Source organism: Frigoribacterium endophyticum (assembly GCF_011759585.1).
Classification (GTDB): domain Bacteria; phylum Actinomycetota; class Actinomycetes; order Actinomycetales; family Microbacteriaceae; genus Frigoribacterium; species Frigoribacterium endophyticum.
Map to the genome: position 1 here is coordinate 221,369 of NZ_JAAOYV010000001.1, position 461,373 is coordinate 682,741.

A 461,373-nucleotide genomic window follows, 5' to 3' on the forward strand; every position below is an offset into this window, starting at 1 on the left:
CCGAGCAGCGGGCGCAGCCGGTCGAGGGCCCGGGGCGAGAGCCCGACGAAGCCCGTGCCCCAGCCCGCCCGCAGCCACTTCTGGCCACCGACGACGAGGGCGTCGGCGAGCGACCAGTCGGCGTCGACGACCCCGAAGCCCTGGATGCCGTCGACCACGAGGAGCCGGTCGCCGACCGCCTCCCGGAGGCCGACGAGGTCGGCGACGGTGCCCGTGCGGAAGTCGACGGCGCTCACGGCGACGGCCACGGTGTCGCGCCCGACGGCGTCGGCCACGCGCTCGGGCGTGACCGGCGCGAGCGGCTCACCCGTCACGGGGGGCAGCGGACGCACGGTCGTGAGCCCCGCCTCCTCCGAGCGCCACCACGCGTAGAGGTTCGACGGGAACTCCGCGCTGCTGACCACGACCTCGCCCCGGGGCAGGCCGAACGCGATCTGCATCAGGCCGAGCGACGTGCTGCTGGTGAGCGCGATGCCTCCCCGGTCGAGGCCCGTGAGGCGCGAGACCGCGGCGAGGGCGCGCTCGTCCTCGGCGTGCAGGCCGGTGGACGGCACCCCGGCGCTCGCCGCGGCCGCGAGCTGGCCCATCGTCGCGACGACGTCGCGGGACGGGGGGCCGTAGCTGCCGAAGTTGAGGTAGCCGACCGGCTCGGCGAACGACCCGAGGTAGGCGTCGAGCGCCGAGCCGGGCGTCGGGGCCCCGCCCGGACCGGCCGTCACGACAGCACCCGCTGCAGGAACTGCTTCGTACGGGCCTCGCGCGGGGCGCCGAGCACCTGCTCGACCGGCCCCTGCTCGACGATGCCGCCGTCGGCCATGAAGACGACGCGGTCGGCGACCTCGCGCGCGAACTGGATCTCGTGCGTCACGACCAGCATCGTCATGCCGTCCCGGGCCAGGTCGCCCATGACCTTCAGCACCTCGCCCACGAGCTCGGGGTCGAGGGCCGACGTCGGCTCGTCGAAGAGCAGGAAGAGGGGCTTCATGGCGACGGCACGAGCGATGGCGACCCGCTGCCGCTGCCCGCCGGAGAGCTGCCCGGGGTAGGCGTCGACCTTGTCGCCGAGGCCCACCCGCTCGAGGATGGCGACGGCCTCCGCCCGTGCCTCCGCAGCCGACCGGCGCTGGACGCGCACGGGCCCCTCGACGACGTTGCCGAGCACGGTGAGGTGCGGGAAGAGGTTGAAGTGCTGGAACACCATGGCCGTGCGGGCCCGTTGCGCCGACAACCGACGCTCGCTCAGCTGGTGCAGCACGCCGTCGCGCAGCTGGAAGCCCATGGGCTCGCCGCCCACCCACACCTCACCGGCGTCGGGCTCCTCGAGGCGGTTGAGCGTTCGCAGGAACGTCGACTTGCCCGCGCCGGAGGGGCCGATGATGCACACCACCTCGCCGCTGCGCACCGTCATCGAGACGTCGCGCAGCACCTCGTGGCTGCCGTAGGACTTGCCGATGCCGATCGCCTCGAGGACGGGCGCTCCCTCGGCGGCGCTGGCCGCGCCTCCGGCGGGCGGGGTGGACGTCGCGGTCACGGGGTGCTCCTCACGAGGGGTGCGCGGCCGAGGTCGGCAGCGATCTTGCGGCGCAGGGCCCGCGCGTTCGGCGGCCCGCCCGGGCGGCGGTCCTGCCGGTCGAAGCTGCGCTCGAGGTGGTACTGGCCGACGCTCGCGACGCTGACGACGACCATGTACCAGATGGCCGCGGCGATGAGGGTCTCCATCACCTGGAGGTTGAACGACGAGATGTTGTTCGCGGCCTTGATCAGCTCGAGGTAGCCGATGACCGAGGCCATCGCCGTGCCCTTGAGCATGTTGATGAAGTCGTTCCCGGTCGGCGGGATGATGATGCGCATCGCCTGCGGCAGCACGATGCGGGCCATCCGCTGCGCGGGGGTCTGCCCGATCGACTGTGCGGCCTCGATCTGGCCGCGGTCGACGCTCTTGAGCCCGGCGCGGACGATCTCGGCCATGTAGGCGCTCTCGTTGAGGGCCAGGCCGAGGAAGGCCGCGACGAACGTGGTCATGACGTCGTTCGTGCTGACGTCGAGGAACACCACGTCGGTGAACGGCACGCCGACGGTCAGCCGCGGGAAGATCAGGGCGAGGTTGTACCAGAGCAGGATCTGCAGCAGGACGGGCAGGCCGCGGAACAGCCAGGTGTAGCCGGCGGCGAACGCCTGCGCGACGGGATTCGCCGAGATGCGCATCAGGGCGATGACGACGCCGATGACGACGGCGCTGACCTGGGCGACCACGGCGAGCACGATGGTGCCGACGAGGCCCTGCAGGATGATCGGCGACACGAGGTAGTACGGGATGTCACCGTAGGCGATGTCGCCCTGCGACGCCCCGTAGGCGAGCGCGACGAGCACCACGACGATCACCGCGGCGCTCACCCACCGCCCCCAGTGCTTCAGGCGCACCTGGGGCAGCAGCTCACGCCCCGCCGAGGAGGCGCGGGCCGGGTCGACCGTGTCGGCCCCGGCCCGCGGCGCGGGCGTCGGCACGCTACTCGCCCCCGTTGACGGTCGCCTCGGCGACGCTGCCCGACGTGATGCCCCAGGCGTCGAGGACCTCGCCGTAGGTGCCGTCGTCGATCAGCGAGTCGAGGGCGGCGGCGATGGCGTCGCGCAGCTCGGGGTCGTCCTTGTTGACGCCGATGCCGTACGGAGCGCCGTCGATGACGTCGCCGGGCACGACCTCGAAGGCCTCGCCGTCCTGTGCGGTCTTCGAGATGTAGACGGCGCTCGGCAGGTCGTTGACGATGGCGTCGATGCGGCCGGTGCGCAGCTGCGTCTGGTTCTGGCTGTCGCTGTCGGTGACGGTGATCTCGAGCGGCTCGTCGCCGTCGGACTCGCACTGCGTGCTCGTCGACTCGGCGAACTCCTGCTGGCTCGTGCCGGTCACGACCGCGATGGTCTTGCCGCAGAGGGCGTCGGGCCCGGTGATGCCGGCCGGGTTGCCCTTCTGGACCATGAGGGTGATGCCCGACGTGAGGTAGTCGACGAAGTCGATGGCCTGCTGGCGCTCTGCGGTGTCGTTCATGGCGGCGATCGTGACGTCGACGCGGCCTGACTGCAGGCTCGTGATGAGCGACCCGAAGTCCTGGTTCTGGTACTCGACGTCGAGCCCGAGCTTCTTGCCGACGGCCGTGATGAGGTCGTGGTCCGAGCCGATCACCGTCGAGCCGTCGGCCGCGTAGAAGTTGTTCGGCGCCGACTGGACGTTCGAGCCGACCGTGAGGGTGCCGGCGTCGGCGATGTCGGTCGGCACCTGGGCGGCGAGGGAGTCGTCGACCTCGACCGCGTCGAGCAGCGCGCTCGTGTCGGGGATGCTCGAGGTCGACGCCGACGAGGCGTCGTCGCTCGCGTCGCCGGGCTGCGGTGCGCTGGGCCCGCCGCACCCGGTGAGAGCGAGCGCCAGGGCGGCGCCGGTGGCGACGGTGCCCCAGAGGGCGGTGCGGGTGCGGGGTCGGGTCATGGTCGAGCCTTTCGTGAACGTCGTCGGTCATCGGAAGCTAGCCGATCTCTCGGCACGATGAGAGAAAATTATCACACTGCGAACGTTTTGTTACATACCGGTAACCTCGGGGCATGACGTCTTCCTCGAGCCCTACCGTGGTCGACCGCAGCCGGGTGCTCCGGGCGGAGTTCGCGCCCTACCTCCCGCTGATGGACTTCCTCGCCGAACTGCTCGGCCCCCGCACCGAGGTGGTGCTCCACGACACGAGCGACCTCGGCCGGTCGATCGTCGCCCTCACGAACGGCCACGTCAGCGGGCGCACCGTCGGCGGCCCCGCGACGGACCTCGTGCTCAAGGTGCTGCAGAACCACGAGCACGACGACCGTGACTACCTCGCGAACTACCTCGCCGAGTCACGCACGGGCGGGACCTTCCGGTCGTCGACCTTCTTCATCCGCGACGAGGCGGGGGGAGTGGTCGGCATGCTCTGCCTCAACATCGACGACGAGCCGCTCACCCGGGCCCGAGACCTGCTCGCCGCCATCACGGCCACGACGGGCCTCGTGAAGGGCGCCTCCGAGGGAGGCACGCCCGGGGCGCCGGAGAGGCCCGCGGCGGTGGCCGAGCGGCTGAGCACGACCGTCGACGAGCTCGCGCTCGACGGCGTCGCGCGGATCGTCGCGGCCCGTGGCGTCGACCCGCAGCGGATGACGCCGGAGGAGAAGGTCTCGGCCGTCCGCGACGTGGAGCGAGCCGGCGTCTTCCTGCTCAAGGGGGGCGTCGCCCAGGTCGCCGAGGCCCTGCACGTGTCGGAGCCCACGGTCTACCGGTACCTCAAGCAGGTCCGCCGCGCCTCCTCGTAGGCTCCCGGCCGGCCGTGCCCGGGCGCGGGCGCGGGCGCGGGATCGTGACCCACAGGTCGACCTCGTCGTCGACGTCGAGCCCGAGGGCGGCGGCCGTCTCGTCGGTCGTCAGGGCGACCACGGTCACGGCCGTGTCGGAGTCGGGGCCTCCGCTCCGCACGACGATGCGGCTCGACCGCACCGGCTCGAGGTGACGGGCGACCTCGTCGAGGAGGCCGTCGAGGTCGGCGGGCGCGATGTCGTCGAGGCCGCCGTCGTCGAGCACCTGCACGAGCGCGCCGCGGCGACGGTGCGCCGAGACGGTCGCCCGCACCGCGTCGTTGAGGAGCCCGCGGCCCCGGATCTCGTCGCGCAGCGCCTGCTCGAGCACGCGGCACTCGGCCCGCGCGGCCTCGTCGAGCTCGCCGGCCGCGTCGACGATGCGCTGGAGCACCGGGGCGGCGGTCCGCCGGGCGTGCCGTAGCCGGTGGCGCCCCTCGGCGTGGAAGGCGTCGAGCTCGGCGTGCTCCGTCGTCAGCGCGTGGTGCGTGCGCGCGGCCACGTCCGCCGCGGCGCTGACGCGGCGGACGGCGCGGTGCATCAGGAGGCCGGCGACGACGATGACGATCTCCGCCGCCAGGCCGAGCCGGAGCACCCCGTACGGGCCGGCCCACACGGCGATCTGGACGACGAGGACCCCCACCGCGACGAGGGGCGGCCCGCGGCGGCCCGCCATCCACCCCATCACCGCGCCGGCCAGGACCCCGCAGGTGTACCGGGCGATCGACACGCAGTCGAAGGTCGCCGGGTCGAGCCCGATCGTCGCCACGGCGCAGAGCAGGCAGCCGACCGCGGTGGTGCCCCACGCGGCCGCGTCCGACATCGTGCCGGCGCGGGCTCCGCGGAGGAGCGTGGGCAGGATGAGCAGGCCGAGCAGCGACGCGACGACGGAGCCGTAGGCCCTCGTGACGATCAGGGCGTCGAGGGAGGCCACGAGCACCGCGACCAGGATGAGGGCGCCGAGGGCCTGGTAGAGCCGGCGGCGGGGGATCAGCTCGAGCAGGTCGCGGCCCGGCCGACGCCCGGGCCGGGAGCCCGCCGTCCCCGGGCGCCACTCCAGCGTGACGACGGTCCCCTCGCCGGGCGCCGAGACGACGTCGGCGGTGCCCCCGACGGCGGCCACGCGCTCGAGGACGGAGACGCGGACCCCCAGCCGCTCCGCCGGCACGCCGGCCGTGTCGAAGCCGACGCCGTCGTCCGAGACCGTCACGCGCACGCCCCCGCCCGCCAGCGGCACGGCGACGGCCGCGCGCACCACTGCCGCACTGGCCGCCGTCCCGCCTGCGTGCCGCACGCTGTTCGAGAGCGCCTGCACGGTGGCCCCGACCAGGGCGTCCGCGACGTCGTGGGGGAGGCGGACGTCGCGCGCCGGGGCCAGGTCGAGTCGGGCGAGCCCGCGGAACGCCGACAGCTCGCCCTCCGCGGCCGACACCGCCTCCCCGACGGTGAGCGACGGGCGCGCGGCCGAGGGGCGGTCGTCGGGCGCGGCGAGGATGTCGAGGGAGGACCGGGCCATCGCCGCGGCACGGCCGGAGGAGCCGCCCGCGGCGGCGGCGAGGAGGGCGGCGAGCACGGTGTCGTGCAGCACGGCGTCGGTGTGCGACCTCTCGGCCTCCGTCGCGACGCGCCGCTCGTGGCGCTCGACGAGGACGCGGGCCCGGCGCTCGACGTCGTCGGCCCGGTCGGCGCTCGCCCGCAGCGCCCGGACGCCGAGGACGAGGGCGCCGGCCAGGAGGCCGAGCCCGATCAGGTCGACGAGGGTGTGGGTCGCCGTGGACCGACCGGCGTAGACGCAGGCCAGCGCGAGGTCCAGGCCCGCGCAGATCGCGGCGGCCCGCACCGGGCTCGGCTCCGCGACCGCGGTGCAGCTGAAGGCGATCAGCGACAGCCCCAGGAGCCACGGCGTCGACCCGGCGGGGAGGGCGTCGCGCAGGGTGAAGGGCTCGACGACGAGGAGCCCGACGTAGGCGACCACGGGCAGCCAGAGGCCCGTGTGCACCGGGCCGGGGTGCCGCAGGAGCGCGAGCGGCAGAGCCGCGACCATCGAGACGGCGAGGGAGAGCGACAGGACGAGCAGCGCGGGCCCGACGGCGTGGTGGTCCGTCGCCCAGGTCGGCAGGGCCAGGAGCACGAACAGCAGAGCCGCGACGGAGAGGGTCGCGGCCATGCCGCGCTCCACGCCGCGACGGAGGGGGCCGGCGTCCCGGCGGTCGGGCCGGTCCGCGGCGGGAGGCCCCGGCGACGCCGACTCCGTGCCCCTGGCCAGCTCGCCAGCCAGGTCGACGGAGCTCGTGGTCATGCCGTCACGGTATTTCTGCCCGTCAGGTGTGGTCGACACCCCCGAACGGGCCAGTGCGCATCCTGGATGACGGGCCACCGGGTGCGCCGAGCGCGCCGCGACCGCCCCGCGCCGCGACGACGGCGACGACCGCCACGGCGGCGCCCGCGACGGCCCACGCCGCGACCGCGACCGCGCCCGCCGGGTGGACCACCGACTGCCCCAGCGACGCCTGCACGGCGAGCAGGACGGTCGCCGCCCCGTACGCGACCGCCGCCACCAGCACCAGCCGGAGCTGGACGACCGGCGACGCCAGCAGCGGCACCCGCCGCCCGAGCGCGCCGAGCAGCAGCGCCGCGAGCGGCAGGGCCTGGAGGGCGTGCATGCCGACGAAGTGGGCGACGCGGTAGTCGCCGCCGACCGTGCTCCACCCGAGCAGGGCCAGCCCCGGCCCGCCGTCGACGACGCCCACGGCGTGGGCCCCGACGATGCCCGTCGGGCTTGCGATCTGGGCCCCGGTCGGCCCGGTCATGAGGAAGGCCACGCCGATCCCGCCGAGGGCGATCAGGGCGCCCGCCCGGACGGCGGCCGTGAGGGCCGGCGTGGGGAAGCGCAGGCCGACGAGCATCAGCGACGTCACGAAGGTGCAGAGGTACATGACCGTGATCGCGACGGCCATGGCGCCCCAGACGACGACGTGCAGGCCGTCCGAGACGTTGAAGTGGCTCGTCGTGCCGGTGGCGACCGCCCAGACGATGAGCACCTGCTCGACGAGGAGCGTCGCGGCGATCACCGTGCCGAGGCGCCCGGCGAGCACCCGGCGGCGCGGCAGGTGCGCGATCAGCCACGCCCACGTCACCGCGTAGAGGCCGATCGAGAGCGAGAACTTGAGCGGCTTGGCCCAGGCGGGCGCCCCGAGGATCGTCCGCGGGTCGGCCACGAGCCCGACGACGCAGGCCACGGCGCACACGCCCATCACGGCGGCCAGCGCCATGAGCGGAGGGTGCCAGGCGACGGCCCGGCGCAGCCCGGCGCTCACGAGCGTCGGTCGTCCTGGTCGGCGACCGGGAAGAGGTCGTGCGTGACGTCCTCGTGCGCGAGGCGGCGCAGGCCGGCGAAGAGCGGGTCGCCGAGCACGGTGCCCACGACCATCAGCTCCGCGACGTCGTCGCGGTCGTGCCGGCCGCCCAGCGCCTCCACGTCCGCCCGGGCGGCCGTGGCCGCGGCCGCCAGGTACGCCTGCAGGTAGTCGTCGGTGGGCTCGAAGTCGATCGTGGCCAGCCCGTCGAGGGCGCGGGCGGCGGCGTCGAGCCCGGGGTTCTCGTCGGTCGTCGCCCAGCCGGCGGCGCTCGTCAGCGCGGCCACGCGCTCGCGGGCCGCGGGGCTCGGCGCGGCGTCGTGCGCCCGGGGCGAGCTCATCGCGTGCTGGGCCGCGGCGAACGCCTCGGCCAGCGGGGCGTCGTCGGCGTCGAGGGCGGCGAGGACGCCCTTCGTGGCCGCGACCGAGAGGCCCCCGACCTCGAGCAGGGCCCGGACGAGGCGCACCCGCCGCACGTGCCGGTCGTCGTACGAGGTCTGGTTCGGGGCCGTCTTCTCGCCCGGGGGCAGCAGCCCCTCACGTTGGTAGTACTTGACCGCCGTGAGCGGTGTGGTCGCCTCCTGGGCGAGTTCGGATATGCGCACTATCGGAGAGTACTGCTATCCATTCGTGAGGCACAAGGGGAAGCGACCCCTGTCGACGACGAGGAGGCGCGGTGCAGGTCTCCCCGCACCGCGCCTCCCGCAGGCTCCTCGCGCCTACTTCGTCAGCGGACCGTAGAGCGCCGGCGACGTGCGGGCGTGGGTCGCCTGCTCGAACGCGTAGCCGAGGCCGATCAGGGTCGACTCGTCGTAGTCGCGGCCGAGGAACTCGAGGTTGACGCCCGCGCCCGTGACGGTCGCGTCGACCGCGATCGCCTGGCCCATCGGCACCGTCACGGCCGGCATGCCCGTGTTGGGGCTGAGGCGCATGTTCGTGCTGAACGAGTTGTAGGCGACCGCCGAGGGGTAGATCAGGGCGTCGAGGTCGCCCCCGTCGAGCATGCCCGTGACGAGCTGCTGGCCCGCGGCGATCTGCGTCGTGTGCGACCCGGTCGGGCCGGCCCAGGCCTGGTACTGCGCCTCGGTCACCGCGGCGCGCGCCGTGTAGATGCTGGCCCGCGACTGGACGTAGCGGCCCGACGCCTGGATCTCGGGGATCGTCCGCGCCGTGACCTCGGGGGCGAGGTGGTCGCGCGTGTAGGCGGCGAGGTCGTGCGCGAACTCGTTCGTGCTGCCGCTCGACTCGGAGAGCACCCGGGCGAACCCGGCGGGCGGCGTGACCGCGACGACGGTCGCGCCCTGGGCCCGGAGGGTCGCCAGCGACGCGGCGAAGAGCCGCTGCGTCGTCGCGTCGGTGCTGACCATCGAGGCGACGTAGCCGATCCGGGTGCCCTCGAGCGCCGTCGGGTCGAGCGCGGCCGTGTACGAGGTCGGCACGCGGCCCTGCTGCTCAGCGGTGACGGGGTCGCTCGCGTCGACGCCCGTGACCGCGTCGAGCGCGATCGCGGCGTCGGTGACGCTGCGGGCGAGGGGGCCGCCGGTGTCCTGGCTGAGGGCCAGCGGCACGATGCCGGTGCGGCTGGTGAGCCCCACCGTGGGCCGGACGCCGACGAGCTGGTTGTACGACGACGGGATGCGGATCGAGCCGCCCGTGTCGGTGCCGAAGCCGATGCCCGCGAGGTTCGCGGCGATCGCCGCGCCCGTGCCGCCGCTCGAGCCGCCGGCGGTGCGGCTCGTCACGTACGGGCTGGCGACGAGGGTCGTCTGCCCGGCGGGCTGGCCCGCGGTGTACTCCGAGGCGAAGCCGTAGGCGAACTCGTCGAGGCTGGCCTTGGCGAGGATCACAGCGCCGGCGTCGCGGAGCCCCGCGACCATGGTCGCGTCGTCGTCGGTCTGGTTCGCGTCCCAGCAGCCGCAGCCGGCCGTGGTCGGCATGTCGAGGGTGTCGTAGTTGTCCTTCACGGCGATCGGCACGCCGAGCAGCATGCTCGTCATGCCCTGCGAGGCCCGGGTGGCGTCCGCCGCGGCGGCCGCGGCGAGGGCCTCGTCGTTCGTCGTGATGATCGAGTGCAACGGGCGCCCGTCGGCGGCCGGGTCGACCTTCGCGGTGTCGTACGCCGCGATGCGGGCCAGGTAGTCGGCGGTGAGGTCGACCGAGCTGACGACCCCGGCGTTCATCGCGGCCTGCATGTCGACGGCGCTGGCCTCGACGAGCTGGAACTCGCCGTCGTCGTAGATCGCGCGCTGCGACACCGCGGCGACGTCGGCCACGGTGATCACGCCGTCGGCGTCGACGTCGGCGGTGGCGACGGCGTCGAACTCGGCGGAGGGCGACGTGGCGCCGAGGGCGGCGGAGACCAGCTCGAGGTCGGCCGCGGTGACCTGGTCGTCGCCCGTCAGGTCGAGCTCCGTGTAGTACGGCGCGAGGAACGCCGCGACGGGCGCGTCGTCGGCGGCGGCGCCGGGCGCGACGACCAGCCCGCCGACGGCGAGGGCCGAGATGATCGAGGTCGCGGCGACCGTGGCGGTGCGTCGGCGAGTGGTCATGGCGGGCAGTCTCCGGGGTGAGGGCGACGAGGGCGTCGCGGGGGCGAGGGGAGCGTGGGAGTCGCGGGCCGGCAGCCCGGTCCGGTCGCGGGCGCTCATCGGGTCGCCGCCGCACGGCGACGGAGGGCGACCGCGGCCATGACGAGCAGGCCCAGCACGAGCAGCCCGGCTCCGCCGGCCACGAGGGGCCAGCTGTCGGAGCCGGTGAACGCGAGGTCGTCGCGCGAGCCGGTGGCGGTCGGGCGGCCGGCGGCCGCGCCCGTGACGGGAGCGGTGGCGGTGGGGCTGGCCGAGGGCGCGGGCGCGCCGGCCGTCGGGCTGGCGGACGGCTGCGGGGCCACCGGTGCGGCGGCCACCGCGACGACGGCGGAGGCCGTCGGCGTGACCACGAGGCTGCTGCCGTCGGCGCCGATCAGCTCGACCGAGTCGAGCGACACGGCGGCGCTGCCCGCGGCGACCGCGGTGAACTGCAGGTCGACGGTGAGGTCGCCGGTCAGGGCCGGGGAGCTGCCGAGCCGCGTGTGCAGGATCGAGAGCGACCCGTCGGCCACCTGGACGTCGTCGAAGCCGCCGCTCGGGGAGGTGGCGCTGTCGGCGACGTAGTCGAGGGCGACGTCGTCGAAACCGACCTCGAGGTCGTACGCGTAGACGTCGGCGGTGCCGGTGAGCACGACCGAGACGTCGACGACGTCGCCGACCGTGGCGGTCGCGGGGGCCGTCACGGTGGCCGAGGCCAGGACGGGGGCGGCGGAGGCGGGGGAGGCGCCGAGCGCGACCGCGGCGAGGGCCAGGGCGACGGCCGTCGCGGAGCTGCGGGCGCGCGGGAGGCGCCGACGGAGGGGCTTCATCGGGAGGGAGTCCTTCTCATGGGGAGGAGCGGCGGAGGGTGGTGTGCAGGAGGCTCGAACGGTATCCAGGGCGTGTTTCCGGCTCACGCCCAGGTCCGTTTCGAGTTCGTTACGTCTGCCTGCAGCCCGTTCCGCCGCTCGGCGTTGTGCGCCTCCATCCGGCCTGTCACCATGAGCGCGGGCGGCACGCCCCCTTCAGGCAGGAGACGACATGGCCGACGACGGCTTCACGAAGGAGGAGCGCGCCGCGATGAAGCAGCGCGCCGCCGAGCTGCGGGTCGAGGCGAAGCGGCAGAAGCTCGCCGACAAGGCCGCGGCGGAGGAGGCCGACGCGCTCGCCGCGATCGCCGCCATGACGGACGTCGAGCGGCCGATCGCGCAGATGGTGCACGAGATCGTCGCCGAGCACGCCCCGAGCCTGCGTCCCAAGACCTGGTACGGGTTCCCCGCCTACGCGCGGGAGGACGGCAAGGCCGTCGTCTTCTTCCAGCCCGGCGCCAAGTTCGGCACGCGGTACTCGACCCTCGGGTTCCAGGACGGCGCGCAGCTCGACGACGGGGTGATGTGGCCCACGGCGTACGCCGTCACGGGCGTCGACGACGCGACCCGCGCCTCCCTCGGGGCCCTGGTCCGACGCGCCGCCGGCGACTGACCGGCGCGCGCCGGCGCCCCGGCGGCGACCGGGTCAGACGCTGTCGGGGTCGAGGTTGATCGTGTTGCCGTAGATCAGGTACTGCTGGTCGCCGGTGACGAGCAGGCCGGCGTTGAGGTAGATGAGCGCCGCGGGCGTGATGCCGAAGCGTGCGGCGACGGCGTCGATCGTGTCGCCCGCCGCGACGAGGTAGCCGCGCGGGCCGCCCGCGGGCGTCGACGACACGACGGTGCCGGTGGCGAGGTCGGCGGAGCCCGAGTCGGCGACGACGATGTTCGTCTGCCGGTCGGGCACCGACCACCTGACGGGCGTCACGGCGAGCACCTTCTCGGGGCCGATCTCGACGGGCAGGTCGGCTCCGTCGGTGGCGGCGGAGTAGGTGACCAGCGTGCCGAGGTAGCCGGGCGTGCTCGTGCCGAGCAGGGTCGAGGTGGCGAGGGCGGGCTCCGTCGTGGGGCCGCCGAGCTGCAGGTCGCCCGGGCCGTGCGCCGTGAGGCCGTCGCCGACGCTCGGCGCGATCTCGATCAGGGTCGCGCCGACCGGCACCGGCAGCGTCGAGGTGAAGCCGGAGTACTCCATCGAGAAGGTGTCGTCGCCGTTCGCGGTCGCCCGCCAGTGGTAGGCGACGCTGCCCTTCGGCGAGCGGACGTCGCCCTCGGAGACGACCGTGCCTGCGGCGACCGGCGTGACGAACGGGGCCGGGACGGCGGGGTCGGCCGGCGGCGCCGTCGCGGGGCGCGGGGTCGGCGAGCCGGTGGCGGTCGCGACGGTCGGCGTGGGCGAGGACGTGCTGGGCGCGACGGCCTGGGCGGTGCGCGTGGCGGTGCTGACGGGCGTCGGCTCGGCCTCGCCGGGCCAGAGGGCCCAGCCGACCGCGCCGATGGCGATCGTCGCGACCGCGACGACTCCGCCGACGATCGCGATCACGCGGCCGCGGCCGCGCGGCGGTGCCTCGGTGCCCGTGGCGGTGCTGCCCGTGGTGGTGCTGGCGGCGCTGCCGGTGTCGGAGCCCCCGGCGTCGGTGCCGTCGCTCCTGGTGGTGCTGTCGTCCATCTGTCGTTCCCCCTCGGGCCAGCCTAGGGGGGTCAGCCTGCGGGGCGCGAGCGGCGCCGCCCCCTGCACCCGCCCCGCACCGCAGCAGCGCCGTCGCTCGCGCCTGCGCCCGCCCGGCGCAAGCCCCCGTCGCACATCGGACGAGGCGGGGCGCACGGCGGAGCGGAGCCGTAGAGTTGGCCCCGGTCCGTCACGCGACGGCGCGTCTCCCGCGGGCCGTACCGCTCATCCGCTCCAGGAGGACCACCCGTGACCGAATCCGTTCCCGTCGACCCCACCTCGACCGAGGCGTGGCAGCAGCTCGCCCGCATCGCCGACGGCTTCTCGCCCGACCTCCGTGCCTGGTTCGACGCCGAGGCCGACCGCGCCGAGCGCCTCACCTTCCAGGCCGCCGACCTCACCGTCGACCTCTCCAAGGGCCTCGTCACCGACGAGGTCCTCCAGCACCTCCTCCAGGTCGCCACCGACGCCGGCGTCGCCGAGCGCTACCAGGCCATGATCTCGGGCGAGCACATCAACGTCACGGAAGACCGCGCCGTGCTGCACACCGCCCTGCGCCGCCCGAAGGAGGGCGCCGAGCTCGTCCCCGCGGCCGGCTTCGTCGTCGACGGCCAGGACGTCGACGCCGACGTCCACGCCACGCTCGACAAGGTCTACGCCTTCGCCGAGAAGGTCCGCTCCGGCGAGTGGGTCGGCGTCACCGGCAAGCGCATCGAGACCGTCGTCAACATCGGCATCGGCGGCTCCGACCTCGGCCCGGTCATGGTCTACGAGGCGCTGAAGCCCTACGTGCAGGAGGGCCTCGAGGTCCGCTTCGTCTCCAACATCGACCCCACCGACGTCTCCGAGAAGACCGTCGGCCTCGACCCCGAGACCACCCTCTTCATCGTCGCGTCGAAGACCTTCGGCACGCTCGAGACCCTCACCAACGCGCGTCTCGCCCGTGACTGGCTCTGGCGCGGCCTCGCCGCCGCCGGTGCCCTCGACGACACCGACGAGGCCCGCACGGGCGCCGTGGCGAAGCACTTCGTCGCCGTCTCGACCGCCCTCGAGAAGGTCGCCGCGTTCGGGATCGACCCCGAGAACGCGTTCGGCTTCTGGGACTGGGTCGGCGGCCGCTACTCCGTCGACTCCGCCATCGGCACCTCGGTCGTCATCGCGATCGGCCCCGACGCCTGGCGCGAGTTCCTCGCCGGCTTCCACGCCCTCGACGAGCACATGCGCACCGCTCCGCTCGGGCAGAACGTGCCCGTGCTGATGGGCCTGCTCAACGTCTGGTACTCGAACTTCCTCGGCGCGCAGAGCCACGCCGTGCTGCCCTACTCGCAGTACCTGCACCGCTTCCCCGCCTACCTCCAGCAGCTCACGATGGAGTCGAACGGCAAGAGCGTCCGCTGGGACGGCTCGCCCGTCACCACCGACACCGGCGAGGTCTTCTGGGGCGAGCCCGGTACCAACGGCCAGCACGCGTTCTACCAGCTCATCCACCAGGGCACCCGCATCGTGCCCGCCGACTTCATCGCGGTTGCCAACCCGGCGCACCCCCTGAAGGACGAGTCGGGCGACGGCAGCACGGTCGAGCCCGGCCAGGACGTGCACGCGCTCTTCATGGCGAACTTCTTCGCGCAGTCGAAGGCCCTGGCCTTCGGCAAGACGGCCGACGAGGTCCGCGCCGAGGGCACCGCCGAGGCGGTCGTCCCCGCCCGCGTCTTCAGCGGCAACCGCCCGACGACGTCGATCCTCGCCCCGGCGCTGACCCCGAGCGTGCTCGGCCAGCTGATCGCGCTCTACGAGCACATCGTCTTCGTCGAGGGCACGATCTGGGGCATCGACTCGTTCGACCAGTGGGGCGTCGAGCTCGGCAAGCAGCTCGCGCTGCAGATCGCCCCGGCGGTCGACGGCGACGTCGCCGCGCTCGAGGCGCAGGACAGCTCGACCGGCGCGCTGATCGCGAAGTACCTGGAGCTGCGCGACTAGCGAGCGACGAGGTCACCGGGCGAGGGCCCGGGGGAGGCGCGGTGCAGGCTCGACCTGCGCCGCGCCTCCTGCGTCCTGGCCGTGTCGTCGGCCCCGCCGGGCTCAGCCCGCGGTCGGCACGCGCACGGTCAGTGCGTGGTGCGCGACCGTGATGGCGACCTCGCTGACGAGGCCGCGGGGGTCGCCGTCGATCTGGATCTCCTGCGGGGCGGCGAGCTGCACCCGCATCGCCCGCGCCTGGGCGAAGCGCATCGAGCGGGGCCGGGGGCTCCACCGGGTGACGACACGGCCGACGCCGGTGCGGTGCAGCAGGCGGTTGAACGCGAGCCGGTAGCCGATGTACGTCCACCCCGGGCCGCGCCCGGGGCGGAGCACGACCGCGTCGAGCAGCCCGTCGTCGACGACGGCGTCCGGGATCATCAGGATGCCCGCGGTCAGCGTCCCCGAGTTGCCGACGATCACCGTGTGCACGCGGGTCGACACCGGGGGCTCGTCGTCGAGCGCGTACGTCATGTCGAACTGGCGGTTGCCGAAGACGCTCCGCGCGATGGGGTCGGAGTACGCGAGCCAGCCGATCCGGGCCTTGAGCCGGGGGTCGGTGTGCCCGGCCATGTGGGCGTCGACGCCGATGCCGGTCATGACGAGGAAGGCGTGGCTCGTGCTCGTCCCGTCAGGCCGCCCGAGCTGGGCGGTGCCGACGTCGACCGGCCGGTCGCGGCCGCCGAACGCGGTCTCGACCGCCGAGCGCAGCGCGTTGAGCGGCAGGCCCAGCTCCCGGGCGAACAGGTTGCCGGTGCCCGCGGGCACGAGCCCGAGCGGGGTGCCCCGCCCGGCCGCGACCTCGGCCACGGCGCGCAGCGTGCCGTCGCCCCCGGCCACCACGAGGAGTCGCGGGCCGGCCCCCAGCGCCGCCTCGGCCGCCGAGCGCCCGTCGTCGCCCGCGCTCGTCTCGAACCAGGTCGCGGGAGCCCAGCCGAGCCGCTCCTCCTGCTCGGCCACGAGCTGCCGGAGCGCGGCGACGTCGACCTTCACCGGGTTGACCACCACGGCGGCCCTGGCGGGTGTCGGAGCGTCGTGCCGGGGTGGTTCCACAGGCGAGACCCTAGTGCAGGGCGCCGGGCCGCCCGCCGGTACACTCCCAGACGGCAGATCCCCTGCCTCACCCGCCCGTGGAGGACACCATCGCCGAGTCGTCCCCCCGCCGCGGCGGCCCGTCGGCCGACCGGCCCTCCGTGCACTGGTGGTCCGCCCACGGCCCGGAGCGGCACCCGCCCGGAGCGCCGGTGTTCGTGCTCGTGCACGGGCTGGGCCTGTCGCACCGTTCGTTCAGCCGGCTCGCGGCCGCGCTCGTCGCCCACGGGCCCGTGCTGGCCCCGGACCTGCCCGGCTTCGGGCGCTCGCCCGGCCCGGGTCGGCGCCTGACGATCCCGCAGCTCGCCGAGGCCCTGCTGCCGAGGCTCGACGAGCTCGCCTCGGCTCCGCTCGCCGGCCCGGTCGTGCTCGTCGGGCACTCGCTCGGCGCGCAGGTGGTCGTCGAGATGGCCCTGCGTCGCCCCGACGTCGTCGCGGGCGTGGTGCTGGTGGGCCCCGTCGTCGACCGCGTCGCGCCGAGCGTCGTCGGCCAGGGCCGCCGGCTCGCCCTCGACATGCTCGGCGAGCCGCCGCTCACGAGCGCCATGGTGACGCGTGACTACCTGCGCGGCGGCCTGCTGTCGTACGCGGCGGGCACCCGCTCGATGCTCCGGCACCCGATCGACGAGCGCCTCCCCGGTCTGGCGGCGCCGCTGCTCGTGCTGCGGGGCCGACACGACCCCGTGGCGCCCGCCCGCTGGGCGGACGAGCTCGTCGCGCTCGTCGCCGACGGCGAGGCGCGCGACGTGCCCGCCGCCGTCCACGACGTCGTGCACTCGCGGGCCGCGGCTGTCGGCCGCGAGGTCGTCGACTTCGCCCGACGCTGCTGCCCAGGGGCCGTGTCGCAGGTCTGACATCGATGTCGTCCACCCCTTGCCTCGGAATGAGCTGTGTGGATACGATCAGCCGGTCGAGCCCCTGGCCCCCGATCACGGGGTCGGTGAGGGCCGACGTCCCCCCTGGTGAGCCACCGCGCACGATGTCGTGCGCACCGGCCCGCCTGCTCGTGATTACAAGGGAGTAGTCGTGACCGTCGTCCCCACCCGCCCACCTCGAGGCCGAGCCGGCAGGGCGACGCGCCGCGTCGCCGTCGGCACGGCCCTCACCGCCGTCTCGGCCCTGCTGCTGTCGGGCCTGCCGGCCCTCGCCGCCGTCGCCGCCCCGGTCGACCTCGCCCGCTTCGGCACCGTCACCGCGTCGGCCTCGCAGTCCGACGCCGACGGCACCTTCCCCGCCGAGGCCCTGAACGACGGCGACGCCGCGACCCGGTGGGCCAGCGGCAACGGCCCCGACGAGGACGTCCCGTTCACCGCCTCGGTGATCGTCGACCTCGGCGGCGTGGCCCGCGTCGACGCGATCGGCCTCGACTGGGAGTCGTCGTACGCGACGCGCTACACGGTCGACGTGACCACCGGCGACCCGGCGCTGGCCGAGAGCTGGACCACCGCCCGGACGGTCGACGCCGGCGACGGGCAGCGCGACGAGGTCGCTCTGTCGGCGCCCACGGACGCCCGCTACGTGCGCGTGAGCATGCTGCAGCGCTCGGCGGCGACCTGGGACGCCTCGCGGCCGCACTGGTACGGCTACTCCGCCTACGGCCTCCAGGTGTACGGCGAGGCACAGACCCGCTCCGTCAGCTTCGACCGCGCGACCGCGACCGTCGCCGCCGGGCAGACCCTCACCGCCGGCCTCAGCCTGACCGGCACCAGCGACGAGCCCGTCAGCGTGCGGGTCCGCTCCACCGGCGGCACCGCCGTAGCCGGCACCGACTACCGGGCCGTCGACGAGACCGTGACCTTCGCGCCCGGCGAGACCACCGCCTCCGTCGCGCTCGAGACGATCTCGACCGGCGCGCTCAGCCCCCGCCGCACGGTCGAGCTGACCGCCTCCGACGCCAGCGAGCCGACCGTCGTCGGGTCGCGCGGGTCGCTGGCAGTCACGCTCACCCCGACGGGCGAGCTGCCCAACGTCGGCGAGACCCGCGTGCTCGACGACTTCGAGGCCGGGGTGCCCTCGGGCTACTTCGGCTGGGGCGCCAGCGCCGCGGTGACGCCCGCGCTCTCGACCGTCGCCGCCGAGCGAGAGGGGGCCGCCGGCACGCAGGTGCTCAGCGCCGTCGTCGCCGGGCCCACCGCCCCCGACAGCTGGTACGGCTTCTCGCACGACCAGCCCGCCGCCGACTGGAGCGACGCCGACGGCTTCTCGTTCTGGTTCAAGGGCGCGGCCAGCGGCCAGCAGCTGCGGTACGAGCTGAAGAACGGCGGCGTGCTCTTCGAGACGAGCGTCACCGACGACAGCACCGACTGGAAGCGCGTCAGCGTGCTCTTCGCCGACCTGCGCGTCAAGGGCCAGCCGACCAGCGACACCCGCTTCGACCCGTCCGCCTCGACCGGCTTCGCGGTGACGCTGACGCAGCTCGGCGCCGGCACGTACCTGGTCGACGACGTCGCCGTCTTCGACCGCGCCACCATGATCGAGGACTTCGAGGGCGACGTGCCGCTCAGCACGACCGCCGACCCCGTCGGCTTCTTCACCTGGGGCTCGCCGGCACCGGCCGAGCCGACCATCAGCCGCGAGGTCACCGTGCAGGAGCGCGGCGGCGACGCCGAGAACCACGTGCTCTCGGGGCAGTTCTCGATCCCCTCCGGGGGCTACGGCGGGCTGAGCCACAACCTGGCCAACAGCCAGGACTGGTCGAGCTACCAGGGCATCCGCTTCTGGTGGTACGCGTCGCAGTCGAACAACCCGGCATCGCCCACGGCGGGCGCCGACATCAAGCTCGAGATCAAGGACGGCGACCCGGCCGGCGGCGACACCGCCGAGACCAGCGAGCTGTGGGCCACGACCTTCAAGGACAACTGGGGCAGCAGCACCTCGCGCTGGAAGCTCGTCGAGCTGCCCTTCTCGTCGTTCACGCCGTCGGGCTACCAGCCGGGCGACGCCGCGACGACGAACGGCACCCTCGACCTGACGGCCTCGTTCGGCTACTCGTTCACCTTCACGCCGGGCACCCCGGCGCCCGTCGGCTGGGCGATCGACGACACGCAGCTCTACGGCACCCCCGCCTCCGCGGCCTCGGTGACCGTCGACTCCGCCCAGGACGTCTGGCTCGTCGACGCCGGCCAGCCGGCCGAGGTCGCGCTGACCGTGACGACCGCCGGTGACGAGCCCCTCGCCTCCGACGTGTCCGTCGACTGGGCCACCGCCGACGGCACCGCCGTGGCCGGCACCGACTACGACGCCGCGTCGGGCACCGTGACCTTCCCGGCCGGGAGCGCCTCGGGTGCTCAGCAGACGGTCACCGTGGCGACCCGCGCCTCCGCGGGGGCCGCCGAGGCCAAGGAGCTCCAGGTGACCCTCGCGTCGACCACGGCGAAGGTCGGCGACGGCCCGCGCGTCGTGCTCGCCGCGCACGACCTGCCGTATCTCGACGCCTCGCTGCCCACCGCCGACCGCGTCGCCGACCTGCTGGGCCGGATGACGCTGGAGGAGAAGGTCGGGCAGATGGCCCAGGCCGAGCGCCTCGGCCTCACGTCGACGAGCGACATCAGCGACCGGGCCCTCGGCTCGCTGCTCAGCGGCGGAGGGTCGGTGCCCGAGGGCAACACCGCCGTCGCCTGGGCCGACATGGTCGACGCGTACCAGCGCGAGGCCCTGTCGACCCGCCTGCAGATCCCGATGATCTACGGCGTCGACGCCGTGCACGGCCACAGCAACGTGGTCGGCGCGACGATCTTCCCGCACAACACCGGCCTCGGCGCCACCCGCGACCCGGCCCTCGTGGAGGAGATCGCCCGGGTCACGGCTCAGGAGGTGCGCGCCACGGGCGTGCCGTGGACCTTCGCCCCCTGCCTCTGCGTCTCGCGCGACGAGCGCTGGGGACGCAGCTACGAGTCGTTCGGCGAGGACCCCGCGCTGGTCCGCACCTTCGCGGCCCCGTCGGTGCTCGGCCTGCAGGGCGACGACCCGACCGACATCGGCGGCGCCGACGAGGTGCTGGCCACGGCCAAGCACTGGGCCGGCGACGGCGGCACGACCTACGACGAGTCCGTGGCCGGGACGGGCGCCTACCCGATCGACCAGGGCGTCACCGAGGCCGGGTCGCTCGAGGAGTTCACCCGCCTGCACGTCGACCCGTACCTGCCGGCGCTCCAGGCCGGCGTCGGCACGATCATGCCGTCGTACTCGGCGGTCGACCTCGGCGACGGCCCCGTGCGCATGCACGAGAACACCGCCCTGAACACCGACCTGCTGAAGGGCGACCTCGGCTTCGAGGGCTTCCTCATCAGCGACTGGGAGGGCATCGACAAGCTGCCCGGCGGCACCTACGCCGAGAAGGCGGTGCGGTCGGTGAACTCGGGCCTCGACATGGCGATGGCGCCCTACAACTACGGGGCCTTCATCGACAGCATCGTCGCGGCCGTCGGCTCCGGCGCCGTCCCGCAGTCGCGGGTCGACGACGCCGTCCGCCGCATCCTCACCCAGAAGTTCGACCTCAACCTGTTCGAGCAGCCCTTCGCGGACCGCACGAACGTCGACGGGGTCGGCTCCGCCGCGAACCGTGCCGTGGCCCGCCAGGCCGCCGGCGAGTCGCAGGTGCTGCTGACCAACGAGGGAGGCGCGCTGCCGCTCGCGAAGGACGCCTCGCTCTACGTGGCCGGCTCCAGCGCCGACGACCTCGGTCGCCAGATGGGCGGCTGGACGATCAGCTGGCAGGGCGGGTCGGGCGACACGACGACGGGCACGAGCATCGCCGAGGGCATCCGCGAGGTCGCCCCCGACGCCGCCGTGACCGTCAGCCCCGACGCCTCCGCCCCGATCGGCGCCGACCAGACCGGCGTCGTCGTGGTGGGCGAGCGCCCGTACGCGGAGGGCCAGGGCGACGTGCCGAACAACGGCTCGAGCCTGTCGCTGACGGCGGCCGACCAGGCCACCGTCGCGAAGGTCTGCGCCGCGACCGCCACGTGCGTGGTGCTCGTGGTGTCGGGCCGGCCCCAGCTGCTCGGCGACGTCGTCGGCCAGGCCGACGCCGTGGTCGCCTCGTCGCTGCCCGGCTCCGAGGGCACCGGCGTCGCCGACGTGCTGTTCGGCGACCGGCCCTTCGCCGGCCGCCTGCCCGTGACCTGGGCGGCCAGCGCCGACCAGGTGCCGATCAACGTCGGCGACGCCGACTACGAGCCGCTCTTCCCCTACGGCTGGGGCCTCCGCACCGACGGTGCGCGTGACCGGGTGGAGGCGCTGGTCGCCGGCCTGCCCGAGGGCGCGGCCCGCGAGGCGGTCCAGGCCCTGCTCGACGCCGACGTCTGGGGCGACGACGGGAGCGTGACCGACCCGGCCGCGGCCCTGCGCCTCCTCCTGGCCGCGGTGGGCCCGTTCAGCGGCACCGACCTCGGGGCGATGACCACGGCCGACGTGCTCGTGTCGCTCGCCCGTGACCTCGCGCAGGCGGCGATGATCGACGGCACGGCCGCGGCGGGCTCGGACGGCCTCACGGCCGACGCCGAGGCCGCGCTGCAGCGCGGACTGCCCGACGTGGCCCTCCGGGGCTTCGCCGCGGTGCTCGGCATCGACCTCGAGGTCGACGAGCCCACGAAGGCGATCGTGCCCGGCACGCTCGACCCCGCGACCGCCCGCCCGGGCGACTCGGTGTCGATCACGGCCACCGGCTTCGTCGCCGGAGAGGCCCTCGCCGGCACGGTGTTCTCCGAGCCGCAGTCGATCGGCACGGCGACCGCGACGGTCTCGGGCGTCGGCGTCCTGCGCTTCACGGTGCCGGCCGACCTCGAGCCGGGGGCGCACGTCGTCGAGCTCGAGGGCGCGGGGCAGATCGCCCGCGCGACGCTGACGGTGCTGGCGGCCGACGGCCCCGGCGACCCGGGCACGCCCGGCACGCCCGGTGCGGGCACGCCCGGGACGCCCGGAGCCGGCACGCCCGGCGCCGGGGTGCCCGGTGCCGGAGCCGGCGGCTCCGACGGCCCCGGCCGCGTCTCCGCCGCCCGCGGTCCGCTCGCCTTCACCGGCTCGGACGCCTGGGTCGGCATCGGCGCCGCGGCCCTCATGATGATCGTGATGGGCGCCTGGCTGACGCTCCGTCACCGTCGTCGACAGGGCAACGACTGAGCGGTCGCGCCACGTCGCACTGACGACGGAGGCCCCCGTCCCTTCCCGGGGCGGGGGCCTCTGTCGTGCGCTGCGGGCGGTGGCCGCTAGGCGGCGACCGGCTTGCGCTGGCCGACCACGGCGCCGGCGTCGGCGGCCTGCGCGGCCTCGACGGTGACGCTCTCGCCCGAGCGGCGGACGAAGCGCTTGAGGCCGACGAGCACCACGGCCGACACCACGGTGCCGGCGAGGATCGCGACGACCCACATGCCGAGGTTCCCGATCGCGAAGAACACGAAGAGGCCGCCGTGCGGGGCCTGCGACGTGACGCCCGCGGCCATCGAGATGGCTCCGGTCACCGCGCCTCCGACCATCGAGGCCGGGATGACGCGCAGCGGGTCGGCCGCGGCGAACGGGATGGCCCCCTCGGAGATGAACGAGGCGCCCAGCAGCCACGCGGCCGTGCCGTTCGAGCGCTCGACCTGCGAGAAGCCCTTGCGGTACAGCACCGTCGAGGCGAGGGCCATCGCGAGCGGCGGCACCATGCCCGCGCCCATGACGGCGGCCATGATCATCAGCGGTGCGGGGTTGTCGGTGAGCGAACCCGCCGAGAGGCCGGCGACGGCGAACGAGTAGGCCACCTTGTTGACGGGGCCGCCGAGGTCGACGCACATCATGAGGCCGAGCACGACGCCGAGCACGACCGCGCCCGTGCCGTTGAGGCCGTTGAGGAAGTCGGTCAACGCGACGGTCAGCGCGGCGATCGGGCCGCCGAGCACGAGCACGAGCAGGCCGCTCGCGAAGATCGACGCGAAGAGCGGGATGATCACGACGGGCATCAGGCCGCGCAGCCAGCGCGGCACGGTGGGCCGGCCGATCCAGTACGCGGCGAAGCCGGCGAGCAGGCCGCCGACGAGGCCGCCGATGAAGCCGGCGCCCATGAAGACGGCGACGGCGCCCGCGACGAAGCCGGGCGCGATTCCCGGGCGGTCGGCGATGGCGTAGGCGATGTAGCCGGCGAGGGCCGCGACCAGGAAGCCCATGGACAGGTTGCCGATCTGGAAGGCGGCGGCGCCGAGGAAGTACACCAGGCCCTCGGGCGGCAGGTTCGTCAGCGAGTAGTCCGTCAGCACGGTCGCGGCGTTGCCCGCGATCTCGTAGCCCGAGAGCAGGAAGCCCAGGGCGAGCAGCAGGCCGCCGCCGGCGACGAACGGGATCATGTACGAGACGCCGGTCAGCAGCCAGCGCTTCAGCGACGAGCCGAAGCCCTCCTTCGCGCGGGTCTCCTGCGCCGACGCGTCGTCGGCCGAGCCGGCGACGCGGGGAGCGGCGGGGTCGGTGGCCGCGGCCATCGCCTCCTCCACCATGGCGTCGGGGGCGTCGACGCCGCGCTTGACCGGCCCGCGCACGACGGGCTTGCCGGCGAAGCGCGACTGGTCGCGCACGTCGACGTCGACGGCGAAGATGACGGCGTCGGCCGCGGCGATCACGGCGGGGTCGAGCGGGGTCACCTTCGACGAGCCCTGCGTCTCGATCTGCAGGTCGGCGCCGAGGCGGGCGGCGGCCGCGACCAGGGCGTCCGCGGCCATGTAGGTGTGGGCGATGCCGGTGGGGCACGCCGTGACGCCGACCAGCTGGGGGCGACGGGCGCCGTCGGCCGGGGAGGTGCCGGAGGCGCTGGTCGCGCCCGCGGGAGCGGTGCCGGTGGTGCCCCGCGCCTCCGCGACGTCGCCGCTGACCTCCTGGTCGACGAGGGCGACCACGTCGGCGGGGGTGCGCGCGGCCCGGAGCGCCGCGGTGAAGTCGTCGCGGATGAGCGCGCGGGCGAGGGTGGAGAGGACCGTCATGTGGTCGCTGTCGGCGCCCTCGGGCACCGCGATCATGAAGACGATGTCGGCGTCGCCGTCGGGGGCGCCGAAGGGCACCGTGCGGGCGAGGCGCGAGAAGGCGAGCGTCGGCTCGGTGACCGAGGTCGACCGGGCGTGGGGGATGGCGATGCCGCCGGGCACGCCGGTGCCGATCGAGGCCTCGCGGGCGATCGCGTCGTCGGCGAGCGAGTCGGCGGAGCCGGCGCGGCCGGCGGCGGCCACGCGGCCGGCGAGCACCCGGATCACGTCGGACGACGTGGCTCCCAGGTCTTCGTCGAGGCCGACGAGGTCGGTGCTGATGAGTGCGGACATGGTGGGGTGCTCCTTGGGGTCGGGCGTCGTTGCTCAGCGGTGGCCGACGGCCACGGGGGCCATCGGGACGACGTCGATGTCGTCGGGGGAGGTCTGGTCGAGGGAGGGGACGATGCTGCCGGGCAGGGCCGCGGCGGCCGCGCCCGAGGCGACGGCCTGCGCGAGGCGGCCGGCCGGGCCCGCGCCGGCCTGCTCGGCGAGCAGCCAGCCCGAGAGGGAGGAGTCGCCCGCGCCGACCGTGCTCAGCGGCACGATGCGCGGGGCGGCGGCGAACCACGCGCCGGAGTCGTCGACGAGCACGGCGCCCACGCTGCCGAGGGTCAGCAGCACCGCGCCGACGCCGAGCTCGCGGAGGCGCTGGGCGCCCGCCACGGCGGCGTCGAGGTCGCGCTCGTAGGTGTCGGCGTCGCCGCCGACGACCTCGGCGAGCTCCTCGGCGTTCGGCTTGACCAGGTCGACCCGGACGCCGGAGGCGACGAGCGCGGCGAAGGGGGCGCCCGACGAGTCGACGGCGATGCGCGGCGCGGCGTCGCCGTGGGCGGCGCGGACGGCGCCGACGACGTCGGCGAGCCAGGTCACCGGCAGCCCCGGGGGCAGCGACCCCGCGAGCACGAGCCACGACGCCAGGGGGGCGTGCTCGACGACGAGGCCGGTCAGCGCCTCCACGTGGGCTCCGAGGTCGGGGCCGACCTCGTTGATCTTGGTCGTCGTGCCGCCGGGCTCGGTGACGGTGACGTTCGCTCGCAGGCGCTGCTCGATCGGCAGGTTGACGGTGGGCACGCCGCGCTGGCGGAGGGCCGTGAGCACGGGGTCGTCGAGCAGCCCGGGCAGCAGCGCGACGGTCTCGGCGCCCGAGGCCGCGAGGGCCCGCGAGACGTTGACGCCCTTGCCGCCGGGCTCGTCGGTCGTGCGGGCGGCGCGCTGCACCTCGCCGCGGCGGAGCTCGTCGGTGAGCTCGATCGTGCGGTCGAGGGAGGGGTTCGGGGTGACGGTGAGGATCATCCGCCGGGCGGGGGCACCCTCGGCGGGGCCGGTGCCGTTGCCGGTGCCGCTGCCCGCGGGGCCGTGGGCGGTCGGTGCTGTGCTCATCGTCGGACCTCGTCGTCGTCGGGAGCCTGATCGACTCCGTTCCGGACGATGAAACCACATGATCGGGCAGAGAACAACAAGAACGGGCATCCGATTCGGCCCACATGCCTCGGGATGTGCGATAGACCCGACGTCATCCACCGGTTCCTCTCGAATTTGAGAGTGATCCGTGCCTGTGAGCGTGGTTCTTCTCAAATTCGAGAGTGATCTGCTCGGCGGGCTCCGTGCCTCCCCGGCGTCTGGTCGTCGCCGAGCGAATCGCTCGCGTTCTGCGGCGCGTTGCGGTCTGGGAGTCACGCGATGACGCCGACGGGCCGCGGCCGACGACGGTGAGGTCGACGGCCGCGGCCCGGGGGGAGGCGCGGTGCGGGTGCCGGAGGTGCGCCGCGGTCAGGCGCGACGGCGGCTGACGAGCACCCCTCCCGCTCCGGCGAGGAGCAGCAGCGCCGCGAGCGCCGCGCCGAGGCGAGCGTCGGCACTGCCGGTGTAGGCGAGCGCGCCCGCGCGGGTCGGGGCGGCGGCGACGCGGGTCGGCGTCGTGCCGGCCGGGACGGTGCCAGCGCCCGTGCCCGTGCCGGTGCCGGGCGCGCCGGCCCCCGTCCCCGGCACGACCGGCGTCGTCGGGTCGGTCGGCGCCGTCGGTGCCTCGCACGGCAGCGTCCCGGCGCGGAGCGAGAACCCGTCCGTGTCGGCGTCGTCGGCGTAGAACGTCTGGCGAGCGCCGTCGGTGCAGGTCGCGGCGTCGGCCACGGCGAAGCCCTCGTTGGCGAGCCCGCGGTCGGCGTTCAGCGGGGCCTCGTAGACGACCTGCTCGGCGAAGGCGCCCGAGGCGTCGACGTCGAAGAGGGCGGTGCGGCCCGAGCAGGCCTCGTCGCAGACGACCCACAGGGCGTCGAGGTCGGCGTCGAACTGCACGTCGGCCACGAGGTCGAACGAGGTGGCGATCGTCGCGACGCGCTCGGCCGAGCCGTCGGTCGAGAGGGCGTAGGCGTAGACGCTCGCGGTGCCCTCGACGCCGACGAAGAACAGGCCCTCGCCGTGGCCGGGGTGGGCGGCGGGGTCGTAGGCGGCGCCGGTCGACTCGTCGACGAAGCCGCGCTCCGTGAGCCACGAGTCGGGCACCCAGGTGACGCCCTCGAGCCCGGCGTTCGCGCCGAGGCCGGGGAAGTCGGCGGCGAGGTTCCACTCCTGCGTCGCGACGAGCGTCGTCGCGCTGCCCGCGGCGGCCACGTCGTAGCGCAGCACCGAGGGGCGGCTGACGCTCGACGCCGCGTTGTTCCGCTCGGACGAGACGTACACGCCGCCGTCGCTCGAGTCGCCGGTCACGGTGACGCCCTCGGCGTCGACCCGGCCGGTGCCGTCGGGGTAGCGCAGGGCCTTGCCCGCGGACCAGCCGGAGTCGGTGGCCGGGGCCCAGCCCCCCGCGCCGTCCGAGACGATGCGGTAGAGCAGGCCGTCGCCGTTCTGCACGGCCCAGAGGGTGCCGTCGGCCGAGGTTCCCGAGGGCTCGTAGTCGAGGCCGCTGAGGTCGCCGGTGAAGGTCGCCTCGTCGTCGAGCGGCAGCTCGTCCGGGCCGCCGGGCCACGGCTGGGTGAGGACGGTGCCCGCGGCGATGTTCGCCGAGCCCTTGGTGGCCTCGAGCGTGGCCGTGAAGTCGCCGGTGCCGTCGGGGCTGCGGCCCCAGGTCACCGCGGCGTGCTGCGTCCAGGCCCAGGAGTCGACGAGGGTGACGCCGTCGCGCGCGAACAGGCGGACGCTGTCCGCGCCTCCCAGTCCGAAGTCGAACCCGGCGGGCGTCGTCGTCGTCAGCTCGTCGAGCACGAGGAAGCCCCCGGGCTGGATGACGGAGCCCGTCGGCAGCACGTACCGGTGCGTGTCGTCGCTGTCACGGAGCACGAAGCCGCTGACGTCGACGGGGGTCGCGCCGACGGTGGTGAGCTCGACCCAGTCGCCGGGCGTGCCGCCGCTCGACTCGACCTCGTTGAGGCGAACGGGGGAGGAGCAGTCGTTCGCCGCGCCCTTCGTGCTCGTCGTCGTGGTGGCGAACTCGCCGGTGCCGTCGGGGCAGCGGCCGTAGCTGACGAGGCTGTGCTCGGTCCAGCTGTAGGTGAGCGCCAGGGCGCCCGAGGTGTCGTAGACGCGGGCGGAGTCGGCGCCGCCGAGGCCGAAGTCGAAGCCGGGGCGGACGCCCTGGGCCTGGTCGATGACGAAGAAGCCGCCGGGGGCGACGGTCGAGCCGGCGGGCAGCACGTACTTCGCGTGGGAGTCGTCGCCGTCGAGGAAGGACCAGCCGGAGACGTCGACGGCGGCGCTGCCGACGTTGGTCAGCTCGACCCAGTCGGTGTCGTCGCCGTTCGACTCGACCTCGTTGATGCGCAGCGTCGTCGCGACCGGCGCGGGGGCGGGCGTCGGAGCCGGGGTGGGCGCGGGGGTCGGAGCCGGCGTCGTGCCGGGGTCGGTCGGCGTCGTCGCCGCGGCGTTGGCCGTGCCCTTGCTCGAGGCGGGCGTGACGCCGAAGGCGCCCGTGCGGTCGGGCAGGCGACCGTACGTCGTGGCGGCGGCGGCCGTCCAGCTGTACGAGTCGAGCAGCGTCGTGCCGTCGGCGTCGAACAGGCGCACCGAGTCGGCCTTGCCGAGGCCGAAGCTGAGGCCCGTGGCCGGGTCGGTCGACTCGTCGACGACGAGGAACCCGAGGGCCGGGAGGGTCGTGCCCGCCGGCAGGGTGAAGGCGTGGGTGTCGTCGTTGTCCTTCAGCACGAGGCCGGAGACGTCGACCGGGGCCGAGGTGGTGTTGGCGAGCTCGATCCAGTCGCCGGGCGTGCCGCCGTCCGACTCGATCTCGTTGACGACGACCGTGCCGAGGAGCGTCGGGGCTCCCGTGGCGGCCGAGGCGGGGGCGGCGGTGCCGACGAGCCCGACGGCGGCGACGCAGCCGACGAGGGTCGTCGCGCCGAGGCGCCGGAGGAGGGGGTGCATGCGTGATCCGTTCGTGGGGTGACGTGGTCACCCGCACTCTCGTGCCCCGCGACGTGCAGCCGGTGAACCCCCGGTGAACGACAGGTGGTGCGCATCACCGCGTCGACCGGGAGTGCTGCCTCCCGTCGGGCCGGCGGCCTGCCTCCCGTCGGGCCGGAGGCCTTCCCGGAGGGGGCTCAGGCCTCCTCGTCGTCCTCGTCCTCGTCGCCCTCCGCGTTGCCCGCGGCCTCGACCCAGTCGGTCGCCTCGTCGGAGAGGTAGAACTCGTCGTCGGTGCCCTCGCCGACCCAGGTGTCGTCGTCGCCCGGCTCGCCCGTGACGGCGGTGATCTGCTCGAGGATCTCCGGCGGCACGGCGTCGCCGGCGTTGTCGATCAGCCACTGCCGGGTGCTCGGGATCAGGTCGGGCCACCACTCGTCGATTCGCATGCGCCGAGCCTGGCACGCCGCGGCGGGCCGTGCCAGCCCGGAGGGGCGTGGTCGGAGCGGGCGTGGTCGGAGCGGGCGTGGCCCGGAAGGGTGCGACAGGGCCGGCCCGGCGCTAGTGTCCCGGCATGACCTGGCCCGTCGTCCACCTCTCCCGCTCGTTCGACCACGACGTCGCCGCGGTGTCCCGCATCGCCGGGGACCCCGCGAACCTGCCCGCGTGGGCGGCGGGCCTCAGCGCGGGCGTCCGCCAGGAGGGCGGACGGTGGTTCGCGGACTCCCCGATGGGCGTCGTCGAGGTGGCCTTCACCGGGCCGGTGGAGCTGGGAGTCCTCGACCACGACGTGACCCTGCCCGACGGGACGACCGTACGGAACCCGTTCCGGGTCGTGGCCAACGACCAGGGCAGCGAGGCCGTGTTCACCCTCTTCCGGCGTGACGGCGTCTCCGAGGCGGAGTTCGCGGCCGACGCCGACGCGGTGCGGAGCGACCTGGACCGGCTGGCAGCGCTGCTCGACGAACGCCTCCCTCGCACCCGCCAGGCGCCGCCGGTGGCCGTCGACCACCCTTGAGGTCCTCCGACGACCAGCGCCGTTCGCCGGTGGTCTCAGCCTCCTCTCCGCACGGCGAAGGGCCGATGATGGAGCCATGACCACCACACTGCACGGGATCGACGTCGCCGCTGAGCTCCGACAGGTCCGGGAGCACTGGACGCCGAGGGTCGTCGGGCGGGTGAACGACCAGTACGTGAAGGTCGCGAAGCTGCTCGGCGAGCTCGTCTGGCACGCGCACGACGCCGAGGACGAGATGTTCCTCGTCGTCTCGGGGCGCCTCCGGATCCAGCTGCCCGACGACGAGGAAGTCGTGCTCGAGCCGGGGCAGTTCTGGGTCGTCCCCCGGGGGGTGCAGCACAACCCGGTCGCGGAGGAGGAGGTCGAGATCGTCCTGATCGAGACGGTCACCACGGCGCACACCGGCGACGTCGTGGTCGAGGGGACCGTCCCGCTCGAGAGGCAGGTCGGCGACTTCCGCTGACCCAGCCCGCCGCAGGCCCTCGCCGCTCGGCCCGGGAGGGCGCCGCCTAGAACGGCGCGACGCCCGAGCGGTCGATGAACGTGCCGGTCGGCCCCTGGCCGCCACGGGTCGCGAGCTCGACCACGGCGTCGGTGCCCTCGGTCACCGTCTGGTGGCCGCTGTTGCCGTTGAGGTCGGTCGCCGTGTAGCCGGGGTCGGCGGCGTTGACGCGGATCTCGGGCAGGGCCTTCGCGTACTGCACCGTCAGCATCGTGACGGCCGCCTTCGACGCCGTGTAGAGCGGCGCGACGACGGTCGACTCGATGCGGTCGGCGTCGTGCACCGCCGTGAACGAGCCGAGGCCGCTCGTCACGTTGACGATGGTCGGCGCCGACGAGCGGCGGAGCAGCGGCAGGAAGGCCGTCGTCGTGCGCACGACGCTCGCGACGTTGGTGTCGAGCACCTCGAGGGCGTCGGCCCCCGTGAGCTGGTCGGGGGCGGAGTGCGACCCCGTGATGCCCGCGTTGTTCACGAGGACGTCGAGGCCGCCGGCCGCGGCGATCGTCTCGGCGGCCGCGGCGACCGAGGCGTCGTCGGTGACGTCGAGCTGCACGAACCGGGCGCCGAGCTCGTCGGCGGTCGCGCGGCCCCTGGCCTCGTCGCGGGCCCCGATCCAGACCGTGTGGCCGGCCTCGAGGAGGCGCCGGGCGGTCTCGCGCCCCAGCCCCTTGTTGCCCCCGGTGACGAGGGTGGTCGTGGTCGCGGCGGTGTCGGCGGAGGTGGTGTCGGGGGAGGTGGTGGTGCCCGTGGTGGGCGTGTCGTTCGTCATGACCCGAGTCTCCGCCCTGCCCCCGACGCCCATCCAGGCCCGCCCCGTCGGGAGGACTCGCAGTACCACCCCGCCGGCCCTCGGCGCTGCGAGACTGACGAGGTGGACACCCCTGCCGGCGACCTCGGCGCCCTGCTGCGCGCGTGGCGCGACCGCCTCTCGCCCGTCGACGTCGGCCTTCCCGCCGGCGACCACCGCCGGGCCGCGGGCCTCCGGCGGGAGGAGCTCGCCGCGCTCGCGGGCCTCAGCGTCGACTACGTCGTGCGGCTCGAGCAGGGCCGGGCGCAGCACCCCTCGGCGCAGGTCGCCGCGGCGCTGGCGCGGGCCCTCCAGCTGAGCGACGCCGAGCGCGACCACCTCTTCGTGCTCGCGGGCCTCGTGCCGCCGTCGCCCGCCACCGTGCCCGAGCACGTGCCGCCGGGGGTGCAGCGGCTGATCGCGCGGCTCGGCGAGACGCCGCTCGCGGTCTTCACCGCCTCCTGGGACCTGCTCAGCTACAGCCCCCTCTGGGGCCGTCTCTTCGGCGAGCCCGTGGGCGAGGGCGGCGAGCGGCCGAACCTGCTGCGGTCGTGGTTCGGCGGCACGCAAGCGATCACGCCGGGCGAGCGCGTCGAGCACGGGCGCGACGGCGGCCTGCGGGCGTTCGAGGCCTCGCTCGTCGCCGACCTGCGGCGGGTGCACGGCCGCTACCCGGGCGACCCGCGCGTGCGACGCCTGATCGACGACATGACCGTGGCGAGCGACATCTTCCGCGAGCTCTGGCGCACCGGGGCCGTCGGCGAGCACGTCTCCGAGCGCAAGGTGATCCGCCACCCGGTCGTGGGCGACGTCGAGCTCGACTGCGACGTGCTCACCGTGGCGGGCACCGATCTGCGCCTCGTCGCCTACACGGCCGCGACCGGCTCGCCCGCGGCCGCCGCCCTCGACTTCCTCCGCGTCTCCGCGGTCACGGCCGACGCCCGCTGAGGCGCGCCCGGCCGCTGCCCGCGCTCCGTGGCTGTGTACCCCGACGAGCGCGGCTCGTCGCAGCCCTGCGTCCGACCGGTCGACGGCCGCCGACGCCGCTGTCCCCCGAACGGGAAACGCGGGCGACTGTCCGATTCACGCAACTAGCTAGACCGTCTAACTGTTCAGTGTCATGATCGTCCCGTACCGGTTCACGGCGGTACGCGGCCCTGGCGACAGGGCCGACCACCCGGTCACCACGGTCACCGACGGCAGCGCAGGGCTGCCAGAGACGAGCAGCACCATGAGCCTCATCCACGCCAGCAGGAGCCCCTTCTCCGAGATCCGCGACGCTGATCGTCAGATCACGCTCCTCGTCATCGCCACGTCGGCGCTGGCGACCTGCGGCACCGCGATCGCCGGCATGCTCGTCGTCCTCGGCGCCGGCGCGTGACCGCCTCCGTCGCGATGGTCGACCACCTCGACCTCCCGATGACCGAGCCCCTCGACCTGGCGGAGCTCTTCACGAGCGACGCCGCCTGACGCACCCGCGTCGCCCCGGCCCGTACCAGCCGCCCACGTCGTGGGGGGCCGACGAGGGCCACGTGCAGAGCCTCCCCCGGGAGGCTCTCCGCACGTCCGGGGGCGTCCGGGTCAGGCCGCGCCGACCAGCGCCAGGTCGTCGAGGTCCCAGGTGGGCGCCGCGTAGGGGCGCCCCCACCCGTCGCGGAGCCGCGTGACGGCACGGTCGTACGCGTCGAGGAGGTCCATGCGCGGCCGCACCATCGACTGCAGCTGCAGACCCTCGTAGAGGGCGAGCAGCTGCTCCGCGCCGCGGGCCGGCGCCATGGTCGCGGGCTCGCGCCCGAGTTCGACGTCGCGGCGGAGGCCCTCGGCGACCATCCGGTGGAACCGGCTCCAGTCGCCCTGCAGCAGCTCGGAGAGCGGGTGCCCGGGAGTCGCGGCCACGTTGACGAGGGAGCTCAGCAACCGCATCAGCGACGGGTCCTCGATGTTCGACTGCACGATCCGGCGCAGGAAGAGCACGGTGCCGTGCGACGCCATGACCGGCAGGAGGGGAGAGGTGCGCTCGGCCGTCCAGCGGTCGACGGCCGCGAGCAGCAGGCCGTTCCAGTCGGGGAAGTGCGCGGTCACCGCCTCCAGGGGCAGTCCTGCGGTCTCGGCCACCGCCTCCAGCGTGGTCTCGTGGAAGGCGCGGTGCCGGAAGGTCTCGATGGCGGCGGCCACGACGCTGCGGCGCAGCTCGACGTGGGCCGACTCGGCGTAGAAGTCGTCGGGGGAGGCGTTCTGGTCGTTCACGACAGCAATGTCACCAGAGCAGCGCGCGCCTGACGAGTCCCCGTTCTGGGGAAGGCGCGGGAGGCGCGAGGTGCGTCGACCCGCCGAGGCGCGGTCGACGGGTGGTCGCCTCAGCGGCGCCGCGCGGTCACCACGAGCAGGTGATCTCCGCGAGGGCGTGGTCGAAGGCCGTCGTCGGCTCGAAGCCGGGGCGCAGCAGCATCTGCAGCTGGAGGCCCTCGAACAGCGCGATGAGGGTCGTCGCGAGCGCCTTGACGTCGACGCCGGCGGGCACGACGCCCTCGCTCACGTCGAAGGCGAGCCCCTGCTGCACCATGGTGTGGAAGTCGCAGTACCGGTCGCGGAGGTAGAGCGACGCGAGGTGCCCGGGGTCGGTGCCCTCGACCGCGAGCGACAGGAGCGTGCGGGAGAGCGCGGGGTGCTGGGCGCCGTAGGCGACCAGCCCGCGCATGAAGCCGAGCGTCGCGCCGCCGGCGGTCTCGCGGGCGACCTGCTCGAAGCGGTCCTGGTTCCAGCGGTCGAGGGCGGCGAGCACGAGGCCGAGCCACGACGGGAAGTGGCGACGGACGGCGGCGACGGTCGTCTGCGCGGTCCGGGCGACGTCCTCGAAGCTCGTCCCGGCGTACCCGAGGCGCTCGAGCGTCTCGACGGTCGCGACGACGACGTCCTTGCGGTCGGCGACGGCGAGGTCGAAGGCGCTCGGATCAGGGGCGGTCGTCTCGATCGTCACGGTTCTCCTCGAGGGGTGGTGGGGTCCTCGGCCTCAGCATGTCGGTGCCGACGGCCGCCTGCCACGCCCCCTTCGGGGGCAGTGGGAGCCGCGGCGCCGGGGGCTCCGGCGTGCCCTGTGGAGAGACAGCGCCCCGCCCCGTGCCCGCTGCTACGGTGAGGTCGCTCGGTTCCGGGGGGATCCACGACCGGACGAGCAGCTGCCCTGCTCCGTTCCATCGACTCCTCAGGAGAGAACCATGACCACCCCCCAGCCCTACGGCGCCGCCGGCGCCCCCGTCAAGACCAACGTCCTCGCGATCGTCGGCATCATCCTCGCCTTCTTCGTGCCCCTCGTCGGCGTCATCCTCGGCTTCGTCGCGCGCTCGCAGATCAAGCGCACCGGCGAGAAGGGCAGCGGCCTCGCGCTGGCCGCCATCATCATCGGCCTCGCGTTCATCGTGATCGGCATCATCATCAGCGTCGTCTTCGCCATCGCGGGGGCCAACGCCGGCGTCAGCACGACCTACTAGGTCGCGACGGCCCGGCCACGGGCCGGACGGCAGGAGGCGCGGTGAGCGATCACCGCGCCTCCTCGCGTTCCCGGGGCTCGTCGGTCGCGCCGCGCCGCGCCGTGGGCGCTCAGGACGCCCGGACGCTCAGGAGGCCCGGACGTTCAAGAGGCCCCTAGGGCGACGAGCATGCCGGCCACGAGCATGCCGCAGGCCGACACCGCCGACGTCGCGACGACCAGGAGCGTCGTGCGACGTTCGGCCTCCCGCACCTCCGAGAAGGGCGAGGCCTCGGCGAACGGAGACTGTCGGAGGATGCTCATGGCGCTTCTCGTTCCTGACGGCCCTGCGCCGTCGTCCGTACCGGGCCCCACGGGGCCGCATCGCCGTGAATCGATGCGCATGCATACTCACATACGGATAGCTAGATCGCCTAGCTACACCCGCTAGAGGTCGCGCTCAGCGGACAGGGCCCGCGACCAGCGGACCGTCACGGTCAGGAGGCCGGGCCGAGCAGCACCGCGAGCATCGTCGCGGCCGAGCCGACGAGGAAGATCGCGGTGCCGAACTGCATCGTCTTCGTCTTGTTTCGGTCGGAGACCGGCACGCTCACCTCGAGGATGGGGCAGCCCGACCAGCCGATCAGGCCGAGGCTCAGCGCCACGGCGCCGGCGCCGACCCAGAACAGCACCTCGCCGGGCGTCGACAGGAGCTCCGGCCGCCAGCCCGAGAGCAGCACCGCCGCGAACGCCACGGCCACGGCCACGACGCCGCCGACGAACCACAGCGTGCCCGTCCACATGATGCGCTGGAGGTTCTCGACCGGGCCCATCAGGTCGCGCCCGCCCGGCAGCGGGGGCTGGCCGACCGTGGGCGCGGGGTCGGGCGAGGAGGCGGGGGTGCGGAGGGTCGGGTCGGTCTCGTTCACCCCCCTACGCTGCCACTGTTCGCGCCGGAACGTGCACACGACGCACGTCTCCGTGCCTCAGCGGTGCAGCGTCACGCTCGGGTACTCGCCGAAGCGCTCGCGGTAGGTGCCCGAGAACCGGCCCAGGTGCCCGAAGCCCCACCGGCGGGCCACGTCGGCCACGGTCGCCCGCCGGGGGTCGAGCTCGGCCAGCTCTGCCCGGGCCCGGTCGAGGCGGACGGTGCGGAGGTAGAGCGTCGGCGTGGTGTCGAGGTGGCGGGCGAACGCCGCCTGCAGCCCGCGGCTGCTCAGGCCGACGGCGGCCGCGGCGTCCGCCACGGCGATCGGTTCGTGCGCGTGGTCGCGGAGGTACTCCACGGCGCGGCGGAGGCGCGAGCCGGAGGCCACCAGCGCGAGGGGCGACGACGCCCCCGCCTCGTGGGGGAAGGTGTCGAGCACCGCCAGGGCGAGGTGCCGGTCGGCCTCCGACCGGGTCAGCAGCGGGGTCGCCGCGTCGAGCAGCAGGGGCGTCGTGGCCGCCAGCACGCGGCGCCACCGTGCGAGGGCGTCCCGGCCCGGCTCGGCGGCGTGGTGGAACAGCAGGCGCCCGGGCTCGACGCCCTCGTGCTCGGCGGCCAGGCCCTCGAGGTAGCCGCCGTCGAGGTGGACGAGGTTCTGCCGGTAGTCGGCGTAGTCGAACTCGTACGCCCGGGTGGGCGCGACGTGCGGCACGTGCAGCGTCTGGGCCGTCTCGTCGCGCCCGACGTCGGTCACGCCGTGGCCCTCGTGCAGCCACGAGACGATGTACTCGCGCGTCTCCTCCGCGACGCCGTGGGCGGTCCCGCGGAACTCCGACGTACGGAGGGTCACGACCGCGTCGCCCGTCGAGGTGTAGCGGTACGAGAACGGGCCGTCGCCGTGCTCGAGCCGGAAGCCGTCGCCCGGGTAGGCCGTCTCGTAGAGCAGGCGCGCCTCGTCGAGGTCGCGGCCGTCCGTGGCCGACCTCGTCATCGAGCCGTCTGCGTCATCCATCCCGACCCCGATCCTGGCACGGCCCGGGCCGTCCTCCCATCCGCGTCTGCCACGATCGGTCCGACCGACCCCGACCGGCAGGAGCCGACCCATGGACAACGCCCAGATCGCCACCTTCTTCACCGTGCTCATCAGCGCCGTCACGGTCGCGGGCCTCGGCCTCGTGGTCGCGTCGTTCGTGGCCATGGGCTCCTCGAAGTAGGGCCCCGCGCAGCTGTCGGGCGTCGTGGCTACTCTCGACGCATGAGACCGCTGCAGCAGACCATCATCGCCGAGCTCGCCGTCGCCCCGCAGATCGACCCCGCCACCGAGGTCGAGACGCGCGTGGCCTTCCTCCGTGACTACCTGGAGACCACCGGCGCCGCGGGCTTCGTGCTCGCGGTCAGCGGCGGGCAGGACAGCACGCTCGCCGGTCGTCTCTGCCAGCTCGCCGTCGAGGGCGTGCGCCGCGACGGCGGCGAGGCCGAGCTCGTCACGGTCCGCATGCCCTACAAGGTGCAGGCCGACGAAGACGACGCGCAGCTCGCGCTCGGCTTCATCGACGGCGCCGAGGGCCTGGTCGTGAACATCCAGGGCGGTGTCGACGGCACCGCCGGCGACGTCGCCGCCGCCCTCGGGGCGCCCGTCAGCGACTTCGCGAAGGGCAACGTCAAGGCCCGCACCCGCATGGTGGCCCAGTACGCGATCGCGGGCGAGCGCGGCCTGCTCGTCGTGGGCACCGACCACGCGGCCGAGGCGCTCACCGGCTTCTTCACGAAGTACGGCGACGGCGGGGTCGACCTCACGCCGCTCACCGGGCTCAGCAAGGGCCAGGGCGCCGCCCTCCTCCGGCACCTCGGCGCGCCGGCCCGCCTCTACGAGAAGGCGCCGACGGCCGACCTGCTCGACGAGACGCCCGGCCAGACCGACGAGGCGAACCTCGGCCTCACCTACGCCGACATCGACGCGTACCTCGAGGGGCGCGACGTCGACGACGCGACGGCCGAGCTGATCGAGCAGCGCTACCTCGCCACCGAGCACAAGCGCCGCGTGCCGGCCACCCCGCACGACACCTGGTGGCGCGAGGCCTGAGCCCGCACCGGCTCCCCGCCCCGCGGGGCGGTCCGGGGAACGCGCCGGTCGGTGCGCTCCCCGGACACCCTCCGGTCGCTCCCAGGGCGCGGGTCCAGTGTCGGGGTCACATCCGACACGACACGAAGGAAGGCAGCCATGCCCACCATCACCGTCCCCTCCGCCACCGGCCCCGAGGTCGAGCTCCACTACGAAGACGCCGGCAGCGGCGCCCCCGTCGTCCTGATCCACGGCTGGCCCCTCAGCGGTCGCTCGTGGGAGGGCCAGGTGCCCGCGCTCGTCGAGGCCGGCCACCGGGTCATCACGTACGACCGCCGTGGCTTCGGCCAGTCGTCGCAGCCGTGGGACGGCTACGACTACGACACCTTCGCCGCCGACCTGGAGGCCGTGCTCGACACCCTCGACCTGCACGACGTGACGCTGATCGGCTTCTCGATGGGCGGCGGCGAGCTGGCCCGCTACGTGAGCACCTACGGTCAGGACCGCATCGCGAAGCTCGTCTTCGCCAGCGCCGTGCCGCCGTACCTCTACAAGAGCGACGACAACCCCGAGGGCGGCGTCGACGACGACCTCGCCGCGTGGTTCCACGACGGCATCGTGGGCGACCGGCCCGCCTTCCTCGAGGAGTTCGTGAAGATGTTCTTCACGGCCGGCAAGCCCTCGCTGCTCAACGGCCCGAAGGTCAGCGACGCGCAGATCGCCTACAACGTCGCGATCGCCGAGATGGCGTCGCCCAAGGGCACGCTCGACTGCACGGTGGCCTTCGCGACCACCGACTTCCGCGACGACCTGACGCGCATCACGGTGCCGACGCTCGTGATCCACGGCGACTCCGACAACACCGTCCCGTTCGAGGTCAGCGGCAAGCGCACGCACGAGGCGATCGCCGGCAGCGAGCTCGTCGTGATCGAGGGCGGCCCGCACGGCGTCACCGTCTCGCACAAGGACGAGTGGAACCGCCACGTGCTGGCGTTCCTCGCCAAGTAGGCCTTCCTGCACGACCCGGCCCGCGCCTCCTCGTCACCGGGGAGTCGCGGGCCGCGTCGTGCGCGGCGGCCCGGTCAGCGGGTCGGCGGCTCCGGATCGGCCGCGAGCTGCGCGCCGCGGACGGCGTCGTGGGCGGACGGGCCCTCGGCGACGCTGTCGCCACCGCGGGCGACCCGCTCGCCGCCGAGCAGGAGGTTGAGGGCGATCGCGACGATCGCCCCGGCGCTGATGCCGGAGTCGAAGACCAGCGTGAACCACGACGGGAACCGCTCGTAGATCGTCGGCGACACCGTCGGCAGGAGGCCGACGCCGACGGCGAGGGCGACGACCAGCACGTTCCGGTCGGTGAACCGCACCGTCGAGAGGGTGCGCACGCCGCTCGCCGCGACGATGCCAAAGAGCGCGACGCCGGCCCCGCCGAGCACGGCGAGCGGCACGGCCTCGACGACGGCGCCGAGCTTCGGCACGAGCCCCAACGCGATCAGCATCACGCCGGCGCAGGTGGCGACCCAGCGCGACTTGACGCCGGTGATGCTGACCAGCCCCACGTTCTGCGCGAACGCCGTGTACGGGAAGGTGTTGAACACCCCGCCGAGCACGGTGGTGAGCCCGTCGGCGCGGAGCCCGTCGGCCAGGCGGCGGGGCGTCAGCGGCCGGTCGACGATCTCGCTGACGGCGACGATGTCGCCGGTGGTCTCGGTCATGATCACGAGGCCGACGATGAGCATCGAGATGACCGCCGCGGCCGGGAAGGTGGGCAGCCCGAACTGGAACGGCGTCGAGAAGCCGACCCACGGCTGCTCGCCGACGGCGCTGACGTCGACGAGGCCGAGCGGCACGGCGGCGAGCGTGCCCACGACGAGCCCGAGCAGGATCGACAGGCGCCCGAGGGCCGGCGGGGCGAAGCGCTCGATCAGCACGATGACCGCGAGGGTGCCGGCGGCGAGGGCGACGTTGACCGGCGGCGCCCCGTCGGTGGCGCCGTCGATCACCCAGCCGCCGGCCACGCTCATCAGCGAGAGGCCGATGACGAGGATGACCGTGCCGGTCACGAGCGGCGGGAAGAACCGCACGAGCTGCGAGAAGACGGGGGCGATGGCGAACATCATCAGCCCGCACATGATGACCGAGCCGTAGATGGCGCCGACGCCGTGCTCGGTGCCGATGGTGATCATCGGTCCGACCGATGCGAAGGTGCAGCCCTGCATCAGCGGCAGGCGGGCACCGACCCGCCAGACCCCGACCGACTGGAGCACCGCGCCGATCCCGGCGACGAAGAGATCGGCGGTGATCAGGTGCGGCAGGGCGCCGGGGTCGAGCCGCCCGGCCTCGATGAGGGCGGTGCCGATCACGAGCGGCACAGCGACGGCGCCCGCGTACATCGCGAGCACGTGCTGCAGGCCGAGCGGCAGCAGGCGGCGGAGCGGAGGCACCTCGTCGACGGGGTGCCGCGGCCCCGTCGCGCTCGTCGTCGTCGCGCCGTCGGCCGGGGCGGGGGCGGATCGGGGGTGGTCGCTCATGCTGCTCCTCGCTGGGCCCCCGGCGGGGCCCCCTGACAGCTTGGCGTGCCCCGGGGGCCGCGCCGCGCCTCCGCCCTGATGTTTCACATGACCGTAACGAAGGAGGCGCGAGTCGCTCCCTACAGGACGATCGTGTCCCGCGCCCAGATCGCTTAGCTCACGTCGTGCTCCAGCACCAGTTCTCGACGAGACGTAACAGGGAACGCTCAGGCGTGGTTCAGTGGTCGGAGCGGCTGACCCGGCCGCTCTCGCATGTCGCAGACATGACAACATCAAGGAGAACACCATGATCGGCCTCATCATCAGCCTTCTCGTCATCGGGCTCATCGCCGGTGCCGTCGCTCGCCTCGTCGTCCCGGGCAAGCAGAACATCTCGATCCCCATGACCATCCTGCTGGGCGTCATCGGTTCGTTCGTCGGTGGCTTCCTCGCCTACCTGCTCTTCGGCAGCGACAACGCTGACGGCTTCTTCCAGCCCTCCGGCATCATCGGCTCGATCATCGGCGCCATCATCGTCCTCGTGATCTACATCCAGGTCACCGGTCGTCGCAGCCGCCGCTAGGCAGCAGCAGCACGGGCACGTCCCGTCGCGCACCGAAGGGCCCCGGCACTCGCCGGGGCCCTTCGTCGTACCCCGACGCCGCGGCCGCACCGGGGCGGGGGTGTTGGGTGGCCGCATGATCATCGTCACCGGACACCTGCTCGTCGACCCGGAGCTGCGCGACGACTACCTCGCCAGCCGTGCCCCCGAGATCGAGGCCGCGCGCGTCGCACCCGGCAACCTCGACTACGCCCTCTCGCCCGACGTCGTCGACCCGGGCCGCGTCAACGTCGCCCAGCGGTGGGTCTCGGAGCAGGCGCTCGACGACTTCCGGGGCGAGGGCGCGTCGGAGGAGGACGAGGCCGAGGTGCGCGAGTCGCACGTGCACGACTACGCGCTCACCGGGCCGGAGGAGCCGTCGCTCTCGCCGGACGGCGACCTGGTCTGAGCCCCGCCCTAGTCGGTCCCGTCGATCCCGCCGAGGCGCTCGAGCACCCCGGTGAGGATCGTGCCGGCCGGGTCGGGCAGCACGTGGTGGTTGAGGTAGATGCCCTCGAGCCACGACAGCACCTCGTCGGCGGGCATGCCCACCGCCGCCCAGTCGACGCCGGGCACGGCCCGGGTGACGGGCTGCTCGGTACCGGGCCGCAGCCAGGCCTCGGCGATGGGGGAGTCCGGCGTGCCGTCGGCCTCGGCCGTCCAGAGCAGGGCGATCGGGTGCTCGCGGTCGTCGTCGACGCCGTGGTCGAGGGCGCCGTGCGCCGACTCCTCGACGTGGTCGTGCTCGACGTGGCCGGCGCCGAGCCACGGCAGGGTCAGCAGCTCGCCCTCGATGTCGACCTCGATCAGGTCGAGCTGCGTGGGCTCCTCGACCTCGCAGACCCAGAGGGTCAGGCCGGCGTCGTGCCAGGCGGCCGCGTCGTCGACGTCGTCGAGCAGGTCGGGCACGAGCTGGTGGAAGTCGGAGAGGAGGGCCGACGACCAGTCGAGCAGCTGTCGCGTGTCGTCGCCGTTCCAGGGGCTGACGTCGGTGTCGTCGCCGCTGAGTTCGTGGAAGTGGTGCTCGATGCCCGTGGGCGCGGTGTCGAGGTGGATCTGCCCCGTGCCGAAGCCGACGTAGAGCGTGCTCTGCTCCGTCTCGTCGTCCCACTCCGCGAAGAGGTTCGGGGCGCCGAGGGTCGTCGGGAGGGGCAGGCCGGCCGCGCGCCGGGTGCCGAGCGCGAAGACGGCGCGGAACCGCGTCGTCGGAAGCCGGAGGCTCATGTCAGTCACGGGGTGGTGGTCCAATCTCGATCGGCTCCACAGTACGGCCTCCCCGGCGCCGGTCGGCCCGTGCAGCGCCTGCACGTTCCCAGGGGTCTGTCGGCGCAGGCCCCTACCGTTCTCGCTCATGGACGACCCTCCCTCCCACATGCCCTGGCCCTTCCCGGCCCTGACCGCCTCGGCGGCCGCACCACGGGGGGAGGGGCATCATGAATGAGTGGGTGATGCTGGGCATCGGTCTCGTCCTCACGGTCGGCACCGGCCTGTTCGTCGCGTCCGAGTTCTCATTGGTCAACCTCGACCGCAACGACCTCGAGAAGCGCCAGGAGCGGGGCGAGAAGCGCCTCGGCCCGACCATCGCGGCCCTCCGCATCACGTCGACGCACCTCTCCGGCGCGCAGCTCGGCATCACGCTGACGACGCTCCTGACGGGCTACACGTTCGAGCCGGCGATCAGCTCGCTGCTCGAGGGCCCGCTCACCGGCCTCGGCGTGCCCGAGGCGATCGTGCCCGGCATCGGCGCCGTCGTGGGCATCCTCGTCGCGACCCTCTTCTCGATGGTGATCGGCGAGCTCGTGCCGAAGAACTTCGCCCTCGCCCTGCCCCTGGCCACCGCGAAGCTCGTGGTGCCGTTCCAGGCGGCCTTCACGACCGTCTTCAAGCCCGTGATCCTGCTCTTCAACAACACGGCCAACGCGGCCATCCGCCGCATGGGCATCGAGCCCAAGGAGGAGCTCTCGGGCGCCCGCTCGGCCGAGGAGCTCAGCTCGCTCGTCCGCCGGTCGGCGCTCGAGGGCGTCCTCGACGACGACCACGCGACCCTGCTGGGCCGCACCCTGCGCTTCTCCGAGCACGACGCCGTCGACGTGATGACGCCGCGCGTGCGCATGACGACCGTCCGGGCCACCGACACCGCCGCCGCGGTGGTCGAGGCCTCGCTGAGCAGCGGGTTCTCGCGGTTCCCCGTCATCGGCGACGACTCCGACGACATCCTCGGCGTCGTGCACGTCAAGCAGGCGTTCGCCCTGCCCCTCGCCGAGCGCGACGAGGTCCTCGTCTCCTCCCTCGTCTCCGACGCGCGCTTCGTGCCCGAGACCATGGGCACCGACACGCTGCTCGGCCTGCTCCGCCGCGACGGCTTCCAGATCGCCGTGGTCACCGACGAGTTCGGCGGCACCGCCGGCCTCGTCACCCTCGAGGACCTCGTCGAGGAGATCGTGGGCGAGCTGGAGGACGAGCACGACCGGGCCCGCGTCGGCATCGTCCGCTCGGGCGGCACCGTGCTCTTCGACGCCGCGCTCCGCCCCGACGAGCTCCACGACCGGGCCGCGATCCGCGTGCCCGACGACGGCGACTACGAGACGGTCGGCGGCTTCGTCACCGAGCGGCTCGGGCGGCTGCCCGAGGTCGGCGACGAGGTGGAGGTCGCCGGCGGCGCCCTCCGCGTCGAGCGCGTCGTGGGCCAGCGCACCGAGCGGCTGCGCTTCGTGCCGCGGGCGGACGACGACGCGACCGGCCCGGCCGGCACGACCCGCGCCTCCGGCCCCGCCACCCCCGCCGAGAACCGCGACCGCGCCGACCGCGCGGAGCACGACCGCATCGCCACCGCCCTCCGAGAGGACCTGACCCATGAGTGAGTACCTGCCCGGCATCGTCTGGCTGGTGGTGCTGCTCGTCGTCAACGGCTTCTTCGTCGGCGCCGAGTTCGCCGTCATCAGCGCCCGTCGCTCGCAGATCGAGCCGCGCGCCGAGGCGGGCAGCAAGGCCGCCAAGACGACCCTGTGGGCGATGGAGCACGCCACGCTCATGCTCGCGACCAGCCAGCTCGGCATCACGGTCTGCTCGCTGGTGATCCTCAACGTGTCGGAGCCCGCGATCCACCACCTGCTCGAGATCCCGCTCGGGCTGACCACGCTGTCGGCCGAGGCCATCGGCGTCGTGGCGTTCGTCATCGCCCTCGTGCTCGTGACCTTCCTGCACGTGGTGGTCGGCGAGATGATCCCGAAGAACCTCTCGTTCTCGGTGCCCGACCGGGCCGCGCTCATCCTGGCCCCGCCGCTCGTCGTCGTGGCCCGCGTGTTCGGGCCCGTGATCTGGTCGCTCAACGGCATCGCCAACGGCGTGCTGCGGCTCTTCGGCGTGACGCCGAAGGACGAGGCGACCAGCACCTACACGCTCGACGAGGTCGCCGGCATCGTGCAGCAGTCGACGCGCGAGGGCGTGCTCGACGACGCGTCGGGCACCCTCAGCGCCGCGTTCGAGTTCACGACCCGGAAGGTGCGCGACGTCGAGGTGCCGGTGGCCGACATGGTGCGCCTCGCCCCGGCGGCCACGCCGGCCGACGTGCAGCGGGCCGTCTCGGCCCACGGCTACTCGCGGTACGTCCTCACCGACGCCGACGGGCAGCCCACCGGCTACCTGCACCTCAAGGACGTCATGGACCTCACGACGCCGGAGTCGTTCCACGCCCCGGTGCCCGAGAAGCGCATCCGTCGCCTGGGGGCGGTCTCGCACGACGCCGACCTCGAGGACGCCCTCGCGGCCATGCGCCGCAGCGGCGCCCACGTGGCCCGCTCGGTGCGGGCCGACGGCACCACGACCGGCGTGCTCTTCCTGGAGGACATCATCGAGGAGCTCGTCGGCGAGGTCGACGACGCGACGACGGTCTAGGCCTCGACGACGGGCTGGGCCTCGACGACGGGCTGGGCCTCGACGACGGGCTGGGCCTCGACGACGGGCTGGGCCGCGACCGGCCCCGGCCCGCCCCCGCGCGCCGGGGCGGGCCGTTCGCCCGGCAGCTCGTGCAGGGCCTCGGCGGCGAGCTCGGCGGTGATCGGGTCGCCGTCGAGCGTGGCCTGCCGCAGGAGGCGGTACTGCTCCGCCATGCCGGCCCAGTTGAGCACCTGGACGATGTTCGGCAGGCGGAGCTTGTAGGCGAGGCCGTCGGTCACGTCGCGGCAGACCCGCTGCAGCGAGGCGTTGCCGCAGTGGTCGACGTAGGTGGAGAAGAGCGCCACGGTGTGGGCGTTGAGCGCCGGGCCGTCCTCCGCGTCGAGGTCGGCGAGGCAGGCGTCGATGCCGGCCACGATCTGGGCCGTCACGCCCGCCGACAGCAGGGGGACGGCGAGGCGCACGGCGCCGCCGAACAGGACGCCGAGCGTCTGGACGGCCTCGATGGCCTCCTCGGCCCGGGGAGTCGCGACCCGGGTGTAGCGGTTCGGCGCCATCTCGACGAGGCCGGCGCGCACGAGGTCGCCGAGCGCCTCGCGGATGGGGGTGCGCGACACCTGGAGCCAGGCGATCAGCTCGTCGTCGTGCAGGCGTTCGCCGGGCTCGAGCGTGCCGTCGACGATCGCGTCGCGGATGCGCGAGCGGACCGTGTCGCGCAGCAGCTGACGCTCGACGGCGGGGGGCGAGGTGGGGATGGGCACGGCGGTCTCCGTTCGGCACGAGGGCGGTACGGCACGACCCTACCGGAGAAGTGTCACATACCAGTCCGTCGTCCGAGGGGGCGCAGGCTGTGGACGGCGGCCCGGGTCGCTCCCGGACGCACGAGACCCGCCCGGCCCCGAGGGGCGGGCGGGTCTCTCCTGGCGTGCGCACCGTGTCGGGTCAGGAACGCGACGCGCACGGGCCGGTGCACCGCGCCTCCCGGGGGCCCTCGCGGGTCAGGAGGCGCGGGTCGTCACTTCGAGGCCGTGGCGGTCTCGCTCGGCACGTGCTGCGAGCCGACCTCGACGCCGTGCGAGGCGCGCAGCGTCTCGATGGTCGCCTCGATCTCGGCGTCGCGCTGCTCGTCGCTCCAGTCGAGGGCGCGGCCCAGGACGTCGGCGATCTCGGTGAGCAGCTCGATGGTCACGCCGCCGACGAACGCGAGGTTCGTGCGGCGCAGCACCACGTCGGCGAGGTGGACGGCGTCCTCGTGCTCGGCGAAGTAGGCGATCTCGGCCTCGGTCAGCTCGGGCTCGCTGGCCAGCGGCTGCGACGGCTGGTCGAGCAGCGTCTCGATCACGCTCTCGGCACGGGTGCCGTAGCGCGTCAGCAGGCGGTCGACCTGGTCACGGTCGAGGCCGTCGGCGTGCGCCGCGACCCACGTCGTGCGGGCCGCGTCGGTGGTCGGGAACCCCTTGCCGCCGCCGATCGCCATGCCCGTCGTGTCGACGGTGCGCTCGACGCCCAGGCGCTTCGTGGCCTCGGTCGACAGGTGCGCCGAGAGGGCGCGGAAGGTCGTCCACTTGCCGCCGACCAGGCTCAGCACGGTCGAGGTGAGGCCCGTGATGGGCGTCTCGACGATGCGGTAGTCGCGGGACACGAAGCCGGGGGCCGTGTCTTCGTGACGGGGCAGCGGGCGGATGCCCGAGTAGCGGTAGACGATGTGGTCGCGGCCGAGCTCGATCTGCGGGAAGACGTGCTTGACGAGGTCGAAGAAGTAGTCGACCTCCTCCTCGGTGCAGACCGCGGGCTGCGACGGGTCGGCATCGATGTCGGTCGTGCCGATCAGCACCCGGCCCTTGAGCGGGTAGATGAGCACGATGCGGCCGTCGTTGTTCTCGAAGAAGATCTCGCGGCCCTTGGTGGCCTCGAGCAGCTCGGCGTTGTCGACGACGATGTGCGAGCCCTTGGTGCCGCCCATGTACGCCGACTCGCCGCCGAACGCCTGGTTCGTGAGGTCGGTCCAGGGGCCGGAGGCGTTGATGACGACGTCGGCCTGGACGACGAACTCGGTGCCGCTGACGACGTCGCGGAGCAGCACGCCGCCGTCGCGAGAGCCGACGGCCTCGACGTAGTTGGCGCTGCGGGCGCCGGTGCCGACCGCGAGGCCGTCCTTGAGCACGTCGAGCGCGAGGCGCTCGGGCTCGTGGACCGACGCGTCGTAGTAGGTGCCGGTGTACTTGACGCCCTTGTTGAGGGCCGGCATGTCGTTCAGCGCGGCCTTGCCGGTGCGGAACACGTGGCGGGGCACGGAGCCGCCGTCGCGCGAGAAGGAGTCGTACAGGGTCATGCCGACCTTGATCAGCAGCGCGCCGCGCTCCTTGGTGGAGCGCTGCTTGTGCGTGAGCATGCGCAGCGGGGCGTTGAGGATGCCCGAGAAGGTCGAGAAGATCGGCATCGTCGTCTGCAGCGGCTTCACGTAGTGCGGGGCGATCTTGAGGAGGCCGTTGCGCTCCTCGACGCTCTCGCGGACGAGGCGGAACTCGCCGTTCTCGAGGTAGCGGATGCCGCCGTGGATCATGTGCGACGAGGCGGCCGAGGCGCCCGAGGCGTAGTCGTTGCGCTCGACGAGGACGACGTCGACGCCCTGGAGGGCGAGGTCGCGGAAGGTCGCGATGCCGTTGATGCCCCCTCCGACGATCAACACCTTCGCGGTCGGGCGGTCGATGATCGCGGCGACGTTCTTGCGGATGCTCTGTGTCTTCTTCGACTCGGTCACGGGGTCTTCTTCCATCTGGGGGTGGTGGCGGGGCGGGTGGACGCACCGTCTCGCCGGTAACCTCATGGTCGACCCCTCGGAGCGAGGGTGCAACGTATCTGCACACATGTGCACGGAGGTGCTCGTGACCGAGCTGACGACGGCGGAGAAGACCCAGGAGGCGCTGCGCGCGGCGCACCTCTACTACATGCAGGACCTCACGATGGAGGCGATCGCCTCGGAGCTGGGGACGTCCCGCTCGTCGGTCTCGCGCCTCCTGAAGTCCGCCCGCGAGTCGGGGCTCGTCGACATCCAGATCAAGTCGCCGCTCGACCAGGCGACCGCCGTCGCCGAGGGGCTGCACCGGCGCTTCGGCGTCGTGGCGCACGTCGTGCCGGTGCCCGACCAGACGAGCGACGTCGACCGGCTCGAACGGGTCGCCCTGTCGGCTGCACGAACGATCACGCCGTACGTCGACTCGAACATGGTCATCGGGGTCGCCTGGGGCTCGACGCTCAGCGCCGTGAGCCGGTCGCTGGTGCCGAAGCCGACGCACAACTCGGTCGTCGTGCAGCTGAACGGCGCCGCGAACACGCGCACGACGGGCATCGAGTACGCGAGCGAGATCCTGCGGCGCTTCGGGCAGGCGTACACGGCGGCGATCCAGCAGTTCCCGGTGCCGGCGTTCTTCGACGACCCGGCGACGAAGCGGGCGCTGTGGCGGGAGCGGAGCACGAAGCGCGTGCTCGAGCTGCAGGCGTCGATGGACCTCGTCGTCTTCGGCGTCGGCTCGCGCGACGCACGAGTGCCCAGCCACGTCTACTCGGGCGGCTACCTCGAGCAGAGCGACCACGACAGCCTCGACGCCGACCACGTCGTCGGCGACGTGGCGACGGTCTTCTACCGCGCCGACGGCTCGTCGACCGACATCGAGCTGAACGCCCGCGGCACGGGGCCCGACCTCGCCACCGTCCGCCGGGCTCCCCGACGGGTCTGCGTCGTCGCCGGCGAGGCGAAGGTCGCGGGCGTGCGCGGCGCCCTCGCGGCCGGGCTGGCGACCGACCTCATCCTCGACGAGGGCACGGCGCGGGCGCTGCTCGCGAGCTGAGGCGGGCGCGCGCCGACGCCGTGGCCCGGGGGGCGGAGGAGCCCCGGGGAGGCGTGCCCGCAGCACCGACGACACGCCGACGTGAGAGACCCTTGCGTCTGGGGCTGTGCGTCCCCCATGATGGGGACGCTCCGGGGCCCACCCCACCTCGGAGTGAGCGCTCACCCGAACCTGCGATGCACGATCGCCGCGCACCCGTCCCGCCCCACGGCCCCCGGCCGTGGTGCGTCGGCGCGTGCCCGGGCGGTCGGTCGCCGCGCCTACCCGAAGGCACCCCACCGCCATGCCCGGTCGTCCCGTCACGCCCTCTCCCGACTCCGCCCCCGTCGCCCCGTCCCCGCGGGCGCACGGCCGACGCGCCGCCCGCCGCCGCGGCGCCTCCGCCCCCGGGCGCACGCGCGCCGTCGTCGCCGTCGCCGCCGTGGTCGCGCTCGCCGGCGCGGCCCTGCCGATCCAGGCCGCCACGGCCGCGGCTGACACGACGCCGCCGTCCGCGCCGAGCAGCCTGAAGGTCAGCTACAGCGGCGGCGTCGGCAGCTCGCTGAGCTGGGGCAAGGTCTCGGCCGGCGACCTCGCCGGGTACCGCGTGTACCGCTCGACCACGTCGTCGGTGTCGACGTCGTCGACCCTCGTCGCCAGCCCCACGACCCCGTCGGCGGTCGACGCGACGATCACGGGCGGGGCGAAGGCCTCCTACGCCGTGGCCGCGGTCGACCGCTCGGGCAACGTCTCGAAGCTCTCGAGCGTCAAGTCGGTCACGGCGACCGACACGACGAAGCCCTCGGCGCCCGCGAAGCTCAAGGCCACCGTCTCCGCCGCCGGGGTCGCCCTCGACTGGGCCGACGCGACGGAGCCCGACGTCGCCGGCTGGACGGTCACCCGCACCGCCTCCTCCGGCGGCTCCGCCGTGCAGCTCACCAGCTCGCCGGTCACGACGTCGCAGTTCACCGACGCCCAGGCGCCCTCGGGCGTGAAGTCGACCTGGCGCGTGACCGCCGTCGACCACAGCGGCAACGTGTCGTCGGCCACGACGGTCAGCGCCACCCGCCCCGCGGGCCCCGCGGTCGTCCCCGCCGCCCCGGCCGGGCTCGCCGTGAAGCTCAGCAGCGCCGGCGTGCCCACCGTCTCGTGGTCGGCCACGCCGGGCGCCACCGGCTACGTGCTCTCCCGCGGCGTCGCGGCGTCCGGGCCGTGGGTGCGCGTGCCCACCTCCTCCGCGACGGCGACGAGCGCCGTCGACGCCGCCGCCCCCGCCGGGGCGACGTCGTGGTGGTCCGTCGTCGCGACGAACGCCGCGGGGCAGGGCCCGGCAGCCGTCGTCAGCACCGCCGTCCCCGGCGACACCACGCCGCCCCGCGCTCCGTCGAGCCCGAAGGTCGTCGTGCTGGCGACCGGAGGCGTGACGGTCTCGTGGACGGGCGGCGGCGAGGCCGACCTGGCCGGCTACGCCGTGACGAAGCGGAACGGCGACGAGGTCTACGTGCCCCACCTCCCGGCGGGCGGGCAGGGCGTCCTCGTCGCGTCGACCTTCACCGACCCGACCGTCGCCGAGGGCGACACCGTCTACTACCGCGTGCGCGCCGTCGACCGCTCGGGCAACGCGTCGTCGTACCTCGCCGTCACGGCGAAGTCGCCGAACGTCGCCCCGGGTGCTCCGGGCTCGCTGAAGGTCGCCGCCGGCCCGACCGCCGGCCTCGCGCTCTCCTGGACGGCCCCGAAGGACCTCGACCTCGCCGGCTGGGCCGTGTCGCGCAGCGTCGCGGGGGGCACGTGGACCCTGCTGGCGACCGTCCCGCTCGACGCGTCCGGCGCCTCCCCCCGCTTCGTCGACACCAGCGCGCCCCAGGGAGTCGCGGCCTCGTACCGCGTGACCGCCCAGGACCGCGTCGGCAACGTCTCGAAGGCCAGCGGCGTCGTCACCGCGACCTCGCGCACCGTCGCCGTGCCCCTGCCCGTCGTGCAGACCGTGCTGACCGTCGGACCCGAGGGGACCTACGCCACCATCGGTGCGGCCCTCGCCGCGATCCCGCGCGCCGCGCTCGACGCGTACCGCGTCGACGTCGCCCCCGGCACCTACGACGAGTCGTTCGAGATCTCGCGGCCCAACGTCCAGGTGCACGGCACCGGGGCGACCCCCGGCGAGGTCGTGATCCGGTCGGCCCGCGCCTCGGGCAGCGCCGACCCCGACGAGCCGGAGTCGACGCTCGGCACCGCCGGCAGCGCCGTCGTGCTCGTCACCGCCGCGAACGTGACCCTCGACCACCTCACCGTGGCCAACACCTTCGACGAGGCCGCGAACCCGCAGATCACCAGCGCCCAGGCCGTCGCCCTCCGCGTCGAGGGCGATCGCTTCGTCGCCGACACCGTCCGCCTGCTCGGCAACCAGGACACCCTGCTGGCCGACACCCCGAAGCCCACCACGCGCATCCGCCAGTACTACGTCGACAGCTACGTCGAGGGCGACGTGGACTACGTCTTCGGCGCCGGCACCGCGGTGTTCCAGCGCGTGACGTTGCGGTCGCTGGACCGGGGCAAGGCGAACAACGGCTACCTCACCGCCGCCAGCACCGACACGGGCAGCAAGTACGGCTTCCTGATCACCGACAGCAAGGTCGTGAGCGACGCCGCCGCCGGCACGGTCAACCTCGGCCGCCCGTGGCACCCGAGCGCCGACCCCGACGCGCTCGGCTCGGTCGTCGTCAAGGACACCTGGCTGCCCCGCGCGATCGACGCGGCGGCCCCCTGGGACGACATGTCGTCGACGAACTCGTCGGGCGTCAAGGTGCCCTTCTCCTGGAAGGACGCCCGCTTCGCCGAGAGCGGCAACACCGGCCCCGGCGCCGGCACGAACGAGAACCGCCCGCAGCTGACGGCCAAGGAGGCCGCGGCGGCGACGCCCGAGAAGTACCTCGCCGGCAAGGACGGCTGGAACCCCGTCCGTGCCGCGTCGACCGCGCTGCCGGCGACCCCGACCGACGTCGTCGCCTCGCCCGACGCCCGCGTCGTGCACCTGAGCTGGAGCGACGACGCCTCCGCCGCCGTCACCGGCTGGCAGGTGCTGCGCGCCGACGAGACCGGGCCCTTCGCGCCGGTCGCCACCGTCGACGCGCCGACCTGGAGCGACACCACGGTCAGCACCGGGTCGACGTACCGCTACGTCGTCGTGGCGCTCTCGCGCACCGGCGCCGTGTCGGCGCCGTCGGCCGAGGTCACGGCGCTCGTCGCCGCGGCCCCGCTCGTCACCGACGTCGTCGTCGACCCGGCGGCCCCCGCCGACGGCGTGACGCGCTTCACGACGCTCCGCGACGCCCTCGCGGCGGCCCCCGCGGGCACCGCGACCGACCCCACCGTCATCTCGCTGGCCGCGGGCCGGTACGCGGAGTACGCCACGATCAGCAAGCCCCACACGATCGTCGTGGGCGCCACCGGCCAGGCCGGCGACGTCGTCATCACCGGCGACCGCGCGGCGGGCACGCCGACCGGCACCACGACGAACGGGGTCGCCGACACCTACGGCACCTCGGGGAGCGCGACGCTCGTCATCACCGGCAACTCGGTGCAGCTGCGCGACCTCACGGTCGAGAACGCCTACGTCGAGGGCACGTACGCCTCCGGCCAGGCCGTCGCCCTCCGCACCACCGGCGACCGCCTCGTGTACGAGAACGTGCACCTGCTCGGCAACCAGGACACCTGGTACGCCAACAGCCCGTCCGCGGGCGTGCCGGCGCGCTCGTACTTCCACGGCGGGTACGTCGCCGGCGACGTCGACTTCGTCTTCGGGCGCGGCACCGTCGTGATCGACGACTCCACCCTCGCGGCGCTCGACCACGGCACGTCGCCGAACGGCGCCGTCACCGCGGCCAGCACGGACGTCTCGCAGCGCTTCGGCGTGCTGATCACGGGCAGCCGCATCGTCGGCACCGCCCCCGACGGCTCGCAGTCGCTCGGCCGCCCCTGGCAGCCCGGCAAGGCGCAGGCCGACGGCACGAGCGTCGCCGACTCGTCGGCGATCGCCCAGGTCGTCGTCCGCGACACCTGGCTCGGACCGGTGGTCAGCTCGACCCAGACCTGGACGAACATGGTCAACAGCGGCGTCACCACCACCTGGCAGAGCGCCCGCTTCGCCGAGCACGGCAACGTCGGGCCCGGCAGCGGCACCTCCGCCACCCGCCCCCAGCTCACCGACGACGAGGCGCGCGGCTACACGGCCGCGACCTACCTCGCGGGCAGCGACGGCTGGGACCCGGTCGCGGCCCCGCGCCCCGACGTGGCGCCCCTCGCCGTGGCCGGGCTGGTCGCCAGCCCCGACGAACAGCGCGTCGGCCTGTCGTGGACGGAGTCGATCGAGGCCGACGTGACGGGCTACCGGGTCTACCGGTCGACCGGTGACGAGCCCGTCGCCGTCGACCCGGCCCAGCTCGTCGCCGAGGTCGCGAAGCCGACCTTCGTCGACACGGGCCTCGCGAACGGCACGGCCGTCCACTACCTCGTGGTCGCCGTCGACCGGGCCGGCACGTCGTCCGCCCCGGCCGCCGTCACCGCGGTGCCCGCCCCCGCGCCGCTGGTCGCCGACGTCACCGTCGCCGCCGACGGCTCGGGCGACGTCACGACCCTCCAGCAGGCCCTGGCGGCCGTCCCCGCCGGCACGGCGACGAAGCCCTCCGTGGTCGTCGTCGAGCCCGGCACCTACCGCGGCGTGGTCTCGTCGTCGAAGTCGAACCTCGTCATCGCCGGCAGCACGGGCGACCCCCGCGACGTCGTGCTGACCTTCGACAACGCCAACGGCACGCCCCGCTCCGCCACCACCTGCCCCGCCGTCGTCGCCGCCACCTGCGGCACCGCCGGCAGCGCCACCGTCACCCTGTCGGGCGCCGGCGTGCAGGTGCGCGACCTGACGATCAGCAACACGTTCGACAAGGCGGCGCACCCCGAGATCGGCACCTACAACACGCAGGCCGTCGCCCTCCGCGCGACGGGCGACCGCCAGGTCTACCGCGACGTGCGCCTCCTCGGCGTGCAGGACACCCTCAACGCCGACGCGTCCGGCAACATCACCGCCGACGGCAGCGGCTACCCCCGCCAGTACTACGTCGACAGCTTCGTCGAGGGCAACGTCGACTTCGTCTTCGGGCGGGCGACCGCGGTCTTCGACCGGACGACGATCCACGCGACCGCGCACGGCGGGGGCACGATCTTCGCGCCGAGCACCGCCAGCAAGGCCCGTGGCTACCTCGTGGTCGACAGCCGGATCGCCAGCGACGCCGACGAGACGTTCGCGCTCGGCCGGCCCTGGCGCTCGTGGAGCGACGGCGCCTACGGCGACGACTCCCGCGGCCAGACCGCGCTGGTCGACACCTGGATCTCGGACGGCGTCTCGACGTCGCAGCCCTGGGTCGACTTCGCCCCGAACGTCTGGACCGACGGCCGGTTCGCCGAGCACGGCACGACGGGCCCCGGCGCCACGGTCAACGACAAGAGGCCGCAGCTCAGCGACGCCGACGCCGCGGCCGCGACGCCGTCGGCCTGGCTCGCCGGCACCGACGGCTGGGACCCGACGCTCGCGCCGGTCGCCGACGTCGCCCCCTCCGCCCCGGTCGGCCTCGCCGTCGCGGGCGGCAGCGGCCAGGCCGTCCTCACCTGGGACGAGTCGACCGAGGCCGACGTCGTCGGCTACCGCGTCCAGCGCGACGGGGTCGAGGTCGGCGCGACCACGACGCAGGGCTTCACGGCCACGGGCCTGACCAACGGCACGGAGACCTCGTTCACCGTCACGGCGGTCGACGCCTCCGGCGCCGAGTCGGCCCGCAGCGCGGCCGTCGCGGTGACGCCGGCGCAGCGCGTCGACGCGGTCGTCCAGGCCGGCGGCCCCTACCCGACGCTCCAGTCGGCGGTCGACGCCGCCACCGGCTCCGGCCCCTGGGTCGTCCGGGTGGAGCCCGGCAGCTACGTCGGCAGCACGACCATCGCGCGGTCGAACGTGACCGTCCTCGGCGGCGGGGCCCGCGCCTCCGACGTGACCCTGATCAGCAGCACGGCCGCGCCCGCCCTGTCGATCACCGGCTCGGGCGTGACGGTGCAGGGGCTGTCGGTCGAGAACACCTCGGGCGCCTCGAACGGCCCGGCCGTCTCGATGACGGGCGACCGGGTGCTCCTCACCGGCGTGGCGCTGAGCGCCGTCGACCGTGCCGTCTGGGCCGACGTGCCCACTGCCGGCGCGACCAGCCGACAGATGATCGAGTCGTCGACCGTCCGCGGAGCGAGCAACGTCCTGCTCGGCCGGGCGTCGCTGGTGGTGCACGACACGACCATCACGCCGACCCGCACCTCGGGCACCGTGCTCATCCCGTCGACCACCGCGGTCGGCGGACGGGGCTTCCTCGTCGTCGGCTCGACGATCGCCCCGGCGGCCGGGGTCACCGACGTGCGCCTCGGCGGCCCGTACGCCCAGGGCACGACGACCGCCGCGAACGCGCCCCAGGCGATCATCCGCGAGACCGTGCTGGGCACCGGCGTCAAGTCGTCGCCCTGGCAGGACTTCAACGGGTACGCCTGGACGGCGGCCCGGTTCGCCGAGTTCGGCAACACCGGGCCCGGCGCCGCCGCGACCGCCACCGCGTCACGTCCGCAGCTCACCCCCGCCGAGTCGGTCACCGCGACCGTGTCCGCCTGGCTGGGCGCCGCCTCCTGGTACCCCGCCGTGGCCGACCCGGCTGCTCCGGCCGACGCCACCGCCCCGGGCGCGGCCACCGCGCTGACCGCCGTCGCGGGCTCGCGGTCGGCGACCCTGGGCTGGACGGCGCCGGCCGACGCCGACGTCGTCGGCTGGTCCGTCCACCGGGCACCCGGCACGACCGTCACGCCCTCGGCCGCGAACCTCGTCGCCTCGGTCGGGCCGGTCACGAGCTGGAGCGACACCGGCCTCACCGACGGCCAGCCGTACACCTGGGCCGTGGTCGCGGTCGACGCGGCGGGCAACCGCTCCGCGCCGGCCACCGTGACGGCGACGCCCGCCACGGCCGTCACGCCGGTGACCCCGACGGAGCCGGTCGACCCGGGGGCCGTCGCCCCCGTCGCCCCCACGGCGGTCACGACCACCCTCGGCAAGGGCTCGGTGACCGTCGGCTGGGCCGCGAGCACCGCCTCCGGCGTCACCGGGTACGACGTGGTCCGCAGCTCGGCCTCCGCCGGCTCGGCCGTCGTCGCCTCGCTGGGCGCCGAGGCCACGCGCTTCGTCGACCAGTCGGTCGTCGTCGGCACCGCCTACTCGTGGTCGGTCGTCGCGAAGGCCGGAGGCGCGGTGTCGGCCCCCTCGGCGGTCGCCTCCGCGACCCCCGTCAAGGTCGACTACGTGGTCGCCGCCGACGGCAGCGGCGACGCCACGACGCTGCAGGGCGTGCTCGGCCAGGTCGACGCGGCCGGCGCCCTGGTCGCGGCCTCGCCGGGCCTCCTGCCGAACAACGCCGACTACACGACCCAGGGCGGCCGCACCGTGCTGGTGCTGCCGGGCGCCTACTCGGGCCCGGTCGTCAGCGGCAACCGCTACGGGGTGACGATCGTCGGCGCGACCGGCGACCCCGCCGACGTCGTGGTCACCGCCCCCGGCGGCGCGGTCGCCGCGATGACGATCTCCGGGCCCCAGTGGACCCTGCGGGCCCTCACGCTCAAGAGCGTGGCGAGCACGCCGGGCGCTCAGGCGACGGCGCTGCAGGTGAAGTCGGGAGACAAGCAGGTCGTCGACCACGTGCGCCTGCTCGGCGACAAGCAGACGCTGCTCGCCTCCACGGCGAACACGTCGACCTTCAGTCGCGTCTTCGTCACGGGGTCGTACCTCGAGGGCGGGGCCGACCTGGTGCTCGGCCGGGCCGTCACGGTGATCGACCACAGCACCGTGCACGTGCTCGACCGTCCCGGGGCCTCGCTCACCGACTCCTCGGTCTCCGCGGCGTCGCCGTTCGGGTTCCTGGTCACCGACAGCACGATCGTCACCGACGGCGCCGCCGGGACGATCTACCTCGGCCGGCCGTACTCGACGCAGGGCAAGGCGCAGGTCGTCGTCCGCGACACCGTGCTCGGGTCGGCCGTCGCGGTCGACAAGCCGTGGAACGACTGGGACGCCGTGACGACCTGGACGGCCGGCCGGTTCAGCGAGTACCGGAACACCGGCCCCGGCGCCGTGGTGACGACGCCGGCGACCCGCCCGCAGCTCAGCGACGACGCGGCGGCCGGCATGACGGCGGCGGCGTACCTCGCCGGGACGGACGGCTGGGACCCGACGCGGCGCTGACCCGGACGGCGCGCGGGTGGCCGGCGCCGAGGTCGTGGCGGGCTCCGGGGGACACCCTCCCGGAGCCCGCGCCCAGCGGCCCGGCGTAGACCGTGAGGGTCATCACACGAGGCCCGCCCGGCGGGCCACCGAGGAGGAACCCCCATGGCAGACACCGATCTCACCGGTCGCCGCGTTCTCGCGATCGTCACCAACTACGGCGTCGAGCAGGACGAGCTCGTCGTGCCGACCGAGGCCCTGCGCGCGGCCGGCGCCACCGTCGTCGTCGCGGCCCAGTCGACCGGCCCCGTCGAGACCCTCGTCGGCGACAAGGACCCGGGGCAGTCCGTCCGCCCCGACACCACCATCGAGGAGGCCTCCGCGGCCGACTACGACCTGCTGCTCGTGCCCGGCGGCACGATCAACGCCGACACGCTGCGCCAGGACGACGCCGCGGTCGCCCTGGTGAAGGCCTTCGCCTCGGCCGGTGCGCCCGTCGCGGCGATCTGCCACGGGCCGTGGCTCCTCGTCGAGGCCGACCTGCTGAAGGGCAAGGAGCTCACCTCCTTCGCCTCGCTCCGCACCGACGCGACGAACGCCGGCGGCAGCTGGGTCGACCGCTCGGTCGTCACCGACGTCGAGGGCGGCTTCACGCTGGTCACGTCGCGCACGCCCGACGACCTCGACGACTTCGTCGGCGCCGTCCGCGACGCGCTGACGACGGAGCCCGCGGGCGCCTGACGCCCGGTCGCCCAGGCCACGACCACGGCCCCGTCCGCCCTCCGGGGCGTGCGGGGCCGTCGCCGTTCCCGGCGGGTGGAGGAGGGACGGGCCGAGACGTGCTTTGATCGACGGGACGCTCGGAGCCGAGCGGGTGATCGGGAGGAGACCGGCGTGAAGTGGTCGAGGAGCCCTCGGGGCGACGCCGCCGAGCCCGCCCCGGTCGACCCGGTCGCCCTCGAGCGCGCCGTGGGGGAGGGCCTGCTCATCGCCCGGGCCGCCGCCGTCGTGTCGGTCGCGAACCGCATCGTGGTCAGGGCCCTGCGCGACGACGACGTCTTCGACCGTGACGAGACCGCGGAGGCGGTGGGCCGGACCCTGCACCGCCTCGCCGAGGAGCAGCGCTACCAGAACAAGCGCATCGAGGCCGCCCGCGCGAAGACCAAGGGCAGCCGCGGCCGCTCCCGCCACCAGCACGACTACCGGAGCGCGGACGACGCGACCCTGTGGTTCCGGGAGAACACCTACGTCGCCGTCGCCGACCGGCTCGACGCCCTCCGCAGCGACCGCGACTACGTCGACGGCATCGTCGCCTCCGCCGTCGAGCGCGCCTGGGCCGACGTCGGCTCCGCCGTCGTGACGCGCGTGCGCGCCGCGGGCACCGTCGACCCCGCCTACGAGGCCGAGCGCGACGAGCGGCTCGCCGGGCTCGGCGACGACCTCGCCGCGCTGGGAGAGGCGCGGCGCAGCCCCGACGACCGGGGCTGACCGGGGGCTCGACCCGCGACTCCCCGCGCCCCCGTCCGGGGGCTTGCCGCCCCGGGCTGCGTGGGCCAGGATCGAACGTCCACGATCAGGCCCCGCCCCCGCCCGATCCACCACCCTCTCTCCCGTCACCCGGGGACGGAGCTGCCGCATGTCGCTGATGCACCGAGCCGTCCGAACGGTCGCCCGCGGGCGCTACCGCGTCGTCGACGACTTCCTCACCACGCCCCGCCCCGACGACGCCCCCTCGGCGCACGCGCCGGGCACCGACCCCGACCGCGTGCTCGTGTTCGGCAACGGCCCCGCCGTCGGCTGGGGCGTCCGCAGCCACGACCTCGCGCTGCCGGGGCACCTCGCCCGACGGCTCTCCGCCCTGACCGGGCGCGGCGCCGACGTCGACGCCCTGGCCGACCCGCACGTCACCGTCGCGACCGCCCACGAGCTCGCCGCGTCGCGCCCCCTCCGCGGCTACGACGCCGTCGTCGTCGTGCTCGGCATGAGCGACGCCCTCCAGCTGCTGCCCGGTCACCGCTGGAGCAGCCACCTCTGCGCCCTGCTGTCGCAGCTCGAGCAGGCCACCGACCCGAGCTGCCACCTGCTCGTGGTCGGCATCCAGCCCCCGAGCTCGGTGCAGAAGTTCGGCGCCGCCCGCGGCGGGGCGGCCGACCAGCAGGCCGGCGTGCTCAACCGGCTGTCGGCCGACCTCTGTGCGGGGCGTGAGCGCCTGCACTTCCTGCTGCCGCCGGTGCCGTCGACGGGCTCGGCCGAGCAGGGCCGGACGGGCTCAGCCGTCGGCGGCACGGGCGACCGCCGCCTGCAGGTGCTGCGCTACGGCGCCTGGGCCGCCGACCAGGCCGCCCTGCTCGCCCCCCTGATCGACCGCGAGCTCGACCGCGGAGCCACGGCCCGGCGCGCCCGGCACGCCCCGCAGGACGCCGAGGCCCAGCTCGCCGCCGTGCGCGCCCTCGGCCTGCTCGACACCCCGCCCGAGAAGCGGTTCGACGACATCGTCGAGCGCGCCCGCGTGCTGCTCGGCGGGCAGGGCGCCTCGTTCGCCCTGATCGACGAGGGCCGACAGTGGAACAAGGCCGTGTCGGGCCAGATGCGGGTCGAGCAACCGATCGCCGACTCGTTCTGCGCCCACACGGTGCGCGACGGCCAGGCTCTCGTCGTGCCCGACGCCTGGGCCGACCCGCGCTTCGCGTCGCACCCCTCGGTGCGGTTCTACGCCGGCCACCCGGTCGAGACGGCCGACGGCGTGCGGGTCGGGGCGCTCTGCGTCACCGACGTCGTGCCGCGCAGCGCCGAGAGCGTCGACCTCGTGCTGCTCCGCGAGCTGGCGCTGCAGGTGCAGCGCGAGCTGCAGGACCTCCCGGCGCGGACGCCCGCCGCCTGAGCCGGCCCGGTCCGGGGTACAGCGCGTACCCCGATCCGGGCGGCGGGGCCCCTACGTCCCGAGCTCTCGCCTGGCCACCCCCCTGACGCGACACGTGTCGACCGGTAGCGTCGACCAGGTCCCGGGCACGTGAGGGCTCCGGCCCGGTCGACGGTCGGCACCCGCCGACGGGGCGCGGCCGGGAGGATTCGGGTCCGACCCGGCCGTGCTCCCCTCGCCCTGCTCCCTCCCCGCCCCGCGCCTCCGCCCGGCGCCCCCTCAGCGGGCGATCGGGTTCGGCAGGGTGCCCGCGTAGATCAGCGACGACGACTGCGCCCCGAGGTCGACCATCTGCCTCGTGTCTCGCAGCTGCAGACGGTTCAGGCACGAGTGGTCGAACCGGGCCGCCCGCAGGTCGACGGCGCCGTGCAGCCCGGGGTGCTCGACCGCGTGCCGGTCGACGCACTCCGCGACGAGCCGCCAGAAGAGCGCCTCCGGCAGCACCCGGTCGACGTCGAGGATCGCCGCGAGGTGCCGCAGCACCCCGTCGAAGACGTCGGTGAAGACGGCCAGCGCCTTCTCCCGGTCGTCGACCGGCGACACGACGCGGCGCAGCTCGGGCGGCAGCTCGTCGGGCGACGACGGCTCGGCGAGCAGGGCGACCTCCTCGCCGATGTCCTTCATCACGACGCCCGTGGGCACGTGGTCGCGCAGCACCGTGATCACGTTCTCGCCGTGCGGCATGAAGGCGAGGTCGTGGGCGAGCAGGCAGTGCACGACGGGCCGCAGGTAGGCGTGCAGGTACGACCGCAGCCACCGCTCGGCCCCGACGCCGGAGGCCCGGATCATCGCCGTCGCCAGCGCGTGCCCGTCTCGGTCGCGGTGCAGCAGCGCCGCCATCGTCGCCAGCCGCTCGCCCGGGGCGAGCAGCGGCACCGGGCTCTCGCGCCAGAGCGCCGCGAGCATCTTCCGCTGCGGGGACGCCGTCGCGGTGCGGTGGTAGACGTCGCCGGTGTACCCCAGGGAGGCGCGCTCCCGGAGGACGCGGAACCGCGCCTCCCGCAGGGTCGGGTCCGCCGAGACGAGGTCGTGCACCCAGTCGTTGATCGCCGGCGTCGGCCGCATGTACTCGGGGGAGAGGCCGCGGAGGAACCCCATGTTCTGGATGGACAGGGCCACCTTGACGTAGCTGCGTTCGGGGTGCGTCGGGGCGAAGAACGTGCGGATCGACTGCTGCGCACGGTGCTCGACGTCGCCCTCGCCGAGCAGGACGAGGTCGCGGCGGGCGACGTCGGCGGCGAAGGTGACGGCGACGCGGTGCTGCCACTGCCACGGGTGCACCGGGAGGAGGTGGAAGTCGTCGGGGTCGAGGCCCCGGCCGCGGAGGGTCGCGGCGAAGCGCTCCAGCGTCTCGTCACCGAGCTCGGCACGGCGGTGCGCGGCCTCGTCGAGGCCCCGGCCGAGGGCGAGGTGCGCGTGGGCGCGCCGGGCCGCCAGCCAGAGCAGGCGCACGGGCTCGCCGTTCTCCGGGGCGAAGGCCCGCGACTCGTCGAGCCCGAACCCGATCCGGCCCGCGTTCGCGACGAACGAGGGGTGCCCCTCGGTCATCGCCGCCTCGATGGTCGCGTGGTCGGCGGTCGTCAGCTGCTCGCTCGACGGCCCGCCCCGGTGGTGCTTGTGGGCGAGGCCGGCGAGGGTCGCCGAGACCTCCTCGAGGTAGGTGGCGAGGAGGTGCTCGGGCACGGCGAGGAGGGGCTGCAGCTCGACGACCAGCTCGAGGGCGTCGAGCGGGGCGGGGCGCCCGTCGACCGTGCGCGTCACGCTCGCCTCGTCGATCGCCCAGTGCTCGAGGGCGAGCCGCCGGGCGCGGAAGCGGTAGGCGACGGTCGGGGCCGGGGCCGGGGCCGGTGCCGGGGCCGGGGTCGGTGTCGGCGTCCGCGTCGGGGCGACGTCCGGCACCGCGGCCGTGCCCGCCGCCGCGTCGTGCCGCGGCAGCGCGCCGAGCACCACCTCGAACGCGTCGTCGCCCAGGTCGGCCGGCGCCAGCAGCCGCTCGTGCGAGAACTCGGCGAGGGCCTTCGTCACGAGGTGCCGGTGCGCGACCGCCATCGGCCCGGGCGCGAGGTGCGCCGCGGCACGGTCGTCGCGGGTCAGCACCGACAGGGCCGCACGCTTCTCGGGCAGCTCCAGCTCGCGCAGCACGCGGAAGCCCGCCTCGTCGTTCTTCGCCCTGATCGCCGCGTTGCGCACGTCGGGCTCGACGACCACCCTGGTCGCCCCCAGCCCGTCGAGCACGAAGCTCGTCACGGCGGCCATCACGGCGGAGGTCAGCCCGTGCACGCGTCGCTCGACCGGCGGAGCGACGAGCAGGTGCACGCCCACGTCGCCGGGGCGCACCTCGGGCACCCCCGCCAGCAGCACGCGCGTGGGGTCGTACGTCTCGACGTAGAAGAGCGGCTCGCCGTCGACGCGGCCCAGCCAGGCCCGCTGGTGCGGGTCGGCCTCGATCGCGGCGAGGTGGGCGCGGACCTCGTCGGTGCTGAGGCCCGCCATGCCCCACCACGAGGAGGCGGGGTGCGAGAGCCAGCGCCGCAGCGGCACCGCGTGCGGGTGCGCCTCGAACGGCTCGATCGTGACCAGCCCGCACGAGGCGCGGTGCTCGGCGACCGCGGTCATCGGACCGTCACCCCCTCGGCGGCGGGGGCTCCCGGGGAGCCGACCCGCGACTCCTCGGTCGGCAGCCCGAACGTCTGGAAGGCGACCCGCCGCTCGACCGGGTAGACCTCGCGGCCGGTGATCGACGCGAGGATGCTCGAGCTGCGCCAGGCGCCCATGCCCAGGTCGGGCGCGGTGAGGCCGTGGGTGTGCTCCTCGCCGTTCTGCACGAAGAGGCGGCCGCGGCCGCCGTCGACGCTGTGGTCGCGGGCGACGGCGAGCCGCCCGCGGGTGTCGCGCTCGACCTGGTCGCCGAGCGGGTCGAGCACCGAGGTCGACCGCGGGGCGTACCCCGTCGCCAGCACGAGGGCGGCGGACTCCCGCACGGCCGTCGTGCCCAGCTGCGCGTGGCGGAGGGTCAGCGTGAAGAGCCCGCGGTCGGAGTCCCAGGCCGCGTCGACGAGCTCGGTCTCGGTGAGGAGGGTCGTGTCGAGCGGGCCGTCGACGCTGCGGCGGTAGAGCGTCTCGTGGACGTCGTCGACGAGGTCGCCGCTGATGCCCTTGTACAGGCTGCGCTGCTCGCGGCCGAGCCGGTCGCGCTCGGCGAGGGGGAGGCCGTGGAAGTGGTCGGTGTACTCGGGGCTCGTGAGCTCGAGGGTGAGCTTCGTGTACTCCATGGCGAAGAACCGGGGGGAGCGGGTGACCCAGTCGAGCCGGGCGCCGGAGCCCGCGACGCCCTCGCGCCCGACCCCGTCGAGCAGGTCGCGGTAGATCTCGGCCGCGGACTGCCCGCTGCCGACGATCGTCACGGAGGGCGCGTCACGCAGCCGGTCACGGGCGTCGAGGTAGTCGGCGCTGTGCACGACCGGGCCGTCGAGCCCGGTCAGGTGCGACGGGACGGCGGGCTCGGTGCCCGTGCTCAGCACCACGTGCCGGGTGCGCCAGGTCTCGTCGCCGGCGTGCACGAGCAGCGTCCCGTCGTCGAGGTCGGTGACGGCCGTCACGCGACGGCCCCAGCGCAGCGTGCCGAGCTGGTCGGCGACCCACCGGCAGTAGGCGTCGTACTCGACGCGGAGCGGGAAGAAGCTCTCGCGGACGTAGAACGGGTAGAGGCGCCCGGTCTGCTTCAACCATTCGAGGAAGGAGAACCGGGAGGTCGGGTCGGCCATCGTCACGAGGTCGGCCAGGAAGGGGACCTGGATGGTGGCGCCCTCGATCATCATGCCGGGGTGCCAGCGGAACCCGTCGGCCGCATCGAGGAAGACTGCGTCGAGGTCGTCGACGGGGTCGCTGAGGGCGGCGAGTCCGAGCCCGAAGGGGCCGAGGCCGACGCCGACCAGGTCGTGGACGTGCTCGGGGACGGCGCTCATCGGACGACCGCCGCGCTGGCCGCGCCGTCGGTGCTGCCGACGTGCAGGGCGCTCGCCGCCTCGCGGACGAGGTCGAGCACCCCCTCGACGTCGGCCAGGGTCGTGTCGGGGTCGAGCAGCGTGAGCTTCAGGCACGGCCTCCCGTCGATCACCGTCTGCGCGACCGCGGCGCGCCCCGACTCGAACAGGGCGCGTCGGACGAGCGGCACGAGCCGGTCGGCCTCGGCGTCGTCCAGCCCCTCCGGGCGCCAGCGGAACAGGACCGTGCTCAGCTGCGTCTCGCCGATCAGCTCGAGGTCGTCGGAGGCGCGGACGGCCCCGGTCGCGGCCGCGCCCAGCTCGACGACGCGGTCGATCATCGCTCCCAGCCCGTCGGCACCGACGGCCCGCAGGGTCGCCCAGAGCTTGAGGGCGTCGAGCCGCCGGGTCGTCTGCAGCGACTTGTCGACCTGGTTCGGGTCGGCGGCGCCCACCGGGTTGAGGTAGTCGGCGTGCCAGGCGAGCGGCTCGAGGTCGGCCCGGTCTCGCACGACGAGCGCGCTCGACGACACGGGCTGGAAGAAGGTCTTGTGGAAGTCGACGGTGACCGACCGGGCCCGCTCGACGCCCTCGAGGAGGCGCCGCCGCGTCGTCGAGACCAGCAGGCCCCCGCCGTAGGCCGCGTCGACGTGCAGCCAGACGTCGGCGTCGTCGCAGACGTCGGCGATCGCGGCCAGCGGGTCGAGGCAGCCCCGGTCGGTCGTCCCCGCCGTCGCCACGACGGCGACGACGACGTGGCCGGCCTGGACGAGGGCGTCGAGGGTCACGCGGAGCGCGTCGGGCCGCATCCGGCCGAGGTCGTCGGTGGGCACGGCGACGACGCTGTCCGGCCCCAGGCCGAGCACCCGCGCGGCCGTCGAGACGCTGAAGTGGCTCTGGTCGGTGGCGAGCACCACCATCCGCTCGAGGACCTCGTGCAGGGAGCGCGGGCGCCGGTCGGGGCGTCGACCGGGCCCGCTCGTGCTCCTCAGCCGCGCCTCCTCGTCGAGGTCCTGACGTCGGGCCCGCCCGGCGGCGCGCTCGCGGGCCAGCAGCAGGGCGTGCAGGTTCGACTGCGTGCCGCCCGAGGTGAACACCCCGTCCGCGGTGTCGGCGGGGAGGCCGGCGCGCTCGGCCGTCCAGGCGATCAGCCGCCGCTCGACGAGGGTGCCGACGGTCGACTGGTCGTAGGTGTCGACCGAGGGGTTGACCGCGGCGAGCACGGCCTCGGCGGCCACCGCCGGCAGGGCGACCGGGCAGTTGAGGTGCGACTGGTAGGCCGGGTGGTGGAACCAGACGGCGTGTGCGGTGAAGAGCTCGTCCACCTCGCGGAGGGCGGCGTCGGTGCCGGTGCCGGGGCCGTCCAGGTCGACGGCGTCGACGAGGGCCTGGAGGTCGGCGCGGGGCACGCCCGACGACGGCTGGTCGACGACCCGGAACCGGTCGGCGAGGCGCTCGACGACGGCGGTCGTCGAGCGGGCGTAGGCGTCGGCCGTGGCGGCGGACAGGAGGTGGGTCACGGTGGGCTCCCGGTGGTGCGTGATCGCGGCAGGCTCTCTGCGGCCTGCCCGAGGTTAGGCAAGGCTCACCTAAATCGCAAGACGCGGCTGCATCATGAAACAGGCTCATGACCAGGGGTTCACCGGGTGTCCACCGAAAGGGCGACCCGGAGGTCGCCCGGAGCGACGGGCGCGACACGCCCGGGGTGTGGACAGCGACACGCCCGGGCTGTACTGTCACCTCTCGTGCCGATCGTCGGCACGACCCGTCGCCTCGTCGACGTCGAGCACCCCCGAGAGAGAGGCCAGCACCGTGTCGAACCGCACCTTCGCCGACCTGCGTGCACCGCGCCTCCTCGACGGCCGCGGTCGCTCCTGGCACCCCGGGCAGTACGCATCGCCCGAGCAGCAGGAGAAGACCATGCTCGAACTCGACACCCTCTCGTAGGCCGCGCGCGTCACCCGACGCCCCAGCCCACGAGGGCCGGGGCACCTCTCGCATCCACCGACACTGCAGGGTCGGAGTGCGTCCGTCCGCCCCGGACGACGACACCCCCCCCACAGAGGACCGAGAGGACCATGGAGAAGATCACCGCCCGGCTGTTCTGCTGGGCCAGCCTGCTCGAGGAGAAGACCGCGCAGCAGGCCAGGACGACGTCGACGATGCCGTTCATCTACCCGCACCTCGCACTGATGCCCGACGCCCACCTGGGCCTCGGCGCGACCGTCGGGTCGGTGATCCCGACGCTCGGCGCCGTGATGCCGGCCGCCGTCGGCGTCGACATCGGCTGCGGCATGATCGCCGTGCGCACGCAGTTCACGGCGGCCGACCTGCCCGCCGACCGCAGGCCGCTCCGCGAGCAGATCGAGCGGGCCGTGCCGACCTCGGCCGGCGCGTACAACCGCAAGGTCGTCGCCACGGCCGAGCCCCGCGTCGCCGAGCTCGAGGCGCTGGCCGCCGAGGCGGGCTTCGACCCGGCGTCGTACGCCAAGAACTGGCAGCTGCAGCTGGGCACGCTCGGCAGCGGCAACCACTTCATCGAGGTCAGCCTCGACGAGACGGACGCCGTGTGGCTCTTCCTGCACTCGGGGAGCCGGGGCGTGGGCAACAAGATCGCTCAGGCGCACATCAAGGTCGCCCAGGCGGCCATGACGCGCTGGTGGATCACGCTGCCCGACCCGGACCTCGCCTACCTCGTCGAGGGCACGGCCGAGTTCGACCGGTACATCGCCGAGCTCGGCTGGGCCCAGCGCTTCGCCCTGCTGAACCGGGAGGAGATGATGGACCGCGTCGTGCGCCAGTTCGCCGACTGGGTCGGAGCGCCCGTGGAGGAGCAGGAGCGGATCAACTGCCACCACAACTTCACGCAGCGCGAGCGGCACTTCGGCAAGGACGTGTGGCTCAGCCGCAAGGGCGCCATCTCGGCCCGGGCGGGGCAGGCCGGGCTCATCCCCGGGAGCATGGGCACCGCCTCCTACGTGGTCGAGGGCAAGGGGAACCCCGTCGCGCTCGAGTCGTCACCGCACGGCGCCGGCCGGGCGTACTCGCGGAGCGCCGCCCGCAAGAAGTTCACGCACGACGAGCTGCGCACCGCGATGGAGGGCATCGAGTACCGCGACACCGACGCGTTCCTCGACGAGATCCCCGCGGCGTACAAGCCGATCGACCAGGTGATGGCCGACGCGGCGGAGCTCGTGACGATCCGGCACACGCTGCGCCAGATCGTCAACGTCAAGGGCGACTAGCGGGGAGGCGCGGGCTGCGGCTCGCGCCTCCTCGCCGCCGTCTCGTGTCGACGGTTCAGGAGCGGGCGGCGCGGGCGGCCCGTGCGGGCGCGCTCGCGCGGCTGCCTCCTGAGCCGTCGACACGGCGGGCCGCCCGGCCGCGCCGCGCGCGCCCCGGGCAGACTGGCCCGGTGACCGACCCGCTCGTGACCCCCGACGGCCGCTACCTCGTCGTGCGCGGCCGGCTGTGGCGGCGCACCGACCCGGCCCTGCCGGAGGAGCGGCGGTCCGAGCTCGTCCACGAGCTGATGGACGCCCGCCGCGCGAAGAAGACGGCCCTGGCGGCCGACGACCACGCCGGTGTCGAGGCGGCGAAGGCCCGGGTCGACGCGGCCAAGACGGGCCTCGGCGAGCGGGGGCCGGTGTGGTGGAGCGACGACGCCCCCGACGAGACCCGGCGCATGGCCGAGAACACCCGCTACGCGGAGTGGTTCGCCTCGCTCTGACGACCAGCGGCCGGAGCTAGCGCCCCTGGCGCTTCTTGAACGGCTTCGGCTGCCCCTTGACCGCCGGGGTGCGCCCCTTGCCCTTCGACGCCTTGGCCTTGCCGCCCGCCGGCACGGGGGGCGGCGGCGGGGGAGTCGAGGGGCTCGCGAGCTCCTCCTCGGCGACGAGGATCGCGGCCTGACCCGCCTTCGTCAGCCGGTAGGGGCTGGCGTCGCGGTCGAACAGCTTGGTGCCGAACTCGAGCTCGAGCGCCTCGATCGACGACTCGAGCTTCTGGCGCGAGATGCCGAGCTTGTCGGCCGCGACCGGGAAGTGCAGCACCTCGGCCGCGACGAGGAAGTGCCTCAGGTGGCTGGTCTTCACGGTGTCGCCTCTCGCTGGTCGGCCGGGTGCCCGACGCCCCAGACTACCGCCGACGACCGAGCGGCTCAGGCCACCGACACCCCGCCGGCGACCGGCGACGTGTGGCTGACGCCGAGCCCGTCGAGCGCCTTCTGGAAGATCTTCAGCCCGGTCATGCCGGGCAGGTTCGAGATGTTCGAGTCGAGCTTCTCGGCGGCCTTGCGGCCTTCCTCGCCGCTCATCAGCTGGCCGAACACGAAGCGGACGTCGTCGATCTCCATGATCGACGAGCCGACCGGGGCCCAGACCTTCTGCAGCAGGAAGCGGGTCAGCTTCTGCGCCTTCTTGCTCTTGAGCAGCCGCTCGCGGGCCTGCGACACGTAGAAGGCCACGTGGCGCGACTCCTGGCGGGCGATGCGGACGAGCAGCTCTGCGAGGACCGGGTCCTTCTCGAGGGCGGCCATGCGCTTGTACGCGGCGACGGCCGAGTACTCGTTGGCGGCGCCCCACGACATGTGGACGGCGACGAAGTCCGAGCCGACGAACTTGCCGAGCAGGCCCTGCTTGACCGGGTCGAGCTTGTCGCGCCAGCCGAGCTTGAGTCGGTTCGCGCGCAGCTGGTCGTAGTCGACCTTGACGCCGTGGACCTCGAGGATGGCGGCGAGGGCCTCGCCGTGCCAGAACTCCTCGCGGTTCCACATCGTCATGAAGGTCGAGACGTCGCCCTCCTTGTGCGAGGGCGTCGTCAGCAGGTCACGGGTGTAGCACACGGTGTGGTACTCGACGTCGGCCATGTAGCGCAGGGTGCGGAGCGAGTCCGCGCTGAGCGGGTTCTCCTTGAAGTGGTCGAGGTCGAGGTCGTCCCACGTGATCCGCTCGCTGGTCGCGGCGAACTTGTCGATGTCGAATGCCATGTGGTGTCGGGAGGCGCGGGTCGTCAGACCTGCCCTCCGTCTCCTTTCCGTGTGGTGCTGCCGCCGGTCGTCGCTGTGACCGCGCCCCGGGCCCTGGCCCAGTCGCGGATGCTCCATCTTCTTCGGAGCGCCTCGCGGGCGAGATTGGAGTCGGGGTTGACGGCGGACGGGTTGCCGAGCAGCTCCAACCAGGCGAGGTCGGCGTGGGAGTCACCGTACCCGTACGACCCCGTGAGGTCGATCTCGTTCTCCCGTGCCCACTGCGTCAGCCACGCAGCGCGGGCTTCGTCCACCAACGGCGGCTGGGCGAGGTACCCGGTGAGCACTCCGTCGCGCTCGTGCATGGTGCTGCCGACGACCTCGTCGAACAGGTCGGCGATCGGCCCGGCGAGGGTCGCGATGGAGCCCGTGACCAGCACGGTCCGGTGACCGGCGGCACGGTGCTCCGCGATGCGGGCGAGCGCCTCGGGCAGGGTGTGGCGGCGCACGGCGTCGGCGTAGCCGCCGGAGCGCACCACTCCGCGGAGGCGCGAGACGGGCATGCCGCTGTACCGCCTCAGGAAGCTGCGGATGAACTCGCCGCGATCACGCGACTCCGCCCGGAGGTAGGCCGGCAGGCCGGTCAGCAGCGACGCGACCTCGCCCGGCCAGGCCGCCTTGCGGAACCCGTTAGAGCGCACCCAGAGGTACTGCTCGACGATGTTCGAGTCGAGCACCGTCCCCTCGAGGTCGAACACGGCGACCACGTCGGTGCGGGGCGGCAGCGGCCGGGTGTCGACGACGGCGCCGACCGCGGCGGGGCGCACCGAGAAGGCGCGCGTCATGGCCGTGATCGACGGGAAGTGCACGGTCTGGAAGTACTCCTCCCAGTCGATGTCGGTCACGTCGAAGCCGACGTCGGCGGGGGAGCCCTCGGGCAGCCCGTCGTGCAGCGCCCGGGTGCGGCGGTCGTCGAAGATGATCTCGGACTGCACGTAGTGGCGGTAGAGGTCGGTCAGGCTCTGCAGCGACTCGAGGTCGGCCCGCCGGGTCTGCACGTCGCTCAGCGCGGTGCGCGTGTGCTGGTTCGAGGGCAGGTGCGTGAGCACGCGCTCGCGCCAGTCGTTCGTCCGCTGCTTGAAGCGGATGGCGCCCTCGACCTTGCGCACGCCGGGGAAGTCCCAGTGCGGCACCGGGATGGTCGTGTGCTCGTCGCGCGGCAGCGGGTTCGCCGTGAAGAACGCGTTGAGGTTCTCGAACATGCGCAGGATGGGGAACGGGTTCGCGTTGCCCGACGCCACGTGGAAGTACTGCGCCTCGGGGCCCGCCGGAGTCGCGGTGCGGGTCGCCGGCACCGCCGCGGCCGCGTCGTCGGTCACCGGGCGCGCCGGGGGGTTCGCCCCGACCGCGAGGATGACGTTCACCACGAAGTCGACGGGCACGATGTCGAGCACGCTGTCGGGCACCCCGGGGAACTCCGGCAGGAGCCCGCGGGCGTACGACATGATCAGCGGGTCGGCGACCTTGAAGCCGTCGATCCAGCCCGGGTACGGGTGGCGGAGCGCGCTCTCGACGATGGCGGGGCGGACGACCGACAGGCGGTGGCCGTCGGCGGCCCACAGCTCCTCGGCGGCGCGCTCGGCGAAGGCCTTGGTGAGCGTGTAGACGTCCGTCCAGCCGAGGGTCTCGGCCCGGGTGCGGCCGTAGTCGACGAGACGGGCGGCGACCCAGGCGACCCGCGCCTCCTCGGCGGCCGTCGCGACGGCCTGGGGCCCGGTCTTGCCGTGACGGGCGCGGCCCTCGGCGATGAAGCGGCGGAGGGTCTCGGGCTGCCGCGACGCGGCCTCGACGCGGGCGCGGGCGTCGCGGGCGGCAGCGTGCTCGGCGCGCCAGTCGACGGCGTGCGTGAGCGCCGCCTCGGGGAAGACGCCCTTGCGGATGCCGCCGACGTACGCGGTCGACACGTGCACGACGTGCGGGTCGCCGCCCGCGCGGCGCAGGGCCTCGTACAGGCCGACGGCCCCGCCGACGTTCGTGTCGAAGGCCTGGTCGATGGGCGGGTCGAACGAGACGGTCGACGCGCTGTGGATGACGACGTCGAGGTCGGCCGGCAGGTCGGGCAGCGAGCCGAGGCTGCTCTCGACGACGCGGAGCCGCTCGGTGAGCGCGCGCTCGACCTCGTCGGCGCCGACGCGCTCGCGCCAGCTCGCGAACACCGGCTTCTTGAGCAGGTGCCGCAGCCGACCGAGGGCCGGCGTGCCGGCCTTGGGCCGGATCAGCAGGGTGACCGTCGTGTCGGGGTGGGTCGAGAGCAGGCGCTCGAGGATCGCCTGGCCGACGAATCCGGTGCCGCCCGTGAGCAGCACGTGCGCCGAGCCGAGGCTGGCGACGGTGGAGCCCGGCGTGGCGGAGGGGAGGGGTGCGGTCATGCGGTGAGCTTTCGGGTCACGGTGGAGCCGACGCGGGCGTCGAGCCCCGGCAGGGCGGCGACGCGGTCGCCGACCGAGTCGGCGCGGAGGTGGCCCTCGGCCCCGCCCCAGACGACCGTGTCGAAGAAGGTGCGCTCGGAGTCGGCGCGCTCGATGGCACCGATCGGCCAGACGGCCTTCGCGAGGGAGGCGCGGGTCTGCTTGACGGCACGCGCCGAGTCGGCGAGGCGCCAGTGGGCCTCGAGGTCGAAGAACCGCTCGTGGCGGCGCTTGATCGCCCGGACGCGGTCGAGGACGGCGCTCAGCGCCGGGCTCGCGGCGCGGAGCTCGAGCACGTCGTAGGCCTCGCCGAGCACCCACTCGTCGACGAGCCCGGTGGTCATGTGCTCGGCGACGATCGGCACGCCCTTGTTGATCGCCTCGAGGGCGCGGGTGATCGGGCCGCGGCGCTCGGCGGCCTCGGAGGCGGCGTGGCGGCGCGGGCCCTCCTCGTCGTCACGGAGGCGCGGGCGGCCGTGCGCCTCGAGCACGGCGTCGAGGGCGTCGGCCAGCCAGAACTTCTCGAAGGCCCACGTGACGAGGAAGGCGGTGACGCGGGCGTCCTTGTGCGTCGCGGTGACGAGGAGGTTGCGGAGGTGCTCCATCGTGGCGGCCTCGAGCCGGCCGAGGTGGCGCAGCAGGCGCAGCTCGTCGTCGCCGAGCGGGGAGGCCTCGAAGGGCGTCAGGTCGAGCTCGGGGCGGAGGGTGCCCTGGGCGGTCAGGGTGAACTCGCGCATGTCGAACTCGGTGGTGTCGTAGGGGTCACCGTCGATCGTCATGACCAGTGATCCTCTCGTGACGCGTTCGTGCGGGCGGGCGGGGCACGATGCACGCTGCGAGCCCTCAAGACCGTATCGTAAGCGGCATGGCAACAGCGCTCGTCACCGGGGGCACGTCCGGCATCGGAGCCGAATTCGCCCGCCAACTCGCCGCACGTGGCTGGGACCTCGTCCTGGTCGCGCGTGACGCGACCCGACTCGACGAGACGGCCGCCGCGCTCCGCGCGACGGGCCGCCGGGTCGAGGTCCTCTCCGCCGACCTCGGCGACCGCTCCGACGTCGACCGGGTCGCCGCCCGGCTGGCCGACGAGGCCTCCCCGGTCGAGCTGCTCGTCAACAACGCCGGCTTCGGCGTGCACACGCCCCTGACGTCGGAGGACGTCGCGACGCACGACGCGGCGTTCGAGGTGATGGTCCGCAGCGTGCTGGTGCTGTCCGGGTCCGCGGCACGCGCCATGCGCCTCCGGGGCCGCGGCCGCATCGTCAACGTGTCGAGCACGGCCGGCTTCATGACCATGGGCGGCTACTCGGCCATCAAGGCCTGGGTGACCTCGTTCAGCGAGAGCCTGTCGGTCGAGCTGGCGGGCACGGGCGTCGGCGTCACGGTGCTGCTGCCGGGCTGGGTGAAGACGGAGTTCCATCAGCGCGCCGGCATCCGGTCGTCGAGCATCCCGAACGCATTGTGGCTCGGCGCCGAACCACTGGTCGCCGCGTGCCTGCGCGACGTCGATGACAACAAGGTGGTCTCCATGCCCACGGTTCGGTACCGCGTGCTGTTCTGGTTGGTGCGGCACGCTCCGCGCAGCGTCGTGCGCCGCGTCTCGGGCGCCATCTCGTCGAGCCGTCGGAAGCCCGCGGAGTCGTGAGCGACCCCAGCCGGCCCGGCCACCCGCGGCGCGAGGCCGTCGCCCGCGCCGCGACCGACGTCACCGACCGCTTCAGCTCGCGCGGCCGGGCGATGGCCCGGTACGTCGCCCAGCGCGTCGTCCTCAAGCCGACGATCTGGTCGATCACGAGCGTCACCGTCATCGACCGCGACCGCCTCAAGGGCGTCGAGGGCGGCTTCATCGTGGTCGCGAACCACTCGAGCCATCTCGACGCGCCCCTCATTCTCGGCGCGCTGCCGCGCCGGCTCGCCCGCTACCTCGCCACCGGGGCCGCGGCCGACTACTTCTTCGACGTGCCGTGGCGCCGTCAGCTGACCGAGCTGTTCTTCAACGCCTTCCCCGTGCAGCGCGGCTCGTCGACCGCGACGCCCGCGGGCACGCCCGGCTCGGCGACGCCCCAGGCCCCCGGGGCCGTCGCCGCGGCGGCGGCCGCGGCCGCCGCGCACCCGTCGACCGGCGCGACGCCGGCGCAGTCCGCCGCCCGCCGCAAGGCCGCCGCGAAGTCGGCCGCCCGCAAGCGCGCCGGCCAGCCCACGGTCAGCGCCCGGTCGCTGCTCGAGCGCGGCTACCCCGTGCTGGTCTTCCCCGAGGGCACGCGCTCGAAGGACGGCTCGGTCGCCGCGTTCAAGCCCGGTGCCGCCGCGCTGTCGGCGGCGTGCGACGTGCCGATCATCCCCCTCGCCCTGATCGGGGCGCACATCGCCCACCCCCGCGGGTCGGCCTGGCCGAGGCCCGGCCGGCTGCCCGTCGGCGTGGCCTTCGGCGACCCGATGCGGCCCGAGCCCGGCGAGACGCCGGTGCAGTTCTCGGCCCGCCTGCGCGACGAGATCCTGCGTCTGAAGGACGCGAACACCGCCCGTATCCTGGGTCCCGAGACCCCGTCCGAAGGAGCACGACCGTGACCGACGTCCAGAGCAAGCCGGAGACCGAGGTGCGCGACCACGGCGTCGCGCACATGAAGTGGTGGGGCTGGGGCGTCGAGGGCGTCGCCTTCCACCACGACGACAAGCCGGGCTTCGCCCCGTTCGTCAAGAAGATCGTCGGCGTCGAGCTGTCGCAGGGCCAGCACGACACGGGCCTCGACTTCTCGCAGCTGACCGTCCCGGCCTCGCGCGCCTCCTCCGAGGTCGTCGACTCGCTCGTGCAGATCGTCGGCACCGAGCACGTCGACCAGGGCGACCACGACCGCGTCGTCCACACGTACGGCAAGAGCATCCGCGACCTGATCCGCATCCGTGCGGGCGTCCTCGACCGGGTGCCCGACGTCGTCGTCTACCCGGCCGACGAGGCCGAGGTGCAGCAGATCGTCGACCTCGCCGTCGCGAGCGACGTCGTGCTCATCCCCTTCGGCGGCGGCAGCAACATCGTCGGCAGCCTCGAGCCGATGCCCACGGAGGAGCGCACCGTCGTCTCGCTCGACATGGGCCGCCTCTCGAAGGTGCTCCACGTCGATGAAGACAGCGGTCTCGCCCGCATCCAGGCCGGCGGCCAGGGCCCCGACCTGGAGGAGCAGCTCAACGCCCGCGGCTGGACCCTCGGCCACTTCCCCGACAGCTTCACGCACTCGACGATGGGGGGCTGGGTCGCGACCCGCTCCTCCGGCATGCAGAGCGACAAGTACGGCGACATCGCCGACATCACCAAGGGGCTGCGCGTCGTCCGCCCCGGGGGCGTGCTCGTCATCCGGGCCGTGCCCAGCGCCTCCACCGGGCCGTCGCTCCGCGAGATGATCATCGGCTCCGAGGGGCGCCTCGGCGTCATCACCGAGGTCACCGCGCAGGTGCACCGCCTGCCCGAGAAGCGCGAGATCCTCGCCTACCTCTTCCCGTCGTGGCACGACGGCCTCGCGGCGATGCAGGCCATCGCCGAGAGCGACGCCCACCCGTCGGTGACGCGCGTCAGCGACGCCCACGAGACCGCGTTCTCGTTCGCGACCTCGAAGGAGAGCAAGGGCATCTCGAAGGTCGTCAACGACGCCCTGCCCAAGGTGCTGAAGGCCAAGGGCTGGGACGTCGAGGCGATGTGCCTGTCGTTCATCGGCTACGAGGGCAGCCCCGAGCACGTCGCCCAGACGCAGAAGGCCGTCGCCAAGATCGTGAAGGCGAACCGCGGCATGAGCGTCGGCAAGGGGCCGGGCAAGCTCTACGACCAGAAGAAGTTCGACACGCCCTACCTGCGCGACTTCTTCATGGACCACGGAGGCGCGGCCGACGTCAGCGAGACCGCCGCGCCGTGGTCGAAGCTGCGCGACGTCTCCGCCCGCGTCTACGCCGCGGCGAACCAGGCGTTCGACCAGATCGGCGTGCAGGGCTGGATCATGGGCCACCTGTCGCACTCGTACCACTCGGGGGCGTGCCTCTACTTCACCTTCGCCTTCGAGCACGGCGCCGACGCCGAGGCCGAGTACGACGTCGTGAAGCACGCGATCCAGCAGGCGTTCATCGACACCGGCGCGACCGTGTCGCACCACCACGGCGTCGGCCTCGAGCACGCCCCGTGGCTCGAGCAGGACGTCTCGACGCAGGGCATCCAGGTGATGCAGGGGCTGTTCGACTCGGCCGACCCGGGCCGCGTCTTCAACCCGGGCAAGATCACCGGCGCGTAGCGACCGGGCCGGAGGCGCGGGTGGGCCCTCGGGCCGACCCGCGCCTCCGGCACGTCCGGCACGTCCTGCACCTCCGGTCACCGGGAACACGGCCGACCTAGGATGTGTTGATCGCAGGTACCGCTCGCACCCGGCGGGCCCTCACGGAAGAGACGCGCATGACCGGCATCCACGGCGACATCACCTCGGCCTTCGGCGACACCCCCCTCGTACGGTTGAACGCGCTCGCCGTGCCCGGCGGCGCGGAGGTCGTCGTCAAGCTGGAGTTCTACAACCCCGGCGGCAGCGTCAAGGACCGCCTCGGCGTGGCCATCGTCGACGCGGCCGAGGCGAGCGGCGAGCTCAGGCCCGGCGGCACGATCGTGGAGGGCTCCAGCGGCAACACCGGCATCGCCCTCGCGCTCGTCGGCGCCGCCCGCGGCTACCGCGTCGTCGTCACGATGCCCGAGACGATGAGCGTCGAGCGCCGCACGATCATCGCCGCCTACGGCGCCGAGGTCGTGCTCACCCCCGGCAGCGAGGGAATGCGCGGCGCCGTCGAGCGCGCGAAGCAGATCGTCGACGAGACCGAGGGCGCCGTCTGGGCCCGGCAGTTCGAGACCGAGGCCAACGCGGAGATCCACCGCCGGACGACCGCCCCCGAGATCCTGCGCGACACGGACGGGAAGATCGACTTCTTCGTCGCCGGCGTCGGCACGGGCGGCACCATCACCGGCGTCGGCCAGGTGCTGCACGAGCAGGTGCCCGGCGTGAAGGTCGTGGCCGTCGAGCCCGCCGACTCGCCACTGCTCAGCGAGGGCAAGGCCGGCCCGCACAAGATCCAGGGCATCGGCGCCAACTTCGTGCCGGAGCTGCTCGACCGGTCGCAGATCGACGAGGTGTTCCCCGTCCAGCTCGACGACGCCCTGCGGGTCGCCCGCGACCTCGCCGCGAGGGAGGGCATCCTCTCCGGCATCTCGTCGGGAGCGATCGTCCACGCCGCGCTCGAGATCGCCGCCCGGCCCGAGAACGCCGGCAAGCGCATCGTGGCCATCGTCTGCGACACGGGCGAGCGCTACCTGTCGACGGTCCTCTTCCAGGGCCTCGCGGGCGCCGGCGCTTAGCGTGCGGGCGGTCGCCCGCCTGGCGGAGGACGTCGCGGCCGTGCGGCGGCGCGACCCCGCCGCCCGGGGGCGTCTCGAGACGGCCCTGGTCTACCCGGGGCTGCACGCCGTGTGGCTGCACCGCGTGGCGAGCCGCCTGTGGCGGGCCGAGGGCCCGGCCCGCCGGCTCGGCGGGCGCGTCGCCGCGCGGCTGGTGGCCCACGCGGCGCGGTCGCTGACGGGGGTGGAGATCCACCCCGGGGCCCGCCTGGGGCGCCGCTTGTTCATCGACCACGGCCTGGGCACGGTCGTCGGCGAGACGGCGGTCGTGGGCGACGACTGCACGCTCTTCCACGGCGTGACGCTCGGCGGCAAGGGCGGGCGGGGCGCGGGGGCGCGCCGCCACCCGACGCTCGAGGACGGCGTGACGGTGGGCGCGGGCGCCTCCGTGATCGGCGGGGTCGTGGTCGGGGCGCGCAGCGTCGTGGGCGCGGGCGCCGTCGTCACGAAGGACGTGCCGGCGGACTCGGTCGCGACCGGGGTGCCCGCCGTGAGCCGGCCGCGCGGCGCCTGAGCGGCGGCGCCTGCCTGCTCGCGCGCCTGCGCGCCCGCACGCCCGCTCTGCTCGGCGTGCTCGGCATGCTCGGCGTGCTCGCGTGGCCTCGGCGTGCGTCGACGGTTCAGGAGGCGGCGGCGTCCCGTGCGCCGCGCGGGCGCCTCGCGCCGGCCGCTCCTGAACCGTCGACGCGGCCCGTCAGCGCCGCGGCTCCCACCGGAACGACCGCATCGCCGCGACGCCCCCCACCACGGCCCACCCCACGCTCGGCAGCAGCAGCCACGGCAGCAGCCCCAGGTCGCCGCCGTCCCACGCCAGGGTCACCAGCTCCATCAGCCCGCCGCCCGGCAGCAGCCGCTTGACGGCGACGAGGTCGTCCGCACCCGTCAGCTGGAACCAGAACCCCACCCCGAGCGTCAGCAGGAAGAAGGGCATCGTCGTGTACTGCGCGTGCTCCGGCGACGTGGTGACGCCGGCCGTGGCGAGCGCCGCCCCGACGAACATCGCCTCCGCGATCAGCACGGCCACGACGAGCAGCCCGGCGTGCACCGGCGGTCTCTGCACCCCGAGCACCCCCAGCACGACGACGAGCTGCGCCACGCTCACCGCCACCACGGGCAGCACGAGCCCGGCGAGCAGCCCGCGGTCCGACACCGACCCCCCGCGCAGCCGCTTGAGGTACAGCGTCTGCCGGCGGGCGGCGAGCGTCGTCGTCACGGTGACGTAGACGCCCATGCCGACCATGCCGAGGATCTGCACGCCGGCGAGCACGCCGGCGCTGTCGGCCCCGTCGAGCACGAGCAGCAGGGCTCCGAAGGCGAGCGGCACGAGCACGGCGCACGCGGCGACCGTGCGGTTGCGCACGATCATGCGCAGCTCGGCGACGCCGATCGCGAGCACGGCGTTCACGGGTCGCCCGGTCGTCGGGCGGGGAGGGGCGGTGGCGGTCGAGGTGGTCACGAGAGGTCCTTCCGGTGGGGTGTGCAGGAGGCGCGGGTCGGCCCGAGCGGGCCGGTCACGCGTGGCTCAGCGAGCGGAACACGTCGTCGAGCCCCGACTCGTGCGCGCTGAGGCGCTCGAGCTCGTGCCCGGCGTCGGTCGCCCAGGCGAGCAGGGCGGCGACGTCGCGCTGCGGGTCGGCGGTCTCGACGACGACCAGCCCGTTCTCGGTGCGGGCGACGGGCAGCGGCAGGTCGTCGAGCGGCCCCGGGGCGACGAAGCGCACGGTCGTGGTCGACCCCGCGGTGAGGTCGGCCACGGTGCCCTCGCGGCGGAGCGTGCCCCGGTGCATCAGGCCGATGCGGTCGGCGTGCTGCTGGGCCTCCTCGAGGTAGTGGGTGGTCAGGAGGAAGGTGACGCCCGCCTCCCGCAGCTCCGTCACGACGGCCCAGAGCCGGTCGCGGGCCTCCGGGTCGAGGCCGGTCGTGGGCTCGTCGAGGAAGACCAGCTCGGGCGTGCCCCAGATCGCCCCGGCGAAGTCGACGCGGCGCTTCTCGCCGCCCGACAGCTGGAGCACGCGCGCGTCGGCGCGGTGGTCGATGCCCACCCGGGCGAGCACGGCGTCGACGTCGTCGGCCCGGCCCGACACGGCGCCCGAGAGGGCGACGCTCTCGCGCACGGTGAGCTCGCCGGCCAGGCCGGAGTCCTGCAGCATCAGGCCCACGCGGGGCCGGGTGCGGGCGCGGTCGGCGGGGTCGCCGCCGAGCACCTCGACGCGGCCCGTGGTGGGGCGCCGGTGCCCCTCGAGCACCTCGAGCGTGGTCGTCTTGCCCGCGCCGTTCGTGCCGAGCAGGGCGTACAGCTCTCCGCGGCGCACGGTGAGGTCGAGGTCGGAGACGGCGACGTGCCCGTCGTAGGAGCAGCCCAGGCCGGAGGCGCGGATCACGTCGTCCGTCGCCGGCGGGGCCGGTCGTGTGGTGTCGGTCATGACCACGACGATCCCCGGTGCGGGCGTCGGGGCCCAGTGTCGCCGGGGCACGAGTCGACGTGACACTTGTCACGTCGAGTCGTGACGGGAGGCGGGTCCGGCCCGCGGGCGCGGCCGTTACCGTGGGGGGATGGACCTCCCGGGCGTGACCGCCGACCGACCTGCCGAGCCCGTCGGGCCCGCAGTGCGGCCGGGGCCCGTCGAGCCGGCGCGCCCCGGCGACGGGACCACCGCCTCCCCCCTGGCCCGGATGCGGCGCTACACCACCCTCTCGTTCTCGGGCATGGTCGCCGTGCTGACGGGAGTGCTCGTGCTCGTGACGGCGACCGCGACGCGCTCGCCCGCGGCGGTCGCGGCCGCCCTGCTCGTCGGGGCGCTCGTGACGGTGCTGTCGCTGTCGTGGGAGCACGGCCCGCCCCGGTCGCTGGCGATCGTCGCCCTCGTGCTCGCGGAGGCCGCCTGGTGCGTCTCGCTCGCCCTCGGCACGAGCGCGTGGGGAGCGCTGCCCGTCGCCGTCGCCGTGGCCGTCGTCGCCACGACGCCTCGGTCGGGGGCGCCGCGGGGCAGCGCTCCGCGCGGCTGGCCCTGGCTCGTGGGCGGCGTGCTCGCCGTGGCCGCGCCCCCCGTGATGGCCGGGGCCCTGGGCGAGCTGCCCGCCGCCGCGGTGGCGCCGGTGACGACGAGCGCGGTCGTGTTCGTCGTGGCCGCGTGGAGCGCCTACCGCCTCAACCGCTACCAGTTCGCGCTGTACCTCGAGATCGACGCGGCGCGCGCGACGGAGGCCGAGCTCGCCGTGCTGCGCGAGCGCTACCGGTTCTCGACCGACCTGCACGACATCCAGGGCCAGGCCCTGCACGTCGGCCGGCTGCAGCTGCAGCTCGCCGACAAGACGCTCGACCGCGACGTCGAGGCCGCCCGGGGCCACCTGAGGGAGGCCGAGCAGCTGATCGCCCAGACGATCGCCGAGACGCGGCGGCTGGCCTACGGCGAGCGGACGGTGACCCTCGCGGGCGAGGTGGCCAACTCGGCCGAGCTCATCCGGGCCGCGGGCATCGAGCTGCGGGTCGACGGCGCCGTGCCGGCGGCCCAGCCGCTGGACGACCTGCTCGGGCTGGTCGTGCGGGAGGCGACGACGAACCTGCTGCGGCACGCGCAGGCCGAGCACGTGGTGATCGAGCTGGCTCCCGGTGCGGTCTCGGTGGTCAACGACGGCGCCGCGCCGAGCGGCCGGGGCCTAAGCGGCCTGGCCCGGCTCGGCGACCGCTTCGCCGCGGCCGGGGGAGTGCTCGAGACGTCGCAGCACGGCGGCACGTTCCGCACCGCGGCGCGGGCGGCGCCGTGATCCGCGTGGTGCTCGCCGACGACGAGACGCTGCTGCGCACCGCGCTCGCCGCGCTGCTCGACCTCAGCGACGAGATCGAGGTCGTCGCCCGGGCCCAGGACGGCCTCGAGGCGGTCGCCCTGGTCGAGCGGCACCGGCCCGACGTGGTGCTGCTCGACCTCGAGATGCCCGGGCTCGACGGCGTCGACGCGGCCACCCGCATCCTCGCCGCGCGCCCCGACCAGGCCGTCGTGCTGCTCACCCGCCACGGCCGGCCGGGGGTGCTGAAGCGGGCGCTGTCGGCCGGGGTGCGGGGGTTCCTGCTCAAGTCGGTCGACCCCGACGAGCTGGTGCGCGTCGTGGTGCACGTGCACGGCGGCCGCCGCTGGATCGACGCCGACATCTCGGCCGCGGCCATGATGGACGACTGCCCGCTGACCGCACGCGAGCTCGACGCGCTGCGCCTCACCGCCGAGGGGTGGTCGGTGCGCGAGATCAGCACGCGACTCCACCTGGCCTCCGGCACCGTCCGCAACTACCTGTCGTCGGCGATGTCGAAGACGGGCAGCAGCTCGCGGCACGCGGCCGCCCGGGTCGCCCGCGAGCGCAGCTGGCTCTGAGGAGTCGCGGCGGGCGCCCCGACGCGGGGCCGGTCGGCCACCGTGGTCAGCGCTGCGAGCCCTCGACGTCGGCGTGGCCGACGCGCTCGCCGGCGGTGGCCATGTGCGCCCGCATCGCCTCGAGGGCGGCGTCGGGGTCACGGCGCGAGATCGCCTCGAAGACGGCGAGGTGCTCGCGGTAGGCGACCTGGGCCTGGCTGCGCTCGCTGAGGCCGCGCTCGACCCAGAGGCGCAGCAGCGAGCGGGTGCTCTGCAGCAGGTCGCGCAGCACGACGTTGTCGGCGCTCACCGCGATCTGGAGGTGGAACCGCAGGTCGGCCTGGAGGAACGCGTCGAGGTCGTCGAGGCTGTCGCGCATCGTGTCGACGAACCCGCGGAGCGCCTCGACCGCCTCGTCGTCGACGCGCTGGGCGGCGTAGGTCGCGGCCTGGATCTCGAGCCCGCTGCGCACCTCGATCAGCTCGCGGGTGCGCGCGGCGTTGAGCATCATGCCCCAGCTGAGGGTGGTCGGCAGCAGCTCGGACGTGGTGTCGCGCAGGTACGTGCCCGAGCCCGGCCGGACCGAGACGATGCCGAGGATCTCGAGCGCCGCGAGGGCCTCGCGCACCGCCGAGCGCCCGACGCCGAGCTGCTCGGCCAGCTGACGCTCCGGGGGGAGGCGCGACCCTGGGACGAGATCGCCGACGGTCAGCAGCGCGATCAGCTGCTTCACGACCTCGCCGACGGCGGTGCCCTTCGGCACGAGCTCGAGCTCGAGCCGCAGGCTCGTGGGGTCGTCGTCGGGGTAGGCAGGCACGGCCCCGAGCTTACTGAGCGGCCCGGCGCGGCTGCTGGCGACCCTCCCGCGGGTGCTCGTCGGGTGCACCGACTGGTCAACCGGTTGACAAGTCGGCCGTGACGGGGGCAGCATGGACACCACGCCGCCGAGCCCACGGTCGGCCCGAACGATGACGTTGAGCACGAAGGAGTCGATGTGGACACCACCGCCCGAGCGACGGAGGCCATGAGCCCCGTCGAGAAGTCCGCGATCAGGAAGGTCGCGATCCGGCTGGTGCCGTTCGTCGCGTTGATGTTCTTCATCAACTACCTCGACCGCACCGCGATCGGCTTCGCCGCCCCGAACGGCATGGAGAGCGACCTCGCCCTGTCGGCCGCTCAGTTCGGCTTCGCGTCGGGCGTCTTCTTCATCGGCTACATCCTGCTCGAGGTGCCCTCGAACCTCGCCCTGCACAAGTTCGGCGCCCGCAAGTGGCTCGCTCGGATCATGGTCACCTGGGGCGTCGTCGCGCTGCTCTTCACCTGGGTGCAGAACTTCGAGCAGCTCGTCGTGCTGCGCTTCCTGCTCGGCGTCATGGAGGCCGGCTTCTTCCCCGGCGCCATCCTCTTCCTCAGCCTGTGGGTGCCGGCGCGGCACCGCAGCAAGATCCTCGCCCTGTTCTACCTGGCGCAGCCCCTGACCACCGTGATCGGCGCCCCGCTCGCCGGCTGGCTGATCAGCCACGACGGTGCGTTCTTCGGCCTCGAGGGCTGGCGCTTCATGTTCCTCGGCGTCTCCGTGCCGGCGATCGTGATCGGCGTCGTGGCGTGGTTCTACCTCAAGGACAGGCCCTCCGACGCGAAGTGGCTCACCCGGGAGGAGCAGGTCTGGCTGACCGGCGCCCTGCAGAAGGAGGCGGCGACCAAGACCGGCTCGACCGCCGGCGGGAAGCACCCCAGCATGTGGAAGGTCTTCGGCAACGGCCGGGTCTGGATGCTGAGCTTCATCTACTTCGGCTTCGTCTACGGCCTCTACGCGCTCGCCTTCTTCCTGCCGACGATCATCGGCGGGTTCCAGGAGCAGTACGGCACCGACTTCAGCATCACCGAGCGCGGCTTCATCACGGCCATCCCGTACGTGCCCGCCGCGATCGCGCTGTACTTCTGGTCGCGTGACGCCACGAAGCGCGGCCTCCGCACCTGGCACATCGCCCTGCCGGCGCTGGTCGGGGCGGTGAGCATCCCGCTCGCGCTGTTCGCCGGCTCGCCCGCCGCCACCATCGCGGTGATCGCGGTCACGGCCATGGCCATCTTCGCGGCGCTGCCCAACTTCTGGACCCTGCCCACGCAGTTCCTCACCGGCGTCGCGGCCGCCGCGGGCATCGCCCTGATCAACACGATCGGCAACCTCGCGGGCTTCAGCGCCCCGTACATCACCGGGGCGGTCACCGACTGGACGGGCAACTACGAGGTGCCCATGTTCATCGTCGGCGGCTTCATGCTCCTGTCGGCCGTGCTGATGGTCGTGCTGAGCCGGATGAAGAAGCCCGACGGCGCCGCGACGCCCGAGGAGGCCCGCGACCTGGCCGCCACCGCCGGTCTCGACTGAGGCCCGGCCGCCGCCGCGCGGCCCCTCGACCGCACGGGCCCGGGCGTCCCCCCTCCCCGGGCCCGTGCGCCCCACCCCACCGCCTCGCCGACCGTGCCGCCGCGGCCGCTCGACCCCCGCCTCCCTGGAGCTCCCATGACCCGCCTCTACAACGACCCGAGCGACTTCGCCGACGAGATGACCGACGGCTTCGTCGCCGCGAACCAGCGCTGGGTGCGCCGCGTGCACGGCGGCGTCGTCCGCGCCACGCGCTCGACGCCCGGCACCGTCGCGCTGGTCGTCGGCGGCGGCTCGGGCCACTACCCCGCCTTCGGCGGCCTGGTCGGCCAGGGCCTCGCCCACGGGGCCGCCCTCGGCAACCTCTTCGCCTCGCCCTCGTGGCAGCAGGTGCGCTCCGTGGCCCGCTCCGCCCACACCGGCGGGGGAGTGCTGCTGAGCTACGGCAACTACGCGGGCGACGTGCTCAACTTCGACGCGGCGCAGGCGAAGCTGGTCGCCGAGGGCATCGAGACCCGCACGGTGCGCGTCACCGACGACATCGCCAGCGCCCCCGCGGCGGAGGCCCACAAGCGCCGCGGCATCGCCGGCGACCTGACCGTCTTCAAGGTCGCCGCCGCCGCGGCCGAGGCGGGCTGGTCGCTCGACGAGGTCGTCCGCGTCGCCGAGACGGCCAACGCCCGCACCCGGAGCGTCGGCGTCGCCTTCACCGGCTGCTCGCTGCCCGGCGCTGACGAGCCCCTGTTCACCGTGCCCGAGGGGCGCATGGCGGTCGGCATGGGCATCCACGGCGAGCCCGGCATCGGCGAGGTCGACGTGCCGACCGCCGACGGCCTGGCCGCACTGCTCGTCGAGTCGCTGCTGGCCGACGCCGAGCGGCCCGAGGGCGTCGAGGAGGCGCGGGGCCAGCGGGTCGCCGTGCTCCTGAACGGCCTGGGCTCGGTCAAGTACGAAGAGCTGTTCGTCGTCTACGCGAAGGTCGACGCGCTGCTGCGCGAGGCCGGGGTCGAGATCGTCGAGCCGGAGGTCGGCGAGCTCGTCACGAGCTTCGACATGGCCGGCGCGTCGCTCACGCTGTTCTGGCTCGACGACGAGCTGGAGTCGCTCTGGGCGGCGCCCGCCGACGCCCCGGCGTACAAGAAGGGCTCCGTCGACGTCGCGGCGCGCGCCGACGACGCGGAGCTCGAGGCGCTCGTCGCCGCGCCCGTGCCGCCCGCGACGGCCGCGTCGCGCGAGGCGGCCGAGCTCGTGCTCGCCGCCCTCGAGGCGGTCCGGGCCACCGTCGAGCAGCACGCCGACGAGCTCGGCCGGATCGACGCGGTGGCCGGCGACGGCGACCACGGCATCGGGATGCTCCGTGGCGTGGGCGCCGCGGTCGCCGCGGCCCGCGAGGCGCTGCAGGCGGGGGCCGGCGCCGGCACCCTCCTCGACCGGGCCGGCGACGCCTGGTCCGACCGCGCCGGCGGCACCTCCGGCGCCCTGTGGGGCTCCGCGCTGGCGAGCCTCGGCGCAGCCGTCGGCGACGACGAGGCGCCGACGCGCACCTCCGTCGTGGCCGGAGTCGGCGGAGCGACCGAGGCGATCCTCGAGTTCGGCGCCGTCGTCGGCGACAAGACCATGGTCGACGTGCTCGTGCCCTTCGACGAGGCCCTCCGGGCCGAGGTCGAGCGGGGCGCCGACCTCGCGACGGCCTGGGCCCGGGCCTCGGGCGTCGCCCTCGCCGCCGCCGCCGCGACGGCCGACCTCCTGCCGCGCATGGGCCGCGCCCGCCCGCACGCCGAGAAGAGCCTCGGCACCCCCGACGCCGGCGCGACCTCGCTCGCGCTGATCACGGAGGCCGTCGGCCTCGTCGTCGCGAGCCGGCAGCGGGCCTGACCCGCGCCTCCTGCACGCCCCTTCCCCGCACCACCCCACGAAAGGCACCACCATGGCTGACCAGCTGCGCATCGTCGTCGGATCGGACGACGCCGGGTTCGACTACAAGGAGGTCCTCAAGGCGGACCTCGCGGCGAACGACGGCGTCGCCAGCGTGGTCGACGTCGGCGTCGGCTCCGACGGGCACACCGCCTACCCCCACGTCGCCGTCGACGCCGCCCGGATGGTGGCCTCGGGCGAGGCCGACCGCGCGATCCTGATCTGCGGCACGGGGCTCGGCGTCGCCATCGCGGCGAACAAGGTGCCCGGCGTCCGCGCCGTCACCGCCCACGACTCGTTCTCGGTCGAGCGGGCCGTCCTCTCGAACGACGCGCAGGTGCTGTGCATGGGCCAGCGGGTCGTCGGCGTCGAGCTGATGCGCCGCCTGGCGCGCGAGTACCTGACCTACCGCTTCGACACGACGAGCGCCTCGGCCGACAAGGTCGCGGCGATCTGCGGCTACGACGGCTCGGCCGAGCCCGTCGGGATCGACGCGCGGTCGTGACGGCCGACTCGCCGGCCTTCACGATCGGGGTCAGCTTGAAGACGTACCTCAGCCACGCGCGCACCGTGGCGTGGGCGACCGAGCTGGCCGAGGTCGCCCGACGCCACCCCGCGGTGCGCGACGGGGTCGTCGAGCTGTTCGTCGCGCCCACCTTCCCGGCGCTCGTGCCCGTGCGAGACGTGCTCGCCGGCACCGGCGTGCGCCTCGCCGCGCAGGACGTCTCGGCCACCGGCCCGGGGGCGTCCACCGGCGAGGTCAGCGCGGACGAGCTCGCCGAGATCGGCTGCTCGATCGCCGAGGTGGGGCACGCCGAGCGGCGCGCGCTCTTCCAGGAGGACGACGCGGTCGTCGCGGCCAAGACGGCCGCCGCGCTGCGGAACGGCCTCACGCCGCTGATCTGCGTCGGCGAGGACGACCGGGCGCCGGCCGCCGCCGCCGCGCGCGAGGTGAAGCGGCAGGTCGACGCGGCGCTGGCCGCCGTCGAGGACTCAGGACGCGTCGTCGTCGCGTACGAGCCGGTGTGGGCGATCGGGGCGGAGTCTCCTGCGTCGTCGACGCACATCGCCGCCGTGGTCGACGCGCTCGAGGCGCACCTCGCCGCGCTGCCCGGGCACGCCGACAGCCGCGTCATCTACGGCGGCAGCGCCGGGCCCGGCCTGCTCACCGAGCTCGGGGGGCAGGTGCGCGGCCTCTTCCTGGGGCGTCGCGCGCACGACGTGCCCGCCGTCGAGGGCGTCCTCGACGAGGCGCTGGCGCTGGCGGCGATCGCGCCGGTGGCGACGGCCGGGGCGGCCGCGGAGGTCGCCTCGTGATCGGCCTGAGCACCTACGCCTACTTCTGGCGCGGCAGCGAGCACGTGCCCGCGCCGATGAGCCTCGCCGACATGCTGCGCGACACCGCGGCGCAGGGCGTCCGGCTGTTCCAGATCTGCGACCACGCCCCGCTGGCCGCGTACGACGACGAGCAGCTCGCCGCCCTGCGTGCACTCGCCGACGAGCTCGGGCTCACGCTCCAGCTCGGCACCCGGGGCACCGACCCGGCCGTGCTGCGGAGCTGGCTGCGCCTCGCGGTCGCGCTCCGCGCCTCCCTCGTCCGCACGATGTGGACGGCCGGCGACGACCGTCCCGACGCCGTCGAGACGGAGCGTCGCCTGCGGGCCGTGCTGCCCGAGTACGAGGAGGCGGGGGTCACCCTCGGCCTCGAGACCTACGAACAGGTGGGATCCGCCGAGCTCGTGGCGGTCGTGCAGGCCGTCGGCAGCCCGCGGCTCGGCATCGTGCTCGACCCCGCGAACACCGTCGCGGCCCTCGAGCACCCCGCCGACGTGACCGCGCGGTGCCTGCCCTTCGTCGTCAACTGGCACGTCAAGGACTTCGCCTTCTCGCGGCAGGACGGCTGGGTCGGGTTCGCGCTCACCAGCACGCCCCTCGGGGAGGGCCGCCTCGACTACGACGGCATCCGTGCCGCGCTCGACGCGCGCGACGGCGGTACCAGCGACGTCGACGAGGTCGTCGAGCACTGGCTGCCCTGGCAGGGCGACCCCGAGACCACCACGCGGCTCGAAGCCGAGTGGACCACCCACACCATCTCTCAGCTGAGGAGCAAGAACAATGACTGACACCCTCGACACCACCGCCCCCGAGAGCACCGTCACCCACGCCGACGGCCAGGGCTCGCCCGACGTGACGGTCGCCGTCATCGGCGCCGGCGGCAAGATGGGCCAGCGCGTCTCGAACAACCTGGCCAAGAGCGCCTACACCGCCCTCTACAGCGAGGCGTCGCCCGCCGGCGTCGAGCTGATCGAGTCGCTCGGCCGCACCGTCACGCCGACCGACGTGGCCGTGGCCGACGCCGACGTGGTCATCCTGGCCGTGCCCGACGTCGTGCTCGGGAAGGTCTCCGAGCAGGTCGTGCCCGCGATGAAGTCGGGCGCGGTCATCCTCACCCTCGACCCCGCCGCGGCCTACGCCGGCCTGCTGGCCGACCGCGACGACATCCACTACGCCGTCGCGCACCCGTGCCACCCGTCGGTGTTCCTCGAGCGCACCACGAAGGAGGAGTGGGCCGACACGTTCGGCGGCGTGGCCGCCCCCCAGGAGGTCATCGCGGCCCTCGAGGGCGTCGACGAGGGCTCGCCCGTTCGCGAGCTGGCCACCCAGGTCATCTCGACGATCTACGCCCCCGTCATCGCGGTGCACTACGTGACCGTGAAGCAGCTCGCCGTCCTCGAGCCCACGCTCGTCGAGACGATCGCGTGCATGGTCGGCGCGTTCCTCAAGGAGGCGCTGGAGGAGACCGTCGACGGCGTCGGCGTGCCCTACGAGGCGGCCCGCGCCATGCTCTACGGCCACACCTGGATCGCGCTGACCAACGGCCTGCGCGGCTCGAACCCGTTCAGCGACGCCTGCCACATCGCCATGGACTACGGCCGCGAGTCGATCGTGAAGGACGACTGGAAGAAGATCTTCGACGACAGCGAGCTCGACTCCGTCATCGCGCGCATGCTGAAGATCGACGCCGTGCAGCGCTGAGGGCGACCTGCGCCACGCTGGTGAGCGGGGCGTGGAGGAGGCGGTGGCGGCGTCGGCGACGCGGCCACCGCCTCCTCTCGTGCGTGCCGGGCACCCCTCGCCGGGTGCCCCGTCGCCGGGTGCCCCGCGGCGGGTCGGCTCGGGTCAGCTGGGGTCGGCTCGGGTCAGCTCGGCATGGTCGGGGCGGCCTGCTCGTCGTCGAGGGCCTCCTCGCCGGCCTCCTCGTCGGCCGCGGCCTGCGGGTCGGTGCCGGTCTCGCCCTGCCGCTCGCGGAGGACGTCGTCCTTCGCCGCGTCGCCCTCGCCGGCGTGGTCGTGCTCGACCTGCTCGGCCAGGCCACGGGTCTTCTCGGCGTCGGTGGCCTCGTCGGCACCGTCCATGATGGGTCGGGTCATCTTCTCGTCGCTCATGGTCGGAGGGTACCTCCCGACGCCGTGCGGGCGGGGGCCCGCGTCCAGGCAGCCTCGGCGGGGCCGGCCGCACCCGGCCGCGGAGCCGTGCGGGCCCGCGCCGATCGGCCTACCGTCGCCCGCATGATCAGGGAACTCTGGCTCCTCCGGCACGGCGAGAGCACCGCCAACGTCGCCGCCACCGCCGCCGAGCAGGCCGGCTCCGAGACCATCGACGTCGAGCAGCGCGACGCCGACGTGCCGCTCAGCGAGCGCGGCGTCGAGCAGGCCCGGGCGCTCACGGGCTGGCTCGCCGAGCACGGGCTCGACGCCTCGACGGTGGGCGCCGCCTCCCCGGGCGGCGACGGGGGCTCGTCCGCCACGTCGTTCTGGTGCTCGCCCTACCTCCGGGCCCGGCAGACCATCGGCACCGCGCTCGACGAGGCCGGGCTCGCCCCGGTGGTGCGGGTCGACGAGCGCCTCCGCGACCGCGAGCTCGGCGTCCTCGACCTGCTCACCCGGCGCGGCGTCGCGGCCCGGCACCCCGACGAGGAGGCGCGGCGCGAGCGGCTGGGCAAGTTCTACCACCGGCCTCCCGGCGGCGAGTCGTGGGCGGACGTCGCCCTGCGGGTCCGGTCGCTGCTGCGCGACCTCGACGAGCTGCCCGGCGACCGGGTCGTCGTGACCGCCCACGACGCCGTCGTCATGCTCTTCCTCTACGTCTGCACCGGCCTGAGCGAGGCCGACCTGCTCGAGTTCGCCCGGTCGAACACCGTCACCAACGCCTCCGTCACGCGGCTCTCCCGCGCCGACGGCGACGCGTGGTGGACCCTCGACGCCTTCGCCGACGTCGCCCACCTCGACCGCGGCGACGCCCCGGTCACGACCCACGGAGGAGACCGTGATGTCCAGCCCCGATGAGATCGTCGTCACCCCCGACCTGCTCCGCGGGTGGGAGCTCCCGTCCGCCGGCGCCGGCAAGTACTCGCGCGGCCAGGTCGTCGTGGTCGGCGGCGCGGCCCGCACCCCGGGCGCGGCCATGCTCGGCGCGTGGGCCGCGCTCCGGGTCGGGGCGGGCCGCCTGACGCTCGCCGTCGCCGGGTCCGTCGCCCCGCACGTGGCCGTGGCCCTGCCGGAGGCGGGGGTCGTGCCCCTGGGGGAGACCGACGGCGGCCACGTGGTCGGCTCGTCGCTCGCCCGGGCCTCGAGCGACCTGGAGGGCGCCGACGCCGTGCTCGCCGGGTCGGGGCTCGACGACGCGGACGAGGCGGAGGCCCTGGTGCGACTCCTGCCCGACCTCGTCGGCGGCGACGCCGTCGTCGTGCTCGACGCGTTCGCGCTGGGGGTGCTGCCGCGGTGCGGCGACGCGGTAGACCCGCTCCGCGGGCGCCTCGTGCTGACGCCGAACCCGAGCGAGGCCGGCCGGCTGCTCGGGCGCGACGTCGACGACCTGCCGAGCGACCTCCTCGAGATCGCCCGGCGCTGGGGCGCCGTCGTGGCGTGCCAGAGCTTCGTCGCCTCCGACGACGGACGGCTGTGGCGGTCGGGCGCGGGGCACCCGGGGCTCGGCACGTCGGGCAGCGGCGACGTGCTCGCCGGAGCGGTCGCGGGGCTCGCGGCCCGCGGGGCGACCCCGGCACAGGCGGCGGTGTGGGCGACCCACGCGCACGCGACGGCCGGTGACCGGCTGTCGGTGGGGGTCGGGCCGATGGGGTTCCTCGCGAGCGAGCTGCTCGACGAGCTGCCGCGCGTGCTGGTCGAGGTGGGGGCGTAGCTGGCGCTCACGGCTACGGCGTCGGTGGCGGTAGCGCCTAGGCGTCGACGCGCGGGCGCGTCTCGGCGGCGACGGACGTCGCGGGAGCAGCCTCCGCTCGTCCGGACTCCTCGCGGGTCGGGGTCGACGACGGCTCGAACCGGTCCTTGAGGCGCAGCGCGGGCTGCTCGACGAAGCGGTGCGACAGCCAGGCGGTCGTCACGGCCGCGGCGATGACGGCCACGGTGCCGAGCGCACCGGGCACGACCGGCTCGATGAGGGCGATGAACACGACGTGCCAGAGGTAGAGCGGGTACGACAGCGCCCGGCCGAACCAGGCGACCGGCCCGAGCGACAGCACCCGCGCCGGCAGGGTCGGGCGGCAGGCGAGACCGCCGATGAGCAGGGCCGAGGCCACCGCGACGCCGGGCAGCATCACCGTGAACGTCGTGACCTGCTGCTGCCAGCCGCTGCCGATGACGGCCAGCGAGCCGACGACGCCGACGAGGCCGGCCCAGGTCGCGACCGTGCCGAACCGGCCCTGGAACGCCGCACGGCCGCGGTCGGAGCCCAGCACCAGCGCCAGGGCACAGCCGAGCAGCAACGGGGCCACGTTCAGGACCGGACTGAAGTAGATGTCGGGGGTGGCGCCTCCGGCGGGGGCGTCGAAGAGGACGCCCGAGGCGACCACCGACGCGACCACGAGGGCCGCGAGCACGGCCACGGCGACGCGACGCGCGGCCTTCAGCGCGAAGAGCAGCATGAGGAGCGGGGGCCAGACGAGGTAGAACTGCTCCTCCATCGAGAGGCTCCACATGGGGGAGAAGACGCCCTGCGACTCGCCGAGGAAGGAGCGGGCCACGTTGCCGGTGTACGTGACCGCCACCAGGCCGGCGCCGAGGGCGCTCATCGTCGAGCCCTGGTAGTCGCCGATCAGCCACCAGAGGGCGAGGCCGACCACGACCACCGCGAGCAGGGTCGGGTAGAGGCGGAGGACACGGCGCAGCCAGAACCGGCCGAGGCGGATGCGCCCGGTGCGGGCCCGCTCGCCGACCAACAGGGTCGTGATCAGGTAGCCGCTGAGCACGAAGAAGACGTTGACCCCGACGAATCCGCTGCCGAAGCCGGGCACGTGCAGGTGGTAGAGCACCACGAAGGCGATCGCGACCGTCCGCAGACCGTCGAGCGGCAGGACGCGGTCACGGCGCGTCGATGTCGTCGGGGGAGCGAGGGGCATCGGACCAGTGTGGACCGGAAGGCTTGGGAACGCCCGGACGGGGCTCGGTCGGCGTCACGAGCGCCGGGGCGTCCTGGGCCTCGCGGGCGTCGGGGCGCCGGGCGTTCTCGCGCCTCCCGCGTCGACGGCTCAGGAGGGAGCCGCCGCCCGGGCCGTCTCCGCCCCCGCCGGGCGGCTCGCCCCTGATCCCTCGACGCCGACGGCCCGCCGCCCGGAGAGGACTCCGGTCGGCGGGCCGTCGTTCGGTCGAGCGACCCGCTAGCGCGACCCCGCCGGGCTCTTCTCCGCCCGCTCCGCGCCCGCGCCGGCCGGGGGCCGGCCGTGCGACACGCGCCGCGGCAGCGCGAACACGAGCAGGAAGGCCACGACCGCGAACGCCGCGCTGACCCCCATGGCCGCCGCCGCCGCGTCGGTGAAGCCGGTCGCCCGGCCCGCCGCCGTGGCGAGCTCACGCCCACCGGGGAGCGACCCGAACAGCACGCTGCCGATGATGGCGATGCCCACGGCCGAGCCGATCCGCTGGATGGCCGAGATGACGGCGCTCGCCGAGCCAGCGTCCTGCGGGTCGACGGTCGCGACGATGAACTGCACGTTCGGCGCGATGAAGAAGCCGTTGCCGAGCCCCGCGATCAGCAGCGGCGCGAGCAGCAGCCAGTTGGTGAGGTCGGCGGCCTCGGTGTTCATCAGCACGAGCCACATCCAGATGAGGCCGATCGCGACGAGCGCCGTGCCCAGCACCAGCACGTTGCGACCGAGCTTCTGGGCGATCTGGTTGCTCTGCGACGACGAGATGATGCTGCCGACCGCGAACGGGATGGCGACGGCGCCCGACGCGAGTGCGCTGTTGCCGAGGCCCGACTGCCACAGCAGCGAGATCGTGAAGAAGATGCTGGTGAACGCCGCGAAGTACACGAGGGCGAGCACGACGCCGCCGGTGAAGGACGGGTGCGCGAACAGCTTCGGGGGCACGAGGGGGGTGCGGCCGCGCTTCGTGTACGCGACCTCCCAGGCGCCGAAGGCGGCGAGCAGCAGCACGCCCGTGGCGATGGTCAGGTAGGTCCACAGCGGCCAGCCCTCGTCCTGGCCCTGGATGAGGGGGACGAGCAGCGCGACGAACGCGGCCGAGACGAGCACCAGGCCGATCCAGTCGAGGCCCTTGTCGGGGCGGGGCAGCGACTCGTCGCGCTTCGGCAGCAGGACGGCCGCGGCGATCAGCGTCGCGACGCCGAAGGGCAGGTTGACGAAGAACACGAGGCGCCAGCCGTTCTCGTCGCCGAACGCCTGGATGATGAGCCCGCCGATGATCGGCCCGAGGGCCGACGAGACGCCGATGACGGCGCCCATGATGGCGAACGCCTTGCCGCGCGACCGGCCGGGGAAGAGCAGCTGGATGAACGCGGTGACGGCCGGCACGAAGATGCCGCCCGCGAGGCCCTGCACGACGCGGAACACGACGAGCTGGACGTCGCTCGTCGCCACGCCGCAGGCGAGGCTGGCGAGCGTGAACAGCAGCACGCCGGTGAAGTAGACCCACTTGTGGCCGATCCGGTCGCCGATGCGGCCGGCGGGGATGAGCGTGAGCCCGAACGCCAGCGCGTAGCCCGAGATGATCCACGACAGGGTCGACTCCGAGGCGTCGAGCGAGGTGCGGATGGTCGGCAGGGCGACGTTCACGATCGTGGTGTCGAGCAGGGCGATGAACATGCCCAGCAGGAGAGCCACGAGGGCGAACCAGGCGTGACGAGGCACGGCGGGTGCGGCGCCGGGGCGGGCGGGTGCGTCGGTCATGGGGGCCTTCCGTGCCGCAGGGGCGGCGATGAGTGTGCCCGGCGCGGAGCGCGCAGCGGGCGGAGCAGGGGCGTCGTGGTCGACGGTGAGGGGGGAGTCGCGGGTCAGCCCGACGAGGGCGTGCCGGTCAGTGCGTGCCTGGCCCCCGCCTCCTCGTCCGCGACGATGTCGGGCAGGGCGCCGATCAGCGTGTCGTGCCAGCTGATCTCGGCGCGGAGGCGGTGCTCGCGGTGCGAGAGGGCGTGCTTCTCGGCGACGGACAGCCAGGGATCGGCGCGTCGACGGTGGTCGGCGGACTCGGCGAGGAGCCGCTCGAGCTCGGCGCGACGGCGCCGGACGGTCGCGGGCAGCTCGTCGACCCGGTCGGGGTCGACGCGGGTCAGGGCGAGGTCGAAGGGGTCGGGGCGCAGGACGATCTCGTCCTGCGCGTGTCGACGGGACGCGTCGAGGGCGGCGCGGCCCGCGTCGGTGATGCCGTAGACCTGACGTTCGGGGAAGGACCCCTCGCGCTCGGTGCGGACCGGGGCGAGCAGCCCCTCGGCAGCCAGTCTCTTGATGGCGCCGTACAGGCCGCCGACCGAGACGTCGGTCCAGAAGTGCACGTGCTCCTGCTCGGCCTGCAGCCGGAGCTGGTGGCCGTGCATGTCTCCGTGGCGCGCGAACGAGTCGAGCACGAAGAGACGGATGGAGGACACGAGGCGCTACTCTCGCACGACTAGTCGCCCAGGGTCAACTTTTCTGCAGAGACTGCACCGAGTCGCGGTCGACGACCTTGGTCGCGATGCCGCGCACCACGTCGGAGAGCCGCTCGTCGGCGTCGAGGAGCGACCGTGCGGCCTCGCGCGTGAGGCCGGCGAAGCAGTCGCCGATCGTGACGCCGTGGGCGGGGCGCGACACCACGGTGAGCGGATCGCCGGCCGCCGCGGGGCCCGACTTCACGACCCGCAGGTAGGCGCCCGGGCGGCCCTCGGCCTGGAAACGCGCCACCCACCGCGGCTCGCGGAGCCGACGCTGGAAGGTCGCGCACGGGGTGCGGGGCATGGTGACCTCGAGGAGGAGGCCGTCGCCGACGGCCCAGCGCTCGCCGAGGACGGCTCCGGTCACGTCGAGCCCCGAGGTGCGCAGGTTCTCGCCGAACAGGCCGGGCGTGACCTCGTAGCCGAGCAGGTCGCCGAAGTGGAGCGCGTCCTCGTCGGCGTAGGCGTAGACGGCCTTGTCGGGGCCGCCGTGGTGCTTGCGGCTGGCCTGGACGTCGCCCCAGACGCCGAGCGGCTTGACGGGCACGGGCACGTCGAGGGGGCGCTTGTCGATCGCGGTCACGCCGACGCTGCCGGAGTCGGGGAGGAGGCGGTCGACGCGGCAGACGGCGGTGAGGAGGGGCACGGAGCCATGGTGCCCGGTCGCGGCGGCGACGACAAGCGGCGGGGCGGCGCGCGCGGTGGTCGACGCTTCAGGTCGCGTCGCCGTGGCCCGGCCCCGCGACGCACGAGACGCGTCCTGCACCTGAAAGCTCGACGCGACGCGACGACGCACGCGGGCCGCAGCCTCCGCTCGGCCGTGGGCCTCAGCCCTGGCTGTTCAGCGACCCTGTCGGGATCCGGTCGCGGTCGTACGTGATCTCCGTGAAGCCGTGCGCGGCGGGGGCGCCGTCGGGCCCGATGTTGACGAAGACCATCTTGTCGATGGTGAGGATGCTCTGACGGGTGACCATGTTGCGCACCTCGGCCCGCATGGTCAGGGACGTCCTGCCGAAGGCGGTCGCGCGGAGGCCCATCTCGACGAGGTCGCCCTGCGCGGCGCTCGACACGAAGTTGATCTCGGAGATGTACTTCGTCACGACGCGGCCGTTGCCCAGCTGGAGGATCGCGTAGATCGCCGCCTCCTCGTCGATCCAGCGCAGCAGGCTGCCGCCGAACAGGGTGCCGTTCGCGTTGAGGTCCTCGGGGCGGACCCACTTGCGGGTGCGGAAGTTGATCTCGTCGGTCGTCTCCGTGGGCGACGCGAGGGGGTCGGGCGCGCCGGGGGTGATGGCGTCGGTCACGATGGTCTCCTTCGGGTGGGCCGGTCGGCTCGCCCAGAGAGCCTAGGGCGACGCTGCCGTGCCCGCCCGCGCCGGGTTCGTCGCGCCGGGTCGCCCGCGCACCCCTGGAGCCGGGCCCGGGGAGGCGGGTCCCAGGATCGGCGGCCGTCCCGGGCCCTGGCGCTGGCCGGTGCTCGGCAGCCTGTCGCGCGCACGAGCGGCGGCGCGCGGGGATGGACGGCGGGGCAGGCGCCACGCGCGGTGCCGGGCGCCCCGTGCCGACGGAGGCACGGGGCGTGAGCCGTCCCGAGGCGGGCGACGGCGTCGACCACCTCGGCGGTGGAGCGCGACGGCCGCCTCGACGGCGGCCAGGACCTGGGCCCAGTCGTGCCGGACGACCGCGTAGCTGAGGTGCATCGGGATCCTGCCCGCGACGTAGCCACGGAGGTCCTTGACCGCGTCGCGGTCGAAGCGCTGGGCGTGCCACCGGCGACCGTCGGTCTCGATGCCGAGGACGCCCTCCACGACGAGGTCGGTGCGCTCGCCGAAGCCGTTCGGCACCTGGGAGGTGACGTGGAAGCCCGCCTGACGCAGGCGGACCCGCACGACGCTCTCGAGGATGCTCTCGCTCGACGCGTCCACCCAGTCGACGACGCCGCGGGCGTCCGCGGGCAGCCGGGCGGCGATGTCACGGAGGTCGCGCGACGTGATGCGCTCTCCGTGGAGCGCCCAGTCCAGGAGGGCCACGGCGATCTCGAAGGACTCCTCGAGCACCGCCCTCACGAGGGCGTCCCGCACGTCGACCATCGAGACTCCACCGCGGCTCCTGACGTCGCCGTCGTCGTAGACCACCCGGCTCGACCTGCGGTGGCGCAGGCGCGAGGCATGGGGAGGGACCGACACCGTGACGAGCGGCGGTCGCTCCCACATCCAGGCCCCCAGCTCGAAGAGGGCGGACCCGCCCGTCAGGCGTCCTCCCACGCTGACCGCCACGACTCGTGCGTCGCCCCGGGGGAGGTTCGTGTACCAGCCGAGCCGGGGGCGGTGCAGGTCGCCCGACCTCACCGCCCGTGTGAGGTCGCGGTCGGTCGCGCCGGCTCGGCGCAGCTGCCGCCGGGTGGCGAACCCGCCGGCGGCCTCGATCGCCTCGACGACGTCTGCTGTGTGCATCCGCCCACGGTCGTCGAGCGACGAGCGGCGGTGGCGACGAGCAGCCGGCGCTGGGGACGATCCGCGCGGAGCGACGGCGGGGGAGGGCGCGGCGCACGCCGCTCGGCACACAGCGGACGACGCACCCCGCTCGGCACACAGCGGACGGCGCGCGGCGCACGGCGCCGGTCGACGGATCAGGTCGTCGTGGCGGCGGGCTGGCCCCCCGGGCCTCGGGCTGCACGCCCGTCCTGACTGCTCGACGCGTCGCCCCGCCGGCCCTCCGCGGGAGCAGCGCGCGTCGTCCGCCCCAGCACCAGGGTCGTCGGCAGTTCGTGCACCTCCGGCGGCGCCGTGCTCCGCGGGCCCGTCGCGAGGGCGACCGCCGCCTCCGCCGCGAGCCACGCGAGCTCGGCGACCGGCTGCGACACGGTCGTCAGCCCGGCGTCCACGGCCCGTCGCTGCCCGTCGAACCCCACGATCGACACGTCGCCGGGCACGTCCACGCCGAGTCGCTCGAGCGACGCCAGCACGCTGAGGGCGAGGTCGTCGTCCTCGGCCAGCAGCGCGACCGGCAGCGGACCCGTCAGGAGGCGGGCCGCGGCTTCGTCGCCCAGCCCCGACCCCGCCGCGAGCTCGAGGAGGCTCCGCTCCGACGCGGCGACTCCTGCGGCGTCCAGCTCCGCGGCCCATCCCGCCTCCCGCTCGTGGGCGCTCCAGCGGAAGTCGCGGTCGGGCGCGGCACGCAGGTAGACGAAGCGCCGGTGGCCGAGGCCGAGCAGGAGCCGTGTCGCCGTCCGGCCGGCGGCGAGGTCGTCGATGCCGACGCTGGGGTGCCCGGCGACGCGCTGGCTGAGGTAGACCACGGGCATGTCGAGGGCGGTCAGCGTGGCCTGTTCGGCGTCCGACAGGGCGAAGGAGGCGACGATCACCGCGTCGGCGTTGCGTCGCGCCGGGAGGGCCGCGAAGAACGCCTCGCGCTCGGTGCGGTCGTGCACCCGGTAGAGGAGGAGGTCGAGGCCCGCGGCGCGGAGCACGTCGTAGATGCCGTCGAGGATGCTGCCGCTGAACCAGTCGGTCAAGGGCGCCCCGATCAGCACGGCGACGCGGCGCACCTTGCCCGTGGCGAGGCTCGAGGCCGTCCGGGAGACCACGAACCCGAGCCGCTCGGCAGCGTCGGCGACCGCCCGGCGGGTCTCGTTCCGCACCTTCGGCGACCCCCGCAGGGCGCGCGACACCGTCGCCACCGACACGCCCGCCGCGAGGGCCACGTCGTCCATGGTGGGCACCCGCGGGGACGGCGGGGCGGTGTTGCTCGTCTCGTCGGCCATGGTTCCTCCTCGGTCGGTGCAAGCGCTTGCACACATGATCTCACCACCGCCGCAGGTGATGCCGAAGCCAGGCTCCCTACACCCTCAATGGGGAAGGGGCTCATCCTGCCGCGCGGTCGCTGCTCGTCTTGACGATGATCGGGCACCGTTCCTAGGCTGTGCAAGCGCGGTCACCGACGTCCGCGCACGTCGGCGGCCGTGTGCGGCGGCGCGCGCTGCGCGCCGTTCGCCGCCCGCCGCCGCGTCGAGCGTTCAGGAGGCACCGGCCGCCGGCCCGCGCGCCCCGGGCGGGGCGCCGCCCGCCCCTGAGAGCTCGACCCGCCCGCCAGCACCCCCCGCCACGACCACCCCGAGGAGCCCCATGACCGACACGGACGCCACCCCCACCGAGGTCCCCGTCGCCGACGCCGACTGGTGGCGCCAGGCCACCGTCTACCAGGTGTACCCGCGCAGCTTCGCCGACTCCGACGGCGACGGCCTCGGCGACATCGCCGGCGTGACCTCGCGCGTGCCGTACCTGGCGCAGCTCGGGGTCGACGCGATCTGGCTGAGCCCGTTCTACCCGTCCGAGCTCGCCGACGGCGGCTACGACGTCGCCGACTACCGCGACGTCGACCCCCGGCTCGGCACCCTGGCCGACTTCGACGACATGGTGGCGGCCGCGCACGGAGCCGGCCTCAAGGTCATCGTCGACATCGTGCCGAACCACACGTCCGACCAGCACGTCTGGTTCCGCGAGGCCCTCGCGTCCGAGCCCGGCAGCCCCGCCCGCGCCCGCTACGTCTTCCGCGACGGGCTGGACGGCGGCGCCACCCCGCCGTCGACCTGGCCGTCGAACTTCGGCGGCAGCGCCTGGACGCGGCTCACCCGCCCCGACGGCACTCCCGAGCAGTGGTACCTGCACCTGTTCGCGCCCGAGCAGCCCGACCTCGACTGGAGCAACCCCGAGGTCCGCGACGACTTCAAGCGCACCCTGCGCTTCTGGTCCGACCGGGGCGTGGACGGCTTCCGCGTCGACGTCGCGCACGGTCTCGCCAAGGACCTCGTCGAGCCCCTCCGCGACGCCAACCCGAAGGACTTCGGCCTGCCCACCGACGGCAGCGACCCCCTCTACGACCGAGACGAGGTCCACGAGATCTTCCAGGAGTGGCGCGAGGTGCTCAACGAGTACGACCCGCCCCGCACCGCGGTCGCCGAGGCCTGGGTCGCCCGCGAGCGCGTCTCGCTCTACGCGCGCCCGACCGAGCTCGGCCAGGCCTTCAACTTCGAGCTGACCCGGGCCGAGTTCGACCCCGCCGAGTTCCGGACCATCATCGAGTCGAACCTCGAGCTCGCGGCCGAGAGCGGCGCCTCCAGCACCTGGGTCCTGTCGAACCACGACGTGGTGCGCCACGCGACGCGCTACGGCCTGCCGGCGACGACCGACGGCGACGCCTACCTCCTGTCGGGCGGCACGTCGCCCGAGCTCGACCGCACCACGGGCCTCCGTCGCGCCCGCGCCGCGTCCATGCTCATGCTCGCCCTGCCCGGCTCGGCCTACGTCTACCAGGGCGAGGAGCTCGGCCTGTTCGAGGTCGCCGACATCCCCGACGACCAGCTGCAGGACCCGGTCTGGATCCGCACCGAGCACGGCCTCAAGGGTCGCGACGGCTGCCGCGTCCCGCTCCCGTGGGACACCTCGTCGCCCGCGTTCGGCTTCGGCACGCACGAGCCGCACCTGCCCCAGCCGGCCTGGTTCGCCGACTCGGCCGTCTCGGTCGAGGAGGGCGACGCCGACTCGACCCTGTCGCTCTACCGGCGTGCCCTGGCGCTCCGTCACCAGCTGCAGCGCGGCGAGGACCTCACCTGGGTCGACGACGCCACCGCGGTCGTGCACTTCGCGCGCCACGACGGCTGGCACTCGGTGACGAACTTCTCGACGGAGGCGGTGGCCCTGCCCGAGGGCGAGGTCCTGCTGTCGAGCGGTCCGGTCGAGACGCCGGCCGGAGGCGCGGCGCAGCTGCCGGGGGAGACCACGGTCTGGCTCCGCGTCCGCTGAGCACCACGACGGCCCCGACGACAACTGTCGTCGGGGCCGTCGTGCGCCCGGGTCCGTCGCCCTCGCCGGGCGCGGCGGGCGCCACGTGGCGCCCTGCCGTGGTGAGAGGAGACGCGGATCGCCGTTGACCCGCGCCTCGTGCCGCAGGAGGTGCGGCCCCCTGCGACGACGGACACTCTGCCACCGCGGGCACCCCCCGGACGGGGTCGTGACCTGATCGATAGATTGACGCATGACCAGCGTCGCCGTGACCGTCCTGCCCGCCGCCTCGACCGGGGCCGACGCCTGGGGCGCCGAGCCCGCCCGGCGGGCCCTCGAGGAGTCGGGGGCCCGGGAGGTGCCGCTCGGCGACGACACCCGGATGATCGTCGTCGCGGGCTCGATCGACCAGGGCGAGCTGCGCCGGGCGATCGACGAGCACCCCGGCGTCGCCGTCGTGCAGCTGCCGAGCGCAGGGGTGGACGCCCACGTCGAGACGATGCGGGCCACCCGGCGGGAGGGGCTCGTCTTCACGAGCGCCAAGGGCGCCTACAGCGCCCCGGTCGCGGAGCACGCGCTGGCCCTGGTGCTGGCGACGCTGCGCTCCCTGCAGATCAGGGCCCGCGCCTCCTCGTGGGAGTCCGAGCAGCGCGGCGTCTCGCTGAACGGGGCGCACGTCGTCATCGTCGGCGCGGGCGGCATCGGCACCGAGCTGCTGCGGCTGCTGCAGCCCTTCGACGTCGGGGTGACGATGGTGGTGCGCACCGCGCGCGAGGTCGACGGGGCGGAGCGCACGGTGACGACCGACCAGCTCGACGACGTGCTGCCCGACGCGGACGTGGTCGTGGTCGCGGCCGCCCTGACCGAGGGCACGACCCGGCTCGTGGGCCGACGACAGCTCGAGCTGATGCGCGACACGGCCGTGCTGGTCAACATCGCCCGGGGAGCGCTCGTCGACACCGACGCGCTCGTGGAGGCGCTCGCCGAGGGCCGGATCGGCGGCGCGGGGCTCGACGTGGTCGACCCCGAGCCGCTGCCGGACGGGCACCCGCTGTGGAGCGAGCCGCGGGCGCTGGTCACGCCGCACCAGGCCAACACGGAGGAGATGACCGCGCCGCTGTTCCAGGCGCGGGTGCGGGCGAACGTCGAGGCGCTCGAGAGCGGCGGCGCCCCGGAGGGGGTCGTCGACGTCGACGCCGGGTACTGAGCGGCGAGGCGTGCAGTCGTCGGCCCGGGCGGCTCACGTCGAGCGATCAGGAGCGAGCGGCCGATCCGGGGGAGGATCGTCGCGCAGGAGCTGCGCGCTCCTGAACGCTCGACACCTCGACGAGCCCGGCCGACAGGGAGGACGCCCGTGCCCCACGACCCCGACGCCGACCTGCTCGTCGAGGCGGTCGCGGCCGTGCACCGCGAGCTCGCCGCCCTGCCCGTGGTCCGCGGTCTGCTCGCGACGCGGCTGGTCGACGCCGGCACGTCGCCCGTCAGGGTCGCGGCCCGAGTCGGCGTGCGCCGCGTCGTCGTGCGGTCGTGGCTCGCCGCTTGGGCGTCGTCGACCGAGGGGCAGCGCCGTGCGGCCGACGCGTTCCCGGTCGTGCTGACGGCGGGGGAGGAGGTCGAGCAGCTGCGGGAGCTGCAGGGGGCGACGCGACGACTGACGGCCGAGCGGGCCGGGCTGGCGCTCGCCGCCGTCGAGGACGGCGCGACGGTCGCCGACCTCGCGGGGGCGACGGGCGCGACGGAGGGGCAGGTCGGTCGATGGCTCAGGAGCGAGGCGCCCGGCCGGCGCTGAGCCGCGACGAGACGACGCCGCGCCCTGAACGCTCGACGCCGAGCCCGGCGGCCCCGATTCGCCCGCCGCCGCCGGGCGCCCAGCAGTCCGCAGCCGCGGCGGCGTACCGTCGCCGGCATGCCCCGCACAGACGACCGCTTCACCGGCCGCATCGCCGGCATCGGCACGACCTCCGGCACGCGCGTCGTCGTCGGCATGTGGCAGAGCTCCCCGCTCGGCCGCTTCAGCGACGTGATGGTCGAGTCGCCCGACGGACACCGCACGCTGCTCGCCCCGACCGAGGTGATCGCCGAGTACGTGTCGTCGACGTACACGTTCGACGAGGTGCGGGTGGTGCCCGTGGCCGTCCACCGCGTCGACGGCGGCCTGCGGATCACCGCGGGCGACCTCGACGTGCGCCTCACCGTCGGGGGCGTCTCGACGCTCGGCATGCTGCTCCGGCTCGTCCCGCGCGGGCTGGCCACCCGCCCCGCGTGGCTGCGCGTCGTCGACCCGGTGGCCCGCGTCCTCGTGCGGGGTGCCCGGACGGCCGGCACCGCGGGCGGCGGCCGCCGTGAGTTCTACGGCGTCACCGTGGCCCGCCACGTGACGGCGGCCGAGGTCCGCGACGGCGACCGCCACCTGGGCACCCTCGCGCCCTTGTCGCCGCCGGTCCGCTTCGGCTTCGGCTCGGCTCCGGCGCAGCCGAGCCTCGTCGACGTGGTCAGCACGATCCGCCACGCCTGACCCCGGCCGCCGACCCCGGTCGTCGACCCCGGCCATCCGCCGACCACGGCTTCCCCCTGCCCGCCCGCCCGCGGGAATGCCCCCCGCCCCCGCCGGGTAGTACCTCGGTGACACGTCACCGTAGCCAGCCCCACCCCAAGGAGAACCCATGACCACCGTCCTCGTCCTCGTCGGCAGCCTGCGCTCCGGCTCCACGAACGCCCAGCTCGCCGAGGCCGCCGCGCAGGTCGCGCCCGTCGGTGCGACCCTGACCGTCTTCGACGGCATCGCCCAGCTCCCCTTCTACAACGAGGACGTCGACGTGCCCGGCTCCGTGCCGGAGGCGGCGGTCGCCTTCCGCTCCGCCCTCACCGACGCGGACGCCCTGCTGGTCGTCACCCCCGAGTACAACGGCACGATCCCCGCGGTGCTGAAGAACGCGATCGACTGGGCCTCGCGCCCCTACGGCGAGAGCGCCCTGGCCGGCAAGCCGACCGCGGTCATCGGCAGCGCGTTCGGTCAGTTCGGCGGCGTCTGGGCCCAGGACGAGGCGCGCAAGTCGCTCGGCATCGCCGGCGCCCGAGTGCTCGACGACGTCACGCTCAGCATCCCCGGCTCGATCGAGCGCTTCGCGGAGGTCCACCCCTCCGACGACGCCGAGGTCGCCGAGCAGCTGACCGTGGTCGTCGCCGCCGTCGTCGCCTCGACGGAGCCCGCCGCGGCCTGAGCCCCACGACGGGGCGACCCGGGGAGCGTCCTCGCGGTCGGCCCGTCGTCGGTGCCGTCCCCCGCTCTCAGCACCGCCGGGGGACACCGAGGAGGCGCGGGTCGGGCCCCCGAGAGGAGCCCCGTCCGGGGCGTTGTGGCTCACGGGGCCATGGGATAACGTCGGCTCGTCGCTCGACCGGGACGCCGACCCCTCGTCCCAGCCTCGTGGCGCACCCTCACCCCGTGCGTCGATGTCGGGCGCGGCCACCCGAACCCCGACAGGACCCGACCCATGCAGGCCCTCCCGCCTGACCGTCACCGGCGCCCCGAACGCCCGACGGCTGCCTCGCCCGTGCCCGTGCACCGGCCCCCGTCCTCCGCGCCCGCGCCTCGAGCGCCGCGCCACCTCGCGACCGCGCCGGTCGACGCCGTGCCCGCCGCCGCCCCCGCGACCCCCGAGCCCCCCGCCGAGTCCCGTCTCTTCGGCCGCGGCCTCCTCTACGTCGTCGTCTGGTCGTTGCAGCTCGTCGCCGGCACCGTCGTGTCGCCCGTGCTCGCGCACCTGCTCGGCGTCTCCGACTTCGGGGCGCTCGCGTCGGCGCAGGCGATCTTCCAGGTCGTCAGCGTGCTGGCCCTGCTCGGCCTCGACCAGGCCCTCGTCCTGCAGCACGCCGAGGACGGCGACGCCCGCGCCGCCCGCGGCCTCGTCGCCGTCGGCCTGGTGGTGTCGTTCGTGGCGACCGGAGCCGCCCTCGTCTCCGTGCCCCTGTGGGCCGGGGCGGCCGGGTTCGGCCCCGACCACGACCTCCTCCTCGTCGTCCTGCTGTGGACGGCGCCCTCCGCGGCCGTCCAGGTCATGCTCGCCCTCCTCCTCGCCGAGGACCGGTTCCGCGCCTTCGCGACGACGAGCATCGTCTCGGCCGTCGGCGGCCAGGTCATCGGCCTGACCCTCTTGCTGACGCTCGGGGGCGGCGCGCTCACCTACGCCTGGGGCAGCGTCGTCAGCCAGACGCTCGCGATGCTGCTCGGCCTCGTCCTGACGCGCCCGCGCCTCCGGGGCCTGGTCGACCGCGGAGTGACCCGTCGCGCGATCGCGTTCGGCGTGCCGCTCGCCCTCGCGAGCCTCGCCTACTTCGTCCTCAACGCCGGCGACCGGATCGTGCTGCAGCGCCTGCTCGGCCCCGACGCCGTCGGCCAGTACCAGGTGGCGTACGTGGTGGGCTCGTCGGTGATCCTGATGCTGTCGTTCACGTCGAACGCCTGGGCACCGCACTTCGCCCGCATGCGCGACGCGGTCGAGCGCACCGCCCTCGCCGTCCGCTCGCGCGACGAGATCTACCGGCTGCTGAACCCGGTCGTGCTCGCGATCACGCTGGTCACCCCGTTCGCGATGCCGATCCTCGTGCCGGCGAGCTTCGACCCGACGAGCCTCGTGGTGGTCGTCTGGGTGGTGGCCCTGACCGCCTACCCGGCGACGGCCGGCGGAGCCAGCGGCCGCCTCCTCACGATCGAGCGCAAGGCGGGCACGATCGGCGTCATCACGGCCGTCGCGGCGGCGGTCAACGTGGGCCTCAACTTCGTGCTGGTGCCGCTGCTCGGCATCCTCGGCGCAGCGGTCGCGACCGTGATCGCGTACTCGGTGCTGTCGGCGCTGCAGCTCCGCGTGCTGCCCACGCGGGCGAGCTGGCGCGGCGCCCCGGCTCCGCTGCTGTGGTCCGTGCTCGCCACGGTCGTCGTCGCCGGCGCCTCCACCCTGCTGCCCCAGACCCTCGAGTGGAACCTCGGCCGCGTGGTCGTCGCGCTCGCCTGCCTGCCGTGGTTCATCCGCCGCCTGGCCGCGGCCCGCCGAGGTCCCCAGCCCGAGGGCCCCGAGGAGTCGCGGGTCGAGCCCGCCGACGAGGGCCCCGAGGAGTCGCGGGTCGAGCCCGCCGACGAGGGCCCCGGGGAGTCGCGGGTCGAGTCCGCCACCAGCTCCGCCCCCGCGCCGCAGCCCGCCCCGAGCACCGCCCCGCACCCCGCCCCCGAGGAGACCCCGTGACCCGCGCCCCGCACCCCGCCGACCCGGCGCCCCGGCGGGTGGTGCTCGTCGACCTCTCCCGGCCCCTGCCCGACCTCGTGTCCGACGACCGGCACGCGACCGCCCTCGTGGTCGCGACCTGGCACGGGCGCCCCGTGGGGTCGCTCGAGCTCGCGCTCGACGCCGACCCGGAGGCGACGCGGGCACGGCTCGCGCCGCTGCTCGCGCTCGTGCCCGGGGCGCGCGCCGCGGAGCAGGCGCGACCTCCCCGCCTGGGTGACGACCGCCTCCCGAGCGTCACCGTGGTGGTGTCGACCATCGTCGCGCGTTGGGAGGACCTCGAGCTGATGCTCGACGGCTTCGCCCGGGTCGACCACCCGGACGTGGAGTTCCTCATCGTCGACAACCGGCCCGTGCTGCCGGCCGACGACGTCCTGCCCGGCCTGGTCACCGGGCGTGACCGCGTTCGGGTCGTCCACGAGTCCCGCCGGGGCATCTCGGCCGGGCGCAACGCCGGGGTCGCCGAGGCCCGCGGCGAGATCGTCGTCTTCACCGACGACGACGTGCGGGTCGAGCCCGACTGGCTCCGCGAGCTGACGCGGCCCTACGTCGACGACCCGTCGATCGACGCCGTGACCGGGCTCATCCTGCCCGCCGAGCTCGACACCCCGGCGCAGATCTGGTTCGAGCGGTACTACGGCGGGTTCAGCGGCGAGCGCACCTGGCAGCCGCTCGTGCTCACCCCGGAGCGGGCCGCGGGCGGGCTGCTCACCGGGGCACGCGTCCGCGTCGAGGCCGACGGCGAGCTCGTGCGGCGCTTCGCCGTCTACGGCGTCGGCGCCTTCGGGGCGGGGGCGAACATGTCGTTCCGGCGGAGCGCCCTGCACCGCATCGGCGGCTTCGACCTGGCCCTCGGCACCGGCACGCCGGCCCGCGGCGGCGAGGACCTCGCGGCCCTCGTCGGCGTGCTCTGGACGGGCGGGCGCATCGCCTACGAGCCGGGCGCCGTCGTCCACCACCGGCACCGTCGCGGCACCGACGAGCTGCTGCACCAGCTGCGCGGCAACGGCCTCGGCTTCACGGCGATGCTCACCGGGCTCGTGCTGCGCGACCCGCGGCACCTGCTCGGCCTCGCCTGGCAGCTGCCCCTGGCCGTGCGGTCGATGGCCCTCCAGAGCGTGCGCCGCATCGGGGGAGGCGCGGGGCCGGTCGACGAGGACGGCGCCGGGGGTCACGGCTCGGCCGGCGACGCCGACCACGGCTACCCGCGGTCGCTCGTGCTCTCCGAGCTGCGCGGCTACCCGTCCGGGCCCCGGGCGTACCTGGTGAGCCGTCGCGCCGCGCGGCGGAGCTCGTGGGTCGCGCCGGTCGACGAGCCGAGCTGGCCCGTGCGCGGCCGGGCAGGTCGGGCAGACAGCACCCGCGCGGCCGCGGGCGGCACCGCGACCGCGCCGGCGACCGCGGGCGGTGCCGGCGACCCGGCCCGCGACTCCCTCGTGCCCCGGCCGTGAGCGAGGGGCGGCCCCTGCGGGTGCTGACGACCGTCGAGACGCTCGCGCCGGTCGGCGGCGTCGAGGTCTGCACCCTGCAGGACGTCACGGGGCTGGCGGCCCGCGGGCACGACACGACGGTGCTCTGGCACGTCGACGGCGTGCACCGGGCGGCCTACGAGGCCGCCGGTGCGACGCTGCACGGGCCGTTCCGGTTCGACGCGGCGCCGCGGAGCGCTCTCGGCGACCTGGCGGCCTTCGGCCCGTCGGTGGCGGAGGCCCGACGGGCCCGCGCCGACGTGCTGTGGCTGAACCGCCCCGAGCAGATCGTCTGGGCGCAGGTCGCGAGGCGTGCCGCGGGCCTGCCCGTGGTGGCGCACCTGCACCACCTGCCGAACTACGACCGGACCCGCCTCGTCATGTCGGGGGTGGCCCACTTCGTGGCCGTCTCGCACCACATGGCGGCGGTCTGGGTGGCCGCGGGCCTCGAGCCCGAGCGCGTCACCGTCGTGCACAACGCGGTCGACCCGGGCGACTACCCCCTCGGCGGGCCGGCCGCGGCGGAGGCCGCGCGTCGAGCGCTCGGGCTCGACCTCGCGCCCGGCGCCCGCGTCGCGCTCGCCTACGGCCGGCTGACCGTCGGCAAGGGCGTCGACGCGCTCGTGAGGGCGTGGGGGAGGCTCGCGCTCGATCCGCGCCGGGCCGTGCTCTTGCTCGCCGGCCCCGAGCCCGACGCGGCCGTCACGGAGGCCCTCGACGCGCTGCCGCCGGGCAGCTGGCGACGGCTCGGGCTGCAGGGCGACGTCGTGCCGCTGCTGCACGCCGCGGACGTGGTCGTGATGCCGTCGGCCGAGCCGGAGGCCTTCGGCCGCGTGCTGGTCGAGGCGATGTCGACCGGGCGACCCGCGGTAGCGACGGCGGTCGGTGCCGCGCCCGAGGTGCTGACCGGGGAGTTCGCGCGCTTCCTCGTGCCGCCGCGCGACGAGGCGGCGCTGGCCGCGACGGTCGGCGCGGCCCTCGGGTGGCGCGAGGTCGATCCGGGGCTCGGCGAGCGGGCGCACGAGCACGTCGCGACGGCCTTCCCGCACGGTCGGCACCTCGACGAGCTCGAGGCCGTCCTGCGGCGGCACGCCCGCACGCGCTGAGCGGTGCGGCGGCGCGTGCGGCGGGTGGGTGCGGCTGCGGTGCGGCTGCGGTGCGGCTGCGCCAACCCAGGATTTCGTCTCGTCGAACATGCCTGACCAGCCCTTTCCGTGCGGTCCGACCCTCAGGGGCGTGCCAGGATCGTCGAGTTCCGCCGGGCGACGACGCCTCGTGCTCGTCTCCTCGAAAGGTCGTCCGTGAGCGTCTGGGCCCTCCTCCTCATCGCCGTCGGCGTCTCCGCCGACGCCTTCGCCGTCGCCCTCGGCAAGGGCCTCCACCTTCGGGCGCGGGCCCTGCGCAACGCCGTCGTCATCGCCCTGGCCTTCGGCGCCGCCCAGGCCCTGATGCCGCTCGTCGGCTGGCTGCTGGGCACGGCGTTCGCCCCGGTCATCTCCGGCGTCGACCACTGGATCGCCTTCGGCCTGCTCGCGCTGGTCGGCGGCAAGATGATCTGGGAGGCCGCGCGGGCCCACCCCGACGACGACGTCGACGCCGACCGGGTGCCGCTGCGCGAGCTCGTCGTGCTGTCGGTGGCGACGAGCATCGACGCGTTGGCGGTGGGCGTGACGCTGGCGTTCCTGCCGGTGTCGATCGGCGCGTCGGTCGCGCTGATCGGCGTCACGACGGCGGTGCTGACGTTCGTCGGCGTGCTCGTCGGGGCGAAGGTGGGGGCGGCGCTGGGCCGCCCGGCCGAGATCGCGGGCGGCGTCGTGCTCGTGCTGATCGGGACGAGCATCCTGCTCGAGCACCTCGGCGTGCTCGCGTAGAGCGCGCGGCCCGGCGCGGCCCGCCCCGGCGTCGAGCGTTCAGGGGCGAGCCGCACCCCGGGGCCGCTGCCGTCGCGGGCGGCCGCTGTGCCCTGAACCGTCGACGGGCGCCGGGCCTCGGCTCAGCCGTCGTACCGGTCGATCGTCGCCCAGTCGATCTCGACGTGCCCCGCGCCGTCCGGCGGCGTCTCGCCGGCCGCCTCGACCTGCATCACCCAGTGCATCGACGCCGTCGGCAGCGCCTCGCTCGTGGTGGCCCACACGCGGTCGTCGACGAGGTAGTCGATCCGGTCGGGCCGCCACTCGATCGTGTACGTGTGCCAGCCGTCGAACGAGACGCCGGTGTCGCCGACGAACGAGTTGACCGACGGGTCGCCCGGCGTGTGGTTGTAGCCGCGCACCGTGCCGTCGAGGCGCCCCTCGGGGAAGTCGACCTCGCCGTCGTCCCAGTCGTTGTCGTCGCTCCACAGCAGGAAGGCCGCGTAGAAGCCGGGCACCGCGTCGGCGCGCATCCGCACGCTGAACCGCCCGTGCACCTGCCCGCCCCACTCGCCGCCCACGAGCGGCACCACCGCGGCGCTCGTGACGGCGCCGTCGCCGGCCGACACCGCGAGGTCGAGCACGCCGTCGCGCACCGACACCGCGTCGGCCCGGTAGTCGCCGATGCCCGACGTGTCGGTGAAGCCGTCGTAGGCGACCCAGCTGTCGTCGTACCGACCGGGGAAGCGCCCGGCCGCGACCGGGTGCGCGAAGTCGTCCGAGAAGGTTCGGGTCCAGCCGGGGCCCGAGCTCGTCGGCATGGCCTGGCCGCTCGCGGCCGGAGCGGCGGCCGCCCCGGTGCCGTCTTCCGTCGAGGGCGCAGGGGCGGCCGTCGAACTCGTCGAGCCCGTCGGCCCGGGGCTCGGCGTGCCGGAGGGGCGGTCGGTCACGTCGGGGTGCCTCCCGGGCGTCGAGGTCGAGGTGGAGGTCGAGGTGGGGCCGCCTGAGTCGTCGGCCTGCCGCGCCGTGCTCGTCGACACGGTGGCCGCCACGGCCACGGCGACGGCTACGACGAGCAGCCCCGCGGCCGCGACGACGCGCCTCGGGCGCGGGGGTCTGCGGGGCACGTCTCAGCTCTCCGGCCGTCCGCGTCGGGGTCGCCGCGAGCAGCTCGCGGCCGGGAGGGCCGTCGACAGCCTCGCCGCAGGGGGCTCCGCGGTCAAGCCGAGCGGCCGTCCTGCCCGCAGAAACGCCCTGATGCCACCCGTTCGAGGGTCGCGGGGCCTCCGGGGTGCCGAGCTACACTCGCAGGACCGGCAGGCTACCCGCGCCCGCCGTACCCGAACGACGCCGGCCTCGACCGTGCGTGCCCGCGACCCCTCCGCCCCGCCCCACCCAGGCTCGGCGGGCGAGCACGTCCCTCCCCGCCGACGGCAACCCCTGGAGATCGCTCGTGCCCCGAGTCGTCCCCGTCACCGTGAGCGCGCGCCCCGACGGCGTGCACCCCGAGCTCCCGCGCGACGGAACCCCCCTGCCCGTCCCGACGATGGGCCCTGCGTCGCGCCTCGCGGCCGCCGCGCTCGTCGCCCTCACCCTGCTCGGCCTCGCGGTCGCGCTGGTCGCCGACCTCGTCGTGCTGCGCCAGGCGACCGCCACGGTCTTCCTGCTGCTCGAGCTCGGCGTCGCGCCGGCGCTCCTCGCGCGCCCGCTGCGCGCCTCCCGCTTCGCCCTGGTGGCCCTGGTCGGCGGTCTCGTCGCCGCGGTGCTGATCGGCATCACGATGGCGACCCTGCACGTGTGGGTGCCCGTCCCCGCGGCCGTCGTCGTCGCTGCCGCCACCGTCGTGGTGCTGGCGGTCGCGGTGCGACGCGACCTCCGGGCACTCCGCGACGGGCGCCTCCCGCAGGCCCCGACGGACGAGCAGCCCCGACCCGACCACGACCCCCGGGCCCAGGACCCCCCGGCCCTGGCCGCCGAAGCCCCCGCGGAGGCGCGGGCCGCGTCGACCGCCCGCCTCCCGCTGGTGCCCCTCGCCACCGTCGCCGGGGTCGCCCTCGTGGTCGTGGCGTCGCTGCTCGTCCGGGGCGACCCGCCCCCCGGCGGCCTGCTCTCGATCGAGGGCCCGCTGTGGTGGGCCGGCCTCGTGCTGCTCGTGGCGGCCGCGGTCGTCGCCGTCGTGTCGCGGCGCAGCCCGGCGCTGCCCCTGATGAGCCTGAGCGGCGTCGCGGTGCTCTCGCAGGCGATCGCCTACGGCACCCCGACGATGGTCTCCGCGGCGCGGCACGTCGGCGTGGTCGAATCGATCCGGGCGAACGGCGGCACGTCGACCGGCGTCGACATCTTCCAGTCGTGGTCGGGGCTGTTCGCGGCCGTGGCCTGGGCCGCCGACGTCGCGGGCCTCCACGACGTGATGGTGGTCGCGACCTGGTGGCCGGTGATGATCAGCCCGCTGATCACCCTCGCGGCGACCGTCCTCGCGGCGAGGTTCCTCACCGACGACGGCCGTGCCTGGATCGCGGGCGGGCTGTTCGGCCTGACGCTCACGCTCAACACCCTGTACTTCTCGCCCCAGTCGCTCGGCGTCGTGCTCTCGCTGTCGGTCTTCGCGCTGGCCCTCAGCGGCCGCCCGCCGATCTCGGGCGCGCGACGTCGGTCGCGCCCTGCGTCGGTCGCGCCGTGGCGCCTCGCCGCCGTGCTGGCGCTGGGCTGTGCCCTCGCCGTCACGCACCAGATCTCGCCGTACCTCACCACGGCGGCGCTGGTCGTGTTCGTCGCGTTCCGGCTGGTCCGCCCGTGGTGGCTGCCGGCGCTGGTGCTGGTGCCCGCCGTGCTGTGGGCGCTGTCGAACGCGTCGGTGCTCGGCGCCTTCCTGCTGCCGACCGCCTTCGGCGACGTGGTGTCGAACGCCGCGCCGCCCGCGCACTCGGCCGCGACCCTGCCCGTGCCGCTCGTCAAGACCCTCGCCTTCGCGCTGCCCGCGGCCGTGCTCGTGCTGCTCGGCCTCGTGGCCCTCGTGACACTGCTGCTGCGCCGGCGCGACCGCCGCGCCTGGGCGCTGGCCGTCGCGGCGGTCAGCCCGGTGAGCCTGGTCGTCGCCACGAACTACGGCGCCGAGGGCATCTTCCGCGTCACGCTGTTCGCCGCCCCGTGGCTGAGCATCCTGGCCGCGGCGCTGCCGTGGCACCGGCTGCTGCCGGGGCTGGCCCGGTCGTCCGCCCGCGCCCGCCGGGGCGCCGCCGTGGTCGCGACGTCGGTCGCGCTGGTCGTCGTGGTGGGCGTGAACGTCTTCGGCGCCACCGCCCTCGACTGGAACAGGGTCGCGAGCGCCGACACGACGCGCGTCACCGCCCGCTACGAGGAGACCGCGGCCGCCGGCGCCGCACTGCTCGTGCCCGGCACCGGCAACGCCACCCCCGGCGCCCGCACGGCCCGCTACGACCAGGTGCAGTACCTCACCCGCGAGGCGCTCGGCGGCTGGCCCGACACGTCGTCGTACGACGCCGCCGCCGACGAGGCGCGACTCACCTCGGGCCTCGAGGCGTGGGACGCGACCGAGCGGTGGGTCCTCGTCTCCGACGTCGTCGGCGCCTACGACGACCGCTACGGCTTCCAGTCGTACGACGACTACACCGAGCTCGCCGCGGCGTTCGCGGCCGACGGCCGCTGGGAGGCCGTCATGACGACGCCCACCGCCACCCTCTACCGACTGAGCACGACAGGAGCCGGCGATGAGTGAGCCGACCAGCACGACGGCCCCGAGCCGGGGGGAGTCGCGGGTCGGCACCCGCAGGACGCCCCGGCGCCCGGCCCCCCGCGCCGCCCGCGCCGTCCGCGCCGTCCGCGCGGTCCGCCTCGTGGCGGTCGCCGTCGCCGCGCTGGCCCTCGTGCCCCTGTTCGTCGGGCCGCTGGCCGCCCCCGCCGAGGCCGCGACCACCGGCACCGCCGCCCTGCCCGCCGCGCCGTCGCTGCGGCAGTCCGGCTGCACGGCCGGCACCACGCTCTCGGTCGTCGCGCACCAGGACGACGACCTGCTCTTCCAGAGCACGGCCCTCGGTGCCGACCTCCGCGCCGGGCGCTGCGTCACCACGGTCTACGTCACCGCGGGCGACGCGGGGCGTGCGTCGACCTACTGGCGCGGCCGCGAGGCCGGGGTCCGGGCGTCCTACGCGCAGACGCTCGGCGTGGCCGACACGTGGACGTCGACGACCGTCTCGCTCGGCGGTCGCGCCGTCGGGCTCTCCCGCCTCGGCGGGTCGGCCAAGGTCCAGATGATCTTCCTCCACCTCCCCGACGGCGGCCTCGACGGCAAGGGCTTCGCGGCCACGGGCCGGCAGAGCCTGCCCCAGCTGTGGGCGGGCACGCGGTCGCGCCTCAGCACCGTCGACGGGCTGACGAGCTACTCGCTGGGCGAGCTCCGGGCGCAGCTCGTCACGATCATGAAGGGGGTGGCCCCGACCAACGTCGACACCCTCGACCACGTCGGAGCGATCGACGACGGCGACCACCCCGACCACCACGTCGTCGCCTACCTGACCGACGCGGCGCGGCAGCAGCTCACCACCGCGCCCGGCTTCGCCGGCTGGCGGGGCTACGGCCTCTCGCAGGTCCCGGTGAACCTCACCGACGACCAGGTGCGGGCCAAGTCGCTCGCGTTCTTCCGGTACGCGGCCTCCGACGACGGCACCTGCGCCAGCTGGGACGCCTGCTGGGGCCGCCCGGAGTACTCCTGGCTGTCGCGCGAGCAGACCGTCGGCACGCCGACCACGACCGCCCCGGGCGGGGGGCCCGTCACCACGACGCCCGTCACCACGACCCCGACGGCTCCCACCACCCCGGCCACCCCGGCGACCGACGTGACCGCCGGCGCGGTCGCGACCGCCAGCTCCGAGAACGGCGCCGACGGCCAGACCGCCGCCGCCGCGATCGACGGCGTCGCCGACGGCTACCCCGGCGTCGCCTCCGCCGAGTGGGCGACGGTCGGCGGTCGCGCCGGCTCGTGGCTCCAGCTCACCTGGGCCGCGGCCCGCAGCGTCGACCGGCTGGTGCTGAGCGACCGTCCGAACGCGGACGACCAGGTGACGGGCGCGACCCTTGCCTTCTCCGACGGCTCGACCGTCACGGTGCCCGCGCTGGCGAACGGGGGAGGCGCCACCACCGTCTCGTTCCCGGCCCGCACCGTCTCGTCGGTGCGCGTCACGGTGACGGCCGTGTCGTCGACCACCCGCAACGTCGGCCTGGCCGAGGTGCGGGTGCAGTCGACCACCGCCGCGACCACGACGCCGGCCCCCGCCCCCACCCGGGTCGACGTCACCGCCGGCGCCGTCGCGACGGCCGCGTGGGACGACCCGTCGACGGGCCAGACCGCCGACAAGGCGATCGACGGCGTGGCCGACGGCTACCCGACCGCGCCCACCGCCGAGTGGGTCGCCCCCTGGGGCCGCACCGGAGTCACCCTGACCCTGACCTGGCCCTCGGCGGTGACGACCGACCAGGTCGTGCTGCACGACCGGCCCAACGGCTCCGACCAGGTGACCGCCGGCACCCTGACCTTCTCCGACGGCTCGACCGTCGACGTGCCCGCCCTGGCCGACGACGGCTCGGCCACGACCGTGTCGTTCCCGAGCCGCAGCACCACGTCGGTCCGCTTCACCGTCACCGGGGTCAGCGCCAGCACGGGCAACGTGGGCCTGGCCGAGATCCGGGTGCGGGGCACGCGCTAGGCGAGCCGCGGGGCGGGCGGGCGGCCGCCTGCCCTCCGGCCGCCTGCCCGCCGGCCGCCTGCCCGCCTGCCCGCCTGCACGACGAGAGGCGCGGTGCCGACCGGCACCGCGCCTCCTCGCTGCTCCCGTCGACCGACGGGCGCCGCCTAGCGGCGGCCGAGCCGCCGCTCGCCGCCCGTGCCGAGCGTGTAGGGCAGGCTGTAGTAGGCGAACAGCTCCTGCTCGCGCTGGGCCTCGAGCTCGCCGTCGGTCTCGATCGACGGCGCCTCCTTCGCGAGCTTCTTGTCGAACTGCACCTTGAGGTGCTTCGGCGCGACGAGCGCGCCGTCGAGCGGCACGAAGACGAGGCGGGTGCGGCCGAGGATGCCGACCTGGACGGCGGCGAACGACGGCACGTCGCTCGACGTGTCGAAGTAGATGCTCTCGAGCGTGCCGATCTTGTCGCCGGTGGGGTCGACGACCGCGAGGCCGACCCAGTCTCGGAGGTTCTCCGGTTCGAACATGGCGTGACCTCTCTGCCGCCCCGGCGTGGTCCGGGGTCGTGCGCCTCCGACGGTACCGGCCCGGCCCGTCGTGCGCCCTGCCGCGCGGCGGGTCGCGTCGAGCTCTCAGGAGACGGCGTGGCGGCGTGCCCCGGGTGGCACGATGGGCGCATGTCGCTCCTGAGCCCTCGACACGACGCCGCCCGCCCCGACGAGGCCGGCGCCGCCGGGCGCCTGCTCGTGGTCGACGTGGCCGACGGCGGCCGCGACGACCCCGCGTTCGAGGCCGAGCTGCAGCGGCTCACCGCCTCCGTCGTCGCCGCCGCCGAGGCGCTCGGCCTCGTGGTCGACCGCGTGGCCGCCGCGCAGGCCGGCGACGACGAGCTCGGGCGCCGGCTGGCCGCGGCCGACGCCGTCGTCCTCACCGGCGGCGAGGACGTCGACCCGTCGACCTACGGCGGCGACGTCGCCGAGCCGCACGGCGGTCAGACCTTCCCCGACGCCGACCGGGCGCAGATCGCCCTGGTGCGCGCGGCCGTGGCGGCGCGCACGCCGCTGGTCGGCATCTGCCGCGGCATGCAGCTCGTGAACGTCGCCCTCGGCGGCGACCTCGTGCAGCACCTCGACGGCCACGTCGCCGCCGACGTCGACGACAGCATGGTCGACCACGTCGTGAGCGTCGCCGACGACAGCAGCCTCGCCGGCGTGCTCGGGGCGACGACCCTCGACGTGCGCAGCTCGCACCACCAGGCCGTCGCCCGGCCCGGGCGGGGCCTCCGCGTGGTCGCCTGGGCCGCCGACGGCACGGCCGAGGCGATGGAGCACGAGGAGGCGCCCCTCTGGTGCGTGCAGTGGCACCCGGAGGACGCGGGGTCGCGCGGCACCGTCCTCACCGACCTGCTCGTCGCGGCGCGCGACGCCGCCCGCGCCGACCGGGTGCGTGCGCCCAGGGCGTAGCCCGGCCCGCTCGGGGGCCTTGCGGGCGGGGGAGGGGGCCGTGTCACACTGGAAGGACAGCGCCCTCGTCGTGGAGCGGCAACACCCCCACACCCGTCACATCTGACCCGCGACGAGTGCGCAGCGCCCCGGCCTCGGCCCCGGCGCGTCCCGACGCTCGTCGTCGTGCGCCTCCGTGCGGGAGAACGGAGGCCCTCGTGACCGACACCACCACCCGCCCCGCCGACCGGCCCGAGACCGAGCCCGTCCGCGTGCCCTCGACCTACACGGGCTCGATGCGCGTCAGCGACGTCGGCACCGCCGACCGCGCCGCCGAGGCCGCCGCCGCCCGCGGCACCGTCCACGTGCTGACCCCGTCGGCCGTGGTCGGCATCGCCGTGCTCGGCCTGTCGACCTTCCTCGCCATCACCACCGAGCTCATGCCGGTCGGCCTCCTGTCGACGATGAGCGTCGACCTCGGCGTCTCCGAGTCGCGCATGGGCGTGGTGGTCACGGTCTACGCGCTCGCCGTCGCCCTGCTCGCCCTGCCGCTCACCTGGGCCACGGCCCGCGTGCCGCGCAAGGCCGTGCTCGTGACCACGCTCGTCGGCTACACGGCGTCGAACCTCATCGTGGCGCTGGCCCCCTCCTTCGCCGTGGTGTGCGCCGGCCGGGTCGTCGGCGGCGTCGCGCACGCCCTCTTCTTCTCCGTCGCGTCGGCCTACGCGACGCGCATCGTGCCTCCCCGGCTGGCCGGCCGCGCGATCGCGTTCGTCTACTCGGGCAGCTCGCTCGGCTTCGTCATCGGGGTGCCGCTCGCGACGACGGTCGGCGACCACCTCGGCTGGCGGGCCGCCGTCGGGGCCGTGGCCGCCGCCTCCGCGCTGCTCGCCGTCGTCGCGGTGGCGTTCCTGCCCGCGGTGCGGGGCGAGTCGTACCCGCACGTCGGCTCGGTCCGGTCGTGGGCCCGCACCGGGCTGCTCGCCGTGGTCGTCGCCGACCTGCTGCTCTTCGCCGGGCACTACGTGGTCTACACGTACGTCGGGCCGTACCTCGTGACCGCGGGCCTCGGCGACGACGCGGTCGGCACGGCGCTGCTGGTGCTCGGCGCGACCGGCGTGGTCGGGCTGCTGACGGCGGGCGCCTTCGTCGACCGCGCCCCGCGGCAGACCCTCCTCGTCGCCGTGGCGACGATGGCCGTGGCCCTCGCGGCCCTGCCGCTGGTGCACGGCTCGCTCGTCGGCACCTTCGTCGTCGCGGGCGTCTGGGTCGCCGCGAACGGCACGACCGGCACCCTCTTCATGGCGGCGGCGATCCGCGCGGGCGGCGTCAGCCCCGACATCGCGGGCGCGCTGATCAACGCGGGCTCGAACGTCGGCATCGCCGGCGGCGCGGCGCTCGGCGCGCAGCTGACCGGGGTCACCGGCCTCGGCGCGCTGCCGTTCTCGGCGGCGGTGGTCGTCGCCGCGAGCTTCGTCGTGGTGGCGCTGGCCCGCCGCGGCTTCCCCCGTCACGGCCACGCGCAGGAGCAGCTGTCGACGTCGAGCCTCCGCACCATCACGTCGTCGGTCGCGGCCGTGACCGGGTCGGTGGCGGTGGTCCGCGGGCCGGCGACGGGCTCCGGCCCGGCCGTCACGGGCGGCCGCCGCCGCTGAGCCCGGGCCCGACCCGGCCCGACCCGACCCGACCCGACCCGACTCAGCCCGACCCAGCGCAGAGCGACCCCCGCCCCCGCTCCCCGCGACCCGCCGCAACGCGGCGCAACGCGCCCCCGGCCGGAGGCGCGGTGTGGCATCGTCGTCGACGTGACCGACACCGAGACCCGCCCCAAGCAGCTCATCCTCAACCTGTTCGAGATGAACTGCGTCGGGCACATCACGCACGGCCTCTGGCGCCTGCCGGGCAACCACCGTCGCGAGTACACCGACATGGCGTACTGGATCGAGCTGGCCCGCCTCGCCGAGAGCGGCGGCTTCGACGCCGTCTTCCTCGCCGACGTGCTGGGCACGTACGACGTGTACGGCGACAGCCCCGCCCCGGCGCTGCTCGAGGGCATCCAGGCGCCGGCGAACGACCCGATGCTGGTCGTGCCCGTCATGGCCGCCGTCACCGAGCACCTCGGCTTCGGCGTCACGGCGTCGACGAGCTACGAGCCGCCGTTCGCGTTCGCCCGCCGCATGTCGACCCTCGACCACCTCACGAAGGGGCGGGTCGGCTGGAACGTCGTCACCTCGTACCTGCCGAGCGCCGCCCGCAACTTCGGCCTCGACGACCAGATCCCCAAGGAGGAGAGGTACGCCCGCGCCGCGGAGTACCTCGAGGTCCTCTACGCCCTGTGGGAGGGCTCGTGGGAGGACGACGCCGTCGTCGCCGACCCCGCGGCCGACGGCCTGGCTCCCGGCTCGGGCGTCTACACCGACCCGTCGAAGGTGCACGCGATCGACCACGTGGGCCGGTTCTTCCGGGTCGCCGGCCCGCACCTCAGCGAGCCGTCGCCGCAGCGCACCCCGGTGCTCTTCCTCGCGACCGCGTCGCCCACGGGCGTCGCGCAGGCCGCCCAGCACGCCGAGGTGGTGTTCACCGGCGGCCGGGCCGTGCGTCAGGTGGCCGAGGCGACGCGCGCCGCGGCCGTCGAGGCCGGCCGGTCGGCCGACGACGTGTCGTTCATCGTCCAGGCCGGCGTCGTCACGGCCGAGACCGAGGCGGCGGTGGCCGAGAAGCTGGCCCTCTACCGGTCGTTCGCGAGCGAGCAGGGCGCGCTCGTGCACCGCAGCGTCCCGTTCGACGCCCCGTCGCACCCGCGCGACCGCACGGTGCGCGAGGCCCTCGAGGCGGAGGGGCGGCTCGACCACCCCGGGGCGGCGGCTCTGCCGCTCGACATCACCGTCGGCCAGCTGGTCGACAGCGTCGACGAGGCCTGGGGCGGCGCGTTCTTCGTGGCCGGCACCCCGACGGTCGTCGCCGACGAGATCGAGCGCTGGCTCGACGAGGAGGGCATCGACGGCATCAACCTCCGCCAGTACCACTCCTTCGACACGCTGCGCGACTTCGTCGAGCTCGTCGTGCCCGAGCTGCGGCGGCGAGGCAGGGTGCGTGAGGCGTACGTGCCGGGGCAGACCCTGCGTGAGCGGTACACCGGGGGCGGCCCGCGCCTCCCCGACTCCCACCCCGCGGCGGCGCACCGCCGCTGACGGGGCCGTGCCGGAGGCGGTGGTCGCGCCCCGGGGGAGGGCTCGGCCTAGCGGGCGGTCCCGGCCCGGTAGCGCGCCGGGGTCGGCGGCACGCGCAGCCAGGCGGTGCGGGTGACGCCGTCGCGCGAGACCCACTCGACGAAGACGGTGCCGAGCACGGCCAGCTCGTCGAGCTCGCCGGGCGTGGCGATGCCGACGGAGGCGCCGCGACGGAGGGACGACGCGGTGCGGACGACGTCGTGCGGCAGCTCGACCGACACCCGGCGCGGCGTCTGGCCGCCGATCGCGCGGAGCACGAGGCAGGTGCCGAGGGGCACGGCGGGGTCGCTGCCGTCGTTCGGCGACTGCAGGTACGTGAGGTAGAAGCGGGGGGCGCTGCGGCGGCGGAGGGCGACGACGCGCTCGGGCCGGACGGAGGCGGGGTCGACGCGGGGGCGGGTCCGGCCGCGGGCGCCGAGGCGCGCGCCGGTCGCGGTGACGCCGTCGGCGTCGGAGCTGGTGGTGCTCATGCTGGAGGGTCCCCTGGTCGTGGTGGTGCGGCGCCGTCCTGTCGGCGCATGCCAAGGCAACCGCACGGCCGGTGTCCGCGCAACGGAGGACACGGGCCCAGTTGGGGGGACACCTCGACCCCAGAGAAGGGGGACCGGCCGCCTCGGGCGCACGGAGTGAGCGCTCACGTAGACTGGTCACCGCCATCCGAGCCGAAGGAGTCTCATGCACAACTGGGCCGCCAACGTCGAGTACTCGACGACCGACCTCCGCCGTCCGGCCACCGTCGACGAGCTGCGCGACGTCGTCGCCTCCAGCCGCCGCGTCAAGGCGCTCGGCTCGCGCCACTCGTTCAGCCGCATCGCCGACACCGACGGCGTGCTCGTCTCGACCGAGGCGCTGGGCGTGCCGATCGAGCTCGACGCCGACCGCGACGTCGTCCGCGTCGGCGCGGCCGCCACGCACGCCGTGCTGGCCCGCGAGCTGCAGCGCCAGGGCCGGGCCCTGCCCAACCTGGCCTCGCTGCCGCACATCTCGGTCGCCGGAGCCGTCCAGACGGGCACCCACGGCTCGGGCGTCGGCAACCCCGCCCTGTCGGCCTCGGTCAGCGCGGTCGAGATCGTCCGCGCCGACGGCTCGCTCGACGTCGTCCGCCGCGGCGACGAGGCCTTCGAGGCGACGGTCGTCGGCCTCGGCGCCCTCGGCGTCGTGACGGCCCTCGAGCTCGACACCGTGCCGACGTTCGACGTCGTGCAGACCGTCCACCAGGGGCTGCCCTGGGCCGCCGCGCTCGAGCAGCTCGACGCCGTGCTCGCCCACGCCTACAGCGTCAGCCTGTTCACCCGCTACACCGGCGACGACGTGGAGCAGGTCTGGAGCAAGGCCCGGGTCGACGGTGTCGGCTCGTCGGGCCTCGACCTCCGCGAGCTCGGCGCGCGCCCGGCCGAGGCCGCGCTGCACATGCTGCCCGACACGGCCGCCGACGCCGTGACGCCCCAGCTCGGCGAGCCCGGGCCGTGGCTCGACCGGCTGCCGCACTTCCGCGCCGAGTTCACGCCGAGCGCGGGGGAGGAGATCCAGAGCGAGTACCTGGTGCCCGCCGAGCACGCGGCCGCGGCCGTCGAGGCGCTCCGGGCGATCGGCGACCGGCTCGCCGAGGTCATCTTCGTCAGCGAGATCCGCACGGTCGCGCCCGACGCGGCGTGGCTGAGCCCGAGCGGCGGCCGGCAGAGCGTCGCCTTCCACTTCACCTGGCGGCGTCAGGCGGAGGCGGTGCTGGCGGTGCTGCCGCTGGTCGAGGAGGCGCTGGCCGGCTTCGACGCACGACCGCACTGGGGCAAGGTGGCGACCCTCGACCACGAGACGCTGCGCGCCCGCTACCCTCGCCTCGACGACTTCGCGGCGCACGCCGCCGCCGTCGACCCGGAGGGTCGCTTCCGCAACGCCCACCTCGACACCGTCGCCCTCGGAGGACACCGTGCCTGACGTCACCACGACCACCCCCACCACGACCACCCCTGCCGCCGGCCCGCTGCCGGTCAGCGGCGCGCCCGTCTCGCTCGAGCACGGCGCGTACAGGGCCGAGCTCGCGGCCGTCGGCGCGACCCTCCGCAGCCTCACGCACGACGGCCGCGACCTGGTCGTCCCGTTCGCGGCCGACGTGGTCCGCCCGCTCTACCGCGGGGCGCTGCTCGCGCCGTGGCCGAACCGCATCGTCGACGGCGCCTACGACGAGGCGGGCGAGACCCTGCAGCTGCCGCTCAACGAGGTCGAGCGGGGGCACGCCCTGCACGGGCTGGTCGGCTGGTCCGAGTGGCGCGTGGAGTCGAGCGAGCGGCACCGCGCCTCCCTCGTGACGGAGCTCGCCCCGAGCGACGGCTACCCCTGGCGGCTGGCGCTCCGTGCGACCTACGAGCTCGGCGACGCCGGCCTCACCACGACCGTCGAGGCCACCAACGTCGGCGTCGGCGAGGCGCCCTACGGCGTCGCGCCGCACCCGTACCTCGTCGCCGGCGAGGGCCGGGTCGACGACTGGGCCCTGACCCTGCCGGCCGACAGCTACCTCGAGGTGACCGACGACCGCCTCGTGCCGACCGGCGTGCACGGGGTGACCGAGCGCGAGGGCTTCGACTTCCGCGAGGGGCGCGTCGTCGGCGAGACCTTCGTCGACCACGCCTTCACCGAGCTCGCCCGCACCGGCGAGGGCCAGGTCGCGACGGCACGGCTGACGGCGGCCGACGGCCGGGGCGTCGAGATGACCTGGGGCCCCGAGCTGCCCTGGGTGCAGGTGCACACGGCCGACCGCCCGGAGCGTGAGAACGACCGCGTCGGCCTCGCCGTCGAGCCGATGACCTGCCCGCCCGACGCCTTCACGAGCGGCATCGACCTGGTGCGCCTCGCTCCGGGCGAGAGCCACGTCGCGAGCTGGACGATCACGGCGATCTGACGCTGACGGCTCGGGCGCCCGGGCCGCCGGGTGCCTGCGCCCGCCGCCCTACGCGCTGAGCGCCTCGTGGCCGAGCGGCTCCGACTGCCAGGTGACCGCCGACACCGTCCCGGTCGACAGCCGCAGCAGGGCGGCCTCGAGCGCGCGGCGGGTGCGGCGCCCGGCCAGCTCGTCGCGCACCACGACGTCGAAGCGCAGCAGATCGGGCAGCTCCGTGAGCAGCACCGTGCCGGCGTCGGCGAGCTGCACGAGGTACTGCCCCTCGTCGACGCGGGCGGCCGCGTGCTCGGCCAGCAGGCGGCGTGACAGCCAGAACAGGCCGGCGCTGTCGTGCGCGGTGTGGACGGTGGCGGTCACGGCGAGCATGCAGTCATGGTGCCTCGTCATCCGCTCAGGCCCGTGAACGCCGTGTTGCGAACGTGTGAACCATGCCGGATGCGCGGACGACTTGACATCGGACGGATGCTCATTCAGTATTGCCCCGAACCACCCGATGTGAGCGCTCACATGACAGTGATCGAGCACGACGGTTCACTCCGAGACACGTTCTCTGACGAAGAGGTCACCGTGAACACCAGCACCCCCGACGGCTCGCGCGCCACCCCCGCGTCGACCGTCCGCCCCCGCCGCTCGCCGGCGGCGACCGCGCCCGACGCGCCCGCGTCGCCGACCCGCGGCGCGGCTCGCCGCGCCCCCGTCACGGCCCTCGACGCCGTCTGACCCCCGACCCCCGACGGGCGCTCACGCACCCCGTCGGCCCGTCCCCGACGCGGCCCCGCCGCCGACCAGGACGCGCTCCACCGGCCAGCCCGGCACGCCCTCCCGCGTGCCTCCCCGGCCGTCCGCACCACCGAGCACCACGCACGAGCACCACCCTTCAGCACCACCTCCACAGCATCACCATCCGTCATCGACGACGCCGTCGAGATGACACGGACACGAAGGAATCACCGTGAAGAACAAGAAGCTCATCGTCGGCATCGTCGCCGCCGGTCTGGCGATCTCCCTGGCCGGCTGCTCCGGCGGAGCGGGCGGCCGCGGCGGCGACAGCGGCAGCGGCAGCAGCGGCGGGGACAACTCCGGCGCCCTCGTCGGCGTCGCGATGCCGACCAAGGTCTCCGAGCGCTGGATCAAGGACGGCGACGCCGTCAAGAGCGCCCTCGAGGACAAGGGCTACAAGGTCGACCTCGAGTACGCCGACAACAAGATCCCCCAGCAGGTCCAGCAGGTCAGCAACATGATCACCAAGGGCGCCAAGGTGCTCATCGTCGCCTCGATCGACGGCGGCTCGCTGAGCGACCAGCTCGACTCGGCCGCCAAGGCCGGCATCAAGGTCATCTCGTACGACCGCCTCCTCACCGGCAGCGAGAACGTCGACTACTACGTGTCGTTCGACAACTACAAGGTCGGCGTCGACCAGGCCACCAGCCTGCTCACCGGCCTCGGCCTCGCCGATGCCGACGGCGCGAAGATCGACGGCGCGGCCGCCAAGAACATCGAGGTCTTCGCGGGCAGCCCCGACGACAACAACGCGACGTTCTTCTTCAACGGCGCGATGGAGACCCTCAAGCCCTACCTCGAGGACGGCTCGCTGACGATCGGCTCCGGCCAGGACCAGTTCACGCAGGCCGCCACGCTGCAGTGGGACCCGGCGACCGCCAAGGCCCGCATGCAGAACCTGATCGCCTCGACCTACTCGGGCGGCACGAAGCTCGACGGCGTGCTGTCGCCCTACGACGGCATCTCGATCGGCATCATCTCGGCGCTCGAGGGCGCCGGCTACAGCGACTCGGCGCTGCCGATCGTGACCGGCCAGGACGCCGAGGCCGCCTCGGTCAAGTCGATCATCGCCGGCCAGCAGTACTCGACGATCTACAAGGACACCCGTCAGCTCGCTGACCAGTCCGTCGTGATGGCCGACGACATCCTCAACGGCAAGACGCCCGAGACGAACGACGACAAGACGTACGACAACAAGGCGAAGGTCGTCCCGACGTACCTCTTCCAGCCCACCATCGTCACGAAGGACAACTACAAGGAAGTCCTCGTCGACAGCGGCTACTACACCGAGGACGACCTCAAGTAGGTCACGCCCCCTCGGGGCGGGGGAGGCGCGGCTGACGCCAGCCGCGCCTCCCCCCTCCCCGGCCCCCTCAGCACCACCCACACGGAAGAAGGAACAGTGGCGAACACGATCCTGGAGATGCGCGACATCACCAAGACGTTCCCCGGCGTCAAGGCCCTGCAGGACGTCACGCTGGAGGTCGAGCGCGGCCAGGTCCACGCGATCTGCGGCGAGAACGGCGCCGGCAAGTCGACGCTGATGAAGGTGCTCTCGGGGGTCTACCCCGCTGGCTCCTTCGACGGTCAGATCCTCCTCGACGGCCAGCCCGTCGAGTTCAAGAACATCAACGACTCCGAGGCCGCGGGCGTCGTGATCATCCACCAGGAGCTCGCCCTCAGCCCCTTCCTGTCGATCGCCGAGAACATCTTCCTCGGCAACGAGCAGTCCAAGGGCGGCTTCATCGACTGGAACAAGACCAACCTCGACGCCGCGGGCCTGCTCGCCCGGGTCGGCCTGCGTGACAACCCCATCACGAAGGTCACCGACATCGGCGTCGGCAAGCAGCAGCTCGTCGAGATCGCCAAGGCCCTCTCGAAGAAGGTCAAGCTGCTCATCCTCGACGAGCCCACGGCGGCGCTGAACGACGACGACTCGGCCCACCTGCTCGACCTCATCAAGAGCCTGCAGGGCCAGGGCATCACGTCGATCATCATCAGCCACAAGCTCAACGAGATCAAGGAGATCGCCGACAAGGTCACGATCATCCGCGACGGCAAGACGATCGAGACCCTCGACATGCACGCCGGCGAGGTCTCGGAGGACCGCATCATCAAGGGCATGGTCGGCCGCGACCTCGAGAGCCGGTACCCGGCCCACGAGTCGTCCATCGGCGAGGAGCTCCTCCGCATCGAGGACTGGACGGTCCACCACCCGCTCGACGCGTCGCGCGAGATCATCCACCAGGCCAACCTGGCCGTCGCGGCCGGCGAGATCGTCGGCATCGCGGGCCTCATGGGCGCCGGCCGCACCGAGCTCGCGATGAGCGTCTTCGGCAAGAGCTACGGCACCGGCATCTCGGGCACCGTCTACAAGCGCGGCGAGAAGATCGACACCAGCACGGTGACCAAGGCCATCGCGGCCGGCATCGCCTACGCCACCGAGGACCGCAAGAAGTACGGCCTCAACCTGATCGACGACATCCAGCGCAACGTCTCCGGCTCCGCGCTCCGGAAGCTCGCGAAGCTCGGCTTCGTGAACGGCTCCGAAGAGAGCACGGTCGCCGAGCGCTACCGGAAGAGCATGAACATCAAGGCGCCCACCGTGGCGGCCGTGACGGGCAAGCTCTCCGGCGGCAACCAGCAGAAGGTCGTGCTCTCCAAGTGGATGTACGCCGACCCCGACGTGCTCATCCTCGACGAGCCCACCCGCGGCATCGACGTCGGGGCGAAGTACGAGATCTACACGATCATCAACCAGCTGGCCGACCAGGGGAAGGGCGTCATCGTCATCTCCTCCGAGCTCCCCGAGCTGCTCGGCATCTGCGACCGCATCTACACCCTCTCGGAGGGGCGCATCACGGCCGACGTGCCGATCGCCGACGCCACCCCCGAGTTCCTCCTGAAGTACATGACCCTCGAGCGAGAGAGCCCCGTCAATGAGCGCGCCTAGCCCCACCCAGGCCACCGAGCCCAAGCCCACCGGAACGGGGAACTCCTCGCCGCGCGGCCAGTCCGGCTCCGGCAACCCGATCACCGGCGCCGTGTCGTACCTGGCCGGCCAGCTGCGTCAGATCGGCCTGTTCATCGCGCTGATCGTCATCGTGCTGTTCTTCCAGATCACGACCAACGGCATCACGCTCGCGCCGATCAACGTCTCGAACCTGGTCGTCCAGAACAGCTACATCCTGATCCTCGCCATCGGCATGGTGATGGTCATCATCGCCGGCCACATCGACCTCTCGGTCGGCTCCGTCGTCGCCTTCACCGGCGCCATGGCCGGCGTCATGATCACGCAGTGGGGACTGCCCTGGCCCGTGGCCGCGGTGCTCTGCCTCGTGATCGGCGCCCTGGTCGGCGCCTGGCAGGGCTTCTGGATCGCCTACTTCGGGATCCCGGCGTTCATCGTCACGCTGGCGGGCATGCTCGCCTTCCGCGGTGCGGCGCAGATCGCCCTGCAGAACCAGCAGATCTCGCCCTTCCCCCAGGGCTTCCGCAACATCGGCTCCGGCTTCCTCCCGGCGTTCGGCACGACGGGCTACGAGCCGCTCACGCTGATCCTCGGCGTGATCGCCTCGGTCGCCCTGATCGGCACGGGCCTCCGCGGCCGAGCCATCCGTCGCAAGTACCAGCTCGAGGACGAGCCCTTCCTGTGGTTCATCACGAAGATGGTCTTCACGGTCGCCCTCGTCATGTACATCGGCTTCCTCCTCGCCAGCTACTCGGGCACCCCGATCGTGCTGGTCGTGCTCGCCGTGCTCGTCGTCGTCTACTCGATGGTGATGAAGAACTCGGTCTTCGGCCGCCACGTCTACGCCATCGGCGGCAACCTGCACGCCGCTGAGCTGTCGGGCGTCAAGACCAAGCGCGTGACGTTCCTGCTGTTCGTCAACATGGGCGTCATCTCGGCCCTCGCCGGCCTGGTCTTCACCGGCCAGCTCAACCTCGCCAGCCCCAGCGCCGGCAACGGCTTCGAGCTGGACGCCATCGCGGCCGTCTTCATCGGCGGCGCGGCGGTCACGGGCGGCATCGGCACGGTCACCGGCGCCATCGTCGGCGGCCTGATCATCGGCATCCTGAACAACGGCATGTCGATCCTCGGCGTCGGCACGGAGTACCAGTCGCTCATCAAGGGCCTGGTGCTGCTCGCCGCGGTCGCGTTCGACGTCTTCAACAAGCGTCGCGCCGCGTCCTCCACCAAGTAGGAGGCGAGACGTCGACCGGTCGGTCGGTCGACGACACGAGGAGGCGCGGGTCGAGCTCGACCCGCGCCTCCGGCGTCCCCGCAGGGGGGCGCCTCCCCGCAGCACGGCCGGGCACTCGCCCGGCTCCCGGCCCTCGTTCCCTAGGATCGTCCCCGTGCCCACCCTCTTCGACGTCGCCAGGGCTGCCGGCGTCTCGCACCAGACGGTGTCCCGCGTCGTCAACGGCGACCCCACCGTCCGCCCGGTCACGAAGGCCAAGGTCGACGCCGCCGTCGAGGCCCTCGGCTACCGGCCGAGCCTCGCCGCCCGGGCTCTCGCCAGCCGCAAGACGCGCTCGATCGGGCTGATCAGCACCGGGTTCCCGTTCTACGGGCCGTCCAGCACGATGCACGGCTTCAACGGCGCCGCGCGGCGCGCCGGCTACCAGGTGTCGATGGCGACGCTCGACAGCGACGACGCCGACGGGGTCCGCCAGGCGGTCGACGCGCTCGTGGGCCAGGCCGTCGCCGCGGTGGTGCTGATCGCCCCCGACGCGGAGGCGCTCGACGTGCTGCGCTCGGCCGACGTGACGGTGCCGCTCGTCACGGCGGACAGCGTCGCCGACGACGGCCACCACCCGGTCTCCATCGACCAGGCGGCCGGCGCCGAGCGGGCGGTCGAGCACCTCGCGTCGCTCGGCCACCGGGCGGTGGCCCACGTCGCCGGCCCCGACGCCTGGATGGACGGCCGCGACCGCGAGCGCGGCTGGCGCGACGCCTGCGCGCGGCTCGGCCTCGACGCGTCGGTGCTGCTCCGCGGCGACTGGACCCCCGCCTCCGGCCACGCCCTGGGGCGGGAGCTCGCCGGGCGCGACGACGTCACGGCGGTGTTCTGCGCCAACGACCAGATGGCGCTCGGCGTCGTGCACGCGCTCACCGAGGCCGGCGTCCGCGTGCCCGGCGACGTGAGCATCGTCGGGTTCGACGACATCCCCGAGGCGGAGCACTTCCTCCCGCCGCTGACCACCGTCCGCCAGGACTTCGAGGCCCTCGGCCGCCGCATCATGGACACGGTCGAGGCCGTGCTCGGCGGCGACGAGACGCCCGTCGCCCCGATGGCCCCCGAGCTCGTCGTGCGGCTCTCGACCGCGCCTCCCCGGCACTAGCCGACCCGCGCCTCCGACCCGGGGGCGCGATTGCACGCGTGAGCGCTCACGTGGCACAATGTGAGCGCTCACTTTCACCACCATGACAAGGATGTTCCATGGCAGCGACCCCTGACCACGCCGACTCCCACGTCGTCGGCGTCGACTTCGGCACCCTGAGCGGACGGGCCGTCGTCGTACGGGTCTCCGACGGCGCCGAGCTCGGCAGCGCGACGTTCGAGTACCCCCACGCGGTCGTCGACCGCACCCTGCCCGGCACCGGCGAGCGCCTGCCTGCCGAGTGGGCCCTGCAGGTGCCGAGCGACTACGTCGACGTGCTGAGGAACGCCGTCCCGGAGGCCCTCGCCGCCTCGGGCGTCGACCCGGCCAGCGTCGTCGGCATCGGCACCGACTTCACCGCCTGCACGATGGTGCCGACCACCGCCGACGGCACCCCGCTCAACGAGCTGCCCGAGTTCGCCGGCCGCCCGCACGCCTACGTCAAGCTGTGGCGCCACCACGCCGCGCAGGGCCAGGCCGACCGCATCAACGAGCTCGCCCGCGAGCGCGGCGAGTCGTGGCTGCCCCGCTACGGCGGGCTCATCTCGAGCGAGTGGGAGTTCGCCAAGGGCCTCCAGCTGCTCGAGGAGGACCCGGAGGTCTACGCCGCGACCGAGCACTGGGTGGAGGCCGCCGACTGGATCATCTGGCAGCTCAGCGGGCGCTACGTCCGCAACGCCTGCACCGCCGGCTACAAGGGCATCCTGCAGGACGGCGAGTACCCGAGCCGCGAGTTCCTCGCCGCGCTGAACCCCGGCTTCGCCGACTTCGCCGAGTCGAAGGTCGCCCACGAGATCGGGGCGCTCGGCTCCGCGGCCGGCACGCTGACGGCCGAGGCCGCCGGCTGGACGGGCCTGCCCGAGGGCATCGCCGTCGCGGTCGGCAACGTCGACGCGCACGTCACGGCCCCCGCCGCCAAGGCGACGCAGCCCGGCCAGATGGTCGCCATCATGGGCACGAGCACCTGCCACGTCATGAACGGCTCCGAGCTCGCCGAGGTCCCCGGCATGTGCGGCGTCGTCGACGGCGGCATCACCGAGGGCTTCTACGGCTACGAGGCCGGCCAGTCGGGCGTGGGCGACATCTTCGCCTGGTACGTCCGCAACCAGGTGCCGCAGTCGGCCGTCGACGCGGCCGAGGCCGCCGGCAAGAGCGTGCACCAGCACCTCACCGACCTCGCCTACGAGCAGCCCGTCGGGGCGCACGGCCTCGTCGCCCTCGACTGGCACAGCGGCAACCGCTCGGTGCTCGTCGACCACGAGCTCTCCGGCGTCATCGTCGGCCAGACGCTCAGCACCACGCCGGAGGAGGGCTACCGCGCCCTGCTCGAGGCCACGGCCTACGGCACCCGTCGCATCGTCGAGGCGTTCAACGACTCCGGCGTGCCCGTCACCGAGTTCATCGCCGCGGGCGGCCTGCTGAAGAACCGCCACCTGATGCAGACCTACAGCGACGTGCTCCGCCTGCCGATCTCGACCATCCGCAGCGAGCAGGGCCCCGCGCTCGGCTCGGCCATCCACGCCGCCGTCGCGGCCGGGGCCTACCCCGACACGCGCGTCGCCGGCGAGGCCATGGGCAGCGTCGACCGGGCCACCTACACGCCCGACCCCGACGCGGCCGACGCGTACGACGCGCTGTACGCCGAGTACCTGCTGCTGCACGACTGGTTCGGGCGCGGCGGCAACGACGTGATGCACCGCCTGAAGGCGATCCGCCGCGACGCGCTCGGCTCGGGGCGGGCGGCGACCGACGCCGTCGACCCGACCCGCGCCTCCGGCGAGTCCGAGGCCCCGGCCGTCGAGGGGGCGAGCGCATGACCTTCATCGACCGCGCCACCGAGTCGGCCATCGACGAGACCCGCCGGGCCGTCTGCGACCTGCACGCCGAGCTGACCCGCTACGGCCTCGTCGTCTGGACGGGCGGCAACGTGTCGCAGCGCGTGCCCGGCACGAACCTCTTCGTCATCAAGCCGAGCGGGGTCGACTACGACGACCTCACGCCCGAGAACCAGATCCTCTGCCACCTCGACGGCACCGTCGTCGCCGGCAGCCCGGGCAGCGACCGCAGCCCGTCGAGCGACACCGCGGCGCACGCCTACGTGTACCGCCACATGCCGAAGGTCGGGGGAGTGGTGCACACGCACTCCACCTACGCCACGGCCTGGGCGGCGCGCGGCGAGGCGATCCCGTGCGTCATCACGGCGATGGCCGACGAGTTCGGCGGCGAGATCCCGATCGGGCCGTTCGCGATCATCGGCGACGAGTCGATCGGCGAGGGCATCGTGCAGACGCTCGAGGGTCACCGCAGCCGGGCGGTGCTGATGCAGAACCACGGCGTCTTCACCATCGGCAAGGACGCCCGCGACGCCGTCAAGGCCGCCGTCATGACGGAGGACGTCGCCCGCACCGTCCACCTCTCGCGCCAGCTCGGCGCACCCCTGCCCATCCCGGCCGAGAGCATCGACGCTCTCTTCGACCGGTACCAGAACGTCTACGGCCAGAAGCCCTCAGGAGCCTTGTCATGAGCACCACCCCCACCCCGAACACCGTCGCCCCCGTCGCCTTCCTCGCCTCGAAGCAGGTCTGGTTCCTCACCGGCAGCCAGGGCCTCTACGGCGAAGACACGCTCCGCCAGGTCGCCGAGCAGTCGAGGGCCATCGCCGACGAGCTCGCAGCCGCCTCCGACGTGCCCGTCGAGCTGGTCTGGAAGCCCGTGCTCACCGACGCCGAGTCGATCAAGCGCACGATGCTCGAGGCCAACCTCGACGACAGCGTCATCGGCGTCACCACCTGGATGCACACGTTCAGCCCGGCCAAGATGTGGATCGGCGGTCTCGACGCCCTCCGCAAGCCGCTGCTGCACCTCCACACGCAGGCGAACGTCGAGCTGCCCTGGGGCGAGATCGACTTCGACTTCATGAACCTCAACCAGGCCGCGCACGGCGACCGCGAGTTCGGCTACGTTCAGACCCGCCTCGGCGTCGCCCGCAAGACCGTGGTCGGCCACGTCAGCGACCCCCGCGTGCAGCGCCAGGTGGGCACGTGGATGCGCGCCGCGGCCGGGGCCGCCGCGATGCGCTCGCTCAAGCTGGCGCGCTTCGGCGACAACATGCGCTTCGTCGCCGTCACCGAGGGCGACAAGACCGAGGCCGAGCTGGCGTTCGGCGTGCAGGTCAACACCTGGGGCGTCAACGAGCTGGCCGAGGCCGTCGCGGCCGCCCCGGAGCAGGCCGTCGACGACCTCGTCGCCCTGTACGAGCGCGACTACGACGTCGCCCCCGAGCTGCGCGCCGACGGTGCCCGCCACCAGTCGCTGCGCGACGGCGCCGCGATCGAGCTCGGGCTCCGCTCCTTCCTCGAGGCCGGCGGCTTCAGCGCCTTCACGACCAACTTCGAGGACCTCGGCGCGCTGAAGCAGCTGCCCGGCCTCGCGGTGCAGCGCCTCATGGCCGAGGGCTACGGCTTCGGCGCCGAGGGCGACTGGAAGACCGCGGTGCTCGTGCGCGCCGCCGCCGTGATGGGCGCCGGCCTGCCGGGCGGCGCCTCCCTCATGGAGGACTACACGTACCACCTCGTGCCCGGCGCCGAGAAGATCCTCGGCGCCCACATGCTCGAGGTGAGCCCGACGCTCACCGCGGGCCGCGCCTCCCTCGAGGTGCACGAGCTCGGCATCGGCGGCAAGGACGACCCGGTGCGCCTGGTCTTCACGGCCGACCCGGGCGAGGCCGTCGTCGTCGCCATGAGCGACGTCCGCGACCGGTTCCGCCTGACGGTCAACGTGGTCGACGTGGTCGCCCCCGACGCCGACCTGCCGAACCTGCCCGTCGGCCGCGCCGTGTGGGAGCCCCGCCCGTCGTTCGCCGTGTCGGCCGAGGCCTGGCTGACCGCCGGCGCCGCCCACCACACGGTGATGTCGACGGCCGTCGGCCTGGAGGCGTTCGAGGACCTCGCGCGCATCCTCGAGACCGAGCTGCTGATCATCGACGAGCACACCACGATGCGCGAGTTCAGCCGCGAGGTGCGCTGGAACGCCGCGTACCACCGTCTGGCGCGCGGGCTCTAGGCGCCCCCTGGCCGGAGGCGGTCCGCACCTCCCTGAACGGGGTGCGGGCCGCCTCCTCTGCGTCCGGGCGTCGGGAACACGACCCGCGCCTCCGTGGTTGGGCCCACCATGACCGTTCCCCTCTCGATCCTCGACCTCGCTCCGATCGCCCCCGGCGAGACCGCCCGCGACAGCTTCGCCGCCTCGGTCGCCCTCGCCCAGCAGGCCGAGGCGAGCGGGTACCGACGCGTCTGGTACGCCGAGCACCACAACATGTCGTCGATCGCGTCGAGCGCGACGTCCGTCCTGATCGCCCACGTGGCGAGCCAGACCTCGACCATCCGCCTCGGGTCGGGCGGGGTCATGCTGCCGAACCACTCGCCCCTCACCATCGCCGAGCAGTTCGGCACGCTCGAGACCCTGCACCCGGGGCGCATCGACCTCGGGCTCGGCCGGGCCCCCGGCAGCGACCAGGCCACGTTCCGCGCGCTGCGCCGCGACCCCGCGTCGTCCGAGCGCTTCCCCCAGGACGTCCTCGAGCTGCAGGCGTTCCTCGCCGGGGAGTCCCGCGTGCCCGGCGTCAGCGCGACGCCCGGGGCCGGCACGGCGGTGCCGCTCTACATCCTCGGCTCGTCGCTCTTCGGCGCCCAGCTGGCCGCGGCGCTGGGCCTGCCCTACGCGTTCGCGTCGCACTTCGCCCCCGACGCCCTGCACCAGGCGGTCGCGACCTACCGCCGGGAGTTCCAGCCGTCGGCCCAGCTCGACCAGCCGTACGTGCTCGCCGGCGTCAACGCCATCGCCTCCGACGACGCCGACGACGCCCAGCGCCAGTTCGCCGAGATGAAGCGGGCCCGCCTGATGATGCTGCTCCGCCAGAGCGGTCAGGTCACCGTCGACCGCACCTTCAGCGACGACGAGCTCGACCACCTGCTCCGCACGCCGGCCGGCGGCCACGTCGCGAGCATGACGACCTACACGGGCGTCGGCACCGGCGACGAGGTGGCCGACTACGTGAGCCGGTTCGCGCACAGCGCCGACGCCGACGAGGTCATCGTGGCGCACGCGTCGCTCCGCACCTCCGACCGGCTGCGCTCGGTCGCGCTGCTCGCCGAGTCGACGGCGCGGGTCCCCGCCTAGACGGTCGCGCCGCGGGGCCCGCTCAGGCGGTCGCCCCGCGCGTGCCCGCCCCGGCGGCGGCGCCGCGGGCGCCCGCCCCGGCGGTCAGGGCGCGACGTACAGCCAGAGCAGCACCGCGGCGACCGGCTGCAGCACGAGGCTGCTGCCGAGCAGGCTGCGGCGCAGCCAGGGCCGCTCGCCGATCGCACGCGTGCCGAGCAGCGGCGTCAGCGGCATGAGCAGGCGGAACAGGCTCTGCTGCGGCAGGAACACCGCGAGCAGGTAGAGGCCGAAGCTCACGACGAAGCCGTGCACCTCGTGGCCCAGCTGCACCGTCGACCGGCGGCTGAGCCACCAGGCCGCGACGGCGATGATGAGCAGCACCAGGGCGATGCCGGCGACCCCGACCCAGCGCCCCGCGAGCAGGAACCACGGGGTGAGCGGCACGAAGTCGGGGCGCCCGACGTAGTCGACCCACCAGGCCATCTCGGTCTGCAGGTAGGCGTCGGGCTCGCCCGTGGCGAGGTGGGCCACGACGGGCCAGGCGAGCCCCGCCGCGGCGACGACGAGCCCCGCGACGACGATGCGCGTCAGCTCGCGCCGGTCGAGCGACGCCCGCTCGGTCCGCCAGCGCACGACGAGGTGGATCGCGAGGGCGAGCGCGAGCGCCAGCGCCCCCGGCCGGGTGAAGGCCGCGACCACGCCGCAGAGCAGCACGAGCTGGTACTGGCGGCGCTGCAGCGCGAGCACGCCGGAGAAGAGCAGGAAGAGCGACAGGCTCTCGGCGTAGCCGACGCTGAGCACGTACGACAGCGGGCCGAAGCAGAAGAGCAGCACGGCCCAGAACGCGCTCCGGTGCCCGACGCGGGGCTCGAGGAGGCGGTGCAGCACGATGACGGCACCGGCGCCGGCGGCCGTGGCGATCAGCACCGAGGCGACCGCGAAGCTCATCCCGGTGGCGACCATCAGCAGGTGGCACAGGGTCGGGAAGACGGGCAGGAAGGCCCACTCGTTGGGCAGCACCTCGCCCGCCGCGTCGGTGGGCAGCGTGCCCGGGTAGCCGTGCAGGGCGATGGTGCGGTACCGGTCGCTGTCCCACGAGACGGTGAAGTCCAGGAACGACCGGTCGCTGCCGGGCGTGACGAAGGCCGCCCCGGTCAGGGTCGCGACCTCGTAGACCACGAACAGGATGGTCGTCGAGAAGACGCGCGACACGAGGTATAGGGCGAGCAGCCCGGGCCAGCGGCCGGAGAAGCGGCCCGCCAGGTCGAGGGACGGCCAGCGGAGCGACCTGCGCCGGAGGTCGACGGAGGGGCCGGAGGCGGTGGTCGCCTCGCCGCTCATCGCGCGCTCCGTCGGGGGGTCATCCCGACGACGCTACCAAGAGGGAGGCGCGACCGCCTGGTCCCGATGTCGTCACGGAGCCCGACGACCGTGCACCATGGGACGATGCCCCTGCCCTCGCTCGCAGCCCTCGGCATCGATGCCGTCACCGCCGACGTCTACGAGTTCGTGTTGTCGAGCGGAGACACGGTCGACGTCGGCACGATCGCCGCCGTCCGCGCGCTCGACGTGGCGACCGTGGTCACGGCCCTCGAGCAGCTGCGCAACCTCGGCCTCGTGCACCGCACGGCCGAGGGCACGGTCGCTCCCGACGGCACGAGCACCGCCGGCTACGGGGCCGTCGACCCCCGCGTCGCCGTCTCGGCGCTCGTCGCCGCGCGCGACGCGCAGCTCGCCGACGCCCGCACCGCGGTGACCGACCTCGGGGCGCTCTTCGACGACGGCCGTCGCCAGGCCGACCCGTCGGGCTCGACCACCGTCCTGGCCGGGCACGCCGCCGTGGGCGACTGGTACTCGCGCCTGCAGCACCGGGCGCGCCACGAGTTCCTGGCCTTCGACCGCCCGCCCTACGTCGTCGCGACGAACGAGTCCGTCGAGCGGGGCGCTCTCGGCCGCGGCGTCCGCTGGCGGGCCATCTACACGGTGGCCAGCTTCACGGGCGACGGCAGCCTCCAGGGCATCCACCGGCTCGGTGCCCACGGCGAGGAGGCGCGGGTCACCCACGACCTGCCGGTCAAGCTGGCGGTGGCCGACCGGGCCGTCGCCCTCGTCTCCGTGGGCCCCCTCGACGACCCGACCGCGCCTCCCGAGGCCCTGGTCACGGAGTCACCGGCCCTGATCGCGGCGCTCTGCGACCTGTTCGAGTCGCGCTGGCGCACCGCGCTGCCCGTGCCCGCCCTGCCCTCGGCCTCGGTCGACGGCTCGCCCGACTGGGCCGAGGTCGCCGCCCGGCTCGCGGCCGCGACGAGCGGCGACGAGGGCGCGGTGCCCGAGGGCGTCCCGACGTCGTCGCGCCCGCCGACCGTCGACGAGCGCGACCTGCTCGCCCTGGTCGCCGCCGGGGCGACTGACGAGGTCATCGCCGCGCAGCTCGGGGTGTCGCCGCGCACGCTGCGGCGCCGCCTCCGTGACCTCTTCGACGAGCTCGGCGCGAGCAACAGGTTCCACGCCGGCGTCGAGGCGGCACGGCGCGGCTGGGTCTGACCGGGCCCCGACGGGGCTCGTAGCCCCGCTCGGCCAGCTCCCGCCCAGGCGGTTCCCCGGGCTCGCCCAGCAGCGTCGCCAGGGGGTCACCCGGCGGACATCGCGCGTACCCCGTTCCGTTGCACGGAGGTAAACATCGTGGCCGGGTGAGGTCAGTGGCCTGCTCCGGCCAGGTGCCCCCGTAGTGGGGTCGGCGCATTCTCAGGTAACTCTTACGGGAGACCGCGGCACGGGCCGCGGCATGCGAAAGGCACCCGTGATCAGATCGTCCGGCCGTCGACGGCCGTTGTACCCCACCGCCCTGCTCGTGACCGGCCTCGTCGCCGCCGGGGCGATCGCGCTCCCGGCGACCGCCGCGTCCGCCGCCGACGGGCCCGTCGTCGTGAGCGACTCGGAGTTCACCGACGGCAGCTACGTCGTCACGCTCCGTGACCCGGCGGTCACCGCCTACGACGGCGGGAAGTCCGGCTTCGCCGCGACCGCGACGCCCGACGAAGGGGTCGACCTCACCGACCCGGCGACGTCGAAGTACGTCGAGCACCTGCAGAGCGAGCAGGAGGCGGTGGCCGGCTCGGTCGGCGTCACCCCCGTCGCGACGTACCAGGTCACCACCAACGGCTTCGCGGCCGACCTCACGGCGGCCCAGGCGAAGCAGCTCGTCGGGTCGTCGAAGGTCGCGGCCGTCGTCAAGAACGAGATCCTGCACACGACGGCCGTGCCGTCGACCGACTACCTCGGCCTCTCCGGCGCCGGCGGCGTCTGGGGCACGCAGGGCACCGGCGAGGGCGTCGTCGTCGGCGTCATCGACACCGGCATCGCCCCTGAGAACCCCTCCTTCGCCGGCGACGCGCTGACCGCTACGCCGAGCGACACCGTGCCCTACACGACCGCGGCGGGCATCTCGTACGAGAAGTCCGACGGCGGCACCTTCACCGGCGTGTGCCAGCGCGGCGAGGCGTTCGACCAGAGCGACTGCAGCACGAAGATCGTCGGGGCGCGCTACTTCCTCGGCGGCTTCGGCGAGGACCGCATCGAGACCGCCGAGAACGGCGAGTACGTCTCGCCCCGCGACGGCGACAGCCACGGCTCGCACACGGCCAGCACGGCCGCCGGCAACGCCGACGTGCCCGTGACGATCAACGGCCGCGACTTCGGCGACATCTCCGGCGTCGCCCCCGACGCCAAGGTCGCCGCCTACAAGGTCTGCTGGACGGGCAAGGTCTCGGCGAACGTCGCCGACGGCTGCGCCACGGCCGACCTGCTGAGCGCCATCGACGCGGCCACCGCCGACAACGTCGACGTCATCAACTACTCGATCGGCGGCGGCAGCGCCACGTCGACGAACTCGCTCACCGACCAGGCGTTCTACAACGCGGCCGCGGCGGGCATCTTCGTGGCGGCCTCGGCCGGCAACTCGGGCCCCGGCGCGTCGACCCTCGACAACGCCGCCCCGTGGATCACCACGGTCGCCGCCAGCACCATCCCGAGCTACGACGCCACCGCGTCGGTGACCGGGCCCGACGGCGTCGTCACGAACTACCTCGGCGGCTCGACCTCGCTGTCGACCGACCCGGCCGGCGTGACCGGCCGCTTCGTCGACGCGCTGTCGTCCGGCCTGCCCGGCGTCGACCGGACCGCCCTGTCGTACTGCACCGGCGGCACCCTCGACCCGGCGCTCGTCACGGGCACCATCGTGCTCTGCGACCGCGGCGTCACCGACCGCACGGCCAAGTCGGCCGAGGTGCAGCGCGCCGGCGGCATCGGCATGGTGCTGGTCAACAAGACCCCGAGCTCGGTCGACGTCGACGCCCACGTCGTCCCGACCGTGCACGTCGACGCCGGCGCCGGCAACGTGAACTACACCGCGCTGCACGCCGCCGCCGCCCCCGGCACCTCGACCGTCACGCTCCTCGACGGCAACCCGACCGGCCAGCCCGAGCCCGCCACCCCGCAGGTCGCCGGCTTCTCGTCGCGCGGCCCGGTCGAGGCCGACGGCGGCAACGTGCTGAAGCCCGACGTCGCCGCCCCCGGCGTCGCCATCCTCGCCGCCGGCGCGAACGCGGAGGGCGCCGCGGCGACCTACGAGTTCCTCTCCGGCACGTCGATGTCGTCGCCCCACGTGGCCGGCCTCGCGGCGCTCTACCTCTCGGTGACGCCCACCGCGACTCCCATGGAGGTGAAGTCGGCCATGATGACCACCGCCGGCGACACCGTCGACACCACGGGCGCGCCCTCGCAGGACGTCTTCGCCCAGGGCGCCGGCCAGGTGCAGCCCGCCGACATGTTCGACGCCGGCCTGCTCTACCTGAGCGGCGTGGCCGAGTGGGACAGCTACATCGCCACCCTCGGCAGCGCCGAGGGCTCGCAGCTCAACCAGGCCTCCATCGCCGTCGGTGCGCTGCTCAACTCCACGACGGTGACCCGCACCGTGACGTCGACCGGGGCGGGCACGTACACCGCCCAGCCCGTGTCGCTGCCCGGCGTGGCCACGACCGTCTCGCCTTCTACCCTGTCGTTCACCGGTGCCGGCCAGACCGCCTCGTACGAGGTGACCTTCTCCCGCACCACTGCCGCGTACGACCAGTACACGACGGGCTACCTGACCTGGACGGACGGAGGCGCCCACACGGTGCGCAGCCCGCTCGCGGTCCGCCCCGTGGCCGTCGACGTGCCGAGCGACATCACCGGCACCGGCGTCACCGGCAGCGCGGAGGCGCCCATCACCTCGGGCGGCGACCAGACCCTGGCCCTGTCGGCCGAGGGCCTGGTGAAGGGCGAGCGGACGAGCGGCAGCGGCACGGTCGGCGACTTCGACTACGTCGACGTCACCATCCCGGCCGATACGCAGTTCGTGCGCTACCAGCTGACGGCCGGCGGAGCGGACGCCCCCGCGGTCGACGAGCCCGTCGACTTCGACCTGACGCTCTACGAGCTCGACGCGACGGGCACCCCCGTGGCGATCACCGCGACCTCCGCGACCTCGGCCGCGGACGAGCAGATCGACATCACGGAGCCCGAGGCCGGCAGCTACCTGCTCGAGGTCGCGTACTACTCGGGCGGCGAGACGATGACCTACGACCTCGACGCGTACACGCTGATCCCGTCGGCGTACACCGGGTCGTTCGCGGTCTCGCCGACCACCCTGACGCTGGCCTCGAACCAGGAGGCCGTCGTGACGGCGTCGTGGACGGGCCTCGAGCCGGAGTCGCAGTACCTCGGCCGCATCGTCTACGGGGCCACCGGGCGCGTCACCTACGTGACGGTCGACTCCGGCCCCGCGGTCACCGCGCCCGTCGACCCGGGCACGCCCGCCCCGGCGCCCGGTGACCCCGGTGCCGGCGCCCCCGGCACGGGTGCTCCCGGCGCCGGCGGAGCGGGCGGCACGGGCGGCGGGAACGCCGCGCCGGCCGCGAGCGACCTCGCCTTCACCGGCCAGGACGTCGCCCCGATGATCGCGGCGGGCGTGGCCCTGCTGCTCGCCGGCCTCGCCGCCGCCGTGATCGGCCGACGCCGCCTGCGCAGCGTCGCCGTGACGACGGAGCGCACGCCGGAGGCGTAGCGGCCCGACGGCCTAAGGCCTCACGGCCTGACGGCCAGACGCGACCGGAGGCGGTCCGCAGCTCCCTGGGGGAGGTGCGGGCCGCCTCCGTCGTGTGTCGGGTCGACCACGCTGTCCTCCGCGCGCAGCCTGCGACTGATCGAAACATCGAGGGACTAGGTTCGTCACTCGTGGACGACGAGACCGGCAACACGATGCGCGTGGTGAGCTACAACCTGCGCGAGCACACCGCCAAGCACGAGATCCAGGCCCTCGCGGAGGACCACACGGCCGACGTGCTGTGCCTCCAGGAAGCCGACACGAACGACATCCCCGAGTCGTTCGGCGCGTACACGCTCGCCGCGTCGACGCGCAACAACCGGCTGGGGCTCGCGGCCTACTACCGCGCCGAGCGCTTCGAGCTGCTCGGCACCAACGTCTACGCGCTGAAGAAGTCGATGCACGACCGCGTCATGTCGCCCGCGCACGAGCGCCTGCTGGCCATGCACCTGCACGACCGCCTGTCGGGGCAGGACGTCCTGATCGGCTCGTTCCACGCGGCGCCGCTCACCGCGACGAACGGCCTGCGCAAGAAGCAGGTCGAGTCGGCGCACCAGCTGATGCGCGCGCTCGCCCCCGGCGTGCCGATGCTCATGGTCGGCGACTTCAACTACCCGTGGTTCCACGGCGGGCTGAAGAAGCGCATCGAGCGCGACGGCTTCACGCTGACCCGCAGCAGCACGCCGACGTACCTGGGCTACCGCTACGTGAAGGGCCACTTCGACTTCGCGACGAGCTACGACCTCACGATCGAGGACGTCGTCACGCTGCCGGCCGGGGTCAGCGACCACCGGCCGATCCTCGTGCGCGCGCGGGGGCTGGCGACCGCCTGACCCGCCGCGCCCGCACACACGACGCCGCCCGCCCCGATCTCGTCGGGGCGGGCGGCGTCGTGTCGGCCGGGGGCCGTGGTCGGTGCCCCCTCGGGGGCGTGACCGGCGTGCGGGAGGCGCGGGGCGACTCCCGCAGGAGCGGCTAGGCCGCCAGCGCGAGCGCGCCGGTGCTCACGGCGTACGCCTGCACGATGGTGCGGCTCGGCTCGCGGCGCCAGCTGCGGCCGGGGATGACCCAGCCCTGGGCACCCTCGACCGTGACGGCCGAGCCGACGCGGACGGCGTCGGTGACGACGTCGGCCCAGGCGCGGACGACGAACTCGGCGCCGCGGTCGTCGACGACGACGAACTCGACGAGGCGGGGGGTGGACGGGGAGGGCTCGGTGGTGACCGTGCCCGAGACGGTGATGATGTTCTCGTTCATGATGTGTTTCTCTCGGTGCTCTTGCTCTGTGGCACGCAGCGCGGGGCGTGCGTGGTCCGCCGTTCTCGGCGGGGTCGGACGGTGCGTCCGCAGGTCGGTGACCTGGTCGGGCCTCGCTCTCGAGCGACGGACCGGTGAGTAGGCGAGCTGGTGAGGCCCGGACCGGTGGTGCTCGTGAGGCTGTTCGATCCGGCCTGTGTGTGGACGACAGGCCGTGGATCGGGGACGATCTGAGAGGATCATCGCCAAGCGACTCATGACTGTACCACGAGGCGACCGAGAGAACCAGGGGCGTTGGCCGGGACGCCGTCGGGCGCGAGTGGTTGCCTGGTGTGCATGACCACGATCCCCACCATCACCCTGAACAACGGCGTCGAGATCCCCCAGCTCGGCTTCGGCGTCTACCAGATCGAGCCCGACGAGACCAAGGACGCGACGCTCGCCGCCCTCGAGGTCGGCTACCGCCACATCGACACGGCCGAGATGTACGGCAACGAGGCCGGCGTCGGCGAGGCCCTCCGCGCCTCCGGCCTCGACCGCTCCGAGGTGTTCGTCACCTCCAAGCTCAACAACGGCTTCCACCGCCGCGACGACGCGCTGAAGGCGTTCGACGGCACCCTCGACGCCCTCGGTAGCGACTACGTCGACCTCTTCCTCATCCACTGGCCCCTGCCGACCACCGACGTCGACTACCTCGAGACCTGGAAGGCCCTCGAGGAGATCCACGCGACCGGCCGCGCCAAGGCCATCGGCGTCTCGAACTTCCAGCAGGCGCACCTGCAGCGCCTGCTCGACGAGTCCGACGTCGTGCCGGCCGTCAACCAGATCGAGGTGCACCCGTACCTGACGAACGACTCGCTGCGCCTCTTCGGCGTCGAGCACGGCATCCACACCGAGGCCTGGTCGCCCATCGCCCAGGGCAAGGTGCTCGACGACCCGACCCTCGTCGAGATCGCGGAGCGCGTCGGCAAGTCGACCGCGCAGGTCACCCTGCGTTGGCACGTGCAGCGCGGCGACATCGTCTTCCCGAAGTCGGTCACGCGCGAGCGCGTGGAGGAGAACTTCGCGCTCTTCGACTTCGAGCTGAGCGACGCCGACGTGGCCGCGATCACCGACCTCGACAAGGGCGAGCGCACGGGCCCCGACCCCGACACGTTCGACTACATCCCGTCCTGATCCCGCCCGGGGCCCGCGACCGCGGGCCCCTCGCGGCGTCGATCGCACCAGCGCCGACCGGGCGCGGCACCCGTGCCGCACCCGGTCGGCGCTAGTACGCTCGTCGTCTCCGCCGTTGCCGGACCGGGCCGCGGCAGGTCGCCGAAGGAGAACCGTCGAAGTGCGTCACGTCGTGGGGGGCCTGCGCCTCCTGGCCGCCGCCGTGGGCCTCGTCGCGCTCGTGGGCAACTTCGTCTACGTGCTCGGCTTCTCGACCTTCACGTCGTTCAACTACTTCAGCTACTTCACGCAGCAGAGCAACATGTCGAACGTCGTCGTGCTCGTCGGCTCGGGCGTGGCCGCCCTCCGCGGCCGGTCGGAGTCGCCGCTCTTCGTCTCCGTCCACGCGCTCGTCACGACCTACGTCATCGTGTCGGGCATCGTCTACGGCATCATCGTCGCCGAGTCGCTGGCCAACGGCTACGCGATCGGCGTGCCCTGGTCGAGCCAGGTGCTGCACTTCTGGATCCCCAGCTACGTGCTCGTCGACTGGGTGCTGGCCCCGGGGCGCAGCCGCATCAGCTGGAAGGTGCTCGGCGTCGTCCTCGTCTACCCGGTCGTCTGGGGCGTGGCCACGATCGTCCGCGGCGCCGACGTCGGCTGGTACCCCTACTTCTTCCTCGATCCGGCGCAGGTCTCGTGGCCCGGCGAGTTCCTGATGTACAACGCCATCGCGCTCGGCACGATCGTCGGGGTGCTGACCGGGCTGATCGCGCTCAGCCACCTGCGGCCCCGCGGCCCGCTGGCCGGCACCGCGCCCCCGCCCGGGCACGTCGACCAGCCCGGGGGCGGGGCGGGCTCCGGGGCGGCCGGGGCGGCCGGGGCTCAGGAGGCGGGGGTCGCGTCGGGGGTCGTGGTCTCGCCCGGCTCGGTGTCGGCTCCGTCGTCGCCCTCGGCGTCGTCGTCGGCCGGGTCGTCGAGCAGGTCGAGGTAGGGCTGCAGGCTCGCCATCGCCTGGGCGACGGCCTCGTCGTCGTCGAGCTCGAGGGTCGCCAGGGCCGCGTCGCCGCCCGTGAGGGCGACGAGCACCGGCTCGCCCGTGACCGGCTCGAGGTTGAGGAAGACGCGCCAGCGGGCCGTGTCGTCGGCGACGACCCAGACGGTGGCCGTGGTCGACCAGAACGCCCGCTCGAAGCGCAGCCAGAGCACCTCCTGGTGGCCGACGCCCAGGGCGTCGATCGCGTCGAGGTGCTGCTGCGGGAGCTCCGGCGAGAACTCGACCGACGCCTCCTTCAGCACCCCCAGGGGGACGGTGACGACGGCGCGGTCGGCGGAGAGCGACTCGCCGGTGGCCGTCCGCAGGCCGACGCCCTCGTCGCCGTGGCGGATGCGCACGACGTTGCTGTCACGGAGCACGTCGAGGCCCCGCAGCTGGGCCGTGACGAACGACGAGAAGCCGCCGGTGACGAGGGCGGCGTCCGCGGGCAGGAGGAGGTCGGAGACGCCGGAGGCGCCGCCCGCGTCGAGCTCGCGGGCGGCGAGGGCCGAGGCGCCCGCGCCGAAGCGGACCGGCAGCACCTCGTCGACCACGACGGCGAGCCGGTCGGCGTCGGAGACCCCTGAGGCGTCGGGCTCGGCCGACACCTGGTCGGCCCCGGAGCCGGCCAGCGCCTCGGCGAGGGTGGGGGAGCCGGCGCGGCCGACCGCCCACTCGGCAGCCCGGGCGAGGGCGGAGGCGGTCGTCGCGTCGAGCACGGGCCCGTCGGTGACGAGGGTGGCCCCGTCGGCGCCCCGGGCCTCGACGGTGGGCTCGAGCCGGGTCAGGGCCACCCCGCCGAGGGCCAGGGCCGCGCGGAGGGCGACGGCCGCGTCGCCGAGGGGGAGCGCGGCGCCGAGCTCGACGGGGAAGGGCCAGTCGTCGCCGTCGACGCTGTGGACGCGGCCCCCGACGCGGTCCCGGGCCTCGATCACGACGACCTCGAAGCCGCGGTCGGCCAGGCTGCGCGCGGCCGTCGCCCCGGCGACGCCGGCGCCGACCACGGCGATGCGCTCGCCCGGCTGCGCGACGTCGGCCACGGCGTCGGCGACCTCGAACCCGCTCGCGCGCGCCCCGGAGACCGTGCCGGGCGAGACCGAGGCCGTGGCCTCGCCGGCGAGGAACACGCGGTCGCCGAGGGGCTCGCGGAGCGCCCGGCGGCTGTCGGGGCCGGCGTCGGGGGTGAGGTGGCTCGTGGCGCCGAGGGCGTAGGGGTCGCGGGCCCAGTTGCTGCGCCGGAAGGCCACCGGGGCGACGCCCTCGGGCAGCGGGGTCGGCGTGGGCGTCGGGGTCGCCGTGGGGGTCGCCGTCGGCGGCGGGGCGTCGGTCGTGCAGGCGGCCAGCAGGAGCACGGCCCCGGAGACCGAGCCCGTCAGGAACGCGCGACGACTGATGCCCATGGTGCGTCCATCATCGCAGCGACGGGCGGCCGTGTCGCGCTCCGCGGGCGCGTCGCGCGCGTCGAGCGCGTCGAGCGTTCAGGAGCGGCCGGCGCGAGCGGCCCGTCGCGGGCCGCCCCGCGCGGCTCCCTCCTGAACCGTCGAGGCCGGGGCGGCGCGCTGGCGCGACGGGCGCTCAGGCGTCGACGGCCTCGAGGAAGGTCCGCAGCAGGTCGGTCACCTGGTCGACCGGCTGCAGCGACGACGCGTGGTCCTGCCCGACGAGCTCGTAGAACGCGGCCTCGGGCATGCGGCGTGCGGCGTCCTGCGACTCGCGGTGCCGCTCGACGTCGCGGGTGCCCGCGAGCAGCAGCGTCGGCACCGTGACCGAGTCGAGCTGCTCGGCCGTGAGGCCGCCGCCCGTCTCGGCGGCGGTGAAGAACGCCGCCAGCGCCTCCGGGTCGTCCTGGCGGAAGGCGAGCCGCGTGCCGGGGTCGAGCGGGCGGCCCATCGCGAGCTCCCACCCGGCGATGAACGAGTCCATGCCCCCGGTCGTGAGCCGCTGGTGCCAGTCGGGCGTGAAGGTCGCGCCGATGTTGCCGTTCATGGGCGCCCAGCTGCCCCCGATCGTCGTCAGGGTGCGGAGCAGCTCGGGCTCGTGGGCCGCGATCGACAGCCCGACCCGGGCGCCGAACGAGTAGCCGACGTAGTGCACCGGCGCGAGCCCGGTGGCGTCGAGCACGGCGGCGACGTCGCCGCGGTGGTGGGCCATCGAGTAGGCGGCAGGGTCGTGGGGCCCGCCGCTCCGTCCGTGGCCCCGCAGGTCGAGGGCGACGACGGTGAAGTCGCGCTCGAGGTCGCGCAGGTAGCCGAGCCCGCGCCAGCTGCCCTTCGACAGGCCCGAGCCGTGCACGAGCAGCAGCGGGGCGCCGTCACCGGCCACCTCGTAGGCGATCGCGGTGCCGTCGACGGGGTTGTGGGCCTCAGAACGCATCCGGCCAGTCTGGCAGGGAGGCGAACCCGCGTGCCCGGACCGGTCCGTTCGTGCCCGGATCGCCCCGGTCCCGGTCTACTTCCCTCGGAGCGAGCGCGGGAGGCGCGGGTCGGCCACGATGGACGCCATGGTCCACGGATGGTCGGCAGAGCAGGTCAGGGCGGCCGAGGCGCCGCACCTCGAGGCGGGCGAGCCCCTGATGCAGCGCGCGAGCGACGGGCTGGCGGAGGCGGTGCGCGGTCTGCTGCGCGACTCCGGCCGGTGGCCCGCCCCCGTGGTGCTGCTCGTCGGCAGCGGATCGAACGGGGGCGACGCGCTCTTCGCCGGGGCGGCGCTCGCGGCCGACGGCTGCCCGGTGACCGTGGTGCCGACCGGATCCCGGGTGCACGAGGCCGGCCTCGCCGCGGCCACCGGGGCCGGTGCCGTCACGGACGACCCGGCCGCGTGGGCCACGCCCGAGGCCGCCCGTCGGCGACTGCACGAGACGGGCGCCGCGGTGCTGCTCGACGGCCTCGTCGGCACGGGCACGAGCGCCGACCCCGCGCTGCGGGGCCGGGCGCGCGACGTCGTCGAGGCCCTGCTGCCCTCGCTGCGCGAGCCGGGCGCGCCCGCCGTGGTCGCGGTCGACGTGCCCAGCGGCGTCGGCCCCGACGACGGCAGCGTGCCCGACCCCGCCGTGCTCCCGGCGACCCTGACGGTCACCTTCGGCGGCCACAAGGCCGGGCTGCTCCTCGAGCCGGCGGCCGGCCTCGCGGGCGAGGTCGTGCTGATCGACATCGGGCTGCTGCCCGACCTCGCGCGGATGACGCCGCTCGTCACGCGCTGACGAGCGGCGCCGCCCTCACGACCCGGCCCGGCCTCACGATCGGGGCTTGACCACCGACAGCGGGCTGGTGATCGCCTCGAGCGACTTCCGTTCGGCGGCCACGCCGAAGACGAACGCGATGACGCCGCCGACCAGCATGATGCCCGCGCCGAGGAAGTAGCCGAAGGTCAGCGGCCCCCGGTCGGTGCCGTCGCCGATCAGGGCGCCGTAGAGCGTCGGGGCGACCGCGCCCGCGATCTGGCCGAGCGCGAAGAAGTAGCCGATGACCTGGCCGCGCAGCTCGAGCGGGAAGATCTCGCTCACCGTGAGGTACGCCGAGGAGGCGCCCGCCGACGCGAAGAAGAACGACACGCACCAGAAGACCGTCTGGGTCGTCGCGCTCAGCACGTCCATGTGGAAGAGCACGGCCGACACGGCCAGCACCACGGCCGAGACGCCGTAGGTGAGGAAGATCATCTGCCGACGGCCCCAGGTGTCGAAGAGGTGGCCGAGCAGCAGCGGGCCGAGCAGGTTGCCGATCGCGAACGGGAAGAAGAAGTACTGCGTCGACGCCGGGTCGGTGCCGTAGAAGTTCTGCAGCACCAGGGCGTAGGTGAAGAAGATCGCGTTGTAGAGGAACGACTGCGTGATCATCATCGTCGCGGCGACGAGGGTGCGCTTCGGGTAGTCCTTCACGAGGGTGCGGAAGATCACGCTGAACGGGATCCGGCCGTCGCCGGCGATCTCGAGCGCCTGGTCGTCGCTGACGGGCTCCAGGTGCCGGCCCTCCGCCTCCACCCTCTTCTCGATGTCGGTGACGGTGGCCTCGGCCTCCTCCTCGCGGCCGTGGGTCATCAGCCAGCGCGGGCTCTCGGGGATGTGCCGGCGCAGGTAGATGATGATCAGCCCGAGCACCGGGCCGATGAAGAAGCCGATGCGCCAGCCGACGTCCTCGGCGAAGTAGTCGGTGTTCAGCAGGAAGAGGTTGGCGGCCGAGCCGAGGGCCGCACCGCCCCAGTACGTGCCGTTGATCGCGATGTCGACGCGGCCGCGGTAGCGCGACGGGATGATCTCGTCGATGGCCGAGTTGATCGCGGCGTACTCGCCGCCGATGCCCATGCCGGCGATGAAGCGGAACACGGCCAGGAAGGCGAAGTTCGGCGAGAGCCCGGCGAGGCCGCTGGCGACGAGGTAGATGGCCAACGTGAGGATGAACAGCTTCTTGCGGCCGAGCGTGTCGCTCATGCGCCCGAAGATCAGGGCGCCGGCGACCTGGCCGAGCAGGTAGATGGTGCCGAGGTAGCCCACCTGGGCGGCCGTGAGGCCGAGGTCGGCCTGGAAACCGGCGGAGGCGACGATCTGGATCTCGAGGCCGTCGAGCACCCACGAGAAGCCGAGGCCGACGACGATCGTCCAGTGGAAGCGGGTCCACGGCAGCCGGTCCATCCGGGCCGGGACGAGGCTGCGCCGGGGAGCCCCGGTCGCCCCCTCGGCGGTGGTGGGCGTGTTCGACATGGGTGCCTCCCCGGGTGCTGCGCTCGACGTGCGGAGCGGCCGCGGCGCAGGTGCCGTCGGCCGGTCGGGGAGTGCAGACGCTGCAGGAGTGCAGCCTCTGCACGGGCCGCGACCGGTCGAAGCTACTCCCCGCCCGGGGCCTGCGACCGGTGCCCCCGAGGGGCTGGCGGCGGAGGCGTCGAGCGTTCAGGGGCGACCGGCTCGGCGGAGCGGTGACGGCCGCCGGACGCCGTTGACGCCTGAACGCTCGACACGAGGTCGCGCGCGCAGGCGTCAGGGGGCGGAGCCAGCCACGGGAGGGCCGGCCCGGGGGAGGCGCGGTGCCCTCCCCGAGGAGGGTCGCCTAGTGCGCGACCACCTTCTCGGCGCCCTCGACCACCGGCGGCCGGCGGACGAAGAACGAGCCGACCACGGCGAACACCGAGATGACCGCGCCGACGAGGAAGGCCGCCCGCACGCCGCTGCTGGCGGCGGCGACGTCGCCCGCGCCGCCGGAGGCGGCCGTGGTCGCGGCGAGGGTCATCACGGTGACGAACACGGCCGTGCCGGCGGCGCCGGCGACCTGCTGCACCGTGCCGACGACCGCGCTGCCGTGCGAGTAGAGACGCCCCGGCAGCGAGCCGAGGCCCGACGTGAAGAGCGGCGTGAACATCAGGGCGAGGCCGATGCTCAGCGCCACGTGCGCCCCGAGCACCATCGGGATCGGCGTCGACTCGGAGACCGTCGACAGGAACCACAGCACGGCGCTGACCAGGGCGGTGCCGGGCACGAGCAGGACGGTCGGGCCGTACTTGTCGAAGAGGCGGCCGACGATCGGCGACAGGAGGCCCTGGACGAGCCCGCCGGGCAGGAGCAGCAGGCCGGTCGCGAGGGGGTCGAGGCCGTGCACGTTCTGGAGGTAGATCGGCAGGACGATCAGCGTGCCGAACAGGGCGATCATGCCGATGCCGAGCACCAGGGTCGACATCGTGAAGGTGCGGGAGGCGAAGGTGCGGAGGTCGAGGAGCGCCGTGTCGGTGCGCTGCAGCGCGCGCTGGCGCAGCACGAACGCGACGAGGGCCACGACGCCGACCGCGAGCGGGACCCACGCCGGCACGGCGGCCTCGGCGCCCTCGCCGAAGGTGCTGAGGCCGTAGACGACGCCGCCGAAGGCGAACGCGGAGAGGATGACCGACAGCACGTCGAGGGGCACCTTGGTGGGCGTCGTCACGTTCTTGACGCGGACGGCCCCGAGGGCGAGCGCCGCGAGGGCGATCGGCAGCACCAGGATGAACATGAAGCGCCACTCGAGGACGCTGAGGATGAGGCCGGAGATGGTCGGGCCGATGGCCGGGGCCACCGAGATGACGATCGAGATGTTGCCCATCGTGCGGCCGCGGGTCGCCGGCGGCACGAGGGTCAGGACGGTCGTCATCAGCAGCGGCATCATGATCGCCGTTCCCGACGCCTGCACCACGCGGCCGATCAGCAGCACGCTGAAGCCGGGCGCGATCGCCGAGATCGCCGTGCCGAGGCTGAACAGGCTCATGGCGGTGATGAAGACCGGGCGCGTGTCGAAGCGCTGCAGCAGGAAGCCCGTGATCGGGATGACGACGGCCATCGTCAGCATGAAGCCGGTGGTGAGCCACTGGCCGGCCGTGACGGTGATGTCGAGGTCGCGCGTGAGGCTGGGCAGCGCCACGCCCATGATCGTCTCGTTGAGGATGACGACGAAGGCCGAGACGAGCAGCAGCCCGATGACCAGCTTGTTGCGGGCGGCGGTCGCCGCATCGGGGCCGTCGTCGGCGCCGGCCGCGCCGGCGGGGGCGGCGGTCGTGGGGCGGGCGGTGTCGCTCGTCATGGCGGTGCTCCTGGGGAACGAGGGCGGATGGCGGGAGGCGACCTCACCGTCGAGACGCTCCAGGGAGAAGGCCCCGCCCGCCTGGATCATTCCCGCGGATCGCCCCTGGATGTGCCGGGAGCCCGCGAGCCGACCCGAGGGGCGGCCGGCGGGCTCCGTGGCCGAGCGGCGGCGGCGTCAGACGTCGCGGCGCTTCACCGCGGCGACCGCGACGACGAACAGGGCGACGACCCAGCCGGCGAGCACGCCGAGGGCCTGCCACGGCGTCAGCACCACGGCGTCGTCGACCGTCGGCGGGGTCAGCATCGACGACCCCTCGACCTGGTACTCGAAGACGCGGGTCGCGGCCTGGGGCGGGGTGAACTCGTAGAGCGTGTAGATCCACGGCTCGGAGATCACGGCCATGCCGATCGTGAAGATGATCGGCAGCACGAAGACCAGGCCGATCGACGCCGCGATGCCGCCGGCCCCGTTGCGGATGACCGCGCCCAGCCCGAACGAGATCATCGCGATCATCGCGACGCTGGCGGCGGCGCCGACGAGCGACCACCACAGGCCGGTGTCTCCGAGGTCGAGCTCGATGCCCGTCGACGACGAGAGCAGGGGCGTGCAGACGAGCGCGGCGACGACCAGGGCGAGGCCGGAGACGACGAAGGTGCTGACGCCGACGATGAGCACCTTGGCCACGAGCGCGGGCGTGCGCCGGGGCACGGCGGTGAAGGTGGAACGGATCATGCCGGTGCCGTACTCGCCAGTGATGACGAGGGCGCCGAGCACCGCGGCGACGAGCTGGGCGAAGGCGACGCCGATCGTGATGACCTGCACGCCGAGCGCCTGCTGCTGCTCGGCCGTCGCCTCCATGCCCTCGAAGCCGCTGGCGACGGAGGCGAACAGCGCGCCGAACCCGACGACGATCACGACGATGACGGCGAAGCACCACGCGGTCGAGCGCAGGCTGCGGAGCTTGATCCACTCGGAGGCGACGACGTGGGCGAAGGTCACGCCGGGCCCGACCGAGTGGCCGTGGGCGGAGCGTCGGGTGTGGGCGGCGGCGGTCATCGCGAGGCTCCGGGGGTCGTGGCGGCCTTCTCGGCCGCGGCGGGGGAGGCAGGGGTCGCGGCGGCGGCGCCGCCCGCGTGGTACTCGACGGAGTCCTGGGTGAGCGACATGTAGGCCTCCTCCAGCGAGCGCACCACCGGGGTCAGCTCGTGCAGGACGATGCCGCGCGAGGCGGCGAGCTCGCCGACCCGGGCTGCGGTGACGCCGGGCAGCTCGAGCGAGCCGTCGTCGGCCGTGACCGGCTCGACGCCGTGCTCGGCGCGGACCAGCTCGACGAGCTGGGGCAGGTGCGGGCTGCGCACGCGCACCCCGTCGCCCGAGGCCTGGGCGATCACCTCGCTGACGGGGGCGTCGGCGAGCACGCGGCCGCGGCCGAGCACGATCAGGTGGTCGGCGGTCTGGGCCATCTCGCTCATCAGGTGCGACGAGAGGAAGACCGTGCGCCCCTCGGCGGCGAGGTGGCGGGCCAGGGTGCGGACCCAGACGACGCCCTCGGGGTCGAGGCCGTTGACCGGCTCGTCGAAGATCAGGGTGGCCGGGTCGCCGAGCAGCGCCGCGGCGATGCCGAGACGCTGGCCCATGCCGAGCGAGAACCCGCCGACGCGCTTCTTCGCGACGGGCTCGAGCCCCGTGAGGGCGATGACCTCCGCGACGCGCGAGCGGCCGATGCCGTGGGTCGCCGCCATCGCGTGGAGGTGCTCGGAGGCGCTGCGCCCGCGGTGCACGGCCTTCGCGTCGAGCAGCACGCCCACCTCGCGGAGGGGAGCCCGGTGCTCGGCGTAGGGGCGGCCGTTCACCGTCACCGAGCCGGAGCTGGGGCGGTCGAGGCCGACCACCATGCGCATCGTCGTCGACTTGCCCGCGCCGTTCGGGCCGAGGAAGCCGGTCACGATGCCCGGCCTCACGGTGAACGACACGTCGTCGAGGGCGACCTTCTGGCCGTACCTCTTGGTCAGGTGCCGAGCTTCGATCATGTGGTGGGTTCCTCCCCGGGGCCGTCCGGCGCCGCAGCGCCGCCCCCGCGCGGTCGCACGGCGGTCCTCGACCGACGATAGGGCCGCGGGCGCCCCGGCGGCATCCGCCGACCGGACGAGGCGGAGCGGGCCCGGCTGCGCTGCGCGGGGGAGGACCGGTCGTGCCCGCCGACCTTGTTACAGTCCTCCGGTGACGACCGACGTGCTCCTCGCCTCCCTGCCCGCCGCCTCCGGGGGGTTCCTCCTCTTCGACCCCGAGGCGCTGCTGCCCGCCCTCGGGCCGTGGGCGCTCGCCGGCATCTCGCTGATGATCTTCATCGAGTCGGGCGTGCTCTTCCCCTTCCTGCCCGGCGACTCCCTCCTGTTCACGGCCGGCCTGCTGCACGAGCCGCTCGGCCTCGAGGTGTGGGTGATCGCGCTCTGCGCGTTCGTCGCGGCCTTCCTGGGCGACCAGGTCGGCTTCTTCCTCGGCCACACCTTCGGGCGCCGGTGGTTCCGCCCCGACGCGCGCGTGCTGAAGACCGCGCACCTCGAGAAGGCGGAGGCGTTCTTCGCCAAGTACGGCGGCGTCTCGCTCATCCTCGGCCGCTTCGTGCCGATCGTCCGCACCTACGTGCCCCTGGCCGCCGGCACCGCGGGCTACACCTACCGCAAGTTCGTCGTCTTCAACGTCATCGGCGCCTTCCTCTGGGCGGTCGGCATGGTGGTGCTCGGCTCGCTGCTCGGCGGGGTGCCGATCATCCGCGACCACGTCGACGTCTGGGCGATCGTGCTCGTGGTCGTGTCGGTGATGCCGATCGTCGTCACCGTGCTGCGCAAGGCCCTGGCCGGACGCCGCGACCGGGCCGCCGCCGCGAAGGGCCTCTGAGGCCGTGACGGCGGGCGCGACGCGGGCGAGCGAGGCCGCGACCGGCCTCGTCGACCGGCACCGCGCCTCCGGCCGGCGCCGCACCGTCGTCGGGCTGGCGGGCGAGCCCGGCGCGGGCAAGAGCACCCTGGCGGCCCAGCTCGTCGTCGCGCTCGCGGCCGCGGGGCTGAGGGCCGTCGTCGTTCCGATGGACGGCTTCCACCTGGCGAACGCCGAGCTCGACCGCCTCGGGCGCCGCGACCGCAAGGGCGCCCCCGACACCTTCGACGCCGACGGCTACGTCGCGCTGCTGGGGCGCCTCGCGGCGCCGGGGCCGCGCCCGGTCTGGGCACCCGACTTCGACCGCGACCTCGAGGAGGCGGTGGCCGGCTCGATCGCCGTCGCGCCCGAGGTCGAGGTGGTCGTCACCGAGGGCAACTACCTCCTCCTGGACGCCGAGCCGTGGACGGCGGCCCGCGCCGCCCTGCACGAGGCGTGGTTCGTCGAGGTCGACCCGGCGGAGCGCCTGCGACGCCTCGTCGCCCGGCACGTGCGCTTCGGCAAGGACGAGGAGGCGGCCCTCGCGTGGGCGACCGGCCCCGACGAGGGCAACGCCCGGCTGGTGCGCGCCGGACGGGCGTCGGCCGACCTGGTCGTCGTCGCGGACGCCGGTGCGGGTCCGGGCCCGGGGCACGGCCTGCGCCCGGAGCCCGGCGTCGGGGGCCTCTCGTAGGCTGGGCGCATCATGCGACTGCTCCTGATCCGACACGGCCAGACCCCCGACAACGTCATCGGCGCCCTCGGCACCACCGCGCCCGGCGCCCGCCTGACCGACCTGGGCCTGCGCCAGGCGGAGGCCCTGCCGGCCGCGCTCGCGGCGGAGACGATCGGCGCGCTGTTCGTCAGCACGCTCGTGCGCACCGAGCTGACGGCGGCGCCCCTGGCCGCGGCGCGGGGCCTCGAGCCCGTCGTGCTCGACGGCCTCCGCGAGGTCGTCGCGGGCGACCTCGAGATGCGCGCCGACCCCGCTGCGGGCGCCGCCTACATGGGCACGGTCGCCCGGTGGGTCGTCGGCGACCGCGACGCACGGATGCCCGGGGCCGAGAGCGGCCACGAGTTCCTGGCCCGCTACGACGCGGCGATCGAGCGCGCGACGGCCGACGGCCACGGCACGGTGGCCGTGGTGAGCCACGGCGCGGCCGTGCGCGGCTGGGTCGGCTGCCGGGTGGCGGGGGCGGGCGGCACGTTCGTCCGTGACCACGACCTCTCGAACACGGGCGTGGTCGTCGTCGAGGGCAGCACGACCGACGGCTTCCGCCTCGTCTCGTGGGAGGGCACGCCCCTCGGCGGCGCCGACCTCGACGACCCGACGGCCGACGACCCGACGGGCGAGGCCCCGGCCGACGTCGTCGACGCCCCGGCCCGGCCGTAGGGCGGGGGTCGCCTAGGCGGCGACCACCTCGTCCTCCTCCGTCACGGGCGCGAGCTCGTCGGCCAGCCGCGTGCGGTGGACGCTGCCGAGGTGCACGAGCCCGGCGACGAGCAGGCCGGCGACCAGCCAGAGGGCGAGGACGAGCACGTCGCGGCCGATGCCCTGGCCGGCGAAGTAGACGACGGTCTGCGTCGCGTGCAGCCACGCGGCGCCGTTCCAGAAGCTGCTGAGCGCGGCGAAGAACGGCGGCACGAGGCCGGCGGCGAACACTCCGCCCGAGCTGGTGAAGTTGAGCATCACGAAGAGCATCGTGAGCAGGGGCGTGGTCCAGTGCCGGAGCAGCGGGTGCAGGCCGACGCCGATGACGACGATCGTCGAGACGTACAGCCAGCTGAGCAGCCACAGCTGGCCGAGGGCGTGGTCGACGATGCCGTAGACCGGCCCGACGACGACGGTGCCGATCGCGGCCACGACGGCGGCGGTGACGACGGCGATGCCGAGGCGGGCGGCCAGGCGCGTGCGGGCCGGAGCGACGACCGCCGAGATCGCGGCCGCGCTCGCGTACCCGCCGACGCTGAGCGCGACGAGCAGGAAGAAGAGGCCCTGGCCCGTGGGGTCGCCCTCGCCCGAGGGCACGACGTCCTCGACCTGCAGCGGCAGCTGCTGCTGGTACGCCACGGGCAGGAAGACCTTCTGCACGACGGACGCCGTCGTGTCGCTCGCGGCGCTCGAGACGAAGAGGGTGGCGTCGTCCGCGGTCGCCTCGTAGGCGGCGACGACCTCCCGGTCGGCGACGAGGCCCCGGGCGGCGCCCTCGTCGGCGACCGTACGGACGTCGAGGGCGTCGGGCGCCCGGTCGTTGAGGGTCTGGGCGAAGACCTCGGCCTCGGCGCTGGTGCCCACGACGGCGACGGGCAGGTGGTGGGGCGCGGGGTGGCCGAACGCTCCGAGGTAGGCCAGGGCCATCCCCGCGGCGAGGAAGAGGGGGATGAGGAGGTGCAGGCCGAGCCCTCGCCAGAACCGGGGGTCGAGGCGCGGGCGGCGGCCCGCCGCCGGGGCGGCGCTCGCGGTCGGAGCGGTCGTGGTCGAGGGGGAGTGTTTGTGTTGCACCATGCAACACACCCTAGCCCTCGAGCGCGCGCGGTGCCAGCTCGTCGTGCACGGGCTCGCCCTCGTAGGCTCGGGGCGTGCAAGCCGACGACCAGACCACCGGCATCGACGCCGTCTACGCCGAGCTCGAGCGGGTCTCCCGCCGGGCGGTGGCGCGAGCCCGTGCCCGCAGCGCCCCCCTCTCGTTCGTCGAGCACTCGCTCGTGACCTTCATCGCCTCGCACCCGGGCTGTCGGGCGATCGACATCGCCGCCGACTTCTCGCTGAACCGGTCGACCGTGTCGCGTCAGCTCGCGGGCCTGGTCGAGCTCGGGCTCGTGACGACGGTGGGCGAGGAGGCGCCGGCCGGGTCGGCGGAGACGCGCCGCGGCCAGGTGCTCGCGCTCACCCCCCGCGGCGACGAGCTGCTCGCGCGGTCCGTCGACGCCAACCGCGCCGCCCTCGCCGAGCGCCTGGACGGCTGGCGGGCGGACGAGGTGGAGCAGCTCGCCGCGTCGCTGCACCGTCTCAACACCGCCTTCGGCGACGGCGCCCCCGGGGGACAAGACGCGGTGCTGGTGTGACTCGTGTGACTCGTGAGGCCCCCTGTGCACCCTCAACTGGGGACAGATCCATCCACAGGCATCGGGCCCGACGGGTTTACCCTCGCCGGTCGCGCACCTAGGGTGGAGGAGTTCCCCGGCCGGGAGGACGCGCCCACGAGGTGCGGAGACCGGCGTCCCTCCTCCAGTTAGGTACCGCCTCCGTGAGCCACGCCGTCTCCGTCCCGTCCGCCCGCAGCGCACTCGTCGCTGTCTCGACGCTCCTGGTGGCCCTCGCCATCGTCGTCGCGGGCGTGGTGGTCGGTGGCTCGCCCGCCCGTGCGGCGTCGTACCCCAGCTGGGACGACGTGACGGCGGCCCGCGCGAACGAGAGCACGAAGCAGGCGCAGATCACGGAGCTCCAGGGCCTGCTGACCGGGCTCCAGACCGCCGCCGCCGACGCGCAGGCCGAGGCCGACCGCCTGGGCGCCGCCTTCCAGGCCGCGCAGGAGTCCGTCGACGCCGAGGCCGCCAAGCTCGCCGAGCTCGAGGCCCAGGTCGCCGAGAAGAAGGCCATCGCCGACGAGAGCCAGAAGCGTGCCGGCCAGGTCGCCGCGCAGCTCGCCCGGACGGGCGGCGGAGACGTCTCGACCCAGCTCGCCGCCGACGCCCAGGGCGCCGACGACCTCCTCTACCGCCTCGGCGCGATGAGCAAGATCACGGAGCAGGCCGAGGGCATCCGTGCCCAGGCCGTCTCCGACCGCAACGTCGTGCAGTCGCTGACCGACCAGGCCGGCGTCGCCAAGGAGGCGCTCGACGGCCTCCGTGACGCCGCCGAGGCCTCCATGGCGGAGGCGCAGACCGCGTCCGACGCCGCCGCCGCGGCCGTCACCGCCCAGCAGGAGAACGAGGGCCGCCTCCAGGCCCAGCTCGCCGCCCTGCAGTCGGAGACCGCGGTCACCGAGCAGCAGTACCAGGCCGGGGTCGAGGCCGAGAAGGCCCGCCTCGCCGCCGAGGAGGCCGCGCGTCAGGCCGAGGCCGCGCGCCAGGCCGAGGCCCTCCGCCAGCAGCGCGCCGCGGCCGCGGCGGCGGCGGCCGCCGCCGCGGCGGCCCGGCCGGCTCCCTCCGCTCCGGCGCCCGCGCCGAGCTCGCCCGGGGTCGTCGCCCCGGCCCCCTCCCCGTCCGGCGCGGCCTGGGTGCGCCCGAGCGGCGGCGGCATCTCGAGTGGCTACGGCATGCGGGTCAACCCCGTCACCGGCATCTACACGAACCACGACGGCGTCGACCTCGCCCCGGGCTGCGGCTCGCCCATCTACGCGGCCTCCTCCGGCACCGTCGACTACGCCGGCTCGTACGGCGGCTACGGCAACTACGTGCGGATCGCGCACGCCGGCGGGCTGAGCACGGCCTACGGCCACATCGTGAACGGCGGCATCCGCGTGTCGAAGGGCCAGTCGGTCGTCGCCGGCCAGCTGATCGCCCTCGTCGGCTCGACCGGCAACTCGACCGGCTGCCACCTGCACTTCGAGACCCGCGTCTCGGGCGCCTCGACGAACCCGGTGCCCTTCATGGCGGCGCGGGGCGTCAGCCTCCGCTAGCGGGCCTCGGCTCCGATCGAGGGCCAGCGCACCGGTCTGGGGCGCAGAGCAGACGGCGGGCGCAGAGCAGACCCCGAGCGGAGTGGCAAGATCGACAGGTGTCGAACGCTCCCGCCCTGCCCTCCGTCCACCTCGAGCACGTCGACTGGCACGACCTCCGCGCCGTCGAGCTCCGCGCCCGGATGGACGCCGAGATGTCGGCGGTCTACAGCGCGGGCCGCGAGCCCGACCCCGACGACGTCGTCGCCGCGCGGGACGCCGCTCTCCTCGTGCACCCCGAGAAGGTCCGTGCCACCCTCCTCGTGGTCGACCCCGACGGCACAGCCCTCGGCCACGCCGCCCTCTACGACCGGGGCGGCGAGTGGGAGGTCAAGCGCGTCATCGTCGACCGTGAGCAGCGCGGCCGGGGCATCGGGCGCCTCCTGATGGCCGGCGTCGAGGCCGACGCCCGCGCGGCGGGCGCCCCGCGGATGATCCTGCAGACCGGCGACCGCCAGCCCGACGCGGTGGCGCTCTACGAGAAGACGGGCTGGACGGGCATCCCCACCTACGAGCCCTACGTCACCACCATCCCGCAGTCGATCTGCTTCGAGAAGGTGCTCGTCGGGGCGGAGCAGCACGCCGGTTAGGGTGGGCACCGTGATCACGCGACGCGACGCCGCCCTCCGCCTCGACATCCCCCTCGAGATGGCCGCCCGGCACGGCATCCCCGCCCGCCTCACGGTCGACGAGCTGCTCGAGCTCGAGAAGTCGCCCCCGGCCTGGCTGGTGCAGTCCCGCGCGAACCGGACGGGCAAGCCCGTCTGGGTCGACCTGTCGTGCGTCGTCTGCGGCTACCACGAGGCCGCGCGGCCGAAGAAGTGGTGGCCGGAGTGGACGCACCTCAGCTGTGACGACCACCACGCCGACGAGCTGCCGACCCCGGCCGACGGCGTCGTGCGCACCGAGGTCGACGGCGTCGGCAGCCGGTTCGTGGCGGTCGTCGACGTCGAGCTGACCCGCTAGGCGCCGTAGCCGACCGACGCCGGGGGAGCGATCCCCGCGACGACGTGCACAGCCGCCTGCCGCGCGTCGTCGGCGAGGAGCAGTCGCTGCAGGTGCTGGTCGTGCCACCGGGCGAGCTCCCGCGGGGTCACGTCGTCGACACCGTCGGCGACCGTGTAGCGGAACGCCACGGGGTCGCCGTCGACGGCGACGGTCCGCCTCTCGCCGAGCTCCGCGCCGTCCGCCGTGTCGACGAAGACCTCTCGGCCCGGGTCGTCCGAGGCGGGCAGCACGACGTCGACCCGGGGGTGGGCCGCACCGACGGCGGGCCCCTCGACCCCCGTGCCGAGCCGCGCCTCCACGAGCCGGGCCGATCCCGCGGCGGCGGGGCGGGTCTCGTCGTGCCCCGCGGCGACGTCGTCGACGACCCGTCGCACGTCGTCGTCGATGCGCTCGCCCTGCTGCTGCAGCGCCGCGGCGGCGGCGCGCAGCCAGGCCTCGACGGCGCGGGTCTCGTCGGCGGACCAGCCCGTGGGCTCGGCCGAGCTGACGGAGAAGTCGGCCGCGTCGATCGACCACTCCCAGGCGAGCAGCGCCCGCGTGAAGGCGGAGGGGGAGGGCAGCACCGCGAGGGTGCCCCGCCGGAGGCCGGGCGCCCAGTGCAGCTCGGGGTCGGTGAGCAGGTGCTGCACGGCGGCGGCCTCGGGCACGGCCGCCGTGGCGGGCACCGTGAACCAGGCCCGGACCGCACGCCACGACGAGGACCGCCGGGGGAGGGCGTCGTGCTCGCGCGGCACGAGCACGGTCAGCGGTCGCCCGCCTGCGTCGCGCCCCGTCAGGTCGCGCTCGGCGGGGTCGAGGTCTTCGGGGTTGAGGTCGGGCACGGAGGTCGATGATGCCACGCGGGGCCCGGAGGCGCGGGGCGGGTCAGAAGGTCAGCTGGTCGACCGAGGTGAGCGGCACCCAGCCCGGCCGCAGCCCCTCCGGCGGCTGGACGGTCGGCACGGTCTGCAGGGAGTCGGCCTCGGCGAGCTGCGCGATCTCGAGCCCCGTGAGGGCGGCGATGTCGCGGACGGGCACCTGGAAGGTGCGGTACTCGCCCAGGGGCGGCGGGTCGCCGGCCTCGTGGGCCCGGGCGAAGGCGGCCTCGAGGTCGACGCCGTCGAGCTCGGGGCCCTGGTCGAGCAGGTAGCCCGCGGTGCGGAGCGCGGCTCCGCCCCCGGTCGCCCAGGCCGCGATCTTGAAGAAGCTGCGGGGGATGCGGACCCCGCGGTAGGGGGCGTCGTCGTCGAGCAGCACCGGCCCGGTGAAGACGGTCAGGCGCTGCCGGTGCACCTGGGCGTACTGCAGCACCTGGTCCTCCAGGCCGAGCCAGAGCTCGGCCGACTGGTTGAAGTCGGCGGCCTGCGGCGCGGCGTTCGTGTACGAGAACGTGTCGCGGTTCGCACGGGAGGCGACCGCGGGCGATCCCCAGACCGGGTCGCGTCGACGGACGAGGTGGCCGCGGTCGAGGTCGTTGCGGGCGTAGACCTCGGGGCCGCACTGCTCGTCGGCGGGCACGCGCTCGTCGAGGTGCCAGTCGTCGCCCCGCTCGAGGTCGATCAGCGAGTCGCCGTCGACGTTGACCACGGTCAGCGCCGCCAGGCGCCGGGCCGGGTCGAGCAGCACGGTGAAGTGCGCGTAGGGCAGCTCGCGGACGACGCGGCCGCCGGTGTCGGGCAACGGGACGCCCACGGCGAGGAAGCCGGGGTCGTAGCCCGTGGCCGAGGCCGCGTCGGGCCCGTCCGGGTCGAGGCCGGCGAGGTCGGCGTCGACGGGCCCTGCGGCGTCGCCGGTGCCAGTGTCGGTGCCGGCGAGGTCGGCGTCGACGGGCCCTGCGGCGTCGCCGGTGCCAATGTCGGTGCCGGTGTCAGCTCCGTCCAGCCCTGCACGTGCGTCCTGGTCGCCTGTGGTCGTCATCCGCGCCTCCTGCCGGTGGGGCCCTCGGCCCCTCGCGGGTCATGGTGCACCCGGCCGCCGACATCCGCCCGGGGGCCGCGGCGCCCGGGCGGACGACGGAGGAGGCGCGGCGCAGCGGCTGCTGCACCGTGCCTCCTCGGGGCGGTCGCGTGCCCGGCACCGGCCGGGCCGGCGTCGCTAGTCGGCCAGGATGGCGTACAGGGCGCGACGGGTCTCGTCGAGCTTCGCCGTCGCGGCCGCCCGCTGGGCGTCGGTGACGCCGGTGCGGAACTGCTGGACCGCGCCGAAGAGCTTGCCGAGGCTCTCGCGGAACTCGTCCGAGCCCTCGGCGTCGCCGGCCGTGGCGGCCCAGGCCGCCTCGATGGCGTCGGCCTGCTCCGCGACGTAGGTGCGGCCGGCCTCGGTCAGCGAGTACTCGCCCTTGGCGTCGGTGGCGGTCTCGACGCCGTCGACGATGAAGCCCTCGTCGACGAGCTGCTGCAGCGTCGGGTACACCGAGCCGGGGCTCGGCTTCCAGACGCCGTCGGTGCGCTCGGCGATGGCCTTGATCAGGCCGTAGCCGTTCGACGGGGCGTCGGCCAGGAGCGACAGGATCGCGAGGCGGACGTCGCCGCGGCGGGCGCGCCCGCGGCCGCCGCGGTGCGGGCCGCCGGGGCCGGGGAAGCCGGGGCCGCCGAAGCCGGGGAACCCGAGGCCGGAGAAGCCCGGCCCGGGGCGGCCGGAGCGGCCGAAGGGGCGGCCGAAGCGCGCTCCGCCCGCGAGCGGGTCGTGCGAGCGGCGGTCGTGGTCGTGGTGCTGGTCGTCCTCGTGGTGCTGTGCCATGGGGGCACGTCCTTCCGGTCGGGGGTCTCGACCGGGCGGAGGCCGCGGGCTGAGTGGCGGGGCGGCTCGGGGTCGAGTGTCGCGGACCATTCCGCGATGTGTCGAAGATATGTCGCTGAAAGTCGTTCGTCAACCCCTGACGACACATCCACGGCCCGGAGGACGACGGAGGCGCGCCCCCGGTGCGGGGACGCGCCTCCTCGGGTGCTGCGCCGGGCTCAGCTCGCGGGGGCGACGCCGAAGGCCGTGGCGAGCTTCTCGATCTTCTGCGCGCGGCCGAGGCGGGGCAGGTCGCTGCCGTCGCGGATGACCCGGCCGCGGCCCTCGAAGTCGGCGAGGAAGTCCTGGGCCCAGGCGACGTCGGAGGGCGTCGGGCTGATGACCTCGTTGATCACCGGGAGCTGCTCGACGTCGAGGCAGAGCTTGCCGGTGAGGCCGAGCGCGACCGCGACGCCCGCCTGCTCGCGGAGCACCGGGTGGCTGCTGCCGACGGTCGGGCCGTCGATCGGGCCGGGCAGGCCGCCGATGCGGCTCGCGACCACGAGGCGCGAGCGCGGGTAGGCCATGGCGAGGTCGTCGGCGCTCGTGCCGGTGTCGCGGCGGTAGTCGCCGCTGCCGAAGGCGAGGCGGAAGGCGCCGCGGGCCTTGGCGATCGACGGGCTCTCCTCGATGCCGAGGGCCGACTCGACCAGTGCGAGCACCCGCACCGCGCCTCCCAGCCGGTCGAAGGTCTCGGTGACGTGCTCGGGCGCCTCCGTCTTGGCGAGCATGACGCCCTGCAGGCCGGGCAGGCCGAGGAGGGCGTCGACGTCGTCCGACCAGAAGTCGGTGGAGCGGTCGTTGATGCGCACCCAGGCCTCGCCGCCGTCGCGGAGCCAGGCGACGACGTCGTCGCGGGCGGCGGGCTTGCGGGCGGGGTCGACGGCGTCCTCGATGTCGAGCACCATCTGGTCGGCCCGCGACGCCGCCGCGGGGGTGAACCGGTCGGGGGCCGTGCCGGGCACGAGCAGCCAGCTGCGGGCGATGTCGGCCGGGGGCTTCGGGCGACGTCGCCCGTCGGGGCGGGAGGACGGCTCGCCGCCGGGGGTCGGTGCTGCGGTCGCGGCGTCTGCGGGCGCGGTGTCTGCGGTCTCGGTCATGGGACGTCCTCGTCTCGGTCGGCGGCCGGTGGTCGCGTCAGGCGGTCGCCCCCACGGTACCGGTCCGCCCCCCGAGGGCGGGGCGTCCCGGCTTCTGGGAGGAGACGGGCGTACCGTTCAGCGAGATCACAGGCGTCCGACGCCCGCACCCCCGCGGCGTCGTCGATGCCGGCACCTGAGCACGAGTCCCCGAACACGAGGAGCGCACCATGACCGACGAACGATCCCCCCGGGCCGACGGCACCGACGACCACGCCGAGGGACGCGTCGACGAGGGCCGCCCCGAGGCCGGGGCCCCTGCCGTCGACTTCGGCGGCCCCGCCGAGCCCGCCCGCGACCCCGCCGACCACGAGCACGACGGCTCCGACTCCGCGACGCGCGCCCTGCCGGTCACCGGTGACGAGCCCGGCCGCCACGACGACGGCGTCGAGCCGCGCGGCGAGCTCTTCCCGCCCGCCGCGTCGCTCGCCGACGACCAGGCGACCCCGACGACCGCCGACGGCTCCGTCGCGGCCGCCGAGGTGCCGGGAGGCGACCAGGGTCGCCGCGTCGACGCCGGCGACGGCCGCGGCACGACCATCGACGGCGACGCGACCGTCGACCCCGACCAGCTCGAGCCCGAGCGCCGTGACGGCGTCGACCGCGACGGCGAGACGGAGGTCATCGCACCGCTGAGCAGCGACGACCGCGACCACGACGCTCGCCACGACGGCGACGCCGACCGCCGCGACGACGCCGACCGCCGCGACGACGCGACCGTCCCCCCGGTCGTGGCCCCCGTCGCCCCCGGCGCGCGCGCCTGGTCGGCCGGGTCGTCCTCCGACGACGACGGCCCGCGCCGCCCGCTCCACGACGACGAGGCCCTCCGTGCCGCCGAGGCCGCCCGCGCCGAGCCGGTCCGCGACTCCTCCGACCGCGACGGCGACCGCGACGGCGACCGCGACGCCGACCGCGACCGCGACTCCCGTGACGGCGCCGTGGCCGTCGGTGCCGGTGCCGCCGCCGCGGCGGGCGCCGGTGCCGCCGCCGCCCACGCCCGCTCCGACGACGGCCGGATCGGCGACGCCCGCACGACCCCCGCCCCCGCCGCCGGCCGCACCCCGACCGGAGCGGTCGAGCGCGACCGCACCGGCGGCTACCCGACCACCGACGACGGCGACATCGACCGCGTCGGCCTCCGCCGCGACCTCCTCGCCGAGCAGAAGGAGGAGTTCGGCGGCATGCGCTTCGGTGCCGGCCTGCTGGGCTGGTTCGCCGCGACCGGCCTCGGCGTGGTGCTGTTCTCGATCCTCGCGTCGATCACGGCGGCCGTCGTCGTCGGCTCGTCGCCCAGCGCCTCGCCGCTGGCGCTGCAGCAGACGCTCGCCGACCAGGGCCCGGTGCTCTCGCTCGTCGTGGGCATCGGCGTGCTCGTCATCGTCTTCGTCGGCTACCTCGTCGGCGGCTACACCGCCTCCCGCGTGGCTCGCTTCTCGGGTCTCAAGCAGGGGCTCGCGACCTGGCTCTGGGGCCTCGTGATCACGATCGTCACCACGGTCGTCGTCGGCGTCGTCGCCGTCCAGGCGGGCGACCAGAGCTCTCCGAACTCCATGGTGCCGACGGTCGACGACCTGACCTCGATGTCGGTCGAGAGCCTGATCTTCCTCGGCCTGGTGCTCGTCCTGAGCCTCCTGGGCGCGCTCCTCGGCGGCGTGCTCGGGCAGCGCTGGCACCGCCGCGTCGACCGCTTCATCCCCGAGCACCAGGTCTGACCGACCGGTGCCCCGCACGACCCCACCACAGAGACAAGGAACCACCATGCGCCACCTCGACCGCTCCTCCCTCGTCCGGACGACGCTCGGCGTCGTCGCCGCCGGGGCCCTGGCCTTCACGCTCGTCGCGTGCTCGTCGACCTCCGACTCGGAGAGCAACAACACGGCCCCGACCCACCCCGTCAACGAGCCCGACGAGCGCGAGGGTTCGTCGGTCGCCGAGACCCCGGCCGCGAGCGTGCCGAGCCTCGCGGGCGGCGTCGACACGCAGGTCGCCGTCGACGCGTCGTTCGTCGACGCGCTCGGCACGCTGGGCCTCACGCCCGGCGTCGTCGGCACGGCGACCTTCACCGGCGGCACGTTCTCGTTCCCGATCACGGGCGGCAACGTCGACTACTACGGCCCCGACAGCGAGGTGCGCCCGTACGTGCAGGGCTTCATCGAGCACGACGGCTCGGGCCTCAGCCTCACCGCGGCCGACGGCACCGTCGTCGAGCTGACGGACTTCGACATCGACCCCGGCGAGTCGAAGCTCTACGGCGACGTGACGGTCGACGGCACGGTCGCGGCCGAGCACGCGTACCTGTTCAACCTCTGGGGCGGCACGCTCGAGCCGCTCCGCACCGAGGGCTCGAACGCCGTGCTCGAGGGCACGACGGTGCACGTCAGCCCGGCCGCCGCCTCGCTGCTCAACGAGACGTTCGGCACCGAGGCCGTCGAGGACGAGATGCTCGTCGGCGTCGCCACGATCACGGTCGCCACGCAGTAGCACCGACCTGGTCGCCCCGAGACCGCTCGTCCCGTCACGGGGCGGGCGGTCTCGTCGTCGGTGCCTGCAGCACGCTGCCTCGCTCCGGCGCAAGCCCCTGAACAAAGAAGTTCGGCATACCGAAACCTGTGTAGGGTCGAGCGCATGCCGACGATCGACGCCCGCCGCCGTGACGACGACGCCCCCGGGGAGGCGCGGGTCGACCAGCCCTCCGCGGTCGCCCTCCCGAGGCCCCGGGGCACCCTGCTCGGCCCCGCGTTCGTCGCGGCCATCGCCTACGTCGACCCCGGCAACGTCGCCGCCAACCTCACCGCCGGCGCGCAGTACCAGTACCTGCTGCTCTGGGTGCTCGTCGCGGCGAACGCCATCGCCGTGCTCGTGCAGTACCTGTCGGCGAAGCTCGGCATCGTCACCGGACGGTCGCTGCCGGAGGTGCTCGGCGACCGGCTCGGCCGGAAGCGGCGGCTGGTGTTCTGGGGCCAGGCCGAGGTCGTCGCGGCCGCGACCGACGTCGCCGAGATCATCGGCGGGGCGCTGGCGCTGCAGCTGCTCTTCGGCGTGCCGCTCGTCGTCGGCGGCCTGATCACGGGCGCCGTGTCGCTCGGCCTCCTGATGCTGACGCGCTACCGCCGCGGCCACGTCTTCCAGACGATCGTCATCGCGCTCCTGGCCGTCCTCACGATCGGGTTCTGCGCCGGCCTGCTCTTCTCGCCCCCGTCGGCGGGCGACATGCTGGCCGGGCTCGTGCCGCGGTTCGAGGGCAGCCAGTCGGTGCTGCTCGCCGCGTCGATGCTCGGGGCGACGGTCATGCCGCACGCGGTGTACCTGCACTCCGCGCTCGTGCGCGACCACCACGGCACGGTGACCGAGGGCGCCGACCGCCGTCGCGTGCTCCGGGCCACCCGGTGGGACGTCGTCTTCGCCCTCGTCATCGCCGGTGGCGTGAACATCGCCATGCTCGTCCTGGCCGCGTCGACCCTGCCCGGCCGCACCGGCACCGACACCATCCCCGGCGCCCACGACGCGATCGCCGACGCCCTCGGGCCGGTCGTCGGCGTCCTGTTCGCCGTCGGCCTGCTGGCCTCGGGCCTCGCGTCGACGTCGATCGGCGCGATGGCGGGCGCCGAGATCATGCGCGGCCTGCTGCACGTGCGCCTGCCGCTGTTCGTCCGCCGGGTGGTCACGCTGGTGCCGGCGCTCGTGCTGCTCGCCACGGGCATCAGCCCGACCTGGCTGCTCGTGCTCAGCCAGGTCGTGCTGAGCTTCGGCATCGCGTTCGCGCTGATCCCGCTCGTGATCGCCACGAGCGACGCCCGCCTCATGGGCACGGGCGTCAACGCGAGGGCCACGCGTGTCGCGGCCTGGGCCTGCGCGGTCGTCGTCGTGGCCCTCAACGTCGCGCTCATCTGGCTGACCGTCACGGGCTCGTAGGAGTCGCCTCCGCCTCCCGCAGGCCGGTCAGCCCCGCTCGGTGCGGCCCTGCCGCGCGTCCCCGTCGTGCTCGGCGCTCCGGGGGTCGGCGCCCGCGTCGCCGCCCGCGTCGTGCTCGGCGCCCGAGTCGTCGTCGTGGTCGTGCCGGCGGTCGTGGTCGCGCTCGGCCCGGTCGAAGGCGGCCTGCATCGCCTCGGCGTGGTCGGTCTTCGCCTCGGCGACGCCCGCGTCGTCGCCCCGTGCGATCGCGAGGCCCTCGCGGAGGCTCGCGCCGGCCGCGGCCAGCGACTCGCCGAGGGTGGGCCGGAAGTCACGGCGCTCGTCGCCGTCGCCGGCGTCGACGTACTCGTGCAGCACGCGGCCCTCGTCGCGGTGCACGGGCTTCTCGGCGTGCTCGACGCAGAGGCGCGCGACCTCCTGGGCGTGGGCGTGCATGACGGAGTGCGCGGCCCCCGGCATCTCCCACAGGCGCGACGAGGGCAGCAGCTCGCCGACGCGCTCCACCCACCCGCGCGGCGCGACGGCGTCGTGCTCGCCACGGATCACGAGGGTGTCGGCCTGCACGCGGGGCAGGACGTCCTCGATCGGGTAGGTCATCATCTTCGGCAGCACCTGCGAGAACCAGTGCACGCCGCAGGCGAGGTAGGCGCGCAGGGCGAGCACCTTGACGCGGCCGGGCTCGTGCCAGGCGGCCTGGACGAAGCGCCGGCCCGCCGTCAGCACACGGCGCTCGGCGGGGTTGATCACCGGCCCGATCAGCACGAGGGTCGACAGCTCGGGGCGCCGCGCCGCGAGGTCGGTGACGATCTGCGTGCCCATCGAGTGCCCGACGACGATCGGGTCGGTCAGGCCGAGGTCGTCGATGACGGCGCCGACGAGGTCGGCGAACTGCGAGATCTCGAGGGCCCGGCCCGGGTGGGGGACACCGGCGAACCCGGGCAGGTCGAGGGCGTGCACCGGGCCGAAGCGGTTGAGGTCGGGCGCGAGGCGCTCGAAGTAGTCCGACGAGACGCCGATGCCGGGCACGAGCACGAACGGCCGGTCGCCCGTCGTGCCGATCGTGCTGACGCGGACGTAGAGGTCGCCGCGCTCGACGCGCTGCACGGTGACCTGCGTGCTCGACTCGTCACGGTCGCGCTGCTGGGTGCGGGCCACGCGCCTCCTCGGGGTCGTCACCGCGCCGAGGACCGACGCGGACGGCCCAGTCTGGCACCGCCCCCGACGACGCCGCTGGGCGTGCTCCGGTCAGCGTGGGTCGGTCAGTCGACGAGCGTGTAGAGGCTGAGGTGGTTGCCGTCGGGGTCGGGGAAGTCGACCACGTCGAGGACGCCGGGCACGTGGACGACCTCGGGCAGCTCGAGGCCGAGCTCGACCAGCCGGGCCCGCTCGGCGTGGACGTCGTCGACGCCGAGTCGCAGCACCGCCGTCGCGGAGCCGGTCGGGGCCTCCTCGCCGAGCTGCAGCCAGCAGCCGCCGAGGTCGTACTCGACGATGCCCTCGACCGGGTCGAGCTGGGGGCCGTCGACGTCGAGCACCGACTCGTACCAGCACCGGGCCGCGACGAGGTCGCTGACCGAGAGTCCGACGGTGACGCTGCTGATGCGCATGCGGCGAGTCTGGCAGGGGCGACGGCCGGGGCGCGACGCCACGCCAGGCGCGTCACGTCGGGGGCGTCACGCCAGGGGCGTCGCGTCGAGGCGTCGCGTCGGGGGCGTCAGGCCGCGAGCACCGGGTCGAGCGCGCGCAGGTTCCGGTGCAGCACCGTGCCGAGCGCCAGCCTCGCCGCCGGCCCGGCCGCGCGCATGTACCAGGCCGCCGGGCGCCAGACGACGCGGATGTCGAGGGTGACACGCCCGTCGTGGTGCTGGTGCACGAGGTAGCTCTCCCAGCCGCGCTGCGGGTGGCCGACGAGCGCCGCGTGGCCGAAGCCGGCGGTGCGCTCGTCGTCGACGACGGCGAAGACGCGGCACGCCACCCGCGACCGCAGCGGGCCGACCGGGATCGCCCAGACGTTCACGTCGCCGACGACGGCCCGCTCGGGCACCTGCTCGGGCACGAAGCCCGAGCCGCGGTGCACCTCGAACCGCAGCACCGCGTCGGCGGCGCGTCGGAAGTCGTCGTCGCCGTGGCCGATCACGCGGCTCGCCGTGGTGAGGCGGAACCCGGGAGGCGCGTGCCGGGTGAGCGTGGGCCGCCCGGTGAACGCGTAGTCGGGTCCGAAGCCCTGCGGGGCGGTCGATGACGTCATGCGACGAGCCTGGCACGCCCGCCTGCACGCTCGGGCAGGATCGTGGCGTGACCGCACCCACGAGCTACCTCGTCCTGCACGGCTGGCAGAACCGGCGACCGGCCGACCACTGGCAGCACCGGCTCGCCGACGAGCTGGAGGCGCGGGGCCTCGTCGTCCGCTACCCGCAGCTGCCCGACCCCGACCGGCCGCGCCTCGCCGAGTGGCAGGCCGTGGTGCGCGCCGAGCTCGCCGCCCTCCCCGACGGCCCGGTGACGGTGGTCTGCCACAGCCTCGCCTGCCTGACCTGGCTGCAGCTGCAGGCCGGCGACGCGCCTCCGCGGGCGGACCGCGTGGCGCTGGTGGCGCCTCCCTCGCCCGAGCTGGTCGCGGGGCAGGAGGCCGTCCGGGAGTTCGCCGGGGGAGACACGTTCGACGGGCGGCGCCTCTCGCTCGGCGCCCGCGGCCGGCCGGGCTCGGCCCCCGCCGACGACGCCGTGCTCGTGGCGGGCGACGACGACCCGTGGCTGCCCCTCGGCCTGGTCGACACGTGGGAGTCGCGGGTCGAGGCCGCCCTGCACGTCGTGCCCCGGGGCGGTCACCTCACCCCCGACTCCGGCTACGGCGCCTGGCCCGCGGTGCTCGCCTGGGCCCTCGGGAGTCGGTTCGAGGCCCGCTAGCTCGCGGCGACCGGGGCGAGGAACGCCGCCGCGGCGCGGGCGAGGTGGCCCGGGTCGTCGACGCCGCACAGCTCGCGGGCGGAGTGCATGCTGAGCAGCGGCACGCCCACGTCGATGGTGCGGACGCCGAGGCGGGTCGCGGTGATCGGCCCGATCGTGGAGCCGCAGGGCACCGCGTTGTTCGAGACGAACTCCTGGTACGGCACTCCGGCCTGCTCGCACGAGCGCGCCCACTCGGCCGCGCCGGGCCCGTCGGTGGCGTAGCGCTGCTTCGCGTTGATCTTCAGCAGCGGCCCGCGGTTGACGACGGGCTGGTTCACCGGGTCGTGGCGCTCGGGGTAGTTCGGGTGCACGGCGTGGCCCGCGTCGGCGGAGAGGCACCACGAGCCGGCGAGGGCGCGGAGCCGGTCGACCTCGGTGCCGCCGAGCCCGGCCGTGACGCGGGTCACGACGTCGGAGAGCATCGGGCCGGCTGCGCCCGAGGGCGTCTCGGAGCCGACCTCCTCGTGGTCGAAGGCCGCGAACACGGCGACGTCGGCGAGCTCGACGCCCGACGCCGCGACGTCGAGCAGCGCGACGAGGCCGGCGTGCGTCGAGGTGAGGTTGTCCATGCGCCCGGCGGCGAAGAGGTCGCCCGTCAGGCCGATGACGGCGGGAGGCGCGGTGTCGGCCACCGAGATGTCGTACCCGGCGACGTCGTCGCCGGTCAGGCCGGCGAGCCCCGCGAGGTGACCGAGCACGTCGGCGTCGGCGAGGGGGCCGACCCCGACCACGGGGTCGAGGTGACGCTGCGGGTCGAGCGCGAGGCCGTCGTTGACGCCGCGGTCGAGGTGGACGGCCAGCTGCGGGAAGCGCAGCACCGGCCCGGTGCGGACGAGGTGCACCTCGCCGGTGCGCGTCACGAGCCGGCCGGCGAACTCGAGGTCGCGGTCGAGCCACGAGTTGTAGAGGGGGCCGCCGTAGACCTCCACGCCGGCCTGCAGCCAGCCGCGGGTGCCGGTCGTGCTCCTCGGCTTCAGCTTGAAGCCGGGAGAGTCGGTGTGCGCGCCCACGATCCGGTACGGGGTGGTCGCGGTGGCCCCCGCGGGCTGGATCCAGGCGATCACGGCGCCGTCGCGGAGGACGTAGCGGCGGCCCGGCCCCGTCGGCCACTCGGCCCGCTCGTCGAGCCGGTCGAATCCCGCCGCGTCGAGCCGACGGGCGGCCTCGGCCGCGGCGTGGAAGGAGGAAGGCGAGGCCTGGATGAAGGAGGCGAGGTCGTCGAGGTGCGCGCGCGAGGAGGTCATCCCCACCAGCATGCCACCCGGCCCCGCCCGGCGGGGGCCGGCGCCCGGCGGGGTCAGCGCCCGGCGCTGCCGCCGACCTGGGCGCCCGGCTCGGGGCCGCTCTCGCCGCGGCCGTCCTCGTCCTCGGCGACGAGGCCCGCGGTCGCCTCTCCCGAGTAGCCGGCGGGGTCGACGGCGACGTAGTCCTCCTCGCCGGAGGTGGTGCCGCCGAGGGGCGAGACGAGGTCGTCGTCGGCCGTCGTGTCGTCGCCGCTCGCGGGGGAGGCCTGCGGGTCGTCCCGGAACGTCGCGAGGGCCGCCGCCTCGACGGCCTCCTGGTCGTGGTCGCTCTGGTCGCTCATGGGGCGTCCTCTCGTGGTCGTGACCCCGACCCTAGGCGCGGCCCGCTCCGCCCGCCCGCTCCGCCCGCCCGCCTCCCGCGCCCCCGGCCGACACCTGTCGTCACGAGCTGTTGACACCGGCTCACCCTCGTGTACAGTCACGAACACCTAGTGCAGCTAGGTTTTGACTCGAGGAGGCGTCAATGGCCCTGTCCGGCCCGCGCGGTGAGACCGTGCTCACCCAACCCGTCAGCACGATCCGAGTGGGCAGGGGCTACCTGGCCGCCCTCGGCTTCGCCCAGTTCGGCCTGTTCGTGGCCCTGCTCTCGCCGGTCTTCGTGAGCATGCAGCTCAAGGCCCAGCAGCTCGCGCCCGACAGCCCCGAGACCCTCGTCGGCCAGGTGCTGCCGATCGGCGCCCTCGGCGCCCTGATCGCCAACCCGCTGATCGGTGCCCTGAGCGACCGCACCCGCACCCGCTGGGGCCGTCGTCGCCCCTACCTGGTCGGCGGCGTGGTGCTGCTCACCGTCGCCCTCGGCCTCGTGGCGGCGGCGCCCGACCAGCTCACGCTGACCCTCGCCTGGCTGCTCGCGCAGATCGCCGCCAACGCCGTGCTCGCCACCCTGATCGCGAGCTTCGCCGACAACGTGCCCGAGGTGCAGCGCGGCCGGGCGTCGAGCATCATCGCCCTGGCGCAGAACGTCGCCATCCTCGCCGGCCTCTACCTGGCCGTGTACCTCGTCGGCAACCTCCCGGTGCTGTTCGTCCTGCCGGGCGTGCTGGCCGTCGTCCTGGTGCTCGTCTACGCCGTGGTGGCCCGCGACGAGCTGCCCGCCTACGAGCTCAAGAAGTTCACGTTCGTGAACCTGGTCAGCTCGTTCTGGACCAACCCGATCAAGAACCCCGACTTCGGCCTCGCCTGGTGGTCACGCTTCCTGATCACGCTCGGCACGTTCATGTTCACGACGTACCGCCTGCTCTACATGGAGCGCCACCTCGGCATCGAGGACGTCGCCGAGGCCACGGCCGCCGTCGCCTTCGGCGTGCTGCTCTACACGATCGCCCTGCTCGTCAGCGCGGCGGTCTCGGGCTGGCTGAGCGACCGCACCGGTCGTCGCAAGGTCTTCGTCGCCGGCTCGACCCTCGTCTTCGCGGTCGGTCTCGTGATGCTCGCGCACGCCGAGACGGTCACCGGGTTCTACGTCGCCGAGGTCGTGATGGGCTTCGCCTTCGGCATCTACGCCGCCGTCGACACCGCCCTGATCGTCGACGTGCTGCCGAACGCCGACCGCCCCGGCAAGGACCTCGGCGTCATCAACATCGCCAACGCCCTGCCGCAGTCGCTCGCCCCGGCGCTCGCCCTGGCCCTGCTCGGCATCGGCAGCGCGACGAACGACAACTACGTCGTCATGCTCTGGGGCGCGGGCATCGTCACCGTGATCGGCGCGCTCGTCATCATCCCGATCCGCCGCGTGCGCTGACGCCGCGCCCCGGCCCCTGGGCCGCGAGGAGGCGGTGGTCGCCCGGTCAGGCCGGCGCGGCCACCGTCGCGGTGCGGAGGGCCAGCTCCCAGACGAGCCGCACGTGCTCGGCCATGTCGGTGCGGGGGTCGAGCATCCACTGCAGCTGCATGCCGTCGCTGACGGCGACCAGCACCCCGGCGAGCGTGACGGCGTCGACGTCGGGGGCGATCTGCCCGGCGACCTGCCGTCGCTCGATCGCCGTCGTGAAGTCGACGCGCAGCCGGGCGTACCGCTCGACGAAGTAGTCGCGGGCGGCGTGCCCGGGGTCGCTCGTCGCGGCCGTCGACAGGCTCGCGAACAGCTGCACGAGCCCGGGGGTCTCGGAGTTGTGCCGGATCACCGCGAGCAGCAGGTCGACGATGTCGTCGAGCTCGGCCCAGCGGGCCGAGTCGGCCTCGTCGCGGGCGCGGAGGATGGCGGTGAAGAGCCCCTCCTTGCTGTCGAAGTAGTGCAGCAGGCCGGCCTGGGTGAGCCCGACCGCGTCGGCCAGCTCCTTCACCGAGGTGGCACGGAACCCGTTGCGGGCCACCACCTCGAGCGCGACCCGCAGGATCTCCTCGCGCTTCGCGATCCCCTTCGCGTACGAACCCCGTTGTGCCATGTGCGCCAGGCTACCCACCCCCCGTCGGCTCGGCCGCCACCGACGCCACGAAAACCAACCGCTGTTCGGTTTTGTCGAGTAGCGTTCCCCCCACGCGGTGCTGCGCCGGCCGCGACCGATCTCCGACCACCACCGGAAGGCCCCTCGTGACTCCCTCCTCCGCCGGCGACGACGCCGTCACCGCCCGCCTCACCGAGCTGCTCGGGCAGCTGTCGCTCGAGCAGGAGGTCCAGCTGCTCACCGGCCGTGACTTCTGGACGAGCTGGCCGGTCGAGCAGATCGGCCTCCGCCGCATGCTGTTCTCCGACGGCCCCTCCGGGGTGCGCGGCGAGTTCTGGGACGAGCGCGACCCGTCGCTGAACCTCCCGAGCGGAACGGCGCTCGCCGCCACCTGGGATCTCGAGGTGGCCCGCCGCTACGGCCACGCCTCCGCCGTCGAGGCCCGCCGCAAGGGCGTCGACGTCGTGCTCGGCCCGACCATCAACCTGCACCGCTCCCCGCTCGGCGGCCGTCACTTCGAGGCCTTCAGCGAAGACCCCGTGCTGACCGCCGACCTCGCGGCCGCCTACGTGACGGGCGTCCAGGAGAACGGCGTCGGGGCCACCCCCAAGCACTACGTCGCCAACGACTTCGAGACCGAGCGCTTCACCGCCGACGTCGTCGTCGGCGACCGGGCCCTCCGCGAGCTGTACCTGCTCGCCTTCGAGAAGAGCGTCGTGGAGGCGCGGGCCTGGCTGGTCATGAGCGCCTACAACTCGGTCAACGGCACCACCGCCACCGAGAACGACCTGCTCGAGACGCCGCTCAACAGCGAGTGGGGCTTCGACGGCGTCGTCATCAGCGACTGGACGGCGGTGCGCTCCGTCGACAGCGCCCGCGCCTCCCAGGACCTCGTCATGCCCGGCCCGGTCGGGCCCTGGGGCGACGCGCTGGTCGCCGCCGTGCGTGACGGCTCGGTCGACCGAGCCGACGTCGACCGCAAGGTGCTCCGCCTGCTCCGTCTCGCCGCCCGCGTCGGCGCCCTCGAGGGGTTCGAGGGCACCGACCCCGTGCACGTCGAGGACGGCGTCGCCTTCGCCCGCGAGGCCGAGGCCGCCGGCGCCGTGCTCGTGGCCAACGACGGGCTGCTGCCCGTCGCCCCCGGCAGCGTGCGCCGCATCGCGGTGGTCGGCGACAACGCCGACCGGGCCCGCACCCAGGGCGGCGGCAGTGCGACCGTTGTGCCCGAGAGCGTGGTCAGCCCGGTCGAGGGCGTCCGGGCCGCCTTCCCCGACGCGGAGGTGACCTGGTCGGTCGGCGCGGTCGTGCAGGAGGGCGTCGCCGAGCTGCCGCTCGCCGAGCTGACGAACCCGGCGACGGGCGAGCCCGGCGTGCACGTGCGCTTCCTCGACGAGGCCGGCGACGAGATCTTCGCGGAGGAGCGACGGGCCACCGCCCTGGTCTACCTCGGCGGCGACGCGCCCGTCGAGCGCCTGCACGAGCTGGAGGTCAGCACCACCTGGACCCCCGCCTCCTCGGGCCGGGTCCGGCTCGGCTTCGCCTCGATCGGCGAGGCCACCTTCGTGGTCGACGGCGAGGAGCTCTTCACCGCCCGCACCGAGGCCGACGGCGACGAGCTGGGCGCGGCGCTGCTCGCCCCGCCGAGCGAGTCGCACCCGCTCGACGTCGAGGCGGGCCGCCCGGTCGAGCTGGTCATCCGCTACCGCCGGGCCGAGACGAGCGGCGAGGCCTTCGCCGGCACCATGATGTTCACCGCCGGGCTCGACGCCGACGACACCGACCCGCAGCAGCTGATCGACGAGGCGGCCGCCGCGGCCGCCGACGCCGACCTCGTCGTGCTCGTCGTGGGCACCAACAGCAAGGTCGAGTCGGAGGGCTTCGACCGCTCGACGCTCGCGCTGCCCGGCCGCCAGGACGACCTCGCCCGCGCCGTGCTCGCCGCGAACCCGCGCACCGTCGCCGTCGTCAACGCCGGCTCGCCGGTCGAGCTGCCCTGGCGCGACGAGGCCGCCGCGGTGCTGCTCACCTGGTTCGGCGGGCAGGAGTACGGCCACGCCCTCGGCGACCTCCTGGTCGGCGACGCGGAGCCCGGCGGCCGCCTGCCCACGACCTGGCCCGCGGCCACGGCCGACGTGCCGGTGCTCGACGTCACGCCGGTCGACGGCACCGTCCGCTACGACGAGGGCATCCACGTCGGCTACCGGGCCTGGCTCCGCGCCGACGTCGAGCCGGCCTGGCCGTTCGGCCACGGCCTCGGCTACACGAGCTGGCGCCAGTCGGGCCTCGAGGTCTCCGACACGGTGGCCGAGGGAGGCGCGGTGACCATCACCGTCCAGGTCGAGAACACGGGCGCCCGCGCGGGCAAGCACGTGGTGCAGGTCTACGCGTCGCGCCCCGACTCGGTCGTGGAGCGCCCCGCGCTCTGGCTCGTGGGCTTCCGGCCCGTCGAGCTCGCGGCGGGCGGGTCGGCCGTGGTGACGGTCGAGGTGGCGGCGCGGGCCTTCGCCGACTGGCGCGACGGCGCGTGGGCGCACGAGCCCGGCGAGTTCACGCTGCACGTCGGCACGTCGGTGGCCGAGCTGCCCCTGACGGCGACGACGGTGCTCACCGCCTGACGCCCGGCGCCCGCCGGGGCGCTGCGGCGTTCCGGGGTGCTGCCGGCCCCGCTCAGGGCGCGGTCGGCAGCACCGCGGCCCAGAGGTGGAACAGGGCGTAGGCGCGGAAGGGCGACCACGGGGCCGAGGCCGCCTCCGCCTCCTTCGTGGTCGCCCCGCCGAGCACCCGGCGCAGCACGAGGTCGCCGGCCGGCCACGCGTCGCGGTCGCCGAGGGCGCGCACGGCGAGGTACTCGACCGTCCAGGGGCCGATGCCCGGCACGGCGAGCAGCCGTCGTCGGGCGTCGGCGAGGTCGACGTCGGGCGAGACCACCAGGCCGTCGGCGACGACCGTCGCCAGGGCCGAGAGCGTGCGTGCCCGGGCGTTGGTCACGCCCACCGCGGCGCGCAGCTCGTCGACGTCGACGGCGGCCAGCGCCTCCGCGCGCGGGAAGCGCCGGAGGCCCGTGCCGGGCACGTCGACGCCGTGCGCGGCGACGAGCCGCCCGGTGAACGTGCGGGCCGCGGCGAGCGAGACCTGCTGCCCGAGCACGGTCATCACCGCCGTCTCGAAGCCGTCGGGGCTGCCGGTGACGCGGATGCCCGGCCGGGCCCGCACGAGCGGGCCCAGCACCGGGTCGGCGCCGAGCGCGGCCTGCACCGCGCCGGTGTCGCCGTCGAGGTCGAGCCAGCGCCGGGTCAGCGCCGCGGCGCGGTCGAGGTCGGCCGGGCCCAGGTCGACGCCGTCGGCGGGCACGACGTCGACCTCGACGACGTCGGGGCCGAAGTGCACGTCGAGCCGGCCGAGCCGAGCGGCCCCGTCGACCCCGGCCCCGCCGAGGTCGACGACCCGGGAGTGGGTCGAGGCCGCCACGTCGGTCAGCTCGGCGCCCGGCACGCTGTGCGCGGCGAGCAGGCCGACCGCGTGGGCCGGGTCGTAGTCGCCGTCGACGGCGAGCGACAGGCGACGAGCGCGGGAGTCGCGGGTCGGCTCCGCCGCGGAGCCCCCCGGGGCCGTGCCCCCGGCCGTCACGGCGTCTCCGCCCACACCCCGGACGACCCGCGCCGGTGGCTGTCGACGAGGTGGGTGTCGACGATGCCCGTCGCCTCCATCAGGGCGTGCATGGTGGTCGGGCCCACGAACCGGAAGCCCACGGACTTCAGGGCGCGCGACAGGGCGACGCTCTCCGGCGAGGTCGTCGGCACCTCGGCCGCCGTGGCCGGGCGGGGCGTCTCGGCGGGCCGGAACGACCAGACGAGGTCCACGAGCCCGCCCGCGTCGCGCAGGGCGACGGTGGCGCGGGCGTTGGCGACGGTCGCGTCGACCTTGAGCCGGTTGCGGACGATGCCCGCGTCGGCCATCAGTCGTGCCCGGTCGTCGTCGTCGAACGCGGCCACGACGTCGGGGTCGAAGTCGCGGAACGCCGCCCGGAAGGCAGGCCGCTTGCGCAGGATGGTCGCCCACGACAGCCCCGACTGGAACGCCTCGAGGCTCAGCCGCTCGAACAGCCCCCGCTCGTCGCGGACGGGCATGCCCCACTCGGTGTCGTAGTACTCGCGCATCAGGGGGTCGACGGCCGCCCAGGCGGGGCGGGCGAGCCCGTCGTCGCCGATCACCACGTCGCTCACGGTGTCGCCTCCAGGTCGATCAGCAGGGCCTTGGCCTCGGGGCCGCCACGGTAGCGGCCGGCCGCGCCGTCGCTCCGCACCACGCGGTGGCACGGCACGACGAGCGGCAGCGGGTTGGTCGCGCAGGCCGTGCCGACGGCCCGCACGGCGCGGGGGCTGCCCGCCGCCGCGGCGACGGCGGCGTAGCTCGCCGTCCGACCGTAGGGGATCTCGGGCAGGTGCTCGAGCACGGCGAGCTGGAACGCCCGCGAGAGCCGCCGGTCGAGCGGCAGGTCGAAGGCGCGACGGCGGCCGGCGAAGTACTCGTCGAGCTGGCGAGCGGCCGCGTCGAGCCGGGCCGGGGCCCGCAGCACGCGCGGGCTGACCGTCGTCGCGAGTCGGTCGAGCACGGCGTCGTGCCCCTCGACCTCGAAGGCGACCCGCACGAGGCCGACCTCCGTCGCGGCGAGCAGGAGGCGGCCGACGGGGGAGTCGAGGGTGCTCCAGGCCACGTCGAGCACGCCGGCGTCGGCCGCGCCGGCGGCGAGCCGGGCGCGCAGCACGGCGAGGTCGACCTGCTCGGCGGGGGTCGGGTCGGTCACGAGGGTCCTCCGGGTCGGCGACGGCGGGGTGCGGGCGGGAGCGCCCGGTGCGGGTCCGAGGGCGGCGCCGGGGGCGGGGGCGGGGGCACCAGCGCCGTCCGCAGCGCGGCGACCCCGTCGCTCGCCGCCCGGCGGGCGGCGTCGTGGCTGACCCCGGTGGCCTCCGAGACCTCGCGGTGGCTGAGCCCGGCGAGGTGGTGGCCGACGACGGCGACGCGCTGGCGGTGCGGCAGCCCGCGGACGGCGTCGAGCAGCTCGTCGTCACGGGCGAGCACCTCGTCGAAGGGCCGGGGTGCGGGCGGCTCGGGCAGCGTCTCGACCGGGAGCGCTCGGCGGGCCTGCCCGCGCAGCACGTCGAGGGCCTTGCGGCGCGCGACGGTCACGAGCCAGGCCTCGACGTTCGTCCCCGGCGGCAGCCCGGGCCAGGCGACGAGCGCGGCGAGGAAGGTCTCCGACCAGGCGTCGTCGGCGTCGGCCGGCGGCAGCAGGGCACGGCAGACGCGCAGCACGGTGACCCCGTGCTGCTCGACGGCGCGGTCGAACGGGCCCACGTCAGAACAGCCGGCTCTCGCGCCGCTCGGCGGGCTCCTCGAGGGCCAGCAGGAACCTCTTGCGCTCCAGCCCGCCCGCGTAGCCGGTGAGGGCCCCGCCGGCGCCGACCACCCGGTGGCACGGCACGACGATGCTCAGCGGGTTCAGCGCGTTCGCGGCGCCGACGGCCCGGGCCAGCCCGACCCCGCCGAGGCCCACGGCGAGCTGGCCGTAGGTGCGGGTCTCGCCGTGGGGGATCGTGCGGAGGGCCGCCCAGACCCGCTGGCGGAAGTCGTCGCCGCGCGGCGCGAGCGGCAGGTCGAAGGCCGTCCGCTCGCCGGCGAAGTACTGCCCGAGCTGCCGGGCCACCTCGCCGAAGTCGCTCGCGCCGGTGCCGACGTCGGAGCGCGCGCCCAGGGAGTCGCGGGTCGGCCCGCGCCGGTGGCCCTCGAACCACAGGCCCACGAGCCCGTCGACGCCCCCCGCGACGGTCAGCAGGCCCACGGGCGTGCTCGTGGTGGTGTGCACGACCGTCGCGTCGGGGGCCGCGGTCGGGGCTGCGTCGTCCGTGCCCCTGCCCGTGCCCGTGGTGCCCGCTCCGCGCGCGCTGCCGGTCTCCGTCACGGTCGTCTCCTCGCCTCTGCCGATGCTACCCACGCTGCAGACGCGCGAGAGGGGGCGGATGTGAGGTGGCCGTCGCGAGTTCGTCCCCCGACCGGTGGGCGAGTGCACCGACCGACCTGGTAGACAAGCTGGTGCACCCTCGGGTGCAGCCCGGTCCGGGGACTCCACGCTGTCGGGTGCGTGCGAGCTCCCGGGCCGGGTCCCGGCACGCGGGCCCTCGCCGACGGTGCCGCCCGCCGCCCGCCGCCCGCCGCCCGCCGACGCTGCCGTTCAGTGGCGCGTCTCGAAGCCGCCCTCGCCGATCGGCGACAGCTCGCTCACGTCGACCCCGTCGACGCGGGAGCCCCGCGGGCCCTCCGTGAGCCACTCCAGCAGCTGGCCCACCGCCTCCGGCGTGCCCTCGGCCTCCGTCTCGACGGTGCCGTCGGGGAGGTTGCGCACGAACCCGGCGACGCCGAGCCGGTCGGCCTCGCCCTCGGTAGAGAAGCGGAAGCCCACGCCCTGCACGAGGCCGCGGACCACCGCGCGCCGTCTGATCACGTCGTCCATGCTGCGACCGTACCCGCGCCTCCCGCGCTCGGGCCCGCCTAGCCCGGCCGCCCTGCCCGGCCGCCCTGCCCCGTCACGACGACGGGCGGGTGCGACCCGGGCGGTCCGTCGTCGACGCCCGCCCGGCTCGCACCCGCCCGCCGTGGGCCGTCCGCGCTAGCGGTCGACCGTCGACATGTCGGCGTACCGGTCGCCCTGGGGCGCGGCCACCGCGTCGAGCTGCTCGACCTGCGCGGCCGTGAGCACGACGTCGTCGGCGGCGACGTTCTCGTCGAGGTACGTGCGGCGCTTCGTGCCGGGGATCGGCACGACTCCCTCGCCCTTGGCGAGAAGCCACGCCAGCGCGACCTGGCCGGGCGTCGCCCCGACCTCGCGGGCCACGGCGTCGACCTGCTCGACGATGCGGACGTTCGCGGCGAGGTTGTCCCCGCTGAACCGCGGCGCGAAGCGGCGGAAGTCGTCGTCGGCGAGCTCGTCGACCGAGCGCAGGGCACCGGTGAGGAACCCGCGGCCGAGCGGCGAGTACGGCACGAAGCCGATGCCGAGCTCGCGCACGAGCGGCACGATCTCGGCCTCGGGGTCGCGGCTCCAGAGCGACCACTCGGTCTGCAGGGCGGTGATCGGGTGGGTGGCGTGGGCCCGGCGGATCGTCTCGGGAGCCGCCTCGGACAGGCCGAGGTGGCGGACCTTGCCCGCCGTGACGAGCTCCGCCATGGCACCGACCGTCTCCTCGATCGGCACCTGCGGGTCGACGCGGTGCTGGTAGTAGAGGTCGACGTGGTCGAGCCCGAGCCGCTGCAGCGAGCGGTCGATCGAGCGGCGCACGTACTCGGGCCGGCCGTCGACCGCGCGCTCCTTCCGCGCCTCGGGGTCGGTGACGTTGCCGAACTTGGTCGCGACGACGACGCCGTCGCGTCGGCCGCGCAGGGCGCGCCCCAGCAGCTGCTCGTTCGTGTGCGGGCCGTACATGTCGGCGGTGTCGAGCAGGGTCACGCCGTGGTCGAGCGCGGCGTGGACCACCCGCACCGACTCGTCGTCGTCGGTGCCGCTGCCGGTGTAGAACGCGGACATGCCCATCAGGCCGAGGCCGAGGCGGCCCACGTCGAGTCCGCCGTCGACGTTGCCGAGTGTCGTGTGCTTCATGCAGACCACGCAACACCCGCTGTCGGGGTGCCCGCTGGGAGGGGGACACCTCGCGCCCACGGGTCTTGACACGGTCGACGGCGCCTCGCCATCATGCGGGAGACGACCGGCGGCGACGGGCCGCCGGCGCCCCGCAGAGAGGCGGCGCACCGATGCCCACCATGATCTTCGTCAACCTGGCCGTCGACGACGTCGCCCGGTCGCGCGCCTTCTTCGAGGCCCTGGGGTACTCGATCAACGAGGGGTTCAGCGACGAGAACGCCGTCAGCGTCGTGATCAGCGACACGATCACCGCGATGCTGCTCACGAGGCCGTTCTTCGCGGAGTTCACCCGCAAGACGATCATCGACGCCACCACCTCGACCGAGGTGCAGCTCGCCCTCAGCGCCGAGAGCAAGGAGGAGGTCGACGCGACGTACGCCGCCGCGCTCGCCGCGGGGGCGACGCCGGCCGGCGAGCAGGACCACGGCTTCATGTACTCGAAGAGCTTCGACGACCTCGACGGCCACCACTGGGACTTCGTCTGGATGGATCCGGCCGCGGCCGCGGGCGGTGCCCCGGAGCTCAGCGTCGACGAGATGCGCGCGGGCACGACGGTCGCCTGACCGCCTGGGGGAGGCGCGGTGCCGGCCCCGCCCGCACCGCGCCTCCCGAAGGCCCCGCGTCGCGGCCCGGCTACGAGCCCGTCGTCAGCTCGACCTTCAGCCACCCCGGCTCGCGCCGGTCGAACGCCTCGTACGCCGCGATCGCGTCGGTCACCGGCTCGCGCTCGGTGATCAGCGCGGTCGGGTCGAACAGCCCGGCGGCGACGCGCTCGATGAGCGGCGGCGTGACGGAGTGGTGGTCGCAGTTGCCCATCCGCACCGTGAGGTTCTTGAGCATCGCGGCACCGATCGGGTACGTCTCGACCGTGGGTGCGTAGACGCCGATGATGCCGATGCGGCCGTACTTGGCGACCATCTCGACGGCCCAGCGGGCGGCCTGCGACGGCGCGTTCCCCGGCACCCACTGGTCGCCCTGCGGGGCGGCGTCGGGCGCGACCTGCGCGACCTCCGCCTCGAACGCGGCGGCCTGCTCGGCGTCGGGGGCGGCCGGGCCGTGGGCGGCGTGCTGTGCGTCGACGCCGACCGCGTCGATGACGGCGTCGACGCCGATGCCGTTCGTGAGCTCCTTGACGACCGCGACCGGGTCCTCCCGGCTGAAGTCGACGACCTCGGCGTTCTGGGCCAGGGCCTGGGCGAGGCGGTCCTCGAGGTGGTCGATCGCGATCACGCGGGCGGCGCCCTGCTGGAACGCCGACGCGATCGCGAACTGGCCGACGACGCCGGCGCCGAGCACGGCCACGGTGTCGCCGCGGCGGACGCCGGCGAGCTCGGCCCCGAACCACCCGGTGGGGTAGATGTCGCTGAGCAGGATCGCCTGGTCGTCGCTGACCGTGTCGGGCAGCGGGTGCAGGGTGTTCCGGGCCCACGGCACCCGCACGTACTCGGCCTGCAGACCATCGACCGGGCCGGTCGAGGCGGGCCCGCCGAAGAAGCTCGTGCCGGCGTCGGGGCCGTTCGGGTTCGCGACGTCGCACTGCGCGGTGTGGCCCTCGCGGCAGTACCGGCACGCGCCGCACGAGACCGTGCTGTCGATGATCACCCGGTCGCCGGGGCTGAAGCCGCGCACGGCGTCGCCGACCTCGGTGACGACGCCGACGGCCTCGTGGCCGAGGATCGTGCCCTCGACCATCGGCGCCATCGTGCCGCGCACGAAGTGCAGGTCGGTGCCGCAGATCGCGCTGCGGGTGACGCGCACGATCGCGTCGTTCGGGTCGGTGATGGTGGGCTGCTCGACGTCGTCGAGACGGATGTCTCCGACGCCGTGCCAGACGACTGCCTTCACGGGGTTCCTCCTGGGCTCTGCGGGTCTGTGGGCGGGATGGCCCACGGGCACACGCGGCCGTGCCGCGTGCCCGGACGACGGTAGGCCGGGCGTCGCCCCGCCACCCGCCGAGTCCGCTCCGTGAACGGGGTACGGCCCGGTCAGCACGCCGGCCCGGTCAGCACGGCGGCCCGGTCAGCACGTCAGCCCGGTCAGCACGGCGGCCCCGTCGCCGGTCGGGTGACCGGCGGCGGGGCCGAGGGGCGCGGGAGGCGCGGTGTCAGTCCTCCGACCCGCTCACGACGGCCCGCTGTCGGCGCCGCAGCACGGCTCGGCCCGTCACGAGGCCGAGGCCCACGACCAGCAGCGCCGCCCCGAGGCCGAGCGGCCAGGACGCGTCGGCGCCCGTGAAGGCGAGGTCGCCGGGCCGCCCGGCGGGACGGACCGTCGGGGCCGTGCCGGGGGCCACGGGGGCCGCGCTCGCCGTCGGCGCCGGTCCGGCCGTGGGGCCGGGGGAGGGCTCGGGCGTGGGGCCGGGCGTCGGCTCGGGCGCCACGACGGTCACGGCGACCGTGCCGAGCCCGGCGTCCGCGAACCCTGTCGTGAAGGGCACGGCACCGGCGACGTCGCCGTCGACGATGAGGCGGTAGTCGGTGCCGGGGTCGAGGCCGTCGAGCACGAAGCGACCGTCGGCGTCGGTCGTGGTCTCGGCCACCGGCGCGTCGCCGGTGGCGGGCAGCACCGCGACCGGAGCATCGGCGACGGGTTCGCCGTCCTGGTCGACGACCGTGCCGTCGACGCTGACCGACTCGGGCGCGGGCACCTCGAGCACGAGCGGCGTCGCGGGGGCGCCGGCGGCCGGGGTGGTGAACGGGACCGCCGCCTCCGCCTGCTCGTCGACGACGATGACGTAGTCGGTCTCGGGCAGCAGCCCGTCGACCTCGAAGCCGCCCGCGGCGTCGGTCTCGACGGTCGCGACGGTCTCGGTGGGCTCGCCGCCGTCGGCCGGCACGAGCACCACGTCGAGCGTGGCGCCCGCGGCGGGCGCTCCGTCGGGGCCGGCGATCGTGCCGCTCACCTCGACGGTGGGCTCGGGGGCCGGCGCGGGCACCGGGCGGAAGAAGCCGACCGGCAGCACGCCGCCGCTGTTGGGCACGAGCGTGCCGAGCGACTCGCCCGTGTCGGCGCGGAAGAGCTCGTACGACGTCGTCGGGGCGAGGTCGGCGACGGTCGCCGTGCCGTCGTCGGCCGTGGTGACCTCGGCCACCGTGGCGCCCGAGGCGCGCTCGACGAGCCTCAGCGGCAGGTCAGGCACGGGCGTCCCCTCGGTGTCGACGATCGTCGCGGTGACCGCGACCGACGTCGGCGCGGGCGCCGGCGCGGTCGGGAAGGCGACGTCGGCGACACCGTCGGCGGACGTCAGGTCGACGACGACGTCCTCCGCGGCGGGGGTCCCCGCCGGCGGCTCGACGGTGACGCGCCAGCCCGGCGCGGCGGTGAGGGCCGGCACGACGTACTCGCCGCGGGCGTTCGTGGTGGTCTCCGCGACGACGGTGCCGGAGGCGTCGCGGACGGTGACGGCCGCTGCCGGGAAGGCCGCGCCTCCCTCGGTCACGGTGCCGGTGAGCGATTGCGTCCGCGTCGCGAACCAGGTCTGGAAGACCGGGAAGCCCGAGCGCTGCTGGAAGGTCAGCGTGAGCGAGCCGAGCGGCACGGTCGGGCTGAACCAGGCCGCGGCGCCCTCGGTGTCGAGGGCGCCGGCGTTGCCGAGCAGCACGCCGGTCGAGGAGTCCCAGGTGGGCACGTCGCCGAGGCCGGCCGCGTCGCACGAGGGGCCGCCGGCGACGCGGCAGTAGTTGTAGGCCGAGCCGAAGCCCAGCGCCGAGGCGGGCACGGCCGCTCCGGCCGGGTCGGTCGCGGTGACGGTCACCTGGTCGGCGTCGATGTCGCCGAGCACGAACGACCAGCCGGCCGAGGGGGTCGCGGAGCCGAACGTGTAGGTGGTGACCGAGGCGGCGGAGGCGACGGGTCGGTCGAGCTGCGGCCGCAGGTTGAGGTAGGGCAGGCCCCGGCTCGACCCGTAGCGCTCGCCGGGCGCGGTGGAGGCGGCCTGCCAGGTGCTCGAGCCGCTCGGCACCGTGGCCTGGCGCGAGGTCGAGGTGAAGGTCGTCTCGGGGAAGCCGCCGGGCAGCGACATCGTGCCGGACCACTCGCGAGCGCTCCCGCTGAGCGTGAAGCTGCCCCAGGCGCCGGCCTGGGCGGCGGAGGCGGTGGTCGCCCCTGCGAGGGCGAGCCCGAGCGCGACGACGGCGACGGTGCCGGCCGCGGCGCCGCGGCGGAGCGCGGCCCTCACGCGGCGGGCGCCGTGGCCGAGGCGGCCGGGACGGGCCGCGGGCCGGGCCCGGGCTTCGGGGCGGGCGTGGGAGCGGGTGTGGCGGCAGACGTGGTCATCGTGGTCCCCTCGACCGGGCCCCCTGATGAGCCCGTCCCCCGAGGCTAGCCGCGAGCTGAGCGTCTGTCACCGACGGATCGGCGACCGGGGACGAGAACGGCACCGCCGCCTCCCGGGGTGACGGGGGCTGACGGTGCCGGGGCGCTGCCGCCGACGCGGCGCTCGGAGGGAGCTAGCGCTTCTTGACGTTCGAGACGGCGTCCTCGGAGTGGGAGGCGGTGCCGCGCTTGTCCTTCTTGTCGGCCCGCTTCTCCTTGAGCGACCGCGTCGCGGTCGTCTTGGTGGACTTCTTCGTCGATTTCTCTGCCATGGTGGTGCCTCCGTCGCCCGTCCACGATGGACCGGTGCGCCGGAGCCTACGGTGCGGTGCCCCGATGCTCGCTACCCTCGTCGATGTTCACGGCTCACGCACGGCAGGGCGTGTCGAGGACGCCCTACCCGACAGCGCCCGAGAGGCACCATGACCGACGACGTCGCCACGCAGGCACCGCCCACGCGCACCGAGCGCCTGGACGAGCTGCCCTTCACCCGCAAGCACGGCCGGCTGCTCGTCGGCAGCGGCGTCGGCTGGGCCCTCGACGCCCTCGACGTCGGCCTCGTCTCGTTCGTCATCGCCCAGCTCGCGGTCGTCTGGAGCTCCGACCGCGGCGCGCTGGCGTTCGTCGCCTCTGCCGGCTTCGCGGGCATGGCGATCGGCGCGGCCCTCGGCGGCACGCTGTCCGACCGCCTCGGGCGCAAGACCGTCTTCGCCCTCACCCTCCTCGTCTACGGCCTGGCGACCGGCGTCTCCGCGCTCAGCTGGTCGGTCGGGGCGCTGCTCGTGCTGCGCTTCGTCGTGGGGCTGGGCCTCGGCTCCGAGCTGCCGGTGGCCTCGACGCTCGTCTCCGAGTTCTCGCCGCGTCGCATCCGCGGCCGCGTCGTCGTGCTGCTCGAGGCGTTCTGGGCGGTCGGCTCGATCGCGGCGGCGCTGGTCGGCTACCTGGTGGTGCCGACCAGCAACGACGGCTGGCGCTGGGCGCTGCTGATCGGGGCCCTCCCGGCGGCGTACGCCGTGTTCGTGCGGCTGCGCATGCCCGAGTCGGTGCGGTACCTCGAGTCGCGGGGGCGGCACGACGAGGCCGAGCGCACCGTCCGGGCCTTCGAGCGGGCCGCCGGGGTGCCCGCCCCCGACCCGGCCGACGTCGCGGCCGCGGCGACCAGGGCGACGGCCCTCGAGGAGGCGCGGGTCGCGTCGGGCGCTCGCCGAGCCTCCCTCTCCGCCCTCCTGCGCGACGGGCTCCGCCGGCGGACGGTCGCCCTGTGGCTCGTCTGGGCGGCGACGAACTTCTCGTACTACGGCGCCTTCGTCTGGCTGCCGACGCTGCTCGTCGAGGCGGGCTTCCCGCTCGTCAAGTCGTTCGAGTACACGTTGCTCATCACGCTGGCGCAGCTGCCCGGCTACGCCGTCTCGGCCTGGCTCATCGAGCGCTGGGGCCGTCGGGCCACCCTGGCGGCCTTCCTGCTCGGCTCCGCGGTGGCCGCCGCCGCGTTCGGGGCGGGCGTCGTCAGCGGGAGCGCGACGCACATCGTGGTCTCGGGCGCGGCCCTGTCGTTCGCGAACCTCGGGGCGTGGGGCGCCCTGTACGCGGTCACCCCCGAGCTCTACCCGACGCGGCTGCGCGGCACGGGGTCGGGCTGGGCCGCCGGGGTCGGGCGCGTCGCCTCGATCGTCGCGCCCCTCTCGGTGCCCCCGCTGCTCGTGCTGGGCGGCGCGCCCCTGCTCTTCGTCGTCTTCGGCGCGGTGTTCCTCGTCGCGGCCGCCGCGGCCCTCGCCCTGCCCGAGCTGCGCGGCACGAGGCTCGCCGAGTGAGCGGCGGTCGCGCGCGGAGCCGCCGTCGTCGGTCGTCGCTGCTCGGCGTCGTGGTCGTCGTCGTGGCCGCGGTGGTCGTGGTGGCGTTCCCGCAGCTCCTGGACGGCTCGCGCGACGGGTCGGGCCCGGGCGCCGGCTCGGTCCCGGGCACGGGCTCGTCTCCCGCGGTCGCGGTGCCCGCCGCCGTCCCCGAGGGCGCCGCGCAGGCCACGGTCGAGCGCGTGGTCGACGGCGACACCGTGATCGTCGTGCTCGCCGACGGCGGTGCGCGCGAGCGCGTCCGCCTCATCGGCGTCGACACCCCCGAGACCGTGCAGCCCGACGCCCCGGTCGACTGCTTCGGCCCCGAGGCGAGCGCGTTCACGACCACGAGCCTGCCGGCGGGGTCGGTCGTCTGGCTCGAGGCCGACGCCTCGCAGGGCGACGCCGACCGGTACGACCGCCTGCTGCGCTACGTCTGGACGCCCGCGGGGGTGATGCTCAACCACGACCTGGTCGCCCAGGGGTACGGCCGTGAGGACACCTACGACGACCCGTACCGCTACCGCGACGCCTTCGTCGCCGCCGAGGCCACGGCCGAGGGCTCGGGCGTCGGCCTCTGGTCCGCCTGCGGCTGACCGCGGCGCCGGCTCGGCCACCAGAACGCGTCGCCGGTGAGGAAGACCAGCGCCGGCACGAGCACGGTCCGCACGACGAGGGTGTCGAGCAGCACGCCGATGCAGACGACGACGCCGACCTGCGTGAGGGCGACGACCGGCAGCACGCCGAGCACGGCGAAGACGGCCGCGAGCAGCACGCCCGCGCTCGTGATGACGGCGCCCGTCGAGGCGAGCGCGCGCACCATGCCCTCGCGGGTGCCGTGCCGCTCGCGCTCCTCCCTCGCCCGGGTCGTGAGGAAGATGTTGTAGTCCACCCCGAGGGCCACGAGGAAGAGGAAGGCGTACAGGGTCACCGCCGTGTCGAGGGCCGGGAACCCCAGCACGTGCTGGAACAGCCAGGTCGACGCGCCGAGGCTCGCCGTGAAGGTGGCGAGCACCGACGCGATGAGCAGCACCGGGGCGACCAGCGACCGGAGCAGCAGGGCCAGGACGGCGAAGACGACGGCGAGGATGATCGGGGCGATCAGGCGGAGGTCGGCCTGCGCGGCGGTGCGCTCGTCGTAGGCCGTCGCGTCGCTGCCGCCGACGAGGGCGTCCGACACCGCGCCTCCGGCCCCGGCGTAGGCGTCGCGGAGCGCCTGGACGGCGACGAACGCGTCGTCGCTCTCCGGCTCGGCCGCGAGCTGGACGTCGACGCGGGTCAGCCCGGAGGCCTCCTCGCCGGCGGTCGCGGAGTCGACGCCGTCGACGCCCTCGGCCTCGGCCACGGCGTCGGCGGCCGCCGCGGACGGCACGAGCACCGTCGTCTGGCTGGTGAGGCCGGCCGAGAACGAGTCGTCGACGATGCGCTGGGCGGTGACCGAGTCGGGGTCGCCGAGCAGCTGGTCGGTCTGCGAGAGGCCGACCGCGTAGCCGCCGAGGCCCAGGCAGAGCACTCCGAGCCCGGCGACCGCGGCGACGCTCACGACCACCGGCCGGCGCTGCACGCCCCGGCCGAGGCGCTCCCAGGCGCCCTGCTTCCGGGCCGCGTGGTGGTGGGGCTCGTCGGCGCCGAGGGAGCCAGGGGCGGAGGCGCGGGGCACGAAGGGCCAGAACAGCCCGCGACCGCAGACCACGAGGGCGGCCGGCAGCACGACGAGGGCGAAGACGACCGCGACCACGACGCCCAGGGCACAGGCCACGCCTAGGGCGCGGTTGCCCGCGAGGGAGGCGAGCACGAGGGTGGCGAGGCTGAGCGCGACCGTGCCGCCGCTCGCCGCGATCGCCGGCCCGGCGCTCGTCACGGCGGTGCGCATCGCCCGGTGCCGGTCGTCGTCGCGCAGCAGCTCCTCGCGGTAGCGGGCGACCAGCAGGAGCGCGTAGTTCGTGCCCGCGCCGAAGACGAGCACCGAGAGGATCCCCGAGATCGAGGCGTCGACGGTCACCCCGAGCGGCTCAGCCAGGGCCGCCACGACCCGCCCCGCGAGGCCGTCGGCGACGCCGACGACGGCGAGCGGCACGATCCACAGCACGGGGCTGCGGTAGGTGACGATCAGCAGCACGGCGACGACGACCACCGTGACGAGCAGGAGGCGGAAGTCCGCCCCCGCGAACGAGTTCGAGACGTCGTCCTGGAAGCCCACGGGCCCGGTCAGGTACGCCGAGAGGTCGTCGGGCAGCCCCTCCGAGGCGGCGTCGCGCAGCTCGCCGGCCACGCCCGACAGGTCGGCGTCGACGTCGGCGGCGGCGAGCGGCACGGCGACGAGCGCCGCGGCGCCGTCGTCGCTGACCTGCGGGCGGACGGCCTGCGGGGTGGTCGACAGGGCGGCGAGGGCCTCGGCGCGGGCGGAGACCGACGCGACGTCCGCGTCGGAGAGGGCGGCGCCTCCTCGGCTCCAGACGACGATGCCGACGGTCGTGTCGGACGAAGGGAACTCGTCGAGCAGGGCGGTCACCTCCGCCGCCTGGCTGTCGTCGGGGAGCCCGGAGGGCGGGAACGCGTCGTCGCCGCCGGAGGGCAGGAGGGCGAAGAGCAGGGCGACGGCGACGAGGGTGCCGCCGAGGACGGCCCAGGCCGACCGGTGGCCGCTGACGAGGCGGGCGAGTGCGCGCACGAGTGTCCTTCAGTTGATGGAAGTCTTAGTTGCTGAGAGTATTGCACGGCGGCGACCCTGCGTCGGCGAGAATCAGTGCACAGGAGGCGCGATGACCGACCCAGACCCGGCTCACCCCGACGTGCGAGACGCGCCGGGCGCGCCCGCCCGCGCCGGGGCCCGCCGCGACGTCGTCACGGCCATGCAGCGGCTCACCACCGAGTCGCAGCGGGTCGCCCAGGCGTTCGCGGCCCAGCAGGGGCTCGGCCACATCGACCTCGAGGCGCTGCTGCACGTCATGCAGGCGGAGCAGCGGGGCGACCCGGTCACGTCGGGCCGCCTCGGCGACGTCCTGGGCGTGACGTCCGGCGCCGCCACGGGCGTCATCGACCGCCTCGAGCGCGCGGGCCACGTGCACCGCACGCGCGACGAGGTCGACCGGCGCCGGGTCATCGTGCGCTACGACGAGGCGGCCCGCGCCGTCGCCGGCCGTTTCTTCGGGCCCCTAGGCGCGCTGAGCGACCGGGTGATGGCGGGCTACGACGACGCCGAGCTGCAGACCGTCCGGAGGTTCCTCGGCGAGATGGCGGCGGCGATGGGCGAGCACGCCCGCACCGTCGGGCGGCCCGACCCCGACCCCGATCCGACCTCGAGCCCCGCCCCGGAGGCACCATGACCGACCACGTCTCGGCCCTCGACCTGTTCTCGGTCGGCATCGGGCCCTCGAGCTCGCACACCGTCGGGCCCATGCGGGCCGCCCGCCTCTTCCTCGACGGGGTCGACGCCGCGGGCCTGCTCGACGACGTCGCCCGGGTGGAGGTCGTCCTCTACGGCTCGCTCGCCGCGACCGGCCTCGGGCACGGCACCCCGTCGGCGGTGCTCGCGGGCCTGGCGGGCATGGAGCCCGAGACCTGTGACCCGCTCGTGGTCTCGTCGATGCAGCGCTCCGTCGAGCAGGGCGGCGGCCTCCGGCTGCTCGGCCGGCACCAGGTCGCCTTCGCGCCGAACGACCTCCGCATGGCGCCCCTGACCCGCATGCCGCGGCACCCCAACGCCATGAGCCTCGAGGCCCGCGACGCCGACGGCGCGACCCTCGCGCGGGAGGTCTGGTTCTCGACCGGCGGCGGGTTCGTCGTCCGCGACGGCGACGACGAGCACGTCGTGCCCGCCGCCGAGGCCCCGTTCGCCTTCGTCGACGCCGACGACCTGCTCCGGCTCTGCGACGCCGAGGGCGTCGGCATCGCCGAGCTGGCCTGGCGCAACGAGGTCGCGGTGCACGGCGAGGCCGCGGCGGCCGCGGGCCTCGCCGCGCGCTGGGCCGCGATGGAGGCCTGCGTCGACGCCGGCCTCGCCGCCTCGGGGGTGCTGCCCGGCTGGATGAAGGTGCCGCGACGGGCCCGCCAGATCGCCGAGATGCTGCGGGTGCAGGAGGAGCGGGCGACCGCCTTCGCGATCGGGGGCTCCGCGGTCGACCAGGGCCGCGCCTCCTCGTTGCTCACCTCCGACCTGCCGGCGCAGTGGCTGCAGGCCTACGCGATGGCCGTGAACGAGGAGAACGCCGGGGGCGGCCGGGTCGTCACCGCGCCGACCAACGGGGCCGCGGGCATCATCCCCGCCGTCGGGTACTACGCGATGCGGTTCCACGGGGTGACGCGCGACGAGCTCGAGCGCGGCTACCTGCTCACGGCCGCCGCGATCGGGTCGCTCTACAAGCGCAACGCCTCGATCTCCGGCGCCGAGGCCGGCTGCCAGGGGGAGGTCGGCTCGGCCGCCTCGATGGCGGCGGGGGCGCTCACCGCCGTGCTCGGCGGCACGCCGCGCCAGGTCGAGAACGCGGCCGAGATCGCCATGGAGCACCACCTCGGCCTCACCTGCGACCCCGTGGGGGGCTTCGTGCAGGTGCCGTGCATCGAGCGCAACGCCATCGCGGCGGGCACGGCGGTCGCCGCGACGCGGATGGCGCTGCTCGGCGACGGCAGCCACGTCGTCAGCCTCGACACCGTGATCGAGACGATGCGCCAGACCGGGCGCGACATGGCCGACAGCTACAAGGAGACCAGCCGCGCCGGGCTCGCCGTCAACGTCGTCGAGTGCTGAGCGGGCGGGCAGGCCGCCGGGCGCGGCCGGGCGGGCACGGAGCCCGTCCGGCCGACCCGGCCGCCCCGGCTGCCCCGCCGGTCAGCGCACCCGCAGCGTGACGCCCGCCGAGGTGCTGCCGAGCACGTCGGGCGTGCCCGAGTAGCGCACCGAGACCACCGGGCTGCCGGCCGTGGCGTACCGCGGCAGCGTCACGGCCGCGGTGCCCTGGCCGGTCGAGGTCAGGGCGACGGTCTGCACGGCGCGTCCGTCCGAGAGCACGGTGACCGAGCCGGCCGGCGAGGCGACGCCGGCGACGCGCACGGTGACGGTGGCCGTCGTGGCGGTGTTCCGTGCAGGGCTCGTCGTGGCGGGCGTGATCGCCACCGTCGAGCTCGCGGGCACGACCGTGACCGTCTGGGGCGCGCTGACCGACTTCACGAGCGACGTCGACGAGGGCGCGAACGAGGCCGTGAACGACCACTGGCCGGCCGACGTGCTCGCGGGCACGACCCACGACGCGGTGCCCGAGGTCAGCGGCACGACGGCCACCGGCACGCCGGAGCGCGTGAAGGTCACGCTGCCGGCGGGCCAGCTGCCGGCCACCTGGGGCACGGTCGCGGTGAGCGTCGTCGTGGTCGAGCCGAAGGTCTGCTGCGGGCCGCTCACGCGGAGCGACGTGGTCGTCGCGCCGGCCGCCACGGTGAGCGTCTGCGGTGCCGAGCTAGACGCGGTGACGGCCGGGTCGGCGGGCGTGAAGGAGGCGCGCAGCGCGTGGCTCCCCGCCGCCAGCGTCGTCGGCACGGCGATCGTCGTGCGGCCCCCCGTGCCCACGGGCACGGTCGACAGCACGGTCGAGCCGTCGACGAGGCTCACGGTGCCCGCGGGCGCCGTGCCGTCGGCGCGGGTCACGACGGCGGTCGCCGTCGCGCCGGCTCCGCCGTAGGTCTGCGAGGCGTTGGAGAGGGTCAGCGCGGTGGAGGTCGACACGGCGCCGCGGGGCCCGCGGAGGGAGACGTCGAGCACGGCTCCGCCCTGGGGCGAGAGGCTCGCCACGGCGACGGTGAAGCCGCCGCCGGCGCTCGTGAACGACTCGCCGGCGTCGAGGTGGGTGTCGCGGCGGGCGGGGTCGGCCGCTGCGTCGGTGCCGACCGCGAGGGCCACCGTCGTGGCGAAGCCGCCGGGCTGGGGGAGGGCGCGCAGCACGCGCACGCTGCCCGTGGCGGCCGAGCTGTCGAGCGCGCACTTCGTGAAGCCGGTCGCGACGACCGTGCAGCGGGGTGCACCGCCGGCGAACTCGGCGCTCGACCGGTCGCGGCCCGTGGCCGTGCGGTACTCCAGCACGTAGTGCTGGCCGCTGACGGGGTCGGTGACGTCGACGGCGCGGCCGGTGGCCGCGGTGTCGAGCGAGGGCAGCACGACGCGCTTGGTGGTCGCCGGCGTGCTCAGCGCGACGGTGCTCGGCAGCCAGCCGAGGCGCATCCGCTGCGGGGACGACAGGTGCGGGCGGGCGCCCGACACCGAGTAGCCCATGATGTCGAGGTGGTCGCCGTACTCCTCGGTGGGGCAGGCGGCGTCGGCCGCGCTGCGGAAGTCGCCGGGGGCGCCGTCGTACGAGGTCGTGCTGCGGCAGAGCGCCGAGCCGGCGTGGCCGAGCCCGAGGTTGTGGCCGAACTCGTGCAGCAGCACGGGCACGCCGAGCTGCTGGCCGAGGCCGTACGAGCTGACGATCTCGCCGCCGTCGCCGCCGATCGTGCCGAACGCCTGCGTGCCGCACGCCTCGCGGGGCAGCACGAGCAGGTGCTTCTCGGTGCCGGCCCAGCCGTACGAGGCGAAGGAGCCGCCGAAGGCCGAGGCCTTGACCTTGCTCAGCGTCGCGGACGCGTCGCAGCTCGTGCCGCCGAGGGAGCGCTCCTCGACGCCCCCGAGGCGGACGTCGACGCGGCCGCCCGACTCCTCCCACCAGTAGTCGTGCAGCGCGGTGACGGCGGCGTCGATCGACGCGCGGTCGAGCGAGGTCACCGTGTCGTCGGTCGTGGCGGCGGTGGCCGACACGGTGCTCACCCAGAGGGTGTGGACGACCGGGCCGGTCGTGGTCGCGTCGTCGAGGGCGTCGGCCCGGGCGAGCGCCGAGGGCGGCACGACGAGCTGGTCCTTCGGCAGGGAGGCGGTGGTCGGGGCGGGCGCCGGTGCGGCGCTCGCGGGCGCGGCGGGCGCGGCGACCAGGCCGGCGAGCAGCAGGCCGGTCGCGAGGAGGCCGGCGGCGAGGGCCGACGGCAGGCGGGCAGGGAGGGATGACGGCACGGGGGTTCTCCGGTCGGGGCGGGGGAGGGGCGCGGCCCGACCGTCGGGTGGTCAGGGCAGCGGCGCGCAGCGTTCATGCATGCGCATGGAACTGATCGTGCCTCGCTCCTGCCGGGGCGGCACTCCCCAGAACGAGTCCGTCCGGTGTCGGCGGCCATCGGTAGCCTCGTCCGCATGGCCGCTCCCCGTCGCTCCTCCTCCCGCGCCGCCCGCTCGGGCGCCGTCCCGGGCGGCGGCACCGACGCGCCCCGCATCGAGCACGTCGACCCGACCGGCCTCGTCGACGTGACGGGCGACTCCCTCGCCGCGCACGACGACCGCGAGCGGGAGCGCCTCGTCGACGCCGACCTCGTCGACCGCGACCTCGAGGGCGTCGTCCTCCGCGAGTGCGTGCTCGAGGCACCCCGGCTCGGCGGAGCGCGCCTCCGGGGCGCGCGGTTCGTCGAGACGGTCGTCGCCGACTCGTTCGCCCCCGAGCTCGCCGCCGGGCGCAGCACCTGGCACGACGTCCGCGTCGAGCGCCCGCGCTGGGGCTCGGCCGAGCTGTTCGACGCCGACTGGCGCTCCGTCCGGGTCGTCGGCGGCAAGATCGACTACCTGAACCTGCGGGGGGCCCGGCTCACCGACGTCGTGCTCGAGGGCTGCAGCGTCGGCGAGCTCGACCTCGGCGGCGCGGAGGCCCTGCGGGTGGCCCTCGTCGACTGCCGCGTCGGCACGCTCGACGTGACCCGCGCCTCCCTCGCCCACGTCGATCTGCGCACGACCTCGTTCGACCGCGTCGACGGGCTCGACGGGCTCCGGGGGGCGACCGTCGACGCGCTGCAGCTCCAGGTGCTGGCTCCCGCCCTCGCGGCGCACCTGGGGCTCGCCGTCGACTGAGCCTCGTCGCTGCGCCGCGCCGCGCCGTGTCGCGGGTGGGCGGCGGCGTAGCCTCGACGGCATGATCGACGTCGACTGGAGCACCGGCAGCTGGACGACCGCGCCCGCGCGCGTGGAGGTGGGCGACGACGGGATGCGCGTGACCGCCGTCGAGGGCAGCGACGCCTGGCGCGTCACCTCCTACGGGTTCGTGCACGACACGGAGCACGCCCTCCTCGCGCCGTTCGAGCAGGGCACCGCGGTCGAGGTGTCGTTCCGTCTCGACTTCTCGGCCCAGTTCGACCAGGCCGGCGTCTTCGTCAGGGTCGACGACGAGACGTGGACGAAGGCGGGCGTCGAGCGCAGCGACGGTGAGGACGGCCTCGGCGCCGTCGTCACCCGGGGCGTCTCGGACTGGTCGCTCGCGCCCGTCCCCGGCTGGCACGGCCGCGAGGTCACCGTCCGGGCCAGCCGCTCCGGCGACGCCCTGACGGTCCGTGCCCGCGTGGACGACGAGCCGTGGCGCCTGGTGCGGGTGTCGCCGCTAAACGCGGACGCGGCGGCGACGGCGGGGCCGATGTGCTGCGCCCCCTCGCGCGACGGCCTCACCGTGCACTTCACCGCCTGGCGGACCGGGCCGGCCGACGAGGGCCTGCACCCTCCGACCTGACCCGGCGGGGCGACGTGACGGGGCGTGACGGCGGCCGAGGCCGCTGTCGGGGCCCGGTGCTATCGTCGCCGGTGAGCAACGCGCTCCGGGGTCAGCGAAAATCTGAACCGGCGGTCACAGTCCGCGACCCGGTGCGGCCCCCAGACGGTGGTCGCCCCGGTTGAACCGGTGGAACTCCGGTACCGACGGTCACAGTCCGGAAGGGAGGCAGCGCGGGCCAGGGCTCGTCGACGACGGCGCCCGGGCTGGCCGCGACCTCGCGTCGTCCCCGGAGAGCCCCAGCAGGCTCACCGACGGAGACATGATGACCACCACCCTCGCCCCGCGGCGCCGGCCGACGCCGGTGCCCGCCCTCCCGTCCCTCCTGCCGACGGCGGTGATCTGACGTGTTCACGGGGCTCGTCGAGGAGAAGGGCCGTGTCGTGCGGCTCGCCGACGTGGGCGACAGCGTCCGCCTCACGGTGCACGGGCCGCTCGCGGTCGACGGCGCCGAGCACGGCGACTCCATCTCGGTCAGCGGCGTCTGCCTCACCGTGGTCGAGCGCGACGGGGAGTCGTTCACGGCCGACGTCATGAAGCAGACGCTGGTCATGAGCACCCTGGGCGACCTCGAGCCCGGCCTGCCCGTCAACCTCGAGCGGGCGGCCCGCGTGGGCGACCGCCTCGGCGGCCACATCGTGCAGGGCCACGTCGACGGCACGGCGTCCGTGCTCGAGACGGAGGAGGGCGACGCCTGGCGGCGCGTGCGCCTGAGCCTCGCCGACGACCTCTCGCCCCTCCTCGTCGACAAGGGCTCCGTCACGCTCGACGGCGTGAGCCTCACCGTCAGCGGCATCAGCGAGCCGGGGGCCGACGAGGGGTGGTTCGAGGTCAGCCTGATCCCCGAGACCCTCGCCGCCACGACGCTCGGCGACAAGGCCCCGGGCGACCGGGTCAACGTCGAGACCGACGTCCTGGCGCGCCACGTGCGCCGCATGCTCGCCCTCGACGCCACCGCCGGCGCGCACCGCTCCGGCCGGGCGTCGTGACCGAGGCCTCGGGCGCCCGCGCGGGTGCCCGCGAGGCGCCTCGGCGCACCGGTGCCGAGCCCCTCGACGACGTCGCGACCGTCCTCGAGCACCTCCGCCGCGGGCGGCCGGTGATCGTCGTCGACGACGAGTCGCGCGAGAACGAGGGCGACGTGGTGCTGAGCGCCGAGCTGGCGAGCCAGGAGTGGCTGGCCTGGACGGTGCGGGTCTCGTCCGGGTTCGTCTGCGCCCCGATGTCGGCGGAGATCGCCGACCTCCTCGACCTGCCGCCCATGGTCGCCCGCAACGAGGACGCCCGCGGCACCGCGTACACGGTCAGCGTCGACGCGGCCGAGGGCGTGACCACGGGCATCAGCGCCTCCGACCGCGCCCGCACCCTGCGGGTCCTGGCCGACCCGGCCTCCGTCCGCGACGACCTGCACCGCCCCGGCCACGTCATCCCGCTCCGGGCCCGGCCCGGCGGGGTGCTCGAGCGCGACGGCCACACCGAGGCGGCCGTCGACCTGATGGTGGCCGCCGGCCTCCGCCCCGTCGCCGCGATCAGCGAGATCGTCGCCGACGACGGCGAGATGATGCGGCTGCCCGGCCTCATCGAGCTGGGGCGCCGCGAGGGCGTCCCCGTCGTGACCATCGCCCAGGTCGTCGCCCACCGCCTCGCGGCCGGCCCGGCCGCCCCCACCACCCCCGGCGACCTCCCCGGTCGCCCCGCCCCCACCGAGAGGACCACCGCATGAGCGGCGCAGGAGCACCCACCGAGCAGGAGCCCGTCGACGGCCGCGGCCTGCGCGTCACCGTCGTCGCCGGCACCTGGCACACCGCGATCAGCGACGGCCTGCTCGCCGGCGCGCTCGCCACGATCGCCGAGCTCGGCGCCGAGGCGACCGTCGTCCGTGTGCCCGGCAGCTTCGAGCTGCCCGTCGTGGCGAAGGCCGCCCTCGAGGCCGGTGCCGACGCCGTCGTGGCGCTCGGCGTGATCATCCGCGGCGGCACCCCGCACTTCGAGTACGTCTCCGACGCCGCGACGTCGGGCCTGCTCCGCGTGACGCTCGACAGCGGCAAGCCGGTCGGCTTCGGCGTGCTCACCCTCGACGACGAGCAGCAGGGCCTCGACCGGGCCGGGCTGCCCGGCTCGAAGGAGGACAAGGGGCGCGAGGCCGCCCACGCGGCCGTCTCGACCGCCGTCCAGCTGCGCGACATCGCGCGCCGCGCCTCCTCGGGTCGCGTCGTCGGGTTCTGACCCCTCCGGCGTCCTGACGACCGAGACGACGACGGCCGGCCCCCCGAGGGGGCCGGCCGTCGTCGCGGAGGGGGCTAGTGCTCGCCGAGGACCTCGTCGAGGAAGCCGCGCATCTGCAGCCACGAGCGGCGGTTCGCCGTCTCCTGGAACTGCGCGCCGTGCTCGGGGCTGTCGGTGCCCGGCACCGCGAAGGCGTGCATCGCCCCGCTGTAGCTGACGACCTGCCAGTCGCCGACCTCGGCGTCGCGCAGCTCGTCCTCGAAGCCGACGACCGCGTCGTCCGGCACGACCGGGTCGGCCGCGCCCGTCAGCACGAGCAGGGGAGCCTTGACGGCTCCCTTCTCGGCGGGCGCCCCGGTGCCGAGGCCGCCGTGGAACGACACGACCCCCGCCACGTCGGCGCCCGAGCGGGCGAGCTCGAGGGCCCCGGAGCCGCCGAAGCAGTAGCCCATCACGGCGATGCGCTCGGGGTCGACGCCGGGCTCGGAGCGGAGGCGCTCCAGGTTGGCGGTGAGGCGGGCGCGGAACGCCGCGACGTCGCCGTACCAGGCGCCGGCCTCGGCGGCCGCCTCGCCGGGGCCGGGGCGGACGCCCTGGCCGTAGACGTCGCCGGCCAGCGCCACGTAGCCGAGGCGCGCCAGCATCTGGGCGCGCACCTTGACGTGGTCGACGACGCCGAACCAGTCGTGCAGCACGAGCACTGCGGGTCGGAGGGCGCCGTCGGCGTCGCCGGGCGTGGCGAGGAAGCCCTCGAGGGGCGTGCCGTCGTGGTCGTAGACCACGTCGCCCGCCTCGACGGTGCCGGTGTCGGGCACGCTGTCGAGCAGGTCGCGGAGGTCGGGGGAGAGGTCGGGGGCAGGGGGCGTCGTGGTCACCCCGTGACGGTACTCCCGCTCAGCCGACGAGTCGCCGGACCGCCTGCTCGACGACGTCGCACCGCCGCTGGTGCGGGCCCTGGTGCAGGTTCGTCGCGGTCGGCGTGACGAACCAGGCCAGCACGCTGCCGAACACCATCGTCAGCAGCTCGTCGGCGTCCCAGTCGGAGGGGATGTCGCCCGAGGCCTGCGCCGCCCGGACGGCCTCGCGGCGCCGGTCGAGCTGCTCGTGGTCGACGACCCCGGGGCTCGGCAGCGTGACGCCCTCGATCTGGCCCCAGAGCAGCAGGCGCGCGTCGTCGGCGTGCATCGCCAGGTGGTCGTACAGCCTGCTCGCCCACTGCGGCAGGTCGTGCGCGTCGAACGGGACGGCCTCCAGCCAGCGGTCGATGCTCTCGCCCAGGGCGGCGTCGAACAGGTCGCGCTTCGTCGAGAAGTGGGCGTAGAGCCGCTCCTTGCTCGCCTCGGCCTCGCGGGCGATGGAGTCGACGCGGGCACCGGCGAGGCCGCGGGCGGCGAACTCGACGTGCGCCGCCTCGAGGATGCGGTCCCGCGGAGGGGTGGCTCGACGTGGCATGGCCCGAGCTTAGGGCGCGGGCGGACCGGACGGAACGGTCCGGACGACCCCCGTCCAGGTCCGGCCAGGACGGGGGACGGGGGACGGGGGCCGGGGGCTGGGCGTGGGCGGCGGCCGGAGCGGTGGCCGGAGCGGCTGAGCGGGAGGCGCGGGCTCAGACGGCCGGGACGACCCGTGACATCGGCACGTGCGGGATGCCGTCCTCCAGGAAGGGCTCGCCGTCCACGACGAAGCCGAAGCGCGCGTACCAGCCCTCGAGGTGCGCCTGGGCGTCGAGCCGCACGAGGCGGCCGGGGCAGTCGGCGAGTGCCCGCTCCATCAGCTGGGCGGCGAGCCCGCGGCCGCGGGCCGACGCGGCGGTCGCGACACGGCCGATCCGCCGGTCGTCGCCGTCGCAGAGCAGCCGGACCGTGGCCAGCACCTCGCCGTCCTCCTCGACCCAGAGCATCTGCGCGTCGGGCTCGACGTCGCGCCCGTCGAGCTCGGGGTAGGGGCACTCCTGCTCGACGACGAAGACGTCGACCCGCAGCTTCAGCAGCCCGTAGAGCGCGAGGGGGTCGATGTCACGGACGGCGGAGGCGCGGTGCAGGAGGGTCACGGAGCCACGGTAGCGTCCGGCCGCCCCCGCACGTCACCGGCGCCCGCCCCGGCGGTCGGTGACTCGGCACCGCTCACGCCGGCACCGCTCACGCCGGCACTGCTCACATCGGCTCCCCGAGCGGGTGGTCGACGAAGCTGCCGCCGATCGGCGTCGAGCCGCCCACCGCCGGCTCGTCGACCTCGTCGGCGAAGGCCTCGGCGTCGTCGACCGGGTGGTAGCCGACGGCCTCGCCCGCCGCGAGGGAGACCGGGCGCCGCGTGTTGCGGGAGACGCCCCAGACGACGTGGTGGCCGGTGGCCGTGGTGGTGAGGGCGGCCTCGACGAGGCGGGCGGCGTCGCCGGCCGACAGCCAGGTGCCGAGGCTCCGGGCGTCGAAGGGCCGCTCGACCGCGGTCATGATGCGCGCCGAGACGACGAGTTGGCCCGCGCGGTCGGCGTAGAGGCTGCCCATGGCCTCGAGCACGACCTTGCTCAGGCCGTAGAACGTGTCGGGACGCGCGGCCGGCACCTCGTGCTCGGCCGCGGCGCTCCAGGGCAGGTAGCCGGCGGCGTGCACGGAGCTCGCGGCGAGCACCCGCCGCACCCCGGCACGCACGGCGGCCTCGTGCACGGCGTGGGCCCCCTCGACGTTGACGTCGCGGATGTCCTCCCACGACCGCTCGTCGGCGTACGCGGCGAGGTGCACGACGAGGTCGGCGCCGCGGATCGCCTCGGTCAGGGCGTCGAGGTCGGTCACCCCGACGACCGCGGCCGACTCGGTCGGCGCGAGAGGCTCGGCCGGGGCGACCAGGTCGAGCAGGCGCACCTCGTGCCCCGCCGCGGCGAGGTGCGGCCGGATCATGGCCGCGACCTTGCCGGCGCCCCCGGTGACGGCGATGACCGACACGGCGTCAGCGCCCGGTGTCGGCGCGCACCGACAGGGTCTGCACGCGGGGAGGGTCCTCCGGGGTCAGCCGGACCTCGAGCCGCAGGGCCCCGCGTCGCCCGGGCAGCCACCACACGCGGTGCGACGGCGTCGCCGACTCCGCGGCGGGCACCGCGCCCGCGCCCTCGTCGTCGTGGTCGAGCAGTCCGCCGACCGCCTCGAGCTCGCGGGCCCACAGGGCTCGGCGGCGCACGAGCGGCACGTCGAGCTCGACGTTCTCGCTGAGGAGGCCCGCCGGCACCTCGCGCCCGCGCACGACGGCCTCGACCAGGGGCATCGCGGCGAGGGTCTCGGGCCACGGAGCGACGACGACCCGCGCCTCCGCGGCGTCGGCCATCATGCCGTCGAGGGCCCGGCTGACGGGCACGGCGACCTGGGCGTAGGTGGCGTTCTCGAGGCCCACGGCACCGAGGCCGGTGGCGGTCTGCCAGCGCATGTGGGCGGAGAAGCCGGGGTAGCCGCCGGAGTGCGACACGACGGTGCCGAAGTCGGGGTACTCCTCGACGAAGAGGCCGAAGCCGTAGCCCGAGGGGTGCGCCCCCCGGCCGGGCACGAGGCGGTGGAGCTGCTGCATCTCGCGGCGGGAGGCGCGGCTCAGCACCCCGTCGACGTCGCCGCGGCCCTCGGGGTCGAACGCCGACGACAGCCACCGGGCCCAGCGGGCGAGGTCGGTCGTGGTGCTGAACAGCCCGCCGATGGGCGAGAACGCGCCGGGGCCCGAGAAGGGCAGGGGCTCCCACCCGTCGTCGACCGGCCGGTGCCCGACGGCGACGCCGCCGGTGGCGAGCACGTCGGCCTCGAAGCCGGTCGAGGGCAGCCCGATGGGGCCGAGGAGCGTCTGCTCGACGACCTCGCGGTAGGGGCGGCCGGCCGCGCTCGCGACGACGCGCCCGAGCAGGGCCCAGCCCAGGTTCGAGTAGGCGAAGGTCGTGCCGGGCACGCTGTCGAAGCGCAGACCGCGCCGCAGCAGGGCATCGAGCTCGTCGTCGGTGATCGACTCCTGGCGGTCGCCCCAGGGGTCGTCGGTCGGCAGGCCGCCCGACATCGTCATCAGCATCCGCACCGTCGGCACGGGCGAGTCGCCCGTGGGCAGCGCGACGTCGGCGAAGGCGGGCACGAAGTCGGTGACGGGCGCGTCGAGCACGAGCTGCCCCGCGTCGCGGAGCGCCAACAGCGCCGCCGCGGTGAAGCTCTTCGTGCAGGAGGCGATCCGGTAGGCGGTGTGCGGCCCCGGCAGGGCGCCCGCGACCTCGCCGCGGGCGCCGTGGTGCGTGACGCCGTCGTGGTCGAAGGTGGCGAACACGACGCTGGGCGCTCGACGTTCGGCCTGGCGCGCGTCGAAGACGGCGTCGATGCCGGAGGGGCGGGCTGGGTCGGTCATGGTGCCTCTCGGTGCTCGGTGCTCGGTGCTCGGTGCTCGGTGCTCGGTGCTCGGGCGGTGCGGCGGTCAGGCCGACGCGGGGGAGGCGCGGCGCATCGTCTCGTAGGCGTCGAGGGCGCGGCGCCGCGACTCCTTCAGGTCGACCATCGGCTCGGGGTAGTCGTCGGTGTCGATCTCGGGCACCCATGCCCGGACGTAGTTGCGCTCCTTGTCGAACTTCTCGCCCTGCAGCACGGGGTTGAAGACCCGGAAGTAGGGGGCGGCATCGGCGCCGGAGCCCGCCGTCCACTGCCAGTTGGCGGGGTTGTTCGCCTCGTCGGCGTCGACGAGGGTGTCCCAGAACCACTGCTCGCCGACTCGCCAGTCGACCAGGAGGTTCTTGATCAGGAAGCTCGCCGTCGCCATCCGCACCCGGTTGTGCATCCACCCGGTCGTCCAGAGCTGGCGCATGCCGGCGTCGACGAGCGGCACGCCCGTGCGGCCCTGACGCCAGGCGTCGATCTCGGACTCGGGGACGTCGGCCCACGGGAAGGCCTCGAACTCGGGGCGGTAGCTGACCGTCGCCAGGTCGGGCGACGAGAAGAGGATGGTGTGGTTGAACTCGCGCCAGACCACTTCGCGGAGGAACGACTGCGCCCGCTCCCGCGAGGCGGGCGGGAGGTCGCCCCGCATGCGGTGCCAGATCTGGAACGGGCTGACCTCGCCGAAGCGCAGCCGGGGCGACATGCGGCTCGTCGCCTCCTGGGCGGGGAAGTCGCGCTCGCCGTAGTCGGCCAGGTGGCCGGTGGCGAACTCCTCCAGGGCGTCCAGCGCGGCGGCCTCGCCCGGGGTCCAGGTCTCGCGCAGCCCGGCGGCCCAGTCGGGCTGCGTCGGCAGCAGCTGCCACGAGTCGAGGTCGTCGCTGGCCGGGGCGGTCTCGGGAGGGCGCAGGGTGTCGGGAGCGTCGAGCGGGTGCCGGGGCTCGGGCCGGTCGAGGCAGGCCCGCCAGAACGGGGTGAAGACCTTGAACGGCTGGCCCTGGCCGGTCTGCACCGTCCACGGCTCGAAGAGGAGGTTGGCGGCGAAGCTCTCGGCCACGAGGCCCTCGTCGCGGAGCGCGGTCTTCAGGGCCGCGTCGGTGTCGCGGGGCACCTTGCCGTAGCGGCGGTTCCAGTAGACGGCGCCGGCGCCGACCTCGGCCACGACGGCCGGCAGCACCTCGGCGGCGGGGCCGCGGCGGAGGGTCAGACCGGCCCCGAGCTCACGCAGGGCACCGTCGAGCGCCACCAGGCTGTGGTGGAGCCACCAGCGGGCGGCCCCGCCGAGAGGGCGGATGCCCGGGGTCTCGTCGTCGAGCACGACGAGCACGACCACCGGCTCGCCGCGGTCGACCGCGGCCACGAGGGCGGGGTTGTCGGCGACCCGGAGGTCGTCGCGCAGCCAGACGACGGAGGGGGACGAGGTCACGAGGCGGCACCGACCTCGGCGTCGGCCCTGGTCGTCGCGCCCGGGTCGCCGGGGTCGCCCGTCGTGTCGCCGAGGCGGAGCCGCGTGCAGAGGTCGGTCAGCGTGACGAGCTCGTCGTGGTCGAGGCTGCCGCCCACGCGGCGCCTGATGGCGGCCGCGTGGTCGACGGCGGTGCGTCGGTAGAGGTCGTAGCCGTGGTCGGTGAGGGCGACGATGATGCCGCGCCCGTCGCCGGGGTCGGTCTGCTTCTCGACGACCCCCTTGCTCGCCAGGCGGTCGACGAGGCGGCTGATGCTCGGCTGGGTGAGCAGGAGGTGCCGGGTGAGGTCGCGGATGCGGGCCCGCCGCTCGGGCTGGCTCGACAGGTTGAAGAGGACGTCGTACTCGTTGAACGAGATGTCGTCGGTGGGGAAGGCGGCGTTCAGCTCGCGCATGATGCTCACCTGTGCTCGGAACAGGGCCTCCCAGGCCCCGACGGCCACGGCTGTCTCGCTCATGTCGCCACCTCGTCTCGTGTCGACGTCGAGTCTACGAAGAACGGCCGACAGGGGGACGCCGCGCGGCGCTCACGAGACAGGCGAGCCGGCCCACGCGCCGGCGAGCGAGCGTCGGGGTCGAGTCGGGCCCGGACGTGACAGAGGGCCGGTCGCGAGGCGACCGGCCCTCTTCCCTTGCACCAAGAGTGTCCTGCAATCACATTCCGTGTCGGCTGCCACAGCAAACAACCTCAACGCGGTCAATCTATAACGGTGCGGTAACGGAGGTCTAGTTACCGAACCGTTATCTTGCTGGGAACTTCCCCTGAGGGGGACCCCCGGCCCTCAGAAGACGTCGGGCGACGGGGTCGACGCGTGACGGATCGACACGTCGGCGTGGCGGTCGAAGCGGTAGCCGACCCCGCGCACGGTGCGCACGATGTCCTCGAAGGCTCCGAGCTTCGACCGCAGCCGACGCACGTGCACGTCGATCGTGCGCTCGTTGGGGGCCTCGCCGTCGTCGTCCGACCAGAGACCCGAGATCAGCTCGGCGCGCTCGATCGTGCGGCCCTCGCGCAGCACGAGGTACTGCAGCAGCTCGAACTCCTTGTAGGTCAGCGGGGCGGTCTCGCCGTCGAGCAGGAGGCGCTTCCGCGAGATGTCGACGACGACGCCCCCGCGGGCGCCGGGCTCCTCGTCCTCCACGGTCGGCCGGCGTGCCGCGAGCGCGGAGGGGTCGTGCAGGGCGAGCCGGACGACGTCGACGTCGCGGCCGCCGGCGCCGGTCGGCGCGAGCGCCACGGCGGCGTGGGTCTCGGCGCCGGGGGCGATCCGTGCGACGAGGGCCTTGATCTGCGCGACGATCTCGCCGAGGTCGGTGTCGGCCTCCGCGGCCTTGAGCTCGTCGATGCCGACGTAGAGGGCGAAGCCGCGGGCCTCGGTGCCCTCGGGCACCGTGCGGGGCCGGGGGGCGGCGGGCCGGGCGGGGGCGCTCGCCTCGGGAGCCGGAGCGGCGCTCAGGGGGCGGCCGCTCGGCGCGACGGCGACGGGGGCGGCGCCGACGGGGCTGGTGACGACGGGGCTGGTGGCGACGGCGGGGGCGGTGACGGGGCGGTCGAGGATGAGGGACATGGGTACGCGGGGTCCTTGCGTGAGGTGAGCCGCGCCCCCGGGCGTCGTCGGCCGGGGGAGTGCTCGGTGTGTGTCGGTGCCCGGGGCCTCGATGACGAGGCCTCTGCCGGGGGGCAGCGGTGCCGGGGCGGACGGCCCGTCGAGCGGGAGCTCAGGGCCGAGGGGATGCGCGTCGGAGGTGGTGACGCGTGTGCATCCGGGAGTCGCGGTTCAGCAGCAGGGTCGTGCGGCGAACTCGGCAGCGCGCTCGGCGCGGCACGGCGACTCGGCGAGGTGCGACCTGATCAGGCACACATTCGACACAGGACGACGGCGCTCGGCATCATCATGCCGGTGCTCCCGGAGGCCTCGGGGGAGGTCGGGATGAACACGCTGTCAGTCATGGGGTCGATCTTCTGTCACTCGTGCACGGCCTGTCAAGGCAGCACGACGAAGCGCCCGATCCGTGCGCCACGTCGGGTGACGTGGCCGGATCGGGCGCTGCGGGGAGGGAGCGGGGGAGGCGCCGGTGCGGCGCCGGGGTCAGGCCAGGCCGTAGAGGCGGTCGCCCGCGTCGCCCAGCCCGGGCACGATGTAGCCGTTCTCGTCGAGCTTCTCGTCGACGGCGCCCAGCACGATGCTCACGTCACGGCCGTGCATCGCGGCCTCGACGGCGGCGAGGCCCTCGGGGGCCGCGATCAGGCAGACCGCCGTCACGTCGACGGCGCCGCGCTCGAGCAGGTAGTCGATGGCGGCGATCAGCGAGCCGCCGGTGGCCAGCATCGGGTCGAGCACGAAGCACTGTCGGTTCGACAGGTCGTCGGGCAGGCGTTCGGCGTACGTCGTCGGCTGCAGGGTCTCCTCGTCGCGGACCATGCCGAGGAACCCGACCTCGGCGGTCGGCACCAGCGTCGTCATGCCCTCGAGCATGCCGAGGCCGGCGCGGAGGATCGGGACGACGAGCGGCCGCGGCTGGCTGATGGCCAGCCCGGTGGTCGGGCCGACGGGGGTCTGGATCTCGATCGGGGTGGTGCGGACCCCGCGGGTGGCCTCGTAGGCCAGCAGCGTCACGAGCTCTTCGGTGAGGGCCCGGAAGGTCGGTGACGGCGTGCTCGCGTCGCGGAGCACGGTCAGCTTGTGGGTGATCAGGGGATGGTCCGCTACGTGCACTCGCATAGGCTCCACGGTAGCGGAGTCGTCCGCCCCCGACGCCCGTCGACCCGAGGAGCCCCGTGACCGCCGTGCCCCCCGAGCTCGCCCGGTGGATGGGGGCCGCGCTCGCCGAGGCGGAGGGCTGCGCCGTCTCCGGCGACGTGCCCGTCGGGGCCGTGGTGCTCGACGCCGACGGCGTCGTGATCGCGACCGGGCGCAACGAGCGTGAGCTCTCGCAGGACCCGACGGCCCACGCCGAGGTCCTGGCGCTCCGGGCCGCCGCCCGCCACACGGGTGACTGGCACCTCACGGGCACGACCCTCGTCGTCACCCTCGAGCCGTGCCCCATGTGCGCGGGCGCCATCCTCGCGGCGCGGGTGCCGCGGGTGGTCTTCGGGGCCTGGGACGAGAAGGCGGGAGGCGCGGGCAGCGTCTACGACATCCTCCGCGACCGCCGGCTGCCGCACCGCGCCGAGGTCGTGGCGGGCGTCCGCGAGCCCGAGTGCCGGGCCCAGCTGGACGACTTCTTCGCCGCCCGCCGTGCCGACGACGGCACCGGCACGGCGGCCGCAGCCGGGGCCGGGGCCGACGGCTAGTCGGCCGCGCGGATCACGATCGCGTCGGTCGCCGGAGCCACGTGGCCCGGCTCCACCCACACGTCGGGCTCGACGTAGATCACGCGGGCGATCGGCACGGCCTCGCGCACGCGCGACTCGACCGTGTTGATCGCGGCGGCGACGTCGCTGAGCAGCGTGCGACCGGGCATGGCCACCTTCGCGGCGACGAGCAGCTCCTCCGGGCCGAGGTACAGGGTCTTCATGTGGATGATCGACTCGACCTCCGGGCCGTCGGTCACGGCGGCGCGGATGGCGGCGACGTCGGCGGCCGAGGCGCCCTCGCCGACCAGCAGGCTCTTCGTCTCGATGCCGAGCACGACCGCCACCGCGACGAGCAGCACGCCGATGAGGAGCGTCCCGATCGCGTCGAAGACCCCGTCGCCCGTGATCCAGGTCAGCACGACGCCGACCATGGCGAAGGTGAGGCCCAGGAGGGCCGCGGCGTCCTCCAGCAGCACGACCGGCAGCTCGGGGGCCTTGGCGCGGCGGATGAACGAGACCCAGCTCTGGCTGCCCTTCGACGGCCGTGCCTCGCGGATCGCGGTGCGGAGCGAGAAGCCCTCGAGGCCGAGCGAGATCGCGAGCACGAGCACGGGCAGCCAGGGCACCTCGAGCGGGTGCGGCTCGCGGAGCTTCTCGACGCCCTCGTAGAGCGAGAAGACCCCGCCCACGCTGAACAGGATGATCGAGACGACGAAGGCGAAGACGAAGCGCTCGCGCCCGTAGCCGAAGGGGTGCTCCTCGTCGGCGGCCTTCTTCGCGCGCCGCCCGCCGAGCAGCAGGAGCAGCTGGTTGCCGGAGTCGGCCAGCGAGTGCACGCCCTCGGCGAGCATCGACGACGACCCGGAGAAGGCCCAGGCGATGAACTTGGTCACCGCGATGCCGAGGTTCGCGGCCAGTGCCGCGAAGATCGCCTTGTTGCCGCCGGAAGTGCTCATGGTGTCCGATCCCCTCGTGGTGCTCAGCTCGATCTTAGGATGGCCTGATGGTCACCACTCTCCCCACCACGGCGATCCTCGGCGCCGGCTCGATGGGCGGCGCGATCCTCGCGGGTCTGCTCTCGCCCGACGTCGTCGTCGAGGGCGGCGTCCGCGTCACGAACCGCACCGAGGCCAAGGCCGTCGCGCTCCGCCGCGGCTCGGTCACCTCGCTCGCCACCGAGACCGACCCGACCGCCAACGCCTCGGCGGTCGTCGGGGCGTCGGTCGTGCTGATCGGCGTCAAGCCCGGCATGGTCGTCGACCTCCTCCGCGAGATCGGCCCGGCCCTCGAGCCCGGCACCGTCGTCGTCAGCCTCGCCGCGGGCGTCACGACGGCCACGATGGAGGCGGCGCTGCCCGAGCACGTGCCCGTGCTCCGGTCGATGCCGAACACGCCCGCCGTGGTCGGCCTCGCCGTCACGGGCCTGGCCGCCGGCTCCCGCTCCTCGGAGGCCGACCTCGGGCTGGCGCGACGCGTCTTCGAGGTGGTCGGCGACGTCGTCGTCGTGCCCGAGGAGCAGATCGACGCCCTCAGCACGATCTCCGGCTCGGGCCCGGCCTACGTCTTCTACCTGATCGAGCAGCTGCAGGAGGCGGCGGTCGCGCTGGGCTTCACGCCCGCGCAGGCGGCCACGCTCGTCCAGGGCACGTTCCGCGGGGCGAGCGAGCTGCTCGCCGCGAGCGACCTGCTGCCGGCCGCCGAGGCCCCGGCGGAGCTGCGTCGTCGCGTGACGAGCCCGGGCGGCACCACCGAGCGGGCGGTCGCGGAGCTCGCCGACGGCGGCCTCCGCGAGCTGTTCGAGCGTGCGACGCAGGCCGCGCTGGCCCGCAACCGGGAGATCGCGGCCGGCAGCTGAGCGTGGCGGGCGGCGAGCCCGGCAGGCTCCCCGGTGGCGTGCGGCGACGAGTCGACCGATCGCCCTCCGCGACGCGCCTCAGCTGTCGAGGGCGGCGAACCGCTCGATCGCCCGGCTGTCGCCGGAGACGATGATGAGGTCGTGGTCGCTGATGACCGTCTCGGGCGTCGCCTCCTCGAACGCGCCTCCCGGGCTCTTCACGCCGACGATGGTGATGCCGTACTTCTTGCGGATGTTCGAGCTCGCGAGCGAGGCTCCCCGCACCGGCTTCGGTGGGTACATCTTGACGATCGCGAAGGCGTCGTCGAACTCGATGTAGTCGAGCATGCGGCCCGAGACGAGGTGCGCGACGCGCTCGCCGGCCTCGCGCTCCGGGTAGATGACGTGGTTGGCGCCGATGCGGGCCAGGATCTTGCCGTGCGACTGGCTGATCGCCTTCGCCCAGATCTGCGGCACCTTCAGGTCGACGAGGTTCGCGGTGATCAGCACGCTCGCCTCGATCGATGAGCCGACGGCGACGACCGCGATCGAGAAGTCCTGGGCGCCGATCTGCTTGAGCGCGTCGATGCTGCGGGCGTCGGCCTGCACCGCGTGGGTGACCCGGTCGGCCCACTTCTGCACGAGGCCCGCGTCGGTGTCGACGGCGAGCACGTCCCTGTCTTGTCGCTCGAGCTGGCCGGCGGTGGCGGCGCCGAACCGGCCGAGGCCGATGACGAGCACCGGGGCGTCGTGCTTGATCTTGTCAACCAACGATCGGTCGCTCCTCGGCTCGCGTGAACAGCTGGCGTCGCTGGCTGGCGGCCAGGGCGACGGAGAGTGTCACTGTACCAACGCGGCCCATCCACATCGTGACCGCGAGGATGTACTTGCCGGAGTCGGGGAGGCGGTCGGTCAGCCCCGTCGACAGGCCCGAGGTGGCGAAGGCCGAGATCGACTCGAACAGCACGTGGTCGAGGGGCTCCTTGGTGATGTGCATGATCAGGATGCTCGACACGGCGACGATCGTCGCGCCCCAGAGCACCACGCTGACCGACAGGCGGAGGACGTCGCTCGGGATCCGGCGGCCGAACGCCTCCATCGAGCGGTTGCCCCGGGCCTCGGCGAACGCGGCGAGGAAGAGGACGGCCAGGGTCGTCACCTTGATGCCGCCGGCCGTCGACGCCGACCCGCCGCCGATGAACATGAGCATGTCGGTGACGAGCAGCGACGAGCCGTTGAGCTCGGAGATGTCGATGGTCGCGAACCCGCCCGACCTCGTCATCGTGCTGAGGAAGAGCGACTGGAAGATCGTCGGCCCGGCCGCGATGTCGCCGAAGGTCTCCGGGTTGTCGAACTCGAGCACGATGTAGAGGACGGTGCCCGCCAGGAGCAGGACGCCGCTGGTCACCAGCGTGAGCTTGACGTGGACCGACCAGCGGCGCGGGTTGCGGGGGTTGCGGGCCAGCGCGTAGATGACGGGGAACCCGATGCTGCCGAGGAAGACGCCGACCATGATCAGCGACAAGAACCAGTAGTCGTCGGCGAACGGGGCGAGCCCGTCGGCGTTCGGCGTGAAGCCGGTGTTCGTGAAGGCCATCGCCGAGTAGTAGAAGCTGTCGAGCACCGCGTCGCCGAGGGGGATGCCGTCGAGCAGCACGCGGGGGATGAGCAGCAGCGCGATGACGGTCTGGATCACGGCCGAGCTGAGGGCCACGGTGGCGAGCAGCCCGCCCACCTCGCCGAGCCGCACGGCCTGGCCCTCAGGCACCGGGCCCGCGTGCACGCGGAGGGGGTTGCTGTCGGAGGCGGCCATCAGCCGGGCGCGGAGGCCCAGCTTCCGCGAGACCACCAGCCCCATGATCGACGCGAGCGTCAGCACGCCGATGGCGCCGATCTGCACCCCGACGAAGATGACGACGTGCCCGAACAGCGACCAGTGCGTGGCCATGTCGACGGTCGCGAGCCCGGTGACGCAGATGACCGAGACGGCGGTGAAGAGGGAATCGGCCAACGGGGTCCTGCTGCCCTCGGCCGACGAGACCGGCAGCGAGAAGACGAGCGTGAAGACCACGATGAGGCCGGTGAAGATCATGATGGCGAACCGCGCCGGCGAGTGCCGCCCGATGTCGTCGATCCACTCGGAGAGCCGCGCGAAGGGGCTGCGGGGGTCTCGACGGGGCAGGCGCCGATCGGCGACGGAGGGGCGCGACACGGTCGTCATGGTACTCGGGGGCCGTGGTCGTTACTGTGGCTGCATGCCCGACATCTTCAGCGTGATCGCCGACGGGACGCGCCGCGACCTCCTGAAGGTGCTGCTCGACGCGCACGTCTCGGCCGACTCGGCCACCGGCGACGTCAGCGTCGGCGAGATGGTCACGGCCCTCGGCCTCAGCCAGCCGACGGTGTCGAAGCACCTCCGCGTGCTCCGCGACGCCGGGCTCGTGCACGTCCGCGAGGTCGGCCAGCATCGCTACTACGGCATCGAGACCGTCCCGCTCGAGACCGTCGAGGACTGGCTCATCCCCTTCCTCGGTGCGGGCGCCGCGGACGAGCTCGACGGCGTCGCCTCCGGCGCGTTCGCCGCGTGGGCGGGGGTGGCCATGCCGGCGCCCATCCGCCGGGCCGCCGAGAACCTCCCCGACGCGGGCGACGTCGGGAGCACGCTGGGCCGTGCCGTCGCGGACGCCCAGCACCGCGCCTCCTCGGCCCTGCACGACGCGCAGAGCGCCCTCGACGAGCGGGTCATCGAGCCGGTGCGCAAGCGCCTCGGCCGCTGACGACCGATCCGTTGCACGGGGTCGGCCACGCCCCTAGAGTGGCCACGACCCGGGAGCTGCCGCTGCCGGTGCCCGACGACGAAGGTGGACCCGTGGCGCACGACCTGTCAGACGTGAGGTTCCTCACGGTGGCCGAGGTGGCCGACATGATGCGCGTGTCGCGGATGACCGTGTACCGCATGGTGCACTCCGGCGAGCTGCCCGCGATCCGCTTCGGCCGCTCGTTCCGGGTGCCCGAGTCGGCCGTCGCGGCCGTCCTGCAGATCGGCGTCGCCGACGTCGGCTGACGCCACTTCGACATTCGGGTCCGGCCCTTGTAGACTGCCCCGAGGTATTTTTCCGCGGTTCTGTTTCGGACCCGGTTGTTCCGATCCAGTCCAATCAGCGAGGTCCACATGGGTTCTGTCATCAAGAAGCGTCGCAAGCGCATGGCGAAGAAGAAGCACCGCAAGCTGCTCCGCAAGACGCGCCACCAGCGTCGCAACAAGAAGTAGCCGCCAGGCTCCGCGTGCCCCTGACCGTTCCGGTCAGGGGCCGCTTTCTTTTGTCGGCTCCTTCGGTGCCCATGGCGCCCTGCCGGGCGCTGCGCCCTGCCGGGCGCCGCCCTGCGGGCCAGCCGCCGACGCCGTAGCTTCCTGCTTCCCTCCCCTGCTGCTGCTGCTTCGTCGTTGGTGACAGCACATGCCGACCGATCTGCAGCTCGGACTCGTCCAGGGCGTGGATTCTCCCGTATCAGGAGGCCGTGAGTCGGCAATTGCGACAGAGGGGAGAGGAAGCGAGGAGCAGGGGATCGGTGGCACATCACGCCGCGGGATGCGCGGAGGCAGGGGCCGGTAGGGTCGGGGCGTGAGTGCTCCCCGCCTGTCCCTGCTGACGAAGCCCGGCTGCCACCTGTGCGACGACGCCCGCAGCGCCCTCGACGCCGTGCTCGCCGAGCCGGAGTTCGCGGCCCACGACCTCGGCTACGTCGAGACGAACATCCTCGACGACGCCGCCCTCCGCGACGAGTACGCGGAGGAGATCCCCGTCGTCCTCATCGACGACCGGGTGCACACCATCTGGCGCGTCGAGCCCGATCGCCTGCGCACCGCCCTGCGCAAGGCCGTCCTCTGACGAGCTGACTCCCCGGCGCCGCCCTCCTGGCCGCCCGACTCCGCCGGCGACCCCCGCGACGACGACGGGCCCGCCGAGATCGCTCTCGTCGGGCCCGTCGCAGCGTCACGGTCCGCCCCGCAGGGCGGTGTCGACTACGGCGTGAGGCGCGTCGGCCCGCGGAACAGGTACGTCACCTCGCGGAGGTTCGGCTGGTGCAGCATCAGCATCAGCACGCGCGCCAGGCCCATGCCGAAGCCACCGTGCGACGGGGCGCCGTAGCGGAAGAAGTCGAGGTAGCCGCCGAGCTCCTCCGGCTTCATGCCCTTCTCGCGGATCTGCGCCTCGAGCACCTCGACGCGGTGCTCGCGCTGGGCGCCCGTGGTGATCTCCGTGCCGTTGTAGATGAGGTCGTAGCTCTTCGTGAGCTGCGGGTCGTCGTCGTGGCGCATGTGGTAGAACGGCCGGATCGACGCGTCGTAGTCGGTGAGGAAGACGAAGTCGTGGTCGAACGTCTCCTTCACGTACGCGGCGATCTGGCGCTCGCCCTCCGGGTCCATGTCGGCGTCGGCCCGGGGCACGACGTAGCCGCGGTCGGCGACGATCTGCTTCGCCTCGGCCAGCGGGATGCGCGGGAAGGGCGTCGTGGGCACGGTCAGCTCGACGTCGAAGAGCTCCTGGATCTCGGCGCCGTGCTTCTCGACGACGGCCGTGAACGCGGCGACCAGGAGCTCCTCCTGCATCTGCATGACGTCCTCGTGGGAGTCGACGTAGCTGATCTCGGCGTCGACGCTGGTGTACTCGGTCGCGTGCCGCGAGGTGAACGACGGGTCGGCACGGAAGACCGGGGCGATCTCGAAGATCTTGCCGAAGCCCGCCGACTGCGCCATCTGCTTGAAGAACTGGGGGCTCTGCGCAAGGAAGGCGCTGCCCTCGAAGTAGTCGACCTTGAAGAGCTCGGCGTTCGACTCGCTGGCCGACGCCATGATCTTCGGGGTGTGGATCTCGATGTAGCCGCGTTCGACCCAGTACGTGCGCATGGCGTGCTCGAAGGTCGTCTGCACGCGGAAGATGAGGGCGTTGCGCGGCACGCGCAGGTCGAGGAAGCGCCAGTCCATGCGCTTGTCGATGCCGCTGTCGGCGGCGATCGGGGTCTCGGGGTCGGCGAGGCTGTCGACGACGAGGGTGTCGATCTTCACCTCGATGCCGCCGAGCTTGACGCGCTCGTCGTGCTTGAGCTGGCCCGTCACGGTGACGAAGCTGCCCTGCGAGAGGCCGGAGATCGCGTCGGCGACCTCGTCGGTCTCGCCCGCCTCGGCGAGGACGTCGGCCGCGGTGCGCGGGCGGACGAGCTGGACGGCGCCGGACTCGTCGCGGAGGACGACGAACTGCACCTTCTTCTGGTCACGGACCGTGTCGACCCAGCCCGCCACCGTGACGGTGCCGTCGGGGAGGGGAGCGAGGTCGTTGATGAGGGTGCGTTCGATCACGAGGCCCGACTTTACCGTGCGCGGGCGTCCCTGCGGACCCCGCACCGCGCCTCCTGTGGGTCTCCCCGGTGGGAGGTGTGCGCCGGGCCCCGACCTAGACTGGGGCGCATGCCCGCCCAGCAGATCCACCTCGTGCGCCACGGTGAGGTGCAGAACCCCGACCACGTCCTCTACGGCCGACTCGAGGGCTTCGGGCTCAGCGAGCTCGGCCACCGCATGGCGGCCTCGTCGGCCGCGATGCTGCAGGCGCAGGGCGCCCCGGTCGCCGCGATCGTCGCCAGCCCGCTGCAGCGCACGCGCGAGAGCGCGGCTCCGTGGGCCGAGGCCTTCGAGCTGCCGGTGCAGGTCGACGAGCGCCTCATCGAGCCGACCAACAAGTACGAGGGGCGCCGCAGCGACTTCACGGTCGCGAAGCAGCTGGCCGTGCCCGCCGAGTGGCCGTGGATCGTCAACCCGCTCAAGCCGAGCTGGGGCGAGGCCTACGTCAGCATCGCCGCCCGCATGCTCGCCGCGGTCGACGAGGCCTGGTCGAGCGTCGACGGCGGCGACGTCGTCCTCGTCAGCCACCAGCTGCCCATCTGGATGGTGCACCGCAGCGTCACCGGCGCGCGCCTCTTCCACGACCCGCGTCGCCGCCGCTGCTCGCTGTCGAGCGTGACGACCCTCGAGCGCCGCGGCGACCGCTTCGTCGAGGTGGGCTATCAGGATCCCGCGGCAGACTTGCTCGCGAACGCCGTCGACCTGGGAGCAGTGTGACCACCCGAGCACCGTCCGACGGGGCCTCCGCGGCCCCGTCCACCACCCGTCCGTCCCTGCGTCGGCGCACCGTCCGCGGCCTCGCCGCCGCGGCCGTGCTCGCCCTCGCCCTCGCCGGCTGCACGTCGGCGAACGACGGCCTCGCGCAGCAGTACGCCGACGGCGGCACCGAGAACTACATCTCCGGCGAGGGCACCGTGACGGAGGTCCCCGTCGACGAGCGACGCGACCCGGTCGAGTTCACGGCGACGACCGACGCGGGGGACGAGGTCTCGCGCTCCGACCTCGACGGCCAGGTCGTCGTTCTCAACTTCTGGTACGCCAGCTGCCCGCCCTGTCGGCAGGAGGCGCCCGACCTGCAGCAGCTCAGCGAGGCCCACGAGGGCGACGGCGTGCAGTTCCTCGGCGTGAACGTGCGCGACCAGGCCAAGACGTCGCTCGCCTTCGCCGAGAAGTTCGGCGTCACCTACCCCTCGGTCGTCGACACCAACGACGGCACCGTGCAGCTCGCGCTGGCGGGCACCATCGCCCCGAACTCCGTGCCGACGACGATCGTGCTCGACAAGCAGGGCCGCATCGCCGCGCGCATCCTGGGCGGGCTGCAGGGCCCCAGCATCCTCGACCAGCTGATCAAAGACGCCGTCGCCGAGCAGGCCTAGGTGTACCAGGGCAACCCCTTCTTCGACGCGGTCGCCGGCGGGCAGCTGGCCGTCGCGCTGCCCGTGGCGGTGCTGGCGGGCCTGATCTCGTTCCTGTCGCCCTGCGTCCTCCCGCTCGTGCCCGGCTACCTCGGCTACGTCGGCGGCCTGACCGGCGGCGCCCGCGACGACGCCGGCCGCGCCCGTGACCGTCGCCGGGTGGTCATCGGCGTGCTCCTCTTCATCGCCGGTTTCTCGGTCGTCTTCGTCGGGGCGAACCTCGCCTTCGGCGCCGTCGGCTTCTGGCTGATCCAGTGGCGCGAGCTGATCGTGCGCGTGATGGGGCTCGTCGTGATCGCGCTCGGCCTCGTCTTCATCGGCCAGTTCACGGTGCTGCAGCGCACCCTCAAGCCGGGCTTCACCCCGGCGACCGGCCTCGCCGGCGCCCCGCTGCTCGGCATCGTGTTCGGCCTCGGCTGGACCCCGTGCGTCGGGCCGACGCTCGCCGCCATCACGGCGATGTCGCTGAACACCGGGTCGGTCGGCCAGAGCGTGCTGCTCGGCGTGGCCTACTGCATCGGCCTCGGCGTGCCCTTCCTGCTCGTCGCCCTCGGCCTCGGCTGGGCGTCGCGCTCCATCTCGTTCGTCAAGCGGCACATCCGCGTCGTCAACATCGTCGGAGGTTCCGTCCTGGTGGTCATCGGTCTTCTCATGGTCACCGGGCTCTGGTCCGCGCTGATGTCCGAGGTCGGGGCGGTGATCGCGGGCTATGGCACGATCGTCTGACCGCGCGCCCGGCGCGACCGGCACCCCCGACGCCGTCGACAGCACCGAGGTCACCGACGGCTCCGACGCCGTCGGCGACCCGCTGAGGCCGAGCGACCACTACGACTCGGTCGCCCCCGCCGAGCCCGCCGACGGCGACGCGGCCGCGTCCGCCGGTGGCGACCGCGACGGCGGGGTCACGAACCCGCGCCTCGGCCTGGTCGGCTACCTGCGCTTCTTCTGGCGCCAGCTGACGAGCATGAAGACGGCGCTCTTCCTCCTCATGCTGCTCGCGGTGGCGGCGATCCCCGGCTCGCTCGTGCCGCAGCGCACCTCCGACCCGAACGGCGTGGTCCAGTACCGGGCCGACCACCCCGACCTCTTCCCCGTGCTCGACAAGCTGGGCGTCTTCGACACCTACTCGTCGCCGTGGTTCTCCGCCGTCTACCTGCTGCTGTTCATCTCGCTGATCGGCTGCATCATCCCACGCACGAAGCACCACTTCGAGGCGCTCCGGGCCCGCCCGCCGAGGACGCCCGCGCGGCTCTCCCGCCTGGCCGGCTACCGCTCGGTCACGCTGGAGGCCGGTGAGGGAGGCGCGTCGGGCGTCGACCTCGACCCCGCCGCCGCCGTCACGGCGGCCCGCGCCCAGCTGAAGCGCGCCGGCTACCGCACCGAGGTCTTCGGCGACTCGGTCAGCGCCGAGCGCGGCTACCTCCGCGAGACCGGCAACCTCGTCTTCCACTCGGCGCTCGTCGGGGTGCTGCTCACCGTCGGCGTCGGCGGGGGGTTCGGCTACACCGGCCAGCGCGTGATCGTCGAGGGCCAGACCTTCACGAACGCGCTCGTGTCGTACGACTCGTTCAACCCCGGCCGGTGGTTCAGCGACTCGCAGCTGTCGCCGTACAACATCACGCTCGACAAGTTCCGCACGACGTACGAAGAGACCAACACCGACGCGCTGGGGCAGCCGACCGACTACACGGCCGACGTCACGACCCGGACGCAGGGCGGCGACCCGCGGTCGACGCAGATCAAGGTCAACAGCCCGCTCGCCATCGGCGGCTCGACCGTGTACCTGCTCGGCAACGGCTACGCGGTCGACGTGACCGTCACCGCGCCCGACGGCAGCGAGCCGTTCACCGACACGATCCCCTTCCTCCCGCAGGACGCGAACCTCACGTCGCAGGGGGTCGTCAAGGTGCCCGACGGGCTCTCCGAGCAGGTCGGCATGATCGGCTTCTTCTACCCGTCGGCGGTCGAGACCGGGGACGGCTCGGGGATCCTCGCCTCCAGCTACCCCGACCTCCTCAACCCGGTGCTGAGCCTCAACGTCTACGACGGCGACCTCGCGCTCGACGACGGCGTGCCGCAGTCGGTCTACTCGCTGAAGACCGACGACATGACCGAGATCGCCGGCGCGGGGGCGGAGAACGGCCAGAAGGCCCTCCAGCTCAGCCCGGGCGAGACGGTCGACCTGCCGAACGGCCTCGGCACGATCACGTTCAACGACGTGAAGCGCTTCGCGTCGCTCGACGTGCACCACGACCCCTCGCAGGTGTGGGTGCTGCTCTTCGCCGTGCTCACCTTCGGCGGCCTGCTCACGGCCCTCTTCGTGCCCCGTCGCCGCGTCTGGGTCGCGGCCACGGCCACCGGCACCGGCCTCCGGCTCGAGTACGCCGGCCTCGCGCGAGGGGAGGACCCGACGCTCGACCGGGCCGTCGGCGAGGTCGCCCGCACGCACCTCACGACCCTCGGCGTGCCCGCCGAGGCGGCGAAGGCGGCGTCGCGCCCCGGCTCGACGTCGAACGACACGGGGCCCTCCGCGTCGCGCGGCGGACGTAGGATCACTCCGTGACCGCCGACCTCGCCTACTACTCGCTCGTCGCCGTCTACTCGGCGATGGCGATCTACACGATCTCCTTCGTGACCTTCGCCCTCGACCTGGCGAAGCGCTCCGGCGACGCCCAGCAGGCCGCCTCGGCCGTCGCCGTCCCGGCCGCCCCGGTGGGGTCGTCGGGCGGCACGCTCCGCAAGGGCGCCGGCGGGGGCAGCACCATCGTGCTCGACCGTGCCGACACCGTCACCGGCGGGGGCGACGTGCCCGGCGCCTCCGGCGGTCGCCGCGCCTCGAAGTTCGAGCGCGTCGCCACGTCGCTGCTCGTGCTCGGCCTGCTCGTGCACGTCGCCTCGGTCGTGATGCGCGGGATCGCCGCGGGTCGTGTGCCGTGGGCCAACATGTTCGAGTTCTCGCTGACCGGCACGGCGATCATCGTCGGCGTGTACCTCGTCGTGAAGCTCTTCGTCGACATCTCGTACCTCGGCGCCTACGTCACCGGGCTCAACCTCATCCTGCTGGCGATCGGCACGGTCAACTACTACGTCGCCGTCTCGCCGCTGCAGCCCGCGCTGCAGTCGGCCTGGCTGGTCATCCACGTGCTCGTGGCCATCCTCGGCACCGGGTTCTTCGCGATCGCGGCCGGCCTCTCCGTCGCGCAGCTGATCCAGACCAAGCGCGAGCAGGCGAAGCTGGCGAACCTCCGCTTCATGGACACCCTGCCCGCGGCCGACCGCCTGGAGGACCTGGCGTACCGCGTGGCCCTCGTCGGCTTCGTGCTCTGGACCTTCACCCTCATCGCCGGCGCCGTCTGGGCCGAGCGGGCCTGGGGCCGCTACTGGGGCTGGGACACCAAGGAGGTCTGGACCTTCATCATCTGGGTGCTCTACGCCGGCTACATCCACGCCCGCGCGACGCGCGGCTGGCGCGGTGCCCGCTCGTCGTGGCTGTCGATCATCGGCTTCGCGGCCGTCATGTTCAACTTCTCGATCGTCAACGTGTTCTTCAAGGGACTGCACGCCTACTCGGGCCTCTGATCCGACCCTCGGCCCCGTGCGGCCGGCCCCGGGGCCCTCAGGAGTCGCGGGTCGCAGACAGCACGTCGTGGCAGGCCCGCAGGCGGTCCCGCCACCAGCGCTGCCTCTCGTCGGGGGCAGCGTGCTCGCGCAGCAGGTCGTGGTCGACCTCCACCCGGCGCACCTCGATCGCCCCGTCGACCGGGAGCAGCGGCCGCCGGGTGACGTCCGCCGCCAGCAGCGCGGCCGTGCCGAGTCCGCAGTCGTGCTCGAGGCCGGGCAGCGTCGCCGCGAGGTGGGCGCCCGTGCTGAGGCCGACGGAGGTGTCGAGGGCGCTCGAGACCACGACGGGCAGGCCCGCCGCCTCGACGACCTCGAGCGCCGCGCGGATCCCGCCGAGCGGCTGGGCCTTGATCACGAGCAGGTCGGCGGCGCCCGCGCGGGCGACCGCCAGGGGGTCGTCGGCTCGCCGCACGCTCTCGTCGGCGGCGACCAGGACACCGAGACCGGCCGTGCGGCGTCGCAGCTCGGCGAGCTCGGGCACCGTGGCGCAGGGCTGCTCCGCGTACTCCAGGGCGTACGGGGCCAGCGCGAGCAGCGCCTCCTCGGCCTCGTCGACCGACCAGCCGCCGTTGGCGTCCACGCGCACGCGGCCCTCGGGGCCGACGTGGCGCCGGGCGGCGGCGACCCGGGCGACGTCGTCGGCGAGCGTCTGCGTGCGGTCGGCGACCTTCACCTTCACGGTGCGGCAGCCGGGGAAGCGCGCGAGCACCCCGGGGACCTCGTCGGGGCCGACGGCGGGCAGGGTCGCGTTCACGCGCACGGTGTCGACCCGGGCGACGTGCGGCGCGCCCCAGCCGAAGTCGACGGATGCGGCGAGCCAGGTGGCGGCCTCGGCGGGGAGGTACTCGACGAACGGGCTGAACTCGGTCCAGCCCCGCGGCCCCTCGACCAGCAGGGCCTCGCGCACGACGATGCCGCGGAACCGGGTGCGCAGCGGCAGGGCCACCACGTGGGCACCGTCGAGCAGCTCGCCGACGGGCGGGAGGACGGCAGGTACGACGCTCGGCACGTCTCCAGTCTGTCACCGGGACGGCCGCTAGGGTCGGTCACCATGGCCGTTCCCGAGACCGACCCGACCGAGCCCGGCGGGCCCCGCGACCCCCGGCAGCGCCCCGAGCAGCCCGGCTCCGCCGCCGCCGACGACGGCCTCGCGGTCTTCGACGAGGCCACCCACGACGAGGCCGCCCAGCCGGCCCGCAGCCGGCGGCTCGGCGTCGTGACCCTCGGACTCGGCCTCCTCCTCCTCGCGCTCGACGGCCTGGCGGTCGGCCTCCTCGCCGCCGACCTCGTCACCGCCGCGGCCTCGATCGCGCTCGTCACGATGCTCGCGTCGGTCGTCGTGGGCGTCGTCGCGCTCGTCGCCGTGGCGCTCCGCCGCGGTCGGTGGCCGGGCGTCGCCGCCGTGCTGGTCTGCGTGCTCGCGAACCCGTTCGTCTTCGTCTACCTGCTGGGCCGCGCGCTGCCGCAGTTCTAGGCCCGTCCGCGCAGGCCCTGCTCGAGGCCCCGCCCCCGCCGCCGGTCGTAGGCTGGCGGGCATGCGCGACACCGTCTCCGACCTCTTCGACCCGACCGAGTGGCGCGAGGTGCCCGGCTTCGCCGACCTCACCGACGTCACGTACCACCTCGACGTCGATGGCCGCGTGGCGCGAGTCGCCATCGACCGCCCCGAGGTCCGCAACGCCTTCCGGCCGCGCACGGTCGACGAGCTGTACCGCACGCTCGACCACGCGCGGCAGCAGAGCCGGGTCGGCGTGGTGCTGCTGACCGGCAACGGACCCAGCGCGAAGGACGGCGGCTGGGCCTTCTGCAGCGGCGGCGACCAGCGCATCCGCGGCCGCGACGGCTACAAGGCCGAGGGCGACGAGGCGAACGTGGCCGACCCCGCCTCGGCCGGCCGCCTCCACATCCTCGAGGTGCAGCGGCTGATCCGCTTCATGCCCAAGGTCGTCGTCGCCGTGGTGCCCGGGTGGGCCGCGGGCGGCGGCCACTCGCTGCACGTCGTGTGCGACCTCACGATCGCCAGCCGCGAGCACGGCAGGTTCAAGCAGACCGACGCTGACGTCGGCTCGTTCGACGCCGGCTACGGCAGCGCCTACTTCGCGAAGCAGATCGGCCAGAAGCTCGCCCGCGAGGTGTTCTTCCTCGCCGAGGAGTACAGCGCCGACCGTGCGCACGAGATGGGCGCGGTCAACCGCGTCGTGCCACACGCCGACCTCGAGAAGGAGGCGCTGGCGATGGCCCGCGTCGTGCTCACGAAGTCGCCCACCGCGATCCGCATGCTCAAGTTCGCCTTCAACGCGACCGACGACGGCATCGTGGGCCAGCAGGTCTTCGCGGGCGAGGCGACGCGCCTGGCGTACGGCACCGACGAGGCCGTCGAGGGCCGCGACTCCTTCCTCGAGAAGCGCGAGCCCGACTGGTCGCCCTTCCCGTGGCAGTACTGAGGGCGGCGGGGCCGGGGAGGCGCGGGGCATGACCCGGCCCTTGGTCGCGGTCGACGCCCGCTCGCCCGAGCGCGTCCTGCTCGCGCTGCGGGAGGCGCTGGCGGGCGGCCCGGCGGTCGCCCCGCGGACGGACGACGTCGTGCCGGCCGACCTGCCGACGACCGTGCCGCTGCCGGTCGCCCTCGTGATCGAGACGAGCGGCTCGAGCGGCCGCCCCAAGCGGGTCGCGCTCGGCACCGACGCCCTCCTGGCCGGCGCGGCCGCCGCCGACGGGGCGCTGGGCGGGCCGGGGCAGTGGCTCCTCGCCCTCCCCGCGCACTACGTGGCCGGCACCAACGTGCTCGTGCGGTCGATCGCGGCCGGCACCGAGCCGGAGCTGCTCGCGCCCGGCCACTTCGACGCCGCGGCCTTCGCGCGGGCGGCCGCCCGCCTGACGCACCCGGTGCGGTACACCTCGCTCGTCCCGGCGCAGCTGGTGACCGCGCTCGACGCCGCCGAGCACGACGAGGGCGTCGCCACGGCGCTCCGCGGCTTCACGGCCGTGCTGGTGGGCGGGCAGGCGACGCCGGCCTCCGTCGTCGACCGGGCCCGCGCCTCCGGGGTCCGCGTGGTGCGCACCTACGGGTCGAGCGAGACGAGCGGCGGCTGCGTGTACGACGGCCGGCCCGTGGGGCAGGCCCGGGTGGCCGTCGTGGACGGCCAGGTCGAGCTCTCCGGCCCGTCGCTCGCCGAGGGCTACCTCGACGACGAGGCCCGGACGGCCGCCGCGTTCGTCGAGCGGGACGGGCGGCGCTGGTACCGCACGGGCGACGCGGGCACGGTGAGCGACGAGGGCCTCCTCACGGTGACCGGGCGCCTCGACGACGTCGTGGTCTCGGGCGGCGAGAAGGTGTCGCTCGGGGCCGTCGAGCGGGTCGTGCGCGAGCTGCCGGGCTGGGCCGGGGCTGTCGTCGTCCGGTCGACGCACGAGCGCTGGGGCGAGGTCCCCGTCGTGGTGCGCGCGGGGGAGTGCCCGGAGGGCGGCACGCTGGCCGAGCTCCGCGCGGCCGTGGTGGCCGAGGCGGGCCGCGCCGCCGCGCCCGACCGGGTGGTGCTCGTGACGCGGCTGCCCCTGCTGCCGAGCGGCAAGCCCGACCGGCTCGCGCTGGAGCGCCTCGTCGCGCCCTGACCGCGCCCGGGGCGGGAACTACACTCGTCGGGTGGCCAAGACGACGACATCCAGGACGAAGCGCAGCGGACGACCGGGCGGCCGCCCGGGGAAGCAGCCCGCACGTCGGGTCACGGCCCGCGACTGGATCGGCGGGGCCCGGCTCCGCACCCTGCCGCTCGCCGTCGCGCCGGTCGCCCTCGGCACCGGCGTCGCCCGCGCGAACGGCGACTGGGACCTGCTGCTCGCCCTGCTCTGCCTCGCCGTCGCGGTGTTCCTGCAGGTCGGCGTCAACTACTCGAACGACTACTCCGACGGCATCCGCGGCACCGACGAGTTCCGGGTCGGGCCCGCCCGCCTGACGGGCTCGGGCGCCGTCCGGCCCCGCACGGTGCTGCGCGTCGCCCTCGTCTCGTTCGCCGTCGCCGCGGTCGCCGGCGTCGCGGTCGTCGTGCTCACGCAGCAGTGGTGGATGCTGGCGGTCGGCGCCGCCGCCGTGGTCGCCGCCTGGTTCTACACCGGCGGAAAGCGCCCCTACGGCTACAACGCGCTCGGCGAGGTCTTCGTCTTCGTCTTCTTCGGCCTCGTGGCGACGGTCGGCACGACCTTCGTTCAGCTCGGGCGCTTCCCCGCCGACGCCTGGGTCGCGGGCGTCTCCGCCGGGCTGTTCGCCTGCGCCGTGCTGATGGTCAACAACATCCGCGACATCCCCCAGGACCGCGCGGCAGGCAAGCGCACCCTGGCGGTCGTCGTCGGCGACCCGGTGGCCCGGGCGCTCTACGCGTCGTTCCTGCTGCTGCCGTTCCTCATCCTCGTGTACTTCGGCTTCCTGTACTTCCACGCGCCGTACGTGTACTTCACGCTGCTGACGGCCGTGCCCGCGGCCGTCATCGGCGTCACGGGCAAGACCCCGAAGGAGCTGATCCTCGCCCTGCAGCTGGCGTCGCTCACGGCGCTCCTGTACGGGCTCGCCCTCGCCGCCGTGCTGTTCGCCTAGGCGCTGCGGCCGGGGCCCTCGGGCCGGCCGTCCGTCGGGCTCGATCCGGCGTCGTCGGCGGCGGTCGGGTCGGCGGCAGGGGCCTCGGCCTCGGCCTCGGCCAGGCGGGCGTCCTGCTCGGCGAGGTCGTCGTCCTCCGCCAGGGTGTCGCGGTCGAGCGGCTCGGGCCGCGAACGGCGGTCGGCCAGCTCGAGCGCGACCTCCCGCCGCAGGCCGGCGAAGAAGATGTACGAGACGCAGAACGCCACCACCGCGGCGAGCAGCGTCGCGAGGTAGGGGTTCGGCAGCAGCAGCACGAACAGGACCAGCGCGACGAGGAAGATGCCGAGGCGCAGGACCGTGTACTTGACCCAGGGTTTCACGCGCTGATCCTAGCCGCGGCCGCCGGTGCGCCCGCCGTGGGCCGCTCGCCGGCACCGGGCGCCGCGTGCCCAGCCGACCCCCGGGAGCGACGCCTATGATCGTCGCCATGGTCAAGTTCTGGGTGGTGGCGATCGTCGCAGCGTCGGCGTTCGTGATCTACGCCCTCGTCGACTGCCTCTTCGCGGAGTCGAGCCGGTTCCGGGCGCTGAACAAGCCGCTCTGGGCGGCGATCATCGTCCTGCTGCCCGTCGTCGGCGCCGTGCTGTGGTTCCTGCTGGGCCGGGCCCGCAAGGCGGGCCGGGGCCCGCAGCGCCGCTTCATCGCCCCCGACGACGACCCCGACTTCTCCGGCCGCTCGGCCGCGACGGTGACCGACCTCGACCGGGAGACCACCGACGAGCGGATCCGCCGCCTCGAGCAGGAGCTCTCCGAGCTCGACAACGACGACAAGACCGGCACGGCCTGAGGCCGTGAGCACCGACTCCTCGGGCTCCGCGCTGCCTGACGACCACGACGCCGTCCAGGGCGAGGCCGAGGCCGACACCGACGGGTCCGCCGCGCGTCCCGGCGACGACGCCGGCAGCGGCAGCGGCAGCGACCACGGGCCCGGCGCAGAGCGCTCCGGCAGCGTCGCCACCGACTACGCCGTCGCGCTGCTCGCCGCGCTCGTCGACGCGGGCGTGCACGAGCTCGTCCTCAGCCCCGGCTCGCGGTCGCAGGCCCTGGCTCTCGCTGCCGCCGAGTTCGAACGGGCGGGCCGCCTCCGCCTCCGCGTGCGGATCGACGAGCGGAGCGCCGGCTTCACCGCCCTCGGCCTCGCCGTCGAGACCGGTCGGCCCACCGCGGTCGTGACGACCTCCGGCACGGCCGTGGCGAACCTCCACCCGGCCGTGCTGGAGGCCCACCACTCCGGGGTGCCGCTCGTCCTCCTCACCGCCGACCGGCCGGTCGAGCTGCGGGGCGTCGGCAGCAACCAGACGACCGTGCAGCCCGGTCTCTTCGGCCCGGCCGTCCCGTGGGTCCGCGACGTCGAGGCGCCGTCCGAGGGTGACGTCGACGTCGAGGCCGTCCGTCGCCTCGCCCGGGCGGCGGTCGCGGCCTCGCTCGGGGCCGGCGGCGACGACGGCCGTGAGACCCCGGGCCCGGTCCAGCTCAACGTCGCCCTGCGCGAGCCGCTCTCGGCGGCCGTGACGACGCTGCCCGCGGCCCGCCCGGGCGAGGTGACCCGCCCCTCCGCGGGGCCCGCCCACCGGCTCCCCGTCGACGACGACCCGGCCACGCTGGTCGTGGCGGGCCACGACGCCGGTCCCGACGCCGAGCGCCTCGCCCGCGAGCTCGGCGCCCCCCTCGTGGCCGAGGTCTCGAGCGGCGCGCACTTCGGGCCGAACCTCGCCCTCGGCTGGCGCACGCTGCTCGCCGATGCGGAGTTCGGCGGGCTCGTCCGCCGCGTGGTGGTCGTCGGCCACCCGACGCTGACCCGCCAGGTGCCCGCCCTGCTGGCGCGCCCCGACGTCGAGGTCGTCGTCGTCCGCGGGCGCACCGCCGACGCCTACGACCCGAGCCGCCGCGCGACCGTGGTCGCCGCCGTCGAGGTCGCCGCCGGTGGGGGAGGCGCCCCCGACGACCGCGCCCACCGGGCCTGGGTGGGCCGCTGGGTGCACGCCGGCCGCGCGCTCGTCGGCGACCCGGAGCAGGCGCCCGACCTCGACGCGGCGACGAGCGACGACGCCTCGGTGCGGGCGGAGTTCCTCCGCGGCGAGGTGCAGCTGCTGCGCCGCGGGGTCACGCGTCGCGCCCTGGCCGAGACCCTCTGGCGCGTCACCTGGCCGCACGACCGCCTCGTGCTCGGCGCCTCCCGGCTGATCCGCGAGGTCGACGAGGCGGTGCCCGGCAAGAAGGTGCCCGTCCACGCGAACCGCGGCCTCGCCGGCATCGACGGCACCGTCGCGACCGCGACCGGCATCGCCCTCGCCAGCCAGCTCGACGAGTCGCGCCCGGGCGTGACGCGCGTGCTGCTCGGCGACCTCACCCTGCTGCACGACGTCGGCTCGCTGCTCTTCGGCGACGGCGAGGTGCGGCCGCGTCTCCAGGTCGTCGTCGGCAACGACGGCGGCGGCACGATCTTCGACGGCCTCGAGGTGGCCGCGACGGCGCCCGCCGACGCGATGACCCGGGTCCAGTTCACCCCGCAGAGCGTCGAGCTCGCCCCGCTGGCCGCCGGCTACGGCTGGCACCACGTGCGCGCCGCGACGCGGGCCGAGCTCGACCAGGCCCTCGCCCGCCGCTGGGACGGCCCGGTGCTGATCGAGGTCCCGCTCGCGCGCTGAGGCCCCGCGGCCGGCGGGCGTGCCCGGACTCGGCGGCCGCACCGCGACTCCGCCCGGCCCCTGTCCGCCCGCCGCACGTAGGCTCGGCCGCATGGCCACCACCTGGACGTCCGAGCCCGCCGAGATCCTCCGTGCGGGCACCGACTTCGCCCTCGCCGACGTCGACCCCCGGTCGACGCCGGGCTTCGCCGGCGACAAGGGCTACGCGCGGCAGGTGCTCGAGTCCGGCCGCGAGGCGCTGAGCGACCTCCAGGAGCGCCTCTTCGCCAGCAGCCGGACGGGCGGCGACCAGGGCTCCGTCCTCCTCGTGCTGCAGGGCACCGACACCTCGGGCAAGGGCGGCGTCGTCCGTCACGTCGTGGGGTCCGTCGACCCGCAGGGCGTCGCCCACCACGCGTTCAAGCAGCCCACCGAGGAGGAGCTCGCGCACGACTTCCTCTGGCGCGTGCGCCGCGAGCTGCCCGGCCCCGGCATGATCGGCGTCTTCGACCGCTCGCACTACGAGGACGTGCTGATCGGCAAGGTGCGCCGCCTCGCGTCGCCCGAGGAGGTCGAGCAGCGCTACGACGACATCGTCGCCTTCGAGCGCGAGCTGGCGGAGTCGGGCACGACCATCGTCAAGGTCATGCTGCACGTCTCGCGCGACGAGCAGGGCGAGCGGCTGCGCGCCCGCCTCGACGACCCCGAGAAGCAGTGGAAGTACGTGCCCGGCGACCTCGACGACCGCCTGCTCTGGTCGGACTACCAGGAGGCGTACGAGACGGCGATCCGACGCACGAGCACGGAGGCGGCGCCGTGGTTCGTCGTGCCCGCCGACCGCAAGTGGTACGCCCGCGTCGCCGTGCAGCGCCTGCTGACGGCCGCGCTGAGGGCGCGCGACCCGCGCTGGCCGGCCGCCCCGTACGACGTCGAGCTGGAGAAGGTCCGGCTCGCCTCGACCTGATCGGCCGGCGGAGCGTCCTCGGGGGGTCCTCCGTCAGGAGGCGCGGCTCCGGAGGGCGTCGCCGGTGCCCCTCGGCAGACGGAGGCCCTCGGGCAGGCTGAGCAGGGCGAGCGCCGCGAGCACGACGAGGGCCACCTGGTAGCCGGTCGCCGGGTCGGAGCCGCCGTCGGCGGAGGCCGCCAGGTCGGCGAGGCGGACGGCGAGGGCCGTCACGGCGACCCCGAGGCCCACGGCGAGCTGGCTCGTGATGGACGCGATGGCGTTCGCCGGGCCGATCATCGGCGCGGGCACGTCGGCGAACTGCAGGGTGTTGTAGGCCGTGAAGCCCACCGAGCGGAAGACGCCGCTCAGCAGCAGCACCGCCGCGACCAGCACCGGCGAGTCGTCGGGCCGCACGAGCGCCGTCGCGACGAAGGTCGCGGCGAGCCCGACGGTCGCGACGACGATGATCGGCACGACCCTGAAGCGGTGCAGCAGGGGAGTCGTGAGCGGCTTGACGGCGAGGTTGCCGACGAAGACCCACATCAGCATCACGCCGGCCTCGACCGGCGACCAGCCGAAGCCGTCCTGCAGCAGCAGGGGCACGACGAACGGGACGCCGTTGACGACCGCGCGGTAGAGCGAGCCGCTGAGGTTGGTCACGCGGAACGAGCCGATGCGGAACGCCGCGAGGTCGAGCAGCGGGTGCCGTGCGCGTCGGAACCACCGCACGGCCGCCACGCCCGCGAGCAGCGCCACGACCACGAGGGCCGCTCCGAGGGCGACCGTCGACGGAGCGCCGAGCAGGTCGAAGGCCACGACCAGCGAGACGATCGACGTCACGACGAGCAGCAGGCCGACGACGTCGAGAGGCTGGGGGTCGCCCGGCTCCGGGCTCGGCACGACCCGCCACGCGACGACGAGGAGGGCGACGCCGACCGGCACGTTGACGAGGAAGACCCACTGCCAGCCGAGGTGCTCCGTCAGCAGCCCGCCGATCAGCGGAGCGACGACGGGGGCGACCAGCGCCGGCCAGGTCAGGTAGGCGATGGCGCGGATGAGCTCGGACTTCTCCGTGCTGCGGAGCACGATCAGCCGCCCGATGGGCACCATCATGCTGCCGGCGAGGCCCTGCACCACCCGCGACGCCGTCAGCGAGACGAGGTCGCCGCTCAGCGCGCAGGCCACCGACGCGAGCGTGAAGAGCACCACGGCGGCGAGGAACACCCGGCGGGCGCCCCACCGCTCCGCGAGCCACGCGCCGAGCGGGATGAACGCGGCGACGGCGACGAGGTAGCCGGTGACGGCGATGCCGAGCTGCGCGGGCTGCACCCGGAAGTCGGCCGCGACGGAGGCCGTGGCCGTCGACAGGATCGTGGCGTCGAGGTTCTCCATGAAGAAGGCCGCCGCGACCACGAGCGCGACCGGTCGCGACCAGCCCTGGCCGGCCCGCGCCTCCCCGGCTCCGGCCCCCTGCGGAGCGTCCTGCCCTGCGCCTCCTCGCGCCCCCGGCGACGTCACTGCGAGAACGCCTGCACGACGGGCTGGAACTTCATGGTGGTCTCGGCGACCTCGCGCTCGGGGACGGACTCGGCCACGACGCCGGCCCCGGCGAACGCGCGCACCTCGCCCTCGGGCGAGACGTGGGCACAGCGGAGGGCGATCGCCCACTCGCCGTCGCCGTCGGCGCCGACCCAGCCGACCGGCCCCGCGTAGCGGCCGCGGTCGAAGGGCTCGAGCTCGCGGATCAGCGCGAGCGCCTCGCGGGTCGGCGTGCCGGCCACGGCGGCCGTCGGGTGCAACGAGTCGATCAGGTCGAGCGAGCTCGACCCGTCGGTCAGGCGCCCGCGCACGTCGCTCGCCAGGTGCCAGAGGTTGGGCAGCTTGAGGGTGAACGGCTGCTCGCCCGTCACGACGTCGGTGGCGTGCGGGCCGAGCGAGAGCAGCAGGCTGCGGAGCGCGAAGGCGTGCTCGTCGAGGTCCTTCGGGGAGGTGGCCAGGGCGTGGGCGGCGCGCTCGTCGCTCACGGCGTCGACGCCCCGGGCGGCGCTGCCCGCGAGCACGCGCGCGGAGACCTCCCCGCGCTCGGAGCGCACGAGGGTCTCGGGGCTCGCGCCGATCAGCCCGTCGACCGCGAACGCGTAGCAGTCCGGGTAGGCGGTGAGCAGGGTGGCCGCGACGAGGCGCAGGTCGGCCTCGGGCGGCAGCTGGCCGACGACGTCGCGGGCGAGCACCACCTTGCTGACGTCGCCGGCGCCGATGGCGTCGACGGCCCGGGCGACGGCGTCGGCGTAGCCCGCGGCCGACAGCTCGCCCTCCCGCAGGCGGAGGCGCACCGAGGCCCCCACGGGCGTGCCCGCGGGCAGCTCGGCCCCGTCGACGCGGGTGATCCACGCGACGCCGTCGCGACGGCCGATGACGATGCTCGGCACGATCAGCACGCTCGTGTCGGCGGACTCGTCGTCGAAGGCGAACGATCCGAAGGCGATCAGGCCGGTGCCCGGCACGCGGACCTCGTCGTCGACGGCCGCCCGGCCGGCCAGCTCGCGCCAGGCGGCCGCCGCGTCGCGCATGCGGGAGGGGCCGGAGAACTCGAGCCGGACGGCCTCGCCGATGCCGGCCATGCCGGCGCCGCCGCGCACGAAGACGAGCGGGGAGCTGCGGTCGACGACGTCGAGCAGGGGGCTGATGTGGTCGATCCGGGTGGTGCGGACGGAGAGGGAGGGGACGCGCGGCGACGGGAGATCCACCGCGTCAGCCTACTCGGGCAGCGCCCAGTGCATGCCGGTAGGATCGACCATCGTGACCAAGGCCGATATGAACAAGCAGCCCAGCGAGGTCGCGTCCATGTTCGACGGCGTCGCCCAGCACTACGACCGCACGAACGACGTGCTCTCCGCGGGCAACGCCGTCCTGTGGCGCGTCGCGACCGTGAAGGCCATCGGCGCGGGCCCGGCCGACAAGGTCCTCGACATCGCCGCCGGCACCGGCACGAGCTCCGTCGCCATCGCGCGCCGCGGGGCCGAGGTGATCGCGCTCGACTTCTCGCACGGCATGGTCGAGGTCGGTCGCCAGCGTCACCCCGAGATCGAGTTCGTCGAGGGCGACGCCGAGTCGCTTCCCTTCGACGACGACACCTTCGACGCCGTCACCATCTCGTTTGGCCTCCGCAACGTCAACCGGCCGAAGGTCGCGCTCGCCGAGATGCACCGCGTGCTCAAGCCCGGCGGCCGCCTCGTCGTGTGCGAGTTCTCGACGCCGCCGTTCGGCCTGCTCCGCGCGGCGTACCACGCGTACCTCCGCGTCGGGCTGCCCCTGATCTCCAAGGTCACCAGCAGCAACAGCCCCGCCTACTCCTACCTCGCCGAGTCGATCGAGAAGTGGCCCGAGCAGCAGGTGCTCAGCCAGTGGCTGCGCGGCGCCGGCTTCACGCGCGTGGCGCACCGCAACTTGAGCGCGGGCATCGTGGCCCTGCACCGGGGTCGCAAGCCCTCCTCGACGCCCTCGCGCGCCTCCTCGTCCTCGACGGCGAAGTAACCGACCCACGCCGGTCCTCCCGACCAGACGACAAGGTGACCCCATGAACCCGAGCGTGCCGCTGACCCGCAACTCCCTGAGCGCGAGCCTGGGCCTCGGCGAGAAGCTCTTCGCCTCGCCCGCCGAGCGCCGCTTCGTCGCGGCCGTCGACGACGGCCTCGAGCTGGTCGAGTCCGGCCTGCTGCGCGAGATCGCCTTCGCCGACGAGATCGCCGACGCGACGACCCGCTACCTGCTCGCCGCCGGCGGCAAGCGCGTGCGGCCCACGCTGACGCTGCTCATCGCCCAGCTCGGCGAGGGGGCGACCCCCGGCATCGTCGCCTCGGCGCAGGCGACCGAGATCACCCACCTGGCGTCGCTCTACCACGACGACGTCATGGACGAGGCGCAGATGCGCCGGGGCGTGCCGAGCGCGCAGACGGTCTGGGGCAACAACGTCGCCATCCTCAGCGGCGACCTGCTCTTCGCCCGCGCCAGCACCATCGTCTCCGGCCTCGGCCAGGAGGCGATCCTGCTGCAGGCCGAGACGTTCGAGCGCCTCTGCCTCGGCCAGCTGCACGAGACGATCGGGCCGAAGGCCGACGACGACCCCATCGCCCACTACATCGACGTGCTGGCCGACAAGACCGGCTCGCTCATCTCGACGGCCGCCCGCGCCGGCGTGATGTTCTCCGGTGCTCCGCGCGAGTACCTCGAGCCCGTCGCGACGTTCGGCGAGAAGATCGGCATCGCGTTCCAGCTGATCGACGACGTCATCGACCTCTCCGACCCCGCCGACCACACCGGCAAGGCCGCCGGCACCGACCTCCGGGCCGGCGTCGTCACCCTGCCGCTCCTGTACCTCCGCAAGGAGGCGCAGACCGACATGGAGGCCGCGGCCCTGCTCGGCCTCATCGAGCGCGTCGTCGAGGTCACCCAGGCCGACGACGACGAGGCGCCCCGCGTCGACGAGGAGGCGTTCGCCGACATCGTGCGCCAGCTCCGCGAGCACGAGGTCACCGAGCGCACCCGGCTCGAGGCCCACCGCTGGGCCAACGAGGCCCTCGAGGCGCTGGCGCCCCTGCCGTCCGGTCCGGTCAAGAAGGCCCTGACCCGGTTCGCCGACCGGGTGGTCGAGCGCTCCGCCTGACCGGCACCGCGCCTCCCGGGGCCTCGGCTCCGAACCACGACAGCACCACCACGACCTGCGGTGCCCCGCACCGACCACCGGCCGGCACCCCCGCGCCACCCACCAGAGGGAGAACCCCCGTGACCACCTTGCGTCTGGCCATCGTCGGCGCCGGCCCCGCCGGCATCTACGCCGCCGACATCCTGCTCAAGGCCGAGAAGGCCTTCGACGTGTCGATCGACCTCTTCGAGCAGCTGCCCGCGCCCTACGGCCTCGTCCGCTACGGCGTCGCCCCCGACCACCCCCGCATCAAGGGCATCGTCAACGCGCTGCGCGACGTGCTCGACAGCGGCGACATCCGCGTCTTCGGCAACGTCCGCTACGGCGTCGACATCACCCTCGACGACCTCAAGGCGCACTACAACGCCGTGATCTTCTCGACCGGCGCCATCAAGGACGCCGACCTCGACGTGCCCGGCATCGACCTCGATGGCAGCTACGGCGCCGCCGACTTCGTGAGCTGGTTCGACGGCCACCCCGACTTCCCGCGCACGTGGCCGCTCGACGCGCAGTCGGTCGCCGTGGTGGGCGTCGGCAACGTCGCGCTCGACGTGTCGCGCATCCTCGCGAAGCACGCCGACGACCTGCTGCCGACCGAGATCCCCGACAACGTCTACGAGGGGCTCAAGCAGTCGTCGATCACCGACGTGCACGTCTTCGGGCGCCGCGGGCCCGCGCAGGTGAAGTTCACCCCGCTCGAGCTCCGTGAGCTCGGCGAGGTGCGCGACGTCGACATGATCGTCCACGACGAGGACTTCGACCACGACGAGGCGTCGAAGACCGCCATCGCGACGAACAAGCAGGTCTTCGTCATCGACAAGGTGCTGAACCAGTGGCGCCAGCGCGAGGTCGGCACGGCGTCGCGCCGCCTGCACCTGCACTTCTACGCCAAGCCCGTCGAGGTCGTCGGCGACGAGCAGGGCCGTGTGGCCGCCTTCCGGTACGAGCGCACCCGGCCCGACGGCCAGGGCGGCGTCGAGGGCACCGGCGAGATCCGCGACGTGCCCGTGCAGGCGATCTACCGCGCCGTCGGCTACTTCGGCTCGCCGCTCGACGGCATCCCGTTCGACGAGCGTCGCGGCGTGATCCCGAACCACGAGGGCCAGGTGATGGACGACGAGAACCAGATCGTCCCCGGCGTCTACGCCACCGGCTGGATCAAGCGCGGGCCGGTCGGCCTCATCGGGCACACGAAGTCCGACGCGATGGAGACCGTCGCGCACGTCATCAACGACCAGGCGAGCTGGTGGCAGCCCGCCGACCCGTCGGAGGACGCGATGCCGGCCCTGCTCGCGCAGCGCGGCGTGGCCTACACCGACCTCGAGGGGTGGCACCGCCTCGACGAGCACGAGCAGGCGCTCGGGTCGGCGCACGAGCACGAGCGGGCGCGCGTCAAGGTCGTCGAGCGCGACGAGATGGTGCGCGTCTCGCGGGCCGTGGAGTCCGCCGACGCGTAGGCGACCCGCCCTGTCGACCTCGACCGCGCCTCCGGCGTCCTCCCCTCGCGGGGCGGGCCGGGGGCGCGTCGTCGTGGTGGGGGAGGCGCGTGGCGGCCGCCGCGGTCGACGTCCCGACCGCGGCGGGCCGTGACCGCCCGTCGCCGCTAAGCTGGCCGGCATGGCAGACAGCTCCTTCGACGTGGTCAGCAAGGTCGACAAGATGGAGGCGGACAACGCCCTCCACCAGGCACAGAAGGAGATCGAGCAGCGCTACGACTTCAAGAACGTCGGCGCCTCGGTCGACTGGAGCGGTGAGAAGCTCCTGCTCAAGGCCTCGACGGAGGAGCGCGTCAAGGCCGTGCTCGACGTCCTCGAGTCGAAGTTCATCAAGCGCAGCATCAGCCTCAAGCACCTCGACGTGGGCGAGCCCTTCGCGAGCGGCAAGGAGTACCGCATCGAGGCCGCCCTCAAGGAGGGCATCGAGCAGGAGCACGCGAAGAAGATCGGCAAGATCATCCGCGACGAGGCCCCCAAGAGCGTCAAGAGCCAGATCCAGGGCGACGAGCTCCGCGTCACGTCGAAGAGCCGTGACGACCTCCAGGCCACGATGGCGCTGCTGAAGAAGGCCGACCTCGACGTCGACCTGCAGTTCGTCAACTTCCGCTAGCCCTCCGTGACCGAGCCCGCGTGGCTGCCCGCCACCATCGCGGTGCTCGGTGTCGTCTTCGACATCGCCATCCGCGTCTTCGCGATCGTCTACGTGCCGATCAACCGTCGGCCCACGACCGCGACGGCCTGGCTGCTGGCGATCTTCCTCATCCCGTACGTGGGGTTCCTGCTCTTCCTGCTCTTCGGCAGCACGAAGCTGCCGCGCCGTCGGCGCGAGAAGCAGCAGGAGATCAACACCTACATCGTCGAGACGACCGAGGGCATGGAGCGCGTCACCCGCGACCACCCCTGGCCCCTCTGGCTCGACTCGGTGATCGCGCTGAACCGCACGCTCGGCGCCATGCCCCTCGTGGGCGGCAACACGGCCGAGCTGCACTCCGACTACGCGAGGTCGATGGAGGCGATGGTCGAGGCCGTCGACGGAGCCCACCGCTGGGTGCACGCCGAGTTCTACATCACCAGCCTCGACGCGACGACGGAGCCGTTCTTCGTCGCCCTCGAGAACGCCCGGCGCCGTGGCGTCACGGTGCGGGTGCTGATGGACCACATCGCGAGCCGGGGCTACCCCGGCTACCGCCGGACGCGTCGACGCCTCACGCGCATGGGCGTCGAGTGGCAGCTCATGCTGCCGGTCCAGCCGCTGCGGGGGCGCTACCAGCGGCCCGACCTGCGCAACCACCGCAAGCTGCTGGTGATCGACGGGCAGGTCGCCTTCACCGGCTCGCAGAACATGATCGAGCGGGGCTACCAGCGGCGCGGCAACCACCGGCGCGGGCTGCAGTGGAAGGACTTCATGGTCCGCTTCGAGGGGCCGATCGTCGCGGGCGTCAACGCGCTCTTCGTGACGGACTGGTACTCGGAGACCGACGAGCTGCTGCTCCGCGAGGCCGACCCCGTGGTCGTCGCCGACGACGCACCGACGGTCGACTGCCAGGTCGTGCCCAGCGGGCCGGGCTTCGACGGCGAGAACAACCTGCGGCTCTTCAACACGCTCCTCTACAACGCGCAGGAGCGCATCATCATCACGAGCCCGTACTTCGTGCCCGACGAGTCGATGCTCTACGCGGTCACGACCGCGGCGCAGCGGGGCATCGAGGTGCAGCTCTTCGTCAGCGAGATCGGTGACCAGGCCGTCGTCTACCACGCGCAGCGGTCGTACTACGAGGCGCTGCTGCGGGCCGGCGTGCGCATCTTCCTGTACCGGTCGCCGACGGTGCTGCACGCGAAGCACCTCACCGTCGACGACGAGGTCGCCGTCATCGGCTCGAGCAACATGGACATGCGGTCGTTCAGCCTCAACCTCGAGATCTCCGTCATGATCCGCGGCCGGAGCTTCGTGCGGCAGCTGCGCGAGGTCGAGCAGTCGTACCGCGACGCCAGCCGCGAGCTGCTGCTCGAGGAGTGGCTCGTCCGCCCCTTCCGCTCGAAGGTGCTCGACAACGTCGCCCGCCTCACCTCCGCGGTGCAGTAGCCGCAGTAGCCGGGCGCCGGCGGCTGCTCGCCTCCGCCCGCCCCGCGCCTCCGCCCGCCTGCCTGCCCCGCGCCTCCGGCTCGTCCGCCTCCGCCCTGCCCCTCCTGCTGACCGTCCCACCTCCCGTGGTTCGTAATTTGAGAGTGATCGGGAGTCCAGGGCGCTCAGAGGCCAGTCATCGGAGGCGTCGCACCTCAGGACTCTCTCCCTTTGCGATGCCGAGGGTCCACATGGCCGACTCGACCGTCGCGAGGGCACAGCCCCAGTCGAACTGGATGTCGGGGTAGGGCAGCTCGACAGCCGTGTACCCCAGCTGCACGAGGTGAGCGATGCGTCGGCGGTCGGCGTTGAAGTTGCTCGATCCGGCGTGGTGCTCGACGCTCACGCACTCGACGACCAGACGGTCGCCGACGAGGAGGTCAGCTCGGATGCCGGGTGCGAGGACGGGTTGGACCAACGTGGGAATGCCCGCCTCGAGGAGGCGCACCCGAGTGATCGACTCCGTCCCGGCCTCGGACCGGTGGTCGGCGAGGTCGAGCACCCCCTGGAGCCGCCGGGGAAGTCGTCGACGCAGTTCTTCGAGTGCTGCAGGCTCGCGCAGGAGGCCGACGTGCTGGAGGGAGTCGAGGACGGCGACGGCCTCCCAGACAGGCAGGAGGCGGACGGTCTGCGCGACGGCGGTGACCCGCGAGACCACGGCGCGTTCGACGATGGGATCGAGCTGCTCGCGGTCGCGGACGACGACCACCGTGGGGTCGTGCCGACGCAGTCGCCGACCCGCGTCGTCCGGGTCGCGGAGGCGATGGTCGTTCGCTCGCGCACTGACGAACAGCGGCGCGCCGTGCGGTTGCCAGGCGCCGGCCTGAGCGACGGCCGATGGCCCGGCGAGGGGTCCGCCGACGCGAGCCGCCCTGATCACGGGCACAGGCAGCTCAGGGTCGCCGTAGAGGCCGTGACGGATGCGGAGGACCTCGCCAGCGCGCCAGGCGGCATCGATCTCGCCCTGCGACAGTCCGTGTCGGAGCAGATCGGCACGGGTGACGAGACCGGCGTGGGCGATGAGAGCAGAGCTGATCCTGGGGTCCATCGGGGTGAGCCTCGTGGCGTTCGCCTTCCTGATCGCGCCCCCACTCGCCGGTCGGGGGAGAGGCGGCGGGTTCGTCAGAATGAGGAGGGCACCTGCACGGGTCGGTTGTGGAGACCCCCGACAGCCGCGCTCTGAGAAGACTTCTCGGAAGCCCGCTCCGTAGAACGAGAGTGATCCGCGCACACCCACCGCAGGCATCGGCCTCCCACGACGTCACCGGGCCGATCACTCGCAAATTTGAGAACGTGGCGCCCGGGGGTGGCTAGTGGTGAGTGCGAGGCGGAGCGGCGAGCTGGCCACGGAGGGGGGCGGGGGAGGCGGGGTGGTCGTGAGGGGGCTCCGGAGGCTGTATATTTGTCTGGCGCCTCCGGTCGGTGAACACATGGGCCGGGCGTGCATGGCAAGTTACCCAAGTGGCCAAAGGGATCTGACTGTAAATCAGCCGGCGTAGCCTTCGGGGGTTCGAATCCCTCACTTGCCACCCCAGCTCGACGTGATCACCCACGTCGGCACCACGGAACGGACTCGAGACCTCGGGTCCGTTCCGTCTTTCCGGGCACGTCCGGGGCCTGGGTCCGGCACCGACCGACCGACGGAGCACCATGACCGACCAGCCCGCCACCCCGCCTGCGGCCACCCCGCCCGCCGCCGCCACCGCGACCTCGCCCGCCGCCCTCCTCGAGGTGGCCCGCACGGTCGCCGTCGAGGCGGCGGCGCTCGCCGCCCGCCGCCGCTCCGAGGGCGTCGCCGTCGCCGCGACGAAGAGCAGCCTCGTCGACGTCGTCACCCACACCGACCGCGAGGTCGAGGAGCACCTCCGCGCCCGCCTGGCCGAGCTGCGGCCCGGCGACGGCTTCCTCGGCGAGGAGGGAGCCGAGCACGGCTCGACGACGGGCCTCACCTGGGTCGTCGACCCCATCGACGGCACCGTCAACTTCCTCTACGGGATCCCGCAGTGGGCCGTCAGCGTCGCCGTCGTCGAGGGCGACCCGGTGCCGGGCGCCTGGCGGGCGCTCGCCGGCTGCGTCGTGAACCCGCTGTCGGGCGAGACCTGGACGGCGTCCCGAGGGGGAGGCGCGTGGCTGGGCGACCAGCGCCTCCGTCCGTCCTCCCCGGCCACGTTGGCGGAGTCGCTCGTGGCGACGGGCTTCTCGTACGAGGCCGAGCGCCGCGTCGAGCAGGTCGCGGCCGTCGGGCGGCTGATCGGGAAGGTGCGCGACATCCGGCGCCAGGGGGCCGCCTCGCTCGACCTCTGCGCGGTCGCGACCGGCCGGCTCGACGCCTACGTCGAGCGCGGGCTCAAGCCGTGGGACCACGCCGCGGGAGCCCTCGTCGCCGAGGAGGCGGGCGCCGTCGTCCGAGCCTCGGGCGATTCCGCCGAGGGCGGACGCCTGACGTCCGCCGCCGCTCCGAGCATCGCCGACGAGCTCTGGCGAGCGGTCGCCGAGGCCCGGATCTGAGCCGGTCGGGCGGGGTCGGCGGCCCTGTTCCTCGGCGACGGGACACCGCATCTGACATGCCACGCTGGCCGTGACCCCCTGACTCGGGTAGCCATCCGTGGCCTGAGCGGCTACCCTTGACTGGTTCGTTACTTTTCCGTGACCTGAGTCACCGGTGTAGCGGCCGAGAAGAAGAGGGTGCATCCGCCTCTCCGTCCCGACGACCCCGAGGACCATCACGACGTGTCGAACCCCCAGACCTTCGCCGAGCACGACCGCGACGAGACCCCGTCGCCCCGAGCCGACGATGCTCTGACGACACCGACCGCCGAGGCCGCCTCGCCCGTCTTCCTCACCCGCCGCGAAGCCCGCGAGGCCGAGCGCCGCGCCGCCGCCGCAGCAGCTCCCGGTGCCGTCGCCGCCCCCGAGGCAGCACCCACGCTGGCCGCGGAGCCCGTGGTCGTCGAGACCGCGGTCCCGACCATCGCGCCCCCCGAGGTCTCCACGGCCCAGGCCCTGCCGACCCGCGCCTCCCTGCGGGCCGCCGAGGCCGCCTCGCGGCGCGGCCGCACCGCTCCCCAGCGCACCGCCACGGCGTCCCGGCCCGCCGCCGGCCCTCGCCGCACCCGGTCCGCGAGCCCCACCGCCGCGACCACCGCCTCCGCCCGGTCGACCCCGGCGGCCCGGACGGCTCCCTCCGCGTTCCAGCGCACCTCGAAGCGCGTGACCGTCGTCGGTGCGATGATGTTCGCGGGCGCGATGCTCGTGGCCACCTCGGTGCCCGCCAACGCCTTCTTCGTCGACACCCCCGAGGCCACCGTCGCCAAGAAGAGCGCCGCGGCCGCGCAGAGCTTCGTCGCCGGCGGAGCGACCGACGACGACGTGAGCCGCGACGGCTACTCGGTCACCGAGATGAAGGTCGCCTCCGAGTACGCCTCCACCAGCTCGAGCACGTTCTCGAACGACATGGCCGGCACCGTCCAGTGGCCCTTCCAGACCGGCGTGCCGATCAGCAGCGGCTTCGGCGCGCGTCAGGTCTCGAACTGCAGCTTCTGCTCCACCTTCCACGAGGGCCTCGACTTCGTGCCCGGCGCGGGCTCGCCCATCCAGGCCATCGCCGACGGCACCGTCAGCGTCGTCACCGGCCCGTCGGGCGCCTTCGGCAACCACGTCGAGATCGAGCACGTCATCGACGGCCAGAAGGTCACGTCGACCTACTCGCACATGCAGACCGGCTCGGTCGAGGTGAAGGTGGGCGACACGGTGACCGTCGGGCAGCTCGTCGGCAAGGTCGGCAGCACCGGCAACAGCACCGGCGCGCACCTGCACTTCGAGATCCACCTCGCCGGCGTGCCCGTCGACCCGTACCCGTGGCTCCAGGCCAACACGAACTGACGCACCTCGTGCACGACGAAGCCCCCCCGGCACGGGCCGGGGGGCATCGTCGTCGGCGGGCGGCGTCAGCCGGTGACGCCCTCCGCCCGCAGCCAGACGGCGGCGTTGGCGGGCAGCGCCGGGCCGTCGAGCGCCATCGTCGAGAGCAGCACGTCGGCGACGGGCAGCTCCACCGGCACCTCGCCGGTGTTCGCGAGCACCACGACGTCGCCGCTGCGGAACGCCACCACGTCGTCCGACCAGCCGCTCAGCCACTCGAGACGGCCCGCGCCGAGCTCGTGCTCCGAGCGGAGGGCCAGAGCCGAGCGGTAGAGCTCGAGGGTCGACCCGGGCACCCCGCGCTGCTCGTCGCGCGCGTAGGTGCTCCAGTCGTCGGGCTGCGGCAGCCAGGAGGCGCCGGTCTCGCTGAACCCGAAGGCGGGCGACCCCGACTCCCAGGGCAGCGGCACGCGGCAGCCGTCGCGACCGTAGCGCTCGCCGTCCGTGCGGAACCACGTCGGGTCCTGACGAGCATCGTCGGGCAGGTCCACCGCCTCCGGAAGCCCCAGCTCCTCGCCCTGGTAGAGGTAGGCACTGCCGGGGAGGGCGAGCATGACGGCCGTCGCGGCACGGGCCCGCGCCAGGCCGAGCTCGGGGATCGGCAGGCCGGGGCTGCGCGGGCCGATGCCGTGACCCTGCGGGTTCTCGGCGGTGAGGGCGAGCCGGCTCGCGTGGCGCACGACGTCGTGGTTGCTCAGCACCCAGGTGCTCGGGGCTCCGACGCTCGCGAAGACCTCGATCGACGCGTCCACCACGCGGCGGATCTCGGCGGCCGACCAGCCCGTCTCGAGGTACGCGAAGTTGAAGGCCTGGTGCATCTCGTCGGGGCGCACCCAGTTCGCCAGCTTCGAGAGCGGCTCGACCCAGGCCTCGGCGACGAGCACGCGGTCGCCCTCGTACTCGTCGAGCACGCGACGCCACTCGCGCCAGATCTCGTGCACGCCGTCCTGACCCCAGTAGGGCGGGGTGCGGTCCTCGCCGAGGCCGCCCCCCATGCTGCCCGCGTCGGCGGGCGGGGTGTAGTCGGGCAGGCCCTCGGCCTTGACCAGGCCGTGGGCGACGTCGACCCGGAACCCGTCGACGCCGCGGTCGAGCCAGAAGCGGAGCACGTCGAGGAAGGCGGAGCGCACCCACGGGTTTGTCCAGTCGAGGTCCGGCTGCGACGAGTCGAAGAGGTGCAGGTACCACTGGCCGGGGCTGCCGTCGGCCTCGGTGACCCGGCTCCACGCCGGGCCGCCGAAGATCGACTCCCAGTTGTTCGGCGGCAGCTCGCCCGCGGCCCCGCGGCCCTCGCGGAACATGTAGCGGGCGCGCTCGGGCGACCCGGGCGCCGCCGCCAGGGCCTCGCGGAACCAGACGTGGGCCGACGACGAGTGGTTGGGCACGAGGTCGACGATGAGGCGCAGGCCGAGCTCGGTCGCGCGGGCACGGAGGGCGTCGAAGTCGGCCAGCGTGCCGAAGAGCGGGTCGACGTCGGTGTAGTCGGCGACGTCGTAGCCGGCGTCGGCCTGGGGCGACGTGTAGAAGGGCGACAGCCAGACGGCGTCGACGCCGAGCTCGACGAGCGCGTCGAGCCGGGCCGTGATGCCGGGGAGGTCGCCGACGCCGTCGCCGTCTCCGTCGGCGAAGGAGCGCGGGTACACCTGGTAGATGACGGCGGTGCGCCACCACTCGAGGTCGTCGGCGGACGTGGCGAGGCCCTCCGTCTCGGGATCGGCGGGTGCCTGGACGTCGGTCTCGGAGGGGGAGTCGAGCGTGTCGCCCGTGGTCTCGGTAGAGGACATGCGCCCACGATACGGCAGGCTCGGAGGCCCCCATCCAGTACCGTTGACCACACCTCACGACCCCGAACGGAGCGCTCCTGGACGCCTCGACCACCCCTGTCGCCGACGCCGTGTTCCCCGACGGCGACGGCTTCCCCCTCGCCCTCGGCACCAACGTGTTCGGCTGGACGGTCGGGGCCCCCACCGCGCTCGAGGTGCTCGACGTCTTCGCGGGCGACGGCGGGCGCGTGATCGACACGGCCGACGTCTACTCGGCCTGGCTGCCCGGCAACTCCGGCGGTGAGTCGGAGGCCATCATCGGCCGCTGGCTGGCGCGCCCCGGCAACCGCGAGAAGGTCGTCATCAGCACCAAGTGCGGCCAGCACCCCGACGCTCCCGGGCTCGGCCGGGCGAGCATCCGCCGGGCGGTCGAGGCGTCGCTCCTCCGGCTGCGCACCGACCACATCGATCTCTACGCGACGCACTTCGACGACGACGAGACCCCCCTGGAGGAGACCGTCGGGGCGCTCAGCGAGCTCGTCGACGAGGGCAAGATCCGCTGGCCCGCCGCCTCGAACTACACCGGCGCCCGCCTGCGCCAGGCGCTCGCCATCGCCGACCGCGACGGGCTCCACCCGTTCGCCGCCGTCCAGGCCGCCTACAACCTCGTCCGCCGCGGCGACTACGAGTCGGACGTCGCCCCGATCGTCGACCACTTCGGCCTGGCCGTCCTGCCGCACTCCTCGCTCGCGAGCGGGTTCCTCACCGGCAAGTACCGCGGCGACGCCGGCCGCGGCGACTCGCCCCGGGGCGGTCGGGCGATGAGCTACGTCACCCCCCAGAACCAGGGCACCGTCGAGGTGCTCGTCGAGATCGCCGAGCGCCAGGGCGTCCAGCCCGGCGCCGTCGCCATCGCGTGGCTCGCCAGCCGCCAGAACGTCATCGGCGCGCTCGCCAGCGCCCGCACGGTGATCCAGCTGGAGGGCCTGCTCGAGTCCGCCGACGTCGAGCTCACGGCCGACGACCTCGCGAGCCTCGAGCTCGTCTCCACCCCGCTCGACTAGCGGGCGGGGCCCAGGGCGACCACGGTCTTCCGGTCGCTGTCCCAGCGGCGCATCGCGGCCAGCCAGGTCGTCGAGGAGTCGCGGGCGGGGTCGCCGCCGGCCCGCGCCTCCTCGAGGGTCGCCGTCTCGCGTGCTGACGCAGCGTCGGACAGCGCCTCCAGCGCGGTCGCCACCCCGGCCGGCGTGAGCCGTCGGGCCAGGGCGACGTGCGGCGTCCACGCGTCGGGCCGGGTGTGCTCCACGGTCTCGTCGCTGCCCCGGCCGCGCTCGACCAGGTCGTGGACGGCGCGGTGCAGCCCGAGCAGGCGGTCGGTCGGCACGACGGACCGCACCAGGACGAGCCCCCGCCGCCCGGTGCCGAAGACCAGGGGCGAGCCCAGCTCGACGGGCAGCGGCAGGGTCGCGGCCGCCAGCTCGCGGAGCGCGTCGTCGGCCGTGTCGTCGAGCGACGGCCGGGCGAGCAGCGTCACGTGGGGGGCGTTGGTCTCGCCCGTGTGCTCGCCGAGCGACGGCAGCCCCGCCGCGGAGAGCACGACCCAGTCGTCGCGCACGGCGGAGTCGGCGGCGGGATCGAGCAGGACCTCGAGGCTGTGCATGACCCGATCCTGGCCTCGACCTCCGACAGCCGGACGGTGTCGTCACGGTGTGCACGAGAGCTCCCGCGTTCTGCTAAAGTCGTCAGGTGCCGATCGGCAGCAGCCAGTCTGCGGCCCGGTCTCACGCCCCGATAGCTCAGTGGTAGAGCACTTCCATGGTAAGGAAGGGGTCGTCAGTTCAAACCTGACTCGGGGCTCCAGCTGGTCACGCCCACCGTGGCGACAGCTTGCGGCGGGGTAGCTCAGTTGGTTAGAGCACACGGCTCATAATCGTGGTGTCGCGGGTTCGAGTCCCGCCCTCGCTACCGCAGGACCTCTCTTGCAGGACCTCTCGGGCAGAACCTCTCGGGCCGATCGAGGTCGCCTCTCATCGTCGGGCTCCCCGTCCGTCGACGTCGACGTCGTCACGTCCGGGCGCCAGGTGCACACGCCCCCTCGGGCCCTGCACAGCAGCACCCCGAGGGGCAAGCCCTCCGCCCGGCCGGGCCGACGCTCGGGGCCCCGGGCATACCATGACGCATGCCCGTGAGCATCCGAAGCATCGGAACAGCCCTGCCCCCGACCGTCATCGACCAGCCCCACATCCGCGACGTCTTCCGGTCGCAGCCCGGCCTCGGCAGGCTCGCTCCGCGCCTCATCGGGGCCGTCTTCGACGGTGCCGCCATCGACACCCGGCACACCGTCATCGCCGAGCTCGGCGCCGAGCCCGTGGCCGAGCCGGCCGCCGACGGCGGTCCCGACGACGACGCCGCGACTCCCACGTTCTACGACCGGGCCGAGGGCCGCATCCTCAGCCCCACGACCGGCGTGCGCAACGACGTGTACGTCGCCGAGAGCCCCGACCTCTTCGCGCGGGCCGCCGAGGAGGCGCTGGTCGGCGCCGCGGGGATCACCGCGGCCGACGTGACCCACGTCGTGACCGTCTCGTGCACCGGCTTCTTCGCGCCCGGGCCCGACTACCTGCTGGTGCGCCGCCTCGGCCTGCCCGCGACGACGCGGCGGCTGCACATCGGCTTCATGGGCTGCTACGGAGCGTTCCCGGCCCTGCGGTCGGCCCGCGACACGTGCCTCGCCGACCCGGACGCCGTCGTCCTCGTCGTCTGCGCCGAGCTCTGCACCCTCCACCTCCGCAGCAGCGACGACCCCGACGCGATCATCGCCTCCTCCGTCTTCGCCGACGGCGCGGCGGCCGCGGTCGTGACGGCGCGCCCGGCTCCGGCCGGCGAGACGGTGCTCGACCTCGACGTGCTCGAGACGGTGCTGACCCCGGTGGGGGAGGACGACATGGCCTGGAGCATCGGCGACCAGGGCTTCGACATGGTGCTCAGCAGCTACGTGCCGCACATCGTCGAGGAGAACATCGACGACGCGCTCGTGCCGTTGCTCGCTGCGGAGGGCGTCGGCGTCGGCGACGTGACGCGCTGGGCGGTGCACCCGGGCGGGCGGAGCATCCTCGACCGCGTGCAGCAGCGGCTCGGCCTCAGCGACCCGCAGATGGCGCCGTCGCGCGAGGTGCTGCGCACGCGGGGCAACATGTCGAGCGCGACCGTGCTCTTCATCCTGCGCGAGCACCTGCTGCCCGACGCCGTGCCCGACGCCGGCGCCGCCGACGTCGCGCCTGTCCGGGAGCGCGTCTGCGCCATGGCCTTCGGCCCCGGCCTCACCGTCGAGACGAGCCTGCTCACGCGTCGGGTCGCGGCGTGACGCTGCTCCTGCCCGACCTGCGCGGGCGGGCGGAGCACCTGGCCGAGCTGATGGACGACCCCGACTGCGATCCCGCGGCCCTGCGGCGCACCTACGCGGTCTTCCCGTTCGTCAACGGGCTCGTGGCCGGCTGGCGGCGGGCCTGGACGGAGCGCCTCCGGCCCCTCGTGGCCTCGGCCGGCGCCCCGACCACCCTGCTCGACCTCGGCTCGGGCGGCGGTGACCTCGCGAGGGCGCTGGCGCGGTGGGCCGAGCGTGACGGGCTCGCGCTGCACGTCACGGCGGTCGACCCCGACGAGCGGGCCCACGACTTCGCGTCGGCCCGGCCCCGACGCGGGGTCGACTACCGGCGGGCCTCGAGCGCCGACCTGGTGGCGTCGGGCGAGACCTTCGACGTCGTCGTGTCGAACCACGTGCTGCACCACCTCGACGACGCCGCACGCACGGCCGTCCTCTCCGACAGTGAGCGGCTGGCCCGCCGGCTCGCCCTGCACAGCGACATCCGGCGCTCGCGGGCTGCCTACGCCGCCTACGCGCTCGGCACGCTGCCGCTGGCGGGGTCGTCGTTCGTCCGGGTCGACGGCCTCCGCTCGATCCGCCGCAGCTGGCGCGTCGACGAGCTCCGCGCCGTGGCGCCGCCGCGCTGGCGCGTGCTGGCCCGGCCGCCGATGCGGGTCTGGCTGACCTGGGAGCCGCTCCGCGCCTCCTCGGAGCCGGGGGGAGTCGCGGGTCGGGCGGCCGCGGAGGTCGCCTCGTGATCACGCACGACGTCGTGGTCGTCGGCGGCGGGCCCGTCGGGGTGCACGCCGCGGCCCTCTTCGCGCAGCTCGGCCTCGACGTCGCCGTCTGGGAGCGCCGCACCGACGAACCGCAGCTCTCGCGCGCGATCGGCGTCCACCCGCCGTCCCTCGACGCCCTGGCCGCCGTCGGCGCCGCGGAGGAGCTGGTGGAGTCGGCGGTGCGGATCCGCCGCGGCGTCGCGCGGAGCGCCGGCCGCACGCTCGGCACCGTCGACTTCGACCGCCGCCCGGGAGCGCGCTGGCCCTTCGTCGCCGCCGTGCCGCAGCACCGCACCGAGGCCGTGCTGCGGGCTCGCCTCGAGGCGCTGGCCCCCGGCGCGCTGCGCCGGGGCGTGAGCCTCACCGGCCTCGTCGAGGAGGGCGAACGGGTCGTGCTGACCGGCGAGGGCCCGTCGGGGCCGGTCGAGCTCGCCGCGCGCTTCGTCGTCGCCGCGGACGGCTCGCGGAGCGGCGTCCGTGACCTGCTGCACGTCGACGCGCCCGTCCGCCGCTACCGCGACCGCTTCGTGATGGGCGACTTCGCCGACGAGACCAGCGACGGTGCCGACGCCGTCGTGAACGTCGAGCGCGACGGCGTGGTCGAGTCGTTCCCGCTGCCGGGCGGCGTGCGCCGCTTCGTGGTGTCGCTGCCCGAGGGCGGGCCCACCGGCCCCGACGTCGACGAGGTCGCCGACCTGGTCCGGCGCCGCACCGGCCTCCGCGTCGACGCCGCCTCGTCGACCATGCTCAGCGCGTTCTCGGTGCAGCGGCGGCTGGCCGCGCGCACCGCGGTCGGGCGCGTCCTCCTCATCGGCGACGCCGCCCACGAGATCAGCCCCATCGGTGGGCAGGGCATGAACCTCGGCTGGCTCGACGCCGTGGCCTGGGCCCCCGTGCTCTCGCGGGCGCTCCGGACCGCGGGCGGTCGTCGACACGACCCGGGCGCGTTCGGCGCCGTCGAGGCGTCCCGGCGCCGGGCCGCCCTCCGGGCCGCCCGCCAGGCCGAGCTCAACATGGCGCTCGGCCGACCGGCGGGCCCCGCCGCCCTGGCCGTGCGCCGCGCGGGCCTGACGGTCGCCCTCCGGTCGCCGGCCTCGCGCCTCCTCGCCGACACCTACGCGATGCGCTTCGCCTGATCGGTCACGGGCGGCGCGATCGCGGCAGTGGCCGTGGTCGTGGTCGCCGGGGCCGGGGCCGGGTCCGCCGCGCGGCTCAGGCGACGATCGCCGCGCCGCTGAGGGCCAGCTGCCCGACGAGCACGAGGGCGGCCACGATGATCAGCCGGAAGAGCAGGCGGGTGTCGCCGCCCCGCACGACGACGACCGTGCCCGCGGCGGCGATGCCGAGCACGACGACGAAGCCGAGCACGGCCACGACGGGGCCGGCGGCCGTGGCCCCGCTGCCGAGCTGGCCCGCGAGCGTGAGGCAGGCCGCGACCGCGAGGGCGGCGAAGGCGACCACCCCGGCGGGCAGGCGGCCGAGGCGGTGCGGCAGGCCGGCCACGCCGGTGGCCGCGTCGTCGCCGAGGTCGGGCAGCACGTTGGTGAAGTGGATGGCGACGCCGAAGACGGCCCCGACCCCGAGGGCCCAGGCCGCGGGAGGCGCGGGAGGCGTGAGCGCGAGGGTCACCACCGCGGGCAGCAGCCCGAAGCTCACCACGAACGGGACGACGGAGGCGACGGTGCGCTTCAGCCCCAGGTTGTATGCCCAGCCGGAGGCGACGAGCACGAGGTGGGCGAGCCCCGCGGGCACCGAGAGGAGGAACGGGGCGGCGACACCGACGACGAGGGACGCGACCGCGGCCGCGCCCACCACGCCGGGTGAGACCTGGCCCAGGGCGACGGGCTTGTCGGCCCGGCCGACGCTGCGGTCACGGTCCAGGTCGACGAGGTCGTTCGAGAGCCCGATCGAGACCTGGCCCGCCAGCACGGCGACGGTGACCACGACGAGGGGGCCCGCCTCGAGCGAGACGGCCAAGCCGAGCACGAGGCTGAGGAGCGTGACGGTCACCGTGGGGCCGGGGTGGGTGCTGCGCACCAGCGCGGAGACTGTCGACATCGGACCCAGCCTGGCAGAGGTCGGGCCGGTCGGCACGACGGGAGGAGCCGGGAGGACCCACCGTGCGGAACGAGTTGACCCCGGGCCCCACGGGCCCGGGGTCACCCGACGGGGATCAGGCCCCGCGACCGGTCTTCTGCTGAAGGCGGTCGATGTTCTCGCTGGCCTCGGCCTTGGTCATGTCGGCCGGGAGCTCCTCGCCGGCCTCGCGGGCCAGCGTGTCGAGGTAGCTCGCCTGCGGGCCGGTGATCGGCTCGTCGCCGGTCACCCACTGCTCAGGGTCCTTCGAGGCGGTGTTGGAGGAGTCGGGGCGCTCGCCGCCCAGGGTGGCGCCGGCGAGCGGGGTGCCCTGCGACTGGTCGGAGCCCTCGGCGGGGCCGGAGGCAGCGTTCTCGTCGGCCTCGGGGGCCGCGGGATCGACGGGCGTGATGTCGGGATCGATGTTGGCGTCGCTCATGGGGAGAACGTACGCCGCCCCTCCGACAAAAGGCCTCCGCCCTCCCTGGACGGAAGGCCTCCCCCCGTCCCCGACGTCGCCCCTGGCTAGACTCGACGGGTGCCAGTGAACCCCGAGCTCCGAGGGCGGGTCTTCCCGTCCGCCCCGCCGTACCTCGTCGGCCGCGAGAAGGTGCGCGAGTTCGCGCGCGCCACCGCGTCCACGAGCCCGCTCTCGCTCGACGTCGAGGCGGCCCGCGCCGCAGGCCACGCCGACCTCGTGGCCCCGCCGACCTTCCCCGTCGTCGTGCAGGAGGCCACGCTCGCGCAGCTGCTGGCCGAGCCGGGCGCCGGCATCGACTTCTCCCGCGTGGTGCACGGCGAGCAGCGCTTCAGCTACTCGCGTCCGGTCGTCGCCGGTGACGAGCTCACGGCCACCCTCACGGTGACCGGCGTGAAGACCCTCGGCGGCAACGCGATGGTCACGGCCTCCTCCGAGATGGTCGACCAGACGGGCGCGCACGTCGTGACCGCCGTCTCCACCCTCGTCGTGCGCGGGGACGACGCGTGAGCGCCCTCGAGGTCGGCCTCGTGGTCGCCGAGAAGTCCTACGCGGTCTCCCGCGACTCCCTCGTCCGCTACGCCGGCGCCTCCGGCGACTTCAACCCCATCCACTACCGCGACGACGTCGCGGAGTCGGTCGGGCTGCCGGGCGTGCTCGCCCACGGCATGCTGACGATGGGCACCGCCGTCCAGCCCGTCGTGGAGTGGCTCGACGGCGCGGGCGACGACGCCGGCGTGCTGGGCTGGGTCAGCGACTACCAGGTGCGCTTCACGCGACCCGTCGTCGTCGACCCCGCCGACGGGGCCGAGATCACCGTCACGGCCACGGTCGGCGCGCTGGACCCCGAGGCCGGCACCGCGCGCATCGACCTCCGGGTGTCGTCCGCGGGCCAGACCGTGCTCGGCAAGGCGCAGGTCGTGGTGACGCTGGCGTGACCGCCCTCGCCGACCTGACCACGATGCGCGTCGGAGGCGAGCCGACGCGGCTCGTCGAGGCCGCCACGACCGACGAGCTCGTCGAGCTCGCCCGGGAGGTCACGGCCGACGGCGACGACTGGTTCGTGCTCGGCGGCGGCTCGAACACCCTGGCCGCCGACGAGGGCTTCGACGGCACCGTGCTCCGGGTCGCCACCCGGGGCGTCGAGCTCCTCGACGACGTCGACGGCCGCGTGCACCTCCGCGTCGCGGCCGGCGAGCCGTGGGAGGACCTCGTCGCCCACACCGTCGACCAGGGGTGGTCGGGCTTCGAGGCCCTCAGCGGCATCCCGGGCTCGACGGGCGCCTCGCCGATCCAGAACATCGGGGCCTACGGCCAGGAGGTCGCCCAGACGCTCGTCTCGGTCGACTTCCTCGACGCCGAGACGGGCGAGTTCGTCCGCGTCCCCGCCGCGAACCTGGGGCTCGGCTACCGCACGAGCGTGTTCAAGCGCGGCCGACGCGGCGTCGTGACCGCGGTCGAGTTCGCCCTCGTCGACGACGGCGGCACGAGCGCCCAGGTCTCGTACCCGCAGCTGGCGACGGCGCTCGGCGTGGGGCTGGGCGACCGGGTGCCGGTCGCCGACGTGCGGGCGAGCGTGCTGGCCCTCCGCGCCTCCAAGGGCATGGTGCTCGACCCCGCCGACGCCGACGCGACCTCGTGCGGGTCGTTCTTCACGAACCCGATCGTGCCGCGTCAGGTCGCCTCGGCACTGCCGTCGGCGGCGCCCCGCTGGCCCGTCGACCCGGAGCCGGAGGCGCGGGTCGTCCCCCTGGGCGACGCGCCCGCACCGCCGCCCCCTCCGTCGTCGGGCCTGGTGAAGCTCAGCGCCGCCTGGCTGATCGAGCAGGCCGGGATCGGCCGGGGGTTCCGGCTGCCGGGCTCCGGCGCGGCGATCTCGTCGAAGCACACGCTCGCCCTGACGAACCGGGGGAGCGCCACCGCGGCGGACGTCGCCGAGCTGGCGCGCTTCGTGCAGCAGCGCGTCTCGGCCGAGTTCGGGGTCGTGCTGCACCCCGAGCCCGTGCTGCTCGGCCTCTCGCTCTAGGACGCCCCGGCCCCGAGTCGCCCGGCCCGGAGCAGGCCGGCCCAGAGCAGCCCGATCCGGAGCAGCCCGATCCGGAGCCGGCCAGCCCGGCCGGCCGGCCCCGACCCGCCTAGGAGAACAGGCGCTGGAGGCGCTGGACGCCCTCGAGGAGCTGGTCGTCGCCGAGGGCGTACGACAGGCGGAGGTAGCCGCTCGGGCCGAAGGCCTCGCCGGGCACCGTGGCCACGTCAGCGTGCTCGAGGATGAGGTCGGCGAGCTCGAGCGACGTCGTCGGGGTGCTGCCGGCCCACTCGCGGCCGAGGAGGCCCCGCACGTCGGGGTAGACGTAGAAGGCGCCCTGCGGCGTCGGGGTGACGATGCCGTCGACGGCGTTCAGCTCGCGGACGATCACGGCCCGGCGGGCGTCGAAGGCGAGGCGCATGGCCTCGACGTCGTCCTGCGGGCCCGTCAAGGCCGCGAGGGCAGCGCGCTGGGAGACGTTGGAGACGTTGGAGGTCAGGTGCGACTGGAGGTTCGACGCTCCGGCGATCACGTCGGCGGGCCCGACCATCCAGCCCACCCGCCAGCCGGTCATGGCGTAGGTCTTCGCGACGCCGTTGACGAGGATCGCCTGGTCGGCGACCTCGGGCACGGCGGCGGTGATCGAGACGGCCTCGACGCCGTCGTAGGTGAGGTCCTGGTAGATCTCGTCGCTGATGACCCAGACGCCGGCCTCGACGGCCCAGCGGCCGATGGCGGCCACCTCCTCGGGCGTGTACACCGACCCGGTGGGGTTGGAGGGGGAGCAGAACAGCAGGACCTTCGTCCGACTCGTCCGGGCGGCCTCGAGCTGGTCGACCGTGACCTTGTACTGCTGGTCGGCGCCCGCGAAGACCTCGACGGTGACGCCGCCCGCGAGCTTCACGGCCTCGGGGTACGTCGTCCAGTACGGCGAGGGGAGGAGGACCTCGTCGCCCTCGTCGAGGAGCGCGGCGAAGGCCTGGTAGACGGCCTGCTTGCCGCCGTTGGTGACGACGACCTGGCTCGCCGTGACGGCCGTGCCGCTGTCGCGGAGGGTCTTCTCGACGATCGCTTCGCGCAGCTCGGGGAGGCCCGCCCCGGCGGTGTAGCGGTGGTTGCGCGGGTCGCGGGCAGCCGCGACCGCCGCCTCGACGATGTGGTCGGGGGTCGGGAAGTTGGGCTCGCCCGGGCCGTAGCTGATGATCGGCCGACCCTCGGCCAGCAGGGCCTTGGCCTTGGCGTCGACCGCGAGGGTCGCGGACGGGGCGATGGAGGCGATGCGGGACGAGAGGCGGCGCGCTGGCGTGGTCACGGGGGCCAGCCTAGCTGCGGCGGCCCCGGAGGAGGCAGGGCCTCCGCCCGTCGGCTTTGCACCGGGGTCGGCGTTCGCCTACACTTGCCGAGGCGCCGACGAGCGCGGAGTTCCTGCGCGCCTCACGGTGTCGCCGGGCCCTGATCGTCAGCCCGAAGGGCGGTGGCTCAATTGGTAGAGCAGCGGTCTCCAAAACCGCAGGTTGCAGGTTCGAGTCCTGTCCGCCCTGCAGCCCGGCCGGGTCGTCGCGACCGACACTAGTCAGAGCGGCGGCCCGGGACACCGGACGACCGTCCGGTCCCCGGACGACTGTCCGTCCATCGGACACCAGGCCCCGCGGGCCGAGCTCGGAAGGTACCCAGACAGTGGCGAGAAAAGACCTCGACGTCCCCAGTGAGGACGTCGTCGAGAAGGCGAAGAACGACGTCGCCGTCCGGCGCAGCCCCTTCGCGCGCATCGCGCTGTTCATCCGTCAGGTGATCGGTGAGCTGAAGAAGGTCGTCACCCCGACCCGTAAAGAACTCCTGAGCTACACGGGCGTCGTGCTCGTCTTCGTCGTCATCATGATGGCCCTGGTCACCGGCCTGGACTCCCTCTTCGGCCTCGCCGTCGGGTACGTCTTCGGCAACGGCCCGACCGGCAGCTGACACGACACCGCGCGGTCCTCTCGACCGCGCCACGCGGCCGCCGCGGCGGTCGCCGGCCCGACACCCCACGAACGGAAGAAGAACCCTTGCCTGAGAACGAGCGCGACGACATCGACCTGGCCCCCGCCGCCGAGCAGTCCTCGGAGGTCGGCGAGACCCAGGAGGGCGACGTCCTCGACGTCGACACCGACGGCGACGCGGGCTCGGCGGAGGAGAGCGCTATCTCGATCGTCGACGAGGGCGACGAGGGCACCGACGACTCGGGCGACCTCGACGAGCTGCTCGACACCCTGGACGAGGCGTCCGACCCCGAGGCCGACGCCGTCGTCGACGACGCGCTCGACATCGACGACGCCGCCGAGGCGGAGGCCGCCGTCGAGGCGACCGACGACGAGGCCGACACCGAGGCGGAGGAGCTGGCCGCCGAGGGCGACGCCAGCGGGGCGAACGCCGTCATCGCCGAGGCCGAGCAGTCCGTCCAGGACGCCGACGCCGAGGCCGCCTTCGACGACGTGGCCGTCGACGTCGAGTCGGAGGACGTCGACGACGAGGCCGAGGTCGACCCGTACGAGGCGTTCCGCTACGACCTGCGCGGCAAGCCCGGCAAGTGGTACGTCATCCACAGCTACGCGGGCTTCGAGCGCCGCGTGAAGCAGAACATCGAGAACCGCATGGTCTCCATGACCATGGAGGACTACATCTACCAGGTCGAGGTCCCGATGGAGGACGTCGTCGAGATCAAGAACGGGCAGCGCAAGCTGGTCACCCGCGTGCGGATCCCCGGCTACGTGCTCGTCCGCATGGACCTCAACGAGGACTCCTGGTCGGTCGTCCGCCACACCCCCGGCGTCACCGGCTTCGTGGGCAACGCCCACAACCCGACGCCCCTCCGCTTCGAGGAGGCCTTCAACATGCTGAAGAGCCTCGTCCAGGTGCAGGAGGCGGCCCCGGCCACCAAGGGCGGCGCCAAGGGCGGCAAGCAGACCCAGCGCGTCATCCCCGCCGAGGTCGACTTCGAGATCGGCGAGACGATCACGATCAAGGAGGGCTCGTTCGCGGGCCTCCCCGGCACGATCAACGAGATCAAGCCCGAGAGCGGCAAGCTCACCGTGCTCGTCTCGCTCTTCGAGCGCGAGACCCCGGTCGAGCTCAGCTTCGACCAGGTCACCAAGCTCTAGCACCGCGTCGCCCGTCGGGGGTGTGATCCACGCCCTCGTCCAGTACGCTGTGTCGAGTGCCGGCCTCGTCCGCACCTCCCCCCAGTCTTGACACCTCACCGGAGTCCGTCCCCACGGGCCACCGGGAGAGCCAGCGGCAGCCGCCGTCGGCTCGAACCCCAGAAGAAGGAAAAGAACAATGGCACCGAAAAAGAAGGTCACGGGTCTGATCAAGCTTCAGATCAACGCCGGCGCCGCGAACCCCGCCCCGCCCATCGGCCCGGCCCTGGGTCAGCACGGCGTGAACATCATGGAGTTCTGCAAGGCCTACAACGCCGCGACCGAGTCGCAGCGCGGCAACGTCGTGCCGGTCGAGATCACGGTCTACGAAGACCGCTCGTTCACGTTCGTCCTGAAGACCCCGCCCGCCGCCGAGCTCATCAAGAAGGCCGCCGGCGTCGCCAAGGGCTCCTCGACCCCGCACACCGCCAAGGTCGGCACGCTGACCATGGAGCAGGTCCGCGAGATCGCCACGACGAAGCAGGCCGACCTCAACGCCAACGACATCGACGCCGCGGCGAAGATCATCGCCGGCACCGCCCGCTCCATGGGCATCACGGTCGACGCCTAAGCAGCACCCCTCCGTGCAGGCGACCCGCCTGCACGACCCAGACACCAGTGGGAGAGCCGGCCAGGCTCGCTACCACGTCCCCAGTACGAAGAGGTCCAACATGGCTCAGAAGTCCAAGGCGTACCGCGCCGCTGCCGAGAAGATCGAGGCAGGCAAGTTCTACAGCACCAGCGAGGCCGTCGCCGTCGCCCGCGAGACCGGCTCGAAGAAGTTCGACTCGACCGTCGAGGTCGCGCTCAAGCTCGGCGTCGACCCCCGCAAGGCGGACCAGATGGTGCGCGGCACCGTCATCCTCCCGCACGGCACGGGCAAGACCGCCCGCGTCATCGTCTTCGCGACGGGTGCCGCCGCTGAGGCCGCCATCGCGGCCGGTGCCGACGAGGTCGGCGGCGACGAGCTCATCGAGAAGGTCGCCGGCGGCTACACGTCGTTCGACTCGGCCGTCTCGACGCCCGAGCTCATGGGCAAGGTCGGTCGTCTCGGAAAGGTGCTCGGCCCCCGCGGCCTCATGCCCAACCCGAAGACGGGCACCGTGACCCCGAACGTCGCGCAGGCCGTCAACGACATCAAGGGCGGAAAGATCGAGTTCCGTGTCGACAAGCACAGCAACGTGCACTTCGTCATCGGCAAGGCCGGCTTCTCGGAAGAGCAGCTGAACACCAACCTCGACGCCGCCCTCGAAGAGGTCGTCCGTCTGAAGCCGTCCTCCTCCAAGGGCCGCTACATCACCAAGGGCACGCTGTCGACGACCTTCGGTCCCGGCATCCCCCTCGACATCAACGTCTTCTAGGTCTCACCGACCCAGAGCGCAGAGTCGCCCGAAGGCCGTCCCACTCTCGAGTGGGGCGGCCTTCGTCGTGCCTGTCGACGTGTGCCGGGGCGTCCCTGGTCAGGGCAGGAGGCGCGGGTGCGGCACCATGGGCAGATGACCGTCATCGTCCGCCCCGCCACGCCCGCCGACTCCGCCCTGCTCGCCGAGGTGGCGGCGGTGACCTTCCCCCTGGCCTGCCCGCCCGGTTCGTCGCTGACGGACATCGCGCGCGTCGTGACGACGACCCTGTCGGAGGACGCCTTCTCGCGGTACCTCGCGGACGACTCCCGGACGGTGCTGCTGGCCGTGGACCCGGCCACGGCGGGCGCCCTGGGCTACAGCATGCTCGTGGCGGGCGACCCCACCGACGCCGACGTCGCCGCGGCCGTGTCGTCCCGGCCGACGGTGGAGCTGAGCAAGTTCTACGTCATGCCCCAGGGGCACGGGACGGGCGCGGCGTCGACCCTGATGGCCGCGACCATCGACGCGGCCGGCGCGACGGGCGCCTCCTCGGTGTGGCTCGGCGTCAACCAGCAGAACGACCGTGCACTGCGCTTCTACGCCAAGCACGCCCTGGAGCGCGTCGGCACCCGCACCTTCGCCCTCGGCGACGACCCGCAGGCCGACTTCGTGCTCGAGCGTCGCCTCTAGGCCCCCGCACCGGCCCCCGCCCGACGCGACGTCACTCGTCGGCGACGCGGAGGACGAGCTTGCCGCGCGTGTGGCAGCGCTCCAGCCGGGTGTGGGCGTCGGCCGCCTCGTCGAGGTCGTAGACGTCGTCGACCCAGACGCGCAGGTCGCCCGAGTCGAGCAGCCGGGCGATGACCGAGAGGGTCGCGGCGTCGGGGCTCACGGCGAAGCCGGTGGTCCGGACGCCGGCGGCCTCGGCCGCGACGGAGGCCCCGGCGAAGGAGGCGGTGGGGGCGTGCACGACGACGCCGCCGGGCCGCAGCACGCGCAGGCTAGCCTCGGCCACCGCGACGTCGTCCACGAGGGTGACCACGACGTCGACGTCGCGCACCGTCCGCTCGAGGTCGACGGCGTCGTAGTCGACGACCTCGGCGGCCCCGAGCTCACGGAGCCAGCCCGCGTTCCGCTGTGACCCCGTCGCGACGACGTGCGCGCCGAAGTAGGCGGCGATCTGCACGGCGAAGTGCCCCACGCCCCCGGCCCCCGCGTGCACGAGGATGCGCTGGCCCTCGTGGGCCTTGGCGACGTCGACCACCATGCCCCAGGCGGTGAGGGCGGCCAGCGGCACGCCCGCGGCCTCGACGTGCGACAGGGCGGCGGGCTTCCGCGCGACGGACGACGACGGCACGCTGACGTACTCGGCGTAGCTGCCGCCCGCGCGGGGGAAGGGCGCCATGCCGTAGACGGCGTCGCCCACGTGGAGCGCGTGCGCCGCGTAGGGCACCTCCACGACGACGCCGCTGAAGTCGTGCCCGAGCACGGCCGGGAACACCGGGACGCCGGCGCTGTCGCCCAGGCCGGCCCGCGCCTCCGCGTCCACCCGGTTGACCCCGGCGGCGAGCACCCGCACCAGCACCTCCGAGCCGACCCGCGTCGGCACGGGCACCTCCGCCGCGACGAGCTGCTCGGGCCCGCCCGTCCGCTCGATGACCATGGCCCGCATCGTCGTGTGCGTCATCGCACCCTCCCTGTCGTCGCGGAGCGCTCGGTGACGAGCAGGCTCCCTGCATGACCCATCAGACAGGGCGGATGGGTCGGTCGTGTTTCGGCCGCGTCACGGGGGCGGAAAACCTCGCCGCGGTCGCGGGGGAGGGCAGCGGTCAGGGCGAGCGGGTCAGCGCGAGCGGGTCAGCGCAGCGGGTCGTAGGGCGGCGGCTCGTAGGCTCGCACGCCCGGGGCGAACGGGTCGACCGGAGCCTGGCGCGCCAGGGTGTCGAGCACGGTGTCGGCGAGGCCGACGAGGCGGTGGATCTCGTCGTCGTCGCGGTCGACCCACCGGCACATCGGCACGGCGTCGAGCGGCACGAAGTCGACGTGCTGCTCCCAGACGACGAGCGTGCGCTCGGCCCCGAGCACGTACTGCTGCCAGAACACCTGGCGGAGGTACGAGCGGGGGATGCTCGTCCACGCCTTCTTCGTCGTCTTGATCTCGCAGAGCTCCACCGCGCCGTCGGCCCGGACGGCCACGCCGTCGGGGGTGGCGAGGTGCCGCGGTCGGTCGGCGGCGTGGAAGAGCTTCGAGCTCGGCGCGATGCGGTGCTCCGCGAGCACCCAACGCGCGATCTCGGGCTCGCGGGCCCGGCCGTGGTCGGTGTAGGCGTTGCCGCCGAAGCCGTTGCCGTAGAGCTTGTCGAGCACCACGGCCTGGACGGCCCGTGGGCTCGAGAGCCGCGCGACGTCGGTCGCGGTGATGCCGCGGCTCCGGGCCCGGAGCCACGCGATCCGGTCGCTCGAGTCGGCGAGCACGCGCTGCTCGTGGGCGGGCCGTGTCGGAGGCGCAGGCGGGGTCGGTTCGTCGTCCCACAGGGAGAGCATGGGCTGGACGATCGACATGCCTCCATGCTCTCACCGGAGAGGCGGCGGGTGCGACACCGCGCCTCCTCGTGTCTCGACGTCGTGCGACGCCGGCGGGGTGATCGGCCTAGACGGCGGCGGCCAGCTCGTCGATGGCGGCGGGGGAGAGCGCGTGGTGGATGGCGAGCATGCTCGCCCCGATGATCGCGGCGCGGTCGCCGGCCCTCGACTGCACGATGCTGAGGTGCTCGGTGGCGAGGGGCATCGAGCGCGAGTAGACGACCTCACGGACCCCGGCGATGAGGTGCTCGCCGGCCTGGGCCATGGAGCCGCCGATGGCGATCACCGACGGGTTGATGAGGTTCACGCACGCCGTCAGCACCTCGCCGAGGTCGCGCCCGGCCTGGCGGACGGCCATGATCGCGTCGAGGTCGCCGGCGCGCACGAGGTCGATGACCTCCTTGCCGCCCGGCACGTCGCGGCCGGTGCGGCGCAGCGAGGCGGCGATGGCGGGGCCGGAGGCGACGGCCTCGAGGCAGCCGACGTTGCCGCAGTGGCAGGGGATGCCCGCGCCGCGGGGGATCTGCACGTGGCCGATGTCGCCGGCGATGCCCTGGGCGCCCCGCTGCAGGCGCCCGCTCGAGATGATGCCCGAGCCGATGCCCGTGGCGACCTTGACGAAGAGGAAGTGATCGGTGCCGGCGAAGGCGTGGCTCCGCTCGCCGAGGGCCATGATGTTGACGTCGTTGTCGACGAGCACGGGCACGTCGAGGTGACGCCGCACCCAGCCGGGCACGTCGAACCCGTCCCACCCGGGCATGATCGGCGGGTTGACGGGGCGGCCGGTGCTGAACTGCACGGGGCCGGGCAGGCCGATGCCGACGCCGATCAGGTCGGCGCGGCTGCGGCCGAGGTCGGCGAGGAGGGTGTCCGCCTCGGCGACCATCGTCGTGAGCACGGCCTCCGGCCCGTCGGCGATGGAGAGCTCGACGTGGCGGCTGAGCAGCACCTCGCCCATCAGGTCGGTGAGGGCGGTCGTGAGGTGGCCGGCGCCGAAGTCGGCGCCCAGCACGACGCGGGCCGACGGGATCATCGCGACGCGCGAGGGCGGGCGACCGCCGGTCGAGACGGCGTCGGCGAAGGGGCCGACGAGACCCAGGGCGCTCAGCGCGTCGAGGCGCAGACCGATCGTCGAGCGGGCGAGACCGGTCATCGCCGCGAGCTCGGCCCGGGTGCGCGGCCTGCCGTCGCGCAGCAGCTGGAAGAGCTCGCTGGCTCCCGTGCTGCCGAGGGCGGACGGCCGCGTCGTGTCGGACATGAAGGCAGTAAAGCACAGGCCCCGACGACCCTCGAGACAAGGGTGGCGATCATTCGTCGACTTTTGCTTGCGCTCCGACAGAAGTGGTCCTATCGTCGGTCTCGATCAGCGGTGATCGACCCCCGTCGGGGGGTGGACCACCCGCATCCACCTACTCGAAGAGGAGTCTCCCAGGTGACATCACCGATCTCGGTCCAGCTCTACACGGTGAGGGACGCCATCGCGGCCGACCTGCCCGGCACCCTCCGCCGCCTCGCCGACATCGGCTTCACGCAGGTCGAGCCCTGGGGCTTCGTCGAGCGCGTCGACGAGTACGCCGAGGCGCTGCCGGCGGCCGGGCTCACCGCGCCGAGCGCCCACGCCAAGCTCGTCGGCCAGGACCTCGAGCCCATCTTCGCGGCGGCCGTCCGCCTCGGCGTCTCCACGGTCATCGACCCCCACGTCGACGAGACCCGCTGGATCACCCGCGAGGACGTCGAGTCGGTCGCCGCCGACCTGGGGCGCATCGCCGAGCAGGCCGCCGAGCACGGGCTCACGGTCGGCTACCACAACCACGCGTTCGAGCTGGAGAACACGATCGACGGCACCCCCGCCCTCGAGGTCTTCGCCGCCGCCCTGCCCCCGACCGTCGTGCTCGAGATCGACACCTACTGGGTCGAGGTCGGCGGCGTCGGCGCGGCCGAGCTCCTCGCCCGCCTCGGCGACCAGGTCCAGTTCCTCCACGTGAAGGACGGCCCCCTGACGAAGGACGACTCCGAGCAGGTCGCGGTCGGCCGCGGCAGCATGCCCGTCCGCGACATCCTGCGCGCGGCGCCCCAGGCCCTCGCCGTCGTCGAGCTCGACGACCACGCGGGCGACGTCCTCACCGCCCTCGCCGACAGCTTCGAGTACCTCCAGGGAGTCCGCGCATGACCGACACCACCACGGCCGACCGGGCCACCGCCTCCTCGTCCGGAGCCCCGCGCACGGGGCCGGTCGGCATCGGCGTCGTCGGCGCCGGCGTGATCAGCGACCAGTACCTCGGCAACCTCACGCAGTTCCCCGACCTCCGGGTGCTGTTCATCGCCGACATCGACGAGGAGCGCGCCGCGGCCCAGGCCGAGAAGTGGGGCGTGCCCGGCAGCGGCTCGGTCGCCGAGCTGCTCGCCCACGACGACGTCGAGATCGTCGTCAACCTGACCATCCCGGCCGCCCACGTCGAGGTCGCCCTCGCCGCCGTCGCCGCCGGCAAGCACGTCTGGGGCGAGAAGCCCTACGCGCTCGACCGCGAGAGCGGGCAGCGCTTGCTCGCGGCCGCGCAGGAGGCGGGGGTCCGGGTCGCCGTCGCCCCCGACACCTTCCTCGGCGCCGGCCTGCAGACGGCGCTCCGCGTCGTGCGCCAGGGCGACATCGGCGCCCCGCTGACCGGCCTCGCGCTCTTCCAGGTGCCCGGCCCCGAGTCGTGGCACCCGAGCCCGGAGTTCCTGTTCGCGCACGGCGCCGGCCCGATGTTCGACGTCGGCCCGTACTACCTCACGACCCTCGTGCAGGTCTTCGGCCCCGTGGCGAAGGTCACCGCGACGTCGTCGAAGGCCCGCGAGACCCGCGTGATCGGCTCGGGCCCGAAGGCCGGCACGGAGTTCCCGGTGGAGGTGCCGACGCACGTCAGCGCCCTGCTCCAGTTCGAGAGCGGCGCCAGCGCGCAGGCCGTCTTCAGCTTCGACTCGAAGCTGGCCCGCGCCGGCTTCGTCGAGATCGCCGGCACGGAGGGCACCGCGGTGTTCCCCGACCCGAACATGTTCGACGGCGACACGCTGGTGCACACGGGCGGCGACGAGCCGACCGTCGTGCCGGCGTCGGGGTCGACCTTCACCCGGGGCACCGGCGTCGCCGAGCTCGCCCAGGCCATCCGCGGCGGCCGTCGCGAGCGGGTGCCCGGCGAGCTCGCCTTCCACGTGCTCGACGTGATGGTCTCGCTCGCCGAGTCGGCGGAGCGCGACGAGAGCGTCGTCGTGGCGTCGTCGCTCGAGCCGACGCCCGAGCTGCCCGAGGACTGGGACCCGTCGGTCGCCACCCTCAGCTAGTCGTCGACGGGCCGGCGTCGACGACGAGGCCGGCCCGCCGCGGGGGCACCCGCCCCCACCCCTCACCAGCCCACCACCGAGACAGCACCACCGCAGCACAGCACCACCGCAGCACCCCGAACACCGCACTTCCCCCACTCGATGAAGAGACCTCTCGAAGATGAGACACCAGGAGAAGACATGAACACGAAGAAGTTCCGCTGGGTCGCCGCCCTCGCCGTCGGCGTCGTGGCAGCCGGATCGATGACCGCCTGCTCCGCCGACGGCGGCAGCGACGGCGGTGACAAGACCATCACCTACTGGGCCAGCAACCAGGCACCGACCGTCGAGCGCGACGCCGAGGTGCTGCAGGAGTCGATCGACCGGTACACCGAGGAGACCGGGGTGAAGGTCGACCTCGAGGTCATCCCGTGGTCCGACCTCTACAACCGCATCCTCACCGCCGTCTCGAGCGGGGAGGGCCCCGACGTGCTCAACATCGGCAACACCTGGGCGGTGTCGCTGCAGTCCAGCGGCGCGTTCGTGCCGTGGGAGGGCGACGCCCTCGAGGCCATCGGCGGCCAGGACCGCTTCGTGCAGTCCAGCTTCGCGACCGGCGGTGCCGAGGGCCAGGCCCCGACCTCCGTGCCGCTCTACGGCCTCGCGTACTCGCTCTACTACAACACGGCCATGTTCGAGGCCGCCGGCATCACCGAGCCGCCCGCCACCTGGGAGGAGTTCGTCGAGGACGCCAAGAAGCTGACCATCGACACCGACGGCGACGGGCAGATCGACCAGTGGGGCGTCACGATGGCGGGCTCGAGCATCTCGAACAACGCTCACCAGGCGTTCGTCCGCGGCCTGCAGAACGGCGGCGAGCTGTACAACGAGGACGGCGAGCCCGACTTCGGCAACGACGGCGTCGTCGCCGGCGTCAAGGAGTGGGTGGACCTGATGGCCGTCGACAAGGTGGTCTCGCCCTCCGACGCGGAGAGCGTCAACGGCTCCGACATGGCGGCGACCTTCGCCGACGGCCAGGCCGCGATGTTCTTCGACCAGGCCCCGACCGACAACCTGAAGAGCCGTGACTTCACCGACTACGCGGCCGCTCCGGTGCCGATGGAGTCCGCCGACGCCACCGGCCTCGAGGGCACGCAGAGCCACGTCGCCGGCATCAACATCAGCGTCTTCGAGAACAGCGACGACAAGGACGCCGCGATCGACTTCGTGAAGCACCTGACGAGCGACGACGAGCAGAAGTACCTCAACGAGTCGTTCGGCGCGCTGCCCGTCGTCACGGCGGCGTACGACGACCCGGCGTTCCAGTCGGAGGCCATCAAGCTGAAGCAGGTCACGCTCGCCGACCACGCCCAGCCGATGCCCCTCTACCCCTCTGAAGGACAGATGGAGACCCTCGTCGGCACGGCAATCAAGGACCTCCTCGCGTCTGCAGCCCAGGGCGAGTCGGTCAGCGAGGACGACGTCAAGTCGGCCCTCGAGGACGCGGCCAGCCAGATGAGCTCGGGTCAGTAGCCCGTCCCACCGCCGCGCGCCGGGGCGGCCGGTCACCACGACCGGCCGCCCCGGCACCCGCACCCGAGAGGACCCTCATGACCGTCAACCTGCTGCCGCCCGCCCCCGCCGAGGAGGCGACCCCGCCCGACCGCCACCAGGCGGCGCCCCTCCAGCCCGCCCAGAAGCGCAAGGCGCACCGCTCGCCGCTCGCCTACTTCCTGGTCGCGCCCGCCGCCCTCGCCGAGCTGCTCGTCCACATCATCCCGATGGTGCTGGGCGTCTGGATCGCGTTCATCACGCTCAACCAGCTCAGCATCGCCAACTGGGTCAACGCGCCCTTCGTCGGCCTCCGCAACTTCGTCACGGCCCTCGACCCGAGCTCGCCGATCGCCGGCCAGCTCTACGGGGCCCTCGGCCGCACCCTGCTCTTCACCGTCATCGTCGTGGCCATCGCCTGGAGCATGGGCATGCTGGGAGCAGTGCTGCTCACCAGCTCGTTCAAGGGCCGCGGGATCCTCCGCACGCTCTTCCTCGTGCCCTACGCCCTGCCGTCCTACGTCGGGACGATCGCCTGGGCCTTCATGTTCAACCAGCGCGACGGGGCCATCAACCGGTTCCTGGTCGACGACCTGGGCATCCTCCAGGACCGCCCGTTCTGGCTGCTCGGCGGCAACTCGTTCTGGGCGATCGTGATCGTCACGGCCTGGCAGTTCTGGCCGTTCGCCTTCCTCATGCTCCTCGCCGCGCTGCAGAACATCCCGGGTGACGTCTACGAGGCCGCGAGCCTCGACGGCGCGAGCCTCTGGAAGCAGTTCACGCAGATCACGCTGCCCATGGTGAAGCCGGCCAACGCCGTGCTGCTGCTCATCATGAGCCTCTGGATCTTCAACCAGTTCAACGTGCCCTACGTGCTGTTCGGCCCGGCCTCGCCCGAGCAGGCGACGCTCATCTCGCCGCTGATCTACCAGCAGAGCTTCAACAACTGGAACTTCGGCCTCGGCGGCGCCATGAGCGTGATGCTCCTGATCGTGCTGCTGATCGCGTCGGCGTTCTACATCCGCATGGTTCTCCCGAAGGGACAGCACGATGATTGAGACCCGTGGCTTCAAGATCTTCCGGTTCTTCGGGCTGGCCTTCCTGTCGCTCGTCGTGGTCGTGCCGCTGTACGTGGTGCTGACGACGTCGATCAAGCCGCTCGCCGACGTCCAGGGGCTCTTCACCTGGATCCCGACGCGGGTCACGCTCGAGCCGTACATGCAGATCTGGCAGACCGTGCCGCTGGCGTCTTACTTCAAGAACAGCCTCATCGTCACGGTCTCGGCGACGGTGCTCTCGGTGGCCATGGCGGTGCTGGCGGCCTACTCGCTGGCCCGCCTGCGCTTCCGCGGGCAGCGGAGCTTCAGCCTCGTGGTGCTGTCGACCCAGATGTTCCCCGGCATCCTGTTCCTGCTGCCGCTCTTCCTCATCTTCGTGCAGATCCAGCGCACGGTCGGGGTGCAGCTCACGGGCAGCTACCTCGGGCTGATCATCACCTACATGACGTTCAGCCTGCCGTTCTCGATCTGGATGCTGACGGGCTACTTCGCCTCGATCCCGAAGGAGCTCGAGGAGGCGTCGATGATCGACGGGACGGGTCGCCTCGGCGCGCTCTTCCGGGTCATCATCCCCGTCGCGAAGCCCGGCATCATCGCGGTCGCCGTCTACGCCTTCATCACGGCGTGGGGCGAGGTGCTCTTCGCCTCGGTCCTGACCAGCAAGGACACGCGGACCCTGTCGATCGGCCTCCGCGCGTACGCGTCGCAGCAGGACGTCTACTGGAACCAGCTGATGGCGGCGTCGGTGGTCGTCTCACTGCCCGTGCTGATCGGCTTCATGCTCGTGCAGAAGCACCTGATCACGGGGCTCTCCTCGGGCGCGGTCAAGTGACCCGGCCGGGAGGCGCCGCCCCGGTCGTCACGGCCGGGGCGGCCCGCCCCGCCGCCGCCGTGGGGGCCGGAGGCACCTCCCGGCCCGGGCGCGTCCGCGTCGGCATCGTGGGCGGCGGCTTCATGGCCCGCGTCCACGCCGCCGCCGCCCGCACCGCCGGTGCCGAGGTCGTGGCCCTCGCGTCGTCGACCCCGGAGAGCGCCGCCCGTGCGGCGGCCTCGCTCCGCGTCGCGCGGGCGCACGCGTCGGTCGCCGACCTCGTCGACGACCCCGCCGTCGACGTCGTGCACGTCTGCTCGCCGAACGCCAGCCACGCCCCGGTCGCGCTCGCCGCGCTCCGGGCCGGCAAGCACGTCGTCTGCGAGAAGCCCCTGGCGACGACGAGCCAGGAGGGGGAGGCGCTGGTTGCCGCCGCCTCCGCCGCGGGCCGCGTCGCCGCGGTGCCCTTCGTCTACCGCTACCACCCGATGGTCCGGGAGGCGCGGGCCCGGATCGCGCGCGGCGACACCGGCCGGGTGCTGAGCGTCCGGGGGAGCTACCTGCAGGACTGGCTGCTCGAGAGCGACGACGTCGACTGGCGCGTCGACTCGGCCGCCGGGGGCCCGTCTCGGGCCTTCGCCGACATCGGCAGCCACCTCGTCGACCTCCTCGAGTTCGTGCTCGGCGACGCCGGCCGCCTCGTGCGCCTGTCGTCGACGACCACGACCGTGCACCGCGAACGCGGCGGCCGGCCCGTCGACACCGAGGACGAGGCCGCCGTCGTCTTCGAGACCGCGGGGGGAGCCATCGGCACCCTCTTCGTGTCGCAGGTCGCGCCGGGGCGCAAGAACCGCCTCCTCATCGACGTCGCGGGCACGGTCGAGAGCCTCGAGTTCTCGCAGGAGGAGCCCGAGACCCTGTGGGTCGGCCGTCGCCGCGGCACCGAGGTGCTGGCCCGCGACGCAGCGGCCCTGTCGCCCGACGCCGCGCGCCTGTCGATCGTGCCCGCGGGCCACCCGCTCGGCTACGTGGACGCCTTCGCGGCGTTCGTCGCCGACGTCTACGACGCGGTCGACGGCGGCACGCCCGAGGGGCTGCCGACCTTCGACGACGGCCTCCGGGCCATCCGCGTCACCGAGGGCGTCCTGGCCGCCGCGGCCGGGCGCCGGTGGGTCGACGTGCCCTGACGCGACCGCGCCCCCTGCCATGCTGGCGGGGACGCCCGCTCGGCACCCGCGCCTCCGCCCGCCCTGCCGGCCCGCACCAGCGCCGCCGCCGCACCACCCGCCCCGCCCGGAGAGGACCCCATGAGCGAGAGCTCCCGCCCCGTCACCCTGTTCACCGGCCAGTGGGCCGACCTGCCCCTCGAGGAGGTCGCGGCGCTCGCCGCGGGCTGGGGCTACGACGGCCTCGAGATCGCGGCCTCGGGCGACCACCTCGACCTCGAGCGGGCCGACCAGGACGACGCGTACCTCCGCTCGCGCCTCGACGTGCTCGACCGCCACGGCCTGCGCGTCTGGGCGATCTCGAACCACCTCACGGGCCAGGCGGTCTGCGACGACCCGATCGACTTCCGCCACCAGGCGATCCTGCGGCCGTCGACCTGGGGCGACGGCGACCCGGAGGGCGTGCGGCAGCGCGCCGCGGAGGACATGAAGCGGGCGGCCCGCGTCGCCCGCAAGATGGGCGTCGACACCGTCGTCGGCTTCACCGGGTCGGCGATCTGGCCGTACGTCGCGATGTTCCCGCCCGTGCCCGCCAGCGTCATCGACGCCGGCTACGAGGACTTCGCCACGCGCTGGAACCCCATCCTCGACGTGTTCGACGCCGAGGGGGTGCGGTTCGCGCACGAGGTGCACCCGAGCGAGATCGCCTACGACCACTGGACGAGCGTGCGCACGCTCGAGGCCATCGAGCACCGCGAGGCGTTCGGCTTCAACTGGGACCCGTCGCACATGCTCTGGCAGGGCGTCGACGTCGTCGGCTTCATCACCGACTTCGCGTCGCGGATCTACCACGTCGACTGCAAGGACACGCGCGTGCGCCCCACGTCGGGCCGCTCGGGCGTGCTCGGCTCCCACCTGCCGTGGGGCGACCCGCGCCGCGGCTGGGACTTCGTGTCGACCGGGCACGGCGACGTGCCCTGGGAGGACGCCTTCCGCGCCCTCGACGCAGTCGGCTACGACGGCCCCATCTCGATCGAGTGGGAGGACGCCGGCATGGACCGCCTGCACGGCGCCCCGGAGGCCCTGGCCCACGTGCGCTCGCTGCTCTGGCCCCGGCCCGCCGCCTCCTTCGACGCCGCGTTCTCGAACCAGTAGCAGGGAGACCGACCCGTGCCCCGACTCCTCCTCCCCGGCCAGACCAGCCGCCTCCTCGTCGTCGACGCCGTCACCGGTGAAGCCGAGGTCGCCTTCCGCAGCGGGCGCGTGCTCGTCGAGGCCCCGAACTGGAGCCCCGACGGCCGCTGGCTCGTCGTCAACGGCGACGGCCTGCTCTGGCGCCTGCCGGCCGACGCCCGCGACGCCGACGAGACCGACCTCGTGCCCGTGCCGCTCGGCGACGTGCCCGAGATCAACAACGACCACGTGATCGCGCCCGACCAGCGGACCGTCGTGGTGAGCGCCCGCGACGGGCACCTGTACGAGGTGCCGTGGGACGGGGTGCAGCCGGGCGGGAGCGCCCGTCGGGTGACGCGCGACCACCCTCCGCGCCGGAACCACAAGAACTACCTGCACGGCGTCTCGCCCGACGGCACGCAGCTCAGCGTGGTCGTCGGCGCCCTGCCGGCGCCCGTCGACGACCCGGACGGCGAGGAGGCGCGGGCCGGCTGGCGGACGGACGTCGCCCTGGTATCCGTGGCCGACGGCACCGCGACCGCCGTCACCGCCGACGAGCACCCCGACGACGGCCCCGAGTTCTCGCCCGACGGTCGGTGGCTGTGGTGGAACTCGGAGCGCGCCTCCGGCGGCGTCGCCGGGCACGCCCAGCTCTTCCGGGCCGCGCCCGACGGCGGCGACCTCGTGCAGGTGACCGACGACGAGCGGGTGAACTGGTTCCCCCACCCCTCGCCGGACGGCCGCACGCTGCTCTGGCTGGCGTACGAGCCGGGCACCACCGGGCACCCGGCGGACCGCGACGTGGAGCTGCGGACGATGCCGCTCGGCGACGACGGGCTGCCGGTGCCGGGCGCCGAGCCGCTCACCCTGCGGGCGCTGCAGGGCGGCCAGGGCACGGTCAACGTGCCGTGCTGGGCGCCCGACTCGCGGCGCTTCGCCTGCGCGGACTACCCGCGGGGCTGAGCAGGGGGCGACGACCGCGGGCAGCACGTCGGTGCGACCCGGACGCGACCCTGGTGCGACCCCGTGCGTCGCCGATGAGGCCCCGGTGAGCAGTGCACGGCTCACGCATGGCGCCACCACAGGCACCTCATAGGAATCCCTCGATACTGGGGAAGGTGACCACTTCGACCCCCGCCACCGCAGCCGCCCCGAGACTCACCCGGGCCGACGGATCGCCCCTCCGCGTCCTCGTCGTCGACGACGAGGCCAGCCTCACCGACCTGCTCTCGATGGCGCTCCGCTACGAGGGGTACGACGTGAAGGCGGCCGCAGACGGCCAGGGCGCGCTCGCCCTCGCCCGCGAGTTCCAGCCCGACGCCATCGTGCTCGACTGGATGCTGCCCGACATCGACGGCATCCAGGTGCTCGGCCGGCTCCGTCAGGGCGGCGACGACACCCCCATCCTCTTCCTCACGGCGAAGGACAGCGTCGAGGACCGCGTCTCCGGCCTCACCGCGGGCGGCGACGACTACGTGACGAAGCCCTTCTCCCTCGAGGAGGTCGTGGCCCGGCTGCGCGGCCTGATCCGCCGCTCCGCCTCCGCGATCAGCGAGCACGGCGACTCGCGGATCGTCGTGGGCGACCTCGTCCTCGACGAGGAGAGCTACGAGGTGTCGCGCGCTGGCCGCGAGGTCGAGCTGACCGCCACCGAGTTCGAGCTGCTGCGCTTCCTGATGCGCAACCCGCGTCGCGTGCTGAGCAAGGCGCAGATCCTCGACCGGGTCTGGAGCTACGACTTCGGCGGCAAGTCGAGCGTCGTCGAGATCTACATCTCGTACCTGCGCAAGAAGATCGACGCGGGCGAGGAGCCCATGATCCACACCGTGCGCGGCGTCGGCTACGTCATCAAGCCCACGTCGTGAGCGACGCGCTGCCCGCCCGGGTCGGCGGGCGGCTACGGGGGGCCCTCGGCCGGGTCCCCGCCCCCGGGGCCCCGCTGACGCTCCGCAACCGGCTGATCCTGAGCATCGTCGCGCTCGTCGTGCTGCTCACGGTCGTGATCGGCGCGGTGAGCGTGGTGGCGCTGCGCGGGTCGCTGATGAACCAGCTCGACGCCGACCTGTCCCAGGCCGTGCAGCGCGCGGTCGCCGGGTCGGGCCCGGGCACGGGCGGCCGGCCGACGGTCTCGCCCGACTACGAGGACCTCAGCGGGCCCCGTCAGGCTCCCGGCACCTTCACCGCCCTCCTCCAGGGCGACAGCGTCGTGCAGGTGCACATCGACGACGACGGCCAGGTCACGACGCAGACGAGCACCTCCGACGACACGGCGGTGCAGCGGGTGGCGCAGTCGGCCGTGCCGGTCACCGCCGACCTCGGCGGCGACCTCGGCAGCTACCGCCTGCAGGCCGTGCCCGTGCAGATCCGGACGAGCTCCGCCTCCGTCAGCACGGTCGTCGCGGCGACGCTGGTGGTGGGCCTGCCGACCGACACCGTGTCGCGCACGGTCACCAGCCTCGTCACGATCATCGCCCTGGTCACGCTCGTCGGGCTCGCCCTCGCGGTCGTCATCGCCTACGGCGTCGTCCGGTACGCCCTCCGCCCGCTCGAGCGGATGACCGACACGGCCCTCCGCGTCGCGGAGCTGCCGCTCGACCGCGGCGAGGTCGCCCTCGCCGAGCGCGTCGCCGAGCCCGACGCCGACGTCCGCACCGAGGTCGGCCGTGTCGGCGCGGCCTTCAACCGCATGCTCGGCCACGTGGCCGGAGCGCTGGAGTCGCGTCAGCAGAGCGAGAACAAGGTGCGGCAGTTCGTCGCCGACGCCTCGCACGAGCTCCGCACCCCGCTCGCGTCGGTGCGCGGCTACGCCGAGCTCACCCGGCGCATGGGCACCGACCTGCCGCCGGACGTCGTCTACGCGATGGGCCGGATCGAGTCGGAGGCCGTCCGCATGACCTCGCTCGTCGAGGACCTCCTCCTGCTGGCACGCCTCGACGAGGGCCGCGACCTGGTGGTCGGCGACGTCGACCTGACCCGCGTCGTGCTCGACGCCGTCAACGACGCCCACGTCGCCAGCGACTCGCACCCCGTCGACCTCGACCTGCCCGACCGGCCGGTCGTCGTGCCGGGCGACGCCATGCGCCTCCACCAGATCGTCGCCAACCTGCTGACCAACGCCCGCACCCACACCCCCGACGGCACGAGGGTGCACGTCGCGCTCGGCGTCGACCCGTCGGGCCGTCAGGCGCTCGTCACGGTGGCCGACGAAGGCCCCGGCATCGAGCCGAGCGTGCTGCCGGTGCTCTTCGAGCGGTTCGCGCGCGCCGACAGCTCGCGGTCGCGCACGGCCGGGTCGACCGGCCTCGGCCTCGCCATCGTCGAGGCGGTCGTGCACGCCCACGGCGGGCACGTCTCGGTCGAGAGCAGCCCCGCGGGCGCCGTCTTCACGGTGCGCCTGCCGCTCGAGGGGCCGACGGAGCCCGGCGCGGCGGCGACGACGTCGCGGGCGGCGGGGCCGGCGAGCGGCGCCGGGCCGGCGCAGGGCCCCGGGCAGGGCGAGGAGGCCCGACTTGCGCGAGCGTGAGTCGTACGTCTACTCTGTACCCAGCCCAAGACCGCCGGTTGTCATCGCCTGCGCTCAGCTTCGCTGAGGCAGACGGAGACCGAAGGTTCTCGAGAGAGAGCGACCAGCGCAGGTGTGTGAAGTCGTTCCTCTTCTCGAAGAGACTCAGCTCCGTGCGCCCGCGCCGGAGCTTTTTTCTTTGCCCCGGCACCGATCTCGGTGTCGTGGGCCTCGAGGTCCCGGGGGCTGCCGGCACACCCACGTTTAGGAGAGCCATGGCGAACAAGGAAGCATCGGTCGCCGAGCTCACGGAGAACTTCCGTGACTCGACCGCCGTCCTGCTCACCGAGTACCGCGGTCTCACTGTTGCTGAGCTCAAGGAGCTCCGCAAGTCCATCAGTGCAGACGCGACGTACGCCGTGGTGAAGAACACGCTCAGCAAGATCGCGGCCAACAACGCCGGAATCAGCTCGTTCGACGACGAACTCGTCGGGCCTTCTGCGATCGCCTTCGTGCACGGTGACCCTGTCACCGTCGCCAAGAGCCTGCGTGACTTCGCCAAGGCACACCCCGCTCTGATCGTGAAGAACGGTTACTTCGACGGTAACCCTCTCTCGGCAGACGAGGTCAACAAGCTCGCCGATCTCGAGTCGCGGGAGGTGCTGCTGGGCAAGCTGGCCGGCGCCTTCAAGGCTTCGCTCTTCGGTGCTGCTTACCTGTTCCAGGCTCCGCTCTCGCAGGCCGTCCGCACGGTCGAGGCGCTGCGCGCGAAGCAGGACGCCGACAGCTAACAGCTGTCGTCGCAACCACCACCACTTCAAGAACACAACAAGGAGAACACCATGGCGAAGCTCACGCAGGACGAACTGATCGAGGCCTTCAAGGAGCTCACGCTCATCGAGCTCAGCGAGTTCGTGAAGAAGTTCGAAGAGGTCTTCGAGGTCACCGCTGCGGCCCCCGTCGCCGCCGCCGGTGCCGCCGGCCCCGCCGCCGCTGCCGAAGAGGTCGAGGAGAAGGACTCCTTCGACGTCGTCCTCGACTCGGTCGGCGACAAGAAGATCCAGGTCATCAAGGAGGTCCGCGCGCTCACGAGCCTCGGCCTCGGCGAGGCCAAGGCCGTCGTCGACGGTGCGCCCAGCACCGTCCTCGAGGGCGCCAACAAGGAGACCGCCGAGAAGGCCAAGGCTCAGCTCGAGGCTGCCGGCGCCACCGTCACCCTCAAGTAGTCGGCGGGGCCAACGGCCCCACCGCTCCTGCAGCACAGCAGAAGGCGCCGCCCCTCGGGGCGGCGCCTTCCGCCGTTGCCGGGGGCACTGCGGCGGCACCCGGGGCCGCCTCGAGAGCCGAGCAGCCGGGAGGACTAGGAGGCGCGGCCCACGACGGAGTGCCGACGCCCGTACCCGAGGTACACCGCGGTGCCCACGACCATCCAGAGCGGGGAGGCCACCCAGGTGATCCAGCCGAGCGTCACCATGAGCAGCACGCACGCGGCGAACCCGAGCACCGGCACGACCGGGTAGAGCGGCACGCGGAACGTGCGGTCGAGCTCGGGCCGGTTGCGCCGCAGCCAGATGACCGACACATTGACCAGCGCGAACGCGAAGAGCGTGCCGATGCTCGTGGCGTCGGCCAGCGCGCCGAGCGGCACGAGGGCCGCGGTGAGGGCGACCGCCCCGCCGACGATCAGCGTGCCCGCCACGGGCGTGCGCGTGCGCGGCGAGACGCGGCCCAGCACGCGCGGCACGAGTCCGTCACGGGCCATGGCCACGAAGATGCGGGTCTGGCCGTAGAGCACCGTCAGCACGACGCTGGCGATGGCGGCCACGGCCGTCACGGCGAACAGGAAGGCCACCCACGGCTGGCCCGTGATGTCGGCCACGATCGTCACGAGGGTCGCCTCGCCGTCGGTGAACTCCGTCCACGGCCGTGCGCCGATCGCCGCGACCGCCACGAGCACGTAGAGCACGGTGATGATCACGATCGAGGCGATGATGGCCCGGGGCAGGTCGCGCCGGGCGTCGCGGGCCTCCTCGCCGGCCGTCGAGGCCGCGTCGAAGCCGATGTAGGAGAAGAACAGGCGGGAGGCGGCGGCCGAGACCCCCGCCGCGCCCATCGGGGCGAGGGGCTCGAAGTTGCCCGAGCGGAACGCCGAGAAGGCCACGACGACGAAGAAGACCAGCAGCCCGACCTTGACGACGACGAGGACGGTGTTGACCCAGGCCCCCTCGCGGGCGCCGGGCAGCAGCACGACGGTGGCGAGCAGCACGAGCACGGCCGCGGGCAGGTTGAGCAGGCCGCCGGCCCCGGGCGGGTCGGCCAGGGCGGACGGCAGGGCGAGGCCGACCACGTCGAGCGCCTCGTTCACGTACTGGCCGGCCCCGACGGCCACCGCGGCCACCGACACGGCGTACTCGAGCACGAGGCACCAGCCGCAGACCCAGGCCAGGCCCTCGCCGAGCGTCGCGTAGGCGTAGCTGTAGCTCGACCCGGAGACGGGCACGCTGCCGGCCATCTCGGCGTACGAGAGGGCGGAGAGCAGCGCCGCGACGCCGGCGAGCACGAAGGCCATCCAGACGGCGGGGCCGGCCAGGGGCACGGCGGTGCCGAGCACGACGAGGATGCCCGTGCCGAGCGTCGCGCCGATGCTGATCGCGGTCAGGTGCCAGACGCCGAGGGTGCGTCGGAGCGCCGGCTGGCCCGAGGCCCCCTGGTCGTCGGCGAACGATTCCAGGGGCTTCCGGCGGCGCAGCTGGACGCCCAGCGAGGGGCGGACGGAGGGCGCGGGGGAGGAGGGGGCGACGTCGTCAGGCACCCGCGAGAGGTTACCGCACGGCCGGCCCGCGACTCCCGCGCCCGGTCACGGCCCGGCCGGTCCCGCTCGGGCCGATCCGCGCCTCCCGCGGTCAGTCCGCCTCGACGTCCAGCCCGAGCTGTCGGACCCGCGCCATCGCCTCCCGGCGCGACGTGGCCTGCAGCTTGCGGTAGATGCTCCGCACGTGGCTCTTCACCGTGTTGACGGAGATGTAGAGCTGGTTGCCGATCTGGCCGAGGGTCTGGCCGGTGGCCAGGTGCCGGACGATCACGAGCTCGCGGTCGCTGAGCGGCTCGGCCAGCTCGTCGACTGCGTCGCCGGTGGCGCCGCGCAGGCGGTCGAGGGCCCCCTGGATGACGTCGGGCTGGTCGCGCTGCGCCGCCCGCGACGCGAGGTGGTCGAGCGTCTGCACGGGCAGGGTCGCGAACGGCCAGAGCGAGCCCATGCGCGCGACGGAGAGCAGGGCGCGGTCGAAGGCGATGTCGGCCCGGCCGCCGTCGCCGGTCAGCGCGTGCGCCGCCGCGGCGATGGCGTGCACGTGGCCCATCGTCCGCTCGGTGTGCAGGTCGCCGAGGGCGAGGCAGCCCTCGAGGGCGTCGAGCGCCGCCTCGGGCTCGCCCGCCTGGAGGTGCACGAGGGCCAGCACGCGGCTCGGGCAGAGCACGTGGCGGTCGCTCGGCGCGAGCGGCGCGGCGAGGCGACGGGCCTCCTGCGGCTGGCCGAGCGCGCGCATCGTCTCGGCGCGCAGGGCGGCCACGGACGACGGCACGACGGGGTGGCCGGTGAAGCCCTGGGTCAGGCGGGTGATCCGCCCGAGGTGGTCGAGCAGCTCGATGTACCGCTGCTCGACGAGGCAGACGTGGGCCTCGGCGAGCCAGCCGAGCGCCTCCCAGTCGCTCCCGCGCGACGACTCGCGCACGGCGGCGACGATCTGCTCGACCTCCGCGAGCGGCCGGTCGCGCTCGAGGGCCACGTGCAGCCGGGTGATCTGCGCGAGCGCGCCGAACGAGCTGACCAGGAGGTCGGTGCCGGCGGCGAGCTGCTCCGCGTGGGCGACGTGCTCGTCGGCCACGGCGAAGTCGCCGAGCAGCATCGCGACGTAGGCGAGGGCCGAGAGGCACTCGACGCGCTCGGCGGTGCTGAGGTGCTCCTCGCCGAGGCCGGCGGCGAGGCCCAGGGCGAAGAGGGCCTGGTCGTACTCGCCGTAGTGGACGCGGATCAGCCCGAGCTGGAGGCTGAAGGAGGCGCTGAGGCCGATGCGGGCGCTGATCGCCTGCGCGAGGTCGGTCTCGATCATCGTGCGGGCGATCTCGAGGTGCTCGTGCGCGACCACGAAGTTGCCGAGGGTGCGCAGCGTGGCCGCGAGGTGGACGTGGTAGCCGGCCCGGACGTCGAGGCCCAGGGTCGGGTCGGCGTCGATGGCCTTGGCCACGCCGCGGAACCACGGCAGCGCGGCGCTGGCCGAGCGCGAGCCGACGGAGCGGTGGCTGGCCGCGAGGGCGAGCAGGATGCGGGGCCGGGAGCGCCACTCCTCCTCGGGGAAGGAGCGCACGGCCTCGCGGAGGCGGGCGCCCTGCACGGGCGCGATGCGGCTCCAGCCGTCCTCGATGGCGTCGAGGGACGCCCGGTGGTCGGTGAGCTGCAGCTCAGCGCTCGGGGGTGCGACGGACGTGTCGTCAGGCGTGTTCACGGGTCCTACCTCTGCCACATCGGGTAGTTCTCCGTCGGGTACGGAGAATGCGGCCACGGGGTGCGGTGAACCACCCCGGCGTCCATCCTAAACTGAGTGTTCTTCCTGGTCACTGCGAAAACGTCGGCCGACCCGAACTGGGGTGGGCAGAAAGGTCGTTCGTCGGCGTGGCGGGCCCTCAGGAGGCGGTGGTCCGGCGGTGTCGTCGGCACGGCGTACCGTGACGACATGAGCAGGACGAACTCGGTCGCCGCGGGCGGGGTCCGCGGCGGCGGCCGCATCTCGAGCGGCGACGCGCAGGCGCAGAAGGCCGCCAACGCCGCCGCGCCGCGCATCCCCGATCTCTTCCGCCGCATCCGGGGCCTCTTCGACCCGTACCGCCGGGCCCTCGTCGTCACGGTCGTGCTCGTGCTGATCGGGGCCGCGATCAGCGTGCTGCCCCCGCTCCTGACCAAGCAGGCGTTCGACCTCGGGCTCTTCCCCGCGGGCGGCCCCGACGTGCCCGTGCTGCTCGAGCTCGTGGGCGCCATGGTGCTGCTCTGGGTGCTGAGCGCGGGCATCGGCGTCTGGCAGACCTGGCTCACGGCGACGGTCGGCAACCAGGTGATGGGCGCGCTCCGCATCCGGCTCTTCGGCCACCTGCAGCGGATGGAGCTGGCGTTCTTCACGCGCACGAAGACGGGCGTCATCCAGTCCCGGCTGCAGAACGACGTCGGCGGCGTGGCCAACGTCCTCAGCAACACGATCTCGAGCGTGCTCGGCAACACCGTCACGGTGATCGCGGCGTTCGTCTCGATGCTCGTGCTGAGCTGGCAGATGACGGTCGTGACGGTCATCCTCCTGCCGCTCCTCGTCGTGGCCCAGCGTCGGGTGGGGCAGGTGCGGGCACGCATCGCCACCAAGACGCAGGAGTCCCTCTCCGACATGACCGCCATCACGCAGGAGGCGCTCAGCGTCAGCGGCATCCTGCTGGCGAAGAGCTTCAACCAGCAGCAGGCCGAGGTCGAGCGCTACTCGGCCGAGAACCGCACCCAGATCGGCCTGCAGGTGCGTCAGCAGATGAGCGGCCAGTGGTTCTTCGCCGTGGTCCAGATCTTCCTGTCGGTGATCCCCGCGCTGATCTACCTGGTGGCCGCCTGGCTCATCCTCCGCGACGTGCCCGTGACCGCCGGCACGATCGTCGCCTTCACCACCGTCCAGGCGCGCCTCACCTTCCCGCTGATGGGGCTGCTCCGCGTGGCCCTCGACCTCCAGACCTCGGGGGCGCTCTTCGCCCGCATCTTCGAGTACCTCGACCTGCAGCCGGCCATCACCGAGACGGGCACGCCGCGCCGCGTCGACCGCTCGGCCCTCGGTCGCGTCGAGTTCGACGACGTCGTGTTCAGCTACCCCGACGCCGAGCCGGGCCAGAAGACCCTCCGCGGGGTGAGCTTCGACATCGAGCCGGGGCAGTTCGCGGCCTTCGTCGGGCCGAGCGGGGCGGGCAAGACGACGGTCTCGTACCTCATCCCGCGGTTCTACGAGGCGTCGTCGGGGGCGGTGCGGTTCGCGGGCACCGACGTGCGCGAGCTCGACCAGGAGGACCTCGTGGCGAACATCGGCATCGTCAGCCAGGAGACGTACCTCTTCCACGCGACGATCGGCGACAACCTGCGCTACGCCCGCCCCGACGCCACCGACGAGCAGCTCGTCGCGGCGGCTCGGCAGGCCAACATCCACGAGACCATCGTGTCGTTCCCGGAGGGCTACGACACGGTCGTGGGGGAGCGCGGCTACCGCCTCTCCGGCGGCGAGAAGCAGCGCATCGCCATCGCGCGGGTCCTGCTCAAGGACCCGGCCGTGCTCGTCCTCGACGAGGCGACGAGCGCGCTCGACACGGTGAGCGAGCGCGTGGTGCAGCAGGCGCTCGACGCCGCCGCCCGGGGCCGCACGACGATCGCCATCGCCCACCGGCTCTCCACCGTGCGCGCGGCGGACGTCATCTTCGTCGTCGCGGCGGGCGAGGTCGTCGAGCGCGGCACGCACGACGAGCTCGTGCAGCGAGGCGGGGTGTACGCCGACCTCTACGGCCAGCAGGTCGCCTCGGTCGAGGCAGGTGCAGGGGCCGGGAAGGCCTAGGCGCGCGCCTCGAGCATCTGCTCCATCGCGTCGATGTCGCTCTCCTGGGTCATGATCATGCCCCGGGCGAAGTCGCCGACCTGACGGTCGTCGCTCCGGGCCAGCACGGCCTCGGCCATCTCGATGCCGCCCCGGTGGTGGGCGATCATCAGGGTCAGGAAGAGGCGCTCGGCGTCGACGCCGTCGGCCGCGCGCAGCTCGGCCATCTGCTCGGGGGTCGCGAGGCCGGGCATCGGGTCGCCCGGGGTGTGCGACGGCGCCGACGAGCCGTCGCCGGGCGCCGCGCCGGCCGTGTGGTCGTGGTCGCCGTAGCTGCCGTCGAGGGTGGGCCGGGTCATCCACGTCATCGTGGGCTCCGTCGGCGCCTGCGAGTCGCCCCAGAGCTCGAGCCACGCGTACATCTGACCGGCCTGCTGGGACTGAGCCGTCGCGATGTCGTACGCGATCGTCCTGACGTCGTCCGAGTCGCTCCGGTCACGGACGGCCATCGCCATCTCGACCGCCTGCTCGTGGTGCACCTGCATGTCGCGCGAGAAGCCCGCCTCCACGCTGCGCTCGCCGGGCACGACCGGCGCCGGGGCGCTCAGGCGGCCGACGGCGACGCCGGCCACGAGCACGATCGCGAGGGCGAGCACCGCCGCGACCACGAGACGGAGCCGACGGGCCCCGGAGTCGCGGGGCGCGCCTCCCTGACCGGTCGCGTCGGAGCGCGTGGTGCCGTCGCCCGCGTCGGTCACGAGACCCGGCCGGGCCCGTCGACGCCTCCGCTGCACGCGGCGCCGGGCTCGGGGGCGGCGCTGGACTTCCAGTACTTGGTCACGAAGTCGGCGACGGCCGGGTCGGCCGGGTCGTCGAAGGCGAGCTGGGCGCCCCAGGCGCTCACGTACATCGGGCTGTCCATGCCCTCGTACGGCGAGACCACGGAGTACGTCGACGGCGCCAGGTCGGTGACCGCGGCGATCTGGTCGTCCGTCACCTGTGCCGGGTCGTAGGTGAACCAGATCGCGCCGTGCTCGAGGTCGTGCACCGCGTTCTCGTTCGGCACCTGCTCGGTGTAGACGCCGCAGTTCATCCAGACGCCCGCGTGGTCGCCGCCGGCCGGCGGGGTCATCTCGTAGTCGACGGAGCCCGTGACGTGGTTCGCCGTCAGGTCGTCCCAGGTCTGCACGCCGGCGACGGTGATGTCGTCCGGGTCTTGCCGGGGCTGGCCGCTCGTCACGACGAAGGTGACGAGCAGGGCGACGGCCGCGGCGCCCGCGACGGCCGCGATCGAGATGCCCACGACGCGGTTGCGCTTCTGGACGGCCTGCTGTCGCTTCAGCGCCGCGACCTTCTCCTGGCGGCGGGCGTCGCGCTGCTGCTTGACGCTGGGCTTGTTCTTGTCGGTGCTGGCCACGGTGCTGGTCCTCTGCGATGGGGGATCGGTGGTCGGGGGCGGTCCTCGTCGTGCGGCGCCGGGCGAGCCCGCGGCTCGGGGCGCACGCTCGCTCTCCGGGGGACCAGTCTGCGTGACGGAGGCCGGGAGCACGAGGGCCCCGGCGCGGCCGGGCCGCGGACGGTCGTGGATGCGTCACCGACATTCTCCCCAGGCCCGTCTGGGAAGAGCGTCCACAGGGCGCGTGTCGGCGAGGCCCGCCACGGTGGCCGTCGTCCACCGTCACACGTCGGAGGGCCGCCGGTAGACTCGGGGGGCGGGTGGACCTCCCGCCCCCGACCCTCACCACAGGCCCCGCCCCGTGCGGCGGCCACCGATCCGCGAGCCCCACGACGGCGGCGGAGAACCCGGAGACGCCGTGAAGTACGCCGAGACCGTCCTCGACCTCGTGGGCGACACCCCGCTCGTCAAGCTGAACAAGGTCACCGAGGGCATCACGGCCACGGTGCTGGTCAAGGTCGAGTACCTCAACCCGGGCGGCTCCTCGAAGGACAGGATCGCGACGCGCATCGTCGACGCCGCCGAGCGGGACGGCCTGCTGAAGCCCGGCGGCACGATCGTCGAGCCGACGAGCGGCAACACGGGCGTCGGCCTCGCCCTCGTCGCGCAGCAGCGCGGCTACCGCTGCGTGTTCGTGCTGCCCGACAAGGTCGGCGACGACAAGCGCAACGTGCTCAAGGCCTACGGCGCCGAGATCGTCGTGACGCCGACGGCCGTCGAGCCCACCAGCCCCGAGTCGTACTACAGCGTCTCCGACCGGCTCGTCCGCGAGATCCCCGGCGCCTTCAAGCCGAACCAGTACGCCAACCCGGCCGGGCCGCAGAGCCACTACGAGACGACGGGCCCCGAGATCTGGCGCGACACCGAGGGGCGCGTGACCCACTTCGTCGCCGGCGTGGGCACGGGCGGCACCATCAGCGGCACCGGCCGGTACCTGAAAGAGGTCAGCGGCGGCGCCGTCCAGATCATCGGCGCCGACCCCGAGGGCAGCGTCTACAGCGGCGGGACGGGCCGGCCGTACCTCGTGGAGGGCGTCGGCGAGGACTTCTGGCCCTCGGCCTACGACCCCAGCGTCGTCGACCGGATCATCGCCGCCTCCGACGCCCGCTCGTTCGAGCTCACGCGTCGGCTGGCCCGCGAGGAGGGCCTGCTCGTCGGCGGTTCGTCGGGCCTCGCCGTGGCGGCGGCCCTCGACGTCGCCCGCGACCTCGGGCCCGACGACGTCGTCGTCGTGCTGCTGCCCGACGGCGGCCGCGGCTACCTCGGCAAGATCTTCAACGACTCCTGGATGCGCGCCTACGGCTTCAGCGAGAGCGTCGACGGGCGCACCGTGCGCGACGTCCTCGCCGCGAAGGAGAGCGAGCTGCCCGACCTGGTGCACGCGCACCCCACCGACACCGTCCGCGACGTGGTCGGCATCATGTCGCGCTGGGGCGTCTCGCAGATGCCCGTCCTCACGGCCGAGCCTCCCGTCGTCATCGGCGAGGTCGTGGGCGCCGTCGAGGAGAAGGCGCTGCTCGAGCACGTCTTCACCGGGGCGGTCAGCATGGACGACACGCTCGAGGGCGTCGTCGGGGCCGCCCTGCCGCTGATCGGTGTCAACGAGTCGCTGGCCGGGCTCCGGGCGTCGCTCGAGACCGCCGACGCCCTGCTCGTCACCGACGACGGCGCCCCCGTGGGCGTCGTCACCCGGCACGACGTGCTGGCCTTCCTCTCCGCCTAGGCCGCCGGCCCGCCCCGCCCGGGCTCGGGCACCCCGCTCCCCCACCGACCTCCTGCTCACCCCGAAAGGCGCCCCATGAGCGACACCAGCTACGACCTCGGCTCCGCCGGCTTCTCCACCCGGGCGATCCACGCCGGCCAGCCCTTCGACCCCAGCACCGGCGCGGTCGTGCCGCCCATCTACCAGTCGTCGACCTTCGTGCAGGACGGCATCGGCGGGTTCCGCGGCGGCTACGAGTACGCGCGGTCGGCGAACCCGACCCGCGACTCCCTGCAGGAGCTCCTGGCCGCCCTCGAGGGCGGCACCGCAGCCTTCAGCTTCGCCTCCGGCCTGGCGGCCGAGGACGCCCTGCTCCGGTCGGTGCTCAAGCCCGGGTCGCGCATCGTGATGGGCAACGACGTCTACGGCGGGACGCACCGCCTGGTGAACCGGGTCTGGACCCCGTGGGGCGTCACGCTCGAGACGGCCGAGATGACCGACCTCGACGCGGTGCGCGCCGCCGTCCGCCCCGGCGAGACGGCCGTGCTCTGGGTCGAGACCCCCAGCAACCCGCTGATGAAGATCAGCGACATCGCGGCCCTCGCCGAGATCGGCCACGCGGCCGGCGCGCTCGTGGTGGTCGACAACACCTTCGCCTCGCCCTACCTCCAGCAGCCCCTCGCGCTGGGCGCCGACGTGGTCGTCCACTCGACGACGAAGTACATCGGCGGGCACTCCGACGTGGTCGGCGGGGCGCTCGTCGTGAAGGACGACGCCCTGGCCGAGGCGATCGGCTTCATCCAGTTCGGTGCCGGGGCGGTCTCGGCGCCCATGGAGGCGTGGCTGACGGTGCGCGGCATCAAGACCCTCGGCGTGCGCGTCGACCGGCACTCGTCGAACGGCCTGGCCCTCGCCCGCGCCCTCGAGGCGCACCCGGCGATCGACCGCGTCTACTACCCGGGCCTCGAGTCGCACCCGGGCCACGAGCTGGCGGCCCGCCAGATGAAGGCCTTCGGCGGCATGATGTCGGTGTCGCTCGCCGCGGGCCCCGCGGCGGCCCGTCGCTTCGCCGAGTCGACGGAGCTCTTCCAGCTCGCCGAGTCGCTCGGCGGCGTCGAGTCGCTCATCGGGTACCCGACCGAGATGACCCACGCCTCCGTGCGCGGCACCGAGCTCGAGGTGCCCGACACCGTGGTGCGCCTCTCGGTCGGCATCGAGGACGTCGCCGACCTGCTCGCCGACGTCGAGCAGGCGCTCGACCGCAGCGCCTCCTGAGCACCTCGGCACCGGCCTAGGCTGGCCGCATGAGCACCGTCGCCCCCTCCGCCGAGCGCGAGGGCGGCGTCCTCTCGCGGCGGTACCTGCTGGCGACCCTCGGCATGGTGGCGCTGATCGGCATCGCGGCCTTCGAGTCGCTGGCGGTCACGACCGTGATGCCGATCATCGCCCGCGAGCTCGACGGCGAGCAGCTGTACTCGCTCGCCTTCGCCGCCCCGTTGGCGACGGGGGTGGTCGGCATGGTGGTGGCCGGCAACTGGGCCGACCGCAGCGGGCCCCGGGTGGTGATCGTCGCCTCCGTGCTGGCCTTCGGGGTCGGCCTGGCCATCGTCGGCACGGCGCCCGACATGGTGGTGCTGCTCGCCGGGCGGCTCGTCCAGGGGCTCGGCTCCGGCGCCGTCATCGTCGGGCTCTACGTGATGGTCTCGCGGCTCTACCCGCCGGCGCTCCACCCGTCGATCTTCGCGGGGTTCGCCGCGGCCTGGGTCGTGCCCGGGCTCGTCGGTCCGGTGGTCGCGGGCACCGTGGCGGAGACCGTCGGCTGGCACTGGGTGTTCCTCGGCGCGCTCGTGCTCGCGGTGCCCGCCTTCCTCATGATCCTGCCGAGCCTCCGTCGGGTCGGCCCGCCGGTCGTCGCCCCGGGGGAGCCCCGCGTCTCGTGGAGCGTCGGCCGCATCGCGTGGTCGGGGGGAGCGGCGCTCGCCGTGCTGGCGCTCAACCTCCTCAGCGAGCTGCCCCTGGGGGCGGCCGCCCTCGTGGTCGTCGTGGCGGTCGCCGTGCTCGGCGTCGCGCTGCGGCCGCTGCTGCCCCGGGGCACGCTCCGGGCGGCCCCCGGCGTGCCCACCCTCGTGCTGCTCCGCGGCCTCGTGGGCGCCGCCTTCCTCGGCAGCGACGTCTACCTGCCCTACATGCTCTCGTCCGAGTACGGCTTCTCCGCCTCCGCGTCGGGCATCACCCTGACGCTCGGCGCCGTGGCCTGGGCCGGCGCGAGCTGGGCGCAGGGTCGGCTGGGCGCCCGCGTGCCGCAGCGGCGCGGCATCCGGATCGGCGTCGCGCTCGTCGTGGTCGGGGTGCTCTCGGCCGTGGCCTCGCCGCTCCTGCACCTGACGCCCGCCGTGGTCATCGTCGGGTGGTCGCTCGCGGGGGCGGGCATGGGGTTCATGTACCCCCGCTTCTCCGTCCTCGTGCTGCGGGGCTCGGGCGACGACGAGAAGGGCTTCAACAGCTCGGCGCTCACGATCGCCGACTCGTCGGGCTCCGCCGTGGCGCTCGCCGTCACCGGGGCGGCGTTCGTGCAGCTCGGCGGGGCCGCCGAGCCGACCGCGTTCGTGGCGTGCTTCACCGTCGCGCTCGCGGTGGCCCTGCTCGCCTTCGCGGTGACCGGGCGGGCCGTGCCGCGCGACGTGACCTGACCGGCCGCGGGCACCGCGCCTCCCCGTCCGGCGGTCGTCGTCGTCGGAGCAGCGCTGCATAATGGTCTCCGCGCGATGTGTACGGTCACATCGCCATCAGCGACGGAGCGACGTGAAACCTGAGACGGACAAGGTGCGCGCTCCCAACATCCGCGACGTCGCGGCACTGGCGGGGGTCTCGTACCAGACCGTCTCGAGGGTGCTGAACGACAGCCCGAGCATCCGGCCGGCCACGCGGCAGCGCGTGCTCGACGTCATCGAGCAGATCGGCTACCGCCCGAACCAGGCGGCCAGGGCCCTCGTCACGAGCCGCTCCCGGGCGATCGGCGTCCTCACGCTGCAGAACGTCCACTTCGGCCCGCAGACCATGGTGAACGCCATCGAGCTCGAGGCGCGCGCGGCCGGCTACCGGCTCAGCATCGCGAGCACGACGCGCGCCGACGACGACGTCCGGGCCAGCGTCGACCTGCTGACGAACCAGGCGGTGGAGGCGATCATCGTCATCGCCCCCCAGCGCAAGTTCTTCGACGTGCTCGACCAGCTCGACCTCGGCGTGCCGATCGTCGCCCTCGACAGCACGCGTCGCACCACGGCCCACAGCCTCTCGGTCGACCAGCACGCCGGGGCCCGCCTGGCCACCCGGCACCTGATCGACCTCGGCCACAAGCACATCGTCCACGTCGCCGGCCCGCAGGACTGGATCGAGGCCGACGAGCGCATGCAGGGGTTCCTCTACGAGATGGGCGAGGCCGAGCTCTCGATCGAGCCGCCCATCCTCGGCGACCTCACCGCCGACTTCGGCTACCTCGCGGGCAAGGAGCTGCTGCGCCGTCGCGACTTCACGGCGGTCTTCTCGGCGAACGACCTCATGGCCGTCGGGCTGCTGCACGCGTTCCGCGAGGCCAGCGTCGACGTGCCGCGGGAGGTCAGCGTCGTGGGCTTCGACGACTCCCCGACGGCGGCGCACCTCTGGCCGCCGTTGACGACCGTGCGGCAGGACTTCGAGCTGATCGGGCGACGGGCCGTCGAGCTCGTCGTCTCCGAGCTCGAGGGCGGCACGGTCGTCGACCGCACGCTGGTCGCGCCCGAGCTGATCGTGCGCGGCTCCACGGCCCGCCCGTGGTTCCTCTGACGGCACCGCGTCGACGCTCCGCCCCGACCGCCGACGTCGCCCGCCCGCGGCGGTCGTGACACCGTTGTCGGCCGACGGTGACGGACCCGGGGGAGTCGCGCCCCGCCTCCCTCGGACCGGCGCGGATAACGGAACGGCAACGGCATTTGACAGCGGCCATGAGCGGGTCTAGCTTTGCTCCAGTCGCGGTGTGAACGGTCACATCCGGTGTCACAGGAGCCAGGTCGTCAGACCCGGCCGCCAGGCCCGGACAGCGACGAGTCAGGACGAGCCCGCCGCACCCGAGAGGGGCGGTCGGCCGACGAAGAGGTCGAACGTGGAGGTCAGTGTGCCCAGTGCACCGAACACGATGAGCGGGATCCCCGGGGGTGCCGGCCGTGGCCGTTGACTCTCCCGTCATCCTCGAGATGCGCTCCATCACCAAGGAGTTCCCGGGCGTCAAGGCGCTCGACGACGTGTCGATGCAGGTGCGTGCCGGTGAGGTCCACGCGATCTGCGGCGAGAACGGCGCCGGCAAGTCGACGCTGATGAAGGTGCTGTCGGGCGTCTACCCGTACGGCAGCTACAGCGGCGACATTGTCTACCAGGGCGACGTCATGCGCTTCCGCGACATCCGCTCCAGCGAGTCGCAGGGCATCGTCATCATCCACCAGGAGCTGGCGCTCATCCCCGAGCTCTCGATCACCGAGAACATCTTCCTCGGCAACGAGCCGACGAAGTTCGGCGGAGCCATCGACTGGCGCGCGGCCAAGACCCGTGCCGTCGACCTGCTGGCCCGCGTGGGCCTCGGCGACGACCCCGACACGGCGATCAAGAACCTCGGCGTCGGCAAGCAGCAGCTGGTCGAGATCGCCAAGGCGCTGAACAAGAACGTGAAGCTGCTCATCCTCGACGAGCCCACCGCGGCGCTCAACGAGGCCGACTCGCAGCACCTGCTCGATCTGATCCGCGGGCTCAAGGGCCGCGGCATCTCGTCGATCATGATCAGCCACAAGCTCAACGAGATCGAGGCGATCGCCGACTCGATCACGATCATCCGCGACGGCAAGACGATCGAGACGCTCGACGTCAAGGCCGACGGCGTCAACGAGGACCGCATCATCCGCGGCATGGTCGGCCGCAACCTCGCGAGCCGCTTCCCCGACCGCACCCCGAAGATCGGCGAGGTCTTCTTCGAGGTCAAGGACTGGTGGGTCCGCCACCCGCAGACCGCCGAGCGCTTCGTCTGCAAGGGCTCGAACATCTCCGTGCGCCGCGGCGAGATCGTCGGCCTGGCGGGCCTCATGGGCGCCGGTCGCACAGAGCTCGCGATGAGCATCTTCGGCCGCTCGTACGGCCAGTTCGTCTCGGGCCAGATCATCAAGGACGGCGAGACGGTCCAGATCAAGAACGTCTCCGACGCCATCGGCAACGGCCTCGCCTACGTCTCGGAGGACCGCAAGGTGCTCGGGCTGAACCTGCTCGACGACATCAAGCGCTCCACGGTCGCCGCGAAGCTCTCCAAGATCTCGAAGGCCTCCGTCGTCAACACGTACGAGGAGCACTCGATCGCGGAGGAGTACCGCAAGAGCCTCCGCGTCAAGACGCCCACGGTCGACGAGGGCGTGGCCAAGCTCTCCGGCGGCAACCAGCAGAAGGTCGTGCTGGCGAAGTGGATGTTCACCGACCCCGACCTGCTCATCCTCGACGAGCCGACCCGCGGCATCGACGTGGGCGCGAAGTTCGAGATCTACAACATCATCAACCAGCTCGCGGCACAGGGGAAGGGCGTCATCGTCATCTCCTCCGAGCTGCCCGAGCTGCTGGGGCTCTCCGACCGGATCTACACGATCTTCGAGGGCACCGTCACCAACGAGATGGACGCGTCCGAGGCCGATGCCGAGACGCTCATGAGAAGCATGACTTCGAAGAAGAGGGAGAACGCCGCATGAGTGGCATCAAAGACCTGAAGAAGGTGTTCGGCGGCAACCAGTCGAACGCTCGCCAGTTCGGCATGATCGCGACGCTCGTCGTGGCCATCCTGATCTTCCAGTTCCTCACCGGGGGGCTCACGCTCGACCCGACCAACCTGATCGCCCTGGTCAGCCAGTACTCGTACATCCTCATCCTCGCCATCGGCATGGTGATGGTCATCGTGGCCGGCCACATCGACCTCTCGGTCGGCTCGGTCGCCGCCTTCAGCGGCATCATGGTCGCCACGTCGATGACGAGCTGGAACTTCCCGTGGCCCGTCGCCATCGTGTTCGGCCTCGTCGTCGGCGCCGTGATCGGCGCCTGGCAGGGCTTCTGGGTCGCCTACGTCGGCGTGCCCGCGTTCATCGTGACCCTGGCCGGCATGCTCCTCTTCCGCGGTGCGAACCAGTTCGTCGGCAACGCCGACACGCTGCCCGTGCCCGAGGGCTTCACCGTCATCGGCGCCGGGTACCTGCCCGAGTTCGGGCCGAACACCGGCTACAACAACGCCACGCTCCTCCTCGGCCTGGTGCTCGCGCTGGTCGTGGTCTACCGCGAGTTCCGCCTCCGCCGCGTCCAGCGCGCCATGGGCTCCGAGATGGCGCCCCTCTGGGTCAGCGTCCTCAAGCTCGTCGTGCTCGTCGGCATCATCGCCTACGCCGCGACCCTCTTCGGCGGCGGCCGCGTCGGCACCTCCTTCCCGATCTCGGGCATCATCCTCGGCGTGCTCGTCCTGGTCTACGGCTTCGTGACGCAGAACACGATCTTCGGCCGCCACATCTACGCGGTCGGCGGCAACTCGCACGCCGCCGAGCTCTCCGGCGTCAAGGCGAAGCGCATCAACTTCTTCGTCATGATGAACATGTCGGTGCTCGCCTCGCTGGCCGGCATGATCTACGTCGCCCGCGCCGGTGCCTCCGGCCCGCAGGACGGCCTGAACTGGGAGCTCGACGCGATCGCCTCGGTCTTCATCGGCGGCGCGGCCGTCGCCGGCGGCATCGGCACCGTGACCGGCTCGATCGTCGGTGGCTTCGTCATCGCCGTCCTGAACAACGGCCTCCAGCTCATGGGCGTCGGCTCCGACAAGGTGCAGATGATCAAGGGCCTCGTGCTGCTGATCGCCGTCGCCGTCGACGTCTACAACAAGAGCCAGGGCCGCCCGTCGATCACGGGCTTCCTCACCCGGGGCCTCCGCCGCGACAAGAACGGCGTTGCCGCTCCCGCGGACGGCGCCCTGGCGAGCAACCAGTCCGGCGTCGGCGCCGGCCCGGAGAGCACCACGCCGGCCCTGCAGCCGAACGGCGACCTGAGCGACGTGCAGCGCCCGAAGGCCTCGACCCCCAACTAGACCCACCCGCGGGCCGACCACCGACGGTCGGCTCCGCCTCCCCGGGCGGTCGTCACCACGACCGCCCCCCGCACCACCAAGTGACACCTACGAGAAAGTAGACACAGCATGCGCAAAATCGCGCTGGCGACCATGGCGGTCGCCGCAGCAACGACGCTGATCCTGAGCGGCTGCTCCAACTCCGCCCGCACCGACGCCGGTTCCGGCGACGCGGCGTCCGGCTTCGAGCAGGGCTCGACCATCGGCGTGGCGCTGCCCGCGAAGACCAGCGAGAACTGGGTCCTCGCCGGCGACCTCTTCACCGAGGGCCTCACCGAGGCGGGCTTCAAGCCCGACGTGCAGTACGCGGCCGCCTCCGGCACCGTCGCGAACCAGCAGGAGGAGATCCAGTCCATGGTCACCAAGGGCGCGAAGGTGATCATCATCGGCGCGGCCGACGGTGCCCAGCTCGGCACCCAGGTCAAGGCCGCCCACGACGCCGGCGCCGTGGTCATCGCCTACGACCGCCTCATCCTCAACACCGAGGACGTCGACTACTACGTCGCGTACGACAACTTCAAGGTCGGCGAGCTCCAGGGCCAGGCCCTGCTCGACGGCATGGCCGCCAAGAAGGCTGAGGGCCCGTACAACGTCGAGCTCTTCTCCGGCTCGTCCGACGACGCCAACTCGAAGGTCTTCTTCGACGGCGCCATGAGCGTCCTGCAGCCGAAGATCGACGACGGCACCGTCGTCGTCGCCTCGGGCCAGACCGACATCAAGCAGACCGCGACCGACGGCTGGAAGGCCGAGAACGCCCAGCGTCGCATGGACTCGCTGCTCACCAGCACCTACGGCTCCACCGAGCTCGACGGCGTCCTGAGCCCCAACGACACCCTCGCCCGCGCCATCATCACCTCGGTGAAGCAGGCCGGCAAGACGGTCCCCGTCGTCACGGGTCAGGACTCCGAGGTCGAGTCGGTCAAGTCGATCATGGCCGGCGAGCAGTACAGCACCATCAACAAGGACACGCGCAACCTGGTCAAGCAGGCCATCGCGATGGTCTCCTCGCTGTCCGAGGGCGACACCGCCGAGACGAACGACGACGAGTCGTACGACAACGGCAGCAAGATCGTCCCGGCCTACCTCCTGCCCCCGCAGATCGTCACGAAGGACAACGCGGCCGAGGCCTACGCCAACGACCCGACCCTCGAGCCGCTGACGAAGTAGTCCCACCCGCAGCACAGCAGCACAGCAGCACAGCACCACAGCAGCGAGAGCCGATCGCCCCTCCGGGCGGTCGGCTCTCGTCGTCCCCGCCCCGGTACGGTGGTGCCGTGACCGGAGGCGCAGGGCAGGGCGCAGGCCCCGAGGAGGCGCGGCGCGGCGAGGCCGGCCCGCCCCGGTCGGTGCCCGTCACGGTCGAGCTGCTGCTCGCCTCGCCCCGCTCCCGCTACGTGGGCAGGCCCGCCGACGGCGCGGAGCCCGCCCTCGGGCCGGAGACGCCGAGCTCCGTCGAGGTCCGGGCCGGGCTGGGCATCGTCGGCGACCGCTACTTCGGCCGGGCCGCCCACCGCGGCGCTCAGGTGACCGTGTTCGCGGCGGAGTCCCTCGAGACGGTGGCGCGCCTCCTCGGGGTCGACGGGCCGCTCGACGCGGCGGCCACACGGCGGAACGTCGTGCTGCGCGGCCTCGACGTCGACGCGCTGCGCGGCACGACGTTCAGCGTCGACTCGGGGGAGGGGCCGGTGCTGCTGCGCGCGACCCGCGCGGCGAACCCGTGCGCGTGGATGGACCACGAGCTCGCGCCGGGCGCCTTCCGCGCGATGCGGGGCCGCGGGGGCGTGCGCTGCGAGCCGCTCAGCGACGGCGTGCTGCGGCTCGGCCCGGCCGTCGTGCAGCTCGGGCTCGCCGACGACACGGGTCGGTGACGGCCCGGCTCAGCCCAGCGACGCCGCGCTCCGCGCTGACGAGCAGCGACGCAGCGTCGGTCAGCTCGGGGTCACTGCCACCAGCTGGGCACCATGGCGACGATGGTGTCGAGCAGGGTCTTGCGGCTGGTGCGCTTGCCGCCGAGCCAGGCCTCGACCGCGCCGACCAGGGCGTGGGCGAAGAACCCGGCCGCGATGTGCACCGAGAGGCCCTCGGGCAGGGCGCCCTCGGGCAGGCGCGAGATGTGCTGCAGCGACGAGGTCTCGAAGTGGCCGGCGAGGGCCTGGTGGATCGACGCGTCGAGGGGGTCGGGCAGCGCGAGGCGGTACATCTCGCGGTAGCGCACGACGTGGTCGACGACCTTCTCGACCCCGCGGCGGGTGATCTCCGCGCCGTCGGCGTCGGGAGCGGCGTCGCGGGCCGCGGCGTCGGCCGCCCGGATCGCGTCGAGCTCGGGGGTGATCACCGCGGTCAGCAGCGCGCCGGGGGAGGTGGCGTGGCTGTAGAACGTCGCCCGGTTGATGCCGGCGGCGCGGGTGACGTCGGCCACGGTGATGGTCGACACGGGCTGCTTCGACGCGAGGTCGACGATGGCCGTGTGCAGGGCCTTCGTGGTCTGCACGATGCGGGCGTCCACCATGGTGACCTCCAGTCGGTACGGGTGCTGGGGCCGAGCTTAGGGGGTCGCCGACGGTCGTCGCGCTAGCCGACATCGGGTGTCGGTCGGGGCTGTCGGAGCCCGCCCGCTCGCCGGTAGTCTCGACGAGGCGGCCCCGCGTCGACGGGCCGACCGCCGCCTCCCCCTCCCTCCTCACCGCCGGGAGCCCACGCCGTCCGCTCGAAACGATTCGAGCCCGGCGGGCCCGGCCGGCCGGCCGGCCCCCTCCCTCCTCGACCACGAAGGCACCGCGTGACCACCGTCCTCCACCCCGGCGACGCCCTGACCCGCCGTCAGCGTCTCGTCTACGTGATCGTGCTCGGCGCGCTGACCGCGCTCGGCCCGTTCACCATCGACCTCTACCTGCCGGCCTTCCCGGCGCTCGAGGACGACCTGGGGGTGTCGACCGGGCTCGTCCAGCTCACGCTGACCGCGACGACGATCGGCTTCGGCGTCGGGCAGCTGCTCGTCGGCCCGTGGAGCGACAAGGTGGGCCGGCGGGCGCCGCTCATCGCCGCGACCGCCCTGCACGTGCTGGCGAGCATCGGCGCCGCCGCCGCGCCCGACATCGTCTGGCTCGGCGTCTTCCGGGTGCTGCAGGGCATGGGCGCCGCGGCCGGCGGCGTCGTCGCCCTCGCCATGGTGCGCGACCTGTTCGGCGGCCTGCCGCTCGTCCGGATGCTCTCGCGCCTCGCGCTCGTGAACGGCCTCGCGCCCATCCTGGCGCCGGTCATCGGCTCGCAGCTGCTCGCCTTCACGAGCTGGCGCGGCGTCTTCGTCTTCCTCGTCGCGTACGGCGCCCTCGTCATCGTCGCGGCGATGTTCCTCATCGTCGAGACCCTGCCGAAGGAGCGCCGCCACGAGCCCGGGCACTCGAGCCTCGGCCAGCGCTACCGGGTGCTCCTCGGCGACCGGGTCTTCGTCGGCGTCGCCCTGATCGGCGCGATGGTCTTCTCGGGGCTCTTCACCTACCTCTCGGCGTCGTCGTTCCTCTTCCAGGAGGTCTACGGCCTCGACGCGCAGCAGTACGGCTACCTCTTCGCCGTGAACTCGCTCGGCATCGTGGCGGGCGTCCAGATCAGCTCGCGCCTGGCACGGCGGTACGGCCCGCAGTGGATCCTCGCGGCGGCCACCGCCGTCCTGCTCGTCAGCGCGACCACCATCGTCGTGCTCGATTCGCTGCAGGTGGGCCTCCTCGGCATCCTCGTGCCGCTCTGGTTCTTCATCGCGGCCTGCGGGTTCACCTTCCCCCAGGTGCAGGTGCTCGGCCTGGCGAACCACGGCAAGGAGGCGGGCACGGCCGCCTCCCTCCTCGGCGCCCTCAACTTCGGCCTCGCGGGGCTCATCTCCCCGGTCGTCGGGTTCCTCGGCATCGGCTCCGCCGTGCCGATGGGCAGCGTGATGATCTGCACCTCCGTGGTGGCGATCGCCGCGCTCTGGCTGCTGGTGCGCCCTCGGACGGTGCCGGCCCTCGGGCACTGACCCGCGACTCCCCGGTACGTTCTGGGGATGACGACCGACCCGCTCTCGCCGAAGCCGCCGACCCCCGCCGAAGAACGGGTCGCCCGCCGCGTGCAGCGCCGGTGGTGGGTGGTGAGCGCCCTCGGCGCCATCGGGGTCGTGCTGCTGCTCGGCGTCGTCATCACGGCCCGGGCCGGCAGCCTCGGCATCGACGAGGAGTTCATGGGCGAGCTCGTCGAGCACCGCAGCCCGTTCTGGCAGGCGCCGGCTCTCGTCTTCAACGTGATCGGCGCCGGCGTGATCGGCGTCTTCGTCGTGCCGCTCGGGGTGGCGGCCGTGCTGCTGCTCCGGCGCCGGCCGTGGGCGGCCCTGTACTGGATCGCGTCGTGCGCCCTCAGCGCGGGCGTCGTGCAGGTGATCAAGCACACCTTCGGGCGGGCGCGGCCGGAGGAGATCCTCGTGGTGAGCGACTACGGCTCGTTCCCGTCGGGGCACACCGCCAACGCCGCGACGCTCGCCGTGGTGCTCGGGGTGATCCTGCGCCGCGCGTGGGTCTGGATCGCCGGCGTCGTCTACACCGTGGCGATGCTGCTCAGCCGCACGTACCTCGGGGCGCACTGGCTCACCGACACCGTCGGCGGCCTCCTGATCGGCGCGGGCGTGGCGGTCGTGCTCTGGGCGCCGGTGGCGCACCGGCTGCTCGCCGAGCAGGAGCGCGTGCGGGGCCTCGGCTGGGCCTGGCAGCACCGCCCCGACCGTGCGGCGGTGACGTCGTGAGCGACGAGCTGGCCCGGGCCCGCGCGGAGGCCGAGGCCGCGGAGGCCGTCGCCGCCGCCGCCCGTGCCGCGGCGGACGCCGCCGTCGCCCGGGCCCGGGTGCTGGCGCTCGAGGCGGAGGCGGCCGGCAGCGCGGCGCCCGACGGCCCGGCCGCGCCGGCCAGCCCGGCCGTCCCGCCCGCCCCGCCCGCCGACGTGCCGGCCCCGCCCGCGGGCCCGCTCAGCGAGGCCGCCGTCGACGCGGTCCGCCGCGGCTACGCCTCGACCGGCCCCGTGCTCGAGATCGGCGCCCTCGTCAACGGCGAGGCCCGGCCCGACGTGCCCGTGCGAGTTCCGATCGGCATGCTCACGCGGCACGGCCTCGTGGCCGGAGCCACCGGCACCGGCAAGACGCGCACGCTGCAGGTGCTCGCCGAGCAGCTCTCGGCCGCGGGCGTCCCCGTGTTCGCCGCCGACGTGAAGGGCGACCTCTCGGGCATCGCCCGCCCCGGCGCCCCGAGCGACGCGCTCCTGGACCGCACCAGGGGCATCGGGCAGGACTGGTCGCCCGAGGCCGCCCCGACCGAGTTCTTCGCGCTCGGCGGCGTCGGCACGGGCGTGCCGGTGCGGGCCACCGTCAGCGGCTTCGGGCCCCTCCTGCTCAGCAAGGTGCTCGGCCTCAACGACACGCAGGAGTCGAGCCTCGGCCTCGTCTTCCACTGGGCCGCCCGCGCCGGGCTGCCCCTCGTCGACCTCGGCGACCTGCGGAGCGTGCTCACCCACCTGGCCAGCCCCGCGGGCAAGGCCGAGCTGGCCGACCTCGGCGGCCTCAGCACCGCGACCGTCGGCGTCGTCCTTCGCGAGCTCGTCGCGTTCGCCGACCAGGGCGCCGACCGGTTCTTCGGCGAGCCCGAGATCGACACCGCGGAGTTCCTCCGCGTCGCCGCCGACGGCCGCGGCGTCGTCAGCCTCCTCGAGGTGCCCGGCGTGCAGGACCGCCCGGTGCTCTACTCCACCTTCCTCATGTGGCTGCTCGCCGACCTCTACAACGACCTGCCCGAGGTGGGCGACGTGGCGCTGCCGAAGCTCGTCTTCTTCTTCGACGAGGCGCACCTGCTGTTCCGCGACGCGTCGCGGGACTTCCTCGCGCAGGTGACGCAGACGGTGCGGCTGATCCGCTCGAAGGGAGTCGGCATCGTCTTCGTCACGCAGACCCCGAAGGACGTGCCCGGGGACGTCCTCGCGCAGCTCGGCTCGCGCATCCAGCACCAGCTGCGCGCCTTCACGCCCGACGACGCCAAGGCCCTCCGCGCGACCGTCTCGACGTACCCGACGAGCGACTACGACCTCGCCGAGGTGCTGACCGGCCTCGCCACGGGGGAGGCGGTCGTGACGGTGATGAGCGAGCGCGGCGCCCCCAGCCCGGTCGCCTGGACCCGTCTGCGAGCCCCGCGCGGCTCGATGGCCCCGACCCCCGCCGACGAGATGGCGGCCGACGTCGCGGCCTCGCCGCTGACCGCCGTCTACGGCACCGCGGTCGACCGGGACTCCGCCCGCGAGATGCTCGCGCGGAAGCTCGACGCGGCGGCCGCGGCCGACCGCTCCCGCGAGGAGCGCGAGGCCGAGCAGGCGGCGACGCAGGCCGAGTACGACCGTCAGCAGCGCGAGTTCGAGCGGGCGGAGGCGACCGCGTCGCGGCGGGAGCGGCGCACGGGCTCGACCCGCGCCTCCGGCGGCTCTCGCACCTCGCGCTCCCGGAGCGACGACGGCGGGCTGCTCGACGACGTGCTCGGCACGTCGGCCGGCCGCGCGGTCGTCCGCGAGGTGGTGAAGGGCATCTTCGGCACGCTGCGCCGCCGCTGACCCGGCGGGCACGCGGTCACGAGCCGGAGAGCACGCCCCAGAGCACCGTGAGGCCGCCGGCGGCGAGGGCGAAGACGACCACGACGGCGAGGGCCGCGAGCACGGGGCGGCCCTCGTACCACGAGCGGCTGCCCGGGTACTGGCGGTAGAGCTCGCTGAACGACAGGGGCTTCGGCACCGTCGTGGTGGGCGAGCCGAGCGTCTCGGCGACGAGCGCGATGGCCTCCTCCGACCAGTACGTGCCGCGCATGCGGAAGAGCGGGGCGCCGTCGGAGTCGGTCGCGAAGAGCTGCGGCACCGTGTCGGCCGAGTCGGAGCGGTAGGTGCGCACCACGACCACCGCCGCGATCCGCTCGCGGCGCAGCCGCACGAACCCGGGCAGCCAGCCGCGCTTGATGAACTCGTCGGCCGTGACCCCGACGAACGAGACGCTGTACCGCCAGTAGCAGATCAGCCCGACGACGACCGCGACGTCGGCCACCCAGATCACCGCCGGCCAGTGGGCCGTGCCGCGGGTCAGCCAGAGCAGGGCGAGCACGACGGGCACGAGGCCGAAGACGGCCGTGAGCACGGCCGTGCGGGCGACGGAGGCGCGCGGCAGGGCGTACGCCTCGAAGTCGTCGCGTGCGACGCCAGCCCTCATACCGTCCCCCTGTGCGGCACGACGACGCCCCCGCCCGCGGAGGAGGACCGCCACCCCTGACAGTCCTTCGTGCAGCTCCGAGCCTACGGGATCGGCCCCTCGCCGACCGCACCGGGCGGTGCGGTCACGGCACCCCAGACCGGGCAGCCCGCGAACGGGGGGAGTCGCGGGTCGAGCCCCCGCAGCACCCGCCCCGGGCCCCGGCTCAGCGGTCGCGGAGGCGCTCCAGCTCGCGCCGCTCGCGCTTGGTCGGCCGCCCCGCCCCGCGCTCGCGCACCGGCACCGCGGCGACCTCCTCGCGCGGCGGGGGAGGCGGCGTGAGGTCGGTGACGGCCAGGGCCGCGACCGGTGCGCCGACCCGCTTCACGAGGCACTGGCGGACGACGAGGACCCGCTCGAGCCCCGCGAGGCGCACCCGCACCTCGTCGCCCGGCCGGACGGCCTGGGCGGCCTTGACCCGCTCGCCGTTGACGCGCACGTGCCCCGCCCGGCACGCGGTCGTCGCGGCCGACCGGGTCTTGACCACGCGCACGGCCCACAGCCAGGCGTCGACGCGACAGGAGGCGGGGGAGTCCATCCGACGATGCTACGCGCGGACGACGCCCGGACCGTCCGCAGCACCCCTCCGCGTCCGCTACCATTGACGAGGTCGGGCGCCGGTCTCACCGTGCTCACCTCAGGAGGATTCGCCTAGTGGCCTATGGCGCACGCTTGGAAAGCGTGTTGGGTGCAAGCCCTCAGGGGTTCGAATCCCCTATCCTCCGCGACTGAATGGCCTTCCCCTTCGGGAGGGCCATTCGTCGCTCTGTGCTTGTCTGGCGCCTCTCGGCGCTGGTGCGGGCGGCTTCGCCGCCGCACCAGAGGGGCGCTGGGCGGCTTCGCCGCCTCCGCTGGGGAGGAGCGCTGGGCGGGTTCGCCGCCTCCGCGATCCGTCGGGGCTGCGCGAGTTCGCCGCCTGCGTGATCGGTCGGGGGCAGGCGGGCGGGTCAGGGGGCGGGGTCGGCGGGGGCGTCGTCGAGGCGGAGGGTCATGTAGCGGAGGTCGAGCCAGCGGCCGAACTTCGTGCCGACCTCGCGCAGCAGGCCCGCGTCCTCGAAGCCGAGCGACCGGTGCAGCCGCGCCGAGCCCTCGTTGCCCGCCTCGACGAGCGCGACCATCACGTGGTGGCCGGCCTCCCTCGACGACGCGATCAGCGACTCCATCAGGGCCCGCCCGGTGCCGCGACCCTGGTGGCCCTCGCGCACGTACACGCTGTTCTCGACCGTGTGGCGGTAGCCGGGCTTCGCGTGGAACGGCCCGACGCTGCCGTAGCCGACGACGAGGTCGCCCTCCACCGCCACGATCGCGCTGCGCCCGGGCTCGCTGTGCGCCGCCAGCCAGTCGCGCCGGCCCTGCAGGTCGGGCGGCACCTCCGTGAAGATGGCGGTCGAGCGGGCCACGGCGTCGGCGTGGATCTCGAGCACGCCCGGCAGGTCGGCCTCGGTCGCGGTGCGGATCAGCATGCGACGAGCTTAGGAGGCGCGGTGCGGCCGGTCACGTCGCCCGCGTCACGCGTAGGTTCGGCTCATGAGCGACGACACCTACACCGCATCCTTCATCGGCGAAGACGGCGCCGAGGTCTCCTCCGAGCAGCTCGCCTACATCGACGGCCTCCCGCAGAAGAGCGTCATGCGGCCCGGCGCCGACGACGGCGAGGACCTCAACTGGGAGCTCGACACCGACACCACCAGCGACGACGGCTTCGTCTACCGCTCGATGGGCGTCGCGCAGCACGACTACTCCTGAGCCCCCGGGCTCGGTAGGGTCGGTCGCGGGGCGGCACCCCGCTCCGCAGGACCGACCGCGCACGACGGCGTGCGCGCAGGAGGAGATCGCCATGGCCCCGAAGGACGCGTCACGGTCCGTGCTCCGCAAGAAGCCCGTGCTCGAGATCGAGGACGAGACGAGCGGCACGGGCCTCTTCAAGAGCCTCGGGCTCTGGCAGCTGACCGCCATCGGCGTCGGCGGCATCATCGGGGTGGGCATCTTCTCGCTCGCCGGCCTCGTCGCCCACGGCGACGACGCGAGCCCCGGCGTCGGGCCCGCCGTGCTGTTCTCGTTCCTCATCGCGGGCCTGGCCAGTGCAGCCGCCGCGCTCTCGTACGCCGAGTTCGCCGGCATGGTGCCGCGAGCCGGCTCGGCCTACACGTACGGCTACGTCGCCCTCGGCGAGATCGTCGGCTGGTTCATCGGGTGGGACCTCCTGCTCGAGTACGTGGCCATCGTCGCGGTCGTGGCGATCGGCATCTCGGGCTACTTCGACGCGTTCCTCTCCGGTCTCGGCCTCGACCTCCCGGCGTCGATCGCCTCGACGCCCGACGCGGGGGAGGGCGGCGTCGTCAACCTCCCCGCCATCGTCGTCTGCCTGCTCGTCACGTTCATCCTGAGCCGGGGCTCGAAGGCCTTCGGCCGGTTCGAGATCGTCGCCGTCGGCATCAAGGTGCTGCTCGTGCTCTTCATCATCGGGCTCGGTCTCTTCCACCTGAACGCCGAGAACTTCTCCCCGTTCGTGCCCAACGGGTTCGGCCCGGTCTTCACCGGCGCCGCCACCGTGTTCTTCGCGGTCTTCGGCTACGACGCGATGAGCACCGCGGCGGAGGAGAGCGTCGACGGCAAGAAGCACATGCCGAAGGCCATCGTGCTCTCGCTGATCATCGCGATGATCCTCTACGTCGCCGCGACGCTCGTACTCACCGGCATGCAGGACTGGCGCGAGATCGACCCCGAGGCCGGCTTCGCCTCGGCCTTCACGAGCGTCGGCCTGCCCGTGGTCGCGACGATCATCTCCGTCTTCGCCGTGATCTCGATCCTCACCGTGATGCTCACCTTCCTGCTCGGCGTCACGCGCGTCTGGTTCTCGATGAGCCGCGACGGCCTCCTGCCCGGCTGGTTCGCGCGCACCGACCGCAAGGGCGTGCCGCAGCGGGTCACCTGGATCGCCGGCGTCGCCTCCGCCCTGCTCGCCGGCGTCTTCCCGATCCGGGCCGTCGCCGACCTCACGAACATCGGCATCCTCGCCGCGTTCGTCGTCGTCTGCGTCGCCGTCATCGTCTTCCGGTACCGCAAGCCGGAGGCGCCCCGCACCTTCCGTCTCCCGCTCATGCCGTTCGTGCCCGCGTTCGGCGTGCTCGCCAGCGGCTTCCTCATCGCCCAGCTGCACTGGGAGACCTGGCTGCGCTTCGGCGTCTGGCTCGTCGTCGGCCTCGTCGTCTACTTCGGCTACGGCCGCCGCCACTCGCTGCTGAACCCTGACAGCCCGCGCCTGCCCCGCTGAGCCTCCCCGGGGTCCGCCTCACCGGCGGCTCGGAGCCGGCCGGTCGTAGGCTGAGGGCCGTGTCGACCCGCATCTACATCACGTCCGCAGAAGGCCACACCGGCAAGTCGACGATCGCGCTCGGCGTGCTCGACACGCTCGGTCACGAGGTGGGCCGGGTGGGGGTGTTCCGGCCCGTCGCGCGCTCCACCGACGAACGCGACTACGTGCTCGAGCTGCTGCTCGCCCACGACAGCGTCGACCTCGCCTACGACGAGTGCGTCGGCGTCACCTACGACGACGTGCACCGTGACCCCGACGCCGCGCTCGCGACCATCGTCAGCCGCTTCGCCGCGGTCGAGCGCCAGTGCGACGCCGTCGTCGTGATCGGCTCCGACTACACCGACGTCGGCAGCCCCACCGAGCTCTCGTTCAACGCGCGGGTCGCGGCCAACCTCGGTGCCCCGGTGCTGCTCGTGCTGGGAGGCCGCACCGCCGACGGCACCGCGGCCCGCACGGGCATCGACATGCGCCAGGTCGCCGAGGTCACCACCGCCGAGCTCCGCAGCGAGCACGCCAGCCTCCTCGCCGTGGTCGCGAACCGGGTCGACCCCGAGCGGCTCGACGAGGTCGTCGGAGGCATCGGCTCGGCCCTCGAGACCGCACCCGGCGGCCGGGTGCCCGTCTGGGCGCTGCCGGAGGACCGCCTCCTCGTGGCCCCGACCGTCCGCGCCGTCCTGGCGGCCACCGGCGCGACGCTCGTCCGCGGCGACGACGCCCTGCTCGACCGGGAGGCGGTCGGCGTGGTCGTGGCGGCCATGTCGATGGAGAACGTCCTGCCGCGCCTCACCGAGGGCGCCGTCGTCGTCGTGCCGGGCGACCGGTCCGACGTGCTCGTCGCCACGGTGCTCGCCCACGCCTCGGAGACCTTCCCCTCGCTCGCCGGGATCGTGCTCAACGGCGGCTTCGACCTCGCGCCCCAGGTCGACCTGCTGCTCGAGGGCCTCGGCAGCTCGCTCCCGGTCGCCCGCAACGAGCTGGGCACCTACGACACCGCGCTCGCGATCACGCAGACCCGCGGCCGCCTCGCCGCCGACTCGCCGCGCAAGTACGACCTCGCCCTCGCCCTCTTCGAGCGACACGTCGACGCTGCCGAGCTGCTCCGCCTGCTCCAGGTGAGCCCGTCGGGCGTCGTCACGCCGCTGATGTTCGAGTACCAACTGCTCGAGCGTGCCCGCGGCGCCGCGAAGCACATCGTGCTGCCCGAGGGCGACGACGACCGCATCCTCCGCGCCGCGTCGTCGCTGCTGCAGCGGAACGTCGCGAAGCTCACGCTGCTCGGCGACGAGACCGCGATCCGCGCCCGCGGGGCCGAGCTCGGCCTCGACCTCGCCGAGGCGCGGGTGCTCGACCCGTTCGACCCGAGCCTCCAGGTGCAGTTCGCGACGGAGTACGCACGGCTGCGCGCCCACAAGGGCATCTCCGCCGCGATGGCGATGGACACCGTCACCGACGTCTCGTACTTCGGCACGATGATGGTGAAGCTCGGGCTGGCCGACGGCATGGTCTCCGGCGCGGCGCACACCACGGCCCACACCATCCGGCCCGCCTTCGAGGTGATCAAGACTCTGCCCGACGTCGGCGTCGTCTCGAGCGTGTTCCTCATGGCGCTCGCCGACCGCGTGCTCGTCTACGGCGACTGCGCCGTCATCCCCGACCCGACGGCCGAGCAGCTCGCCGACATCGCCATCTCGTCGGCGCAGACGGCCGAGCAGTTCGGCATCGAGCCGCGTGTGGCGATGCTCAGCTACAGCACCGGCGACAGCGGCTCGGGCGCCGACGTCGAGAAGGTGCGCGCCGCGACCGCCCTCGTGCGCGAGCGCCGCCCCGACCTCCTCGTCGAGGGCCCGATCCAGTACGACGCGGCCGCCGACCCGACGGTCGCCGCCGCGAAGATGCCCGACTCCGACGTCGCCGGCCGGGCGACGGTGTTCATCTTCCCCGACCTCAACACGGGCAACAACACCTACAAGGCCGTCCAGCGGAGCGCCGGAGCAGTCGCGATCGGCCCGATCCTCCAGGGGCTCCGCAAGCCGATCAACGACCTCTCGCGCGGCGCCCTCGTCAGCGACATCGTCAACACGGTCGCGATCACCGCCATCCAGGCCGGGACCCCCGCCGCGGAGGCGCGGGTCACCGCCGACCCCGCGGTCGCGGCCCTGCCCGCCCCCGTCACCACCGCCTCCACCCCCGCCCCCGCAGAAGGGAACACCCCGTGAGCGCAGTCCTCGTCGTCAACTCCGGATCGTCGTCGTTCAAGTACCAGCTGATCGAGCTCGACGGCGAGGCCACCCTCGCGAGCGGCCTGGTCGAGCGCATCGGCGAGGCCACCGGGTCGACGAAGCACCGCAACCACCTGACGGGGGAGGAGACGAGCAGCGACTCCGCCCCCGTCGCCGACCACGCCGCCGGCTTCGCCGCGATGCTCGACGCCTTCCGCGACCACGGACCGTCGTTCGACGAGCACCCGCCCGTGGCGGTCGGCCACCGCGTCGTGCACGGCGGCGAGGAGTTCGACCGGGCCACCGTCGTCACCGACGAGGTCGAGGCCGCGATCGACCGCCTCTCGGCGCTCGCGCCCCTCCACAACCCCGCCAACCTGCAGGGCATCCGCGCCGCGAAGGAGGCCTTCGCCGACGTGCCGCACGTCGCCGTCTTCGACACCGCCTTCCACCAGACCCTCGCGCCCGCCGCGTACACCTACGCGATCGACGCGGAGCTGGCGTCGAAGCACCACGTGCGCCGCTACGGCTTCCACGGCACGTCGCACAAGTACGTCTCCGAGGCGACGGCGGCCTTCCTCGGGCGGCCGCTCGCCGAGCTCAAGATCATCGTGCTGCACCTCGGCAACGGGGCGTCGGTCGCAGCGATCGACGGGGGCCGCTCGGTCGAGACGAGCATGGGCATGACCCCGCTCGAGGGCCTCGTGATGGGCACCCGCTCGGGCGACATCGACCCGGCCGCGGTCTTCCACCTGCACCGCGAGGCCGGCCTCGGCTTCGACGAGCTCGAGACCCTGCTCAACAAGCAGAGCGGCCTGCTGGGCCTCACCGGCAGCGGCGACATGCGCGACGTCCAAGACAGCGCGTCACGCGGAGACGCCGTCTCCGAGGCGGCGCTCGCCGTCTACCGCCACCGGATCCGGCACTACGTCGGCGCCTACGTCGCCCAGCTGGGCGGGCTCGACGCCGTCGTGTTCACCGCCGGCGTGGGCGAGAACAACGCCCTGCTGCGACGACGCACGCTGGCCGGCCTCGACTTCTTCGGCATCCGCGTCGACGACGACCGCAACGAGCTCTCCTCGCGCGAGGCGCGGCTCATCTCGCCCGAGGGCGCCGCCGTCTCGGTGCTCGTCGTGCCGACGAACGAGGAGCTCGAGATCGCACGTCAGGCCGCGGCGCTCAGCTGACCGACCCGACGACGAGAGGGACCAGGGAGGCGCGGGTCGCGCCTCCCTGGTCCCTCTCGTCGTGCAGGGGGCCGGCCTCCCGTCGTGGGGGAGGCGTGGGCCGGGTCAGTACTTGATCGTGGCGAGCGCGTCGGAGACGGGCGTCTCGCCGGAGACGAGCTCGAACTGCGTCTTCACGGCCGTGCCCTCGAGGATCGCGGTGGCGATGACCTCGGCGACGTCGGCCCGGGGCACGGTGCCGCGCTCGACCGTCGTACCTACGGTGACCTGGCCGGTGCCGGCGTCGTCGGTGAGGCCGCCGGGGCGCACGATGGTCCAGTCGAGGCCGTCACGGGCGCGGAGGTCGGCGTCGGCCTCGCTCTTCGCGCGCATGTAGACCTGGTAGACGGCGTCGTCGTCCTCCGCGGGCAGCTGGGCCTTCTCCGGGTCGAAGTCGTCGGTGCCGATGGCCGAGACCATCACGTAGCGCGAGACGCCCGCGGCCTCGGCGGCGTCGGCCAGCAGGACGGCCCCGTCACGGTCGATGGTGAGCTTGCGCTCGGCCCCGCTCCCGCCGCCGCCGCCCGCCGCGAACACGACGGCGTCGGCCCCGTCGAGGTGACCGGCGAGGGTCTGCACGTCGGTCTGCTCGAGGTCGAGCACGAGGGCACGGGCCCCCGCCGCCTCGAGGTCGGCGGTGTGGTCGGGGTTGCGGACGATGCCGACGGGGTCGTGCCCAGCGTCGGCGAGGCGGCGTTCGAGGAGCTGGGCGATCTTGCCGTGCCCTCCGGCGATGACGATTCTCATGCCCCCATCGAACGCCCCGTGTCGCCGGAGCCGCTCAGGAGCCGCTAAACTTCTCGAGGCTCCCCACGTGGCGTCATCCAGGCCAACTCCCCCAGGGCGGAAACGCAGCAAGGGCAACCTGGCTCTGGCGGGTGCGTGGGGAGTCTTCCTTTTTTTCTCGCGCCGCCGCCCCTGCGGCGCGACGGGGCGCGGTGCCGGGGCACGACGGGATCGGCGGGTCGCCATCCCGTGGGGGGCGCCGCCGCCCCTGCGGCGCGACGGGCGCGGTGCGGGGGACATCGTCGGGCCCGGAGCGAAGGGGACGGCCGACGAGCGCAGGGCAGACCGCTCGGTCGGGGGACACCTGGCCCCCGGGATGGGGGCAACGGAGGGATGTTCAGCTTCGCGCCCTCTGCATAGGATGACGTCACGACGAGACCCACCACCTCGTCGGCACGGCTCACCACCGTGCCGGTCCGCCCCTCACCAGGGCGGTCCGCCGACCGTGCGGCACCGCAGCCGCCCGACCGTCAGGATCAGGACGATGAGCCCCTCACCACGGCACGTCAGCACCACCCGCAGGCGAACGACCCCGCGCACCCCGCGCTAGGCCGCTCGCCTCTTCGTCGTGCCCGCAGGGGCTCATCGGCGACGGCCCGGACACCCGAACACCCGAACCACAACTGAACACACGCACCCCTCCCGTCTCACCAGCGGGGGGTCCGGATCAGGCGGCGGGTCAGTCCCGCCAGGAAGAGGCACGCACATGCGACGTCATGTGGCGGAGCGCAGCACCCGCGAGCGCACCCTCAGCAAGGCCCTCGGGCTCAGGATCGCGGCGACCGCGGCCATCGCGGCCGTCGTCGGCGCCCTCGCGGTCGTCCCGGCGCAGGCCGCCACGACCGACGTCAGCGAGGCCGAGGCCTCGCTGCTGAGCGGCTCGGGCATCGTCGGCCTCGACAGCATCGTGCAGCTCCAGGGCGCCTACTCCGCCACCGGTGCGGCCGGCTCCGGCGGGGTGGTGAACAGGGGCCTGTCGGTCGAGGCGCTGAACGCCCTCCAGGTGGGCCTCGGCCCCGTCGACCTCCTCGGGACGAACGGCATCCTCAAGCTCGGCGTCGCCGGTCAGTACGCGAGCACGACGCCGACCGGCGCGTACGCGAGCGCCGGCGCCGTCGGCGCGAACGGGGCCATCGCCGTCGGCAGCGGCGCTCCCGGCACCGGGGCGACCCTGAACCTGACGCCCCTGCTCGGTCGCGTGCCGGCCGCGAGCGGCGTCGTCAGCGACGTCACCCTCGGCCTCGGCGCGCTCTCGTCGTCGATCACCGAGACGCGCACCGCCGCCGGCTCCGACGTCAGCACCGCCTACCAGGTCGCGGGCGCCCGCTACACGATGACGAGCCCCGCGGTCTCCGCGCTCACCGGGCAGCTGCAGGCCAGCCTCCGCGGCGTCAGCACGGGCATCAGCGGAGCCACGAGCGGCACCGGGCTGGCCGGTGCGACCACCGGGGTGGTCGCCCCGTTGACCTCGGCCCTCAGCACCCTCGGGCTCGGGGGCGTCGTCAGCCTCGACGGCACGGCCGTGACCGCCACCGCCACCGTCGACCTCGACTCCACCGTCGCCGCCGAGCTCGCGAAGCCGCTCACCTCCGGCCCCGTGACGATCACCCCGAGCACCGGCCAGGTCGTCATCGACGTGGGTGCGCTCAACAACCTCGGCCCGAACAGCGAGCTGTTGACGACCCAGCGGGTCACGGCCATCACGAACGGCATCGCCGACATCCTGGACGTCCAGCTGCCGACGAACTTGACGGCTGCCGTCGACCGGGCCGTCAAGGCCACCGCCGTCCGCGTCGGCCTGACCACCGACGTCCTGCTCAAGACCGGGATCCTGCCCCCCGTGCGCGTCGCGGGCCTGACCGCGACCGTCGACACGACCATCGGCCAGCTCCTGGCCGGCACGACCCCCGCCTCCGCGGTCTCGGTCACGGGCACCGGCGCCCTCGACACCGTCCTCGTCCGGCCCCTGCTCCGCGGAGTGGTCGTGCCCGTCGTGACCGGCACGCTGCTGCCCGCCGTCGGCGCGGTCTACTCGCCCCTCGTCACCGGCGCCGGCCTCACGGCCACGACCACGGCGATCACCACGGTGACCAGCGCGACGCTGCTCACCCTGTCGCCCCTCACGGCCGTGCTCGGCCAGCTCGCCGGCGTCACGATCAACGCGCAGGACGCCCCCGGCTTCCGCGACCCCCGCGGCACCGACGCCGGCTCGCGCAGCGTCCACGCCGTCCGCCTCACCGTCCTGCCCGCGCTCGCGGGCGGGCTCCGCGTCGACCTGGCGACGTCGACGGCCCGTGCCGCCGCGTTCGTCGGCCTCACCGTGCAGACCCCCGCCCCCGGCCAGCAGTTCGTCGTCGCCGCGACGCCCGGGGCCACCCGCACGGTGACGCTCACCGGCACCGGCGAGCCCGGCGCGACCGTGCGGGTCAGCGTGCCCGCCTCCGCGGCGGGCGCCTCGGCCCTCACCGGCACCGCGACCGTGGCGGGCGACGGCACCTGGAGCGTGCCCGTCGCCGCCGTGCCCGCCGGCCAGTACCAGGCGACCGTGACCCAGACCGTCGGCGGCACCGTGACCGGCACGCAGACGCGCGCCTTCGTGGTCGTCGCGCAGCAACCCCTCGTCGTCACCAGCCCGACGGCGGGCCGTGTCTACACGGTGCTCGACGGCGCGTCGACGACCCCCGTCGTCGTGGCGGGCACCGGCACCCCCGGCGCCGCGGTCGCGATCGACCTCGGCGGCGGGCGCACCGCGACCGCCACCGTCGGCCCCGACGGCAGCTGGACGACCACGGTCGACGGCGTCCCCGTCGGCTCGTACACCGCCTCCGTCACGCAGTCGCTCGGCGGCGACACCTCCGCCGTCGTCACGCGGGCCTTCAGCGTGCAGGCGGGCACCGCGCTCGCCCTGACCGCCCCGACGCCCGGCAGCGTCCTGCGGGTGCCCGGTGCCGACTCCACCCGTGACGTCACGGTGAGCGGCACCGGCCAGCCCGGCGCGACCGTCACGGTCGCCCTGCCCGGCGACCGCACGCAGACCGCGACCGTCGCGGCCGGCGGCACCTGGTCGACGGTCTTCACCGCCCTGCCGGTCGGCCAGTACCCGGTCTCCGCCACGCAGACGGTGGGAGGCGCCACCAGCGCCCCGCTGACCACGGACGTCACGATCGAGGCCGCGGAGGGCGTCGCGATCACCTCGCCCGACGACGGCGCCGTGATCACCCTCGCCGACGCCGGCTCCGTCACCCCGGTGACCGTGACCGGCACCGCCGAGCCCGGCGCCCCCGTCCGCGTCGACCTCGGCGACGGACACCTCGCGACCACGACGGCGGACGCCGACGGCGACTGGACCGTGACGATCCAGAGCGTGCCCGTCGGGCCGCAGCGCACCGTCAGCGTGACGCAGACCGTCGCGGGCGTCGTCTCGAGCCCCGTCACCCGGGCGCTCACCGTCACGGCGGGCGCGCCCCTCGTGGTCGACGCCCCCACGCCCGGCCAGGCGTACCGGGTGCCCGCCGCGGGCTCGGTCACCACCGTGCCCGTCTCCGGCACCGCCGCGGTCGGCGCCACGGTCTCGCTGTCGCTCGGCACCGGACTGCCGACGCAGACCGTCGTCGCCGTCGACGGCAGCTGGGCGACCACCTTCGAGGACGTCCCCGTCGGCGGCCGCACCCTGACGGCGACCCAGTCGATCGGCGGCACGACGTCGCCGGCGCAGACGCGGCCGATCTCCGTGGTCGCGGGCGCCCCGCTCCTGATCGACTCGCCGACCCCCGGCACGGTCGTCGCCGTGGCCGAGGCGGGCGACGTCGCGGACGTCGTCGTCACCGGCCGCGCCGACCCCGGCGCCGCGGTGCAGGTCGGCCTGGGCGCCCTCCTCGCCTCGACCGTCGCCGACCCGACGACGGGCGCGTGGACGGCGACGATCACCGGCGTGCCGGAGGGCACGTACACGCTCGGCGCGACGCAGGTCGTGGGCGGCGTGACGTCGCCCCGCGTGACCCAGCCGCTCACCGTCGAGGTCGGCGAGCCGATCGAGATCACCGGCCCCGCCGACCAGACCGTCTACTACGTGCCGGGCGCCACCGGCACGGCGACCGTCCCGGTCACCGGCACGGCCGAGCCCGGGGCCGCCGTGCTCGTCGACCTCGGCGGCGGACGCACCGCGCAGGTCACCGCCACCGCGGTCGGCACCTGGAGCGTCGACGTGGCCGGCGTGCCGATCGGCAGCTACGAGGTCGCGGCCACGCAGACGGTGAACGGCAGCACGTCGTCGGCGACGACGCGAGTGATCGTCGTGGAGCAGGGCGGCTTCGTCGTCATCACCGCCCCCGCGACCGGCAGCCGCCTCACCGTGGCCGACGCGGCCGGCCGCACCTCGGTCGTCGCTCGCGGCACCGGCGTCGCCGGGGTGCCCGTCACCGTCACGGTGTCGGGCGGGGTCGTCGGGCCCGTCACCCGGGACGGCGCGCTGTGGGAGGCGACCGTCACGGGCCTGGCCGTCGGCACGCACACGGTCGAGGCCCGGCAGGTGCAGGGCGGACAGACGCTCTCGGCGGCCCCCACCACGTTCCAGGTGGTCGCGGCGGAGCCCCTCGTCGTCGTCTCGCCCGCCGACGGGGACGACCCCGTGCGGATCGTCGGCCCGGGCACCGCGTCGGTGCCCGTCACGGGCACGGCGGCGCCCGGCGCCGTCGTCGCCCTCACCGTCACCGACGCCGACGGCGACCCCGTCGGCGACGCCCCCGCCCCGGTCACCGCCGACGGCGCCGGCGCCTGGAGCGCCGTGCTCACCGGGCTGCCCGTCGGGTCGGTCACCGTGCGCGCCACCCAGACCGTCGGCGGATCGACGTCCACCACCCCGGAGACCGTCGTCGTGCGGATCGAGCGCGCGGGCGACCTCGTGATCGACACGCCCCTCGGCGACCCCGACTACGTCGTGCTCGACGCCGCGGGGGTGTCCGACGTCCTCGTGCAGGGCCGCGCCGCCGCCGGGGCGACGGTCGAGGTCAGCCTCGACGGCGCCCTCGTGGGTCGGACCGTCGCGGACGGCGCCGGCGCGTGGAGCCAGCTCATGCAGGCCGTGCCGGTCGGCGACCACGAGGTCACCGCCACCCAGCTGCTCGGCGGCACGAGCCAGGGCGCCGGCCCGGCGACCTTCTCGGTCGTCGCGTCGCCCCTCGCCGTGACGACGCCCGACGTCGTGACCCTGGCCGACGAGCTCGCCACGACCGACGTCACCGTCCGCGGCACCGCCGCCCCCGGGGCGTCGGTGGCGGTCAGCCTCGACGGCGTCACCGTGACGGTGACCGCCACCGGGGGAGCGTGGTCGGCCGACTTCGACGACGTGCCCGTGGGCACGCACCAGATCTCGGCCGTCCAGTCCCTCGGCGGCCGCACTTCCCTGCCCCAGACGGCGCAGCTGACCGTGCAGGCCGGCGCGCCCGTCACCGTCGACGCGCCCGTCGCCGGCACCGTGGTCGAGGCGTTCGGCTCGCAGCTGCCGACGACCGTCACGGTCACCGGCCGGGCCGAGCCCGGCGCGATGGTCGACGTCGCCCTCGGCGGCGTCGTCCGCCAGGTGGTCGCCGACGGCGGCACCTGGTCGACGACCTTCCCCGTCGGGGCGGGCAGCGCCACGGTCACCGCCGTGCAGACGGTCGGCGGCACCACCTCCGCCGTCCCCGCGACGACGACGTTCCAGGTCGTGGCCCTGCCCGACCTCGACGTCGTCGAGCCCGGCGGCGACCCGATCGTGGTCGTCGACGACGACGCGACGGCGAGCGTGCCCGTCTCGGGCACCGCGGCGCCCGGCGCGACGGTCACCGTCGTGCTCGACGAGACGGTCACCGCGACCGTCCAGGCCGACCCCGAGTCCGGCGACTGGTCGACGGTGCTCGAGGGCGTCCGCACCGGAGTCCACGAGGTCGTCGTGACCCAGTCCCTCCGCGACCTGGTCTCGGCCCCCGAGACCGTCGCGTTCACCGTCGAGGCGGGAGCTCCGCTCGTCGTCGTCGACCCGCAGCGCGACGCGACGGTCACCGTCCCCGACGCCGCCGCCCGCGCGACCGTCACCGTGACCGGCACCGCCCAGCCCGGAGCCCGCGTCCGGGTCGACCTCGGCGACGACCGCGTCGTCTCGACCGACGCCGACGACGCGACCGGCGCCTGGTCGGTCGACGTGGCCGGCGTCCCGGTCGGGGTGCACGTGGTCAGCGTCACCCAGACGGTCGGCGGCACGACCTCCGCCGCCGACGAGCGCACCCTCACGGTCGCGGCCGCCCCGCCCGTCACCATCGCCACCCCGCAGGCCGGCGTCCCCGTCGTCCTGGCCGAGGCCGGCTCGGTGACCGACGTCACCCTCAGCGGCACCTCGGCGCCGGGCGTCGACGTGGTCGTGCAGCTGGGCGACCTGCCCGCCCGCACGGTGACCGCGACCGGCACCCCGGGCGGCCCCGGCACCGGCACCTGGACGCTCCTCGTCGAGGACGTCACCGTGGGCGACCGCGAGATCAGCGTCGTCCAGGTCGTCGGCGGAGCCACGTCGACCCCGGTCACGCAGCTGCTGCAGATCGTGGCCGGGGCCCCCGTCGTCGTCGCCGAGCCCACGGGCGCGGACGACGTCGTCGTGATCGACGCCGACGCCACCGCCTCGGTGGTCGTCTCGGGCACGGCCCAGCCGCAGGCCGTGGTCACGGTGACCCTGGCCGGCACCACGGTGCCGACCCGGGCCGACGGCGAGGGCCGCTGGTCGGTCACCGTGCCGGGCGTGCCCGTCGGCGACCAGGTCGTCAGCGTCGTCCAGACGGTCGGCGGCACGACCTCGACGCCCGTGACCGTCGACCTCACCGTCCGCGCCGCGGGCGACCTGGTCGTCCAGCGGCCGGCCGGCGAGCTCGTCGCCACCCTCGTCGACCCCGCCGGCGTCGTCGACGTGCCCGTCTCGGGCACGGCCGAGCGCCTCGCCACGGTGCGGGTCAGCCTCGGCGGCGACCGCGTCGTCGAGGTGCAGGCCGACGACCAGGGCGCGTGGAGCACGGTCGTGCCCGGCGTCCCCGCCGGCCGCTACGAGCTCGTCGTCACGCAGACGGTGGGAGGCGCGACCTCGGCCCCCGAGACCCGCCCCGTCCTCGTCGCGGTCGCCGACGCCCTCGTCCTCGACGAGCCGGTCGACGGCACGGTCGTGCCGCTGATCGCGGCCGGCGACACCACCGACGTCACCGTCTCTGGCTCCGCGGACCCGGGGGCGACGGTCACCGTCGACCTCGGCACGGCGGGCACCCGGACGGTCGTCGCCGACGACGTCGACGGCTCCTGGACGACGACGTTCCCGGGCGTCGGCGTCGGCGAGTACGCCGCCACCGTCACCCAGACGGTCGACGGCCGCGTCTCCGCCGCCCTCACCGCCGACGTCTCCGTCGTCGTGGCCGCCCCCGTGGTGGTCACGGTGCCCGACGTCGACGCCTCGTACACCGTCCCGACGGCCGGCGGCACCGCCGACGTCGTCGTGGTCGGCACCGCCCAGCCCGGCGCCTCGGTCGAGGTCGTCGTGGTCGACGACGACGGCACGAGCCACACCGGCACCGGCACGGTCGGCGTCGACGGCGGCTTCACCGTCACCGTCCCCGGGGTCCCCGTCGGGGAGCACACCGCGAGCGTCGTCCAGACGGTGCCCGCGGGCAGCTCCGACCCCGCGACCCGCGACTTCTCCGTCGTCGTCGCCGACGGCGTCGTCCTGACCGCGCCCGAGGCCGGCACGCCGTTCGTCGTCATCGACGCCGCGGCCACGACCGACGTCGTCGTCACCGGCACCGCCGAGGGCGACGCCGAGGTCACGGTGACCGTCGGCGGCCTCCCGCCGGTCGTCGTCACCGCCGACGCCGAGGGGGCGTGGACGGCCACCGTGCCCGACGTGCCCGTCGGCACGACCACCATCTCGGTCGTGCAGCGGTTCGGCGGGGTCGTCACGACGCCCGTCACCCAGCCGCTCGTCGTCGCCGCGGCCGCCCCGGTCGTCGTGGCCGCGCCGGCCCCCGCCGAGCAGGTGGCGGTCCTGACCGCCGCCGACCTGGCCGACGTGACGGTGAGCGGCACCGCTCAGCCGGGCACCGTCGTCCGGGTCGACCTCGGGGACGGCCGCGTGCTGACCGCCGACCTCGGCCAGTCGACCACGTGGTCGGTCCGCTTCGCCGACCTCCGGGTGGGGGCCTACCGGGCCTCGGTCACGCAGTCGCTCGACGGCGCCGTCTCGGCGCCCGTCACCCGCGACTTCTCCGTGGTGCCCGCCGCGGCCCTCCTCGTCGAGTCGCCGGCCGACGGAGAGGTCGTCACCGTGCCCACGGCCGACGGCACCGCCGACGTGACCGTCTCGGGCCGTGCGCAGGCCGGCGCGACCGTCCGCGTCGACCTCGGCGACGGGCTCGTCCGCACCGTGCGGGCGTCCGGCGACGGCACCTGGTCGGCCGTCATCGCCGGCGTCCCCGCCGGGGACCGCACCGTCTCGGTGACCCAGACGGTCGGCGACCGGACCTCGGCGCCCGACCGGCGACTCCTCAGGGTCGTCGCCCTCGCCCCGGTCGTGGTCTCGGCCCCGGCCGCCGGCGCGGTGGTCACCACCGCCGACCCGTCGGGCACCGCCGACGTCGTCGTGAGCGGGACGGCGGCGCCCGGCGCGACCGTCACCGTCGACCTCGGCGACGGCCTGGTCGAGGTCGTCACCGCCGACCCGACGACGGGCGCCTGGATCGTCACCGTCGCCGACGTCCCGGTCGGCGACCGCACCGTGACCGTGAGCCAGGTCCGTGACGGGGTCACCAACGCCCCCGTCGCGCAGCCCCTCACGGTCGCGCTCGCCGCGCCCGTCTCGGTCGACCAGCCCGCCGACGGCGACACCGTCGTCGTGCTCGCCCCCGGCGACAGCGCACCCGTGACGGTCCGCGGCGAGGCCCAGCCCGGGGCGACGGTCACCGTCGACCTCGGGGACGGCCGGGCCGTCGTCCTCCCGGTCGGCGCCGACGGCAGCTGGACCACCGGGCCCGTCGACCTCCCCGTCGGCGGCACGACGGTCACGGTCACGCAGACGATCGACGGCTCGACCTCCGCTCCCGTGGTCGTCGACCTGACGGTCGCCGTCGCGGCCCCGGTCGTCATCACGACGCCGCCCGCGGGCACGGTCGTGACGGTGCCCACGGCGGGCGCGACGACCACGGTCGTCGTCGCCGGCTCCGCCCAGCCGAGCGCGTCGGTCACGGTCGACCTCGGCGACGGCCTCGTCGGCACGGGGACGGTCGGCGTCGACGGCTCGTTCTCGGTGCCCGTGGCCGGCGTGCCCGTCGGCGACCGCGTGGTCAGCGTCACGCAGACCGTGCCGGCCGGCACGACGCCGCCCGTCGAGCAGCCGCTCACGGTCGTCGTCGCCGCCGCCGTCGTGGTCGAGACGCCGCGGGCCGACCGGCCCGTCGTGGTCGTCGACGACGCCGCGACCACCGACGTGCTGGTCTCCGGCACCGCCGAGCCGGGCGCGAGCGTCGTGGTCGGTCTCGACGGCGACCGGAGCCAGACGGTCTCGGCCGACTCGACGACCGGTCGGTGGGCGACCACCTTCCTCGCGGTCGGCGTCGGCACGCACGTCTTCTCGGTCTCCGAGCGGCTCGACGGCGTGCTCACTGCACCCGTGACCCGCACGCTGGTCGTGCAGGCCGCGACGCCCGTGACGGTGACGGCCCCCCTCGACGGCAGCAGCACGACCGTCGCGACGGCCGACTCCACCGCCGACCTGACCGCCGGAGGCGCGGCGCAGCCGGGTGCACCGGTGCGCGTCTCGCTCGACGGCGGCGACCCCGTCACCGTGACGACCGGGGCGGACGGCCGGTGGGCCCTCGCGCTCCCGGGACTCGCGGTCGGGCCCCACGAGCTGTCGGTCGTCCAGACCGTCGGCGGGGTCGACTCGCAGCCGGTGACCTCGCAGTTCGAGGTCGTGGTCGCGGCGGCCGTGGTCATCACGTCGCCGACCACCGACGAGCGCTTCGTCGTCGACGGGGCCGGCACGGCCGCGGTGGTCGTGCGCGGCCAGGCCGAGCCGGGCGCGCCCGTGTCGGTCTCGCTCGACGGCGACGACCCGGTGACGGTCACCGCCGACGCCCGCGGCGCGTGGCAGGTGAGCGTCGAGGTCCGCCCCGGCGTGCACCTCGCCTCGGCCAGCCAGGTCGTCGCGGGCGGGGCCACGGCCCCGGTCGAGGTCCGGTTCGTGGTCGACCCGGCGCCGACCGTGCCGGTCGCGCCCCTGGTCGTCACCTCGCCGGCCGCCGGCCAGCTCGTGGTCGACGCCGACGGCGACGGCACCGTCGACCTCACGGTCACGGGCACCGGCCAGCCGGGCGCGGTCGTGACCGTCGACCTCGGCGCCGGCGTCGGGGCGACCGGCCAGGTGGGGCCGGAGGGCGACTTCACCGTCGTCGTCCCGGGCGTCCCGGTCGGGTCGCAGGTGGTCACGGTCGAGCAGTCCGAGGGCGGCGTCGTCGTCGGCAGCGTCACCGTGCCCGTCACGGTGGCGCCCGCCGCCACGGTCGCGCCGCTCCGGATCGTCTCGCCCGCCCAGGGCGACGTCGTGCCGGGAGGCACCGACGGCGTCGCGGACGTGCTCGTCCGGGGCACCGGGCAGCCCGGCGCGGCCCTCTCGCTGGTGCTCGACGGCGGCGACCCCGTCGCCCTCGAGGTCACGGCGGGCGGCACGTGGGAGCTGCCCCTCGCCGGGCTGGCCTCCGGCCAGCACGCCGTCGCGGTGACCCAGACCGTGGGAGGCGCGACCTCCGCCCCCGAGACCGTCTCGTTCTCGGTGGCCCCGGCCGCCGCGGTCGGCACCCTGACCATCACGGCCCCGGCCCCCGACGAGCTGATCCGCGACGCGGACGGCGACGGGCTCGAGGACGTCGTGGTCTCGGGCACGGGCCAGCCGGGCGCCGTGGTCGTCGTGGAGGTCGCCGGCCGCGACCAGAGCGTCGTGGTCGACGAGGCCGGTCGGTGGACGCTGCCCTTCCGGGCGGTGCCCGTCGGGGCGACCCGGGTGATCGCCACCCAGGTGGTCGACGGGGCGACGAGCGTCGTCTCGCAGGGCCTCGTCATCGCGGCGGTCGCGCCGGTCGTCATCGACGACCCGGCGGCGGGGGCGCAGCTCCCGGCCGGCGCCGCGGGCACCGCCCCGGTGACGGTGTCGGGCTCGGCCGAGCCGGGCGCGCTCGTCACGGTCGTCCTCGACGACGACCGGACGGCGACCGTGACGGCCGACCCGGCCACCGGAGCCTGGACCGTCGCGTTCGCGGACGTGCCGGTCGGCGACCACGTGGTCGCGGCGGCGCAGACCGTCGACGGCGCCACGGGCGACCCCGTGACGACCGGCTTCAGCGTCGTCGCGGCGGACGAGCCGGCACAGCCGGGCACGCCGGGCACGCCGGGCCAGCCCGGTCAGCCCGGCACGCCGGGTCAGCCCGGGTTCCCGGGCCTGCCCGGGCAGCCGGGCACGCCGGGCACGCCGGGTCAGCCCGGCGCCCCGGGGCAGCCGGGCACGCCCGGCCAGCCCGGCGGCGCCTCGCCCGCGCCGACCGTGGCGGGGTCGTCCGGCCTCGCCTTCACCGGACAGGACGCCCTCGGGTGGGCGTCCGCGGGTGCCGGCCTCCTCCTGCTCGGCCTGGGGCTGCTCACCGCAGCCCGGGTGCGCCGGGCCGTCCGGTCGAGGAGGGCGTAGCACCCCGCGTGCCCCGTCCCGTTCGGGTCGGGACGGGGCACGCCCCGACGGCCCCCGTGCAGCCCGCACGGGGGCCGTCGCCGTGCCCGGCGGGCGGTCGCCCGGCCGGGTCGCCCTGTCGGTGGCGGCGGCTACTCTTGGGGGGTGGTCACCGCCCTGTATCGCCGTTACCGGCCAGAGAACTTCGCCGAGCTGATCGGGCAGTCGCAGGTGACGGACCCGCTCCGCACGGCGCTCCGCACCGACCGCGTCAACCACGCGTACCTGTTCAGCGGCCCGCGCGGCTGCGGCAAGACGACGTCCGCCCGCATCCTCGCCCGTTGCCTGAACTGCGCCGAGGGCCCCACCGACACCCCGTGCGGCGTCTGCCCGTCCTGCGTCGAGCTCGCGCGCGACGGCGGCGGATCGCTCGACGTGATCGAGATCGACGCGGCGAGCCACAACGGCGTCGACGACGCCCGCGACATCCGTGACCGCGCCGTCTTCGCGCCGGCCCGCGACCGCTTCAAGATCTTCATCCTCGACGAGGCGCACATGGTGACCCCGCAGGGGTTCAACGCGCTGCTCAAGGTCGTCGAGGAGCCGCCGGAGCACGTCAAGTTCATCTTCGCGACGACGGAGCCCGACAAGGTCATCGGCACGATCCGCTCGCGCACGCACCATTACCCCTTCCGCCTCGTGCCCCCGGCGCAGATGCTCGAGTACGTCCAGGAGCTCAGCGCGAGCGAGCAGGTCGCCGCCGCCCCCGGCGTGCTGCCCCTCGTGGTCCGGGCCGGGGGAGGCTCGGTGCGCGACACCCTGTCGCTGCTCGACCAGCTGATGGCGGGCAGCGACGACGGCGGCATCGACTACGAGCGCGCCGTGGCGCTGCTCGGCTACACCCACGCCTCCCTGCTCGACGACGTCGTCGAGGCCCTCGGCGCCCGTGACGGCGCGGCGGCCTTCGCCGCCGTCGACCGGGTCGTGCAGACCGGCCAGGACCCCCGTCGCTTCGTCGAGGACCTCCTCGAGCGCCTCCGCGACCTCATCGTGGTCGGCGCGACCGTCGAGGGGGCCGCCGCCGTGCTGCGCGGAGTCACGCCGGAGGAGCTCGACCGGCTGACGGCCCAGTCGCACGCGTTCGGCGCCGCGGAGCTCTCGCGCTCGGCCGACGTGGTGAACCGCGCCCTCACCGACATGACCGGGGCGACCTCGCCCCGCCTGCACCTCGAGCTGATGATCGCGCGCGTGCTCGTGCCGGAGTCCGACGAGACCACCCGCGGCGCCCTCGCCCGGGTCGAGCGGCTGGAGCGCCGGGTCGGCGTCGACGGGGGAGCGGAGGCCCCGCGGGCCGCGGCGCCCGCGTCGTCGCAGCCCGCCGCCCGCGGCACGGCCTCGGCAGCGCCGCGAGCGTCGGCGCCCGGCCAGGTCGAGTCGGCGCCCGCCGCGTCGTCCTCAGCGTCGACGTCGTCGGCGTCGCCCGCCTCGGCGGCCGAGGCCTGGTCGTCGGTCGCTCCCGCGGCCGCACCCGCCGCGCGGGAGGGCGCCGGCGCCGCGGCGAGCGAGCCGGCGCCGCCGAGCGCTCCGCACTCCGCGGCCTGGGCCCAGGCCCCCGCCGTCGAGAACGCGGTGCCGCCGGAGCCCGAGCGCGCCTCGTCGCCGGTCGGGCCGGTCAGCCTCCAGCAGCTGCGCGACGCCTGGCCGGAGATCGTCGAGGTCGTCGAGAAGTCGAAGCGGACGGCGTGGATGGTCGTCGTCACGGCCACCGTGCAGGCCTTCGCCGACGACGTGCTCACGCTGACCTTCCCGAGCGCGCACGACGTCGAGAGCTTCAAGAAGCCCCAGGGCGCCGGCGACGGCGTCAGCGAGCACCTGCGACGCGCCATCCAGCACGTGCTCGGCGTCAAGGTGAAGTACATCGCCCGGGTCGAGGGCCCGACCGACGCCCCGGGCGCCCCCACGGGTGCGTCGGCGACGCCCGTGGCGTCCGCGCCCGTCGACGCGCCGACCGCCGCCGCTCCTGCTGCCGCTCCGACCGCTGCCGCTCCGGTCGAACCTCCGGCTCGCCGCGAGGCGCCCGTCGGCGCGCCCGCGCCGACCCGCTCCGCGGAGCCCGTCGAGGCGCCCGCCACCCCGGCACCGACGGCTCCGACGGCCGCGGCGGCGCCGCCCCGCCGCCCTGCCGCGGCTCCGACGCGGGCGACGTCGTCCGACCCGGTCACCGGCTGGGACGTCGCCCCGATCCCGCAGTCGGCTCCGCCGGAGCCCGACGAGCCCGAGCACATCACCGAGGAGCCCCCGGGAGGCGTGCCCACCGTCGACGCCGCGCCCCCGCCCGTCGAGGCCGCCGCCCCGCGCACGGCGCCGGCCGCCTCGGGCACCGGGCCGGCCCCCGAGGGCCGACCCGCGACTCCCGCCGGTCCGCCCGCGGCCGCCCGCCGCGCCGCCGCCGGCGACCCGCGCCGCGGCATCCCGAACGGCTCGCGCTACGGCGAGGCCGTCGTCCGCGAGATCCTCGGGGCCCAGTTCATCGAAGAAGAGACGGTCGCCCCCCGCGTCACGCCTCAGAGAAGCGAGTAGCCCGTGTACGAGGGAATCGTCCAGGAGCTGATCGACGAGTTCGGCCGCCTCCCGGGCATCGGGCCGAAGTCGGCCCAGCGCATCGCCTTCCACATCCTGCAGAGCGAGTCGTTCGACACGACGCGGCTCTCCGAGCTGCTGGTGGACGTCAAGACGAAGGTGCGGTTCTGCGAGGTCTGCGGCAACGTGACCGAGCAGGAGACCTGCGTGATCTGCCGCGATCCGCGTCGGTCGCCCGCGACGATCTGCGTCGTCGAGGAGGCGAAGGACGTCCAGGCGATCGAGCGCACCCGGGAGTTCCGCGGGCTGTACCACGTGCTCGGCGGGGCGATCAGCCCCATCGACGGCGTCGGGCCCGACGACCTGCGCATCCGGCAGCTCGTACAGCGCCTCGCCGACGACACCGTCCAGGAGGTCATCATCGCGACCGACCCGAACCTCGAGGGCGAGGCCACCGCGACGTACCTCTCGCGGATGCTCGCCCCGTTCGGGCTCCGCGTCACCCGGCTCGCCTCGGGCCTGCCCGTGGGCGGCGACCTCGAGTACGCCGACGAGGTCACCCTCGGCCGTGCCTTCGAGGGGCGCCGGGTCGTCGGCGAGTAGCCGGCGGCCGACCGCGCCCGGCGATCAGAGCCGGGCGCGGCGGGCCCGGACGAAGCTGTAGAGGCCGAACGCCACGAGCCCGATCGCGACGGCCGTGAGCACGACCGTGCCGAACGGCAGCTCGGCCAGCGACCGCAGGGCCCCGTCGAGCCCGCTGGCCTCCTCGGGGTCGGAGGTGATCGCCGCCACGGCGAAGAGCACGCCGACGACCGCCAGGGCGACGCCCTTCGCGACGTAGCCGGCCACGCCGAGCCCGACGGTCGCCCGCCCGGCGCTGCCCGACGGCACGACGAGGTCCTGGCGGAACTTCTGCCTGACCCCCTTGACCACGAAGTAGACGCCGACGGCGACGATCGCCAGGGCCAGCACGACGAGGAGCACGACGCCGCCGGGCGTCGCGATCAGCCGCGCGCTCAGCGACTCGGTCTGGTCGGAGCTGTCGGAGGAGCCTCCCCGGGCGAAGGTGAACGCGGTGGCGCCGACGGCCAGGTAGGCGACGCCCTTGCCGCCCTCCTTGGCCCGCGCGCCCCACGCCTCCCCGTCCGTCCCGCGCACCAGCGCGGCCTCGAGCAGCTGGAACAGGCCGAGGGCCCAGAGGCCGACGACGATGACCCAGAGCACGACGGCCCCGGCGGGCTGCGCGGCGAGCTGGCCGAGGGCGCCGCCCTGGTCGGCCTCGCCCCCGCCGCCGAAGGCGATGCCCACGGCGATGCCGCCGATGAGCACGTGCAGGACGCCGTTCATGGCGAAGCCCACGCGGGCGAGGGTCTGGAGGGCGCGGCTGTCCTGGACCCGCGAGGCGGCTCCGCGGGCGTCGTCGGTGTCGGGCATGCCCCCACCGTACGGGGAGCGCGGCGTCGCGGGCCGCGCGACGTCACACGGCGCCCGCGCCGTTAGGATCGGACCACGCCCGCGCGGGCCCCGCCCGCCGCGAGCGGCCCCTCGTACCCGTCCCTGGAGTCCCCGTGAGCTTGATCGTGCAGAAATTCGGCGGGTCGTCCGTCGCCGACGCCGAGAGCATCAAGCGCGTGGCCAAGCGCATCGTCGAGACCCGCAAGGCGGGCAACGACGTCGTCGTGGCCGTCAGCGCCATGGGCGACACGACCGACGAGCTGCTCGACCTCGCGCACGAGGTCACGCCGATCCCCGGGGGCCGCGAGCTCGACATGCTGCTCACCGCGGGCGAGCGCATCAGCATGGCCCTGCTCGCGATGGCCATCCGCAGCCTCGGCGTCGAGGCCCGCTCGTACACCGGCAGCCAGGCCGGCATGCTCACCGACGCGCAGCACGGCAAGGCCCGCATCGTCGACGTGACGCCCGGCCGCATCCGCGACGCGCTCGACGCCGGGTCGGTCGCGATCGTCGCGGGCTTCCAGGGCTTCAACCGCACGACCGGCGACATCACCACCCTCGGCCGGGGCGGCAGCGACACGACGGCCGTGGCGCTCGCCGCGGCGCTCGACGCCGACGTCTGCGAGATCTACACCGACGTGGACGGCATCTTCACCGCCGACCCCCGCGTCGTGCCCAAGGCCCGCAAGCTCGACCGCATCACCAGCGAGGAGATGCTCGAGCTCGCCGCCGCGGGGTCGAAGGTGCTGTACATCCGGGCCGTCGAGTACGCCCGGCGGCACGGCGTCACCCTGCACGTGCGCTCGTCGTTCCACAACGGCGAGGGCACGCTGGTCGTCAACCCGAAAGAGGGAGAGAACGTGGAAGAGCCCATCATCAGCGGCGTCGCCGGAGACCTCAGCGAGGGCAAGATCACGGTCGTCGGCGTGCCCGACGTGCCCGGCAAGGCCGCGCAGATCTTCCGCACCGTCGCCAAGACCGGCGCCAACATCGACATGATCGTGCAGAACATCTCGGCGGCGTCGACCAGCCGGACCGACATCTCGTTCACGCTGCCGAAGTCCGAGGGCGCGACCGTCCTCCAGGCGCTCGAGTCCGACCGGGCCGAGATCGGCTTCGAGTCGCTGCAGTACGACGACCAGATCGGCAAGCTCGCGCTCGTCGGCGCGGGCATGCGGACGAACGCCGGCGTCTCGGCCCGTCTCTTCACGGCCCTCTTCGAGGCCGGCATCAACATCGAGATGATCTCGACCAGCGAGATCCGCATCTCGGTCGTCACCCGGGCCGACACGCTCGCCGACGCCCTCCGCGTCGTCCACACCGCGTTCGAGCTCGACGGCGACGTCGAGGCCGTCGTCTGGGCCGGCACCGGTCGCTGACCGCGCCGGCCCGCACAGCTCCCGACTCCGCCCCGCCCCCGTCCCCGCACCACCCGTCACGAAGGAGCACGACATGTCCGACACCCTGAGCGAGCGGGGGCTGCGCGTCGGCGTGGTCGGTGCCACCGGCCAGGTCGGCAAGGTCATGCGGACGCTGCTCGACGAGCGTGACTTCCCGCTCCGGGAGATCCGCTTCTTCGCGACGGCGCGCTCCGCCGGCACGACGCTGTCGTTCCGCGGCGTCGACGTCGTCGTCGAGGACGTCGAGACCGCCGACCCGACGGGCCTCGACATCGCCCTCTTCTCCGCCGGCGCGACCGGCAGCCGGGCGCACGCCCCGCGCTTCGCCGCCGCGGGCGTGCTCGTCATCGACAACTCGAGCGCCTTCCGGATGGACCCGGAGGTGCCCCTCGTCGTCAGCGAGGTGAACCCGCACGCCATCGACCAGGCCGTCAAGGGCATCATCGCCAACCCGAACTGCACGACGATGGCCGCGATGCCCGTCCTCAAGGTCCTCGACGCGGAGGCGACCCTCGAGCGCCTGATCGTCAGCACCTACCAGGCGGTGAGCGGCAGCGGCCTCGCCGGCGCCGACGAGCTGCTCGGCCAGGTGCGCGCCGCCCTCGAGGGCGACACGGCCGGCCTCGTCCACGACGGAGGCGCGGTGCAGATGCCGGAGCCCGCCGTCTACGTGCGCCCCATCGCCTTCGACGTCATCCCGCTCGCCGGCTCGATCGTCGACGACGGCCTCGACGAGACCGACGAGGAGAAGAAGCTGCGCAACGAGAGCCGCAAGATCCTCGAGCGCCCCGACCTCCGCGTCAGCGGCACCTGCGTGCGCGTGCCGGTCTTCACGGGCCACTCGCTGTCGATCAACGCCGAGTTCGCCGACGCCCTCACGGCGGCCCGCGCGAAGGAGCTCCTCGCCGACGCCCCCGGAGTCGTCCTGACCGACGTGCCGACGCCGCTCCAGGCGGCGGGCTCCGACCCGTCGTACGTGGGCCGCATCCGGCAAGACGAAGGGGTGCCCGGCGACCGTGGCCTCGCCCTCTTCATCAGCAACGACAACCTGCGCAAGGGCGCGGCCCTGAACGCGGTGCAGATCGCGGAGATCGTCGCGGCCCGTCGCCTCGCCGCCGCCTGAGCCCGGCAGGGGAGCGCGGGAGGCGCGGGGCACCGAACCCGCGCCTCCTGCGCTCCGAACAGCGAGAGTGACCCGTCTCGCCCGCTCCCTCGTCGCCGTCGCGGCGTCCCTCCTCGTCCTCACCGGCTGCGCGCCCGACTCCGCAGCGCCGTCGGCCGGCGACGGCCGGGCCGGCGTCCCCGACGGAGACGGGCCGGTCGTCTCCTTCTACGGCGACTCGTACACCCTGGGCACCGGCGCGAGCGACCCGTCGAAGCGGTGGTCGACCGTCGTCAGCGCCGAGCGCGGCTGGCGGGAGCACAACGAGAGCGTGAACGGCCTCGGCTTCGTGAACAACCGGACGTCGTTCGAGGGCGGCGACCTGCCCGGCCAGGTGATCGCGGCCGACCCCGACATCGTGATCGTCACCATGGGGCTCAACGACGCCTTCTCGTACGACCGCAGCGCCGACGAGATCCACGAGCAGATCGGCGTCGACCTGCACCGCCTCGACGACGCCCTGCCCGAGGCGCGCTTCGTCGTCGTCGAGCCGTTCTGGTACACCGACGAGCGGCCCGAGAGCGTCGACGTCATCGCCGGCTGGGTGCGGGAGGCGGCCGACGAGATCGACGCCGACCAGGTGCCGGGGGCCTCGCGCTGGCTGACCGGCCACCCGGAGTGGACGGCAGCCGACGGGCTGCACCCGAACGACGACGGCTACGCCGAGCTGGCACGGCGCATGGACGAGGCGCTGACCGGGCTCGGGCTCTGACCGGGCTCGGGCACCGACCGGCGGGGTCGTCGGCGGTCGTTCGACGTCGAGAGGCCTGCGCCGGCTCCCCGGGGCCGCTCGCCCCGCCGTGCGCGCGTCGGCCTAGACTGACGCCGTGACCGATGCACCGAAGCCAGTCGACGTCGCCCTGATCGGGGCGGGCATCATGAGCGCCACCCTCGGCGCGATGATCAAGCAGCTCGAGCCGACGTGGACGATCCAGATCTACGAGGCCCTCGGCGACGTGGCCCAGGAGTCGAGCAACCCCTGGAACAACGCGGGCACCGGCCACTCCGCGCTCTGCGAGCTGAACTACACGCCCGAGCGCTCCGACGGCACGATCGACATCAGCAGCGCCGTCAAGGTCAACGAGCAGTTCCAGGTCTCGCGGCAGTTCTGGTCGCACCTCGTCGCGGAGGGCGCCCTGCCCGACCCGTCCGCCTTCATCTCGTCGACGCCCCACATGAGCTTCGTCTGGGGCGAGAAGAACGTCGAGTACCTGCGCAAGCGCCACGAGGCCCTGCGCGACCACCCGCTCTTCCGCGGTCTCGAGTTCAGCACCGACGCCTCCGTCATCCGGTCGTGGGCCCCCGTGCTCATCCCCGGCCGCTCGAAGGGGCAGCCGATCGCCGCGACCCGCATCGAGGCCGGCACCGACGTCGACTTCGGTGCGCTGACCCGACTGCTCATCGAGCACCTCGAGGCGAACGACGCCCGCCTCGAGCTCGACCACCGCGTGACGGGCCTCAAGAAGCTCGGCGACGGCACCTGGCGCATCAAGATGCGCAAGCAGGTCGGCGGCACGCCCACGACCGTCGACGCCCGCTTCGTCTTCGTGGGGGCCGGGGGAGGCGCGCTGCACCTCCTGCAGAAATCGCGCATCGACGAGATCAAGGGCTTCGGCGGCTTCCCGGTCAGCGGCGAGTTCCTCCGCACCGACGACCCCGAGGTCGTCGCCAAGCACCGGGCGAAGGTCTACGGCAAGGCCGCCGTCGGGTCGCCGCCCATGTCGGTGCCTCACCTCGACACCCGCATCGTCGACGGTGAGGCGAGCCTGATGTTCGGACCCTACGCCGGCTTCAGCCCAAAGTTCCTCAAGAACGGCTCCGTGCTCGACCTCGTGCTGTCGATCCGACCGCACAACCTCTACCCGATGATCCGGGCTGGCCTCGCCAACCTCGGCCTCGTGAAGTACCTCGTCGGCCAGCTGGCCGCGAGCAAGGAGACCAAGTTCGAGGCGCTGCGCGAGTTCATGCCCGATGCCGACCCGGCCGACTGGTACCGCATCACCGCGGGCCAGCGCGTCCAGGTGATCAAGCGCGACGCACAGAAGGGCGGGGTGCTGCAGTTCGGCACCGAGGTCGTGGCCGCGGCGGACGGCAGCATCGCCGGCCTCCTCGGTGCCTCGCCCGGGGCCTCGACGGCCGTGCCGATCATGCTCGACGTGCTGGAGCGCTGCTTCCCCGACCGCATCGCGGGCTGGACCCCGGTGCTCCGCCGACTCGTGCCGACCTACGGCGAGGCCGTCGCGACGGACGAGCAGCGGGCGGCCGCCACCCTCGGCGCCACGGCGGAGGCGCTCCGCATCCACGCCTGACCCGACCACGAGCGACGCTCGCTCGAACGTGTGTTCTAATGGACGCATGCGGTGGAGCGGGCAGGCGATGGCGGCGGAGAGCGACTCCGCCCTGCCCGGGCTCGCGAAGCTGTCGAACCTCGTGGCCTCGGTCACGACGCCGGAGTTCGCGGGCGTCACCTTCCACGAGATCCTCGCCAAGAGCGCGCTGAACCGCGTGCCCGGCGGAGACAGCGCCCTGCCCTTCGGCTGGACGGTCAACCCGTACCGGGGCTGCAGCCACGCCTGCGTCTACTGCTTCGCCCGGCCCACGCACGAGTACCTCGACCTCGACGGCGGCGACGACTTCGACCGCCAGATCGTCGTCAAGGTCAACGTCGCCGAGGTCCTGGCCCGCGAGCTCGCCCGGCCGTCCTGGCAGCGCCACCCGGTCGCGCTCGGCACGAACACCGACCCGTACCAGCGGGCCGAGGGGCGCTACCGTCTCATGCCGGGCATCATCGCGGCGCTGGCCGACTCGGGCACGCCGTTCAGCATCTTGACGAAGGGCACCCTCCTCCGGCGCGACCTGCCGCTGCTGGCGGAGGCGGCGGAGCACGTGCCGGTCGACATCGCGATGTCCGTCGCCGTCCACGACGACGAGCTGCAGCAGTCGATCGAGCCGGGCACGCCCACGACCGCGGCGCGGCTCGCCACCGTCCGGGCGGCGACCGACGCGGGCCTCCGCTGCTCCGTCTTCATGATGCCGGTGCTGCCGTACCTCACCGACACGCGCGAGCACCTCACCACGGCGCTCGAGGCCGTCCGCGACTCCGGCGCCACCGCCGTGCTCTACAGCGCGCTGCACCTCAAGCCCGGGGTCAAGGAGTGGTTCTTCGCCTGGCTCGAGCGCGAGCACCCGGAGCTGCTGCCGAAGTACCGCGAGCTCTATGCCCACGGCACCTACGCGCCCACGGGCTACCGCCGCTGGCTCGCGGGGCGGATGCGGCCGCTGCTGGCCCAGCACGGGCTGCAGCGCGGCGAGGCCGACCCCGCGACGGGGTCGACCCGGTCGCGGGCGCTCGACGACGCGGAGCAGTCGCTGCGGCTGATGAACCTCGCCCCGACGTCGGCTCCCCGGTCGCTCCTGGCGGAGGAGCTCCCCGGCGGGGCACGCTCCGCGCATCCCCGGCTGTTCTGAACGACCGGGGCACAGATCGCGACCCTCCTCCGAGTCGATCCGGGGGTGGCCCCAGATAACGGGGTACATGAGCTGGTCCGTGTTCTGGCATGATCATCAGGCCAGCCACGGAGCGAAGGAGGCACGGTGCTGCTCGGACTGCCCGCCCACCTCGCTCCCCAGAGCACCGGTCGCGCGCTCGCGCGCTCCTGCCACGTGATCGCGTGCGTCGTCCTCGCCGGCGCGGCCCTCCTGCTCGTGAGCAACCAGGTGGGGATGCCGTCGCTGATCCTGTGGCCCGCCCTGGTCGCGGTCGTGACGATGGCGGCGCTCGTGGTCGTCGTCGCCACCTACCGGAGCGCCACGAGCTACGCCGCCTACCTCCTCCTCGGCTCGGCGTGCCTCTACTGGTACGCGCTCACCCTCTTCGCCCAGGTCCCGTCGATCCAGGCCTCCGACGCCTTCTCGCTCTCGCTCCCCAAGATCGCCCTGGTCATGGTGGGGGCGAGCGGGGTGCGCCCTCGTCACAGCATCGCCTGGGCGACGGGCGGCCTGGTGCTGGGGGAGGTGGCCACCCAGCTCGCGACGTGGCAGACCGGGTCCGCCCCGAAGGTCGACGTGACGACGGTCGTGGCGTGGGCGGTCGTGGTCGGCACCCTCGGGTACGCCCTCGTCGCCCGCGACCGGGCACGGCGGGCCCAGCCGAGCATCCACCGCGCCGCCGTCGACCAGCAGCTCCAGAGCATCCGTCATGACATGGAGCAGCAGGCCGCGGCGCTCGTGCACGACACCGTCCTGAACCACCTCGCCGCCGTCGCGACCGCGGGCCCCGGCCGGCTCGACAGGTCGCTCGCGTCGTCGATGGCGGCGGACCTCGAGACCCTCGTCGGCCAGGAGTGGCTCCGTGACCCCGCCCCGCCCGGGGTCGACGCCGCGACGGCCGAGTGGGACGACAGCCTGCTCGCCCGCGCGGTCGAGCAGGGGCGGGCCCGGGGGCTGGAGATCGGCGTCACGGGCGACGTCGCGGCCGTGGCCCGCCTGGCGCCCGTGGTGGGCCAGGCGCTCGGCCTGGCCGTGACCCAGTGCCTGACGAACGTCGAGAAGCACAGCGGCGTGCGGCGTGCGGAGGTCGTCGTCTACGGCGACGGCGGCGAGCTCTCGGTCATGGTCATCGACGACGGTGCGGGCTTCGACCAGGACGCGGTGCCGCGGGACCGGCTCGGCCTGAGCAACTCGGTCCGGGCGCGCATGGAACGCGTCGGGGGCTCGGCCCAGGTCTGGTCGTCACCGGGCAGCGGGACGTCGGTCGTCATCCGCGTGCCGGCGACCGGCCCCGACGGCCCCGAGGTGCCCCAGGGGCCCGGCGCGACCGGCGCCACGGTCCCGGTGCCCGGTGCCGAGGGCGCGTCGGACGTCGCGCGCTCGGACGACCGGACGGGCGACGCCGCATGAGCGACCGCGAGCGGACCCCGCAGCAGGTCGACCCCGTGGGCGCCCTCGCCTCGCGCCCCGTGTCGCTGATCACCGTCCTCGCGGCGCTCGTCGTGGCGGTGTCCGCGACCCTGAGCGGTCGTGACGAGATCGTCGACCCGGCCGCGTCCGTCGGAGCGGTCGCGGCCCTGGCCGCGGCCGGCTTCGTGCTCGTGCTCTCCGCCAGCCCGCTCCGGGCGCCGTTCCGGCGTCGGTCCCTGGTGGCCGTGGTCGGGCTCTCCTGCGCCGCCGTCGCCCTCGAGGCGCTCGGTCTCCTCGGGCAGAACGCGCTCGTGCGAGACGACTGGTCGTCGCTCGCGGTCGGCGTCCTGCTGCTCGGCGTCGCCCCCTACCGACCCGCCGCGGAGATCCTCGTCGCCGGCCTCGTCGTCGCGGTCGTCGTGGCCGTGGTCGTGCTGCTCGAACGGCACTGGTTCGTGACCGACGTGCCGACCACGACGTTCGTGATCGTCGCCGTCGTGCCGGTCGTGGCGCTCTCCGCGGCCGCCGCCTCCTTCTCCCGCACCTTCACGCTGCTGGTCGAGCGGTGGATCGACCGCGCGACGACCTTCCGGCGCGCCAGCGCCGACGAGCTCCGGGCGAGCATCGCCCGGTCGGTGCAGCAGGACCGCGTCACCATCCTCAACCGGGAGGTCGTGCCGTTCTTCTCGTCGCTCGTCGACCGCGGGGCGGTGACGGCGGCCGACGCCCAGCGCGCCCGCGACATCGCCGACCAGCTCCGGGTGTCGATGGTGGCCGAGGCCGACCGGTCGTGGCTCGAGCACCTCTTCGTCAGCCCGACGAGCGGCGTCTCGGGCATCGTCGTCGACCCCGACTTCGTCGCCTCCGCGATGACCCCGGACCACCGGACGTCGCTGCGCGCCCTGCTGGTCGCCTTCGGCGAGCGGGACGGCGTCCAGGCCGACGACGTCCGCGTCGACCTCCGACGGGTCGACGAGCGCGTCGAGGCCCTCGTCAGCGTCCCGACCACGGTGGGGGAGTTCGTCGTCCGCCGACGCTTCGCACCGTGGTTCGCCGTTCTCCGCATCGTCTTCGGCGATCTGCAGGTCGACGCCACCTCCCCCCTCCTGACACTAAGGTTTTCTTATGACCAGCACTGAGTCGAGCGGCCGCTCGTCCCTCCGCCCGGGCTTCGGCAGGCCCGCCGCCGCCCCGTCGTGGAGCACGGTCGGCCCCGGCGACGAGACGCCCGCCACCCGCCGGGTGCGCCTCGCCATCCTCGACGACCACGAGGTCCTCCTGGACAGCCTCTCGAGCTGGATCAACGTCAACGCGTACGACTTCGACCTCGTGCTCACGGCGCACACGTGGCTGCAGCTGGTGCACAGCGACAACTTCCCGACCGACCTCGTCTTCCTCGACTTCCAGCTCAAGGAGCCCGTCTCGATCGAGGCCCGGGTCCGCACCTGCCGTGCCGCCGGCGCCAAGGTCGTCGTGCTGTCGAGCCTCGACACGCGGGAGTCGCGGGAGCGCGCGCTCGACGCCGGGGCGAGCGCGTTCCTGTCGAAGTCGTTGCCCATGCGCGAGGTCATGGACGCCGCGCGCCAGGTGATGGGCGTCGCTCGCGACTCGTCGCCGCAGCGCGACTGGCGGCCGCTGCCGGTCGGCGCCACGAACCAGAGTCGTCCCAAGCTGAGCGCCGGCGAGGCCGAGGCCTTCCGTCTCTACGTCTCGGGCTTCAGCACCAACGAGGTCGCGGCCCAGATGAACGTCCAGTACGAGACGGCGAAGACCTACCTGCGCCGGGTGCGCGAGAAGTACGCCAAGGCGAACCGGCCGGCGAGCAAGAAGAGCGAGCTGATCCGTCGCGCGGCGGAGGACGGCTACCTCCAGTAGTGGCGAAGCTGTACTTCCGCTACGGGGCCATGAACAGCGGCAAGAGCACGGCCCTGCTGCAGGCGGCCTTCAACTACGAGGAGCGTGGCCAGCGCGTGCTGCTGGCGAAGCCCCGGGTCGACACGAAGGGCGACGACGCGGTCGTGTCGCGGCTCGGCGTCACGCGGACCGTCGACGTGACGTTCGCGCCGGGCGACGACGTGCTGCGGGTGTTCTGTGCCGAGCGGGTGCGCGTGCGCGACGAGACCGGCTCCGACCTCGCCTGCCTGCTCGTCGACGAGGTGCAGTTCCTGTCGCCGGCGCAGGTCGACGACCTGCTGCGCATCGCCGTGCTGGAGGACGTCCCCGTGCTGGCCTACGGCATCCGGACGGACTTCCGGACGCTGGCGTTCCCGGGCAGCCGGCGCCTGATGGAGGTCTCGCACAGCCTCGAGGAGCTCAAGACGATCTGCCGCTGTGGGCGGAAGGCCGTCTTCAACGCGCGCAAGGTCGGTGACCGCTTCGTCTTCGACGGGGACCAGGTCGCGATCGACGGCGAGCAGGTCACGTACGAGTCGCTCTGCGGCGCCTGCTACCTCGCCGAGAGCAGCGGCCGCCTCGCCTGACCCGGCCCCCGACTCCCGCTCACCGTTGAGGGGCACGGCACGCCCGGAGGCTGGACCCGTAGGGTCCACCCTCCCCTTCAGCGTCGTGAAGAAAGCACGGAACGACAGGAAGGCTGGACCCGTAGGGTCCAGACCTTCCCTTCAGCGTCGTGAAGAAAGCACAGAACGACAAAAAGGCTGGACCCGTAGGGTCCAGCCTTTTCGTCGTGTCGGGGTAGCGGGATTCGAACCCACGACCTCCTCGTCCCGAACGAGGCGCGCTACCAAGCTGCGCCACACCCCGTCGTCTCGATCGGCATCTCTGCCAGTCGAAGCAACGTGTACAAGGATAGCGGATGAATCGGGCTCCGCGTGCCACCGCCGAGCGGTGATCGCCGGGGAGCGACTCAGGCGGTCAGCGTCACGACGACCGCCTCGGGGCGGCAGTCGAACCGCACGGGGGCGTAGATCGACGTGCCCAGCCCCGCGGAGATCTCGAGGTGCGCGGTGCGCCGTGCGTGGCTCCAGGTCGACAGCCCGCTGACCTTGCTGCGGGGGATGTCGCAGTTGGTCACGAGCGCGCCGTAGCCCGGCACCCGCACCTGGCCACCGTGCGTGTGTCCGCCGAAGATGACGTCGGCGCCGTTCGTCACGAACGAGTTGAGCACGCGCTGGTAGGGCGCGTGCGTGACGCCGATGCCGATCGGGTCCGGCCCGCCCCGGTCGTCCTGCCAGCCGACGTTCTCGCGGAGGTCGTCGAGGGCACCGGGGAGGCGGTCGAGGCGGTCCCAGCCCCGGTGGGCGTCGTTCACGCCGAAGAGCTCGAGCCGGTTGCCCCGGAGCTCCAGGGCGCGCGCGGTGTTGTTCAGGTCGAGCCAGCCCAGGTCGGCGAAGAAGGCCTCCATGCGGTCGACGTCGAGCGGTGCCGGGGCCCGGTGCGGCCGGCTGGGCCCGGCGAAGTACCTTAGCGGGCTCTTGGGGACGGGGCCGTAGTAGTCGTTGGACCCGTTCACCCAGACGCCCGGCACGCCGCGGAACGGCTCGAGGGTGTACTCGAGGGCGGTGTGGGCGTCGGCGTGGCCGAGGTTGTCGCCCGTGTTGACGACGAGGTCCGGCTCGTAGACCGACAGGCCGCGGACCCACTCCTGCTTCTCCGACTGCCACGGGGCCAGGTGCAGGTCGGACAGGTGGAGGACGGTGAGCGACCGCGACCCCGCCTCGAGGATCGGGAGGACCTCGTGGCGCACGGTGAAGCGGTTGCGCTCGACCAGGGCGCCCCAGGCGAACGCCCCCAGGCCGACGGCCGCGCCCGCCGCAGCGGTCGCGGCCGTCAGACGTCCGGCGGAGACGGGGCTCACGAGCACCCTCCGGGGTCGTTGCCGTCCTTGCCGCCGTAGAGCACGACGGAGATGGCGGTGTCCTTGGCGACGGACGTGCCCGGCGCGGGGTCGCTGCTCGCGACCCGGCACTGGTTCTTGCCGTCGCCGGTGGTGAAGCCGGAGACGCCGAGGGCGGTGGTGAAGCCGGCCCCGGCCACGGTCGCTCCGGCGCCCTTGAGGTCCTGGCCCGCGAGGTCGGGGACGGTGGTCGCCAGCGAGCCGTCCGAGGTGAAGACGCGCACCGTGGAGCCCTTGGCGACGAGCGTGCCGCCGGCGGGGTCCGACCCGCTGACCTGGCCGGCCGGGAGGGTCGACGCCTGGACGCCGCCGTCCTCGTACTTGAGGCCCGTGCTGCGGAGGAGCGTCTGGGCGGCGCTGGGCGTGCTGCCGGCGAGGTCGGGGACGCTGACGCCGGTGCCGCGCAGGACGGCGTTGGAGGGGGCCGCGAAGGCACCGCCCGGGTACGCCGCGTTGTTGACCGTCTGGACCTCGCGGAAGAAGGCCGACCGGGCGTTGGCGTAGCTGCCGTTCCGGGGCTGCACGGGCGACGAGTACGCGCGGAGGCTCTTCTTGCCGCCGTTGAAGTCGTAGTTGCCCTGCCAGATGGCCGTCGCGACGCGGGTCGACGCGCCGATGATCCAGATCTGGTCCTTGTCGTCGGTCGTGCCGGTCTTGCCGATCTCCGGGATGCCGTCCGCGGGGAGGCCGCCGACGGCCGTGCCGGACGTCCACAGGCCGGACATCGCCCGGGCGGCGCCCGCCGCGACGTCCGGGTCGAGCGCCTGCGTGCAGGCCTGCGGCTGGCCGCCGATGTCGGTGCCGGCGGCGTCCTTGATGTTGTCGACGATGATCGACTCGCAGTACTTGCCCCCGGCGGCGATGGCGGCGTAGGCGGTCGCCATCGTCAGCGGGGCGACCTCGTTCGAGCCGAGGATCGACGACGGGTTCTCGTAGGCCAGGGGCTTGCCGTCGGCGCGGTGCACGCCCAGCTTCTCGGCGACCCCGGCGATGTCGGCCAGGTCGAGCTGGGAGGCCATCGCGGCGTACGCCGTGTTCATCGACTGCGCGGTGGCCGCGGCGACGGTCATGCTCCCGGGCTTCTCACCGGCGTCGTTCTTCGGGGTCCAGCGGACGGTCGGACGGCCGTCCGCCGTGAGCTGGAAGGTGCGCGGGGTGGCGTTGACGGACTGGTTCACGCCGTTGCCCTGCTCCAGCCAGTCGAGCAGGGTGAAGGGCTTGTAGGTCGAACCGGGCTGGAAGCCGCCGGAGCCGCCGTACTGCTGGTCGGTGCTGAAGTTCACCGACGTCTGCGTCCGGTCGTCGGACGCCACCTCGGAGAAGGTCGTGTTCTGGGCCATGACGAGCACGCGGCCGGTGCCGGCCTCGACGGTGTTCACCACGGAGCCGAGCTGCAGGCGGGTCTCGGTCGCCGGCGCGTAGCGGTCGACCTTCTCCTTGGCGCTGGCGGTGAGGTCGAGGTCGAGGGTCGTGTAGACGTTGTAGCCGCCGGTGGCCCAGTTCTTCTCGCGCTCCTCGGGCGACGAGCCCAGCACGGCGAGGTTCTTGATGTTCTTCTTGACGTAGTCGCAGAAGTACTGGGCGCCGGCCGCCGTGACGGCGGCGCAGCCCTGGGTCGGCGTCGTGAGGTGCACGTAGCCGGCGATGTCGGAGGCGAGCGAGGCCTGCATCTGGGCCTCGTCGATGTAGCCCTCGGCCTTCATCGACTTGAGGATGACGTCGCGTCGGGCCTTGTTGCCCTCGTACTTCTCCGGCGTCGAGAGGTTTCGAGTGTCGGGGTACTGGACGATCGCGATGAGGCTCGCGGCCTCCTCGACCGTGAGGTCGGTCGCCGACTTGTTGTAGTAGTGCTGCGCGGCGGCCTGGACCCCGTAGGTCTGGTCGCCGAAGTAGGCGATGTTGAGGTACGCCAGGAGGATGGAGTCCTTGGTGTACTTCTTCTCGAGCCCGATCGCGAACTTCATCTCCTCGAGCTTGCGGTCGAGGGTCGTGGTGGTCGCCTCCTTGTAGGCGGCGTCGCGCTCCTCCTGCGTGTCGAGCTGCTGCGACTGCGCGATGCGGATGTTGCGGACGAGCTGCATCGTCAGGGTCGACCCGCCACCGCTCGCCCCGAGCTCGCCGCCGCCGAGCGACCCCACCGCGGCGCGCACGAGAGAGGTGACGTCGACGCCGCCGTGGTCGTAGAAGCGGCGGTCCTCACCGGCGAGGACGGCGTTCTTGAGGTTCGGCGAGACCTGGTCCCACTTGAGCTCGACGCGGTTCTCGCTGTAGAGGGTCGCGAAGGGGACGTCCTGCCCGCCCTGCTTGGCGAACAGCGTGTTGCGCTGCGACAGCTTGCCGATCTCGATGTACTCGGGGATCGACTCGAAGACCCCGATCGAGCTCGAGGCGGTCATGCCGGCCACGGCGATCGCCGGCGTCACGCCGATGGTGACGAGGAGGCCGGCCAGCACGCTGAAGCCGACGAATCCGAAGAGCGCCCCGATGACGGACGTGGGCTTCGATTTTTGGGCAGACATAAGATCAGGGTAAGTGACACCGACGACATCCGAGCTGATAGGAACCACAAATGGTCCTTTGGGAGTACATGACCACGCCGCTCATGGTGCACAACAGCACCGCGATCCTGAACAACTGGGGGAGCGAGGGCTGGGAGCTCGTGCAGGTCACGCAGGGGCCGGAGGGCGGCCCCGTCGCCTGGTTCAAGCGCGAGAAGGCGCAGGGCGCCTGATGGTCGACGTCGCCGCGCGCCTCGCCGACCTCGGCCTCGAGCTCCCCGCGGTGGCGGCCCCGGCGGGTGACTACCTCCCCGCCGTCCGCAGCGGGCAGCTGGTCTTCACCGCCGGCCAGCTGCCGTTCGTCGAGGGTTCCCTCCCCGCGACCGGCGTCGTCGGCGAGGCCCCCGGCCAGGTCACGCCGGAGGCGGCCCGTGACCTCGCGGCACGGTCCGCCCTCAACGCCCTCGCCGCCGCGGCGACCGTCCTCGGGTCGCTCGACGAGGTCGTCCGGGTCGTCAAGGTGACGGGCTTCGTCGCCTCCGACCCGGCGTTCACCGGGCAGCCCGGCGTCATCAACGGCGCGTCCGAGCTGCTGGCCCGGGTGTTCGGCGAGGCCGGTCGTCACGCACGCAGCGCCGTCGGCGTCGCCGCGCTCCCGCTCGGCAGCCCGGTCGAGGTCGAGCTCGTGCTCGAGGTGGCCTGAGCCCTCCCGGCCGCGGGGCTCCCGGGCGGGAGCCCCGCGCCGACCGGGTCAGCGCAGCCCGGCGCTGATCGCGCTCATCACGGTCGCGTCGGCGAGCGTGGTCGTGTCGCCGACCTCACGGCCCTCCGCGACGTCGCGGAGCAGGCGTCGCATGATCTTCCCCGAGCGGGTCTTGGGCAGCTCGTCGACGAGCACGACCGTGCGCGGTCGGGCGATGGAGCCGATCTGGCGCGCGACGTGCTCGCGCAGCGCGACCACCGCCTCCTCGGGGTCCTGGGCGCCGCGGGCGCCGTCGCGCAGCACGACGAAGGCGACGACGGCCTGCCCCGTCGCCTCGTCCGTCGCCCCGACGACGGCCGACTCGGCGACGGCGGGGTGGGCGACCAGCGACGACTCGATCTCGGCGGTCGAGAGCCGGTGCCCCGACACGTTCATCACGTCGTCGACGCGCCCGAGCAGCCAGATGTCGCCGTCATCGTCGCGACGAGCGCCGTCGCCGGCGAAGTACCGGTCGCCGAAACGCCCCCAGTAGGTCTCGACGTAGCGCTCGTGGTCGCCCCAGATGCCGCGCAGCATCGACGGCCACGGCTCGGTGACGACGAGCAGCCCGCTGCCGCCGGGGCCGACGGGTGCCCCGTCGTCGTCGACCACGTCGACCACCACGCCCGGCACCGGCGTCTGAGCAGCCCCGGGCTTCGTGGCGGTGACGCCGGGCAGCGGCGAGACCATGATCGCGCCGGTCTCGGTCTGCCACCACGTGTCGACGACGGGAGTGCGGCCCGAGCCGACCACCTCGCGGTACCAGAGCCAGGCCTCGGGGTTGATGGGCTCGCCGACGGAGCCCAGCAGGCGCAGCGACGAGAGGTCGCGGGCGAGGGGCAGCTGCCGCCCGGCCTTCATCGCGGCACGGATGGCCGTCGGGGCCGTGTAGAAGAGGGTCACCCCGTACTTCTCGACGATGTCCCACCAGCGCCCGGGAGCGGGGGAGTCGGGGGTCCCTTCGTAGAGGACCTGGGTCGCGCCGTTCGCGAGGGGCCCGTAGACGACGTAGCTGTGGCCGGTGATCCAGCCGACGTCGGCGGTGCACCACCAGACGTCGGTGGCCGGGCGGAGGTCGAAGACCGTCGCGTGGGTCGTCGCGACCTGGGTCAGGTAGCCGCCGGAGGTGTGCAGGATGCCCTTCGGTCGGCCCGTGGTGCCGCTCGTGTAGAGGATGAACAGCGGGTGCTCGGCCGGGAAGGGCTGCGCGACGTGCTCGTCGCCGACGCCGTCGAGGGCCTCGTGCCACCAGAGGTCGCGGCCCTCGACCCAGTCGACGGCCTGGCCGCCGCGGCGCACGACGAGCACGGTCTGGACGGTCGACGGCCCGCCCGTGGCGAGCGCGGCGTCGACGGCGGGCTTCAGGGGCGACACCGTTCCCCGTCGCCAGCCGCCGTCGGCGGTGACGACGACCGTGGCCCCGGCGTCGTCGATGCGGGCCCTCAGGCTCTCGGCGCTGAACCCGCCGAAGACGACGGAGTGCACGGCGCCGAGACGGGCCACGGCGAGCATGACCACGACCGCCTCCGGGATCTGCGGCAGGTAGACGACGACGCGGTCGCCCGCCCCGACGCCGAGCGAGGCGAGGAGGTTCGCGGCGCGCTTGACCTCCCGGGTCAGCTCGTCGTAGGTGACGGCACGGCTGTCGCCGGGCTCGCCCTCCCAGAGCAGGGCGACGCGGTCGCCGTGGCCCGCCTCGACGTGCCGGTCGAGGCAGTTGTAGGCGACGTTGAGCGTGCCGTCGGCGAACCAGCGGGCGATCGGGGCCCCCGACCAGTCGAGCGCCTCGCCGGGAGGGCGGTGCCAGGTGAGCCGCTCGTGGGCCTGGCGGAGCCACCAGCCCTCGCGATCCGTGGCCGCGGCGGCGGCGAGCTCGGGGCCCGCGACGGCCTCCTCGACGAACCGTGCCGAGGGGCGGAAGACCAGGCCGGGGGAGGCGGCGGCCCCGTGGTCGTCACCGGTGGGGGTGGAGGGGGCGGTGCCGTCGGTCATGTCGGTCCTCTCGCGTCGTCGCGGTGCGGCGGCCGGGGCCGTCGCGCCGACCCTACTCCGGCGGCCGTCGTCGACCAGGACGTCGCGTGGGTCGACGACGTCGCGACACGCCGAGATCCGCCCTCGTCACCCGTGGCGCGGGAGCGGGTGGCTGGGGTACAGTGATCCACGTCGGGATTCGTCCCGACAGGCAGTGCCAGCGATTCCCCCCGATCCAGCACTGCCGTGGCGGCACCCGTTCCCCCCGACTGGTGCCGCCCCTCTCGTTTAACCCGGTCGTCGCCCCCGGGTGGCCAGGGCGTCGTCCCTCCCCAGGGTCCGCCGAACCATATCGTTCCGCGGTGTGCGTGCACTGATCTGTCTGCGCCCCCGCCGCTCGTTAGCGTCGGCGGATGGACGAGACCGATCCCCCCGCCACCCGACGTCACCCTCGTCTCACCCGCGGGTGGCCGCCGGGGCGGTACGTGCCTGACGTGCCGGGCGGAGGGCGTCGCGATCGGGGTACGGGCGACCGATACGGGGTACAGGTCGACGCTGTCACAGGGGTCGTCGGGCCTCACGACGACCGCCAGCGGGTCGCCGGCCACGACCTGGGGCCGCTCTCCGCGCTGCTCGACCCCGACGTCACCGACGTCTTCGTGAACGGAGGGGCGGGCACTTGGGTCGACCGCGGGGCGGGCGCCCGGCCCGATCCCCGGGTCCACCTCTCCGAGGGCGACGTGCGCTCCCTGGCCGCCCGGCTCGTCGCCCGGGGCGGGCGGCACGTCGACGAGGCGACGCCGTGCGTCGACGTTCGGCTCCCCGGGGGCGTCCGCGTGCACGCCGTGCTGCCGTCGGTCTCGACGACGGGCACCCTGCTCTCCGTCCGGCTGCCCCGACCCGAGCCGCTCGGCCTCGACGAGCTCGCGGCCGGCGGCTTCTTCGCGCCGGGCGACGACGTGGTCGTGCGCGGGCTGGTGGAGAGGCGCGCGAACGTCCTGGTGACCGGTGCGGGAGGGGCGGGCAAGACCACCTTCCTGGCGGCCTTCCTCTCCGCGGCCGACCCGGCCGACCGCGTCGTCCTGATCGAGGACGTCGCGGAGCTGAGGCTCCGGCACCCCCACGTGGTCTCGCTCGAGGCCCGGCAGCCCAACCTGGAGGGCGTCGGCGGCATCGACACCGCGCGCCTGCTGAGGGAGGCGCTCCGGATGCGTCCCGACCGGCTCGTGGTCGGCGAGTGCCGAGGCGTGGAGGTGCGCGACCTGCTGTCGGCCCTCAACACGGGCCACGACGGCGGGGCGGGCACGCTCCACGCCAACGGTCTCGCCGACGTCCCCGCCCGGCTCGAGGCGCTCGGTGCCGTCGCCGGCCTCACCCCGGGAGCGCTCGCCCGGCAGGCGGTCAGCGCCGTCGACGCCGTGCTGCACGTCGAGCGGCGGGACGGCCGTCGCCGGCTCGCGCAGATCGGCTCGCTGGCCCTCGGGCCGTCCGGCGAGCTCGTCGCCCGGGCAGGTCTCGGCCCGGTCGGGGCGTCGTGAGGCGGGCCCGAGAGGGGCGCGGGCGGCCCGGGCGGCCCGGGCGGCCCGGGCGGCCCGGTGGGTCGGCCGATAGGGGGTCGGGTCGGCCGACCCGACGGGCCCCGCCCACGGCGGTCGCCGTCGTCCTGGAGCGCACCGCGGTCCTGCTCGGGGTCGGGGTGGCCCCCGCGTCGGCGTGGAGGCACCTCGCCCGGTCGGAGGGCCACGCCCTGGTGGCGGCCGTCGCGGAGCGCGTCGGCGCCGCGGCGGCCCGTGGCACACCGGTCTCCGTCGCACTGCTCGCGGCCCTCGAGACCCAGCCCTTCGCGGCCGTCCCGCACGGGAGCCGCACGGACCGGGAGTGGCGGCAGGTCGCGTGCGCCTGGCGGGTGGCCGAGCAGAGCGGCGCGCCCCTGGCCGACTGCCTGAGGTCGTTCGCCCGGGCCCTGCGCCAGTCCGAGGAGGTGCGTCGCGAGGTGGAGGTGGCGCTCGCCGGCCCCCGCGCCGCGGCGAGGATCGTGCTGGGCCTGCCCGTGGTCGGCCTCCTCTTCTCCCTCGGCTCGGGCGTCGACGCCGGAGCCGTGCTGGCGTCGCCCCTCGGCGGCGCGTGCCTCGTGGGCGGCGGTGCGCTGGTCGCCGCCGCGCGGGCCTGGAACGCGCGTCTCGTCCGCGGAGCGGTGCCCCGGGGCGACGTGCCCGGCCTGCGGCTGGAGCTCCTGGCCGTGGCGCTCGCGGGAGGAGGCTCGTGGCAGGGGGCTGTGGCCCTCGTGGCCCGAGCCGTGGAGGAGTGCCTCGTCGACGGGCCGTCGGCAGACGAGCGGGGCGCCGCCGTCCTGGACCTCTCTCGGCGGGCGGGCGCCCCAGCGGCGGAGCTCCTGCGCGCCGCCGCCGCGGAGGAGCGGCTGGAGGCGGCCACCACGGCCCGTTCGGCCGCGGCGCGGCTCGGCTCGACCCTGATGCTCCCCCTGGGGGCCTGCGTCCTGCCGGCCTTCCTGCTGGTGGGGGTCGTGCCGCTCGTCGCGGCCCTCGTCTCCTCCACCGCCGGCGACCTGTGACCTCTCTCCCCAGGGCGGCGTCCTCGTCCGCTGGTCCTGCCCGCGGCGGTCGCACACTCGAGCAGGTCGCCGCGGCGGCCGCCGTCGGCCCGGCCGGGTCGGCGGAGGACGAGAAGAAGAGGACCTCATGACCACTGACCCCACATCCGCCGCCCGCTGCTCGGCGCCCGGCCGCTGCTCGACGACCGGCGGCTGCTCGGCGATCGGCGGCTCGACCGCGCCCGCCCGGTCGTCGGCCGAGGCCGGCACGAGCGAGCGTGTCGCGGCCCGCCTGCCCGGGGCGGTGCCGCGCCGCCGCCGACTGGTCCAGCACCTGCGCTCGGAGGTCGGCGCCGCGACGGCGGAGTACGCGATCGTCATCATGGCCGCGGTCGGGTTCGCCGGCGTGCTGCTCGCCGTGATGCGCAGCGACGAGGTGCGGGCCGTGCTCAGCGACCTCGTGCGGTCGGCCCTGTCGGTGGGCTGACGGGTGCCCCACGGGCTCCGCGACGACGCAGGGAGCGTGACCGTCGAGTTCGCGGTCGTGCTGCCCGCCGTCCTCCTCCTCCTCGCCCTCGTCGTCGGGGCGTCGTCCGCCGCCGCCCAGTCGATCCGCCTCGCCGACGCGGCGGCGGTGACCGCCCGGCAGACGGCGCGCGGCGACGGCGGGCGGACCGCGGCGGTGCTCGGGCAGCTCGCGCCGGGCGCCACGGTGCAGTCGTCGGAGGGCGAGGGGCTCGTCTGCGTGGTCCTCCGCCGACCCGTCGACGCGGGCCCGCTCACGGGAGTCGTCGTCCTGACCTCCCGCAGCTGCGCTCCGGCGCTCGGGGGCTGAGGTGGGCGGGAGGGCGCCGGTCGGGGCCGGCGGCGACGACGGGGCCGCCTCCGTCCTGGTCGTGGCCGTCCTGGTCGGGGTCGTCGTCCTGGCGGTCGCCGTCGTGGGCGGTGGGCGCGCCCTGGCGGAGCGCAGCCGGGTCAGCGGCGCTGCTGACGCGACGGCTCTGGCGACGGCCGACGCCGCCGCCGGGCTCGTCGCGGGCTCGCCCTGCGACCGGGCCGGGGCCCTCGCAGCGGCCAACGGGGTCGTCCTGACGAGCTGCCGCGTCGACGAGCTCGTCGTCACCGTGAGGGTGACGACGAGCCTCGCCGGGGTGGTCGTGGGGGCCTCCGCGACGGCGGGACCGCCGCCGACCGGCACCGCGCCTCCCGGGCTCCCGCCGTGAGGTGGCCGCCCGCCGCGTGTGTGTATGGTGTGCCTGTCGGCGGCACACGTCAGCGCCGTCGCGCTGGTCGGGGTGCGACGCGAGTCGCCCGCCGCCGACCGTCTGACCGGCCTCCCGGGGCTGGTCCCGTCGTTCCCCCCAATGCAAGGAGTCCCGTGCCAGGCACGAAGAAACTGGTCATCGTCGAGTCGCCCGCGAAGGCCAAGACGATCGCCCAGTACCTCGGCAGCGGCTACGAGGTGCTCGCCTCGGTCGGCCACATCCGCGACCTCGTCGAGCCGAAGAACCTGCCGGCCGAGCTCAAGAAGGGCTCGCTGGGCAAGTTCTCCGTCGACGTCGAGAACGGCTTCGAGCCCTACTACGTCGTCTCCGACGCGAAGAAGAAGACGGTCTCCGACCTCAAGCGGGCGCTCAAGGGCGCCGACGAGCTCTACCTCGCCACTGATGAGGACCGCGAGGGCGAGGCCATCGCGTGGCACCTCCTCCAGGAGCTCAAGCCGAAGGTCCCCGTGAAGCGGATGGTCTTCCACGAGATCACGAAGGACGCCATCCAGCAGGCGCAGGAGAACACGCGTCAGCTCGACACCGCGCTCGTCGACGCCCAGGAGACCCGACGCATCCTCGACCGTCTCTACGGCTACGAGGTCTCGCCGGTCCTCTGGCGCAAGGTCGGCCCCGGCCTCTCCGCCGGTCGCGTGCAGTCCGCCGCCACGCGGCTCGTCGTCGACCGGGAGCGCGAGCGGCTCGCCTTCGTCTCGGCCTCCTACTGGGACCTCACCGCGACCTTCGAGCCCGACGGTGAGGCGCTGCCCTTCTCCTCGAGGCTCGTCCGGGTCAACGGCTCGCGCGTCGCCAGCGGCCGCGACTTCGACGACCGCGGCCAGCTCAAGGGCGAGGCCGTCTCGCTCGACGAGCAGTCGGCCACGGCGCTGACGAGGGCCCTCGAGGCCGAGGGCGTCGACGTCGTCGTCTCGTCCGTCGAGTCGAAGCCCTACACGCGTCGCCCCGCCGCGCCCTTCACCACGTCGACCCTGCAGCAGGAGGCGGCGCGCAAGCTCCGCTTCTCGGCTCGCCAGACGATGAGCGTCGCGCAGTCCCTGTACGAGAACGGGCACATCACCTACATGCGCACCGACTCGCCGTCGCTGTCGCAGCAGGCGACGAACGCCGCCCGCAAGCAGGCTGCCTCCCTCTACGGCGCCGAGACCGTGCCCGAGAAGCCCCGCACGTACGCCGGCAAGAGCAAGAACGCGCAGGAGGCGCACGAGGCGATCCGCCCCTCGGGCGACACGTTCCGCACCCCGAGCGAGATGCAGGGCGCGCTCCGCGGCAACGACTGGAAGCTGTACGACCTGATCTGGAAGCGCACCGTCGCCTCGCAGATGGCCGACGCCAAGGGCTCGACGGCCTCGGTCGTCGTGTCGGCGACGACGCCTGACGACGTCGCGGGCATCACGCCCCGCACCGCGTCCGGCACCCTGGCGGAGTTCGTCGCGACCGGCACCGTCATCACCTTCCGCGGCTTCCTCGCCGCCTACGAGGAGGGCCGCGACGAGGACCGCCACGGCGCCGCGGAGACCGCGGACGCGAAGCTCCCCGTCCTGGCCGAGGGCCAGCACCTCGTCCTCGACGACGTCGAGGCCAAGGGCCACGACACCAGTGCGCCGCCCCGGTACACCGAGGCGAGCCTGGTCAAGACCCTGGAGGAGCTCGGCATCGGGCGGCCGTCGACCTACGCCGCCATCATGTCGACGATCGTCGACCGCGGCTACGTGACCCCGCGCGGCACCGCCCTCGTGCCGAACTGGATCGCCTTCTCGGTCGTCCGGCTGCTGGAGGAGTACTTCGGCGACCTCGTCGAGTACGACTTCACGGCCAGCATGGAGGACGACCTCGACCAGATCGCCGGCGGCGACGCCGACCGGGTCGACTGGCTCAACGGGTTCTACTTCGGCAACGAGACCCACCGCGGGCTCCGCAAGGTCATCGACAACCTCGGCGAGATCGACGCCCGCGACATCAACTCCATCCCGCTGGGCGAGGGCATCACGCTCCGCATCGGCCGCTACGGGCCCTACCTCGAGGCGCCCGGCGACGACCCGGAGACCCCGAGGCGCGTCAACGTGCCCGAGGACCTCGCCCCTGACGAGCTCACGCCCGCGAAGGCGCGCGAGCTGATCGAGGCGCCCGTCGTGGGCGACCGCGTGGTCGGCACGAACCCGGAGTCGGGCAAGGAGGTCGTCGCGAAGGACGGCCGCTTCGGCCCGTACGTCACCGAGCGCACCCCGGAGGAGGTCGAGGCCGACCCGGCGACGGGCGAGGTCGTCGAGGCTCCCGCCGCCGTGGCCCCCGCGACCGGGGCGAAGGCCCCGGCCAAGAAGCCCGCCGCGAAGAAGGCCGCGCCGAAGGAGCGCACGGCGTCGCTCTTCAAGAGCATGAGCGTCGACACCGTCGACCTGCAGACCGCCCTCGCGCTGCTCGACCTGCCCCGCACCGTCGGGCTGGACCCCGAGAGCGGCGACGAGATCCAGGCGCAGAACGGCCGCTACGGCCCGTACCTGAAGAAGGGCACCGACACCCGGTCGCTCACCTCGGAGGACCAGATCTTCGAGATCGACCTCGCCGGCGCACTCGAGGCGTTCGCTCAGCCCAAGTACGGCGCTCGCCGGGCCAGCAGCGCTCTCGCCGAGTTCGCGGCCGACCCGGTGAGCGGCAAGCCCATCAAGGTCAAGGACGGCCGGTTCGGGCCGTACGTGACCGACGGCGAGACGAACGCGACCATCCCCCGCGGCGAGACGGTGGAGGAGGTCGACTTCGACCGCGCCGTCGAGCTGCTCGCGGACAAGCGCGCCAAGGGGCCGGCGAAGCCCAAGGCCAAGGCCCCGGCCAAGAAGGCGCCCGCCAAGAAGGCGCCCGTGAAGAAGGCGCCCGTCACGAAGGCGACGACGACGAAGGCCGCGACCACGAAGGCGACGACGACGAAGGCCGCGACCACGAAGGCGACGACGACGAAGGCCGCGACCACGAAGGCCGCGACCACGAAGGCCGCGACCACGAAGGCCGCGGCCGCGAAGGCGGCGGCGACCGAGGCCGCATCGCTGACGACCGAGTCGACGAGCGAGTAGTGGCGGGCCTCTTCGTCACGTTCGAGGGCGGCGACGGCTCGGGCAAGACCACGCAGGCGGGCCTGCTCGAGTCGTGGCTGACCGGGCAGGGCCGCGGCGTCGTCCGTACCCGCGAGCCCGGGGGCACGGACCTGGGGCTGGAGCTGCGCGAGATCGTGCTGCACCGCCGCGGCCACATCGCCCCTCGCGCGGAGGCCCTGCTCTACGCCGCCGACCGGGCCCAGCACGTCGAGACCCTCGTGCGCCCCGCCCTCGAGCGCGGAGACGTGGTCGTGCAGGATCGCTACATCGACTCCTCGGTCGCCTACCAGGGCGCCGGGCGCGTGCTGGGCGGCGACGAGGTGCGAGACCTGTCGCGGTGGGCCGTGGAGGGTCTCGCCCCCGACCTGACCGTCCTGCTCGACCTCGACGAGGCCGCGGCCCGCTCACGCCTCGACGCGTCGCGCACCACCTACGACCGCCTCGAGGCCGAGGCCCAGGACTTCCACGCGAGGGTCCGTGCGGCCTTCCTCGCGATCGCCGAGGCCGAGCCCGAGCGCGTCCTCGTGGTCGACGCGACCCAGCCCGTGGACGCGATCGCCGCCTCCGTCCGGGCTCGCGTCGAGACCCTCCTCGCCCGCCCGTGACGTTCTGGGACGACCTCACCGGTCAGGCCGACGCCATCGAGTCCCTGCGGGCGGCGGCCTCGGCCGACCCGGCGAACTCGTCGATGACGCACTCCTGGCTGATCACCGGCCCGCCCGGCTCCGGCCGCTCGAACTTGGCCTACGCCTTCGCCGGGGCGCTCCTCGCCCGGGGCGACGACGACGAGGCGACCGCACGCCAGGTGGCGGCACGGTCGCACCCGGACCTCGCGGTGCTGAGCACGGAGCGCATCATCATCACGATCGACGAGGTCCGGTCGCTCGTCGCGGCCTCGCAGTTCTCGCCCTCCGTCGGCCGGTACCGCGTCGTGGTCATCGAGGACGCCGACCGGATGACCGAGCGGACCTCCAACCTGCTGCTCAAGGCCCTCGAGGAGCCGCCGCCCCGCACGGTGTGGATCCTCTGCGCGCCGAGCGAGGCCGACCTCATCCCGACGATCCGGTCCCGCGTGCGGAGCGTGCGCCTCCGCGTCCCGTCCGTGCACGACGTCGCGGCCCTGCTCGAGCGCCGGGGGGTCGAGCCCGACACCGCCCTGGTCGCCGCCCGCGAGGCGCAGAGCCACATCGGGATGGCCCAGCGGCTCGCGACCAACCCCGAGGCGCGCGCCCGGCGTCGGACGACCCTCGAGACCGCCCTCGGCATCCGCTCGGTCTCCGACGCGGTGATCGCCGCCTCCACCATGCTCGCCGTGGCGGGGGACGACGCCAAGGCCATCACCGAGGAGCGCGACGCGGAGGAGCGCGCGAGCGCCCTGCGCTCGCTGGGCGTCGAGCCCGGCGGCACCGTCCCGCCCGCGCTGCGCAGCCAGCTGCGCGCCCTCGACGACGACCAGAAGCGCCGCGCGACGCGCAGCCTCCGCGACGGCATCGACCGCATCATGGTCGACCTGCTGTCGCTCTACCGGGACGTCCTCCTGCTGCACCTCGGCGTCGGCGACGACCTCGTCAACGAGAGCATCCGGCCGCAGCTCGAGCAGGCGGTGACGGCCTCGACGCCGGCCACCACCCTCGCCGTGATGGACGCGATCAGCGTGGCGCGGCGGCGCATCGAGTCGAACGTCGCCCCGGCCCTCGCGCTGGAGGCGATGCTGGTCGCCGTCAGCAGGCACGCGGTCCGGTGAGGCAGGATGTGCCCATGACCGACCCCACAGCGACAGCCCCTCCCGGACTGCGCGAACGCAAGAGGCTGGCCACCCGACGAGCGATCCAGGTCGCCGTCCTCGACCTCATCGCCGAGAACGGCTTCGACGCCGTGACCGTCGAGATGATCAGTCGCCGCGCCGACGTCTCGCCCCGCACCTTCTTCAACTACTTCACGTCGAAGGAGGAGGCCGTCGTCGGCGACCCGCCCGAGCTGCCCGACGGCGCCGCCATCGACCACTTCGTCGACGGGCACGACGAGCCCATCCTCGACGGACTCGTCGCCCTCCTCGACCAGGCCGTCGTGACGGCCACGGTCGACCGTGAGCTCGTGCAGCGCCGCCGGATCGTGCTGCGCGCCCACCCCGACCTGTTCGCCAAGCGGATCGCGTCGATGCGCGACTTCGAGGAGCGCCTCTCCGAGATCGTCGCGCGTCGCTTCACCGCCGACCCACGCCTCTCCACCGCCGTCTCCGACGGGGGAGGGCGTGCGCTGCTCGAGAGCCGCGCGCACCTCGTCACGCTCGTCGTGATCGCGGCGCTCCGGCACGCCTGGGCCGAGTGGATCGACGACGACGACGCCGACCACGCGGCCGACCACCGCTTCAGCCTGCGGGCCCGCATGGAGGACTCGTTCGCCGACCTCCGCCGGGTCGTGACGCGAGAGCTCTGAGAATCCGCTACAGTTGGTGATCGTGCCGAGAGGCACGGGTTCTCGATCTGATCGAGATCCGCCGCTTTAGCTCAGTCGGTAGAGCGTCTCACTCGTAATGAGAAGGTCTGGAGTTCGATTCTCCAAAGCGGCTCCCTCAAAGGCCCGGATCCGCACGGATCCGGGCCTCTCCTCGTCCCTGGAGCGCCGCTGCGGCTCGCCCGCGCGGGCGTCCGACCGCCGCCGTGCCTGGTAGACAGGTCGCATGACGACTCGATGGGGCATCCTCGGCGCCGGCGGCATCGCCGACGCGTTCACGGCCGACCTGCTCGGCGCCGGGCTGACGGTCACGGCCGTGGGCTCGCGCCGGCTCGACAAGGCCCGGGAGTTCGCCGACCGCCACGGCGTGGCCGGTGCGCACGGCAGCTACGAGGAGCTCGTCGCCGACCCCGAGGTCGACGCGGTCTACGTCGCCACGCCCCACCCCTTCCACCGCGACGCGGCCCTGCTCGCGATCCGCGCGGGCAAGCACGTGCTCGTCGAGAAGCCCTTCACGGTGAACGAGGCCGAGGCCGCCGAGGTGCTCGACGCGGCCCGTGAGGCCGACGTGGTGGCGCTCGAGGCGATGTGGACGCGCTTCCTGCCGCAGCAGGTGCGGCTCCGCGAGGTGGTGCGGGCCGGCGTCGTCAGCGAACCGCGCCTCCTCACGGCCCACCACCTCCAGGCGCTGCCCACCGACCCGCGTCACCGCATCAACGACCCCGCCCTCGGCGGCGGTGCGCTGCTCGATCTCGGCGTCTACCCGGTCTCGTTCGCTGCCGACCTGCTCGGGCCGGTCGAGACGGTCGCCGCCACCGGCGTGCTCAGCGACCAGGGCGTCGACCGCCGCATCGGCGCATCGCTGCTGCACGCCTCGGGCGCGACGTCGACGGTGTTCGCGGCCCTCGACACCGCCGGCGAGAACACCGCCGTGCTGTACGGCAGCGCGGGGCGCATCGAGATCGACGCCACCTTCTACGCCCCGGGCGGCTTCACCGTCCTCGACGCCGAGGGCGCCGTGGTCGAGCGCTTCGACGCCGTCGACGACGGGCTGCGCGGCATGCACCACCAGGCGATCGAGCTCGAGCGCCTCGTCGCCGCCGGGGAGCGCGAGAGCCCCGCCCTGACCCACGCCGACATGCTCGAGGTGATGCGCGTGATGGACGAGATGCGCCGGCAGGTGGGCGTCCGCTACCCCGGAGAGGCCGGAGGCGCGGTCCGCGTTCCGTAGGATGACCCCGATGAACGTTCAGGGCGACCTCACCGACCACCCCGACGTGCGCGCCGACGGCCAGGCCCCGGCGAGCACAGTGTCGACGGGCACCGTGTCGACGACGACGCGGCCTGCCCGCACCGGCCTCGGGCGCCTCGTCCGGGAGCACCCGCGCGCCGCGCTCGTCACGGCCGCCGTGACCGCCTTCGCCCTCCTCGGCGGCGGGGCCGTGGCCGCCGGCGCGGCGACCGCCCCGTCGTCGAGCGGGGACGCGTCGTCCGCGTCGCCGGCCTCGAGCGACCCGGCCGCCGCCGTGACGGTGACGCCGACGCCGACCGCCGAGGTCGACCCCGCCCGGTCCGTCCCGGGGGAGATCCCGGCCCCCACGCGCCTCCGCACCTGCTCGGTCTCCGGGCCGGCCGCCGACTCCCGCCTGGCGCAGTTCGAGGGCACCGTCGTGAACGCCGCGACCGGCGAGGTCCTCCTCGACCGGGACGGCTCGACCCCCGCCCGCACGGGGAGCGTGCTCAAGACGCTGACGAGCGCGGTCGCGCTCTCGGTGCTGGGCGCCGACCACCGCCTCCGCACGCAGGTCACCGGCGACCCCGGCACGGGCTCGATCTCCCTCGTCGGCGGCGGCGACGCGACGCTCAGCGCGACGGGCCGCAGCGTCTACTCGGGTGCTCCCACGCTCGCCGACCTCGCCGGCCAGGTCAAGGCCTCGCTCGGCGACCAGCCCGTGAGCCAGATCACCCTCGACGCGACCTGGTGGAGCGCCGCCGACAAGTGGGACCCGTCGTGGAAGCGCACCGAGCAGACGATCGGCTACCACAGCGAGGTGACGGCGCTCATGGTCGACGGCGACCGCGCCGACCCCGCCGCCCAGACCAGCCCGCGCAGCACCGACCCGGTGGCCCGTGCCGGCGACGCCTTCCGCGCCGCCCTCGTCGCGGCCGGCGTGGCCGGGGCCGACGGCGCGACGATGGCCCCGGGCTCGGCGACGAGCGCCACCGTGCTCGGCACCGTGTCGTCGCAGCCCGTCTCGACGCTCATCTCGCAGATGCTCCCCGTCTCCGACAACACCCTCGCCGAGATGCTCGCCCGCGCGTCGTCGAAGGAGTCCGGGGCCGACGGCTCGGCGGCCTCGCTGACGACGCTCTACCGCTCGGTGCTGACCAGCGCGTACGGGCTCGACGCGTCGACGGTGACCATCGTCGACGGCTCCGGGCTGAGCGAGGGCAACGCCGTGCCCTCGACCTTCGTGGCGCGCCTCATGGTGAAGGTGCTCGACCGCGAGGGCGGCCTCGGCGTGGTCTACGACGCCCTCCCGATCTCGGGCCGCACGGGCACGCTGGCCTCGCGCTTCACGGGCTCGAACGCCGTCGCCCGCGGTGCGGTGCACGCCAAGACCGGCTGGATCGACACGGCCTACACGCTCGCCGGCACCGTCGCGGCGGCGGACGGCACCCCTCTCGCCTTCGCCTTCTACGCGATCGGCGACGTCCGCGACGACGCCCGGGTGGCCCTCGACACGCTCACGGCGGCCGTCTACAGCTGCGGGGACTCGCTCTCCAACACCTGACCCGACGAGCCGCCGCCCCGGGCGCAGCCGCCCGGCGTGCGCCTCGCGGCTCAGCGCGCGAAGATGGTGCCATGAGCAGAGCCCTGATCGTCGTCGACGTCCAGAACGACTTCACCGAGGGAGGCGCGCTGGCCGTCACCGGCGGCGCCCGCGTCGCCCAGGCGGTCACCGAGCACCTCCGCCGCTCGGGCGGTCGCTACGACCTCGTGGTCGCGAGCCGCGACTGGCACGCCGCCGACGGCGACAACGGCGGCCACTTCAGCACCGAGCCCGACTGGGTCGACTCGTGGCCGGTGCACTGCGTGGCGGGCACCCCCGGGGCCGACTACCACCCCGCGCTCGACGCGACTCTCGTCGACGTGCACGTGACCAAGGGCACCGGGTCGCCGGCGTACTCGGTGTTCGAGGGCGTGACGGGCGACGGGTCCTCCGCGGCGGAGGCCCTCGCGTCGCGGGGCGTCGACGAGGTCGACGTGGTGGGCCTGGCGACGGACCACTGCGTCCGGGCCTCGGCGCTCGACGCGGCCCGGTCCGGCCTCCGGGTCCGGGTGCTGACCGACCTCGTCGCGGGGGTCGGGGCGGAGTCGTCGGAGGCCGCGCTCGACGAGCTGCGCGCCGCCGGGGTGGAGACCGTCCCGTCGACCGAGGTCGCCGCGTGACCGGGACCGGCCCGGAGCGCGCCGACGAGCGCGCTGCGCTCCGCGTCGGCGTCGTGGGCTACGGCCTCGCCGGCCGCGTCTTCCACGCGCCCCTCCTCGCGGCCGACCCGTCGTTCGACCTCGTCGCCGTGGTCACGCGCGACCCCGCGAAGGCCGACGCGGCCCGGGCCGCCCACCCGGGCGTGGAGGTGGTCGACGCCCTCGACGGCCTCTGGCCGCTCGCGCTCGACCTCGTCGTCGTGGCGACCCCCAACGACACCCACGTCGAGGTGGCCGCGGAGGCCCTGCGGCGCGGGGCGGCGGTCGTCGTCGACAAGCCGCTGGCCACCAGCGCGGAGGCGGCCCGCGGGCTCGTCGAGCTCGCCGAGTCCCTCGGCCGGCCCCTCACCGTCTACCAGAACCGCCGGTGGGACGGCGATTTCCTGACCGCGTCGCGCCTCGTGCGCGACGGCGCCCTCGGGGAGGTCCACACCTTCGAGTCGCGCTTCGAGCCGTGGAAGACCGCCAACCGTGCGGGCTGGAAGGCCTCGACCACCGCCGAGCAGGGCGGGGGGATCCTCCTCGACCTCGGCCCCCACCTCGTCGACCAGGCACTCAGGCTCTTCGGCCCCGCCGAGGAGGTCCACGCCGAGATCGCCGTCCGTCGACCGGGCGCGGTCGCGGACGACGACGTCGTCGTGTCGCTCCGCCACGCGGGCGGCGTCCGCTCGCGCCTCTGGATGAGCCACGTGGCCGCCCAGCCCGGTCCGCGCTTCAGGGTCCTGGGCTCGCAGGGGGCGTACGTCGTGCACGGGCTCGACCCGCAGGAGGCGCAGCTCGCGGCGGGCGTCTCGCCCGCCGACCCGGGGTACGGGCTCTCGGACCCGGCCCGGCCCGGCCTCCTGGGCATCGGCGCCGACGCCCGGCCCGAGCCGACCGACCGCGGAGACTACCCCGCGTTCTACGCCCAGCTCGCCGTGGCGCTGCGGGGGGAGGGGCCGCTGCCCGTCGACCCCCGTGACGCGGTCGCCGCCCTCGAGGTCGTCGAGCGGGCACGCCGGTCGGCCGAGCCCCGGCAGGGCTGACCGGCAGCCGGGGCCGACGGCAGCCGGAGCGGCCGGCAGCCGCGGCGACCGGCGCGGCCGCTCAGACCAGGAGCTGGTGCTTCGCGAGGTCGCGGTAGAGCGGCGTGCTGACGACGAGCTCGGAGTGGGTGCCCACCCCGACGACGCGCCCGGCCTCCACCACGACGATCTGGTCGCTGTCGACCACGGTCGAGAGGCGGTGCGCGATGACGATGAGCGTCCTGTTCTCGGCCACCGCGTCGATGGCCTCGCGGAGGCGCTGCTCGTTGAGGCCGTCGAGGCTCGAGGTCGACTCGTCGAGGAGCAGCACCGGGGGAGCGTTGAGCAGGGTCCGGGCGATGGCGAGGCGCTGACGCTCGCCGCCGGAGAGCATCACGCCGTCCTCGCCGACCTGGGCGTCGAGGCCCTGCTCGCCGCGCTCGAGGACGCCGGTGAGGTTGACGGCCTCGAGCACGCGGCGGCAGTCGTCGTCCGACGCGTCGGGCGACCCCAGGGTCAGGTTGTCGCGGAGGGTGCCGGCGAGCACCGGGGCGTCCTGCTCGACGTACCCGATCTGGGCGCGCAGCTCGGCGCGGTCGAGGGCCCGCACGTCGACGCCGCCGAGGCGCACGACCCCGGCGGTCGGGTCGTAGAAGCGCTCGATGAGCGCGAGGATCGTGCTCTTGCCGGCGCCCGAGGGCCCCACGAGGGCCGTCCGTCGGCCGACGGGCACGGAGAACGAGACGCCGTGGAGGACGGTGAGGTCGTCCGCGGCGGGCTCCTCGCCCCGCGGGTCGCCCGGGTCGCCCGCGGCGGCCGCGGCGACGGCGCCGGGGGAGGTGGCCGACCCCGTGGCGACGGGGGAGTCGGGGTAGCGGAAGTGCACGTCCTCGAAGGTCACGGCGTCGCCGGTCTCGACGCGGGCGTCGGGGCCGAGCGCCCGTGCCGTGTCGGCGTCGTGCTCCGTCTCGCCGGGCAGGTCGAGGATCTCCTGGATCCGGCCCAGGGCGCCCAGCGCCTGGTTGACGCTGAGCACGGCGCCGAGGGCCTGGCCGAGCGGCATGATCATCAGGAACAGGAAGAGGATGAACGAGACGAGCGACGCGATGGTGATCGAGCCGCTCGCGACGCGGTAGCCGCCGACGCCGAGCACGACGAGGAACGACGTCTGCATCGCGACCGAGGCGATGGGCACGACGAGGGCCGAGATGCGCGCCACCTGGAGGCCGCGCTCGTACGCGCCCACGGCGTCCTGCTCGACGCCGGCGATCTCGCGCTCGGTCGCCCCCGAGGCCCGGATGGTGCGGACCGAGCTGATCGCGCGCTCGACCGACGAGGTCAGGTCGCCGACCTTCTCCTGCGCCTGGCGGCTGGCCACGCGGATGCGGCCGCTGAGCAGCACCACGACGGCGACCGAGACGGCCACCACGAGCACGGTGAGCCCGAGCAGCACCGGGTCGATGAGGAACATGCCCACCAGGGCCCCGACGAAGGTGAGCGAGCCGCCGATGGCCTCGACCAGCCCCTGGGTCAGGACGGCGCGGAGGAGCGTCGTGTCGGAGCCCACGCGGCTCACCAGGTCGCCCGTGCGTCTCACGTCGAACTGGCTGATGGGCAGGTTGAGCATGCGGCCGACGAGGCGGCGTCGGCTCGAGAGCACCACGCCCTCGCCGGTGCGCTGCAGCAGGTAGTGCTGGAACCCGCTGATCAGGCCCGCGACGACGACCAGCGCGACGAGCAGCCAGACGAGGCGGCCGAGGGGGTCGCCCGCCTGGACGACCGAGATGACGCGGCTGACCAGCAGGGGCTGGGCGAGCGAGGCCGCGGCGCCCAGCACGCTGAGCACGATGATGAACACCATCACCTTCCGGTGCTCGAACAGGTACGGCACGAGCTGGCGGAAGGTCGCGCGCGGACCCTCCGGCCGGGGCCGTCGACCCAGGCCCCTGCGGGCCGGGGGCGGCGTCGGGGAGCCGACCCGCGCCTCCTCGGCCTGGACGGCGGCGCGTTTGCGGGTGCTCGTGTCGGAGCTCATGGTGCCTCTCGTGCTCGGTCGTCGCGGCGACGGGTCGCGACCGGTGGGCGCCACGCGACCGCGGTCGCGGGCACCGAGTCGAGGGTACTGCCGAGCGACCGCGAGCCGCCTGTCGGGGGACGCCGACGGCCCGCCCCCGAGGGGAGCGGGCCGAGGTGGTGCAGGAGGCGCGGTGCGGCCCGTCAGCTCGAGGTCTCGTACTGCACGTCGCGGGTCTCCGAGCTCAGCAGCAGGGCGATCAGCGTCAGCACCGCCATCGACGACAGGTACAGCCCCACCAGCCAGGTGCTGCCCCCGGCGGCCTGCCACAGCGCCACGGCGATGAACGGCGCGACGGCCGCGCCGAGGATGCTCGCGACGTTGTAGCTGATGGCCGAGCCGGTGTAGCGGACGCTGGTCGGGAACAGCTCGGGCAGCACGGCGCCCATCGGCCCGAACGTCAGCCCCATCAGCACGAAGCCGATGATGAGCAGAGCCTGGGCGCCGAGCGCACCCGCCGCGAAGAGCGGGGCGAAGAGGAAGCCGAAGACGAGGATGCCCGCGGTGACGCAGATCAGCAGGGCGCGGCGGCCGAACTTCTCCGCCAGCGGGCCGGAGACGAGCGTGAACACGCCGAAGAAGACGACGCCGAGGATGAGCATCCAGAGGAACTGGTTGCGCGCGATGCCGAGGCCCGGCGCCGCGCCCTCCGCCGGGGCGGTGCCGTAGGTCAGCGTGAAGGTCGTCATGAGGTAGAAGAGGGTGTACGTCGCGAGCATGATGAACGTGCCGAGGATGAGCGGGCGCCAGCTCGTCGAGAACACCCGCGCGAGCGGCAGGGTCGCGACGTTGCCCGAGTCGACGACCTTCTGGAAGGCCGGCGTCTCGATCAGCTTGAAGCGCACGTAGAGGCCGATCACGACGAGGACGGCGCTGGCGAGGAAGGGCAGGCGCCAGCCCCAGCTGAGGAACTGCTCCTCGGTGAGCGTGCTGTTGAGCACCACGAACAGTAGGTTCGCGATGATGAAGCCGATCGGGGCGCCGAGCTGCGGGAAGGTGCCGTAGATCGCCCGGCGCTTCGCGGGGGCGTTCTCGGTCGCCAGCAGGGCGGCGCCGCTCCACTCGCCGCCGAGGCCGAGGCCCTGGCAGAAGCGCAGCACGACGAGGCAGGCGGGGCCGGCGACGGCCCATCCGGGCGTGGTGCCGGCGGGGATGCAGCCGATCAGCACGGTCGCGACCCCCATCGTGAGCAGGGAGGCGACGAGCGTGCCCTTGCGGCCGATGCGGTCGCCGAAGTGGCCGAAGATCACCGAGCCGACCGGGCGGGCGATGAAGGCGACGCCGAAGACCGCGAAGGAGGCGAGGCGCGCGACGGCGGGGTCGTCGTTCGCGAAGAAGACGGTCGGGAAGACGAGCACGGCGGCCGTCGCGTAGACGTAGAAGTCGTAGAACTCGATGGAGGTGCCGACGAGGCTCGCGACGATGACGCGCGAGCGCTTGTTGGCGGGAGGGGCGGGGGGCGTCGACGAGGCGACGGTGCTGGCAGACATGGAGGCTCCGGAGCGGCAGGCAGGGCGGCGGGTGCGGACGGGCGACGGCCTCGACGACGCCCGGCGCGAGGTGTGCGCTGCAGGTGTCGGAGGCGGCTGGTGCGGTGCTCGGTGGGCGCACGTCGCCGGTGGTGCGGGGCGCTGCTCGTGACAGCGTCCTCCCAGCTTACCTCCGCGACGGCGTCGTGGCGGACGCTGGGCGACGACCGTCGTCGACGCCGGGCTCAGGCTCCGGCGAGGTCGTCCGGCAGCTCGTGGCCCATGCGGTCGCGCTTGGTGTCGAGGTAGCCGGCGTTGAACGTGCCGACGCCGACGACGAGCGGCACCGTCTCGCTGACGGCGATCCCGTGCGCCGCCAGCTGACGGCGCTTCTCCGGGTTGTTGCTCAGCAGCCGGATCGAGGTGACGCCCAGGTCGCGCAGCATGTCGGCCGCCGCTCCGTAGTCGCGGGAGTCGGCCGGGAGCCCCAGGGCGAGGTTGGCGTCGAGGGTGTCGAGGCCGTCCTCCTGGAGCCGGTAGGCACGGAGCTTGGCGACGAGGCCGATGCCCCGGCCCTCGTGGCCGCGCAGGTAGACGACGACGCCGCCGTGGGCGTGGATCGTGTCGAGGGCGGCGTCGAGCTGCGGTCCGCACTCGCACTTCAGCGAGCCGAACGCCTCGCCCGTCAGGCACTCGCTGTGCACGCGCACGAGGGCGCCGTCGCGCGGCGGCGAGCCGTCGGGGGCGGACGCCACGATCGCGATGTGGTCGGCCCCGGTCAGGGTGTCGGCGTAGGCGCGCATGCGGAAGGTGCCGTGGCTCGTCGGGACGGTCGTCTCGACCTCGAACCGCACCTGCGACGAGACGGCGGGGGCGGCCGCGGGCCCGGCGGTGGGGCCGTCGGCGGCGGGGGTGTCGGTCACGGGGTCCTCCGGTGCGGGGCGCGGGCCACGACGAGGAGGTCGTCGCCCAGCGCGGCGGTGCTCACGACGCGCAGTCGGCGCTGGTCGTCGATGGTGTCGACGCCGAGGTCGTCGAGGGCCGTCCGGGGCCCGCCGAGCAGCGTCGGGGCGAGGTAGACGAGGTACTCGTCGACGAGCCCGCGCCGCACGAGCTCGCTCGCCACGGTCGGCCCGCCCTCGACGAGCACGCTCCGGACGTCACGCCGCCACAGGTCGTCGAGCACGGCGGCGAGGTCGTGGGTCGCCGCCCGGACGAGCCCGCGGGGGTGCGCGTGCAGGGCCGCCCCGGCCGGCAGCTCGCGGTCGCCGACGACGACGGGCAGGGGCTGCTCGGGCAGGAGACCGCCGTCGGCGTCGCGGGCGGTGAGCGACGGGTCGTCGGCGAGGGCGGTGCCGGTGCCGACCAGGATCGCGTCGTGCTCGGCCCGTCGGGCGTGGACGTCGCGGCGGGCGGCCTCGCCGGTGACCCAGCGGCTCGAGCCGTCAGCGGCGGCCACGCGGCCGTCGAGGCTCGACGCCCACTTGAGCGTGACGAACGGGCGGCGGAGCTCCACGGCCGTGAGCCACCGGTGCAGGAACTCGCGGCCCTCGGTCTCGAGCACCCCCGGGACGACGTCCACGCCGGAGGCGCGGAGCCGGTCGGCCCCTCCCGACGAGTCGCGGCCCGGGTCGCCGACGGCGTACACGACGCACTCGACGCCGGCCGCCAGCAGGGCCTGGCTGCAGGGCCCCGTGCGGCCGGTGTGGTCGCAGGGCTCGAGGGTCACGACCGCGGTCGCGCCCCGGGCCTCACCGGGGGCCAGCTGCGAGAGCGCGTCGACCTCGGCGTGCGCCGTCCCGGCGCCGCGGTGCCAGCCCTCGCCGGCGACGCTGCCGTCGGGTCGGAGCAGCACGCAGCCCACCCGCGGGTTGACGCCGAGCGGCGTGCCGCGGGCCGCCAGCTCGAGGGCGCGGCGCATCGCCGTCTCGAGCACGGCGGGGGCGAGGGTCACGGGGTCTCCGGGGGAGTGGTCGGTGGGGCGGGGGGAGGCGTCGGTGCCGTGTCAGGAGTCGGGGCGGGAGGGCTGCCGCCAGCCCCGACCGGAGCGTCGGCCCTCGACCCAACGCCCGCGGCACCGGGGAATTCCCCGGTGACGGGCGCGGGCCAGCCCGGCGCCGGCTCACGGTCGTCGTCGGGGCCGAGCCGAGCCGTCCAGCAGAGGGGGTGCTCGCCGTCGCGCCCCGGGTGCAGGCCCGGCGCCGTGCCGAGGTAGCGGAAGCCGGCGCGGCGGGCGACCGCGGCCGAGGCGACGTTGCCGACGTGCGCCTCCCAGCGCACTTCGGGCAGGCCGCCCTCGCCGAGGGCCCAGTCGACGACGAGCCGGACGGCCTCGGTCATGAGGCCGCGGCCCCGGGCCGCCGGCGCCGTCCAGAAGCCGACGTCGCGGCCCGCCGTCCGCACGCTGACCACGCCGACCAGCTCGGACGACCCCGGAGCCCGCAGGCCCCAGGTCATCTCCCGGCCCGTGGCCCAGCCGTGGTCGACGATCCGGTCGAGGAAGAACGCGGCGTCGGAGCGGTCGTAGGGCGAGGGCACCGTCGTCCAGCGGACGGTCTCGGGGTCGTGGCAGGCCGCCACGATCGCCTCGACGTCGCTCGAGTCGGGCGCTCGCAGCTCGACCAGCGGCGACCGGAGCGTGAACGCGCGCACCGTCAGGCCCTCGCGAGGAACCCGATGCGCTCGTACACGGTGGCGAGGGTCGCCTCGGCGATCTCGCCGGCCCGGTCGGCGGCGCCGGCCAGCACGCGGTCCAGCTCGGCGGGGTCGTCGAGCAGCTCGAGGGCCCGGGTGCGGATCGGGGTGAACGTCTCGACCACCGCCTCCGCGACGTCCTTCTTGAGGTCGCCGTAGCCGCGGCCCGCGTACTGCTCCTCCAGCGAGGCGACGGGGGTCTCGGTGAAGGCGGAGAGGATCGTCAGGAGGTTCGACACCCCGGGCTTCGCGCCGCGGTCGAAGCGGATCTCGCGCTCGGCGTCGGTCACCGCCGACTTGATCTTCTTCGCGGTGCGGCTGGGCTCGTCGAGCATCCAGACCACGCCGGCCTCGGTGGCCGCCGACTTGCTCATCTTCGACTCGGGCGACTGCAGGTCGTAGACCCGGGCGCCCTCGGCCTGGACGACCGCCTCGGGCACGACGAGCGTCGGCCCGAAGCGCGAGTTGAAGCGGTTCGCGAGGTCGCGCGTCAGCTCGACGTGCTGGCGCTGGTCGTCGCCGACCGGGACCTCGTGGGCGCCGTAGAGGAGGATGTCGGCGGCCATCAGGGTCGGGTAGGCGAAGAGGCCGAGCGAGGCCGTGTCGGCGCCCTGCTTCGCCGCCTTGTCCTTGAACTGGGTCATGCGGCTGGCCTCGCCGAAGCCGGTGAGGGTGTTGAGCACCCAGGCCAGCTGGGCGTGCGCCGGCACGTGCGACTGGATGAAGAGCGTCGAGCGCTCGGGGTCGATGCCGGCCGCGATGTACTGCGCCGCGGTGCGTCGCGTGGACTCGCGGAGCGTCGCGGGCTCCTGCGCCACGGTGATGGCGTGCATGTCGACGACGCAGAAGAGCGCGTCGTGCGTCGACTGCATCTCGCGCCACTGCAGCAGGGCGCCGACGTAGTTGCCGATGTGCAGCGAGTCGGCCGAGGGCTGCATGCCCGAGAACAGGCGGGGCTTCTGCCCCGTCGCGGGGGTCGAGGCGGGGGAGGGGGGGAGCGTGGTCATGGTGTCCTCGTGGGGGCGGTGCGGGTCAGATGTCGTAGTCGACGACGACGGGGGCGTGGTCGGACCAGCGCTTGTCGTACGACGCGGCGCGGTCGATCGTGTAGCCCGAGGCGCGCTCGGCGAGGGCCGGGGTCGCCACGTGGTAGTCGATGCGCCAGCCGGTGTCGTTGTCGAAGGCCTGGCCGCGCCACGACCACCACGAGTACGGCCCCTCGACCTCGCCCGAGAGGCGGCGCCCGACGTCGACCCAGCCGAGGCCGGTGCCGCCGCTGCCGTCGACGGTCTCGACGGGCTGGCCGGCCTCGCCGAAGAAACGGTCGAAGTAGGCGCGCTCGCGGGGCAGGAAGCCGGCGCGCTTGACGTTGCCCTTCCAGTTCTTGATGTCGAGCTCGCGGTGGCCGACGTTGAGGTCGCCCGTCACGACGGCGAGCTCCGAGTGGGCCGCGAGCTGCGGGAGCCTCTCCGACATCGCGTCGAGGAACCTCCACTTCTCGTCCTGCTTCTCGGTGCCGACCTCGCCCGAGTGCACGTAGGTGCTCACGACGGTGACGATCGTGCCGTCGACGTCGTAGTCGGCCTCGATCCAGCGGCCGGCGCTGTCGAAGTCGTCCGGCCCGAGCTCCACGCGGTGGATCACCGCGGCGCCTCGTGACGCGATGGCGACGCCGGCCCGGCCCTTCGCGGTGGCCGGGTGGTGGATGACGTTCCACTCGGGGCCGAGCAGGCCCTCGAGGTCGTCGGTGGTGGCCCGCACCTCCTGCAGGGTCAGCACGTCGACGTCGCGGTCGGCCAGCCAGTCGCCCATGCCCTTGCGGTACGCGGCGCGGATGCCGTTGACGTTGACGGACGCGAGTCGGAGGCGTTGTGACATGCCGACGAGACTACCGGCGGCCGCCGACGTCGCCGCCCCGGCGCCGCACCGACCCGGCGGCCCGGGCGACGTGGGCGGCGAGGCCCCGCACCCGCGACGCCGCGCGCCGCGGGGCGGAGATCACCCGCGCCTCCTGGGCGAGCCGTTCCTCCTCGAGGCGGCGCAGCCGCTCGGCCTCCTCGCGGGGGTCGGCCCGCACGCCGATGTCGTCGAGCCCGACCGCGATCCACGCGGCGGCGAGCAGCAGCACCTGGCAGAGCAGGTTGATGACGAGCAGCAGGCCCACGATCGCGGCGAACGAGGCGAGCAGGGGGTTCGACCCCGCCGCCCGCAGCAGCGTGCCGCCGACGAAGGTGATGAGCACGAAGCCGGCCGCGCCGAGCGCCGACCCCGCGAGGAGTCGCCGGCCGGGGATGTGCAGGCCGGCCAGCACCCGGAAGAGCGCGACGAGCACCGCGGTGTCGAACGCGAACACGAGGACGAGCGCCACGACCCGCAGCAGCACGACGGACGCCGCGGACGCCGTGGAGAGGCCGACGAGGTGCAGGCCCCAGGTGACCGCCGTCGTGCTCAGCAGGGAGATCGACGCCGAGACGAGGACGGCCACGCCGAAGGCCACGGCGAGGGCCAGGTCGCGCAGCACGAGGACGATCAGCGACGGGGCCGGCGTCGGGGCCCGGAAGACCGTGCGGACGGAGTCGCGCATGCTGCCGAACAGCCGGACCGACCCGAACAGCAGCCCGACGAGCGCGACGGTGCCCGTCCAGCCGAAGACCGAGGCGTTCATCAGGGCGCCGGGCTCGACGACGCCGGCCCCCGAGTCGTCCTTGATCACCCCGGGCACGGCCGACTGGATGAAGACGACGAGCTCGTCGCGGAGGACGACGTCGCCGGCCACGACGAAGCCCGCCACGCTGAAGCCGACCCAGAGGGCCGAGAAGAGGGCGAAGAGCGCCTGGTACGTGAGGCCGGCCGCGAGCAGCGGCCCCTTCGAGGCGACGTGGCGCCCGACGACGCGGACGAGGCGCGACCCGAGCAGCCGCGCCGCCGCGGAGGGCCCCGCGGGCGTCGCCGGGGCGGGGGTCGGGGTCGGGGCCGGGGTCGCTTCGTCGTCGGGTCGGCGTCGCATGCCCCCAGCGTAGGTGCCCGCGCGCCCCGGGGCCGCGGACGGACAGGCCCGCTCGCGTACGATGTGGACGACCGTGCGGCGCCGCCCCTCCCGTGTGCGCCGTTGACTCCCGAGCATGAAGAGGTACGACCGTGGCACTACAGGGCGTTGGCGTCGGACGTGGAGTGGCCGTCGGCCCCGTCCTGAGGATGCCCGAGCCGCTGCCGGAACCCGGCACCGAGGCGCGCACCGCCGACGCGCCCGCCGAGCTGGCCCGCGTGCGCGAGTCGCTCGAGGCCGTCGCGGCCGACCTGACCGCCCGCGGCGAGAAGGCCGGCGGCGAGGCGAAGGACGTCCTCGACGCCCAGGCCCTCATGGCCCAGGACCCGACCCTCGTCGACGACGTCGAGCAGCGCATCGACGGCGGCGTCACCGGTGAGCGGGCGGTCTTCGAGGCCTTCGGCGCCTTCCAGGAGATGCTCGTCGGCATGGGCGGCTACATGGCCGAGCGCGCGACCGACCTCGGCGACGTGGCCCAGCGCGTGATCGCGGCCCTCCGCGGCGTGCCCGCCCCGGGCGTGCCCGAGAGCGACACGCCCTTCGTGCTCGTGGCTCCCGACCTGGCCCCGGCCGACACGGCGCTGCTCGACCTCGACAAGGTCCTCGCGCTCGTCACCCGCGACGGCGGCCCCACCTCGCACACCGCCATCCTCGCGCGCTCGAAGTCGATCCCCGCGATCGTCGGCGTGACCGGGGCCCTCGACCTGGTCGACGGCACCGTCGTCGTCGCCGACGCCGTCTCCGGGGTCGTCACCGTCGACCCTTCCGCCGACGAGGTGGCCGCCGCCGAGCAGCGCATCGCCGACCGTCGGGCCGCCGCCGCCGCCCCGCTCACCGACGGCGCGCTCGCCGACGGGCACGCGGTGCCGCTGCTCGCGAACCTGGGCTCGCCCGACGAGGCCGCGGGCGCCGTCGCCCTCGGCGCCGAGGGCGTCGGCCTGTTCCGCACGGAGTTCCTGTTCCTCGGGGCGAGCCAGGCCCCGACGGTCGAGAGCCAGACCGCCAGCTACACCGCCCTGCTCGAGGCCTTCCCCGGCCGCAAGGTCGTCGTCCGTGCCCTCGACGCCGGGGCCGACAAGCCCCTCGCCTTCCTCAACGACGCCCACGAGGAGAACCCCGCCCTCGGGCTCCGCGGCCTGCGGGCGCTGAGGGTCAAGGAGCAGATCCTCCGCGACCAGCTCACGGCGCTCGCGGCCGCCCAGGCTGCCACGACGGCGGACCTGTGGGTCATGGCCCCCATGGTCAGCGACGCGGAGGAGACCGAGTACTTCGTCGCCCTCGGCCGCGAGCTCGGCCTCCGCACAGTCGGCGTCATGGCCGAGGTGCCCTCCCTGGCCGTCCTCGCCGACCAGGTGATGCGGACGGCCGACTTCGTCAGCATCGGCACCAACGACCTCACGCAGTACACGCTGGCCGCCGACCGCATGCTCGGCTCGGTCGCCAGCTACCAGGACCCGTGGCACCCGGCGGTGCTCCGCCTGGTCTCGACCCTCGGCGAGGCCGGCCGCGCCGCCTCGAAGCCGGTCGGCATCTGCGGCGAGGCCGCGGCCGACCCGCTGCTCGCCGTCGTGCTCGTCGGGCTCGGGGCGACCACCCTGTCGATGACGCCGGCCGCCCTGGCCGACGTCCGGCTCGAGCTGTCGAAGCACACGCTCGAGCAGGCGCAGGCCCTCGCGGCCGCCGCGGTCGCCGCGACGACCGCCGCCGGGGCCCGTCAGGCCGCCGAGTCGCTCGCCGGCTAGCCCCGGGGCGGGGGCGGTCCGGCCGCTCCCGCTCCGGCCGCGTCCGGCCTCAGTCCGTGACGGCCTGCTGCAGGTGGGCGGCGACGACGGTGTCGACGACCTGGCCGACGGCGGACTCGACGGCCGCGACGAGCTCCGGGGCGGCGACCCGCGCCTCCTCGAGCGACAGGTCGCCGTCGACGGCCTCGGCGCCCTCGACGCCGGGCAGAAGCCCGGCCGCGACGGCCTCCTCGTGGAGGCGCAGCAGCGTCGCGACGCGGTGCGGGGCGATCACGTCGGCGACGACGGCCTCGCGCACGAGGGGGGCCAGCTGGTCGACGGTGAGCACGGGGGAGTCGGCCGTCGCCACGCCCTCCTCCGCTCCGGTCGGCGTCGCTCCGGCCATCGACGACACCGGTGCCGTCGCCGTCTGCTGCGCGACGCTCTCGAGCACGCCCGGCCAGCCCCAGCGGCCCTCGAGGGCCGTGAGGGCGCCGGGCAGGGCGACGGAGGCGGTGGTCGCGGAGGCCGTGCCGCTCGCCCCGGCGGTGGCCGGCAGCCACTCGGGCCGGTAGCGCTCCGCCCGCGGGAACCGCTCGAGGTCGGCGGCGTAGTCGGCGTCCGAGGGCAGCGCCCCGGCGTCGCCGGGCTCGAAGGGCGAGCCCGGGTTCACCCAGACGCGTCGGTCGAGGTTGAACCGGGCGGTGAACGAGCCGTCGCGCGAGACGGTGAGCGAGAGGGAGAACCACGCGCCCTTCTCCGGGTCGGCCATCACCTCGCGGAGCTGCTCGCCGAGGGCGACGACGTCGGGCACCGTGCCGACGGTGCGGCTGCTGCCCGCCGCGTCGACGGCGTCGACCCAGAGGCGCGAGACCGAGCCCACCTCGAGCAGCTGGAGCGTGGCCTCCGCCCAGTCGGTGCCCTCGAGGCTGGCGGCGAAGCGCTCGGCGATGTCGTTCTGGAGCTGCTGCTGGCGGGGGACGTCCATGTCGGCGCGGCCTCTCGGTCGTGGTCGGTGATCGGGGGCGGTGCCGACGACGGGGCGGTGCCCCGCAGGACGGCACGAGAAGCATATGCGCCCGGGCGGGGCCGTGCCCTGATCCGGGGGACGCCGGGCTCGTTCCGGTCAGCGCGCAGGGGCGTGGAGCAGACTGTCCCCGTGGGCACCCATATCCGACACCCGATGGTCGACGCGGTCACCGCGCAGGTCGTCCGGGTCGACAGCCGGGCCCGGGTCGTGCGGCTGAGCGCGCCCTTCGCCGACCTCCTCTCGCGTCGCCGCAGCCGTCGGCGCGTCGTGCTCGTCACGAGCGACCGCTCCCGGCTGACCGTCGGCGTGCGCGCCGCGCTCGTCGACGCCGGCGGCACCTGGGCCGTCCACGACGACGCCGGGGCCCTGCGCGACGGGCTGACCGGCCTGCCCTACGCCGACGTCGACGCCGCCGGTCGCCCCCAGGAGGACCCCCTCGCGCCGGTCGTCCCGGTCGACGTGCCGGCCGCGGTCGGCACCGCCGCCCAGCTCAGCGTCGACCTCACGGTGCTGCACCGCGCCTCCCACGACACCAGCCTGGGAGGCGCGCTCGAGGCCCTCGGGGCGGCCGTCTCCGGCTCCGGCCCCGCGTCCTGGGGCAGCTCAGAGCCCCTCCTCCACGACTGGGACCGCTGGGTCCTCACGCAGCACGCGCGGCACGCCGCCCCCGAGACCGTCCGGGTCGTCGTCGAGGGCCCTCGCCTCTCCGGCACCGTGACGGCCCGGGTGACCGAGCACGGCATCGAGGAGACCACCGCCGTCACCATCGACGTGCCCGTCTCCGACCCCGCCGACGGCTCGGCCGGGCCGGAGGAGGACGCCCGACGCGCGCTCGACGCGGCGATCTCGCGCCTCACCGAGGCGCTCTCCGTCATCGCCGGGTCGTCGCTGCCGACCTTCGCGCTCGTGGTGGCGCGGGAGGGCGACGTCGACCGCTGCGTGCGGGCGAAGACGTACCCGCCGCCGAACCCCGTCGCGCTGCTCATCGGCGCTCCGTCCGTCAAGCGGCTGGGCCTCGAGCTGTCCGCCCTCCCCTCGACCCGTCCGGTGGTCGTCGTCGGCCGACCGCGGCTGCCCGCCTACGTCGTGCCGCTCGGCGACGCGAGCACCTCGGGGTGGGACGCCCTCCACGACACCCTCGACGCCGTCGGGCCCGAGCGGCTCGCCACCATGGTCGCCACCCCCCTGCTGCAGGCGTGGGAGGAGGACCTCGCCGAGGCCGACCTCCTGCACGAGAGCGCGGTGGACGGCGCCGTGGGCGTCGCGGGGGCCGGCCGCCCCCGCGAGGGCGAGGCCGACGACGACGACGACCAGGACGACGACGAGGAGGCGCCCCCCGGTGCCCCGTGACATCACGATCCTGAGCCCCACCGTCCCCGACGCCCTCGACCTCGCCACGGCCGCGCGCGCCGTCGACGAGTCGTACGGCGTGCGCGAGATCGACGAGGGCGACGCCCTGCAGGTCTTCGGGGAGGGCGGCGAGCCGCTGCTCACCGTGTGGCGTGCGCGCGAGCTCACGACGGCGGGGGAGATCGAGCGGCTCCTGCCGCACCCTCCCGAGGTGCGCCTCCCCGTCTTCTGGGTCGACGCCGTGGCGCCCCTGGCCGACGCGGGCGAGGCCGGGGTCTCCGTGGCCCTGCGCCTGGCGCTCGGGCTCGACGCGACGTGCATCGTCGAGGACGACTGAGCTCTCCCGGTCGGTCCGACCCCGGGCGGCCGACGCTCGCCCGGCACCACGAGAGGCCCGGACGCCCCTGGGGGAGTCCGGGCCTCTCGTCGTCGGAGGGCGGTGCCGGCGGAGGCTAGGCCCGACCGCGCAGGACGGCCTGCTTGACCTCGGCGATGGCCTGGGTCACCTGGATGCCGCGCGGGCACGCCTCGGTGCAGTTGAAGGTGGTGCGGCAGCGCCACACCCCCTCCTTGTCGTTGAGGATGTCGAGGCGCACCTGGGCGCCCTCGTCGCGGGAGTCGAAGATGAAGCGGTGCGCGTTCACGATCGCGGCGGGGCCGAAGTACTGGCCGTCCGTCCAGAAGACGGGGCAGCTCGAGGTGCACGCGGCGCAGAGGATGCACTTGGTCGTGTCGTCGAACCGTTCGCGCTGCGTGGCGCTCTGGATGCGCTCCTTCTCCGGCTTCGACGAGGCCATGAGGAAGGGCTGGATCTCGCGGTACGACTGGAAGAAGGGCTCCATGTCGACGACGAGGTCCTTCTCCAGAGGCAGGCCCTTGATCGCCTCGACGTAGATCGGCTGCGTGATGTCGAGGTCCTTGATCAGGGTCTTGCAGGCGAGCCGGTTGCGGCCGTTGATGCGCATGGCGTCGGAGCCGCAGACCCCGTGGGCGCAGGAACGGCGGAAGGTCAGCGAGCCGTCCTGCTCCCACTTGATCTGGTGCAGGGCGTCGAGGACGCGGTCGGTGGGCAGCACCTCGACGTCGAAGTCCTGCCAGCGGGGCTCCGTGTCGACGTCCGGGTCGAACCGTCGGATGATCAGGGTGGCGGTGAAGGTGGGGATCGCGTCGGCGCCGGCGGGGGCGTTCTCGAGGACAGCGGTGCTCATGCTCAGTACTTCCGTTCCATCGGCTGGTAGTTCGTGATCACGACGGGCTTGGTGTCGAGGCGGATGTGGTCGCCCGCCAGCGACGAGTGGGCGTCGCCGGTGAGGTAGGCCATCGTGTGAACCAGCCAGTTCTCGTCGTCGCGCGTCGGGTAGTCCTCGCGGAAGTGCCCGCCGCGGCTCTCCTGGCGAGAGCGGGCCGAGTAGACGACGACCTCGGCGAGGTCGAGCAGGAAGCCCAGCTCGATCGCCTCGAGCAGGTCGGTGTTGAACCGCTTGCCCTTGTCCTGCACGGAGATGTTCTTGAAGCGGTCGCGCAGGTCGGCGATCACGTGGGTGACCTCGTCGAGGGTCTCCTCCGTGCGGAACACCTGGGCGTTGCGGTCCATGCTGTCCTGGAGCTCCTTGCGGAGGGTCGCGATGCGCTCGGTGCCGGTGGCGGCCCGCACGTCGTCGACGAGGCCCCGCACGAAGCCGGCCGGGTCGTCCGGCAGCGGCACGAACTCGGCCGTCTTGACGAACTCGACCGCGTTGTTGCCGGCGCGCTTGCCGAAGACGTTGATGTCGAGCAGCGAGTTGGTGCCGAGCCGGTTCGAGCCGTGCACGCTGACGCAGGCGCACTCGCCCGCGGCGTAGAGCCCGGGCACCACGGTCGTGTTGTCGCGCAGCACCTCGGCGTGGACGTTGGTGGGGATGCCGCCCATCGCGTAGTGCGCCGTGGGCAGGACGGGCACGGGCTCGGTGTAGGGCTCGACGCCGAGGTAGGTGCGGGCGAACTCGGTGATGTCGGGCAGCTTCGCGTCGATCACGGCCGGGTCGAGGTGCGTGATGTCGAGGTAGACGTAGTCCTTGTGCGGACCGCCGCCCCGCCCCTCTCGGATCTCGGTGGCCATGCAGCGCGCCACGATGTCGCGGGGCGCCAGGTCCTTGATGGTGGGTGCGTAGCGCTCCATGAAGCGCTCGCCCTCGCTGTTGCGGAGGATGGCGCCCTCGCCGCGGGCGGCCTCGGACAGGAGGATGCCGAGGCCCGCGAGGCCGGTCGGGTGGAACTGGAAGAACTCCATGTCCTCCAGCGGCAGCCCCTTGCGCCAGATGATGCCCACGCCGTCGCCCGTCAGCGTGTGCGCGTTCGACGTCGTCTTGTAGATCTTGCCGAAGCCGCCCGTCGCGAAGATGACGGCCTTGCCCTGGAAGACGTGGAGCTCGCCGGTCGACAGCTCGTAGGCGACGACCCCGGCGGGGCGCTCGACCCCGTCGACCTCGCCCATGATCAGGTCGAGGACGTAGAACTCGTTGAAGAACTCGATGCCGTGCTTGACGCAGTTCTGGTAGAGCGTCTGCAGGATCATGTGGCCGGTGCGGTCGGCCGCGTAGCAGGCGCGACGGACGGGGCTCTTGCCGTGCTCGGCGGTGTGCCCGCCGAAGCGTCGCTGGTCGATCTTGCCCTCGGGCGTGCGGTTGAAGGGCAGCCCCATGTTCTCGAGGTCGAGGACGGCGTCGATGGCCTCTTTCGCGAGGATCTCCGCGGCGTCCTGGTCGACGAGGTAGTCGCCGCCCTTGACCGTGTCGAAGGTGTGCCACTCCCAGTTGTCGTCCTCGACGTTCGCGAGGGCCGCGGCCATGCCGCCCTGGGCGGCTCCGGTGTGCGAGCGCGTCGGGTAGAGCTTCGAGATGACCGCCGTGCTGGCGTTCGGCCCGGCCTCGATGGCCGCGCGCATCCCCGCCCCTCCGGCGCCGACGATGACGATGTCGTGCTGGTGGTAGTGGATGCCGTCGACGACGGAGCTCTGGGCGGAGGGTGCAGGTGTGGTCACGGTGCTTCCAGGTGGGACGTGGTGCAGGTGGACGGGGTGGTCGGTCGTGGGGCGGCGGCGCGGCGCCCGCCGACGGTCAGCGGGAGCAGATCGACGGGAGCAGGTCGGCCGGGGCGCCCGCGGGGCAGGGGTCGAAGGTCCAGATGACGAGCGAGCCGAGCAGCAGCAGCACGGCGCTGGAGACGACGAGGGCCCCGAGGAAGACCTTGCGGGTCGTGGGGCGGCCGACGTAGTCGTTGACGATCGTGCGCATGCCGTTCGAGCCGTGGATCAGCGCGAGCCAGAGGAGGAGCGTGTCGTAGACCTGCCAGAAGGGGTCGGCCCACTTGCCCGCCACGAACGCGAAGTCGATGGCCTTGACCCCGCCCTCGCCGGCGAGGAGGTTGATGAAGAGGTGGCCGAAGATCAGCACGACGAGCACGAGCCCGCTGGCGCGCATGTAGATCCAGCCCCACTTCTCCCAGTTGGTGCTGCGCTGGGCGGTGCGGGCCGACCGGGGGGCCTCGATGGTCTCAGTGGTCATCGCTCTACTCCGAGAAGACGTTCATGAGGTGGCGGGGGGCGAAGCCGAGCATGAGCACGGCCCAGAGGCCGATCACGACCCAGAACATGACGCGCTGGTGCTTCGTGCCGGCGCTCCAGAAGTCGATCAGGATGATGCGCAGGCCGTTGAGGGCGTGGAAGAGGATCGCAGCGACGAGGCCGGTCTCGCCGAGCCCCATCACCGGGTTCTTGTACGTGCCGATGACCGCGTCGTAGGCCTCGGGGCTGATGCGCACCAGGGCCGTGTCGAGGATGTGCACCAGCAGGAAGAAGTAGATGCTGACGCCGGTGATGCGGTGGAGCACCCACGACCACATGCCCTCACGGCCGCGGTAGAGCGTGCCCTGGAAGCGCTTTGCGCGCTGCGGCTCGCTGATGGTGGGTGCACCCGGTCGCCCCGAGGGCGTGCCCGGTGAAGCCAGTGTTCCCGTCGACTGCTCGGCCATGAGCTGCCCTCCTCGCGGCTGGGGCGGTCGGCTGTGGTCAGGGAGGACAGCCGTGTCCACCGTGTGTTCTCAGAACACCCCGAGCATACGGAACGCGCGGTGGACACCGCTGCCGAGGCTGCCCTAACTAGTTCGATGTCGAGAGACGGTCAGCTCGTCGCCGACAGCTGTCGAGCCCGGGCGGAGGCGCGGGCCGGCACCGCCGGGGCCGCCACCGCGTCGGCGTAGTGCCCGAGCAGCTCGTCCCCGAGGCGCTCCCAGGTGCGGCCGACGACGGCGCGGCGCCCGGCCTCGCCGAACCGGGCCCGCAGGGCCGGGTCGTCGACCAGCAGCCGGACGGCCCGGCGGAGCGAGTGGTCGTGCAGGGGGTCGACCAGGAACCCGTCGACGCCGTGCCGCACGAGGTCGAGGGGCCCGCCCGCGGCGGGGGCCACGACCGGAGTCCCGCTCGCGTGCGCCTCCTGGACCGTCTGCCCGAAGGTCTCCGTGACGCCGGTGTGCACGAAGACGTCCAGCGCCGCGTAGGCGTCCGCCAGCTCGTCGCCGTGCAGCGCCCCGGTGAACACCGGGTCGAGGTGCCGGAGCCGCCGCCGCAGCGACGGCAGCGCCGGGCCGTCGCCGACCACGACGAAGCGGGTGCCGGGCGTACGGTGCAGGGCCGCGAGCCTCTCGACCTGCTTCTCGGGGGCGAGGCGTCCCACGTAGCCGACCAGCGCCTCCCCGGGGGCCGCGCCGACCGCCGTGCGGAAGGCGGCGGACCCGCCCGCGCCGCGGCGGTTCGGGTGGTAGCGCACCGAGTCCACGCCGCGGCCCCAGGTCGCGAGCCGGTCGACGCCGGCGCGTCGCAGGTCGCGCAGCGAGGCCGACGACGGCACGAGCGTCACGGTGGCCTGCTCGTGCAGCCGCCGGACCAGGCGCCAGGCGACGGCGGCCGTGACGGGGCCGAGTCCGCTGGTGCTCGCGTAGCGGGCGACGTCGGTCTGGAAGACCGCGACGCTCGGCAGCCCGAGGCGGGCCGCCGCCGCGATCGCGTGACCGCCGAGGAGGAAGGGCGAGGCGACGTGGACGACGTCGGGGCAGAAGTCCGCGAGGGCCCCGGCGACGACGGGCGAGGGCAGACCGACGGGGAACTGCCGGTAGGCCACGCTCGGCACGCGGTGCACCCTGGCGGGGCCGTAGGAGTCGTGGCCCCGGCCCGCGGGAGCGATGACGATGGCCTTGTGGCCGCGTCGCTCCAGGTGGTCGAGCACCCGCAGCACGCTCGTCGTCACCCCGTTGACGGTGGGCAGGAAGCTCTCGGTCACGATGGCGACCCTCATGGGGACCTCCTCGGCTCGGCGTCCTCCCAGGGTCCGCCCGGGGCGTGGCCGGGGCGGGGACCTGCCGTGGCCGGGCCGTGGCGGCCTCGTGAACGGGCGGGGACGGCGGGCGGCCACGGCCCGCGCGCCGCCGGTGCCCGCCCCGGAGGCGCGCCCCGCCGGCTCCCGACCCTCCCGTCGCTAGGGTGGCCGTCATGAGCATCTCCGAGAGCGTCGAGCGCTTCTACAGCATCATCCCCGCCGGCGGCATCGGTTCCCGGCTCTGGCCCCTCAGCCGCGCCGACGCCCCCAAGTTCCTGCACGACCTGACCGGCAGCGGCTCGACCCTGCTGCGCGGCACCTGGGACCGCCTCGCGCCCCTGGCGGGCGAGCAGCGCATCATGGTCGTGACGGGCAGGGCGCACCGCGCCGCCGTCGAGGCCCAGCTGCCGACCCTGGCCGACCACAACGTCGTGCTCGAGAGCGAACCGAAGGACAGCACCGCGGCGATCGGCCTCGCCGCGGCGATCCTCCGTCGCCGCGAGCCGGACGTCATCATCGGCTCGTTCGCGGCGGACCACGTCATCGCCGACACCCGCGGTTTCCAGCGCGCGGTCGGCGAGGCCATCGTCGCCGCCGACGCCGGCTACATCGCCACGATCGGCATCACCCCGACCGAGCCCGCCATCGGCTTCGGCTACATCCACGCGGGCGACGCCCTCGCCGTCGAGGGCGCGCCGAGCGCCCTGCGCGTCGAGTCGTTCGTCGAGAAGCCGGACCTCGAGACGGCCGAGCGGTACGTGGCCGGGGGCGACTACCTCTGGAACGGGGGCATGTTCATCGCCCGTGCCGACCGCCTCCTCGAGCAGCTCGGCGAGACCCGCCCGGAGCTGCTCGCGGGCCTCGAGGAGCTCGCCGAGGCGTGGGACACCCCGCGCCGGGGCGCCGTCGTGGACCGCATCTGGCCGGGCCTCGAGAAGATCGCCATCGACTACACGGTCGCGGAGCCCGCGGCGGCCGCGGGCCGCCTCGCGGTCATCCCCGGCGCCTTCGACTGGGACGACGTGGGCGACTTCGCCTCGATCGCCAAGCTGCACTCCGGCGGGCGCAAGAGCGACCTCGCCATCCTCGGCGAGAACGCCCGCGTGCTCGCGGACGCCTCCAGCGGGATCGTCGTCGGCCACAGCGGCCGGCTCATCTCGCTGATCGGGGTGAACGACATCATCGTGGTCGACACCCCGGACGCCCTGCTGGTCACCACGACGGCGAACGCGCAGCGCGTCAAGTCGGTCGTCGACGCCCTCAAGCTGAGCGGTCGCAGCGACGTCCTCTGACGGCCCGACCGGGCTGTCCTGTTACGAGCCCGTTACGCGACGGTCGCGGTCGTGTAACGCCTCGGTCTCACTCTCCCGCAGCGGTCGGAGGGGCTCCGCGCAGTAGGTAACCTGTCGCCATACGTGCCCGGCGTCTCGTGCCGGGCAGCACCTTGGAGGACAACTTGACTACAACTGCGCGCAGGGCCGTCTTCAGCGGCCTCGCCCTGGCGAGCACCGTCGCCATCCTGGCCGGCTGTGCCTCGGCCCCCGAGAGCGACGACGCCGCGGGCGGCAGCTCCAGCGACTTCGTGCCCTGCATGGTGTCCGACGCCGGTGGCTTCGACGACAAGTCGTTCAACCAGCTGGGCTACGAGGGCCTGACCGAGGCCGCCGAGACCGCGGGCGCCGAGGCCAAGACCGTCGAGTCCGCCGACGAGACCGTCTACGACGCCAACCTCTCGAACCTGGCCGACCAGGGCTGCGGCCTGATCGTCACGGTCGGCTTCGCCCTCGCCGACGCGACGAAGACGGCGGCCGAGGCCAACACCGGCATCGACTACGCCACCATCGACGACGCGTCGATCACGGCCGACAACGTCAAGCCGATCACGTTCAACACGTCCGAGGCGGCCTTCCTGGCCGGCTACGCCGCGGCGAGCTACTCGAAGACCGGCACCGTCGGCACCTTCGGCGGCATGCAGTTCCCGACCGTCACCATCTTCATGGACGGCTTCGCCGACGGCGTCGAGTACTACAACGAGCAGAAGAGCGCCGACGTCAAGGTCGTCGGCTGGGACGTCCCGTCGCAGACCGGCACCTTCACCGGCGGCTTCGAGGCCGGCACCACGGCCAAGCAGAGCGCCCAGACCCTGATCGACCAGGGCGCGGACGTCATCCTGCCCGTCGGCGGCCCGATCTACCAGAGCGCCGCCGAGGCCATCCGCGACTCCGGCTCGGACGTCGTCCTGGTCGGCGCCGACTCCGACACCTACGAGACCGACAGCGCCAACAGCGACCTGTTCCTGACCTCGGTGCTCAAGGGCATCAAGCAGGCCACGAACGACGTCGTCACCCAGTCGGCCGACGGCTCGTTCTCGAACGAGCCCTACGTGGGCACCCTCGAGAACGACGGCGTGGGCATCGCTCCGTTCCACGACTACGAAGACAAGGTCGACGCCGGGCTGCAGGACGAGCTCGACGCGATCAAGGCCGGCATCATCGACGGCTCGATCGAGGTCGAGTCGCCCTCGGCCCTCAGCTGAGCCGAGCAGCCACCCCCTCAGGCATCGTCTAGCATTGCCTGATCGAGGGCCCGGTCCGGACGGTCTCCACCGTTCGGCCCGGGCCCTTCCCACGCCTACACCCGAGGTAGATTGACGAGATGAAGCTCGAGCTCCAGGGCATCACCAAGCGATTCGGCGCACTGACCGCCAACGACCACATCAGCCTCACCGTCGAGCCGGGCGAGATCCACGCCCTCCTCGGTGAGAACGGCGCCGGCAAGTCGACGCTCATGAACGTGCTCTACGGCCTGTACCAGGCCGACGAGGGCGAGATCCTGCTCGACGACGTCGTCCAGCGGTTCTCCGGCCCCGGCGACGCCATGGCGGCGGGCATCGGCATGGTCCACCAGCACTTCATGCTCGTCCCCGTCTTCACCGTGGCGGAGAACGTGATGCTGGGCAACGAGGAGACCCGCCCCGGCGGGCGGCTCGACCTGCAGGCCGCCCGCGCGAAGGTGCGCGAGATCTCCCGGCGCTTCGGCTTCGACATCGACCCCGACGCCGTCGTCGAGGAGCTCCCGGTCGGGGTGCAGCAGCGCGTCGAGATCGTCAAGGCGCTGTCGCGCGACGCCGAGGTCCTCGTCTTCGACGAGCCGACCGCCGTGCTCACCCCTCAAGAGACCGACGAGCTGATGGTCATCATGCGCCAGCTCCGCGACGCCGGCACGGGCATCGTCTTCATCACCCACAAGCTGCGCGAGGTGCGCGAGGTCGCCGACCGCATCACCGTCATCCGCCTCGGCAAGGTCGTCGGCGAGGCCGAGCCCACGGCGACCAACGCCGAGCTGGCGTCGCTCATGGTCGGCCGTGCGGTGGAGCTCACCGTCCAGAAGGCCCCCGCCGCCCCGGGCGAGGCCGCCCTGGTCGTCGAGGGGCTCCGCGTGCTCGACCCCATCGGCCAGGTCGTCGTCGACGACGTCTCGTTCGAGGTGCGCCGCGGCGAGGTGCTCGCCATCGCGGGCGTCCAGGGCAACGGGCAGACCGAGCTGACCGAGGCGATCCTCGGCCTCCAGGGCCGGGTCGAGGGGCGCGTCACGCTCGACGGGCGCGACATCACGGGCCTGAGCGTCCGCCGCGTGCTCGACGCCGGGGTCGGCTTCGTCCCCGAGGACCGCAACGAGGACGGCCTCGTCGGCGAGTTCACCGTCGCCGAGAACCTGATGCTCGACCGCTCCCAGTCCGGCCCGTTCGTGAAGCGCGGCTCGTTGCGCCTCGCCGAGCTGGCCGCCTTCGCGGTCGAGAAGGTGCGGGAGTTCGACATCCGCACCCAGGGCATCACCACTCCGGCCGGGCGCCTGTCGGGCGGCAACCAGCAGAAGGTCGTGCTCGCGCGCGAGCTGAGCCGCGACCTGCGCCTCTTCGTGGCCGCCCAGCCCACCCGCGGCATCGACGTCGGGTCGATCGAGTTCGTCCACAAGCGCATCGTGGAGACGCGCGACCAGGGCGTGCCCGTCATCGTCGTCTCGACCGAGCTCGACGAGGTCGTGGCCCTGGCCGACCGCATCGCCGTGATGTACCGCGGCTCGATCATCGGCATCGTCCCCGCCGACACCCCCCGCGACGTGCTGGGGCTCATGATGGCCGGCGAGACGCCGCACGGAACGGAGCAGGCAGCGTGAGCGACGCCACCACCACGACCACCCCGACCCCGGCGGGCGGCCCGGCCGCCCCGGAGACGCGACCCGGCGACCCGCGCGGGTCGCGCCTCCTGCGGGAGATCACGACCGGCAACGCCGCCATCTCGGTCCTCGCCGTCGTGCTCGCCCTCGTCGTCTCGGGCCTGCTGATCGGCTTCACCGACCCCACGGTGCAGTCGACCCTCGGGTACTTCGCGTCGCGGCCGACGGACTTCTTCCAGGCCTTCGGCCGCACGGTGGGCGGGGCGTACTCCTCGCTCTTCCAGGGCGCGGTCTACAACTTCCGGGTCGACGGCTTCGCCGCCGGGATCCGCCCGCTGACCGAGACCCTGAATTACTCGGTGCCCCTGATCGCGGCCGGGCTCGGCGTCGCCCTCGCCTTCCGCGTCGGCCTCTTCAACATCGGCGCGCGCGGCCAGATGCTCGTCGCGGCGGGCGCGGCGGGGTGGGTCGGCTTCTCGTTCGACCTGCCGCTCGCGGTGCACCTGCCCCTCGCGCTCCTGGCCGGCATCGCCGGCGGCGCCGTCTGGGGCGGGCTCGTCGGCCTGCTCAAGGCCAGGACGGGCGCGCACGAGGTGATCCTCACGATCATGCTCAACTACATCGCCTTCTACCTGATCTCGTTCGCCCTGCGCACGCCGGGCCTCCTCCAGGCTCCGGGCAGCCCGAACCCGAAGTCGCCCGCGACGCTCCCGAGCGCCGTGCTGCCCGACCTCTTCGGGGCCCGCTACAACCTCAACTGGGGCTTCATCATGGTGATCGTCGTGACCGCCGTCGTCTGGTGGCTGATCAACCGGTCGACGCTCGGGTTCCGGTTCCGCGCGGTGGGCGAGAACCCCCACGCTGCCCGCACGGCCGGCATGGACGTCAAGAACATCTACCTGTACGCCATGCTGATCTCCGGCGCGCTGGCGGGCGTCGCGGGCTCGACGCAGGTGCTCGGCACGCTGACCACGGGCTTCACCGCGGGCATCGACGCCGGCATCGGCTTCGACGCCATCACCGTCGCGCTGCTCGGTCGCTCGCGCCCGTGGGGCGTCTTCGGCGCCGGCGTGCTCTTCGGCGCCCTCAAGGCCGGCGGCTACTCGATGCAGGCGGCCAACGGCGTGCCGATCGACATCGTGCTCGTCGTGCAGTCCCTGATCGTGCTGTTCGTCGCGGCCCCGCCGCTCGTCCGCAGCATCTTCCGTCTGCCCGCGCCGGGTGCCCGCAGGGCCCCCCGCGCCTCGAAGAAGGAGGCGGTGGTCACCAAGTGAGCACCCTCACCCCCGACGTCGCGGCTCCCGCCGCGCCCACGCCCGGCCTCGCCCGCGCCGTCACGCGCAGCTTCAAGGCCCCGATCGCGTTCGCGGTCTTCTCGGTCATCGCCGTCGTGCTCTTCGTCGGCCTGCAGCGGGAGGGCCGGAGCACCTTCCGCCTCTCGACGCCCACCGACTTCTTCGCCCTGCCCGACGCGGTGCTGCCGTCCGCCGCGACGGGCGTCGTCCTCACCGTCGTGCTGGTGCTGCTGACCGTCGCTGCGTTCCTCCTGGCCGTCCGCGCCTCCCGGGTGCCGATCTGGCTGGTCAGCGTGTTCGGCGTCGTCTTCCTCGTCGCCTTCCTCACCTGGACGAGCGCCGACGCGACGATCCCCGTGCCGGGCCTCCTGCTCGGAGCCCTCGCGCTCAGCACGCCGCTCATCTTCGGAGCCCTGGGCGGCGTCATCTCGGAGCGGGTCGGCGTCGTGAACGTCGCCATCGAGGGGCAGCTGCTCGCCGGCGCCTTCGTCTCGGCCGTGGTGGCCTCGGCCACCGGGTCGGCCGTCGTCGGCCTCGCCTCGGCCATGGTCGCGGGCGTGCTCGTCTCGATGGTCCTCGCGGTGTTCAGCATCCGCTACGTCGTCGACCAGGTGATCGTCGGCGTCGTGCTGAACGTGCTCGTCACGGGCCTCACGAGCTTCCTGTACTCACAGGTGCTCACGAAGTCGGAGGCGCTCAACGAGGGCGTCCGGTTCCCGCAGCTGCCGATCCCCGGCCTGAGCCAGATCCCGATCATCGGGCCGGTGTTCTTCCGCCAGACGATCATCGTCTACCTCATGTACGTCGCGATCGCCGTGGTCTTCTACGGTCTCTTCCGCACCCGGTGGGGGCTGCGCCTCCGCGCCGTCGGCGAGCACCCGCAGGCCGCCGACACCGTGGGCATCAAGGTCAACGCGACCCGGTTCTGGAACGTCTCCCTCGCCGGCGCGATCGCGGGCCTGGGAGGGGCGTACTTCACCCTCGGCTCGCTCGGCAACTTCCAGAAGGAGATGACGGCGGGCGCGGGCTTCATCGCCCTGGCCGCCGTGATCTTCGGCCGGTGGGACCCGATCAAGGCCACGTTGGCGGCCCTGCTGTTCGGCTTCGCGTCGAACCTCCAGAACGTGCTCGGGGCCATCGGCTCGCCGGTGCCGAGCGAGTTCATGCTGATGCTGCCCTACGTCGTGACGATCTTCGCCGTCGCGGGGCTGGTCGGCCAGTCGCGCGGCCCGGCCGCCTCCGGCAAGGCGTACGTGAAGTCGTGAGCGTCGTCGAGTCCACCGACTGGGAGGCCCTCCGGGCCGCGGCCCGGGCGGCCATGTCCAAGGCGTACGTCCCCTACTCGAGGTTCCCCGTGGGGGCGGCTGCCCTCACGACCGACGGCCGGCTCGTCTCGGGCTGCAACATCGAGAACGCGTCGTACGGCATCACGCTCTGCGCCGAGTGCTCCCTCGTCACCGACCTCGTCATGGGCGGCGGGGGGCGGCTCGTCGCCTTCGCCTGCGTCGACGGCAACGGCGACGTGCTGATGCCCTGCGGCCGCTGCCGGCAGCTGCTCTACGAGCACTCCGACGCCTCCATGGTGCTCGACACCGTCTCGGGCTTCCGCACGATCGACGAGGTCATCCCCGACGCGTTCGGGCCGCGCCAGCTCGAGGAGTTCCGCGCCTCGCAGGCGTAGGCGCCCCTCGGGGCGTGCACCGCGCCTCCTCGCCCCGCCCTCCGTCCGGCGTCGTTCCGGGGCCGGCGAGACACCTCCGGAACGACGCCGCCACCGCTGAGGAGACCCCATGACCACCACCGTCGAGCCCTTCGACACCGTCGACCTGATCCGCGTCAAGCGCGGGTCGGGCGCCCTCAGCACCGCGCAGATCGACTGGCTGATCGACGCCTACACGCGCGGGTACGTGGCGGACGAGCAGATGTCGGCACTGACCATGGCGATCTTCCTCAACGGCATGGAGCGCCGCGAGATCCGCGACATGACCCTGGCCATGATCCGCAGCGGCGAGACGATGGACTTCGCCGGCCTCGGCAGGACCACCGTCGACAAGCACTCGACCGGGGGAGTGGGCGACAAGATCACGCTGCCGCTCGCCCCGCTCGTGGCCTCGTTCGGCGTCGCCGTGCCGCAGCTCTCGGGCCGGGGCCTCGGCCACACGGGCGGCACGCTCGACAAGCTCGAGTCGATCCCCGGCTGGCAGGCGTCGATCTCGAACGAGCGGATGCGCGAGATCATGGCCGACAGCGGCGCGGTCGTCTGCGCGGCCGGCTCGGGCCTCGCCCCGGCCGACGGCAAGCTGTACGCGCTCCGCGACATCACCGGCACGGTCGAGTGCATCCCCCTCATCGCGTCGTCGATCATGAGCAAGAAGATCGCGGAGGGCACGGCGGCCCTCGTGCTCGACGTCAAGTTCGGCTCGGGCGCCTTCATCCAGGACATCGAGCAGTCGCGCCTGCTCGCCCGCACGATGGTCGACCTCGGCACCGACGCCGGGGTCGCGACGACGGCCCTGCTCACCGACATGAACGTGCCGCTCGGCCTGACGATCGGCAACGCCCTCGAGGTGCGCGAGTCCGTCGAGACCCTCGCGGGCGGCGGCCCGGCCGACATCCGCGAGCTCACCGTCGCGCTGGCGCGCGAGATGCTGACCCTCGCCGGCCAGCCCGACGCCGACGTGGAGGCCGCGCTCGACGACGGCCGCGCGATGGACGCCTGGAAGGCCATGATCCGTGCCCAGGGCGGCGACCCGGACGCGGCGCTGCCGACCGCGCGCGAGACCCACGTCGTGACGGCCGAGCGCAGCGGGTACCTCACCGAGCAGCGGGCGCTGCCCTTCGGCGTGGGCGCCTGGCGCCTGGGCGCGGGCCGGGCCCGGAAGCAGGACCCGGTCCAGGCGGCGGCCGGCATCGAGCTGCACGCGAAGCCGGGCGACGCGGTGACGGCGGGCCAGCCCCTGTTCACGCTGCACACCGACGAGCCCGCGCGGTTCGACCGTGCGCTCGAGGCCGTGCAGGGCGCCTGGAGCATCGGCGACGAGCGGACGACGCGCGGCCCGATCGTGGCCGAGCGCGTCTCCTGACGTCGGCTCCGGCGGCGTCCAGCCGGCGCGCCGGGCGTGCCCGACGCGTGCACGGCTGGCTCGCCGTGGTCGTCCAGGGTCGGGGGCCCGCGCACGGGTAGGTTGGTCCCCATGAGCGCTCCGGACAAGGACTACCGACTGCCTGACGGCGGCCCCAGCATCGTCTCCCTCCCCAAGGTGTCGTTGCACGACCACCTCGACGGCGGGCTCCGCCCCTCGACGATCATCGAGCTGGCCGACGAGATCGGCTACGACCTCCCGGTCGGGGGCGACGCGGAGGCCCTCGAGCGCTGGTTCGTCGAGAGCGCCGACTCCGGCAACCTGCCCGACTACCTCGCGACCTTCGACGTCACCACGGCGGTCATGCAGACCGAGGCGGGCCTGAACCGCGTGGCCCGTGAGTTCGTCCTCGACCTCGCGGCGGACGGCGTCGTGCACGGCGAGGTCCGCTGGGCCCCCGAGCAGCACCTCACCGCCGGGCTGTCGCTCGACGCGACGGTCGAGGCCGTCCAGGCGGGCATCGACCAGGCCGTGGAGGAGCTCTCCGGCCAGGGCCACGACATCTCCGTCGGTCAGCTGATCACGGCCATGCGCCACGCCGACCGTGGGCTCGAGATCGCCCAGCTCGCGGTGCGCCACCGCGAGAACGGCGTCGTCGGCTTCGACATCGCCGGTGCCGAGGCGGGCTTCCCCGCCAGCGCCCACCGCCCCGCCTTCGACCTCCTCGCCCGGGAGTTCTTCCCCGTCACCGTGCACGCCGGCGAGGCGGACGGCCTCGACAGCATCCGCAGCGCCCTGCTCGACGGTCGGGCCCTGCGCCTCGGCCACGGCGTCCGCCTCGCGGAGGACATCCGCGTCGTCGAGGCGCGCGGCGGTCAGACCACGGTCGAGCTCGGCCCGATCGCGTCGTGGGTCCGTGACCGTGAGATCGCCCTCGAGCTCTCCCCGCAGTCGAACCTCCAGACCGGTGCGATCGCAGCCTGGGGCACCGACCTCGACGACCACCCCTTCGACCTGCTCTACCAGCTCGGCTACCGGGTCACGGTCAACACCGACAACCGCCTGATGAGCGACACGAGCCTCAGCAAGGAGCTCGCGCTGCTGGCCCAGGCCTTCGACTACGGCCTCGACGACCTGCTCGCGTTCCAGCTCAACGCCGCCGCGTCGAGCTTCCTCCCGCTGGAGGACCGCGACGAGCTCGCCGACCGCATCACGGCGGGGTTCGAGGCGGTCTGACGTGACGCTGCCCCCGGTGCCCGACTCCGCCGTCGTCATCGCCGCGCCCGTCACCGACTGGCGTGCGGCGGTGCACGCGGCGGCCGACGCCCTGGTCGCCTCCGGGTCGGCGCTGCCCGGCTACGGCGACGAGATGGTGCGGATGATCGACGAGCACGGTCCGTACGTCGTCATCGCGCCGGGCCTCGCGCTCGCCCACGCCCGGCCCGACGACCTCGTGCTGCGTGACGGCCTCGCCGTGGTCACCCTCGCGGCTCCCGTGGCCTTCGGGCACCCGCACAACGACCCGGTGAGCGTCGTGCTCGGCCTCGCCGTGGGGTCGGTGGGCGGTCACCTCGAGTCGATCGCCGACATCGCGAACGTCTTCAACGACGCGTCGGTCATCCCCGCCCTCGCCGGCGCGGCCTCCGCCGACGAGGTCCGGCAGCTGCTCGGCGCCCCCGCCTCGGCCGACGGCGGCCGCTCGACGCCCGAGGAGGGCTCCCCGTGAAGATCGTGACCATCTGCGGCGTCGGCATCGGCAGCAGCGGCATCCTCAAGGTCAACGCCGAGCGCGTCCTGGCCAAGCTCGACATCGAGGCGGACGTCGTCGCGGCCGACATCGGCTCCCTGGCCGGCGTCGCGGACGACGCCCAGGTGATCCTCACCTCCGCCGAGTTCGTCGAGGCCATCGGCCAGACCTTCGCCGACGTCATCGTCATCCAGAACCACTTCGACCAGCAGGAGCTCACCGAGAAGCTGCAGCGGTCGCTCGGCTGACGGGGCCGGTCCGGGCACGGACGCACGGACGGAGGCCGCCCCCCTCAGGGGAGCGGCCTCCGTGCTCGTCTCGTGGTGGACTAGGCGAGCAACGCGCGCATGCCCGCGTCGAGGTCGGCCACGGCCGCCTCGGCGGCGGCCCGGCGAGCCGGGGCCTCCCCGTCGGTGCTCGACGCGTCGATGTAGACCTTGAGCTTCGGCTCCGTCCCGCTCGGGCGCACGATGACCCTCGAGCCGTCGGTGAACCAGAAGCGGAGCACGTCGCCGGCGGGGAACTCCCCGAAGCCGTCGATGAAGTCGTCGACGTGGTCGACCCGTCGCGTGCCGACCTGGCGGGGCGGCGACTGGCGGAGTCGCGTGGTCAGCTCCTTGATGCGCTCCAGGTCGTCGACGCGCAGCGAGATCTGCGACGAGGCGAAGGCGCCGAACTCCGCGTCGAAGTCGCGCAGGTGCTCGGCGATGCTCGAGCCCCGGCCGTGCAGCTCGGTGGCGAGGGCCAGGATCTCGACGGCGGCGGAGATGCCGTCCTTGTCACGGACCTTGGCCGGGTCGACCAGGTAGCCGAGCGCCTCCTCGTAGCCGTAGAGCAGGCCGCCCACGCGGGAGACCCACTTGAAGCCGGTCAGGGTGTCGCGGTAGTCGAGGTCGTAGCGGCGGGCGACCTCGCGGAGGGCCGGCGACGAGACGATGCTCGCGGCGAGGGTGCCGTCGACGTCGTCCCGGCGGGCTCGCTCGGCGGCACGCCAGCCCAGCAGCGCCCCGACCTCGTTGCCGGTCAGGCGCCGCCACCCGTCGGGCCCCGGCACGGCGACAGCGAGGCGGTCGGCGTCGGGGTCGTTGGCGATGACCAGGTCGGCGGAGACGCGGTCGGCGGTGGCGAAGGCCAGGTCGAGCGCACCGGGCTCTTCCGGGTTCGGGAAGGCGACCGTGGGGAAGGCGGGGTCGGGCGCCGACTGCTCGGCGACGGGCACGGGCTCGGTGAAGCCCGCCGTCGCGAAGACGCGACGCGCGACCTCCCACCCGACGCCGTGCATCGCCGTGTAGACGACGCGAGGCTGCGACCCCGACGCGGCGGTGCCGGCGAGGGCCGCGGTGCGGGCCACGTACTCGCCGACGAGGTCGTCGCCGGCCTGTCGGTGGTCGTCGGAGCGGGGGATCTCCGACACCGGGCGACGCGCCGCCTCCTCGATCAGAGCCGCGATCTCCGCGTCGACCGGCGACACGATCTGCGACCCGGCGTCGAGACCGCCCAGGTAGACCTTGTAGCCGTTGTCGGCGGCGGGGTTGTGGCTCGCGGTCACCATGACGCCGGCGCTGACGTCGAGGTGCCGCACGGCGAAGGCGAGCACGGGGGTGGGGAGCGCCCGGGGCAGCAGCGTGGCGGAGACGCCCGCCGCGGCCATGATCTCCGCCGTGTCGCGGGCGAAGACGTCGCTGTTGGTCCGGCCGTCGTAGCCGATCACGATCGACGGCGAGGCCTCACGGCCCACCAGGAACGCTGCGAAGCCCGCCGCCGCCTGGGCCACGAGCACGCGGTTCATGCGGTTCGGGCCGGCCCCGAGGGCGCCGCGGAGGCCCGCCGTGCCGAACTGCAGGCGGCCGTCGAAACGGTCGCGCAGCTCGGCGGCCGCCCCGTCGTCGCCCGACCGCACCGCCGTCAGCAGCGCGGCGAGCTCGGCCCGGGTGACCTCGTCAGGGTCCTGGTCGAGCCAGGCCTGCGCGTCGGCGAGGAGCCCGGCGGTCGCGTCGCCGCTCACAGGGCCGCCACGATGCGCGAGAGGAGGTCGCTGATGGCGGCCTCGGCGTCGCGGCCCGCCTGCAGCACCTCCTGGTGCGACAGCGGCTCCTTCTGGATGCCCGCGGCGAGGTTGGTGATCAGCGACATGCCGAGGATCTCCATGCCGGCCTGGCGGGCGGCGATGGCCTCGAGGGCCGTCGACATCCCGACGATGTGGCCGCCCATGGCCTTGGCCATCTGCACCTCGGCGGGCGTCTCGTAGTGCGGCCCGCGGAACTGCGTGTAGACGCCCTCGTCGAGCGAGGGGTCGATCCCCCTGGCGAGCTCGCGGAGCCGCGCCGAGTAGAGGTCGGTCAGGTCGATGAAGGTCGCGCCCTCGAGGGGGGAGTCGGCGGTCAGGTTGATGTGGTCGCTGATCAGCACGGGGCTGCCGGGCTTCCAGGTCTCCTTGATGCCGCCCGCGCCGTTGGTGAGGATCATCGTGGTCGCGCCGGCGGCGGCCGCGGTGCGGACGCTGTGGACGACGCGGCGGACGCCGTGGCCCTCGTAGTAGTGCGTGCGGGCGCCGATGACGAGGGCGTGCTTGCCGCTCGGCAGCAGGATGCTGCGGATCGAGCCGGTGTGGCCGACCACCGCGGAGGCGCTGAAGCCGGTGATCTCGGTGGCGGGCACCTCGGCGACGGTCTCGCCGATCAGGTCGGCCGCCGCGGCCCAGCCGCTGCCGAGCGTGAGGGCGATGTCGTGGCGCTCGACGCCGGTGGCCCGGGCGATGTCGGCAGCGGCGGTGCGGGCGACCTCGAACGGGTCGGCAGCGGGGTCGTCGAGGGGGTGCGTGGGTGTCTCGGACATGCGCTCCACTCTAGGGTCTGCTCCCCGGGCCGGGGGGCGCCTCCGCGGGCGTCAGTCGATGCTGAGCAGCACGTGGCCCGACGACACCGTCTGGCCGACCGCGGCCGAGATGCCCGAGACGACGCCGTCGCGGTGGGCCGCGACCGGCTGCTCCATCTTCATGGCCTCGAGCACGAGCACGAGGTCGCCCTTGACGACCGACTGGCCCTCCTCGACGGCGAGCTTGACGACGGTGGCCTGCATCGGCGAGGTCACCTGCGAGCCCGTCGCGGTGACGACGGTCGACCCGCCGGAGCGCCGGCGGGGAGCGGCGGCGGGAGGCGCGGTGCGGGCGCCCAGACCGGCCGGCAGCGAGACCTCGACGCGCTTGCCGCCGACCTCGACCACGACGGTGGTGCGCTCGTCGAGCGCGCGCGGCGCCTCGGCCTCGCCGCTCCAGGCGGGGATGTCGTTCTCGAACTCGGTCTCGATCCAGCGGGTGTAGATCGAGAACGGCGCCCCGTCGGCCGGGGCGAAGGCGGGGTCGCGCACGATGGCGCGGTGGAACGGCAGGACGGTGGGGAGGCCGGCGACCGTGAACTCGTCGAGGGCGCGGCGCGACCGCTCGAGGGCCTCCTCGCGGGTGGCTCCGGTGACGATCAGCTTGGCCAGCAGGGAGTCGAACGACCCGCTGATCTCGTCACCCGCCTGGACGCCGCTGTCGACGCGGACGCCGGGCCCGGTCGGGGCGGAGAACACGTGGACGGGGCCCGGAGCCGGCATGAAGCCCCGCCCGGCGTCCTCGCCGTTGATGCGGAACTCGAACGAGTGCCCGCGGGCCACCGGGTCGCCGTACTCGAGCACGCCGCCCTCGGCGAGGCGGAACTGCTCGCGCACGAGGTCGATGCCGGTGACCTCCTCCGAGACCGGGTGCTCGACCTGGAGGCGCGTGTTGACCTCGAGGAAGGAGACGGTGCCGTCCTTCCCGACGAGGAACTCGCAGGTGCCGGCCCCGACGTACCCGACCTCGCGGAGGATGGCCTTCGACGCGCTGTAGAGGGCCTCCACCTGGGCCTCCGTCAGGAACGGCGCGGGCGCCTCCTCGACGAGCTTCTGGTGACGGCGCTGCAGCGAGCAGTCGCGCGTCGAGACGACGACGACGTTGCCGTGCTGGTCGGCGAGACACTGGGTCTCGACGTGCCGGGGCTGGTCGAGGTACTTCTCGACGAAGCACTCGCCGCGGCCGAAGGCGGCGACGGCCTCGCGGGTCGCCGACTCGAAGAGCTCGGGGACCTCCTCGCGGGTGCGGGCGACCTTGAGGCCGCGGCCGCCGCCGCCGAACGCCGCCTTGATGGCGACGGGGAGGCCGTGCTGGTCGACGAACTCGAGCACCTCGTCGGCCCCGGAGACCGGGTTGAGCGTGCCGGGGGCGAGCGGGGCGCCGACGCGCTCGGCGATGTGGCGGGCGCTGACCTTGTCGCCGAGCTGCTCGATGGCCGCGGGCGAAGGCCCGATCCAGACGAGCCCGGCGGCCGTGACGGCGCGCGCGAAGTCGGCGTTCTCGGCGAGGAACCCGTAGCCCGGGTGCACCGCGTCCGCCCCCGAGCGGCGGGCGACGGAGAGGATCTTGTCGATGACGAGGTACGTCTCGGCGCTCGTCGTGCCCTCGAGCGCGTAGGCCTCGTCGGCGAGGCGGGCGTGCTGGGCGTCGCGGTCCTGGTCGGCGTAGACGGCGACGGAGCCGATGCCGCTGTCGCGGGCGGCCCGGATCACGCGGACGGCGATCTCTCCACGGTTGGCGATGAGGACCTTGCTGATACGAGGCATAGTTCCTCACCCTATTGCGCGGTCGACCCTTTTCTTTGGCTGACGTGCACAAGAACACGCGGGAGGCGCGTGATGCTTCCTACGAGGACGCCCCGGTCGGAGAGGTCCAGAGCTCCTGCCAGCCGACGCCGAAGCCGCGCACGAGCGAGCGGAGCACCGGCACGGAGAGCCCCACGACGGCGCTCGGGGTGCCCTCGATGTGGCCGATGAAGGCGGAGGCCCGGCCGTCGATGGTGAAGGCGCCGGCCACCTCGAGGGGCTCCCCGGTGGCCACGTAGGCGTCGAGCTCGGCCGGGTCGAGGTCGTCGGCGAAGGTGAGGTCGGCGGAGGCGACGGCGCCCGCGCCCCCCGACGGGTGCTCCTCCGTGGCCCGCGGCGCGCCTCCCCGGTGGTCGATCAGCCAGTGGCCCGACCAGAGCGTGCCGTGCCCCACCTCGGCCATGCGGCGCCAGCGGTCGAGCGCGAGCCGGGGCAGGTGCGGCTTGCCGTGCACCTCGCCGTCGAACTCGAAGGCGCTGTCGCCGCCGAGCACGAGACCGTCGAGCGGGCGACCGTCGACGGTCACGTCGAGCACGGCCTCGGCCTTCGCCCGGGCCAGGAGCGACACGGTCTCGGAGGCCGTCAGGCGACGCCCCGCCTCCTCCTCGGCCCGTGCCACCGCGGCGTCCTCGTCGACGCCGGGGCTGATCAGGACGGGCTCGACGCCCGCGGCCCGGAGGAGGGCGAGGCGGGCGGGGGAGGTGCTGGCCAGGTAGAGCGCGACGGTCATGCCCGCCAGCCTGTCAGACTCGACGCATGGGAGACATGCTGGGCCGCGAGGTCGAACTGGACGTGACGGGCATCGCACACGGGGGCATCTCGGTGGCGCGCCTCGACGGGCGCGTGGTGTTCGTCAGCGACACCCTGCCGGGCGAGAAGGTGGTCGCCCGCGTCACCGACGACAAGAAGAAGTCGTTCTGGCGCGCCGACACCGTGTCGGTCGTGGAGGCCAGCGAGCACCGGCGCGCGCACGTGTGGTCCGCCGCCGCCCTCGAGGTCGACCCGGTCGACCGGGCCGGCGGCGCCGAGTTCGGCCACGTCGACCTCGCCCACCAGCGCGAGCTCAAGTCGCAGGTGCTGCGCGACGCGCTCGTGCGCACCGGCGGCCTGCCGGAGGCCGAGGCGACCGTCACGGTCGAGGCCCTGCCGGGCGACGACGAGCGCCGGGGCACGGGCTGGCGGACGCGCGTCCGGCTGCACCTCGACGCCGACGGTCGACCCGGCCAGTACGCGGCGCGCTCGCACCGCGTCGTGCCCGTCCGGGACCTGCCGCTCGCCACCGACGAGGTGGCCGCCGCCGCGCCCCTCGGCGAGGCCTTCGTCGGCGAGGAGCACGTCGACGTCCTCGCGCCGAGCGTCGGGGGAGCGCGCCTCGTCATCGGGCGCCAGGCGCCCAGCACCATCACCGAGACGGTCGGCGACCGCAGCTTCCGCCTCGACGATCGGGGCTTCTGGCAGGTGCACCGCCAAGCCGCGGCGACCCTGACGGCCGCCGTGCAGCAGATGGTCGACGTCGACCTCTTCGACCCGCGCGCCGACAACCTCGACCTCTACGGCGGCGTCGGCCTCCTGGCGGCCGCGCTCGGCGACGCCTTCGGCCCCTCCGTCCGCGTGACGAGCGTCGAGAGCGACGAGCGCGCGACCGAGCACGCCTCGGAGAACCTCGCGGAGTGGCTCGGGGCCTCGGCCGAGACGGGCCGTGTCGAGCGCTGGGTCCGCCAGCGCGCCGACCGCGCGACCGCCGCCGAGCGCGACCGCGCGCGGGCCGCGACCGTCGTGCTCGACCCGCCCCGCTCGGGCGCCGGCAAGGAGGTCGTCGCCGCCCTCGGCGAGCTGTCGCCCGCCCAGGTCGTCTACGTGGCCTGCGACCCGGTCGCCCTCGCCCGCGACGTCGCGCTGTTCCGCGACGCGGGCTACGACGCCGTCCGTCTCCGGGCCTTCGACCTCTTCCCGAACACGCACCACGTCGAGACCGTCGTGCAGCTGCGTCGACGCTGACGCGGCGGCCCCGGGCGGATACGATGGCGTCGTGCACGGCCGGGATCAGGGACCGGCCGCACGCCGACAGAAGGACCCACCGTGACTGACGCCACGACCGACGCTCCGGTCTCGCCCCCGCCCGCTCCGCCCGTGAGGGTCGCCATCGTCGACGACCACGAGTCGGTGCGCCTCGGCATCCAGGCCGCGTGCCAGAACGAGGGCTTCGACGTCGTGCTCACGGCCGCGGGGGTCCAGGAGCTCGTCGAGGCGCTCGCCGGCCGCGAGGTCGACGTGGTCGTGCTCGACCTCTCCCTCGGCGACGGCTCCACGGTCACCGAGAACGTCAAGCGCGTCCAGGCCACCGGCTCGGCCGTCCTGGTGCACAGCATCGCCGACCGGGTCGCCAGCGTCCGCGAGGCGCTCGCGGCGGGCGCGGCCGGCGTCATCCCGAAGTCGTCGGCGACGAAGACCGTGATGGCCGCCGTCGCCACGGTCGCCCGCGGCGACGTGCTGAACAACCTCGAGTGGGCGAGCGCGATCGACGCCGACCGCGACTTCGCGAAGGCCCAGCTCGGTCGGCGCGAGCGCGAGATCCTCCACCTCTACGCCTCGGGCCTCCCGCTCAAGCTCGCCGCCCAGCAGCTCGGCATCGGCTACTCGACGGCCCGCGAGTACCTCGACCGCATCCGCGTCAAGTACGTCGAGGTCGGCCGCCCGGCACCCACCAAGGTCGACCTGCTGCGTCGCGCCGTCGAGGACGGCATCCTGCCGGGCCTCGACGCGGACGGCGGCGATGGCCGCTGAGCGGGCGCTCACCGCTCCCGCCCCGCCCCGCGCCTCGCGCAACCCGATCAGCCAGGCCCTCTTCGACAAGGTCCTCGGCCGGGTCATCGCGCTCGCGGGCCTGATCTTCGGGCTGCAGGCCTTCCCGAGCATGCTCGCCCAGATCGGCAGCATGCAGGTCGCGTGGGCCTGGATCATCGGGCTGGCCATGTTCGGCGGCTTCGTCGCCATCGGGGTGGCCAGCCTCCTCGTCCGCGGCGTCGAGACGGCCAGCGCCTTCGTCGCGGTCGCCTACCTCATCGCCCTCATCACCTGGCCGTTGGCCGTCCAGGACCCGAGCGTCGTGCAGCCCTCCGTGCCCTGGCTCTGGTACCTCTGCACGGTGGCCACCGCGGCGGCCGCCTTCGCCTTCTCGGCCTGGATCGCGACCGGCTACCTCTTCGTCGCCCCGCTGGTCTACGGGCTCATCCGGCTGACGCCCTCGGGAGGCGGGGCGACGGTCTCCCGTGCCGCCCTCGACTCCGTCTACGCCGTGCTGCTCGGCGGCGCCGTGCTCATCCTCGTCCTGATCCTCCGTCAGGCCAGCGCCAACGTCGACGCGGCCCAGGCGACGGCGGTGGCGCGGTACTCGAACGCGATCCGCGAGCACGCGACCGAGCTCGAGCGCGTCGAGGTCGACGCGATCGTGCACGACAGCGTCCTGACGACCTTCATCCAGGCGGCGCGGGCCTACAGCGCGGAGGAGAAGGTCCTCGCGACCTCGATGGCGCGGAACGCGGTGGCGCACCTCTCCAGCGCGGCGAGCCAGACTCCCTTCGACGAGTCGGCGACGACCCTCGGCTCCATGCGCGACCGGCTCGTCGTCGTCACGAGCGAGATGGGCGCCGACGTGGAGGTCAGCACCCGCGGCATCGACGGCCACGGCATCCCCTCGCCGGCGGCCGAGGCGCTCTACAGCGCGGCCGTCCAGGCCGTCGTCAACAGCTGCCAGCACGCCGGCGGCGACGACGTCCGACGCTGGGTGACGGTGGAGTGGACCGAGACCGGCGGAGCCCTCGTCGAGGTCGGCGACACCGGGCGGGGCTTCGACCCCGGGCACGTGCCGGAGGGGCGCCTCGGGGTCCGGGTCTCCATCGTCGAGCGGCTCGCGAACGCGGGCGGGCTCGCCTGCATCGACTCGCGCCCGGGTGAGGGCACCGTCGTGCGCCTCGCCTGGCCGAGCGGCGACGTCGTCGGCCCCGCCGACGCCGCCCGCGAGGAGGCCGTGTCGTGAGGGTCAGCGTCCCGCGCTGGCTGATCGTCCTGCTGGCCGCCGTCTTCTCCGGCTACCACCTCGTCCTCGCCGCCGTCAGCCTCGACCGCTTCGACGACCCGTGGCCCGTCGTGGCCTGCATGGTCGTCTACGTGGTCGTCACCGTGATGGTGCTCTGGCCCTCGGGCCGCGCGCGCATGCCGGTCTGGCTCGCCGCGTTCGCGCTGGCCGTCAGCGTCGTCATGCCGCTCCTCGTGACGTCGCAGCTCGACCCGTCGCAGAAGAACGGCTACGCGACCTGGTACGTCGCCGCGATCGGCACGCTGATGGTCATCGTCGCCACCCGTCGCCGCCAGGGGTTCGCCTGGCTCGGGGTCGGCTTCATGGCCGTCCACGGCGTGACCTGGGGCGGGCTCGGCGCCGTCGCCGACCTCGGTGTCGTCGGCAGCGTCTCGTGGGTCGCCTTCGCGCACGCGATGACGGCCACCCTGACCCGTGCCGGGCGGGAGACGCGCGAGTTCATCCTCGCCGAGCACGAAGCGGCGGACTGGCAGGCCGCCCAGGAGGCCCACGTCAACGAACGTCAGTACCGCCTGCTCCAGACCAGCCGCACCGCACGGCCGATGCTGCAGGAGATCGTGGCCCAGGGCGGCGACCTCACGCCCGAGCAGCGGCAGGAGTGCCTCCACCTCGAGGGCGCGATCCGCGACGAGATCCGCGGCCGCCGCCTCCTCGACGACGACGTGCGGCGTGAGGTCATGGCCGCCCGGCGTCGCGGCGCCGTCGTCAGCCTGCTCGACGAGGGCGGCATCGACGACCTCGACGCCCGGGAGCTGCGACGCATCCACCAGGCGCTCGCCGAGGCTCTCCACGGCTCCTCCGCCGACCGCATCATCATCCGGACGGCCTCCGGCGGAGGGGACGACGCGGTGACGGTCGTCGGCCTCGGCTCGGCCGACCTGAGCTCCAGCGCCCTCGGGCGAGGAGTCGCGGCGGAGGCCGACGAGGACGACGACGGCGACGAGGTCCAGCTCTGGCTGCAGATCCCGCGCTCGGTGCCGGAGCAGGCGACGCCCTAGCGGGCACGGCCGGGTCGCCGCCGACGCACCCGTCGGGCACCGGACGAAGAAGGAGGGCCGGACGATGAGTCCGGCCCTCCTGGGGAACGTCACTGGGTCAGGGCGGTAACCCGAATACCGCCCTGACCCGCCCCCGGTCGAGGAACCTGCTTACCCTAGTCGACCCTCGATCGGCGGTGCTACTCAGAGAGAGACACCTAGCACTGATGACTATGCCGGTCGACCCAGGGTGCGCACAGTCGTCATTTAGGGGGACACCGAGGGGACGATAGGTCGGTCTACCCCCGTTCGGGAGCACTGGCCACGCGGATCTCGCCCTGCCCGACCGTGCGGGGGCCGACTCGACCGGGGGACAGGACGGGGTACGTCGGCTGGCCCCGCGAGGTCAGCGGACGGGGCTGCGCCAGGCGCCCGCGCCGCGGGGGAGCGGCCGACGGACGACCCGGGCCCGCGACGACCACTCCGAGGGGCTCGCCGGCACGGCCTCGGTGTCGCGCCGGCTCCGGGTCTCGGCCTCGACCGCGGCGAGGACCGCCGTGACGGCGGCGAGCTCCTCGGGGGTCGGCGACCCGGCGACGACGCGGAGGACGTCGCTCACAGCGGGATGTTCCCGTGCTTCTTGGGCGGCAGCTCGGCCCGCTTGGTGCGCAGGGCCCGGAGTGCCTTGATGACCGAGACCCGGGTGGCCGCCGGCTCGATGACGCCGTCGAGCTCGCCGCGCTCGGCGGCCAGGAACGGGCTGGCGACGTTGTAGGTGTACTCGCTCGCCAGTCGGGCCCGTACCTCCGCGACGTCCTCGCCGGCGGCCTCGGCGGCCTTGATCTCGCCCCGGTAGAGGATGTTGACGGCGCCCTGGCCGCCCATGACGGCGATCTCGGCGGTCGGCCAGGCGAGGTTGATGTCGGCCCCGAGCTGCTTGGAGCCCATGACGATGTAGGCCCCGCCGTAGGCCTTCCGCGTGATGACGGTGACCAGCGGCACGGTGGCCTCGGCGTACGCGTAGAGGAGCTTGGCCCCGCGGCGGATGACGCCCGTCCACTCCTGGTCGGTGCCCGGCAGGTAGCCGGGGACGTCGACGAGCGTGAGGATGGGGATGCCGAAGGCGTCGCAGAAGCGCACGAACCGGCTGGCCTTCTCGCCCGCCTCGATGTTGAGCGTGCCGGCCATGGCCGAGGGCTGGTTGGCGATGACGCCGACGGAGCGGCCCTCGACGCGGCCGAACCCGATCACGATGTTGGGGGCGAAGAGGGGCTGGACCTCGAGGAACTCGCCGTCGTCGACGACGTGCTCGATCACCGTCGTGACGTCGTAGGGCTGGTTGGGGCTGTCGGGGATCAGCGTGTTCAGCGTGCGGTCGGCGTCCGTCGTCTCGAGCTCGACCGGCCGGTCGAAGACGTGCGGCTCCGAGAGGTTGTTGTCGGGCAGGTACGAGAGCAGCGACCGGGCGTAGTCGAGGGCGTCGTCCTCGTCGCTCGCGAGGTAGTGCGAGACGCCGCTGACCTTGTTGTGGGTGAGCGCGCCGCCGAGCTCCTCGAAGCCGACGTCCTCTCCCGTGACGGTCTTGATGACGTCGGGGCCGGTGACGAACATGTGGCTCGTCTTGTCGACCATGATGACGAAGTCCGTCAGCGCGGGCGAGTACACCGCGCCTCCCGCGGCCGGGCCCATGATGAGCGAGATCTGCGGGATGACGCCCGAGGCGGCGGTGTTCAGCCGGAAGATCTCCCCGTACTTGCCGAGGGCGACGACGCCCTCCTGGATGCGCGCTCCGCCGCTGTCGAGGATGCCGATGATCGGAACGCCCGTCTTCAGCGCCAGCTGCATCACCTTGATGATCTTCTCGCCCGCGACCTCGCCGAGCGAGCCGCCGAAGATCGTGAAGTCCTGCGAGTAGACCGCCACCTGGCGGCCGTGGATGGTGCCCGTGCCGGTGACGACGGCGTCGCCGTAGGGGCGCTTGGCCTCCATGCCGAAGGCGTGGGTGCGGTGGCGGACGAACTCGTCGAGCTCGACGAACGACCCGGGGTCGAGGAGCCCGTCGATGCGCTCGCGGGCGGTCATCTTGCCCTTGGCGTGCTGCTTGGCGACGGCGGCCTCGCCGCTCGCCGTCACGGCCTCGTGGTACCGGGTCTTCAGGTCGGCGAGCTTGCCCGCCGTCGTCCGCAGGTCGGGCTGGGGGGCCGCCGGGCCGTCGGCCTCGGGGCGGGTGGTGTCGGAAGTCACGCGCCTCACTCTACCCAGCGGGCGCTCCCCGGCCGTTGGAGCTCGTCGCACGTCGATCGGCTCCCGCGCTGTGGGAGTCCTCACACGCCTAGGCTGACCGCGTGACGTTCCCGCTCGCCTCCGCCCGTTCGCCCCGCCTCGTCCACGTCGCCGAGACGGGGTCGACCAACGCCGACCTGCTGGCCGACGCCTCGGCCCCGCACGGCGCCGTCCTCGCCACGCTCTCGCAGACGGCCGGCCGCGGCCGCCTGGACCGCCGGTGGGTGGCGCGACCGGGCCGCACCGTCGCCGTCAGCGTCCTCCTCGAGCGCGGCTCCGTGCCGGTCGACGCGCTGGGCTGGGTGCCCCTCCTGGCCGGCGTCGCGATGCGCGCGGCCGTCGCGTCGCTGGTGGGCGCCGACCGGGTCGGCCTCAAGTGGCCCAACGACGTGCAGGTCGGCGGGGCCAAGGTGTGCGGCGTCCTCGCCGAGCTCCGGCCCGGTGCCTCGGCCGTGGTGGTGGGCGCGGGGGTCAACCTCACGACGCCCCGCGACGAGCTGCCCACCGACGCCTCCACGTCGCTCCGGCTCGAGGGGGCCGAGGGGGACGCGGAGTCGCTGGCCGACCTGGTCGTGGCCGGCTGGGTCTCCGAGGTGCTCGCCGGGTTCGACGCGCTCGCCGCCGCCGGGGGCGACGCCGTCTCCTCCGGCCTGCACGCCCGCGTGGCCGCCGAGTGCAGCACGCTCGGCCGCGAGGTCCGCGTGGAGCTGCCGTCGGGAGAGCTGCTCACGGGCCTCGCCGTCGCCGTCGACGAGGGCGGCCGGCTCGTCGTCCGCCCGCCCTCGGGCGCCGAGCGGGCGGTGGCCTCGGGCGACGTCACCCACGTCCGCCATGGGTGACGCGACGGGGACGGTCGAGCAGCAGCCGCCCGAGGTCGTGGTCGCCCGGCTGCGCCCCCACGCCCGGGTCCTGTTCTGGCCCTCGGTGGCCCTCATCGCGATCTGCGCCGGCGCCGGGTGGCTGAGCGGCGTCGTCGAGGCCGGGTGGCAGACGTGGGCCGTGCTCGGAGCCGCCGCGCTCCTCGCCCTGCTGCTCTGGGCGGTGCCGCTGCTCGTCTGGCTGGGGCGCCACACCGTCATCACCACGCGGCGCCTCATCGTCCGACGCGGCTTCTTCGTGCGCACCCGACAGGAGCTGCTGCACAGCCGGGGCTACGACCTGACCGTGCGTCGGAACGCCGCGCAGAGCCTCTTCCGCAGCGGCGACGTGCTCGTGGGCACGGGCCTCGACCGGCCGGTCGTGCTGTGGGACGTGCCGTCGGCCGACCTCGTCCAGGCCACGCTGCACGACCTGATGGAGGCGGCGTCCGACCCGCTCGTGCGGCGACGCCCGGTCGAGCGGCCGGAGCCCTGGGGAGACGACCCGGGCTGGCGGACCGACCACCCCGACCGCTGAGGCGCCCCGCCGCGGGGCGACCGACTGGCGCCCGGGCCCGAACTGGAATAAGGTATGTCGATGCGAATCTCTGTGATCGGTTGCGGTTATCTCGGTGCGGTCCACGCGGCCTGCATGGCCGAGCTCGGGCACGACGTCGTCGGCGTCGACGTCGACGAGCACAAGGTCGCCGAGCTGTCGGCCGGTCGGGCGCCGTTCTTCGAGCCGGGGCTTCCCGAGGTCCTCGCCCGCGGCGTCGCGAGCGGGCGGCTGCGCTTCACGACCGACATGGCCGAGGCGGCCGGGGCGCAGGTCCACTTCGTCGCCGTCGGCACGCCGCAGACCGCGGGCAGCCACGCCGCCGACCTCCGCTACGTCGACGCGGCCGTCACCGGTCTCCTGCCCCACCTCGGCGAGGGCGACCTGGTGGTGGGCAAGTCGACCGTCCCCGTCGGCACCGCAGCCCGTCTCGGCGACCTGGTGCGCGCCTCCTCGGGGGCGGACCTCGCCTGGAACCCGGAGTTCCTCCGGGAGGGCTTCGCCGTCGCCGACACGCTCTCGCCCGACCGCTTCGTCTACGGCGTCCGTCCCGGCCCGGAGGGCGACCGTGCGACCGGGCTGCTCGACGAGGTGTACGCCACCCCTCTCGCGAGCGGCATGCCCCGCATCGTCACCGACTACGCGACGGCGGAGCTGGTGAAGGTGTCGGCCAACGCCTTCCTGGCCACCAAGATCTCGTTCATCAACGCCATGGCCGAGATCGCCGAGGCGACGGGGGCCGACGTCACGCAGCTGGCCGACGCGATCGGGCACGACGCGCGCATCGGCCGTCGCTTCCTCAACGCCGGGCTCGGCTTCGGCGGCGGGTGCCTCCCGAAGGACATCAGGGCGTTCCAGGCCCGGGCCGACGAGCTCGGTCTCGACTCGCTGGCGTTCCTCGCCGACGTCGACGCCGTCAACCTGCGACGACGACGGAAGGTGGTCGACCTCACCGCCGAGATGCTCGGCGTCGTCGCGGGCGCGCGCGTCGCCGTGCTCGGCGTGGCGTTCAAGCCCGACAGCGACGACGTGCGCGACTCGCCGGCGCTCGACGTCGCCCGGGCGCTCCGGGCCGCCGGCGCGGACGTCGTGGTCCACGACCCGGAGGCCACCGCGACCGCGGCCAGGGTGGCTCCCGAGCTCGCCTACGTCGACGACGCGGACACGGCCCTGGCCGGTGCGGACGTCGTCCTCGTGCTGACGGAGTGGCGCGTCTTCCGCGACCTCGAGCCCGCGCACGTGGCCTCGCTGGTCGCGGGCCGGCGCATCGTCGACGCCCGCAACGTCCTCGACCTCGGTGCCTGGCGCGCGGCGGGCTTCGACGCGCGGGGCCTCGGGCGTCCCTAGCCCCGGGCCTCCGCGGGCTCGGTGCTCCCGACCAGGTCCTCCCGCGCCGTGGCGGTGGGGTGTCGTCGGCCCCGTCGACGGGGGCTGAACACCCAGGCCTTGTAGAGCGTGAACCGGAACGCCGTCCCGAGCGCGAGCCCGACGACGTTGGACGACACGTTGTCGGCCAGCGCCGACCGGAGGCCCAGCACCGAGTGGGAGACGACCAGGCAGGCGAGCCCGATGGCGAGGCCGCCGAGCGCCACGGCGAAGAACTCCGCCGCCTCGCGGACGGGGTGGTCGCTCCGTGTCGCCCGGAACGTCCAGAGCCGGTTGCCCACCCAGACCACGACGATCGAGACGACGCCGGAGACCACCTTGGCGACGACGGCGCCCTGGCTCACCTGCTCCGGGTCGAGCACGGTGGCGCGGAGCAGGTTGAACAAGCCGAGGTCGACGACCAGCCCCACCCCGCCCACGGCGCCGTAGCGCAGGAGCTGCTCGACGAGTCGTCGCATGCGCCTCTCCCGGTGATCGGCCAAGATGGTGGGTGGCTCGCAGGAGCCGTGACGACGATACAGCGTCGCCCGACCGCGGGGGCGCGAGCGAGGAGACGAGATGGCCCACAGCATCGGAGTGATCGGCGGCGGCCAGCTCGCACGGATGATGGTGCCCCCGGCGGTGCACCTCGGGTTCGACCTGCGGGTGCTCGCCGAGGCGGAGGGCACCTCGGCAGGGCTCGCGGCGACGGCCGTCGGCGACCACCACGACGCCCGCGCCGTCCTCGACTTCGCCCGTGACGTCGACGTCGTCACGTTCGACCACGAGCACGTCCCGCAGGAGGTGCTCCGGGCGCTGGTCGAGGCCGGCGTGGCCGTGCACCCCTCGCCGGGCGCCCTGGCCGTCGCCCAGGACAAGATCGTCATGCGGGAGCGCCTGACCGCGCTCGGGCTCCCCGTCCCGGAGTGGTCCGCGGTGCGCGACTCGGCCGACCTGGGCGCGTTCCTCGAGGGCCACGGCGGGCGGGCGGTCGTGAAGACCCCGCGCGGCGGCTACGACGGCAAGGGCGTCCGGGTGGTCCGGGCCGCCGACGAGGCCGACGACTGGTTCGCCGTCGTGGCCGAGCACGGCCCCGACGCCGTGCTGCTCGTGGAGGAGCTCGTCGAGTTCCGCCGCGAGCTCTCGCAGCTGGTCGCTCGCCGCCCGAGCGGCGAGATCGCGGCGTGGCCCCTCGTCGAGACCATGCAGCGCGACGGGGTGTGCGCCGAGGTGACCGCTCCTGCTCCCGGCGCCTCGGAGGCCCTCGTCCGCGAGGCCGAGGCGATCGCCCGGTCGGTCGCCGAGCAGCTCGAGGTGACCGGCGTGCTCGCCGTGGAGCTCTTCGAGACCGCGGACGGCCGCCTGCTGATCAACGAGCTGGCCATGCGGCCGCACAACACCGGCCACTGGACGATCGACGGCGCCGTCACGAGCCAGTTCGAGCAGCACCTGCGGGCCGTGCTCGACCTCCCCCTGGGCGAGACGAGCGCGCACCGCCCCTGGAGCGTCATGGTCAACGTGCTCGGCGGGCCGTCCGAGGGCACGATGGGCGACCGGCTCGCCGCCCTCATGGCCGCTCAGCCGGGCGCCAAGGTGCACGACTACGGCAAGGACCCCCGCCCCGGCCGCAAGGTCGGGCACGTCACGACGACGGGCGCCGACCTCGACGAGGTCACCGCCCGGGCGCGCGCCGCTGTCCGTTTCTTCGAGGGCTGACGGCTATCCTCTCCTTCGTGCCCGACCCGACCGCTCCCGCCCCGACTCCCGCGACGAGGCCGAACGACCCCCTCGTGAGTCCGCTCGTGTCGATCGTCATGGGGTCCGACAGCGACTGGCCGACCCTGCGCGCCGCCTCCGACGTCCTCGTGGAGCTCGGCATCGCGCACGAGGTCGAGGTCGTGTCGGCCCACCGCACGCCCGACAAGATGGTCGCCTTCGGCAAGGGGGCGGCCGGGCGGGGCGTCCGCGTGGTGATCGCCGGAGCGGGCGGCGCCGCACACCTGCCCGGCATGATCGCCTCGCTCACCACGCTCCCCGTCGTCGGCGTGCCGGTGGCGCTGGCCACGCTCGACGGGCTCGACTCCCTCCTCTCGATCGTGCAGATGCCCGCGGGCATCCCGGTCGCCACCGTCTCCATCGGGGGCGCGGCCAACGCCGGCCTGCTCGCCGCCCGCATCCTCGGCACCGCCGACCCCGTTGTCTCGGCCCGCCTGGCCGAGCACGCGGCCGGCCTGGGCGAGCTGGTCGAGCAGAAGAACGCCGCTCTGCGTCGGTCGCTGTGAGCGCCGCGCTCCCCGTCCGCCACCCCGACCTCGGGTCGCCGTCGTTCATGACGAGGCGCGCCTGGGCGCTCGTCGTGCTCAACGTGCTGGTGCCGGGGTCGGCCCAGGTCCTGGCGGGCAGCCGACGCCTGGGCCGGTGGGGGCTCGCCTCGACCCTGGTCTTCTGGGCCGCGGCCGTCGTCACGGTCGTCCTGGCCCTGGTCTGGCGCACACCGCTCTTCGAGGTCGCGACCAACGTCGTGGCCCTCACCGTCGTCCAGGTGTTCCTGATCTACTACGCGGCGCTGTGGCTGGTGCTGACGATCGACACGCTCCGCCTCCTCCGCATCGTGCGGACGGTGCCCACGGCCCGGGGGTTCCTGGCGGGCGTGATGGTGCTCCTGCTGGCGGGCACGGTGGGCCCCGCGGCCTACGGCGCGTACCTGACCGGGGTGCAGCACGGCCTGCTCGACTCGCTCTTCACCTCCCGGCAGGCGGCGGCCGACCCGATCGACGGCCGGTACAACATCCTGCTGCTCGGCGGCGACGCGGGCGCCGACCGCACGGGCCTCCGCCCCGACAGCATCTCGGTCGCGAGCATCGACGCCGAGACCGGTGCCACGACCATCGTCGGGATTCCGCGCAACCTCTACAACGCGCCGTTCTCCGAGGGGTCCCCGCTCTGGGGCGAGTTCCCCGACGGCTACTCCTGCGGCGACGACTGCCTCGTGAGCTACCTGTACACCTACGGCGAGGAGCACCCGGAGCTCTACCCCGACGCGGAGCAGCGGGGGAGCAACCCGGGCATCGAGGCCATGCGCGACGCCGTGCAGGGCGTCACCGGGCTCACCCTCCAGTACTACGTCCTCATCGACATGCAGGGCTTCGTCCAGCTGATCGACGCACTCGGCGGCATCACGATCGACAACACCGAGGGGCGCCTCCCGATCAACGGCGGCGTCGACGCCGCGGGCCAGCCGATCAACGTCGACGGCTGGATCGAGCCGGGCGAGCAGGTGATGGACGGCTACCACGCCCTCTGGTACGCCCGGGCCCGGCACGGCTCCGACGACTACCACCGCATGGCCCGCCAGCGGGAGGTGCAGCAGGCGCTGCTGTCGCAGTTCCAGCCCGCCACGGTGCTGTCGAAGTTCCAGTCGGTCGCGGCCGCGGGCGCGCAGACCGTCGACACCGACATCCCCCAGGGGGCGCTCGGCGCCTTCGTCGAGCTCGCGCTCGAGGCCAAGTCGCAGCCGATCACCGACCTCGAGATCGTCCCGCCGACGTACTCGAACGTCTACCCCGACTTCGACGTGATCCACGCCGCCGTCGCGGCCGCGACGACCTCGACGCCGGCCGGCTGACGAGGCACGTCACGACCACCGGCTCCGCCCCCGCTCGGACGGCGGGCGGGCGGAGGCCGGTGCATCGGCGCTACAGGTCGGCGTGCAGCTGCCAGACCTTGTCGGCCGAGTCCCGCCAGCTGAAGGCGCGAGCGCGGTCGAGCCCGGCGATGCCGAGCCGGGAGGAGAGCTCGAGGTCGGTGACGACCTGGAAGATCGCCTGCGCGAGCCGGGCCGGGTAGCCCTCGGCGTCGGCGCGGGGCACCACGACGGCCGCTTCGTCCGCCACCTCGACGAGGGCCGGGGCGTCGGAGACGATCGTGGGCGTGCCGAGGCTGAGCGCTTCGACGACGGGGAGGCCGAAGCCCTCCGCGAGGCTCGGGAACACGAAGACCGAGGCCCGCTGCAGCAGGACGGCCAGCTGGGCGTCGGAGACGAAGCCCAGGGTGCGGACACGGTCCGGCGCGAGCCCGGCCTCGGCGGCGATGTCGGCGACGCGGACGTCGCCCCAGCCGTCCGGGCCGACGACGAGGAGGGGCAGGTCGGGCGCGTCGGGGTGGGCGAGCGACTCGATCAGGGGGCGGAGGCCCTTCCGCGGCTCCAGCGTCCCGACGCTCAGCACGTAGCGCTCGGGGAGGTCGAGCGCGTCGGCCAGGGCGTCCGCGTCGGCGGGCACCCTCAGGTCGTCGCTCACCGCGCCTCCGACGACCCGGATCCGGTCGCCGAAGGGGAAGAGCTCGGCCAGGTCGGCCGCGACGGCGTGCGTGGGGACGACGACGGCGTCGGCGTACCGGAAGGCGCGCTTGATCATGGCCCGGTGCCAGCGCACCCCGCGGGGGGTCAGCGTCTCGGGGTGGGTCCACGGGACGGTGTCGTGGAGGGTGACGACCGTCTGGTCTCCGGGGGAGAGGTCGCGGTCGTGACGACCGAGGGGAGCCAGGAGGCTGGTGGCGTGGACCATGCCCCGGCCGGGGAGGCCGAGGACGCCGGCCTGCCAGGCGAGCGAGAGCTCGCGGCGCCCGAGCGGCGACTTCGTGAGGCGGGCGAGCCCGGGGACGAGGTCGGTGAGCCTGTCGTAGTCGTCCTGCGGATGGGCCGCGACGACGCCCTCGACCTCGCACCCGCGGGGCGCGGTCGCGACGAGGGCCCGGGTGAGCTCGCTCGTGTAGCGACCGATGCCGCCGGGGACGGGGGCGAGGATCTGGTCGACGACGACCCGCAGCGTGGTCATCGTCCTCCCACCGGGTCGGCGAGCACGCCGGTGGCGGTCGCCTCGGCCAGGGCCTCGCGCCAGTCGCGCATCGGCTCGAGCCCGGCTCGGCGCCACGCGTTGTGGCCGAGCACGCTGTAGGCGGGCCGGGGAGCGGGGCGCACGAAGCTCGAGCTGTCGGTCGCGAGCACGCGCTCCGGGTCGAGCCCCGCGAGCCGCAGGGTCTCCTGCGCGAACTCGAACCAGCTCGCCTGCCCCGAGGCCGTGCCGTGGTAGACGCCGGCGGGGGCGTCGGCGTCGACGAGGGCGACGATCCGGTGCGCGAGGTCGAGGGTCCAGGTGGGCTGCCCGACCTGGTCGGCGACGACCGAGAAGGTGTCGCGCGTGGCCGCGAGGCCGAGCATCGTGCGCGGGAAGTTCGCTCCGTGCCGGCCGTACAGCCACGCCGTGCGCACGACGTAGGTGCCGCGCGGGTTGGCTGCCAGGGCGGCCCGCTCGCCGACGGCCTTGGTGCGGCCGTACGCGTTGAGGGGGGCGTAGGGGGCGTCCTCGGCGTACGGCGCGACGGCGTCGCCGGCGAAGACGTAGTCGGTCGACACCGTGACCAGCTTCGCGCCGGAGGCGGCGGTCGCCTCGCCGAGGAGGCCGACGGCCGTCCCGTTCACCGCCAGCGCCGCCTCCTCGTCGGTCTCCGCCGCGTCGACGGCGGTCCAGGCCGCGGCGTTGACCACGACGTCGTGGCCCTCCACGGCGGCGAACACGGCGTCGCGGTCGGTGACGTCGAGCTCGGAGCGACCGAGGAGGGTGACGTCGCGGCCGAAGAGGGCCTCGACCAGGTCGGAGCCCAGCATGCCGCGGGCGCCGGTGACGAGGTACTTGGCGTGCTGGGGCGTCGTCATCAGAGGGCCGCGCGCTCCTTCAGGGGCTCCCACCACTGGCGGTTGTCGCGGTACCACTGCACGACGTCGGCGAGGCCCTGGGCGAACGGCACCTGCGGCTCGTAGCCGAGCTCGGCACGGATCTTGGAGATGTCGACCGAGTAGCGGAGGTCGTGGCCGAGGCGGTCCTGGACGCGGTCGACGTACGACCAGTCCTTGCCGGTGGCCTCGAGCAGCATCTCGGTGAGCTCCTTGTTCGTGAGCTCCGTCCCGCCGCCGATGTTGTAGATCTCGCCCGGGCGACCGTCGACCAGGACCATCGCGATGCCGCGGGTGTGGTCGTCGACGTGCAGCCAGTCGCGGATGTTGTTGCCCTCGCCGTACAGGGGCACGTGACGGTCGTCGATGAGGTTCGTGACGAAGAGCGGGATGACCTTCTCGGGGAAGTGGTACGGGCCGTAGTTGTTGCTGCAGCGCGTGATCGAGACGTTCAGGCCGTGGGTTCGGTGGTAGCTGCGCGCGAGCAGGTCGCTGCCGGCCTTCGACGCCGAGTACGGCGAGTTGGGCTCGAGGGGGCGGTCCTCCGCCCACGAGCCCTCGGCGATGGAGCCGTAGACCTCGTCGGTCGAGACGTGGACGAAGCGCGCGAGATCGTTGCGGAGCGCCGCGTCGAGCAGCTGCTGCGTGCCGAGGACGTTGGTCTCGACGAAGATCGAGGCGTCGCGGACGGACCGGTCGACGTGCGACTCGGCCGCGAAGTGGACGACGGCGTCGACCTCGGGGAAGAGCGTGTCGAGGAGCGCGCCGTCGCGGATGTCGCCCTGCACGAACCGGTAGCGGGGGGAGTCGGCCACGCTGGCGAGGTTCTCGAGGTTGCCCGAGTAGGTGAGGGCGTCGAGCACGACGACCTCGGCGCCCTCGAGGCCCGGGTACGCGTCCTCCAGGGTGCGACGCACGAAATTCGATCCGATGAAGCCGGCGCCGCCGGTGACTAGGATTTTCACGGTCCCAGCCTACAAGGCGTCCGTTGCTAGACTCCCGACGTGCAGATCCGTGAGTTGACCGTGCCCGGCGCCTGGGAGTTCGTCCCGACACAGCACGGCGACGACCGTGGCGTGTTCTTCGAGCAGTACCGCTTCGACCGCGTGCAGGAGACCGTGGGGCACCCCCTCGCGCTCAAGCAGGTCAACACCTCGGTGTCGGCGCGCGGCGTCGCCCGCGGCGTGCACTACGCGCTCGTGCCGCCGAGCCAGGCGAAGTACGTCTCGGCCCCCAAGGGCGCGTTCATCGACTTCGTCATCGACATCCGGGTCGGGTCGCCGACCTTCGGCCAGTGGGACTCGGTGCTCATCGACGACGTCGACCGTCGTGCCGTCTACCTCTCCGAGGGGCTCGGGCACGCCATCGTCGCCCTCACCGAGGGCGCGACGGTCAACTACCTCGTCACCGAGACCTTCAACCCCGAGCGCGAGAAGGGCCTCAGCGTCCTCGACCCCGACATCGGGCTCACGTTCCCCACCGACATCGGCGAGATCCTCCTCTCGCCGAAGGACACCTCGGCCCCGACCCTGGCCGAGGCCGAGTCCCAGGGGCTCCTGCCGACGTGGCAGGAGTGCCAGGACCTCTACCAGCAGCTCCGAGCTGCGAACTAGGCAGGCATGCGCGGAATCATCTTGGCCGGCGGGTCCGGCACACGTCTCTACCCCATCACCAAGGGCATCTCGAAGCAGCTGATGCCCATCTACGACAAGCCGATGGTCTACTACCCCTTGTCGACGCTGCTCTCCGCGGGCATCCGCGAGATCCTCATCATCACGACGCCGGACGACGCGCCCCAGTTCCGGAGGCTGCTCGGCGACGGCTCCGACCTCGGCATCGAGCTGACCTACGCCGTCCAGCCGTCGCCGGACGGCCTGGCCCAGGCCTTCGTGATCGGTGAGGAGTTCATCGGCGACGAGAAGGTCGCGCTCGTGCTCGGCGACAACATCTTCCACGGGGTGGGCCTCGGCTCGAACCTCCGGGCGAACACCGACCCGGACGGCGGGGTCATCTTCGCCTACCACGTGGCCAACCCGCGGGCCTACGGCGTCGTCGACTTCGACGACACCTTCACCGCGCGCTCCATCGAGGAGAAGCCCGAGCACCCCAAGAGCAACTACGCGGTGCCGGGCCTCTACTTCTACGACAACTCCGTCGTCGAGGTGGCGAAGTCGATCGAGCCCAGCGCTCGGGGCGAGCTCGAGATCACCACCGTCAACGAGGCCTTCCTCACCGCCGGCAAGCTGCAGGTGCAGGTCCTCGACCGGGGCACGGCCTGGCTCGACACCGGCACCCACGAGTCGATGATGCAGGCCTCCGAGTACGTGCGCGTCATCGAGCAGCGTCAGGGCTTCAAGATCGGCTGCGTCGAGGAGATCGCGTGGCGTCGTGGCTGGATCGACGACGACCAGCTCCGGGCACTCGCCGCCCCGCTCGTCAAGAGCGGCTACGGGGAGTACCTGCTGGGCCTGCTGGGCTAGTCCTCCGTTCTGCCGACGCCCTCTCGGGGGGTGGTGGCGCCCCGGGGCTCCGTGGGAGGTTGGGACGATCATGGATCGCTCTGCTGCCGACGCCGCTCCGCTCGGGCCCCGCTCCGGGCTCGACCGGCGGAGGCTCCTCTCCTACGCCGCCGCCACCGCCGTCGCGGCGGGGACGGCCGTCTCGCTCGACGCCCACCGCGCCTCCGCCGTGTCGTCCCTCGGCGAGACCGGCGCCTCCGTCCAGAGCGTGGCCCAGGCCCTCGCCGCGGCCCAGACGACGGCGTGGGGCGGCCACTCCAACGGCAACATCCCCCCGGGGGCCCTGACGCCCGTCGTGGCCAGCGTGGCGGGGTCGGGCTACCTCCGCACCGACGCGGCTCGTCAGTACCTCGCCCTCAGCCTCGCCTTCTCGAACGCCATCGGGACCCCGCTCGCCATCACCGAGGGCTACCGGAGCTACGCGCGGCAGGTCGAGTACTGGAACCTCTACCAGGCGGGCAAGGGCAACCTCGCCGCGTACCCCGGCACGTCGAACCACGGCTGGGGCATCTCCTGCGACTTCGGGGCCGGGGTGGCCTCGTCCGGCTCCGCCGCCAAGCGCTGGATGGACGCCAACGCCCCCGCCTACGGGTGGAGCCCGACCGGCAACACCTTCAGCCGGCCCGAGCCCTGGCACTTCGACTACGTCGGCAACTACGTCGGCGACATCCCGCTCGACGTGGAGCGCGACCCCGACGTCGTCATCATCCGCACCACGCAGGGCCTCGACGAGCAGCAGGCCGGCTACACGGCCCTCGTCGGCCTGCACAGCCTGAGGCACCTGTCGAGCCTCGACATGATCAACAGCATGCGCGTGATCGGCACCCCGTACTACGAGCTCGACCGCGGGCGCTTCTACGACGTCATCAACTCCATGGGCATCCCGCGCTCCGCCCTCACCCCGGACGCCGACTACTTCCGTCGCTGACGCGACGCCCCTCCCCGCTACAGGAACGGATCACCACATGCTCATCATCCGCTGCACGGACACCCTCGCCGAGGTCGGCGGCGGCTACATCTGCATGGTCGGAGTGCGGTCGCTGCGGCACATGACCACGATGGACATGGTCTACGCCATGCAGTCCATCGGCGTGCAGTACAAGAACCTCAACGCCGCCGCGTTCTACAACGTGCTGAGCTCGCTCTCCATCCCGCGGTCCGCCCTCACCACGGGCGCCGACTACTCCGGGCGCTGACGCTCGGGCGCTGACGCTCCGGCGCTGACGCTCCGGCGCTGACGCTCCGGCGTCAGCCGCGACGGCGGGCCAGGGCCACCGTGGCGCGCGAGCGCAGGCGGAGGCCGACCCCGAGGGCCCACACCACGGGCCGCCACAGCGCTCCGGGGTGCGTCTTCGCGATGTAGAGGTGCGCCGACCGGTGGTGGGCCGTGACCATGGCGTCGGCGGACCGGGCCGTGCTCTCGCCGCCGACGTGCGTCACGACGGCGTCGGGCACGAACAGGTTCGACCAGCCGGCCTCGGCGAGGCGGCGCCCCAGGTCGACGTCCTCGAAGTACATGAAGAAGTCGTCGTCGAACCCGCCGATCTCCTCGAAGGCCTCGCGACGGAGCAGCAGGAACGCGCCGGAGAGCCAGCCGACCTCGGCCGCGGTCTCCGAGGCCGAGACGTCGCGCTGCTGGTAGCGCCGCGTCCAGGGGTTCGACGGCCACACGCCCGACAGCAGGGCGTGGCCGATCCCGGTGCGGATCGACGGCAGGGCCCGCGCGGACGGGTACACCGAGCCGTCCGGGTCGAGCACCCGGGGGCCGAGGGCACCGGCGCGGGGGGCGCGGTGAGCGGCCTCGAGGAGGCGCGTGAGGGTGTCCGGCGTCGCCAGCGTGTCCGGGTTGCAGACCAGCAGCCACTGCTCGTCCGGCCCGGCCTGCTGCGCCCCGAGGTTGACGGCACGGCCGTACCCGACGTTGCCGGGCGACCGGACGAGCGTCACCGACCTGCGGGACTCGGCCACCGCCTCCGGAGCTCCGTCGGTCGACCCGTTGTCGACCACGACCACGCGCGCGGGCGGGAAGCCGTTCGGCACGAGGGAGTCGACGAAGGACTCCAGGGTGGGGCCGGGGGAGTAGGTCACGGTGATGCACAGGACGTCGGTCACGAGCGGCCCCCCGTCGCGGCCAGGTAGGCGCCGACGTGCTCGTCGCCGGTGCGCCGCCACGTGAACGTCAGCGCGCGCTCCCGCCCCCGGCGCCCCAGCTCGCGACGGCGCGGCTCGTCGTCGAGCAGGGCCTCGAGGGCGAGCTCGAGCGACCCGGCGTCGGGCTCGCTGTAGACGGCGACGTCGCCGCCCACCTCGGGGGCGGCGAGGCGGTCCGTGGTGACCACGGGCACGCCGCTGGCGAGGGCCTCCAGGATGGGCAGCCCGAAGCCCTCGCCCACGCTCGGGTAGGCGACGAGGGCCGACGACGCGAGGAAGGCTGGCAGGAGGCCCTCGTCGACGTAGCCCAGCCAGCGCCACGGGTCGGAGGGGGAAGCCGCCTCGAGCCGGGCGACCGTCTCGTCGTCCCAGCCGCGGCCGCCGGCGAGCACGAGGCGGGGGCGGAGCTCCGGTCGACGGGCCGCGAGGGCGGTCACCGCGTCGAGCAGCGGGCCGACGTTCTTGCGGGGCTCGATGGTGCCGACGAAGGCCACGTAGGGCTCGTCGCCCAGGTCGAGGGCGAGGCGGGCGGCCGCCTCGTCGGCCCGGGCGCCCGGGGAGTAGCGCACGGTGTCGACGCCGTGCAGGGAGACCACGAGCGGCGCCCGCGGGGGGCCAGCCCAGCGCTCGACCTCGTCGGCCGTGGCTCGGCTCGGGGTCACGCAGCGGTCCGCCCGGCGGGCGGCGAGTTGGATCCAGGCGCGGAAGAACGGGCCCTTCAGCCGGCCGTGCAGCTCGGGGTGGGAGAAGAACGTCGCGTCGTGGAGGGTCACCACGCGCCGGCGGCGGGTGAGGAGGGGCATCGTGTAGTGGGGGGAGTGGACCACGTCGGCGCCGACGGCCCGGGCGAGGCGGGGGAGGCCGAGCTGCTCCCACACGAGGCGGAGCGGCACGGAGGTGGTGCGCTCGTGCACGGGGTGGAGCACCGCGGCGGGGGAGCCCTCCCCCAGCCAGGCGACGTCCCGGCGCTGGCAGGCGACGTGGAGGTCGACGCCCTCGTGGCGGGCGAGGACGGGCACGAGCTCCCGGAGGTACCGGCCGACCCCGCCGGAGTCGGCCGGGACGGAGGTCGCGTCGAGGAGCACCGTGACGCTCACGGGGCTCCGAGGAGGGCGTCGGCGGGGCGTGACGCGGCTGCTCGGCTCACCGATCGGCGTCCACCATCGCGTCGACGATCTCGGTGAAGGACTTCGTCGTGCTCCAGCCGAGCTCCGCCCGGATCTTCGAGGCGTCGCCGCGGAGCTCCGTCGCGTCGGCGGGGCGCACGAACTCGGCGTCGCTACGGACCAGCCCCGTGGTGTCGTCGATGCCGACCCGGGCGAAGGCCGCCGCGACGAAGTCGCGGATGCTGTGCGCCGTGCCGGTCGCGACGACGTAGTCGTCGGCCCGGTCGGAGGTGGCCACGCGCGCCAGGGCGTCGGCGTAGTCGGGGGCCCAGCCCCAGTCGCGGCGCACGTCGAGGTCGCCGAGCACGAGCTCGTCCTGCTCGCCGCGGGCGATGCGGGCCGCCGCGGCGGTGATCTTGCGCGTGACGAACTGCTCGGGGCGCCGGGGGGACTCGTGGTTGTACAGGACCACGCTCGACGCGCGCAGGCCGGAGGCCCGGTACGCACCGACCAGGTGGTGCGCGTAGGCCTTGGCGGCGCCGTACGGGTTGATGGGCGCGACGGGCGTGCGCTCGTCCTGCGGCGAGACCGGGGGCTGCCCGAAGATCTCGGCGCTGGACGCCTGGACGAACGCGGCTTCGTGGCCCGACGCCGACAGCTCGGCGACGGCGGCGATCAGGGCCGCCACGGCCGTGCCGTTGAGCAGGGAGGTCTCGAGCGGGTCACGCCACGAGGCGGCCACGCTGCTGATCGCGGCGAGGTTCACGACGACGTCGGGCCGGACGTCGAGCACGAGCGCGCGCGTGCCGGCGTGGTCGGTCAGGTCGCCGACGTGGAGCACCGCCTGGGCCGGCAGCGCGCCGGTGGTCGTGGGGGCCTCCGCGCCCCCGTCACGGACGACGCCGTGGACCTCGTGGCCCGCGGCCACGAGGTTCTCGGCGAGGTAGCTGCCGGTCTGGCCGGCGATGCCGGTGACGAGGACGCGGAGCATGCCCTACTTGCCCTGCGCGGACTTCTCGCGGGCCATGTCGGCGTCGACCATCATCGTGACGAGCTCCTCGAAGCTCACCGCGGGCTTCCAGCCCAGGGTCTCGCGGGCCTTGGTCGAGTCGCCGATGAGGAGGTCGACCTCCGCGGGGCGGAAGAACTGCGGGTCCTGGAAGACGTGCTTCTCCCAGTCGGCGATGCCGACGTGGTTGAACGCGATGTCGAGGTACTGGCGCACCGAGTAGGTCTCGCCGGTCGAGATGACGTAGTCGTCGGCCTCGTCCTGCTGCAGCATGCGCCACATGGCCTCGACGTAGTCGCCCGCGAAGCCCCAGTCGCGCTTGGCGTCGAGGTTGCCGAGGCTGAGCTGGTCCTGCAGGCCGAGCGCGATGCGCGCGACGGCGACGCTGATCTTGCGCGTGACGAACTCCGGTCCGCGCAGCGGGGACTCGTGGTTGAACAGGACGCCCGACGAGGCGTGCATGCCGTACGACTCGCGGTAGTTGATCGTCATGTAGTGGCCGAAGACCTTGGCGACGCCGTAGGGCGAGCGCGGCCAGAGGAGGGTGGTCTCCTTCTGGGGGACCTCCTGCACGCGGCCGAACATCTCCGAGCTGGAGGCCTGGTAGAAGCGCACCTTACCGATGTCGTCGCCCGCGTAGAGGCGGATCGCCTCGAGGATGTTCAGGACGCCGAGGCCGGTGACCTGGCTGGTCAGCTGCGCGTTCTCCCACGAGTAGGCCACGAAGGAGATGGCGCCGAGGTTGTAGACCTCGTCGGGCTTCGAGCTGTTGAGGGCGCGGAGCAGGCTGGACTGGTCGAGGAGGTCACCGGTGAGGATCTTGACCTCGGGCGCCCACTCGTTGATCACGGGGATCTTGGGGTTGTTCTGTCCGCGGACGAGTCCGTAGACCTCGTATCCCTTTGAGAGGAGGAGGCGGCTGAGGTACATGCCGTCCTGTCCCGTGACTCCGGTGATGAGGGCGCGCTTGGTCAATTCAGGTTCCTAACGGTTGATTCGGCCGACACGACATCATATCCGTGGGGCCGGGAGGGATCGGAGGCACGCCGTCGGTCAGTAGACCTGGGCGCCGTCGATCAGGAGGGTCGAGTCGGTGGAGTCCTCGTAGATCTCGAACTTCAGCTGGGTGTGGTCGTCGTGGGTGATCGGCACCTCGAACGCGACCCGGGTCCACTCTCCCGTGGTCGTGAAGGAGGTGCTGCCCGCCTCGGTCGCGCCGCCCAGCGCCCACAGGGCGAGACGCCCGCGGAACGGCGTCGGCCCGCCGGAGCGCACCCAGAGCTCGGCCGTGTACGTCTCACCGGCCAGGGGCTTGACGGACACCGTCTGCGACAGCGAGGACGCGACGGAGGTGTTGGTCGCGGCGAGGAAGTCGCCGTCCTGGGGCGGCAGCTGCGCCCGGCCGTAGACCGCGAGGTTCATGGACGGCGTGCCCCGGTTCCAGCCCGTCGACCGGCCGCCCTCGAACGAGCCCGAGGTCAGCAGGTTGTCGCTCAGCCGCGCGTCGTCGAGCCAGAGGGTGGCGTTCGTGCTCCCCATGTAGACCTCGGCCTTGAGCTGCGTCGAGGCCGTCGCGAGGGTGTCGGTCGTCACGCGCACCTCCTGCCAGGTCGAGCCGACGGTGAACGGCGTCTGCTGCACCACCGGGGAGCGACCGCCGAGGCCCCAGAGGGCGAGGGTGCCGCTGAAGGGCACGGTCGCGCTGTCGGATCGCAGCCAGACCGAGAAGGTGTACCGCTGGTTCTCGCCGGTGGCGGGGACGCCCACGGTCTGGGCGAAGCTCCGGCCGGAGACGGGCGTGTTGGAGGCGGCGAACCAGGAGCCGTCGACGCTCGAGCCCGGGTCGCGGAAGATCTGCTGGTTGACGAAGCCGTTGCCGGGCACCCAGTTCGCGAACGACGACTCGAAGGAGGGGTTCGCCAGCTCGTTCTGCGGGCGGGGGGCCGCGCCGAAGGTCATCTCGGCGTCGTCCATCCACAGGTCGCCGGTGTTCGAGCCCATGTAGACGTCGAGCCGGATCGTGGAGTGCGAGGAGGACCGCACGGGGAGCTTGACCGTGACCTTCGTCCAGGTGGGCCCGACGGTGAAGTCCTTGATGGCCACCTCCTGGCTCCCGCCGAGGCCCCAGAGCACGACCTGCCCCGAGTACGGGGCCGAGGTGCCCGACCGCAGCCAGACGTTCGCGGTCGCCTGTTCGCCGACGCGGGTCGAGCGGGAGACGTCCTGCGTGATCGCCCGGCCCGTGACCGCGGTGTTCATGGCCAGGAAGTAGTTGCCGGAGTGGCTGGCCGACGGGGAGGCGACCGCGGCGCGGTTGATGGCGCCGTTGCTCCAGCCCCAGCCCGACACGGACCCGCCCTCGAAGGAGGCGGACTGCAGCCAGTTGGACGGCGCACCGAACCAGTCGGTGAAGTAGAGGTAGAAGTTCCTGTTGCCGTAGGCGCTGCACGAGTCGCCCGTGCCGTAGCCGCTGGCGAGGGCCGCGGGGTTCGGCGTGTACGGCGTGTAGAGGTAGAGGTTCGCCGTCGCCTGGTTCTGGATGTAGACGCTCTTGGTGCCGCACGCCGCGTTGGGGTGGTAGTAGACGTTGTTGTTCCGGCCGGGCTGGTAGCTCCAGGACGAGCTCGTCTTGGTGTAGCGCTGGAACTGGTGGGCCGCGTTCCAGACCTGGTTGAAGAAGCCGTAGTAGGCCGTGTCGCAGGGGGCGGTGTCGGGGCAGCCGTAGCCCATCGCGATCTTGTACGCGGTCGCCGTCGGGCTCACCGACTGGACGAGGCCCTGCTCCTTCTGGAGCATGACGAGCAGCACCTGCGGGTTGATGCCGCACACCTGGCCCACGCGCCAGATGATCGAGGCGGCGCTCTCGGACGCCCGCCCGTCGATCGCGGCGCAGTAGGCGTCGGCGGGTCGACCCGTCGTCGCCTGCGAGTAGTCCTTGAGGCACGGCTGCCCGTTGGCTCCCCGGCAGGTGACCACCTGGCTGTTGAGGAACGACTGCACGCTCTCCGGCGTCATCGCCGCGGCGTTGAAGAACGTGTCGTCGGAGATGATGTTCCCCGCGTCGAACCGGCTGGCGTCGGCCGCGGCGGAGGCCGGGGCGGCGGGCGCGACGGCGACGCCGACGAGGAGGGCCGCCGCGGCGGCCACGGCGGTGGTCAGGGCGAGGAATCGGGAGGGGCGTCTCATGGGATGGTGACCTCGTAGTCGTCGACGGAGCCGGCGGACGTGGCGGACACGTACGTGACGCTCACCGTCCACTGCCCGGGAGAGAAGGAGTCGCTCTGCAGCGACATGGAGCCGCAGTCGGTGCTGCTGGCGGAGGGGAGCGCGGCGAAGGACCCCTCGACGGTGGCGGCGCCGTCGGTGACCGAGAGCGTGCAGGTGCCGCCCGTCTCCACCACCCCGGGGACGGTCGCGCCCACGGCGAGGGTCCGGGTGGAGGCGGTCCACTGGTCGAAGGTCACCAGCGGAGAGACCGGGGCCGGGTCGGCGGGCGGTGCCGGGGCGGGCGTCGTCGTCGCTCCGGGCGCCGCGGGCCCGGAGGCGGACGCCGGGCCGGAGGGCTCGGCCGTGGCCGGGGGCGTCGTGCTGGCCCCCGGGGAGGGCTCGCTCGTGGGGGTGCCGCTCGCGGCGGGCGTCGAGGGGGCGGCCGTGGGGCCGTCGTCGCCGACGACGAGGGCCGCCCAGGCGACGATCCCGCCCACGACCACGATCCCCGCGACGGCGCTCCACGTGATGACGGAGGCTCTCTTCATGTCCCGCTCATTCCGGGGCAGACCCTGCTCCGCCCCTCGTGTCAACACGATAGGCTAACCGCGCACTCAGCCCGACAGGGCCACGCCGGTCTGTCGCTCCAGCTCCCTCCCGGGGCACACCACGAGGTCGGTCTGGTGTGCCGAGACGGAGAACGGACCATGGACCAAGAGAAGTCGACCGCCGAGAGAGACCTCGAAGAGCTGCGCGAAGCCGTGCTCGACGACTGGCTCACCGTGACGTCGAGCGTGACCGACGCCCTGCGCGGCATCCAGCAGACCGTCTCGTGGCGGGTGACCCGGCCCCTCCGGGCGGTGCGGACCCTCTCCCGCCGTGCCGGCGAGATCGGCGTCGTGCCCACGGGCCGCCTGGTGGCCGTCGAGGTCGCACGTCGCCTGGGTCGCCGATGACGGGGCGCTCCCCGGCCACGGAGCTCGTCGCCGACGAGGTCGGTGCGCTCCGCGACGCCCTGGGTGCCCGCCTCGCCGTGGTGGCTCCCGCCCTCGGCGTCGACGTCGACGGCCTGACCCCGTCCGAGGCCCTCGACCGCCTCGCGCGTTCCGTGCACGCCAGCGGCGACGCCTCCGCGGCGTGGCTCCTGTTCGTCGGGGTGACCGCGACCTTCCCCTCCACCACCGACCTCTCCGCCCTGCGCCGAGCGCTCCTCCTCGCGAGCCCGGCCACGGCGATGCTCGTCGTCCTGGAGCGCACCATGGACGTCCAGGCGCGCATCCACTCCGGGTTCCGCACCCTCGAGCTCGTGACCGACGAGGTCCTCGTCGACGTCGACTTCTGTGCCCGGTACGAGCACAACACCGGCATCCAGCGCGTCGTCCGGCACATGGTCCCCGAGTGGGCCGACCGGGCCGACGAGCACCGTCTCGTCGCCTGGAACCAGGACAGCACGGGCTACCGCGACCTCACCGAGACCCAGCGCGACCGCGTCCTGCACTGGGGCGACCGACGCTTCGAGAAGAGCGACGACCCGTCGCTCACCGACGCCGAGCTGCGTCGCGAGCACGTCCTCGTCCCGTGGCGGACGGCGCTCCTCGTCGCCGAGGTGCCGGCCTTCCACGTCTGTGACACGCTCACCTCGATCGCCCGCTGGTCGGGCACCGACGTCGACCTCATCGGCTACGACGCGATCCCCCTCGTCAGCGCCGACACCGTGCCGAACGCCGAGTCGGAGCGCTTCGCCCACTACCTCACGATCATCAAGCACGCCCGCCGCGTCTACGGCATCAGCGTCTCGGCGGGCGACGAGTTCCGCGGTCTCGTCGCGGCGCTGCCGAGCCAGGGCCTCATCGGCCCCGAGGTCGTCGACGTCACCCTCGCGACCGAGGTGTCGCCCGCGGCCCGCGCGGCCGCCGCCGCCGTGGCCCCCGTGCCGGGCGCCGACCCCGTCGTGCTCTGCGTGGGCAGCCACGAGCCGCGCAAGAACCAGGACGCCACCCTCTTCGCGGCCGAGCTCCTGCACCGCGAGGGGCACCGCTTCCGGATCGTCTTCGTGGGCGGCGGGAGCCGGACGGCGACCCTGCACTTCGACCGCCGCGTGGCCAAGCTGTCGGCGGCCGGCATGCAGGTCGAGTCGCACCGTCGTCTCGGCGACGACGAGCTCTGGGCCCTCTTCGGCACCGCTCGCTTCTCCGTCTTCGTCTCGCTGCACGAGGGGTTCGGGTTGCCGGTGGCGGAGTCCCTCGCCCTCGGGGTGCCGGTCGTGACGAGCGACTTCGGCAGCCTCGACGAGATCGCCCGCGAGGGGGGCTGCCTGCAGGTCGACCCCCGCGACGACACCGCCGTCGTGGACGCCATGCGCACCATGCTCACCGACGACGACCGTCACCGGGAGCTCCTGGGTGAGATCGCCGGCCAGCACCCCAAGACCTGGCGTTCGTACGCCGACGAGATCTGGACGGCGGTCACCGCATGAGCTTCCTCACGGCATCCCGGGCCACGACGGCGCGTCCGGCGCACGACGAGGCCCTCCGGGCGGCCGGTCGCCGCGCCTCCTCGGCCCCGGTCGACTGGGAGCGTCTCTCGGGGCCCGAGCTGATCGACGCCCTCGACCGTGACCTCGGGGAGGCGAGCGACCGCCTGTCGTACCTCGTCCTCGCGCTCCTCGACCGAGGCGTCCCGTCGACGGCCCGCGTCGTCGAGTTCACCCGGCGCTGGCGGGTCGACGGGCTCTCCGCGCCCCTCACCGCGGAGTACCGGCGGGGGAGGGCCCCGCGCCGGCCCCGGCCCTTCGTCATCGTCGACGGCGTGATCATGGACGTCACCGACACGAGCCGGAGCCGGTTCACCACCGGCATCCAGCGCGTGGCGCGCGAGACCGTCACCCGCTGGGGACGCGGCCACGACGTCGTCCTCGCCGCGTGGGACGTCACCGGGCGCCAGCTCGGTGCCCTGACCGCGGAGGAGACCGGGCGGGTGCTCCTCGACGGCTCGGTGGCCACCGTGGCCGTGGCGGCCGGCACGGTCGTCATCCCCTTCGACGCGACCTTCGTGCTGCCCGAGATCACGGTGGCGGCCGAGCGCACGGCGAGCGTCCGCTCCGTCGTGCGCTTCGGCACGTCTCGGTCGGTCGCCATCGGCTACGACTGCATCCCGGTCACGACGGCCGAGACGAGCGGCCCGGGCATGCCCGGCGCCTTCTCCGAGTACCTCGCCACGCTCGGGCACTTCGACGTCGTCGCTCCCATCTCGAGCGCGGCGCGCACCGAGTACTCGGGCTGGGCGGCGATGCTGCCCGGGGCGGGCCTGACCCCGCCGCGGATCGAGACCGTGTCGCTGCCGGCCGAGGTCGGGAGCGTCGACGACGAGACGGTCGAGCGGGTCCGGGCCGAGCTCGGACTGGTCGACACGCCCGTCGTCCTCTCCGTCGGCAGCCACGAGCCCCGCAAGAACCACCTCGCGCTGCTGACCGCGGCCGAGCTGAACTGGCGTGCCGGGCACGAGTTCACCCTCGTCCTGGTCGGCGGCAACGCGTGGGGCGACGGGGAGTTCCAGCACATGGTCCGCACGCTCCGCCGCAAGGGGCGCTCGGTGCAGATGCTCTCCGGCGTCGGCGACGACGTCGTCTGGAGCCTGTACCGCATGGCTCGCTTCAGCGTGTTCTGCAGCGTGAACGAGGGCTTCGGCCTGCCCGTGGTCGAGTCGCTCGTCAGCGGCGTGCCCGTCGTGACGAGCGACTTCGGCAGCATGCGCGAGCTCGGCGAGGGCCACGGCGCACTCGTCGTCGACCCGCACGCCCCGGCCGACATCGCCCACGCCATGGGCCGCCTGCTCGTTGACGACGCGCTGCGCGAGGAGCTCGTCGGGCTCACGGCGAGCATGCCGCGGCCGACCTGGGACGACTACGCGGCACGCCTGTGGACCCTGGTCGACGGGCGGCCCGCCGAGTCCGCCGTCCCGGAGCCCGGCGGGGTGCCGGCGCACGACGAGGTCGCGGGAGCCTGACGCCCGCGGCGGGGCGGCCCGGCCGGGGCCGCTCCGCCTCGGCCCTCCCGGCTCAGTGCGGCCGGTCCCGGTGGCGGATGGCGTCCTTGAGGTGGTCGAGCATCGTCTCGGACTCGAGGTGCTGGATGTGCAGCATCATCCCGTGGCTCGTCTGGAGCGCCTCGTGGTGCTCGGCCTGCAGGTCGGCGTGGTCCGACCGGAGGGCGTCGAGGCCCTCGACGCGCTCGGCGGCGACGACGAGGTCGGCTCGCAGGCGCGACACCTCGCCGGAGAGCCAGCGGAGGTAGTCGGCCGCGACGGCGGGGTGCGGGTCAGCGAGCCGCGTGTCGTCGTCGGCCGAGCCGTCGTCCGCGACGCCGTCGGTCGAGGCGGGAGCGAGGAGCGGCTCCCGCACGGTGCAGAGGTCGTCGAGCGGGGCTTCGGCCGCGGGGGCGTCCGCGAGCGTCGCCGCCCAGCGGGCGCTGAAGGCCCGCCCGTTGCGGAGCCCGAGGAACTCACGGTAGAGCGGGTCGGAGCCGGTGGAGGCGCCGGACGCGTGGTGGGCCACGGCCGACGGCTCGACGACGACGCTCCGCCCGAGGCGCAGCCGGAGGCGGAACTGCAGGTCGACGTCCTCGAAGTAGGCCGGGGTGAAGAGCTCGTCGAAGCCCCCGACGAGGTCGAACGCCGATCGCTCCACCCAGAGGGCGGCGGCGGAGCAGTAGTCGACGGGCCGCGACTCGAGGAGGCCGAGGGCCCTCGCCTCGTCCAGGGTCGCCCCCCGACCGTGCTGCAGGGTCCCGGCGCTCGAGAGCACCCGGCTGCCGGCCTCCTGCACGCGGCCGTCCGTGTCGAGGAGCAGGCTGCCGACCGCGACGGGCCGGTCGGGCGCGTCGGCGCGGGCAGCGAGGGCGGCGAGCCAGCCCCGGTCGACCACGGCGTCGTCGTTGAGGAAGACGAGCGAGGTGCCCCGCGCGCGGGCCGCCCCGGCCGCGCAGCCGCCGCCGAAGCCCGCGTTCTCCGGCAGGTCGACGACGACCGCGCCCGTGACCTGGGAGGCCGCGGCGCGGGCCGCCGGTGAGGCGCCGTTCTGGACGAGCACGACCTCGAAGGGCGGGGCGCCGACCTGGCCGGCGAGGGCCGCGAGGCAGCTGAGGAGCTCAGCGCCGAGCCGCCAGGAGAGGACGACGACCGACACGGTCGGGGAGGCCGTGCCGGGCAGGACGACGGCCTCGCCGCCGGGGAGCGGGGGAGGCGCGGTGGTGGTCATCGGGGCCTCCCGCCCTGGTGCAGCGACAGCAGCGTCCGGTGGATGCCGGCGGCGATCGGGGTGAGCGATCGTCGGTCGAGCTCGGGCCAGACGAGCGACCGGAAGCGCAGGTCGAGGGCCTGGCGCGACGACGAGGCGTGGCTGCCCCAGACGATGCGCGGCCGACGCTTGACGACCCGCTGCAGCTCCGCGATGAGGGCGCCGATCGTGACGCCCAGGCCGCTGGCCATGATCTTGGTCACGACGCTCCCCGGCGCGAGCCCGTCCGCCCGGTCGAGCGCCGCGACCGTGAGGGCCGCCGCGTCGTCGACGAAGAGGTAGTCGCGGATGGTGTCGACCGGCACGTAGATGGACGAGGGCCTGCCCTGCAGGTGCGCCAGGCACAGCTGCGAGACGAGCCCCTGGGCCTTGGCGAGGTCCTGACCGGGCCCGTAGATGTTCGCGAAGCGGCCGACGACCACCGGCACCCCCGTCCGGCCCGCCCAGGAGCGGAAGAGCTCCTCGACGCCGAGCTTGCTCCACCCGTAGGGCGCGAGCGGTCGCGGCTCGGTGCCCTCGTCGAAGGGAGCGCCCGACGAGCCGGCGTAGACGCCGCCCGCGGAGGACGCGACGAACGCCGTGCCCCGGGCCGCCGCCTCCTCGCCCAGGAAGACGGCCGACGACTCGAGCACCCGCTCGATCACCCGACGCTCCCGGTCGAGGGCGTCGGGCCCGCTCGCGACGACGCCGGCCCCGGCGCACCACACGAGCGACCACCGGGCGCCGCGGTCGACCACGGGGCGGAGCTGCGCCGTCAGGGCGGCGACCGAGGCGTCCTCATCGCTCCACGGCACGACGGCCCGGACGACCTCCGCCCCCGGCCGGCGGGAGAGCAGGGCCGAGACGGCACCGCCGAGCAGCCCGCCCGCGCCCACGACGAACCAGAGGTGCGGCGTCGTCGGGGGAGCGGCGTCGGTCGTCACGCGCAGGCCTGGCCGATCACGCGTCGGCCTGCCCGCGGCGGCCGAGCGGACCCCGGCCCGGGTCGCTGACGATCAGGTACGACGGGCGCCCCATGGCCATGTTGACCGCGACCCCGATGTACTCGGCGACGATGCCCAGCGAGAACAGGATCGCCCCGGACGAGAGCAGGACGACCACGATGGTGGACGACCAGCCGGCCTCGAGCTCGCGCCCCGCCAGGGTCGAGACGATCACGTAGAGCGCGAAGAGCAGGCCCAGGGCCGCCAGCACGACGCCGAGCACGCTGACGACGCGGAGCCCGCGCGTGCCGGCCGTCAGCACCATGCGCCAGAAGTGCGACAGGAGCTTCCGCATCGAGTAGCCGCTCGTGCGGTCGCCCTCGTCGCGGAGCTCGACGGGGCTCGTCGTCACGCGACGGGTGACCCAGCTGATGGCCACGTCGAGGTAGACGCCGGAGCCCGCGTAGGCGGAGACGCTCCGGGCGACGTCGCCCAGGATGAGGCGGTAGCTCTGGAAGAGCGAGGCGTCGCCGTCGCCGAAGACCGCGCGCAGGACGGCCTTGGCGCCCTTCGACGCGGCGTTGCGGACCGGGCCGTGCGGCGCGGCGTTGGTGGGGCGCGCGTAGACGAGCGCCGCCTGCTCGGCCATCGCCGTGTCGAGCATGGAGTCGAGGTAGGCCGGGTCGTGCTGGCCGTCCTCGTCGATGGTGGCGACCCAGTCGCCCCCGGTCGACGCCATGCCGGCGAGCGTCGCGGCGTGCTGCCCGAAGTTGCGGCTGAGCCAGACCCCGCGCACGAGGTCGTTCGACCGCTCGAGCTCCCGGATCACGCGGTCGGAGCCGTCGGGCCCGTTGTCGTGCACGAGCAGGATCTCCGTGATCTCGCGGGGGTGACCCGCGGGCGTGAGCCGCTCGGAGGCGAGGGCGGAGATCTCGGCGATGAGCGCGGGGAGGGTCTTCTCCCCCTGGTAGACGGGGATCACGACCGAGATCCGGTGCGGATCGACCAGGTCGTCGGAGAGGCTCGGCACGGGTCCGGACTTTACCACAGGGGCGTTCACGCCCTCCGGCCGCCGAGGGGGAGGCGGGGCGCCCGTCACGGGGTGAGGTCCAGGCTCTCGACGGTCGGCTGGAACAGCGCGATCGACGTGTAGCCGACCGCTCCGGCCTGGCCGAGGGTCGTGGATCCGCCGTCGGCGGAGCCTGCGACGTCGAGCGTGGTCACCCCGGGGCGGACGGTCAGGTCGATCGAGACCCGGGCGACGCCGTCGACGACCGCCACCACCCGGCGGGGGACGCCGGGGCCCTCGACGACGACGCTCGTGACGCCGGGCACGAGGGCCTGGAGGTCGATGTCGAGCGTCGCGGGCACGGTGACCTCGCGGTCGTTCTGCAGGACGACGCTGTTCACGGTGTCGTCGCCGCCGCTGGCGACGTCGGTGTTGCCCGGTCGGGCGATCGGCGGGTCCGTGATCAGCGTCGTGAGACGCTCGCGCTCCGGGGCGGGCAGCGCGGCCGCGGCCTCGCGCAGGTCGGTGGGCACCGTGTAGAGCGCCCAGCGACCTCCGTCGGACTCGGCGACGGGGGCGCCGAGGGACGGCGTGAGCGAGGCCGTGACCTCGTCGCCCTGGTCGGCGTAGCCCGTCGTGTCGACGAGCACGGCCGAGAACCCGACGACCGCCAGCTGGTCGGCGACGGAGGCGCCGTCGTACTCCTCCAGCGACTGGGCCCACTCGCTCGTCGCGCGGCCCTTGATGCCGCCCGCCGACCAGTGCACGCCCTGGGTGTGCAGGTACGGCTTGAGGAACTCGGTGTAGCTGAGGCCGTTCGGGGTGCTGGCCTCGGGGAAGTCGACGTACGGGAGCTGCAGGACGTCGGCCCCGGCCCCGACGGTCTGCTCCACCGAGGCGAAGAACGCCTGGTCGGAGCTGAAGGAGGCGTCGTTGGCCTCGTACGTCGGCACGGCGCCGCCGTTGGTCTGGTCGTAGACGCCCCCGCCGAGCAGGACGACCGCGACCAGGGCGCTGGCCGCGACCGGCAGGAGGCGCGCCCGCGCCGGGAGGCGCGTCGCCGCCCGGCGCACGACCAGGTCGACGAGCAGGCCGACCGCGGCGAGGCCGAACAGCGCGATGACGATCGACAGCCGGTTCCAGCCGCGGAGGTCGCTGGTGAGGAACGACAGGAGGCTCGAGACGCCGCCGAGGGTGCCGAAGAGGAAGGCGAGGATGCTGAGGGCCGAGAGCGCGCGGAGGGTGCGGAACCGGTCCACGTCGACGGCGTCCGTCGACGCGCCGGCCCGGCGCCGACCGAAGAGGGCGACGAGGCCGAGCACCAGCAGCGCCACGAACCCGACGGCCGCGACGGCTCCGAGCACGGGGGTCTCGGACGGGAAGGGGTACCAGCGGTCGTAGAACTGCCGGAGCTGGGCGAACGCGTCGACGCGGTGCCCCGGGATGGGGAGCAGCAGCTGCGTCAGCTTGAACGCGTAGTACTCGGTCTCGACCGGCGACCGCGTCAGGCCGCCGTTGCTCTCGCCGTTCTGCCAGGCGTAGACCGTGTCGGGCAGCATGTTCGCGACCGCCGACGCCGCGAGGACGCCGCCGGCGGCTACGGCTCCCACGAACCGGCGCACCGAGCGGTGGCGCCAGAACGCGGCGACCCCGGCCACCGCCAGGAGGACGACGGCGAAGAAGGCGTAGTACGTCGAGCTCGCCGCGGCGAGGGCGAGGCCCACGGCGACGCCGGCGCCCCGGCCGGTCAGCGCGCCGAGGAGGCGGTTCCGGGCGCCGGCCCGGGCGAGCCACACGGGCCGGCCCGTCGCCACGAGCCAGACGACCCAGAGGGCGATCGGCAGGAAGAAGTAGGACGAGAGCCAGAGGTGGTTCTCGTTGCGCACGAAGTGGTAGGGCGCCAGGGCGAACAGGACGGACAGCGCGACGCCGACCGGCCGGGAGACCCCGACCCGCAGGAGGAAGAAGAGGCCGCCGACGGCGCAGAGCAGGAACCCGACGACGTAGTAGACGTTCATCGCGACGGCCCAGTCGCCGAGGAGCGCCCCGAGCACGGAGCCGGCGGCGAAGTTCAGGTTGTCCGCCGTCGGGAAGTCGTGGTACACCTGCCCCGCCGGGGCCCCGAGCAGGGGCTGCGACTCGTACCAGCCCGTCTCGAGGAGGGTCTTGAAGTGGGCGGCGACGGCGAGGGCGTCGCCGGAGTAGAAGAACGGGACGTGCCAGTCGGCGCGCCAGAGCTTGAGGACGAACGTCGTCGCGAGCGCGGTGAGCACGACGCTCGCGAGGTACGCGGGCCAGGTCGGCCCGCGCCGGTCCTGGTCGGACAGCGCCGAGGCCGCGACCACGGGTCGCTGGTCGGTGGTCGAGGGGTGGTCCGTCTCCGGTGACCTGCGCGCTCCTCGGGCCCTCATCGTCCGGTGCCCGCCGCCGCGGTCATCCGTCGCTTGAGGACGACGTACGCGAGGCGTCGCGTCTGGGCGACGACCCGCGCCCGCACGTCGCCGAGCCGCCGGTCCGCAGCGCTGACGACGTCGGGCCGGGTCTCGTGCAGCCGGGCGTGGAAGCCGCGCGCCTGACGCGACTGCTCGGCGGCCAGGGCGACGCTCCACTGGGTCGTGCTGAGCCGGAACCCGCCGGCCAGCTCGGGGACGGCGACGAGGTCGCCGACGAGCAGGGCGCGGCAGTAGCTGGCCTGGTCGATCAGGTAGGGGAACTCCGCGTCCCAGCCCCCGGCCGCCACGAAGGGGGCGCGACGGAGGGTGACGCAGAAGGGCTCGCCGAACACGTTCGTGCCGGCCCGGACGGAGGCGCGGACGGCCTCGGTGCCGCGGACGACCGTCGTCGACCAGGTCCGGCCCCGTCGGGCGATGACGGTCTTCGACGCCGCGTCGACGAGCGAGCGGGGGGAGGAGGCGACCGTGGCCTCGGGGTGCGCGTCGAGCGCCTCGACGTGCCGACGCAGGGTGTCGGGGAAGAGCAGGTCGTCACCGGGCACGAGGCGGAGGTACTCGCCGGTCGCCGCGTCCGTCACGCGCTTCCAGTTGGCGTGCGCGCCCCCTCCCGCCGGGGTCCGCAGCAGGGTGACGCGGTCGTCGTCGGCCCACTGCTGCATGAGCTCCCAGGTGCTGTCGGTCGACCCGTGGTCGGCGATGACGAGCTCGAAGTCGTCGTACGCCTGGTCGAGCACGGAGCGCACCGTCTCGACGAGGAAGTCGGCGTTGTTGAACGCGGGGATGACGACGGAAAGGCGGGGAGGCATGGCAACAACTCTCTGGATCGACCAGCGGCCGAGTCTAGCGAGGCGGCCAGGCGCGCCGGGTAGGCTGCCCCGGGCTGTCGGGAACGGCCTGTGATAATGACCAGTCGCCGCAGGCCGACCCCCGCCACCCGGGCGGGCCTCCTCCTGCGCGGCGCCGAGAGGCATGGAGATCCGTGAGTACTGAATCCGAGGCGCGAATCCAGCGCATCTCGACCCTCCCGTTCGAGAAGGCCGGCGCCGCGAGCGGCGGCCTCATCTCGGGCATCGCCCCCGCCGTGCGCGACATCTGGGCGCACCGCGCCCTCCTCGACCTGCTCATCCGCCGCGAGCTCAAGGCCCGCTACAAGGACAGCGCGCTGGGGTTCGTCTGGAGCTTCATCCGCCCGCTGACGATGCTGGCGATCTACTACTTCGCCGTCGGGCAGGTGCTCGGCGCGGCCCGCGCCGTCCCGCAGTTCGCGATCTACGTCTTCGCCGGGCTCACCCTCTGGGGCCTCTACAACGAGATCATCGCCGGGGGCACCACCTCGATCCTCGCCAACGCGGGCCTGATCAAGAAGGTGTACGTGCCGCGGGAGCTCTTCCCGCTCGCGTCGCTCGGCTCGGCGCTCTTCAACTTCGTCGTGCAGTTCGCCGTCCTGCTCGCCGCCGTCCTGGTGCTCGGGCAGTTCCCCGTCTCGTGGGACCTCCTGTACATCCCGGTGGCCGTCGTCCTGACCGTGATCTACGGTCTGGCGCTCGCCCTCTTCCTGTCGGCGGTCAACGTCTACCTCCGCGACGTGCAGTACCTCGTCGAGGTGGCCCTGCTCATCCTGTTCTGGGCGTCGCCGATCGTCTACTCGTTCGGGATGGTCGTCGGCCGCGCCGCCGCCCGGGGCCAGGACTGGATCGTGACCCTCTACCAGCTGAACCCGATGACCGACATCATCCTCGCCTTCCAGAAGGGCATCTGGCGGGCGGGCAGCGAGACGACGACCCTCGGCGACGGCACCGTCGTCGGTCCGCAGCCCTACCCCGCCGACCTCGACGCGCGCCTCCTCGTCATCGGCGTCGTCGGCCTCGTCCTGCTGATCGTCGCCCAGCGCATCTTCGCCCGCCTGCAGGGCAACTTCGCCCAGGAGATCTGAACCGTGAGCACCAGACACGACGTCCCCGTCGTCACCATGACCGACATCTCGAAGCGCTTCGTGATCCGCAAGGAGAAGTCCTTGAAGGAGCGCATCGTGAACCTCGCGCGCTCCAACAAGCACAAGGACGACTTCTGGGCCCTGCGGGGCATCAGCCTCGACATCGAGGCCGGCACGACGGTCGGGCTCATCGGCGCGAACGGCAGCGGCAAGAGCACGCTGCTGAAGGTCATCGGCGGGATCCTGCAGCCGTCCACCGGCGAGGTCAAGCGACGAGGCCAGCTCGCCGCGCTGCTCGAGCTCGGCGCCGGCTTCCACCCCGACCTCACCGGGCGTGAGAACGTCTTCCTGAACGGGTCGATCCTCGGGCTCAGCCAGCAGCAGATCGCCGGGTTCTTCGACTCGATCGTCGCCTTCAGCGAGATCGGCGAGTTCATCGACACCCAGGTGAAGTTCTACTCGTCGGGCATGTACGTGCGGCTCGCCTTCGCCATCGCGATCCACGTCGACCCCGACGTGCTGCTCGTCGACGAGGTGCTCGCGGTCGGCGACGAGCCGTTCCAGAAGAAGTGCCTCGACAAGATCGCGCAGTTCCAGCGCGAGGGGCGCACCATCGTCATCGTGACCCACGACCTCGGCACCGTCGAGTCGCTGTGCGACCGGGCCATCGTGCTGTCGCACGGCCAGGTCATCTTCGACGGCGGGGCCGTCGACGGCGTCGCGGCCCTCCGCTCGACCTTCGCCTGACGTGACAGCCGCCGAGGCCGCCCCGACCCGCCCCTCCTCCCGGCTGCGAGACCCGGTCGTCGGCCTCGCCGCCGGCACGATCGTGCTCGGCGGGTGCAACTACGTCTACCTGGCCCTCGTCGGCAACCTGGTGGGGGGAGTCGCGGGGGCGCCGGTCTCGGTGCTCTGGACGATGATGGCCGGCCTGGCCGTGGGCCTGTTCCAGCCCGTCGAGCAGCTGCTCTCGCGAGGCATGGCCGCCGACCGGGCCGCCGGCGGGACGGGGCGGAGCGTGCTCGTGCGGGCCGGCGTGCTCGGCGGGGTCCTGCTCGCGGCCGCCCTCCTGGCGCTGGGGCTGGCCGCCGGGCCGGTGGCGCGCCTCCTCTTCTCGGGCGAGCGTGCCTTCGTCCTGCTCCTGGCGCTCGGGCTGGTCGCGTCGACGCTGCTCTTCTTCGTCCGCGGCTGGCTGGCAGGCACGGGCCGATTCGGGGCCTACGCGCTCGAGATGACCCTCGAGGGGGTCGTCAAGCTGGGGCTGCTGGGCGCCGTCGCCCTGACGGGCTCCCGGGAGCCCGTCGCCCTCGGCACCTCGCTCGTCGTGGCGCCCGCCCTGGCCGCCGGGGCCGTCGCCCTCGCCGTCCTCGTGCGGCGCGCGACGGCTCCGTCGACGCCGCCCGGCGCCGCGACCGCGCAGCCGGCGCCCGTCGGCCGACCGGCCGGGCTGGGCGACGACGTGCGGGCCTTCGCCGCGCTGACGACGGGGTCGCTGTTGCTCCAGGCCTTCGTGAACGCCGGCGTCCTGCTGGCGCAGGGGTCGGTCGCGGGCGAGTCGACGGCCTACACGGCCAGCCTGGTCGCCGCCCTGGCCATCGCGCGCGTGCCCCTCTTCCTCTTCAACGCGGTCCAGTCGCTGCTGCTGACGCGCTTCACGGTCGAGGTGCAGCACCGACGCCTCCGGCCGCTCGTCCGGGCCGTCGCCAGCTGGAACGCCGCCGTCCTCGGGCTCGGCGTCGTCTGGGTGGTCATCGTGTGGGCGGCCGGGGCCGCGCTCCTGTCGCTCTTCGGCGACGACTTCGAGCTCCGGCGGGGCCAGCTCGTCCTGCTCGCGGTCTCGTGCGTGCTCCAGATCGTCACGATGGTCACGGCCCAGGCGCTCCTCGCGCTCGGGAGCGAACGGCTCGCCGTCACGGTGTGGCCGGTCGGGCTCGCCGTGCTCGCCCTCACCTACCTCGCGCCCTGGGGCGACGTCGGCTGGGCGGTGGCGGGGGCGATGGTCGCCGGCACGGCGGCGACGGCGTTCGCCGCGGTGGCGTGCCTCTGGTGGTCGCTCCGCCGGGCGGCCCGCTCGGGCGGAGCAGCGCTCCCCGCCGTCGAGGTCGGCCGCGGTCCGGTGCTCGACCAGCCCTGAGCGCCTCCGGCCGTTCCCCGCACCCCGGGGCGGGCGGCGAGAGGCGGTGCACTATCCTCGAGCGGTGAACGCCTCGATCCCCGACGCCGTCGCTCCGGCGACCGCCCTCGTCATCGTCCCCACCTACGACGAGATCGACAACCTCTCGTCGATCGTCGCCCGGGTGCACGCCGCCGTCCCGACGGCCCACGTCCTCGTGGTCGACGACGGCAGCCCCGACGGCACCGGCGACCTGGCGGAGCGGATGGCGGCCTCCGACGACCGCGTCCACGTCCTTCACCGGACGGGCAAGCTCGGCCTCGGCTCCGCCTACGTCACCGGGTTCCGCTGGGGCCTCGAGCGCGGCTACGAGGTCCTCGTCGAGATGGACGCCGACGGCTCCCACCCGCCGGAGGCGCTGCCGACGATGATCGACCGCGTGCTCGCCGGCGGCCCGGGGGCGCCCGCGCTCGTGATCGGCTCCCGGTGGGTGCCCGGCGGGTCGGTCGTCGACTGGCCCGTGTCGCGCCAGGTGCTGAGCCGCGGGGGCAACCTCTACGCCCGTCTCGCGCTCGGCCTGCGCATCAAGGACGTCACGGCGGGCTTCCGCGTCTACCGCCGCGCGGCCCTCGCCGCCATGGACCTCACGAGCATCGACTCGAAGGGCTACTGCTTCCAGGTCGACATGACCCTCCGCACCCTCGACGGGGGAGGCTCCGTCGAGGAGCACCCGATCGAGTTCCGGGAGCGGGAGCTCGGCGAGTCCAAGATGAGCCGGGCCATCGTCGTCGAGGCGATGGGCCGGGTCACGGTCTGGGCCGTCCAGCGGCGCCTCGGCTCGCTGATCGGCCGTCGGCCCGGCCCCGACTGGGTCGTCGAGGACTGACGCGGCCCCGAGCCCGAGGGGAGTGCCGCGTCGCCGCTCGACGCGGGCCCGGGGGCGCTGCGCCGCCCACCGGGTCGCCTACCGTGTCGCCTGCGGGAGGCGCGACCGCCACGAGCGCTTCCGCGCCGCGATGGTCGCGATGGCCACGAAGAGCATGAGCGTCCCCTCGAAGAGCACGAAGCTCTCGGCCAGGGCCGTGACCCCGATCAGCACGAGCACCAGCGCCGGCCACACGTACGCCACGATCGGGTGCCCGGAGGCGGTGGTCCAGCTCCGGACGAGGGCGAGGGAGCCCGCCGCGACGAGCAGGAGCACGCCGACCAGGCCCAGCTGGAGCCACATGTCGAAGAACGCGTTCAGGCCCGTGGCGTAGGGGCGGCCGTCGGGGGCCAGCACCGTCGAGAACGGGAAGATGGTCGACGGCCACTGGCCGACGAAGCCCCAGCCCGTGATGTCGTGGACGCCGGCGAGGTCGCGGATGCGCGACCAGAGCGCGATCCGCACCGTGAGGTCGGAGGTGCCGTCGACGCTGCCGAGCAGGGGGCCGCGCAGCCCCCACGCGACGCTGCCGCCGACCACCACGACCGCCGTCACGACGCCCTGGAGGAGGGGCCGACGTCGCTCGGGGGCCCGACGGAGCGCCTGCAGCGCGAGGCCGGCGACGATCAGCGCGACCACGGCGAGGGCCGCGACGGGGGAGCGGGCGAAGAGCAGGACGGCGGCGGCGAGGACGCCGGAGGCGACCGCCTGGGAGCGGGGCACCGACCGGGTGAGGAACTCGACGGCGAAGGTGACGAGCGCGAGCGCGGCGAGGAAGCCCAGGTAGTTGCGCGTGCCCGCCAGCCCCTGGATCGGCCCGCCGGCCGCGAGGTCGCCCCGGATGCCGAGGAACCTGATGGGCTGGTCGATGAGGAGGCCCGAGAAGATCTCGAGGGCCATCGAGGTGACGAGGACGATGCGGAGCGCGTCGCCCACCGCCCGCACGACCTGCACCAGGTCACGGCCGAGGGCGAGGTAGAGCCCGAGCGCACCGAAGCCCGCCGCGTACGCGACGCCCCCGAGCGTCGCCCAGGTGTACTCGCTCCAGAGCACGCTGACGGCCATGAACCCGAACAGGGCGATGAGGGAGACGGGCAGGATCCCGTGCCACTCGATGTGCCGCCGGCCGCCGAACAGCGACAGCGCGGCGAGCACGAGGAGGGTGCCGAGCACGGCCAGGGCGCCCGGCCAGCCCATCACCGACCGGATCGCCTGCGTCGTCGTCGCGAAGAGGACGACGGCCACCGACAGGGCCTGCGAGAACTGCCCCCCGGCCGAGAACCCGACCCAGGCGGACAGGTAGCGGCGCAGGGGGTCCCGCGGGCGCTCGGCCGACCAGGAGGTCACCGGTCGCGGTCCGTCCAGCCGTAGGGGTCCCGACGCGTGACGACCACCAGCACGACGAAGACCGCCCAGCCCCACTCGACGATGAGGCGCGACTCGGTGAGGCCGTGCACCAGCAGGGCCGTCAGCAGGAGGACGGGGAGGAGGTCGAGTGCGCTCCAGGGCGCGACGCGCCCGACGCCGAGGACGCGCCGGTCGGTCGCCCACGACCACGCCCGCAGGGCCACGCCGACGACGACCAGCAGGAAGAGCGCGAGCCCGACGGCGCCGAGCTGGAACCAGACGTCGAGGTAGGCGTCGTGGGCCTGCAGGTAGACGACGCCGTTGCGCTCGGCGAGGTCCCGGAACGGCTCGGCGATGGGGATCCAGTAGCTGACCCAGCCCCAGCCGACGACGGGGTGCTGCACGGCGAGGTCGACGACGGCGGCCCAGATGTCGGTGCGGCCCGTGAGGTCGCCGCTGCGCCCCGCGAGGGCGAGCAGCGGGCGCCTGGCGAGCACGACGGCGAGGGCGGCGACCACCAGCACGGCGCCGGCGAGGCCGTAGACGCGGGGCCGGCGAGGAGGCGCGGTGCGGCGGACGACGACCGCCAGCGCGAGCACCAGCGCGACGGCCACGGCGCAGGCGGCGACGGTCGCCGACCGGGTCAGCAGGAGGGCGAGGACGGCCGAGACGACCCCGACGCGCACGGTGCTGCGGCTGATCGACCGCGACGAGGCCTCCGCGAGGGTGACGACGAGGGCGAGCAGCGCGAGGACGGCGAGGATGTTGCTGTTGCCCTGCAGCCCCTGGATGCGCCCGCCGGTGAACAGCTCGGCCCGCGACCAGAAGAACGCGTCGGGCACGCCCCCCGAGCAGTCGAGGTAGACGGGGCAGACGGGCTGTCGGACGAACGCCCCCACGACGACCTCGAAGAGCAGCGACAGCACGACGTGCAGCCGGAGGGCGCGGCCGAGCGCGGTGACGATGAGGGGCCAGGGCAGCGACACCGTGACCGCGAGCGCGCCGACGGTCGTGGCCAGCGTCGCGCCGATGCCGATGGCCGAAGCCGCCGGGTACTGCGACCAGGCGATCGACGCGACCGCGAAGGCCAGCCACAGGGCGAGGAGGCGCGGGAGCGTCCGCAGCCGGGGCGGGTGCCGCACGACGACGACCACCGCCGCGACCACCATGGCCCCGCAGACCAGCCCCCAGCCCCAGAAGCCGGTGCCGTTCCGCAGCACGTCGCCACCGAACAGGACGACGAAGACGAGCGTCGCGAAGAGCGTGCTCCGGTGCGCCGGGGGAGTCGACGGGTCGAGGCGCACGGGGGTCGTCGACGTCATGGGCACCAGGCTAGACGACCGGGGTCACGTCGCCCGCCCTCCCCCTGCTCACACGAAGGCGGCCTGGCCCGTGATGGCCCGCCCGACGATGAGGGTGTTCATCTCCCTCGTGCCCTCGTAGCTGTAGAGCGCCTCCGCGTCGGCGAAGTAGCGGGCCACGTCGTAGTCGAGCACGATGCCGTTGCCGCCGAGCACCTCGCGGGCCCAGGCCACGGTCTCGCGCATGCGCGCGGTCGTGAACGCCTTGGCGAGGGAGGCGTGCTCGTCGCGCTGGACGCCCTCGTCGAGCATCTGCGAGACGCGCACCACCATGCCGATCGACGCGGTGATGTTCCCGATGCACTTGACCAGCAGGTCCTGGACGAGCTGGTGGCGGGCGATGGGCTTGCCGAACTGCACGCGCTCGCCCGCGTAGGCCAGGGCCGCCTCGTAGGCGCCGATCATGTTGCCGACGGCCGCCCAGGCGACCTCGGCGCGCGTGAGCCGGAGCACCGCGGCGGTGTCGCGGAACGAGTTCGCCTGCTGCAGCCGCAGGCTGTCGGGCACCCGGACGTCCTCCAGGGTGATGTCGGCGTTCTGGACGATGCGGAGGCTCTGCTTGCCCTCGATCTTCGTCGCCGTGTACCCGGGGGTCGAGGTGGGCACGATGAAGCCCTTCACCTGGCCGTCCTCCGCGCTCTTCGCCCAGATGATCGTCAGGTCGCTGAACGTGGCGTTGCCGATCCAGCGCTTCGAGCCGTTCAGCACCCAGTCGTCGCCGTCCCGCGTCGCGACCGTGCGGAGGCCCTGGGCCGAGTCGGAGCCCGACAGCGGCTCGGTGAGGCCGAAGGCCCCGACGAGCTCGCCGCTCGCCAGCCGGGGGAGCCACTCCGCACGCTGCTCCGGCGAGCCTCCGACGCTGATCGACCCCATCGCGAGGCCGTTCTGCACGCCGCAGAACGTCGCCACCGACGCGTCGCAGCGGGCGAGCTCGAGCGCGACCCAGCCCCGGAAGACGGCCGAGTTCTCGAACGGGCGCGTCTCCTCCCACGGCATCCCGTAGATGCCGAGGTCGGCGAGCCCCTCCACGATCTCGTGGGGGAACTCCGCGCGCTCCCAGTGGCCGTTGACGATCGGCCGCACCTCGCTGTCGAGGTAGGCGCGCAGGTCGGCGAGGACGGCCTTCTCCCGGTCGCTGAGACCGGCCTCGTAGCCGTAGAAGTCGCTCGCCAGCGTGCTGAACGAGGTGAGGGTCGCTGATGACATCCGTTGCTCCGTTGCATCGTGTCGGTGCGGCGCGGCGCGCTGGCCGGACCGTCTCGGGACGACGCGAGCCTAGGCACGGCACCGAGGGGCGGCAACGGGGTTGGTAGTTTTGACCAACGCACGCCCCCGGTCGTCCTCGCGCCTTTGTAGAGGGGGCCCAAGCCCTCGTCGACAAGCAGGTCTCCGCATGTTCCTCGCCATCACAAACACCCCCCGCGACTACGCCTGGGGCTCCCGCTCCGCGATCGCCGAGCTGCTCGGCCGCGCGCCGTCGGGCCGCCCGGAGGCCGAGCTCTGGCTGGGGGCGCACCCCGGCTCCCCGAGCGTCGTCGTGAACCCCGCGGTCGTCGACGGCGCCGACACCCTGGCCGACTGGTTCGCGGCCGAGCCCGCCCGGGCCCTGGGCCGCGACCGCAGCGAGCTGCCCTTCCTGCTCAAGGTGCTGGCGGCCGACGAGCCGCTCTCGATCCAGGCGCACCCCACGCCCGAGCAGGCGAGGGCGGGCTTCGCGGCGGAGGAGGCGGCCGGGGTGCCGATCGACTCCCCGACGCGCAACTACAAGGACCCGTTCCCGAAGCCGGAGATCATCGTCGCCCTGAGCGAGTCCTTCGACGCCCTCTGCGGATTCCGCACGCCGGCCGAGACGATCGTCGACGTGGACGCCCTCGACGCGGGCACGGGGCGCCTCGCCGCCCTGCGCGGCAGCGTGGCGACGTCGCTGGAGTCGACCCTCGCCTGGCTCTTCGACGGCAGCGCCGAGTCGCGCGCGGTCGTGGCGGCCGTGGGCGAGCTGGCCGCCTCGGTCGCCGACCCGAGCCCGAGCGTCGCCACGGTCGTCGACCTCGCCGCGCGCTGGCCCGGCGACCCGGGCGTGGTCGTCTCGCTCCTCCTCAACCGCGTCACCCTCCGCCGCGGCGAGGCGCTCTTCCTGCCCGCCGGCAACGTCCACGCGTACCTCGGCGGCCTCGGCGTCGAGCTGATGGCCCCGTCCGACAACGTCCTCCGCGGCGGCCTCACGCCGAAGCACGTCGACGTGCCCGAGCTGCTCCGCGTGCTCGAGTTCGAGCCGCTGCCCGTGCCGAGGCTGCTGCCGGTCGAGACGGCGCCCGGCGTCGAGCGCTTCGAGCCCGGCGGCGTCGGCTTCGCCCTCCTCCGCGTGCACGCGGGAGGCGCGGGGGCCGTCGTCGAGATCGGCGGGCCGAGCGTCCTCCTCGTCACCGACGGCGAGGTCGTCGTCAAGGGGCAGGACGGCTCGATGCGCCTCCGTCGGGGCGAGTCGGCCTTCGTGACCCCCGACGAGGTCCGGCTCGCCGTGACCGGCGGCGGCCAGCTGTACGTGGCCACGCCCGCCTGAGCCGGTCGGCGCCCGCGGCCAGCCTCGGCGGGCGCCGCGCGCGCGCTCGGTAGGCTGAGCCGCATGTCATGGTTGGTCACCGGCGGCGCCGGCTACATCGGGTCCCACGTCGTCCGCGAGTTCACGAGGGCCGGCATCGACGCCGTCGTCTACGACGACCTGTCGTCGGGCCTCGAGGCGTTCGTCCCCGAGGGGGTCCCGTTCGTCCGCGGCACGATCCTCGACCGCGAGCTCCTGGCCGACACGATCCGGCAGCACGGCGTCACGGGCGTCGTCCACGTGGCCGGCTACAAGTACGCGGGCGTCTCCGTCCAGCGGCCCCTGCACACCTACGAGCAGAACGTCACCGGCACGCAGCGCCTCCTCGAGGCCATGGCCGACACGGGGGTCGACCGCGTCGTCTTCTCCTCGAGCGCGGCGGTGTACGGCACGCCCCCGACCGAGCTCGTGACGGAGGACACCCCGAAGTCGCCGGCGTCGCCGTACGGCGAGAGCAAGCTGATCGGCGAGTGGCTGCTGCGCGACCAGGCGGTCGCGGCCGGGCTCCGCCACACCAGCCTCCGCTACTTCAACGTCGTCGGCTCCGGCGAGGCCGGGCTGTACGACGCCAGCCCGCACAACCTCTTCCCCCTCGTCTTCGCGGCCCTGGCGGCCGGCCGCACGCCGCGCATCAACGGCGACGACTACGACACGCCCGACGGCACCTGCGTCCGCGACTACGTCCACGTCTCCGACCTGGCCGTGTCGCACGTCGCCGCGGCCCGCCGCCTCGACGCCGGGGAGGCCGTCGAGGCGGCCTACAACCTCGGCTCCGGAGGCGGGGTGTCCGTCCGCGAGATCATGGACGCCATGCGCGAGGGCACCGGCGTGGACTTCGAGCCGGAGGTGGCGCCCCGCCGCCCCGGCGACCCCGACCGCATCGTCGCCGACGGCACGCTCGCCGGCCGCGACCTCGACTGGGTCATGCGCCACAGCCTGCTCGACATGGTGACGAGCGCGTGGGCGGCGGCGCCGCGGGGCTGAGCACCTCGTCCACCGCGCTCGACGACACGCCCGGGCCGCGACGACGTGCCCCCAGGACGGGTGACGTCACCCGGGCCGGGCGGATCGTACCCCGACACGCCGGAGCGAGCTTGACCCTCGATGGGGGGTCCAGGGTTTATTGGGGCTCGACTTGACGTCGTGTAGTTACACCGGTGTAATTGCCTGAGTCGCAGCCGTTCGGGGGGCGACGACGTCGAGGGGAGAGGTGCTGTGGCGATCAACGAGAACCGTGTCGACGGGATCGGTGCCGGGCAGTCCGTCGGCGCCGCCGTGGCCGTGGAGGCCGGGGTGCCCGACGACTGGCACGTCGACCCGGTCCTGCTCGGCGTTCCCGGGGTCCGCAAGGTCGCCGTCGACGACGACGAGGCCCAGCTGGCCTGGCAGGCCGACTCGCTCTGCGCGCAGACCGACCCCGAGGCGTTCTTCCCCGAGAAGGGCGGCTCCACCCGCGACGCGAAGAAGATCTGCGCCTCGTGCGACGTCCGGGCCCAGTGCCTCGAGTACGCGCTGCGCAACGACGAGCGCTTCGGCATCTGGGGCGGCCTCTCGGAGCGCGAACGACGCAAGCTCCGGAAGCGCGCCTAGCCCGCTCCTCCACCGTCAGTCCCGCGGCGCACGACCCCTCCCGGGGCCGTGCGCCGCGGTCGTTCATCGACCCCTCACAGGTAGCGGCGGCGCGGCGCGGCGCGTCCGTCGCCCTCGGTGCCCGACCTAGGCTGCACAGGTCATGCAACCGAGAGTCACTGCGATCCTCGTCGCCCCTGGTGGAGCGACGCACCTCGACCGAACCCTCGACGGGCTGTCGCGCCAGACGCGACCGCCGGAGGCGCTCGTCGTCGTCGACGCCGGCGGCCGCGACAGCGCGGCGGGGCGCCTCTCGCTCAGCGGCGCGGCCCAGCTGACGAGCGTGCCCCCGACGACGACGTTCGTCGAGGCGCTCGCGCACGGCGCCCGGCTGTCCGGGAGCGGCGACGCCGAGCACGAGGCCGACGAGTGGCTGTGGTTCCTCGGGCACGACAACGCACCGCGCCCCCGGGCGCTCGAACGGCTGCTGTCCACCGTCGAGGTCTCGCCCTCGGTCGCCGTGGTCGGGCCCAAGCTGATGCGTCTCGACGACCCCGCCGTCATCGCAGGGTTCGGCGAGACCGTGACGCGGTACGGCGCCTCGATGGCCCTCGTCGAGGACGAGCTGGACCAGGGCCAGCACGACGACCGCCACGACGTGCTCGGCGTCGCCGCCGGCGGCATGCTCGTCCGCCGCAGCGTGTGGACCGCCCTCGGCGGCTTCGACCCCGGCCTGCCCCACGTCGACGCCGCCCTCGACTTCTCCGTCCGCGCCCGCCTCGCCGGTCACCGGGTCGCGCTCGTCTCCGACGCCCGCGTCGCGAGCGACGGCCCCCCCGAGGACTTCGGCCAGGCCGAGCCCCTCGGCAGCGGTCGGCGCACGCGCCTCCACCGGTCGGCGCAGCTGCACCGGCGACTCGTCTACGCACCCGCGGCCGCCCTGCCGCTGCACTGGCTGAGCCTCGTGCCGCTCGCGGTGGTGCGGAGCATCTGGCACCTGCTCACCAAGAACCCGGGCGCCGTCGGCGGCGAGTTCGCCACCGCCCTCCGAGCCGCGTTCGGGGGCACGCGCATCGCCCAGGCGAGGCGGTCCCTGTCGCGGACGAGGACGACGAGCTGGGCGGCGATCGAGCCCCTCCGCGCGACCTTCTACCAGATCCGCGAACGACGGGTGACGGAGCGTGACGCCCTCGTCGCCCGGGGCGAGGACGCCGGCGACCCACGGGCGAGCTTCATCGGCTCGGGCGGGCTCTGGGTCGTGGTGCTCACCGCCGTGGTCGGGGCGGTCGCCGTCCTCGACCTGCTGAGCCAGCCCGCCGTCACCGGCGGGGGCCTCCTGCCGCTCAGCACCTCCCTCGGCGACCTCTGGTCGTCGGTGGGCTGGGGCTGGCGCGAGATCGGCACGGGCTTCGTCGGGCCGTCCGACCCGTTCACGGCCGTCGTCGCCGTGCTCGGCTCCCTCACGGCGTGGTCCCCGTCTACCTCGGTGCTGCTCGTCTACCTGACCGCGCTGCCCGTCTCCGCGCTCGGTGCCTGGTTCGCGACGCGCCGCGTCACGAGCCGCGCGTGGGTGCCCGCCGTCGCCGCGGGCGTCTACGCCCTCTCGTCGCCGGTGCTGTCCGCCCTGCAGACCGGCCACCTCGGCGCCGCGCTCGCCCACGTCGCCCTGCCCTTCCTGGTCTGGGCCCTGATCGGGTCGGCCCGCTCCTGGGCGGCCGGCGCCACCGCCTCCCTCCTGTTCGCCCTGGTGGCGGCCTGCTCGCCGTCGCTGCTCCCGGCGCTCGTCGTGGTCTGGCTCGGCTCCCTGGCCACCCGGCCCCGCGGCATCCACCGCATGATCGCCGTGCCCCTCCCGGCCGTGGCGCTGTTCCTGCCGCTCGCGATCGTGCAGATCGGCCGCGGCACCTGGTGGGGCGTCTTCGCGGACCCGGGCGTGCCGGCCCGCACGCAGCCGGCGTCGCCGCTCCAGCTCCTCGTGACCTCGCCCGAGACGGGGCTGAACGGCTGGACGCGCCTCCTGGCGGGGACGGGCCTGTCGGCAGAGACCCTCGCCGTGGTCGTCGCCGTCGCCGTCCTGCCCCTCGCCCTCCTGGCCGTCGCGGCGCCGTTCGTCGGCACGCTGCGTCGCGCCGTGCCCGCCCTGGCGCTCGCCCTCCTCGGCTACCTGACCGCCGTGGCCGCCACCCAGGTCTCCGTCTCCGCCGTCGGCAGCGACAGCGTCGCCGTCTGGGCGGGCAGCGGCCTGAGCCTGTACCTGCTGGGGCTCGTCGGCGCCGCCGCCGTGACCCTCGACCGCCTGCCCCGCGTCGCCCCGCCCGCGGGCGTGCTCGTGGCCGTCACCAGCGTCGCCGTCACGGTGCCGGTGCTCATCGCCTCGTACGTCGGGACGTCGGACGTCCGCCCGAGCTCGGGGCGCATCCTCTCGGCCTACGTCACGGCCGAGGCCGAGGCGTCGCCCGACGTCGGGACGCTCGTCCTCACCCCGCAGCCCGACGGCTCGCTCGCCGTCTCGCTCGAGCGTGGCCAGGGAGCGACGCTCGACGACCAGTCGACCCTCGACGCCACGTCGCAGCGGCTCAGCGCGACCGACCGCGACCTCACCGTCCTCGCGGGCAACCTCGTCAGCCGCAGCGGCTTCGACCCTGCCGACGACCTCGACCGCCTGGGGGTCGGCTTCGTGCTGCTGGCCGGCACTCCCGACGACGAGCCCGCCGCGGCGGCGCTGGAGCGTCGTGCGGGGGAGGCCCTCGACGGCACCGCGACCTTCCTGCCCGTCGGCGACACCTCGAACGGGCTCCTCTGGCGCTACGTCGCCGCGTCCGAGCGGCCGGACGACCGGCCGGACCCGGGGCCGCTCCGCCCGATCGTCGGCGTCACGTGGGCGCTCGTGCTCGGCTCCGCCCTGCTGCTCGCGCTCCCGACCACGCCCCGCCGTCGTCGGTCACGGGCCGGCGTGCCCGAGGCCGAGCAGCCCGCCACCACCTTCGACGAGGAGCGAGATGACTGAGCGATCCGCAGCCAGGACCACCGGACGCGTGGCGGTCGGCGTCGTGGGGCTCGCCGTCGCCGCCCTGGTCGTCGGCGCGGCGGCCGTCGTGCCGCTGCCGGCGCTCCGCACCGAGCCGGCCGGCCAGCTCGTCACCCCCGTCCCCGTCGACCAGCAGCGCGTCTGCGCAGGGAGCGTCCTCCGCCTCTCGGACGCGGAGGGGCAGCAGGCCACCACGGCCAGCGCCGTCGGCCGGGCCGAGGTCGACCGCGGGTCGACCGGCGACGACGACGTCGAGGCCCTCGCCGGCGCCGACGGCAGCTCGTCGTCGCCACAGCTCGTGACGGCTCCCGTCGTCGACGACGACGTCCCCCTCGTGGCGGCGGCGCAGAGCCAGGTCGTCGACTCCGACGACCTGGTCGGCTTCGCCTCCGCGCCCTGCACCGAGCCGACCAGCTCGACCTGGCTGGTGGGCGGGTCGACCGAGACCGGGCGCGTCTCGCTCATCACCCTCGTCAACCCCACCGACGTGAACTCGACGGTCGACCTCAGCATCTGGGCCGAGGACGGCACCGTGCAGGGGCCGGGGATCGACGGCATCGTGGTGGCCCCGCGCAGCCAGAAGGTGGTGCCCCTCTCCGGGTTCGCGACGGGCCTCGCCTCTCCCGTGGTCCACGTGCAGAGCCGCGGCGGCCGCATCGTCTCCACGCTGCAGCAGTCGGTGGTCCGCACGCTCGACCCGGGCGGCGTCGACATCGTCAGCGGCTCGGCCGAGCCCGCGACCACCGCGGTCGTGCCGGGCCTCGTCGTCCGCGACTCGGCGAACCTCGAGGCGGCCCTCGCCGACGAGGGCAGCGCCGACCTCCAGAGCGTCCTCCGGGTGCTCGTGCCCGGCGACACGGGGGGCACCGTGACGGTCGACGTCGCGACCGCCGACGGGACGGGCACGAGCTTCGAGACCGAGGTGGGCGCGGGGCGCGTCACCGACGTGCCGGTGGACGGCCTCGCCGACGGGGTCTACACCGTCCGCGTCGAGTCGCCCGTGCCGGTCGTGGTGGGCGCCCGGTCGTCGACGGTCTCGGGCGAGGGCGCGGTCGACCTGGCCTGGGCCTCGTCCGCCTCGGCGCTGGACGACGACACGCTCGTCCAGGTGCCGGAGGGCGAGGGCGCCGTCCTCAGCATCGTCAACCCGTCCGCCGACGCGGCGACGGCGTCCGTGGCCGTCGAGGCCGCCGGCGACGACGCGGCGGGGCAGTCCGAGGAGGAGCCGCGGGAGGTCCCCGGCGGCTCCACGGTCGCCGTGGCGGTGGCCGCGGGCGACCGCGTCACGCTCAGCGGCGCCGACGGCCTCCGCGCCGGGGTCTCGTTCTCCGGGCCGGGCGCTCTGGCCTCGTGGGCGGTCTCGTCGCCGTTGCCCGCCTCCTCGCCCGTCACCGTCTGGCCCTAGGGGCCGTCGGCGGACCCCGGTCGCCCGGTCAGGGCCCAGGCGCCGTGCCGGTGCCGCACGGGGTCAGCCGTCGCGCCAGCGCTCCGGAGCGATCTCCCACGGGTCCTCGCCGAGCAGATCGGCGACCGCCCGGAAGACCCAGCCCTCGACGACCGAGCGGTGCTGCTGCTCGGGGTCGGCCAGGCGCCGCGACTCGGGGACGGGCGTGAGGCGCTCGATCGGCAGGCGGTAGACCACCACGCGGCGCGCCCGCCGGTCGACCCGCCAGCGTTCGACGTGCGTCTCGTCGGGGTCGGCGGGCATCGCCTCGACGTCGACCGTGACGTCGTCGAGGTCGTCGGGTCGCAGCTCGCGCAGGTACTCCACGGTGGCGGCGACGACGTCGTCGAAGGTGTCGACCCGGGTGCGCAGGAAGGGCAGGTGCGGGCCCGCGACGGAGGAGCGGAGCCCCCGGCCGTGACGGTCGCGCTGTCGGGACCGGTCGGTGACGCGGTGGGGCCTGGCCATCCGCCCATGCTACGCGGCCCCTCGGGGGCGGTCGGGTACTCTGGCGCCGATGGACGAACGCCCCTGCAGCAAGGTCGCCTGCCACGACGAGGCGGTGGCGACGCTGACCTACGTGTACGCCGACTCGATGGTCGTCGTCGGCCCGCTCAGCGGCCGCGTCGAGCCGCACGGGTACGACCTCTGCGCCCGTCACGCGACATCCCTGTCCGTGCCTCAGGGCTGGCAGGTCCTGCGCCGGGTAGTTTTGGGGCATGACCTCTGAGAACACCGTCGACCTGACCGCCTTCGTGAAGACCTACGACGTGAGGGGGCTCGTCGGGAGCCAGCTCACCGAGGAGGTCGTCGAGGCGTTCGGCGCGGCGTTCGCGGACGAGATCGAGGGCGCGGGGCACGACCTCGTCGTCGGCCACGACATGCGCGACTCCTCGCCCGCGTTCGCCGCCGCCTTCTCGCGCGGCGCCCAGGCCCGGGGCGCGAACGTCGTGGCGCTCGGCCTGTGCTCGACCGACGAGTCGTACTTCGCCTCCGGCTCGCTCGACGCCCCGGCCGCCATGTTCACCGCGAGCCACAACCCCGCCACCTACAACGGCATCAAGATGAGCCGCGCGGGCGCCCAGGGCATCAGCCTCGGCACGGGGCTCGCCGACGTCCGCGACCGTGCGGCCGCGTACCTCGCGGAGGGCGTCACGCCCGTCGACGCCCCCGGTTCCCTCCGCGAGTACGACGCGCTGGCCGACTACGCCGGCTACCTCCGCGGGCTCGTCGACCTCGCGGGCGTCCGCCCGCTGAAGGTCGTCGTCGACGCCGGCAACGGCATGGGCGGCATGACCGTGCCCGCGGTGCTCGGAGAGGCCGCCGGGCTGCCCGGCCTCCCGCTCGAGATCGTCCCCCTGTACTTCGAGCTCGACGGCACCTTCCCGAACCACGAGGCGAACCCGCTCGAGCCCGCCAATTTGGTCGACCTGCAGGCCGCCGTCGTCGAGCACGGCGCCGACCTCGGCCTCGCCTTCGACGGCGACGCCGACCGCTGCTTCGTCGTCGACGAGAACGGCGACGCCGTCACCCCGTCGGCCGTCGCCGCCATCGTCGCCGTGCGCGAGATCGCGCGCGTCCGCGCCGCCGAGCCCGACGCCGACATCGCGGTGATCCACAACCTCATCACCTCGCGGGCCGTGCCCGAGGCGATCGTCGCCGCGGGCGCCACCCCTGTCCGCACGCGCGTGGGCCACTCGCTCATCAAGGACGAGATGAAGGCCACGGGCGCGATCTTCGGCGGCGAGCACTCGGCGCACTACTACTTCCGCGACTTCTGGGGCGCCGACAACGGCATGCTCGCCGCGATGCACGTGCTCGCCGAGCTGGGCCACCAGGGCGAGCCCCTGTCGACGCTGACGAACCGCTACACGCCCTACACGGCGAGCGGCGAGATCAACTCGACCGTCGACGACGTGCCCGCGGCCTACACGCGCATCGTCGAGGCGTGGGCGTCGCGGGGCGAGGTCGACGAGCTCGACGGCCTCACCGTCTCGGGCACGGCCGACGACGGCTTCTGGTGGTTCAACGTCCGCCCCTCCAACACGGAGCCGCTGCTGCGCCTCAACGCCGAGGCGGCGACGCCCGCCGGCATGGAGCGCCTCCGCGACGAGGTGCTCGCGCTCATCCGCGCCTAGCCGACGTCGGCGCCCCGGGGCGGGCGTACCCCAGGGGGGTATGCTCGCCCCGTGGACGCAGGAGGCGCGGTGCGCGACGACGAGGGCCGGGCCGACCCGGGGGCGGTGCCCGGCCCGCCGGAGCCGACCCGCGACTCCTCGGCGACCGGGGGCCCCGGCTACGTGGGGGCCGGCTCGAAGGAGCAGATCGTCAAGCGCCTGCGCCGGGCCGAGGGGCAGGTGCGCGGCATCCAGCGCATGGTCGAGGACGACGTCTACTGCATCGACGTGCTCACCCAGGTCAGCGCGGCGACGAAGGCCCTCGAGACCGTGGCGCTGCAGCTGCTCGAGGACCACCTCGCCCACTGCGTCGCCGAGGCCGCCCGCGAGGGTGGGGCCGTCGCCGACCAGAAGATCGCCGAGGCCTCCGCCGCGATCGCGCGCCTCGTCCGTTCCTGACGGGCTGCCGGGCGTCGCCCCGGCGACGCGACACACGCTGTCGGGTGGGGGAGGATGGTGACATGCCCACTACTACGACTTCGCTGCCCTACAAGGTCGCTGACCTGAGCCTCGCCGAGGCCGGACGCCACCAGCTCCGCCTCGCCGAGAACGAGATGCCGGGGCTCATGGCCCTCCGTGAGGAGTTCGGCCCCACCCAGCCGCTCGCCGGCGCCCGCATCGCGGGCTCGCTGCACATGACCGTGCAGACCGCCGTGCTCATCGAGACCCTGACGGCGCTCGGCGCTCAGGTCCGCTGGGCCAGCTGCAACATCTTCTCCACGCAGGACGAAGCGGCCGCCGCGATCGTCGTCGGCCCGACCGGCAGCCCTGAGCAGCCCCAGGGCGTCCCCGTCTTCGCCTGGAAGGGCGAGACGCTGGAGGAGTACTGGTGGTGCACCTCGCAGATCTTCGACTGGTCCGCCGAGGCGGCCGAGGCCGGCGCCGAGTTCGCCGGACCGAACATGATCCTCGACGACGGCGGCGACGCCACGATGCTCGTGCACAAGGGCCGCGAGTTCGAGCTCGCCGGCGCCGTGCCCGCCGACGCCCCCGGCGACAGCCAGGAGTGGAAGGTCATCCTCGAGGTGCTCCGGGGCTCGCTCGCCGAGTCGACCGACCGCTGGACGACCATCGGCGCCGAGATCCAGGGCGTGACGGAGGAGACCACGACCGGCGTGCACCGGCTCTACGAGCTGTCGCGCGCGGGCGAGCTGCTCTTCCCGGCGATCAACGTCAACGACTCGGTGACGAAGTCGAAGTTCGACAACAAGTACGGCATCCGCCACTCGCTGCCCGACGGCCTCAACCGCGCCACCGACGTGCTGATCGGCGGCAAGGTCGCCTTCGTCGCGGGCTACGGCGACGTCGGCAAGGGCGCGGCGGAGGCGCTGCGCGGCCAGGGAGCGCGGGTCATCGTCAGCGAGGTCGACCCGATCAACGCCCTCCAGGCCGCGATGGACGGCTACCAGGTCGCGAAGCTCGAGTCGGTCGTCGGCGCCGTCGACATCCTCGTGACGGGCACCGGCAACCTCAACGTCGTGACGGTCGATCACCTCCTCGGCCTGAAGCACCTCGCGGTGGTCGCCAACGTCGGCCACTTCGACAACGAGATCGACATGGCCGGCCTCGAGTCGATGGCCGGCGCCGAGCGCGTCGAGATCAAGCCCCAGGTGCACGAGTGGCGCCTCCCCACCGGTCGCAGCATCCTCGTGCTCAGCGAGGGCCGCCTGATGAACCTCGGCAACGCGACCGGCCACCCCTCGTTCGTCATGAGCAACTCGTTCGCCAACCAGGTGCTGGCCCAGATCGAGCTGTGGGCGCACCGGGACCGCTACGAGACCGACGTCTACGTGCTGCCCAAGCACCTCGACGAGAAGGTCGCGCGCCTGCACCTCGACGCCCTCGGCGTCGAGCTGACGACCCTCACCGACGAGCAGGCCGCCTACATCGGCGTGCCCGTGGCGGGGCCGTACAAGGTCGACCACTACCGGTACTGACCACCACGGGGCGGGCCAGCGGGCCCGCCCCGTCGCCGGAGGCCGCGTCGCCGGAGGCCGCGGCGGCGAGGGTCAGCGCGTCGGGAAGCCGGGCACCGTGCCGGTCAGGGCGGGGTCGAGGCGCCGGAGGAGCGCGGCCTCCCGGCCGAGGGCGACGGCCTCGCGGTCGCGTCGGAGGGCGCTGACGCCGGCGAGGAACGACTCGGCGTCGACCGCCGGCACCGGCGACACGAACGCGGCCACCTCGTCGGCGAGGCCGACCGAGACCCGGTGCCGGGAGGCGGGCGAGAGCGCCGGGGCCTGCTGGAGGAACGACGCCACGCGGCGGGCGAGCGGGGCCGGCAGCCGGGCGACGTCGGCGACGGTCGCCCAGCCCACGAGGTGCGGCGGCAGCTGCACGACCACGCGGCCCATGCGCGGAGCTCGCTCGTTGCGGCTGTACGTGCCGGCCATCAGGTCGCCCAGGCGCCGGGACGAGCGGTTGAGCAGGGCGACGACGACCGCCAGGCCGCCGGTGGTCATGACGATCTCGAGCAGCCCCACGAGGGAGCGCGTCAGGGCGTGGCGGAGGCCGATCGCGCCGCCGTCGAGCCGCACGATGCGGGCGCCGGTGGCCAGCTTGCCGAGCGACCGGCCGTGGCTGGCCGTCTCGACCACGAGGGGGAGCCCGATCAAGCACGTCACGACGCTCGCCACGACGAGGGCCTGGGCCACGGCGTCGTCGACGGCCCCGGCCTCCGACAGCGCGCCGACGAGGACGACCAGCAGCACGAGCACGAGGGCGTAGACCGCGTAGTCGATGAGGGCACCGGCGACCCGGAGCACGAAGCCGGTCGGGCGGAGGTCGAGGGCGACCGCCTCGCCGACGACCAGCTGGTCGGACGAGCCGCCCAGCGACTCCACCTGGTCGGGCCGGAGCGTGATCGGCGCTCTGCCACCTGCGCGGGGTCGGGACATGCCTAGTATCTAAGCAGAATGGATCTCGACGCCTACGCCGCCGCCCACGGTCACGAGTGGACCGAGCTCGACCGCCTCGCCCGCCGGCAGCGCCTCACCGGGCCCGAGGTCGACGAGCTCATCCGCCTGTACCAGTCCGGCGCGGCCGAGCTGTCGGCCCTGCAGACGGCGACCGGCCCCTCGGTCGTCGCCGACCGGCTCTCGATGACCCTCTCGCGGGCTCGCCTGCGGTTCACCGGCGCGGGGCGCGACCTGGCCGCGCAGGTGCCGGGCTTCTTCCTGGTCCAGCTGCCGGCTGCGCTGTACCGCGTGCGCTGGCTCTCGATCGCCGTGCTGCTCGCGACGGTGGTCGTCGCCACGGTGTTCGCCGTGTGGGCGGCCTCGACGCCGTCCGTGCTCGCGTCGTTCGGCACGCCGGAGTTCCGGCGGCAGTTCGCGACCGAGGACTTCGTGGACTACTACTCCGAGAGCGCACCGTCGTCGTTCACCGGCCAGGTGTGGACTAACAACGCCTTCATCGCGGCCCAGTGCGTCGCCTTCGGCATCACCGGCGTGTGGGTGCCGTACGCGATCATCGGCAACGCGATCAACATCGGGGTCTCGGCCGGCATCATGGCCGACCAGGGCCGCCTCGACTACTTCTTCCTGTACATCCTCCCGCACGGCCAGCTCGAGCTCTACAGCATCTTCGTGGCCGGGGCCGCGGGCCTCATGATCGCCTGGTCGTGGATCGCCCCCGGGGCCCGGACGCGCGGCCAGGCGCTCGCGGAGGACGGCCGGGCCCTCATCACGATCGCGGTGGGCCTGATGCTCTCGCTGCTCGTCTCCGGGGTGATCGAGGGCTTCGTCACCCGTCAGCCGTGGCCCTGGGCGATCAAGATCGGAATCGGCACGGTCGCGCTCGCGGGCTTCCTCGCGTACCAGTGGGTGCTCGGCGGCCGGGCGCACCGGGCGGGGCAGACCGGCGACCTCGACGAGTTCGAGGCGGGCGCGCGGGAGCTCGTCGCCGGCTGACCAGGGGCCCGCGGCCGCGGCTGCGCCGTCGGGCCCGTCAGAGCCGCCCGGCCGCCTTCAGCGCGAGGTAGCGGTCGGCCAGGGCCGGCGGCAGGTCGGCGGGCGCGGCCGACACGACGTCGGCGCCCACCTGGCGGAGGGCCGCGGCCACGCGGGAGGCGTCGAGCACGGCCCGCTCGGCGGCCGCGGCCCGGTAGACCTCCGACCGGCCGTCGCGGCGGAGCGCCGTCTCGGCGAGGGCCGGGTCGGCCACCGAGGCCACGACCACGAGGTGCTGACGGCTGAGCTGCGGGACGGCCGCGAGGAGGCTGCGGGCCGAGCCGGGGGAGTCGACGGTGGTCGCGAGCACAACGAGGGCCCGCTGGCTCGTGACCGAGCGGACCAGGGCGGGCACCGACGACCAGTCGGTGTCGACGAGCTCGGGCTCGACCGGGGCGAGCACGTCGACGAGCGACGAGAGGAGGGCCGCGCCGGTCGCGCCCTGCACCCGGCCGCGCACGCGACGGTCGAAGACGACGACGTCGACCCGGTCGCCGGCCCTCGACGCCAGCGCCGCGAGCAGCAACGCCGACTCGAAGGCGGTGTCGAGCCGGGGCTCGTCGCCCACCCGGGCCGCGGAGGTCCGACCGCTGTCGACCACGACGACGATGCGGCGGTCGCGCTCGGGGCGCCAGGTGCGCACGACGAGCCCGTCACGGCGGGCCGTCGCGCGCCAGTCGATGCTCCGCACGTCGTCGCCGCGGACGTACTCGCGCAGGCTGTCGAACTCGGTGCCCTGCCCGCGCACCATCACGCTCGTCCTCCCGTCGAGCTCGCGGAGGCGGGCCAGCCGGGAGGGGAGGTGACGCCGCGACGAGAAGCGGGGCAGCACCCGCACGACGCCGGGCAGCTCCACGGTGGCCTGCCGGCCGGCGAGGCGCAGGGGACCGATCGAGCGGACGGTGACCGCGTCGGCTCGCCGGTCGCCCCGGCGGAAGGGGGTCAGGGTCGTCGTCAGGGTCACCGCACGCCCCGGCCGGAGAGACAACGGCCGTCGGGTCGAGGCGGCCCCCGCCGACGGCTGCCACGCGTCGCGCAGCACGCCCCGCAGGCGGCGTCGCCCGTCGTTGACGACGACGAGGCGCGACGCCGTGCTCTCGCCGAGCCGGACGGCCGCGAGCAGCTCTCGGCGCAGCCGGAGGGCCCGGGGCGACGCCGCGAGCAGCACGTCGAGGGCCACGAGCAGCGCCACGAGCACGATCCAGCCGAGCAGGACACGGTCGTCGCCCGTCGCGACGAGGGGCACCACGCCGAGGGCCAGCAGGGCCACGGTCCATCCGGTGACGGCCATGCTCAGAGGGGGACCCGGACCTGCTGCAGCACCGAGCGGAGCACCGCGTCGGCGCCCACGCCCTCGAGCTCGGCCTCGGGCCGGAGCTTCAGCCGGTGCCGGAGGACGGGCAGGGCCATCGCCTGCACGTGGTCGGGAGTGACGCGGTCGAAGCCGGTGAGCCAGGCCCAGGCGCGGGTCGCGGCCAGCAGCGCGGTCGAGCCGCGAGGGCTCACCCCGACGGCGACGGACGGGCTCTCGCGGCTGGCCCGGGCCAGGTCGACGATGTACGCCAGCACGTCGGGCGAGGCGCCCACGCGAGCGACCTCGGCCTGGGCCCTGGCGAGCTCCTCCGCCCCGAGCACGGGGGTGACCCCGGCGGCCCGGAGGTCGCGGGGCGAGAAGCCGCCCGCGTGCCGCGCGAGCACCTCGACCTCGGCCTCGCGGGGCGGCAGGTCGAGGGTGAGCTTCATGAGGAACCGGTCGAGCTGGGCCTCGGGCAGCGTGTAGGTGCCCTCGTACTCGACCGGGTTCATCGTCGCCGCGACGAGGAAGGGCGTCGGCAGCGGGCGGCTGACGCCGTCGACCGAGACCTGGCGCTCCTCCATCGCCTCGAGCAGCGCCGACTGCGTCTTGGGGGGCGTGCGGTTGATCTCGTCGGCGAGCAGCACGTTGGTGAAGACGGGCCCGGGCCGGAACTCGAACCGGCCGCTGCCGGCGTCGTGGACGAGCGAGCCGGTGATGTCGCCGGGCATCAGGTCGGGGGTGAACTGCACGCGGGCCGTGTCGAGCGAGAGCGCGTGGCTCAGCGCCCGCACGAGCAGCGTCTTCGCGACCCCCGGCACGCCCTCGAGGAGCACGTGGCCCTGGGCGAGCAGGGTCACGAGCATCCCGGTCACCGCGCCGTCCTGCGCGACGACGGCCTTGCCGACCTCGGTGCGCACGGCGGCGAAGGTCTGCTGGAGTTCTGAGGTCATGCGGTGATCCTCCCGGGGATCTCGTGGGGGCGGGGAGCAGGTCTCGGGGCGCGGCGGCCCGCGGGAGGCGCAGTGCCCGTCACCGGGGAGCCACCGCCTCCGAGACCGCGCGCTCGAGGTCGAGCAGGCTGTCGCTCAGGCGGACGAGCTCGCGGTCGTCGGCGGGGTCGGCGTCCACGAGCACGTGGCGGAGGCCCCGGGGGTCGGCGCCGGTGAGCTGACCGACGCGGGCGAGCACGTCGTCGAGCGACGCGGAGGCGGCCAGTCCGACCCGGCGGCGCAGCCGCACCACGGTGCCGATCCGGAGCTGGTCGAGCGCGTGCCGGCGCGACCCCGACCGCTCGTAGAGGCGCGCCCGGCCCTCGGTCGTCTCGGACGCCCGGACGATCACGGGCAGGCGCTCGACCACGAGGGGGCCGAGCCGGCGGCCGCGCCACACGCCGGCGACGACGGCCGTCAGGGCGAGCAGGGCGAGCACGGGGGTGACCCACCCCGGCGTCAGGCTCGCGAGGGTGCCGCTGCCCTCGGGCACGTCGTCCGGGCTCGGCAGGTACCACACGACGTGGCCGGTCTGCCCGAGCAGCGAGAGCGCGAAGGCGGCGTCGTCGTCGTCGAGCACGGCGCCGTTGGTGATCGCGGTGGTCGCGCCGAGGACGGTGACCGTCCGGTCGCCGTCGACCAGCTCGACGAGGCCGGAGCCGCCCGACACGTCGTCGGCGAGGCACGCGGTGACGTCGACGCCCGGGTCGACGTCGTCGACCGTGTAGGCGTACCCGCCGCCCTGCACGCGGTCGAGGCGCTCGACCGGCGGCAGGTCGCAGCCCAGCGCGACGGCGCGGTCGTCGACCTCGGCCGCCAGGGCGACGCCGGGCGCCAGGGCGTCGAGGGCCACCTGGTCGGGGGCGAGGAGGAGGGTCCTGTCGGCCGAGGCGGCGACGTCCCGCCACTGGTCGGTGACGAGCAGGGCGCCGGCGTCGTCGACCACCACGGTCGTGTCGGAGGCGTCGGCCCGGGCCTGCGCGGTCGTGGCGGCCAGCGAGGTGGTCACCTCCACCTCGACGCCCTGCTCCCTCAGCACCTCGACGACGGCCTTCGCCCCCGCGGGGGCCGCGTTGTCGGGGCCGAGGGCGCGCCCTCCCGTCGCGTCGCCGCCGCTCAGCAGCACGACGACCACGGCGACCGCGACGACGGCGGCGGCGAGCACGGCCCACGGGCGGGCCCGGCGGAGGGCGGCGCGGGGCGCGGGGGTCGAGCGGGAGGGCGCGGCCGGCGTCGACGTCGTCACGCGGGCACCGCCGTCCGGTCGCCCTCGAGCGCCCGGTCGAGATCGGTGATCTCGCGCCAGGCCTGCTCGGTGCCCGGACGGTCGAGGTAGCGGACCTCGTCGAACGCCCGCGCCGCCGCCCGCAGGCGGTCGGCACGGGCGGGGAAGAGTCGTGCCGCTCGGTCGCCCACCGTGCGGGCCGTGGTGCCGGGGCTCGTCGTCAGCACGTCGCGCTCGACGAGGGCCCGCGCGAGGGCCCGGAACGACTCGACCACGGCGCGGTCGAGGTCGCCGGCCGCGGCGGCCTCCCGGGCGGAGGCGCGGAGGTCGTCGGCGTCGCGCTCGTCGTCGTCGCCGAAGAGCTCGCCGGGGCGGGCGGAGCGGCGCTCCAGATGCGGCACCCCGTAGACGATCACCACGCCGACGACGACCGCGACGAGCACGACCAGGACGATCACGAGCGCGACGGCCGGTGCTCCCTCGGCGTCGCCGAACCGGACGCCCTCGATCCACGACCAGAAGGCGTCGGCGGCGCGGTCGAGCCAGGTGGGCTGGGCGGCGACGTAGTCGCGTTCGGTGAGCTCCTGCTGGAGCAGTCTCCGCGCCTCCTCGGGGTCGGGTCGGAGCGGCGCGGCGACCAGCGTGGCGGCCAGGGCCCCCGAGACGAGCGTCACCTCGGGGGAGCCGCGTCGCCCCAGGGCGAGCGCCACGGGTCGGGCAGGTCAGCCTGGCCGGCGTCGCGCAGCTCCACGTGCCGGACGAGCTCGAGGTCGAGCCCCTCGGTGCGGATGCGGCGGTCGACGTAGACCAGGGCGGTGCTCGCGGCCTGGACGACCGAGCCGATGGACGCGACCACGGCCGCCACGACGAACGTCAGCAGGTAGCCCGCGCCCGTCACGACGAGGACGGTCGGCGAGGTCAGGTCGCCGGTCGGCGCGAGGGCGCCGGCGAGGAGGCCGGCGAGGAGCGAGATCGGGGTGCTCGCGACCTGGGCGGCGACCTGGATCATCACGAGGACGAGCACGACGACGCCGAAGGTGCGCCAGAACGAGCCGCGGACGAGGCGCCAGGAGCGCGAGACCGCCGCGCCGAGGGTGAGGCGCTCGAGCATCAGGGCGCTCGGCACGAGGCTCAGCTGCACGCTGAGCCAGACCCCGACGGCGAGCGCTCCGAGCCCCGCGAGGAGGCCCGAGACGATGCCGATCGCGATGCCCGTCCCGCCGCCGACGACGAAGCCCAGCGCCACGACGCCGGCGACGACCGCCACGGCGACCAGGTACGCCAGCGTCAGCAGGGCCGACCAGCCCAGGAGGGCGCCGCGCCGGCCCGCCGTGAGCGCCCACAGGCCGCCGAGGCGCAGCCGCTGGCCGAGGAGCTGGCGGGAGGTCTCGAGCACGAAGAGGCCCTGGAGCAGCGCGCTGACGACCACGGAGAGGAGGAGCGGCACGATCGTGGAGAGGAGCGTCACCGCGACCGCGCCGGCGGCCACGGCGTCGCGGTCCTGGGGGAGGGCGGAGTCGACGCGGCTGAAGGCGGCCGCGGCCGTGCCGCCGGTGACGCCGAGGGTCACGACGAGCAGCACGACCTGGGCCAGGAGCGCGGTGCCGAAGGTGGTGCGCGGGTTGCGGCGGAAGACCTGGAACGAGCCCGTGAGGAGCTCGCCGAACGTGAACGGCCGCAGGGCGAGCAGCCCGGGGCGGGGCGGGGGCGTCCAGCCCGGAGGCGGACCCGGGGCCGGGGGCTGCTGCTGCGACCACGGCGCCGGCTGCCCGTACGGCGTCGGCTGTCCGTACGGCGTCGGCTGTCCGTACGGCGTCGGCTGTCCGTACGGCGTCGGCTGTCCGTACGGCGTCGGCGGTGCGGGGGGCTGCTGCCCGGGCTGCTGCTCCGGCGCCGGGGGCAGGCGCTCGCCCCAGCGGGGCTCGCCCTGGCCCGCGCCGGGCGTCGCCCAGCCGTCCGCGTCCGTCATGGTGCCCCCCGGTGGTCCGCCCGCGGGATCGCCCCGCGGTGCCGCCATGTTCCCACGCAGCGGGCGGCGGGTGCCAGCCGACGGGCGCCTCCTGCACTAATCTCGGGTGACGTGCCGCCTCCCGAGCGGCCAGCCGAGGACGGAGACCATGACCCCGCGCATCCTGGTGGTGGACGACGACCCCGCGCTCGCCGAGATGATCGGCATCGTGCTCCGGGCCGCCGACTTCGAGCCCCACTTCTGCAGCGACGGCAGCGCCGCCGTCGACGCGTTCCGCAACTCGGCCCCCGACCTCGTCCTGCTCGACCTCATGCTGCCGGGCATGGACGGCCTGGCCGTCTGCGCCGCCATCCGCGCCGAGAGCGGGGTCCCCGTCATCATGCTCACGGCCAAGGGCGACACGGTCGACGTCGTCGCGGGCCTCGAGGCCGGGGCGGACGACTACGTCGTCAAGCCCTTCGACCCCAAGGAGCTCGTGGCCCGGGTGCGCACCCGCCTGCGGCCCTCCAGCGAGCCCACGACCGACGTCCTGACCGTCGGCGACCTCCGCCTCGACGTCGCCGCCCACGAGGTCCGGCGCGGCGACACGGTCATCGCCCTGACGCCCCTCGAGTTCGAGCTGCTGCTGGCGCTGGCATCGAAGCCCCAGCAGGTCTTCACCCGCGAGATGCTCCTCGAGCAGGTGTGGGGCTACCACTACAAGGCCGACACGCGCCTCGTCAACGTGCACGTGCAGCGTCTGCGGGCGAAGGTCGAGCACGACCCGGACGCCCCGCGCATCGTGACGACGGTGCGCGGCGTCGGGTACCGTGCCGGCTCGTCCGCCTAGGCCCTCCGGTGCCGCGGGGGCGCCCGCGGCTCGCGGGGCCGGGGCCGTGACGGTCGAGTCCGTCGCCGACGCGCTCCGCCGCGCGTGGCTGGGGCGGCGCGGCTGGCCGTCCCGCGTCGCGGGCTTCTGGCGGTCCTCCCTCGAGTTCCGCACCGTCGCGACGACCGTCGTGATGGCTGGCCTCGGGGCGACGATCATCGGCACGACCATCTCGGTGAGCATCGGCGCGAACCTCTACGACCAGCGACGCGACCAGGTGCAGTCCGAGTCGCTGCGCGCCACGCTGCTCGCCCAGAGCATCTTCGACTCGGCCACGGCGACCGAGGACGCCGACCAGGTCGAGCTCGACTCGCTGCAGAACGAGGCGCAGAGCGCCATCCTCGCGTCGACGTCGAGCCCCGGCGGCACGAGCATCGCCATCCTGCGGACGCCGGGCCAGACGACGGCGCAGACCATCCAGGCGATCGCGAGCCCCGACTTCCCCGCCGACCAGATCACGCCGGAGCTCCGCGACCAGGTGGCGGCCGACACGGGCGCCCTCGCGCTCCAGCCCGTCTCGCTCCGCGGGCCGGGCGGCGACGCCCCCGGCCTCGCCGTGGGCTCGACGCTGCAGGTCCCGACCGCTGGCCAGTACGAGCTCTACCTCGTCTACGACCTCAGCGACGCCCAGACGACGCTGTCGCTCATGCAGCGCACGCTGGCGCTGGGCTCGCTGGCCCTCGTCGTCCTGATCGGCGTCGTCACCTACGTGGTCGTCCGGCTGGTCGTGGGGCCCGTGCGGGTCGCCGCCGAGACCAGCCAGAAGATCGCGGCCGGCCAGCTCGACCAGCGCATCCCCGAGAAGGGCCAGGACGTCGTCGCGACGCTCGGGCGGTCGTTCAACGGCATGGCCGACGCCATGCAGAAGCAGATCTCTCAGCTCGCCGAGCTCTCGCGCGTGCAGCAGCGCTTCGTCAGCGACGTCTCGCACGAGCTGCGGACGCCCCTGACGACCATCCGCCTCGCGGGCGACGTGCTCTACGACCAACGCGCCTCCTTCACGCCGACGGCGGCCCGCACGACCGAGCTGCTGCACACGCAGGTCGACCGCTTCGAGGTGCTGCTGGCCGACCTGCTCGAGATCTCGCGCTTCGACGCGGGGGCGGTCGAGCTCGACCTCGAGAGCACGCGCGTGGTGGGGCTCGTCGACGACGTCGTCGCCGAGTTCGAGCCGCTGGCGGCCGAGGTCGGCAGCACGGTGGCCATCGACGCGCGCGGCGGCTACCTCGAGGCCGAGGTCGACCCCCGCCGGCTGCGGCGCATCGTGCGCAACCTGCTCGGCAACGCGATCGAGCACGGCGAGGGGCGACCGGTCGAGGTCGAGGTCGACAGCGACGAGGAGGCGGTGGCCGTGGCCGTCCGCGACCACGGGGTCGGGATGACCCCGGCCGAGGCCGAGCGCGTGTTCGACCGGTTCTGGCGGGCCGACCCGTCACGTCGTCGCACCATCGGGGGGACGGGCCTCGGCCTCGCCATCAGCCTGGAGGACGCGACCCTGCACGGCGGCCGGATCGACCTGTGGTCGCGCCCGGGCGAGGGCAGCCGCTTCGTGGTCACCCTGCCGCGGGCGGCGGGGACGACGGCGACCACCCGGCCGCTGCGGGCCGAGCCGGACGACGCGGCGACCCCGCAGGCCACGGCCCCGGGCACCCCGGAGCCCACCTCGGGCGAACCCTGGATCGGGACGACGGAGGTGCGCGGTGGCTGAACGACGACGACGACGACGACGGGCGGGGGCGACGGCCGCGCTCGCGGCGGCGCTCCTCGTGCTGACGGGCTGTGCCTCCATCCCCGACCGGGGCCCGGTCGAGCGCGGCGACGACGTCTCGAGCGAGGTGCCGAGCGAGGTGGTCTACACGCCGAGCGGCCCGGTGGCCGACAGCTCGCAGGAGAAGATCCTCCGCGACTTCCTCGCGGCCGGCACCGGCCCGCAGGACAACTACGCGGTCGCCCGGCAGTTCCTCGCCGACGGCTTCGCCGACGACTGGGACCCTCGGGCCAGCGTCACCGTCCGCCCGGGCGACGGCGCGACCACCCGGGTCGGCGACGCCGACCTCGAGTACGCGTTCGTGACGGCCGCGACCGTCGACCAGGGCGGGCACTACGTGCCGTCGACGAGCGACGTGCCCACGACCCTCGCGTACTCGTTCGTGCGGGAGGACGGGCAGTGGCGCATCAGCGAGGCCCCCGACGGCACCGTGCTGAGCCCGGCGACCTTCCAGTCGGTGTTCCGCGCGCACGCGGTCTACTTCTACGACCCCACGTTCACGTACCTCGTGCCCGACGAGCGCTGGTTCCTCGCCCGGTCGTCGACCAGCACCCGGATCGCGAGCGCGCTCCTGGACGGGCCGTCGGCGTGGCTGCAGGGCGCCGTCGTCTCCGCCTTCCCCGACGGGACGCAGCTGTCGCTCACCGCGATCACCGTGGCCGACGGGACGGCCCGCGTCGACCTGACCTCCGACGCCCTCAGCGCCACCGACGACGCGAGGGCGCGCATGCAGGCCCAGCTGCTCGCGAGCTTCTCGACCCTCTCCACGGTCACGGCCGTCGAGCTGAGCGTCGAGTCCGCGCCGCTCGACGTGCCCGACCTGGGGCGGGCGGCGCCGCTCCGCGACCCCGGCGTCGACGCCCGCCCGCTGGTGCTCGCCCAGGGCGAGCTCGGCTTCGCCTCCCGGTCGGCCATCGCGCCCCTCGACGGGCTCTCGTCGGCGGTCGCGGCCCTGTCGCCCACCTCGGTCGAGGTGTCGGCCGACCTCACGCGCGCCGCGGTCGGGACGTCGGGCGGCAGCGCCCTCGTGACGGCCGACGGCCGCAGCCTGCTCGTCGACCCGCGCCAGGGCCTGGTGGCGCCGTCCCTCGACGGGGCCGGCTGGCTCTGGAGCGTCCCTGCCGACGACGCGCGCAGCGTCACGGCGTGGTCGCCGGACGGCACGGCCCAGGTCGTCGCCTCGACCCTGCCCGTCGGCGAGCGCGTCGTGTCGTTCCGGGTCTCCCGCGACGGCACGCGGGCCCTCGTGCTGCTCGACGACGACGGGGCCTCGCGCCTGCTCGTCGTGGCCCTGCTCCGTGACTCCCGGCAGGTGCCGACCGCCCTGGGCCCGCCCCTCGAGCTCACGGCCCCGACGGGGTCGCCCGTCGACGCGACCTGGGCCGACCAGCTGACGGTCGCGACCCTGACGACGACCGACGACGCGACGCGTGCCACCCTCAGCGAGGTCGGCGGCGCCGCCGTCACCGCGGGTCGTCCGGGCGACGACGCCTCCGCGGTCGCCGGGGGCACGGGCCGCGCCCGGCTGCAGGTGCTGTCGGGCGACGGCGCCGTGCTCGAGCCTCGGGGGAGCACCTGGCAGGGGACGGGCGTGACGGCCGACCTCCTGGCGACGCAGCGCTGACCCGCACCGCGCGCGACCGCCGTCTCCCTCCCCACCCTGCCGGGGAGCGCGTCCCTCCCCGGGCGGCCGGCGCCGGGGCGTCCGGAGCCCGGTGCGCTGCGACGGTGGCGGGGTGACGATCTCGCCCCGCCCCTCCGCCGCCGGTCTCGGCCCCGTCCTCCGCGAGGCGCTCGGCGTGCTCTCGCCGGTCCGCTGCGCGGGCTGCGACCTGCCCGACGTGGAGGTCTGCCCGGCCTGCCGGGCCCTGTTCGCGCCCAGCCCCGAGGTCGACGAGCTGCCGGGCGGGCTGGTGGTCGTCTCCGGCCTCCGGTACGAGGCCGAGGTGCGCTCGGCCGTGCTGGCCTACAAACAACGGGGGCGCCTCCGCCTGGCGACGGTCCTGGCGCCCGCGCTGGCCGCCTCGGTGGCGCTCGCCGCGCCTCCCCGGCCGGGCACCGCCCCGCCCGTGGTCGTCGCCGTGCCGTCGTCCCCGCGGGGTCGACGGCGCCGCGGCTGGGACCCGGTCGAGCTGCTGGTGCGCCGTGCCGGGCTCCGGGCCGTCCGCCGGGGGCTCGTCGCCCTGCCGGGCCGCGGGCCGCAGAAGGAGCTCGACCGCGAGGCCCGTCGGCGCTCGCGGGCGGGCAGCCTCCGGGCACGACCGACGCTGGCGGGGCTCCGGGTCGTGGTCGTCGACGACGTCGTGACCACCGGCAGCACCCTGCTGGAGGCACGGCGGGCGCTGGCCGCGGAGGGGGCCGTCGTCGTCGCCGCGGCCTGCGTCGCGTCCACCCCGCTGCTCTCACGGAGACGACCGTGAGCCCCGGGCGGCCGCCTGTGGACGGCCTGGGGATCTGTCCGGTCGGTGGCCGGGAGGTGACAGGCGGGGGTCCACCTGGCTACGGTGGGCAAAAGGCGTGAAAGGACATCCGCCTGGCTGACAGGCGGCACGTCGATAGCCAGAGGAGGTCGTCATGGAAATTTCCGTCACGGGTCGAAACGTCGGGATCACCGATCGTTTCCGCGACTACGCCACTGACAAGGCCGACAAGGTGGCGCAGCTCGCCACGAAGGCGCTCGCCCTCGAGATCAAGGTCTCGCGGCACCACGAGAAGTCGAGCGGCCAGGCCGGCGACGACCGGGTCGAGCTCACGCTGATCGGCCCCGGGCCGCTCGTGCGGGCCGAGTCGACCGGGAGCGACAAGTACGTCGCCTTCGACCTGGCGATCGCCAGGATGCTCGAGCGGGTCCGGCGCGCGAAGGACCGGCAGAAGGTCCACCGGGGCCAGCACCGACCGACGTCGCTCCGTGAGGCCTCCGGAGCGGACTTCAGCGGCATCGACGTCACCCCCGCCGCCGCCGAGACCCTGGACGCCGTGCGCACCGGCTCGATCGCGACGGTCGTCGCGGACGACGAGGCGCCCTCGGCCGAGGAGCAGGAGGACGACTACTGCCCCGTCGTCATCCGCAGCAAGGTGTTCGCGTCGACGCCGATGACCGTCGACGACGCGCTCTACTACATGGAGCTGGTGGGGCACGACTTCTACCTCTTCATCGACGCCGAGACCGAGCGCCCGAGCGTCGTCTACCGGCGCAAGGGCTGGGACTACGGCGTGATCGGGCTCGACCAGAGCGCGAGCGAGCTGCAGGAGGCCGCCACCCAGGCCCGCGCCGGCGTCGTCGCCTGACCCCGTCCGCCCCGAGGCCCGCGGCCACGGTCCGGGCGCGGGGGGAGCAGATCGCTCCTCCCCGCGTCCAGGGCCGTGGCCGCTAGGCTTGCTACCATCCGAGCTGGTCCAACCGGGCCTCCTCACGGGCTGGCGTCACCAGCCGCCCCCGGGGCACGCGGCTCCGCCGCCTGCCCGACCGAGTCTCAGATCCAGGGAGTCACCAGTGGCCAACGTCCTCGAGAGGGTCCTCCGCGTCGGCGAGGGCCGCATCCTCCGCCGCCTCAAGGCGTACGCGAACGCCGTCAACGAGCTCGAGGACGACTTCAGCACGCTGACCGACGACGAGCTGCGCGCCGAGACCACCGAGCTCCGCGAGCGCTACGGCAACGGCGAGTCGCTCGACGACCTGCTGCCCGAGGCGTTCGCCGCCGTGCGCGAGGCCTCGAAGCGGACCCTCGGCATGCGCCACTTCGACGTGCAGCTAATGGGCGGCGCCGCCCTCCACCTCGGCAACATCGCCGAGATGAAGACCGGTGAGGGCAAGACCCTCGTCGCGACCACGGCCGCGTACCTCAACGCCATCGCCTCGCGCGGCGTGCACGTCATCACGGTCAACGACTTCCTCGCGAGCTACCAGTCCGAGCTGATGGGCCGCGTCTTCCGCGCCCTCGGCATGACGACCGGCTGCATCCTCGCGGGCCAGACCCCCGCCGAGCGCCGCGAGCAGTACGCCGCCGACATCACCTACGGCACGAACAACGAGTTCGGCTTCGACTACCTGCGCGACAACATGGCGTGGCAGGCCGCCGACATGGTCCAGCGCGGCCACTTCTTCGCCATCGTCGACGAGGTCGACTCGATCCTCATCGACGAGGCGCGCACGCCCCTCATCATCTCCGGCCCCGCCTCGGGCGAGGCGAACCGCTGGTTCGCCGAGTTCGCGACGATCGCCCGCCGCCTCGTGGCCGGCACGGACTTCGAGGTCGACGAGAAGAAGCGCACCGTCGGCGTGCTGGAGCCCGGCATCGAGAAGGTCGAGGACTACCTCGGCATCGACAACCTCTACGAGTCGGCGAACACGCCGCTGATCTCCTTCCTCAACAACGCCATCAAGGCCGACGCGCTGTTCAAGCGTGACAAGGACTACGTCGTGATCAACGGTGAGGTCCTGATCGTCGACGAGCACACCGGCCGCATCCTGAGCGGGCGTCGGTACAACGAGGGCATCCACCAGGCCATCGAGGCGAAGGAGGGCGTCGAGGTCAAGGCCGAGAACCAGACCCTCGCCACCGTCACCCTGCAGAACTACTTCCGCCTCTACGGCAAGCTCTCCGGCATGACCGGCACCGCCGAGACCGAGGCCGCCGAGTTCATGAGCACCTACAAGCTCGGCGTCGTGCCCATCCCGACCAACAAGCCGATGAAGCGGATCGACCAGACCGACCTCGTCTACAAGAACGAGACGGCGAAGTTCGACCAGGTCGTGGAGGACATCGTCGAGCGCCACGAGGCGGGCCAGCCCGTCCTCGTCGGCACCACCAGCGTCGAGAAGAGCGAGTACCTGTCGCGCCTGCTGGCCAAGAAGGGCGTGCGCCACGAGGTCCTCAACGCGAAGAACCACGCTCGCGAGGCCGCCATCGTCGCGCAGGCCGGCCGCGTGGGCGCCGTGACCGTCGCCACCAACATGGCCGGTCGTGGTACCGACATCATGCTCGGCGGCAACGCCGAGTTCCTCGCCGTGGCCGAGATGAACGGCCGTGGCCTCAGCCCGGTCGACACCCCCGACGAGTACGAGGCCGCCTGGGACGACGTCTTCGCCGCCAAGAAGGCCGAGGTCGCCGAGGAGGCCGAGAAGGTCGTCGAGGCGGGCGGGCTGTACGTGCTCGGCACCGAGCGCCACGAGTCGCGACGCATCGACAACCAGCTCCGCGGGCGCAGCGGGCGTCAGGGCGACCCGGGCGAGAGCCGGTTCTACCTGTCGCTCACCGACGACCTGATGCGCCTCTTCAACTCGGGGGCGGCGGAGTCGCTGATGGGCCGCGGCAACGTGCCCGACGACCTGGCCATCGAGAACAAGATCGTGGGCCGGGCCATCCGCTCCGCCCAGTCGCAGGTCGAGTCGCGCAACGCCGAGATCCGCAAGAACGTCCTCAAGTACGACGACGTCCTCAACCGCCAGCGCGAGGCCATCTACGGCGACCGACGCCACATCCTCGAGGGCGACGACCTGGCCGACCGTGCCAGCGCCTTCCTGGGGGCCGTGGTCGACGAGGTCATCGACCAGCACACGGGAGACGGCAGCCCCGACGACTGGGACCTCGACGCGCTCTGGACGGAGCTGCGCACCCTGTACCCGATCTCGATCACCATCGACGAGGTCATCACCGAGGCCGGCTCCAAGGGCAAGGCGACCCGGCAGTTCCTCGGCCAGGAGATCCTCTCCGACGCCAAGGTCGCCTACGCCGAGCGCGAGTCGACACTGGGCGAGGGCGCGATGCGCGAGCTCGAGCGGCGCGTCGTCCTCTCCGTGATCGACCGTCGCTGGCGCGACCACCTCTACGAGATGGACTACCTGAAGGACGGCATCGGCCTCCGTGCGATGGCGCAGCGCGACCCGCTGGTCGAGTACCAGCGGGAGGGCTACGCGCTCTTCCAGAGCATGATGGGCCAGATCCGCGAGGAGTCGGTCGGGTTCCTGTTCAACCTCGAGGTCGAGGTGCAGGGCCAGGTCGGCGCCGCCGAGGCTCCCGTCATCGCGGCGAAGGGCCTCGAGCCCGAGAAGGCGCAGCCGAAGCTCGAGTACTCCGCCCCGAACATCGCGGGCGAGGTCGAGGTGCGTGACCAGAAGGGCCGGCTCGAGCAGGCCGCGACGGCCAAGGCCCAGAAGGCCCAGGACGACGCCGAGCAGGGCGACGGCCCCGACGTCGCCGCGGCGCGGACGACGAGCGGCACGAGCGCACCCGCCGGCAAGGGCGCCTTCGGGCAGCCGACCGGCGGCGCCGCGGCGGCCCCGGTCAACCGGGCCGAGCGACGAGCGGCCGGCAAGAAGTCCTGACCCGGCGGTGACGACGAGGGAGGCCGGGCATCGACCGTGAGGTCGGTGCCCGGCCTCCCTCGTCGTCCAGGCCCTCGTCACCCGGGCTCTCGTCGTCTCGGCACGGGGCGCCCGGCCCCGCTGCCGGCGCGACGCGGTCAGAGCACGTGCAGGGCCGTCGCCCGCCATCGGCGGCCGGTCGTCTCCAGCCGGATGGCCACCGACCTGGTTCGTGCCCGCCCGTGCACGACGACGACCGTCTCGGCGACCCCCGGCGCGGGTTCGCTGACGTGGACACGGCCCACGCGGAACACGGGCCGTTGGCTGCGGACGCCGCTCGCCTCGCGGGCGCGGGCGGCGATCCGGACCCGCTTCTGCAGCACGGCCCAGACCTCGCCGTTCACCCACCGCGAGACCTGGTCGAGGTCGCGCGCACCGGCCACGATCTCGAGCACGCACCGGGCGAGGCCCTCCGCGGCCGCCGCCGCGTCGGGCAGGCTCGGCGGTGCCGCGACGCGGCCGGCGACCGCAGGCGCGTCGTCGACGGCGTGCAGGAGGCGCGGTGCCGGGGGAGCCTCGGCCGTCGCGTCGGTCACCGTGGCGCGGGCGTGCTCGGCGTCGGTGACGGCGTGGAGGCGGCGGCCTCCTGCATCGGCCCGCTCGTCGTCCGGGGCGGGGTCGGTGGCGGCGGCCACGGCAGGGACGGGCATCAGGCTCGGACTTTCGTCGGGGGACTTCGTCGTCGTATCGGTGACTACTCGCGTTCAACATATGACATGTCCTCCGGGTCACGTCAGGGTCAGGGCCGGCCTGTGGACAATCGGGTCTGCCCACCGACGGGTGAGGGGCCGAGGCCCGCGCGCACGTCGACCTAGACTGGGTCGGTGTCGACGCTCAGTGATCTCGTTCTCGCCCAGGGCCGCTCCACCGAGGCGGACGTCGAGTGGCTCCACCTCCTCGTCGGCGACTGGCAGCTCCTCGCGGACCTCGCGTTCGCCGACATGGTGCTCTGGGTGCCGACGGAGGGAGGCAGCTTCGTCGCCGTCGCCCACGCTCGCCCGTCGAGCTCGGCGACGCTGTTCTACCGCGACTTCGTCGGCCAGGAGGTGCGCCCGGAGTGGCGCACGCAGATCGAGCAGGCGTTCAGCACGACCCGCATCGTCGACTCGGCCGCGCCCGACTGGTACGAGGAGACCCCGACGCGGGTCCGTGCCGTCCCCGTGCTCCGTCGCCTCGGGGCGAGCCGCCCCGACGTCACCGACGCTCCCATCGCGGTCATCACCCGCCACACCAACCTCAGCGAGGCGCGGACCCCCAGCCGCCAGGAGCTGACCTTCAACCAGTGCTCCAACGACCTCTTCTCGATGATCGCGGCCGGCGACTTCCCCGACCTCGGGGCACCGACCGGGCCGCGTCGCGGTGCCCCCCGCGCCTCCGACGGCCTGCTGCGCCTCGACGTCGACGGCCTCGTGACCTTCGCGAGCCCGAACGGCCTCTCGGCCTTCAACCGGATGGGGTTCGCCGGCGAGCTCGAGGGGGAGTCGCTGGCGGAGGTCACCACCGGGCTGCTGCAGGGCAAGCTCGTCATCGACGAGTCGCTCCCGCTCGTGGTCACCGGCCGCGCGCCGTGGCGGACGGACATCGAGGCCCGCGGCGTCACCGTGTCGCTCCGGGCCATCCCGCTCCGTGACCGGGGCGAGCGGGTCGGGGCCATCGTGCTCTGCCGCGACGTCACCGAGCTGCGCCACCAGGAGCGCGAGCTCATCACGAAGGACGCCACGATCCGCGAGATCCACCACCGGGTCAAGAACAACCTGCAGACGGTGGCCTCGCTGCTGCGCATCCAGGCTCGCCGCACCCGGACCGACGTCGCGCGCGAGGCGCTGACCCAGGCCATGCGACGGGTCGCGTCGATCGCGGTGGTGCACGACACCCTCTCCGAGGGCCTCAGCCAGAACGTCGACTTCGACACCGTCTTCGACCGCGTGCTCATGCTCATCGCGGAGGTCGCCTCGAGCCACAACACGACGGTGAGGCCGACGCTGACGGGCAGCTTCGGCGCGTTGCCGAGCGAGTACGCGACCCCGCTCGCCCTCGCGCTCACCGAGCTGGTCACCAACGCGGTCGAGCACGGCCTCGACGGCCGCGACGGGGAGGTCGAGATCGTCGCCGAGCGCGACGACGAGCAGCTCACCGTGAAGGTGCGCGACAACGGTGTGGGCCTGCCCGAGGGCAAGGTCGGGTCGGGCCTCGGCACGCAGATCGTCCGCACCCTGATCCAGGGCGAGCTCGGCGGGACCATCGACTGGCACACGCTGGTCGGCAGCGGCACCGAGGTGACCATCGAGATCCCGTTCCGGTGGCTCACCCAGGCCTAGCGCGCCCAGCCCCACGCACGACGAAGCCGGCCCCCTCGGGGGCCGGCTTCGTCGTCGGTGCTGTGCTGAGCGGTCAGCTGGCGCGGCGGGCGCGAGCGGCGCGGCGCTTCAGCGCACGGCGCTCGTCCTCGCTGAGGCCGCCCCAGACGCCCGAGTCCTGACTGGTCTCGAGGGCGTACTGCAGGCAGGTCTCGGTGACGGTGCAGCGACCGCAGACGCTCTTCGCCTTGTCGATCTGGTCGACGGCCGGGCCGGTGTTGCCGACCGGGAAGAACAGCTCGGGGTCAGCTGTCAGGCACGCGGCTTTGTCACGCCAATCCATCGATGGGTACTCCTTTTAAATGCTGGACCGGCGCGTCGAAGCACCAGGTTCCGGATGGGGGAAAGATGAGAATTCGGGAGGCGCGCACCACCATGTGCCCGTCACTTCGACCTCGAATATGCTCGCATACTGGGGGAGCCAGATCAAGGATTTTCATGGAGGCCCCAGCGTGACCGACGCCCGCGACACCGAGCCCGACGACGAGACAGAACTGTCCGCGAGGCCGCGGCGGAGCGCTCTCCTCTGGCTGCTCGTCCTGCTGCTCTCCGCCGAGACGGCCCTGCTCGGGGTGGCGACCGCCTACCTGCTGATCGAGCTCGTCACCGTGCGCCCCGACTCCTACGCCTCGGCCACCGCGATCCTCGTCCTCACCCTCCTGGCCACCGTCTGGCTGGGGGCCGTCGTCGTCGGGGTGCTGCGCGGCCGGGCCTGGATCCGAGGGGCGGCGATCGTCTGGCAGGTGCTCCAGATCGCCGTCGGCGTCGGCAGTCTCCAGGGGGTCTTCGCGAACGCCGCGGTCGGCCTCTGGCTGATCGTGCCCGCGGTGGTCGTGGTCGTCCTGCTGCTCGTGCCGAGCGTCGTCGCCCAGACGTCCATCCGCGACGAGGCGCCTCCGCACGCGTACTGACGCGCCCCCGCACGCGTGCTGACGACGCGAGGCCCCGCCCGCGGTCGCGGACGGGGCCTCGTCGTGGGACGCGGCCGACGGTCAGTCGATGCCGAGCTTCCGGCGGAGCATCGCCACGTGCCCCGTCGCCTTCACGTTGTACAGCGGCAGCTCGACCGCACCGTCCTCGTCGACCACGAACGTCGAACGGATCGTGCCCGTGACGACCCGGCCGTAGCTGTTCTTCTCCCCGTAGGCGCCGTACGCCTGGTGCACGGTCAGCTCCGGGTCGCTCAGCAGCGGGAAGGTCAGGCCCTGCTCGTCCTTGAACCGGCGCAGCGCCTCCGGCTCGTCCTTCGACACCCCGAGCACCTGGTAGCCCGCCGAGGCGAGCGAGTTCAGGTTGTCGCGGAAGTCGCAGGCCTCCGTCGTGCAGCCCGGCGTCGACGCCGCCGGGTAGAAGTACACGATCACCCGGCGCCCCGCGAAGTCGGACAGCGACACCGGCGCGCCCGACTCGTCGGGCAGGGTGAACGACGGCGCCGGGGCGCCCTTCTCGAGCGTGGTGGACATGCTTCTCCGATCTCGCAGCACGACGGGCGTGCCGGTGGTTCTCAGGGGGTCTCCGGACATGCTAGAGTCATTCCTCGTTGCGGAACGTCCCGCAGCACGCACCTCTAGCTCAATTGGCAGAGCAACTGACTCTTAATCAGTGGGTTCTCGGTTCAAGTCCGAGGGGGTGCACGCGATATCTGATCCCCCGTGTGCCCGCTTCGCTGGGCAGCGGGGGATCTCGCGTTCCACGCTTCGGTCCGCTCCGCGGACACGCGGCTCGTCGTCGGGCGGGGCGGGGGTCTGACCCGCCAGGTCGCTGTGGCTCGGGGCGGCGGCGCTTCGCGCGCCGGGGTGGAACGTCGCTTCGCTCGTTCCGGGGGCGGGGGCGCTTCGCGCGCCTGAGCGTGGGGGAACGTCGCTTCGCTCGTTCCGGGGCGGCGGCGCTTCGCGCGCCTGAGCGTGGGGAACGTCGCTTCGCTCGTTCCGGGGGCGGCGGGGGCGCTGCTTGCTCTTTCGCGGGTCAGGGGGCGGGGCGGGGGGTGAGGAAGGCGGCCAGGGGGAGAGCGGCGGCGAGGAGAGCGGTGGGGAGGGGTGACGCCGGGTCCTGGGAGGCGGCGAGGACGTCGACGGCGTAGACGGCGGCCCACGGGGCGAGCGAGACGACCACGACGGCGGCCGCGGCGGTGCGGCGACGACGGGCGAGGACGACCGCCGCGAGGAGGGCCGCGAGCATCAGCAGGAGGAGCGTGGCGGCCTGGAGGGGGCCGGACCAGAACCAGCCGCGGGCGGTCTGGGCCAGGCCGTGGGCGACGGCCACGGCGACGGTGCAGAGCGCGACGGCGACGGTGCCCCCGACGACGAGCCGGGGCGAGCGCGGCGTGCCGACCATCGCCACGATCGCGCAGGCTCCGACGAACCCCAGCGTCGTGCTCGTCGGGCCGTCCCAGCCGAGGTCGAAGCCGTCACGGCCCGTGACGGGCAGCACGACGCAGAGCAGCAGGGCGACGCCCAGCCACCCGCGGGCGATGCCCCACCGACCGGCGAGGCCGACGGCCACGGCGGCCGCCCACAGGAGCGCCAGGACGACCCCCGGGTCGAGGAAGGGCCCGAAGTGGCTGAGCTCGTGCTGCAGCGCCCGCTCACGGAGGAGGGGCCCCCACGACGTCGTCACCGCGTGCACCAGCGACCAGCCCGCGCCGGTGACCAGGGCCACGGTGGCCGCCCCGTCGCGCACCGACGTCGTGCGCGCGACCAGGCCCTCGACGACGCCCGCCCCGGGCGGGGCGGGCGTCGACTCGACGGCATCGATCAGGCGGCCCTGCGTGGTCTCGGTCACGGGACGACGGTAGGGCGACCGGGTCGTCGGTGTCGTCATCCTGGGGGAGGAGCGCCGCCGCGGGAGGGCCGCCCCCGTGGAGGAGTGGAGCGCCGGGCCTCAGGCCCCGTCGTCGTCGCGCGGGTGCTGCGCGGCCGCGTCGCGCCCGGTCACCGGGTACGGCCCGGTCATGCCCTCGCGGAGGCGCGCGGCGGCGAGGATGCGGTCACGCTGCAGGTACCAGCCCAGCACGAGCAGCGGGATGATCAGCACGAGCGACGCCACCGTGAGCGACCCGATCGGCCAGTCGATGGCCATCAGCACGAGGACGGCGACCAGGAAGGCGAGCGTCAGCCAGCTGGTGACCGGCGCGCCCGGCAGCCGGAACGAGGGCTCCTTCGCCTTGCCCTGCCGCGCCCACTGCCGCAGCCGCATCTGGCAGAGGATGATCGTGCCCCACGCGGTCAGGATGCCGAGCGAGGCGACGTTGAGCACGATCTCGAAGGCCGCGCTCGCGCCGACGACGGCGTTCAGGCCGACGCCCAGCAGGGTGATGCCGGCGGTCAGGAGGATGCCGCCGAACGGCACGCCGCCCTTCGACATGACGGTCGTGAACTTCGGCGCGGAGCCGTTCATGCCCATCGAGTGCAGCACGCGCCCCGTCGAGTAGAGGCCCGCGTTGAGGCTCGAGAGCGCGGCCGTCACGACGACGAAGTTCATGATCGATCCGGCGACCTCGCCGATCTCGGGTGAGCCGATGCTGCTGAAGAACGTGACGAACGGGCTCTCGCCGGCCCGGTAGGCCGTGAACGGCAGCAGCAGCGACAGCAGCACGAGCGAACCGACGTAGAAGACGGCGATGCGGATGATGACGGTGTTGATGGCGCGGGGCACCACCTTCTCCGGGTGCTGGGTCTCGCCCGACGCCGTGCCGACCAGCTCGATGGCCGCGTACGCGAACACCACGCCCTGCACGACGATGACGGCGGGCAGCAGGCCGTTCGGCAGCAGGCCGCTGGCGGCGATCACCGACCAGCCGGTGTCGACGGCCTCGCCGCCGTTCGTCACGGGGAAGGAGGCGGCGAGCCAGACGACCCCGACGACCAGGAAGACGACGAGCGCCGCGACCTTGATGATCGCGAACCAGAACTCCATCTCGCCGAAGACCTTGACGGCCAGGAGGTTGACGGAGAGCACGACCGCGAGGGCGACGAGCGCCAGCAGCCAGTCGGGCGCCGACGTGAACGCGCTCCAGTAGTGCAGGTAGAGGGCCACCGCCGTGACGTCGACGATGGCCGTCATCGCCCAGTTGAGGAAGTACATCCACCCCGCCGCGTAGGCCGCCTTCTCGCCGAAGAACTCGCGGGCGTACGACACGAACGACCCCGACGACGGGCGGTGCAGGACGAGCTCGCCGAGGGCCCGGAGGATGAAGAAGGCGAACACGCCGCAGATCGCGAACACGACGGCCAGGGCCGGGCCGGCGTTCGCGAGGCGGCCGCCCGCCCCGAGGAAGAGCCCCGTCCCGATGGCGCCCCCGATCGCGATCATCTGCAGCTGCCGGGGCTTCAGCCCGTGCTGGAACCCGGCCTGCTCGTGGCTGAAGTCCTGCGGGACGTGCTCGGTCGTGGAGTCGCCGTCGTGGTCGCGGGGAGAGGTCATATATCGACCCTAGAGCGTGACGTACGCCCCCTGCACGTCCGTGACGTCGGGCCGGGGCGACGGGCGTGGAGCCGCCGTGTACCCCGCTCCCGGGGGCGCCCCAGAGAGACCACCGACGACGCACAGCGGAACACCAGGGCCCGGAGGGGGAGGCGCGGGTAGCGTCACTCCTGGTCGTCCCCCACCGGGGTCGGCGCCGAACGATCCGCACCACCGAGCCGGGCAGCGCCCGAGCCGCAGGAAGGCACCACCCGTGAGCACGACGACCAGCATCGAGCCCCTCCGTCGCAGCGCCCGCATCCTCACCCGGTCGGTCGCCCCCGACCTCGTCCATGTCTCGACCCCCGACCGCGTGCTCGGCTTCGTGAGGTCCGACCGCGACTCCTACGTGGCCCTCCGCGGCACCGACCCGCGCTGGGCCGACGAGCTCGGCCGTTACGTCAGCCAGGGCCTCGCCCTCGAGGCGCTCCGCCTCCGCAAGCGCTCGGTCTGACCCGGGTCAGCCGCCCGCGGGCGCACCGTCGCCCACGGTGGCGAAGAACGAGGTGAGCTCCCGGTCGATCCTGGCCCGCGCCTCCTCGTCGGTCAGGGCGGGCGTGCCGTCGCCCGACTGCTCGCCGTAGGAGCCGAACTGGGCGTGGCTCGAGCCGCCGATCTCGACCATCGTCGCGTCGGCCGGCAGCATGTCGCGGTACCGCTCGACGTCGTCGGGCGTGCTGAGCCCGTCGTCGCTGCCGGAGAGGCTCAGCACCGGCAGGTCGTCGTCGCCCGAGAGGTCGGTCGTCGCGCAGTACGAGCCGAACAGCACGAGGCCGTCGACCGAGGGGTCGTCCGCCGCGTAGCCGCAGGCGCGCACGCCGCCGAGCGAGTGCCCGCCCACCGCCCAGTTCGTCACCTCGGGGGCGGCGGCCGTGAAGTGGTCGAGGCCCCGCCAGTCGAAGAGGCCGAAGCCGAGCACCGGGCGCTCGATCACGACGGTGACGCCGGTCGCGACCAGCCCGGAGAGCACCTCCTCGTAGGCCTGGGGGTCGACGCGGGCGCCGGCGACGAAGACTAGGCCCTGGTCGAGGGCCTCGGTCTGCGCGGGGCGCATGACGACGAGGTCGGGGCGGTCGGTCACGGCGACCCGCGGGTCGTCGGCCACGGCCCGCAGCGAGGAGGCGGTGGCCGACATGGGCAGCTTCGCCCACGTGAAGAAGCCCACCGCCACCAGCACGACGACGGCGAACGCCCCGAGGCCGATCGCCTTCGCGACCCGTCGCCCCCGGCCGCGGTGTCCGGCCGGGGTCGAGGGCGTGGCGGCGTCGTGACGGGAAGCTGTGCGTTGTCTCACGGTCTCAGTGTGACGGGTGGCCGCCTGGACCTCGCCGGTGAGCGTCCGACAGGGTGGACGGATGCCTTGGATACAGCTCGTCATCTCGGTGGCCGCCGCCGTCGTGCTCACCTTCGTCGTCTCCGCCGTCGTCGGCTGGGTGTTCGGATTCGTCGCGAAGCGGAAGGAGTGGGCGGCCGCCTTCGTCGCCCGCATGCGTCGGCCGTTCCGGTGGACGCTGCTCGTCGTGCTCATGACGATCGCGCTCCGCACCTCGTTCGACGCCATGTTCGGCACGCCCTGGCCGGGCCAGGAGGCGGTCTCGCAGCTGTTCCGGTGCGCGGTCATCGTCGTCGTGGCCTGGTTCGTCGGCGCGCTCGCGATCTTCTTCGAGGACCTCGGGCTGGCCCGCTACCGGGTCGACACCCCCGACAACCGGGTGGCCCGGCGCGTCCGCACGCAGGTGCTCATCCTCCGCCGCCTCACCATGGTGGTCGTCGTCGTCCTGGCCCTCGGCGCCGTGCTGCTCGGGTTCCCCGGCGTCGAGGCGGTCGGCGCGAGCGTGCTGGCCAGCGCCGGCCTCGTCTCGGTGGTGGCGGGCCTGGCCGCGCAGTCGACCCTCGCCAACGTCTTCGCGGGCATCCAGCTCGCGTTCTCGGACGCCATCCGCATCGACGACGTGGTGGTGGTCGAGGGGCAGTGGGGCCTGATCGAGGAGATCACGCTGTCGTACGTCGTCGTGCACATCTGGGACGACCGGAGGCTCGTGCTGCCGTCGACCTACTTCACGACGACGCCTTTCGAGAACTGGACCCGTCGCACCAGCGAGCTGCTCGGCGCCGTCGAGCTCGACCTCGACTGGCGCGTCGACACGGGGGCCATGCGCGCCGAGCTCGACCGCATCCTCGCGGGCACCGACCTCTGGGACGGCCGCACGAAGGTGCTGCAGGTGACCGACG

General features: G+C 74.0%; 404 protein-coding genes, 8 tRNA genes, 1 other RNA gene, 3 pseudogenes and 1 riboswitch (2 of these 417 only partly in view). Of the genes and pseudogenes, 247 read left to right on the forward strand and 169 right to left on the reverse strand.

What is annotated here, in order from left to right:
• The 4 genes in view from FHR77_RS01135 to FHR77_RS01150 are tightly spaced (at most 1 nt apart) and all read right to left on the reverse strand, a layout consistent with a single transcriptional unit that may run on beyond the window.
• Positions 1–719, reverse strand: partial view of an aminotransferase class V-fold PLP-dependent enzyme gene (locus tag FHR77_RS01135; RefSeq protein WP_167258161.1) — the 5' portion only. 433 nt of this gene lie to the left of the window's left edge; only the first 719 of its 1,152 coding nucleotides appear in the window; it begins with the start codon at positions 717–719; the stop codon falls past the left edge of the window.
• Positions 716–1,531 carry an amino acid ABC transporter ATP-binding protein gene (locus FHR77_RS01140; protein ID WP_341777171.1) on the reverse strand — a complete coding sequence of 272 codons (816 nt, stop codon included), beginning with the start codon at positions 1,529–1,531 and terminating at the stop codon, positions 716–718. The genes FHR77_RS01135 and FHR77_RS01140 overlap by 4 nt, the downstream gene beginning before the upstream one ends.
• Entirely contained in the window at positions 1,528–2,505 is a 978-nt protein-coding gene (locus FHR77_RS01145) for an ABC transporter permease subunit (RefSeq protein WP_167258163.1), read from the reverse strand. The genes FHR77_RS01140 and FHR77_RS01145 overlap by 4 nt, the downstream gene beginning before the upstream one ends.
• A 1-nt stretch (position 2,506) precedes the next feature.
• The gene (locus FHR77_RS01150) at positions 2,507–3,478 is read right to left on the reverse strand and encodes an ABC transporter substrate-binding protein (RefSeq protein WP_167258165.1); all 972 of its coding nucleotides are present in this window, start codon (positions 3,476–3,478) and stop codon (positions 2,507–2,509) included.
• Positions 3,479–3,591: 113 nt separating this feature from the next.
• Between FHR77_RS01150 and FHR77_RS01155 the strand changes: the two genes are divergently transcribed.
• Positions 3,592–4,323, forward strand: a complete 732-nt coding sequence (locus FHR77_RS01155; RefSeq protein ID WP_167258167.1) for a helix-turn-helix transcriptional regulator — start codon at positions 3,592–3,594, stop codon at positions 4,321–4,323.
• Here FHR77_RS01155 and FHR77_RS01160 read toward each other — a convergent pair.
• The 5 genes from FHR77_RS01160 to FHR77_RS01180 all read right to left on the reverse strand — a co-directional run bounded on the left by FHR77_RS01160 (position 4,295) and on the right by FHR77_RS01180 (position 11,115).
• A complete protein-coding gene (locus FHR77_RS01160) occupies positions 4,295–6,661 on the reverse strand; it encodes a sensor histidine kinase (RefSeq protein ID WP_167258169.1) in 2,367 nt (788 codons plus the stop codon). The two genes, FHR77_RS01155 and FHR77_RS01160, sit on opposite strands and share 29 nt — an antisense overlap.
• A gap of 22 nt (positions 6,662–6,683) precedes the next feature.
• The gene (locus FHR77_RS01165; protein ID WP_208380383.1) at positions 6,684–7,634 is read right to left on the reverse strand and encodes a hypothetical protein; all 951 of its coding nucleotides are present in this window, start codon (positions 7,632–7,634) and stop codon (positions 6,684–6,686) included.
• Between the two features lie 41 nt (positions 7,635–7,675).
• A complete protein-coding gene (locus tag FHR77_RS01170; RefSeq protein ID WP_167258171.1) occupies positions 7,676–8,323 on the reverse strand; it encodes a MerR family transcriptional regulator in 648 nt (215 codons plus the stop codon).
• 114 nt (positions 8,324–8,437) lie between these two features.
• Complete coding sequence (locus FHR77_RS01175) at positions 8,438–10,267, reverse strand: amidase family protein (protein WP_167258173.1); 1,830 nt, start codon at positions 10,265–10,267, stop codon at positions 8,438–8,440.
• A 95-nt stretch (positions 10,268–10,362) separates the two neighbouring features.
• Complete coding sequence (locus FHR77_RS01180) at positions 10,363–11,115, reverse strand: cohesin domain-containing protein (RefSeq protein WP_167258175.1); 753 nt, start codon at positions 11,113–11,115, stop codon at positions 10,363–10,365.
• A gap of 211 nt (positions 11,116–11,326) precedes the next feature.
• Here FHR77_RS01180 and FHR77_RS01185 point away from each other — a divergent pair, with 211 nt between their 5' ends.
• On the forward strand, positions 11,327–11,767 hold the full coding sequence (locus tag FHR77_RS01185; protein WP_167258177.1) for a hypothetical protein: 441 nt from the start codon (positions 11,327–11,329) through the stop codon (positions 11,765–11,767).
• 33 nt (positions 11,768–11,800) lie between these two features.
• Here FHR77_RS01185 and FHR77_RS01190 read toward each other — a convergent pair whose 3' ends face one another.
• Complete coding sequence (locus FHR77_RS01190) at positions 11,801–12,820, reverse strand: LysM peptidoglycan-binding domain-containing protein (protein WP_167258179.1); 1,020 nt, start codon at positions 12,818–12,820, stop codon at positions 11,801–11,803.
• Between the two features lie 249 nt (positions 12,821–13,069).
• Between FHR77_RS01190 and pgi the strand changes: the two genes are divergently transcribed.
• Entirely contained in the window at positions 13,070–14,797 is a 1,728-nt protein-coding gene (gene pgi / locus FHR77_RS01195) for a glucose-6-phosphate isomerase (protein WP_167258181.1), read from the forward strand.
• Between the two features lie 102 nt (positions 14,798–14,899).
• Here pgi and FHR77_RS01200 read toward each other — a convergent pair whose 3' ends face one another.
• Positions 14,900–15,889: a diacylglycerol/lipid kinase family protein gene (locus FHR77_RS01200; RefSeq protein WP_341777172.1), complete on the reverse strand. Its 990-nt coding sequence runs from the start codon at positions 15,887–15,889 to the stop codon at positions 14,900–14,902.
• Between the two features lie 77 nt (positions 15,890–15,966).
• Here FHR77_RS01200 and FHR77_RS01205 point away from each other — a divergent pair, with 77 nt between their 5' ends.
• Together FHR77_RS01205 and FHR77_RS01210 are read left to right on the forward strand one after the other, a co-directional pair.
• The gene (locus FHR77_RS01205) at positions 15,967–16,782 is read left to right on the forward strand and encodes an alpha/beta fold hydrolase (RefSeq protein ID WP_167258183.1); all 816 of its coding nucleotides are present in this window, start codon (positions 15,967–15,969) and stop codon (positions 16,780–16,782) included.
• Positions 16,783–16,954: 172 nt separating this feature from the next.
• On the forward strand, positions 16,955–22,048 hold the full coding sequence (locus tag FHR77_RS01210; protein WP_167258185.1) for a glycoside hydrolase family 3 N-terminal domain-containing protein: 5,094 nt from the start codon (positions 16,955–16,957) through the stop codon (positions 22,046–22,048).
• An 86-nt stretch (positions 22,049–22,134) separates the two neighbouring features.
• Here the strand turns inward: FHR77_RS01210 and FHR77_RS01215 are convergent, their stop codons facing one another.
• From FHR77_RS01215 to FHR77_RS01230, 4 genes are all read right to left on the reverse strand, one after another.
• Positions 22,135–24,207: a PTS fructose transporter subunit IIABC gene (locus FHR77_RS01215; RefSeq protein WP_167258187.1), complete on the reverse strand. Its 2,073-nt coding sequence runs from the start codon at positions 24,205–24,207 to the stop codon at positions 22,135–22,137.
• A 33-nt stretch (positions 24,208–24,240) separates the two neighbouring features.
• Positions 24,241–25,209, reverse strand: coding sequence for a 1-phosphofructokinase family hexose kinase (locus tag FHR77_RS01220; protein ID WP_167259399.1), 969 nt, complete (start codon positions 25,207–25,209; stop codon positions 24,241–24,243).
• A 477-nt stretch (positions 25,210–25,686) separates the two neighbouring features.
• Positions 25,687–28,272 carry a lamin tail domain-containing protein gene (locus FHR77_RS01225; RefSeq protein WP_167258189.1) on the reverse strand — a complete coding sequence of 862 codons (2,586 nt, stop codon included), beginning with the start codon at positions 28,270–28,272 and terminating at the stop codon, positions 25,687–25,689.
• Between the two features lie 176 nt (positions 28,273–28,448).
• Positions 28,449–28,700: a hypothetical protein gene (locus tag FHR77_RS01230; protein WP_056052492.1), complete on the reverse strand. Its 252-nt coding sequence runs from the start codon at positions 28,698–28,700 to the stop codon at positions 28,449–28,451.
• Between the two features lie 125 nt (positions 28,701–28,825).
• Between FHR77_RS01230 and FHR77_RS01235 the strand changes: the two genes are divergently transcribed.
• Together FHR77_RS01235 and FHR77_RS01240 are read left to right on the forward strand one after the other, a co-directional pair.
• Positions 28,826–29,269 (forward strand): SRPBCC family protein, encoded by a 444-nt coding sequence (locus FHR77_RS01235; protein WP_167258191.1) that lies wholly within the window; start codon positions 28,826–28,828, stop codon positions 29,267–29,269.
• A gap of 76 nt (positions 29,270–29,345) precedes the next feature.
• Positions 29,346–29,732, forward strand: a complete 387-nt coding sequence (locus FHR77_RS01240; protein ID WP_167258193.1) for a cupin domain-containing protein — start codon at positions 29,346–29,348, stop codon at positions 29,730–29,732.
• A gap of 46 nt (positions 29,733–29,778) precedes the next feature.
• On the opposite strand, the gene FHR77_RS01245 is transcribed toward FHR77_RS01240, so the two are convergent.
• Entirely contained in the window at positions 29,779–30,540 is a 762-nt protein-coding gene (locus FHR77_RS01245) for an SDR family NAD(P)-dependent oxidoreductase (protein ID WP_167258195.1), read from the reverse strand.
• Positions 30,541–30,642: 102 nt separating this feature from the next.
• Between FHR77_RS01245 and FHR77_RS01250 the strand changes: the two genes are divergently transcribed.
• Positions 30,643–31,506, forward strand: a complete 864-nt coding sequence (locus FHR77_RS01250) for an MmyB family transcriptional regulator (protein ID WP_167257821.1) — start codon at positions 30,643–30,645, stop codon at positions 31,504–31,506.
• Between the two features lie 283 nt (positions 31,507–31,789).
• Positions 31,790–31,939 carry a hypothetical protein gene (locus FHR77_RS01255; RefSeq protein WP_167258197.1) on the forward strand — a complete coding sequence of 50 codons (150 nt, stop codon included), beginning with the start codon at positions 31,790–31,792 and terminating at the stop codon, positions 31,937–31,939.
• Positions 31,940–32,139: 200 nt separating this feature from the next.
• Here the strand turns inward: FHR77_RS01255 and FHR77_RS01260 are convergent, their stop codons facing one another.
• Positions 32,140–32,805 carry a TetR/AcrR family transcriptional regulator gene (locus FHR77_RS01260; RefSeq protein ID WP_056052528.1) on the reverse strand — a complete coding sequence of 222 codons (666 nt, stop codon included), beginning with the start codon at positions 32,803–32,805 and terminating at the stop codon, positions 32,140–32,142.
• Positions 32,806–32,932: 127 nt separating this feature from the next.
• On the reverse strand, positions 32,933–33,535 hold the full coding sequence (locus FHR77_RS16510; RefSeq protein ID WP_167258199.1) for a TetR family transcriptional regulator C-terminal domain-containing protein: 603 nt from the start codon (positions 33,533–33,535) through the stop codon (positions 32,933–32,935).
• A 238-nt stretch (positions 33,536–33,773) separates the two neighbouring features.
• Here FHR77_RS16510 and FHR77_RS01270 point away from each other — a divergent pair, with 238 nt between their 5' ends.
• On the forward strand, positions 33,774–34,046 hold the full coding sequence (locus tag FHR77_RS01270; RefSeq protein ID WP_167258202.1) for a DUF4190 domain-containing protein: 273 nt from the start codon (positions 33,774–33,776) through the stop codon (positions 34,044–34,046).
• A 143-nt stretch (positions 34,047–34,189) separates the two neighbouring features.
• On the opposite strand, the gene FHR77_RS01275 is transcribed toward FHR77_RS01270, so the two are convergent.
• The 3 genes from FHR77_RS01275 to FHR77_RS01285 all read right to left on the reverse strand — a co-directional run bounded on the left by FHR77_RS01275 (position 34,190) and on the right by FHR77_RS01285 (position 35,964).
• A complete protein-coding gene (locus FHR77_RS01275) occupies positions 34,190–34,348 on the reverse strand; it encodes a hypothetical protein (RefSeq protein ID WP_156369884.1) in 159 nt (52 codons plus the stop codon).
• 173 nt (positions 34,349–34,521) lie between these two features.
• Entirely contained in the window at positions 34,522–34,953 is a 432-nt protein-coding gene (locus FHR77_RS01280; protein ID WP_167258204.1) for a hypothetical protein, read from the reverse strand.
• A 57-nt stretch (positions 34,954–35,010) separates the two neighbouring features.
• Complete coding sequence (locus FHR77_RS01285; RefSeq protein ID WP_167258206.1) at positions 35,011–35,964, reverse strand: AraC family transcriptional regulator; 954 nt, start codon at positions 35,962–35,964, stop codon at positions 35,011–35,013.
• Between the two features lie 243 nt (positions 35,965–36,207).
• Here FHR77_RS01285 and nadE point away from each other — a divergent pair, with 243 nt between their 5' ends.
• Positions 36,208–37,035, forward strand: a complete 828-nt coding sequence (nadE, locus tag FHR77_RS01290) for an ammonia-dependent NAD(+) synthetase (RefSeq protein ID WP_167258208.1) — start codon at positions 36,208–36,210, stop codon at positions 37,033–37,035.
• Between the two features lie 138 nt (positions 37,036–37,173).
• Positions 37,174–38,022: an alpha/beta fold hydrolase gene (locus tag FHR77_RS01295; protein WP_167258210.1), complete on the forward strand. Its 849-nt coding sequence runs from the start codon at positions 37,174–37,176 to the stop codon at positions 38,020–38,022.
• A gap of 74 nt (positions 38,023–38,096) precedes the next feature.
• Here FHR77_RS01295 and FHR77_RS01300 read toward each other — a convergent pair whose 3' ends face one another.
• Positions 38,097–39,542: a nucleobase:cation symporter-2 family protein gene (locus FHR77_RS01300; protein WP_167258212.1), complete on the reverse strand. Its 1,446-nt coding sequence runs from the start codon at positions 39,540–39,542 to the stop codon at positions 38,097–38,099.
• Positions 39,543–39,828: 286 nt separating this feature from the next.
• Between FHR77_RS01300 and FHR77_RS01305 the strand changes: the two genes are divergently transcribed.
• Both FHR77_RS01305 and FHR77_RS01310 read left to right on the forward strand, forming a co-directional pair.
• Positions 39,829–40,104 (forward strand): GlsB/YeaQ/YmgE family stress response membrane protein, encoded by a 276-nt coding sequence (locus FHR77_RS01305; protein ID WP_056052552.1) that lies wholly within the window; start codon positions 39,829–39,831, stop codon positions 40,102–40,104.
• 115 nt (positions 40,105–40,219) lie between these two features.
• Positions 40,220–40,531, forward strand: coding sequence for a putative quinol monooxygenase (locus FHR77_RS01310; protein WP_167258214.1), 312 nt, complete (start codon positions 40,220–40,222; stop codon positions 40,529–40,531).
• 8 nt (positions 40,532–40,539) lie between these two features.
• Here the strand turns inward: FHR77_RS01310 and FHR77_RS01315 are convergent, their stop codons facing one another.
• A complete protein-coding gene (locus FHR77_RS01315; protein WP_167258216.1) occupies positions 40,540–41,355 on the reverse strand; it encodes a hypothetical protein in 816 nt (271 codons plus the stop codon).
• 200 nt (positions 41,356–41,555) lie between these two features.
• On the opposite strand from FHR77_RS01315, the gene FHR77_RS01320 reads away from it, so the two are divergent.
• On the forward strand, positions 41,556–42,983 hold the full coding sequence (locus tag FHR77_RS01320; protein WP_167258218.1) for a hemolysin family protein: 1,428 nt from the start codon (positions 41,556–41,558) through the stop codon (positions 42,981–42,983).
• Positions 42,976–44,016 (forward strand): hemolysin family protein, encoded by a 1,041-nt coding sequence (locus FHR77_RS01325; protein WP_167258220.1) that lies wholly within the window; start codon positions 42,976–42,978, stop codon positions 44,014–44,016. Before FHR77_RS01320 ends, FHR77_RS01325 begins: the two co-directional genes overlap by 8 nt.
• Here the strand turns inward: FHR77_RS01325 and FHR77_RS01330 are convergent.
• Both FHR77_RS01330 and FHR77_RS01335 read right to left on the reverse strand, forming a co-directional pair.
• Positions 44,013–44,777, reverse strand: a complete 765-nt coding sequence (locus FHR77_RS01330; RefSeq protein ID WP_167258222.1) for a GntR family transcriptional regulator — start codon at positions 44,775–44,777, stop codon at positions 44,013–44,015. The genes FHR77_RS01325 and FHR77_RS01330 overlap by 4 nt on opposite strands.
• A gap of 254 nt (positions 44,778–45,031) precedes the next feature.
• Entirely contained in the window at positions 45,032–46,777 is a 1,746-nt protein-coding gene (locus FHR77_RS01335; RefSeq protein WP_167258224.1) for a glycerol-3-phosphate dehydrogenase/oxidase, read from the reverse strand.
• A 187-nt stretch (positions 46,778–46,964) separates the two neighbouring features.
• Between FHR77_RS01335 and FHR77_RS01340 the strand changes: the two genes are divergently transcribed.
• From FHR77_RS01340 to FHR77_RS01360, 5 genes are all read left to right on the forward strand, one after another.
• Complete coding sequence (locus FHR77_RS01340; RefSeq protein WP_235491193.1) at positions 46,965–47,864, forward strand: sugar-binding transcriptional regulator; 900 nt, start codon at positions 46,965–46,967, stop codon at positions 47,862–47,864.
• 283 nt (positions 47,865–48,147) lie between these two features.
• Positions 48,148–56,148, forward strand: a complete 8,001-nt coding sequence (locus FHR77_RS01345; RefSeq protein WP_167258226.1) for a pectinesterase family protein — start codon at positions 48,148–48,150, stop codon at positions 56,146–56,148.
• 144 nt (positions 56,149–56,292) lie between these two features.
• Positions 56,293–56,868: a DJ-1/PfpI/YhbO family deglycase/protease gene (locus FHR77_RS01350; protein ID WP_056052581.1), complete on the forward strand. Its 576-nt coding sequence runs from the start codon at positions 56,293–56,295 to the stop codon at positions 56,866–56,868.
• Between the two features lie 153 nt (positions 56,869–57,021).
• On the forward strand, positions 57,022–57,615 hold the full coding sequence (locus tag FHR77_RS01355) for a hypothetical protein (RefSeq protein ID WP_167258228.1): 594 nt from the start codon (positions 57,022–57,024) through the stop codon (positions 57,613–57,615).
• Between the two features lie 148 nt (positions 57,616–57,763).
• Positions 57,764–59,008: a GAF domain-containing protein gene (locus tag FHR77_RS01360; protein WP_167258230.1), complete on the forward strand. Its 1,245-nt coding sequence runs from the start codon at positions 57,764–57,766 to the stop codon at positions 59,006–59,008.
• 258 nt (positions 59,009–59,266) lie between these two features.
• Here FHR77_RS01360 and FHR77_RS16295 read toward each other — a convergent pair whose 3' ends face one another.
• From FHR77_RS16295 to FHR77_RS01375, 3 genes are read right to left on the reverse strand one after another with little or no spacing between them, the layout of a single operon-like run.
• Complete coding sequence (locus FHR77_RS16295) at positions 59,267–61,663, reverse strand: GNAT family N-acetyltransferase (RefSeq protein ID WP_167258232.1); 2,397 nt, start codon at positions 61,661–61,663, stop codon at positions 59,267–59,269.
• Positions 61,660–63,012, reverse strand: coding sequence for a lysine N(6)-hydroxylase/L-ornithine N(5)-oxygenase family protein (locus FHR77_RS01370; RefSeq protein WP_167258234.1), 1,353 nt, complete (start codon positions 63,010–63,012; stop codon positions 61,660–61,662). The genes FHR77_RS16295 and FHR77_RS01370 overlap by 4 nt, the downstream gene beginning before the upstream one ends.
• A complete protein-coding gene (locus FHR77_RS01375; RefSeq protein ID WP_167258236.1) occupies positions 63,009–64,550 on the reverse strand; it encodes a pyridoxal phosphate-dependent decarboxylase family protein in 1,542 nt (513 codons plus the stop codon). The genes FHR77_RS01370 and FHR77_RS01375 overlap by 4 nt, the downstream gene beginning before the upstream one ends.
• A 292-nt stretch (positions 64,551–64,842) precedes the next feature.
• Here FHR77_RS01375 and FHR77_RS16300 point away from each other — a divergent pair, with 292 nt between their 5' ends.
• The 3 genes from FHR77_RS16300 (at position 64,843) to FHR77_RS01385 (ending at position 66,760) form a co-directional block, all read left to right on the forward strand.
• On the forward strand, positions 64,843–64,977 hold the full coding sequence (locus FHR77_RS16300) for a hypothetical protein (protein ID WP_255354131.1): 135 nt from the start codon (positions 64,843–64,845) through the stop codon (positions 64,975–64,977).
• Between the two features lie 131 nt (positions 64,978–65,108).
• Positions 65,109–66,275, forward strand: a complete 1,167-nt coding sequence (locus FHR77_RS01380) for an RtcB family protein (protein ID WP_167258238.1) — start codon at positions 65,109–65,111, stop codon at positions 66,273–66,275.
• Between the two features lie 170 nt (positions 66,276–66,445).
• The gene (locus FHR77_RS01385; protein ID WP_167258240.1) at positions 66,446–66,760 is read left to right on the forward strand and encodes a hypothetical protein; all 315 of its coding nucleotides are present in this window, start codon (positions 66,446–66,448) and stop codon (positions 66,758–66,760) included.
• Between the two features lie 16 nt (positions 66,761–66,776).
• Here FHR77_RS01385 and FHR77_RS01390 read toward each other — a convergent pair whose 3' ends face one another.
• The 4 genes from FHR77_RS01390 to FHR77_RS01405 all read right to left on the reverse strand — a co-directional run bounded on the left by FHR77_RS01390 (position 66,777) and on the right by FHR77_RS01405 (position 71,243).
• On the reverse strand, positions 66,777–67,124 hold the full coding sequence (locus tag FHR77_RS01390; protein WP_167258242.1) for a LysR family transcriptional regulator: 348 nt from the start codon (positions 67,122–67,124) through the stop codon (positions 66,777–66,779).
• Positions 67,125–67,189: 65 nt separating this feature from the next.
• The gene (locus FHR77_RS01395; RefSeq protein ID WP_056052621.1) at positions 67,190–68,017 is read right to left on the reverse strand and encodes a ferritin family protein; all 828 of its coding nucleotides are present in this window, start codon (positions 68,015–68,017) and stop codon (positions 67,190–67,192) included.
• 23 nt (positions 68,018–68,040) lie between these two features.
• Positions 68,041–70,425 carry an SDR family oxidoreductase gene (locus tag FHR77_RS01400; protein WP_167258243.1) on the reverse strand — a complete coding sequence of 795 codons (2,385 nt, stop codon included), beginning with the start codon at positions 70,423–70,425 and terminating at the stop codon, positions 68,041–68,043.
• The gene (locus FHR77_RS01405) at positions 70,422–71,243 is read right to left on the reverse strand and encodes a hypothetical protein (RefSeq protein ID WP_056052626.1); all 822 of its coding nucleotides are present in this window, start codon (positions 71,241–71,243) and stop codon (positions 70,422–70,424) included. The genes FHR77_RS01400 and FHR77_RS01405 overlap by 4 nt, the downstream gene beginning before the upstream one ends.
• 86 nt (positions 71,244–71,329) lie before the next feature.
• Here FHR77_RS01405 and FHR77_RS01410 point away from each other — a divergent pair, with 86 nt between their 5' ends.
• The 5 genes from FHR77_RS01410 to epsC all read left to right on the forward strand — a co-directional run bounded on the left by FHR77_RS01410 (position 71,330) and on the right by epsC (position 76,391).
• Positions 71,330–72,109, forward strand: coding sequence for an SDR family NAD(P)-dependent oxidoreductase (locus FHR77_RS01410; protein ID WP_056052629.1), 780 nt, complete (start codon positions 71,330–71,332; stop codon positions 72,107–72,109).
• The gene (locus tag FHR77_RS01415; RefSeq protein ID WP_167258245.1) at positions 72,106–73,032 is read left to right on the forward strand and encodes a lysophospholipid acyltransferase family protein; all 927 of its coding nucleotides are present in this window, start codon (positions 72,106–72,108) and stop codon (positions 73,030–73,032) included. Before FHR77_RS01410 ends, FHR77_RS01415 begins: the two co-directional genes overlap by 4 nt.
• On the forward strand, positions 73,029–74,735 hold the full coding sequence (locus tag FHR77_RS01420; RefSeq protein ID WP_341777174.1) for an FAD-binding oxidoreductase: 1,707 nt from the start codon (positions 73,029–73,031) through the stop codon (positions 74,733–74,735). The genes FHR77_RS01415 and FHR77_RS01420 overlap by 4 nt, the downstream gene beginning before the upstream one ends.
• Positions 74,736–74,893: 158 nt before the next feature.
• Positions 74,894–75,838, forward strand: coding sequence for a cysteine synthase A (gene cysK / locus FHR77_RS01425; protein ID WP_167258247.1), 945 nt, complete (start codon positions 74,894–74,896; stop codon positions 75,836–75,838).
• Between the two features lies 1 nt (position 75,839).
• The gene (gene epsC / locus FHR77_RS01430; RefSeq protein ID WP_167258249.1) at positions 75,840–76,391 is read left to right on the forward strand and encodes a serine O-acetyltransferase EpsC; all 552 of its coding nucleotides are present in this window, start codon (positions 75,840–75,842) and stop codon (positions 76,389–76,391) included.
• Positions 76,392–76,571: 180 nt separating this feature from the next.
• On the opposite strand, the gene FHR77_RS01435 is transcribed toward epsC, so the two are convergent.
• Both FHR77_RS01435 and FHR77_RS01440 read right to left on the reverse strand, forming a co-directional pair.
• On the reverse strand, positions 76,572–77,333 hold the full coding sequence (locus tag FHR77_RS01435; RefSeq protein WP_208380385.1) for an ABC transporter permease: 762 nt from the start codon (positions 77,331–77,333) through the stop codon (positions 76,572–76,574).
• 55 nt (positions 77,334–77,388) lie between these two features.
• Positions 77,389–78,300, reverse strand: coding sequence for an ABC transporter ATP-binding protein (locus tag FHR77_RS01440; protein ID WP_167258251.1), 912 nt, complete (start codon positions 78,298–78,300; stop codon positions 77,389–77,391).
• Positions 78,301–78,430: 130 nt separating this feature from the next.
• Here FHR77_RS01440 and FHR77_RS16515 point away from each other — a divergent pair, with 130 nt between their 5' ends.
• Positions 78,431–79,642 (forward strand): histidine kinase, encoded by a 1,212-nt coding sequence (locus FHR77_RS16515; protein WP_167258253.1) that lies wholly within the window; start codon positions 78,431–78,433, stop codon positions 79,640–79,642.
• Positions 79,639–80,241: a response regulator gene (locus FHR77_RS01450; protein ID WP_167258255.1), complete on the forward strand. Its 603-nt coding sequence runs from the start codon at positions 79,639–79,641 to the stop codon at positions 80,239–80,241. The genes FHR77_RS16515 and FHR77_RS01450 overlap by 4 nt, the downstream gene beginning before the upstream one ends.
• A gap of 46 nt (positions 80,242–80,287) precedes the next feature.
• On the opposite strand, the gene FHR77_RS01455 is transcribed toward FHR77_RS01450, so the two are convergent.
• Positions 80,288–81,037, reverse strand: coding sequence for a FadR/GntR family transcriptional regulator (locus FHR77_RS01455; protein WP_341777175.1), 750 nt, complete (start codon positions 81,035–81,037; stop codon positions 80,288–80,290).
• A 207-nt stretch (positions 81,038–81,244) separates the two neighbouring features.
• On the opposite strand from FHR77_RS01455, the gene FHR77_RS01460 reads away from it, so the two are divergent.
• From FHR77_RS01460 to FHR77_RS01485, 6 genes are all read left to right on the forward strand, one after another.
• Positions 81,245–82,606, forward strand: a complete 1,362-nt coding sequence (locus FHR77_RS01460) for an MFS transporter (protein ID WP_167259402.1) — start codon at positions 81,245–81,247, stop codon at positions 82,604–82,606.
• Positions 82,607–82,741: 135 nt separating this feature from the next.
• Positions 82,742–84,478, forward strand: coding sequence for a dihydroxyacetone kinase family protein (locus FHR77_RS01465; protein ID WP_167258257.1), 1,737 nt, complete (start codon positions 82,742–82,744; stop codon positions 84,476–84,478).
• Between the two features lie 52 nt (positions 84,479–84,530).
• Positions 84,531–85,022 (forward strand): ribose-5-phosphate isomerase, encoded by a 492-nt coding sequence (locus FHR77_RS01470; RefSeq protein WP_056052650.1) that lies wholly within the window; start codon positions 84,531–84,533, stop codon positions 85,020–85,022.
• A complete protein-coding gene (locus FHR77_RS01475) occupies positions 85,019–85,834 on the forward strand; it encodes a triose-phosphate isomerase (RefSeq protein WP_167258259.1) in 816 nt (271 codons plus the stop codon). Before FHR77_RS01470 ends, FHR77_RS01475 begins: the two co-directional genes overlap by 4 nt.
• Complete coding sequence (locus FHR77_RS01480; protein ID WP_341777176.1) at positions 85,831–86,640, forward strand: sugar phosphate isomerase/epimerase family protein; 810 nt, start codon at positions 85,831–85,833, stop codon at positions 86,638–86,640. Before FHR77_RS01475 ends, FHR77_RS01480 begins: the two co-directional genes overlap by 4 nt.
• The gene (locus FHR77_RS01485) at positions 86,633–87,553 is read left to right on the forward strand and encodes a phosphogluconate dehydrogenase C-terminal domain-containing protein (RefSeq protein ID WP_167258261.1); all 921 of its coding nucleotides are present in this window, start codon (positions 86,633–86,635) and stop codon (positions 87,551–87,553) included. Before FHR77_RS01480 ends, FHR77_RS01485 begins: the two co-directional genes overlap by 8 nt.
• Positions 87,554–87,717: 164 nt before the next feature.
• Here FHR77_RS01485 and FHR77_RS01490 read toward each other — a convergent pair whose 3' ends face one another.
• Positions 87,718–87,963 (reverse strand): hypothetical protein, encoded by a 246-nt coding sequence (locus FHR77_RS01490; RefSeq protein ID WP_056052658.1) that lies wholly within the window; start codon positions 87,961–87,963, stop codon positions 87,718–87,720.
• Between the two features lie 123 nt (positions 87,964–88,086).
• On the opposite strand from FHR77_RS01490, the gene FHR77_RS01495 reads away from it, so the two are divergent.
• On the forward strand, positions 88,087–88,863 hold the full coding sequence (locus tag FHR77_RS01495) for a histidine phosphatase family protein (RefSeq protein ID WP_167258263.1): 777 nt from the start codon (positions 88,087–88,089) through the stop codon (positions 88,861–88,863).
• Positions 88,847–89,716, forward strand: a complete 870-nt coding sequence (locus FHR77_RS01500; RefSeq protein ID WP_167258265.1) for an NAD(P)H-hydrate dehydratase — start codon at positions 88,847–88,849, stop codon at positions 89,714–89,716. Before FHR77_RS01495 ends, FHR77_RS01500 begins: the two co-directional genes overlap by 17 nt.
• A gap of 37 nt (positions 89,717–89,753) precedes the next feature.
• Here the strand turns inward: FHR77_RS01500 and FHR77_RS01505 are convergent, their stop codons facing one another.
• From FHR77_RS01505 to FHR77_RS01535, 7 genes are all read right to left on the reverse strand, one after another.
• Positions 89,754–90,932: an acyltransferase family protein gene (locus FHR77_RS01505; RefSeq protein WP_167258267.1), complete on the reverse strand. Its 1,179-nt coding sequence runs from the start codon at positions 90,930–90,932 to the stop codon at positions 89,754–89,756.
• A gap of 258 nt (positions 90,933–91,190) precedes the next feature.
• Positions 91,191–92,720 (reverse strand): DHA2 family efflux MFS transporter permease subunit, encoded by a 1,530-nt coding sequence (locus FHR77_RS01510; protein ID WP_167258268.1) that lies wholly within the window; start codon positions 92,718–92,720, stop codon positions 91,191–91,193.
• Between the two features lie 104 nt (positions 92,721–92,824).
• Positions 92,825–93,415, reverse strand: a complete 591-nt coding sequence (locus FHR77_RS01515) for a helix-turn-helix transcriptional regulator (protein WP_208380386.1) — start codon at positions 93,413–93,415, stop codon at positions 92,825–92,827.
• Positions 93,416–93,449: 34 nt separating this feature from the next.
• Positions 93,450–94,103, reverse strand: coding sequence for an MOSC domain-containing protein (locus FHR77_RS01520; protein WP_167258270.1), 654 nt, complete (start codon positions 94,101–94,103; stop codon positions 93,450–93,452).
• 181 nt (positions 94,104–94,284) lie between these two features.
• Entirely contained in the window at positions 94,285–94,749 is a 465-nt protein-coding gene (locus FHR77_RS01525) for an acyl-CoA thioesterase (protein ID WP_370543631.1), read from the reverse strand.
• 54 nt (positions 94,750–94,803) lie between these two features.
• On the reverse strand, positions 94,804–95,910 hold the full coding sequence (locus FHR77_RS01530) for a type IV toxin-antitoxin system AbiEi family antitoxin domain-containing protein (protein WP_167258272.1): 1,107 nt from the start codon (positions 95,908–95,910) through the stop codon (positions 94,804–94,806).
• Between the two features lie 176 nt (positions 95,911–96,086).
• On the reverse strand, positions 96,087–97,220 hold the full coding sequence (locus tag FHR77_RS01535) for a LacI family DNA-binding transcriptional regulator (protein ID WP_167258274.1): 1,134 nt from the start codon (positions 97,218–97,220) through the stop codon (positions 96,087–96,089).
• A 361-nt stretch (positions 97,221–97,581) separates the two neighbouring features.
• On the opposite strand from FHR77_RS01535, the gene FHR77_RS01540 reads away from it, so the two are divergent.
• From FHR77_RS01540 to FHR77_RS01580, 9 genes are all read left to right on the forward strand, one after another.
• On the forward strand, positions 97,582–99,258 hold the full coding sequence (locus FHR77_RS01540; RefSeq protein ID WP_167258276.1) for a glycoside hydrolase family 13 protein: 1,677 nt from the start codon (positions 97,582–97,584) through the stop codon (positions 99,256–99,258).
• 232 nt (positions 99,259–99,490) lie between these two features.
• Entirely contained in the window at positions 99,491–100,444 is a 954-nt protein-coding gene (locus tag FHR77_RS01545) for an NAD(P)-dependent oxidoreductase (protein ID WP_208380387.1), read from the forward strand.
• 147 nt (positions 100,445–100,591) lie between these two features.
• Positions 100,592–101,026, forward strand: coding sequence for a hypothetical protein (locus FHR77_RS01550; protein WP_167258279.1), 435 nt, complete (start codon positions 100,592–100,594; stop codon positions 101,024–101,026).
• 117 nt (positions 101,027–101,143) lie between these two features.
• Positions 101,144–101,752, forward strand: coding sequence for a hypothetical protein (locus tag FHR77_RS01555; RefSeq protein WP_167258281.1), 609 nt, complete (start codon positions 101,144–101,146; stop codon positions 101,750–101,752).
• 148 nt (positions 101,753–101,900) lie between these two features.
• Positions 101,901–102,458, forward strand: coding sequence for an NADPH-dependent FMN reductase (locus FHR77_RS01560; protein WP_167258283.1), 558 nt, complete (start codon positions 101,901–101,903; stop codon positions 102,456–102,458).
• Between the two features lie 411 nt (positions 102,459–102,869).
• Positions 102,870–104,477, forward strand: coding sequence for an oligosaccharide flippase family protein (locus FHR77_RS01565; protein WP_167258285.1), 1,608 nt, complete (start codon positions 102,870–102,872; stop codon positions 104,475–104,477).
• On the forward strand, positions 104,474–105,967 hold the full coding sequence (locus FHR77_RS01570) for a glycosyltransferase (RefSeq protein ID WP_167258287.1): 1,494 nt from the start codon (positions 104,474–104,476) through the stop codon (positions 105,965–105,967). The genes FHR77_RS01565 and FHR77_RS01570 overlap by 4 nt, the downstream gene beginning before the upstream one ends.
• 20 nt (positions 105,968–105,987) lie before the next feature.
• Complete coding sequence (locus FHR77_RS01575) at positions 105,988–107,091, forward strand: glycosyltransferase (protein ID WP_167258289.1); 1,104 nt, start codon at positions 105,988–105,990, stop codon at positions 107,089–107,091.
• 195 nt (positions 107,092–107,286) lie between these two features.
• Complete coding sequence (locus tag FHR77_RS01580) at positions 107,287–107,856, forward strand: manganese efflux pump (RefSeq protein ID WP_167258291.1); 570 nt, start codon at positions 107,287–107,289, stop codon at positions 107,854–107,856.
• 122 nt (positions 107,857–107,978) lie between these two features.
• Here the strand turns inward: FHR77_RS01580 and FHR77_RS16310 are convergent, their stop codons facing one another.
• Positions 107,979–108,962, reverse strand: a complete 984-nt coding sequence (locus FHR77_RS16310) for a family 16 glycosylhydrolase (protein WP_167258293.1) — start codon at positions 108,960–108,962, stop codon at positions 107,979–107,981.
• A 326-nt stretch (positions 108,963–109,288) separates the two neighbouring features.
• Between FHR77_RS16310 and FHR77_RS01590 the strand changes: the two genes are divergently transcribed.
• Both FHR77_RS01590 and FHR77_RS01595 read left to right on the forward strand, forming a co-directional pair.
• Positions 109,289–111,571: a hypothetical protein gene (locus tag FHR77_RS01590; RefSeq protein ID WP_167258295.1), complete on the forward strand. Its 2,283-nt coding sequence runs from the start codon at positions 109,289–109,291 to the stop codon at positions 111,569–111,571.
• Positions 111,564–113,555 carry a DUF7402 domain-containing protein gene (locus FHR77_RS01595; protein WP_167258297.1) on the forward strand — a complete coding sequence of 664 codons (1,992 nt, stop codon included), beginning with the start codon at positions 111,564–111,566 and terminating at the stop codon, positions 113,553–113,555. The genes FHR77_RS01590 and FHR77_RS01595 overlap by 8 nt, the downstream gene beginning before the upstream one ends.
• A gap of 146 nt (positions 113,556–113,701) precedes the next feature.
• Here FHR77_RS01595 and FHR77_RS01600 read toward each other — a convergent pair whose 3' ends face one another.
• Positions 113,702–114,058 carry a PRC-barrel domain-containing protein gene (locus tag FHR77_RS01600; protein ID WP_056052725.1) on the reverse strand — a complete coding sequence of 119 codons (357 nt, stop codon included), beginning with the start codon at positions 114,056–114,058 and terminating at the stop codon, positions 113,702–113,704.
• A 150-nt stretch (positions 114,059–114,208) separates the two neighbouring features.
• Here FHR77_RS01600 and FHR77_RS01605 point away from each other — a divergent pair, with 150 nt between their 5' ends.
• The 3 genes from FHR77_RS01605 to FHR77_RS01615 all read left to right on the forward strand — a co-directional run bounded on the left by FHR77_RS01605 (position 114,209) and on the right by FHR77_RS01615 (position 118,164).
• Positions 114,209–114,994: a gamma-glutamyl-gamma-aminobutyrate hydrolase family protein gene (locus FHR77_RS01605; protein WP_167258299.1), complete on the forward strand. Its 786-nt coding sequence runs from the start codon at positions 114,209–114,211 to the stop codon at positions 114,992–114,994.
• Between the two features lie 197 nt (positions 114,995–115,191).
• The gene (locus FHR77_RS01610; RefSeq protein ID WP_167258301.1) at positions 115,192–116,628 is read left to right on the forward strand and encodes an MFS transporter; all 1,437 of its coding nucleotides are present in this window, start codon (positions 115,192–115,194) and stop codon (positions 116,626–116,628) included.
• Positions 116,629–116,778: 150 nt separating this feature from the next.
• Positions 116,779–118,164: an NtaA/DmoA family FMN-dependent monooxygenase gene (locus FHR77_RS01615; protein ID WP_341777177.1), complete on the forward strand. Its 1,386-nt coding sequence runs from the start codon at positions 116,779–116,781 to the stop codon at positions 118,162–118,164.
• Positions 118,165–118,211: 47 nt separating this feature from the next.
• On the opposite strand, the gene FHR77_RS01620 is transcribed toward FHR77_RS01615, so the two are convergent.
• Complete coding sequence (locus FHR77_RS01620; protein WP_167258303.1) at positions 118,212–118,673, reverse strand: hypothetical protein; 462 nt, start codon at positions 118,671–118,673, stop codon at positions 118,212–118,214.
• 205 nt (positions 118,674–118,878) lie between these two features.
• Here FHR77_RS01620 and FHR77_RS01625 point away from each other — a divergent pair, with 205 nt between their 5' ends.
• Complete coding sequence (locus FHR77_RS01625) at positions 118,879–120,138, forward strand: D-arabinono-1,4-lactone oxidase (RefSeq protein WP_167258305.1); 1,260 nt, start codon at positions 118,879–118,881, stop codon at positions 120,136–120,138.
• A complete protein-coding gene (locus FHR77_RS01630) occupies positions 120,131–121,099 on the forward strand; it encodes an aldose 1-epimerase family protein (protein ID WP_341777178.1) in 969 nt (322 codons plus the stop codon). Before FHR77_RS01625 ends, FHR77_RS01630 begins: the two co-directional genes overlap by 8 nt.
• Positions 121,100–121,147: 48 nt before the next feature.
• On the opposite strand, the gene FHR77_RS01635 is transcribed toward FHR77_RS01630, so the two are convergent.
• Complete coding sequence (locus tag FHR77_RS01635) at positions 121,148–121,465, reverse strand: hypothetical protein (RefSeq protein ID WP_056052739.1); 318 nt, start codon at positions 121,463–121,465, stop codon at positions 121,148–121,150.
• A gap of 201 nt (positions 121,466–121,666) precedes the next feature.
• Here FHR77_RS01635 and FHR77_RS01640 point away from each other — a divergent pair, with 201 nt between their 5' ends.
• From FHR77_RS01640 to FHR77_RS01680, 9 genes are all read left to right on the forward strand, one after another.
• Positions 121,667–121,819: a hypothetical protein gene (locus FHR77_RS01640; protein WP_167258307.1), complete on the forward strand. Its 153-nt coding sequence runs from the start codon at positions 121,667–121,669 to the stop codon at positions 121,817–121,819.
• Positions 121,820–122,051: 232 nt separating this feature from the next.
• Positions 122,052–123,185, forward strand: coding sequence for a multiple monosaccharide ABC transporter substrate-binding protein (gene chvE / locus FHR77_RS01645; protein ID WP_167258309.1), 1,134 nt, complete (start codon positions 122,052–122,054; stop codon positions 123,183–123,185).
• A gap of 96 nt (positions 123,186–123,281) precedes the next feature.
• Positions 123,282–124,832: a multiple monosaccharide ABC transporter ATP-binding protein gene (mmsA, locus tag FHR77_RS01650; protein WP_167258311.1), complete on the forward strand. Its 1,551-nt coding sequence runs from the start codon at positions 123,282–123,284 to the stop codon at positions 124,830–124,832.
• Complete coding sequence (mmsB, locus tag FHR77_RS01655) at positions 124,819–126,084, forward strand: multiple monosaccharide ABC transporter permease (RefSeq protein WP_167258313.1); 1,266 nt, start codon at positions 124,819–124,821, stop codon at positions 126,082–126,084. Before mmsA (FHR77_RS01650) ends, mmsB (FHR77_RS01655) begins: the two co-directional genes overlap by 14 nt.
• Positions 126,085–126,238: 154 nt before the next feature.
• Positions 126,239–127,228: a LacI family DNA-binding transcriptional regulator gene (locus FHR77_RS01660; RefSeq protein ID WP_341777179.1), complete on the forward strand. Its 990-nt coding sequence runs from the start codon at positions 126,239–126,241 to the stop codon at positions 127,226–127,228.
• Positions 127,229–127,326: 98 nt separating this feature from the next.
• Positions 127,327–129,084, forward strand: coding sequence for a ribulokinase (gene araB / locus FHR77_RS01665; protein WP_167258315.1), 1,758 nt, complete (start codon positions 127,327–127,329; stop codon positions 129,082–129,084).
• Entirely contained in the window at positions 129,081–129,791 is a 711-nt protein-coding gene (locus FHR77_RS01670) for an L-ribulose-5-phosphate 4-epimerase (RefSeq protein ID WP_167258317.1), read from the forward strand. The genes araB and FHR77_RS01670 overlap by 4 nt, the downstream gene beginning before the upstream one ends.
• Positions 129,788–131,329 carry an L-arabinose isomerase gene (gene araA / locus FHR77_RS01675; RefSeq protein WP_167258319.1) on the forward strand — a complete coding sequence of 514 codons (1,542 nt, stop codon included), beginning with the start codon at positions 129,788–129,790 and terminating at the stop codon, positions 131,327–131,329. Before FHR77_RS01670 ends, araA begins: the two co-directional genes overlap by 4 nt.
• 108 nt (positions 131,330–131,437) lie before the next feature.
• On the forward strand, positions 131,438–132,445 hold the full coding sequence (locus FHR77_RS01680) for an LLM class flavin-dependent oxidoreductase (protein ID WP_167258321.1): 1,008 nt from the start codon (positions 131,438–131,440) through the stop codon (positions 132,443–132,445).
• Between the two features lie 84 nt (positions 132,446–132,529).
• Here the strand turns inward: FHR77_RS01680 and FHR77_RS01685 are convergent, their stop codons facing one another.
• Positions 132,530–133,768: a mannosyltransferase family protein gene (locus FHR77_RS01685; RefSeq protein WP_167258323.1), complete on the reverse strand. Its 1,239-nt coding sequence runs from the start codon at positions 133,766–133,768 to the stop codon at positions 132,530–132,532.
• 105 nt (positions 133,769–133,873) lie between these two features.
• Between FHR77_RS01685 and FHR77_RS01690 the strand changes: the two genes are divergently transcribed.
• The 3 genes from FHR77_RS01690 (at position 133,874) to FHR77_RS01700 (ending at position 139,402) form a co-directional block, all read left to right on the forward strand.
• A complete protein-coding gene (locus FHR77_RS01690; protein WP_167258325.1) occupies positions 133,874–134,971 on the forward strand; it encodes a helix-turn-helix domain-containing protein in 1,098 nt (365 codons plus the stop codon).
• A 256-nt stretch (positions 134,972–135,227) separates the two neighbouring features.
• On the forward strand, positions 135,228–138,530 hold the full coding sequence (locus tag FHR77_RS01695) for a S8 family serine peptidase (protein WP_167258327.1): 3,303 nt from the start codon (positions 135,228–135,230) through the stop codon (positions 138,528–138,530).
• A 170-nt stretch (positions 138,531–138,700) separates the two neighbouring features.
• Entirely contained in the window at positions 138,701–139,402 is a 702-nt protein-coding gene (locus FHR77_RS01700; RefSeq protein ID WP_307803270.1) for an endonuclease/exonuclease/phosphatase family protein, read from the forward strand.
• A 142-nt stretch (positions 139,403–139,544) separates the two neighbouring features.
• Here FHR77_RS01700 and FHR77_RS01705 read toward each other — a convergent pair whose 3' ends face one another.
• Entirely contained in the window at positions 139,545–139,826 is a 282-nt protein-coding gene (locus tag FHR77_RS01705) for a hypothetical protein (protein ID WP_056052773.1), read from the reverse strand.
• A 336-nt stretch (positions 139,827–140,162) separates the two neighbouring features.
• Between FHR77_RS01705 and FHR77_RS01710 the strand changes: the two genes are divergently transcribed.
• Both FHR77_RS01710 and FHR77_RS01715 read left to right on the forward strand, forming a co-directional pair.
• The gene (locus tag FHR77_RS01710) at positions 140,163–141,002 is read left to right on the forward strand and encodes an aldo/keto reductase (protein ID WP_167258329.1); all 840 of its coding nucleotides are present in this window, start codon (positions 140,163–140,165) and stop codon (positions 141,000–141,002) included.
• A 160-nt stretch (positions 141,003–141,162) separates the two neighbouring features.
• Positions 141,163–141,975, forward strand: a complete 813-nt coding sequence (locus tag FHR77_RS01715; RefSeq protein ID WP_167258331.1) for a Pr6Pr family membrane protein — start codon at positions 141,163–141,165, stop codon at positions 141,973–141,975.
• On the opposite strand, the gene FHR77_RS01720 is transcribed toward FHR77_RS01715, so the two are convergent.
• A complete protein-coding gene (locus tag FHR77_RS01720) occupies positions 141,867–143,417 on the reverse strand; it encodes a flavin monoamine oxidase family protein (protein ID WP_167258333.1) in 1,551 nt (516 codons plus the stop codon). The genes FHR77_RS01715 and FHR77_RS01720 overlap by 109 nt on opposite strands.
• A 175-nt stretch (positions 143,418–143,592) precedes the next feature.
• Positions 143,593–144,390: an alpha/beta fold hydrolase gene (locus FHR77_RS01725; RefSeq protein WP_167258335.1), complete on the reverse strand. Its 798-nt coding sequence runs from the start codon at positions 144,388–144,390 to the stop codon at positions 143,593–143,595.
• 127 nt (positions 144,391–144,517) lie between these two features.
• Here FHR77_RS01725 and FHR77_RS01730 point away from each other — a divergent pair, with 127 nt between their 5' ends.
• The gene (locus FHR77_RS01730) at positions 144,518–145,216 is read left to right on the forward strand and encodes an NAD(P)H-hydrate epimerase (RefSeq protein WP_243861359.1); all 699 of its coding nucleotides are present in this window, start codon (positions 144,518–144,520) and stop codon (positions 145,214–145,216) included.
• Positions 145,217–145,249: 33 nt separating this feature from the next.
• On the opposite strand, the gene FHR77_RS01735 is transcribed toward FHR77_RS01730, so the two are convergent.
• The 4 genes from FHR77_RS01735 to FHR77_RS01750 form a co-directional block, all read right to left on the reverse strand.
• Positions 145,250–146,641 carry an MFS transporter gene (locus FHR77_RS01735; RefSeq protein ID WP_156369959.1) on the reverse strand — a complete coding sequence of 464 codons (1,392 nt, stop codon included), beginning with the start codon at positions 146,639–146,641 and terminating at the stop codon, positions 145,250–145,252.
• Between the two features lie 412 nt (positions 146,642–147,053).
• A complete protein-coding gene (locus tag FHR77_RS01740) occupies positions 147,054–148,550 on the reverse strand; it encodes a DHA2 family efflux MFS transporter permease subunit (RefSeq protein WP_056052796.1) in 1,497 nt (498 codons plus the stop codon).
• A 177-nt stretch (positions 148,551–148,727) separates the two neighbouring features.
• Positions 148,728–149,609 carry an ABC transporter permease subunit gene (locus tag FHR77_RS01745; RefSeq protein WP_167258339.1) on the reverse strand — a complete coding sequence of 294 codons (882 nt, stop codon included), beginning with the start codon at positions 149,607–149,609 and terminating at the stop codon, positions 148,728–148,730.
• The gene (locus FHR77_RS01750; protein ID WP_056052803.1) at positions 149,606–150,583 is read right to left on the reverse strand and encodes an ABC transporter ATP-binding protein; all 978 of its coding nucleotides are present in this window, start codon (positions 150,581–150,583) and stop codon (positions 149,606–149,608) included. The genes FHR77_RS01745 and FHR77_RS01750 overlap by 4 nt, the downstream gene beginning before the upstream one ends.
• Before the next feature lie 190 nt (positions 150,584–150,773).
• On the opposite strand from FHR77_RS01750, the gene FHR77_RS15780 reads away from it, so the two are divergent.
• The 3 genes from FHR77_RS15780 to FHR77_RS01765 are packed head-to-tail and all read left to right on the forward strand — an operon-like array spanning position 150,774 to position 152,862.
• Positions 150,774–151,451 (forward strand): DedA family protein, encoded by a 678-nt coding sequence (locus FHR77_RS15780; protein WP_341777180.1) that lies wholly within the window; start codon positions 150,774–150,776, stop codon positions 151,449–151,451.
• Between the two features lie 4 nt (positions 151,452–151,455).
• Complete coding sequence (locus FHR77_RS01760) at positions 151,456–152,163, forward strand: nucleoside/nucleotide kinase family protein (protein WP_167258343.1); 708 nt, start codon at positions 151,456–151,458, stop codon at positions 152,161–152,163.
• Between the two features lie 12 nt (positions 152,164–152,175).
• On the forward strand, positions 152,176–152,862 hold the full coding sequence (locus FHR77_RS01765) for a histidine phosphatase family protein (protein ID WP_167258345.1): 687 nt from the start codon (positions 152,176–152,178) through the stop codon (positions 152,860–152,862).
• A 12-nt stretch (positions 152,863–152,874) separates the two neighbouring features.
• On the opposite strand, the gene FHR77_RS01770 is transcribed toward FHR77_RS01765, so the two are convergent.
• Positions 152,875–153,975 (reverse strand): hypothetical protein, encoded by a 1,101-nt coding sequence (locus FHR77_RS01770; RefSeq protein ID WP_167258347.1) that lies wholly within the window; start codon positions 153,973–153,975, stop codon positions 152,875–152,877.
• Positions 153,976–154,049: 74 nt separating this feature from the next.
• Between FHR77_RS01770 and FHR77_RS15790 the strand changes: the two genes are divergently transcribed.
• The 4 genes from FHR77_RS15790 (at position 154,050) to FHR77_RS01790 (ending at position 157,096) form a co-directional block, all read left to right on the forward strand.
• Positions 154,050–154,535, forward strand: coding sequence for a MarR family transcriptional regulator (locus FHR77_RS15790; RefSeq protein WP_167258349.1), 486 nt, complete (start codon positions 154,050–154,052; stop codon positions 154,533–154,535).
• Between the two features lie 182 nt (positions 154,536–154,717).
• A complete protein-coding gene (locus FHR77_RS16520; RefSeq protein WP_167258351.1) occupies positions 154,718–156,091 on the forward strand; it encodes a peptidoglycan DD-metalloendopeptidase family protein in 1,374 nt (457 codons plus the stop codon).
• Between the two features lie 98 nt (positions 156,092–156,189).
• Complete coding sequence (locus tag FHR77_RS01785) at positions 156,190–156,720, forward strand: GNAT family N-acetyltransferase (protein WP_341777181.1); 531 nt, start codon at positions 156,190–156,192, stop codon at positions 156,718–156,720.
• 10 nt (positions 156,721–156,730) lie between these two features.
• Complete coding sequence (locus FHR77_RS01790) at positions 156,731–157,096, forward strand: hypothetical protein (RefSeq protein WP_167258353.1); 366 nt, start codon at positions 156,731–156,733, stop codon at positions 157,094–157,096.
• Here FHR77_RS01790 and FHR77_RS01795 read toward each other — a convergent pair.
• From FHR77_RS01795 to FHR77_RS01810, 4 genes are all read right to left on the reverse strand, one after another.
• Positions 157,093–157,959: a hypothetical protein gene (locus FHR77_RS01795; RefSeq protein ID WP_167258355.1), complete on the reverse strand. Its 867-nt coding sequence runs from the start codon at positions 157,957–157,959 to the stop codon at positions 157,093–157,095. The genes FHR77_RS01790 and FHR77_RS01795 overlap by 4 nt on opposite strands.
• 43 nt (positions 157,960–158,002) lie before the next feature.
• Positions 158,003–159,034 (reverse strand): DNA/RNA non-specific endonuclease, encoded by a 1,032-nt coding sequence (locus FHR77_RS01800; RefSeq protein WP_167258357.1) that lies wholly within the window; start codon positions 159,032–159,034, stop codon positions 158,003–158,005.
• 177 nt (positions 159,035–159,211) lie between these two features.
• Entirely contained in the window at positions 159,212–159,856 is a 645-nt protein-coding gene (locus FHR77_RS01805) for a PadR family transcriptional regulator (protein WP_167258359.1), read from the reverse strand.
• Between the two features lie 218 nt (positions 159,857–160,074).
• Positions 160,075–160,995 carry an HpcH/HpaI aldolase/citrate lyase family protein gene (locus FHR77_RS01810; RefSeq protein ID WP_167258361.1) on the reverse strand — a complete coding sequence of 307 codons (921 nt, stop codon included), beginning with the start codon at positions 160,993–160,995 and terminating at the stop codon, positions 160,075–160,077.
• Between the two features lie 209 nt (positions 160,996–161,204).
• Here FHR77_RS01810 and FHR77_RS01815 point away from each other — a divergent pair, with 209 nt between their 5' ends.
• The 3 genes from FHR77_RS01815 (at position 161,205) to FHR77_RS01825 (ending at position 164,946) form a co-directional block, all read left to right on the forward strand.
• Positions 161,205–162,746 (forward strand): ICP22 family protein, encoded by a 1,542-nt coding sequence (locus FHR77_RS01815; RefSeq protein WP_167258363.1) that lies wholly within the window; start codon positions 161,205–161,207, stop codon positions 162,744–162,746.
• A 46-nt stretch (positions 162,747–162,792) separates the two neighbouring features.
• Positions 162,793–163,515, forward strand: coding sequence for a hypothetical protein (locus FHR77_RS01820; RefSeq protein ID WP_167258365.1), 723 nt, complete (start codon positions 162,793–162,795; stop codon positions 163,513–163,515).
• Positions 163,516–163,659: 144 nt separating this feature from the next.
• On the forward strand, positions 163,660–164,946 hold the full coding sequence (locus FHR77_RS01825; protein WP_167258367.1) for an Nramp family divalent metal transporter: 1,287 nt from the start codon (positions 163,660–163,662) through the stop codon (positions 164,944–164,946).
• A gap of 27 nt (positions 164,947–164,973) precedes the next feature.
• On the opposite strand, the gene FHR77_RS01830 is transcribed toward FHR77_RS01825, so the two are convergent.
• The 3 genes from FHR77_RS01830 to FHR77_RS01840 all read right to left on the reverse strand — a co-directional run bounded on the left by FHR77_RS01830 (position 164,974) and on the right by FHR77_RS01840 (position 167,194).
• Positions 164,974–166,101: an alpha/beta fold hydrolase gene (locus FHR77_RS01830; protein ID WP_341777182.1), complete on the reverse strand. Its 1,128-nt coding sequence runs from the start codon at positions 166,099–166,101 to the stop codon at positions 164,974–164,976.
• A gap of 104 nt (positions 166,102–166,205) precedes the next feature.
• On the reverse strand, positions 166,206–166,553 hold the full coding sequence (locus FHR77_RS01835) for a VOC family protein (RefSeq protein WP_056052831.1): 348 nt from the start codon (positions 166,551–166,553) through the stop codon (positions 166,206–166,208).
• Between the two features lie 107 nt (positions 166,554–166,660).
• Positions 166,661–167,194, reverse strand: coding sequence for a DUF1990 family protein (locus FHR77_RS01840; RefSeq protein WP_167258369.1), 534 nt, complete (start codon positions 167,192–167,194; stop codon positions 166,661–166,663).
• 47 nt (positions 167,195–167,241) lie between these two features.
• On the opposite strand from FHR77_RS01840, the gene FHR77_RS01845 reads away from it, so the two are divergent.
• Positions 167,242–167,853 (forward strand): alpha/beta hydrolase, encoded by a 612-nt coding sequence (locus tag FHR77_RS01845; protein ID WP_208380389.1) that lies wholly within the window; start codon positions 167,242–167,244, stop codon positions 167,851–167,853.
• Here FHR77_RS01845 and FHR77_RS01850 read toward each other — a convergent pair.
• Together FHR77_RS01850 and FHR77_RS01855 are read right to left on the reverse strand one after the other, a co-directional pair.
• Positions 167,850–169,139: a M18 family aminopeptidase gene (locus FHR77_RS01850; RefSeq protein WP_167258373.1), complete on the reverse strand. Its 1,290-nt coding sequence runs from the start codon at positions 169,137–169,139 to the stop codon at positions 167,850–167,852. The two genes, FHR77_RS01845 and FHR77_RS01850, sit on opposite strands and share 4 nt — an antisense overlap.
• A 53-nt stretch (positions 169,140–169,192) precedes the next feature.
• On the reverse strand, positions 169,193–169,480 hold the full coding sequence (locus tag FHR77_RS01855; RefSeq protein WP_167258375.1) for a hypothetical protein: 288 nt from the start codon (positions 169,478–169,480) through the stop codon (positions 169,193–169,195).
• Positions 169,481–169,662: 182 nt separating this feature from the next.
• Between FHR77_RS01855 and FHR77_RS01860 the strand changes: the two genes are divergently transcribed.
• A complete protein-coding gene (locus tag FHR77_RS01860; RefSeq protein ID WP_167258377.1) occupies positions 169,663–170,940 on the forward strand; it encodes an MFS transporter in 1,278 nt (425 codons plus the stop codon).
• A gap of 46 nt (positions 170,941–170,986) precedes the next feature.
• Here FHR77_RS01860 and FHR77_RS01865 read toward each other — a convergent pair whose 3' ends face one another.
• Positions 170,987–171,583 (reverse strand): TetR/AcrR family transcriptional regulator, encoded by a 597-nt coding sequence (locus FHR77_RS01865; protein WP_208380390.1) that lies wholly within the window; start codon positions 171,581–171,583, stop codon positions 170,987–170,989.
• A 293-nt stretch (positions 171,584–171,876) separates the two neighbouring features.
• On the opposite strand from FHR77_RS01865, the gene FHR77_RS01870 reads away from it, so the two are divergent.
• Entirely contained in the window at positions 171,877–174,198 is a 2,322-nt protein-coding gene (locus FHR77_RS01870) for a beta-glucosidase family protein (protein ID WP_243861442.1), read from the forward strand.
• 52 nt (positions 174,199–174,250) lie between these two features.
• On the opposite strand, the gene FHR77_RS01875 is transcribed toward FHR77_RS01870, so the two are convergent.
• The 7 genes from FHR77_RS01875 to FHR77_RS01905 all read right to left on the reverse strand — a co-directional run bounded on the left by FHR77_RS01875 (position 174,251) and on the right by FHR77_RS01905 (position 179,234).
• Complete coding sequence (locus tag FHR77_RS01875; RefSeq protein WP_341777183.1) at positions 174,251–175,210, reverse strand: DNA-3-methyladenine glycosylase 2; 960 nt, start codon at positions 175,208–175,210, stop codon at positions 174,251–174,253.
• Positions 175,207–175,806, reverse strand: a complete 600-nt coding sequence (locus tag FHR77_RS01880; protein ID WP_167258381.1) for a DNA-3-methyladenine glycosylase I — start codon at positions 175,804–175,806, stop codon at positions 175,207–175,209. The genes FHR77_RS01875 and FHR77_RS01880 overlap by 4 nt, the downstream gene beginning before the upstream one ends.
• Positions 175,803–176,387, reverse strand: a complete 585-nt coding sequence (locus tag FHR77_RS01885; RefSeq protein WP_167258383.1) for a methylated-DNA--[protein]-cysteine S-methyltransferase — start codon at positions 176,385–176,387, stop codon at positions 175,803–175,805. Before FHR77_RS01885 ends, FHR77_RS01880 begins: the two co-directional genes overlap by 4 nt.
• On the reverse strand, positions 176,384–176,938 hold the full coding sequence (locus FHR77_RS01890) for a sigma-70 family RNA polymerase sigma factor (RefSeq protein ID WP_167258385.1): 555 nt from the start codon (positions 176,936–176,938) through the stop codon (positions 176,384–176,386). Before FHR77_RS01890 ends, FHR77_RS01885 begins: the two co-directional genes overlap by 4 nt.
• Position 176,939: 1 nt before the next feature.
• Positions 176,940–177,542: a methylated-DNA--[protein]-cysteine S-methyltransferase gene (locus FHR77_RS01895; RefSeq protein WP_341777184.1), complete on the reverse strand. Its 603-nt coding sequence runs from the start codon at positions 177,540–177,542 to the stop codon at positions 176,940–176,942.
• Positions 177,543–177,812: 270 nt separating this feature from the next.
• Entirely contained in the window at positions 177,813–178,091 is a 279-nt protein-coding gene (locus FHR77_RS01900) for an acylphosphatase (RefSeq protein ID WP_167258387.1), read from the reverse strand.
• 156 nt (positions 178,092–178,247) lie between these two features.
• Entirely contained in the window at positions 178,248–179,234 is a 987-nt protein-coding gene (locus tag FHR77_RS01905) for an aldo/keto reductase (protein WP_167258390.1), read from the reverse strand.
• A gap of 152 nt (positions 179,235–179,386) precedes the next feature.
• Between FHR77_RS01905 and FHR77_RS01910 the strand changes: the two genes are divergently transcribed.
• Positions 179,387–179,839 carry a VOC family protein gene (locus FHR77_RS01910; RefSeq protein ID WP_167258392.1) on the forward strand — a complete coding sequence of 151 codons (453 nt, stop codon included), beginning with the start codon at positions 179,387–179,389 and terminating at the stop codon, positions 179,837–179,839.
• Positions 179,840–179,909: 70 nt separating this feature from the next.
• On the opposite strand, the gene FHR77_RS01915 is transcribed toward FHR77_RS01910, so the two are convergent.
• The 3 genes from FHR77_RS01915 to FHR77_RS01925 all read right to left on the reverse strand — a co-directional run bounded on the left by FHR77_RS01915 (position 179,910) and on the right by FHR77_RS01925 (position 183,862).
• Positions 179,910–181,121 (reverse strand): alcohol dehydrogenase catalytic domain-containing protein, encoded by a 1,212-nt coding sequence (locus tag FHR77_RS01915; RefSeq protein WP_167258394.1) that lies wholly within the window; start codon positions 181,119–181,121, stop codon positions 179,910–179,912.
• Positions 181,122–181,380: 259 nt separating this feature from the next.
• Positions 181,381–183,453 carry a carboxypeptidase regulatory-like domain-containing protein gene (locus tag FHR77_RS01920; protein ID WP_167258396.1) on the reverse strand — a complete coding sequence of 691 codons (2,073 nt, stop codon included), beginning with the start codon at positions 183,451–183,453 and terminating at the stop codon, positions 181,381–181,383.
• Between the two features lie 271 nt (positions 183,454–183,724).
• Entirely contained in the window at positions 183,725–183,862 is a 138-nt protein-coding gene (locus FHR77_RS01925) for a hypothetical protein (RefSeq protein ID WP_167258398.1), read from the reverse strand.
• Positions 183,863–184,012: 150 nt separating this feature from the next.
• On the opposite strand from FHR77_RS01925, the gene FHR77_RS01930 reads away from it, so the two are divergent.
• Together FHR77_RS01930 and FHR77_RS01935 are read left to right on the forward strand one after the other, a co-directional pair.
• On the forward strand, positions 184,013–185,401 hold the full coding sequence (locus FHR77_RS01930; protein WP_167258400.1) for an MFS transporter: 1,389 nt from the start codon (positions 184,013–184,015) through the stop codon (positions 185,399–185,401).
• Positions 185,398–186,018, forward strand: coding sequence for a thermonuclease family protein (locus FHR77_RS01935; RefSeq protein ID WP_167258402.1), 621 nt, complete (start codon positions 185,398–185,400; stop codon positions 186,016–186,018). Before FHR77_RS01930 ends, FHR77_RS01935 begins: the two co-directional genes overlap by 4 nt.
• Here FHR77_RS01935 and FHR77_RS01940 read toward each other — a convergent pair.
• Positions 185,943–188,093: an MMPL family transporter gene (locus FHR77_RS01940; RefSeq protein ID WP_167258404.1), complete on the reverse strand. Its 2,151-nt coding sequence runs from the start codon at positions 188,091–188,093 to the stop codon at positions 185,943–185,945. The genes FHR77_RS01935 and FHR77_RS01940 overlap by 76 nt on opposite strands.
• 91 nt (positions 188,094–188,184) lie before the next feature.
• On the opposite strand from FHR77_RS01940, the gene FHR77_RS01945 reads away from it, so the two are divergent.
• Both FHR77_RS01945 and FHR77_RS01950 read left to right on the forward strand, forming a co-directional pair.
• The gene (locus FHR77_RS01945; RefSeq protein WP_167258406.1) at positions 188,185–188,748 is read left to right on the forward strand and encodes a MarR family winged helix-turn-helix transcriptional regulator; all 564 of its coding nucleotides are present in this window, start codon (positions 188,185–188,187) and stop codon (positions 188,746–188,748) included.
• The gene (locus FHR77_RS01950) at positions 188,745–190,169 is read left to right on the forward strand and encodes an L-serine ammonia-lyase (RefSeq protein WP_167258407.1); all 1,425 of its coding nucleotides are present in this window, start codon (positions 188,745–188,747) and stop codon (positions 190,167–190,169) included. Before FHR77_RS01945 ends, FHR77_RS01950 begins: the two co-directional genes overlap by 4 nt.
• Before the next feature lie 81 nt (positions 190,170–190,250).
• On the opposite strand, the gene FHR77_RS16525 is transcribed toward FHR77_RS01950, so the two are convergent.
• A complete protein-coding gene (locus FHR77_RS16525; RefSeq protein WP_167258409.1) occupies positions 190,251–192,452 on the reverse strand; it encodes an Ig-like domain repeat protein in 2,202 nt (733 codons plus the stop codon).
• Between the two features lie 174 nt (positions 192,453–192,626).
• Between FHR77_RS16525 and FHR77_RS01960 the strand changes: the two genes are divergently transcribed.
• The 5 genes and pseudogenes from FHR77_RS01960 (at position 192,627) to ribH (ending at position 196,245) form a co-directional block, all read left to right on the forward strand.
• The gene (locus FHR77_RS01960) at positions 192,627–193,331 is read left to right on the forward strand and encodes a pentapeptide repeat-containing protein (RefSeq protein WP_167258411.1); all 705 of its coding nucleotides are present in this window, start codon (positions 192,627–192,629) and stop codon (positions 193,329–193,331) included.
• Positions 193,332–193,392: 61 nt separating this feature from the next.
• A complete protein-coding gene (locus tag FHR77_RS01965; RefSeq protein WP_167258413.1) occupies positions 193,393–193,980 on the forward strand; it encodes a DUF1349 domain-containing protein in 588 nt (195 codons plus the stop codon).
• Between the two features lie 77 nt (positions 193,981–194,057).
• Positions 194,058–194,197, forward strand: a riboswitch (FMN riboswitch).
• A 169-nt stretch (positions 194,198–194,366) separates the two neighbouring features.
• Positions 194,367–195,008, forward strand: a complete 642-nt coding sequence (locus tag FHR77_RS01970; protein ID WP_167258415.1) for a riboflavin synthase — start codon at positions 194,367–194,369, stop codon at positions 195,006–195,008.
• A 110-nt stretch (positions 195,009–195,118) separates the two neighbouring features.
• Positions 195,119–195,658, forward strand: a pseudogene (ribB, locus tag FHR77_RS01975) (3,4-dihydroxy-2-butanone-4-phosphate synthase); the annotation flags it as partial.
• Positions 195,659–195,738: 80 nt separating this feature from the next.
• Entirely contained in the window at positions 195,739–196,245 is a 507-nt protein-coding gene (ribH, locus tag FHR77_RS01980) for a 6,7-dimethyl-8-ribityllumazine synthase (protein WP_167258417.1), read from the forward strand.
• Positions 196,246–196,319: 74 nt separating this feature from the next.
• Here the strand turns inward: ribH and FHR77_RS01985 are convergent, their stop codons facing one another.
• The 9 genes from FHR77_RS01985 to upp all read right to left on the reverse strand — a co-directional run bounded on the left by FHR77_RS01985 (position 196,320) and on the right by upp (position 204,812).
• Complete coding sequence (locus tag FHR77_RS01985; RefSeq protein ID WP_167258419.1) at positions 196,320–197,120, reverse strand: dienelactone hydrolase family protein; 801 nt, start codon at positions 197,118–197,120, stop codon at positions 196,320–196,322.
• Between the two features lie 19 nt (positions 197,121–197,139).
• Positions 197,140–197,697, reverse strand: a complete 558-nt coding sequence (locus tag FHR77_RS01990) for a TetR/AcrR family transcriptional regulator (RefSeq protein ID WP_167258421.1) — start codon at positions 197,695–197,697, stop codon at positions 197,140–197,142.
• 154 nt (positions 197,698–197,851) lie between these two features.
• Positions 197,852–198,295 carry a GNAT family N-acetyltransferase gene (locus FHR77_RS01995; protein ID WP_167258423.1) on the reverse strand — a complete coding sequence of 148 codons (444 nt, stop codon included), beginning with the start codon at positions 198,293–198,295 and terminating at the stop codon, positions 197,852–197,854.
• A 103-nt stretch (positions 198,296–198,398) separates the two neighbouring features.
• Entirely contained in the window at positions 198,399–199,184 is a 786-nt protein-coding gene (locus FHR77_RS02000) for an NAD-dependent epimerase/dehydratase family protein (RefSeq protein ID WP_167258425.1), read from the reverse strand.
• Between the two features lie 4 nt (positions 199,185–199,188).
• Positions 199,189–200,604 carry a serine hydrolase domain-containing protein gene (locus tag FHR77_RS02005; protein WP_167258427.1) on the reverse strand — a complete coding sequence of 472 codons (1,416 nt, stop codon included), beginning with the start codon at positions 200,602–200,604 and terminating at the stop codon, positions 199,189–199,191.
• Between the two features lie 66 nt (positions 200,605–200,670).
• Positions 200,671–202,050, reverse strand: coding sequence for an FAD-binding domain-containing protein (locus tag FHR77_RS02010; protein ID WP_167258429.1), 1,380 nt, complete (start codon positions 202,048–202,050; stop codon positions 200,671–200,673).
• Positions 202,047–202,547, reverse strand: a complete 501-nt coding sequence (locus tag FHR77_RS02015; RefSeq protein ID WP_167258431.1) for a MarR family winged helix-turn-helix transcriptional regulator — start codon at positions 202,545–202,547, stop codon at positions 202,047–202,049. The genes FHR77_RS02010 and FHR77_RS02015 overlap by 4 nt, the downstream gene beginning before the upstream one ends.
• 324 nt (positions 202,548–202,871) lie before the next feature.
• Positions 202,872–203,657 carry a winged helix-turn-helix domain-containing protein gene (locus tag FHR77_RS02020; RefSeq protein WP_167258433.1) on the reverse strand — a complete coding sequence of 262 codons (786 nt, stop codon included), beginning with the start codon at positions 203,655–203,657 and terminating at the stop codon, positions 202,872–202,874.
• 522 nt (positions 203,658–204,179) lie between these two features.
• A complete protein-coding gene (gene upp / locus FHR77_RS02025) occupies positions 204,180–204,812 on the reverse strand; it encodes a uracil phosphoribosyltransferase (RefSeq protein WP_167258435.1) in 633 nt (210 codons plus the stop codon).
• A gap of 89 nt (positions 204,813–204,901) precedes the next feature.
• Between upp and FHR77_RS02030 the strand changes: the two genes are divergently transcribed.
• Entirely contained in the window at positions 204,902–205,384 is a 483-nt protein-coding gene (locus tag FHR77_RS02030) for a nucleoside deaminase (RefSeq protein WP_167259416.1), read from the forward strand.
• On the opposite strand, the gene FHR77_RS02035 is transcribed toward FHR77_RS02030, so the two are convergent.
• Positions 205,381–206,343 carry a cation diffusion facilitator family transporter gene (locus FHR77_RS02035; protein ID WP_056052924.1) on the reverse strand — a complete coding sequence of 321 codons (963 nt, stop codon included), beginning with the start codon at positions 206,341–206,343 and terminating at the stop codon, positions 205,381–205,383. The genes FHR77_RS02030 and FHR77_RS02035 overlap by 4 nt on opposite strands.
• A 47-nt stretch (positions 206,344–206,390) precedes the next feature.
• Between FHR77_RS02035 and proC the strand changes: the two genes are divergently transcribed.
• Positions 206,391–207,242, forward strand: coding sequence for a pyrroline-5-carboxylate reductase (gene proC / locus FHR77_RS02040; RefSeq protein ID WP_167258438.1), 852 nt, complete (start codon positions 206,391–206,393; stop codon positions 207,240–207,242).
• Positions 207,243–207,320: 78 nt separating this feature from the next.
• Here proC and FHR77_RS02045 read toward each other — a convergent pair whose 3' ends face one another.
• Positions 207,321–207,992, reverse strand: a complete 672-nt coding sequence (locus FHR77_RS02045) for a potassium channel family protein (RefSeq protein WP_056052929.1) — start codon at positions 207,990–207,992, stop codon at positions 207,321–207,323.
• Positions 207,985–209,433 (reverse strand): TrkH family potassium uptake protein, encoded by a 1,449-nt coding sequence (locus tag FHR77_RS02050; RefSeq protein ID WP_369814244.1) that lies wholly within the window; start codon positions 209,431–209,433, stop codon positions 207,985–207,987. Before FHR77_RS02050 ends, FHR77_RS02045 begins: the two co-directional genes overlap by 8 nt.
• 43 nt (positions 209,434–209,476) lie before the next feature.
• On the opposite strand from FHR77_RS02050, the gene FHR77_RS02055 reads away from it, so the two are divergent.
• The 4 genes from FHR77_RS02055 to FHR77_RS02070 all read left to right on the forward strand — a co-directional run bounded on the left by FHR77_RS02055 (position 209,477) and on the right by FHR77_RS02070 (position 211,111).
• Positions 209,477–209,998, forward strand: a complete 522-nt coding sequence (locus tag FHR77_RS02055) for an ArsR/SmtB family transcription factor (RefSeq protein WP_056052936.1) — start codon at positions 209,477–209,479, stop codon at positions 209,996–209,998.
• Between the two features lie 92 nt (positions 209,999–210,090).
• A complete protein-coding gene (locus tag FHR77_RS16320) occupies positions 210,091–210,285 on the forward strand; it encodes a helix-turn-helix domain-containing protein (protein WP_082514421.1) in 195 nt (64 codons plus the stop codon).
• A 108-nt stretch (positions 210,286–210,393) separates the two neighbouring features.
• Positions 210,394–210,492 (forward strand): 30S ribosomal protein bS22, encoded by a 99-nt coding sequence (locus FHR77_RS02065; protein WP_003792170.1) that lies wholly within the window; start codon positions 210,394–210,396, stop codon positions 210,490–210,492.
• Positions 210,493–210,844: 352 nt separating this feature from the next.
• Positions 210,845–211,111 (forward strand): glutaredoxin family protein, encoded by a 267-nt coding sequence (locus FHR77_RS02070; RefSeq protein ID WP_167258440.1) that lies wholly within the window; start codon positions 210,845–210,847, stop codon positions 211,109–211,111.
• A 134-nt stretch (positions 211,112–211,245) separates the two neighbouring features.
• Here the strand turns inward: FHR77_RS02070 and aspS are convergent, their stop codons facing one another.
• Complete coding sequence (gene aspS / locus FHR77_RS02075) at positions 211,246–212,580, reverse strand: aspartate--tRNA(Asn) ligase (protein ID WP_167258442.1); 1,335 nt, start codon at positions 212,578–212,580, stop codon at positions 211,246–211,248.
• A 108-nt stretch (positions 212,581–212,688) separates the two neighbouring features.
• Here aspS and FHR77_RS02080 point away from each other — a divergent pair, with 108 nt between their 5' ends.
• The 5 genes from FHR77_RS02080 to ccsB are packed head-to-tail and all read left to right on the forward strand — an operon-like array spanning position 212,689 to position 217,613.
• Positions 212,689–213,336 (forward strand): histidine phosphatase family protein, encoded by a 648-nt coding sequence (locus FHR77_RS02080; RefSeq protein WP_056052943.1) that lies wholly within the window; start codon positions 212,689–212,691, stop codon positions 213,334–213,336.
• Positions 213,333–213,995 carry a TlpA family protein disulfide reductase gene (locus tag FHR77_RS02085; protein WP_341777185.1) on the forward strand — a complete coding sequence of 221 codons (663 nt, stop codon included), beginning with the start codon at positions 213,333–213,335 and terminating at the stop codon, positions 213,993–213,995. The genes FHR77_RS02080 and FHR77_RS02085 overlap by 4 nt, the downstream gene beginning before the upstream one ends.
• Complete coding sequence (locus FHR77_RS02090; protein WP_167258444.1) at positions 213,996–214,760, forward strand: cytochrome c biogenesis protein CcdA; 765 nt, start codon at positions 213,996–213,998, stop codon at positions 214,758–214,760. It begins immediately after the preceding gene.
• Positions 214,744–216,597, forward strand: coding sequence for a cytochrome c biogenesis protein ResB (resB, locus tag FHR77_RS02095; protein ID WP_167258445.1), 1,854 nt, complete (start codon positions 214,744–214,746; stop codon positions 216,595–216,597). Before FHR77_RS02090 ends, resB begins: the two co-directional genes overlap by 17 nt.
• Positions 216,594–217,613: a c-type cytochrome biogenesis protein CcsB gene (ccsB, locus tag FHR77_RS02100; protein ID WP_369814245.1), complete on the forward strand. Its 1,020-nt coding sequence runs from the start codon at positions 216,594–216,596 to the stop codon at positions 217,611–217,613. The genes resB and ccsB overlap by 4 nt, the downstream gene beginning before the upstream one ends.
• Positions 217,614–217,650: 37 nt before the next feature.
• Here ccsB and FHR77_RS02105 read toward each other — a convergent pair whose 3' ends face one another.
• Positions 217,651–218,664, reverse strand: a complete 1,014-nt coding sequence (locus FHR77_RS02105) for an o-succinylbenzoate synthase (RefSeq protein WP_167258447.1) — start codon at positions 218,662–218,664, stop codon at positions 217,651–217,653.
• Between the two features lie 42 nt (positions 218,665–218,706).
• On the opposite strand from FHR77_RS02105, the gene FHR77_RS02110 reads away from it, so the two are divergent.
• The 4 genes from FHR77_RS02110 (at position 218,707) to FHR77_RS02125 (ending at position 222,243) form a co-directional block, all read left to right on the forward strand.
• Complete coding sequence (locus tag FHR77_RS02110; protein WP_167258449.1) at positions 218,707–219,129, forward strand: hypothetical protein; 423 nt, start codon at positions 218,707–218,709, stop codon at positions 219,127–219,129.
• 61 nt (positions 219,130–219,190) lie between these two features.
• On the forward strand, positions 219,191–220,099 hold the full coding sequence (locus FHR77_RS02115) for a 1,4-dihydroxy-2-naphthoyl-CoA synthase (protein WP_167258450.1): 909 nt from the start codon (positions 219,191–219,193) through the stop codon (positions 220,097–220,099).
• Between the two features lie 28 nt (positions 220,100–220,127).
• Positions 220,128–221,267 (forward strand): AMP-binding protein, encoded by a 1,140-nt coding sequence (locus tag FHR77_RS02120; protein WP_167258452.1) that lies wholly within the window; start codon positions 220,128–220,130, stop codon positions 221,265–221,267.
• 31 nt (positions 221,268–221,298) lie between these two features.
• The gene (locus FHR77_RS02125) at positions 221,299–222,243 is read left to right on the forward strand and encodes a 1,4-dihydroxy-2-naphthoate polyprenyltransferase (protein ID WP_056052963.1); all 945 of its coding nucleotides are present in this window, start codon (positions 221,299–221,301) and stop codon (positions 222,241–222,243) included.
• On the opposite strand, the gene FHR77_RS02130 is transcribed toward FHR77_RS02125, so the two are convergent.
• Entirely contained in the window at positions 222,240–222,605 is a 366-nt protein-coding gene (locus tag FHR77_RS02130; protein ID WP_167258454.1) for a DUF4229 domain-containing protein, read from the reverse strand. The two genes, FHR77_RS02125 and FHR77_RS02130, sit on opposite strands and share 4 nt — an antisense overlap.
• Before the next feature lie 107 nt (positions 222,606–222,712).
• Between FHR77_RS02130 and FHR77_RS02135 the strand changes: the two genes are divergently transcribed.
• The 3 genes from FHR77_RS02135 (at position 222,713) to FHR77_RS02145 (ending at position 225,876) form a co-directional block, all read left to right on the forward strand.
• Positions 222,713–223,072, forward strand: coding sequence for a PLD nuclease N-terminal domain-containing protein (locus tag FHR77_RS02135; RefSeq protein ID WP_167258456.1), 360 nt, complete (start codon positions 222,713–222,715; stop codon positions 223,070–223,072).
• A 187-nt stretch (positions 223,073–223,259) separates the two neighbouring features.
• Positions 223,260–224,933 (forward strand): 2-succinyl-5-enolpyruvyl-6-hydroxy-3-cyclohexene-1-carboxylic-acid synthase, encoded by a 1,674-nt coding sequence (gene menD / locus FHR77_RS02140; protein WP_243861452.1) that lies wholly within the window; start codon positions 223,260–223,262, stop codon positions 224,931–224,933.
• 91 nt (positions 224,934–225,024) lie between these two features.
• On the forward strand, positions 225,025–225,876 hold the full coding sequence (locus FHR77_RS02145; protein WP_167258458.1) for a PPK2 family polyphosphate kinase: 852 nt from the start codon (positions 225,025–225,027) through the stop codon (positions 225,874–225,876).
• A gap of 33 nt (positions 225,877–225,909) precedes the next feature.
• On the opposite strand, the gene FHR77_RS02150 is transcribed toward FHR77_RS02145, so the two are convergent.
• Together FHR77_RS02150 and FHR77_RS02155 are read right to left on the reverse strand one after the other, a co-directional pair.
• Positions 225,910–227,376 (reverse strand): MFS transporter, encoded by a 1,467-nt coding sequence (locus FHR77_RS02150; protein ID WP_167258460.1) that lies wholly within the window; start codon positions 227,374–227,376, stop codon positions 225,910–225,912.
• A complete protein-coding gene (locus FHR77_RS02155) occupies positions 227,373–228,605 on the reverse strand; it encodes an isochorismate synthase (RefSeq protein WP_167258462.1) in 1,233 nt (410 codons plus the stop codon). The genes FHR77_RS02150 and FHR77_RS02155 overlap by 4 nt, the downstream gene beginning before the upstream one ends.
• A 52-nt stretch (positions 228,606–228,657) precedes the next feature.
• On the opposite strand from FHR77_RS02155, the gene ubiE reads away from it, so the two are divergent.
• The 5 genes from ubiE (at position 228,658) to cls (ending at position 234,139) form a co-directional block, all read left to right on the forward strand.
• Positions 228,658–229,392: a bifunctional demethylmenaquinone methyltransferase/2-methoxy-6-polyprenyl-1,4-benzoquinol methylase UbiE gene (gene ubiE / locus FHR77_RS02160; RefSeq protein ID WP_056052980.1), complete on the forward strand. Its 735-nt coding sequence runs from the start codon at positions 228,658–228,660 to the stop codon at positions 229,390–229,392.
• A 43-nt stretch (positions 229,393–229,435) separates the two neighbouring features.
• A complete protein-coding gene (locus FHR77_RS02165; RefSeq protein WP_167258464.1) occupies positions 229,436–230,521 on the forward strand; it encodes a polyprenyl synthetase family protein in 1,086 nt (361 codons plus the stop codon).
• 119 nt (positions 230,522–230,640) lie between these two features.
• Entirely contained in the window at positions 230,641–232,017 is a 1,377-nt protein-coding gene (locus FHR77_RS02170; RefSeq protein WP_167258466.1) for an FAD-dependent oxidoreductase, read from the forward strand.
• A 160-nt stretch (positions 232,018–232,177) separates the two neighbouring features.
• Complete coding sequence (locus tag FHR77_RS02175; protein ID WP_056052987.1) at positions 232,178–232,666, forward strand: YajQ family cyclic di-GMP-binding protein; 489 nt, start codon at positions 232,178–232,180, stop codon at positions 232,664–232,666.
• A gap of 6 nt (positions 232,667–232,672) precedes the next feature.
• Positions 232,673–234,139 carry a cardiolipin synthase gene (cls, locus tag FHR77_RS02180; RefSeq protein WP_341777186.1) on the forward strand — a complete coding sequence of 489 codons (1,467 nt, stop codon included), beginning with the start codon at positions 232,673–232,675 and terminating at the stop codon, positions 234,137–234,139.
• A 175-nt stretch (positions 234,140–234,314) separates the two neighbouring features.
• Here cls and FHR77_RS02185 read toward each other — a convergent pair whose 3' ends face one another.
• On the reverse strand, positions 234,315–235,424 hold the full coding sequence (locus tag FHR77_RS02185; protein WP_167258468.1) for a type IV toxin-antitoxin system AbiEi family antitoxin domain-containing protein: 1,110 nt from the start codon (positions 235,422–235,424) through the stop codon (positions 234,315–234,317).
• Positions 235,425–235,625: 201 nt separating this feature from the next.
• On the opposite strand from FHR77_RS02185, the gene FHR77_RS02190 reads away from it, so the two are divergent.
• The 3 genes from FHR77_RS02190 (at position 235,626) to FHR77_RS16530 (ending at position 238,060) form a co-directional block, all read left to right on the forward strand.
• Positions 235,626–235,707, forward strand: a tRNA-Tyr gene (locus FHR77_RS02190).
• Between the two features lie 121 nt (positions 235,708–235,828).
• A complete protein-coding gene (locus FHR77_RS02195; RefSeq protein ID WP_167258470.1) occupies positions 235,829–236,686 on the forward strand; it encodes an inositol monophosphatase family protein in 858 nt (285 codons plus the stop codon).
• A gap of 222 nt (positions 236,687–236,908) precedes the next feature.
• Complete coding sequence (locus FHR77_RS16530; RefSeq protein WP_167258472.1) at positions 236,909–238,060, forward strand: peptidoglycan DD-metalloendopeptidase family protein; 1,152 nt, start codon at positions 236,909–236,911, stop codon at positions 238,058–238,060.
• A gap of 65 nt (positions 238,061–238,125) precedes the next feature.
• On the opposite strand, the gene FHR77_RS02205 is transcribed toward FHR77_RS16530, so the two are convergent.
• A complete protein-coding gene (locus tag FHR77_RS02205; protein WP_167258474.1) occupies positions 238,126–239,883 on the reverse strand; it encodes a glycoside hydrolase family 13 protein in 1,758 nt (585 codons plus the stop codon).
• A 110-nt stretch (positions 239,884–239,993) separates the two neighbouring features.
• Between FHR77_RS02205 and FHR77_RS02210 the strand changes: the two genes are divergently transcribed.
• The gene (locus FHR77_RS02210) at positions 239,994–240,926 is read left to right on the forward strand and encodes an aldo/keto reductase (protein WP_167258476.1); all 933 of its coding nucleotides are present in this window, start codon (positions 239,994–239,996) and stop codon (positions 240,924–240,926) included.
• Here FHR77_RS02210 and FHR77_RS02215 read toward each other — a convergent pair.
• Positions 240,923–241,522 (reverse strand): 2'-5' RNA ligase family protein, encoded by a 600-nt coding sequence (locus FHR77_RS02215; RefSeq protein WP_167258478.1) that lies wholly within the window; start codon positions 241,520–241,522, stop codon positions 240,923–240,925. The genes FHR77_RS02210 and FHR77_RS02215 overlap by 4 nt on opposite strands.
• A 125-nt stretch (positions 241,523–241,647) precedes the next feature.
• Here FHR77_RS02215 and FHR77_RS02220 point away from each other — a divergent pair.
• From FHR77_RS02220 to FHR77_RS02240, 5 genes are all read left to right on the forward strand, one after another.
• Positions 241,648–241,722 (forward strand) — tRNA-Thr (locus tag FHR77_RS02220).
• 31 nt (positions 241,723–241,753) lie between these two features.
• Positions 241,754–241,827, forward strand: a tRNA-Met gene (locus FHR77_RS02225).
• A 214-nt stretch (positions 241,828–242,041) separates the two neighbouring features.
• Positions 242,042–243,226, forward strand: a complete 1,185-nt coding sequence (locus tag FHR77_RS02230) for a type III polyketide synthase (RefSeq protein ID WP_167258480.1) — start codon at positions 242,042–242,044, stop codon at positions 243,224–243,226.
• Positions 243,223–243,984, forward strand: coding sequence for a methyltransferase domain-containing protein (locus tag FHR77_RS02235; RefSeq protein ID WP_341777187.1), 762 nt, complete (start codon positions 243,223–243,225; stop codon positions 243,982–243,984). The genes FHR77_RS02230 and FHR77_RS02235 overlap by 4 nt, the downstream gene beginning before the upstream one ends.
• Positions 243,981–245,141 carry an FAD-dependent monooxygenase gene (locus tag FHR77_RS02240; protein WP_167258482.1) on the forward strand — a complete coding sequence of 387 codons (1,161 nt, stop codon included), beginning with the start codon at positions 243,981–243,983 and terminating at the stop codon, positions 245,139–245,141. The genes FHR77_RS02235 and FHR77_RS02240 overlap by 4 nt, the downstream gene beginning before the upstream one ends.
• Positions 245,142–245,217: 76 nt before the next feature.
• Here the strand turns inward: FHR77_RS02240 and FHR77_RS02245 are convergent, their stop codons facing one another.
• Complete coding sequence (locus tag FHR77_RS02245) at positions 245,218–246,063, reverse strand: UbiA family prenyltransferase (protein WP_167258484.1); 846 nt, start codon at positions 246,061–246,063, stop codon at positions 245,218–245,220.
• A 115-nt stretch (positions 246,064–246,178) separates the two neighbouring features.
• The gene (locus FHR77_RS15815) at positions 246,179–246,388 is read right to left on the reverse strand and encodes a DUF3072 domain-containing protein (RefSeq protein WP_056055668.1); all 210 of its coding nucleotides are present in this window, start codon (positions 246,386–246,388) and stop codon (positions 246,179–246,181) included.
• 231 nt (positions 246,389–246,619) lie between these two features.
• Between FHR77_RS15815 and FHR77_RS02255 the strand changes: the two genes are divergently transcribed.
• Genes FHR77_RS02255 through FHR77_RS02265 form a run of 3 tightly spaced genes read left to right on the forward strand, consistent with a single transcriptional unit; the run spans position 246,620 to position 248,585 of the window.
• Entirely contained in the window at positions 246,620–247,069 is a 450-nt protein-coding gene (locus tag FHR77_RS02255) for an FAS1-like dehydratase domain-containing protein (protein WP_056053010.1), read from the forward strand.
• Positions 247,066–247,497, forward strand: coding sequence for a MaoC/PaaZ C-terminal domain-containing protein (locus FHR77_RS02260; RefSeq protein ID WP_167258488.1), 432 nt, complete (start codon positions 247,066–247,068; stop codon positions 247,495–247,497). Before FHR77_RS02255 ends, FHR77_RS02260 begins: the two co-directional genes overlap by 4 nt.
• The gene (locus tag FHR77_RS02265) at positions 247,494–248,585 is read left to right on the forward strand and encodes a UDP-N-acetylmuramate dehydrogenase (protein ID WP_424955522.1); all 1,092 of its coding nucleotides are present in this window, start codon (positions 247,494–247,496) and stop codon (positions 248,583–248,585) included. The genes FHR77_RS02260 and FHR77_RS02265 overlap by 4 nt, the downstream gene beginning before the upstream one ends.
• Positions 248,586–248,694: 109 nt before the next feature.
• On the opposite strand, the gene FHR77_RS02270 is transcribed toward FHR77_RS02265, so the two are convergent.
• Positions 248,695–249,897: an aminotransferase class I/II-fold pyridoxal phosphate-dependent enzyme gene (locus FHR77_RS02270; RefSeq protein ID WP_167258490.1), complete on the reverse strand. Its 1,203-nt coding sequence runs from the start codon at positions 249,895–249,897 to the stop codon at positions 248,695–248,697.
• Positions 249,898–250,053: 156 nt separating this feature from the next.
• Between FHR77_RS02270 and FHR77_RS02275 the strand changes: the two genes are divergently transcribed.
• The 6 genes from FHR77_RS02275 to FHR77_RS02300 all read left to right on the forward strand — a co-directional run bounded on the left by FHR77_RS02275 (position 250,054) and on the right by FHR77_RS02300 (position 253,794).
• A tRNA-Trp gene (locus FHR77_RS02275) sits at positions 250,054–250,126 on the forward strand.
• Between the two features lie 136 nt (positions 250,127–250,262).
• Complete coding sequence (gene secE, locus FHR77_RS02280; protein ID WP_167258492.1) at positions 250,263–250,544, forward strand: preprotein translocase subunit SecE; 282 nt, start codon at positions 250,263–250,265, stop codon at positions 250,542–250,544.
• 86 nt (positions 250,545–250,630) lie between these two features.
• Positions 250,631–251,722 carry a transcription termination/antitermination protein NusG gene (nusG, locus tag FHR77_RS02285; protein WP_167258494.1) on the forward strand — a complete coding sequence of 364 codons (1,092 nt, stop codon included), beginning with the start codon at positions 250,631–250,633 and terminating at the stop codon, positions 251,720–251,722.
• Between the two features lie 178 nt (positions 251,723–251,900).
• Complete coding sequence (gene rplK / locus FHR77_RS02290) at positions 251,901–252,332, forward strand: 50S ribosomal protein L11 (RefSeq protein WP_056053026.1); 432 nt, start codon at positions 251,901–251,903, stop codon at positions 252,330–252,332.
• A 100-nt stretch (positions 252,333–252,432) separates the two neighbouring features.
• Positions 252,433–253,122 (forward strand): 50S ribosomal protein L1, encoded by a 690-nt coding sequence (rplA, locus tag FHR77_RS02295; RefSeq protein ID WP_043592944.1) that lies wholly within the window; start codon positions 252,433–252,435, stop codon positions 253,120–253,122.
• Positions 253,123–253,257: 135 nt separating this feature from the next.
• Positions 253,258–253,794: a GNAT family N-acetyltransferase gene (locus tag FHR77_RS02300; protein WP_167258496.1), complete on the forward strand. Its 537-nt coding sequence runs from the start codon at positions 253,258–253,260 to the stop codon at positions 253,792–253,794.
• Positions 253,795–253,825: 31 nt separating this feature from the next.
• Here the strand turns inward: FHR77_RS02300 and FHR77_RS02305 are convergent, their stop codons facing one another.
• The 3 genes from FHR77_RS02305 to FHR77_RS02315 all read right to left on the reverse strand — a co-directional run bounded on the left by FHR77_RS02305 (position 253,826) and on the right by FHR77_RS02315 (position 256,945).
• Positions 253,826–254,791 (reverse strand): NADP-dependent oxidoreductase, encoded by a 966-nt coding sequence (locus FHR77_RS02305; protein ID WP_424955523.1) that lies wholly within the window; start codon positions 254,789–254,791, stop codon positions 253,826–253,828.
• 170 nt (positions 254,792–254,961) lie between these two features.
• Positions 254,962–255,666 carry a YqaJ viral recombinase family protein gene (locus FHR77_RS02310; RefSeq protein WP_243861360.1) on the reverse strand — a complete coding sequence of 235 codons (705 nt, stop codon included), beginning with the start codon at positions 255,664–255,666 and terminating at the stop codon, positions 254,962–254,964.
• An 88-nt stretch (positions 255,667–255,754) separates the two neighbouring features.
• The gene (locus FHR77_RS02315) at positions 255,755–256,945 is read right to left on the reverse strand and encodes an ROK family transcriptional regulator (protein ID WP_167258498.1); all 1,191 of its coding nucleotides are present in this window, start codon (positions 256,943–256,945) and stop codon (positions 255,755–255,757) included.
• A 174-nt stretch (positions 256,946–257,119) separates the two neighbouring features.
• Between FHR77_RS02315 and FHR77_RS02320 the strand changes: the two genes are divergently transcribed.
• From FHR77_RS02320 to rplL, 12 genes are all read left to right on the forward strand, one after another.
• Complete coding sequence (locus tag FHR77_RS02320) at positions 257,120–257,857, forward strand: TIM barrel protein (protein ID WP_167258500.1); 738 nt, start codon at positions 257,120–257,122, stop codon at positions 257,855–257,857.
• On the forward strand, positions 257,854–259,008 hold the full coding sequence (locus FHR77_RS02325) for a Gfo/Idh/MocA family protein (protein ID WP_167258502.1): 1,155 nt from the start codon (positions 257,854–257,856) through the stop codon (positions 259,006–259,008). Before FHR77_RS02320 ends, FHR77_RS02325 begins: the two co-directional genes overlap by 4 nt.
• A gap of 180 nt (positions 259,009–259,188) precedes the next feature.
• On the forward strand, positions 259,189–260,520 hold the full coding sequence (locus FHR77_RS02330; RefSeq protein ID WP_167258504.1) for an extracellular solute-binding protein: 1,332 nt from the start codon (positions 259,189–259,191) through the stop codon (positions 260,518–260,520).
• Between the two features lie 77 nt (positions 260,521–260,597).
• Complete coding sequence (locus FHR77_RS02335) at positions 260,598–261,596, forward strand: carbohydrate ABC transporter permease (protein ID WP_082514255.1); 999 nt, start codon at positions 260,598–260,600, stop codon at positions 261,594–261,596.
• Positions 261,589–262,428, forward strand: a complete 840-nt coding sequence (locus FHR77_RS02340) for a carbohydrate ABC transporter permease (RefSeq protein WP_167258506.1) — start codon at positions 261,589–261,591, stop codon at positions 262,426–262,428. The genes FHR77_RS02335 and FHR77_RS02340 overlap by 8 nt, the downstream gene beginning before the upstream one ends.
• 59 nt (positions 262,429–262,487) lie before the next feature.
• Positions 262,488–263,594: a Gfo/Idh/MocA family protein gene (locus tag FHR77_RS02345; protein ID WP_424955664.1), complete on the forward strand. Its 1,107-nt coding sequence runs from the start codon at positions 262,488–262,490 to the stop codon at positions 263,592–263,594.
• A 120-nt stretch (positions 263,595–263,714) separates the two neighbouring features.
• Entirely contained in the window at positions 263,715–264,728 is a 1,014-nt protein-coding gene (locus FHR77_RS02350; protein ID WP_167258508.1) for a sugar phosphate isomerase/epimerase family protein, read from the forward strand.
• Between the two features lie 15 nt (positions 264,729–264,743).
• On the forward strand, positions 264,744–265,709 hold the full coding sequence (locus tag FHR77_RS02355; RefSeq protein ID WP_167258510.1) for a TolB family protein: 966 nt from the start codon (positions 264,744–264,746) through the stop codon (positions 265,707–265,709).
• A gap of 143 nt (positions 265,710–265,852) precedes the next feature.
• Positions 265,853–266,611: a response regulator transcription factor gene (locus tag FHR77_RS02360; RefSeq protein WP_235491201.1), complete on the forward strand. Its 759-nt coding sequence runs from the start codon at positions 265,853–265,855 to the stop codon at positions 266,609–266,611.
• Complete coding sequence (locus FHR77_RS02365; RefSeq protein WP_167258514.1) at positions 266,608–268,269, forward strand: ATP-binding protein; 1,662 nt, start codon at positions 266,608–266,610, stop codon at positions 268,267–268,269. Before FHR77_RS02360 ends, FHR77_RS02365 begins: the two co-directional genes overlap by 4 nt.
• A 254-nt stretch (positions 268,270–268,523) precedes the next feature.
• On the forward strand, positions 268,524–269,039 hold the full coding sequence (gene rplJ / locus FHR77_RS02370) for a 50S ribosomal protein L10 (RefSeq protein ID WP_056053061.1): 516 nt from the start codon (positions 268,524–268,526) through the stop codon (positions 269,037–269,039).
• Positions 269,040–269,090: 51 nt separating this feature from the next.
• On the forward strand, positions 269,091–269,474 hold the full coding sequence (gene rplL, locus FHR77_RS02375) for a 50S ribosomal protein L7/L12 (RefSeq protein WP_056053063.1): 384 nt from the start codon (positions 269,091–269,093) through the stop codon (positions 269,472–269,474).
• A gap of 134 nt (positions 269,475–269,608) precedes the next feature.
• On the opposite strand, the gene FHR77_RS02380 is transcribed toward rplL, so the two are convergent.
• Together FHR77_RS02380 and FHR77_RS16535 are read right to left on the reverse strand one after the other, a co-directional pair.
• Positions 269,609–271,060 carry an amino acid permease gene (locus FHR77_RS02380; RefSeq protein ID WP_167258516.1) on the reverse strand — a complete coding sequence of 484 codons (1,452 nt, stop codon included), beginning with the start codon at positions 271,058–271,060 and terminating at the stop codon, positions 269,609–269,611.
• A 91-nt stretch (positions 271,061–271,151) separates the two neighbouring features.
• On the reverse strand, positions 271,152–272,750 hold the full coding sequence (locus FHR77_RS16535) for a LuxR C-terminal-related transcriptional regulator (RefSeq protein ID WP_056053068.1): 1,599 nt from the start codon (positions 272,748–272,750) through the stop codon (positions 271,152–271,154).
• Positions 272,751–272,978: 228 nt separating this feature from the next.
• Between FHR77_RS16535 and FHR77_RS02390 the strand changes: the two genes are divergently transcribed.
• The gene (locus FHR77_RS02390; protein WP_167258518.1) at positions 272,979–274,868 is read left to right on the forward strand and encodes an ABC transporter ATP-binding protein; all 1,890 of its coding nucleotides are present in this window, start codon (positions 272,979–272,981) and stop codon (positions 274,866–274,868) included.
• On the opposite strand, the gene FHR77_RS16325 is transcribed toward FHR77_RS02390, so the two are convergent.
• Together FHR77_RS16325 and FHR77_RS02400 are read right to left on the reverse strand one after the other, a co-directional pair.
• Complete coding sequence (locus tag FHR77_RS16325) at positions 274,865–275,605, reverse strand: DUF305 domain-containing protein (protein WP_341777189.1); 741 nt, start codon at positions 275,603–275,605, stop codon at positions 274,865–274,867. The two genes, FHR77_RS02390 and FHR77_RS16325, sit on opposite strands and share 4 nt — an antisense overlap.
• A complete protein-coding gene (locus tag FHR77_RS02400) occupies positions 275,602–276,264 on the reverse strand; it encodes a DUF3105 domain-containing protein (RefSeq protein ID WP_056053075.1) in 663 nt (220 codons plus the stop codon). The genes FHR77_RS16325 and FHR77_RS02400 overlap by 4 nt, the downstream gene beginning before the upstream one ends.
• A gap of 397 nt (positions 276,265–276,661) precedes the next feature.
• Between FHR77_RS02400 and FHR77_RS02405 the strand changes: the two genes are divergently transcribed.
• The 8 genes from FHR77_RS02405 to FHR77_RS02440 all read left to right on the forward strand — a co-directional run bounded on the left by FHR77_RS02405 (position 276,662) and on the right by FHR77_RS02440 (position 287,035).
• Entirely contained in the window at positions 276,662–278,026 is a 1,365-nt protein-coding gene (locus tag FHR77_RS02405) for a cystathionine beta-synthase (protein WP_167258520.1), read from the forward strand.
• 75 nt (positions 278,027–278,101) lie between these two features.
• On the forward strand, positions 278,102–279,280 hold the full coding sequence (locus tag FHR77_RS02410) for a cystathionine gamma-synthase (protein ID WP_167258522.1): 1,179 nt from the start codon (positions 278,102–278,104) through the stop codon (positions 279,278–279,280).
• Between the two features lie 29 nt (positions 279,281–279,309).
• The gene (locus FHR77_RS02415; RefSeq protein ID WP_167258524.1) at positions 279,310–280,695 is read left to right on the forward strand and encodes an MFS transporter; all 1,386 of its coding nucleotides are present in this window, start codon (positions 279,310–279,312) and stop codon (positions 280,693–280,695) included.
• A 112-nt stretch (positions 280,696–280,807) separates the two neighbouring features.
• Positions 280,808–281,827, forward strand: a complete 1,020-nt coding sequence (locus FHR77_RS02420) for a LacI family DNA-binding transcriptional regulator (protein ID WP_341777190.1) — start codon at positions 280,808–280,810, stop codon at positions 281,825–281,827.
• A gap of 407 nt (positions 281,828–282,234) precedes the next feature.
• Positions 282,235–283,758, forward strand: coding sequence for a multiple monosaccharide ABC transporter ATP-binding protein (gene mmsA, locus FHR77_RS02425; RefSeq protein ID WP_167259425.1), 1,524 nt, complete (start codon positions 282,235–282,237; stop codon positions 283,756–283,758).
• On the forward strand, positions 283,755–285,128 hold the full coding sequence (mmsB, locus tag FHR77_RS02430) for a multiple monosaccharide ABC transporter permease (protein ID WP_167258528.1): 1,374 nt from the start codon (positions 283,755–283,757) through the stop codon (positions 285,126–285,128). The genes mmsA (FHR77_RS02425) and mmsB (FHR77_RS02430) overlap by 4 nt, the downstream gene beginning before the upstream one ends.
• Before the next feature lie 108 nt (positions 285,129–285,236).
• Positions 285,237–286,334 carry a substrate-binding domain-containing protein gene (locus tag FHR77_RS02435; RefSeq protein WP_167258530.1) on the forward strand — a complete coding sequence of 366 codons (1,098 nt, stop codon included), beginning with the start codon at positions 285,237–285,239 and terminating at the stop codon, positions 286,332–286,334.
• A 107-nt stretch (positions 286,335–286,441) separates the two neighbouring features.
• The gene (locus tag FHR77_RS02440; RefSeq protein WP_341777191.1) at positions 286,442–287,035 is read left to right on the forward strand and encodes an MOSC domain-containing protein; all 594 of its coding nucleotides are present in this window, start codon (positions 286,442–286,444) and stop codon (positions 287,033–287,035) included.
• A gap of 71 nt (positions 287,036–287,106) precedes the next feature.
• Here the strand turns inward: FHR77_RS02440 and FHR77_RS02445 are convergent, their stop codons facing one another.
• On the reverse strand, positions 287,107–287,676 hold the full coding sequence (locus tag FHR77_RS02445) for a TetR/AcrR family transcriptional regulator (RefSeq protein WP_056053096.1): 570 nt from the start codon (positions 287,674–287,676) through the stop codon (positions 287,107–287,109).
• Between the two features lie 270 nt (positions 287,677–287,946).
• Between FHR77_RS02445 and FHR77_RS02450 the strand changes: the two genes are divergently transcribed.
• Genes FHR77_RS02450 through FHR77_RS02460 form a run of 3 tightly spaced genes read left to right on the forward strand, consistent with a single transcriptional unit; the run spans position 287,947 to position 291,773 of the window.
• On the forward strand, positions 287,947–289,176 hold the full coding sequence (locus tag FHR77_RS02450) for a Bcr/CflA family efflux MFS transporter (RefSeq protein ID WP_167258532.1): 1,230 nt from the start codon (positions 287,947–287,949) through the stop codon (positions 289,174–289,176).
• Between the two features lie 27 nt (positions 289,177–289,203).
• On the forward strand, positions 289,204–289,932 hold the full coding sequence (locus FHR77_RS02455) for a phosphatase PAP2 family protein (protein WP_167258534.1): 729 nt from the start codon (positions 289,204–289,206) through the stop codon (positions 289,930–289,932).
• Positions 289,929–291,773, forward strand: coding sequence for a helicase HerA-like domain-containing protein (locus FHR77_RS02460; protein WP_167258536.1), 1,845 nt, complete (start codon positions 289,929–289,931; stop codon positions 291,771–291,773). Before FHR77_RS02455 ends, FHR77_RS02460 begins: the two co-directional genes overlap by 4 nt.
• A gap of 16 nt (positions 291,774–291,789) precedes the next feature.
• Here the strand turns inward: FHR77_RS02460 and FHR77_RS02465 are convergent, their stop codons facing one another.
• Both FHR77_RS02465 and FHR77_RS02470 read right to left on the reverse strand, forming a co-directional pair.
• Entirely contained in the window at positions 291,790–292,416 is a 627-nt protein-coding gene (locus FHR77_RS02465) for a hypothetical protein (protein WP_167258538.1), read from the reverse strand.
• 205 nt (positions 292,417–292,621) lie between these two features.
• The gene (locus FHR77_RS02470; RefSeq protein WP_167258540.1) at positions 292,622–292,993 is read right to left on the reverse strand and encodes an RNA-binding S4 domain-containing protein; all 372 of its coding nucleotides are present in this window, start codon (positions 292,991–292,993) and stop codon (positions 292,622–292,624) included.
• Between the two features lie 102 nt (positions 292,994–293,095).
• Here FHR77_RS02470 and FHR77_RS02475 point away from each other — a divergent pair.
• Positions 293,096–293,180, forward strand: a tRNA-Ser gene (locus tag FHR77_RS02475).
• A 222-nt stretch (positions 293,181–293,402) separates the two neighbouring features.
• Here the strand turns inward: FHR77_RS02475 and FHR77_RS02480 are convergent.
• Positions 293,403–293,918, reverse strand: coding sequence for a GNAT family N-acetyltransferase (locus tag FHR77_RS02480; protein ID WP_167258542.1), 516 nt, complete (start codon positions 293,916–293,918; stop codon positions 293,403–293,405).
• A 64-nt stretch (positions 293,919–293,982) separates the two neighbouring features.
• Here FHR77_RS02480 and FHR77_RS02485 point away from each other — a divergent pair, with 64 nt between their 5' ends.
• The 4 genes from FHR77_RS02485 to FHR77_RS02500 all read left to right on the forward strand — a co-directional run bounded on the left by FHR77_RS02485 (position 293,983) and on the right by FHR77_RS02500 (position 299,177).
• Complete coding sequence (locus tag FHR77_RS02485) at positions 293,983–294,201, forward strand: hypothetical protein (protein ID WP_056053120.1); 219 nt, start codon at positions 293,983–293,985, stop codon at positions 294,199–294,201.
• Positions 294,202–294,292: 91 nt separating this feature from the next.
• Positions 294,293–295,729, forward strand: a complete 1,437-nt coding sequence (locus FHR77_RS02490) for an amino acid permease (protein WP_167258544.1) — start codon at positions 294,293–294,295, stop codon at positions 295,727–295,729.
• Between the two features lie 59 nt (positions 295,730–295,788).
• A complete protein-coding gene (pta, locus tag FHR77_RS02495; RefSeq protein ID WP_056053128.1) occupies positions 295,789–297,987 on the forward strand; it encodes a phosphate acetyltransferase in 2,199 nt (732 codons plus the stop codon).
• The gene (locus tag FHR77_RS02500; RefSeq protein WP_167258546.1) at positions 297,984–299,177 is read left to right on the forward strand and encodes an acetate/propionate family kinase; all 1,194 of its coding nucleotides are present in this window, start codon (positions 297,984–297,986) and stop codon (positions 299,175–299,177) included. The genes pta and FHR77_RS02500 overlap by 4 nt, the downstream gene beginning before the upstream one ends.
• A 105-nt stretch (positions 299,178–299,282) precedes the next feature.
• On the opposite strand, the gene FHR77_RS02505 is transcribed toward FHR77_RS02500, so the two are convergent.
• Positions 299,283–299,963: an SDR family oxidoreductase gene (locus FHR77_RS02505; RefSeq protein ID WP_167258548.1), complete on the reverse strand. Its 681-nt coding sequence runs from the start codon at positions 299,961–299,963 to the stop codon at positions 299,283–299,285.
• Positions 299,964–300,017: 54 nt separating this feature from the next.
• Here FHR77_RS02505 and ffs point away from each other — a divergent pair.
• From ffs to recR, 4 genes are all read left to right on the forward strand, one after another.
• Positions 300,018–300,114, forward strand: an RNA gene (ffs, locus tag FHR77_RS02510) — signal recognition particle sRNA small type.
• A gap of 594 nt (positions 300,115–300,708) precedes the next feature.
• On the forward strand, positions 300,709–311,739 hold the full coding sequence (locus tag FHR77_RS02515; RefSeq protein ID WP_167258550.1) for a hypothetical protein: 11,031 nt from the start codon (positions 300,709–300,711) through the stop codon (positions 311,737–311,739).
• A 144-nt stretch (positions 311,740–311,883) separates the two neighbouring features.
• Positions 311,884–314,298 carry a DNA polymerase III subunit gamma and tau gene (locus FHR77_RS02520; RefSeq protein ID WP_167258552.1) on the forward strand — a complete coding sequence of 805 codons (2,415 nt, stop codon included), beginning with the start codon at positions 311,884–311,886 and terminating at the stop codon, positions 314,296–314,298.
• Positions 314,299–314,301: 3 nt separating this feature from the next.
• Entirely contained in the window at positions 314,302–314,901 is a 600-nt protein-coding gene (recR, locus tag FHR77_RS02525) for a recombination mediator RecR (RefSeq protein WP_056053137.1), read from the forward strand.
• A 24-nt stretch (positions 314,902–314,925) separates the two neighbouring features.
• On the opposite strand, the gene FHR77_RS02530 is transcribed toward recR, so the two are convergent.
• The gene (locus tag FHR77_RS02530; RefSeq protein ID WP_167258554.1) at positions 314,926–315,732 is read right to left on the reverse strand and encodes a DUF1206 domain-containing protein; all 807 of its coding nucleotides are present in this window, start codon (positions 315,730–315,732) and stop codon (positions 314,926–314,928) included.
• Between the two features lie 134 nt (positions 315,733–315,866).
• On the opposite strand from FHR77_RS02530, the gene FHR77_RS02535 reads away from it, so the two are divergent.
• The 9 genes from FHR77_RS02535 to FHR77_RS02575 all read left to right on the forward strand — a co-directional run bounded on the left by FHR77_RS02535 (position 315,867) and on the right by FHR77_RS02575 (position 325,694).
• A complete protein-coding gene (locus FHR77_RS02535) occupies positions 315,867–317,132 on the forward strand; it encodes an aspartate kinase (protein WP_056053143.1) in 1,266 nt (421 codons plus the stop codon).
• 73 nt (positions 317,133–317,205) lie between these two features.
• Complete coding sequence (locus FHR77_RS02540; RefSeq protein WP_167258556.1) at positions 317,206–318,276, forward strand: aspartate-semialdehyde dehydrogenase; 1,071 nt, start codon at positions 317,206–317,208, stop codon at positions 318,274–318,276.
• A gap of 67 nt (positions 318,277–318,343) precedes the next feature.
• On the forward strand, positions 318,344–319,027 hold the full coding sequence (locus FHR77_RS02545) for a GDSL-type esterase/lipase family protein (protein WP_167258558.1): 684 nt from the start codon (positions 318,344–318,346) through the stop codon (positions 319,025–319,027).
• A gap of 115 nt (positions 319,028–319,142) precedes the next feature.
• Entirely contained in the window at positions 319,143–320,624 is a 1,482-nt protein-coding gene (locus FHR77_RS02550) for a malate:quinone oxidoreductase (protein WP_167258560.1), read from the forward strand.
• A gap of 46 nt (positions 320,625–320,670) precedes the next feature.
• Positions 320,671–321,783 carry an Rv2578c family radical SAM protein gene (locus FHR77_RS02555; protein ID WP_167258562.1) on the forward strand — a complete coding sequence of 371 codons (1,113 nt, stop codon included), beginning with the start codon at positions 320,671–320,673 and terminating at the stop codon, positions 321,781–321,783.
• Positions 321,784–321,909: 126 nt separating this feature from the next.
• Positions 321,910–323,214, forward strand: a complete 1,305-nt coding sequence (locus FHR77_RS02560; RefSeq protein ID WP_167258564.1) for a sensor histidine kinase — start codon at positions 321,910–321,912, stop codon at positions 323,212–323,214.
• Entirely contained in the window at positions 323,211–324,353 is a 1,143-nt protein-coding gene (locus FHR77_RS02565) for a hypothetical protein (RefSeq protein ID WP_167258566.1), read from the forward strand. The genes FHR77_RS02560 and FHR77_RS02565 overlap by 4 nt, the downstream gene beginning before the upstream one ends.
• Positions 324,340–325,089 carry a response regulator transcription factor gene (locus FHR77_RS02570; protein WP_082514262.1) on the forward strand — a complete coding sequence of 250 codons (750 nt, stop codon included), beginning with the start codon at positions 324,340–324,342 and terminating at the stop codon, positions 325,087–325,089. The genes FHR77_RS02565 and FHR77_RS02570 overlap by 14 nt, the downstream gene beginning before the upstream one ends.
• Positions 325,089–325,694: a thymidine kinase gene (locus tag FHR77_RS02575; RefSeq protein ID WP_167258568.1), complete on the forward strand. Its 606-nt coding sequence runs from the start codon at positions 325,089–325,091 to the stop codon at positions 325,692–325,694. Before FHR77_RS02570 ends, FHR77_RS02575 begins: the two co-directional genes overlap by 1 nt.
• Before the next feature lie 209 nt (positions 325,695–325,903).
• Here the strand turns inward: FHR77_RS02575 and FHR77_RS02580 are convergent.
• The 3 genes from FHR77_RS02580 to FHR77_RS02590 all read right to left on the reverse strand — a co-directional run bounded on the left by FHR77_RS02580 (position 325,904) and on the right by FHR77_RS02590 (position 329,589).
• Positions 325,904–325,977 (reverse strand) — tRNA-Pro (locus FHR77_RS02580).
• Between the two features lie 103 nt (positions 325,978–326,080).
• Positions 326,081–327,031 carry a metallophosphoesterase gene (locus tag FHR77_RS02585; protein WP_167258570.1) on the reverse strand — a complete coding sequence of 317 codons (951 nt, stop codon included), beginning with the start codon at positions 327,029–327,031 and terminating at the stop codon, positions 326,081–326,083.
• The gene (locus FHR77_RS02590) at positions 327,028–329,589 is read right to left on the reverse strand and encodes a transglycosylase domain-containing protein (RefSeq protein WP_167258572.1); all 2,562 of its coding nucleotides are present in this window, start codon (positions 329,587–329,589) and stop codon (positions 327,028–327,030) included. Before FHR77_RS02590 ends, FHR77_RS02585 begins: the two co-directional genes overlap by 4 nt.
• Before the next feature lie 50 nt (positions 329,590–329,639).
• Here FHR77_RS02590 and sp36 point away from each other — a divergent pair, with 50 nt between their 5' ends.
• Entirely contained in the window at positions 329,640–329,801 is a 162-nt protein-coding gene (sp36, locus tag FHR77_RS02595; RefSeq protein ID WP_167258574.1) for a Sp36 family protein, read from the forward strand.
• Positions 329,801–330,271 carry a RidA family protein gene (locus FHR77_RS02600; protein WP_167258576.1) on the forward strand — a complete coding sequence of 157 codons (471 nt, stop codon included), beginning with the start codon at positions 329,801–329,803 and terminating at the stop codon, positions 330,269–330,271. Before sp36 ends, FHR77_RS02600 begins: the two co-directional genes overlap by 1 nt.
• Positions 330,272–330,319: 48 nt before the next feature.
• Here FHR77_RS02600 and acs read toward each other — a convergent pair whose 3' ends face one another.
• The gene (gene acs / locus FHR77_RS02605) at positions 330,320–332,302 is read right to left on the reverse strand and encodes an acetate--CoA ligase (RefSeq protein WP_167258578.1); all 1,983 of its coding nucleotides are present in this window, start codon (positions 332,300–332,302) and stop codon (positions 330,320–330,322) included.
• A 638-nt stretch (positions 332,303–332,940) separates the two neighbouring features.
• Between acs and FHR77_RS02610 the strand changes: the two genes are divergently transcribed.
• From FHR77_RS02610 to FHR77_RS02675, 14 genes are all read left to right on the forward strand, one after another.
• Positions 332,941–333,819: a TadA family conjugal transfer-associated ATPase gene (locus FHR77_RS02610; RefSeq protein WP_341777192.1), complete on the forward strand. Its 879-nt coding sequence runs from the start codon at positions 332,941–332,943 to the stop codon at positions 333,817–333,819.
• Between the two features lie 125 nt (positions 333,820–333,944).
• A complete protein-coding gene (locus tag FHR77_RS02615) occupies positions 333,945–334,853 on the forward strand; it encodes a type II secretion system F family protein (protein WP_208380508.1) in 909 nt (302 codons plus the stop codon).
• Between the two features lie 127 nt (positions 334,854–334,980).
• Positions 334,981–335,319 (forward strand): DUF4244 domain-containing protein, encoded by a 339-nt coding sequence (locus FHR77_RS02620; RefSeq protein ID WP_167258584.1) that lies wholly within the window; start codon positions 334,981–334,983, stop codon positions 335,317–335,319.
• A gap of 36 nt (positions 335,320–335,355) precedes the next feature.
• Positions 335,356–335,667: a TadE family type IV pilus minor pilin gene (locus tag FHR77_RS02625; RefSeq protein ID WP_341777193.1), complete on the forward strand. Its 312-nt coding sequence runs from the start codon at positions 335,356–335,358 to the stop codon at positions 335,665–335,667.
• A gap of 1 nt (position 335,668) precedes the next feature.
• Positions 335,669–336,055, forward strand: coding sequence for an Rv3654c family TadE-like protein (locus FHR77_RS02630; RefSeq protein WP_167258588.1), 387 nt, complete (start codon positions 335,669–335,671; stop codon positions 336,053–336,055).
• A gap of 155 nt (positions 336,056–336,210) precedes the next feature.
• Positions 336,211–339,180 (forward strand): type I DNA topoisomerase, encoded by a 2,970-nt coding sequence (gene topA, locus FHR77_RS02635; RefSeq protein ID WP_167258590.1) that lies wholly within the window; start codon positions 336,211–336,213, stop codon positions 339,178–339,180.
• Positions 339,180–339,806 carry a dTMP kinase gene (gene tmk / locus FHR77_RS02640; protein WP_167258592.1) on the forward strand — a complete coding sequence of 209 codons (627 nt, stop codon included), beginning with the start codon at positions 339,180–339,182 and terminating at the stop codon, positions 339,804–339,806. Before topA ends, tmk begins: the two co-directional genes overlap by 1 nt.
• Positions 339,803–340,945: a DNA polymerase III subunit delta' gene (locus FHR77_RS02645; RefSeq protein ID WP_167258594.1), complete on the forward strand. Its 1,143-nt coding sequence runs from the start codon at positions 339,803–339,805 to the stop codon at positions 340,943–340,945. The genes tmk and FHR77_RS02645 overlap by 4 nt, the downstream gene beginning before the upstream one ends.
• A gap of 14 nt (positions 340,946–340,959) precedes the next feature.
• Positions 340,960–341,637: a TetR family transcriptional regulator gene (locus FHR77_RS02650; protein ID WP_167258596.1), complete on the forward strand. Its 678-nt coding sequence runs from the start codon at positions 340,960–340,962 to the stop codon at positions 341,635–341,637.
• 60 nt (positions 341,638–341,697) lie between these two features.
• Positions 341,698–341,770, forward strand: a tRNA-Thr gene (locus FHR77_RS02655).
• 111 nt (positions 341,771–341,881) lie between these two features.
• The gene (locus FHR77_RS02660; protein ID WP_167258598.1) at positions 341,882–342,886 is read left to right on the forward strand and encodes a Gfo/Idh/MocA family protein; all 1,005 of its coding nucleotides are present in this window, start codon (positions 341,882–341,884) and stop codon (positions 342,884–342,886) included.
• Positions 342,887–342,896: 10 nt separating this feature from the next.
• Positions 342,897–344,450 (forward strand): D-alanyl-D-alanine carboxypeptidase/D-alanyl-D-alanine-endopeptidase, encoded by a 1,554-nt coding sequence (locus FHR77_RS02665; RefSeq protein ID WP_167258600.1) that lies wholly within the window; start codon positions 342,897–342,899, stop codon positions 344,448–344,450.
• Positions 344,451–344,521: 71 nt separating this feature from the next.
• Entirely contained in the window at positions 344,522–345,109 is a 588-nt protein-coding gene (locus FHR77_RS02670; RefSeq protein ID WP_167258602.1) for an isochorismatase family protein, read from the forward strand.
• Positions 345,106–346,173, forward strand: a complete 1,068-nt coding sequence (locus FHR77_RS02675; RefSeq protein ID WP_167258604.1) for a Gfo/Idh/MocA family oxidoreductase — start codon at positions 345,106–345,108, stop codon at positions 346,171–346,173. The genes FHR77_RS02670 and FHR77_RS02675 overlap by 4 nt, the downstream gene beginning before the upstream one ends.
• Positions 346,174–346,234: 61 nt before the next feature.
• Here the strand turns inward: FHR77_RS02675 and FHR77_RS02680 are convergent, their stop codons facing one another.
• From FHR77_RS02680 to FHR77_RS02715, 8 genes and pseudogenes are all read right to left on the reverse strand, one after another.
• Positions 346,235–348,187, reverse strand: coding sequence for an ABC transporter ATP-binding protein (locus tag FHR77_RS02680; protein WP_167258606.1), 1,953 nt, complete (start codon positions 348,185–348,187; stop codon positions 346,235–346,237).
• Between the two features lie 182 nt (positions 348,188–348,369).
• Positions 348,370–349,716, reverse strand: a complete 1,347-nt coding sequence (locus FHR77_RS02685) for an MFS transporter (protein WP_167258608.1) — start codon at positions 349,714–349,716, stop codon at positions 348,370–348,372.
• 224 nt (positions 349,717–349,940) lie between these two features.
• Positions 349,941–350,558: pseudogene (gene ribA, locus FHR77_RS02690) on the reverse strand (GTP cyclohydrolase II); the annotation flags it as partial.
• Positions 350,559–350,614: 56 nt separating this feature from the next.
• Positions 350,615–351,616, reverse strand: a complete 1,002-nt coding sequence (ribD, locus tag FHR77_RS02695) for a bifunctional diaminohydroxyphosphoribosylaminopyrimidine deaminase/5-amino-6-(5-phosphoribosylamino)uracil reductase RibD (protein WP_167259426.1) — start codon at positions 351,614–351,616, stop codon at positions 350,615–350,617.
• 29 nt (positions 351,617–351,645) lie between these two features.
• Entirely contained in the window at positions 351,646–352,347 is a 702-nt protein-coding gene (locus tag FHR77_RS02700; protein ID WP_167258612.1) for a GNAT family N-acetyltransferase, read from the reverse strand.
• Positions 352,348–352,349: 2 nt separating this feature from the next.
• On the reverse strand, positions 352,350–353,396 hold the full coding sequence (gene trpS / locus FHR77_RS02705; protein ID WP_167258614.1) for a tryptophan--tRNA ligase: 1,047 nt from the start codon (positions 353,394–353,396) through the stop codon (positions 352,350–352,352).
• A 25-nt stretch (positions 353,397–353,421) separates the two neighbouring features.
• On the reverse strand, positions 353,422–354,267 hold the full coding sequence (locus FHR77_RS02710) for an exodeoxyribonuclease III (RefSeq protein ID WP_167258616.1): 846 nt from the start codon (positions 354,265–354,267) through the stop codon (positions 353,422–353,424).
• 10 nt (positions 354,268–354,277) lie between these two features.
• Positions 354,278–355,396 carry a YihY/virulence factor BrkB family protein gene (locus FHR77_RS02715; RefSeq protein ID WP_167258618.1) on the reverse strand — a complete coding sequence of 373 codons (1,119 nt, stop codon included), beginning with the start codon at positions 355,394–355,396 and terminating at the stop codon, positions 354,278–354,280.
• A gap of 131 nt (positions 355,397–355,527) precedes the next feature.
• Between FHR77_RS02715 and ptsP the strand changes: the two genes are divergently transcribed.
• A complete protein-coding gene (gene ptsP, locus FHR77_RS02720; RefSeq protein WP_167258620.1) occupies positions 355,528–357,177 on the forward strand; it encodes a phosphoenolpyruvate--protein phosphotransferase in 1,650 nt (549 codons plus the stop codon).
• A 49-nt stretch (positions 357,178–357,226) separates the two neighbouring features.
• Here the strand turns inward: ptsP and FHR77_RS02725 are convergent, their stop codons facing one another.
• Positions 357,227–358,144 carry a hypothetical protein gene (locus tag FHR77_RS02725; protein WP_167258622.1) on the reverse strand — a complete coding sequence of 306 codons (918 nt, stop codon included), beginning with the start codon at positions 358,142–358,144 and terminating at the stop codon, positions 357,227–357,229.
• A 171-nt stretch (positions 358,145–358,315) separates the two neighbouring features.
• Here FHR77_RS02725 and FHR77_RS02730 point away from each other — a divergent pair, with 171 nt between their 5' ends.
• On the forward strand, positions 358,316–359,536 hold the full coding sequence (locus FHR77_RS02730; RefSeq protein WP_167258624.1) for a DUF6177 family protein: 1,221 nt from the start codon (positions 358,316–358,318) through the stop codon (positions 359,534–359,536).
• Positions 359,526–359,873 (forward strand): hypothetical protein, encoded by a 348-nt coding sequence (locus FHR77_RS02735; RefSeq protein WP_167258626.1) that lies wholly within the window; start codon positions 359,526–359,528, stop codon positions 359,871–359,873. Before FHR77_RS02730 ends, FHR77_RS02735 begins: the two co-directional genes overlap by 11 nt.
• A 115-nt stretch (positions 359,874–359,988) precedes the next feature.
• Here the strand turns inward: FHR77_RS02735 and FHR77_RS02740 are convergent, their stop codons facing one another.
• From FHR77_RS02740 to FHR77_RS02760, 5 genes are all read right to left on the reverse strand, one after another.
• Positions 359,989–360,744, reverse strand: a complete 756-nt coding sequence (locus FHR77_RS02740; protein ID WP_167258628.1) for a succinate dehydrogenase iron-sulfur subunit — start codon at positions 360,742–360,744, stop codon at positions 359,989–359,991.
• Positions 360,745–360,746: 2 nt separating this feature from the next.
• Entirely contained in the window at positions 360,747–362,555 is a 1,809-nt protein-coding gene (sdhA, locus tag FHR77_RS02745; RefSeq protein ID WP_167258629.1) for a succinate dehydrogenase flavoprotein subunit, read from the reverse strand.
• A 76-nt stretch (positions 362,556–362,631) separates the two neighbouring features.
• Positions 362,632–363,078 carry a succinate dehydrogenase hydrophobic membrane anchor subunit gene (locus FHR77_RS02750; protein ID WP_167258631.1) on the reverse strand — a complete coding sequence of 149 codons (447 nt, stop codon included), beginning with the start codon at positions 363,076–363,078 and terminating at the stop codon, positions 362,632–362,634.
• Between the two features lie 4 nt (positions 363,079–363,082).
• Positions 363,083–363,544, reverse strand: coding sequence for a succinate dehydrogenase, cytochrome b556 subunit (gene sdhC / locus FHR77_RS02755; RefSeq protein WP_082514271.1), 462 nt, complete (start codon positions 363,542–363,544; stop codon positions 363,083–363,085).
• Between the two features lie 149 nt (positions 363,545–363,693).
• Entirely contained in the window at positions 363,694–364,863 is a 1,170-nt protein-coding gene (locus FHR77_RS02760; RefSeq protein ID WP_167258633.1) for a glycosyltransferase family 4 protein, read from the reverse strand.
• A gap of 194 nt (positions 364,864–365,057) precedes the next feature.
• On the opposite strand from FHR77_RS02760, the gene FHR77_RS02765 reads away from it, so the two are divergent.
• The 10 genes from FHR77_RS02765 to FHR77_RS02805 all read left to right on the forward strand — a co-directional run bounded on the left by FHR77_RS02765 (position 365,058) and on the right by FHR77_RS02805 (position 375,433).
• Entirely contained in the window at positions 365,058–366,176 is a 1,119-nt protein-coding gene (locus FHR77_RS02765) for a mannose-1-phosphate guanylyltransferase (RefSeq protein WP_167258635.1), read from the forward strand.
• A 164-nt stretch (positions 366,177–366,340) separates the two neighbouring features.
• Positions 366,341–367,420: a BMP family lipoprotein gene (locus FHR77_RS02770; protein WP_167258637.1), complete on the forward strand. Its 1,080-nt coding sequence runs from the start codon at positions 366,341–366,343 to the stop codon at positions 367,418–367,420.
• Positions 367,421–367,539: 119 nt separating this feature from the next.
• The gene (locus FHR77_RS02775; protein WP_167258639.1) at positions 367,540–369,060 is read left to right on the forward strand and encodes an ABC transporter ATP-binding protein; all 1,521 of its coding nucleotides are present in this window, start codon (positions 367,540–367,542) and stop codon (positions 369,058–369,060) included.
• On the forward strand, positions 369,057–370,334 hold the full coding sequence (locus tag FHR77_RS02780) for an ABC transporter permease subunit (RefSeq protein WP_167258641.1): 1,278 nt from the start codon (positions 369,057–369,059) through the stop codon (positions 370,332–370,334). Before FHR77_RS02775 ends, FHR77_RS02780 begins: the two co-directional genes overlap by 4 nt.
• Entirely contained in the window at positions 370,331–371,620 is a 1,290-nt protein-coding gene (locus FHR77_RS15535; RefSeq protein ID WP_341777194.1) for an ABC transporter permease, read from the forward strand. Before FHR77_RS02780 ends, FHR77_RS15535 begins: the two co-directional genes overlap by 4 nt.
• On the forward strand, positions 371,617–372,036 hold the full coding sequence (locus FHR77_RS15540; RefSeq protein WP_341777195.1) for a cytidine deaminase: 420 nt from the start codon (positions 371,617–371,619) through the stop codon (positions 372,034–372,036). Before FHR77_RS15535 ends, FHR77_RS15540 begins: the two co-directional genes overlap by 4 nt.
• 109 nt (positions 372,037–372,145) lie before the next feature.
• Entirely contained in the window at positions 372,146–373,438 is a 1,293-nt protein-coding gene (locus tag FHR77_RS02790; RefSeq protein ID WP_167258644.1) for a thymidine phosphorylase, read from the forward strand.
• A 111-nt stretch (positions 373,439–373,549) separates the two neighbouring features.
• Positions 373,550–374,674: an adenosine deaminase gene (locus tag FHR77_RS02795; protein WP_167258646.1), complete on the forward strand. Its 1,125-nt coding sequence runs from the start codon at positions 373,550–373,552 to the stop codon at positions 374,672–374,674.
• 1 nt (position 374,675) lies between these two features.
• A complete protein-coding gene (locus FHR77_RS02800) occupies positions 374,676–375,164 on the forward strand; it encodes a PTS sugar transporter subunit IIA (protein WP_167258648.1) in 489 nt (162 codons plus the stop codon).
• A complete protein-coding gene (locus tag FHR77_RS02805; protein ID WP_167258650.1) occupies positions 375,161–375,433 on the forward strand; it encodes a PTS sugar transporter subunit IIB in 273 nt (90 codons plus the stop codon). The genes FHR77_RS02800 and FHR77_RS02805 overlap by 4 nt, the downstream gene beginning before the upstream one ends.
• A gap of 80 nt (positions 375,434–375,513) precedes the next feature.
• On the opposite strand, the gene FHR77_RS02810 is transcribed toward FHR77_RS02805, so the two are convergent.
• The 4 genes from FHR77_RS02810 to FHR77_RS02825 all read right to left on the reverse strand — a co-directional run bounded on the left by FHR77_RS02810 (position 375,514) and on the right by FHR77_RS02825 (position 380,595).
• Positions 375,514–377,190, reverse strand: coding sequence for a phosphohexomutase domain-containing protein (locus FHR77_RS02810; RefSeq protein WP_167258652.1), 1,677 nt, complete (start codon positions 377,188–377,190; stop codon positions 375,514–375,516).
• On the reverse strand, positions 377,187–378,020 hold the full coding sequence (locus FHR77_RS02815) for a purine-nucleoside phosphorylase (protein WP_167258654.1): 834 nt from the start codon (positions 378,018–378,020) through the stop codon (positions 377,187–377,189). The genes FHR77_RS02810 and FHR77_RS02815 overlap by 4 nt, the downstream gene beginning before the upstream one ends.
• A 51-nt stretch (positions 378,021–378,071) precedes the next feature.
• Positions 378,072–379,826, reverse strand: coding sequence for an acetyl/propionyl/methylcrotonyl-CoA carboxylase subunit alpha (locus FHR77_RS02820; protein WP_167258656.1), 1,755 nt, complete (start codon positions 379,824–379,826; stop codon positions 378,072–378,074).
• A 79-nt stretch (positions 379,827–379,905) separates the two neighbouring features.
• Entirely contained in the window at positions 379,906–380,595 is a 690-nt protein-coding gene (locus FHR77_RS02825) for a Maf family protein (protein ID WP_167258657.1), read from the reverse strand.
• 26 nt (positions 380,596–380,621) lie between these two features.
• Here FHR77_RS02825 and FHR77_RS02830 point away from each other — a divergent pair, with 26 nt between their 5' ends.
• The 4 genes from FHR77_RS02830 to FHR77_RS02845 all read left to right on the forward strand — a co-directional run bounded on the left by FHR77_RS02830 (position 380,622) and on the right by FHR77_RS02845 (position 384,959).
• The gene (locus FHR77_RS02830) at positions 380,622–381,863 is read left to right on the forward strand and encodes a class I SAM-dependent RNA methyltransferase (protein ID WP_167258658.1); all 1,242 of its coding nucleotides are present in this window, start codon (positions 380,622–380,624) and stop codon (positions 381,861–381,863) included.
• Between the two features lie 81 nt (positions 381,864–381,944).
• A complete protein-coding gene (locus FHR77_RS02835; RefSeq protein WP_056053280.1) occupies positions 381,945–382,649 on the forward strand; it encodes a response regulator in 705 nt (234 codons plus the stop codon).
• Positions 382,639–383,901, forward strand: coding sequence for a sensor histidine kinase (locus FHR77_RS02840; RefSeq protein ID WP_167258659.1), 1,263 nt, complete (start codon positions 382,639–382,641; stop codon positions 383,899–383,901). Before FHR77_RS02835 ends, FHR77_RS02840 begins: the two co-directional genes overlap by 11 nt.
• A complete protein-coding gene (locus FHR77_RS02845; protein WP_167258660.1) occupies positions 383,898–384,959 on the forward strand; it encodes a hypothetical protein in 1,062 nt (353 codons plus the stop codon). Before FHR77_RS02840 ends, FHR77_RS02845 begins: the two co-directional genes overlap by 4 nt.
• A 385-nt stretch (positions 384,960–385,344) precedes the next feature.
• Here the strand turns inward: FHR77_RS02845 and FHR77_RS02850 are convergent, their stop codons facing one another.
• Together FHR77_RS02850 and FHR77_RS02855 are read right to left on the reverse strand one after the other, a co-directional pair.
• The gene (locus FHR77_RS02850; RefSeq protein ID WP_167258661.1) at positions 385,345–385,557 is read right to left on the reverse strand and encodes an acyl-CoA carboxylase epsilon subunit; all 213 of its coding nucleotides are present in this window, start codon (positions 385,555–385,557) and stop codon (positions 385,345–385,347) included.
• Positions 385,554–387,182 carry an acyl-CoA carboxylase subunit beta gene (locus FHR77_RS02855; protein ID WP_167258662.1) on the reverse strand — a complete coding sequence of 543 codons (1,629 nt, stop codon included), beginning with the start codon at positions 387,180–387,182 and terminating at the stop codon, positions 385,554–385,556. Before FHR77_RS02855 ends, FHR77_RS02850 begins: the two co-directional genes overlap by 4 nt.
• 101 nt (positions 387,183–387,283) lie before the next feature.
• Here FHR77_RS02855 and FHR77_RS02860 point away from each other — a divergent pair, with 101 nt between their 5' ends.
• From FHR77_RS02860 to FHR77_RS02870, 3 genes are read left to right on the forward strand one after another with little or no spacing between them, the layout of a single operon-like run.
• Positions 387,284–388,060 carry a biotin--[acetyl-CoA-carboxylase] ligase gene (locus tag FHR77_RS02860; protein ID WP_167258663.1) on the forward strand — a complete coding sequence of 259 codons (777 nt, stop codon included), beginning with the start codon at positions 387,284–387,286 and terminating at the stop codon, positions 388,058–388,060.
• Positions 388,053–388,616, forward strand: coding sequence for a PH domain-containing protein (locus tag FHR77_RS02865; RefSeq protein WP_167258665.1), 564 nt, complete (start codon positions 388,053–388,055; stop codon positions 388,614–388,616). Before FHR77_RS02860 ends, FHR77_RS02865 begins: the two co-directional genes overlap by 8 nt.
• Before the next feature lie 60 nt (positions 388,617–388,676).
• The gene (locus FHR77_RS02870; protein ID WP_167258667.1) at positions 388,677–389,981 is read left to right on the forward strand and encodes a UDP-glucose dehydrogenase family protein; all 1,305 of its coding nucleotides are present in this window, start codon (positions 388,677–388,679) and stop codon (positions 389,979–389,981) included.
• On the opposite strand, the gene FHR77_RS02875 is transcribed toward FHR77_RS02870, so the two are convergent.
• Positions 389,978–390,478, reverse strand: coding sequence for a GtrA family protein (locus FHR77_RS02875; RefSeq protein WP_167258669.1), 501 nt, complete (start codon positions 390,476–390,478; stop codon positions 389,978–389,980). The genes FHR77_RS02870 and FHR77_RS02875 overlap by 4 nt on opposite strands.
• A gap of 100 nt (positions 390,479–390,578) precedes the next feature.
• Here FHR77_RS02875 and FHR77_RS02880 point away from each other — a divergent pair, with 100 nt between their 5' ends.
• From FHR77_RS02880 to FHR77_RS02890, 3 genes are all read left to right on the forward strand, one after another.
• Entirely contained in the window at positions 390,579–391,715 is a 1,137-nt protein-coding gene (locus FHR77_RS02880; protein WP_167258671.1) for a 5-(carboxyamino)imidazole ribonucleotide synthase, read from the forward strand.
• A gap of 98 nt (positions 391,716–391,813) precedes the next feature.
• Complete coding sequence (gene purE / locus FHR77_RS02885; RefSeq protein WP_167259427.1) at positions 391,814–392,281, forward strand: 5-(carboxyamino)imidazole ribonucleotide mutase; 468 nt, start codon at positions 391,814–391,816, stop codon at positions 392,279–392,281.
• Positions 392,278–393,624, forward strand: coding sequence for an LCP family glycopolymer transferase (locus FHR77_RS02890; protein ID WP_167258673.1), 1,347 nt, complete (start codon positions 392,278–392,280; stop codon positions 393,622–393,624). Before purE ends, FHR77_RS02890 begins: the two co-directional genes overlap by 4 nt.
• A 70-nt stretch (positions 393,625–393,694) precedes the next feature.
• Here FHR77_RS02890 and FHR77_RS02895 read toward each other — a convergent pair whose 3' ends face one another.
• From FHR77_RS02895 to rfbB, 3 genes are read right to left on the reverse strand one after another with little or no spacing between them, the layout of a single operon-like run.
• Positions 393,695–394,834: a glycosyltransferase family 4 protein gene (locus FHR77_RS02895; protein ID WP_167258675.1), complete on the reverse strand. Its 1,140-nt coding sequence runs from the start codon at positions 394,832–394,834 to the stop codon at positions 393,695–393,697.
• Positions 394,831–395,712, reverse strand: coding sequence for a dTDP-4-dehydrorhamnose reductase (gene rfbD / locus FHR77_RS02900; RefSeq protein ID WP_167258677.1), 882 nt, complete (start codon positions 395,710–395,712; stop codon positions 394,831–394,833). Before rfbD ends, FHR77_RS02895 begins: the two co-directional genes overlap by 4 nt.
• Entirely contained in the window at positions 395,712–396,695 is a 984-nt protein-coding gene (gene rfbB / locus FHR77_RS02905; protein ID WP_167258679.1) for a dTDP-glucose 4,6-dehydratase, read from the reverse strand. Before rfbB ends, rfbD begins: the two co-directional genes overlap by 1 nt.
• Positions 396,696–396,734: 39 nt before the next feature.
• Here rfbB and FHR77_RS02910 point away from each other — a divergent pair, with 39 nt between their 5' ends.
• The 4 genes from FHR77_RS02910 to FHR77_RS02925 all read left to right on the forward strand — a co-directional run bounded on the left by FHR77_RS02910 (position 396,735) and on the right by FHR77_RS02925 (position 399,445).
• Entirely contained in the window at positions 396,735–397,343 is a 609-nt protein-coding gene (locus FHR77_RS02910; RefSeq protein WP_167258681.1) for a dTDP-4-dehydrorhamnose 3,5-epimerase family protein, read from the forward strand.
• Between the two features lie 6 nt (positions 397,344–397,349).
• On the forward strand, positions 397,350–398,210 hold the full coding sequence (gene rfbA, locus FHR77_RS02915) for a glucose-1-phosphate thymidylyltransferase RfbA (RefSeq protein WP_167258683.1): 861 nt from the start codon (positions 397,350–397,352) through the stop codon (positions 398,208–398,210).
• Between the two features lie 70 nt (positions 398,211–398,280).
• Positions 398,281–399,177 carry a M15 family metallopeptidase gene (locus tag FHR77_RS02920; RefSeq protein ID WP_167258685.1) on the forward strand — a complete coding sequence of 299 codons (897 nt, stop codon included), beginning with the start codon at positions 398,281–398,283 and terminating at the stop codon, positions 399,175–399,177.
• A gap of 37 nt (positions 399,178–399,214) precedes the next feature.
• The gene (locus FHR77_RS02925) at positions 399,215–399,445 is read left to right on the forward strand and encodes a hypothetical protein (protein ID WP_167258687.1); all 231 of its coding nucleotides are present in this window, start codon (positions 399,215–399,217) and stop codon (positions 399,443–399,445) included.
• A gap of 52 nt (positions 399,446–399,497) precedes the next feature.
• Here the strand turns inward: FHR77_RS02925 and FHR77_RS02930 are convergent, their stop codons facing one another.
• The 6 genes from FHR77_RS02930 to FHR77_RS02955 form a co-directional block, all read right to left on the reverse strand.
• Entirely contained in the window at positions 399,498–400,361 is an 864-nt protein-coding gene (locus tag FHR77_RS02930) for a glycosyltransferase (protein WP_167258689.1), read from the reverse strand.
• Positions 400,358–401,497 (reverse strand): glycosyltransferase, encoded by a 1,140-nt coding sequence (locus FHR77_RS16540; RefSeq protein ID WP_167258691.1) that lies wholly within the window; start codon positions 401,495–401,497, stop codon positions 400,358–400,360. The genes FHR77_RS02930 and FHR77_RS16540 overlap by 4 nt, the downstream gene beginning before the upstream one ends.
• Before the next feature lie 46 nt (positions 401,498–401,543).
• Positions 401,544–402,497, reverse strand: coding sequence for a GDP-mannose 4,6-dehydratase (locus FHR77_RS02940; protein WP_167258693.1), 954 nt, complete (start codon positions 402,495–402,497; stop codon positions 401,544–401,546).
• A gap of 3 nt (positions 402,498–402,500) precedes the next feature.
• Entirely contained in the window at positions 402,501–403,490 is a 990-nt protein-coding gene (locus tag FHR77_RS02945) for a GDP-mannose 4,6-dehydratase (RefSeq protein WP_167258695.1), read from the reverse strand.
• A 78-nt stretch (positions 403,491–403,568) separates the two neighbouring features.
• Positions 403,569–405,701, reverse strand: coding sequence for a carbohydrate binding domain-containing protein (locus FHR77_RS02950; RefSeq protein WP_167258697.1), 2,133 nt, complete (start codon positions 405,699–405,701; stop codon positions 403,569–403,571).
• The gene (locus FHR77_RS02955) at positions 405,698–406,270 is read right to left on the reverse strand and encodes a hypothetical protein (RefSeq protein ID WP_167258699.1); all 573 of its coding nucleotides are present in this window, start codon (positions 406,268–406,270) and stop codon (positions 405,698–405,700) included. The genes FHR77_RS02950 and FHR77_RS02955 overlap by 4 nt, the downstream gene beginning before the upstream one ends.
• Before the next feature lie 159 nt (positions 406,271–406,429).
• Between FHR77_RS02955 and FHR77_RS02960 the strand changes: the two genes are divergently transcribed.
• Genes FHR77_RS02960 through FHR77_RS02970 form a run of 3 tightly spaced genes read left to right on the forward strand, consistent with a single transcriptional unit; the run spans position 406,430 to position 409,727 of the window.
• Complete coding sequence (locus FHR77_RS02960; RefSeq protein WP_167258701.1) at positions 406,430–406,678, forward strand: hypothetical protein; 249 nt, start codon at positions 406,430–406,432, stop codon at positions 406,676–406,678.
• The gene (locus FHR77_RS02965; RefSeq protein WP_167258703.1) at positions 406,675–408,198 is read left to right on the forward strand and encodes a glycosyltransferase; all 1,524 of its coding nucleotides are present in this window, start codon (positions 406,675–406,677) and stop codon (positions 408,196–408,198) included. The genes FHR77_RS02960 and FHR77_RS02965 overlap by 4 nt, the downstream gene beginning before the upstream one ends.
• Entirely contained in the window at positions 408,195–409,727 is a 1,533-nt protein-coding gene (locus tag FHR77_RS02970) for a glycosyltransferase family 4 protein (protein WP_167258705.1), read from the forward strand. The genes FHR77_RS02965 and FHR77_RS02970 overlap by 4 nt, the downstream gene beginning before the upstream one ends.
• A gap of 52 nt (positions 409,728–409,779) precedes the next feature.
• On the opposite strand, the gene FHR77_RS02975 is transcribed toward FHR77_RS02970, so the two are convergent.
• The 5 genes from FHR77_RS02975 to FHR77_RS02995 all read right to left on the reverse strand — a co-directional run bounded on the left by FHR77_RS02975 (position 409,780) and on the right by FHR77_RS02995 (position 416,206).
• Positions 409,780–410,976, reverse strand: a complete 1,197-nt coding sequence (locus tag FHR77_RS02975; RefSeq protein WP_167258707.1) for a glycosyltransferase family 2 protein — start codon at positions 410,974–410,976, stop codon at positions 409,780–409,782.
• Positions 410,973–411,938 carry an NAD-dependent epimerase/dehydratase family protein gene (locus tag FHR77_RS02980; RefSeq protein WP_167258709.1) on the reverse strand — a complete coding sequence of 322 codons (966 nt, stop codon included), beginning with the start codon at positions 411,936–411,938 and terminating at the stop codon, positions 410,973–410,975. Before FHR77_RS02980 ends, FHR77_RS02975 begins: the two co-directional genes overlap by 4 nt.
• A 16-nt stretch (positions 411,939–411,954) precedes the next feature.
• Positions 411,955–412,968 carry a glycosyltransferase gene (locus FHR77_RS02985; protein ID WP_341777196.1) on the reverse strand — a complete coding sequence of 338 codons (1,014 nt, stop codon included), beginning with the start codon at positions 412,966–412,968 and terminating at the stop codon, positions 411,955–411,957.
• A gap of 65 nt (positions 412,969–413,033) precedes the next feature.
• Positions 413,034–415,292 (reverse strand): hypothetical protein, encoded by a 2,259-nt coding sequence (locus FHR77_RS02990; protein ID WP_167258711.1) that lies wholly within the window; start codon positions 415,290–415,292, stop codon positions 413,034–413,036.
• Positions 415,293–415,354: 62 nt separating this feature from the next.
• On the reverse strand, positions 415,355–416,206 hold the full coding sequence (locus tag FHR77_RS02995) for a glycosyltransferase family 2 protein (protein ID WP_167258713.1): 852 nt from the start codon (positions 416,204–416,206) through the stop codon (positions 415,355–415,357).
• 173 nt (positions 416,207–416,379) lie between these two features.
• Between FHR77_RS02995 and FHR77_RS03000 the strand changes: the two genes are divergently transcribed.
• The 4 genes and pseudogenes from FHR77_RS03000 (at position 416,380) to FHR77_RS03015 (ending at position 420,332) form a co-directional block, all read left to right on the forward strand.
• Positions 416,380–417,333, forward strand: coding sequence for an ABC transporter permease (locus tag FHR77_RS03000; protein WP_167258715.1), 954 nt, complete (start codon positions 416,380–416,382; stop codon positions 417,331–417,333).
• A gap of 36 nt (positions 417,334–417,369) precedes the next feature.
• Positions 417,370–418,065 (forward strand): annotated as a pseudogene (locus tag FHR77_RS03005) (ABC transporter ATP-binding protein); the annotation flags it as partial.
• Positions 418,066–418,081: 16 nt separating this feature from the next.
• A complete protein-coding gene (locus tag FHR77_RS03010) occupies positions 418,082–419,467 on the forward strand; it encodes a hypothetical protein (protein WP_167258717.1) in 1,386 nt (461 codons plus the stop codon).
• 64 nt (positions 419,468–419,531) lie between these two features.
• Positions 419,532–420,332 (forward strand): glycosyltransferase, encoded by an 801-nt coding sequence (locus FHR77_RS03015; RefSeq protein ID WP_167258719.1) that lies wholly within the window; start codon positions 419,532–419,534, stop codon positions 420,330–420,332.
• Between the two features lie 78 nt (positions 420,333–420,410).
• On the opposite strand, the gene FHR77_RS03020 is transcribed toward FHR77_RS03015, so the two are convergent.
• Genes FHR77_RS03020 through FHR77_RS03030 form a run of 3 tightly spaced genes read right to left on the reverse strand, consistent with a single transcriptional unit; the run spans position 420,411 to position 424,285 of the window.
• On the reverse strand, positions 420,411–421,718 hold the full coding sequence (locus tag FHR77_RS03020) for an exopolysaccharide production protein (RefSeq protein ID WP_167258721.1): 1,308 nt from the start codon (positions 421,716–421,718) through the stop codon (positions 420,411–420,413).
• Positions 421,715–423,040 (reverse strand): O-antigen ligase family protein, encoded by a 1,326-nt coding sequence (locus FHR77_RS03025; RefSeq protein ID WP_167258723.1) that lies wholly within the window; start codon positions 423,038–423,040, stop codon positions 421,715–421,717. Before FHR77_RS03025 ends, FHR77_RS03020 begins: the two co-directional genes overlap by 4 nt.
• Before the next feature lie 48 nt (positions 423,041–423,088).
• Complete coding sequence (locus FHR77_RS03030; RefSeq protein WP_167258725.1) at positions 423,089–424,285, reverse strand: acyl-CoA dehydrogenase family protein; 1,197 nt, start codon at positions 424,283–424,285, stop codon at positions 423,089–423,091.
• 187 nt (positions 424,286–424,472) lie between these two features.
• On the opposite strand from FHR77_RS03030, the gene manA reads away from it, so the two are divergent.
• The 5 genes from manA to FHR77_RS03055 all read left to right on the forward strand — a co-directional run bounded on the left by manA (position 424,473) and on the right by FHR77_RS03055 (position 431,680).
• The gene (gene manA / locus FHR77_RS03035) at positions 424,473–425,639 is read left to right on the forward strand and encodes a mannose-6-phosphate isomerase, class I (protein ID WP_167258727.1); all 1,167 of its coding nucleotides are present in this window, start codon (positions 424,473–424,475) and stop codon (positions 425,637–425,639) included.
• Between the two features lie 63 nt (positions 425,640–425,702).
• Complete coding sequence (gene galE, locus FHR77_RS03040; RefSeq protein ID WP_167258729.1) at positions 425,703–426,662, forward strand: UDP-glucose 4-epimerase GalE; 960 nt, start codon at positions 425,703–425,705, stop codon at positions 426,660–426,662.
• Between the two features lie 291 nt (positions 426,663–426,953).
• Entirely contained in the window at positions 426,954–427,268 is a 315-nt protein-coding gene (locus FHR77_RS03045; RefSeq protein ID WP_341777268.1) for a WhiB family transcriptional regulator, read from the forward strand.
• Positions 427,269–427,410: 142 nt separating this feature from the next.
• Positions 427,411–430,254, forward strand: a complete 2,844-nt coding sequence (locus FHR77_RS03050) for a glycosyltransferase (RefSeq protein WP_167258731.1) — start codon at positions 427,411–427,413, stop codon at positions 430,252–430,254.
• Entirely contained in the window at positions 430,247–431,680 is a 1,434-nt protein-coding gene (locus FHR77_RS03055; protein ID WP_167258733.1) for a DUF5719 family protein, read from the forward strand. Before FHR77_RS03050 ends, FHR77_RS03055 begins: the two co-directional genes overlap by 8 nt.
• A 63-nt stretch (positions 431,681–431,743) precedes the next feature.
• On the opposite strand, the gene FHR77_RS03060 is transcribed toward FHR77_RS03055, so the two are convergent.
• Complete coding sequence (locus tag FHR77_RS03060) at positions 431,744–432,187, reverse strand: hypothetical protein (protein WP_167258735.1); 444 nt, start codon at positions 432,185–432,187, stop codon at positions 431,744–431,746.
• A 49-nt stretch (positions 432,188–432,236) separates the two neighbouring features.
• On the opposite strand from FHR77_RS03060, the gene FHR77_RS03065 reads away from it, so the two are divergent.
• The 4 genes from FHR77_RS03065 (at position 432,237) to ahcY (ending at position 435,833) form a co-directional block, all read left to right on the forward strand.
• Positions 432,237–432,449, forward strand: a complete 213-nt coding sequence (locus FHR77_RS03065; protein ID WP_167258736.1) for a DUF3499 family protein — start codon at positions 432,237–432,239, stop codon at positions 432,447–432,449.
• The gene (locus tag FHR77_RS03070) at positions 432,439–433,857 is read left to right on the forward strand and encodes a phosphomannomutase/phosphoglucomutase (RefSeq protein WP_167258738.1); all 1,419 of its coding nucleotides are present in this window, start codon (positions 432,439–432,441) and stop codon (positions 433,855–433,857) included. Before FHR77_RS03065 ends, FHR77_RS03070 begins: the two co-directional genes overlap by 11 nt.
• A 162-nt stretch (positions 433,858–434,019) precedes the next feature.
• Entirely contained in the window at positions 434,020–434,295 is a 276-nt protein-coding gene (locus FHR77_RS03075) for a metal-sensitive transcriptional regulator (RefSeq protein WP_056055744.1), read from the forward strand.
• Positions 434,296–434,357: 62 nt separating this feature from the next.
• Entirely contained in the window at positions 434,358–435,833 is a 1,476-nt protein-coding gene (ahcY, locus tag FHR77_RS03080) for an adenosylhomocysteinase (RefSeq protein ID WP_167258740.1), read from the forward strand.
• 72 nt (positions 435,834–435,905) lie between these two features.
• On the opposite strand, the gene FHR77_RS03085 is transcribed toward ahcY, so the two are convergent.
• Positions 435,906–436,790: an RDD family protein gene (locus FHR77_RS03085; RefSeq protein WP_167258742.1), complete on the reverse strand. Its 885-nt coding sequence runs from the start codon at positions 436,788–436,790 to the stop codon at positions 435,906–435,908.
• Positions 436,791–436,808: 18 nt separating this feature from the next.
• Here FHR77_RS03085 and FHR77_RS03090 point away from each other — a divergent pair, with 18 nt between their 5' ends.
• Positions 436,809–437,804 (forward strand): stage II sporulation protein M, encoded by a 996-nt coding sequence (locus FHR77_RS03090; protein WP_167258744.1) that lies wholly within the window; start codon positions 436,809–436,811, stop codon positions 437,802–437,804.
• Between the two features lie 37 nt (positions 437,805–437,841).
• On the opposite strand, the gene FHR77_RS03095 is transcribed toward FHR77_RS03090, so the two are convergent.
• The 5 genes from FHR77_RS03095 to FHR77_RS03115 form a co-directional block, all read right to left on the reverse strand.
• Positions 437,842–439,134: a DUF58 domain-containing protein gene (locus FHR77_RS03095; RefSeq protein ID WP_167258746.1), complete on the reverse strand. Its 1,293-nt coding sequence runs from the start codon at positions 439,132–439,134 to the stop codon at positions 437,842–437,844.
• Between the two features lie 2 nt (positions 439,135–439,136).
• Positions 439,137–440,090 (reverse strand): AAA family ATPase, encoded by a 954-nt coding sequence (locus tag FHR77_RS03100; protein WP_167258748.1) that lies wholly within the window; start codon positions 440,088–440,090, stop codon positions 439,137–439,139.
• A 79-nt stretch (positions 440,091–440,169) separates the two neighbouring features.
• Positions 440,170–441,375 (reverse strand): DUF4350 domain-containing protein, encoded by a 1,206-nt coding sequence (locus tag FHR77_RS03105; RefSeq protein WP_167258750.1) that lies wholly within the window; start codon positions 441,373–441,375, stop codon positions 440,170–440,172.
• Positions 441,372–442,064 (reverse strand): DUF4129 domain-containing protein, encoded by a 693-nt coding sequence (locus FHR77_RS16545; RefSeq protein ID WP_167258752.1) that lies wholly within the window; start codon positions 442,062–442,064, stop codon positions 441,372–441,374. The genes FHR77_RS03105 and FHR77_RS16545 overlap by 4 nt, the downstream gene beginning before the upstream one ends.
• Entirely contained in the window at positions 442,025–443,323 is a 1,299-nt protein-coding gene (locus FHR77_RS03115; RefSeq protein ID WP_167258754.1) for a DUF7847 domain-containing protein, read from the reverse strand. Before FHR77_RS03115 ends, FHR77_RS16545 begins: the two co-directional genes overlap by 40 nt.
• Positions 443,324–443,471: 148 nt before the next feature.
• Between FHR77_RS03115 and mtrA the strand changes: the two genes are divergently transcribed.
• From mtrA to secA, 6 genes are all read left to right on the forward strand, one after another.
• On the forward strand, positions 443,472–444,152 hold the full coding sequence (gene mtrA, locus FHR77_RS03120; RefSeq protein WP_167258756.1) for an MtrAB system response regulator MtrA: 681 nt from the start codon (positions 443,472–443,474) through the stop codon (positions 444,150–444,152).
• Positions 444,153–444,198: 46 nt separating this feature from the next.
• Positions 444,199–445,899 carry an MtrAB system histidine kinase MtrB gene (gene mtrB, locus FHR77_RS03125; protein WP_167258758.1) on the forward strand — a complete coding sequence of 567 codons (1,701 nt, stop codon included), beginning with the start codon at positions 444,199–444,201 and terminating at the stop codon, positions 445,897–445,899.
• Positions 445,892–447,583, forward strand: coding sequence for an LpqB family beta-propeller domain-containing protein (locus FHR77_RS03130; RefSeq protein ID WP_167258760.1), 1,692 nt, complete (start codon positions 445,892–445,894; stop codon positions 447,581–447,583). The genes mtrB and FHR77_RS03130 overlap by 8 nt, the downstream gene beginning before the upstream one ends.
• Before the next feature lie 112 nt (positions 447,584–447,695).
• On the forward strand, positions 447,696–448,379 hold the full coding sequence (locus FHR77_RS16550; protein WP_167258762.1) for a phosphoribosyltransferase family protein: 684 nt from the start codon (positions 447,696–447,698) through the stop codon (positions 448,377–448,379).
• 154 nt (positions 448,380–448,533) lie between these two features.
• Positions 448,534–449,247: a ribosome hibernation-promoting factor, HPF/YfiA family gene (gene hpf, locus FHR77_RS03140; protein WP_167258764.1), complete on the forward strand. Its 714-nt coding sequence runs from the start codon at positions 448,534–448,536 to the stop codon at positions 449,245–449,247.
• 205 nt (positions 449,248–449,452) lie between these two features.
• Positions 449,453–452,284 (forward strand): preprotein translocase subunit SecA, encoded by a 2,832-nt coding sequence (gene secA, locus FHR77_RS03145; protein WP_167258766.1) that lies wholly within the window; start codon positions 449,453–449,455, stop codon positions 452,282–452,284.
• Between the two features lie 137 nt (positions 452,285–452,421).
• On the opposite strand, the gene FHR77_RS03150 is transcribed toward secA, so the two are convergent.
• The gene (locus FHR77_RS03150; protein WP_167258768.1) at positions 452,422–452,973 is read right to left on the reverse strand and encodes an Rv3235 family protein; all 552 of its coding nucleotides are present in this window, start codon (positions 452,971–452,973) and stop codon (positions 452,422–452,424) included.
• Between the two features lie 174 nt (positions 452,974–453,147).
• Between FHR77_RS03150 and FHR77_RS03155 the strand changes: the two genes are divergently transcribed.
• The gene (locus FHR77_RS03155; RefSeq protein WP_167258770.1) at positions 453,148–454,641 is read left to right on the forward strand and encodes a histidine kinase N-terminal domain-containing protein; all 1,494 of its coding nucleotides are present in this window, start codon (positions 453,148–453,150) and stop codon (positions 454,639–454,641) included.
• Between the two features lie 73 nt (positions 454,642–454,714).
• On the opposite strand, the gene FHR77_RS03160 is transcribed toward FHR77_RS03155, so the two are convergent.
• The gene (locus FHR77_RS03160; RefSeq protein ID WP_056053444.1) at positions 454,715–454,963 is read right to left on the reverse strand and encodes a WhiB family transcriptional regulator; all 249 of its coding nucleotides are present in this window, start codon (positions 454,961–454,963) and stop codon (positions 454,715–454,717) included.
• 169 nt (positions 454,964–455,132) lie between these two features.
• Between FHR77_RS03160 and FHR77_RS03165 the strand changes: the two genes are divergently transcribed.
• Entirely contained in the window at positions 455,133–455,591 is a 459-nt protein-coding gene (locus FHR77_RS03165) for a hypothetical protein (RefSeq protein WP_255465313.1), read from the forward strand.
• 81 nt (positions 455,592–455,672) lie between these two features.
• On the opposite strand, the gene bcp is transcribed toward FHR77_RS03165, so the two are convergent.
• On the reverse strand, positions 455,673–456,143 hold the full coding sequence (gene bcp, locus FHR77_RS03170; RefSeq protein WP_167258772.1) for a thioredoxin-dependent thiol peroxidase: 471 nt from the start codon (positions 456,141–456,143) through the stop codon (positions 455,673–455,675).
• A gap of 98 nt (positions 456,144–456,241) precedes the next feature.
• Here bcp and FHR77_RS03175 point away from each other — a divergent pair.
• Positions 456,242–456,314, forward strand: a tRNA-Lys gene (locus FHR77_RS03175).
• A gap of 331 nt (positions 456,315–456,645) precedes the next feature.
• On the opposite strand, the gene FHR77_RS03180 is transcribed toward FHR77_RS03175, so the two are convergent.
• Complete coding sequence (locus FHR77_RS03180; RefSeq protein ID WP_167258774.1) at positions 456,646–457,461, reverse strand: hypothetical protein; 816 nt, start codon at positions 457,459–457,461, stop codon at positions 456,646–456,648.
• A 99-nt stretch (positions 457,462–457,560) separates the two neighbouring features.
• Complete coding sequence (locus tag FHR77_RS03185; protein ID WP_167258777.1) at positions 457,561–459,102, reverse strand: amino acid permease; 1,542 nt, start codon at positions 459,100–459,102, stop codon at positions 457,561–457,563.
• 253 nt (positions 459,103–459,355) lie between these two features.
• Here FHR77_RS03185 and FHR77_RS03190 point away from each other — a divergent pair, with 253 nt between their 5' ends.
• Complete coding sequence (locus FHR77_RS03190; protein ID WP_167258779.1) at positions 459,356–459,595, forward strand: hypothetical protein; 240 nt, start codon at positions 459,356–459,358, stop codon at positions 459,593–459,595.
• 6 nt (positions 459,596–459,601) lie between these two features.
• On the opposite strand, the gene FHR77_RS03195 is transcribed toward FHR77_RS03190, so the two are convergent.
• Positions 459,602–460,435: an alpha/beta hydrolase gene (locus FHR77_RS03195; RefSeq protein WP_341777197.1), complete on the reverse strand. Its 834-nt coding sequence runs from the start codon at positions 460,433–460,435 to the stop codon at positions 459,602–459,604.
• A gap of 61 nt (positions 460,436–460,496) precedes the next feature.
• Between FHR77_RS03195 and FHR77_RS03200 the strand changes: the two genes are divergently transcribed.
• Positions 460,497–461,373 carry the 5' portion of a mechanosensitive ion channel family protein gene (locus FHR77_RS03200; protein WP_167258783.1) on the forward strand. The gene runs 398 nt beyond the window's last position, so the window shows 877 of its 1,275 coding nt (coding positions 1–877); its start codon is at positions 460,497–460,499; its stop codon lies beyond the right edge, outside the window.

Coding starts and splice junctions, on each gene's coding strand:
- FHR77_RS03060 (WP_167258735.1), bottom strand. CDS start 432,187: ATGGCCAGGCCCCACCGCGTCACCGACCGGTCCCGACAGCGCGACCGT.
- FHR77_RS02065 (WP_003792170.1), top strand. CDS start 210,394: ATGGGTTCTGTCATCAAGAAGCGTCGCAAGCGCATGGCGAAGAAGAAG.
- FHR77_RS01155 (WP_167258167.1), top strand. CDS start 3,592: ATGACGTCTTCCTCGAGCCCTACCGTGGTCGACCGCAGCCGGGTGCTC.
- FHR77_RS01510 (WP_167258268.1), bottom strand. CDS start 92,720: ATGACCGACGCACCCGCCCGCCCCGGCGCCGCACCCGCCGTGCCTCGT.
- FHR77_RS02750 (WP_167258631.1), bottom strand. CDS start 363,078: ATGACCACTGAGACCATCGAGGCCCCCCGGTCGGCCCGCACCGCCCAG.
- FHR77_RS02680 (WP_167258606.1), bottom strand. CDS start 348,187: ATGAGCTCCGACACGAGCACCCGCAAACGCGCCGCCGTCCAGGCCGAG.
- FHR77_RS01810 (WP_167258361.1), bottom strand. CDS start 160,995: ATGACCGAGACCGCAGACACCGCGCCCGCAGACGCCGCGACCGCAGCA.
- FHR77_RS02965 (WP_167258703.1), top strand. CDS start 406,675: ATGACGGGGCGCTCCCCGGCCACGGAGCTCGTCGCCGACGAGGTCGGT.
- FHR77_RS01900 (WP_167258387.1), bottom strand. CDS start 178,091: ATGGACGACGTGATCAGACGGCGCGCGGTGGTCCGCGGCCTCGTGCAG.
- FHR77_RS01295 (WP_167258210.1), top strand. CDS start 37,174: ATGCCCACCATCACCGTCCCCTCCGCCACCGGCCCCGAGGTCGAGCTC.
- FHR77_RS01945 (WP_167258406.1), top strand. CDS start 188,185: ATGACCGACCCAGACCCGGCTCACCCCGACGTGCGAGACGCGCCGGGC.
- FHR77_RS03160 (WP_056053444.1), bottom strand. CDS start 454,963: ATGGATTGGCGTGACAAAGCCGCGTGCCTGACAGCTGACCCCGAGCTG.
- FHR77_RS02875 (WP_167258669.1), bottom strand. CDS start 390,478: ATGCGACGACTCGTCGAGCAGCTCCTGCGCTACGGCGCCGTGGGCGGG.
- FHR77_RS02480 (WP_167258542.1), bottom strand. CDS start 293,918: ATGCTGATCCGCACCGCGACCGAGGCCGACCTGCCGGGCGTGCTCGAG.
- FHR77_RS01825 (WP_167258367.1), top strand. CDS start 163,660: ATGCCGACGATCGACGCCCGCCGCCGTGACGACGACGCCCCCGGGGAG.
- FHR77_RS02920 (WP_167258685.1), top strand. CDS start 398,281: ATGGATCGCTCTGCTGCCGACGCCGCTCCGCTCGGGCCCCGCTCCGGG.
- FHR77_RS01990 (WP_167258421.1), bottom strand. CDS start 197,697: ATGCCACGTCGAGCCACCCCTCCGCGGGACCGCATCCTCGAGGCGGCG.
- hpf (WP_167258764.1), top strand. CDS start 448,534: ATGGAAATTTCCGTCACGGGTCGAAACGTCGGGATCACCGATCGTTTC.
- FHR77_RS01740 (WP_056052796.1), bottom strand. CDS start 148,550: ATGACGAGCGACACCGCCCGCCCCACGACCGCCGCCCCCGCCGGCGCG.
- FHR77_RS02205 (WP_167258474.1), bottom strand. CDS start 239,883: ATGTCCTCTACCGAGACCACGGGCGACACGCTCGACTCCCCCTCCGAG.
- FHR77_RS01735 (WP_156369959.1), bottom strand. CDS start 146,641: ATGGACCGGCTGCCGTGGACCCGCTTCCACTGGACGATCGTCGTCGGC.
- FHR77_RS01860 (WP_167258377.1), top strand. CDS start 169,663: ATGGCCCTGTCCGGCCCGCGCGGTGAGACCGTGCTCACCCAACCCGTC.
- FHR77_RS01185 (WP_167258177.1), top strand. CDS start 11,327: ATGGCCGACGACGGCTTCACGAAGGAGGAGCGCGCCGCGATGAAGCAG.
- FHR77_RS02925 (WP_167258687.1), top strand. CDS start 399,215: ATGCTCATCATCCGCTGCACGGACACCCTCGCCGAGGTCGGCGGCGGC.
- FHR77_RS16515 (WP_167258253.1), top strand. CDS start 78,431: ATGGACCTCCCGGGCGTGACCGCCGACCGACCTGCCGAGCCCGTCGGG.
- FHR77_RS01270 (WP_167258202.1), top strand. CDS start 33,774: ATGACCACCCCCCAGCCCTACGGCGCCGCCGGCGCCCCCGTCAAGACC.
- FHR77_RS02310 (WP_243861360.1), bottom strand. CDS start 255,666: ATGTCGATCGTCCAGCCCATGCTCTCCCTGTGGGACGACGAACCGACC.
- FHR77_RS16295 (WP_167258232.1), bottom strand. CDS start 61,663: ATGACCGCGGTCGCCGAGCACCGCGCCTCGTGCGGGCTGGTCACGATC.
- FHR77_RS02790 (WP_167258644.1), top strand. CDS start 372,146: ATGACCACCACCGTCGAGCCCTTCGACACCGTCGACCTGATCCGCGTC.
- rplL (WP_056053063.1), top strand. CDS start 269,091: ATGGCGAAGCTCACGCAGGACGAACTGATCGAGGCCTTCAAGGAGCTC.
- FHR77_RS02300 (WP_167258496.1), top strand. CDS start 253,258: ATGACCGTCATCGTCCGCCCCGCCACGCCCGCCGACTCCGCCCTGCTC.
- FHR77_RS02555 (WP_167258562.1), top strand. CDS start 320,671: ATGCGGTGGAGCGGGCAGGCGATGGCGGCGGAGAGCGACTCCGCCCTG.
- FHR77_RS02570 (WP_082514262.1), top strand. CDS start 324,340: ATGACCAGCACTGAGTCGAGCGGCCGCTCGTCCCTCCGCCCGGGCTTC.
- mmsB (WP_167258313.1), top strand. CDS start 124,819: ATGAGCGCGCCTAGCCCCACCCAGGCCACCGAGCCCAAGCCCACCGGA.
- FHR77_RS01625 (WP_167258305.1), top strand. CDS start 118,879: ATGCACAACTGGGCCGCCAACGTCGAGTACTCGACGACCGACCTCCGC.
- FHR77_RS01950 (WP_167258407.1), top strand. CDS start 188,745: ATGACCGACCACGTCTCGGCCCTCGACCTGTTCTCGGTCGGCATCGGG.
- FHR77_RS02650 (WP_167258596.1), top strand. CDS start 340,960: ATGACCGACCCCACAGCGACAGCCCCTCCCGGACTGCGCGAACGCAAG.
- upp (WP_167258435.1), bottom strand. CDS start 204,812: ATGCGAGTGCACGTAGCGGACCATCCCCTGATCACCCACAAGCTGACC.
- rplK (WP_056053026.1), top strand. CDS start 251,901: ATGGCACCGAAAAAGAAGGTCACGGGTCTGATCAAGCTTCAGATCAAC.
- FHR77_RS01685 (WP_167258323.1), bottom strand. CDS start 133,768: ATGAGCGGCGAGGCGACCACCGCCTCCGGCCCCTCCGTCGACCTCCGG.
- FHR77_RS01750 (WP_056052803.1), bottom strand. CDS start 150,583: ATGATCGAAGCTCGGCACCTGACCAAGAGGTACGGCCAGAAGGTCGCC.
- FHR77_RS01255 (WP_167258197.1), top strand. CDS start 31,790: ATGAGCCTCATCCACGCCAGCAGGAGCCCCTTCTCCGAGATCCGCGAC.
- FHR77_RS01340 (WP_235491193.1), top strand. CDS start 46,965: ATGCAGGACCTCACGATGGAGGCGATCGCCTCGGAGCTGGGGACGTCC.
- FHR77_RS01370 (WP_167258234.1), bottom strand. CDS start 63,012: ATGAGCGCCGTCCCCGAGCACGTCCACGACCTGGTCGGCGTCGGCCTC.
- FHR77_RS02620 (WP_167258584.1), top strand. CDS start 334,981: ATGACCACTGACCCCACATCCGCCGCCCGCTGCTCGGCGCCCGGCCGC.
- FHR77_RS01410 (WP_056052629.1), top strand. CDS start 71,330: ATGGCAACAGCGCTCGTCACCGGGGGCACGTCCGGCATCGGAGCCGAA.
- FHR77_RS02030 (WP_167259416.1), top strand. CDS start 204,902: ATGGGGGCCGCGCTCGCCGAGGCGGAGGGCTGCGCCGTCTCCGGCGAC.
- rfbA (WP_167258683.1), top strand. CDS start 397,350: ATGCGCGGAATCATCTTGGCCGGCGGGTCCGGCACACGTCTCTACCCC.
- FHR77_RS01230 (WP_056052492.1), bottom strand. CDS start 28,700: ATGCGAATCGACGAGTGGTGGCCCGACCTGATCCCGAGCACCCGGCAG.
- FHR77_RS02335 (WP_082514255.1), top strand. CDS start 260,598: ATGACCGTCAACCTGCTGCCGCCCGCCCCCGCCGAGGAGGCGACCCCG.
- FHR77_RS02015 (WP_167258431.1), bottom strand. CDS start 202,547: ATGAGCGAGACAGCCGTGGCCGTCGGGGCCTGGGAGGCCCTGTTCCGA.
- FHR77_RS02195 (WP_167258470.1), top strand. CDS start 235,829: ATGACCGACCAGCCCGCCACCCCGCCTGCGGCCACCCCGCCCGCCGCC.
- FHR77_RS02530 (WP_167258554.1), bottom strand. CDS start 315,732: ATGCCCGACACCGACGACGCCCGCGGAGCCGCCTCGCGGGTCCAGGAC.
- mtrA (WP_167258756.1), top strand. CDS start 443,472: ATGACCCCGCGCATCCTGGTGGTGGACGACGACCCCGCGCTCGCCGAG.
- FHR77_RS01725 (WP_167258335.1), bottom strand. CDS start 144,390: ATGCGTTCTGAGGCCCACAACCCCGTCGACGGCACCGCGATCGCCTAC.
- bcp (WP_167258772.1), bottom strand. CDS start 456,143: ATGTCCACCACGCTCGAGAAGGGCGCCCCGGCGCCGTCGTTCACCCTG.
- FHR77_RS01440 (WP_167258251.1), bottom strand. CDS start 78,300: ATGACCGACACCACACGACCGGCCCCGCCGGCGACGGACGACGTGATC.
- FHR77_RS01605 (WP_167258299.1), top strand. CDS start 114,209: ATGTCGCTCCTGAGCCCTCGACACGACGCCGCCCGCCCCGACGAGGCC.
- trpS (WP_167258614.1), bottom strand. CDS start 353,396: ATGACCACGCTCCCCCCCTCCCCCGCCTCGACCCCCGCGACGGGGCAG.
- FHR77_RS01235 (WP_167258191.1), top strand. CDS start 28,826: ATGACCTGGCCCGTCGTCCACCTCTCCCGCTCGTTCGACCACGACGTC.
- FHR77_RS02330 (WP_167258504.1), top strand. CDS start 259,189: ATGAACACGAAGAAGTTCCGCTGGGTCGCCGCCCTCGCCGTCGGCGTC.
- FHR77_RS01350 (WP_056052581.1), top strand. CDS start 56,293: ATGGCAGACACCGATCTCACCGGTCGCCGCGTTCTCGCGATCGTCACC.
- FHR77_RS02340 (WP_167258506.1), top strand. CDS start 261,589: ATGATTGAGACCCGTGGCTTCAAGATCTTCCGGTTCTTCGGGCTGGCC.
- FHR77_RS01530 (WP_167258272.1), bottom strand. CDS start 95,910: ATGCACACAGCAGACGTCGTCGAGGCGATCGAGGCCGCCGGCGGGTTC.
- FHR77_RS02305 (WP_424955523.1), bottom strand. CDS start 254,791: ATGACGCACACGACGATGCGGGCCATGGTCATCGAGCGGACGGGCGGG.
- FHR77_RS01965 (WP_167258413.1), top strand. CDS start 193,393: ATGATCGACGTCGACTGGAGCACCGGCAGCTGGACGACCGCGCCCGCG.
- FHR77_RS02565 (WP_167258566.1), top strand. CDS start 323,211: ATGAGCGACCGCGAGCGGACCCCGCAGCAGGTCGACCCCGTGGGCGCC.
- FHR77_RS01325 (WP_167258220.1), top strand. CDS start 42,976: ATGAGTGAGTACCTGCCCGGCATCGTCTGGCTGGTGGTGCTGCTCGTC.
- FHR77_RS02895 (WP_167258675.1), bottom strand. CDS start 394,834: ATGACCACGCTGCGGGTCGTCGTCGACCAGATCCTCGCCCCCGTCCCC.
- FHR77_RS02600 (WP_167258576.1), top strand. CDS start 329,801: ATGGTCGACGTCGCCGCGCGCCTCGCCGACCTCGGCCTCGAGCTCCCC.
- FHR77_RS02490 (WP_167258544.1), top strand. CDS start 294,293: ATGGCCCCGAAGGACGCGTCACGGTCCGTGCTCCGCAAGAAGCCCGTG.
- FHR77_RS01180 (WP_167258175.1), bottom strand. CDS start 11,115: ATGAAGCCCCTCCGTCGGCGCCTCCCGCGCGCCCGCAGCTCCGCGACG.
- FHR77_RS02820 (WP_167258656.1), bottom strand. CDS start 379,826: ATGCCTCGTATCAGCAAGGTCCTCATCGCCAACCGTGGAGAGATCGCC.
- FHR77_RS02005 (WP_167258427.1), bottom strand. CDS start 200,604: ATGACCGACCCAGCCCGCCCCTCCGGCATCGACGCCGTCTTCGACGCG.
- FHR77_RS02135 (WP_167258456.1), top strand. CDS start 222,713: ATGGTCAAGTTCTGGGTGGTGGCGATCGTCGCAGCGTCGGCGTTCGTG.
- FHR77_RS02435 (WP_167258530.1), top strand. CDS start 285,237: ATGCGCAAAATCGCGCTGGCGACCATGGCGGTCGCCGCAGCAACGACG.
- FHR77_RS02865 (WP_167258665.1), top strand. CDS start 388,053: ATGGGTGACGCGACGGGGACGGTCGAGCAGCAGCCGCCCGAGGTCGTG.
- FHR77_RS01870 (WP_243861442.1), top strand. CDS start 171,877: ATGCTGTTCTCCGACGGCCCCTCCGGGGTGCGCGGCGAGTTCTGGGAC.
- FHR77_RS02955 (WP_167258699.1), bottom strand. CDS start 406,270: ATGAAGAGAGCCTCCGTCATCACGTGGAGCGCCGTCGCGGGGATCGTG.
- FHR77_RS02415 (WP_167258524.1), top strand. CDS start 279,310: ATGAGCACCGTCGCCCCCTCCGCCGAGCGCGAGGGCGGCGTCCTCTCG.
- FHR77_RS01220 (WP_167259399.1), bottom strand. CDS start 25,209: ATGATCCTCACCGTCACCCCGAACCCCTCCCTCGACCGCACGATCGAG.
- FHR77_RS03185 (WP_167258777.1), bottom strand. CDS start 459,102: ATGACCTCTCCCCGCGACCACGACGGCGACTCCACGACCGAGCACGTC.
- FHR77_RS01850 (WP_167258373.1), bottom strand. CDS start 169,139: ATGACCTCCTCGCGCGCGCACCTCGACGACCTCGCCTCCTTCATCCAG.
- FHR77_RS02660 (WP_167258598.1), top strand. CDS start 341,882: ATGACGACTCGATGGGGCATCCTCGGCGCCGGCGGCATCGCCGACGCG.
- FHR77_RS02145 (WP_167258458.1), top strand. CDS start 225,025: ATGGCCACCACCTGGACGTCCGAGCCCGCCGAGATCCTCCGTGCGGGC.
- FHR77_RS02870 (WP_167258667.1), top strand. CDS start 388,677: ATGCGAATCTCTGTGATCGGTTGCGGTTATCTCGGTGCGGTCCACGCG.
- FHR77_RS01730 (WP_243861359.1), top strand. CDS start 144,518: ATGGTCCACGGATGGTCGGCAGAGCAGGTCAGGGCGGCCGAGGCGCCG.
- FHR77_RS01535 (WP_167258274.1), bottom strand. CDS start 97,220: ATGGCCGACGAGACGAGCAACACCGCCCCGCCGTCCCCGCGGGTGCCC.
- FHR77_RS01225 (WP_167258189.1), bottom strand. CDS start 28,272: ATGCACCCCCTCCTCCGGCGCCTCGGCGCGACGACCCTCGTCGGCTGC.
- FHR77_RS01345 (WP_167258226.1), top strand. CDS start 48,148: ATGCCCGGTCGTCCCGTCACGCCCTCTCCCGACTCCGCCCCCGTCGCC.
- FHR77_RS02165 (WP_167258464.1), top strand. CDS start 229,436: ATGAACCCGAGCGTGCCGCTGACCCGCAACTCCCTGAGCGCGAGCCTG.
- FHR77_RS01305 (WP_056052552.1), top strand. CDS start 39,829: ATGATCGGCCTCATCATCAGCCTTCTCGTCATCGGGCTCATCGCCGGT.
- resB (WP_167258445.1), top strand. CDS start 214,744: ATGGCACGATCGTCTGACCGCGCGCCCGGCGCGACCGGCACCCCCGAC.
- FHR77_RS02115 (WP_167258450.1), top strand. CDS start 219,191: ATGCGCGACACCGTCTCCGACCTCTTCGACCCGACCGAGTGGCGCGAG.
- FHR77_RS02350 (WP_167258508.1), top strand. CDS start 263,715: ATGAGCGAGAGCTCCCGCCCCGTCACCCTGTTCACCGGCCAGTGGGCC.
- FHR77_RS01745 (WP_167258339.1), bottom strand. CDS start 149,609: ATGACCGCCGCCGCCCACACCCGACGCTCCGCCCACGGCCACTCGGTC.
- FHR77_RS02485 (WP_056053120.1), top strand. CDS start 293,983: ATGAGCGACGACACCTACACCGCATCCTTCATCGGCGAAGACGGCGCC.
- FHR77_RS01855 (WP_167258375.1), bottom strand. CDS start 169,480: ATGAGCGACCAGAGCGACCACGACCAGGAGGCCGTCGAGGCGGCGGCC.
- acs (WP_167258578.1), bottom strand. CDS start 332,302: ATGACCGACGGCACCGCCCCCTCCACCCCCACCGGTGACGACCACGGG.
- FHR77_RS02975 (WP_167258707.1), bottom strand. CDS start 410,976: ATGACCACCACCGCGCCTCCCCCGCTCCCCGGCGGCGAGGCCGTCGTC.
- FHR77_RS01835 (WP_056052831.1), bottom strand. CDS start 166,553: ATGCGCATCAGCAGCGTCACCGTCGGACTCTCGGTCAGCGACCTCGTC.
- FHR77_RS02470 (WP_167258540.1), bottom strand. CDS start 292,993: ATGGACTCCCCCGCCTCCTGTCGCGTCGACGCCTGGCTGTGGGCCGTG.
- FHR77_RS01240 (WP_167258193.1), top strand. CDS start 29,346: ATGACCACCACACTGCACGGGATCGACGTCGCCGCTGAGCTCCGACAG.
- FHR77_RS02215 (WP_167258478.1), bottom strand. CDS start 241,522: ATGCACAGCCTCGAGGTCCTGCTCGATCCCGCCGCCGACTCCGCCGTG.
- FHR77_RS02110 (WP_167258449.1), top strand. CDS start 218,707: ATGGCCGTTCCCGAGACCGACCCGACCGAGCCCGGCGGGCCCCGCGAC.
- proC (WP_167258438.1), top strand. CDS start 206,391: ATGGTCACCACTCTCCCCACCACGGCGATCCTCGGCGCCGGCTCGATG.
- araA (WP_167258319.1), top strand. CDS start 129,788: ATGAGCACCACCCCCACCCCGAACACCGTCGCCCCCGTCGCCTTCCTC.
- FHR77_RS01910 (WP_167258392.1), top strand. CDS start 179,387: ATGCCCACCATGATCTTCGTCAACCTGGCCGTCGACGACGTCGCCCGG.
- FHR77_RS03030 (WP_167258725.1), bottom strand. CDS start 424,285: ATGTCATCAGCGACCCTCACCTCGTTCAGCACGCTGGCGAGCGACTTC.
- FHR77_RS02455 (WP_167258534.1), top strand. CDS start 289,204: ATGACGACCGACCCGCTCTCGCCGAAGCCGCCGACCCCCGCCGAAGAA.
- FHR77_RS02080 (WP_056052943.1), top strand. CDS start 212,689: ATGCCCGCCCAGCAGATCCACCTCGTGCGCCACGGTGAGGTGCAGAAC.
- FHR77_RS01930 (WP_167258400.1), top strand. CDS start 184,013: ATGACCGACGACGTCGCCACGCAGGCACCGCCCACGCGCACCGAGCGC.
- FHR77_RS02465 (WP_167258538.1), bottom strand. CDS start 292,416: ATGAGGGCTGGCGTCGCACGCGACGACTTCGAGGCGTACGCCCTGCCG.
- FHR77_RS01800 (WP_167258357.1), bottom strand. CDS start 159,034: ATGACGACCACAGGCGACCAGGACGCACGTGCAGGGCTGGACGGAGCT.
- ribH (WP_167258417.1), top strand. CDS start 195,739: ATGAGCGGCGCAGGAGCACCCACCGAGCAGGAGCCCGTCGACGGCCGC.
- FHR77_RS01470 (WP_056052650.1), top strand. CDS start 84,531: ATGGCTGACCAGCTGCGCATCGTCGTCGGATCGGACGACGCCGGGTTC.
- FHR77_RS02175 (WP_056052987.1), top strand. CDS start 232,178: ATGGCAGACAGCTCCTTCGACGTGGTCAGCAAGGTCGACAAGATGGAG.
- nadE (WP_167258208.1), top strand. CDS start 36,208: ATGAGACCGCTGCAGCAGACCATCATCGCCGAGCTCGCCGTCGCCCCG.
- FHR77_RS02185 (WP_167258468.1), bottom strand. CDS start 235,424: ATGCCTGCGGTGGGTGTGCGCGGATCACTCTCGTTCTACGGAGCGGGC.
- mmsA (WP_167259425.1), top strand. CDS start 282,235: ATGCGCTCCATCACCAAGGAGTTCCCGGGCGTCAAGGCGCTCGACGAC.
- FHR77_RS01190 (WP_167258179.1), bottom strand. CDS start 12,820: ATGGACGACAGCACCACCAGGAGCGACGGCACCGACGCCGGGGGCTCC.
- FHR77_RS02035 (WP_056052924.1), bottom strand. CDS start 206,343: ATGAGCACTTCCGGCGGCAACAAGGCGATCTTCGCGGCACTGGCCGCG.
- FHR77_RS02830 (WP_167258658.1), top strand. CDS start 380,622: ATGGGAGACATGCTGGGCCGCGAGGTCGAACTGGACGTGACGGGCATC.
- FHR77_RS01805 (WP_167258359.1), bottom strand. CDS start 159,856: ATGGCACAGCACCACGAGGACGACCAGCACCACGACCACGACCGCCGC.
- FHR77_RS02715 (WP_167258618.1), bottom strand. CDS start 355,396: ATGCGACGCCGACCCGACGACGAAGCGACCCCGGCCCCGACCCCGACC.
- FHR77_RS01495 (WP_167258263.1), top strand. CDS start 88,087: ATGATCAGGGAACTCTGGCTCCTCCGGCACGGCGAGAGCACCGCCAAC.
- purE (WP_167259427.1), top strand. CDS start 391,814: ATGGGGTCCGACAGCGACTGGCCGACCCTGCGCGCCGCCTCCGACGTC.
- FHR77_RS01815 (WP_167258363.1), top strand. CDS start 161,205: ATGACCGACGAACGATCCCCCCGGGCCGACGGCACCGACGACCACGCC.
- FHR77_RS01285 (WP_167258206.1), bottom strand. CDS start 35,964: ATGGATGACGCAGACGGCTCGATGACGAGGTCGGCCACGGACGGCCGC.
- FHR77_RS02710 (WP_167258616.1), bottom strand. CDS start 354,267: ATGTCACAACGCCTCCGACTCGCGTCCGTCAACGTCAACGGCATCCGC.
- FHR77_RS02815 (WP_167258654.1), bottom strand. CDS start 378,020: ATGTCCGAGACACCCACGCACCCCCTCGACGACCCCGCTGCCGACCCG.
- FHR77_RS03090 (WP_167258744.1), top strand. CDS start 436,809: ATGGATCTCGACGCCTACGCCGCCGCCCACGGTCACGAGTGGACCGAG.
- FHR77_RS02055 (WP_056052936.1), top strand. CDS start 209,477: ATGCCCGACATCTTCAGCGTGATCGCCGACGGGACGCGCCGCGACCTC.
- FHR77_RS03070 (WP_167258738.1), top strand. CDS start 432,439: ATGACCTCTGAGAACACCGTCGACCTGACCGCCTTCGTGAAGACCTAC.
- mmsB (WP_167258528.1), top strand. CDS start 283,755: ATGAGTGGCATCAAAGACCTGAAGAAGGTGTTCGGCGGCAACCAGTCG.
- FHR77_RS03025 (WP_167258723.1), bottom strand. CDS start 423,040: ATGACGTCGACGACCCCCGTGCGCCTCGACCCGTCGACTCCCCCGGCG.
- FHR77_RS01595 (WP_167258297.1), top strand. CDS start 111,564: ATGAGTGAGCCGACCAGCACGACGGCCCCGAGCCGGGGGGAGTCGCGG.
- FHR77_RS02760 (WP_167258633.1), bottom strand. CDS start 364,863: ATGAGGGTCGCCATCGTGACCGAGAGCTTCCTGCCCACCGTCAACGGG.
- FHR77_RS01490 (WP_056052658.1), bottom strand. CDS start 87,963: ATGAGCGACGAGAAGATGACCCGACCCATCATGGACGGTGCCGACGAG.
- FHR77_RS01485 (WP_167258261.1), top strand. CDS start 86,633: ATGACTGACACCCTCGACACCACCGCCCCCGAGAGCACCGTCACCCAC.
- FHR77_RS01380 (WP_167258238.1), top strand. CDS start 65,109: ATGGAGAAGATCACCGCCCGGCTGTTCTGCTGGGCCAGCCTGCTCGAG.
- FHR77_RS02670 (WP_167258602.1), top strand. CDS start 344,522: ATGAGCAGAGCCCTGATCGTCGTCGACGTCCAGAACGACTTCACCGAG.
- FHR77_RS01840 (WP_167258369.1), bottom strand. CDS start 167,194: ATGACGTCATCGACCGCCCCGCAGGGCTTCGGACCCGACTACGCGTTC.
- FHR77_RS02995 (WP_167258713.1), bottom strand. CDS start 416,206: ATGCCTCCCCGCCTTTCCGTCGTCATCCCCGCGTTCAACAACGCCGAC.
- FHR77_RS01505 (WP_167258267.1), bottom strand. CDS start 90,932: ATGCCCCTCGCTCCCCCGACGACATCGACGCGCCGTGACCGCGTCCTG.
- FHR77_RS01720 (WP_167258333.1), bottom strand. CDS start 143,417: ATGGGCATCAGTCGTCGCGCGTTCCTGACGGGCTCGGTCTCCGGGGCC.
- FHR77_RS01635 (WP_056052739.1), bottom strand. CDS start 121,465: ATGCTCGCCGTGACCGCCACCGTCCACACCGCGCACGACAGCGCCGGC.
- FHR77_RS02740 (WP_167258628.1), bottom strand. CDS start 360,744: ATGAGCACCGCTGTCCTCGAGAACGCCCCCGCCGGCGCCGACGCGATC.
- FHR77_RS02540 (WP_167258556.1), top strand. CDS start 317,206: ATGTCCGACACCCTGAGCGAGCGGGGGCTGCGCGTCGGCGTGGTCGGT.
- FHR77_RS01310 (WP_167258214.1), top strand. CDS start 40,220: ATGATCATCGTCACCGGACACCTGCTCGTCGACCCGGAGCTGCGCGAC.
- FHR77_RS01690 (WP_167258325.1), top strand. CDS start 133,874: ATGCCCCTGCCCTCGCTCGCAGCCCTCGGCATCGATGCCGTCACCGCC.
- FHR77_RS02315 (WP_167258498.1), bottom strand. CDS start 256,945: ATGTCCGACACGACGCGGCCGTCCGCCCTCGGCAGCACGGGAGCCAGC.
- FHR77_RS01465 (WP_167258257.1), top strand. CDS start 82,742: ATGACCCGCCTCTACAACGACCCGAGCGACTTCGCCGACGAGATGACC.
- FHR77_RS03065 (WP_167258736.1), top strand. CDS start 432,237: ATGGACGAACGCCCCTGCAGCAAGGTCGCCTGCCACGACGAGGCGGTG.
- FHR77_RS02390 (WP_167258518.1), top strand. CDS start 272,979: ATGAGCAGGACGAACTCGGTCGCCGCGGGCGGGGTCCGCGGCGGCGGC.
- FHR77_RS02970 (WP_167258705.1), top strand. CDS start 408,195: ATGAGCTTCCTCACGGCATCCCGGGCCACGACGGCGCGTCCGGCGCAC.
- FHR77_RS02445 (WP_056053096.1), bottom strand. CDS start 287,676: ATGGTGGACGCCCGCATCGTGCAGACCACGAAGGCCCTGCACACGGCC.
- FHR77_RS01395 (WP_056052621.1), bottom strand. CDS start 68,017: ATGGCATTCGACATCGACAAGTTCGCCGCGACCAGCGAGCGGATCACG.
- ahcY (WP_167258740.1), top strand. CDS start 434,358: ATGCCCACTACTACGACTTCGCTGCCCTACAAGGTCGCTGACCTGAGC.
- FHR77_RS01865 (WP_208380390.1), bottom strand. CDS start 171,583: ATGGCACAACGGGGTTCGTACGCGAAGGGGATCGCGAAGCGCGAGGAG.
- FHR77_RS03150 (WP_167258768.1), bottom strand. CDS start 452,973: ATGCCCGTCCCTGCCGTGGCCGCCGCCACCGACCCCGCCCCGGACGAC.
- galE (WP_167258729.1), top strand. CDS start 425,703: ATGTCATGGTTGGTCACCGGCGGCGCCGGCTACATCGGGTCCCACGTC.
- FHR77_RS02840 (WP_167258659.1), top strand. CDS start 382,639: ATGGCCGCTGAGCGGGCGCTCACCGCTCCCGCCCCGCCCCGCGCCTCG.
- cysK (WP_167258247.1), top strand. CDS start 74,894: ATGACCGGCATCCACGGCGACATCACCTCGGCCTTCGGCGACACCCCC.
- FHR77_RS02410 (WP_167258522.1), top strand. CDS start 278,102: ATGAGCGACACCAGCTACGACCTCGGCTCCGCCGGCTTCTCCACCCGG.
- FHR77_RS01925 (WP_167258398.1), bottom strand. CDS start 183,862: ATGGCAGAGAAATCGACGAAGAAGTCCACCAAGACGACCGCGACGCGG.
- FHR77_RS02725 (WP_167258622.1), bottom strand. CDS start 358,144: ATGGACGTCCCCCGCCAGCAGCAGCTCCAGAACGACATCGCCGAGCGC.
- FHR77_RS01175 (WP_167258173.1), bottom strand. CDS start 10,267: ATGACCACTCGCCGACGCACCGCCACGGTCGCCGCGACCTCGATCATC.
- FHR77_RS02590 (WP_167258572.1), bottom strand. CDS start 329,589: ATGTCTGCCCAAAAATCGAAGCCCACGTCCGTCATCGGGGCGCTCTTC.
- FHR77_RS01160 (WP_167258169.1), bottom strand. CDS start 6,661: ATGACCACGAGCTCCGTCGACCTGGCTGGCGAGCTGGCCAGGGGCACG.
- FHR77_RS01555 (WP_167258281.1), top strand. CDS start 101,144: ATGCCCCGCACAGACGACCGCTTCACCGGCCGCATCGCCGGCATCGGC.
- FHR77_RS01710 (WP_167258329.1), top strand. CDS start 140,163: ATGACCACGATCCCCACCATCACCCTGAACAACGGCGTCGAGATCCCC.
- FHR77_RS02325 (WP_167258502.1), top strand. CDS start 257,854: ATGACCGACACCACCACGGCCGACCGGGCCACCGCCTCCTCGTCCGGA.
- ribD (WP_167259426.1), bottom strand. CDS start 351,616: ATGCGCCGCGCCCTCGAGCTGGCGGCCCGCGGCACGCCGCTCGGCGTC.
- FHR77_RS01360 (WP_167258230.1), top strand. CDS start 57,764: ATGTCGCTGATGCACCGAGCCGTCCGAACGGTCGCCCGCGGGCGCTAC.
- rplJ (WP_056053061.1), top strand. CDS start 268,524: ATGGCGAACAAGGAAGCATCGGTCGCCGAGCTCACGGAGAACTTCCGT.
- FHR77_RS02960 (WP_167258701.1), top strand. CDS start 406,430: ATGGACCAAGAGAAGTCGACCGCCGAGAGAGACCTCGAAGAGCTGCGC.
- FHR77_RS01275 (WP_156369884.1), bottom strand. CDS start 34,348: ATGAGCATCCTCCGACAGTCTCCGTTCGCCGAGGCCTCGCCCTTCTCG.
- FHR77_RS01705 (WP_056052773.1), bottom strand. CDS start 139,826: ATGAACGAGAACATCATCACCGTCTCGGGCACGGTCACCACCGAGCCC.
- FHR77_RS01405 (WP_056052626.1), bottom strand. CDS start 71,243: ATGACGATCGACGGTGACCCCTACGACACCACCGAGTTCGACATGCGC.
- rfbD (WP_167258677.1), bottom strand. CDS start 395,712: ATGACGACGCCCCAGCACGCCAAGTACCTCGTCACCGGCGCCCGCGGC.
- FHR77_RS03115 (WP_167258754.1), bottom strand. CDS start 443,323: ATGACGGACGCGGACGGCTGGGCGACGCCCGGCGCGGGCCAGGGCGAG.
- FHR77_RS02795 (WP_167258646.1), top strand. CDS start 373,550: ATGAGCGCTCCGGACAAGGACTACCGACTGCCTGACGGCGGCCCCAGC.
- FHR77_RS01460 (WP_167259402.1), top strand. CDS start 81,245: ATGAGCCCCGTCGAGAAGTCCGCGATCAGGAAGGTCGCGATCCGGCTG.
- FHR77_RS01500 (WP_167258265.1), top strand. CDS start 88,847: ATGTCCAGCCCCGATGAGATCGTCGTCACCCCCGACCTGCTCCGCGGG.
- FHR77_RS02775 (WP_167258639.1), top strand. CDS start 367,540: ATGAAGCTCGAGCTCCAGGGCATCACCAAGCGATTCGGCGCACTGACC.
- FHR77_RS01320 (WP_167258218.1), top strand. CDS start 41,556: ATGAATGAGTGGGTGATGCTGGGCATCGGTCTCGTCCTCACGGTCGGC.
- FHR77_RS01600 (WP_056052725.1), bottom strand. CDS start 114,058: ATGTTCGAACCGGAGAACCTCCGAGACTGGGTCGGCCTCGCGGTCGTC.
- FHR77_RS03050 (WP_167258731.1), top strand. CDS start 427,411: ATGCAACCGAGAGTCACTGCGATCCTCGTCGCCCCTGGTGGAGCGACG.
- FHR77_RS01680 (WP_167258321.1), top strand. CDS start 131,438: ATGACCGTTCCCCTCTCGATCCTCGACCTCGCTCCGATCGCCCCCGGC.
- FHR77_RS01215 (WP_167258187.1), bottom strand. CDS start 24,207: ATGTCCGCACTCATCAGCACCGACCTCGTCGGCCTCGACGAAGACCTG.
- FHR77_RS03085 (WP_167258742.1), bottom strand. CDS start 436,790: ATGTCCCGACCCCGCGCAGGTGGCAGAGCGCCGATCACGCTCCGGCCC.
- FHR77_RS02515 (WP_167258550.1), top strand. CDS start 300,709: ATGCGACGTCATGTGGCGGAGCGCAGCACCCGCGAGCGCACCCTCAGC.
- FHR77_RS01540 (WP_167258276.1), top strand. CDS start 97,582: ATGACCGACACGGACGCCACCCCCACCGAGGTCCCCGTCGCCGACGCC.
- FHR77_RS02505 (WP_167258548.1), bottom strand. CDS start 299,963: ATGAGAATCGTCATCGCCGGAGGGCACGGCAAGATCGCCCAGCTCCTC.
- FHR77_RS01770 (WP_167258347.1), bottom strand. CDS start 153,975: ATGGTGCAACACAAACACTCCCCCTCGACCACGACCGCTCCGACCGCG.
- sdhC (WP_082514271.1), bottom strand. CDS start 363,544: ATGGCCGAGCAGTCGACGGGAACACTGGCTTCACCGGGCACGCCCTCG.
- FHR77_RS02880 (WP_167258671.1), top strand. CDS start 390,579: ATGGCCCACAGCATCGGAGTGATCGGCGGCGGCCAGCTCGCACGGATG.
- FHR77_RS02685 (WP_167258608.1), bottom strand. CDS start 349,716: ATGTCTGCCAGCACCGTCGCCTCGTCGACGCCCCCCGCCCCTCCCGCC.
- FHR77_RS03095 (WP_167258746.1), bottom strand. CDS start 439,134: ATGGCCGTCACCGGATGGACCGTGGCCCTGCTGGCCCTCGGCGTGGTG.
- FHR77_RS01245 (WP_167258195.1), bottom strand. CDS start 30,540: ATGACGAACGACACGCCCACCACGGGCACCACCACCTCCCCCGACACC.
- FHR77_RS03055 (WP_167258733.1), top strand. CDS start 430,247: ATGACTGAGCGATCCGCAGCCAGGACCACCGGACGCGTGGCGGTCGGC.
- FHR77_RS02020 (WP_167258433.1), bottom strand. CDS start 203,657: ATGTCCCTCATCCTCGACCGCCCCGTCACCGCCCCCGCCGTCGCCACC.
- FHR77_RS01560 (WP_167258283.1), top strand. CDS start 101,901: ATGACCACCGTCCTCGTCCTCGTCGGCAGCCTGCGCTCCGGCTCCACG.
- FHR77_RS01400 (WP_167258243.1), bottom strand. CDS start 70,425: ATGACCGCACCCCTCCCCTCCGCCACGCCGGGCTCCACCGTCGCCAGC.
- FHR77_RS02950 (WP_167258697.1), bottom strand. CDS start 405,701: ATGAGACGCCCCTCCCGATTCCTCGCCCTGACCACCGCCGTGGCCGCC.
- FHR77_RS01670 (WP_167258317.1), top strand. CDS start 129,081: ATGACCTTCATCGACCGCGCCACCGAGTCGGCCATCGACGAGACCCGC.
- FHR77_RS02230 (WP_167258480.1), top strand. CDS start 242,042: ATGCCCGTGAGCATCCGAAGCATCGGAACAGCCCTGCCCCCGACCGTC.
- FHR77_RS01820 (WP_167258365.1), top strand. CDS start 162,793: ATGCGCCACCTCGACCGCTCCTCCCTCGTCCGGACGACGCTCGGCGTC.
- manA (WP_167258727.1), top strand. CDS start 424,473: ATGTTCCTCGCCATCACAAACACCCCCCGCGACTACGCCTGGGGCTCC.
- araB (WP_167258315.1), top strand. CDS start 127,327: ATGGCAGCGACCCCTGACCACGCCGACTCCCACGTCGTCGGCGTCGAC.
- FHR77_RS02120 (WP_167258452.1), top strand. CDS start 220,128: ATGACCCGGCCCTTGGTCGCGGTCGACGCCCGCTCGCCCGAGCGCGTC.
- sp36 (WP_167258574.1), top strand. CDS start 329,640: ATGGTCCTTTGGGAGTACATGACCACGCCGCTCATGGTGCACAACAGC.
- FHR77_RS02825 (WP_167258657.1), bottom strand. CDS start 380,595: ATGACCGTCGCGCTCTACCTGGCCAGCACCTCCCCCGCCCGCCTCGCC.
- FHR77_RS03100 (WP_167258748.1), bottom strand. CDS start 440,090: ATGACCTCAGAACTCCAGCAGACCTTCGCCGCCGTGCGCACCGAGGTC.
- FHR77_RS02940 (WP_167258693.1), bottom strand. CDS start 402,497: ATGCTCCGCGTCCTCGTCACCGGCATCGCCGGCCAGACCGGCAGCTAC.
- FHR77_RS01960 (WP_167258411.1), top strand. CDS start 192,627: ATGGCCGCTCCCCGTCGCTCCTCCTCCCGCGCCGCCCGCTCGGGCGCC.
- FHR77_RS01620 (WP_167258303.1), bottom strand. CDS start 118,673: ATGAGCACCACCAGCTCCGACGCCGACGGCGTCACCGCGACCGGCGCG.
- FHR77_RS01165 (WP_208380383.1), bottom strand. CDS start 7,634: ATGGCGCTGGCCGCCGTGATGGGCGTGTGCGCCGTGGCCTGCGTCGTC.
- FHR77_RS01905 (WP_167258390.1), bottom strand. CDS start 179,234: ATGAAGCACACGACACTCGGCAACGTCGACGGCGGACTCGACGTGGGC.
- rplA (WP_043592944.1), top strand. CDS start 252,433: ATGGCTCAGAAGTCCAAGGCGTACCGCGCCGCTGCCGAGAAGATCGAG.
- FHR77_RS01545 (WP_208380387.1), top strand. CDS start 99,491: ATGACCAGCGTCGCCGTGACCGTCCTGCCCGCCGCCTCGACCGGGGCC.
- FHR77_RS01300 (WP_167258212.1), bottom strand. CDS start 39,542: ATGAGCGACCACCCCCGATCCGCCCCCGCCCCGGCCGACGGCGCGACG.
- FHR77_RS01765 (WP_167258345.1), top strand. CDS start 152,176: ATGCGACTGCTCCTGATCCGACACGGCCAGACCCCCGACAACGTCATC.
- FHR77_RS02765 (WP_167258635.1), top strand. CDS start 365,058: ATGAGCATCTCCGAGAGCGTCGAGCGCTTCTACAGCATCATCCCCGCC.
- FHR77_RS02665 (WP_167258600.1), top strand. CDS start 342,897: ATGAACGTTCAGGGCGACCTCACCGACCACCCCGACGTGCGCGCCGAC.
- FHR77_RS01150 (WP_167258165.1), bottom strand. CDS start 3,478: ATGACCCGACCCCGCACCCGCACCGCCCTCTGGGGCACCGTCGCCACC.
- FHR77_RS02245 (WP_167258484.1), bottom strand. CDS start 246,063: ATGTCGACAGTCTCCGCGCTGGTGCGCAGCACCCACCCCGGCCCCACG.